The 461,373-nt window shown below is 55.5% G+C and carries 433 protein-coding genes, 11 tRNA genes, 1 other RNA gene, 6 pseudogenes, 1 riboswitch and 1 other annotated feature; of the genes and pseudogenes, 195 read left to right on the forward strand and 256 right to left on the reverse strand.

Annotation, left to right across the window (positions count from 1 at the left end):
* Window positions 1-118: 118 nt before the first annotated feature.
* Both ACVLVH_RS09275 and ACVLVH_RS09280 read right to left on the reverse strand, forming a co-directional pair.
* Window positions 119-943: an N-acetylmuramoyl-L-alanine amidase gene (locus ACVLVH_RS09275; protein ID WP_192413888.1), complete on the reverse strand. Its 825-nt coding sequence runs from the start codon at window positions 941-943 to the stop codon at window positions 119-121.
* Window positions 943-1,263: a heavy metal-binding domain-containing protein gene (locus ACVLVH_RS09280; RefSeq protein WP_007887640.1), complete on the reverse strand. Its 321-nt coding sequence runs from the start codon at window positions 1,261-1,263 to the stop codon at window positions 943-945. Before ACVLVH_RS09280 ends, ACVLVH_RS09275 begins: the two co-directional genes overlap by 1 nt.
* 98 nt (window positions 1,264-1,361) lie before the next feature.
* On the opposite strand from ACVLVH_RS09280, the gene ACVLVH_RS09285 reads away from it, so the two are divergent.
* The 6 genes from ACVLVH_RS09285 to artJ (ACVLVH_RS09310) all read left to right on the forward strand — a co-directional run bounded on the left by ACVLVH_RS09285 (window position 1,362) and on the right by artJ (ACVLVH_RS09310) (window position 5,873).
* Complete coding sequence (locus ACVLVH_RS09285; RefSeq protein WP_101760977.1) at window positions 1,362-1,901, forward strand: lipoprotein; 540 nt, start codon at window positions 1,362-1,364, stop codon at window positions 1,899-1,901.
* Window positions 1,902-2,140: 239 nt separating this feature from the next.
* A complete protein-coding gene (gene artP, locus ACVLVH_RS09290) occupies window positions 2,141-2,869 on the forward strand; it encodes an arginine ABC transporter ATP-binding protein ArtP (protein WP_192413890.1) in 729 nt (242 codons plus the stop codon).
* 15 nt (window positions 2,870-2,884) lie between these two features.
* The gene (artJ, locus tag ACVLVH_RS09295) at window positions 2,885-3,616 is read left to right on the forward strand and encodes an arginine ABC transporter substrate-binding protein (protein ID WP_008102446.1); all 732 of its coding nucleotides are present in this window, start codon (window positions 2,885-2,887) and stop codon (window positions 3,614-3,616) included.
* Window positions 3,617-3,622: 6 nt separating this feature from the next.
* Window positions 3,623-4,336, forward strand: a complete 714-nt coding sequence (artQ, locus tag ACVLVH_RS09300) for an arginine ABC transporter permease ArtQ (RefSeq protein WP_110865829.1) — start codon at window positions 3,623-3,625, stop codon at window positions 4,334-4,336.
* Between the two features lie 2 nt (window positions 4,337-4,338).
* Window positions 4,339-5,007: an arginine ABC transporter permease ArtM gene (artM, locus tag ACVLVH_RS09305; protein WP_008102451.1), complete on the forward strand. Its 669-nt coding sequence runs from the start codon at window positions 4,339-4,341 to the stop codon at window positions 5,005-5,007.
* A 134-nt stretch (window positions 5,008-5,141) separates the two neighbouring features.
* A complete protein-coding gene (artJ, locus tag ACVLVH_RS09310; protein ID WP_097094391.1) occupies window positions 5,142-5,873 on the forward strand; it encodes an arginine ABC transporter substrate-binding protein in 732 nt (243 codons plus the stop codon).
* Window positions 5,874-5,936: 63 nt separating this feature from the next.
* Here artJ (ACVLVH_RS09310) and rlmC read toward each other — a convergent pair whose 3' ends face one another.
* From rlmC to ACVLVH_RS09360, 10 genes are all read right to left on the reverse strand, one after another.
* A complete protein-coding gene (gene rlmC, locus ACVLVH_RS09315; protein WP_192413892.1) occupies window positions 5,937-7,073 on the reverse strand; it encodes a 23S rRNA (uracil(747)-C(5))-methyltransferase RlmC in 1,137 nt (378 codons plus the stop codon).
* 48 nt (window positions 7,074-7,121) lie between these two features.
* Complete coding sequence (locus ACVLVH_RS09320) at window positions 7,122-7,589, reverse strand: YbjO family protein (protein WP_192413894.1); 468 nt, start codon at window positions 7,587-7,589, stop codon at window positions 7,122-7,124.
* Window positions 7,590-7,663: 74 nt separating this feature from the next.
* Window positions 7,664-8,509, reverse strand: coding sequence for a putrescine ABC transporter permease PotI (gene potI / locus ACVLVH_RS09325; RefSeq protein WP_101760983.1), 846 nt, complete (start codon window positions 8,507-8,509; stop codon window positions 7,664-7,666).
* Window positions 8,506-9,462, reverse strand: coding sequence for a putrescine ABC transporter permease PotH (gene potH, locus ACVLVH_RS09330; protein WP_192413896.1), 957 nt, complete (start codon window positions 9,460-9,462; stop codon window positions 8,506-8,508). The genes potI and potH overlap by 4 nt, the downstream gene beginning before the upstream one ends.
* A gap of 9 nt (window positions 9,463-9,471) precedes the next feature.
* Window positions 9,472-10,605: a putrescine ABC transporter ATP-binding subunit PotG gene (gene potG, locus ACVLVH_RS09335; RefSeq protein WP_158238594.1), complete on the reverse strand. Its 1,134-nt coding sequence runs from the start codon at window positions 10,603-10,605 to the stop codon at window positions 9,472-9,474.
* 114 nt (window positions 10,606-10,719) lie between these two features.
* Complete coding sequence (gene potF, locus ACVLVH_RS09340; RefSeq protein WP_192413898.1) at window positions 10,720-11,829, reverse strand: spermidine/putrescine ABC transporter substrate-binding protein PotF; 1,110 nt, start codon at window positions 11,827-11,829, stop codon at window positions 10,720-10,722.
* Between the two features lie 372 nt (window positions 11,830-12,201).
* Window positions 12,202-12,681, reverse strand: coding sequence for a type III secretion system chaperone family protein (locus ACVLVH_RS09345; RefSeq protein ID WP_008102469.1), 480 nt, complete (start codon window positions 12,679-12,681; stop codon window positions 12,202-12,204).
* Window positions 12,682-12,768: 87 nt separating this feature from the next.
* Window positions 12,769-13,671, reverse strand: coding sequence for a 30S ribosomal protein S6--L-glutamate ligase (rimK, locus tag ACVLVH_RS09350; protein ID WP_192413900.1), 903 nt, complete (start codon window positions 13,669-13,671; stop codon window positions 12,769-12,771).
* A 17-nt stretch (window positions 13,672-13,688) separates the two neighbouring features.
* The gene (nfsA, locus tag ACVLVH_RS09355) at window positions 13,689-14,411 is read right to left on the reverse strand and encodes an oxygen-insensitive NADPH nitroreductase (protein WP_101760988.1); all 723 of its coding nucleotides are present in this window, start codon (window positions 14,409-14,411) and stop codon (window positions 13,689-13,691) included.
* Window positions 14,412-14,427: 16 nt separating this feature from the next.
* Entirely contained in the window at window positions 14,428-14,679 is a 252-nt protein-coding gene (locus tag ACVLVH_RS09360; RefSeq protein ID WP_101760989.1) for a DUF1418 family protein, read from the reverse strand.
* Between the two features lie 181 nt (window positions 14,680-14,860).
* On the opposite strand from ACVLVH_RS09360, the gene ACVLVH_RS09365 reads away from it, so the two are divergent.
* Window positions 14,861-15,124: a GrxA family glutaredoxin gene (locus ACVLVH_RS09365; protein WP_007887673.1), complete on the forward strand. Its 264-nt coding sequence runs from the start codon at window positions 14,861-14,863 to the stop codon at window positions 15,122-15,124.
* A 33-nt stretch (window positions 15,125-15,157) separates the two neighbouring features.
* Here ACVLVH_RS09365 and ybjM read toward each other — a convergent pair whose 3' ends face one another.
* The gene (gene ybjM, locus ACVLVH_RS09370; protein WP_192413902.1) at window positions 15,158-15,529 is read right to left on the reverse strand and encodes an inner membrane protein YbjM; all 372 of its coding nucleotides are present in this window, start codon (window positions 15,527-15,529) and stop codon (window positions 15,158-15,160) included.
* Window positions 15,530-15,783: 254 nt separating this feature from the next.
* Here ybjM and ACVLVH_RS09375 point away from each other — a divergent pair, with 254 nt between their 5' ends.
* Together ACVLVH_RS09375 and ybjG are read left to right on the forward strand one after the other, a co-directional pair.
* Window positions 15,784-17,472, forward strand: a complete 1,689-nt coding sequence (locus ACVLVH_RS09375) for an aspartate:alanine antiporter (RefSeq protein WP_462062632.1) — start codon at window positions 15,784-15,786, stop codon at window positions 17,470-17,472.
* A gap of 361 nt (window positions 17,473-17,833) precedes the next feature.
* A complete protein-coding gene (gene ybjG / locus ACVLVH_RS09380) occupies window positions 17,834-18,439 on the forward strand; it encodes an undecaprenyl-diphosphate phosphatase (protein WP_101760992.1) in 606 nt (201 codons plus the stop codon).
* A 66-nt stretch (window positions 18,440-18,505) separates the two neighbouring features.
* Here ybjG and ACVLVH_RS09385 read toward each other — a convergent pair whose 3' ends face one another.
* On the reverse strand, window positions 18,506-19,711 hold the full coding sequence (locus ACVLVH_RS09385) for a serine hydrolase (RefSeq protein ID WP_192413906.1): 1,206 nt from the start codon (window positions 19,709-19,711) through the stop codon (window positions 18,506-18,508).
* A 275-nt stretch (window positions 19,712-19,986) separates the two neighbouring features.
* Here ACVLVH_RS09385 and ACVLVH_RS09390 point away from each other — a divergent pair, with 275 nt between their 5' ends.
* Window positions 19,987-20,643 (forward strand): HAD family hydrolase, encoded by a 657-nt coding sequence (locus ACVLVH_RS09390; RefSeq protein WP_192413908.1) that lies wholly within the window; start codon window positions 19,987-19,989, stop codon window positions 20,641-20,643.
* Window position 20,644: 1 nt separating this feature from the next.
* On the opposite strand, the gene ACVLVH_RS09395 is transcribed toward ACVLVH_RS09390, so the two are convergent.
* On the reverse strand, window positions 20,645-21,778 hold the full coding sequence (locus ACVLVH_RS09395) for a PQQ-dependent sugar dehydrogenase (protein ID WP_192413910.1): 1,134 nt from the start codon (window positions 21,776-21,778) through the stop codon (window positions 20,645-20,647).
* 227 nt (window positions 21,779-22,005) lie between these two features.
* The gene (locus ACVLVH_RS09400; RefSeq protein WP_101760997.1) at window positions 22,006-22,641 is read right to left on the reverse strand and encodes a carbonic anhydrase; all 636 of its coding nucleotides are present in this window, start codon (window positions 22,639-22,641) and stop codon (window positions 22,006-22,008) included.
* Between the two features lie 315 nt (window positions 22,642-22,956).
* Between ACVLVH_RS09400 and rimO the strand changes: the two genes are divergently transcribed.
* Window positions 22,957-24,282: a 30S ribosomal protein S12 methylthiotransferase RimO gene (gene rimO, locus ACVLVH_RS09405; RefSeq protein WP_498949287.1), complete on the forward strand. Its 1,326-nt coding sequence runs from the start codon at window positions 22,957-22,959 to the stop codon at window positions 24,280-24,282.
* Here rimO and ACVLVH_RS09410 read toward each other — a convergent pair.
* Window positions 24,279-24,728, reverse strand: coding sequence for a DUF4385 domain-containing protein (locus tag ACVLVH_RS09410; RefSeq protein ID WP_101760999.1), 450 nt, complete (start codon window positions 24,726-24,728; stop codon window positions 24,279-24,281). The genes rimO and ACVLVH_RS09410 overlap by 4 nt on opposite strands.
* Before the next feature lie 114 nt (window positions 24,729-24,842).
* Between ACVLVH_RS09410 and ACVLVH_RS09415 the strand changes: the two genes are divergently transcribed.
* On the forward strand, window positions 24,843-26,504 hold the full coding sequence (locus ACVLVH_RS09415; protein WP_192413915.1) for a methyl-accepting chemotaxis protein: 1,662 nt from the start codon (window positions 24,843-24,845) through the stop codon (window positions 26,502-26,504).
* Between the two features lie 56 nt (window positions 26,505-26,560).
* On the opposite strand, the gene gsiD is transcribed toward ACVLVH_RS09415, so the two are convergent.
* The 5 genes from gsiD to ACVLVH_RS09440 all read right to left on the reverse strand — a co-directional run bounded on the left by gsiD (window position 26,561) and on the right by ACVLVH_RS09440 (window position 32,877).
* Window positions 26,561-27,466 carry a glutathione ABC transporter permease GsiD gene (gene gsiD / locus ACVLVH_RS09420; protein ID WP_192236551.1) on the reverse strand — a complete coding sequence of 302 codons (906 nt, stop codon included), beginning with the start codon at window positions 27,464-27,466 and terminating at the stop codon, window positions 26,561-26,563.
* A gap of 10 nt (window positions 27,467-27,476) precedes the next feature.
* The gene (gene gsiC, locus ACVLVH_RS09425; RefSeq protein ID WP_061717203.1) at window positions 27,477-28,397 is read right to left on the reverse strand and encodes a glutathione ABC transporter permease GsiC; all 921 of its coding nucleotides are present in this window, start codon (window positions 28,395-28,397) and stop codon (window positions 27,477-27,479) included.
* A gap of 49 nt (window positions 28,398-28,446) precedes the next feature.
* A complete protein-coding gene (gsiB, locus tag ACVLVH_RS09430) occupies window positions 28,447-29,982 on the reverse strand; it encodes a glutathione ABC transporter substrate-binding protein GsiB (protein ID WP_192413917.1) in 1,536 nt (511 codons plus the stop codon).
* Between the two features lie 63 nt (window positions 29,983-30,045).
* Window positions 30,046-31,902, reverse strand: a complete 1,857-nt coding sequence (gsiA, locus tag ACVLVH_RS09435) for a glutathione ABC transporter ATP-binding protein GsiA (protein WP_192413919.1) — start codon at window positions 31,900-31,902, stop codon at window positions 30,046-30,048.
* A 9-nt stretch (window positions 31,903-31,911) separates the two neighbouring features.
* Window positions 31,912-32,877, reverse strand: coding sequence for an isoaspartyl peptidase/L-asparaginase family protein (locus ACVLVH_RS09440; protein ID WP_192413921.1), 966 nt, complete (start codon window positions 32,875-32,877; stop codon window positions 31,912-31,914).
* A gap of 358 nt (window positions 32,878-33,235) precedes the next feature.
* Here ACVLVH_RS09440 and moeA point away from each other — a divergent pair, with 358 nt between their 5' ends.
* On the forward strand, window positions 33,236-34,471 hold the full coding sequence (gene moeA / locus ACVLVH_RS09445; RefSeq protein WP_304622232.1) for a molybdopterin molybdotransferase MoeA: 1,236 nt from the start codon (window positions 33,236-33,238) through the stop codon (window positions 34,469-34,471).
* Window positions 34,471-35,238 carry a molybdopterin-synthase adenylyltransferase MoeB gene (moeB, locus tag ACVLVH_RS09450; protein WP_192413925.1) on the forward strand — a complete coding sequence of 256 codons (768 nt, stop codon included), beginning with the start codon at window positions 34,471-34,473 and terminating at the stop codon, window positions 35,236-35,238. Before moeA ends, moeB begins: the two co-directional genes overlap by 1 nt.
* 176 nt (window positions 35,239-35,414) lie before the next feature.
* On the opposite strand, the gene ACVLVH_RS09455 is transcribed toward moeB, so the two are convergent.
* From ACVLVH_RS09455 to mntR, 7 genes are all read right to left on the reverse strand, one after another.
* The gene (locus ACVLVH_RS09455) at window positions 35,415-37,007 is read right to left on the reverse strand and encodes an ABC-F family ATPase (protein WP_064741202.1); all 1,593 of its coding nucleotides are present in this window, start codon (window positions 37,005-37,007) and stop codon (window positions 35,415-35,417) included.
* A 192-nt stretch (window positions 37,008-37,199) separates the two neighbouring features.
* A complete protein-coding gene (locus tag ACVLVH_RS09460; protein ID WP_101761007.1) occupies window positions 37,200-37,601 on the reverse strand; it encodes an H-NS family histone-like protein in 402 nt (133 codons plus the stop codon).
* 417 nt (window positions 37,602-38,018) lie between these two features.
* Window positions 38,019-39,548, reverse strand: coding sequence for an efflux transporter outer membrane subunit (locus tag ACVLVH_RS09465; RefSeq protein ID WP_101761008.1), 1,530 nt, complete (start codon window positions 39,546-39,548; stop codon window positions 38,019-38,021).
* A gap of 1 nt (window position 39,549) precedes the next feature.
* A complete protein-coding gene (locus ACVLVH_RS09470) occupies window positions 39,550-41,118 on the reverse strand; it encodes a DHA2 family efflux MFS transporter permease subunit (RefSeq protein ID WP_110865813.1) in 1,569 nt (522 codons plus the stop codon).
* A complete protein-coding gene (locus ACVLVH_RS09475; protein ID WP_176970930.1) occupies window positions 41,115-42,242 on the reverse strand; it encodes an HlyD family secretion protein in 1,128 nt (375 codons plus the stop codon). Before ACVLVH_RS09475 ends, ACVLVH_RS09470 begins: the two co-directional genes overlap by 4 nt.
* A gap of 115 nt (window positions 42,243-42,357) precedes the next feature.
* Window positions 42,358-43,467 (reverse strand): SLC13 family permease, encoded by a 1,110-nt coding sequence (locus ACVLVH_RS09480; RefSeq protein WP_192413927.1) that lies wholly within the window; start codon window positions 43,465-43,467, stop codon window positions 42,358-42,360.
* A 20-nt stretch (window positions 43,468-43,487) separates the two neighbouring features.
* Window positions 43,488-43,946, reverse strand: coding sequence for a manganese-binding transcriptional regulator MntR (gene mntR, locus ACVLVH_RS09485; protein ID WP_101761012.1), 459 nt, complete (start codon window positions 43,944-43,946; stop codon window positions 43,488-43,490).
* A gap of 201 nt (window positions 43,947-44,147) precedes the next feature.
* On the opposite strand from mntR, the gene ACVLVH_RS09490 reads away from it, so the two are divergent.
* Window positions 44,148-44,342, forward strand: coding sequence for a hypothetical protein (locus ACVLVH_RS09490; RefSeq protein WP_312463826.1), 195 nt, complete (start codon window positions 44,148-44,150; stop codon window positions 44,340-44,342).
* 141 nt (window positions 44,343-44,483) lie between these two features.
* Here ACVLVH_RS09490 and ompX read toward each other — a convergent pair whose 3' ends face one another.
* The gene (ompX, locus tag ACVLVH_RS09495) at window positions 44,484-44,996 is read right to left on the reverse strand and encodes an outer membrane protein OmpX (protein ID WP_101761014.1); all 513 of its coding nucleotides are present in this window, start codon (window positions 44,994-44,996) and stop codon (window positions 44,484-44,486) included.
* A 379-nt stretch (window positions 44,997-45,375) separates the two neighbouring features.
* Between ompX and rhtA the strand changes: the two genes are divergently transcribed.
* The 6 genes from rhtA (at window position 45,376) to ybiO (ending at window position 52,080) form a co-directional block, all read left to right on the forward strand.
* Window positions 45,376-46,284, forward strand: coding sequence for a threonine/homoserine exporter RhtA (gene rhtA / locus ACVLVH_RS09500; protein ID WP_280172625.1), 909 nt, complete (start codon window positions 45,376-45,378; stop codon window positions 46,282-46,284).
* A gap of 297 nt (window positions 46,285-46,581) precedes the next feature.
* On the forward strand, window positions 46,582-47,085 hold the full coding sequence (gene dps, locus ACVLVH_RS09505; RefSeq protein WP_036620516.1) for a DNA starvation/stationary phase protection protein Dps: 504 nt from the start codon (window positions 46,582-46,584) through the stop codon (window positions 47,083-47,085).
* A gap of 322 nt (window positions 47,086-47,407) precedes the next feature.
* The gene (gene glnH, locus ACVLVH_RS09510; RefSeq protein ID WP_036647919.1) at window positions 47,408-48,154 is read left to right on the forward strand and encodes a glutamine ABC transporter substrate-binding protein GlnH; all 747 of its coding nucleotides are present in this window, start codon (window positions 47,408-47,410) and stop codon (window positions 48,152-48,154) included.
* Window positions 48,155-48,239: 85 nt separating this feature from the next.
* On the forward strand, window positions 48,240-48,899 hold the full coding sequence (glnP, locus tag ACVLVH_RS09515) for a glutamine ABC transporter permease GlnP (protein ID WP_007887744.1): 660 nt from the start codon (window positions 48,240-48,242) through the stop codon (window positions 48,897-48,899).
* Window positions 48,896-49,618: a glutamine ABC transporter ATP-binding protein GlnQ gene (gene glnQ / locus ACVLVH_RS09520; protein ID WP_498949288.1), complete on the forward strand. Its 723-nt coding sequence runs from the start codon at window positions 48,896-48,898 to the stop codon at window positions 49,616-49,618. The genes glnP and glnQ overlap by 4 nt, the downstream gene beginning before the upstream one ends.
* 185 nt (window positions 49,619-49,803) lie before the next feature.
* Entirely contained in the window at window positions 49,804-52,080 is a 2,277-nt protein-coding gene (gene ybiO, locus ACVLVH_RS09525; protein WP_280172624.1) for a mechanosensitive channel protein, read from the forward strand.
* A 2-nt stretch (window positions 52,081-52,082) separates the two neighbouring features.
* On the opposite strand, the gene rlmF is transcribed toward ybiO, so the two are convergent.
* Window positions 52,083-53,009, reverse strand: coding sequence for a 23S rRNA (adenine(1618)-N(6))-methyltransferase RlmF (gene rlmF / locus ACVLVH_RS09530; RefSeq protein ID WP_309835374.1), 927 nt, complete (start codon window positions 53,007-53,009; stop codon window positions 52,083-52,085).
* Between the two features lie 127 nt (window positions 53,010-53,136).
* Between rlmF and ACVLVH_RS09535 the strand changes: the two genes are divergently transcribed.
* Window positions 53,137-53,766, forward strand: coding sequence for a flavin reductase family protein (locus ACVLVH_RS09535; RefSeq protein ID WP_192236561.1), 630 nt, complete (start codon window positions 53,137-53,139; stop codon window positions 53,764-53,766).
* 33 nt (window positions 53,767-53,799) lie between these two features.
* Here the strand turns inward: ACVLVH_RS09535 and ACVLVH_RS09540 are convergent, their stop codons facing one another.
* The 7 genes from ACVLVH_RS09540 to hutI form a co-directional block, all read right to left on the reverse strand.
* Entirely contained in the window at window positions 53,800-55,281 is a 1,482-nt protein-coding gene (locus tag ACVLVH_RS09540) for an HAL/PAL/TAL family ammonia-lyase (RefSeq protein WP_110865806.1), read from the reverse strand.
* Window positions 55,278-56,072, reverse strand: a complete 795-nt coding sequence (locus ACVLVH_RS09545) for an ABC transporter ATP-binding protein (RefSeq protein WP_192236563.1) — start codon at window positions 56,070-56,072, stop codon at window positions 55,278-55,280. Before ACVLVH_RS09545 ends, ACVLVH_RS09540 begins: the two co-directional genes overlap by 4 nt.
* Window position 56,073: 1 nt before the next feature.
* Window positions 56,074-56,802, reverse strand: a complete 729-nt coding sequence (locus ACVLVH_RS09550) for an ABC transporter permease (protein ID WP_280172622.1) — start codon at window positions 56,800-56,802, stop codon at window positions 56,074-56,076.
* Between the two features lie 11 nt (window positions 56,803-56,813).
* Window positions 56,814-57,533 carry an ABC transporter permease gene (locus tag ACVLVH_RS09555; protein WP_101761023.1) on the reverse strand — a complete coding sequence of 240 codons (720 nt, stop codon included), beginning with the start codon at window positions 57,531-57,533 and terminating at the stop codon, window positions 56,814-56,816.
* A 12-nt stretch (window positions 57,534-57,545) separates the two neighbouring features.
* On the reverse strand, window positions 57,546-58,397 hold the full coding sequence (locus ACVLVH_RS09560) for a transporter substrate-binding domain-containing protein (protein ID WP_192236565.1): 852 nt from the start codon (window positions 58,395-58,397) through the stop codon (window positions 57,546-57,548).
* A gap of 392 nt (window positions 58,398-58,789) precedes the next feature.
* Complete coding sequence (hutG, locus tag ACVLVH_RS09565) at window positions 58,790-59,581, reverse strand: N-formylglutamate deformylase (RefSeq protein ID WP_312463828.1); 792 nt, start codon at window positions 59,579-59,581, stop codon at window positions 58,790-58,792.
* Window positions 59,578-60,795 (reverse strand): imidazolonepropionase, encoded by a 1,218-nt coding sequence (gene hutI / locus ACVLVH_RS09570; RefSeq protein ID WP_192413938.1) that lies wholly within the window; start codon window positions 60,793-60,795, stop codon window positions 59,578-59,580. The genes hutG and hutI overlap by 4 nt, the downstream gene beginning before the upstream one ends.
* A gap of 85 nt (window positions 60,796-60,880) precedes the next feature.
* On the opposite strand from hutI, the gene ACVLVH_RS09575 reads away from it, so the two are divergent.
* Both ACVLVH_RS09575 and ACVLVH_RS09580 read left to right on the forward strand, forming a co-directional pair.
* Entirely contained in the window at window positions 60,881-62,236 is a 1,356-nt protein-coding gene (locus ACVLVH_RS09575; protein WP_312463829.1) for a formimidoylglutamate deiminase, read from the forward strand.
* Complete coding sequence (locus ACVLVH_RS09580) at window positions 62,233-62,772, forward strand: HutD/Ves family protein (protein ID WP_312463830.1); 540 nt, start codon at window positions 62,233-62,235, stop codon at window positions 62,770-62,772. The genes ACVLVH_RS09575 and ACVLVH_RS09580 overlap by 4 nt, the downstream gene beginning before the upstream one ends.
* On the opposite strand, the gene hutC is transcribed toward ACVLVH_RS09580, so the two are convergent.
* Window positions 62,756-63,511: a histidine utilization transcriptional repressor HutC gene (hutC, locus tag ACVLVH_RS09585; RefSeq protein WP_312463831.1), complete on the reverse strand. Its 756-nt coding sequence runs from the start codon at window positions 63,509-63,511 to the stop codon at window positions 62,756-62,758. The genes ACVLVH_RS09580 and hutC overlap by 17 nt on opposite strands.
* Window positions 63,512-63,830: 319 nt before the next feature.
* Between hutC and hutH the strand changes: the two genes are divergently transcribed.
* From hutH to ACVLVH_RS09600, 3 genes are all read left to right on the forward strand, one after another.
* Complete coding sequence (gene hutH / locus ACVLVH_RS09590; RefSeq protein WP_309835390.1) at window positions 63,831-65,384, forward strand: histidine ammonia-lyase; 1,554 nt, start codon at window positions 63,831-63,833, stop codon at window positions 65,382-65,384.
* A 10-nt stretch (window positions 65,385-65,394) separates the two neighbouring features.
* On the forward strand, window positions 65,395-67,080 hold the full coding sequence (gene hutU / locus ACVLVH_RS09595; protein ID WP_192413984.1) for a urocanate hydratase: 1,686 nt from the start codon (window positions 65,395-65,397) through the stop codon (window positions 67,078-67,080).
* 277 nt (window positions 67,081-67,357) lie between these two features.
* Complete coding sequence (locus tag ACVLVH_RS09600; protein ID WP_309835394.1) at window positions 67,358-68,515, forward strand: M20 aminoacylase family protein; 1,158 nt, start codon at window positions 67,358-67,360, stop codon at window positions 68,513-68,515.
* Between the two features lie 163 nt (window positions 68,516-68,678).
* Here the strand turns inward: ACVLVH_RS09600 and ybiB are convergent, their stop codons facing one another.
* The 3 genes from ybiB to ACVLVH_RS09615 are packed head-to-tail and all read right to left on the reverse strand — an operon-like array spanning window position 68,679 to window position 72,795.
* Window positions 68,679-69,647 (reverse strand): DNA-binding protein YbiB, encoded by a 969-nt coding sequence (gene ybiB, locus ACVLVH_RS09605; protein ID WP_309835397.1) that lies wholly within the window; start codon window positions 69,645-69,647, stop codon window positions 68,679-68,681.
* Window positions 69,648-69,699: 52 nt separating this feature from the next.
* On the reverse strand, window positions 69,700-71,844 hold the full coding sequence (gene dinG / locus ACVLVH_RS09610; protein WP_101763133.1) for an ATP-dependent DNA helicase DinG: 2,145 nt from the start codon (window positions 71,842-71,844) through the stop codon (window positions 69,700-69,702).
* A gap of 54 nt (window positions 71,845-71,898) precedes the next feature.
* Window positions 71,899-72,795, reverse strand: coding sequence for a LysR family transcriptional regulator (locus tag ACVLVH_RS09615; RefSeq protein ID WP_192236574.1), 897 nt, complete (start codon window positions 72,793-72,795; stop codon window positions 71,899-71,901).
* A gap of 124 nt (window positions 72,796-72,919) precedes the next feature.
* On the opposite strand from ACVLVH_RS09615, the gene speB reads away from it, so the two are divergent.
* The gene (speB, locus tag ACVLVH_RS09620) at window positions 72,920-73,876 is read left to right on the forward strand and encodes an agmatinase (RefSeq protein ID WP_225614530.1); all 957 of its coding nucleotides are present in this window, start codon (window positions 72,920-72,922) and stop codon (window positions 73,874-73,876) included.
* Window positions 73,876-74,961 carry an iron-containing alcohol dehydrogenase family protein gene (locus ACVLVH_RS09625; RefSeq protein ID WP_192413944.1) on the forward strand — a complete coding sequence of 362 codons (1,086 nt, stop codon included), beginning with the start codon at window positions 73,876-73,878 and terminating at the stop codon, window positions 74,959-74,961. Before speB ends, ACVLVH_RS09625 begins: the two co-directional genes overlap by 1 nt.
* A 259-nt stretch (window positions 74,962-75,220) precedes the next feature.
* Here ACVLVH_RS09625 and ACVLVH_RS09630 read toward each other — a convergent pair whose 3' ends face one another.
* The 7 genes from ACVLVH_RS09630 to argH are packed head-to-tail and all read right to left on the reverse strand — an operon-like array spanning window position 75,221 to window position 82,235.
* Window positions 75,221-76,582, reverse strand: a complete 1,362-nt coding sequence (locus ACVLVH_RS09630) for an MmgE/PrpD family protein (RefSeq protein WP_192413946.1) — start codon at window positions 76,580-76,582, stop codon at window positions 75,221-75,223.
* Window positions 76,566-77,453: a polysaccharide deacetylase family protein gene (locus ACVLVH_RS09635; protein WP_277974676.1), complete on the reverse strand. Its 888-nt coding sequence runs from the start codon at window positions 77,451-77,453 to the stop codon at window positions 76,566-76,568. Before ACVLVH_RS09635 ends, ACVLVH_RS09630 begins: the two co-directional genes overlap by 17 nt.
* Window positions 77,446-78,291 (reverse strand): polysaccharide deacetylase family protein, encoded by an 846-nt coding sequence (locus ACVLVH_RS09640; RefSeq protein WP_498949296.1) that lies wholly within the window; start codon window positions 78,289-78,291, stop codon window positions 77,446-77,448. Before ACVLVH_RS09640 ends, ACVLVH_RS09635 begins: the two co-directional genes overlap by 8 nt.
* An 11-nt stretch (window positions 78,292-78,302) precedes the next feature.
* Window positions 78,303-79,124, reverse strand: coding sequence for an ABC transporter substrate-binding protein (locus ACVLVH_RS09645; RefSeq protein WP_137385435.1), 822 nt, complete (start codon window positions 79,122-79,124; stop codon window positions 78,303-78,305).
* 17 nt (window positions 79,125-79,141) lie between these two features.
* A complete protein-coding gene (locus tag ACVLVH_RS09650) occupies window positions 79,142-79,906 on the reverse strand; it encodes an amino acid ABC transporter ATP-binding protein (protein ID WP_498949298.1) in 765 nt (254 codons plus the stop codon).
* Window positions 79,907-79,919: 13 nt separating this feature from the next.
* Entirely contained in the window at window positions 79,920-80,798 is an 879-nt protein-coding gene (locus ACVLVH_RS09655) for an amino acid ABC transporter permease (protein ID WP_101763141.1), read from the reverse strand.
* 9 nt (window positions 80,799-80,807) lie between these two features.
* Entirely contained in the window at window positions 80,808-82,235 is a 1,428-nt protein-coding gene (gene argH, locus ACVLVH_RS09660) for an argininosuccinate lyase (protein ID WP_192413951.1), read from the reverse strand.
* Window positions 82,236-82,392: 157 nt separating this feature from the next.
* Here argH and ACVLVH_RS09665 point away from each other — a divergent pair, with 157 nt between their 5' ends.
* Window positions 82,393-83,364: a LysR family transcriptional regulator gene (locus ACVLVH_RS09665; RefSeq protein WP_498949299.1), complete on the forward strand. Its 972-nt coding sequence runs from the start codon at window positions 82,393-82,395 to the stop codon at window positions 83,362-83,364.
* A 259-nt stretch (window positions 83,365-83,623) separates the two neighbouring features.
* On the opposite strand, the gene ACVLVH_RS09670 is transcribed toward ACVLVH_RS09665, so the two are convergent.
* Window positions 83,624-84,142: a GNAT family N-acetyltransferase gene (locus ACVLVH_RS09670; protein WP_192236583.1), complete on the reverse strand. Its 519-nt coding sequence runs from the start codon at window positions 84,140-84,142 to the stop codon at window positions 83,624-83,626.
* Window positions 84,139-84,702 (reverse strand): helix-turn-helix domain-containing protein, encoded by a 564-nt coding sequence (locus tag ACVLVH_RS09675; RefSeq protein WP_101763144.1) that lies wholly within the window; start codon window positions 84,700-84,702, stop codon window positions 84,139-84,141. The genes ACVLVH_RS09670 and ACVLVH_RS09675 overlap by 4 nt, the downstream gene beginning before the upstream one ends.
* 151 nt (window positions 84,703-84,853) lie before the next feature.
* Here ACVLVH_RS09675 and ACVLVH_RS09680 point away from each other — a divergent pair, with 151 nt between their 5' ends.
* Together ACVLVH_RS09680 and ACVLVH_RS09685 are read left to right on the forward strand one after the other, a co-directional pair.
* Complete coding sequence (locus ACVLVH_RS09680) at window positions 84,854-85,588, forward strand: MerR family transcriptional regulator (RefSeq protein WP_101763312.1); 735 nt, start codon at window positions 84,854-84,856, stop codon at window positions 85,586-85,588.
* A gap of 82 nt (window positions 85,589-85,670) precedes the next feature.
* Window positions 85,671-85,778 carry a YohO family small membrane protein gene (locus tag ACVLVH_RS09685; RefSeq protein WP_494338314.1) on the forward strand — a complete coding sequence of 36 codons (108 nt, stop codon included), beginning with the start codon at window positions 85,671-85,673 and terminating at the stop codon, window positions 85,776-85,778.
* Here the strand turns inward: ACVLVH_RS09685 and ACVLVH_RS09690 are convergent.
* From ACVLVH_RS09690 to osmF, 4 genes are read right to left on the reverse strand one after another with little or no spacing between them, the layout of a single operon-like run.
* The gene (locus ACVLVH_RS09690; protein WP_309835413.1) at window positions 85,759-86,490 is read right to left on the reverse strand and encodes an ABC transporter permease; all 732 of its coding nucleotides are present in this window, start codon (window positions 86,488-86,490) and stop codon (window positions 85,759-85,761) included. The two genes, ACVLVH_RS09685 and ACVLVH_RS09690, sit on opposite strands and share 20 nt — an antisense overlap.
* On the reverse strand, window positions 86,490-87,425 hold the full coding sequence (locus tag ACVLVH_RS09695) for an ABC transporter ATP-binding protein (RefSeq protein WP_309835415.1): 936 nt from the start codon (window positions 87,423-87,425) through the stop codon (window positions 86,490-86,492). Before ACVLVH_RS09695 ends, ACVLVH_RS09690 begins: the two co-directional genes overlap by 1 nt.
* Complete coding sequence (locus ACVLVH_RS09700) at window positions 87,418-88,584, reverse strand: ABC transporter permease (RefSeq protein WP_192413955.1); 1,167 nt, start codon at window positions 88,582-88,584, stop codon at window positions 87,418-87,420. The genes ACVLVH_RS09695 and ACVLVH_RS09700 overlap by 8 nt, the downstream gene beginning before the upstream one ends.
* A 3-nt stretch (window positions 88,585-88,587) precedes the next feature.
* The gene (gene osmF / locus ACVLVH_RS09705; protein WP_101763148.1) at window positions 88,588-89,496 is read right to left on the reverse strand and encodes a glycine betaine ABC transporter substrate-binding protein OsmF; all 909 of its coding nucleotides are present in this window, start codon (window positions 89,494-89,496) and stop codon (window positions 88,588-88,590) included.
* 215 nt (window positions 89,497-89,711) lie between these two features.
* On the opposite strand from osmF, the pseudogene ACVLVH_RS09710 reads away from it, so the two are divergent.
* Window positions 89,712-91,177: pseudogene (locus ACVLVH_RS09710) on the forward strand (MFS transporter).
* Between the two features lie 39 nt (window positions 91,178-91,216).
* On the opposite strand, the gene idi reads toward ACVLVH_RS09710, so the two are convergent.
* The 3 genes from idi to ACVLVH_RS09725 all read right to left on the reverse strand — a co-directional run bounded on the left by idi (window position 91,217) and on the right by ACVLVH_RS09725 (window position 95,122).
* Complete coding sequence (gene idi / locus ACVLVH_RS09715; RefSeq protein ID WP_101763150.1) at window positions 91,217-91,750, reverse strand: isopentenyl-diphosphate Delta-isomerase; 534 nt, start codon at window positions 91,748-91,750, stop codon at window positions 91,217-91,219.
* Window positions 91,751-91,961: 211 nt separating this feature from the next.
* Window positions 91,962-93,857 carry a methyl-accepting chemotaxis protein gene (locus tag ACVLVH_RS09720; protein ID WP_498949301.1) on the reverse strand — a complete coding sequence of 632 codons (1,896 nt, stop codon included), beginning with the start codon at window positions 93,855-93,857 and terminating at the stop codon, window positions 91,962-91,964.
* 152 nt (window positions 93,858-94,009) lie between these two features.
* Entirely contained in the window at window positions 94,010-95,122 is a 1,113-nt protein-coding gene (locus ACVLVH_RS09725) for a suppressor of fused domain protein (RefSeq protein ID WP_498949302.1), read from the reverse strand.
* 225 nt (window positions 95,123-95,347) lie between these two features.
* On the opposite strand from ACVLVH_RS09725, the gene ACVLVH_RS09730 reads away from it, so the two are divergent.
* Complete coding sequence (locus ACVLVH_RS09730; protein ID WP_110865780.1) at window positions 95,348-95,641, forward strand: hypothetical protein; 294 nt, start codon at window positions 95,348-95,350, stop codon at window positions 95,639-95,641.
* Between the two features lie 3 nt (window positions 95,642-95,644).
* On the opposite strand, the gene ACVLVH_RS09735 is transcribed toward ACVLVH_RS09730, so the two are convergent.
* The gene (locus ACVLVH_RS09735) at window positions 95,645-96,508 is read right to left on the reverse strand and encodes an oxygenase MpaB family protein (protein WP_192414235.1); all 864 of its coding nucleotides are present in this window, start codon (window positions 96,506-96,508) and stop codon (window positions 95,645-95,647) included.
* A gap of 145 nt (window positions 96,509-96,653) precedes the next feature.
* Complete coding sequence (gene bglX / locus ACVLVH_RS09740; protein ID WP_498949304.1) at window positions 96,654-98,951, reverse strand: beta-glucosidase BglX; 2,298 nt, start codon at window positions 98,949-98,951, stop codon at window positions 96,654-96,656.
* Between the two features lie 154 nt (window positions 98,952-99,105).
* On the opposite strand from bglX, the gene dld reads away from it, so the two are divergent.
* Window positions 99,106-100,815: a D-lactate dehydrogenase gene (gene dld / locus ACVLVH_RS09745; protein ID WP_312465215.1), complete on the forward strand. Its 1,710-nt coding sequence runs from the start codon at window positions 99,106-99,108 to the stop codon at window positions 100,813-100,815.
* Window positions 100,816-101,128: 313 nt separating this feature from the next.
* On the opposite strand, the gene ACVLVH_RS09750 is transcribed toward dld, so the two are convergent.
* The 3 genes from ACVLVH_RS09750 to ACVLVH_RS09760 all read right to left on the reverse strand — a co-directional run bounded on the left by ACVLVH_RS09750 (window position 101,129) and on the right by ACVLVH_RS09760 (window position 105,564).
* Window positions 101,129-103,570, reverse strand: a complete 2,442-nt coding sequence (locus ACVLVH_RS09750) for a DUF3772 domain-containing protein (RefSeq protein ID WP_101763157.1) — start codon at window positions 103,568-103,570, stop codon at window positions 101,129-101,131.
* A gap of 254 nt (window positions 103,571-103,824) precedes the next feature.
* On the reverse strand, window positions 103,825-104,754 hold the full coding sequence (gene pbpG / locus ACVLVH_RS09755; protein ID WP_137385419.1) for a D-alanyl-D-alanine endopeptidase: 930 nt from the start codon (window positions 104,752-104,754) through the stop codon (window positions 103,825-103,827).
* Between the two features lie 222 nt (window positions 104,755-104,976).
* Window positions 104,977-105,564 (reverse strand): Yip1 family protein, encoded by a 588-nt coding sequence (locus ACVLVH_RS09760; protein WP_101763159.1) that lies wholly within the window; start codon window positions 105,562-105,564, stop codon window positions 104,977-104,979.
* A 166-nt stretch (window positions 105,565-105,730) separates the two neighbouring features.
* Here ACVLVH_RS09760 and ACVLVH_RS09765 point away from each other — a divergent pair, with 166 nt between their 5' ends.
* On the forward strand, window positions 105,731-106,306 hold the full coding sequence (locus tag ACVLVH_RS09765; protein WP_110865775.1) for a DedA family protein: 576 nt from the start codon (window positions 105,731-105,733) through the stop codon (window positions 106,304-106,306).
* Here ACVLVH_RS09765 and ACVLVH_RS09770 read toward each other — a convergent pair whose 3' ends face one another.
* Window positions 106,307-107,083, reverse strand: a complete 777-nt coding sequence (locus ACVLVH_RS09770) for an SDR family oxidoreductase (protein ID WP_110865774.1) — start codon at window positions 107,081-107,083, stop codon at window positions 106,307-106,309.
* A 117-nt stretch (window positions 107,084-107,200) separates the two neighbouring features.
* Between ACVLVH_RS09770 and ACVLVH_RS09775 the strand changes: the two genes are divergently transcribed.
* Window positions 107,201-109,015: a glycoside hydrolase family 15 protein gene (locus ACVLVH_RS09775; RefSeq protein ID WP_498949306.1), complete on the forward strand. Its 1,815-nt coding sequence runs from the start codon at window positions 107,201-107,203 to the stop codon at window positions 109,013-109,015.
* A gap of 196 nt (window positions 109,016-109,211) precedes the next feature.
* The gene (locus ACVLVH_RS09780; protein WP_101763163.1) at window positions 109,212-110,264 is read left to right on the forward strand and encodes a L,D-transpeptidase family protein; all 1,053 of its coding nucleotides are present in this window, start codon (window positions 109,212-109,214) and stop codon (window positions 110,262-110,264) included.
* Between the two features lie 83 nt (window positions 110,265-110,347).
* On the opposite strand, the gene ACVLVH_RS09785 is transcribed toward ACVLVH_RS09780, so the two are convergent.
* Window positions 110,348-111,373 carry a transporter gene (locus ACVLVH_RS09785; RefSeq protein ID WP_101763164.1) on the reverse strand — a complete coding sequence of 342 codons (1,026 nt, stop codon included), beginning with the start codon at window positions 111,371-111,373 and terminating at the stop codon, window positions 110,348-110,350.
* A gap of 162 nt (window positions 111,374-111,535) precedes the next feature.
* Between ACVLVH_RS09785 and ACVLVH_RS09790 the strand changes: the two genes are divergently transcribed.
* On the forward strand, window positions 111,536-113,146 hold the full coding sequence (locus ACVLVH_RS09790; protein WP_462062595.1) for an inorganic phosphate transporter: 1,611 nt from the start codon (window positions 111,536-111,538) through the stop codon (window positions 113,144-113,146).
* Window positions 113,147-113,190: 44 nt separating this feature from the next.
* Here the strand turns inward: ACVLVH_RS09790 and ACVLVH_RS09795 are convergent, their stop codons facing one another.
* The 4 genes from ACVLVH_RS09795 to ACVLVH_RS09810 all read right to left on the reverse strand — a co-directional run bounded on the left by ACVLVH_RS09795 (window position 113,191) and on the right by ACVLVH_RS09810 (window position 117,528).
* On the reverse strand, window positions 113,191-114,399 hold the full coding sequence (locus ACVLVH_RS09795) for an MFS transporter (RefSeq protein WP_101763166.1): 1,209 nt from the start codon (window positions 114,397-114,399) through the stop codon (window positions 113,191-113,193).
* Between the two features lie 177 nt (window positions 114,400-114,576).
* Entirely contained in the window at window positions 114,577-115,527 is a 951-nt protein-coding gene (gene dusC / locus ACVLVH_RS09800) for a tRNA dihydrouridine(16) synthase DusC (protein WP_137385415.1), read from the reverse strand.
* Between the two features lie 4 nt (window positions 115,528-115,531).
* Window positions 115,532-116,920 (reverse strand): ATP-dependent RNA helicase RhlE, encoded by a 1,389-nt coding sequence (rhlE, locus tag ACVLVH_RS09805; RefSeq protein ID WP_192236598.1) that lies wholly within the window; start codon window positions 116,918-116,920, stop codon window positions 115,532-115,534.
* A gap of 215 nt (window positions 116,921-117,135) precedes the next feature.
* Window positions 117,136-117,528 carry a YbhQ family protein gene (locus ACVLVH_RS09810; protein WP_101763168.1) on the reverse strand — a complete coding sequence of 131 codons (393 nt, stop codon included), beginning with the start codon at window positions 117,526-117,528 and terminating at the stop codon, window positions 117,136-117,138.
* 177 nt (window positions 117,529-117,705) lie between these two features.
* Between ACVLVH_RS09810 and ACVLVH_RS09815 the strand changes: the two genes are divergently transcribed.
* The 3 genes from ACVLVH_RS09815 to ACVLVH_RS09825 are packed head-to-tail and all read left to right on the forward strand — an operon-like array spanning window position 117,706 to window position 120,682.
* Window positions 117,706-118,467, forward strand: coding sequence for an endonuclease/exonuclease/phosphatase family protein (locus tag ACVLVH_RS09815; protein WP_101763169.1), 762 nt, complete (start codon window positions 117,706-117,708; stop codon window positions 118,465-118,467).
* The gene (gene clsB / locus ACVLVH_RS09820; protein WP_137385413.1) at window positions 118,464-119,708 is read left to right on the forward strand and encodes a cardiolipin synthase ClsB; all 1,245 of its coding nucleotides are present in this window, start codon (window positions 118,464-118,466) and stop codon (window positions 119,706-119,708) included. The genes ACVLVH_RS09815 and clsB overlap by 4 nt, the downstream gene beginning before the upstream one ends.
* Complete coding sequence (locus tag ACVLVH_RS09825) at window positions 119,708-120,682, forward strand: lysylphosphatidylglycerol synthase domain-containing protein (RefSeq protein ID WP_101763171.1); 975 nt, start codon at window positions 119,708-119,710, stop codon at window positions 120,680-120,682. The genes clsB and ACVLVH_RS09825 overlap by 1 nt, the downstream gene beginning before the upstream one ends.
* A 57-nt stretch (window positions 120,683-120,739) precedes the next feature.
* On the opposite strand, the gene ACVLVH_RS09830 is transcribed toward ACVLVH_RS09825, so the two are convergent.
* The 7 genes from ACVLVH_RS09830 to moaA form a co-directional block, all read right to left on the reverse strand.
* Entirely contained in the window at window positions 120,740-121,447 is a 708-nt protein-coding gene (locus ACVLVH_RS09830; RefSeq protein ID WP_101763172.1) for a Bax inhibitor-1/YccA family protein, read from the reverse strand.
* Window positions 121,448-121,510: 63 nt separating this feature from the next.
* Complete coding sequence (locus ACVLVH_RS09835) at window positions 121,511-122,605, reverse strand: DUF1615 domain-containing protein (RefSeq protein ID WP_101763173.1); 1,095 nt, start codon at window positions 122,603-122,605, stop codon at window positions 121,511-121,513.
* 81 nt (window positions 122,606-122,686) lie between these two features.
* Window positions 122,687-123,142, reverse strand: a complete 456-nt coding sequence (moaE, locus tag ACVLVH_RS09840) for a molybdopterin synthase catalytic subunit MoaE (protein ID WP_222210715.1) — start codon at window positions 123,140-123,142, stop codon at window positions 122,687-122,689.
* On the reverse strand, window positions 123,142-123,387 hold the full coding sequence (gene moaD, locus ACVLVH_RS09845; protein WP_498949308.1) for a molybdopterin synthase sulfur carrier subunit: 246 nt from the start codon (window positions 123,385-123,387) through the stop codon (window positions 123,142-123,144). Before moaD ends, moaE begins: the two co-directional genes overlap by 1 nt.
* Window positions 123,380-123,865, reverse strand: a complete 486-nt coding sequence (gene moaC, locus ACVLVH_RS09850; protein WP_101763176.1) for a cyclic pyranopterin monophosphate synthase MoaC — start codon at window positions 123,863-123,865, stop codon at window positions 123,380-123,382. Before moaC ends, moaD begins: the two co-directional genes overlap by 8 nt.
* A gap of 2 nt (window positions 123,866-123,867) precedes the next feature.
* Complete coding sequence (gene moaB / locus ACVLVH_RS09855; protein WP_101763177.1) at window positions 123,868-124,383, reverse strand: molybdenum cofactor biosynthesis protein B; 516 nt, start codon at window positions 124,381-124,383, stop codon at window positions 123,868-123,870.
* Window positions 124,384-124,400: 17 nt separating this feature from the next.
* Window positions 124,401-125,387, reverse strand: coding sequence for a GTP 3',8-cyclase MoaA (gene moaA, locus ACVLVH_RS09860; protein ID WP_312464524.1), 987 nt, complete (start codon window positions 125,385-125,387; stop codon window positions 124,401-124,403).
* Window positions 125,376-125,512: riboswitch (molybdenum cofactor riboswitch) on the reverse strand. Its footprint overlaps the gene before it by 12 nt.
* Window positions 125,513-125,707: 195 nt before the next feature.
* Between moaA and ACVLVH_RS09865 the strand changes: the two genes are divergently transcribed.
* Complete coding sequence (locus tag ACVLVH_RS09865) at window positions 125,708-126,610, forward strand: gluconeogenesis factor YvcK family protein (protein ID WP_110865766.1); 903 nt, start codon at window positions 125,708-125,710, stop codon at window positions 126,608-126,610.
* 86 nt (window positions 126,611-126,696) lie between these two features.
* Here ACVLVH_RS09865 and uvrB read toward each other — a convergent pair whose 3' ends face one another.
* Window positions 126,697-128,718: an excinuclease ABC subunit UvrB gene (gene uvrB / locus ACVLVH_RS09870; RefSeq protein ID WP_192236602.1), complete on the reverse strand. Its 2,022-nt coding sequence runs from the start codon at window positions 128,716-128,718 to the stop codon at window positions 126,697-126,699.
* Window positions 128,719-129,619: 901 nt separating this feature from the next.
* On the opposite strand from uvrB, the gene ACVLVH_RS09875 reads away from it, so the two are divergent.
* Window positions 129,620-130,336 (forward strand): ABC transporter ATP-binding protein, encoded by a 717-nt coding sequence (locus ACVLVH_RS09875; RefSeq protein WP_110865765.1) that lies wholly within the window; start codon window positions 129,620-129,622, stop codon window positions 130,334-130,336.
* A gap of 39 nt (window positions 130,337-130,375) precedes the next feature.
* Here the strand turns inward: ACVLVH_RS09875 and bioD are convergent, their stop codons facing one another.
* Genes bioD through bioB form a run of 4 tightly spaced genes read right to left on the reverse strand, consistent with a single transcriptional unit; the run spans window position 130,376 to window position 133,966 of the window.
* Window positions 130,376-131,047 carry a dethiobiotin synthase gene (bioD, locus tag ACVLVH_RS09880; RefSeq protein WP_312464525.1) on the reverse strand — a complete coding sequence of 224 codons (672 nt, stop codon included), beginning with the start codon at window positions 131,045-131,047 and terminating at the stop codon, window positions 130,376-130,378.
* Complete coding sequence (gene bioC / locus ACVLVH_RS09885; protein ID WP_312464526.1) at window positions 131,044-131,799, reverse strand: malonyl-ACP O-methyltransferase BioC; 756 nt, start codon at window positions 131,797-131,799, stop codon at window positions 131,044-131,046. The genes bioD and bioC overlap by 4 nt, the downstream gene beginning before the upstream one ends.
* Window positions 131,783-132,934 (reverse strand): 8-amino-7-oxononanoate synthase, encoded by a 1,152-nt coding sequence (gene bioF, locus ACVLVH_RS09890; protein ID WP_498949310.1) that lies wholly within the window; start codon window positions 132,932-132,934, stop codon window positions 131,783-131,785. Before bioF ends, bioC begins: the two co-directional genes overlap by 17 nt.
* A complete protein-coding gene (gene bioB / locus ACVLVH_RS09895) occupies window positions 132,935-133,966 on the reverse strand; it encodes a biotin synthase BioB (protein ID WP_192414215.1) in 1,032 nt (343 codons plus the stop codon).
* Window positions 133,967-134,053: 87 nt separating this feature from the next.
* On the opposite strand from bioB, the gene bioA reads away from it, so the two are divergent.
* On the forward strand, window positions 134,054-135,349 hold the full coding sequence (gene bioA, locus ACVLVH_RS09900; protein WP_192414213.1) for an adenosylmethionine--8-amino-7-oxononanoate transaminase: 1,296 nt from the start codon (window positions 134,054-134,056) through the stop codon (window positions 135,347-135,349).
* A 30-nt stretch (window positions 135,350-135,379) separates the two neighbouring features.
* Window positions 135,380-135,856: a kinase inhibitor gene (locus ACVLVH_RS09905; protein WP_101763187.1), complete on the forward strand. Its 477-nt coding sequence runs from the start codon at window positions 135,380-135,382 to the stop codon at window positions 135,854-135,856.
* Between the two features lie 60 nt (window positions 135,857-135,916).
* Here ACVLVH_RS09905 and pgl read toward each other — a convergent pair whose 3' ends face one another.
* Window positions 135,917-136,912: a 6-phosphogluconolactonase gene (pgl, locus tag ACVLVH_RS09910; protein ID WP_192414211.1), complete on the reverse strand. Its 996-nt coding sequence runs from the start codon at window positions 136,910-136,912 to the stop codon at window positions 135,917-135,919.
* 148 nt (window positions 136,913-137,060) lie between these two features.
* Between pgl and ACVLVH_RS09915 the strand changes: the two genes are divergently transcribed.
* Window positions 137,061-137,879 (forward strand): pyridoxal phosphatase, encoded by an 819-nt coding sequence (locus ACVLVH_RS09915; RefSeq protein ID WP_192414208.1) that lies wholly within the window; start codon window positions 137,061-137,063, stop codon window positions 137,877-137,879.
* Between the two features lie 61 nt (window positions 137,880-137,940).
* Here the strand turns inward: ACVLVH_RS09915 and modC are convergent, their stop codons facing one another.
* The 4 genes from modC to ACVLVH_RS09935 all read right to left on the reverse strand — a co-directional run bounded on the left by modC (window position 137,941) and on the right by ACVLVH_RS09935 (window position 140,748).
* Complete coding sequence (modC, locus tag ACVLVH_RS09920) at window positions 137,941-138,999, reverse strand: molybdenum ABC transporter ATP-binding protein ModC (protein ID WP_192236611.1); 1,059 nt, start codon at window positions 138,997-138,999, stop codon at window positions 137,941-137,943.
* Window positions 138,999-139,691, reverse strand: a complete 693-nt coding sequence (gene modB, locus ACVLVH_RS09925; protein ID WP_192414206.1) for a molybdate ABC transporter permease subunit — start codon at window positions 139,689-139,691, stop codon at window positions 138,999-139,001. Before modB ends, modC begins: the two co-directional genes overlap by 1 nt.
* Window positions 139,688-140,461 carry a molybdate ABC transporter substrate-binding protein gene (modA, locus tag ACVLVH_RS09930; RefSeq protein WP_192414203.1) on the reverse strand — a complete coding sequence of 258 codons (774 nt, stop codon included), beginning with the start codon at window positions 140,459-140,461 and terminating at the stop codon, window positions 139,688-139,690. The genes modB and modA overlap by 4 nt, the downstream gene beginning before the upstream one ends.
* A 128-nt stretch (window positions 140,462-140,589) precedes the next feature.
* Window positions 140,590-140,748 carry an AcrZ family multidrug efflux pump-associated protein gene (locus ACVLVH_RS09935; protein ID WP_007890616.1) on the reverse strand — a complete coding sequence of 53 codons (159 nt, stop codon included), beginning with the start codon at window positions 140,746-140,748 and terminating at the stop codon, window positions 140,590-140,592.
* Window positions 140,749-140,866: 118 nt separating this feature from the next.
* On the opposite strand from ACVLVH_RS09935, the gene modE reads away from it, so the two are divergent.
* Both modE and modF read left to right on the forward strand, forming a co-directional pair.
* Window positions 140,867-141,649 carry a molybdenum-dependent transcriptional regulator gene (gene modE / locus ACVLVH_RS09940; protein WP_101763193.1) on the forward strand — a complete coding sequence of 261 codons (783 nt, stop codon included), beginning with the start codon at window positions 140,867-140,869 and terminating at the stop codon, window positions 141,647-141,649.
* 76 nt (window positions 141,650-141,725) lie between these two features.
* Entirely contained in the window at window positions 141,726-143,198 is a 1,473-nt protein-coding gene (gene modF, locus ACVLVH_RS09945) for a molybdate ABC transporter ATP-binding protein ModF (protein ID WP_192414199.1), read from the forward strand.
* On the opposite strand, the gene ACVLVH_RS09950 is transcribed toward modF, so the two are convergent.
* Window positions 143,199-143,399 (reverse strand): hypothetical protein, encoded by a 201-nt coding sequence (locus ACVLVH_RS09950; RefSeq protein WP_309835468.1) that lies wholly within the window; start codon window positions 143,397-143,399, stop codon window positions 143,199-143,201.
* 90 nt (window positions 143,400-143,489) lie between these two features.
* On the opposite strand from ACVLVH_RS09950, the gene galT reads away from it, so the two are divergent.
* The 4 genes from galT (at window position 143,490) to gpmA (ending at window position 147,613) form a co-directional block, all read left to right on the forward strand.
* Entirely contained in the window at window positions 143,490-144,533 is a 1,044-nt protein-coding gene (gene galT, locus ACVLVH_RS09955; protein WP_192414197.1) for a galactose-1-phosphate uridylyltransferase, read from the forward strand.
* Window positions 144,534-145,682 (forward strand): galactokinase, encoded by a 1,149-nt coding sequence (gene galK, locus ACVLVH_RS09960; RefSeq protein ID WP_110865752.1) that lies wholly within the window; start codon window positions 144,534-144,536, stop codon window positions 145,680-145,682. It begins immediately after the preceding gene.
* The gene (gene galM / locus ACVLVH_RS09965) at window positions 145,676-146,710 is read left to right on the forward strand and encodes a galactose-1-epimerase (protein WP_217547232.1); all 1,035 of its coding nucleotides are present in this window, start codon (window positions 145,676-145,678) and stop codon (window positions 146,708-146,710) included. Before galK ends, galM begins: the two co-directional genes overlap by 7 nt.
* A gap of 150 nt (window positions 146,711-146,860) precedes the next feature.
* Window positions 146,861-147,613 (forward strand): 2,3-diphosphoglycerate-dependent phosphoglycerate mutase, encoded by a 753-nt coding sequence (gene gpmA, locus ACVLVH_RS09970; RefSeq protein ID WP_008109047.1) that lies wholly within the window; start codon window positions 146,861-146,863, stop codon window positions 147,611-147,613.
* Between the two features lie 61 nt (window positions 147,614-147,674).
* On the opposite strand, the gene aroG is transcribed toward gpmA, so the two are convergent.
* On the reverse strand, window positions 147,675-148,727 hold the full coding sequence (gene aroG / locus ACVLVH_RS09975; RefSeq protein WP_110865751.1) for a 3-deoxy-7-phosphoheptulonate synthase AroG: 1,053 nt from the start codon (window positions 148,725-148,727) through the stop codon (window positions 147,675-147,677).
* A 299-nt stretch (window positions 148,728-149,026) separates the two neighbouring features.
* On the opposite strand from aroG, the gene ACVLVH_RS09980 reads away from it, so the two are divergent.
* The 4 genes from ACVLVH_RS09980 (at window position 149,027) to zitB (ending at window position 154,073) form a co-directional block, all read left to right on the forward strand.
* The gene (locus ACVLVH_RS09980) at window positions 149,027-149,383 is read left to right on the forward strand and encodes a YbgS-like family protein (protein WP_192414256.1); all 357 of its coding nucleotides are present in this window, start codon (window positions 149,027-149,029) and stop codon (window positions 149,381-149,383) included.
* A gap of 103 nt (window positions 149,384-149,486) precedes the next feature.
* On the forward strand, window positions 149,487-150,071 hold the full coding sequence (locus tag ACVLVH_RS09985) for a response regulator transcription factor (protein WP_110865750.1): 585 nt from the start codon (window positions 149,487-149,489) through the stop codon (window positions 150,069-150,071).
* Between the two features lie 38 nt (window positions 150,072-150,109).
* Window positions 150,110-153,139, forward strand: coding sequence for an ATP-binding protein (locus ACVLVH_RS09990; protein ID WP_498949432.1), 3,030 nt, complete (start codon window positions 150,110-150,112; stop codon window positions 153,137-153,139).
* A complete protein-coding gene (gene zitB / locus ACVLVH_RS09995) occupies window positions 153,108-154,073 on the forward strand; it encodes a CDF family zinc transporter ZitB (RefSeq protein ID WP_101763201.1) in 966 nt (321 codons plus the stop codon). Before ACVLVH_RS09990 ends, zitB begins: the two co-directional genes overlap by 32 nt.
* Here zitB and pnuC read toward each other — a convergent pair.
* The 3 genes from pnuC to ACVLVH_RS10010 form a co-directional block, all read right to left on the reverse strand.
* Complete coding sequence (gene pnuC / locus ACVLVH_RS10000) at window positions 154,067-154,789, reverse strand: nicotinamide riboside transporter PnuC (RefSeq protein ID WP_110865748.1); 723 nt, start codon at window positions 154,787-154,789, stop codon at window positions 154,067-154,069. The two genes, zitB and pnuC, sit on opposite strands and share 7 nt — an antisense overlap.
* A 27-nt stretch (window positions 154,790-154,816) precedes the next feature.
* Complete coding sequence (gene nadA, locus ACVLVH_RS10005; RefSeq protein WP_101763203.1) at window positions 154,817-155,878, reverse strand: quinolinate synthase NadA; 1,062 nt, start codon at window positions 155,876-155,878, stop codon at window positions 154,817-154,819.
* A gap of 135 nt (window positions 155,879-156,013) precedes the next feature.
* A complete protein-coding gene (locus ACVLVH_RS10010; RefSeq protein WP_110865747.1) occupies window positions 156,014-156,520 on the reverse strand; it encodes a methylated-DNA--[protein]-cysteine S-methyltransferase in 507 nt (168 codons plus the stop codon).
* Between the two features lie 158 nt (window positions 156,521-156,678).
* Here ACVLVH_RS10010 and ACVLVH_RS10015 point away from each other — a divergent pair, with 158 nt between their 5' ends.
* Entirely contained in the window at window positions 156,679-158,145 is a 1,467-nt protein-coding gene (locus ACVLVH_RS10015; protein ID WP_312464859.1) for an AlkA N-terminal domain-containing protein, read from the forward strand.
* Window positions 158,146-158,585: 440 nt separating this feature from the next.
* Here ACVLVH_RS10015 and ACVLVH_RS10020 read toward each other — a convergent pair.
* From ACVLVH_RS10020 to sdhC, 22 genes are all read right to left on the reverse strand, one after another.
* Window positions 158,586-158,661: transfer RNA gene (locus ACVLVH_RS10020), tRNA-Lys, on the reverse strand.
* Between the two features lie 27 nt (window positions 158,662-158,688).
* Window positions 158,689-158,764, reverse strand: a tRNA-Lys gene (locus tag ACVLVH_RS10025).
* A 53-nt stretch (window positions 158,765-158,817) separates the two neighbouring features.
* Window positions 158,818-158,893 (reverse strand) — tRNA-Lys (locus ACVLVH_RS10030).
* A gap of 166 nt (window positions 158,894-159,059) precedes the next feature.
* A complete protein-coding gene (gene cpoB / locus ACVLVH_RS10035; protein ID WP_101763206.1) occupies window positions 159,060-159,854 on the reverse strand; it encodes a cell division protein CpoB in 795 nt (264 codons plus the stop codon).
* A 9-nt stretch (window positions 159,855-159,863) separates the two neighbouring features.
* The gene (pal, locus tag ACVLVH_RS10040) at window positions 159,864-160,382 is read right to left on the reverse strand and encodes a peptidoglycan-associated lipoprotein Pal (protein WP_101763207.1); all 519 of its coding nucleotides are present in this window, start codon (window positions 160,380-160,382) and stop codon (window positions 159,864-159,866) included.
* Window positions 160,383-160,446: 64 nt separating this feature from the next.
* A complete protein-coding gene (gene tolB, locus ACVLVH_RS10045) occupies window positions 160,447-161,742 on the reverse strand; it encodes a Tol-Pal system beta propeller repeat protein TolB (protein WP_101763208.1) in 1,296 nt (431 codons plus the stop codon).
* A 116-nt stretch (window positions 161,743-161,858) separates the two neighbouring features.
* Window positions 161,859-163,136: a cell envelope integrity protein TolA gene (tolA, locus tag ACVLVH_RS10050; protein ID WP_192414187.1), complete on the reverse strand. Its 1,278-nt coding sequence runs from the start codon at window positions 163,134-163,136 to the stop codon at window positions 161,859-161,861.
* A gap of 26 nt (window positions 163,137-163,162) precedes the next feature.
* On the reverse strand, window positions 163,163-163,591 hold the full coding sequence (gene tolR / locus ACVLVH_RS10055; protein WP_008107389.1) for a colicin uptake protein TolR: 429 nt from the start codon (window positions 163,589-163,591) through the stop codon (window positions 163,163-163,165).
* Window positions 163,592-163,604: 13 nt separating this feature from the next.
* The gene (gene tolQ / locus ACVLVH_RS10060) at window positions 163,605-164,291 is read right to left on the reverse strand and encodes a Tol-Pal system protein TolQ (protein WP_101763210.1); all 687 of its coding nucleotides are present in this window, start codon (window positions 164,289-164,291) and stop codon (window positions 163,605-163,607) included.
* The gene (gene ybgC, locus ACVLVH_RS10065; protein ID WP_008107385.1) at window positions 164,288-164,692 is read right to left on the reverse strand and encodes a tol-pal system-associated acyl-CoA thioesterase; all 405 of its coding nucleotides are present in this window, start codon (window positions 164,690-164,692) and stop codon (window positions 164,288-164,290) included. Before ybgC ends, tolQ begins: the two co-directional genes overlap by 4 nt.
* Before the next feature lie 198 nt (window positions 164,693-164,890).
* Complete coding sequence (gene ybgE, locus ACVLVH_RS10070) at window positions 164,891-165,184, reverse strand: cyd operon protein YbgE (RefSeq protein ID WP_192414186.1); 294 nt, start codon at window positions 165,182-165,184, stop codon at window positions 164,891-164,893.
* Complete coding sequence (gene cydX / locus ACVLVH_RS10075) at window positions 165,184-165,297, reverse strand: cytochrome bd-I oxidase subunit CydX (RefSeq protein ID WP_007890642.1); 114 nt, start codon at window positions 165,295-165,297, stop codon at window positions 165,184-165,186. Before cydX ends, ybgE begins: the two co-directional genes overlap by 1 nt.
* A gap of 15 nt (window positions 165,298-165,312) precedes the next feature.
* A complete protein-coding gene (gene cydB, locus ACVLVH_RS10080; RefSeq protein ID WP_192236625.1) occupies window positions 165,313-166,452 on the reverse strand; it encodes a cytochrome d ubiquinol oxidase subunit II in 1,140 nt (379 codons plus the stop codon).
* A gap of 11 nt (window positions 166,453-166,463) precedes the next feature.
* Window positions 166,464-168,035 (reverse strand): cytochrome ubiquinol oxidase subunit I, encoded by a 1,572-nt coding sequence (cydA, locus tag ACVLVH_RS10085; protein WP_101763213.1) that lies wholly within the window; start codon window positions 168,033-168,035, stop codon window positions 166,464-166,466.
* A 665-nt stretch (window positions 168,036-168,700) separates the two neighbouring features.
* A complete protein-coding gene (gene sucD, locus ACVLVH_RS10090) occupies window positions 168,701-169,576 on the reverse strand; it encodes a succinate--CoA ligase subunit alpha (protein ID WP_110865742.1) in 876 nt (291 codons plus the stop codon).
* Window positions 169,576-170,742 (reverse strand): ADP-forming succinate--CoA ligase subunit beta, encoded by a 1,167-nt coding sequence (gene sucC, locus ACVLVH_RS10095; RefSeq protein WP_007890646.1) that lies wholly within the window; start codon window positions 170,740-170,742, stop codon window positions 169,576-169,578. The genes sucD and sucC overlap by 1 nt, the downstream gene beginning before the upstream one ends.
* A gap of 60 nt (window positions 170,743-170,802) precedes the next feature.
* Window positions 170,803-172,029 (reverse strand): 2-oxoglutarate dehydrogenase complex dihydrolipoyllysine-residue succinyltransferase, encoded by a 1,227-nt coding sequence (gene odhB / locus ACVLVH_RS10100; protein ID WP_312462583.1) that lies wholly within the window; start codon window positions 172,027-172,029, stop codon window positions 170,803-170,805.
* Between the two features lie 15 nt (window positions 172,030-172,044).
* The gene (gene sucA, locus ACVLVH_RS10105) at window positions 172,045-174,852 is read right to left on the reverse strand and encodes a 2-oxoglutarate dehydrogenase E1 component (protein ID WP_110865741.1); all 2,808 of its coding nucleotides are present in this window, start codon (window positions 174,850-174,852) and stop codon (window positions 172,045-172,047) included.
* Window positions 174,853-175,059: 207 nt separating this feature from the next.
* A complete protein-coding gene (locus ACVLVH_RS10110) occupies window positions 175,060-175,776 on the reverse strand; it encodes a succinate dehydrogenase iron-sulfur subunit (RefSeq protein WP_007890649.1) in 717 nt (238 codons plus the stop codon).
* Between the two features lie 14 nt (window positions 175,777-175,790).
* On the reverse strand, window positions 175,791-177,557 hold the full coding sequence (sdhA, locus tag ACVLVH_RS10115; RefSeq protein WP_101763217.1) for a succinate dehydrogenase flavoprotein subunit: 1,767 nt from the start codon (window positions 177,555-177,557) through the stop codon (window positions 175,791-175,793).
* A complete protein-coding gene (sdhD, locus tag ACVLVH_RS10120; RefSeq protein WP_049850912.1) occupies window positions 177,558-177,905 on the reverse strand; it encodes a succinate dehydrogenase membrane anchor subunit in 348 nt (115 codons plus the stop codon).
* Window positions 177,899-178,288: a succinate dehydrogenase cytochrome b556 subunit gene (sdhC, locus tag ACVLVH_RS10125; protein ID WP_101763218.1), complete on the reverse strand. Its 390-nt coding sequence runs from the start codon at window positions 178,286-178,288 to the stop codon at window positions 177,899-177,901. Before sdhC ends, sdhD begins: the two co-directional genes overlap by 7 nt.
* Window positions 178,289-178,924: 636 nt before the next feature.
* On the opposite strand from sdhC, the gene ACVLVH_RS10130 reads away from it, so the two are divergent.
* Window positions 178,925-180,208, forward strand: a complete 1,284-nt coding sequence (locus ACVLVH_RS10130; RefSeq protein ID WP_008107361.1) for a citrate synthase — start codon at window positions 178,925-178,927, stop codon at window positions 180,206-180,208.
* A gap of 36 nt (window positions 180,209-180,244) precedes the next feature.
* Here the strand turns inward: ACVLVH_RS10130 and nei are convergent, their stop codons facing one another.
* From nei to ACVLVH_RS10185, 11 genes are all read right to left on the reverse strand, one after another.
* The gene (nei, locus tag ACVLVH_RS10135; protein WP_101763219.1) at window positions 180,245-181,033 is read right to left on the reverse strand and encodes an endonuclease VIII; all 789 of its coding nucleotides are present in this window, start codon (window positions 181,031-181,033) and stop codon (window positions 180,245-180,247) included.
* Window positions 181,034-181,044: 11 nt separating this feature from the next.
* Window positions 181,045-181,692, reverse strand: a complete 648-nt coding sequence (pcp, locus tag ACVLVH_RS10140; protein WP_101763220.1) for a pyroglutamyl-peptidase I — start codon at window positions 181,690-181,692, stop codon at window positions 181,045-181,047.
* A 7-nt stretch (window positions 181,693-181,699) separates the two neighbouring features.
* Entirely contained in the window at window positions 181,700-182,716 is a 1,017-nt protein-coding gene (locus ACVLVH_RS10145) for a DUF979 domain-containing protein (protein ID WP_110865739.1), read from the reverse strand.
* A complete protein-coding gene (locus ACVLVH_RS10150) occupies window positions 182,716-183,444 on the reverse strand; it encodes a DUF969 domain-containing protein (protein WP_101763222.1) in 729 nt (242 codons plus the stop codon). Before ACVLVH_RS10150 ends, ACVLVH_RS10145 begins: the two co-directional genes overlap by 1 nt.
* A gap of 59 nt (window positions 183,445-183,503) precedes the next feature.
* Window positions 183,504-184,241: a 5-oxoprolinase subunit PxpA gene (pxpA, locus tag ACVLVH_RS10155; protein ID WP_101763223.1), complete on the reverse strand. Its 738-nt coding sequence runs from the start codon at window positions 184,239-184,241 to the stop codon at window positions 183,504-183,506.
* Window positions 184,231-185,163, reverse strand: a complete 933-nt coding sequence (gene pxpC, locus ACVLVH_RS10160) for a 5-oxoprolinase subunit PxpC (protein WP_312462569.1) — start codon at window positions 185,161-185,163, stop codon at window positions 184,231-184,233. Before pxpC ends, pxpA begins: the two co-directional genes overlap by 11 nt.
* Entirely contained in the window at window positions 185,157-185,813 is a 657-nt protein-coding gene (gene pxpB, locus ACVLVH_RS10165; RefSeq protein WP_192414182.1) for a 5-oxoprolinase subunit PxpB, read from the reverse strand. The genes pxpC and pxpB overlap by 7 nt, the downstream gene beginning before the upstream one ends.
* A 174-nt stretch (window positions 185,814-185,987) precedes the next feature.
* Window positions 185,988-186,731, reverse strand: a complete 744-nt coding sequence (locus ACVLVH_RS10170) for a type 2 GTP cyclohydrolase I (protein ID WP_192414181.1) — start codon at window positions 186,729-186,731, stop codon at window positions 185,988-185,990.
* Window positions 186,732-186,749: 18 nt separating this feature from the next.
* Window positions 186,750-188,177, reverse strand: a complete 1,428-nt coding sequence (gene phrB / locus ACVLVH_RS10175) for a deoxyribodipyrimidine photo-lyase (protein WP_312462564.1) — start codon at window positions 188,175-188,177, stop codon at window positions 186,750-186,752.
* A 12-nt stretch (window positions 188,178-188,189) separates the two neighbouring features.
* On the reverse strand, window positions 188,190-189,146 hold the full coding sequence (locus ACVLVH_RS10180; RefSeq protein WP_101763228.1) for a YbgA family protein: 957 nt from the start codon (window positions 189,144-189,146) through the stop codon (window positions 188,190-188,192).
* Window positions 189,147-189,298: 152 nt separating this feature from the next.
* Window positions 189,299-189,499: a YbfA family protein gene (locus tag ACVLVH_RS10185; RefSeq protein ID WP_008107019.1), complete on the reverse strand. Its 201-nt coding sequence runs from the start codon at window positions 189,497-189,499 to the stop codon at window positions 189,299-189,301.
* A gap of 246 nt (window positions 189,500-189,745) precedes the next feature.
* Here ACVLVH_RS10185 and kdpE point away from each other — a divergent pair, with 246 nt between their 5' ends.
* Window positions 189,746-190,420 (forward strand): two-component system response regulator KdpE, encoded by a 675-nt coding sequence (gene kdpE / locus ACVLVH_RS10190; protein ID WP_312462560.1) that lies wholly within the window; start codon window positions 189,746-189,748, stop codon window positions 190,418-190,420.
* A 39-nt stretch (window positions 190,421-190,459) separates the two neighbouring features.
* Here the strand turns inward: kdpE and pgm are convergent, their stop codons facing one another.
* A complete protein-coding gene (gene pgm, locus ACVLVH_RS10195) occupies window positions 190,460-192,100 on the reverse strand; it encodes a phosphoglucomutase (alpha-D-glucose-1,6-bisphosphate-dependent) (RefSeq protein ID WP_101763230.1) in 1,641 nt (546 codons plus the stop codon).
* A gap of 24 nt (window positions 192,101-192,124) precedes the next feature.
* Entirely contained in the window at window positions 192,125-192,664 is a 540-nt protein-coding gene (seqA, locus tag ACVLVH_RS10200; protein WP_101763231.1) for a replication initiation negative regulator SeqA, read from the reverse strand.
* Between the two features lie 248 nt (window positions 192,665-192,912).
* Between seqA and ybfF the strand changes: the two genes are divergently transcribed.
* The 4 genes from ybfF (at window position 192,913) to fur (ending at window position 195,592) form a co-directional block, all read left to right on the forward strand.
* Window positions 192,913-193,677: an esterase gene (ybfF, locus tag ACVLVH_RS10205; RefSeq protein WP_192414178.1), complete on the forward strand. Its 765-nt coding sequence runs from the start codon at window positions 192,913-192,915 to the stop codon at window positions 193,675-193,677.
* 167 nt (window positions 193,678-193,844) lie between these two features.
* Window positions 193,845-194,120, forward strand: a complete 276-nt coding sequence (ybfE, locus tag ACVLVH_RS10210; RefSeq protein WP_007890670.1) for a LexA regulated protein — start codon at window positions 193,845-193,847, stop codon at window positions 194,118-194,120.
* Window positions 194,121-194,257: 137 nt separating this feature from the next.
* Complete coding sequence (gene fldA / locus ACVLVH_RS10215; RefSeq protein ID WP_110865727.1) at window positions 194,258-194,788, forward strand: flavodoxin FldA; 531 nt, start codon at window positions 194,258-194,260, stop codon at window positions 194,786-194,788.
* 354 nt (window positions 194,789-195,142) lie between these two features.
* Window positions 195,143-195,592: a ferric iron uptake transcriptional regulator gene (gene fur / locus ACVLVH_RS10220; RefSeq protein WP_007890672.1), complete on the forward strand. Its 450-nt coding sequence runs from the start codon at window positions 195,143-195,145 to the stop codon at window positions 195,590-195,592.
* Between the two features lie 61 nt (window positions 195,593-195,653).
* Here the strand turns inward: fur and ACVLVH_RS10225 are convergent, their stop codons facing one another.
* The 3 genes from ACVLVH_RS10225 to nagE all read right to left on the reverse strand — a co-directional run bounded on the left by ACVLVH_RS10225 (window position 195,654) and on the right by nagE (window position 200,132).
* Window positions 195,654-196,049, reverse strand: a complete 396-nt coding sequence (locus ACVLVH_RS10225) for a hypothetical protein (protein WP_101763235.1) — start codon at window positions 196,047-196,049, stop codon at window positions 195,654-195,656.
* A 235-nt stretch (window positions 196,050-196,284) separates the two neighbouring features.
* A complete protein-coding gene (glnS, locus tag ACVLVH_RS10230) occupies window positions 196,285-197,952 on the reverse strand; it encodes a glutamine--tRNA ligase (RefSeq protein WP_192414176.1) in 1,668 nt (555 codons plus the stop codon).
* A gap of 152 nt (window positions 197,953-198,104) precedes the next feature.
* Window positions 198,105-200,132, reverse strand: coding sequence for an N-acetylglucosamine-specific PTS transporter subunit IIBC (gene nagE, locus ACVLVH_RS10235; RefSeq protein WP_192414251.1), 2,028 nt, complete (start codon window positions 200,130-200,132; stop codon window positions 198,105-198,107).
* Window positions 200,133-200,473: 341 nt separating this feature from the next.
* On the opposite strand from nagE, the gene nagB reads away from it, so the two are divergent.
* The 12 genes from nagB to ACVLVH_RS10295 all read left to right on the forward strand — a co-directional run bounded on the left by nagB (window position 200,474) and on the right by ACVLVH_RS10295 (window position 207,367).
* Window positions 200,474-201,274 carry a glucosamine-6-phosphate deaminase gene (gene nagB / locus ACVLVH_RS10240; protein WP_110865725.1) on the forward strand — a complete coding sequence of 267 codons (801 nt, stop codon included), beginning with the start codon at window positions 200,474-200,476 and terminating at the stop codon, window positions 201,272-201,274.
* 61 nt (window positions 201,275-201,335) lie between these two features.
* Window positions 201,336-202,484: an N-acetylglucosamine-6-phosphate deacetylase gene (gene nagA / locus ACVLVH_RS10245; RefSeq protein ID WP_222233135.1), complete on the forward strand. Its 1,149-nt coding sequence runs from the start codon at window positions 201,336-201,338 to the stop codon at window positions 202,482-202,484.
* 7 nt (window positions 202,485-202,491) lie between these two features.
* Entirely contained in the window at window positions 202,492-203,712 is a 1,221-nt protein-coding gene (gene nagC / locus ACVLVH_RS10250; RefSeq protein ID WP_137385370.1) for a DNA-binding transcriptional regulator NagC, read from the forward strand.
* Between the two features lie 41 nt (window positions 203,713-203,753).
* Window positions 203,754-204,506 carry an HAD-IIA family hydrolase gene (locus ACVLVH_RS10255; protein ID WP_036649098.1) on the forward strand — a complete coding sequence of 251 codons (753 nt, stop codon included), beginning with the start codon at window positions 203,754-203,756 and terminating at the stop codon, window positions 204,504-204,506.
* Window positions 204,507-204,823: 317 nt separating this feature from the next.
* Window positions 204,824-206,491: an asparagine synthase B gene (asnB, locus tag ACVLVH_RS10260; protein ID WP_008107047.1), complete on the forward strand. Its 1,668-nt coding sequence runs from the start codon at window positions 204,824-204,826 to the stop codon at window positions 206,489-206,491.
* Window positions 206,492-206,706: 215 nt separating this feature from the next.
* A tRNA-Met gene (locus tag ACVLVH_RS10265) sits at window positions 206,707-206,783 on the forward strand.
* A 7-nt stretch (window positions 206,784-206,790) separates the two neighbouring features.
* Window positions 206,791-206,875, forward strand: a tRNA-Leu gene (locus tag ACVLVH_RS10270).
* Between the two features lie 21 nt (window positions 206,876-206,896).
* A tRNA-Gln gene (locus tag ACVLVH_RS10275) sits at window positions 206,897-206,971 on the forward strand.
* A 34-nt stretch (window positions 206,972-207,005) separates the two neighbouring features.
* Window positions 207,006-207,080: transfer RNA gene (locus ACVLVH_RS10280), tRNA-Gln, on the forward strand.
* Between the two features lie 26 nt (window positions 207,081-207,106).
* Window positions 207,107-207,183 (forward strand) — tRNA-Met (locus tag ACVLVH_RS10285).
* A gap of 6 nt (window positions 207,184-207,189) precedes the next feature.
* A tRNA-Gln gene (locus ACVLVH_RS10290) sits at window positions 207,190-207,264 on the forward strand.
* 28 nt (window positions 207,265-207,292) lie between these two features.
* Window positions 207,293-207,367, forward strand: a tRNA-Gln gene (locus tag ACVLVH_RS10295).
* Window positions 207,368-207,470: 103 nt separating this feature from the next.
* On the opposite strand, the gene ubiF is transcribed toward ACVLVH_RS10295, so the two are convergent.
* On the reverse strand, window positions 207,471-208,643 hold the full coding sequence (ubiF, locus tag ACVLVH_RS10300) for a 3-demethoxyubiquinol 3-hydroxylase (protein ID WP_192414172.1): 1,173 nt from the start codon (window positions 208,641-208,643) through the stop codon (window positions 207,471-207,473).
* A 169-nt stretch (window positions 208,644-208,812) separates the two neighbouring features.
* Here ubiF and miaB point away from each other — a divergent pair, with 169 nt between their 5' ends.
* The 9 genes from miaB to ACVLVH_RS10345 all read left to right on the forward strand — a co-directional run bounded on the left by miaB (window position 208,813) and on the right by ACVLVH_RS10345 (window position 218,119).
* Window positions 208,813-210,237, forward strand: coding sequence for a tRNA (N6-isopentenyl adenosine(37)-C2)-methylthiotransferase MiaB (gene miaB / locus ACVLVH_RS10305; protein ID WP_101763242.1), 1,425 nt, complete (start codon window positions 208,813-208,815; stop codon window positions 210,235-210,237).
* Window positions 210,238-210,444: 207 nt separating this feature from the next.
* The gene (locus ACVLVH_RS10310; RefSeq protein WP_192414170.1) at window positions 210,445-211,518 is read left to right on the forward strand and encodes a PhoH family protein; all 1,074 of its coding nucleotides are present in this window, start codon (window positions 210,445-210,447) and stop codon (window positions 211,516-211,518) included.
* Window positions 211,515-211,988: an rRNA maturation RNase YbeY gene (ybeY, locus tag ACVLVH_RS10315; protein WP_008103651.1), complete on the forward strand. Its 474-nt coding sequence runs from the start codon at window positions 211,515-211,517 to the stop codon at window positions 211,986-211,988. The genes ACVLVH_RS10310 and ybeY overlap by 4 nt, the downstream gene beginning before the upstream one ends.
* A gap of 82 nt (window positions 211,989-212,070) precedes the next feature.
* Window positions 212,071-212,952, forward strand: a complete 882-nt coding sequence (gene corC, locus ACVLVH_RS10320; protein WP_176971375.1) for a CNNM family magnesium/cobalt transport protein CorC — start codon at window positions 212,071-212,073, stop codon at window positions 212,950-212,952.
* Window positions 212,953-212,956: 4 nt separating this feature from the next.
* Window positions 212,957-214,483, forward strand: coding sequence for an apolipoprotein N-acyltransferase (gene lnt, locus ACVLVH_RS10325; protein ID WP_192414167.1), 1,527 nt, complete (start codon window positions 212,957-212,959; stop codon window positions 214,481-214,483).
* 437 nt (window positions 214,484-214,920) lie between these two features.
* Window positions 214,921-215,814 carry a glutamate/aspartate ABC transporter substrate-binding protein gene (locus ACVLVH_RS10330; RefSeq protein ID WP_101763246.1) on the forward strand — a complete coding sequence of 298 codons (894 nt, stop codon included), beginning with the start codon at window positions 214,921-214,923 and terminating at the stop codon, window positions 215,812-215,814.
* Window positions 215,815-215,975: 161 nt separating this feature from the next.
* On the forward strand, window positions 215,976-216,716 hold the full coding sequence (locus ACVLVH_RS10335) for an amino acid ABC transporter permease (protein WP_061717388.1): 741 nt from the start codon (window positions 215,976-215,978) through the stop codon (window positions 216,714-216,716).
* A complete protein-coding gene (gene gltK, locus ACVLVH_RS10340; RefSeq protein WP_101763247.1) occupies window positions 216,716-217,393 on the forward strand; it encodes a glutamate/aspartate ABC transporter permease GltK in 678 nt (225 codons plus the stop codon). The genes ACVLVH_RS10335 and gltK overlap by 1 nt, the downstream gene beginning before the upstream one ends.
* Window positions 217,394-218,119, forward strand: coding sequence for an amino acid ABC transporter ATP-binding protein (locus tag ACVLVH_RS10345; RefSeq protein ID WP_008103661.1), 726 nt, complete (start codon window positions 217,394-217,396; stop codon window positions 218,117-218,119).
* A gap of 84 nt (window positions 218,120-218,203) precedes the next feature.
* Here the strand turns inward: ACVLVH_RS10345 and ACVLVH_RS10350 are convergent, their stop codons facing one another.
* Window positions 218,204-218,686: a zinc ribbon-containing protein gene (locus ACVLVH_RS10350; protein ID WP_007890691.1), complete on the reverse strand. Its 483-nt coding sequence runs from the start codon at window positions 218,684-218,686 to the stop codon at window positions 218,204-218,206.
* 222 nt (window positions 218,687-218,908) lie between these two features.
* Between ACVLVH_RS10350 and leuS the strand changes: the two genes are divergently transcribed.
* The 14 genes from leuS (at window position 218,909) to ACVLVH_RS10420 (ending at window position 233,543) form a co-directional block, all read left to right on the forward strand.
* Window positions 218,909-221,491 carry a leucine--tRNA ligase gene (leuS, locus tag ACVLVH_RS10355; protein WP_137385363.1) on the forward strand — a complete coding sequence of 861 codons (2,583 nt, stop codon included), beginning with the start codon at window positions 218,909-218,911 and terminating at the stop codon, window positions 221,489-221,491.
* 14 nt (window positions 221,492-221,505) lie between these two features.
* A complete protein-coding gene (gene lptE, locus ACVLVH_RS10360) occupies window positions 221,506-222,105 on the forward strand; it encodes an LPS assembly lipoprotein LptE (RefSeq protein ID WP_110865718.1) in 600 nt (199 codons plus the stop codon).
* On the forward strand, window positions 222,102-223,133 hold the full coding sequence (holA, locus tag ACVLVH_RS10365) for a DNA polymerase III subunit delta (RefSeq protein ID WP_110865717.1): 1,032 nt from the start codon (window positions 222,102-222,104) through the stop codon (window positions 223,131-223,133). Before lptE ends, holA begins: the two co-directional genes overlap by 4 nt.
* Complete coding sequence (nadD, locus tag ACVLVH_RS10370; RefSeq protein WP_192414165.1) at window positions 223,126-223,770, forward strand: nicotinate-nucleotide adenylyltransferase; 645 nt, start codon at window positions 223,126-223,128, stop codon at window positions 223,768-223,770. Before holA ends, nadD begins: the two co-directional genes overlap by 8 nt.
* 91 nt (window positions 223,771-223,861) lie before the next feature.
* Window positions 223,862-224,179 (forward strand): ribosome silencing factor, encoded by a 318-nt coding sequence (gene rsfS / locus ACVLVH_RS10375; protein ID WP_008103673.1) that lies wholly within the window; start codon window positions 223,862-223,864, stop codon window positions 224,177-224,179.
* A 3-nt stretch (window positions 224,180-224,182) separates the two neighbouring features.
* A complete protein-coding gene (gene rlmH, locus ACVLVH_RS10380) occupies window positions 224,183-224,653 on the forward strand; it encodes a 23S rRNA (pseudouridine(1915)-N(3))-methyltransferase RlmH (RefSeq protein WP_008103678.1) in 471 nt (156 codons plus the stop codon).
* Window positions 224,654-224,686: 33 nt separating this feature from the next.
* A complete protein-coding gene (mrdA, locus tag ACVLVH_RS10385) occupies window positions 224,687-226,591 on the forward strand; it encodes a peptidoglycan DD-transpeptidase MrdA (RefSeq protein ID WP_192414163.1) in 1,905 nt (634 codons plus the stop codon).
* Window positions 226,592-226,599: 8 nt separating this feature from the next.
* Entirely contained in the window at window positions 226,600-227,712 is a 1,113-nt protein-coding gene (gene mrdB / locus ACVLVH_RS10390) for a peptidoglycan glycosyltransferase MrdB (RefSeq protein ID WP_101763316.1), read from the forward strand.
* 10 nt (window positions 227,713-227,722) lie between these two features.
* A complete protein-coding gene (gene rlpA / locus ACVLVH_RS10395; protein WP_192414161.1) occupies window positions 227,723-228,817 on the forward strand; it encodes an endolytic peptidoglycan transglycosylase RlpA in 1,095 nt (364 codons plus the stop codon).
* Between the two features lie 117 nt (window positions 228,818-228,934).
* Window positions 228,935-230,146, forward strand: a complete 1,212-nt coding sequence (gene dacA / locus ACVLVH_RS10400) for a D-alanyl-D-alanine carboxypeptidase DacA (protein WP_101763253.1) — start codon at window positions 228,935-228,937, stop codon at window positions 230,144-230,146.
* Between the two features lie 96 nt (window positions 230,147-230,242).
* Window positions 230,243-230,506: a DUF493 family protein YbeD gene (gene ybeD, locus ACVLVH_RS10405; protein WP_008103691.1), complete on the forward strand. Its 264-nt coding sequence runs from the start codon at window positions 230,243-230,245 to the stop codon at window positions 230,504-230,506.
* A gap of 69 nt (window positions 230,507-230,575) precedes the next feature.
* A complete protein-coding gene (gene lipB / locus ACVLVH_RS10410; RefSeq protein ID WP_192414159.1) occupies window positions 230,576-231,226 on the forward strand; it encodes a lipoyl(octanoyl) transferase LipB in 651 nt (216 codons plus the stop codon).
* Window positions 231,227-231,402: 176 nt separating this feature from the next.
* The gene (lipA, locus tag ACVLVH_RS10415; protein WP_101763255.1) at window positions 231,403-232,368 is read left to right on the forward strand and encodes a lipoyl synthase; all 966 of its coding nucleotides are present in this window, start codon (window positions 231,403-231,405) and stop codon (window positions 232,366-232,368) included.
* A gap of 146 nt (window positions 232,369-232,514) precedes the next feature.
* On the forward strand, window positions 232,515-233,543 hold the full coding sequence (locus tag ACVLVH_RS10420; RefSeq protein ID WP_192414157.1) for a hypothetical protein: 1,029 nt from the start codon (window positions 232,515-232,517) through the stop codon (window positions 233,541-233,543).
* 88 nt (window positions 233,544-233,631) lie between these two features.
* Here the strand turns inward: ACVLVH_RS10420 and tatE are convergent, their stop codons facing one another.
* The 6 genes from tatE to ACVLVH_RS10450 form a co-directional block, all read right to left on the reverse strand.
* Window positions 233,632-233,835 (reverse strand): twin-arginine translocase subunit TatE, encoded by a 204-nt coding sequence (tatE, locus tag ACVLVH_RS10425; protein ID WP_064740541.1) that lies wholly within the window; start codon window positions 233,833-233,835, stop codon window positions 233,632-233,634.
* 98 nt (window positions 233,836-233,933) lie between these two features.
* Window positions 233,934-234,704, reverse strand: a complete 771-nt coding sequence (locus ACVLVH_RS10430) for an amino acid ABC transporter ATP-binding protein (protein WP_498949329.1) — start codon at window positions 234,702-234,704, stop codon at window positions 233,934-233,936.
* Window positions 234,701-235,660, reverse strand: a complete 960-nt coding sequence (locus ACVLVH_RS10435; RefSeq protein WP_271460062.1) for an amino acid ABC transporter permease — start codon at window positions 235,658-235,660, stop codon at window positions 234,701-234,703. Before ACVLVH_RS10435 ends, ACVLVH_RS10430 begins: the two co-directional genes overlap by 4 nt.
* Window positions 235,657-236,544, reverse strand: a complete 888-nt coding sequence (locus tag ACVLVH_RS10440) for an ABC transporter substrate-binding protein (RefSeq protein WP_110865710.1) — start codon at window positions 236,542-236,544, stop codon at window positions 235,657-235,659. The genes ACVLVH_RS10435 and ACVLVH_RS10440 overlap by 4 nt, the downstream gene beginning before the upstream one ends.
* 19 nt (window positions 236,545-236,563) lie before the next feature.
* Window positions 236,564-237,358 (reverse strand): deaminated glutathione amidase, encoded by a 795-nt coding sequence (locus ACVLVH_RS10445; protein WP_101763260.1) that lies wholly within the window; start codon window positions 237,356-237,358, stop codon window positions 236,564-236,566.
* Window positions 237,359-237,360: 2 nt separating this feature from the next.
* The gene (locus ACVLVH_RS10450) at window positions 237,361-238,320 is read right to left on the reverse strand and encodes an ABC transporter substrate-binding protein (RefSeq protein WP_336767312.1); all 960 of its coding nucleotides are present in this window, start codon (window positions 238,318-238,320) and stop codon (window positions 237,361-237,363) included.
* Between the two features lie 137 nt (window positions 238,321-238,457).
* Here ACVLVH_RS10450 and ACVLVH_RS10455 point away from each other — a divergent pair, with 137 nt between their 5' ends.
* Window positions 238,458-239,813: an aminotransferase-like domain-containing protein gene (locus ACVLVH_RS10455; RefSeq protein WP_498949333.1), complete on the forward strand. Its 1,356-nt coding sequence runs from the start codon at window positions 238,458-238,460 to the stop codon at window positions 239,811-239,813.
* Here the strand turns inward: ACVLVH_RS10455 and ACVLVH_RS10460 are convergent.
* The 4 genes from ACVLVH_RS10460 to ACVLVH_RS10475 form a co-directional block, all read right to left on the reverse strand.
* Window positions 239,797-240,222: a GNAT family N-acetyltransferase gene (locus ACVLVH_RS10460; protein ID WP_101763263.1), complete on the reverse strand. Its 426-nt coding sequence runs from the start codon at window positions 240,220-240,222 to the stop codon at window positions 239,797-239,799. The two genes, ACVLVH_RS10455 and ACVLVH_RS10460, sit on opposite strands and share 17 nt — an antisense overlap.
* Window positions 240,223-240,578: 356 nt before the next feature.
* Window positions 240,579-240,788 carry a transcription antiterminator/RNA stability regulator CspE gene (cspE, locus tag ACVLVH_RS10465; RefSeq protein WP_007890714.1) on the reverse strand — a complete coding sequence of 70 codons (210 nt, stop codon included), beginning with the start codon at window positions 240,786-240,788 and terminating at the stop codon, window positions 240,579-240,581.
* Between the two features lie 150 nt (window positions 240,789-240,938).
* Window positions 240,939-241,511 carry a lipid IV(A) palmitoyltransferase PagP gene (pagP, locus tag ACVLVH_RS10470; RefSeq protein WP_370581463.1) on the reverse strand — a complete coding sequence of 191 codons (573 nt, stop codon included), beginning with the start codon at window positions 241,509-241,511 and terminating at the stop codon, window positions 240,939-240,941.
* 604 nt (window positions 241,512-242,115) lie between these two features.
* A complete protein-coding gene (locus ACVLVH_RS10475) occupies window positions 242,116-242,199 on the reverse strand; it encodes a small membrane protein YohP (protein WP_085982494.1) in 84 nt (27 codons plus the stop codon).
* Window positions 242,200-242,458: 259 nt separating this feature from the next.
* Here ACVLVH_RS10475 and ACVLVH_RS10480 point away from each other — a divergent pair, with 259 nt between their 5' ends.
* Entirely contained in the window at window positions 242,459-242,704 is a 246-nt protein-coding gene (locus ACVLVH_RS10480; RefSeq protein WP_101763266.1) for a hypothetical protein, read from the forward strand.
* Window positions 242,705-242,810: 106 nt separating this feature from the next.
* Window positions 242,811-243,893, forward strand: a complete 1,083-nt coding sequence (locus tag ACVLVH_RS10485; RefSeq protein ID WP_192414143.1) for a malate/lactate/ureidoglycolate dehydrogenase — start codon at window positions 242,811-242,813, stop codon at window positions 243,891-243,893.
* Window positions 243,894-243,932: 39 nt separating this feature from the next.
* Here the strand turns inward: ACVLVH_RS10485 and gntT are convergent, their stop codons facing one another.
* The gene (gene gntT, locus ACVLVH_RS10490; protein ID WP_101763267.1) at window positions 243,933-245,249 is read right to left on the reverse strand and encodes a gluconate transporter; all 1,317 of its coding nucleotides are present in this window, start codon (window positions 245,247-245,249) and stop codon (window positions 243,933-243,935) included.
* Window positions 245,250-245,532: 283 nt separating this feature from the next.
* Here gntT and ACVLVH_RS10495 point away from each other — a divergent pair, with 283 nt between their 5' ends.
* Entirely contained in the window at window positions 245,533-246,684 is a 1,152-nt protein-coding gene (locus ACVLVH_RS10495) for an iron-containing alcohol dehydrogenase (RefSeq protein ID WP_370581462.1), read from the forward strand.
* A gap of 31 nt (window positions 246,685-246,715) precedes the next feature.
* Here ACVLVH_RS10495 and ACVLVH_RS10500 read toward each other — a convergent pair whose 3' ends face one another.
* The 4 genes from ACVLVH_RS10500 to ACVLVH_RS10515 form a co-directional block, all read right to left on the reverse strand.
* Window positions 246,716-248,644 (reverse strand): methyl-accepting chemotaxis protein, encoded by a 1,929-nt coding sequence (locus tag ACVLVH_RS10500; protein WP_192414139.1) that lies wholly within the window; start codon window positions 248,642-248,644, stop codon window positions 246,716-246,718.
* A 125-nt stretch (window positions 248,645-248,769) separates the two neighbouring features.
* A complete protein-coding gene (locus tag ACVLVH_RS10505; protein ID WP_192414245.1) occupies window positions 248,770-249,597 on the reverse strand; it encodes a Cof-type HAD-IIB family hydrolase in 828 nt (275 codons plus the stop codon).
* Window positions 249,598-249,705: 108 nt separating this feature from the next.
* A complete protein-coding gene (locus ACVLVH_RS10510) occupies window positions 249,706-250,191 on the reverse strand; it encodes an RcnB family protein (RefSeq protein WP_192414138.1) in 486 nt (161 codons plus the stop codon).
* A gap of 798 nt (window positions 250,192-250,989) precedes the next feature.
* The gene (locus tag ACVLVH_RS10515) at window positions 250,990-251,220 is read right to left on the reverse strand and encodes a DUF1272 domain-containing protein (protein WP_192414137.1); all 231 of its coding nucleotides are present in this window, start codon (window positions 251,218-251,220) and stop codon (window positions 250,990-250,992) included.
* Between the two features lie 204 nt (window positions 251,221-251,424).
* On the opposite strand from ACVLVH_RS10515, the gene ACVLVH_RS10520 reads away from it, so the two are divergent.
* Entirely contained in the window at window positions 251,425-252,549 is a 1,125-nt protein-coding gene (locus tag ACVLVH_RS10520) for an AI-2E family transporter (protein ID WP_101763272.1), read from the forward strand.
* Between the two features lie 111 nt (window positions 252,550-252,660).
* Complete coding sequence (locus ACVLVH_RS10525) at window positions 252,661-253,341, forward strand: HAD family hydrolase (protein ID WP_101763273.1); 681 nt, start codon at window positions 252,661-252,663, stop codon at window positions 253,339-253,341.
* A gap of 125 nt (window positions 253,342-253,466) precedes the next feature.
* Here ACVLVH_RS10525 and ACVLVH_RS10530 read toward each other — a convergent pair whose 3' ends face one another.
* From ACVLVH_RS10530 to ACVLVH_RS10555, 6 genes are read right to left on the reverse strand one after another with little or no spacing between them, the layout of a single operon-like run.
* Window positions 253,467-254,042, reverse strand: a complete 576-nt coding sequence (locus ACVLVH_RS10530; protein WP_101763275.1) for a TerD family protein — start codon at window positions 254,040-254,042, stop codon at window positions 253,467-253,469.
* A 57-nt stretch (window positions 254,043-254,099) separates the two neighbouring features.
* Window positions 254,100-254,678 (reverse strand): TerD family protein, encoded by a 579-nt coding sequence (locus ACVLVH_RS10535; protein WP_008103744.1) that lies wholly within the window; start codon window positions 254,676-254,678, stop codon window positions 254,100-254,102.
* A 50-nt stretch (window positions 254,679-254,728) separates the two neighbouring features.
* Window positions 254,729-255,766 carry a TerC/Alx family metal homeostasis membrane protein gene (locus tag ACVLVH_RS10540; RefSeq protein ID WP_008103746.1) on the reverse strand — a complete coding sequence of 346 codons (1,038 nt, stop codon included), beginning with the start codon at window positions 255,764-255,766 and terminating at the stop codon, window positions 254,729-254,731.
* Between the two features lie 24 nt (window positions 255,767-255,790).
* A complete protein-coding gene (locus tag ACVLVH_RS10545; protein WP_101763276.1) occupies window positions 255,791-256,246 on the reverse strand; it encodes a tellurite resistance TerB family protein in 456 nt (151 codons plus the stop codon).
* Window positions 256,247-256,266: 20 nt separating this feature from the next.
* Window positions 256,267-257,448: a TerD family protein gene (locus ACVLVH_RS10550; protein WP_498949343.1), complete on the reverse strand. Its 1,182-nt coding sequence runs from the start codon at window positions 257,446-257,448 to the stop codon at window positions 256,267-256,269.
* Window positions 257,448-258,032 carry a TerD family protein gene (locus tag ACVLVH_RS10555; RefSeq protein WP_192414135.1) on the reverse strand — a complete coding sequence of 195 codons (585 nt, stop codon included), beginning with the start codon at window positions 258,030-258,032 and terminating at the stop codon, window positions 257,448-257,450. Before ACVLVH_RS10555 ends, ACVLVH_RS10550 begins: the two co-directional genes overlap by 1 nt.
* A 320-nt stretch (window positions 258,033-258,352) precedes the next feature.
* On the opposite strand from ACVLVH_RS10555, the gene ACVLVH_RS10560 reads away from it, so the two are divergent.
* From ACVLVH_RS10560 to tssG, 12 genes and pseudogenes are all read left to right on the forward strand, one after another.
* A complete protein-coding gene (locus ACVLVH_RS10560; protein WP_192414134.1) occupies window positions 258,353-259,411 on the forward strand; it encodes an ATP-grasp domain-containing protein in 1,059 nt (352 codons plus the stop codon).
* A gap of 10 nt (window positions 259,412-259,421) precedes the next feature.
* Window positions 259,422-260,549: a phosphoribosyltransferase domain-containing protein gene (locus tag ACVLVH_RS10565; RefSeq protein ID WP_192414133.1), complete on the forward strand. Its 1,128-nt coding sequence runs from the start codon at window positions 259,422-259,424 to the stop codon at window positions 260,547-260,549.
* The gene (locus ACVLVH_RS10570) at window positions 260,542-261,315 is read left to right on the forward strand and encodes an HAD family hydrolase (RefSeq protein ID WP_192414131.1); all 774 of its coding nucleotides are present in this window, start codon (window positions 260,542-260,544) and stop codon (window positions 261,313-261,315) included. The genes ACVLVH_RS10565 and ACVLVH_RS10570 overlap by 8 nt, the downstream gene beginning before the upstream one ends.
* Before the next feature lies 1 nt (window position 261,316).
* Window positions 261,317-262,103, forward strand: a pseudogene (locus ACVLVH_RS10575) (cysteine protease StiP domain-containing protein); the annotation flags it as partial.
* Between the two features lie 41 nt (window positions 262,104-262,144).
* Window positions 262,145-262,396 (forward strand): annotated as a pseudogene (locus ACVLVH_RS10580) (RNA-binding protein); the annotation flags it as partial.
* Window positions 262,396-263,340, forward strand: coding sequence for an HpcH/HpaI aldolase/citrate lyase family protein (locus ACVLVH_RS10585; protein WP_192414127.1), 945 nt, complete (start codon window positions 262,396-262,398; stop codon window positions 263,338-263,340). The pseudogene ACVLVH_RS10580 and the gene ACVLVH_RS10585, both read left to right, overlap by 1 nt.
* 174 nt (window positions 263,341-263,514) lie before the next feature.
* Entirely contained in the window at window positions 263,515-263,997 is a 483-nt protein-coding gene (locus ACVLVH_RS10590; protein WP_101763283.1) for a tellurium resistance protein TerW, read from the forward strand.
* 557 nt (window positions 263,998-264,554) lie between these two features.
* Complete coding sequence (gene tssL / locus ACVLVH_RS10595; RefSeq protein WP_192414125.1) at window positions 264,555-265,211, forward strand: type VI secretion system protein TssL, short form; 657 nt, start codon at window positions 264,555-264,557, stop codon at window positions 265,209-265,211.
* A gap of 36 nt (window positions 265,212-265,247) precedes the next feature.
* Window positions 265,248-266,369 carry a type VI secretion system Vgr family protein gene (locus tag ACVLVH_RS10600; protein ID WP_498949348.1) on the forward strand — a complete coding sequence of 374 codons (1,122 nt, stop codon included), beginning with the start codon at window positions 265,248-265,250 and terminating at the stop codon, window positions 266,367-266,369.
* Window positions 266,354-266,755 (forward strand): hypothetical protein, encoded by a 402-nt coding sequence (locus tag ACVLVH_RS10605; RefSeq protein ID WP_192414097.1) that lies wholly within the window; start codon window positions 266,354-266,356, stop codon window positions 266,753-266,755. Before ACVLVH_RS10600 ends, ACVLVH_RS10605 begins: the two co-directional genes overlap by 16 nt.
* A 7-nt stretch (window positions 266,756-266,762) precedes the next feature.
* Window positions 266,763-268,547 carry a type VI secretion system baseplate subunit TssF gene (gene tssF / locus ACVLVH_RS10610; RefSeq protein WP_192414095.1) on the forward strand — a complete coding sequence of 595 codons (1,785 nt, stop codon included), beginning with the start codon at window positions 266,763-266,765 and terminating at the stop codon, window positions 268,545-268,547.
* On the forward strand, window positions 268,544-269,572 hold the full coding sequence (tssG, locus tag ACVLVH_RS10615; protein ID WP_192414093.1) for a type VI secretion system baseplate subunit TssG: 1,029 nt from the start codon (window positions 268,544-268,546) through the stop codon (window positions 269,570-269,572). Before tssF ends, tssG begins: the two co-directional genes overlap by 4 nt.
* A 744-nt stretch (window positions 269,573-270,316) precedes the next feature.
* Here tssG and ACVLVH_RS10620 read toward each other — a convergent pair.
* From ACVLVH_RS10620 to hxsD, 5 genes are read right to left on the reverse strand one after another with little or no spacing between them, the layout of a single operon-like run.
* The gene (locus tag ACVLVH_RS10620) at window positions 270,317-271,927 is read right to left on the reverse strand and encodes a TIGR04141 family sporadically distributed protein (RefSeq protein WP_192414085.1); all 1,611 of its coding nucleotides are present in this window, start codon (window positions 271,925-271,927) and stop codon (window positions 270,317-270,319) included.
* Window positions 271,928-271,946: 19 nt separating this feature from the next.
* On the reverse strand, window positions 271,947-272,582 hold the full coding sequence (hxsA, locus tag ACVLVH_RS10625; protein WP_192414084.1) for a His-Xaa-Ser repeat protein HxsA: 636 nt from the start codon (window positions 272,580-272,582) through the stop codon (window positions 271,947-271,949).
* Window positions 272,579-273,691 (reverse strand): His-Xaa-Ser system radical SAM maturase HxsC, encoded by a 1,113-nt coding sequence (hxsC, locus tag ACVLVH_RS10630; protein WP_192414083.1) that lies wholly within the window; start codon window positions 273,689-273,691, stop codon window positions 272,579-272,581. Before hxsC ends, hxsA begins: the two co-directional genes overlap by 4 nt.
* Complete coding sequence (gene hxsB, locus ACVLVH_RS10635; RefSeq protein ID WP_192414082.1) at window positions 273,684-275,078, reverse strand: His-Xaa-Ser system radical SAM maturase HxsB; 1,395 nt, start codon at window positions 275,076-275,078, stop codon at window positions 273,684-273,686. The genes hxsC and hxsB overlap by 8 nt, the downstream gene beginning before the upstream one ends.
* A complete protein-coding gene (hxsD, locus tag ACVLVH_RS10640) occupies window positions 275,075-275,350 on the reverse strand; it encodes a His-Xaa-Ser system protein HxsD (RefSeq protein ID WP_280172545.1) in 276 nt (91 codons plus the stop codon). The genes hxsB and hxsD overlap by 4 nt, the downstream gene beginning before the upstream one ends.
* Window positions 275,351-276,687: 1,337 nt before the next feature.
* Here hxsD and ACVLVH_RS10645 point away from each other — a divergent pair.
* The gene (locus ACVLVH_RS10645; protein WP_192414080.1) at window positions 276,688-276,924 is read left to right on the forward strand and encodes a hypothetical protein; all 237 of its coding nucleotides are present in this window, start codon (window positions 276,688-276,690) and stop codon (window positions 276,922-276,924) included.
* Between the two features lie 430 nt (window positions 276,925-277,354).
* Here the strand turns inward: ACVLVH_RS10645 and ACVLVH_RS10650 are convergent.
* Window positions 277,355-277,431, reverse strand: a tRNA-Arg gene (locus tag ACVLVH_RS10650).
* 95 nt (window positions 277,432-277,526) lie between these two features.
* Complete coding sequence (locus tag ACVLVH_RS10655; protein ID WP_008103811.1) at window positions 277,527-278,030, reverse strand: DUF1198 family protein; 504 nt, start codon at window positions 278,028-278,030, stop codon at window positions 277,527-277,529.
* A 174-nt stretch (window positions 278,031-278,204) separates the two neighbouring features.
* Between ACVLVH_RS10655 and folD the strand changes: the two genes are divergently transcribed.
* Both folD and ybcJ read left to right on the forward strand, forming a co-directional pair.
* Window positions 278,205-279,071: a bifunctional methylenetetrahydrofolate dehydrogenase/methenyltetrahydrofolate cyclohydrolase FolD gene (folD, locus tag ACVLVH_RS10660; protein ID WP_036648219.1), complete on the forward strand. Its 867-nt coding sequence runs from the start codon at window positions 278,205-278,207 to the stop codon at window positions 279,069-279,071.
* Complete coding sequence (gene ybcJ / locus ACVLVH_RS10665; protein WP_007890771.1) at window positions 279,071-279,283, forward strand: ribosome-associated protein YbcJ; 213 nt, start codon at window positions 279,071-279,073, stop codon at window positions 279,281-279,283. The genes folD and ybcJ overlap by 1 nt, the downstream gene beginning before the upstream one ends.
* A gap of 25 nt (window positions 279,284-279,308) precedes the next feature.
* On the opposite strand, the gene ACVLVH_RS10670 is transcribed toward ybcJ, so the two are convergent.
* Together ACVLVH_RS10670 and cysS are read right to left on the reverse strand one after the other, a co-directional pair.
* Window positions 279,309-280,415, reverse strand: coding sequence for an AAA family ATPase (locus tag ACVLVH_RS10670; protein WP_277974907.1), 1,107 nt, complete (start codon window positions 280,413-280,415; stop codon window positions 279,309-279,311).
* Between the two features lie 33 nt (window positions 280,416-280,448).
* On the reverse strand, window positions 280,449-281,834 hold the full coding sequence (cysS, locus tag ACVLVH_RS10675; protein ID WP_498949355.1) for a cysteine--tRNA ligase: 1,386 nt from the start codon (window positions 281,832-281,834) through the stop codon (window positions 280,449-280,451).
* A gap of 218 nt (window positions 281,835-282,052) precedes the next feature.
* On the opposite strand from cysS, the gene ppiB reads away from it, so the two are divergent.
* From ppiB to purK, 4 genes are all read left to right on the forward strand, one after another.
* Complete coding sequence (gene ppiB / locus ACVLVH_RS10680; protein WP_008103818.1) at window positions 282,053-282,547, forward strand: peptidylprolyl isomerase B; 495 nt, start codon at window positions 282,053-282,055, stop codon at window positions 282,545-282,547.
* A complete protein-coding gene (locus tag ACVLVH_RS10685) occupies window positions 282,547-283,263 on the forward strand; it encodes a UDP-2,3-diacylglucosamine diphosphatase (protein ID WP_498949357.1) in 717 nt (238 codons plus the stop codon). The genes ppiB and ACVLVH_RS10685 overlap by 1 nt, the downstream gene beginning before the upstream one ends.
* Window positions 283,264-283,394: 131 nt before the next feature.
* The gene (purE, locus tag ACVLVH_RS10690; protein WP_192236684.1) at window positions 283,395-283,904 is read left to right on the forward strand and encodes a 5-(carboxyamino)imidazole ribonucleotide mutase; all 510 of its coding nucleotides are present in this window, start codon (window positions 283,395-283,397) and stop codon (window positions 283,902-283,904) included.
* Window positions 283,901-284,965: a 5-(carboxyamino)imidazole ribonucleotide synthase gene (gene purK / locus ACVLVH_RS10695; protein ID WP_280172542.1), complete on the forward strand. Its 1,065-nt coding sequence runs from the start codon at window positions 283,901-283,903 to the stop codon at window positions 284,963-284,965. The genes purE and purK overlap by 4 nt, the downstream gene beginning before the upstream one ends.
* Window positions 284,966-285,082: 117 nt before the next feature.
* Here the strand turns inward: purK and ACVLVH_RS10700 are convergent.
* The 3 genes and pseudogenes from ACVLVH_RS10700 to ybbA form a co-directional block, all read right to left on the reverse strand.
* Window positions 285,083-285,277 (reverse strand): annotated as a pseudogene (locus ACVLVH_RS10700) (methyltransferase domain-containing protein); the annotation flags it as partial.
* Window positions 285,278-285,386: 109 nt separating this feature from the next.
* Entirely contained in the window at window positions 285,387-287,804 is a 2,418-nt protein-coding gene (gene ybbP, locus ACVLVH_RS10705) for a putative ABC transporter permease subunit YbbP (RefSeq protein WP_498949360.1), read from the reverse strand.
* Entirely contained in the window at window positions 287,801-288,487 is a 687-nt protein-coding gene (ybbA, locus tag ACVLVH_RS10710; RefSeq protein WP_101762379.1) for a putative ABC transporter ATP-binding protein YbbA, read from the reverse strand. The genes ybbP and ybbA overlap by 4 nt, the downstream gene beginning before the upstream one ends.
* Between ybbA and tesA the strand changes: the two genes are divergently transcribed.
* The 5 genes from tesA (at window position 288,455) to ACVLVH_RS10735 (ending at window position 292,256) form a co-directional block, all read left to right on the forward strand.
* On the forward strand, window positions 288,455-289,081 hold the full coding sequence (gene tesA, locus ACVLVH_RS10715) for a multifunctional acyl-CoA thioesterase I/protease I/lysophospholipase L1 (RefSeq protein ID WP_176971305.1): 627 nt from the start codon (window positions 288,455-288,457) through the stop codon (window positions 289,079-289,081). The genes ybbA and tesA overlap by 33 nt on opposite strands.
* Before the next feature lie 31 nt (window positions 289,082-289,112).
* Window positions 289,113-289,886, forward strand: a complete 774-nt coding sequence (locus ACVLVH_RS10720) for an SDR family oxidoreductase (RefSeq protein ID WP_137385302.1) — start codon at window positions 289,113-289,115, stop codon at window positions 289,884-289,886.
* 79 nt (window positions 289,887-289,965) lie between these two features.
* Complete coding sequence (locus ACVLVH_RS10725) at window positions 289,966-290,820, forward strand: co-chaperone YbbN (RefSeq protein ID WP_101762382.1); 855 nt, start codon at window positions 289,966-289,968, stop codon at window positions 290,818-290,820.
* A gap of 63 nt (window positions 290,821-290,883) precedes the next feature.
* Window positions 290,884-291,798: an SPFH domain-containing protein gene (locus ACVLVH_RS10730; protein WP_101762383.1), complete on the forward strand. Its 915-nt coding sequence runs from the start codon at window positions 290,884-290,886 to the stop codon at window positions 291,796-291,798.
* Entirely contained in the window at window positions 291,795-292,256 is a 462-nt protein-coding gene (locus ACVLVH_RS10735; RefSeq protein ID WP_225614547.1) for an NfeD family protein, read from the forward strand. The genes ACVLVH_RS10730 and ACVLVH_RS10735 overlap by 4 nt, the downstream gene beginning before the upstream one ends.
* Here the strand turns inward: ACVLVH_RS10735 and cueR are convergent.
* Window positions 292,232-292,648 (reverse strand): Cu(I)-responsive transcriptional regulator, encoded by a 417-nt coding sequence (cueR, locus tag ACVLVH_RS10740; protein WP_101762384.1) that lies wholly within the window; start codon window positions 292,646-292,648, stop codon window positions 292,232-292,234. The genes ACVLVH_RS10735 and cueR overlap by 25 nt on opposite strands.
* Window positions 292,649-292,744: 96 nt before the next feature.
* On the opposite strand from cueR, the gene copA reads away from it, so the two are divergent.
* The 3 genes from copA (at window position 292,745) to ybaK (ending at window position 296,874) form a co-directional block, all read left to right on the forward strand.
* Window positions 292,745-295,264, forward strand: coding sequence for a copper-exporting P-type ATPase CopA (copA, locus tag ACVLVH_RS10745; RefSeq protein ID WP_498949365.1), 2,520 nt, complete (start codon window positions 292,745-292,747; stop codon window positions 295,262-295,264).
* 68 nt (window positions 295,265-295,332) lie between these two features.
* Window positions 295,333-296,133, forward strand: coding sequence for a TraB/GumN family protein (locus tag ACVLVH_RS10750; RefSeq protein WP_192414064.1), 801 nt, complete (start codon window positions 295,333-295,335; stop codon window positions 296,131-296,133).
* Window positions 296,134-296,394: 261 nt separating this feature from the next.
* On the forward strand, window positions 296,395-296,874 hold the full coding sequence (gene ybaK, locus ACVLVH_RS10755) for a Cys-tRNA(Pro)/Cys-tRNA(Cys) deacylase YbaK (RefSeq protein WP_137385298.1): 480 nt from the start codon (window positions 296,395-296,397) through the stop codon (window positions 296,872-296,874).
* Here ybaK and ACVLVH_RS10760 read toward each other — a convergent pair.
* Entirely contained in the window at window positions 296,871-297,740 is an 870-nt protein-coding gene (locus ACVLVH_RS10760; RefSeq protein WP_101762388.1) for a LysR family transcriptional regulator, read from the reverse strand. The two genes, ybaK and ACVLVH_RS10760, sit on opposite strands and share 4 nt — an antisense overlap.
* Before the next feature lie 90 nt (window positions 297,741-297,830).
* Between ACVLVH_RS10760 and ACVLVH_RS10765 the strand changes: the two genes are divergently transcribed.
* Window positions 297,831-298,262: a multidrug/biocide efflux PACE transporter gene (locus ACVLVH_RS10765; RefSeq protein WP_110865657.1), complete on the forward strand. Its 432-nt coding sequence runs from the start codon at window positions 297,831-297,833 to the stop codon at window positions 298,260-298,262.
* A 50-nt stretch (window positions 298,263-298,312) separates the two neighbouring features.
* Here ACVLVH_RS10765 and ushA read toward each other — a convergent pair whose 3' ends face one another.
* A complete protein-coding gene (ushA, locus tag ACVLVH_RS10770) occupies window positions 298,313-300,064 on the reverse strand; it encodes a bifunctional UDP-sugar hydrolase/5'-nucleotidase UshA (protein WP_192414062.1) in 1,752 nt (583 codons plus the stop codon).
* A gap of 459 nt (window positions 300,065-300,523) precedes the next feature.
* On the opposite strand from ushA, the gene ybaL reads away from it, so the two are divergent.
* Window positions 300,524-302,212, forward strand: a complete 1,689-nt coding sequence (gene ybaL, locus ACVLVH_RS10775; RefSeq protein ID WP_101762391.1) for a YbaL family putative K(+) efflux transporter — start codon at window positions 300,524-300,526, stop codon at window positions 302,210-302,212.
* A gap of 47 nt (window positions 302,213-302,259) precedes the next feature.
* Here the strand turns inward: ybaL and ACVLVH_RS10780 are convergent, their stop codons facing one another.
* From ACVLVH_RS10780 to ACVLVH_RS10795, 4 genes are all read right to left on the reverse strand, one after another.
* Entirely contained in the window at window positions 302,260-303,561 is a 1,302-nt protein-coding gene (locus ACVLVH_RS10780) for an inosine/guanosine kinase (protein WP_101762392.1), read from the reverse strand.
* 58 nt (window positions 303,562-303,619) lie between these two features.
* Window positions 303,620-304,579 (reverse strand): ferrochelatase, encoded by a 960-nt coding sequence (hemH, locus tag ACVLVH_RS10785; RefSeq protein ID WP_192414060.1) that lies wholly within the window; start codon window positions 304,577-304,579, stop codon window positions 303,620-303,622.
* 121 nt (window positions 304,580-304,700) lie between these two features.
* Window positions 304,701-305,345: an adenylate kinase gene (gene adk, locus ACVLVH_RS10790; protein ID WP_008103865.1), complete on the reverse strand. Its 645-nt coding sequence runs from the start codon at window positions 305,343-305,345 to the stop codon at window positions 304,701-304,703.
* A 151-nt stretch (window positions 305,346-305,496) separates the two neighbouring features.
* Window positions 305,497-306,327, reverse strand: coding sequence for a DUF6024 family protein (locus ACVLVH_RS10795; protein WP_192414058.1), 831 nt, complete (start codon window positions 306,325-306,327; stop codon window positions 305,497-305,499).
* A 188-nt stretch (window positions 306,328-306,515) separates the two neighbouring features.
* Here ACVLVH_RS10795 and ACVLVH_RS10800 point away from each other — a divergent pair, with 188 nt between their 5' ends.
* Window positions 306,516-307,385: a LysR substrate-binding domain-containing protein gene (locus ACVLVH_RS10800; protein WP_192414056.1), complete on the forward strand. Its 870-nt coding sequence runs from the start codon at window positions 306,516-306,518 to the stop codon at window positions 307,383-307,385.
* A gap of 53 nt (window positions 307,386-307,438) precedes the next feature.
* On the opposite strand, the gene htpG is transcribed toward ACVLVH_RS10800, so the two are convergent.
* The 6 genes from htpG to ACVLVH_RS10830 all read right to left on the reverse strand — a co-directional run bounded on the left by htpG (window position 307,439) and on the right by ACVLVH_RS10830 (window position 313,613).
* Window positions 307,439-309,313 carry a molecular chaperone HtpG gene (gene htpG, locus ACVLVH_RS10805; RefSeq protein WP_101762396.1) on the reverse strand — a complete coding sequence of 625 codons (1,875 nt, stop codon included), beginning with the start codon at window positions 309,311-309,313 and terminating at the stop codon, window positions 307,439-307,441.
* 99 nt (window positions 309,314-309,412) lie between these two features.
* Window positions 309,413-310,018 (reverse strand): recombination mediator RecR, encoded by a 606-nt coding sequence (gene recR, locus ACVLVH_RS10810; protein WP_008103873.1) that lies wholly within the window; start codon window positions 310,016-310,018, stop codon window positions 309,413-309,415.
* Complete coding sequence (locus tag ACVLVH_RS10815) at window positions 310,018-310,347, reverse strand: YbaB/EbfC family nucleoid-associated protein (protein ID WP_008103874.1); 330 nt, start codon at window positions 310,345-310,347, stop codon at window positions 310,018-310,020. The genes recR and ACVLVH_RS10815 overlap by 1 nt, the downstream gene beginning before the upstream one ends.
* A gap of 50 nt (window positions 310,348-310,397) precedes the next feature.
* Window positions 310,398-312,377, reverse strand: a complete 1,980-nt coding sequence (gene dnaX, locus ACVLVH_RS10820) for a DNA polymerase III subunit gamma/tau (RefSeq protein ID WP_192414054.1) — start codon at window positions 312,375-312,377, stop codon at window positions 310,398-310,400.
* Window positions 310,995-311,056, reverse strand: a sequence feature (DnaX frameshifting element). (Overlaps the previous gene by 62 nt.)
* A 151-nt stretch (window positions 312,378-312,528) precedes the next feature.
* Window positions 312,529-313,080 (reverse strand): adenine phosphoribosyltransferase, encoded by a 552-nt coding sequence (gene apt, locus ACVLVH_RS10825; RefSeq protein ID WP_101762398.1) that lies wholly within the window; start codon window positions 313,078-313,080, stop codon window positions 312,529-312,531.
* A 149-nt stretch (window positions 313,081-313,229) separates the two neighbouring features.
* Window positions 313,230-313,613, reverse strand: coding sequence for a DUF454 family protein (locus ACVLVH_RS10830; RefSeq protein ID WP_101762399.1), 384 nt, complete (start codon window positions 313,611-313,613; stop codon window positions 313,230-313,232).
* A gap of 58 nt (window positions 313,614-313,671) precedes the next feature.
* Here ACVLVH_RS10830 and priC point away from each other — a divergent pair, with 58 nt between their 5' ends.
* From priC to rsmS, 3 genes are read left to right on the forward strand one after another with little or no spacing between them, the layout of a single operon-like run.
* Complete coding sequence (gene priC, locus ACVLVH_RS10835; protein WP_101762400.1) at window positions 313,672-314,184, forward strand: primosomal replication protein PriC; 513 nt, start codon at window positions 313,672-313,674, stop codon at window positions 314,182-314,184.
* 52 nt (window positions 314,185-314,236) lie between these two features.
* Window positions 314,237-314,482: a GlsB/YeaQ/YmgE family stress response membrane protein gene (locus ACVLVH_RS10840; RefSeq protein ID WP_137385287.1), complete on the forward strand. Its 246-nt coding sequence runs from the start codon at window positions 314,237-314,239 to the stop codon at window positions 314,480-314,482.
* 8 nt (window positions 314,483-314,490) lie between these two features.
* On the forward strand, window positions 314,491-314,649 hold the full coding sequence (gene rsmS / locus ACVLVH_RS10845; protein ID WP_192414050.1) for a pleiotropic regulatory protein RsmS: 159 nt from the start codon (window positions 314,491-314,493) through the stop codon (window positions 314,647-314,649).
* Here rsmS and acrR read toward each other — a convergent pair.
* Window positions 314,636-315,274, reverse strand: a complete 639-nt coding sequence (gene acrR, locus ACVLVH_RS10850) for a multidrug efflux transporter transcriptional repressor AcrR (RefSeq protein ID WP_101762403.1) — start codon at window positions 315,272-315,274, stop codon at window positions 314,636-314,638. The two genes, rsmS and acrR, sit on opposite strands and share 14 nt — an antisense overlap.
* Before the next feature lie 142 nt (window positions 315,275-315,416).
* Here acrR and ACVLVH_RS10855 point away from each other — a divergent pair, with 142 nt between their 5' ends.
* From ACVLVH_RS10855 to ykgO, 4 genes are all read left to right on the forward strand, one after another.
* Entirely contained in the window at window positions 315,417-316,607 is a 1,191-nt protein-coding gene (locus tag ACVLVH_RS10855; protein ID WP_192414046.1) for an efflux RND transporter periplasmic adaptor subunit, read from the forward strand.
* A gap of 16 nt (window positions 316,608-316,623) precedes the next feature.
* The gene (locus ACVLVH_RS10860) at window positions 316,624-319,773 is read left to right on the forward strand and encodes a multidrug efflux RND transporter permease subunit AcrB (protein WP_101762405.1); all 3,150 of its coding nucleotides are present in this window, start codon (window positions 316,624-316,626) and stop codon (window positions 319,771-319,773) included.
* 149 nt (window positions 319,774-319,922) lie between these two features.
* Complete coding sequence (locus tag ACVLVH_RS10865) at window positions 319,923-320,180, forward strand: type B 50S ribosomal protein L31 (RefSeq protein WP_101762406.1); 258 nt, start codon at window positions 319,923-319,925, stop codon at window positions 320,178-320,180.
* Between the two features lie 15 nt (window positions 320,181-320,195).
* A complete protein-coding gene (gene ykgO, locus ACVLVH_RS10870) occupies window positions 320,196-320,336 on the forward strand; it encodes a type B 50S ribosomal protein L36 (RefSeq protein WP_192414044.1) in 141 nt (46 codons plus the stop codon).
* A 44-nt stretch (window positions 320,337-320,380) separates the two neighbouring features.
* Here ykgO and ACVLVH_RS10875 read toward each other — a convergent pair whose 3' ends face one another.
* From ACVLVH_RS10875 to ACVLVH_RS10885, 3 genes are read right to left on the reverse strand one after another with little or no spacing between them, the layout of a single operon-like run.
* A complete protein-coding gene (locus tag ACVLVH_RS10875) occupies window positions 320,381-321,259 on the reverse strand; it encodes a metal ABC transporter substrate-binding protein (RefSeq protein WP_110867733.1) in 879 nt (292 codons plus the stop codon).
* Between the two features lie 22 nt (window positions 321,260-321,281).
* On the reverse strand, window positions 321,282-322,121 hold the full coding sequence (locus tag ACVLVH_RS10880) for a metal ABC transporter permease (protein WP_498949379.1): 840 nt from the start codon (window positions 322,119-322,121) through the stop codon (window positions 321,282-321,284).
* Entirely contained in the window at window positions 322,118-322,774 is a 657-nt protein-coding gene (locus tag ACVLVH_RS10885) for a metal ABC transporter ATP-binding protein (protein ID WP_192414043.1), read from the reverse strand. Before ACVLVH_RS10885 ends, ACVLVH_RS10880 begins: the two co-directional genes overlap by 4 nt.
* A gap of 340 nt (window positions 322,775-323,114) precedes the next feature.
* Between ACVLVH_RS10885 and ACVLVH_RS10890 the strand changes: the two genes are divergently transcribed.
* The 3 genes from ACVLVH_RS10890 to hha all read left to right on the forward strand — a co-directional run bounded on the left by ACVLVH_RS10890 (window position 323,115) and on the right by hha (window position 324,236).
* On the forward strand, window positions 323,115-323,468 hold the full coding sequence (locus ACVLVH_RS10890) for a hypothetical protein (RefSeq protein ID WP_101762410.1): 354 nt from the start codon (window positions 323,115-323,117) through the stop codon (window positions 323,466-323,468).
* Window positions 323,469-323,615: 147 nt separating this feature from the next.
* Window positions 323,616-323,993, forward strand: coding sequence for an Hha toxicity modulator TomB (gene tomB / locus ACVLVH_RS10895; RefSeq protein ID WP_007886936.1), 378 nt, complete (start codon window positions 323,616-323,618; stop codon window positions 323,991-323,993).
* A 24-nt stretch (window positions 323,994-324,017) separates the two neighbouring features.
* Window positions 324,018-324,236 (forward strand): hemolysin expression-modulating protein Hha, encoded by a 219-nt coding sequence (gene hha / locus ACVLVH_RS10900; RefSeq protein WP_007886938.1) that lies wholly within the window; start codon window positions 324,018-324,020, stop codon window positions 324,234-324,236.
* A 129-nt stretch (window positions 324,237-324,365) separates the two neighbouring features.
* On the opposite strand, the gene ffs is transcribed toward hha, so the two are convergent.
* An RNA gene (gene ffs / locus ACVLVH_RS10905) (signal recognition particle sRNA small type) lies at window positions 324,366-324,462 on the reverse strand.
* Window positions 324,463-324,639: 177 nt separating this feature from the next.
* Here ffs and ACVLVH_RS10910 point away from each other — a divergent pair.
* Entirely contained in the window at window positions 324,640-324,951 is a 312-nt protein-coding gene (locus ACVLVH_RS10910; RefSeq protein WP_008103902.1) for an MGMT family protein, read from the forward strand.
* Window positions 324,952-325,124: 173 nt separating this feature from the next.
* On the opposite strand, the gene ACVLVH_RS10915 is transcribed toward ACVLVH_RS10910, so the two are convergent.
* Window positions 325,125-325,682 (reverse strand): YbaY family lipoprotein, encoded by a 558-nt coding sequence (locus tag ACVLVH_RS10915; RefSeq protein WP_110867736.1) that lies wholly within the window; start codon window positions 325,680-325,682, stop codon window positions 325,125-325,127.
* Between the two features lie 205 nt (window positions 325,683-325,887).
* On the opposite strand from ACVLVH_RS10915, the gene tesB reads away from it, so the two are divergent.
* The gene (gene tesB / locus ACVLVH_RS10920; RefSeq protein ID WP_498949384.1) at window positions 325,888-326,751 is read left to right on the forward strand and encodes an acyl-CoA thioesterase II; all 864 of its coding nucleotides are present in this window, start codon (window positions 325,888-325,890) and stop codon (window positions 326,749-326,751) included.
* A gap of 70 nt (window positions 326,752-326,821) precedes the next feature.
* Here the strand turns inward: tesB and amtB are convergent, their stop codons facing one another.
* From amtB to ACVLVH_RS10945, 5 genes are all read right to left on the reverse strand, one after another.
* Complete coding sequence (gene amtB / locus ACVLVH_RS10925; protein WP_101762414.1) at window positions 326,822-328,111, reverse strand: ammonium transporter AmtB; 1,290 nt, start codon at window positions 328,109-328,111, stop codon at window positions 326,822-326,824.
* Window positions 328,112-328,144: 33 nt separating this feature from the next.
* Entirely contained in the window at window positions 328,145-328,483 is a 339-nt protein-coding gene (gene glnK, locus ACVLVH_RS10930; protein WP_007886947.1) for a P-II family nitrogen regulator, read from the reverse strand.
* Between the two features lie 259 nt (window positions 328,484-328,742).
* Window positions 328,743-330,518, reverse strand: coding sequence for a SmdB family multidrug efflux ABC transporter permease/ATP-binding protein (locus tag ACVLVH_RS10935; RefSeq protein WP_192414041.1), 1,776 nt, complete (start codon window positions 330,516-330,518; stop codon window positions 328,743-328,745).
* Window positions 330,511-332,280 (reverse strand): SmdA family multidrug ABC transporter permease/ATP-binding protein, encoded by a 1,770-nt coding sequence (locus ACVLVH_RS10940; protein ID WP_192414039.1) that lies wholly within the window; start codon window positions 332,278-332,280, stop codon window positions 330,511-330,513. The genes ACVLVH_RS10935 and ACVLVH_RS10940 overlap by 8 nt, the downstream gene beginning before the upstream one ends.
* Before the next feature lie 23 nt (window positions 332,281-332,303).
* Window positions 332,304-332,765: an Lrp/AsnC family transcriptional regulator gene (locus ACVLVH_RS10945; protein WP_110867833.1), complete on the reverse strand. Its 462-nt coding sequence runs from the start codon at window positions 332,763-332,765 to the stop codon at window positions 332,304-332,306.
* A gap of 115 nt (window positions 332,766-332,880) precedes the next feature.
* Between ACVLVH_RS10945 and ACVLVH_RS10950 the strand changes: the two genes are divergently transcribed.
* A complete protein-coding gene (locus ACVLVH_RS10950; protein WP_192414037.1) occupies window positions 332,881-333,915 on the forward strand; it encodes a PLP-dependent cysteine synthase family protein in 1,035 nt (344 codons plus the stop codon).
* A gap of 34 nt (window positions 333,916-333,949) precedes the next feature.
* On the opposite strand, the gene cof is transcribed toward ACVLVH_RS10950, so the two are convergent.
* A complete protein-coding gene (gene cof / locus ACVLVH_RS10955; protein ID WP_192414035.1) occupies window positions 333,950-334,771 on the reverse strand; it encodes an HMP-PP phosphatase in 822 nt (273 codons plus the stop codon).
* A gap of 93 nt (window positions 334,772-334,864) precedes the next feature.
* Here cof and ACVLVH_RS10960 point away from each other — a divergent pair, with 93 nt between their 5' ends.
* A complete protein-coding gene (locus ACVLVH_RS10960) occupies window positions 334,865-336,580 on the forward strand; it encodes an SgrR family transcriptional regulator (protein ID WP_192414033.1) in 1,716 nt (571 codons plus the stop codon).
* 26 nt (window positions 336,581-336,606) lie between these two features.
* Window positions 336,607-337,302, forward strand: a complete 696-nt coding sequence (gene queC / locus ACVLVH_RS10965) for a 7-cyano-7-deazaguanine synthase QueC (protein ID WP_101762419.1) — start codon at window positions 336,607-336,609, stop codon at window positions 337,300-337,302.
* A 37-nt stretch (window positions 337,303-337,339) separates the two neighbouring features.
* Here the strand turns inward: queC and ACVLVH_RS10970 are convergent, their stop codons facing one another.
* From ACVLVH_RS10970 to bolA, 9 genes are all read right to left on the reverse strand, one after another.
* A complete protein-coding gene (locus ACVLVH_RS10970) occupies window positions 337,340-337,747 on the reverse strand; it encodes an acyl-CoA thioesterase (protein ID WP_192414031.1) in 408 nt (135 codons plus the stop codon).
* A gap of 102 nt (window positions 337,748-337,849) precedes the next feature.
* Window positions 337,850-338,173 carry a ComEA family DNA-binding protein gene (locus tag ACVLVH_RS10975; protein ID WP_101762421.1) on the reverse strand — a complete coding sequence of 108 codons (324 nt, stop codon included), beginning with the start codon at window positions 338,171-338,173 and terminating at the stop codon, window positions 337,850-337,852.
* A gap of 140 nt (window positions 338,174-338,313) precedes the next feature.
* Window positions 338,314-340,182, reverse strand: coding sequence for a peptidylprolyl isomerase (ppiD, locus tag ACVLVH_RS10980; protein ID WP_110867834.1), 1,869 nt, complete (start codon window positions 340,180-340,182; stop codon window positions 338,314-338,316).
* 237 nt (window positions 340,183-340,419) lie between these two features.
* Window positions 340,420-340,692, reverse strand: a complete 273-nt coding sequence (gene hupB / locus ACVLVH_RS10985) for a nucleoid-associated protein HU-beta (protein WP_036648244.1) — start codon at window positions 340,690-340,692, stop codon at window positions 340,420-340,422.
* A 213-nt stretch (window positions 340,693-340,905) separates the two neighbouring features.
* Window positions 340,906-343,260, reverse strand: coding sequence for an endopeptidase La (gene lon / locus ACVLVH_RS10990; RefSeq protein WP_101762422.1), 2,355 nt, complete (start codon window positions 343,258-343,260; stop codon window positions 340,906-340,908).
* Between the two features lie 188 nt (window positions 343,261-343,448).
* Window positions 343,449-344,720, reverse strand: coding sequence for an ATP-dependent protease ATP-binding subunit ClpX (gene clpX / locus ACVLVH_RS10995; RefSeq protein WP_008103932.1), 1,272 nt, complete (start codon window positions 344,718-344,720; stop codon window positions 343,449-343,451).
* Between the two features lie 129 nt (window positions 344,721-344,849).
* The gene (gene clpP / locus ACVLVH_RS11000; protein WP_007886971.1) at window positions 344,850-345,473 is read right to left on the reverse strand and encodes an ATP-dependent Clp endopeptidase proteolytic subunit ClpP; all 624 of its coding nucleotides are present in this window, start codon (window positions 345,471-345,473) and stop codon (window positions 344,850-344,852) included.
* Window positions 345,474-345,808: 335 nt separating this feature from the next.
* Entirely contained in the window at window positions 345,809-347,113 is a 1,305-nt protein-coding gene (tig, locus tag ACVLVH_RS11005; RefSeq protein WP_008103935.1) for a trigger factor, read from the reverse strand.
* Between the two features lie 302 nt (window positions 347,114-347,415).
* Complete coding sequence (bolA, locus tag ACVLVH_RS11010) at window positions 347,416-347,730, reverse strand: transcriptional regulator BolA (RefSeq protein WP_008103937.1); 315 nt, start codon at window positions 347,728-347,730, stop codon at window positions 347,416-347,418.
* A gap of 267 nt (window positions 347,731-347,997) precedes the next feature.
* Between bolA and ACVLVH_RS11015 the strand changes: the two genes are divergently transcribed.
* The 8 genes from ACVLVH_RS11015 to ACVLVH_RS11050 all read left to right on the forward strand — a co-directional run bounded on the left by ACVLVH_RS11015 (window position 347,998) and on the right by ACVLVH_RS11050 (window position 356,803).
* Window positions 347,998-348,576, forward strand: a complete 579-nt coding sequence (locus ACVLVH_RS11015) for a lipoprotein (protein WP_007886975.1) — start codon at window positions 347,998-348,000, stop codon at window positions 348,574-348,576.
* A 54-nt stretch (window positions 348,577-348,630) separates the two neighbouring features.
* Window positions 348,631-350,118: a muropeptide MFS transporter AmpG gene (ampG, locus tag ACVLVH_RS11020; protein WP_498949394.1), complete on the forward strand. Its 1,488-nt coding sequence runs from the start codon at window positions 348,631-348,633 to the stop codon at window positions 350,116-350,118.
* A 434-nt stretch (window positions 350,119-350,552) separates the two neighbouring features.
* A complete protein-coding gene (gene cyoA, locus ACVLVH_RS11025; RefSeq protein WP_101762426.1) occupies window positions 350,553-351,479 on the forward strand; it encodes a cytochrome o ubiquinol oxidase subunit II in 927 nt (308 codons plus the stop codon).
* Window positions 351,480-351,483: 4 nt separating this feature from the next.
* A complete protein-coding gene (gene cyoB, locus ACVLVH_RS11030) occupies window positions 351,484-353,466 on the forward strand; it encodes a cytochrome o ubiquinol oxidase subunit I (protein WP_101762427.1) in 1,983 nt (660 codons plus the stop codon).
* On the forward strand, window positions 353,466-354,080 hold the full coding sequence (locus ACVLVH_RS11035) for a cytochrome o ubiquinol oxidase subunit III (RefSeq protein ID WP_192414027.1): 615 nt from the start codon (window positions 353,466-353,468) through the stop codon (window positions 354,078-354,080). The genes cyoB and ACVLVH_RS11035 overlap by 1 nt, the downstream gene beginning before the upstream one ends.
* The gene (locus ACVLVH_RS11040; RefSeq protein ID WP_007886986.1) at window positions 354,080-354,409 is read left to right on the forward strand and encodes a cytochrome o ubiquinol oxidase subunit IV; all 330 of its coding nucleotides are present in this window, start codon (window positions 354,080-354,082) and stop codon (window positions 354,407-354,409) included. Before ACVLVH_RS11035 ends, ACVLVH_RS11040 begins: the two co-directional genes overlap by 1 nt.
* Window positions 354,410-354,420: 11 nt before the next feature.
* Window positions 354,421-355,308, forward strand: a complete 888-nt coding sequence (cyoE, locus tag ACVLVH_RS11045) for a heme o synthase (RefSeq protein ID WP_008103945.1) — start codon at window positions 354,421-354,423, stop codon at window positions 355,306-355,308.
* A gap of 130 nt (window positions 355,309-355,438) precedes the next feature.
* Window positions 355,439-356,803, forward strand: coding sequence for an MFS transporter (locus tag ACVLVH_RS11050; protein ID WP_498949395.1), 1,365 nt, complete (start codon window positions 355,439-355,441; stop codon window positions 356,801-356,803).
* Window positions 356,804-356,836: 33 nt separating this feature from the next.
* On the opposite strand, the gene adhP is transcribed toward ACVLVH_RS11050, so the two are convergent.
* Both adhP and exaC read right to left on the reverse strand, forming a co-directional pair.
* A complete protein-coding gene (gene adhP, locus ACVLVH_RS11055) occupies window positions 356,837-357,871 on the reverse strand; it encodes an alcohol dehydrogenase AdhP (RefSeq protein WP_192236781.1) in 1,035 nt (344 codons plus the stop codon).
* Window positions 357,872-357,907: 36 nt separating this feature from the next.
* Window positions 357,908-359,428, reverse strand: a complete 1,521-nt coding sequence (gene exaC, locus ACVLVH_RS11060) for an acetaldehyde dehydrogenase ExaC (protein WP_110867746.1) — start codon at window positions 359,426-359,428, stop codon at window positions 357,908-357,910.
* A gap of 274 nt (window positions 359,429-359,702) precedes the next feature.
* Between exaC and ACVLVH_RS11065 the strand changes: the two genes are divergently transcribed.
* Complete coding sequence (locus ACVLVH_RS11065) at window positions 359,703-361,475, forward strand: sigma-54-dependent Fis family transcriptional regulator (RefSeq protein ID WP_462062496.1); 1,773 nt, start codon at window positions 359,703-359,705, stop codon at window positions 361,473-361,475.
* Here ACVLVH_RS11065 and ACVLVH_RS11070 read toward each other — a convergent pair.
* Window positions 361,472-361,963: a YajQ family cyclic di-GMP-binding protein gene (locus ACVLVH_RS11070; protein ID WP_101762432.1), complete on the reverse strand. Its 492-nt coding sequence runs from the start codon at window positions 361,961-361,963 to the stop codon at window positions 361,472-361,474. The two genes, ACVLVH_RS11065 and ACVLVH_RS11070, sit on opposite strands and share 4 nt — an antisense overlap.
* Window positions 361,964-362,088: 125 nt before the next feature.
* Here ACVLVH_RS11070 and panE point away from each other — a divergent pair, with 125 nt between their 5' ends.
* Together panE and yajL are read left to right on the forward strand one after the other, a co-directional pair.
* Window positions 362,089-363,009, forward strand: a complete 921-nt coding sequence (gene panE / locus ACVLVH_RS11075) for a 2-dehydropantoate 2-reductase (protein WP_192236712.1) — start codon at window positions 362,089-362,091, stop codon at window positions 363,007-363,009.
* On the forward strand, window positions 362,963-363,571 hold the full coding sequence (gene yajL, locus ACVLVH_RS11080; RefSeq protein WP_137385266.1) for a protein deglycase YajL: 609 nt from the start codon (window positions 362,963-362,965) through the stop codon (window positions 363,569-363,571). Before panE ends, yajL begins: the two co-directional genes overlap by 47 nt.
* A 114-nt stretch (window positions 363,572-363,685) precedes the next feature.
* On the opposite strand, the gene thiI is transcribed toward yajL, so the two are convergent.
* Complete coding sequence (thiI, locus tag ACVLVH_RS11085; RefSeq protein WP_101762435.1) at window positions 363,686-365,134, reverse strand: tRNA uracil 4-sulfurtransferase ThiI; 1,449 nt, start codon at window positions 365,132-365,134, stop codon at window positions 363,686-363,688.
* Between the two features lie 237 nt (window positions 365,135-365,371).
* On the opposite strand from thiI, the gene xseB reads away from it, so the two are divergent.
* The 4 genes from xseB (at window position 365,372) to ACVLVH_RS11105 (ending at window position 369,464) form a co-directional block, all read left to right on the forward strand.
* The gene (xseB, locus tag ACVLVH_RS11090) at window positions 365,372-365,614 is read left to right on the forward strand and encodes an exodeoxyribonuclease VII small subunit (RefSeq protein WP_101762436.1); all 243 of its coding nucleotides are present in this window, start codon (window positions 365,372-365,374) and stop codon (window positions 365,612-365,614) included.
* The gene (gene ispA / locus ACVLVH_RS11095; RefSeq protein WP_498949399.1) at window positions 365,614-366,513 is read left to right on the forward strand and encodes a (2E,6E)-farnesyl diphosphate synthase; all 900 of its coding nucleotides are present in this window, start codon (window positions 365,614-365,616) and stop codon (window positions 366,511-366,513) included. Before xseB ends, ispA begins: the two co-directional genes overlap by 1 nt.
* Before the next feature lie 19 nt (window positions 366,514-366,532).
* Window positions 366,533-368,398 (forward strand): 1-deoxy-D-xylulose-5-phosphate synthase, encoded by a 1,866-nt coding sequence (gene dxs / locus ACVLVH_RS11100; RefSeq protein WP_101762438.1) that lies wholly within the window; start codon window positions 366,533-366,535, stop codon window positions 368,396-368,398.
* A 91-nt stretch (window positions 368,399-368,489) separates the two neighbouring features.
* Window positions 368,490-369,464, forward strand: coding sequence for an aldo/keto reductase (locus tag ACVLVH_RS11105; protein ID WP_192414018.1), 975 nt, complete (start codon window positions 368,490-368,492; stop codon window positions 369,462-369,464).
* Between the two features lie 166 nt (window positions 369,465-369,630).
* On the opposite strand, the gene thiL is transcribed toward ACVLVH_RS11105, so the two are convergent.
* The 5 genes from thiL to nrdR all read right to left on the reverse strand — a co-directional run bounded on the left by thiL (window position 369,631) and on the right by nrdR (window position 373,211).
* Window positions 369,631-370,608: a thiamine-phosphate kinase gene (thiL, locus tag ACVLVH_RS11110; RefSeq protein ID WP_101762440.1), complete on the reverse strand. Its 978-nt coding sequence runs from the start codon at window positions 370,606-370,608 to the stop codon at window positions 369,631-369,633.
* 46 nt (window positions 370,609-370,654) lie between these two features.
* Entirely contained in the window at window positions 370,655-371,074 is a 420-nt protein-coding gene (gene nusB / locus ACVLVH_RS11115; RefSeq protein WP_007887007.1) for a transcription antitermination factor NusB, read from the reverse strand.
* A 19-nt stretch (window positions 371,075-371,093) separates the two neighbouring features.
* Window positions 371,094-371,564, reverse strand: coding sequence for a 6,7-dimethyl-8-ribityllumazine synthase (gene ribH, locus ACVLVH_RS11120; RefSeq protein ID WP_007887008.1), 471 nt, complete (start codon window positions 371,562-371,564; stop codon window positions 371,094-371,096).
* Between the two features lie 90 nt (window positions 371,565-371,654).
* Window positions 371,655-372,758, reverse strand: coding sequence for a bifunctional diaminohydroxyphosphoribosylaminopyrimidine deaminase/5-amino-6-(5-phosphoribosylamino)uracil reductase RibD (ribD, locus tag ACVLVH_RS11125; RefSeq protein ID WP_192414017.1), 1,104 nt, complete (start codon window positions 372,756-372,758; stop codon window positions 371,655-371,657).
* Window positions 372,759-372,761: 3 nt separating this feature from the next.
* A complete protein-coding gene (nrdR, locus tag ACVLVH_RS11130) occupies window positions 372,762-373,211 on the reverse strand; it encodes a transcriptional regulator NrdR (RefSeq protein ID WP_008103978.1) in 450 nt (149 codons plus the stop codon).
* A 205-nt stretch (window positions 373,212-373,416) separates the two neighbouring features.
* Here nrdR and lysM point away from each other — a divergent pair, with 205 nt between their 5' ends.
* Window positions 373,417-373,857, forward strand: coding sequence for a peptidoglycan-binding protein LysM (lysM, locus tag ACVLVH_RS11135; RefSeq protein ID WP_101762442.1), 441 nt, complete (start codon window positions 373,417-373,419; stop codon window positions 373,855-373,857).
* 14 nt (window positions 373,858-373,871) lie between these two features.
* A complete protein-coding gene (locus ACVLVH_RS11140; RefSeq protein ID WP_192414014.1) occupies window positions 373,872-374,432 on the forward strand; it encodes a SadB/YajI family lipoprotein in 561 nt (186 codons plus the stop codon).
* Window positions 374,433-374,490: 58 nt separating this feature from the next.
* On the opposite strand, the gene secF is transcribed toward ACVLVH_RS11140, so the two are convergent.
* Genes secF through queA form a run of 5 tightly spaced genes read right to left on the reverse strand, consistent with a single transcriptional unit; the run spans window position 374,491 to window position 379,929 of the window.
* Window positions 374,491-375,459 carry a protein translocase subunit SecF gene (gene secF, locus ACVLVH_RS11145; protein ID WP_101762444.1) on the reverse strand — a complete coding sequence of 323 codons (969 nt, stop codon included), beginning with the start codon at window positions 375,457-375,459 and terminating at the stop codon, window positions 374,491-374,493.
* A 10-nt stretch (window positions 375,460-375,469) separates the two neighbouring features.
* Entirely contained in the window at window positions 375,470-377,317 is a 1,848-nt protein-coding gene (gene secD / locus ACVLVH_RS11150) for a protein translocase subunit SecD (protein WP_101762445.1), read from the reverse strand.
* A 25-nt stretch (window positions 377,318-377,342) separates the two neighbouring features.
* Entirely contained in the window at window positions 377,343-377,675 is a 333-nt protein-coding gene (gene yajC, locus ACVLVH_RS11155; RefSeq protein WP_498949401.1) for a preprotein translocase subunit YajC, read from the reverse strand.
* A gap of 24 nt (window positions 377,676-377,699) precedes the next feature.
* Window positions 377,700-378,824, reverse strand: a complete 1,125-nt coding sequence (tgt, locus tag ACVLVH_RS11160) for a tRNA guanosine(34) transglycosylase Tgt (protein WP_061717469.1) — start codon at window positions 378,822-378,824, stop codon at window positions 377,700-377,702.
* A gap of 34 nt (window positions 378,825-378,858) precedes the next feature.
* Entirely contained in the window at window positions 378,859-379,929 is a 1,071-nt protein-coding gene (gene queA / locus ACVLVH_RS11165) for a tRNA preQ1(34) S-adenosylmethionine ribosyltransferase-isomerase QueA (protein WP_210081249.1), read from the reverse strand.
* A gap of 183 nt (window positions 379,930-380,112) precedes the next feature.
* Here queA and ACVLVH_RS11170 point away from each other — a divergent pair, with 183 nt between their 5' ends.
* The 3 genes from ACVLVH_RS11170 (at window position 380,113) to ACVLVH_RS11180 (ending at window position 383,037) form a co-directional block, all read left to right on the forward strand.
* The gene (locus tag ACVLVH_RS11170) at window positions 380,113-380,694 is read left to right on the forward strand and encodes an ACP phosphodiesterase (RefSeq protein WP_101762447.1); all 582 of its coding nucleotides are present in this window, start codon (window positions 380,113-380,115) and stop codon (window positions 380,692-380,694) included.
* A gap of 92 nt (window positions 380,695-380,786) precedes the next feature.
* On the forward strand, window positions 380,787-382,037 hold the full coding sequence (locus ACVLVH_RS11175) for a mechanosensitive ion channel family protein (RefSeq protein WP_192236718.1): 1,251 nt from the start codon (window positions 380,787-380,789) through the stop codon (window positions 382,035-382,037).
* A gap of 190 nt (window positions 382,038-382,227) precedes the next feature.
* A complete protein-coding gene (locus tag ACVLVH_RS11180) occupies window positions 382,228-383,037 on the forward strand; it encodes an inositol monophosphatase family protein (RefSeq protein WP_101762449.1) in 810 nt (269 codons plus the stop codon).
* A 334-nt stretch (window positions 383,038-383,371) separates the two neighbouring features.
* Here the strand turns inward: ACVLVH_RS11180 and proY are convergent, their stop codons facing one another.
* The 6 genes from proY to phoB all read right to left on the reverse strand — a co-directional run bounded on the left by proY (window position 383,372) and on the right by phoB (window position 391,391).
* Window positions 383,372-384,727, reverse strand: coding sequence for a proline-specific permease ProY (gene proY / locus ACVLVH_RS11185; RefSeq protein ID WP_101762450.1), 1,356 nt, complete (start codon window positions 384,725-384,727; stop codon window positions 383,372-383,374).
* 67 nt (window positions 384,728-384,794) lie between these two features.
* Entirely contained in the window at window positions 384,795-386,114 is a 1,320-nt protein-coding gene (gene brnQ, locus ACVLVH_RS11190) for a branched-chain amino acid transport system II carrier protein (protein ID WP_498949403.1), read from the reverse strand.
* Between the two features lie 402 nt (window positions 386,115-386,516).
* On the reverse strand, window positions 386,517-387,620 hold the full coding sequence (locus tag ACVLVH_RS11195; protein ID WP_498949405.1) for a cobalamin-independent methionine synthase II family protein: 1,104 nt from the start codon (window positions 387,618-387,620) through the stop codon (window positions 386,517-386,519).
* Between the two features lie 166 nt (window positions 387,621-387,786).
* Complete coding sequence (locus tag ACVLVH_RS11200; protein WP_498949406.1) at window positions 387,787-388,713, reverse strand: PstS family phosphate ABC transporter substrate-binding protein; 927 nt, start codon at window positions 388,711-388,713, stop codon at window positions 387,787-387,789.
* A gap of 657 nt (window positions 388,714-389,370) precedes the next feature.
* A complete protein-coding gene (gene phoR / locus ACVLVH_RS11205) occupies window positions 389,371-390,681 on the reverse strand; it encodes a phosphate regulon sensor histidine kinase PhoR (protein WP_498949407.1) in 1,311 nt (436 codons plus the stop codon).
* A 20-nt stretch (window positions 390,682-390,701) separates the two neighbouring features.
* A complete protein-coding gene (gene phoB, locus ACVLVH_RS11210; protein WP_007887040.1) occupies window positions 390,702-391,391 on the reverse strand; it encodes a phosphate response regulator transcription factor PhoB in 690 nt (229 codons plus the stop codon).
* A 197-nt stretch (window positions 391,392-391,588) separates the two neighbouring features.
* Between phoB and sbcD the strand changes: the two genes are divergently transcribed.
* Window positions 391,589-392,806 carry an exonuclease subunit SbcD gene (gene sbcD / locus ACVLVH_RS11215; protein ID WP_110867760.1) on the forward strand — a complete coding sequence of 406 codons (1,218 nt, stop codon included), beginning with the start codon at window positions 391,589-391,591 and terminating at the stop codon, window positions 392,804-392,806.
* Window positions 392,803-396,486, forward strand: coding sequence for an AAA family ATPase (locus ACVLVH_RS11220; protein WP_498949409.1), 3,684 nt, complete (start codon window positions 392,803-392,805; stop codon window positions 396,484-396,486). The genes sbcD and ACVLVH_RS11220 overlap by 4 nt, the downstream gene beginning before the upstream one ends.
* 57 nt (window positions 396,487-396,543) lie before the next feature.
* Here the strand turns inward: ACVLVH_RS11220 and ACVLVH_RS11225 are convergent, their stop codons facing one another.
* From ACVLVH_RS11225 to ACVLVH_RS11235, 3 genes are read right to left on the reverse strand one after another with little or no spacing between them, the layout of a single operon-like run.
* Complete coding sequence (locus ACVLVH_RS11225; RefSeq protein WP_101762457.1) at window positions 396,544-397,197, reverse strand: DUF799 domain-containing protein; 654 nt, start codon at window positions 397,195-397,197, stop codon at window positions 396,544-396,546.
* Window positions 397,194-397,553 carry a DUF4810 domain-containing protein gene (locus tag ACVLVH_RS11230; protein ID WP_101762458.1) on the reverse strand — a complete coding sequence of 120 codons (360 nt, stop codon included), beginning with the start codon at window positions 397,551-397,553 and terminating at the stop codon, window positions 397,194-397,196. Before ACVLVH_RS11230 ends, ACVLVH_RS11225 begins: the two co-directional genes overlap by 4 nt.
* An 11-nt stretch (window positions 397,554-397,564) precedes the next feature.
* Entirely contained in the window at window positions 397,565-398,242 is a 678-nt protein-coding gene (locus ACVLVH_RS11235) for a CsgG/HfaB family protein (RefSeq protein ID WP_101762459.1), read from the reverse strand.
* Between the two features lie 154 nt (window positions 398,243-398,396).
* Between ACVLVH_RS11235 and ACVLVH_RS11240 the strand changes: the two genes are divergently transcribed.
* The gene (locus ACVLVH_RS11240) at window positions 398,397-398,816 is read left to right on the forward strand and encodes a cell envelope integrity TolA family protein (RefSeq protein WP_498949411.1); all 420 of its coding nucleotides are present in this window, start codon (window positions 398,397-398,399) and stop codon (window positions 398,814-398,816) included.
* Here ACVLVH_RS11240 and qhpR read toward each other — a convergent pair.
* Together qhpR and ACVLVH_RS11250 are read right to left on the reverse strand one after the other, a co-directional pair.
* Entirely contained in the window at window positions 398,746-399,837 is a 1,092-nt protein-coding gene (gene qhpR / locus ACVLVH_RS11245; protein WP_309835733.1) for an AraC-like transcriptional regulator QhpR, read from the reverse strand. The genes ACVLVH_RS11240 and qhpR overlap by 71 nt on opposite strands.
* Window positions 399,838-399,988: 151 nt before the next feature.
* On the reverse strand, window positions 399,989-400,993 hold the full coding sequence (locus ACVLVH_RS11250; RefSeq protein ID WP_271460121.1) for a phosphotransferase enzyme family protein: 1,005 nt from the start codon (window positions 400,991-400,993) through the stop codon (window positions 399,989-399,991).
* A gap of 259 nt (window positions 400,994-401,252) precedes the next feature.
* Here ACVLVH_RS11250 and eat point away from each other — a divergent pair, with 259 nt between their 5' ends.
* Window positions 401,253-402,617 carry an ethanolamine permease gene (gene eat, locus ACVLVH_RS11255; protein WP_061717487.1) on the forward strand — a complete coding sequence of 455 codons (1,365 nt, stop codon included), beginning with the start codon at window positions 401,253-401,255 and terminating at the stop codon, window positions 402,615-402,617.
* Between the two features lie 308 nt (window positions 402,618-402,925).
* Here the strand turns inward: eat and mak are convergent, their stop codons facing one another.
* Window positions 402,926-403,837 carry a fructokinase gene (gene mak, locus ACVLVH_RS11260; protein ID WP_110867766.1) on the reverse strand — a complete coding sequence of 304 codons (912 nt, stop codon included), beginning with the start codon at window positions 403,835-403,837 and terminating at the stop codon, window positions 402,926-402,928.
* Between the two features lie 145 nt (window positions 403,838-403,982).
* Between mak and rdgC the strand changes: the two genes are divergently transcribed.
* Window positions 403,983-404,894: a recombination-associated protein RdgC gene (rdgC, locus tag ACVLVH_RS11265; protein ID WP_008106069.1), complete on the forward strand. Its 912-nt coding sequence runs from the start codon at window positions 403,983-403,985 to the stop codon at window positions 404,892-404,894.
* A gap of 127 nt (window positions 404,895-405,021) precedes the next feature.
* On the opposite strand, the gene ppnP is transcribed toward rdgC, so the two are convergent.
* The 7 genes from ppnP to aroL form a co-directional block, all read right to left on the reverse strand.
* Window positions 405,022-405,306 carry a pyrimidine/purine nucleoside phosphorylase gene (gene ppnP / locus ACVLVH_RS11270; RefSeq protein ID WP_101762466.1) on the reverse strand — a complete coding sequence of 95 codons (285 nt, stop codon included), beginning with the start codon at window positions 405,304-405,306 and terminating at the stop codon, window positions 405,022-405,024.
* A 104-nt stretch (window positions 405,307-405,410) separates the two neighbouring features.
* Window positions 405,411-406,088, reverse strand: a complete 678-nt coding sequence (locus ACVLVH_RS11275; protein ID WP_101762467.1) for an AroM family protein — start codon at window positions 406,086-406,088, stop codon at window positions 405,411-405,413.
* A 2-nt stretch (window positions 406,089-406,090) separates the two neighbouring features.
* Window positions 406,091-407,023 (reverse strand): DUF1177 domain-containing protein, encoded by a 933-nt coding sequence (locus ACVLVH_RS11280; RefSeq protein ID WP_110867768.1) that lies wholly within the window; start codon window positions 407,021-407,023, stop codon window positions 406,091-406,093.
* Between the two features lie 15 nt (window positions 407,024-407,038).
* The gene (locus ACVLVH_RS11285; RefSeq protein WP_110867769.1) at window positions 407,039-408,598 is read right to left on the reverse strand and encodes an OPT/YSL family transporter; all 1,560 of its coding nucleotides are present in this window, start codon (window positions 408,596-408,598) and stop codon (window positions 407,039-407,041) included.
* Between the two features lie 189 nt (window positions 408,599-408,787).
* Window positions 408,788-409,540 (reverse strand): IclR family transcriptional regulator, encoded by a 753-nt coding sequence (locus tag ACVLVH_RS11290; protein WP_192413994.1) that lies wholly within the window; start codon window positions 409,538-409,540, stop codon window positions 408,788-408,790.
* Window positions 409,541-409,897: 357 nt separating this feature from the next.
* Window positions 409,898-410,089, reverse strand: coding sequence for a YaiA family protein (locus ACVLVH_RS11295; protein ID WP_101762471.1), 192 nt, complete (start codon window positions 410,087-410,089; stop codon window positions 409,898-409,900).
* A gap of 108 nt (window positions 410,090-410,197) precedes the next feature.
* Window positions 410,198-410,722, reverse strand: coding sequence for a shikimate kinase AroL (gene aroL / locus ACVLVH_RS11300; protein WP_192413992.1), 525 nt, complete (start codon window positions 410,720-410,722; stop codon window positions 410,198-410,200).
* A 283-nt stretch (window positions 410,723-411,005) separates the two neighbouring features.
* On the opposite strand from aroL, the gene ACVLVH_RS11305 reads away from it, so the two are divergent.
* Window positions 411,006-411,698, forward strand: a complete 693-nt coding sequence (locus ACVLVH_RS11305) for a DUF2076 domain-containing protein (RefSeq protein ID WP_101762473.1) — start codon at window positions 411,006-411,008, stop codon at window positions 411,696-411,698.
* On the opposite strand, the gene ACVLVH_RS11310 is transcribed toward ACVLVH_RS11305, so the two are convergent.
* Entirely contained in the window at window positions 411,699-412,142 is a 444-nt protein-coding gene (locus tag ACVLVH_RS11310) for a YaiI/YqxD family protein (RefSeq protein WP_008106050.1), read from the reverse strand. It lies immediately after the preceding gene.
* A gap of 147 nt (window positions 412,143-412,289) precedes the next feature.
* Between ACVLVH_RS11310 and proC the strand changes: the two genes are divergently transcribed.
* Window positions 412,290-413,102 carry a pyrroline-5-carboxylate reductase gene (proC, locus tag ACVLVH_RS11315; RefSeq protein WP_110867772.1) on the forward strand — a complete coding sequence of 271 codons (813 nt, stop codon included), beginning with the start codon at window positions 412,290-412,292 and terminating at the stop codon, window positions 413,100-413,102.
* A 141-nt stretch (window positions 413,103-413,243) separates the two neighbouring features.
* On the opposite strand, the gene ACVLVH_RS11320 is transcribed toward proC, so the two are convergent.
* The 7 genes from ACVLVH_RS11320 to ACVLVH_RS11350 form a co-directional block, all read right to left on the reverse strand.
* Window positions 413,244-414,773 (reverse strand): FAD-dependent oxidoreductase, encoded by a 1,530-nt coding sequence (locus ACVLVH_RS11320; RefSeq protein WP_192415348.1) that lies wholly within the window; start codon window positions 414,771-414,773, stop codon window positions 413,244-413,246.
* Window positions 414,774-414,898: 125 nt separating this feature from the next.
* Window positions 414,899-416,068, reverse strand: a complete 1,170-nt coding sequence (locus ACVLVH_RS11325) for an N-acetylglucosamine-6-phosphate deacetylase (protein ID WP_192415350.1) — start codon at window positions 416,066-416,068, stop codon at window positions 414,899-414,901.
* Window positions 416,061-416,834 carry a glucosamine-6-phosphate deaminase gene (locus tag ACVLVH_RS11330; RefSeq protein WP_192415352.1) on the reverse strand — a complete coding sequence of 258 codons (774 nt, stop codon included), beginning with the start codon at window positions 416,832-416,834 and terminating at the stop codon, window positions 416,061-416,063. Before ACVLVH_RS11330 ends, ACVLVH_RS11325 begins: the two co-directional genes overlap by 8 nt.
* A gap of 1 nt (window position 416,835) precedes the next feature.
* Window positions 416,836-418,359: a sodium:solute symporter family protein gene (locus ACVLVH_RS11335; protein WP_101762478.1), complete on the reverse strand. Its 1,524-nt coding sequence runs from the start codon at window positions 418,357-418,359 to the stop codon at window positions 416,836-416,838.
* Between the two features lie 288 nt (window positions 418,360-418,647).
* Entirely contained in the window at window positions 418,648-418,950 is a 303-nt protein-coding gene (locus ACVLVH_RS11340) for a PsiF family protein (protein ID WP_101762479.1), read from the reverse strand.
* Window positions 418,951-419,052: 102 nt separating this feature from the next.
* Window positions 419,053-419,307: an anti-adapter protein IraP gene (iraP, locus tag ACVLVH_RS11345; RefSeq protein ID WP_101762480.1), complete on the reverse strand. Its 255-nt coding sequence runs from the start codon at window positions 419,305-419,307 to the stop codon at window positions 419,053-419,055.
* A 312-nt stretch (window positions 419,308-419,619) separates the two neighbouring features.
* The gene (locus ACVLVH_RS11350) at window positions 419,620-419,763 is read right to left on the reverse strand and encodes a hypothetical protein (RefSeq protein WP_192236733.1); all 144 of its coding nucleotides are present in this window, start codon (window positions 419,761-419,763) and stop codon (window positions 419,620-419,622) included.
* 253 nt (window positions 419,764-420,016) lie between these two features.
* Between ACVLVH_RS11350 and ACVLVH_RS11355 the strand changes: the two genes are divergently transcribed.
* A complete protein-coding gene (locus ACVLVH_RS11355) occupies window positions 420,017-423,097 on the forward strand; it encodes a beta-galactosidase (protein WP_192415355.1) in 3,081 nt (1,026 codons plus the stop codon).
* Here the strand turns inward: ACVLVH_RS11355 and ACVLVH_RS11360 are convergent.
* Window positions 423,036-424,340 (reverse strand): multidrug efflux MFS transporter, encoded by a 1,305-nt coding sequence (locus tag ACVLVH_RS11360; protein WP_192415356.1) that lies wholly within the window; start codon window positions 424,338-424,340, stop codon window positions 423,036-423,038. The genes ACVLVH_RS11355 and ACVLVH_RS11360 overlap by 62 nt on opposite strands.
* Before the next feature lie 392 nt (window positions 424,341-424,732).
* Here ACVLVH_RS11360 and ACVLVH_RS11365 point away from each other — a divergent pair, with 392 nt between their 5' ends.
* Window positions 424,733-424,984 carry a biofilm development regulator YmgB/AriR family protein gene (locus tag ACVLVH_RS11365; protein WP_192415359.1) on the forward strand — a complete coding sequence of 84 codons (252 nt, stop codon included), beginning with the start codon at window positions 424,733-424,735 and terminating at the stop codon, window positions 424,982-424,984.
* A 12-nt stretch (window positions 424,985-424,996) separates the two neighbouring features.
* On the opposite strand, the gene ACVLVH_RS11370 is transcribed toward ACVLVH_RS11365, so the two are convergent.
* The 3 genes from ACVLVH_RS11370 to ACVLVH_RS11380 all read right to left on the reverse strand — a co-directional run bounded on the left by ACVLVH_RS11370 (window position 424,997) and on the right by ACVLVH_RS11380 (window position 428,721).
* Entirely contained in the window at window positions 424,997-425,314 is a 318-nt protein-coding gene (locus ACVLVH_RS11370; RefSeq protein ID WP_101762484.1) for a hypothetical protein, read from the reverse strand.
* A gap of 171 nt (window positions 425,315-425,485) precedes the next feature.
* The gene (locus ACVLVH_RS11375) at window positions 425,486-425,785 is read right to left on the reverse strand and encodes an I78 family peptidase inhibitor (protein ID WP_101762485.1); all 300 of its coding nucleotides are present in this window, start codon (window positions 425,783-425,785) and stop codon (window positions 425,486-425,488) included.
* A gap of 347 nt (window positions 425,786-426,132) precedes the next feature.
* The gene (locus ACVLVH_RS11380) at window positions 426,133-428,721 is read right to left on the reverse strand and encodes a bifunctional diguanylate cyclase/phosphodiesterase (RefSeq protein ID WP_192415361.1); all 2,589 of its coding nucleotides are present in this window, start codon (window positions 428,719-428,721) and stop codon (window positions 426,133-426,135) included.
* A 217-nt stretch (window positions 428,722-428,938) separates the two neighbouring features.
* Here ACVLVH_RS11380 and ACVLVH_RS11385 point away from each other — a divergent pair, with 217 nt between their 5' ends.
* Window positions 428,939-429,586 (forward strand): CPBP family intramembrane glutamic endopeptidase, encoded by a 648-nt coding sequence (locus ACVLVH_RS11385; protein ID WP_110867779.1) that lies wholly within the window; start codon window positions 428,939-428,941, stop codon window positions 429,584-429,586.
* A gap of 41 nt (window positions 429,587-429,627) precedes the next feature.
* Here ACVLVH_RS11385 and ACVLVH_RS11390 read toward each other — a convergent pair whose 3' ends face one another.
* A complete protein-coding gene (locus tag ACVLVH_RS11390; protein ID WP_137385239.1) occupies window positions 429,628-430,359 on the reverse strand; it encodes an SDR family NAD(P)-dependent oxidoreductase in 732 nt (243 codons plus the stop codon).
* A 99-nt stretch (window positions 430,360-430,458) separates the two neighbouring features.
* On the opposite strand from ACVLVH_RS11390, the gene ACVLVH_RS11395 reads away from it, so the two are divergent.
* Window positions 430,459-430,839: a winged helix-turn-helix transcriptional regulator gene (locus ACVLVH_RS11395; RefSeq protein ID WP_192415363.1), complete on the forward strand. Its 381-nt coding sequence runs from the start codon at window positions 430,459-430,461 to the stop codon at window positions 430,837-430,839.
* Between the two features lie 37 nt (window positions 430,840-430,876).
* Here the strand turns inward: ACVLVH_RS11395 and ACVLVH_RS11400 are convergent, their stop codons facing one another.
* The gene (locus ACVLVH_RS11400; RefSeq protein WP_168197444.1) at window positions 430,877-431,044 is read right to left on the reverse strand and encodes a hypothetical protein; all 168 of its coding nucleotides are present in this window, start codon (window positions 431,042-431,044) and stop codon (window positions 430,877-430,879) included.
* 212 nt (window positions 431,045-431,256) lie between these two features.
* Between ACVLVH_RS11400 and ACVLVH_RS11405 the strand changes: the two genes are divergently transcribed.
* Window positions 431,257-431,427 (forward strand): hypothetical protein, encoded by a 171-nt coding sequence (locus ACVLVH_RS11405; protein WP_007887091.1) that lies wholly within the window; start codon window positions 431,257-431,259, stop codon window positions 431,425-431,427.
* Window positions 431,428-431,538: 111 nt separating this feature from the next.
* Window positions 431,539-431,772: a hypothetical protein gene (locus ACVLVH_RS11410; RefSeq protein ID WP_110867781.1), complete on the forward strand. Its 234-nt coding sequence runs from the start codon at window positions 431,539-431,541 to the stop codon at window positions 431,770-431,772.
* Window positions 431,773-431,886: 114 nt separating this feature from the next.
* On the opposite strand, the gene yniD is transcribed toward ACVLVH_RS11410, so the two are convergent.
* The 5 genes from yniD to ACVLVH_RS11435 form a co-directional block, all read right to left on the reverse strand.
* Complete coding sequence (gene yniD / locus ACVLVH_RS11415; RefSeq protein ID WP_021507251.1) at window positions 431,887-431,994, reverse strand: small membrane protein YniD; 108 nt, start codon at window positions 431,992-431,994, stop codon at window positions 431,887-431,889.
* A gap of 79 nt (window positions 431,995-432,073) precedes the next feature.
* Entirely contained in the window at window positions 432,074-432,502 is a 429-nt protein-coding gene (locus ACVLVH_RS11420; protein WP_101762490.1) for an OsmC family protein, read from the reverse strand.
* 62 nt (window positions 432,503-432,564) lie between these two features.
* On the reverse strand, window positions 432,565-433,755 hold the full coding sequence (gene lldD, locus ACVLVH_RS11425; protein ID WP_192415365.1) for an FMN-dependent L-lactate dehydrogenase LldD: 1,191 nt from the start codon (window positions 433,753-433,755) through the stop codon (window positions 432,565-432,567).
* Window positions 433,752-434,519 (reverse strand): transcriptional regulator LldR, encoded by a 768-nt coding sequence (gene lldR / locus ACVLVH_RS11430; protein ID WP_101762492.1) that lies wholly within the window; start codon window positions 434,517-434,519, stop codon window positions 433,752-433,754. Before lldR ends, lldD begins: the two co-directional genes overlap by 4 nt.
* Before the next feature lie 176 nt (window positions 434,520-434,695).
* Window positions 434,696-435,868 carry a cyanate transporter gene (locus tag ACVLVH_RS11435; RefSeq protein WP_192415367.1) on the reverse strand — a complete coding sequence of 391 codons (1,173 nt, stop codon included), beginning with the start codon at window positions 435,866-435,868 and terminating at the stop codon, window positions 434,696-434,698.
* A gap of 87 nt (window positions 435,869-435,955) precedes the next feature.
* Here ACVLVH_RS11435 and ACVLVH_RS11440 point away from each other — a divergent pair, with 87 nt between their 5' ends.
* On the forward strand, window positions 435,956-436,816 hold the full coding sequence (locus ACVLVH_RS11440; RefSeq protein WP_110867784.1) for a LysR family transcriptional regulator: 861 nt from the start codon (window positions 435,956-435,958) through the stop codon (window positions 436,814-436,816).
* 88 nt (window positions 436,817-436,904) lie between these two features.
* Complete coding sequence (locus ACVLVH_RS11445) at window positions 436,905-438,266, forward strand: amidohydrolase family protein (protein WP_312464638.1); 1,362 nt, start codon at window positions 436,905-436,907, stop codon at window positions 438,264-438,266.
* 207 nt (window positions 438,267-438,473) lie between these two features.
* Here ACVLVH_RS11445 and ACVLVH_RS11450 read toward each other — a convergent pair whose 3' ends face one another.
* On the reverse strand, window positions 438,474-438,671 hold the full coding sequence (locus ACVLVH_RS11450; protein WP_039333073.1) for a hypothetical protein: 198 nt from the start codon (window positions 438,669-438,671) through the stop codon (window positions 438,474-438,476).
* 402 nt (window positions 438,672-439,073) lie between these two features.
* Between ACVLVH_RS11450 and dbpA the strand changes: the two genes are divergently transcribed.
* From dbpA to ACVLVH_RS11465, 3 genes are all read left to right on the forward strand, one after another.
* On the forward strand, window positions 439,074-440,453 hold the full coding sequence (dbpA, locus tag ACVLVH_RS11455; RefSeq protein ID WP_101762496.1) for an ATP-dependent RNA helicase DbpA: 1,380 nt from the start codon (window positions 439,074-439,076) through the stop codon (window positions 440,451-440,453).
* A gap of 141 nt (window positions 440,454-440,594) precedes the next feature.
* Window positions 440,595-441,557 carry a chemotaxis protein gene (locus ACVLVH_RS11460; protein ID WP_008105989.1) on the forward strand — a complete coding sequence of 321 codons (963 nt, stop codon included), beginning with the start codon at window positions 440,595-440,597 and terminating at the stop codon, window positions 441,555-441,557.
* A gap of 442 nt (window positions 441,558-441,999) precedes the next feature.
* On the forward strand, window positions 442,000-443,556 hold the full coding sequence (locus ACVLVH_RS11465; protein ID WP_110867787.1) for a methyl-accepting chemotaxis protein: 1,557 nt from the start codon (window positions 442,000-442,002) through the stop codon (window positions 443,554-443,556).
* A 45-nt stretch (window positions 443,557-443,601) separates the two neighbouring features.
* Here the strand turns inward: ACVLVH_RS11465 and ACVLVH_RS11470 are convergent, their stop codons facing one another.
* From ACVLVH_RS11470 to ACVLVH_RS11485, 4 genes are all read right to left on the reverse strand, one after another.
* Window positions 443,602-444,891, reverse strand: a complete 1,290-nt coding sequence (locus tag ACVLVH_RS11470) for an HAAAP family serine/threonine permease (protein WP_110867788.1) — start codon at window positions 444,889-444,891, stop codon at window positions 443,602-443,604.
* A gap of 379 nt (window positions 444,892-445,270) precedes the next feature.
* Window positions 445,271-446,266, reverse strand: a complete 996-nt coding sequence (locus tag ACVLVH_RS11475; RefSeq protein ID WP_101762499.1) for a glycosyltransferase family 2 protein — start codon at window positions 446,264-446,266, stop codon at window positions 445,271-445,273.
* Window positions 446,263-447,570, reverse strand: a complete 1,308-nt coding sequence (locus tag ACVLVH_RS11480) for an oligosaccharide flippase family protein (RefSeq protein ID WP_192415371.1) — start codon at window positions 447,568-447,570, stop codon at window positions 446,263-446,265. The genes ACVLVH_RS11475 and ACVLVH_RS11480 overlap by 4 nt, the downstream gene beginning before the upstream one ends.
* 16 nt (window positions 447,571-447,586) lie before the next feature.
* The gene (locus ACVLVH_RS11485) at window positions 447,587-448,564 is read right to left on the reverse strand and encodes a glycosyltransferase family 2 protein (RefSeq protein WP_192415373.1); all 978 of its coding nucleotides are present in this window, start codon (window positions 448,562-448,564) and stop codon (window positions 447,587-447,589) included.
* 1,022 nt (window positions 448,565-449,586) lie between these two features.
* Between ACVLVH_RS11485 and ACVLVH_RS11490 the strand changes: the two genes are divergently transcribed.
* From ACVLVH_RS11490 to ACVLVH_RS11515, 6 genes are all read left to right on the forward strand, one after another.
* Complete coding sequence (locus ACVLVH_RS11490) at window positions 449,587-451,227, forward strand: ATP-binding protein (RefSeq protein WP_498949417.1); 1,641 nt, start codon at window positions 449,587-449,589, stop codon at window positions 451,225-451,227.
* Complete coding sequence (locus tag ACVLVH_RS11495; RefSeq protein WP_110867792.1) at window positions 451,220-451,912, forward strand: response regulator; 693 nt, start codon at window positions 451,220-451,222, stop codon at window positions 451,910-451,912. Before ACVLVH_RS11490 ends, ACVLVH_RS11495 begins: the two co-directional genes overlap by 8 nt.
* 170 nt (window positions 451,913-452,082) lie before the next feature.
* Window positions 452,083-453,171, forward strand: coding sequence for an ABC transporter substrate-binding protein (locus ACVLVH_RS11500; protein WP_137385230.1), 1,089 nt, complete (start codon window positions 452,083-452,085; stop codon window positions 453,169-453,171).
* 73 nt (window positions 453,172-453,244) lie between these two features.
* Window positions 453,245-455,014: an ABC transporter permease gene (locus tag ACVLVH_RS11505; RefSeq protein ID WP_101762505.1), complete on the forward strand. Its 1,770-nt coding sequence runs from the start codon at window positions 453,245-453,247 to the stop codon at window positions 455,012-455,014.
* Complete coding sequence (locus ACVLVH_RS11510; RefSeq protein WP_217547452.1) at window positions 455,007-456,077, forward strand: ABC transporter ATP-binding protein; 1,071 nt, start codon at window positions 455,007-455,009, stop codon at window positions 456,075-456,077. The genes ACVLVH_RS11505 and ACVLVH_RS11510 overlap by 8 nt, the downstream gene beginning before the upstream one ends.
* Before the next feature lie 288 nt (window positions 456,078-456,365).
* The gene (locus tag ACVLVH_RS11515) at window positions 456,366-459,767 is read left to right on the forward strand and encodes an autotransporter outer membrane beta-barrel domain-containing protein (protein WP_498949418.1); all 3,402 of its coding nucleotides are present in this window, start codon (window positions 456,366-456,368) and stop codon (window positions 459,765-459,767) included.
* Between the two features lie 23 nt (window positions 459,768-459,790).
* Here ACVLVH_RS11515 and ACVLVH_RS11520 read toward each other — a convergent pair.
* A pseudogene (locus ACVLVH_RS11520) lies at window positions 459,791-459,997 on the reverse strand (amylovoran biosynthesis protein AmsF); the annotation flags it as partial.
* Window positions 459,998-460,331: 334 nt separating this feature from the next.
* Here ACVLVH_RS11520 and ACVLVH_RS11525 point away from each other — a divergent pair.
* Window positions 460,332-460,454 (forward strand): annotated as a pseudogene (locus ACVLVH_RS11525) (ESPR domain-containing protein); the annotation flags it as partial.
* Between the last annotated feature and the right edge of the window lie 919 nt (window positions 460,455-461,373).

Here is a 461,373-nt window from a genome sequence, read left to right on the forward strand (position 1 = left end):
AAAAATGGGGTTGGGTGGGCTGAGTCCGGTAGCGTACAGGACTCAGCATTACGCAGCGCTTTAACTAAACGGTCCAGGTTATGGGGTTCAGTTCATTTATGGCAACCAATGCCGCGTATCACTGCGCCGCGCCGTACTTCGCTAATAACGCGCGGGCGATCGCCAGGGTTTCTGCATCGGCGATGCCGCGATAATCACGCGGGCGGAAATGCATTTGAAACGCCGCAATCAGCTTGCGCTGCATCTGCGGCGTGGTCGCCGCCGCCACGTCGTAGCCATAGCGCTGCAGCGCATCCAGCAGTTCTGCCTGATCCACGCCTTCATCCGCCGCGCGTCCGTTAAGATAGCGCTGCACCGTTGCCTGCTCGGGCCAAGCGCCTAAACCGTGCTCTGCCAGCTGCTGCCAGGGAAACAGCGGACCGGGATCCTGCTTACGCTGCGGCGCGATATCGCTGTGCCCGACCACATTTTCCGGCGCGATGCCGTAGCGCTGAGTGATATCTTTGACCAGCGCCATCAGCGCGCTGATCTGCTGCGGCGTAAAGGGCTGCCACTGCAAACCCGTTAAGGTTCGACGATAACCACTGTTGACGATTTCAATGCCAATCGAAGTGTCATTAATGCGCGTTGCGCCGCGCCAGAAACTCGGGCCTGCGTGCCACGCGAGTTGGCTTTCCGGCACCAATTGCCACACCACGCCCTTGCCGTTTTTATGCGGCGGATTCTGCGGAATCAGGTAGTGCGCGCTAACTTCCCGATCGGTCAGCGTCGCCAGCGAATTGGAGAAATCCTCAGCGGTGTAATGAATCACCACCACCTTAATACGCGGCCGCGCGCCCTGCGCCGGATGCGCGGTATCAACCCAGTAACCGTGGCGCGCTTTAATCGATGACTGACAAGCGCTAAGTAACAGCGCCACCGCCAGCAGGACAACCACGCGCATTAGCGAATAATCACGGCGGTGCCGGTGACGCTCACCATCAACATGCTGCCCTCTTTGCCGACAGTTTCGTAGTCGATATCGATGCCCACCACCGCGTTGGCGCCGAGCGCTTTCGCCTGCTCTTCCAGCTCTTTAAAGGCGATCTGGCGCGCTTTGCGTAACTCTTTTTCGTAGGCGCCAGAGCGGCCACCGACGATATCGCGGATACCGGCGAAGAAATCGCGGAAAATATTGGCGCCGAGAATCGCTTCACCGGCGACCACGCCGCAATATTCACTGATGCTGTGTCCTTCCAGCGTGGGCGTTGTAGAAAATTTCATGGTGTTCTCCTTTTCTGAATCAGCTCGTAGCGCTTAAAAGCAAGGCTATACTCTATGCTAAAAATGGCGCTTTGCCAGTGAACAATAAGGAAATCGAGATGAGAAACAATGCCTTTGCGCTGCTTATTCCCGCAGCGTTGCTGCTAAGTGCTTGTACCACCGTTGAGCCAGTGATTAAGGATAATGGCCCGCGCACCGCTGCCTGCGTTGACGGGGGTCCGGACAGCGTGGCGCAACAGTTCTACGATTTACGCGTCAGCCAGCCGACGCAAGGTTTGCCAGACAGCAACACACTGGCGAAATATCGCCCTTACCTGAGCGATCGCCTGTATCAAAAGCTGCTGAGTGCCAGCAGCCAGAATCCGAAACCAGCGGCGTGGACCCGCGGCGATCTCTTTTCCAGCCTGGCGCAAGGCCCAACTTCAGCGGATGTGGCCAGCGCATCCACCATTCCTAACCGCGACGCGCGCAATATTCCGCTGCGGGTTGAGCTGAGCCGCGACAGCAAAACCTGGCAAGATGAAGTGCTGATGATCCACGAAGGCACCTGCTGGGTAGTTGATGATGTGCGTTATGTCGGCCAGGTGCCCCACGCTGGCGGCGGTTCGCTGACGCAGCTGCTGGAAGCGAAAAAGTAACCGTTCACTTTTTCCGCCGTTAATACCATTGATTAGCGCGCCGCATCCTTGCGGCGCTTTTTGTTGATATTTTGTGAACTAAATAGGGCTCGCCAGCCCTTATCCACCTTGAGTTGCGCGATTTTGTGCTACGCTTTGGAGGTTTCACTGCTCTTTAATAAATATTAACCCACCACAATTGCATAACTATTCTGGTGACGTTAAAATCCGCGACACTAATTACTATTCATTTTTTGCGCATGAGTATTCAACTAAACGCCATAAACTGTTTTTACGGTACCCATCAGGCCCTGTTCGATATCAACCTGGCTTGTCCGCAGGGTGAAACGCTGGTGTTGCTCGGCCCGAGTGGCGCGGGTAAAAGTTCGCTCCTGCGCGTCCTCAACTTGCTGGAGCAACCGCGCTCCGGCAGCCTGCAGATTGCCGGCAACCAGTTTGATTTCACCAAAGCCCCTTCCGACAGCGCGATTCGCGAGCTGCGGCAGAACGTGGGCATGGTATTCCAGCAATACAATCTGTGGCCGCACCTTAGCGTGCTGCAAAACCTGATTGAAGCGCCGTGCCGCGTGCTCGGCCTCAGCAAGGACGCCGCGCGCGTGCGTGCTGAAAAGCTGCTGGACCGTCTGCGCCTGACGCCTTACGCCGATCGCTTCCCGCTGCATCTTTCCGGCGGCCAGCAGCAGCGCGTCGCGATTGCCCGTGCGCTGATGATGGAGCCGCAGGTGCTGCTGTTTGATGAACCGACTGCCGCGCTCGATCCCGAAATCACCGCCCAGATCGTCAGCATTATTCGTGAGCTGGCACAAACCAACATCACACAAGTGATCGTGACGCACGAAGTGGAAGTGGCGCGTAAAACCGCCAGCCGCGTGGTGTATATGGAAAACGGTCACATTGTTGAGCAAGGCGATGCCAGTCACTTTACACAGCCGCAAACCGACGCGTTTGCTAATTATCTTTCGCATTAAGTCAGGATGCTTCTAATGAAAAAAGTTGTAATTGCTGCCCTCCTTGCTGGCCTGAGCCTGAGCGCTTCAGCGGCACAGACATTGCGTTTTGCTACCGAGGCTTCTTATCCTCCGTTTGAATTCGTCGACTCTGATAACAAAATTCAGGGCTTTGATGTCGATCTGGCTAACGCGCTGTGTAAAGAGATGGATGCGACCTGCACCTTCACTAATCAGGCGTTCGATAGCCTGATCCCCAGCCTGAAGTTCCGTCGTTTTGACGCGGTGATGGCAGGCATGGACATCACGCCAGATCGTGAGAAGCAAGTGCTGTTCTCCAAGCCGTACTACGACAACTCTGCCATCTTCATCGCGCAGAAAGGCAAAATGGCTGACGTGGCCGCGCTGAAAGGCAAACGTGTAGGCGTGCAGAACGGCACCACGCACCAGAAATACCTCTCTGACAAACACAGCGACATCACCGTTGTGCCTTACGACAGCTACCAGAACGCTGTGCTGGATCTGAAAAACGGTCGTATCGATGCGGTATTCGGTGACACCGCCGTGGTCAACGAGTGGCTGAAGCAGAACGCCAACCTCGCGCCGCTGGGTGAGAAAGTGACGGACAAAGATTACTTCGGTACCGGTTTAGGTATTGCTGTGCGTCAGGGCAACAGCGAGCTGCAGGGCAAGTTCAATGCGGCGCTGGAGAAGATCAAAGCTGACGGCACCTACAAAACCATCTACAGCAAATGGTTCCAGCAGTAATTTCTGATGAATGAAATGATTCCACTCGCAAGCGCCGCCGGTATGACCGTCGGCCTTGCCGTTTGTGCACTGATCGCCGGCCTTGTGCTGGCGATGATTTTTGCTGGCTGGGAATCGCTACGCTGGAAACCGCTGGCGTGGCTCGGTACCGCGCTGGTTACGCTGATTCGCGGCCTGCCGGAAATTCTGGTGGTGCTGTTTATCTATTTCGGCGCCTCACAGCTGCTGCTGACGCTCTCCGATGGCTTCCACATCAATCTCGGCCTGTTCGCTATTCCGGTGCAGGTGCAAATTGAAAACTTCGACGTCAGTCCCTTCCTGTGTGGTGTGATTGCGCTGGCGATGCTCTATTCCGCCTATGCATCACAAACCCTGCGCGGCGCGCTGAAAGCAGTGCCGGTCGGTCAATGGGAATCGGGCCAGGCGCTAGGGATGAAGAAGTCGGCGATTTTCCTGCGCCTGATCATGCCGCAGATGTGGCGTCACGCGCTGCCCGGTTTGGGTAACCAATGGCTGGTGCTGCTGAAGGATACTGCGCTGGTATCGTTGATCAGCGTGAATGACCTGATGCTGCAAACCAAAAGTATCGCTACGCGCACGCAAGAGCCGTTTACCTGGTATCTGGTGGCGGCGGCGATCTATCTGATTATCACGCTGTTCAGTCAGTTCGTGCTGCGCCGCATTGAATTGCGCACCACGCGTTTCGAGCGAGGGGCTTAAGCATGCTGGATTACTTACCCGAGCTGCTGAAAGGGCTACACACCAGCCTGACGCTGACCGTGGCATCGCTGATTGCGGCATTGGTGCTCTCTGTACTTTGCACCATCGTGCTGGCGCTCAAAGTACCGGTGCTCAATTGGCTGGTGAAAGGCTATATCACGCTGTTTACCGGCACGCCGCTGCTGGTGCAGATCTTCCTGATCTATTACGGTCCCGGCCAGTTCCCCAGCATCCAGAACATTCCCTGGTTGTGGCATCTGCTGTCGCAGCCGTGGCTGTGTGCGCTGCTGGCGCTGTCGCTCAATAGTGCGGCTTATACCACGCAGCTGTTTTACGGTGCGGTGCGCGCCATTCCGTCCGGTCAATGGCAATCCTGCGCGGCGCTCGGCATGAACCGCAAAGATACGCTGCGCATTCTGCTGCCGTACGCCTTCAAGCGCGCCTTGTCGTCCTACTCCAACGAAGTGGTGCTGGTATTTAAAAGTACCTCGCTGGCCTACACCATTACGTTGATGGAAGTAATGGGCCACGGACAACTGCTGTATGGCCGCACTTACGATATCTCGGTATACGCTGCCGCTGGCCTGATCTATCTGGTGGTTAACGGCTTGCTGACGCTGATGATGCGTCTGGTCGAGAAGCGTGCGCTGGCATTTGAGCGTCGTAACTGATTTATTCCCTGCGGGCGCACTAAAAAAGCGCCCGCTGTTCGTTTAAATTAATAAGCAAAAATATTGCATATAAATTCATTAACTGGCATCGTGTAACCCGTTCCGTCTCTGGCATGGTTTACAGGAGTTACATAATGAAAAAATGGATCGTTGCTGCTGCGCTGGCAACTCTGGCAATGAATGCTTATGCGGCGGAAAAAATCCGCTTCGCCTCTTCCGCCACTTATCCCCCGTTCGAATCCCTTGATCACGACAACCAAATCGTGGGCTTCGATATCGATCTGGCAAAAGCACTGTGTCAGCAGATGAAAGCGGATTGCACCTTCACCAACAACGCCTTCGATAGCCTGATTCCGTCGCTGAAATTCCGTCGCTATGACGCAGTGATTTCCGGCATGGATATCACCGCCGATCGCAGCAAGCAGGTCGATTTCACCCAACCTTACTACGCTAACTCGGCGATTGTGATTGCGCATAAAGGCCAGTTCACCGACTTCAGCCAGCTGAAAGGCAAACGTGTTGGCGTTGAGAACGGCACCACACATCAGAAATACCTGCTGGAGAAACATCCGGAGGTGATTGCGGTGGCGTATGACAGCTATCAGAACGCGATTCTCGACCTGAAAAACGGTCGCCTGAACGGCGTGTTTGGTGATACGGCGGTGGTGAATCAGTGGCTCAAGGCCAATGACGATCTTAGCGCGGTAGGCGAGCACATCACCGATACCGACTTCTTTGGCACCGGTTTAGGTATAGCGGTACGCAAAGGCAATGAGCCGCTGCTGAACGAGCTGAACAGCGCGTTAGTGGCATTGAAGGCCAACGGCACCTGGCAGCAAATCAATCAGAAGTGGTTCCCGGAATAAGCATTATGGGATGGCGGAGCGTGCTGCCTGCCAGGTTCTGCACGTCCTCCGTGCAGGTGAACGTTACGCCGTCCCACCCTTCTTGCTCAGCAAGCACAGCACTTCAAAATGCGCGGTATGCGGGAACATGTCGAACAGCTGTACGCGGCTCACGTCATAATTGGCCAGACGCGCGATATCCTGCGCCATGCTGCTGGGATTGCAGCTGGAATAGAGAAGGTAATCCGGCGCCATCTCACTGAGATAAGCACACAACTCTGCGCCAATACCGCGACGTGGCGGATTCACTAATACCAGCTGCGGCACCGCTTCCCGTGAAGTGGCGAACTGCGTGGAATCCAGCGCGGCAAAACTCACTTTTTCTAATCCCAGCTGCTGCGCCGACTGCTGCGCACAGGTGATGGCTTCAGCATTGATTTCGATGCCGGTCAGCTGCATTTCGGGCGTTGCGCAGTGCAGGCCAAATCCCCCGACGCCACAAAACAGATCCCACATGCTGCTCACCGGTAACTGCGCGACCCAATCGCGCGCGGTGGCATAGAGATCAGCTGCAACCAGTGGGTTGGTCTGGAAGAAGCTTTGCGGGCGAATATAGAGCGGAACCTGATTAAAGCGCTCCGCTAGCGCCTGATCCGGCGTCAGCGCAATCTCTTCATCACCTTCAAGAATCGCCATATGCACCGGCTGAATATTGGCGGAAATCACCTTCAGCTGCGGCAGCTGCTGTTGCAGCCACGGCAAGGCGTCGCGCAGCTGCTGCAGCTTGCTGGTGGAACGCAGCACAAAACGCAGCATCATGCCGCCCTGCGTACTCTCCGTCAGCAGCAGAAATTTCAGCTCACCGCGTTTACGCGCCACGTTGTAGGGCGTTAAACCGGCGCGGGCGATAAAAGGTTTGAGCTGCGCGAACACCGCACTGAAGCTGTCGGGATAGAGCGGGCAAGCGCAGAGATCGACCGGTTCACCGTCGCGCGCCACCATGCCTAAAATCGGCCGCTCTACGCTCCCGCTGACTACCATTTTGGCCTTATTGCGAAACCCTTGCTGCGCGGATTGCACCGGCGGCAGCCATTCGCCCACCGGCTTTTCAGCCAGCAGTTGTTCAAGCAGCGACTGCTTATCGTTGAGCTGTTGCGGATAGGGTTTTTCCAGCCACTGACACGAACGACAGCGACCGGCATCATAAAGCGCGCAATGCATGCAAATGCCTGTAGTCAGAATCGGGAGAAAAAATGGGGGGCGATTGTATCACCGGCGCCGGAAAAAAGCGCGACTGCTGGCGGGCACATACAGCAGCCCTAATACCAACACATCCGGGAGCTTTTGCAGCAGCGTGTGATGAATGATTTGCGCATTACTCTCACCGGGAATGCTAAAAATTTCCGGGTAGATCCAGCCCACCGATGCCATCAACATGTAGATCAGCACAATGATTTGCGTAGCGACATAGCCCCAGCGCCCACGATTGTTGCCGCGCATCAAAATAAAGGCGCAGCGCAGTTCAAACAGGAAGATCAGCTGGCTAGCGATAAAGATCAGGGTGGAATCCCAGGCTTGCGCGCTGCGATGCACGAAGTTGGCGAGTTCGTCGTAACCCAGTTCGTTGGCCAGCATCAACACGCTGAGGCAACGCGTAATGATGATAGCGCTGCCCGCCACCATCACGGGCACCGGTGTAGCGTTAATCATTAAACCGTGTTTCAGGGTTTCCGACATGGTGTCGCTCCGTAACCATAATAAAACGGGCCGATAAAATCAGCCCGTTCTTATAGTGACAAATGTTACGGCTTTCAGCCACGTTTTGCTTTCTGAATATCGCGTAAACGCTGCTTTTCTTCGTGCGCCATAAAGCGCCAGGCGATAAAACCAACTAAACCGACGACAAACAGAATCAGCGAGGCTAAAGCGTTGATCTCCGGATTGACGCCACGACGCACGGTAGCGAAAATCGCCATCGGCAAGGTGGTCGCGCCTGGGCCGGTCACGAAGCTGGCAATCACCAAATCGTCCAGCGACAAGGTAAACGCCAGCAGCCAGCCGGTAACGATCGCCGGCGCGATCATCGGTACGGTGATCACAAAGAACACTTTCACAGGCGTTGCGCCGAGATCCATCGCCGCCTCTTCAATTGAGCGATCCAGTTCACGCAGACGCGAATTGATCACCACCGCCACGTAAGCAGTACAGAAGGTCACGTGCGCCAGCCAGATGGTCAGCATGCCGCGATCGCTCGGCCAGCCAAGGGTGTTGCCCATCGCCACAAACAGCAGCAGCAAGGACAAACCGGTGATCACATCAGGCATCACCAGCGGCGCCGTCAGCATAAAGGCGAAGCCGTTGTGTCCACGGAAGCGGCCAAAGCGCACAATCACCACCGCCGCCATAGTGCCGAGCACCACCGCCATGGTGGCTGAGAGCGCGGCGATGGTCAGGCTGAGTCCCACCGCATCCAGCATCGCCTGATCCTGGAACAATACGTTGTACCAGTGGAACGAGAAGCTCTCCCATACCGTGACCAGCGGCGAACTGTTGAAGGAATAAACCACCAGCAGCAGCATCGGCGCGTAGAGGAACATAAAGCACAGCAGCAGAATCACAGTGCGCCACGGAGAGCGAATAGTTGGTAACTGGCTCATTCTTTCTCTCCCACTTCACGGTTCTGATGTTTGTGGAACCAGATAATCGGCAATATCAGAATCAACAGGATGATCACCGCCAGCGCGGACGCTACCGGCCAGTCACGGTTGTTAAAGAACTCCTGCCACAAAATACGCCCAATCATGATGCTGTCCGGACCGCCGAGCAGTTCCGGAATCACGTACTCGCCGACCGCCGGAATAAACACCAGCATCGAACCGGCAATAATCCCGCCTTTGGTCAGCGGCACAATCACGCTGAAAAAGGTCTTCAGCGGACGTGCACCGAGATCCAGCGAGGCTTCCACCAGCGAATAATCAATACGCGTCAGCGCGGTATAAATTGGCAGCACCATAAACGGCAGATAGCAGTAAACGATCCCGATATACACCGCCGTGTTGGTGTAGAGGATCACCAGCGGATGATCGATAAAGCCGAGCCACATCAGGAAGCGGTTGAGAATGCCGTTGTTGTTGAGCAGGCCCATCCACGCGTAAACGCGCACCAGGAACGAGGTCCACGATGGCAGGATCACCAGCAGCAGCAAAATAGTGCGCATTGACGGTTTGCTGTGCGCCACCGCCCACGCCAGCGGATATCCGATCATCAGGCAGATAATGGTGGAGATGCCCGCCACTTTCAGCGATGTCAGGTACGCATCGGCATACAGCGGATCGTCAGTCAGCGTGAAGTAATTACCGAGATTGAGTACCAGATTGAGCTGACCATCGGCCCAGGTGACCAAATCGGTGTACGGCGGAATAGCGCGCGCAATATCGGCAAAGCTGATCTTCAGCACGATCAGGAACGGCAGCAGGAACAGCAGGATCAGCCACAGATACGGCATGGCAATCACCAGCTTGCGGCCGTGCTGCATCTTGATGCGCGTCGCCCAGCGCTGCAGCGGCGTGCCCACCACTTCGGGCTCGCTGCGTTGAGAAATCTGGCTCATATCGCCCCCTTAAACCGTCAGAACCACACAGCTGTCGGCGTCCCAGCAGAGACGCACTTCATCGCCCCACGTTGGCGCGCCTTTGCGGTAGCGATGGGCGTTTTGCAACTGTGCGCTGATCATCTGGCCGCTGCGCAGGCGCACGTGATAAATCGACAGGTCGCCGAGATAGGCGATATGCACCACTTCACCTACGGCAAAGTTACAGCCATCGGCAGGCACCTCTTCGCACAGCATCACTTTTTCCGGACGCAGCGCCACATGGACCGGCACGTTATCGACGACAGAAACATCGGTCTGCACTTTCAGCGGATGCACTAAGCCCGGCGCATCAATGATCAGCGCGTCTTCACCGCGTTCGCGCAGCAAGCCTTCGAACACGTTCACCGAACCGATGAACTCGGCGCTGTAGCGGCTGGTGGGATGCTCGTAGATCTCTTCCGGCTCACCAATCTGCACGAATTTACCGCGGTTCATGATGGCGATGCGGCCCGCCATGGTCATCGCTTCTTCCTGATCGTGCGTCACCATCACGCAGGTGGCACCGACACGCTCGAGAATATCGACCACTTCGTGCTGCATGCGGTCACGCAGCTTTTTATCCAGTGCGCCCATCGGCTCGTCGAGCAGCAGCAGTTTGGGCCGCTTCGCCAGGCTACGCGCCAGCGCCACCCGCTGACGCTGACCACCAGAGAGCTGATGCGGCTTACGCTTCGCGAACTCCTGCATATGCACCAGCGACAGCATCTCTTCAACGCGGCTGCTGATTTCGCCTTTCGGCAGTTTGTCCTGCTTCAGACCAAAGGCGATGTTCTGCTCCACCGTCATGTGCGGGAACAGTGCGTAGGACTGGAACATCATGTTGATCGGGCGCTGATACGGCGGAACATGGGAGAGATCCTGCCCATCCAGCACAATCTGGCCGCTGGTGGGCGGTTCGAATCCCGCCAGCATGCGCAGCAAGGTTGATTTACCACAGCCGGATGCGCCCAGCAGCGCAAAAATCTCACCTTTGTAAATGGTCAGACTGACATCATCCACGGCGTGCTGGCCGTCAAACGATTTAGTCAGGTTGCGAATTTCCAGCAGCGGCGTCATCGCCTTAGCCGTTTTATTTGGGGGGCGGGGAATCGCGTCGTTCACTAACATTTCTCCGGCGCTAAAATCGCGCGGCACAGCCAGCCGCTAAAAATGGCACAACAGAGGCCATTACTGCGCCTCTGCTGTCGTCTTCAGGCAATAATCGTTCAGAACGAATTACTTACCACTTTTTACTTTAGTCCATGCACGGGTGCGCACACGATCCAGTTTCGGATCCTGGACCTTGAGCACAAACAGTTTGGCCATGGCATCCGGCGTTGGGAAAATGCCCGGATTGTTGCGCACGTCCGCATTGATTAGCGGCAGCGAGGCTTTGTTACCGTTGGCATAGTTCATGTTGTTGGAAACATCAGCGATGACTTTGGGATCCATCATGTAATTAAGGAATTGGTAGGCGCCTTCCACATTTTTCGCGTCTTTGGGAATCGCGAACATGTCAAAGAATGCCAGAGCGCCCTGCTTCGGCACGATATAGCCGACATGCACGCCGTTGTTGGCTTTATCCGCACGATCTTTCGCCTGCAGGATATCGCCTGACCAGCCAATCGCCACGCAGATGTTGCCGTTCGCCAGGTCGTTGATGTACTGCGACGAGTGGAAGTAACGGATGTTCGGACGCAGTTTCAGCAGCAAATCAGTGGCTGCGCCAGAGTAATCTTTCGCGTCAGAGCTGTTGGGATCTTTGCCAAGGTAGTTCAGCACAGTAGCGAAAATCTCTTCCGGCGCATCAAGGAAGGAAACCCCGCAGCCTTTCAGTTTTTCCAGGTTTTCCGGTTTCAGCACCAGATCCCAGCTATCCAGCGGCACATCTTTGCCCAGTGCGGCTTTCACTTTATCGACGTTATAGCCGATGCCGGTGGTGCCCCACAGATAAGGAATCGCAAATTTGTTACCCGGATCGTGCTGCTCCAGTTTCTTCATCAGTTCGGGATCAAGGTTTTTGTAGTTTGGCAGCTTGCTCTTATCCAGCTCCTGGAATACGCCGGATTGCAGCTGACGCGCGAGGAAGCTGGACGACGGCACCACCACGTCGTAGCCGGTACTGCCCGCCATTAATTTGCCTTCCAACACTTCGTTAGAATCAAAGACGTCATACACCACTTTATCGCCGGTCTGCTTTTCGAAGTTCGGCACGGTATCCGCCGCGATATAATCGGACCAGTTATACACATGTACCGTACTGCCTTCGGCCTGCACACCGCCGGCCGCAGCCATCAATGCACCAGCAACCACACCTGACAACCATTTTTGACGTTGGTTGAACATGTTTTACTTCCTCCTGAGCGGGTCATCACAACGCTGCATACACGGCGATCCGGACGTTGCGTTTTCTGTTAAATCACAGGCACACAATGAATCAATATTCAGCGGGAGTTTAATAGCAAAAACCTATACCTGCGCTGAGGTTGCACGTCTCAAGCAGCCCCGCAAGAATAGCCCCCCCGCACCACCTTCACCAGATCCCAGCTTAAAAAACGCCTTTTTGCGATGAGTTATGCATGTTTCTGCTATGGGGTTTGGCACTAGTGGCATAAAGCACGACTAATATCTGGCAATAAAGGGCAAAGTGCAGAATAAAAAGTGGTGGGGCAAAAATGAAAACTGCCGCAAAAAGCGGCAGTTAGCGAGGCGGGGAACTCAGTGCAGCATCGCGTGGCTGCTGGAGCTCGGCTGTCGCTCCTCTTCTTCTTCAACCACCAGCAGGTGGTTAGCAAAGGCTTCCATGATTACCATAGAAACGCCCTCTTCACTCTGCTTCATAAAGTGGGAGAACTGCCCGAAGGTTAATCCGGCGCTGGTACTGATAGACTGGCAGACAATCAGCTTCGGCAGATTGTCGTCCTGAATATCAACAAAGGCTTTAATCGTTAGCGAACTGGCATTGATCTGCGAGAGATCGCCCACCAGCGGAATCAGCGCCGTAGGTTTTACTTCTGCCAGCGCGGAGAAGAGGATAACGTTATCCACCAGGTCAATTTTTGCATCAAACACCCCGTCAAAATTCTGCATGTGCGGCAGGTGCAGTGCCTGACAGGCATCGCATTCGAACCAGGTGATATTTTGTTGATCCAGCCAGCGACGCAGTACGTCAATGTCCGGAACGACCAGTGAATCCATCGTAATATCCTGTGGGGTGAAGAAATAAGCGCCTTAGCTTACGGAAAAACCGATCTGGATGCCACGAAAACCGCTGAAAAGCGCCGGTTAGCCGCCGGTTTTAGGACGATAGCCGGGGCAAGCGTGCTGCTCAATCCACGTGATCATCATGGTGGCGATATCTAAACCGGTAATGCCCTCAATCCCTTCCAGTCCCGGTGAGGCGTTTACCTCCATAACCAGCGGACCACGCAGGGCGCGCAGGATATCCACACCAGCCACTTCCAGCCCCAGCGTGCTGGCGGCTTTCACCGCGATTTTGCGCTCCTGTTCAGTGATCTCCACCGCACGCGCTTTGCCGCCGCGATGCAGATTGGAACGAAAATCGCCCTCTTTCGCCTCGCGCTCAATCGCCGCCACCACTTCATTGCCAATCACCAGGCAGCGAATATCGCGCCCTTGCGCTTCCTTGATGAACTCCTGCACCAGAATATGGGCATTGAGGCCACGAAAGGCGTCAATCACGCTCTCCGCTGCCTGCCGCGTTTCCGCCAGCACCACACCGATGCCCTGTGTGCCCTCCACCAGTTTCACCACCAGCGGCGCACCGCCCACCATCGCGATCAAATCATCAGTATCATCCGGCGAAGAAGCAAAACCGGTGATCGGCATATCAATGCCCTCACGCGCCAGCAGCTGCAGCGAACGCAGTTTGTCGCGCGCGCGGGTAATCGCCACCGATTCATTGAGTGGATAGCTGCCGCGCACCTCAAACTGGCGCAGCACCGCGGTGCCGTAAAAGGTGGTGGCGGTGCCGATGCGCGGGATCACCGCATCAAAATGCCCCAGCGCCTCGCCGCGATAGTGCACCGCAGGCGAATCGGAATTGATGTTCATGTAGCAGGAGAGCGGATCGATCATCTGCACTTGATGGCCACGCTCCTCCGCGGCGTCGCGCAGACGCTTACACGAATAGATCGAGCCATCGCGAGTGAGAATGGCCATTTTCATTGCAGAGTTCCTTGTGCTTAGCGCGTCGCCCAGCCCTGCTGATGCAGGTAATCCAGTATGAAGGGACGCGTTTCTTTGATAATCAGACGCTGAATCAGCTGACTCCAGGTTTCGGAACGCTGGTTGCTATCACGCTGCTGATAATAGGCGGTAATTTGCTCATCGTATTGCGCCAACAGATTTTTATCGACTGCATGATAGCGGTTTTCATGTACCAGCATCGCGTGCGGCATGCGGGGTTTAACATCGGGTGTATCAGCCGGATGACCGATGCAGAAGCCGAACAGCGGCAGCACAAACTTCGGCAGTTCAAGCAGCTCGGTCACTTCAGCGATGCTGTTGCGAATCCCGCCAATAAATACGCCGCCAAGGCCCAGCGATTCCGCCGCCACCATGGCATTTTGCGCCATCAGCGCGGTATCAACGCAACCGAGCAGCAGCTGTTCAGCACGCCCCAGTTGCGCATCCGGGCAGATCTGTTGATGACGATTGAAATCCGCGCAGAACACCCAAAACTCCGCCGCTGCGCTGACCCAAGGCTGGCCGCCGGTCAGCTGGACCAGCTGCTCGCGCTTAGCGGGATCGGTGATACGAATAATTGAGGAGCACTGTAAAAAGCTGGAGGTCGAAGCCGCTTGTGCCGCTGCAATGATGGCGCTGCGTTGCGCCTCGTCAATGCCCTGTTCGGTAAAAGCGCGAATGGAACGGTGGCTGCACAGTAAATCGATAGTCGGCGTCATAAATTCTCTCCGGTGGTTACTTCTTTTTGTTGGAATGATTGAACAATTGCGGGGCCATCGCCTTCGCCGTGCGCCACATCATCATCCATGCGGCAGGCAGCATCAGCGCGATACCAAGAAAAAACAGCAGCGTCGCCAGCGGCTTTTTGGCGATGAAATCAGGTGCGCTCACCCAATCGTTGGTAAGCAACAAGGCGCCAATCACGGCAAGCACGCCGAGCACTTCGAGTAGCAACACGGGTTTGGGTAATGTGGCGAGATTACGCATGCGATGGTTCCTTGATTGTTCTTTCAGCGTTAGCCGCATTTTACCCAATGTATAGGCGGTAAGTATTAGAGTAACAGGTATATTCTTCTTCCTTTAAGCAGGATGGGCGGGCATGATGTGACGCATTATTCACGCTGTGATGTGATTCTAGTCACAAAACAGCAGCGGAAGGAGAGAAGCAATGATTGCAGTGATTTTTGGCCGTTCTAGCTGCCCTTACTGCGTACGTGCGAAAGAGTTGGCGGCTAAGCTGACCAGCGAGCGCGACGACTTTAACTATCAATACGTGGATATTCAGGCCACCGGCATTACTAAAGCCGATCTGGAAGCCCGTGCCGGCAAGCCGGTTACGACCGTGCCGCAGATTTTCCTCGACGATCAGCACATTGGTGGCTACACCGAATTCGCTGCCTGGACCAAAGAAAACCTGGGTATCGAAGCCTAAGAGAACGGGCCTGCGGGCCCGTTTTTGCAGGTACTATTCGGCTCGCATCGCCAGCATAATCCGCAGCAAGCGCACCAGCAGCGCACCACAGCCCGCCCAAAACAGCGCACTCAAACTCCAGGCCACAATCAACAAGCCGCTGTGCGTCATTGGCACCGCCAGCATTAACCACATCATACCCAGCAGCGTACCGCCTAGCGCGACCCACAAGGTGCTGATAAGCGGACTTTGCGGCTGCAGTAGCGCCATCACACATCCCGGCAGTAAAAACAGCAGTAATTCTGGCTGTCCGCGTACGGCTTGTTCACTGGCGGCGGCCCAGAAATGATGTGCATAAATAAACACCAGCGTATAAAGCATCACGCCCAGAATGGATGCTGGCCAGCGATTATTGCGCTGCAACATAATTATCCTCAACTTTGACGTTAACAATTATGAAACTTTTACTGCCCTGATGCGCACGACTGGAAATAAAAAGAAACAGCTGGAGGCGAAAGGAATGAAAACTGCCGATAGCTGAGGGTGTTAATTATGATTAGAATGACGCCGCTTTAGATTTCGGCTTGAACGCTTTTGTTGCAAGAACCTTAACGTTCGGCACAAGATAGCGAAAAAAGCCCCTCTCATCAACTGGTTACAGGTTAATAAGAAGTTAAACCGTGAACATTAACGTCGCAGAATTGTTAAGCAGAAATGACGTTCTGTTATTATTTGTCGTTTTAGCCCTCGGACTCTGCTTAGGTAAATTACGCCTCGGTTCGGTCCAACTCGGTAATTCCATTGGAGTCCTGGTTGTTTCGTTGATTTTAGGTCAACAGCATTTCGCCATTAATACTGACGCATTAAGTCTTGGCTTTATGTTGTTTATTTTTTGTGTTGGCGTGGAAGCCGGGCCTAACTTTTTCTCGATATTTTTCCGCGACGGTAAAAACTACTTCTTTCTGGCGATTGTCATGGTGGTCAGCGCGCTGTTAATCGCCCTGACGCTCGGCAAAGTATTCGGCTGGGATATTGGTTTAACCGCGGGCATGTTGGCCGGTTCAATGACCTCAACGCCGGTGCTGGTGGGTGCTGGCGATACGTTGCGGCAAAGCATCAGCGACAGCCATCAGCTCACCTTGATGCAGGACAACCTCAGCCTCGGATATGCCCTCACCTATCTGGTAGGTTTAGTCAGCCTGATTTTTGGCGCGCGCTATCTGCCGCGCCTGCAGCATCAGGATCTGCCGACTTGCGCGCAGCAAATCGCGCGCGAGCGCGGCCTCGACGCTGATAGCCAGCGCAAAGTGTTTCTACCGGTGATCCGCGCGTATCGCGTGGGTCCGGAACTGGTGGAGTGGAGCGGCGGTAAAAACCTGCGCGAGCTGGGCATTCATCGCCAGACCGGCTGCTACATCGAGCGTTTGCGCCGTAACGGTATTCTCGCCAGCCCGGACGGTGACGCGATGCTGCAGCTGGGCGACGATATCTCGCTGGTGGGCTATCCCGATGCGCACGCGCGTCTTGATCCCAGTTTCCGTAACGGCAAAGAGGTGTTCGACCGTGACCTGCTGGATATGCGCATCGTCACCGAAGAGATTGTGGTGAAAAATCACAACGCGGTGAACAAGCGCCTGAGTCATCTCAAACTGACCGATCACGGCTGCTTCCTCAACCGGGTGATTCGCAGCCAAATCGAAATGCCGATCGATGACAGCATTATGCTAAACAAAGGCGATGTGCTGCAGGTAAGCGGCGAAGCGCGTCGCGTGAAAAGCCTGGCCGATCGCATTGGCTTTATCGCCATTCACAGCCAAATCACCGATCTGCTGGCCTTCTGCGCCTTCTTTATCGTCGGCTTGATGGTCGGGATGATCACCTTCCAGTTCAGCAATTTCAGCTTCGGCATCGGTAACGCCGCTGGACTGTTGTTCGCAGGCATCATGCTGGGCTTTATGCGCGCAAACCATCCTACGTTTGGCTATATCCCGCAAGGTGCGCTGACGATGGTGAAAGAGTTTGGCCTGATGGTGTTTATGGCGGGCGTAGGTCTGAGCGCGGGCAGCGGCTTGCAGCACGGTTTCGGCAGCGCCGGCGCGTTGATGCTGCTGAGTGGCTTGCTGGTGAGTTTGCTGCCGGTGGTGATTTGCTATCTGTTCGGCGCTTACGTGCTGCGTATGAATCGCGCGCTGCTGTTTGGTGCCATCATGGGCGCGCGTACCTGTGCGCCAGCGATGGAGATCATTAGCGATACCGCGCGCAGCAGCATTCCGGCTCTTGGCTACGCAGGAACGTATGCGATCGCGAATGTTTTGCTAACGCTGGCCGGTACCCTGATCGTGATAATCTGGCCGCTTTTGCCTTTATAAAAATATTTTTGCGCTGTCCAGAACTTTCTTCTGGGGTCGCAGTCTGAATAAGTGCCACTGCTTTTCTTTGAAATCCCCAAATTGTGGAGCCCGCCGGTCACTGACTTGCGGGTTTTTTTATGGCTGCCATTCTGCCGCTCAAGGTTCTCCTCAAATAAAGATTCCATCCTGCCACTCTGATGTCGATTTTTTAAATCTTCATGCAACTTTCATCAAAGTTAAACACTCCAACAACCCGCGATAAGATTAAGAGCGCGACTATTTATTCCTGGTTCGGACGCTTCTAGGCTATCAGCTTTATTTTGCAGACAATTTTGCTCTGCTGTTTTTCGGGTAAACAAGACGAGGACAAGGAATCGTGATGGAAGCATTGAACCACACGCTCTTTTTATGGATTAACGCCACAGAGGATTCACCGCAGTGGCTGATCACTCTGGCGACCTTTATCGCCAAAGATGTGATAGCCATCGTGCCGTTGCTGATTGTGGCGCTGTGGCTGTGGGGACCGCGCGATCAGGTGCAGTCTCAACGCGAGCTGGTGCTAAAAACCGGCATGGCGCTGCTGTACGCGCTGAGCATTTCATGGTGCGTCGGCCAGCTGCTGCCGCATCCGCGTCCGTTCGCTATTGGTTTTGGCCATCAGTTACTGTCACACCGACCTGATGATTCCTATCCGAGCGATCACGGCACCACCATTTTCACCTTTGCGCTGGCATTTATCTTCTGGCATCGCCTTTGGTCAGGTGTGGTGTTGCTGGTGATAGGCAGCGCCATCGCCTGGTCACGCGTCTATCTTGGCGTGCACTGGCCGCTGGATATGCTGGGCGGATTCCTGGTTGGCTTGCTGGGTTGTCTGGCGTCGCACATGGCGTGGCAGCTGTATGGCGAACGCATGCTGGCGTTTACGCATCAGGTGTACCGCGCGCTGTTCGCCATGCCAATTAAGAAAGGGTGGATTCGTGAGTAAGCGATGGGGTCGCCATTAATGGCGAGCCTGTAAAAAACGGTGCGCATCAAGCGCACCGTTTTTGTCTCAACTAAACCACTTCCCGAACCAGCCGTGGAATTTCATCATGATGAAATCCCAAATGCGGCCAACAAAGCCACCTTCCGGCACCGCTTCCATCGTCACCAGCGGACGTTGCTCAATGGTTTTGCCATCCAGCTGGAAATCGATAGTGCCCACCACCTGATTCTTCTCCAGCGGCGCTTCCAGCTGCGGTGAATTCAGGGTAAAGCTGGCCTTGAGGTTTTTCATCTGCCCTTTTGGTACGGTGATCGCGGCGTCTTTAGCGACGCCAAGATTGACCTGGCTGCGATCGCCAAACCAAACGCGCTGCTGCGCAAACGGTTTATCGGCCTTAATCGGCGTCACGGTTTCATAGAAGCGGAAGCCCCACGTCAGCAACTTCTCACTTTCGCGGAAACGCGTGGCATCGGTCGCCGCACCGAGCACCACGGAAATCAGCCGCATATCGCCTTCGGTTGCCGACGCCACCAGATTGTTACCCGCCCCGGAGGTGTGACCGGTTTTAATGCCATCCACCTTGAGATTGGTGCTCCACAGCAGACGGTTGCGGTTCATCTGCTTAATCTTATTAAAGGTGAACTCTTTTTCGCTGTTGATCGCATACTCTTCTGGCACATCGCTAATCAGACGCTGGCCGATAATCGCCATGTCAAGCGCCGTGCTGTACTGCCCTTCGGCGTCCAGGCCGTGTACCGTCATAAAGTGGGTGTTTTGCAGGCCAAAGGCTTTGACGTAGTTGTTCATCAACCCGATAAACGAATCCTGGCTGCCCGCGACATAATCAGCCAGCGCGATACAGGCATCGTTGCCGGATTGAATCACCACACCTTTATTCAGCTCAGAGACCGGAATGCGATCGCCGGGCTTAAGGAACATCAGCGATGAGCCGCGCAGCTTGGGATTGCCGGTTGCCCACGCATCCTGGCCGATGGTAACCATGTCATCGTTGTGAATCTTGCCCGATTTCAGCGCCTGGCCGACCACATAGCTGGTCATCATTTTGGTCAAACTGGCGGGATCGAGGCGTTGATCGGCATTGGATTCCGCCAACACTTTGCCGCTGTTGTAGTCCATTAAAATCCAGGCTTTGGCGTCAATTTGCGGTGCCGCAGGTGCCTGTTCAGCCAGGGTGGCTGCGGGGATAAAGAGTAAAAGAAGTGAAGACGCAGCCAACGGCCGCCAGACAGAAGCGAAGGTGTTTTTTCTCATGAGCGTGACCAGATTGTCCTTGTTAAATCTCGGTTTTCTTGCAGGCAAGACATGTCTTGCCCCACGCTAACGGTTCAGGCCAGCGAAAAAAACCGCTCAATCGTAAAGTTTTATAGAGTTTATTAGAGTAACCCTGGCACCAACCGCGCAGCGCCGCCACTTTTGCCCATCTGACTTCCGAAAAAATTTGCGTGTAATTCCGATTTTTCGCAGAACGGTTAAGCCAGTCACAAATTTCCGCTAACCTGAACTCAGTCAGCCTGAGGAGAGCCGCGATGGACTTAGCCATTTTCGATTTGGACGAAACCCTGATTTGTGAAGACAGCACCAGCCTCTGGCTGCGCTGGTTGGTTTCACAGGGCTTTGCCCCCGAAGAGATCATCCAGCAGGAGAAAATCCTGATGGAGCAATATCACACCGGTACGTTATCCATTGAAGAGTATATGAACACCACGCTGGCGCCACTCGCCGGTATGGCTACGATGACCGTTGAAGGCTGGGTACGCCGCTTTATCCATCGCGACATCATGCCGCGCGTGTTCCCTGCCGCCCGCGAGCGTATTGCGTGGCACCAGCAGCGCGGCGACACGGTAATGATCATCACCGCCAGCGGCGATTATCTTGCGGTGCCCATCGCCGAGCGCCTTGGTGTGCACGGCGCGCTGGCGATTGGCGTGGAAGTAGTGGATGAACGCTACAGCGGACAAACCTACGGCACCATGACCTATCGTGAAGGTAAAGTGACACGCCTCAGTGACTGGAAAGCGTTACAGCAAGATCAACGCTTTGAACGCACCTGGGCTTACAGCGATTCGATGAATGATTTACCGCTGCTGGCACATGCCGATCATGCGTGGGTGGTCAATCCCAATCCGCTGCTGCTGCAGGAAGCACAACAGCGCGGATGGGAAGTGTGTAACTGGGCACGCTAATTTAACCGCGTGGGGCGCTGGCTGTGTCTGGCAGCCCCACTTTCAGCAGCTTGCCGTTGGATTCATCGGTTAGCACGTACAGATAACCATCCGGGCCTTGACGCACATCTCGAATACGCTCGCCACGATTTTCCAGCAATCTCTGCTCCTCCACCACTTTCTCGCCGTTGACCTGCAAGCGAATCAAACTCTTCTCTTTCAGCGCACCAATAAACAGGGAATTTTTCCACTGCGGGAAACGCGCGCTGTTGTAGAACGCCATGCCGCTGATGGCCGGCGAGACTTTCCAGAAATGCAGCGGTTGCTCAGTGCCTTCCACTTCACTGCCCTTTGCTTCCGGCACTTTCTGCCCGCTGTAATCAATGCCGTGCGTCGCCAGCGGCCAGCCGTAATTCTTGCCTTTCTCGGGGATGTTGACCTCATCACCACCGCGCGGGCCGTGTTCGCTTTCCCACATTTGCTGCGTCCACGGATTTAGCGCCAGCCCTTGCGGATTGCGCATGCCGTAGGACCAGATTTCCGCGCGCGCGCCTTGACGATCAACAAACGGATTGTCCGGCGGGATTTCACCGTCTTTGGTCAGACGCACGATTTTACCGGAGAGCTTATCCAGCTGTTGCGCGCTGCTGCTGGCGAAGTTGTCACCAAAGGCGATATAGAGAAAGCCCTGGCGATCAAACGCCAGTCGCGTGCCGATATTGGCGCCGCCCGACAGCTTCGGCGTTTGCTCCAGCACCACTTTAAAGTCACTCAGCTGACGGTTGTCATCGCTCAGGCGACCATAACCCACCACGCCACCAGCCCGACCGCTGGCATCGGCGGTGGTGTAGCTGAGCCACACGCGGCGGCTTTCGGCGAAGTCCGGTGCCAGCACCACATCCAGCAAGCCACCCTGACGATTCGCCCACACCTTCGGCACCCCGTCGATCGGTGGCGACAAGCCTTTACCCGGCTGCCAGCTGCGCAGCTGGCCGGATCGTTCAGTGATTAACAGCGTTTGATTATCGGGTAGAAAAGCCACGGACCACGGATGGTCGAGCTTGTCCTGAAGCACCTGAACCTGCACATCGGCAGCGAATAACGGTAAGGACGTGCTTAAAGCGCCAAACAGCAGCGCGGCGGGCAGTAAACGCATGGCATTCTCCTTTATCGCAGTCTGCCGTAAAGCGTAGTCAGCGCGTGACAAAGGATGTGCAGGATTTACAAAACATTAAGCCCGGCACGCCGCCGGGCGAGAATTTACTGTGCGGGGAAGGTCAGCGCATCGCGTACCATCTCGTCGATGCCCGGACGCAGATCGTTGAGTGTGATTGGCGCACTGTTGCGAGGATAACCACCTGCAATGCAGGTGGTTAGGCGGAATTACTCGAAGCAGGTTTCCGGGTTTTCCGACAGCGAAATAAAGGATTCACCGCCTTTGGTCAGGGCAATGATTCCGCCACTCTCAATATCATAAACCCATCCATGCAGGCGAATTTTGCCTTTACGCAGCGCTACCGCTACGGAAGGGTGTGTTTTGATATTGTTCAGCTGCGCAATCACGTTCTCTTTCACCATTTCGTTGAGACGCTTCTCAACGGAATCGTAGTTACGCTCTTCCACCACCGCTTTCGCCGCGTTGGCGTAGTGCAACCAGTGATCGACCGCGGGCATGGTTTCGAGATCGGCATTGGAAGCAATGGCGTTCATGGCGCCGCAGTTAGAGTGACCACAAATAATAATTTCGGTCACGCCCAAAGCGACAACCGCGTACTCAATGGTTGCGGACACGCCGCCCGGCTCTGGACCAAACGGTGGCACGATATTACCGGCGTTTCGGATCACGAACAGCTGACCCGGCTCCGACTGCGTCACCAGCTCTGGCACCAGACGGCTGTCTGAGCAGGAGATAAACAGGGCTTTGGGATTTTGGTTGGATGCCAAACTTTTGAAAAGATCCTTCCTTTCAGGGAACACATTCTGTTGAAAATTCAGAAAACCTTTGACGATCTCTTGCATATGTCTGCTCTCACATTATCCACTTCTGCCCTGGCAGTGAGGATTCACTATCAGTGCGATTTGAAATTTTCAGCGAAGATAACAACTTACCTTCACCGACCCAACATTTAAGCAAAAGGCGCCAGCTTACACAACTCGGATCGCCACAGAGGGCCATTGCGCCAGCGAGTGAGCCGCACCGCCAACAGAGTTAAGCACAATCATCATGCATTAGTTACCCCATAAGGAGATTCTTACACAGCCTATACATTTTCCCCGGCAACCTCTGTACAATCGCCCCCCTATCCACACTAATTATGATGAATTTTTATCCTTATGAGCCATGTCAAAAATCCACCGCGCGTGGGGTTCGTCTCCCTCGGCTGTCCGAAAAACCTCGTCGACTCTGAACGCATCCTGACGGAGCTGCGTACTGAAGGCTATGACGTGGTGCCACGCTACGATGATGCGGAGATCGTCATCGTTAACACCTGTGGATTTATTGACAGCGCCGTACAGGAATCTCTGGAAGCGATTGGTGAAGCGCTGAATGAAAACGGCAAAGTGATCGTCACCGGTTGCCTCGGTGCCAAAGTGGATCAGATCCGCGAAGTGCATCCGAAAGTGCTGGAGATCACTGGCCCGCACAGCTACGAGCAGGTGCTGTCGCATGTGCACACTTATGTGCCGAAACCAGAACACAATCCGTTCCTGAGTTTAGTGCCAGAGCAAGGTGTCAAACTGACGCCGCGTCATTACGCCTACCTGAAAATTTCCGAAGGCTGCAACCATCGCTGCACCTTCTGCATCATTCCATCAATGCGTGGCGATCTTGATAGCCGCCCAATCGGTTCGGTGCTCGACGAAGCTAAACGTCTGGTCGAAGCGGGCGTGAAAGAGCTGCTGGTAATCTCACAAGACACCTCCGCTTACGGCGTGGATGTTAAACATCGCACCGGTTTCTGGAACGGATCGCCGGTGAAAACCAGCATGGTGAGCCTGTGCGAGCAGTTAGCCAAACTCGGCGTGTGGGTGCGTCTGCACTACGTTTATCCTTATCCGCATGTGGATGATGTGATCCCGCTGATGGCCGAAGGCAAGATTCTGCCGTACCTCGATATTCCGCTGCAGCACGCCAGCCCGCGCATCCTCAAGCTGATGAAGCGTCCCGGCGCGGTAGAGCGTACGCTGGAGCGCATTAAGCGCTGGCGTGAAATCTGTCCGGAGCTGACGCTGCGTTCAACCTTTATCGTCGGTTTCCCCGGTGAAACCGAAGAAGATTTCCAGATGATGCTCGACTTCCTGCAGGAAGCGCGCCTCGATCGCGTTGGCTGCTTCCAGTACAGCCCGGTAGATGGCGCAACTGCTAACCAGCTGCCGGATCAGGTACCGGACGACGTGAAGCAGGATCGTTTTGATCGCTTCATGCAGCTGCAGCAGAAGATCTCCAGCGAACGGCTGCAGGAGAAAATCGGCCGCGAAGTGCTGGTGCTGATTGATGAAGTGGACGAAGAAGGCGCGGTGGGACGCAGCATGGCTGACGCCCCGGAAATCGATGGCGCGGTTTATCTGAACGGCGATCGTCAGGTGAAAGTCGGCGACGTGGTCCGCGTTAAAGTGGAACACGCCGATGAATACGATCTGTGGGGCACGCGCGTTTAACCATACTTCTGCTGGTGCGCACGCTTGCGCGCCAGATAGTCTGTATCCGCGCGCAGTTTATCCCAGCACGCTTTGAAAACGGCCGCCGCAGCGGCCTTCTCTTTTTCTGTGGTACGCGGCAGTTCGTTGCCCGCCTCGTCATATTTACGCCCGCCCTGATGATTACTGTAGCGGCGTGCACGCGTATAACCCATCTGAATATATTTGCGCGCCATGTCCATACCGACAAAATCGTCCTGCGCGCGATATGCCTCAAATAGCTGCATAATCTGCTGTGAAGATTCTTTTGCCAGCTCGACGGTGCGAAAACGCCAGTGCGGCAGAATCTCACTTTTATAGGGTTCGACCATCAGCACGCCCTGCTCGCCGCGCCCCACCTGATACAGCTCAGGCTGCTGGCGAAAATTGATGTGCTTGAAATCCTGCTCGTAGTTAAACGCTTTCATCTGTTTTTCCCGCCTCTCATCGTCCCGTGACGTAATTATTTCCTGCTGGCACTTAAGCGATTTGCTTTTATACCGATAACCTGGGTATTAGCCTACTTCCTCAGAGACGCACCTATGTTTAAACGAATGAAAATTGTGACAGCCATCATGATGATATTGGTGGTTTTCACCGCGATGCAGGCGATTTCCGGCTCGCTGTTTTTATCATCACTGATTACCGGAAAGCATAATTTCAGCACCAGTAATCAGCTGTCACATCAGCAGCGTGAGCTGGCCGACGGTTGGCAAACGCTGGTGAAAACGCGCGTAATCATTAACCGCGTCGCCATTCGTATCCTGAAAAAACAAACGGATGAAGCGTCCGTCGCCGCCATCAACAAACTGCTGATCAGCGCGGGTGCGTCACTGGATGAAGCAAAGCAACATTATGACCTATACCAGAGCATGCCGCGCATTGCCGGACAAAGCGCTGATTCAGCCAGTGTAGTCGACGCTAAATTTGCTGCCTTCGCAGAATTACTGAAACAGTCGGCAGCGTTCCTGAAAGCCAATGATTACGCCGCCTATGGCAACCTTGACGCCCAGCAGGCTCAGGACGATCTGGAAGTCGCGTACAAGCAATGGCGCGAGCACAACGTGCAGCTGCTGGCCGAGCGCAATGCGGAATATGATAATAACTATCAGCACATGCTGGTGTTGGTCGCCGTGATGGCGATAGTTGTGGTGCTGTTGCTGGTTGCGGTGTGGATTCTGGTGCGTCGCATCCTGCTGGCACCGATGAAGCAGGTGCAGCAGCAGATGGAGCGCTTCGCCGACGGCGATCTCTCCGCCCGTTTGCAGGTGGAAGGCCGCAGTGAAATGGCATCGATTGCCGCCAGCCTCAACCATATGCAGCAGTCGCTGCTCAGCACCATTAACAATGTGCGTGATAGCGCGGATGCGATTTTTGGCAGCGCCAGCGAGATTGCCAGCGGCAATAACGATCTCTCTTCACGCACCGAGCAGCAAGCGGCATCGCTGGAAGAGACCGCCGCCAGCATGGAACAGCTGACCGCCACGGTGAAACAGAACGCCGATAACGCGCGTCAGGCCACGCAGCTGGCGAAAACCGCCTCGGAAACCGCCGATAAAGGCGGCAACGTGGTGGATGGTGTGGTGAAAACCATGCGCGATATCGCCGACAGCTCGAAGAAAATCGCCGATATCACCAGCGTGATTGATGGCATCGCCTTCCAGACCAACATCCTCGCGCTCAACGCGGCAGTTGAAGCGGCGCGCGCCGGTGAACAAGGACGCGGTTTTGCCGTGGTAGCGGGTGAAGTGCGCAATCTGGCACAGCGCAGCGCTCAGGCGGCGAAAGAGATCAAACTGCTGATTGAGAATTCCGTGCAGCGTGTCAACACCGGTTCGCAGCAGGTGAGCAGCGCCGGTGAAACCATGCAGGAAATCGTCAGCGCTGTTACCCGCGTCACCGATATCATGGGCGAGATTGCTTCAGCGTCCGATGAGCAGAGCCGCGGCATCGACCAGATTGGTCAGGCGGTGAACGAGATGGATCGCGTCACGCAGCAGAACGCCACGCTGGTGCAGGAATCGGCTAACGCCTCAGCGTCGCTGGAGCAGCAGGCCAGCAGCCTCTCTTCTGCGGTGGCCCGCTTCAAAACCGGCACGCGCCAGGCGACTGCAACGGTGGCGAAAGTGGTGAAACCGGTGATAACACCAACCCGCGCGCAGCCTGCCGCCGCGCACAGTAATGACAATTGGGAAACGTTTTAAGACCGGAGTGGTGCGGTTATTGAAGAGGTCGCCATAAATGGCGACCGGACTCACCATCAGGTCTTCAATTTCGGATCCAGCGCATCACGCAAACCATCACCCAGCAGGTTAAACGCCAGCACGGTGAGGAAAATCGCCAGGCTCGGGAAGATGGCGACATGCGGCGCAATTACCATATCGGCGCGCGCTTCATTGAGCATCGCGCCCCACTCCGGCGTGGGCGGCTGCGCGCCGAGGCCGAGAAAGGACAAACTCGCCGCCGTGATAATCGAGGTACCGATACGCATGGTGAAATAGACCACAATCGACGACACCGTGCCGGGCAGGATGTGACGCATAATTATGGTCCAGTCCGACGCGCCAATACTGCGTGCCGACTCAATATAGGTTTGATGTTTCAGCACCAGCGTATTGCCGCGCACCAAACGGGCAAACGCCGGAATGCTGAAGATCGCCACCGCGACAATCACGTTGCTCATGCCGCTGCCCATAATCGCCACCACCGCAATCGCCAGCAGAATGCCGGGGAAAGCGAACAGCACATCGCAGATACGCATGGTGATGCGATCCCACCAGCCTTCGTAATAGCCCGCCAGCAGGCCTAAAACGGTGCCGATCAGCGCGCCAATCGCCACCGAGAAGAAACCGGCTATCAGCGAAATACGTGTGCCCACCAGCACACGGCTGAAGATATCGCGCCCCAACGAGTCAACGCCAAACCAGTGCATCAGCGACGGCCCTTCGTTTAGCCGGTCATAATCGAAATAGTTTTCCGCATCAAACGGCGCAATCAGCGGCGCGATAAACGCCACCACGATCAGCAGCAGCACAAACACTCCGGCCAGCAGCGCCACATGCTGACGGCGAAAGCGTCGCCAGAATTCGCGCCACGGCGTGCGTACCCGGTTTTCCGTGATAGTCGGCAGGGTTTTCAATGCCGCGGCTCGTCGCCAGTTCTTCAATTGCAACTCCTTACTTGTAGCGAATTGCCGGGTTGATTGCCGCGTACAGCACATCGACAATCAGGTTAATCAGGATGAACTCCAGCGAGAACAGCAGCACTTCGGCCTGAATCACCGGGTAATCGCGCATCTCGACCGAATCCACCAGCAAGCGGCCCAGGCCGGGCCAGTTGAACACCACCTCCACCACAATCGAGCCGCCGAGCAGGAAGCCAAACTGCAGGCCCATCATGGTGACCACCGGGATCATCGCGTTGCGCAGGCCGTGTTTCACCACCACCAGCGATTCGCGCACCCCTTTGGCGCGCGCGGTGCGCATGTAATCTTCCTGCATCACCTCCACGAACGACGCGCGGGTGAAGCGCGCCATCACCGCCGCCACCGCTGCACCCAAGGTGATCGATGGCAAAATGTAGTGTTTCCAGCTATCCGCGCCAACGGTCGGCAACCAGCCGAGCTCGACGGAAAACACCTGCATCAGCAGCATGCCGAGCGCAAACGCCGGGAACGAGATGCCCGACACCGCCAGCGTCATGCCGATGCGATCCGGCCAGCGATTGCGCCACACCGCCGAGGTGATGCCAATCGCCATACCGAATATCACCGCCCACACCATGCTGCTGAGTGTCAGCCACAGCGTCGGGAAAAAGCGCGCGGCAATTTCGTCAATCACCGGACGTTTCGAGACCAGCGAATGGCCGAAATCGCCCTGCACCGCATTGATCATAAAGTGCCAGAACTGCTTGATCAGCGGCTGATCGAGGCCGAGATCCTGACGCACCAGCGCCACCACCGAGGCATCCGCTTCCGGGCCGGCAATCAGGCGCGCCGGATCGCCCGGCAGCAAATGGACGAACAGGAACACCAGCACTGCCACAATCAGCAGCGTGGGAATCAGTCCCAGTAATCGTTTGAGAAAATAGTTGAGCATGCGAAGTCCTGCGCAGCATCGGCCAGCCCGCTAAGGCTGGCCGCGTCTGTTACTTCAGATCGGCCTCATCAAAATTGAATGAGGTATCGGGCATGACATAAAAACCGCTGAGGTTTTTATTGTTGGCTGACAGCAGTTGTTCCACCACCAGCGGGATCCACGGATGATCGTTCCAGATGCGATCCTGCGCGTCTTTGTACAGCTTAGCTTTCTGGTCGCGATCGGTGGTTTTCAGCGCATCGGCGAGATCTTTATCCACCTGCGGATTGCTGTAGAAGGCGGTGTTGAAGATTGCTGGCGGCCATGAAGTGGTGGCGAACAGCGGCGTCAGCGCCCAATCAGCTTCACCGGTCGAGGCGGACCAGCCGGTGTAGAACATGCGTACACCGCTCTCTTTCTGCCCTTTGCTCTCCACTTCCGCGGCACGCTGACCGGCATCCATCGCCGTCACTTTCACCTTCACGCCCACCTGCGCCAGCTGCTGCTGGGTGAATTGCAGCACTTTCTGCGCGGTGCTGTGGTTATGCGATGACCACAACGTGGTTTCGAAACCGTTCGGGAAGCCCGCTTCTTTCAGCAGTTCGCGCGCTTTGGCCGGATCATATTTGATTGCCGGATAGCTCTGCGCAAAGTCGATGCTCGGCGGCACGATGCCGGTGGCTGGCGTGGCGTAACCGGCAAAGGCGACTTTTGCCAGTGCCTGACGGTTGATGGCGTACTCCAGCGCTTCACGCACTTTCGGGTTATCAAACGGCTTTTGCGTCACGTTGAGGCTGATGTAGCGCTGCATGATTGACGGCGTGGTGACCACATCGAGCTTGCTGTTGCCTTCCAGCAGTTTGGCCTGCTCGAACGGCACTGGGAAAGCAAAGCTCGCTTCGCCAGTTTGCAGCATCGCCGCGCGGGTGTTGTTATCCACCACCGGACGCCAGGTAATGCTATCCAGCTTCGGATAGCCTTTTTTCCAGTAGCCGTCCCACTTCTTCACTTTCACGAAGTCGGTCTGGTTCCAGGTATCAAAGGCAAACGGGCCGGTTCCTACCGGATGGAAGCCGATCTCTTTGCCATATTTCTTCAGCGCGGTCGGGGAAATCATCACCGCCGCCGGATGCGCGAGATTATTAATGAAGGCCGAGAACGGCTGCTTCAGGGTGATTTTCACTGTGCTCGGATCGACCACTTCGGTGGTGGCGATATATTTGAACAGGTTATAGCGTTTGAGATGGTTATCCGGATTGCTGGCGCGATCGAGGTTCACCTTCACCGCTTCGGCATTAAAGTCAGTGCCATCCTGGAATTTCACGCCGGCGCGCAGCTTAATGGTGTAGGTCAGGCCGTCGCTGCTCGCCTGATAACTTTCCGCCAGCACGTTGGTCAGCTTCATGTCTTTATCGAAGCCGAACAAGCCCTGATAGAAGGACTTCGCCACCGCCTGCGACAGCGTATCGTTAGCGTCATACGGATCGAGCGTGGTAAAAGTCGAGGCCACCGCAATCACCGCATCTTTCGCCGCCCACGCGGGCAGCGCCAGCGCCGAACTCAACAAACCGGCAGTGATAACCCCTTTTCGCATAATATGGTGCATCGTTATCGTTCTCCTGTAATCCCTGTCATGCGCGACATCCAAAGATGTGCGGTTGTTTGCTGCTCAGGCGCCGCTAATTGCGTGCCGGGCGACAAAATGGCCCGGTGCCACTTCCAGTAAAGGCGCCACTTCTGGCTCATCGCCCAGCGGGCGAATCGGGCTGGGGATCTCATCCACCATCAGCGCCCGCTCACGATGCCGATGGGCCGGATCGGCCACCGGCACCGCGGCCATCAGTTTTTTTGTGTAGGGATGGCGCGGCTGCTCAAATACCGCCTGACGCGGCCCCATTTCCACAATTTGTCCGAGATACATCACCGCCACGCGATGGCTGATGCGTTCCACCACCGCCATATCGTGCGAGATAAATAAGAAAGCGATACCAAATTCACGCTGTAAATCGAGCATCAGGTTGATGATTTGCGCCTGAATCGACACATCCAGCGCCGACACCGATTCATCGGCGATCACCACTTTGGGATTGAGCGCCAGCGCGCGCGCAATGCAGATGCGCTGGCGCTGGCCGCCGGAAAATTCGTGCGGATAACGCTGCGCATGTTCCGGCAGCAGGCCGACACGCTCCAGCAGCCAGGCAACGCGCTTCTCTGCCTGACGACGATCCAGCGTTTTGTGCACCAGCAGCGGTTCCATGATCGTAAAACCCACGGTCAAACGCGGATCGAGCGAGGCGTAAGGATCCTGGAAGATAAACTGGATATCGCGACGCAGCGACGCCAGCGCATTGCCCTGCAGCGCATCGATGCGTTGGCCGTCAAAAGTAATGGTACCGCCCTGGCTGGCTACCAGCCGCAGCAGCGAACGCCCGGTAGTGGATTTTCCGCAGCCGGATTCCCCCACCAGCGCCAGCGTTTCACCGGCATGGAGATCGAAACTGACTTTCTCGACCGCGTGCACGCGGCGTTTAACGCGATTGAGTAAACCGCCGCGAATATCAAAGCGCGTGACTAAATCGCGCACCTGCAAAATCGGCGGTCGATCGTGACGCACCGTGTCCTGCGGTGCGGCCAGTTCTTCACGTCCGTTGCTATGCAATAAGGGAAATTTAGCCGGTAGCGGCTGGCCGTGCATCGCCCCCAGTTTGGGCACCGCCGCCAGCAACGCGCGGGTATAGGGCTGCTGCGGGTCGGCAAACAGCTGCTGCACCGACGCGCGCTCTACCACATCGCCGCGATACATCACCTGCACGCGATCGGCCATCTCCGCCACTACGCCCATATCATGGGTGATGAAAATCACCCCCATCTGCATCTCTTTTTGCAGCACGCGGATCAACTGCAGAATTTGCGCCTGAATAGTGACGTCGAGTGCGGTGGTAGGTTCGTCGGCAATCAGCAGCGCCGGTTTGCACGACAGCGCCATGGCAATCATTACGCGCTGTCGCATGCCGCCCGAGAGTTGATGCGGATAGCGTGATAACACATTTTGCGCTTCGGGAATGCGCACCAGATCGAGCATGCGCCGCGCTTCCGCCAGCGCCTGCTGGTGACTTTTTCCCTGATGCAGACGGATGGATTCCGCAATCTGCTCGCCAACGGTAAACACCGGGTTGAGCGAGGTCATCGGCTCCTGAAAGATCATCGCCATATCGGCGCCGCGCACTTTGCGCATCTGACCGTTCGACGCGCGCATCACATCCAGCACCTCGCCATTGCGACGCCGCAGCTGGATATCTCCGCTCACTTCGCCGCCGGCCTGCTGAATCAAGCGCATCAGCGCCAGCGAGGTGACGGATTTGCCCGAGCCCGATTCGCCCACCAGCGCCAGAGTTTCACCGCGATGCAGGTCGAGCGACAGGTTGCGTACCGCTTCGGTAATGCGCCCTTCATGCTCAAAGCGCACGTTAAGATCGCGCACCGCCAGAACCTGCTCCGGCGCAAACTGCAGCTGTTGGTCCGTCATGCCTGCTCCTTAGCTGTCGCGGTAAATCGCTACCTCAACATCGCCATTCACATAGGCGAATCCGCGATACATGCCTTCGCTGTTAAACGGCAGCGCCACATTGCCTGCGGCGTCAATGGCAATCAGCCCGCCGCTGCCTTCCAGCTCCTGCACTTTGTCATGAATGACGTTGGCGGTGGCCTGTTGCAGCGAGCGTCCGGCGTAATGCATCTGCGCCGCCACGTCGTAAGCGGCGAGCGTGCGGATAAACACTTCGCCGGTACCGGTACAGGAGACCGCTACGGTGTCGTTGCTGGCGTAGCAGCCTGCGCCGACTAAAGGCGAATCGCCCACGCGACCGGCCTGTTTGTTGGTCATGCCGCCGGTTGAGGTGGCGGCCGCCAGATTACCCTGAAGATCGAGCGCGACCGCACCGACGGTGCCGAATTTGCGATCCGGGTCCAGCGGATCGTCGCTGTGACTGTTTGCTTCGCCATCGTGATCCAGCACCATCTGCTGGCTGTGCAGCGCGCGCTGCAGCTGCTCCCAGCGCTCCGGCGTGGAGAAGAAATCGGCGTCGACCGGCGCTAAACCTTGCTCAGCGGCGAAAGCTTCTGCGCCCGCACCGATAAACAGTACGTGCGGGCTATTCTCCAGCACCTTACGCGCCGCCAGAATCGGATTGCGGATGTGGCTGACGCCCGCGACCGCGCCGACCTCCAGCGTGCGACCATCCATAATGCTGGCATCGAGTTCATGCGTGCCCTGATGGGTGAACACCGCGCCCTTGCCCGCGTTAAACAGCGGACACTCTTCCAGCAGGCGTACGGCTTCGGTAACGGCATCTAACGCGCTGCCGCCCGCCGCAAGAATTTGCTGGCCTGCGGTAACGATTGCGGTGAGTTGCTGACGATAGTGCTGCTCTTTTTCGGCGCTCATTGCCGCACGCGTAATCGCGCCTGCACCGCCGTGAATTGCGATAACTGCTTTAGCCATAACCGGTACCCTGTTAAGGAATCAGAACCAAAAACACTGATTTAGAATGGTTTTCATCTTTTTTTGACAATTTTCGACTATAGAAAGGCACCCTCATCTTGTAAAGCAGAAACTGCCTGCGCGGTCATAACCTTTTATTGTGGATTATGCTTTTTTGGTTGTGATGTGCTTAGCGGATGCGCACCTGTAAAACAGGAAAACCCCTTTACCATTCGCACATTCCGTAGCGGCGCGATTTATCGCGCAATAAATTGCGCCGCTACGGAATGTGCATTGATTGAGTAAAGTGCACTCTCGCTTAACGGCCACGCATTACCCATAATAGACCGCATCTGAAATTAACCAGACAGAGATGGACATGGAACCTTTTACCGCAGGATTAATCTCCCTCGAAGACGCGCAGCAAAAGATGCTGCAACAGTTGACGCCGATTAGCGATTCGATCAACGTCTCGCTGTTTGAGGCCGCCGGACGTATCACCGCCAGGCCGATCAACTCGCCGCTCGATGTGCCCTCGTTTGATAACTCGGCGATGGATGGTTACGCGCTGCGTCTGGCCGACATCGCACCCGATCGCGTGTTCCCGGTGGCCGGTAAAGCCTTCGCCGGTGCGCCGTTTAACGGTGCGTGGCCCGCGGGCAGCGTAATCCGCATCATGACCGGCGCGCCGATTCCCGCCGGTTGTGATGCCGTGGTGATGCAGGAGCAAACGGAGCAACGCGACGGCGGCATTGTCATTACCGCGCCGGTGCAGACTGCGCAAAATATTCGTCGCATCGGTGAAGACATTCAGGCGGGCAAACAGGTGCTGGACGCCGGTGTGCGCCTCGGTGCGGCCGAACTGCCGCTGCTGGCGTCGCTGGGGATTGCTGAAGTCAGCGTGCTGCGCAAACTGCGCGTGGCAATCTTCTCCACCGGCGATGAACTGCAGGCGGTCGGCCAGCCGCTGGCGGAAGGTCAGATTTACGATACCAACCGCTTTACCGTGGCGTTAATGCTTAACAAGCTGGGCTGCGAAGTGATCGATCTCGGCGTGATTGCCGACGATCAGGCGGCGCTGCGTACCGCCTTTACCGAAGCCGATCGCCAGGCCGATGTGGTGATCAGCACCGGCGGCGTGTCGGTTGGCGAAGCCGATTTCACCCGTGCGATACTGGAAGAGCTCGGCGCTATCACCTTCTGGAAACTGGCGATCAAACCGGGCAAACCCTTTGCTTTTGGTCGCCTGGCCAATAGCTGGTTCTGCGGTTTACCGGGCAATCCGGTTTCTGCGGCGGTAACCTTCTATCAATTGGTCCAGCCGCTGCTGGCCACCTTAACCGGCCAAACCACGCGCATCATGCCGCTACGCCAACGTGCGCGTGCTACGCAACGTTTGAAGAAATCGCCGGGTCGTCTCGACTTCCAGCGTGCGATTCTCAGCCGCGGTGACGATGGCGTGCTGGAAGTGCGCAGCACCGGTGCGCAAGGTTCGCATGTGTTCAGCTCGTTCGCGCTGGCTAACTGCTTTGTGGTGCTGGAGCGCGAGCGCGGCGATGTGGAACCGGGCGAATGGGTGGAGATCGAAGCCTTTAATAGCTTGCTGGAGGGCTAATGAGCGTTGAGTTGAGCGATGAAGAGATGCTGCGCTATAACCGTCAGATTGTCCTGCGCGGTTTTGATTTTGATGGCCAGGAGAAGCTAAAGGCGGCACAGGTGTTGGTGATCGGCCTCGGCGGACTCGGCTGTGCGGCGGCGCCCTATCTGGCATCGGCGGGTGTGGGACATCTCACGTTGCTCGATTTCGACAGCGTTAGCCTCAGTAATCTCCAGCGCCAGATCCTGCACAGTGATGCGAAAATTGGCGTAGCGAAAGTCGCCTCGGCGCAGCAGCAGTTGGCGGCAATTAATCCGCATTGCCAGCTGGAGCCGATTGATGCGCAGCTGGATGACGCGCAGCTCAGCACGTTAATTGCGCGCCATGATGCGGTGGTGGATTGCACCGATAACGTCGATACCCGCGAGCAGATCAACCGCCTCTGTTTTCAGCACAAGGTGCCGCTGATTTCCGGCGCAGCGATTCGCATGGAAGGCCAGCTCAGCGTGTTTACCTGGCAGCCCGGCGAGCCGTGTTATCGCTGCATCAGCCGTTTGTTTGGCGATCAGGTGTTAAGTTGCGTGGAAGCTGGCGTGATGGCGCCGTTGGTGGGTGTGGTCGGTGCTATGCAGGCGATGGAAACCTTAAAAGTGCTGACGGCTTTCGGTCAACCCGCTAGCGCACGCTTATTGATGTACGACGCGATGAGCGCGGAGTTCCGCAGCATGAAGGTGGCGCAGGATGCGCATTGTGAAGTGTGCGGTGAATCAGGTCGCCATGAATGACGACCTTGCGCGAGGTATAACGCTGGCAGCTGACGTGCATAAAGGCGTGTATGCCGGGTCCGGAGTAAAGCCTCCGCCGCAGGGATGCGGCGGCCGAGGTTACAGGGAAATATTTACACCGTCGTTACGCAGCGACCCGGCATTTTCGCCTGATCGGCGCCGAAACCTCACAAGCCTTAAACAATGCCCTGACTGCGCAGGTAATCTTCGTAATTACCCGTGAAGTCGATAATACGATCGGCTTTCATCTCCATCACGCGGGTAGCCAGCGAGCTCACAAACTCACGGTCGTGCGAGACGAAAATCAGGGTGCCTTCGTACATCTCCAGCGCCATGTTGAGCGATTCGATCGATTCCATATCCAGGTGGTTAGTCGGTTCATCCATGATCAGGATGTTTGGCTTTTGCATCATCAGCTTGCCAAATAGCATGCGACCCTTTTCACCACCGGACAGCACCTTAGCGGGCTTGTTGATCTCGTCGTGACCAAACAGCAGACGACCAAGAATACTGCGCACCGCCTGTTCGTCATCGCCTTCCTGCTTCCACTGGCTCATCCAGTCGAATACCGTCAGATCGTCAGCGAAGTCTTCCGCGTGATCCTGGCCGTAATAACCAATGCGCGCATTCTCAGACCATTTCACTGTGCCGCTATCCGGCGTATGTTCACCGACCAGCGTTTTCAGCAACGTAGTTTTACCGATACCGTTGGCACCGAGAATCGCCAATTTCTCGCCGACTTCTAACATCAGGTTGAGTTTATTAAACAGCGGACCGTTATCAAAACCTTTGGTCAGCGCTTCAACTTCCAGCGCATTACGGAACAGCTTCTTATCCTGATCAAAACGGATAAACGGGTTTTGACGGCTGGAGGCTTTAACTTCTTCCAGCTTAATTTTATCAATCTGTTTAGCACGCGAAGTCGCCTGACGCGATTTAGAGGCGTTGGCGCTAAAACGGCTAACAAACGATTGCAGATCGGCAATTTGCGCTTTCTTCTTGGCGTTATCCGATAATAAACGTTCGCGTGACTGGGTAGCCGCGGTCATATATTCGTCATAATTACCCGGATAAACGCGCAGTTCACCGTAATCCAGATCCGCCATGTGCGTGCACACCATATTCAGGAAGTGACGGTCATGCGAAATGATGATCATGGTGCTGTTACGTTCGTTGAGCACTTGCTCCAACCAACGAATGGTATCGATATCCAGGTTGTTGGTCGGTTCATCGAGCAACAAAATATCAGGATTGGCAAATAATGCCTGCGCTAAAAGGACACGCAATTTCCAACCCGGCGCAATTTCGCTCATCGGGCCGTAATGCTGCTCCACAGGAATGCCAACGCCCAGTAATAATTCACCGGCACGTGATTCTGAACTGTAACCGTCCATCTCGCCGTATTCGACTTCAAGGTCGGCCACTTTATAGCCTTCCTCTTCGCTCATTTCTGGCAATGCATATATACGGTCACGCTCTTGCTTCACTGCCCACAATTCATTGTGGCCCATGATCACGGTGTCCAGCACACTATATTGCTCGAAGGCAAATTGGTCCTGACGTAACTTACCGATACGCTCATTTGGGTCGAGGGAAACATTTCCACCCGTTGGCGCCAAATCGCCGCCCAGTATTTTCATAAAGGTAGATTTACCGCTGCCGTTCGCACCGATTAAACCGTAACGATTACCGCCGCCAAATTTAACGGAGATATTTTCGAACAGCGGCTTACTGCCGAACTGCATGGTGATATTGCTGGAAACTAACACGGCATTGACCTTTGTTACGCAGTGGAGGAAAAAACAGCGGGCATTATGCCAGAAGCGGGCACCCGGACGCCACCTCTGCGCCAGAGGCAGAGGTTACGTTGGGCTAAAGGTGTTGTTGCTCATAAAGAAATAAAAACAACAAAAAAGCCGGGGGCATTTGCCCCCGGCTCCCACTTACAAGGATTGTGCGGATTATTTGATCAGGAAAGTGTCGAGGCTTTTACCTGAATCCAGCGCTTTTTTAATCGCTGCTGGTGTACGGCCCTGACCGGTCCATGATTTTACTTCACCGTTTTCGTCGGTGTAGGAATATTTTGCCGGGCGTGGTGCACGCTTAGCGCGTTTTTTACCAACTTCCAGAGCGCCCAGTAATTCGTTCGGGTCAATACCATCAGCCAGCAGCATTTCGCGATATTTAGACAGCTTCTCTTCTTTTTCGCGGTTCTGCGCTTCTTCAGCGTTTACTTCGTCACGACGTTCAGTCACGACAACCGTTAATTTTTCCAGAATTTCTTCCAGATCGCTCAATGGCAGTTCACGAGCCTGCGCACGTAATGTGCGAATGTTGTTCAGAACTTTAAATGCGTCACTCATCACAATGTCCTTGCTTAAGGGGGTTAAATAAACTGTAGTGGCAAGATTACCTAATTCAAATAAAAAAATAAATTAATTTTATTGCCCGGATTAATCTGAAGTTGCTTACATATTTCTTACGTTAGGGTTTAAAACGCGGATAACCGCTTTAATTAACCCTGAATTAACAAGCGTAATGTGTTCCATATGTAGCAACTGGAATCGATTTCAAAGCAATATTCCCAGGTAATAAACAATCATTTAGCGGCTATTACGCGCTGCAGCATTAGTGAGCATAATGGTAAGCAAGGATTAATGGTGTAACGTAAAACCTGATGTCATCACGGATTATTATATTGCCCGGGATGAGAGAAGAATCTCATTTTTTCATATCGTGCCGATAAAAAAAGCCGGTGTTTAACCGGCTGCTAAGGGAAATTAATGCACTTCCGTTGCGGGACCAAACACAGAATAGTCTGGCAAATTGACGTTTTGATAAGGTTCCCAGCCACCGCCCAGCGCTTTATATAACGCCACTAAATCAAGTGCACTTTGCATCCGCGCCTGCGTCGATTGCGCTTTAGCTTGCGCCAGTTGTCGCTGCGCATCTAATACATCGAGGAAGGTGGAAATACCCTGACGATAACTGTCGCTGGCCAAATCAAATGCACGTTGCAGTGCGCCGGTGGTTTCATCCAGCGCTATAACCTGCTGCTGATCGGCGCGATAACTGACCAACGCGTTCTCCACATCCTGCAGCGCAGTTAATACCGTTTGCCGATAATCAAGCGCCGCGCTGGCTTGCTGCGCGCGCGCCAATTTTACGCTGGACACTAAACGGCCGCCCTGAAAAATTGGAATCGACAGCGACGGACCAACGCTGAAGAAGTGGCTGCTCCAGTCATCCAGATAGCTGGCATCGGTATTTCGCACGCCCAGTTGCCCGGTGAGCGACAAGCTGGGGAACAGCTCGGCAACGGATACGCCAATATTCGCGGTCTGCGCATGCAGTGTGGCTTCAGCCTGGCGAATATCCGGACGTCGCCGCGCCAGCGTCGACGGAATGCCCACCGGCACCAATTTCGGCAAATCAGGCAGCGGTTTTTTGTTCATCAGTTCGTTATCCAGTGCGCCCGGTGTTTTACCCAGTAGCACCGCCAAACCGTTCATTGCCTGCAACTGCTGCGCCTGATATTGCGGCAGCTGCGCATTCAGCGAGGCTAATTGCGCGCGGGCATTTTCCACATCCGTGGTCGGCGCTAAGCCGTTTTGCTGCTGGCTTTTTGTCAGTTCCCAGGTTTGCTGCGCGACCTCAATTTGCTGCTGCAAGGTCGCCAACACCGCCTGCGAACCGCGCAATTGCAGATAGGCGCGCGCCACTTCGGCTTCCAGCGAGACCAGCGCATCGTTGCGTTGTTCTATGGCCGCCTGCTGCTGCGCATCCGCAGCTTCCATCTGGCGGCGTACTTTGCCCCACAGATCCAGCTCCCAGCTGGCGTCAAAGCTGCCCTGATAAAGGGTGACAGAATGGTCTAAACCGTTCAGCTGGCTGGCGACATCGCTATCAACCTGGTCATAAACGCCGTTGGATTTCAGCAAGCCTTTTAAACCGAGCTGCTGACGGGTCACTTTTGCCGAGCCGTTAAGCGAAGGGAATAACCCACCGCGCGCCTGCGCCAGCTGCTCACGCGCCCCGGCAATACGCAGCACCGATTGTTGCAGCGTTAAGTTGCCGGCAATAGCGCGCTCAATCAGGCTATCAAGCTGCGGATCGTTAAAGCTTTTCCACCACAGCGGATTGGTTGCTGCCGCCAGCGGCTTAGACGCTTGCTGTGAAGGCAAATCATGGTAACCGCCCGGCGTGTGCGCCTGCGGCGGCTGATAATCAGGTCCTACGGCACATCCGGCCAGCAACAGTGACAGCGCCAGCAACGTCAGTGACGGCGTAGAGCGCGAAAACTTACTCATTTTAATGTGCTCCTGCACTGCCTTCGCTCTTGATCGGCGAAAGCAACCAACAAAATGGAATCAATAGCAACGCCACGATACTCAGGCCCGTAAATACGTCGATGTACGCCAGAATACGGGCCTGCGCGATCATCTCCTGGTAGAGCTGCCCGCTCGCCAGCACCAGCGGATCGCCCACTGCGGTGGTGAAATTACGGATCGAATCAGCCCAATGCTGCAGCGTGAGATTGTAAGGCTCATTGAGCGGCGACATGTTGTGCACCATGGTGGCCGATCGCGTCTGCATGCGTTCGGTAATGCCCGCCGTCGACAGCGAAATTCCGATCGAACCCGCGACGTTACGGAACATGGTGAACAGCGCCGACGCATCGGCGTTTAATCGCTGCGGCACGGTGATGAACGCAATGGTGGTCAGCGGCACAAACAGGAAGCCAAGGCCAATCGACTGCGCGCTGCGCATTAACACCAGCGTGGTGAAATCAACGTTGGGCGTAAGCCGGGTGGAATAGAAGAAGGCGCTGGCAAGGCAGGTGAAGCCGAACGCGATGATGTAGCGCGTTTGCACAATCGGCATCAGCTTCAGCACGATGGGTATCGTCAGCACAATCAATATTGCGCCGGGCGACAGCACCAGCCCCGACCAGGTTGCGGTGTAACCGAGATCCTGCTGCGCCAGTTGGGGAAGTACCACCGAACTGCCGTACAAAATCATCGCCATGCCCGCCATCAGCAAGCCCGCCACCCAGAAGTTACGATCCTTCATTACGCTAAGATCGACCACCGGTTTGCGGGCATACAGCAGCCAATAAATGGCGCCGATAATGCCTATCACCGCCAGCATGGCGAACAGGCGAATGAAGTGCGAGGCAAACCAATCTTCATCTTCGCCACGATCGAGGAACACCTGCAGACAGCCAAGCCCCAGCGTGATCAGGCTGATGCCAATGTAGTCGATCTTCAGGCGGCCTTTATCCCACTTGCGCTCCCACGGCGGATCTTCCAGCAGCTGGTAAATTGCCATTACCGTCAAAATACCGACTGGAATATTAATGAAGAACACCCAGCGCCAGCTGTAGTTGTCGGTGATCCAGCCGCCGAGCGTCGGACCAATCACCGGCGCGACGATAATCGCAATCGACGATAGACCAAAGGCTTTGCCGCGATCTTCCGCTTTGAAGTAATCGAGCAGCACCGATTGCTGTACCGGCTGCAATCCGCCGCCAAAAAAGCCCTGCAGGATGCGGAACAGAATGATCTGCCACAGCTCCGTCGCGATGCCGCACAGGAAGGAGCAGATGGTGAACATCACGATGCAAATCAGGAAGAACTGCTTGCGGCCAAACAGGCGGCTGAAGAACGCCGAAATGGGCAACACGATGCCGTTCGCCACCAGATAAGAGGTTAAAACCCAGGTCGATTCGTCGTAGCTGGAGGAGAGCGAACCGGCAATGTGTGGCAGCGCGACGTTAACGATGGTGGTGTCGAGGATCTCCATAAACACCGCCAGCGTCACCGTAATGGCGACCAGCCACGGATTGCTGGCCGGACGCCAGCTTTCGCTCGCACTCATTCCACTGTGACCTTCGGCTCAACCGACAAGCCCAGCGGCAGCGGATGATTGGGATCCAATCCTTTATCGATAACGATTTTCACCGGCACGCGCTGCACGATTTTCACGTAGTTGCCGGTGGCGTTTTCCGCCGGGAAGGTGGAGAAGCGGGAACCGGATCCCATCTGCACGCTATCCACATGTCCTTCCAGCTTCATATCCGGCCAGGCATCGACACTGATTTCCACTTTATTACCCGGCTTCATGCGCGCCAGCTGTGACTCTTTGAAATTGGCGTTAATCCAGATTTCAGGCGAAACCAGCGAGAACAGCGCGCTGCCAGCCTGCACCAGCGTGCCGAGTTGCACGTTACGCTTGGTGACAAAGCCGTCGTAAGGTGCGCGAACCTGGGTATAAGAGAGATTCAATTCGGCGGTGTTGAGCTGCGCCTGCGCCTGCTCAACCTGCTGCTCACGCGCTTCCACATTGGTTTCCTGCTGGCGGATTTGCAGCTTCACCTGAGAAGCCACTTCAACCTGCGCCTTAGCGCTTTGCAGTTGCGCTTCAGCCGAACGCAATTGCGCAGCGGCAGTATCAATATTGCGCTGTGAAGTGGCACGGGGATCAACACCGCGCTGGCGACGATAATCGGCCTGGGCGTTGAGCAAATTGGCCTGCGCTTTGGCCTGATCGGCGAGAGCTTGATCGCGCTGTGCCGGATACTGCACGCGGGACAAGGCTAACTGCGCCTGCGCCTGATGCAGCTGCGCCTGGGCCAGACCAAGCTGGGCTTTGGCCTGATCGCGCTGCGCTTCACTGTCGCGCGCATCGATCTCCACCAGCAAATCGCCCTGCTTCACGCGCTGGTTATCGCGCACCAGCAGCTTGACCACATATCCGGCCGCTTTCGGCGCGATGGTCACCGCATTGCCTTCGGTAAAGGCATCATCCGTGCTTTCGATATTGCGCGTGGTGAGCCAAAACCATAATCCCACCACGATCATAATCACCACCACAATGGCGAGAAAAATCAGAGGTTTCTTTCCGGGACGTTTACGTTCTGGTTCGTTGTTATCTTGATGGGTATTGGCGGTTTTTTGCGGATCCTGCTGATCGCGTTCAGACGGTTGATTCTGGTTTTCCATAATTTTTCATCGTAGGCAGTTGTCCCGATTCCCGGGCAAAAACGGTCAACATAACCTTAGATGGGAAATTGACAAATGCCAATGCAACTTTACATAAGCCGACATTGGCACGGTGCTAACGCATGAGGTGTAACAGCAGCCATCCGCCTAACATCGACCAGGCCAGCATCGGGATAGAAAACAAGTGGAAACGCCACCAAACGCGCGCGTCCTGCGCCATCCGCAAGGCAATCAGGTTGGCGAGCGAACCCGGCAATAAGCCAAATCCGCCGATATTCACTGCCCACGCCAGCACCTCCGACGGTGGCACTTTCTGCAAAAGCAGAATGGTGGCGGGAACGTTACTAATGAATTGCGACAAGCCAATCGCCAGCAAATAGATTCCGCCCTCGCCTAGCTGACCGATAGCGGCAAAGTGCGGCAGCAGCCAGGACAAATGCATCAACAGGAAGACATCGATAAACATCGCTACGAACACCAGCAGCAAACTCCAGTCGATGCTGATCAACACGCTGCGCGCCATGACCAGGAAACAGGCCGCCACCAGCAGCAGCGCCCAGCCGGTCATTTTCAGCTCGAGCGCGACGATAAATACGATATACAGCAGCACGCTAATCGTGAACAACGGTTTGCGCCACGCCTGAGTTTCACTCTGCTCATGCTTTTGGATCGCACGCGCCGGGAAACTCCACCAGGTTAACGCCATCAGCGAAAGCAGTAAAAATGCCGCCAGCGGCGCCATCTGCGCAATGAAACCGGGCACGCTAAGCGTGCCGTGACTCCACAGCAGAATGTTTTGCGGGTTACCAACCGGCGTCAGTAAGGAACCCGCGTTCACTGCCAACGCTTCGAAAATGATCAGGCGCGAAATGGGCAGCCGCGAGAATTTACGCAGCGTCAGCGTGAGCGGCACCAGAATAAACAGCGCAACATCGTTGGTGAGAAAAGTTGAGAGTAACGCGGCGGCGCACACCATGAATAACGCCAATGCGCGTTCATGCTGGAAACGCTGAATCAGACGTGCGCCGAGCACATCAAAATAGCCGCTGTTTTCCAGCCCTTTGGTCAGCATCAGTAAGCCGGTGAGCGTCATGATGGTATGCCAGTCCACAGCGGAAGGCAGTTGCGACCAGCGGAAATTCGCCAGCGGCAACATGATCACACCCAACAGCAACAACAAATGCAAAATACGATCGCGCATAAAAGAACGAAGCAGATTGGGCATGATGGCGGAAGGCCTTGTAGTTAGCGATTCTCGTAGAATTTCTGGAACACGGCCAAAGTTTCATCACTAACGTGATGCTCCAGGCCTTCTGAATCACGGCGCGCGGTTTCCGGGCTAACGCCCAGCGCCAACAGGAAAGTTTCAACAATATGATGGCGGACGCGGCTCGCTTCAGCCAGCTTCTCGCCTTCGGCGGTGAGGAATACACCGCGATACGGCACTTGCTCAACCAAACCGGTGGTGCCAAGACGCTTTAACATTTTCGCCACTGTCGGCTGGGAAACCCCCAAACGTGCAGCCATATCCACCTGACGCGCTTCGCCAAATTCACGAATCAAATCAGAGATTAATTCAACGTAGTCATCGATCAGCTCACGACGATGCGCCTCGCGCACCTGACGAAATCCTTCGACATGCTCCTCTATCTCTTTTAGCGGGCCCTGGGGCATGTTGGTGGCGATTTTTGCACGACGACTCATCTAACTTCCTCTTTATTATCTGCCGCACTTTACCTGCGGTGCGGGCTGGCTGCGCCCATTGTAAACCAGGCACAAATAAGCACAAATTTTTCCTAAATAGTGTTGGCTAAAGAGTATAGCCAGTGCTATCTTTGTTGATAATGTAAGCGAATAGCTTATAAAGGCTACAAAGAAATGTCGTCATTCACTCGGGAGGTGAACATGACTACCATGAAAAACTGCCTCGACTGTGGCAAATGTTTCCAGGCTGAACAAAGCAAATCGGCTTTTGAGCTGAAATCGCTGCTGTGCCTGTTGACCCGCTCGCCGTTTGCGCTGCGCTTGATGCTGATTGAAAAGCTCACCGGCAAACAGCTGGTTGAACGTCCGTGCCCAAAACTGATCTGGCGCGGCTAATGTTCCCGACGCATACAAATTCCAATAAAGCCCGCTCATGTAGCGGGCTTTGTGTTTCTGGCGGCAGGTAAATCGTTAATCGCGCCCATAAAAAAACGGTCCCGAAGGACCGTTTATTGTGCAACTGGTCTAAGCAAGAACTTAGAAGCTGTAACCTACGCCAGCAATCCAGGTGCCAACGTCAACGTTGCGGATACGGCTCTGCTCGTAACCCACGTCAACAGCGATGTTTTCGATTGGGTTGAACTGCATGCCCGCACCGTAAGAGAAACCGTAGTCGCTTGAATCAGACTTAGAACGTACTGAATTGTCGTTCTGCTGGTATTTACCGTAACCCACACCAACAACACCGTAGATGCTCGCCCAGTCGTTCAGACGGTAAGCAGGACCACCGGTGATGCCGTAGTACTGAGCTTTGTTATAAGCGCCAGCATCAGTACGATCTTTTTCGGTATAGGTGAAAGAACCGATCCAACCCAGTGGGTTAGTACCGTCTTCGTAACGATATTTCAGGTTGAAGCCGTTTGCTTTGTTAGCAACGCCTTGATAATCGCTCTGAGCGTAACCACCGGTAACGGTGCTTTGTGCCATGGCAGAACCTGCAGAAACTGCAAGTACACAAGCCAATGCTGAAAGACATGCAATTTTTTTCATAACCACCTCAAATGTGAATATACTTCTCTCCTGACAACGCTTTAAATATAACAAAAAACAGCAAGAAACTCTGCCCGCATTTTGTTGTCTAACAGATTGTTTGGTGTAACAGAAAGTTAATGAAGTTTCCTATGTCATTCATTTTACTTATAAAAAGCATCATATTCCTGCAGCATAAATTTCGATCACAAAAAATGCCTTTAAGTAAATTCCTAAACTAACCTGACGTTTCTTTACGGAAATGGCACTAAAAATGGCCAAATTCTGACCTGTCAGCGCGTTTTATTTCCCCGATTCGCGTCTCCTTATTTGCCTGAGATTCCATTACACTGAGCGCTTGTTACTCTGCTGTTAATAAATAAAAGGAATGGATTACAGGATGTCTGCCCCTCTGACGACCAAAAATATGGCCCCGGTGTTGTTCCCTATTGCTGTGCTGCTGATTGCCATGCTCTCGCTACAGGGCGGCGCTTCACTGGCAAAATCGATGTTTTCCACCGTTGGCGCCACCGGCATTACCGCGCTGCGTCTTGGTCTTGGCACCCTGATTCTCTGCATTATCTTTAAACCCTGGCGTTTGCGCTTCACGCGCGAGCAGCGCAAACCGCTGCTGATGTACGGCTTAGCGCTGGGCTGCATGAACTATCTCTTCTATTTAGCGATTCGCACCGTGCCGCTGGGCGTTGCCGTCGGATTGGAGTTTTTGGGTCCGCTGACTTTGGCGTTGATCGGCGCGCGTCGTCCGCTTGATTTTCTTTGGGTGTTGCTGGCGGTGGCGGGTTTGTGGTTCCTGTTGCCCATCGGTGAAGGGATGAGTCATATCGATCCGCTCGGTGCGTTGCTGGCGGTAGGCGCGGGTGCCTGCTGGGCGGTGTACATCCTTGCAGGACAGCGTGCCGGCGCGGAGCATGGTCCGGCGACGGTGGCGATGGGTTCGCTAATTGCCTCGGTGATTTTTGTGCCGCTCGGCCTGACCTTTGCCGCGCCGGGCATCTGGCATTGGGAAGTATTGCCGCTGGCACTGCTGATCGCCCTGCTCTCCAGCGCCATTCCCTATTCTTTAGAGATGATGGCGCTGACACGACTGCCGGCACGCATTTTTGGTACCTTAATGAGTCTGGAACCGGCGATGGCGGCGTTATCAGGCATATTATTCCTGGGCGAGCTATTGACGCTGAAGCAGTGGATTGCGCTGCTAGCGATCATCATCGCCTCGGCTGGTTCAACGCTCACCATGAAACAAAAAAGCGCAAAAATAAGCGAAGTCGACATTACGCATCCGCAATAAATATTCAATAATTCAGCCTGCTGCGCGGCAGGCTAAATATAGAAGCATTCTCATTATCATTTTTAACGCGGTATTAAGATTTTTCCGTTATTATTTTGCAACACGTTTAATAAATAATTAACATGCCTCACAAGCATCTGTTTTAACTGAAATAATCATCAAGATGCACAATCCCTGAGCAATATTAAGGTTTATCTATTCCTGTCATTGATTTAATCAACCCTGCAAGTTAAAAAACTGCTGCTATACTTATTTCCGTGCTTGATTAGGACAACCATCAATAAGAGGACATTAATGATGAGTACCGCAAAACTGGTTAAAACTAAATCGTCTGATCTGATTTACACCCGTAATGACGTCGCTGACAGCGATAAAAAAGCGACCATCGAGGTGCTCAACCGTCTGGTAGTGGAGTTTATTGACCTGTCGCTGATCACCAAGCAGGCGCACTGGAACATGCGTGGCGCCAACTTTATTGGCGTACATGAGATGCTGGATGGTTTCCGTACCGCCATTACCGATCACCAGGACACTATCGCTGAACGTGTAGTTCAGTTAGGCGGCGTGGCGCTGGGTACCACTCAGATCGTTAACGATAAAACACCACTGAAAAGCTATCCGTTGAACATTCATAGCGTGCAGGATCACCTGAAAGCGCTGGCCGATCGCTATGCGATTGTGGCGAACGATACGCGTAAAGCTATCACTGAAGTCAGCGATGAAGATACCGCTGATATCTTCACTGCGGCATCGCGCGATCTGGATAAATTCCTGTGGTTTATCGAATCGAATATTGAATAAATTTCAGTGTTATAACGAAGGCGGGTTATCCCGCCTTTTTTTACGTCTGTAACATTGTGGTGCTTTTTTTGACGTTGTTAACATTTCCTTAATCCCTTCTTTCGCTCTCCCCGCCCTTGGTGCACACTGTGCCTGCACCACAACAGCACCACGCACCAAAATGAAGCACCAATAAGGTGCAAAACTTTTCCTCTGCGCAAAATCGTGTCAGCAAGTGCTTAAAACTACTGATTTCGAGCAAAATGAAAAGTTGGCATAATTTTTTCATATGATAGGCCGTACATCGGGCCACCAGGCCTGAGGGGTAATAAGGAAAAAAATGATGAAGTCATTGATTAAAGTCTCCGTGGCCGCGCTGGCGCTGGCCTTCTCGCTTTCCTCCACCGCAGCAGACAAAAAACTGATCGTCGCAACCGACACCGCATTTGTTCCCTTTGAGTTCAAACAAGGCGATAAATACGTCGGTTTTGACATCGATCTGTGGGATGCCATCGCGAAAGAACTGAAACTCGATTACGCCTTCAAGCCAATGGATTTCAGCGGCATCATTCCTGCGCTGCAAACCAAAAACATTGACCTGGCGCTGGCGGGTATCACCATCACCGAAGAACGTAAAAAAGCCATCGAGTTCTCTGACGGCTACTACAAAAGCGGCCTGCTGGTGATGGTGCGCGAGAATGAAAAAGACGTTAAGAGCATTGACGATCTGAACGGCAAAGTGGTGGCGGTGAAGAGCGGCACCGGTTCGGTGGATTACGCCAAAGCGCACATCAAATCGAAAGATCTGCGCCAGTTCCCTAACATCGACAACGCGTACATGGAGTTAGGCACTAACCGTGCTGACGCCGTGCTGCACGATACGCCGAACATCCTGTACTTCATCAACACCGCCGGTAAAGGCCGCTTCAAAGCGGTAGGCGAGTCAATTGAAGCGCAGCAGTATGGCATCGCGTTCCCGAAAGGCAGCGACGACCTGCGTGAAAAAGTGAACGGCGCCCTGAAAACTCTGCGCGACAACGGCACTTACAACACCATCTATAAAAAATGGTTCGGTACTGAACCAAAATAATTGCGGCCTGAGCCGATTTTTCCAGCAGGGAGCCTGACACTCCCTGCTTTTTACATTTCCACGCAACAGATTTTGGAGTCACACCATGGAGTTTGACTGGAGCGTCATTTGGCCTGCCCTGCCGATTTTAATCGAAGGCGCCAAAATGACCCTGCTGATCTCGGTCCTCGGCCTGGTCGGCGGTTTAATTATCGGTTTAGTTGCCGGTTTTGCCCGCGCCTACGGCGGCTGGATCACCAACAACATCGCCTTAGTCTTCATCGAACTGATTCGCGGCACGCCAATCGTGGTTCAGGTGATGTTTATCTACTTCGCCCTGCCGATGGCTTTCCCGGATCTGCGTATCGATCCGTTCAGCGCGGCGGTGGTCACCATCATGATCAACTCCGGCGCTTATATCGCGGAAATCACGCGCGGTGCGGTACTGTCGATTAATAAAGGCTTCCGTGAAGCGGGTCTGGCGCTGGGTCTGTCGCGCCGCGAGACCCTGCGTTATGTGATCATGCCGCTGGCCCTGCGCCGTATGCTGCCACCGCTGGGTAATCAGTGGATTGTCAGCATCAAAGATACGTCGCTGTTTATCGTGATTGGCGTGGCCGAACTGACGCGTCAGGGTCAGGAGATCATTGCCGGTAACTTCCGCGCGCTGGAGATCTGGAGCGCCGTTGCCATTATCTATTTGGTTATTACGTTGGTGTTGAGCTTTGTGCTGCGCCGTATTGAGAAAAGGATGAAAATTCTGTGATTGAATTTAAAAACGTCTCGAAGAATTTCGGCCAGACTCAGGTTCTGCACAACATCAACCTGAAGATTAATCAAGGCGAAGTGGTGGTGATTATCGGACCTTCCGGTTCCGGTAAATCCACGCTGCTGCGCTGCATCAACAAGCTGGAAGAGATCACCACCGGCGAGTTGGTTGTCGATGGCATGAAGGTCAATGATCCGAAAGTGGATGAGCGACTGATTCGTCAGGAAGCGGGCATGGTGTTCCAGCAGTTTCATCTGTTCCCACAGATGAGCGCGCTGGATAACGTCGCCTTTGGTCCGATTCGCGTGCGTGGTACGAAGAAAGAGGAAGCGCATAAGCTGGCGCGTGAGCTGTTGGGTAAAGTGGGCCTCGCCGAGCGTGCACACCACTTCCCGTCTGAGCTTTCCGGTGGTCAGCAACAGCGCGTGGCGATTGCGCGTGCGCTGGCGGTGAAGCCGAAGATTATGCTGTTTGATGAGCCAACCTCAGCGCTGGATCCCGAGCTGCGTCACGAAGTACTGAAAGTGATGCAGGATCTGGCGGAAGAAGGCATGACGATGGTCATCGTGACGCACGAAGTCGGTTTCGCCCAAAAAGTGGCTTCGCGTCTGATCTTTATCGATAAAGGCACCATCGCAGAAGATGGTAACCCGGACGATCTGATCACCAACCCGCCGAGCGACCGTCTGCGCGAGTTCCTGCAGCACGTATCCTAAGCTCTGCCATTAAACCGTCGCCCATTTTCGGCGGCGGTTTTTTACATGCAGCATTTGTAGCGGCGCGATTTATCGCGCCACTACGGCAGGTACCACGATTCAATTTTCCTTTTCAAAATCTTCACCTTCCATCACTGACTATACTTCTCTCTTGTGCCGCTGCGCGAAGCTAAAGGAGAAAAGCGATGTCGTCTGCCAGCCCACCATGGCGTTCAGCCGTGTGGTTACTCTTCAGTTTTTTCACTCTGTTTCTCATTCCCCCGGCGCAAGCCGTTAATCTGCCGCAGGCGGCCGTCGCAGCACAGCAGTCGCAAACCCCGGCAGCGGATAATAAAGCCGAAGACGAACCCAGCTTAGACGAGAAAAAAGCAGCCTATGCCGCGCTGGCGAATATTCTGGATAACAACGCCTCGCGCCAGGAACTGATCGATCAGTTACGTCAGGCTGCCAACAGCCAATCCACCAGCGACCAACCGGTGCTGGCGCCGCCGCAGGCCAATCAGGACGATCTCACGGTACTGGAGAGCGTCACCAGCGTAACGCGTGAATATGGCGGCGCGGTGGCCGCGCAGTTTGTGCAACTGCATGACAACATCACCAATGCGCCACACAAATCCTTTAACCAGCAAACCTTCTTCAACGCGCTGAAATACTTCGCTGCGCTCTCCGCCGCGGTGTTTGCATTTTACTGGCTGACACGCCGCCTGATGTGGCCGGTGTGGCGCCGCATGGGCCGCTGGGGACGCGATCAAAACCTTGAGCGCACCAAGTGGCTGCACTTGCCCGCCACTATCTTGATGGCCTTTGTGCTCGATATTGTGCTGCTAGCGCTGACGCTGTTTGTCGGTCAGATCATCAGCGACAACTATCACAACAACAACCGCACCATCGCCTATCAGCAAGGCCTTTTCCTTAACGCCTTCGCGCTGATTGAGTTCTTTAAAGCGGTGCTGCGGCTGATATTCTGCCCGCGTTTCCCTACGCTGCGCTTCTTCCACTTAACCGATGCGCGCGCCAGCTACTGGAACACGCGTCTGAGCTGGCTAAGCGGCATCATCGGTTACGGTTTACTGGTGGTGGTGCCGATTGTCTCCAATCAGGTGAATATTCAGGTGGCGGCGCTGGTCAACATGCTGATTATGGGGATCATGACCGGCTGGGCGCTGTGGCTGATTTTCCGCAACAAAAGCAACATCCATCATGAACTGTCGCGTCTTGCCGATCGCAGCTTGAGCTTCTTTGCGCTGTTCATCCGCGCCTTTGGCATGGTGTGGCACTGGCTGGCCAGCGCCTACTTTATCGCGCTGTTCCTGTTCTCGATCTTCAATCCCGGCGACAGCCTGAAGTTTATGATGTCCGCCACGGTGCGCAGCCTGGCGATCGTGGTTATCGCTGCGCTGATTTCCGGCATGCTGACGCGCTGGATTGGCAAAACCGTCACGCTGTCGCCCGACATGCGCCGCAACTATCCCGAGCTGCAAAAGCGCGTTAACGATTGGGTGAAAGCGCTGCTGAAACTGGCGCGCGTGGTCACGGTGTTTGCCACGCTGTTGCTGCTGCTCAACGCATGGAATCTGTTTGATCTCTGGCACTGGCTCACTATTGGCGCCGGCCAAAAAATGGTGGATGTGCTGATTCGTATCGTGATCATTGTGCTGCTGTCGGCAGTCGGCTGGACGCTGCTGGCAAGCCTGATCGAAAGTCGCCTCGCCTCGGATTCGCATGGCCGCCCCATGCCGAGCGCACGCACCCGCACGCTGCTGACGCTGTTTCGTAACGCGCTGGCGGTCGTAATAAGCACCATCACCATTATGATTTTACTGTCGGAAGTGGGCGTCAATATTGCGCCGCTGCTGGCCGGTGCCGGTGCGCTCGGTCTGGCGGTGTCGTTCGGTTCGCAAACGCTGGTGAAGGACATCATCACCGGCATCTTTATCCAGTTTGAGAACGGCATGAACACCGGTGATCTAGTCACGATTGGCCCGATCACCGGCACCGTAGAGCGCATGTCAATTCGCTCAGTGGGCGTGCGCCAGGATACCGGCGCGTATCACATTATTCCGTGGTCATCGATCACCACCTTCGCCAACTTTGTGCGTGGCATCGGCTCGTTCGTGGCGAACTATGATGTGGATCGCAGTGAAGATACCGAACGCGTTAACCAAACGCTGCAGGGCGCGGTGAAAGAGCTGCTGGAGAACCCGGAGATTCGCGGCATGGTGATTGGCGAGCCGAGTTTTGCCGGATTAGTGGGATTAACCAACCAATCCTTTACCGTGCGCGTGTCATTCACCACCCAGCCGCTGAAGCAGTGGACGGTACGTTTTGCGCTGGATGATAAGGTGAAGAAGCATTTTGATGCGGCCGGCATTAAAGCGCCGCATCAAACGGTAGCAGTGATGCAAACCGGCAGCGATATTCCCTCCGCTGCCAGCTTACCGGCGTTGCCGCCGGCGCAATGAGGTTAGCGTTTCAGCCGTTTGGCGCGCGTCACCGGCGGCTGGAACGTCCAGGCAATAAAGCGGCTCTGCTTCTGCCCTTGCGCCATTTCGATGATGCGCACTTCATAAGCATCGAGATCGCGCAGTTGGTCGCGCAGCGCCGGTAAATTCTCTTTGCGCGAGACCAGCGAGGTGAACCAAATAATGGCGTCTGAGTGCGTCACGCTTTCAGCGATCATTTGACCAACAAACTTGCGCTCGCCGCCGTCACACCACAATTCGTTGTGATGGCCACCAAAATTAAGCGGCGCATTTTTGCCTAAGCCAAGGTTGCGCGTTTTGCGCTGTCCCACGCTGGCCGCCTCTTCCGCAGATGAATGGAAAGGCGGATTGCACAGCACCGCATGATAGCGTTCATTCTTATGCACCACGCCGGCGAAAATCGCCGAGGCCTCTTTTTGCCGACGCAGACGCACGCCGCGCTGCAAGCCCGGATTACTCGCCACAATCTGCCCGGCCACGGTAATCGCTTCGGCGGTGATATCGGTGCCGGTGAAGCGCCAGCCGTATTCGGCGTTGCCAATCAGCGGATAGATGCAGTTCGCGCCGCAGCCGATGTCCATTACATCCAGATCGCGTGGAACCACGCCACCGTTGTCGCTCGCCAGCAGATCGGCCAGCGCATGCACGTAATCGGCACGGCCCGGCACCGGCGGCGTCAGATAACCTGCAGGTAGCTGCCAGTTGAGGTTATAGAACAGCTTCAGCAGCGCCTGATTCAGCAGCATCACCGCTTCAGGATCGGCGAAATCCACCGACAACTCGCCGTAGCCGTTGGGACGCACTTTCACCGCCAGCGGCGGATGGGCTGCGGTCAGAGCAGCAAAATCATAACGGCCCTGGTGGCGGTTACGCGGATGGAAAGGTGACGTGGCGGCTGGCTTGTTCATAGTTTCTCCGGAAAATAGCGCGGGCGTAAGATACTCTGGCTAGCGGCATCGCACAATGCGCTTAATCGAATTCACCGTATTAGATGAGATTAGTGCACCACACTCAGGTTCTCTTATAAGGATGGTTATGACTCGTCAGCGTTACTCTTATCAGCCCCGCGCGGGACACGGTTTGCCGCACGATCCGTTGAACGCCATCGTCGGCCCTCGACCAATCGGCTGGGTCAGCTCGCAAAGCGCCCGCGGCGTACGCAATTTAGCGCCCTATAGCTTCTTTAACTGCTTTAACTATCATCCGCCGATTATTGGTTTTGCCAGCAGCGGCTGGAAAGACAGCGTACAAAATATTTTAGAGACCAAAGAGTTTGTCTGGAATCTGGCCACGCGTCCGCTGGCCGAGGCGATGAATGAGAGCTCCGCATCGGTGCCGTCAGAACAGGATGAGTTTGCGCTGGCGGGATTAACGCCGCTTGCAGCGTCACACGTCAATGTCAGCATGGTGGCGGAAAGCCCGGTGAATTTTGAGTGTAAGTTGACGCAGTTGATTCAGTTGCAGGATGCCCAGGGCCAGCCGATTGATAGCTGGCTGGTGCTGGGCGAAGCGGTCGCCATTCATATTGATGAAGCCCTGCTGGAAGAGGGTATTTATCAAACGGCCAAAGCACAGCCGATCCTGCGTGCCGGAGGCCCGTCGGCCTATTACGGCATCAGCGAAGAACTGCGTTTCGATTTGGTGCGCCCGGACGCTCGCCGCTGATCCTTGGTCAGGTCGCCGTAAATGGCGACCATGTTACAAACCGCTCTTCAACACCTCTACCGCCCGCGCGATCTCCGGTGCCAGCCAGCGGTCTTCCTGCCAGTTGGCAACCACCGCGCGCAGGCGTCGCAATGCCTGCGCCGTTCCCTGCGCCAGCTGCTCTTCGCCGTGGAAATCCAGCGCCTGCGCCGCCAGCAGATACTCGATCGCCAGAATCTGCCACACGTTGCCCACCAGCTTCAGCAGCTTCAGCGCCGCGCCGGTGCCGAGGCTGAGATGATCCTCCTGCAAACCCGAGGTCACATAGTTATCCAGCACCGCCGGCTGCGCCAGCTGGCGATTCTCCGCACAGAGTGACGCCGCCACATACTGCGCAATCATCATGCCGGAGTTAACGCCCGGCTGCGCCACCAGAAACGCCGGCAAGCCGCTCACCAGCGGATTAACCAAACGATCAAGCCGCCGCTCGGCGATGCTGCCGATTTCCGCCATGGCAATCGCCAGCAGATCCGCCGCCATCGCCACCGATTCGCCGTGCGGGTTAGCCTGCGACACTACGCGCCAGTTATCCGCCGTGCCGAGCACCAGCGGATTATCGGTGCAGGCATTGAGTTCGGTTTCAATCTGGCGCGCCGCGTGATCGAACTGATCGCGGCTGGCGCCATGTACCTGCGGCATGGATCGCAAGCTGAGCGCATCCTGAGTGCGAATGCCAACGCTGGTCGCCAGCAGCGGGCTATCACTCAGCAATGCGCGTAAGCGCTGACCGCTCAGCTGCATGCCCGGACTGGCTTTCAGCGCGATCACTTCGGCATCAAAGGCCACCCGCTGTCCACGCAGCGCCTCAAAACTCATCGCACCGGTGACATCGGCCCAATCCAGCAAACGCGCCGCATCATCCAGCGCCAGGCAGGACAAGCCGGTCATGCACGGCGTGCCGTTGACCAGGCTCAAACCCTCTTTGGCCCCCGGACGATAAGGCTGTAATCCCGCCAGCGTTAACGCCTGCGCCGCGGGCATGATCTGGTTTTGATACTCCACGTCGCCGACACCAATCAGCGCCAGACCGATATGCGCCATATGGCTGAGGTAGCCGACTGAACCCTGCGACGGCACCTGCGGCGTTATCTGCTGATTGAGCAGCGCCAGCAGATGCTGCACCAGCGCCACCGACACGCCCGATTTGCCGTGGCTGTAATTGGCAATCGCCGCGCACAGAATGGCGCGCGCCTGCTCACGCGTCAGCAGCGGACCCACGCCACAGGCGTGACTCAGCAGCGTATTGCGCGACAGCTGGCTGAGCTGATCTTCCGGCAGCGTGATGTTGCACAGCGCGCCGAGGCCGGTATTGATGCCGTAAGCTATCTGGCCGCTGGCGACAATCTCATCGACAATCGCGCGCCCCTGCGCAATGCGCTGCCAGGCGCTGACGCTCAAACTGAGTTCCGCGTTGTGCCGCGCCACCTGCACCAGCTCTTGCCAGGTTAATGAGCTGTCGCCCCATACGATGGTCATGCTGGCTGCTCCGCGCCGTGATGGCTGGAGATAAACTGCTTAAAGCGCTGCGATCCCTGCTCGCCAAACATCTCTTCCGGCGCGCCCTGACAATCAATGGTGCCCTGATGCATAAACACCACGCGGTTGGAGACGTTGCGCGCAAAGCCCATTTCGTGCGTCACCACCAGCATGGTGCGCCCCTCTTCCGCCAGGCTGCGCATCACTTTCAGCACTTCGCCCACCAGTTCTGGATCGAGCGCCGAAGTCGGTTCATCAAACAGCATCACTTCCGGATCCATCGCCAGCGCGCGGGCAATCGCCACGCGCTGCTGCTGGCCGCCCGAGAGCTGCGCCGGGTAGAAATCTTTGCGATTGAGTAAGCCAACGCGATCCAGCAATTGCTCTGCCTGGGCGATGCAGCTTTTCTTGTCGCGCTTCAGCACATAGTGCGGCCCTTCAATGACGTTTTGCAGCACCGTCATGTGCGACCAAAGATTAAAGCTCTGGAACACCATGCCAAGGCGTGAACGCAAACGCTCAATCTGTTTCGGATTGGCCGCCAGCTGATGGCCGCGCGCATGGCGTTTCATCTCAATGGTTTCGCCGCCGACACTCACCACGCCAGCATCCGGCGTTTCCAGCAGGTTGATGCAGCGCAGCAAGGTACTTTTGCCCGAGCCGCTGGCACCAAGAATCGAGATGACATCGCCTTGATGCGCCTGTAGCGAAATGCCTTTCAGAACTTCCATCGCGCCAAAGGATTTATGGATATCAGTGGCGGATAAGGTAACGGGTGATGTGGAATGCATATTACTCTCCGGCAAGCGGTTTAACGGCGGGCATCGGCTTTTTTGCGACACGATGCGCCGGGGTCAGACGGCGCTCTAACAGCGCGTATAGCTGGACGATAATAAAGTTGAGGATCAGGTAGATCGCCGCCGCACAGACAAACACCTCCATGGTGCGATAGGTACGCTGAATGATCTGCTGCGCCACGCCAGTCACGTCCCACACGGTGACGAGGCTGGCGAGTGCGGTGGACTTCACCAGCAAAATCGCTTCGGTGGAATACGCCGGCAGCGCATAGCGCAGCATGATCGGCGCGATAATGCGGCGCAGCAGCAGCCAGCGTGACATGCCGCAGGCGAGACCGGCTTCCACTTGTCCAGCCGGCACGGCGAGCAGCGCTCCACGCAAAATCTCAGCGGTGTAAGCTGCCGTACAGAGTGACAGCGCCAGTACCGCGCAGATAAATGGCTCGCGCAGGAACGGCCAGACGAAGCTGTGGCGGATGACGCCAAACTGGCCAAGACCGTAATAGATGAGAAACAGCTGAATCATCAGCGGCGAGCCGCGAAACACCAGAATGTAGCCGCGTGCGAAGCCGCTCAGCACCCGCCAGCGGCTCATGCGCAATGACAAAATGCCAATCGCCAATATGCCGCCGCAGAGAAAGGCGCTGATAAACAGGCCAAGCGTCACCGGCAGCGCGGCGCTCAGTTTGAGGAAGGTATACGAGAGAAAAGCGAAGTCGATCATGCTGCTGCTCCTTAATGCTGCGCCGCAGTGCGACTTTGCCACGCGCGACCAAGGCGCGACTCTGCCCGACGAAACGCATGATTAGACACCAGCGTCAGCACCAGATAACAGGCAGCGCCAACCAGATAAAACGTGAAGTAATCGCGCGTGGATCCCGCCGCAACCTGGCTGGCGCGCATCAGCTCGACGATGCCGGTGACCGACACCAGCGCCGAGTCTTTCAGGCTCATCTGCCACACGTTCGACATGCCCGGCAGCGCGTAACGCACCACCTGCGGCAGCAGAATGCGTTGCGCGATGCGCCAGCGCGGCATGCCAATCGCCACCGCCGCTTCCACTTCGCCTTTGGCCAGCGCCAGACGCGCCGCGCGATACACTTCACCCTGATACGAACCCGAGATGAGCCCGATGGCCAGCGCCCCAATCAGGAACGGCGGCGCTTCGATAAAGCCATCTGCGCCGAACATCTGCCCAACCAGCGTAATCAGGCCGGATCCACCAAAATAGAACAGGTAGATCACCAGCAGTTCCGGGATGCCGCGAAACACCACCGAATAGCCTTCACCCAACCAGCGCAGCCAGCGCTGAGGCGATAATTTGGCGGCCGCCACACCGGAACCGACCACCGCACCAATCATCAGCGCCACCAGCGACAGCAGCAGCGTGGTACAGGCGGCGCTCAGGATCAGGCGGCCCCAACCATCAGCACCAAAACTCAGCAGGCTCATCATCTTTCACCTCACTTACGGAGTTACGTCAGTTTTAAACCACTTCTCACTGAGCTTTTTCACCGTGCCGTCAGCCAGCGCGGCATGGATCGCCTCATCCAGCCTGGCTTTCAGATCGTTATCCGCCATGCGCACGCCCATTGCTTCGCCCTCGCCCCAAATTGGACCGCCGAGCTGTGGGCCGCTGAAGACCAGATTGTTGTTCTCTTTGCGCGCCAGCATCGATTGCGCAAAGGTCACGTCATCGAACACCGCATCGATACGACCGGATTGCAGATCGAGCATCGCATCCGCCGAAGAGGTGTATTCGCGTACCTCGGTATCGCCTTTGAAGTACTTGTCGATAAAGGGCGTGTAAACCGTGCCGGAGGCGATACCAATGGTTTTGCCCTTCAGCGCCGCTTTCAGTGGGGCAATTGCCGCGTTGATCGCTTTCTCGTCGTCATGCAGCTTGATGATGTTGTGATCGGCCGGCAGCAGCGGATTGTCTTTAGTGGTAATAAAGGTGGCGGGCGTTGAAGCGTATGGCGTGGTGAAGTTAACCACTTTTTTGCGCTCTGGCGTGATGACAATCGCATCCATGATCACGTCATATTTTCCGGCGTTGAGGCCGGCGATCATGCCGTCCCAGTTCTGCACCACCAGCTTGCACTGAATGCCCATGCGCTTGCACAGGTCTTCCATCAGTTCCGGTTCAAAGCCGCCCAACTTGCCGCCCGGCAGCGTCAGGTTCCAGGGTTCATAGCTGCCTTCGGTAGCGATGGTGATCGATTTCCACTCTTTCGCCTGGACGGCAATGCCGCTGATCATCAGGCTGGCAAACAGGGTCGTGAGGCAAAAACGGCGAATCGGGGCGCGGTGCGTCATGCGGCTTCTCCTGGCTATTAATCGAATTTGGCAGTCTCTGCTTGTGCAATATTTGCAGATGACCTTTCATGTATATACAAGTTAGCGTGCGGCAGATCATTGTCGGCATAAGCTTTTTGTGAGCCAGCCAGTATAAAAATTCATAATCGCTGCGCGGTCTTTACTTGTACATACAACCTAGCAAGCACTATGCCAAATCGGCAAAGCCGCAAATTCAGGGAGATGGTCACGCGATGGACGTAATATTGCACCGCGAGGAGGCAAGGTGTGCATTGTGGTGGTGCAGGAACATGAATCGTAGCGGCGCGATTAATCGCGCGTATGAATGGCGACCACATTGCCAATCTGAATAACGTGCAATAAATTGCGCCGCTACGAATAGGTGCGGGGATTTACTTAGGTTTACCGGCGTCTAAAAACGCCTGCATCAGCGGTATCAGCACCTTCTGCAGCTGCGCTGCGCGATCCTGCTGCCAGGCAAACGGCGGAGTTTCATCCATATAATTGAGCTGCGCCAGCTCCAGCTGCACCGCCTGCACGCCTTGATCCGGCTGGCCGTAGGCGCGGGTAATATAGCCGCCTTTAAAGCGTCCGTTCGCGATCCAGCTGTAATCGTTTTGCGCATTACACACCTGTTTGATCGCGTTGATCACCGCCGTTGAACAGCTGGCGCCATCATTGGTACCGATGTTGAGATCCGGTAAACGCCCCTCAAACAGCCGCGGGATCACCGAGGCGATCGAGTGCGCATCAAACAGCAGCGCGTAACCATGTTCAGCTTTCAGGCGTGCCAGCTCCTGCTGCAGCTGTTGATGATAAGGCTGCCAAATCGTGTCCAGATAACCCTGGCGTACCTCGGCGCTCGGCGTTTTACCCGGTGCAAAGGTGGGGCTGCCGTCGAACAAAGTTTCCGGATACAAGCCGGTGGTCGCCGTGGTGTAGAGCGGCTGATTATCCGCCGGGCGATTAAGGTCAATGACAAAACGTGAATAGTGACCAATTAACACGCTGGCGCCGAGATCGCGCACAAAATCGTACAGCAGCGGCAAGTGCCAATCGGTATCCGGCAGGCCGCGCGCTGCGTCGCTCAGGCCGGCGTCCACTTCCGGCGTTAACTGCGTGCCGGCGTGAGGAATGCTGACCAGCAGCGGAATCTTACCGGCGGTGAAATGAAAAGGTGTCATTGCGCTTCTCCACGATAAATAACCTGGCACGGCAATTCGCCGCCCAGCCAGTAAACCAGCTCAGCCGGACGCGCCAGCGGCCAGTGAACAAAATTCGCCACCTTGCCCGCTTCCAGCGAACCGTGCGAGTGCTGTAATCCCAGCGCTTTGGCGCCCCACAAGGTCACGCCCGCTAACGCCTCTTCCGGCGTCAAACCAAACAGCGTGCAGCCCATGTTCAACATCAGTCGCAGCGAAAGCGCCGGTGAGGTGCCCGGATTGGCATCGCTGGCCAGCGCCATCGGTACGCCGTGTTCACGGAACAGTGCAACCGGCGGACGCTGGGTTTCACGCAACAGATAAAACGCGCCCGGCAGCAACACCGCCACGGTGCCGTGCTGCGCCATCGCTTGCGCATCCGCTGCGGTGGCGTACTCCAGATGATCGGCGGAGAGCGCACCGTAACTGGCCGCCAGCGCCGCGCCGCCCAGCGCCGAAAGCTGCTCGGCGTGGAGTTTCACCGGCATGCCCAATGCTTTGGCGGCATCAAAGACCGTGCGAACTTGCTCAGGAGAAAAGGCCAAATGCTCGCAAAACGCATCCACCGCATCCGCCAACCCTTCTGCTTTCACCTGCGGTAACAGGCGCTGGCAGATGATATCGATCCAGCCTTGCGGATTGTCTTTAAACTCCGGCGGGAAACCGTGCGCGGCTAAGCAAGTGGCCTGCACATCGGCAGGCACCGTTTCCGCCAACTCACGAATGGCGCGCAGCATGGTCAGTTCGCTGGCTTCATCGAGACCGTAACCGGATTTGATCTCTACCGTGGTGACGCCTTCCGCCAGCAGACGATCCAGCCGCCAGCGCGCACTTGCCACCAGCTCTTGCTGCGAGGCCGCGCGGGTGGCGCGCACCGTGGAGAGAATGCCGCCGCCCTGTGCAGCGATTTCTGCATAGCTCACACCATTAAGGCGCTGCTCAAACTCCTGGCTGCGATCGCCGCCAAACACCAGATGCGTATGGCAATCCACCAAACCGGGCGTGATGATGCCGCCGGAAAATTGGTGCTGTTCACGCGCGGCAAAAGCCGGGCATTCACTGCGTGGCCCCACCCAAATCAGTTTTCCCTGATCGACCGCCAGCGCACCGTCGGCAATCAGATTGTAGTGCCCGTCACGCATCGTAACGATGTCGGCCCCCAGCCACAGGCTGTCGATCTGCTCTGTTTCTGCCATCCCACTCCCCTTCGCGTTCGGCGATTTACACTGCGCTTCAAAGTATGTATATGTATATACAACTTTCCGCCATGCAGGATCAACCATGACAACCTATTTTGCCCCACGCGCACTGCTGGCCGACGGCTGGCATGAGCGCGTGCTGATTACCACCAACGCAGCCGGACAGATCACCCAACTCGCGCCCAACAGCGAGCCCGGCGATGCCACGCGTCTTGCCGGACCGGTGATTCCGGGGATAGCGAATCTGCATTCACACGCCTTCCAGCGCGCGATGGCGGGATTGGCTGAAGTGGCGGGCGATCCGCAGGACAGCTTCTGGACATGGCGCGATTTGATGTATCGCATGGTGCAGCGCCTGTCGCCCGAGCAGGTTGGCGCTATCGCCACGCATCTCTACATCGACATGCTGAAAGGCGGCTACAGCCAGGTGGCGGAATTCCACTATTTGCACCACGATGCGCACGGCAAACCCTACGCCGATGATGCCATGCAGCTGGCACTGATGGCGGCAGCGGAGACCGCCGGCATCGGCCAAACCTTGCTGCCGGTGCTCTACAGCTACAGCGGTTTTGGTTCGCAGCCGGCCAGCGATGGCCAGCGCCGTTTCATTCAGCAAACCGACGCCTATCTGCAACAGCAGCAGCGCGTGGCGAGCTGGAGCGCGGATAAGCCGCTGCTTAATCATGGCATCTGCTTCCATTCGCTGCGCGCGGTAAATGAAGCGCAGATGCACGAAGTATTAGCCGCCTGCCCGCAGGATGTGCCGGTGCACATTCACGTCGCCGAGCAGGAGAAAGAGGTTAACGACAGCCTGGCGTGGAGCGGTGAGCGTCCGGTGGCGTGGCTGCTCAATCGCTTCGCGGTCGATCAGCGCTGGTGCTTGATTCACGCCACTCATCTTGATGACGACGAAATTCAGCGCATGGCGGCAAGCGGCGCGGTGGCGGGATTGTGTCCGACCACGGAAGCCAACCTCGGCGACGGCATTTTCCCAGCGGTGGAGTACATCGCGCGCGGCGGCCGCTGGGGCATTGGCTCCGACAGCCACGTGTCGCTTAGCGCATTGGAAGAGCTGCGCTGGCTGGAGTACGGCCAGCGACTGCGCGATCGTCGTCGCAACCGCATCACCTTGCCCAATCAACCTTCCGTAGGCGATCTGCTGTGGCAACAAGCCGCACAGGGCGGCGCGCAGGCGTGTGGTTTGCCGGCAGGTGAACTGGCGATAGGCAAACGTGCTGACTGGCTGGTGCTGGCTGAAGACGCGTTCCTCAGCAGCGTTAGCAGCACAGCGCTGTTGAACCGCTGGCTGTTTGGCGGCCAGCGCGAACAGATCCGCGACGTGTTCGTGGCGGGCAAGCAGGTGATCAGCGAAGGCCATCATGCGGCAGAAGAGCGTGCAGCAGCGAACTTTGCCGGGGCGATGAGGGCATTACAATGAGCACCCGTTTTGCCTACGACCAGCTTCCGGTAAGCCGCTGGCGCAACGGCGGCGGTGAAACACGAGAAATCGTCAGCTATCCGCCGGGCGACGCGCAGTTTGCCTGGCGCGCCAGCATCGCCACCATCTCCGCCGACGGGCCGTTTTCGCCCTTCCCAGGCATCGACCGCGTGATTACCTTACTTCACGGCGACAGCGTTTTACTTGAGAGTGAACAGGCTCAGCAGCGCTTAACCCCGCTGCAGCCGTGGGCGTTTCCCGGTGAATGGGCGATTGAAGCTAAAATTTCTGGCAGCTGTCAGGATTTCAATATCATGACGCGGCGCGACAGCTGGCGTTCTGCGATAAGCATCGCCCAGGAAACGGTCAGCAGTGAAAACGGCGTGGCGTGGGTATTGGCGGGCACATGGCAAACTGATGCTGAAGAAACGCTGGCGGTGGATCAGGGGATATGGTGGATGGATGAAAAGCTACAGCTGGCACCACAAACGTCGGATGCCAGACTATTATTTGTCACGCTTAACCATGTCCTCTAAAGCGCCCCAGCAACTTATAGCGCGATCCCGGATACAACAGGCGCGCGTAGGTCACAATCTTGTTGTCGCTCCACGTCTGACGACGAATCAGCAGGCACGGCTCATGTTCATCCAGCGCCAGATGCTTACGCTGACGCAGATCCGGCAGCACCGCTTCCACAATATGCTCACCGGCGGTCAGCGGCGCAACGCGCATCAAATAGGTGTACGGCGTCAGCTGATGATAATCCTGGCTGAGATAATCCGGCGCCACCAGCGGATTGACCAAGCGATCCTCCAGCTGTACCGGCAGATCGTTTTCGTAATGCACAATCAGCGAATGGAACAGCGTTTGCCCGGTGGATAACCCCAGCACCGCCGCCTGTTCCGGATCGGCCTTCATCTGCCCAATCGACAAAATCTTGCAGCTGTGACGATGGCCACGCTGCGCGATCTCATCTGCGATGTTGTGCACTTCCAGCATCGCGGTGTAGCCCTTCATCTCCGCGACAAAGGTGCCCACGCCCTGCATGCGCACCAGAAAACCCTCGCTGGTGAGTTCACGCAGCGCGCGGTTAATGGTCATACGACTGACGCCCAGCTCGTTCACCAGTTCACTTTCAGACGGCACGCGCTGGTTGGCTTTCCAGTGACCTTCGCGGATTTGGCTGACGATCGCCTGCTTCACCCGCTGGTAAATCGGCGCAGGCTCATCGCCCATCGCCGCAGCCAGCTGTGCTACTACTGTTTGCTCCGCCATTTCCTGTTCCTATAAAGAATAATGCCCAAAGTTTACTGTCTCAGCCCGTAAATGTATATACATCTAATTGTGCAAGGCGCCCAGTATTGGTGCAGCTTTCGCCCTGCTCCGGTGCAATCCCGCTGCGTTTACACTGCATAACGCGCATTGCGTCGTATTTCACAGAACAAGAACAATCTGGCATAGCGCTTGCTACTTGTATAGACAAGATTAGACACTTATGCTTCACTCATCGCAATCCACGGCAAATCGGACAGCCACATCGCAAAATATCGGCGTCCCATTCATGCCAGATCACTTGTATAGACAGGAGTAGACTATGTCAGGTTCGGTTCAGGAAATTCGCCTCGTTCCCGGTGAAGTGGACCTCGCTACCTTGCGCACCATCTATCAAAGCAAGGTAACGCTCACGTTGGCCGATGAAGCGCGAGCAGCGATTGCGCGTGCCCATGAAACCGTCGATGCCATCGTCGCATCCGGCAAAGTGGTGTATGGCATCAACACCGGTTTCGGCAAGCTGGCGCAGACGCAGATCCCTTCAGCGCGGCTGGCCGAGCTGCAGCGCAATCTGGTGCTGTCGCACAGCGTTGGCCTCGGCGATTTGCTGCCGGACAACGTGGCGCGTCTGGTGGTCGCCACCAAAATTATCAGCCTGGCGCGCGGTCACTCTGGCGTGCGTATCGAACTGATTGAAGCGCTGCTGGCGCTGTTCAACGCCGGTGTAATGCCGTGCATCCCGGAGAAAGGTTCGGTGGGCGCGTCAGGCGATCTGGCCCCGCTGGCACATCTTTCCCTGATGCTGCTGGGCGAAGGTCAGGTACGCGTCGATGGCGAGTTAATCCCCGCGACCGAAGGCTTAGCGCGCGTTGGCCTGCAGCCGATTGTGCTGGGCCCCAAAGAAGGTCTGGCGCTGCTCAACGGCACGCAGGTTTCGAATGCGCTGGCGCTGCGCGGGTTGTTCGAAGCGGAAAACCTGTTCGCGGCGGGCCTGATGGCCGGCGCACTGTCGCTGGAAGCGATTAAAGGCTCGGTGAAACCTTACGATGCGCGGATCCACGAAGCGCGCGGCCAGGTGGGACAGATCAACGTTGCCGCTGCCGTCTCCTCTTTATTAGCTGGCAGTGAAATCCTCGGCTCACACACCCACTGCGGCCGCGTGCAGGATCCCTACTCGATTCGCTGCGTGCCACAGGTGATGGGCGCCTGCCTCGATAACCTGTCGCACGCCGCGCGCGTGTTGCAGATTGAAGCCAACGCCGCCTCCGATAATCCACTGGTGTTCAGCGACAGTGGCGATGTGATTTCCGGCGGTAACTTCCACGCCGAGCCGGTGGCCTTCGCCGCTGATATTCTGGCGCTGGCGATTGCCGAAATCGGCGCGATCTCCGAGCGTCGTCTGGCGCTGCTGCTGGATACCGGCCTTTCCGGTTTACCGCCGTTCCTCGTCAATGATGGCGGCGTTAACTCCGGCTTTATGATTGCGCAGGTCACTGCTGCAGCGCTGGCGTCTGAGAACAAATCGCTGGCGCATCCGGGCAGCGTTGACAGCCTGCCAACCTCCGCTAACCAGGAAGATCACGTCTCGATGGCGACCTACGCGGCCCGCCGCCTCGGCAGCATGTGCTTCAACACCGCCGCTGTGGTCGGCATTGAGGCGATGGCTGCGGCACAAGGCATTGATTTCCATCGTCCGCTGCAGAGTTCGCCGACGCTGGAGCAAGAGATGAGCCGCATTCGCGAGAAGGTGGCCTTCCTCGATCACGACCGTTTACTGGCGCCGGATATCGAATCCATGCGTCTGTGGGCCAGCGCTCCTGCATGGCCTGAATCTCTTACCGCGCTGCTTCCAAGCCAGCGTAAGACTGTTAATTAAGGAATCGATGATGAGCGAAACTTTGACTCAGGCTGTAGCCCGTGAAATCCGTGCGCCGCGCGGTAATGAATTGCACTGCGCCAACTGGTTGATTGAAGCGGCTTACCGCATGATCCAGAACAACCTCGATCCTGACGTGGCAGAACGCCCGGAAGATCTGGTGGTGTACGGCGGCATCGGTAAAGCCGCGCGTAACTGGGAGTGCTTTGAGCAGATCCTGCGTTCGCTGCGCGCCCTGCAGCCGGAAGAGACGCTGCTCATCCAGTCCGGTAAACCGGTGGGCGTGTTCCGTACGCATGCCGATGCGCCGCGCGTGCTGCTGGCTAACTCGAATCTGGTGCCGCATTGGGCCAATTGGGATCACTTCCACGAACTGGATCAAAAAGGCCTGATGATGTACGGCCAGATGACCGCCGGTTCGTGGATCTACATCGGTGCGCAGGGCATCGTGCAAGGTACCTTCGAAACCTTCGCTGAAGCGGGTCGTCAGCATTACGACAGCAATCTCAGCGGCCGCTGGATCCTCACCGCCGGTTTGGGCGGCATGGGCGGCGCACAACCGCTGGCGGGTGTGTTGGCCGGTGCCAGCGTGCTGGCGATTGAGTGCCAGGAATCACGTATCGATTTCCGTATCCGCACCCGCTACGTCGACCACAAAGCCTATACGCTGGACGAAGCACTGGCGCTGATTGATCAGGCCAACAAAGAGAAACGTGCCATTTCTGTTGGTCTGCTGGGCAACGCCGCTGAAATCGTGCCGGAGCTGGTGAAACGTGCCAAAGCGGGCGGCATGAAGCCGGACATCGTCACCGATCAGACCTCAGCACACGATCCGATTAACGGTTATCTGCCGGTCGGCTGGGATCTGGCGCGCTGGGAAGCCGAGCGTGTCAGCAACCCGAAAGCGGTGGAGAAAGCCGCGCGCGCCTCAATGGCGGTACATGTGCAGGCGATGCTGGATTTCCATCACATGGGCGTCCCGACCGTGGATTACGGCAATAACATCCGTCAGGTGGCGCTGGATGAGGGCGTGAAAAACGCCTTCGATTTCCCGGGTTTTGTGCCGGCCTATATTCGCCCGCTGTTCTGCGAAGGCAAAGGCCCTTTCCGTTGGGTGGCGCTGTCAGGTGATGCGGAAGATATCTACAAAACCGATGCCAAGCTGAAAGAGCTGTTCCCGGATCACCAGAATCTGCACCGCTGGCTCGACATGGCGCAGGAGCGTATCGCCTTCCAGGGCTTACCGGCGCGTATCTGCTGGCTGGGTCTCGGCGAGCGCCACAAAGCGGCGCTGGCGTTCAACGAAATGGTGCGTAACGGCGAGCTGAAAGCGCCGATCGTCATCGGTCGCGACCATCTGGATTGCGGTTCCGTGGCGTCACCGAACCGTGAAACCGAAGCGATGAAAGACGGCTCGGATGCGGTATCCGATTGGCCGCTGCTCAATGCCCTGCTGAACACTGCAGGCGGCGCGACCTGGGTGAGTCTGCATCATGGCGGCGGCGTCGGCATGGGCTTTTCACAGCACTCCGGCGTGGTGATTGTGTGTGACGGCAGCAAAGAAGCCGATGCGCGTCTGGGCCGCGTGCTGTGGAACGATCCGGCCACCGGCGTGATGCGTCACGCGGATGCAGGTTACGAATTAGCGCAAAGCTGCGCGCAGGAGCACGGTCTCAACCTGCCGATGCAGAAATAACGTTTCAATTAGCGTTCTCCAATCAGTCCCCTCTCCCGCCTGCGGGAGAGGGTTAGGGTGAGGGACAGCGCGCACCTTTCAACATTGTGCAGCATTCCCCTGATCCCAGCCTTCTCCCGCAAGCGGGGGAAGGAACTTACAAGCCCGTTTGCTATATTCCATTCCGCTATACCCTATAGCCAAATTATTCCGTTCCGCGATAGACGCCGCCATACGCTTGCCACTACAGTAAATACATTATTTTGCAGCTCACGCTGCTAATGGAGAGCCTTACCTTATGAGCCTGCCTGCTGCACTGCTGGAAAACGCCCTCAACTGGCGTCGTCAGTTACACCAACATCCTGAGCTGGGTTACCAGGAGCAGCAGACCAGCGAGCTCGTCGCACAGGTCCTCACCGAGGCCGGATTACAGGTGTTTCGTGGCTTAGCGGGCACCGGCGTAATCGGCACATTAGAGAACGGTCCCGGACCGGTTATTGGTTTGCGCGCCGATATGGATGCGCTGCCGATCACCGAAAAAGGCGCGCCGCAGTGGAAGTCGCAAACAGCCGGCGTCATGCACGCCTGCGGCCATGATGGTCACACTTCTATTCTGCTGGCGGCGGCTTGTCAGCTGGCGGCTACGCGTAACTTCAGCGGCACCATTCACTTCATCTTCCAGCCCGCCGAAGAGAATCTGGGTGGCGCGCGCAAAATGGTGGAAGAAGGCCTGTTCCAGCGCTTCCCGATGGATGCGGTTTACGCCATGCACAACTGGCCGGGCATGCCGGTGGGCACGCTGGCGGTGAATCCGGATGCGATGATGGCGTCACTCGACTCGTTCGAAATTACGCTGCACGGTAAAAGCTGCCATGCGGCGATGCCGGAAAGCGGAGCCGATCCAATGGTGGTCGCCGCCGAACTGATTCTGGCGCTGCAAACCATTCCGTCGCGTCGTCTGTCGCCACTGGCTTCGGCGGTGGTGAGCGTGACGCAGATTCACGGCGGCGAAGCGATTAACGTCATTCCTGAACAGATTGTGTTGCGCGGCACGGTGCGATGTTTGCAGACCGACGTGCGCAATCGCGTGCGCGGTCTGATTGAGGATTTTGTCACGACGTTGCCGCGCCCGTTTGGCGTCAGCGGCGAGATTCACTGGTATCCCGGTTATCCGGTCACCGCCAACCATGCAAATCAAGCCGAACAGGTGCGTGCGGTGGCGGTTGATGTGCTTGGCGAGGCGCAGGTTCACTGGCAGGTGAACCCTTCAATGGCTTCGGAAGATTTTGCCTGCATGCTGCAAGCCTGCCCCGGTGCCTATTTCTGGCTGGGTGCCGATGGCGCAACGCCGTCCGCACCGCTGCATAACGCCAATTACGACTTTAATGATGAGCTGCTGCCGATTGGTATTACCTTCTGGCAGCAGTTGGTAGAGCGCGTGCTGGCGAAAGCGTAAGGGCGGTCGCCAGCAATGGCGGATGCTTGCTCGTGCCGTCGCGGCGCAATTTATTGCGCAATCGCGGGATGGCGACATTGCCGCCATTGAACAGCGCGATTAATCGCGCCGCTACAGCTTGTGTGCGCTGTAAATGAGGCGCTTAATTCAATGGCTTTATTCTTCACATCCCCGCCAGCTGTAACTTCACTTCTGCATCCGCCAGGCTAGCCGATTCACCGGTCGCCATCAAACAACACGCCAGCTGCAAACGCAGCGCCTGCGGCACCGCGCGTTCCCCGGCTAATACCTGATTGATCCACGCGGCGGTGTCCTGTGCGCTTTTGCTTTCCGGCAGTTCCACACTGACTTCCGGCTGGCGCTCAACCCACACTTCCGCTTCTGCACCCGCGCCACGAATGTAGTTAATCGCCGGGCAGCGCTGCGGATTGGCATACACCTCGCCTTCGGTACCGTTGAGCAGAATCGCCGGTGCATCAATATCCTGGAAGAATTTCCCCACGCGCGGCACATATTCCGGATGCGAGACGCTGGCCAGGCGCAGCGCAGCACGTTCGGCAAACGGCGTCGCCAGTTTCGCCAGCGTATGCGCACTGTTACGCACGCCCATGCGCCAGCGCAGCGACAGCTGTTGCGCCATTGGCGCACACAGATGGTCGATGGTGATAAACGCCAGTTCGCCGTTATCCAGCTTCGCCTGCGCCTGTGCGGCGGAGGTGACAGGCGCGATGTCCAGCGCTGCCAGCACCGCTTCGGTGGTGATGCGCGTAGGATCGTCGCTGACGCCGTGCAGCAGCACCGGAAAGCCCAGCTTCACCAGCAGCAGCGCCAGCAGCGGCGTCAGATTGCCCTGACGGCGCGCGCCGTTGTAACTGGGAATGACAATCGGCATCGGACGGTTAGCGGGTGCCTGCAACGGCATCATCTGCTGCTGCATCGCGTGATAAAAACCGCGCATCTCCTCTTCGCCTTCGCCCTTGATGCGCAGCGCAATCAGCACGCCACCCAGCTCCAGCTCCGGCACGTCACCGGCCAGCATCGCGCTGTAGAGCGCCTGCGCGGTGGCGAAATCGATATCGCGCGCGTGATTTTTACCGCGCCCAATCTCTTTAATAATTTTATTCAGTTCCATCAGGCATTCCCGCTTCCAGGGCGCGCCGCCGTGCGGCTGCCAAAATTGATCGTTAGATTTTCTTACTGCGACGTTTTTTCGTCTTGTCACTGCTGGCTTCCGGCATCGGCGGTTGCTCAATCGGGAACACCGGTAGCGCGGCCAGCAGTCGGCTGCCATAGGCTTTGTTGAGCAGGCGGCGATCGTAAATCACGATTTCGCCAAAGCAGCTGTGGCTGCGAATCAAACGTCCTACCTGCTGAATCAAGGTAAAGGAGGCGCTCGGCAAGCTCTGCACTTCGAACGGATAGCGTTTCAGGCTCTTCAGCCATTCGCCCTCGGTCAAAATTACCGGACTGTCCACCGGTGGAAAAGCGATTTTATGGATATGCACCTGCGACAGCAGATCGCCTTTCAAATCCAGCCCTTCGGCGAACGATTGCAGCCCGACCAGAATACTGATTTTACCGGCTTCGACGCGTTCCCGATGCAACGCCACCAGGCGCGAACGCGGCTGATCGCCCTGCACCAGCATCGACAGGCGCAGATCAGGAATATGTGCGACAAACTGCTGCATCGCGCGGCCGCTGGCGAACAGCACCAGCACCCCTTTGTGCTTCTCTTCGGCGATCTGCTGGCGGAAAAAGCGCGCCATCTCGGCAATGTGCTCCGCTTCCTGCGCCATCTGCGGCTCAAACTGCATCTGCGGAATCACCAGCTTGCCCTGGTCGATATGGTTAAACGGTGAATCCAACGCCACAAAGCGGTCGCCGGCTTTCTCGCTCAGGCCGGACATCTCCTGCAAACGGTTGAAGCTGTTGAGCGATCGCAAGGTGGCTGACGTCACCACCACATGCGGGATTTTGCGCCACAGGATTTTTTCCAGCTGATCGCTCACGCGAATGCCCGCGCAGTGGAACAGCAGATGCGCCTGGCCTTCACGAATCTCACGCGTAATCCACTTCGACACCGGCGCATTGGAAGCTTTCTCCATCGCCGCCAGCCGCCACAATTTGCTAATCGACTCGAACCAGCCGAAGTGGCGATTGAGCTGAATGATAGCTTTATGCAGCCGCATGATATCGGCTTTCCCGGTTTGCTCGCCCAACTCGTTGAGCAGGCCTTCGCTTAAGCCGCGCAGCGCGTCACTCAGCTTGAACAGCCGCGCGCACAGGCTCAACAGCTCTTCCGGCAATTCACCCAGTACAAAGCGGAACTCGCCCGGCTGATTATGGCCCGGCAGCAGCGGATTGAGCGCATCGCACAGGATCTGCAGCAGCTCGCGCATTTCATCGCAGTGACCTTTCAGGCGCTCCGGGTTGGTGAGCGGCGGCGGCGATTTTGGGCGGAACTGCGCCATGATGGTTTCCACCAGCCGCACAAACAGATCGAGCTGCAAACTGCTCCAGCCGGGCGTGATCTCCGCGCTCATCTCCAGCGCATCGCGCGCCACTTCCGGCAGATGATGGCCTTCGTCCAGCACCAGCATCAGGTTTTTCGCCGGTGGCAGCACCGATTCATTCTCCATCGCCGCCATCACCAACGCATGGTTGGCGACCACCACATCCGCCTGCTCAATTTCGCGACGCGCGACAAAGAACGGGCATTCACGATACCAGCGGCAGTGATGGCCAAGGCAGTTGGCTTTGTCGGTGGAGAGGCGTTGCCACAAGCTGTCCTCGATGTTGACATCGGTGTGATCGCGCAAGCCATCCCAGCGGTAGCTACTGAGCTGCTTCTCTAGCTTGGCGCAGAATTTCTGCTCCTCTTTCGAGCCGGTGACCGCCTCTTCATCCAGATAGAGCAGCAAATCGCCCTGCTGATCTTCGGTCGCCGCAAGCGCCGCAAGGTTGCGCGGACAAACATAGCGTCCACGGCCAAAGGCGGCGGTAAAGGTGAGATCGGGGATGATTTTCTTCAGCAGCGGCAGATCCTTGCTGAAGATCTGGTCCTGCAACGCCACGTTGGCGGTGCTGATCACCAGCCGCTTCTCCTCGGCGCGGCTCACCGCAATGCCGGGAATCAAATAAGAGAGAGTTTTGCCGACGCCGGTGGGCGCTTCAATCGCCAGATGACGACCTTCGTCACCGGCCAGACTTTTCGCCACTTCGGCAATCATCTGGCGCTGCGGCGCGCGCGGGATAAAGTCAGGAACCTGCTGCTGCAGCGCCTTATACCATTGCGCAATCTGGCTTTTTATCGCTGCTGTCAGGGCCATTTTCGTTACTGTTTGCTGAATTGGCCTGTATTTTTACACAGTATTGGCGCAGCGTCAGCTTTCGCTGCTATTTTTTCGCGCTGGATTCAGAATTTCACGCATCGCGCGGATTAAGGTTTCACGCGCGCGCCCACGGCGGAACGCAAAAGAGAAAGGCGCGCGGAAGTGGAAATGGTGCGGCAGCAGGCGGCGCAGCGTGCCCTGCAGTTCCCCGCTGCGCGCGTAGTGTTCGGGCAAATAGCCAATGAAGCGGCCAGAGAGAATCAGCGTCAGCTGCGCTTCGATGCTCTCCACTGAAGCGTTGCTCTGGCGGAAGCCGCGCTTGTTCAGCTCCTGCTGATTCCAGTAACGCCGCGTCACCATGCCGGTTTGCTGCACGGTGCGCACATCCGGATGGCCCTCAGCCAGCGGATGTTGCGGGCTGCAATAGAGCCAATGCTGTTCTTCGTAAAGCGGAATAGTCACCAGATTGCTGGCGCGCAGCGGAAAGTGCCCAATCGCCAAATCGAGCCGATCCTCCAGCAACTGCTGCTGCAACTCATTGGGATCGCGCACGCTCAGATTAAAGAACACCGCCGGAAAGCGCTGGTTAAAGCGGGCGATAGCGGCAGGCAGATCCAGCGTGCTATCGGTGACGGTGGCGTCCACCACGCCAAGCGAGAAAGTGCCGCCTTGCGCGCTTTTCAGCGTCTCAACCTGCTCCTGCCAACCCGCCAGCGTCGCCAGCATCTCCTGACAGTAGCGATAAAACTGCTCGCCTTTGCTGGTCAGGGTAAAGCCGCCGCGCCCGCGCTGACAGAGGATAAAACCGAGCTGGCTCTCGAGCTCGCTCATGTAGGCGCTGATGGCCGGCGTGGTCATGTTCAGCGCCTGCTGCGCGCGCGAATAGCCCTGATTTTCCACCACGCTGGCGAACACCTGCAGCAGTTTAAGATTGGGAAGCGTCTGCACCGATTTTCCTTCAGAGATTGCTGACTAAAGTTAAGTAATCTCTGAAGTGATTATCGGCTGTCAAGGATTTTTCCGGCGCGCGGGCTGGGTAATGATGGGTTTTACCTGACTGAAGGAGTGCGTGATGACCGATTTCCCCCAGCCGCAAGGCGGCAACGAAATGCCCCGTTTCGCCGGACGCGGCACCATGATGCGTTTACCCGCCGCTGAATCACCGGCCGATTTGGATGTGGCGTTCGTCGGCATTCCGCTGGATATCGGCACCTCGCAGCGCAGCGGTACGCGCTATGGCCCACGCGCCATCCGCGCCGATTCAGTCATGCTCCGACCCTACAACATGGCCACCGGCGCCGCGCCCTTTGATTCGCTGCGCGTCGGCGATCTCGGTGATGTGCCGATCAACACTTACAGCCTGCTGAAATCAGTCGATATCATTGAAAACTATTATACCGAGCTGAATAACTGGCCGATTATCCCGTTAACGCTGGGCGGCGATCACACGCTGACGTTGCCGATTTTGCGCGCGCTGGCGAAGAAGCATGGGCCGATGGGGCTGATTCACATTGATGCCCACACCGACACCAACGACGAGATGTTTGGCGAGAAGATCGCGCATGGCACCACGTTCCGCCGCGCGGTGGAAGAGGGCCTGCTCGACTGCCAGCGCGTGGTGCAGATCGGGCAACGTGCGCAAGGCTATGCCGCCGATGATTTTCAGTGGGGCGTCGATCAGGGCTTCCATCTGGTGCCCGCCGAGCAGTGCTGGTATCGCTCCATGACGCCGCTGATGGCCGAGGTGCGCGCGCGTATCGGCGACGGCCCGGTGTATCTCTCTTACGACATCGACAGTTTCGATCCCGCGTGGGCACCCGGCACCGGCACGCCGGAAGTGGGCGGTTTAACCTCGATGCAAGGGCTGGAGATCGTGCGCGGCTGTCGTGGACTCAATCTGGTGGGCGGCGATCTGGTGGAAGTCTCGCCGCCGTACGACATCAGCGGTATGACCTCGCAGCTGGCGGCCAATATCCTTTATGAGATGCTGTGCGTGTTGCCCGGCGTCCGTTACACAGAGAACAAGTGATGACACAACAGAATCTGGTTTTCCCGGCGCGCGTGCTGCGCGGTGCGGGCGTGATCAACCAATTAGGCGCGATCTGCGCCGGACTGGGACAGCGTGCGCTGCTGATTGGCGGCCATCAGGCGTTGCAGGCAGTAGAAGCGCAGGTTCGCGCGCAGCTGCTGGCGGCCAATGTCACGCTGTTAGCTCAAGAGTGGTTTGGCGGTGAAACCTCGATCAATCAGATCAACCGTCTGGCGGCGATGGCCAGCGAGCTGCACGCCGAGGTGCTGATTGGCGTGGGCGGCGGTAAATCGCTGGATACGGTGAAAGCGGTAGGCGCCCAGCTCGGCGTGCCGGTGATCACGCTGCCAACCATCGCCGCCACCTGTTCCGCGGTGACGCCGCTGAGTATTCGCTATGACGATAACGGCAATTTCTTCGACATCTTCCCGCTGCCGCAGGCACCGGCGGCGGTGATCATTGACAGCGAGCTGCTGGCTAAAGCGCCCGCCCGCTGGCTGGCCGCCGGGCTGGGCGATACGCTGGCGAAGTGGTACGAGTTCCGCGCGGTCAGCGCACGTCATCCGGCACGCGAGGGCAATGCGCTCTCGTCACTGGCGCACAGCCAGATCTGTTATGACGTGATTGGTGAACATGGACCGGCAGCCTATGCCGCAGTGCTGCGTGGTGAGAGCAGCGCGTCGCTCGATCAGGTGCTGGATGCGATCTTCACCTGGGCAGGATTAACCTCGCTAATGAGCAATGGCGCACACGCGGCGGCTTCGCATGCGATTTATGAAGGCTTTACCTTCTGCGATAAAACCCGCGAGTTTGGGCACGGCTTGCTGGTCGGCTTTGGCAACCTCTGTTTGCTGGCGCTGGAGAACCGCACCGATGAGGAAGTGCTGGATGAGATGCGCCTGGCGCGCGATTGCGGCGTGCCGCTGACGCTGAGCGAGATTGCCGCGCTGGATGAAAGTGAGCTGGCACTGATTGTGCGCGAATCGGTGCATGCGCCGGATATGGAGAACATGGCCGAAGCAGTGACCGAAGCGCGCTTGCTGGCAGCGATAGCGCGGATTGAGGGGTTAGCGGGCAGGGTTTAGTTTGTGCTCGCTGTGGCTTGAATGTGCTCGCTGTGGTTTGAATGTGCACGCTGTGGTTTGAATGTGCACGCTGTGGTTTGAATGTGCTCGCTGTGGTTTGAATGTGCTCGCTGTCCCCCTCCTCGGTCCTCCCCCATAAATGGGGGAGGAAGATGCTGCCACATATTCGTTCTGAAGCTGCATGTGGCAGCGTCTCCTTCCCCCATTAATGGGGGAAGGCCGGGATGGGGGACAGCGAGCACACGCCAAAAGGGGAAAATCACCCAATCCCCAACAACCCCACCACTTCCCGCACATCCGCCACTTCATCCAGCTCCAGACACACCGCCTCGAGCCGTTCGACCTGCTCCAGCGGCAATACGCGCGCGGCCAAACTGCGGTATTTCGCCAGCAAGGCATCCAGCGTGAGCGGATTGGTTGGCGCGCCTGACGGCACCGGCACATGCTGCTGCCACTGCGCGCCCTGCCCGGTTTCCAGCCGCACCCACGGCTCGTCGTCGCGGCTCTGCTGCTCATCGATCACCAGCTCAATACGTGCCAGCAACGCTTCCACATCGGGATGCAGGCGTTTGGCGTCGTCATAACTGGCCAGCTCCGCCGAGCCGTACAGCGCGCGCGCCGCCAGCGCATACGGCAGGCTCATCTGCGCCGCCGCCAGGCTGTGTAACTCGCGTCCGCCGCACATCTCCAGCAGGAACGGATTAACGCCCACCACGATGCGCGCAATCTGCTCTACCCGCACATCATGCTGTTGCAGCAGGATTCCCAGCGCATCAATAGCCGCGTGGGTGCCACGGCACGAAGCGTAGGGTTTGATTGAGCAGCGCGCCAGTTTCCATACCTCACCGAGATCGGCCGTCAAGGCCTGCGGCTGCTGGGTTTCAGCCGCTAAGGTTTGCAGGAAGCCGCCCCAGCGCGGTTCAAACACCGCTGAAGGGCCGTTGATACCGCTTTGTGCCAGCAGCGCGGCCTGCACGCCGCCTTCTGCTGCGCGCGCGGCATGCAGTTTTTTGGTGTGCGATCCGTCGTGAATAAAGCCCCACAAACCGCCGCTGAAGCTGGCGGCAATGCCCAGCGCAGACGCACACTGCGCGCGGTCGAGCTGCAGCAGCGAACACACCGCCGCCACCGCACCAAACACCCCGCAGCTGGCGGTAGAGTGCCAGCCTGCGCCGTTGTGCGCCGAGTAACCGCCGCAGGCTTCTAACACGCGGCGGCCGACGTCATAGCCGATCACCATCGCCACCAGCAGCGCTTGCCCGTCCACCGGCTGCGTCGCCAGCGGCAAAGCCGCCAGCAGCGCCGGGATCACCACCGCACCGGAGTGATCGCAGCCGCCGGTATCGTCGAGTTCATACATGTGCGCCGCCACACCGTTCAGCCACGCCGCCTGACGCGGACTGGCCTGCTGCGCGCTACCCCAAATCTGCGCCTGTTCGCGGCCACCTTCGGCCTGCACCAGCGCCAGACACTCGCGCCAGATCGGGCTGTCGCAGCCCGCCAGCGAAGCACCGAGCGTATCGAGCAGATGGCGTTTCGCCTGCTCCACCAGCGGTTCAGGCAGTTGTGCAAAACGCGTCCCGGCGATAAAGGCCGCCAGTTGATCAAGCGAGTTCGCCATGCGCACCTCCAGTGATGCGGGTAAACACCTCCGCCGGATGGCAGACATCGTTATCCGGCTGCGTCTGCCAGTGCGCCGCCGCCTGCTCAGCGGTGGCAATCCACACATTGTGCTGTTGCAGCATGTCGAGCAGCGCCCGCAGCAGGCCAATACGTCCGGCGGTGCCGATGATTTCCGGATGCAGGCGCAGCAAGTAGCACAGGCCAAAGCGGTGGAAGCCGTGGAAATCCTGCGTCATATTCGCCAGGGTTTCGCCATACGGCGCGATGCGCGATTGTCCCGGCGGAATAGCCGGGCTGAGGTTAAAGGCGAAGTACGGCTCATCTTCCAGCGTGTAGTGCATCGGCAATTCCACCAAACGCGTACCGGGATGGAAATACGGCATATCGTCGCCGCGCCAGCTCGATGACCATTGAATGCCGCGTGCGATCAACGCCTGCGCCAGTCCCGGTTTCCACTGCCCGGCGGGCGTGCGGAACCCCGTGATTTTGCGTCCGGTTATCTGCGCCAGCTTGTCGCAGCCGCGCGTCACGCTGGCGATCTGCTGCTCCAGCGTCAACAGCGAGAAATCTTCGTGGCTATCGCCGCTGCAGGCGATTTCATGGCCGCCGGTCACGATGCGCTGCACCAGTTCCGGCTGCTGTTCGGCGACAATCGCGGGCATACACCAGCTGGCTTTGAGCTGCTTTTCTGCCAGCAGCGCCAGCAGGCGATCGACGCCGCGCAGTGTGCCGTAGCGCCACACCGACAGCGTTTTATCGCGCCCCGCCACTGCCGGAGCCTGAGTGAGAATGCCGTGAATATCGTTGAAATCGATGGTGAGGATCGCCGCCGACTGGAAACCCAGCGGCCAGCGTGAAGGTTCAGTCATGCTGTTGCTCCTGCAAATACCACTGCGCCACCGCGTCGCAGCGCGCAAACCAAACGTCATCGCGCGCCGTCATATGTGCAAACAGCTGTTCCAGCAGCAGCAAGCGTCCCGGCTGGCCGGAGATTTTCGGGTGGAACAGCGTGGTGAGGCACAAGCCTTCATCCATCGCGCCATCGAACTCGCGCTGCCAGTTATCACGCGTGTGCGCATAGCTGGCGATGCGGTCGCCGCCTTTGGGGAAGTCGGGCTGGCGCGTGTAGGCCAGCGAGGCGTAATTATCCATCTCCCACTTACCGGGGATCTCCACCAGCGGCGTATGGCCCGCCACCGGAATGCTGTAGGGGCGATCGTCGCCGCGCATGCTGCTGGAGTAGATCACGCCCGCGTCACGCAGGATTTGTGGCGTTTCCGCATGCCAGTCGCCCGACGGCGTACGAAAACCGCAGGCGGTGATGCCCAGATGCTGGTGAAAGACTTCAGCGGATTTCGCCATGACTGCGCGCTGTTCATCCGGTGAAATCGCCCAAAAGGATTCGTGGCGATAGCCGTGATAGGCCACTTCGTGGCCCTGTTCGATAATCGCCTGACACTGCTGCGGCCACTGCTCCACCACCCACGCCGGCACAAAGAAGGTGGCGGGAAGGTGGAAGGCGCGCAGCAGGTCAAGCAGACGCCCGAGCGCGCGGTACGGCCCGTAAGCCCCAAAGGTAAAATATTCTGGCGTTGACCACAGGCTGCCATTCAGCATGGCATCGCCGGTGGGACCGTCGAGGTCAAACGCCAGCGCCATACAGCCGCGTTTACCCTGCGGCCAGCGCACTGCGCCCGGTTGTTGCATCTGCGCGCTCCTTAGCCCTGGTTGACGGTCGCCTTCGCCACGCCGTTGTCTGCCAGACCCCATTTGCCGAGGATTTTCTGGTAAGAGCCATCAGCAATCATCGCGTCGATCGCCGCCTGAATCGCGGTGGTCAGCTCGCCCGCATCTTTACCAATCGCCATGCCGGTGTACTGGAAGGAGAAGGCTTTATCCAGCGCCTTATATTTGCCCTTTTCCAGATCCATGATGTACGGCAGCGTTTCACTGCCCTGCACCACGCCATCCAGACGGTTCTGACGCAGCTGGGTGCGCGCATCGGCGGTGCCTTCAGCACCTACCACAATGATCGCCGGCTTACCGGCCGCTTCACAGTGCGCTTTTGACCAGTTGGCAATCTCCTGCGGGAAGGTGGTGCGACGGCTGGTACCGACTTTCTTACCGCACAGATCCATCGCGCTGTTGATGTCGCTGCGCGCGGATTGGGTGTAGAACTGCGGGCCGGTTTTGAAGTAATCGATAAAGTTCACCACCTGCTGACGCTCTTTGGTGTCCGTCATGCCAGACATCACCAGATCGACGCGCCTGGTCACCACCGCGTTCACCATCTGTTCGAAGGCGATCTCCTGCCAGTTGATCTTCACGCCGAGTTTTTCACCAATCGCCTGGCCGAGGTCGTAATCCACGCCGGTCAGCTGGTTGGTCGCCGGATCTTTAAAATCCATTGGCGGATAGTTCGGCATGATCGCTACCGTCAGCCCTTTCTCTTTGATCGCCGCGGGTACGGCGATGTCTGCCCAGGCAGAGGATTGCAGCAATACGGCGGCACTGATGGCACTCAATAACAGCTTTTTCATATTCACCCCGGTAATGTTTAAAGAAGAATCGCGTTAATAAAGTTTTTCATCCGTGGATTTTGCGGGTTCAGCAGAATGTCTTCCGGTGCGCCCTGCTCGATAATCCGTCCCTCGTCCATAAACACCACCTGATTGGCCACCTCACGGGCAAAGCCCATTTCGTGGGTGACCACCAGCATGGTGGTGCCCTCTTTTGCCAGCTGACGCATCACCGCCAGCACTTCGCCCACCATCTCCGGATCCAGCGCCGAGGTGGGTTCGTCAAACAGCATCTGTTTGGGTTTCATCGCCAGCGCACGAGCAATCGCCACGCGCTGCTGCTGGCCGCCGGAGAGCGACTGCGGATAGTCGTGCGCTTTGTGCGCCAGACCAACGCGATCGAGCAGCGCCATCGCCTCTTCGCTGGCTTCGCGCCTTGGGCGCAGCAGCACGCGACACGGCCCTTCGATGATGTTCTCCAGCGCGGTTTTGTGTGGGAACAGGTTAAAACGCTGGAATACCATGCCGGTTTGCAGGCGCTGGCGCGCAATCTGCTTGTCGCTTAGCGCATGCAGCTTGTTACCGGCGATGCGATAGCCCGCCAGCTCGTTGTCGACCCAAATTCCGCCTTTATCGACCTTCTCCAGCTGGTTAATGCAGCGCAAAAAGGTGCTTTTGCCGGAACCGGATGGGCCGAGGATGCACATCACCTCGCCGTAGTTCACTTCGAGGCTGACATCCTTCAGGGCGTGGAACTGGTCGAAATATTTGTTCACCTTAACGGCGCGCACGATGTTTCTCATGTTGGGCTCCTGATTACTGACGCTGACGATGGCCGCGTGAGAAATAACGTTCCAGTCGGCTCTGTCCAAACGACAACACCGTGACCACAATCAGGTACCAAATGCCTGCCACGAACAGTAGTTCCATGACGCGCGCGTTGGCGAAGTAGATGGTTTGCGTGTTGTAGAGCAGTTCGGAGTACTGAATCATGCTGGCGAGGCTGGTGGTTTTGATCATGCTAATAAATTCGTTGCCGACCGGCGGCAGAATCACGCGCATCGCCTGCGGCAGAATGATGCGCTGCAGCGCCTGCAGACGCGGCATGCCGATGGCTTTCGCCGCTTCGTATTGCCCGGTATCCACCGACAGCAGGCCCGCGCGCACCACTTCCGAGGTGTACGCGCCCTGATTGATGCTCAAACCGAGCAGCGCGGCGAGAAACGGCGTCATGATGGTGACGGTTTGCACGCTGAACACGCCGGGAATGCTGATGGTGGGAAACACCAGCGCGAGGTTAAACCACAGCAGCAGCTGCAGAATCAGCGGCGTGCCGCGAAAAATCCACGCGTAGCCCACGGCGATGTAGTGCAGCACCGGATTCGGCGACATGTACATGATGGCGGTGATGACGCCAAACAGTACGCCGAGCCCCATCGCCAGCACCGACATGATCAGCGTGTTGACCACGCCGTTAAGAATCGCCTGGGCGGTAAAGAACTGGCCGACAAACGACCATTCGATATTGCCGTGCGCAAAGGCGTTTACCAGCAGCGCCAGCAGCAGCAGAATCACCGCCGACGCGGTGATACGGCCGTAGTAACGGCGCGGCACCACTTGGTAACGATCGAGATCGTAATGCGTCTGCTCGCGGCTGTTGTTCAAACCCGGCTCAATCGGCGTTGATTGCGACATAAGTTCTCCTCAGGCGCGTGGGCCAGCGTAATCGTCGGTCCAGCGCTGCTGGTCCTGCATCAGGGTTTGCAGACGTGCCAGCTGCTCACGTACGCGTGCCGGTGCGGTACCGCCGTAGCCGCTACGAGCCGCCAGCGCGGCTTCCAGCGTCAGCGCACTGCGCACCTCCGGCGTTAAGCGGACATCCACCGCCTGCAGTTGCGCATCGCTGAGATCCGACAGACCGCAGTTTTCGCGCTCGCACAGCTGCACCAGCTGGCCGGTGATCTCATGCGCCTCGCGGAACGGCACACCGCGCATCGCCAGCCAGTCGGCCACTTCGGTCGCCAGCGTGAAGCCGTCCGGTGCCTGCTGGCGCATCACGTCGGTGTTGAATTTCAGCGTCGCCATCATGCCTGCCATCGCCGGTAGCACCAGCAGCAGCGTATCCACCGCATCAATCACGTTGCGTTTGTCGTCGCTGAGATCGCGGTTGTAGGAGAGCGGCATCGCTTTCATGGTGGTGAGCAGCGCCATCAGATTGCCGACCAGGCGGCCAGCGCGGCCGCGCGTCAGTTCGGCGATGTCCGGGTTTTTCTTCTGCGGCATGATGGAGCTGCCGGTGGCGTAGCTGTCATGCAGCTCGACCCAGCGGAACTGGCGCGATGCCCACATGCACACTTCTTCGCACAGGCGTGACAGGTTGATGCCGATCATGCTGGTTACAAACAGGAATTCAGCGGCATAGTCGCGGCTGGCAACGGCATCAATGGAGTTTTCGCACGGCGCGAGATAGGAAAGATCGGCGGCGGCCTGCTCCGGCTGGCGCGCAATGGCGGAACCGGCCATCGCAGCGGCACCGAGCGGACAGCGTGCGCTGCGGCGATCCCAATCCTGCATACGTTCAATATCGCGGGCAAAGGATTGCGCGTGAGCCAAAAGTTGATGACCAAAAACAATCGGCTGCGCCTGCTGCAGATGCGTGAAACCAGGCGCGACGCTTTCGGTGTGCTGTGCCGCCTGCTCGACCAGCGCCTGCTGCAAGGCCAGCAACGCGCTCACCACCTTGCGACCGTTGTCGCGCAGGTAAAGACGCAGGTCGTTAACGGTTTGATCGTTACGCGAACGCCCGGCGCGCAGCTTGCCGCCCAGCGGACCTAAACGCTCGGTCAGCGCGCGTTCGATAAAGGTGTGCACATCTTCGTCGGCGGCAATCGGATGCAGCTGATCGGCGCGATAATCGGCGTCTAACGCGTCAATGGCCGCCAGCATGGTGCTGAGCTCTTCGGCGCTCAGCAGCTCGCCGCGCGCCAGTTCACGGGCATGCGCCCGGCAGCCCGCCAGATCGTAAGGTGCCAATGCAAAGTAATAATCCGGGCTACGAGACAGCGCGGTTAAACTCGCCGCCGGTGCCGCTTTAAAACGCGCGCCCCATAACAGTTCGGCATTATCAGACATGCTATTTCCCCTTACAGATAATCATCAGCGATATGAAAAAGATATGGATGAGCCAGTTGAAATAATAAAAACTTATTTTATGGCTACACTGGTAAATAGGGCCTATTTCAGGTTCACTGTACTTTCATCGCAATTATTCCGGAGTTGAATAGCAAAAATGGAAAGTAAAGTTTCCCAGTCCGGAAACAATGCAAATAATCGCAGCGATAATGCGGTTCTGGCACTGAGTAATATCGATTTAAAATTACTGCGGGTATTTAAATGCGTGGTAGAAGCGGGCGGATTAACTGCTGCCAGCCACGAATTGAATATTGGTCTGGCGGCGATCAGTAAACAGGTTTCCGATCTGGAAATTCGTCTCGGCATGACGTTATGCAGCCGCGGACGCGAAGGTTTTGAGCTGACGCAGTACGGCATCAACGTCTACCAGGCCACGCTGGAGCTGTTCGTCTCGCTGAATCTGTTTCGCGAGCGGCTGCACAACAGCCGCAACGAACTGCTGGGCGACATTGCCATTTGCGTGGTGGATAACACCATCTCCGACCCGCAATCTCCGGTCACCGCAGCGGTGCAACAGCTGCACCAGAAAGCGCCAAAGGTACAAATTCGACTGCAAACCGCGCAATTAGATGATATTGAGCGCGGCATCAGTGAAGGCCGTTTTCATTGTGGTATTGCACCGGTTTATGAAATGAAAAGTGATTTTGATTACTTCCCGCTTTATAAGGAATATTCAAAATTATATTGCTCTATGTCACATCCTTTATATTCTGGATCGTGCGATAAAAATATATCGCTGGACATATTACGTGAGCAGAAAATTATTAATCATTTATATGTGACGCCGCGCGACGATCGTCGCATCATTCCCTTACAGGACAGCGGCGTGCAGGCGGTTCAGGTTGAATCTGTCGCCATGCTGATTTTAACCGGCCATTTTATTGGTTATTTACCGGAACATTATGCCGCCGCGTTTATTGCGCGTGGGCAGCTGTGTGAGTTGGGTGATGATTCGACTCGCCGTGAAAACCCGTTTTGTTTGATGATGAAGAAGGGCCGCAAAATAAAACCGATTATCCGGCTGTTTATGCAGGCGCTGGGGATTGGCGAGGCGGAAGGACCGCACTGAGTTGGTGCATTTTGGAATTGTGCTTGCTGTGCCTGGTCTGTGCTCGCTGTCCGTCCAGGTTTGTGCTCGCTTTCCCCGGTCTGTGCTCGCTGTCCCCCTCCTCGGTCCTCCCCCATAAATGGGGGAGGAAGATGCTGCCATATGTCAGTGATGAAGCTGCATGTGGCAGCGTCTCCTTCCCCCACTTGTGGGGGAAGGCCGGGATGGGGGACAGCAGGCACAATCACAATCACAATCACAATCACAAGCACAATCACAATCACCCCAACACCTTATACATCACCGTAGTCGCATCCAGCACACCTTCGGTTGACTCCGCATACAGCGGAATCGACCCAGCAATCTGCCAATCCATCGACAAATAGAGATCCGTCGCCACGTCGCCGCTGCGCGTATCCAGCACCAGCAGGGTTTTCCCCTGCTGTGCCGCCAGCTGTTCCGCCTGCTGCATCAGGCGGCGCGCGATGCCCTGACGTCTGGCGCGGGGATGCACCAGCAGCTTACTGATCTCCGCCCGATGGCGACCGTTCGGCATTGCGCTGAATCCCACCATCACCGTCGCCACAATCACGCCCTGCTGATACGCCACCAGCAGCTGATTGTCGCCGCTCGCCAGGCTGTAAATTTTGTCCTGCCAGAAGCGCTCAATGGCCGCGCGATCGTCTGCATCAATAAAGCCCACGCTGGCGCCATCGGCGACGCAGCCCTGCAGCACATCACATAATGCCGCCAGCAGCGGCTGCGCCTGGGTGGCGCTGAGAGGTTCGATGTCAATCATGGTTTGCATACCACCAAAATGTAGCGCGCGCCGCCTTCGGCATGGGCGGCAAACGCGGATTTGCCGGTGAGATGAAAGCGCAGACAGTCGCCTGCCTGCAGCGTCCAGTGCTGATCGTCCATGCTGATGGTCAGCTCGCCTGATTGCAGCCAGATGTGCTGCTCCAGTCCCTGAATCGGCGGCGCATCGTAATCAATGCGCGCGCCAGGACGCAGCACACCTTCCACCACTTCCGCTTTAAAGTGGCTGGCGGGCGGTGATACGTTGCGGCGCTGGAAGCCGCTGGCGTCATCGCGCCATACCGGCTGTTGCGCCGCTTTCAGCAGCAGCGCGGCCTCCTCTTCCACCTCGCTCAGCAGGCGCGACATGGTCAAGCCGTAGGCCACGCAAAGGCGGTTAAGCAAAGCGGCTGTGGGGCTCGTTTCGGCGCGTTCAATGCGCGACAACGACGCCCGACTGATGCCGGTCGCCATCGCCAATTCATCTAATGACCAACCGCGTTGTACGCGTAATTCAGCCAGTCGCGCCGCCAGTCGATCGTCGGTATCCGAAGCAGACATCTTCACCTCTCATATACGGGAAATAAATCTCACATATGAGATATGACCTTAAATAAATAAAGCGGTCAAGTTGTACAATTAAAAAATCATTGTACAACCCAGTCGTGGGGGTTAAGGTGTTGTTATGCAGGTCAGAATTTTTGAGGACTTTATGGCCTTATACAGTATCGGGGATGTGGCCGAACGCTGTGGAATCAACCCGGTAACGCTTCGCGCCTGGCAGCGACGTTACGGTCTGTTAAAACCCCAGCGTACCGAAGGTGGTCATCGGCAGTTTGATGATGAAGATGTTCAGCGTATCGAAGAGATAAAACGCTGGATAGAGAGTGGTGTGCCCGTTGGCAAAGTGAAAGCGTTGCTGGAAGGCGCCACGGTCAATGTGGATGACGGTTGGTCGGCGCTGCAGGAAGAGTTGATGAGCGTACTGCGCCACGTTCGCCCGGCGAAATTGCGCGTTAAAATTGCCAATATTGGCCGGGAACATCCGGTGGATGCGTTAATCGATCACGTGTTCGTGCCGGTTCGCCAGCGTCTTGGTTTAGATCAGAACACCGCGCGCACCATGTGCAGTCTGCTTGATGGCGCGCTGATTGATTATGTGGCGTTTTGTCTGGCCTGTGGACGTAAAAAAGCCGGTAAAGATGCCTTGATGCTGGGTTGGGCGGTGGAAGATCGTACCCGCATCTGGCTGGAAGCCTGGCGTTTGTCGCAGCAAGGCTGGCGCATGGATGTGTTGGCGGAGCCGCTGGATATGCCGCGCCCTGAGTTATTCCCCGGACAAAACCTGTTTATCTGGACCGGCAAAAAGCCGACGCGTCGTCAGGTCGAGCAGTTTGAACACTGGCAGGCGCAGGGTTTTGCCATTCACCTGCACGATCCCGCATAAAGTAAAATCGCACACACGGCCTTTGCCTGGCGTGGTGTGCGCGTTATCATGCCGCCCTAAATTTCTTTTCTCAGGTCTCCTCATGAACTGGAATAAACTCCTTATCGGTTCCCTGTTTGCCATCATGGCGCTTGGCGGCATGGGCGGCATGATGCTGGTCGGCTACAGCCTCATTGTGCATACCCACTAAGTTTGCGCTGCACGCGCTCTAACAGGCGATCGCAAATCAACGCCAGCAGCGCCACCAGCAGCGCGCCCTGTATCACATAGGCGGTGTTAAAGCCGCTAAGACCGATTATCACTGGCGATCCCAGACTCTCCGCGCCCACCGTAGAGGCGATAGTTGCCGTGCCGATGTTGATCATCACCGAGGTTCGCACGCCCGCCATGATCACCGGTGCCGCCAGCGCCAGCTCAATCTGCCACAAGCGTCGCCACGGCCCCATGCCGAGGCCGACCGCGATTTCACGATTGCTGGCCGGTACGCTATCTAAACCTGCCAGCGTGCCCTGCAAAATCGGTAGCAAGCCGTAGATAAACAGCGCCATCACCGCGGGCGTGGCACCAAACCCCATCACTGGCACCGCAATCGCTAACACCGCAACCGGCGGAAAGGTTTGCCCGGCCGCCGCCACGGTTTCCAGCAGCGGACGAAAGGCGCGCCCGGCGTGACGCGTAGCAAACACCGCACAGCCAACGCCGACCAGCAACGCCAGCAGGCTGCCGCTGACCACTAACGCCAGATGCGCCAGCGCCAGCCGCCAGAAACTCTCCTGCTGATAGAGCGGACGCTCCAGCTGCGGAAACCAGTGGGCAAACAGCAGGCCGCTGTGCGGCAAGCCCCACAACAGCAGCAGAAAGGCCGCCAGCAGCCAGTAGAGCGGATCGCGTAACAGCCGCATCAGCTCGCCTCCCGCTGGCGCAGCAGATCGCTGAAGTGCAGCACGCCCAGCGGCTGTTGCTGCTGATCGATCACCGGCAATTTGTCGGTGCGGCGCGCAATAAATTGCGACAGCGCTTCACGCAGCGTCAGCGATTCGGCAATCGGTTCGGCGTCCAGCCATTCACCGCGTCGCGCCGCGCTCCCCGCACGTCCCAGCGCCAGCAAACGCACGCCGAGCTCGCTGCGACCAAAGAACTCGCGGGCAAAGTCGTTCACCGGCTGCGTCAGCAGATCGATTGGCCTGCCCTGCTGCACGATTTCGCCGCCGTCCATCAGCACCAGCTGATCGGCCAGCGTTAGCGCTTCGTCGATGTCGTGCGTCACCAGCACCACGGTGCGACCGGACATTTTCTGAATGCGCAGCATCTCGTGTTGCAGCGCCAGACGGTTAACCGGATCGAGCGCGCCGAAAGGTTCATCCATCAGCAGCAACTCGGGATCGGCCGCCAGCGCACGCGCCACGCCGACGCGCTGCTGCTGTCCGCCCGACAGCTGATGCGGCATGCGCGTCGCCAGATGGCTGTCGAGATTGAGCAGCGCCAGCAGCTCATCGACGCGGTGAGTGATCTTCGCCTGCGGCCAGCCGAGCAGCGAGGGCACGGTGCCGATGTTCTTCGCCACGTTCCAGTGCGGAAACAGGCCAATCGACTGAATGGCATAACCGATGCGGCGGCGCAACGCGCGCGCATCCATGGTTTCGATGGCTTCGCCGGCAAAACGGATTTCGCCGCTGTCGTGCTCCACCAGCCGGTTGATCATCTTCAGCGTGGTCGATTTGCCCGAACCTGAGGTGCCAATCAGCACGGTAAAACTGCCCTTCTCAATCTTCAGCGACAGGTTACGTATCGCCTCTTTGCCAGCGAACACTTTGCTCACCTGGTGAAATTCAATCATGACGTCTCTCCAGCAGTGCCGACAGTAAACGCAGCAGCGCATCAAAAATCACCGCCAGCACCACCACCGGAATCACGCCCAGCAGCACCAGATCCAGCGCGCTGCTCAGCAATCCCTGAAAAACAATGGCGCCGAATCCGCCCGCCCCAATCAGCGCCGCAACCACCGCCAGGCCCACGGTTTGCACCACCACCACGCGCAGCCCGGAGAGCCACACCGGCAGCGCCAGCGGCAGTTCGGCGTGCCAGAACTGTTGCCACGCGCTCATGCCCATGCCGCGCGCGGTTTCACGCACTTCCTGCGGCACCTGCTGCAAACCAGCCACCACGCTGCGCACCAGCGGCAGCAGCGCGTAGAGCACCAGCGCAATCAAGGCCGGTGCAATACCGATGCCGCTGATGCCCCAACGGGCCAGCAGCGGAAAATGCGCCACCAATCCCGCCAGCGGCGCAATCAGTAAACCGAACAGCGCCACCGACGGCACCGTTTGAATCAGGTTAAGCACGCTAAATGCGGCATTCTGCCAGCGCGGACGCCGCGCAATCGCCAGCCCGAGCGGCAATCCGATGATTACCGTCGGCAGCAGCGTGCCGCCCAGCAGCCACAAATGCTGCGTGAAGGCCGCATCAAACACCGCCGTGCGGTTGGCGTACTCTTTCAAAAGCGAGAGACGATCAAGATGACCGCTGAGTAACAGCGCCAGCGGCAGCAGCCAGATTTGCAGGTTGAGCACAATGCGCCACGGGGTACTGCGGGTGATTTGCCGGACCGCTTCCGCCGCCAGCAGCAGCGCCAGCGCCGCCGCACACCACAAGCCGCTGCCAAACGCGGTGCGCGCCAGCGGGCTCCCGCTGTTCGCCAGTTGCGTGGCCTGTTGTCCGGCCAGCCAGATGAGTAAGGCCAGCAGCACTTCCGCCGCCAGCAGCACCGATATCGCGTGAATGCGGCGCGGCGGCCACCACAAGCTCAGCCACAGCCACAGCAACGGGATGAACAGCAGTATGCTGTTGGTCACCTGCCAGAACGTCAGCGGCTGGCCAGAGACCAGCCGATTGGCGGCAAAGCTCAATAGCGGCAAGGCAAACAGCGCCAGCGTGATAAGCGCGATTAACACCAGCAGCACCGGCTGCTGGCGCGGTCGGAATAACAATGACGACACTGCTTACAGCAACTTATTGGTCTGTAGCCACTGTTTCGCGACCTGGCTGGCATCCTGACCATCCACCGCGATCTGCGCATTCAGCTGCTGCAGGGTTTTCTCATCCAGCTTGCTGAAGACCGGCTGCAGCCAGTTGCCGATGTCCGGATATTGTTTGAGCACGCTTTCGCGGATCACCGGCGCAGGGGCATAAATCGGCTGCACGCCTTTCGGATCGCTCAGCGTTTGCAGGCCCAGCGCCGCTACCGGACCGTCGGTGCCGTACGCCATCGCCGCGTTCACGCCAGAGGTTTGCTGCGCCGCCGCTTTGATGGTCACGGCGGTGTCGCCACCGGCCAGCGACAGCAGCTGCGCCTGCTCCAGTTTGAAGTTGTAGGCTTTTTCAAACGCCGGTAACGCATCGCTGCGTTCGATAAATTCCGCCGAGGCAGCCAGTTTGAAAGTGCCGCCTTTTTTCAGGTAAGCGCTGAGATCGTCCAGCGTGTTGAGGTTGTTCTTCTGCGCCACGTCGCCGCGCACCGCAATCGTCCAGGTATTGTTAGCTGGCGCGGGCGTCAGCCACACCAGATGATTTTTCTCGGCGTCGAGTTTTTTCACCTTCTCGTAGCCCTGCTGAGCGTTCTTCCACGCCGTGTCTTTTTCATCGTTGAAGAAGAATGCGCCATTGCCGGTGTATTCCGGGTAGATATCCAGCTCACCAGCGGTGATCGCGCCGCGCACCACTTGCGTGGTACCGAGCTGGATTTTATTGACGGTTTTTACCCCATGTTTGTCCAGCACCTGCAGAATAATGTTGCCGAGTAGCGAGCCTTCGGTATCAATTTTGGAACCAACTTTCACCGGATCCGCCGCCTGCGCTGCACCCATGCTCATTGCCAATGCCATCATTCCCAATAAACCCTGCTTTATCATCCCGCTTCCCTCATTTGTTTTCATTGTGTGACTATCAAGCGTAGCCTGGCGAAAGGGGATAGGCGCGGTCAAGCGGCTTACTTCGTGCTTTTTTTGCTATCAATTGCCTATCGGTTATAACCAAAACGCAGCACATATAACCGATTGGAATTTTCGATGTTAAGACGGCGGCTTATGCTCACAGTCCCGCTCATTACAATAAATTACAAAACATCATGACCGACTTAGCTTCTCCGGCGCACGTCGCGCAGGCAGGGAATGTCCCCACCGGTGAGACCAAATGGATCCGCAGCGCGGCCGATGTCTCCGGGCTGGTGAACAACAGCAACGAATCACGCAGCAACGCGCGCATCGTCATCGCGATTGCGCTGGGCGGCGTGTTCCTTGACGCCTATGATCTCGGTGCATTGGCGTTTGGCATCAAAGACGTGACGCGCGAGTTCCAGCTGACGCCCGCAGGTACCGGCATGGTGGCATCGGCGATTACCTTCGGTGCTATTGTTGGGGCGCTGATTGGCGGCTACCTCACCGACAAAATCGGCCGCTATCGCGTGTTTATGGCCGACATGTTCTTCTTCGTGGTGGCAGCGTTAGCCTGTGCGTTTGCGCCAAACGAATATGTGCTGGCCGGTGCGCGCTTTGTGATGGGCCTCGGCGTCGGGATCGACTTACCGGTGGCGATGGCGTTTCTCGCCGAGTTTTCGAAGCGCGCGGGCAAGGCAATAAGGCCGCCAGCGTGGCGATGTGGTGTCCGACATGGTACGCGGCGATCAGTATTTCCTACCTGCTGGTCCTGCTGCTGTATGCGGTGTTGCCCGAAAGCCACACCGATTGGCTGTGGCGTTTGATTCTGGGTTTTGGTGCGGTGCCTGCGCTGCTGATCATCGCTATTCGCAGCCGTTACATGAGTGAGTCGCCGATTTGGGCAGCCAATCAGGGCAACCTCACAGGCGCGGCGGAGATTCTGCGCAACTCTTACAACATCAACGCGCAGGTGGCGGATGACGCCGATCTGACGCCGCAGAAAGCGGTACGTAAAGCCAGCTGGCGCAACTACGGCGCGCTGCTGCAGGGCGTCTATCGTCGCCGTACCATTCTGGCAACCGTCACCTCCATCGCCTCGTCGTTTGCCTATAACGCGGTGGCGTTTGGCCTGCCGGTGATTATCTCCAGCTTCTTTGCGCAATCGATGCTGACCACCATTCTGGTGTCGCTGGCGCTGAATCTGCTATTTGCCTTTGTCGGCGGCTTGCTGGCGGTGCGGCTGGTGCCGCGTCTCGGCGCGTGGAAGATGTCGGTGGCCGGTTACGCTTGTCAGTGCGTGGCGCTGCTGGGATTAGCATTGATTGGTCGTCCGGAAGGCGGCGAACAGGCGGCGGTGGCGATTGCCATGCTGGCGCTGTTCCTGTTTGGTCAGGGCTTTGGTCCCGGCTCGCACACCATGACGTTTGCTTCGCTGAGCTATCCGGCTTCGCTGCGCGGCGTGGGCGTCGGCTTCAACCAGACGCTGATGCGCGGCAGTTCCACCGTGTCGCTGTTCACCTTCCCGCTGCTGGTGGCGGCGTTTGGTACCGGCGTGTTCTGGGTGATTTTCCTTGCCCCGCTGATTGGCTTACTGGCGCTACTGGCGATTCGCTGGGAGCCGTCGGGTTACGACGTGGATGCGGAAGATTTTCAGTGATGGATTAACAGAGGTCGCCATAAATGGCGACCTTCGTCTTTAAGCCGTCAGGCGAAACTCGCCAAGCGTATTGGGAATGCGCGGGAAGGTATGCAAAAACCACGGCGTGAACTGCGCCGGATTCTCCTGCATCTCCTGCTGAATCTGCGCAATCGAGCGATAGCACCATGCATCCGCCTCTTCCGGGTTGAGGACCGGCTGCTCATCGCTGATGGCGAAGAACACGTGCCCATATTCATGCTCGGTCAGGCCATTACTCAGCGGCAGGTTGTAGCTCAGCTCAAACACCGGCGTTAACGCAACATTCATGCCCATCTCTTCACGCAAACGGCGCTCGGCGGCATCGCGCGTGGATTCCTGCGGATAGGGATGACTGCAGCAGGTGTTACTCCACAATCCACCACAGTGATATTTAGTGCTGGCACGGCGTTGCAGCAGCACTTCATGGCGCGAATTGAACACGTAAACCGTCACCGCGCGATGCAGCAATCCTTTTTCATGCACTTCCAGCTTTTCCATTTTGCCGATAGGGCGATCGAGGTGGTCAACGAGAATAACTTCAATGGCGGGCATGACAACTCCTTCGGAAAATTCGCAGCTATTGTACACAACCTCCAAAGGGTTGATGGAGGAAATAGCGCACATTCCGTGCGTTAACGTGGGCACATTAAAGCGTAGCAGCCTGCGGAGAATTCAGCATAAAAAAGCGGGGAATGGCGTTAATAGAGAAGATGTGTGCGGTGTGTGAGAAGGCCGCCATGCATGGCGACCAACTCCACAAAACTTACAGCTTAAAGCTTTGTACCACCTGCTCCAGCTGCACGCTTTGCTGCTGCATCGACTGCGCGGCGGCTGAAACCTGCTCGACGAGCGCGGCGTTCTGCTGAGTGCTGCCGTCCAGCTGGGTAATCGCCACGTTAACCTGATCGATGCCCATGCTCTGCTCGCGGCTCGCTGACATGATTTCGCTCATCAGCGTAGTCACGCTGCTGACGCCCTGCATCAGCTCATCCATGGTTTGCCCGGCCTGCTCCACCAGTTGGCTGCCGGTATCAATATTCGCCACCGACTCCTCAATCAGCTTCTTAATTTCACGCGCCGAGTTAGCCGAGCGCTGTGCCAGGTTGCGCACTTCCGAGGCCACCACGGCAAAACCGCGCCCCTGTTCACCGGCGCGCGCCGCCTCTACCGCGGCGTTCAGCGCCAGGATGTTGGTCTGGAAGGCGATGCTGTCGATGACGCTGATGATATCAACCACTTTGCGCGAAGAGTGATTAATCGCGCCCATGGTGGTGACCACCTGACGCACCACTTCGGTGCCGCGTGCCGCAACCTGCGACGCGCCATCCGCCAGCTGATTCGCATGCGTGGCGTTATCGGCGTTCTGACGCACCGTGCCGGTCAGCTCTTCCATTGATGCTGCCGTTTCAACAATCGAACTGGCCTGCGATTCGGTACGCGCCGAGAGATCGGCGTTGCCGCTGGCAATTTCACGCGAAGCCGCCGTAATCGCCAGCGCGCTATCGCCCACCTGACGCATCAGGCCTTGCAGATAGGCGATGAACTGGTTGAAGCTCTGCGCCACGGCGTTGAATTCCGGGCTATTACTGGCGGGCAGACGCTGCGTCAAATCGGCGCCGCCGGTTGATAAGGCTTCAATGTTGCTGTTCAGCACCGCGAGGCGTTTCATCATGGCGCGCACAAAGCCCAGCAGCACCAGCAGCAGGATCACCGCCAGCGGAATCTGCACCAGACCCAGACGCGTCAACATGCTGTGAGTTTGCGCATCCAGCAAGCTCGACGGCACATCGCTGGCGAGATACCACGGGCTACCGGCAATCGCCTGCACAAACAGCGTGTGTTCGCCATCTTCACCTGCAAAGGTGGTTTGCGCGGGCTGGCTGCCCGCCTGCGCCAGCAGACCTTTTAACGCGGACGCCATCGGCAGCTGGGTATCGGCGAGGTTTTCCAGCTTCGGCGCACCATCCACCAGCGCGGCGTTACCCACCACTTTACCGTCAGCTTCAACGATCAGTACGCGGCCCTGAATCGCCTCACCCATCTGTTTTGCCAGCTGGTTGAAGAAGCCGAGCGTCACGTCAATGGTCGCCACGCCCCATACGGTGCCATCGCGATAGATCGCCATCGCGCAGTTGGTACGTGGCTGCGGGCTGGCAGCATCCTGATAGGCTTTTGCCCATGCGCACTGGCCCTTCGGCGCGCTCAAACCATCTTTGTACCAGGATTGCTCCCAGTATTTGTCGGCGGCGTCCGAGTTCCAGTAGGTGTTGACCTGCAGCTGGTTACTGGCGTTGCGCGCAAAGAACGAACTGTCTTTCTCTTTGGCCGGATCGCGACGGTTCGGTAACGGCCAGATGCCACCGCCGAACACGTTGCTGTCCTGATATTGGTTAACTAAGGCGGGCAGCAAGGTATCGATGGCAGCGCTGTCCATCACGCCTGCGGCTTCGGTAATGGCGCGCTGCTGTGCCTGTACGCGGTTCATCTGCTCGACGATGCGTCCGGCCAGACCGTCTACTTCGTAACGCACCAGACGACTTTCATTTTCGGAGAGTTGCGGAGCGATAAACTGATTAATTACCAGCACGGTAATCAGCATCAGACCGGCAAAAAAGGCGACCAGCGTCGCGGTGAAACGGGATTGTGTTGTTTTGAACATTATGTGTGCCCTTACCCTGGTTGGCGAGTTGCCTGATCGAGGTTAACGGCGTGTTAATGGGGAACTTGAGGTGAGCACGATCACAAAGCAGTGAAATAGTTGATTTGGGTGATAATTTAAAATCGTAGGGTCGGCATCGATGCCGACCTGATTTACGGAGCGGGAGTTTCAACCACTTCCTGGCGCGGCCGGAACACATGATTATTGCCGTCCGCCAGCAAACGTTGCAGCAGCTGCTGCCCATCGCGATCGTCAGCCTGCGCAAACTGGCGTTCGGCTTCGGTAATTGGCGTGGACCACAGCAGATTCACGCGGTCGCCATCGCGTTTCGGCAGGCGGAATTGCGCCGCTTCGGGAGCGAGATCGTTGGCCAGCAGGAAGCTTTCAAAGCCAACCGGCGCCACTTCCGACGCCAGCGTATGCCCTTCGCCAATCCAGGTCAGGCGCGCCCACGGCAGATGGGCAAACTCAGCCAGCGCGCTCGCCATCTGCACTGCATTGGCTTCGGTCATCACTTCACCGTCTACCGCCATCGCCAGCTCGACGCGGCGATACTGCGGCGCCAGCTCGTCAAACAGGTGATCCACCTGCGGCATCGGACGGATCCCCATGCCCAGCGTCAGGAAATACCAAACGCCATTGTGCAAGTGCTGCGAAATCGCCATTGGCGGCCAGTTGCCTTGATCGATGGAGTAATATTTTACCGATTCGCCAAATTGCGCCTGATAACACTGCATCAGCTCGCGCTGCACCACATCCCACAAGTGTCCGTCGTGCCAGTCACGCCAGAAGTGACGCTGCTGTTCAGCGCGCGCGTAGTAATCGTTGGTGGAGGCCGATCCCAGCGGTGCGGTCAGGCGATTCTCTTTGATGCAGGCAGCAGAAAAACTCACCTGCTTATCCTGATACAGACTCCAGCCAGGGATCACCGCCAGCAGCTGGCCGTAATACCACAGCGCGGCGCCGTCGTCGCTGGGCTCCCACAGCACCTGCAAGCCGGCGGGATCGAGCATCGGCTCGGCTTCCAGCGTGCGGCAATACTCGGCACTGAGCAGCGGTGCAATGCCCTGCTCCATCGCTTCACGATCTTCCTGCGCGGGCGCAGGCAGCAGGTTACGCAGCCAGCAGCCGCGCACCGCGTATTGGCTGCGAAACAGGTCATTCGGCCAGATATAAAAATAGGCCGTACGCGCATCCTGCTCGACGATCGCGGTTAGTGTGTGTTGCTGATTCGGCACCTCAGCAATCAGAGGTTGGTGGGTCATAACGCCTCGATATTACCTGGAGGAATCCATTTTCCCCGAGAATAGAGCAGGATCGGCACTCGTGCCATGTGACACAAGGGTAAAACTCTCAAAGTGCCAGAAGGGAAAGATGAGTGCGGCTTATCAATTGCCGCTTAACACGCTGACAAGCTTCAGATTAATTTGCGATTCTTTTACAATTTCGCGTGATATGGTTTGCGCATTCACCTCTTTGGAGCTGCCATCATGGTGCTGCAAAACCTCGATCTGAACCTGCGTGACGTGGTTATTTTCGCGATGTTGGTGTGGCTGTTTATCCGTTATACATGGGTGATGACGTCGCTGACGCTATTGCTGGGCGGCGTGGCGTTGCTGGTGTTATTACCGCTTGATATCTATTACAGCCTGCTGCCGCTGGCGCTGATTGGCCTCGGACTTGGCATGATGCTGCACCATTATCAGCAACGTCAGCAGGCACTAAAACGTGAAGCGCGCACACCGCGCACCTACACGCAGAAAGAGGATGAGCTGCATTTGTAACGCTTAGCGGCCCATGCGCTGCATGGCGCGGGTATAAGCGCCGCGCTGAATCGACCAGCGCAGCAGCCCCGCAATCACCGCCATTTCCCGATCCACACGCCACTGCGTTAGCGGCCCAACTGGCTGCTGAATCTGCTGTTGTGCCCAGTCAGGCAACAATCCCATTCCCGCTTTCAGCATCACGCGCATTGCCGGTTTCGCCTGCCAGCTAGGTGCAGGCGCGTTAATCAGCAATTGCATCACCTCCAGCGTGCGCGCATCACAGAGCAACTCGGGCCGCATCATCTGTAGATACGCCTCAACCGCCTGCACGCTTTTCGGCACCCGCTGTGCGCCAAGCGCCTCGGCAACTAATGCCGCTTCCTGATAGTAACGATCCTGATCGGCCAGGCTGAGCTGCGGATTTTTGTAGCGCAGATGCGCCGCCAGAAAACGGCTGGTTTCCGCGACGTGTACCCAAGTGAGCAGATGCGGATCGCTGGCGGCATACGGCTTGCCCGCGTTATCGACACCGGTGACGCGCAGGTGAATCCGTTTGACGCGGTCGATGAGGATGTTGGCATCGGCGGTGTTACCGAAGGTGGTGACGGCGATAAACTGGCTGGTGCGCCGCAGGCGGCCCATCATGTCCTGCCGGAAATTGGAGTGATCCCACACGCCCGCCAGCGCCGCCGGATGCAGCATCTGCAGCATTAAGGCGCTGATACCGCCGCACAGCATCGAGGGGAAGTCGCCATGGACGCGCCAGATTACGTGGTCCGGGCCAAATAAGCCGGGATCGCCAGGCGGTTGCGAAATGTCGAATTCGTTGAGTGACAGGCCGTTGAGGCGGAAGACTTGCTGTTGGATGCGTTCGCGGATGTTCATGGGTTTGTGCTTGTGCGGTTGTTGCCCTCACCCCGGCCCTCTCCCGCACGCGGGAGAGGGAGAGGATCGAGCCGGGATTGAATACCGCACCCATCGGTTCCCTCTCCCGCGTGCGGGAGAGGGTTAGGGTGAGGGGCATCAGCGATTACAGATAATCAAACTGCGCATCCTGAGTGCGCACTGAATCCAGTCCAATCATCACGTTGAATTTGCCTGGCTCGGCAACCTGCTGCATCTTCTGGTTCCAGAATTTCAGCGCATCAACGTCGATCTTAAACTTCACGGTCTGCGATTCACCGGCTTTCAGCATGATGCGCTGGAAGCCGCGCAGCTCCTGCACCGGACGGCTAATGCTGGCGACCGGATCGTTGAGATAGAGCTGCACCACGGTTGCACCATCGCGTTTACCGCTATTGGTCACGGTCACTGACGCTTCCACCGAGCCGTTACGCGGCATAGTGCGTGACGACATCTTCACCGGCGACACCGTGAAGCTGGTGTAGCTCAGGCCGTAACCAAACGGATAAAGCGGACCGTTCACCGCATCGTAGTAGTGCGAGGTGTACTTGTTCGGCTTGACGAAGTTGTAGGGACGACCGGTTGGCAAGTGGTTGTAGTAAATCGGAATCTGGCCCACCGAACGTGGGAAGGAGACCGGCAGCTTGCCCGACGGGTTGTAATCGCCGAACAGCACATCGGCGATCGCGTTACCGCCTTCGGTGCCGCTAAACCAGGTTTCCAGCATCGCATCGGCTTGCTGATCTTCCTTCACCACCGTCAGCGGACGGCCGTTCATCAGCACGATCACCAGCGGTTTGCCGGTGGCTTTCAGTGCGGCCAGCAGCTTCTGCTGACTTTCCGGGATCACCAAATCGCTGCGGCTGGAGGCTTCATGCGCCATGCCTTGCGCTTCACCCACGGCAGCCACCACCACATCAGCTTTTTTCGCCTGCGCTACCGCTTCGTCAATCAGCTCCTGCGGTGAACGCTTGTCCACGCTGACCGCCTGCTCATACAGATTGAGGAAGTCCTGAATGCCTTTGTTGTCGGTGATGTTAGCGCCTTTGGCGTACAGCACCGTGCCTTTGCCCGCCATCGCATTGCGCACGCCTTGCAGCAGCGGAATCGACTGTTTCGCCACGCCGGCGGCCGACCAGCTGCCCATGATGTCGCGCTGGCTATCCGCTAGCGGACCCACTAACGCAATGGTGGCGTCTTTCTTCAGCGGCAGCGTTTCGCGCCAGTTTTTCAGCAGCACAATGCTTTTACGCGCCACGTCACGCGCTTCGGCGCGATGCAAACGGCTTTCCGCATTGGTGTCCTGCGGATCACTCTCTTTCGGCCCTAAATGACTGTAAGGATCGTTAAACAAGCCCATGTCATATTTGACGTTCAGCACATGGCGCGCGGCATCGTCCACTTCCGCCATGCTCACCGCGCCGCTCTTCACCAGGCCCGGCAGATATTTGCTGTAGTACTCGTCGCTCATGCTCATGTCGATGCCTGATTTCATCGCAATGCGCACCGCATCCTGTGGATCGCTGGCCACGCCGTGTTTAATCAGTTCTTTAATCGCACCGTGATCGCTAATGGTGATGCCTTTGAACTTCCAGTCGCCGCGCAGGATGTCTTTCAGCAGCCAACTGTCTGCCGTGGCCGGTGTGCCATTCAATGAGTTAAGCGCCACCATTACGCCACCGCTGCCCGCATCCAATGAGGCTTTATACGGCGGCAGATAATCCTGGAACAGACGCTGCGGGCTCATGTCGACGGTGTTGTAATCTCGTCCACCTTCCACTGCGCCGTAGGCCGCGAAGTGCTTCACGCTGGTCATGATCGAGTAGCGATCCGCCGCGCTTTTGCCCTGCATGGCTTTCACCATGCTGCTGCCCATTTGCGCGCTGAGGAAGGTGTCTTCACCAAAGCCTTCCGAGCTGCGTCCCCAACGAGGTTCGCGGGACACATCAACCATCGGCGCCCACGTCATGTTGAGGCCGTCATCCGCGGCTTCATAAGCAGAGACGCGTCCCACCTCGGCGATGGCATCCAGATCCCAGCTTGCCGCCAGGCCAAGTGGAATCGGGAAAATGGTGCGCTGACCGTGCACCACGTCATAGGCGAAGAACAGCGGAATTTTCAGGCGGCTGAGCTGCATCACCTGATCCTGCATGGCGCGAATATCCTGACGCGTCACGGTGTTAAAAATTGCCCCGACCTGACCGTGCTGAATCATGTCGCGAATCGCCGATTTTGGCGTATCCGGTCCTACGCTGATCAAACGCATCTGCCCGATTTTTTCATCAAGGGTCATTTTGCTGAGCAGCTGATTCACAAAGGCGTCGCGCGCCTGTTCAGTCATCGGATGTGGGCCAAACAGATCGTCCGCGAAAGCGGGTTGCATGGCTAAGGAGACAGCGAGGCTAACAGAGTAAATCCATTTCATCAGGTCGGGTTCTCTTAAGTGACTGCGCAATATCGAAATAACCGGGGCAGTTTGCCACAAGATGAGGATAGCAGGTAGCCGCCATGTCACACCGCGCTCCTGTCGCTGGCGCATGCTACAGTAAAAGCGCCATGTTAAAGACAAGGATAGGCCAATGAATAACAACACTTCGCACCCTACTCTGCTCGCCGAACTGCGTCGTCTGGTCGGATCGTCGAACCTGTTAACCGACGCGGAACAGACCGCGCGCTACCGTAAAGGTTTTCGCTCGGGCGAAGGCGAAGCGCTGGCGGTGATTTTTCCCGGTTCGCTGCTTGAGCTGTGGCGTGCGTTGCAGGCGCTGGTGAGCGCCGATGCGATCATTTTGATGCAGGCCGCCAACACCGGCCTGACCGAAGGTTCCACGCCAAACGGCAACGATTACGATCGTCCAGTGGTGATCATCAGCACCTTGCGTCTGGATAAGTTGCAGCTGATCGACAACGGCAAACAGATCCTCGCCTTCCCCGGCAGTACGCTGTATCAGCTGGAAAAAGCGCTGAAGCCGCTTGGCCGCGAGCCGCATTCGGTGATCGGTTCCTCCTGCATTGGCGCCTCGGTGATGGGCGGGATTTGCAATAACTCGGGCGGTTCGCTGATCAAACGCGGTCCGGCCTACAGCGAAATGGCGCTGTTTGCGCAGATTGATGCCAGCGGCAAACTCAAGCTGGTGAACCATCTCGGCATCGATCTCGGCCATTCGCCGGAAGAGATGTTGGGTCGGCTGGATGACGATCGCTGGCAGCAGAGCGATGTGCGCTGGGATGAACGCCACGCCTCGGATCATGAATACGCCGAACGCGTGCGCGATATCCATGCAGAGACGCCAGCGCGCTTCAACGCCGATGAGCGTCGCCTGTTTGAAGCCTCCGGCTGCGCCGGTAAGTTGGCGGTGTTTGCCGTGCGTCTGGATACCTTCCCCACCGAACCGCAGCAACAGGTGTTCTACATCGGCACCAATAATCCGGCGGAACTGGGCGATATTCGCCGCCATATACTGGCGGAATTTACCCATCTGCCGGTGGCGGGCGAATATATGCACCGCGACATTTTCGACATCGCCGAGGTGTACGGCAAAGATACCTTCGTGATGATTGATAAACTCGGCACCGACAAAATGCCGCTGTTTTTCACCCTGAAAGGCCGCGTGGATGCCTGGCTGGGCAAGCTGAGCTGGGTGAAACCGCATCTCACCGATCATTTATTGCAGCGCATCAGCAGCTGGTTACCGGCGCATCTGCCTAAACGCCTGAAGCAGTATCGCGACAAATATGAGCATCACCTGATGCTGAAGATGTCCGGCGACGGCGTCGCCGAAGCGCAGGCCTATCTGACCGAATATTTCCGCGAAGGCGGCGGCGCGTTCTTCGCCTGTGACGCCAAAGAGGGCGCGCACGCGTTCCTGCATCGCTTTGCCGCCGCCGGTGCTGCGGTGCGCTATCACGCGGTGCATGCCGATGAAGTGGAAGACATTCTGGCGCTGGATATCGCGCTGCGTCGTAATGATGAAGCGTGGTTTGAACGCCTGCCGCCCGAGTTCGATAACGATCTGATCCACCGTCTCTACTACGGCCACTTCTTCTGCCACGTCTTCCATCAGGATTACATCGTGAAAAAAGGCGTGGATGCACATGCGTTAAAAGAGAAGATGCTGGCGATTTTAGCCGCGCGCGGCGCCGAGTATCCGGCCGAGCATAACGTGGGCCATCTGTATCAGGCGAAACCGCAGCTGCAGGCGTTTTATCAGCAGCTCGATCCCACCAACAGTTTTAATCCAGGAATTGGGAAAACCAGTAAGCAGAAGGGTTGGGCGGTGAAAGTTTGAGACCGGGCGGTGGCGGTAAAGGTGCCCTTTTTAGCAGCACTCACTGAAGCTTCGGAGCAGGCCGGGGACGCTTTTGGGCCGGCAATCCGCAGCGCTGAACGAAGCGAGGAAGCCAGGAGAGCCCGCAGGACGCGGGCGAAAGGCGGAGCCGGGACAGGGACGTCCCGTCTCCGCCGGTCCGTCAGGCAAACGAGCGAAGTGAAGGTACCGCGCAAGCGGCGCGAGGACCGCCGGACCAAAAATGGCCCCGGCCTGCGCACTCGTCGTCGGCTTAACTGACGAGCATTAGGCCATAAATGGCCACCCTACGCATTTATGGCAACGGATCGCTTTGCTGATCTTGTGCTGCGGCCACGGCGCGGCGCTCGATGATCATGGTCTGCGGCGTCGAAAGCATAATGCCCTCTTTACGCAGACGCGTCAGAATATCGAACAGCAGATCGCTCTTGGCACCGGAAATCTGGCGTTGACCGGCAACGTTGCCGGTGACGCTCAACACGATACCCGCCGGCGTCAAATCTTTGAACGACACGGACGGCTCCGGCGTCTCCAGAATACGTTCGTTCTCCTGATACACTTCCAGCAGAATTTCACGCACCCGCACCGGATCGATATCCAGCGGGAACGTCAGCAAGATGGTGACCACGCCCTGCGCGTTACCCATGGTGGCGTTACGCACGTTCTGCGAAATAAACTGCGAGTTCGGCACAATCACCGTCGATTTGTCGCCGAGCTGAATTTCGGTGGCGCGCACGTTAATACGACGGATATCCCCTTCAATGCCGCTGATGCTCACCAGATCGCCCACTTTCACCGGACGCTCGGTCAACAGAATCAGGCCGGAAATAAAGTTCTTCACGATCTCCTGTAAGCCGAAACCGATACCGACCGACAAGGCGCTCACAATCCACGCCAGTTTGTTCCACTGCAGGCCCATAATCGAGAGCGTCAGCAGGATAATCAGCACGTAACCGATATTGCTGAACAGCGTCACCAGCGACACGCGCATGCCGACGTCCATGGTGGTTTTGGGCAGGAAATCTTTATCCAGCCAGCGACGCACCGAACGCAGCACGTAAATGCCCACCACCAGACAGAGAATCGCGTTGACCATGTGCGCCGGCACAATGTTCAGTGACTCCAGCCCTTTGCCGCCCCAGAACTCAATCACCTTCTGGATCAGCTCAATTGGCGTTGATGAGGCAAAGGTGCCGTTCAGCAGTGCCAGCGCCAGAATGGCAATCAGCACGGTTTTACCCAGCGCGCTGAGCAGCGTCGCCGCCTGTTGCAGGTAACGCTCATCAATATTCAGCGTGGTTTGCAGGCGCTTGCCGGTGGCATTGCTGGTGGAGAACAGGCTTTCGCAGCCGTCATTCACCAGATGGCTGAGGAAGTAGAACGAACCAAACAAAATGCCGCACCAAATCACTTCATAGCTAAGGAAGCGCGCCAGCGTGACGTAACCGATGATCAGTGAAATCAGGATGCCGAGCGCCGTCAGCATCAGCGCCAGCTGCACCAATCCCACCAGCGTTGAACGCGCTTCAGGCTGCTGACCTTCCTGCACCATGCGACGGCGTACGCGGTTGATGCGCATGCCGATCGCCAGTCCAGTGCTGCCAATCAGCAGCGCGGTCAAGCCGTTAGCAAAAATGGTGGTATTCAGGCTGGTGCCGACACTGTAGTTGAAGGCTTCCACCGTCTGGAAAATAAACACCAGCGCCGCAGTGAACGGCGGGAACGGCTTCAGAGCTTGCGCGACTTCGTTGGAGATGGCCGGCAAACGCCAGCTTGGGCGACGTGTGGAGAGGAACGCGCGGCCTAAGCCGGCAATCAAGCCGCAATAGACGCTGAGCTGCACCAGGCGATCAACAAAATCCTGCACATCACCCGAGACTTCATCACGGCGCGTAAAGGCCAGCGCGATGAAGTTAAAGGTGATCACCACCGCGGCCAGCGTGGTGAGCGCGGTGGTGGCGGCGAGGAAGCTGCGACGTAAGCGCCCTTCCGGCATCTTATGAATGCTGACCCAGGCAAAGAACTCTTCGCTGTAGCGACGGCCCAGCGTCATCACCAGCATCGCGGCAAACAGCCAGGCCACGGTGCCGAAACGCCAGCCAGATTCCCACGACAGCGCGGCGGTGTCCTGCAATTCAGTAATGAACTCGCTGATCTTCTCGCCATCAAGATCCTGACTGCTAACCAGCGGCGCCCAGAAGCGCGGGCCAAGGATACTGCCAGAGTTCAGCGCCAGCTGGCTTTTCAGCTGGTCACGACGCAGGTTGACGATCTGCGATGACAGCACCAGCGCACCGTTTTTGATGCCATCGGCTTGTTTGATCTGATCGTCCAGCTTGGCTTTCTGGCTCTCCAGCGCCGCACGTTTGCGCGTCACTTCAGGCGTCTCTTTCACGCCGCTATCGGCTTTCGGTGCCGGGCCAAGAACCGCCAATTGTGCATCCAATTGCTGGCCCTGCGGGATCAACGCCTGGCCGAGGGTTTCGGCATTACCGGAAAGCTCCAGCGCCATCTCATTAAGCTGGTTGAGCTGGCTTTCATTGGTATCGCCCGAGACCTGGCCTTTAATTTTGTCGAGAATTTTCTGCATCTTAGGCAGCTCGACCGAGGCATTCACCTTGGGTGCGGCGTCCTCCGCCTGATCGTTGGGCGGCGTATCTGCGGCCACGCTCAGCGTGGGAGCTAACAGCACAAGCAGCAGTAAAAACGGGGTAAACAGATGACGAAACTTGAACATATGAATGAGATTCCAGCGTAATAACAGCCGATAAACGCAAGTGCGATCGTGAATGGCGGCTAGTTTAAGACGTTGCCGACACTGAAACTATAGGAATGAAGGTGTAAAACTTTGGCGCTAACGATAAGCGTTTTTGCAGATGAGCTTAACAACACAACGCACAATCTGTAGCGGCGTAATCTATTGCGCATCCTGCAGAATCTGCAATGGGCAATAGATTGCGCCGCTACGGTATGTGCGTGCTTTAAATCCAGTTATTCATTATTCGCGGTCAAACCTGATTTCTGCTTCTTATACGCCAGCGCAGCGGCCGGAACCGGTGCGGCTTTGCCGGTTTCCAGCCAGTCGCGCAGGCGGTTGGCATCGGCGAAATGGGTATATTTACCAAAGGCATCCAGCACCACCAGCGCCACCGGACGGTTGTTGATCACCGTGCGCATCACCAGACAGTGCCCGGCTTCATCGGTATAACCGGTTTTGGTCAGCTGGATGCGCCAGTCGTTTTTGTACACCAGATGATTGGTGTTACGGAACGGCAGCGCGTAGCTCGGATGTTTGAATACGGCGGTGTCTTCTTTGGTGGTGCTCAGTTCGCCAATCAGCGGGTACTGTCGCGTGGCTTTCAACAGCTTGACCAGATCTTCCGCGCTGGAAACGTTCTGAATCGACAGGCCCGTTGGCTCGACATAGCGCGTGTGCGTCATGCCAAGTGAGCGTGCTTTGGCGTTCATGGCGCGAATAAACGCATCGTAACCGCCCGGATAGTGATGCGCCAGGCTGGCGGCAGCGCGGTTTTCCGAGGACATCAGCGCCAGTAGCAGCATGTTGCGGCGGCTAATTTCGCTGTTCAGTTTGACGCGGGAGAACACGCCGCGCATCTCAGCGGTATGGCTGATATCCACCGACAGCATTTCATCCATCGGCAGTTTGGCATCCAACACCACCATCGCCGTCATCACTTTGGTGAGTGAGGCGATCGGACGTACGCGGTTAGGATGGCTGGAAAACAGCACTTTGTTGTTTTCCAGATCGACAATCATGGCACTGCCGGAGGCGATTTGCGGTTGGGCAATCGGCGCCAGGTTTGCGAGTGCCGCCGGCGCAGCGAGCGCGGGCGTTATAGCGGCTGGCGCGGCGACAAACAGCGCCAGCGACAGCAAGGAAATACGCATTTTTGCAGACATCGTGTCAAAAAAATCCGGTCAGGAGTTTTGCGCTGTGTTGAGACACAGGCCGCCCGCAACAATCCAGACGGGATGCGGGCTGGCAGCAGTATCATACGCACTTACCTGAGAAATTTCTTATTGAGATTGTTTCCGGGCGTTAAAAAGGTCGCCATGAATGACGACCTTATGAGATAGGTGCGTGTTGCGGGAAGGTCGCCATTGATGCCGACCAGGCTTTCCTCAGAACAATCGTGGCCCGTAACCCCACAGAACCACTGTCAGCGCCAGCAGCACTTCAAACACCAGCACACCAATCGCCAATGTCGATCCGGAGAAGCGCAAGCTCTCATCACGGTCGATGCTCAGGAACACCGGGATGCCGACGTAAAGCAGATAACCGGTGTAAACCAGCGCCATCGCGCCCACCAGCACGCACAGCCACACCAGCGGATAGAGCGCCACCAGCCCGCTGAGGAACAGCGGCGTGGCCACATAGCCGGCAAACACCGTACAGCGCTGCAAGCTGGGACGCTGCGGATAGTTACGCGCCATCCAGTGGATCACGCGGCCCATTACCGCCACGCCGCCGAGGATAATCAGATAGAACAGAATGCCGAGACCGATACCGGTCAGTAGATTGAGTTGTACGAACTGCCCTTCGCCCAAATTCCAGCCCAGCTGCGTGGTACCGATAAAGGCGCAGATCACCGGGATCGCCGCCATTAGCAGAACATGATGGGTGTAATGGTGCGAAACGCTCTCATTTTCCTGTTTAATATCGCGCATTTCCTGACCTGGATGCGCCAGTAAACCCCAGACATGATTCATACATTTACTCCTTTGCTGCGATGGGCTGCCCTTACAGCCAACGGCCTGATCAACGGAGGCAGCGTTAGCTCAAGTATAATCGTCGTCACCGTTTTTGCGGGCCACCACACAAATTAAGCCGCTGGTATACACTAATAGCGATTTCACACTTTGCAGGGAGGATAATTTGCATCTCGATATCAATGGATTAATTACCCAATACGGTTATCTGGCGCTGCTGATTGGTTGTATTGCCGAAGGGGAAACGTTCACGTTGTTAGGCGGTGTGGCGGCGCATGAAGGCTTATTGCACTTCAGCGGCGTGGTGCTGGCGGCGATGATCGGCGGCATTATTGGCGATCAGCTGCTGTTCTGGCTGGGACGCCGTTATGGCACGCGCATTTTGCGCCGTTTCAGTAAACATCAGGAAACAATTGGTAAGGCTAAGCGGCTCATTCAAAAACACCCGAGCCTGTTCGTGATTGGCGTGCGTTTTATGTACGGCTTTCGCATTGTCGGGCCGATCATTATTGGCACCAGCCGCCTCAAGCCGCTGCGTTTCTTCATTCTGAACGTGATTGGTGCGGCGCTGTGGGCGCTGATCTTTGTCTCGCTTGGCTACTTTGCCGGACAAATTGTCGCGCCGTGGCTGCACAAGATCGATCAGCACCTCAAGCCGCTGTTATGGCTGGCGGCGGCGGTGATTTTTGGCATCGTCTTGCGTTACATCATTCGCCACTGGAATCACCGCCGCGCCGGTTGATTACGAGTGGTACCCCTTAAACTGCGGATTGGCCAACATGAAACCACCGTCGACAATAAACGATTGTCCGGTGGTATAAGTTGCCCACTCCGAACAGAGCCACGCCACTAAACTCGCCACTTCACGCGTATCGCCGGGACGCCCAATCGGGATTTCCGGCATACGTCGTCCTTGCTGGTCATCTTTCATATCGTTCATCGCCGTGGCAATTGCGCCCGGTGCGACCGCGTTCACCAGAATGTGGTGCGGTAAGAGACTCAGCGCCATCGATTTGGTCAAGCCGCCGAGCGCATGTTTGGCAGCGGTATAGGCGGTGGCATCCGGCAGCGGCGTGTGTTCATGCACCGACGTAATGTTGATGATGCGTCCGCCGTCGCCCTGATCAACCATATGGCGCGCGGCAATCTGCCCGCAAAGAAACGCGCCATCGACATCCACGTTGAACACTTTGCGCCAATCCTCAAAGGTGACATCGAGAAAGTCGGCTTTGGTCATCACGCCGGCATTACACACCAATACGTCAATGCGCCCCAGCGAGTTGATCAGCTGCGTCAGTTGCTGTGCGCCGGCTTGCGGATCGGAGAGATCAACCTGCCGCACCTGCGCCTGCTGTCCACGGCTTTCCACCATGCGCGCGGTTTCCTGGGCGCCCTCTTCATCCGAACTCCAGGTGATGCCCAGCGTATAACCCGCTTCGGCCAGCATCACCGCACAGCTGCGACCAATGCCTGAACTGGATCCGGTAACCACAGCGACTTTCTGTTTTCCTAAGCTCATAACATTCTCCTGATTGAGGGTGTCTTTACAGTATAGAAGTTATCCTTCTGTGCCTCGGGGCCGCCGAATCTGCCGTTTCGTCTATAGTTAACAATTACCTACGGCAAAGGGGGCACGATGAGCGAGATTAAACGCAGAATAGACGACCATGGCGTGATTGGTGATTTACGCACCTGCGCACTGATTGCTAACGATGGCACCATCGATTATCTCTGCTGGCCGGCGCTTGATAGCCCGTCAATTTTCGCCGCGCTACTGGACAGCGATGTGGCCGGCCTGTTCTCCCTCGCGCCGGACTGGAAAAATGCCCGCCAGCAACAGCTCTATTTACCGGATACCAATATTCTGCAAACCCGCTGGCTGGATGACGCGGGCGTGGCAGAGATCACCGATTACATGCCGATCTGCGATGAGCAGAGCAAAGTGCCGCGTATCGTGCGCCGCGTAAAGATGGTACGCGGCACCGCCACCTTTCATCTGCTGTGTGCGCCACGCCACGACTACGCGCGTGCCGAAACCACCACCGAACTGCGGCCCGGCGGTATCGCTTTCCTTGCGTCGGGACAACCGGCGTTGCGCCTCAGCGCTTCAGTGGTGATGACGCGCGAGAACCACAGCGCGGTGGCGGAATTTACCCTGAAAGCTGGGGAAACCGCTGAGTTTGTCTTTGGTAACGATGACGATCCTAACGTGGCCACCATCGCCACCGAGCACTGTTTCCACGACACGCTGGAGTACTGGCGACGCTGGAGCAGCCACAGTTCCTATCGCGGCCGCTGGCAGGAGATGGTGACGCGTTCGGCGCTGGCGCTGAAGTTACTCACTTCGCATCAGCACGGTTCCATCGCCGCCGCCGCCACCTTCGGCTTACCCGAAGAGTTGGGCGGCGAGCGCAACTGGGATTATCGCGCCTCGTGGATCCGCGATGCCTCATTCAGCATGTACGCGCTGATGCGCCTCGGCTACACCGAAGAAGCGCGCGACTTTACCAAATGGGTCGGCCGCTGCGTCGAGCACAGCCACGACGACACGCCGCACCTGCAAGTGATGTATCGCCTCGACAGCGGCACCGAGCTACACGAAACCGAGCTGCTCAATCTTTCCGGCTACGCCAATTCACGTCCGGTGCGCATCGGCAATGATGCCTGGCGCCAGACGCAGCTCGATATTTACGGCGAGCTGATGGATGCCATCTACCTCGCCAATAAATATGGCGAGGCAATTTCGCATCGCGGCTGGAAGTATGTCTCCGATATGATCGATTACGTCTGCGTGAACTGGAATCAGCCCGATGCCGGGATCTGGGAGATGCGCGGCGAGCCGGAACATTTCCTGCATTCACGCCTGATGTGTTGGGTCGCGCTCGATCGCGCACTGCGCCTTGGCCTGAAACGTTCGCTGCCGATGCCGTACGACCGCTGGGATAAGGTGCGCAGCGAGATCCGCGACGATATCTGGCAGAACTTCTGGAACCCGGAGCTGGGCCATTTCACCGCGACGCGCGGCGGTAATTTCCTGGATGCTTCGATGCTGCTGATGCCGCTGGTGCGCTTTGTCAGCTCCACCGATCCCGACTGGATTTCGACGCTGGACGCGATTAAAACGCATCTGGTGAGCGACGGTTTAGTCCGACGCTATAACATTCACGAGACGCCTGCCGATGCTTTAACCGGCGGAGAAGGATCTTTCGGTGCCTGCTCATTCTGGTATGTGGAGTGTCTGGCGCGAGCCGGTCGCGTACATGAGGCGCATTTTGAGTTTGAAAAGCTGCTGAGTTACGCCAATCCGCTTGGTTTGTACGCCGAAGAGTTCACCTCACACGGCGAAGCGTTGGGTAACATGCCGCAGGCGTTGACGCATCTGGCGTTAATCAGTGCCGCTTTTTTCCTCAATCGTAAACTGAGTAATGAAGTGACGCTGTGGCAGCCGTAAAAATTCACATTTTGGGCTGCGGATCGAAGGGAATTATCGGGTAAAGACAAGGAATTGCGTAAAGTATTTGCAGCCAGTAAAAATCCTGATTTCCATCAATGCGCCAATGCACATATAATGCGCAGCGGGTCATACTGACCACGATGGATTCGACACACTGACAAGCCTGAAACATGGCCATAACGACTTGAAAAACATGAAAATGAGCATTCGCGCGTTCGCTTCACTCGCCCTCGCACTGGCGGCGTTCAGCCAGTCGGCATTTGCAGTAGTCTATCCGCTGCCGCCGGCTAACAGCCGTCTGATCGGCGAAAACATTGAAATCACTGTCCCTGATGACAGCAAACTTCCGCTGGAAGCCTTTGCTGCACAGTATCAGATGGGCCTCAGCAATATGCTGGAAGCCAATCCGGGCGTTGACGTTTATCTGCCAAAAGCTGGCACTAAAATGATCATCCCACAGCAGCTGATTCTGCCTGACGCGCCGCGTGAAGGCATCGTGATCAACAGCGCTGAGATGCGTCTTTACTACTACCCGAAAGGCACCAAGACCGTGGTCGTGCTGCCAATCGGTATCGGCGAGCTGGGTAAAGATACGCCGGTCAACTGGACGACCAAGGTTGAGCGTAAGAAAGATGGCCCAACCTGGACACCAACCAAAGCGATGCACGCAGAATATGCGGCACGCGGCGAGAGCATTCCTGCGGTGTTCCCAGCGGGTCCGGATAACCCGATGGGCCTGCACGCGCTCTATATCGGCCGCCTGTATGCGATTCACGGCACCAACGCCAACTTCGGTATCGGCCTGCGCGTAAGCCACGGCTGTGTGCGTCTGCGTGCTGACGACATCAAATGGCTGTTCGACAACGTGCCGGTTGGTACGCGCGTACAGTTCATCGATCAGCCGGTGAAAGCCACCGTTGAGCCAGATGGTTCGCGCTACGTGGAAGTACACAATCCGCTGTCGACCACCGAAGAGCAGTTCAATTCACGCGAAGTGGTGCCGATCAATCTGACTTCCGCTGTGACCAAAGTGATTGCCGATGCCAGCACCAACCAGGATGCGGTCAACAACGCTATCCAGGCGCGTAACGGTATGCCGATCAAAATCAACGGTCCAGCTGGCGAAGTGCAGCCAGCACCGGTGCCGGTTCAGGAGTCTTCTGACGCATTGCCGAAAGAAGAGCCAATGACACCGCAAGGTATCAATGGCGCAGCGCCAGCAGCGCAGCCGGCCACCAGCCTGTAATCGCGCGTTAAGACGCGCAATAAATTGCGCCGCTACAGATATATGCACCTACCGTAGCGGCGCGATTCATCGCGCAACGTCAATCAATCACGCGGTCGTCGAAACGCCAGCCAACCCGCCACCAGGGTAAACGCCAGTACTACTAACACCAGCAGCAAAAAGCCGTGCGGATTATTCGCCAGCGGAATCCCGCCCACGTTCATGCCAAAAAATCCCGCCACGATATTGATCGGCAGCGCCAGCACGGTGATCACTGTCAGCAAAAACAGCGTGCGGTTGCTCTGCTCCATCAATCGTGCGGCAATCTCTTCCTGTAGCAAACGAATCCGCTCCATCAAACTCGCCAAATCATTCAGCGCCACGCTGAACTCTTCGGTGAAAATTCGCAGCTCGCCCAGGGGTTCACGCTTTAGCCATTTGGGCGGACGATTCAGCAAGCGGAACAGCGCCGCCGGTTCCGGTGCCAGCAAACGCTGCACGCGCAGCAGCATACGACGCAGTTGTCCCAGCTCGCGGCGATTGGTTTTGATCGCCGCACTCAGCAAGCGCTCTTCAATCGCATCCACCGCCTGACTGGAACGCCGCACCACTTGCTCCAGCTGCGCTTCCTGCTCGCCAAGCAGCCATAGCAGCATCGCATCCGGCTCGGCGAACTTCAGTTCATTCATCTGCTGATGCATGCGTTCGATCATGCCAACCGGGCGAAAACGCGCGGTGACCACCACACGCGGGCAGCACCACATCCACAACGTGGCGTTCTGCGTGCTGCGCTCCTCTTTACTGAAGGTGACGTCATTGAGTACCGCCAGCAGCGCATCGTTTTGCTGGGCTAAACGGGTGCGCGGCGAAGCAGAATGTATCTCGTCGAAAAAATCGTGGTCTACGCCAAAGTGGTCCTGAACCCAGCGTTCAGCACGCGCGTGATTAAGGTTGATGTGCAGCCAGATAAAGGTCGACTCCGGCAGCTGCTGCTGCGATAGCTGGGCCGCTTCGCGTGCATTGAGCCGCTGTGGCAGCGACGCGGGCGTAAACAGATAACCATGAATCAGTCCGGCGACGTCGTTATTGAAGTCCGGCAGCGAGGCGAGCGGTAGTACGGGCTGGAGCATTAGCAGGTCATTCCCGAGCGGTCAGATCCACAGCGTGCTACAGGGATGTTGCAGCAAGATGACACCGGGCGTGCGCCATCATCATTCTGTCATACAAACCACGTATCACACTGCCATTAACGGGTGCCGTTCGAGCATCGTGATTTAACACTGAGGTGTTTTATGGCTGAAAACAGTTTACCTGCATCGACCTCCTCGTCCCACACCGGACGCCCGAACCTTAACCGCGGCAACGGCCCTGCCTCACGCCTGATCTTTGTACTGTTGCTGATCGCTGGCCTGCTGTATGCCGGCATCAACCTGTTTAATGACGTTGAAGAGACCGGTGCGCCGGTCACCAGCTACATACCGTTCCTGCTGCTCGGCGTGGCGCTGATCATTGCGCTCGGTTTTGAATTTGTGAACGGTTTCCACGATACCGCCAACGCCGTCGCCACGGTGATCTACACCCATTCGCTGTCGCCGGGCGTGGCGGTGATGTGGTCCGGTTTCTGTAACTTTTTGGGCGTGCTGCTCTCCAGCGGCGTGGTGGCGTTCGGCATCATCTCGCTGCTGCCGGTGGAGTTAATTCTGCAAGCGGGCAGCGGCCACGGCTTTGCCATGGTCTATGCGCTGCTGTTCTCGGCGATTATCTGGAACCTCGGCACCTGGTATTTTGGTTTACCGGCCTCCTCTTCGCATACGCTGATCGGTTCGATTATCGGCGTTGGCGTGGCGAACGCCTTGCTGCATGGCCGCAGCGGCACCAGCGGCGTGGATTGGGATCAGGCAATTAAAGTCGGGTATGCGCTGCTGCTGTCGCCGATTGTCGGCTTCGTCTGCGCCGCACTGCTGCTGCTGGCGATGAAAGCCTTTATCCGCAATCGCCAGCTGTATGAAGCGCCGAAGGGCAACCAGCCGCCGCCGGTGTGGATTCGCGGCTTGCTGATCCTCACCTGCACCGGCGTCTCTTTCGCGCACGGCTCGAATGACGGGCAGAAAGGCATGGGCCTAATCATGCTGATTCTGGTCGGCACCATGCCGATTGCCTACGCGTTGAACCGCTCGCTGCCGCCGGAGCAGATTCCGCGCGTCGCCGCCTTAACTCAGGTGACGGAACAGCAGCTGCTGACGCTGCAACAGGCGCCCGCCGCCATGCCCGCGCCGCGCGAGGTGCTGACCGAATTCGTGCGCACCAGCCAGACTCGTCCACAGGTGTTGCCGGCGCTCGGCATGATGCTGGGCGATATCGGCGATCAGATTCGTCGCTACGGCGCAGTGGAGAATATCCCGGCGCAGGCGGTGACCAACACGCGAAACGACATGTATCTGGCCTCCGAAACCATTAAGCATCTGCAAAGCGCCAAAGTAGCGCTGCCGGAAGAGACCGCGCGCAACCTGGCGGCGGTGAAGAAAGAGCTGGATGCCGCCACGCGCTTTATCCCGATGTGGGTGAAAGTGGTGGTGGCGATAGCGCTGGGTCTCGGCACCCTGGTTGGCTGGCGTCGCATTGTGGTGACGGTGGGCGAACGCATAGGCAAAACCCATCTGACCTACGCGCAAGGTGCCAGCGCTGAGCTGGTAGCGATGGCGACCATCGGCGCGGCCGACGCGTTTGGCCTGCCGGTTTCTACTACCCATGTGCTCTCTTCCGGCGTCGCCGGTACGATGGCCGCCAACCGTTCAGGTCTGCAACTCGCCACCATCCGCAATCTGGCGATGGCGTGGGTGCTGACGCTGCCGGTATCCGTGTTACTTTCGGGGCTGCTTTACGCCCTGTTTATCCACTTTTAACTGCGGTAAACAACGGCGGCGCACGGGGGTTTGCCGATGAAGCGTTATTCGCTCAGCGCTTGCGCGGCCGTCTGCCGGCCGTGTTGTTGGTGCAGACGCAGCGTGATGGCAAACGCGCCCAGCACCATCAGCGCCGCCGCCAGATAGACCGATTGCATGCCCCAATGCCCAATCAGCAAGCCCGCCACCGGACCGGTTAATCCCAGTCCTAAATCGAGAAACGCCGAATAAGTGCCGAGCGCCGAACCCTGATCCTGCTGCTGTACGCGCTTCACCGCTTCCACGCCCAGCGCCGGGAACACCAGCGAGAAACCGCCGCCGGTGAGGAACGCGCCCAAATCCACCAGCCAGATGCTGTCGGCCTGCCAAATCAGCAGCAATCCGGCACACTCCAGCACAAATGACACCAGCGACACTTTCAGGCCACCGAAACGCGTGATGTAGCGACCAAAACCGAGACGCACAATCACAAAGCCGAGGCTGAACAGCGTCAGCGCGAACGCCGCACCGCTCCAGTCGCGGCTGGCGAAATAGAGCGTGATAAAGGTGGAAATTACGCCGAAACCAATGGTGCCAAAGCCAAGCGCCAGACCAAACATCCACACGCGGCTGACCACGCGATGAAACGGAATGCGCACGCCGGCGGAGACGCTGACGCCCGCTTTGCGACTCGCCATCCAGAATCCGGCAACGCCCATGATCGCCACCAAACCAGCAAAGCCGCTGATGCCAAACCACTGATTCAGCAGCACGCCGAGCGGTGCACCAATCGCCATGGCGAAATAGGTGGCTACGCCGTTCCACGAGATCACCCGCGCGGTTTGCAGCGGACCGACAATGTTCATGCCCCACAGCGTCGATCCGGTACTGCTGAAGCTTTCGCCCACGCCGAGGAACAAGCGCCCCGCCGCCAGCAGCGCCAGGCTCAGCAGCGGCATGTCACTGCACAGCGCGGCGATAATCGACAACACGCCGCTCATGCCGCAGAACACCAATCCCATCATCACCACGCGCTTCGGACCAAAGCGATCCGCCAGACGACCGGAGTGCGGGCGGCTTAATAGCGTAGCGAAATATTGCAGGCTGATGATTAATCCGGCGATGAACGAGCTGAATCCAAGCTGGTTATGCACAAATCCCGGCAGCACCGCGAGCGGCAAACCCACCGAGAGATAGCAAAAGAAGGTGAAAACAATGACGGAGAGAATACGTTTATTTAACTGAGCGTTACTCAGTACAGCGGCGTCAGACATGGAAAGTGGCGTCGGGAACGGTGATGAAAATGGACAATAACTATAACCTTAGCCTGCTAAGAGATCGCGACTTTTTTAGTTATAAAGTACTAACAGATTGGAGGAAATAATGAGCACACATCCGGTCTTTCATATGGCGCAATAAATCGCGCTGCTACGAAATGTGCGTATTGGTGATTATGCGATGATACGTGTTGCATGTCGGTCAATTGCATCAGCAATATCGGCGGAAACGCGCAAGGTGCGCACTTCGCTGAACAAGCCGTCGGCTTGGTGATACGCCTTGCGCAGGTAGCCAAGCCACTGCTTGATGCGCGCCACGTGATACATGCCGGTATCGCCCTGCTTTTCCAGCTGAGTGTACTTCAGCAACAAGGCAACCACGTCGGGCCACGCCATCGGCGCTTCGTTGTACTTCACCACGCGCGCCAGATTCGGCACGTTGAGCGCGCCGCGCCCTATCATCACCGCATCGCAGCCGGTAATGCGCATGCAATCCTGCGCGTCCTGCCAGTTCCAGATCTCACCGTTGGCGATCACCGGAATGCGCAGACGCTGGCGGATTTCGCCAATCGCCTGCCAGTTAATGCTTTCGGCGCGATAACCGTCTTCTTTAGTACGACCGTGCACCACCAGCTCGCTGGCACCGGCTTGCTGCACCGCATCGGCAATCTCAAAACGACGATCGCCGGAATCCCAGCCTAACCGAACTTTTACCGTCACCGGCAGATGATCCGGCACCGCTTCACGCATCGCTTTCGCGCCGCGATAAATCAGTTCGGGATCTTTCAGCAAGGTGGCACCGCCGCCGCTGCCGTTGACCAGCTTCGACGGACAGCCGCAGTTGAGATCAACGCCCCAGGAACCGAGTTCCACCGCGCGCGCGGCGTTCTCGGCCAGCCACTCGGGGTATTGCCCGAGCAGCTGCATGCGAACGCGCGTGCCTGACGGCGTGCGGCTGTGATTATGCAGCTCAGGACACAAACGATAGAAGGATTTTACCGGCAGCAGCTGATCGACCACGCGCAAAAACTCGGTCACGCACAAGTCATAATCATTCACCCCGGAGAGCAGCTCACGCACCAGCGAATCAAGCACGCCCTCCATCGGCGCCAGCAACACCCTCATGACGTTAGGCGTTCCCGGTTTTCTTTGGCGCCGGACGACGACGACCGCTGTTGGCGGCTGGCGCAGCCTGACTTGCGCCCTGCGCTGGACGACGCGCGGAACGCGCTTCACCCTGCGGACGTGGCGCATTGCCGCTATGCGGGCGAGAAACGTTGCCGGCCTGGCCGCGACCCTGGCCTTGACCACGTCCACCTTGACCGCGACCGCCGCCCTGCTGCTGACGACCGTTCTGGATTGGCTCAGCTTTGATGCTGGGATCGACTTCGAAACCAGGCAGCTCGATGCGCGGGATTTCACGCTTCAGCAGACGCTCAATGTCACGCAGCAGTTTGTGTTCATCAACACACACCAGCGACAGTGCCGCGCCGGTAGCAGCCGCACGGCCGGTACGACCGATACGGTGCACGTAATCTTCCGCCACGTTTGGCAGCTCGTAGTTCACCACGTGTGGCAGCTCTTCGATATCCAGACCACGCGCCGCGATGTCGGTCGCGACCAGTACGCGAATGCCGCCGGATTTGAAGTCAGCCAATGCACGGGTACGCGCGCCCTGGCTCTTGTTGCCGTGGATCGCGGCGGCGGTGATGCCGTCTTTGTTCAGCTGCTCAGCCAGATGATTGGCGCCGTGTTTAGTACGGGTAAACACCAGCACTTGCTGCCAGTTATCACGACCAATCATCAGCGACAGCAGTTCCCGCTTGCGCTTCTTATCCACGAAATGCACTTGCTGTGAAACTTGCTCAGAGGCGGTGTTACGACGCGCAACTTCAACCTGTTCTGGGTTGGTAAGCAGTTTTTCCGCCAGCGTTTTGATCTCGTCAGAGAAGGTGGCAGAGAACAGCAGGTTCTGACGCTTAGCAGGCAGACGCGCCAGCACGCGACGGATGTCGTGGATGAAGCCCATATCGAGCATACGATCCGCTTCATCCAGCACGAGGATTTCAACCTGTGACAGATCAACCGCGTTCTGGTGCGCCAGATCGAGCAGACGGCCCGGTGTCGCCACCAGCACGTCAACGCCGCCGCGCAGTTTCATCATCTGCGGGTTGATGCTCACGCCGCCAAATACCACCAGCGAACGGATATCGAGATATTGGCTGTACTCACGCACGTTCTCGCCAACCTGAGCCGCCAGTTCGCGGGTCGGGGTCAGGATTAACGCACGCACCGGACGGCGGCCACGCGCCGTGGACGGTTTTGCAGTCAGACGCTGCAGCAACGGCAGCGTAAAGCCGGCGGTTTTACCGGTGCCGGTTTGGGCGCTCGCCAGCAGGTCACGACCAGCCAGCACCACAGGAATGGCCTGACGCTGAATCGGCGTCGGCTCTTGGTAGCCTTGTTCTGCTACCGCACGCAAAATATCGGCACTTAAGCCGAGAGAGTCAAATGACATGCAGGTGTATTACTCCGAACCGTCCTGACCGCCGTAGGCGATGTAGTTTTCAGGAGGGATATGACGCAAGCCCGGGGCTCACGTGTGAAAAGGGCACAAACTACCATGCGTAAGGGCGCGAGTTTAGCAGCTTTCCGCGCAGACAGCATCCATAAAAAAAGGAGCCGCATTGGGCTCCTTTTTGTCAGGTCCGCAGGGTTGCGGTCCCTAATCGATCAACTGCGCTTCTTCTCGATGCGCTGAACCGGCTCTTTCGCCAGCAGTGAAACCAGCGCCGGTCCCACCAACATCACCACGCCGAGGAGACCAATCAGCAGGTTGTTGTGGATAAAGCGGGAGATCAGGAACAGCGTTAACATCGCTGCGCCAAAGTAGTAAGTGGTGGTCACCTCTTCGAGGGAATCACCCATTCTACGTAAACGGGCACTACGCTGCATGACCAGCATGGTAATGAATACCACCGCATAAGCTGCCACCAGGGTACTGCTCACTTCAACCAGCGCCCTATGTTTCCAGCCCCAAACCAGTGCGGCAATCACCAGCAGGTGCATTGCAATGTGCAAACAAGTTTGTCCGGTAACAATCTGAACACGATTAGACCATTTCATTCTCTTCTCCTGGCAGACCCAACAGGTCGCCCAAGTGTATCTGGCTGGAGGCCAGACGAACGTCCTCAATGTAAAGCAAATTTCGGATTACGCCCTAATTTTCTGCCCTTAACACCATCCATTTGTGACAAAGACTACACTTTGTGCTGTTGATGATGAAAAGGAGCGCGTCGAAGTATGCCACAAAATACGCAAGGATTTTCATTTAAAGTCCTGACGATCAATACCCACAAGGGTTTCACCAGCTTTAATCGCCGCTTTATCCTGCCGGAATTGCGTGATGCTGTTCGCGCCACATCGGCGGATATCGTCTTCCTGCAAGAGGTAATGGGTACCCACGCCATCCATTCGCTGCACATTGAAAACTGGCCGGAAACCTCCCATTACGAATTTCTGGCCGATACCATGTGGAACGATTTCGCCTATGGCCGCAACGCGGTTTATCCCGAGGGACATCACGGGAACGCGATATTGTCACGCTTTCCCATCGTTGAATATGAAAACCGCGATATTTCCGTCGCCGGAAGTGAAAAACGCGGCATGTTGCACTGCCAAATCCGCCTGCCGGATCGGGCGGAACCGCTGCATGTGTTCTGCGTACATCTCGGTCTGAAAGAGAAACATCGCCAGGCGCAGATGAAGATGATGTGCGACTTTATCGATACGCTGCCGCCCGATGCGCCTTTGGTGGTAGCCGGTGATTTCAATGACTGGCAGGTCAGCGCCAATCGCTTTCTCAAACGCGCGGTGGGCTTAGAGGAAGTGTTCAGTATCAAAACCGGCCGCCCTGCTCGCACCTTCCCGGCGCGTTTTCCGCTGTTACGGCTAGATCGTATCTACATCCGCAACGCTACGGTGAGTAAGCCGTGGGCGCTGCCGGTTAAACCCTGGTCTCACCTGTCCGATCATGCGCCGTTAGCGGTGGAGATTTTCCTATGAGTTTCAATTGGCGCGACGGTAATCAGCTCCGTCTGTTAGAAAATGGTGACCAGTTTTTCCCGCGCGTATCAGGCGCTATCCAACGCGCCGAGCGTACGCTGCTGCTGGAAACCTTCATCCTGTTTGAGGATGAAGTCGGCAACGATCTGCACGAACAGCTGCTCAAGGCGGCGCAGCGCGGGGTTAAAGTCGAGGTGATGGTCGATGGCTACGGCTCGCCAGATCTCTCCGACCGCTTTGTGGATAGCCTGACGGCCGCGGGCGTGCGCTTTATCTATTACGATCCGCGTCCGCTGGTGCTCGGCATGCGCACCAATGTGTTTCGTCGCCTGCACCGCAAGATCGTGGTGATCGATGAACAGATCGCCTTTGTCGGCGGCATCAACTTCTCCGCTGAACATAACATCGATTTCGGTGCAGAGGCCAAACAGGATTATGCCGTGGAGGTGAAAGGCCCGGTGGTGCTGGATATTGCCCAATACGTGCAGCAACAAATGGGCAGCGAACAGCACACGCGGCGCTGGTGGGGTGCGCGTTCCCATCGCCCGGCGGTCAACGCCATGCCCGGTGAAGCGCAGGTGCTGTTTGTCTATCGCGATAACGACGAACACCGCGACGACATCGAACAGCACTATCTCGCCATGCTGCGCAAGGCACAGAAGGATGTGATCATCGCCAACGCCTACTTCTTCCCCGGCTATCGTCTGCTGCGCGAAATGCGCAGCGCGGCTCAGCGCGGCGTGCGCGTCAGGCTGATTGTGCAGGGCGAGCCCGATATGCCGATCGTCAAAGTCGGTGCCGAGCTGCTGTACAACTACCTGGTCGATGGCGGTGTGGAAGTGTATGAATATTGCCGCCGCCCGCTGCACGGCAAAATAGCGGTGCAAGATCAGCAGTGGTCCACCGTCGGCTCCAGCAACCTCGATCCGCTGAGTTTATCTCTCAATCTGGAAGCTAATTTGATGGTGCACGATCGCGCTTTCAACCAGACGCTGCGCGACAATCTGGAACTGCTGATTCAGCAGGACTGCGTGCGCGTGGAGGATGACAAGCTGCCGCCGCGCAACTGGTGGCAGCTCACCAAGGGCGTGATTGTGTTCCACTTTTTACGTCATTTCCCGGCTATTGCCGGATGGTTGCCTGCGCACACGCCACACTTGTCGCAAGTTGCTCCCCCCGTACAACCCGAAATGGAAACTCAGGATCGGGTTGAAGCTGATAATTCAGGAGCAAAATCCTAATGTCGAAAAAGAATCCGCGCTGGCAACTGGCGAAGAAAATCCTCACCTGGCTGTTTTTTATTGCGGTGATTGTGCTGCTGGTGGTGTATGCGCGCAAGGTGAACTGGGAAGACGTCTATACGGTGATCGTCGGCTATAACCGCTATGTGGTGCTAAGCGCTGCTGCACTGGTGGTGGTGAGTTATCTGACCTATGGCTTGTACGACCTGATTGGACGTGCCTACTGTGGTCATAAGCTGGCGAAGCGTCAGGTGATGCTGGTGTCGTTTATCTGTTATGCCTTCAACCTGACGCTCAGCACCTGGGTTGGCGGCGTGGCGATGCGCTATCGGCTCTACTCAAGACTCGGTTTGCCGGGCAACACTATTACGCGCATTTTCTCGCTGAGCATCGCCACCAACTGGCTCGGCTATATTCTGCTGGCCGGCGTGGTGTTTGCGGCGGGCATGGTGCCGATTCCCTCCGGTTGGTTCATTGGTGAAACCACGCTGCGCATCATTGGCGCGGTGCTGCTGGTGATGGTGGCGGTCTATTTGTGGGCTTGCGCCTTCGCGAAGAAGCGCCGCTGGACGGTTAAAGGCCAGCATCTGCAGCTGCCTTCTCTGCGCATGGCGCTGTTCCAGTTTGCGGTCTCCTGCGCCAACTGGATGGTGATGGGCATGATTATCTGGCTGCTGCTGGCGCGTCAGGTGGATTATCCGATTGTGTTAGGCGTGTTGCTGATCAGCAGTATCGCCGGTGTGATCATTCACATCCCGGCCGGGATTGGCGTGCTGGAAGCGGTATTTTTGGCGCTGCTCAGTGGGCAACACGCCTCGCACGGCACCATTATTGCAGCGCTGCTGGCTTATCGCGTGCTCTATTTTATTCTGCCGCTGTTGGTGGCGCTGGTGCTCTATTTGTGGCTGGAGAGCCGCGCGAAGCATTTACGGCAGAAGAATGAGCAGAAGATGGAGAAATCGGTATCGCGGTGAGTTTGTGCGGAGTTCCCCTCTCCCGCGGGCGGGAAAGGGGACAGTTTAGTGCGTGGTTTAGCGGCGGTTGCCGAAGATGCGCAGCAGCATCAGGAACAGGTTGATGAAGTCGAGATACAGCGTTAACGCACCCATGATTGAGGCGCGACGCAGGTTCTCTTTGTCATTGACGTTGATATTCTCGCCAATCGCCTTCAGCCTCTGCGTGTCATAGGCGGTTAAGCCAACAAACACCACCACGCCGATATAGGTAATCGCCCACATCAGCGCCGGGCTTTTCAGCCAGAAGTTCACCAGTGACGCCAGCAAAATACCGATCAGCGCCATAAACAGCAGGCTGCCAAAACGGCTCAGGTCGCGCTTAGTGGTGTAACCGTAGAAGCTCATGGCACCGAACATCCCGGCCGTCACGAAGAAGGTGCTGGCGATGGATGAGTAAGTGTAAACGAGGAAAATACTCGCCATGGTTAATCCGGTTAGCGCCGAATAGAGCATAAACAATGCGGTGGCGACCGCGCCGCTCAGGCGATGCACCATGCCAGACAACACAAACACCAGCGCTAACTGCGCGATGATCAAGCCGAAGAAAGTGATGCGGTTAGCAAACACCAGTTCCATTACTGCAGGTGTGCGGGCAGCAAACCACGAAACAAACGCGGTGAGCAGCAAGCCGCAGGTCATCCAGCCATACACCTGCGCCATGTAGGTCTGCAGCGAGGTGGATGCCTGCTGCACGATTGAATCATTACGTGGATATCGATCCATGAAGCGCCTCATTAGCGGTTACGTTAACAAACTCTGTAAGTGTGGAGTGTACACCCGTTTGCGTCAACGGCGCGTCAAGCACTGTTGATAGCGGCCATTTACGCGCTGAGCGAACCACGCGGTAGTGAGATTGCGGGTGATTTTCGGGCTCTCCAGCTTGATGCCCGGCAGCATTTCGCGCGGCAGACGTTTTCCGGCCATCTTATCGGCGAGGATAAAGGTCTGCTTCCACAGCGTGCTGTTAGCAAAATCTTCGCTGTCGCCCTTCTCCAGATCGCGGCGGATTTCGCGATTGCTCATATCCAGCTGCTTGCTCAGGCTGCGCACCGCCAATTCGGTGGAACCGGCCTGATCGCTGCCATAGACGATCAGGTCGCCATCCAGTGCCAGCTTGATGCCGCTGGCGCGCGCGATGGCCGCCTGAAATGCGGCGTTGCGGCTGGCGTACCAACCGGCGTTGAAGTCGGCGAAGCGATACAGCGGCTGGCTGTAATCGGCCGGGTAGCCAAGCAGATGCAGCGTGCCGAAGTAGATACCACCGCGACGAGTGAAGACTTCACGACGAATCGAGCCGTCAACCGCATACGGATAGCCTTTGGCGTGCGCTTCCGCAAACGCAATGCTGACCTGCATCGGCCCGCCGGTATGAATTGGGTTGAGGTTGCCAAACAGCTTTTGCCCCATCGGCACCATATCGATGAAATCATCAAAAATGGCGCTCAGCTCTTTCTCGCTGCGCACCTTATCCAGACGCGCGGCATAGCTTTCGCCATTCGGTGATTTGATCAGCAGTGCGGTGCGCACCAGAAATGCCGGCACATGCACTTTGGCAGCGCGGCGATCAATCTCGCCCCAGGCGATTTTCGGTAAACCCGGCACCACCGCATCGGCGCTGAAGTTAGACTCCTGATCGGTGACGGCAATCACCGCGCAGAGGTTGCTGACGCTGGCATCAATTTGCTGCACGCGGAACGCGGTATAGATGTCGTCGGCCCAGGCGGATTTCTGCTTCACGTCGCTGGGCAACAACTGCTGGATTTGGCTTTTCACATCGGCGGGCTGACGCGCGGGCGCCTGCGGCTCTTTTTTCGTGCTACAACCGGCCAGCACCAGCGCAGCCAGCAAAGCTGCGCCTTTCATCATCTTGCTCGTGTTCATCCTGCTCCCTGACGCCAATAAAAAACCGTACCTTAACGTTTTCAGTGGCCTGCCGCTATCGGAGCGGGAGGATTTTGCGCGCTAGCTCCAGCGTTCAGCGGCCTGATGATCGCTATCACGGGCATCAACCCAGCGGTCGCCTGCGGCGGTGGCTTCACGCTTCCAGAACGGCGCGCGGGTTTTCAGGTAATCCATGATGAATTCGGTGGCGGCGAATGCGCTGCCGCGATGCGCGCTGCTGACGCCAACAAACACGATCTCATCGCCGGGAAACAGTTCGCCAACGCGATGGATCACCGTGACCTGCTGCAGCGCCCAGCGCTGACGCGCGTCTTCCACGATCTCCGCCAGCGCTTTTTCCGTCATGCCGGGATAGTGCTCCAGCGTCAAGGCCGCCACGCTGGCACCGAGATTGTGATTGCGCACTTTGCCGGTGAAGGTGACGACCGCGCCGTCGCTGTCATGGGCGGCGAGTTTTTCGTACTCTTCGCCGACGTTGAACGGCTCTGAACCCACACGAATCCGCGTTTCCATCATCAGCCTCCGGTGACCGGCGGGAAAAAGGCCACTTCATCACCCGCACGCAGCGGATGACTCATCGGCACCAGCGTTTGGTTTACCGCCGCCAGCAGCTTGCCGGATTCCAGCGCCAGCGCCCAGCGATCGCCCTTCTCTGCTAACGCCGCGCGCAGCGTGGCAACATCGGCGTAGTCAGGCTGCAAATCCAGTGAAGCGGAGCCGGTTAATTCCCGCACCTGAGCAAAAAACAGCACCTTAATCATGGCTCACCGCCCTGAAGTCGCCGGATTTGCCGCCGCTTTTGGTCAGCAAACGCAGCTGGTCGATGACGATGTCTTTTTGCACCGCTTTGCACATGTCATAGATGGTGAGCGCTGCAACGGACGCCGCCGTCAACGCTTCCATCTCAACGCCGGTTTTACCGGTGAGACGACAGAGCGAGGTGACACGCACGCGATTGTGCTGCGGTTCCGCCAGCAAGGTAACTTCCACCTTGCTCAGCATTAGCGGATGACAGAGCGGAATCAGTTCCCAGGTGCGTTTTGCCGCCTGAATACCGGCGATGCGCGCGGTGGCGAACACGTCGCCTTTGTGATGGCTGCCGTCAATAATCATCTGCAGCGTTTCGGCGCTCATCAGCACCAGTGCTTCGGCCTGCGCTTCGCGCACCGTTTCGGTTTTGCCAGAGACATCCACCATGTGGGCTTCGCCAGCGGCATTGATATGTGTTAACGATGACATGCTTACAACTTCTTCAAATGTGAGACGAAATTACACGGACGCGTACGCGCATCCAGCTGATCTTCAATAATGCGTTCCCAGGCGCTGCGGCAGGCGTTGGTCGATCCCGGCACGGCAAAAATCAGCGTCTGATTGGCTAATCCAGCCACCGCGCGCGACTGCAGCGTCGAGCTGCCGATCTCTTCATAGGAGATCATGCGGAACAGCTCGCCAAAGCCTTCGATTTCGCGGTCCAGCAGCGGCAGCAACGCTTCTGGCGTGCTGTTTTTGCTATTGAAACCGGTGCCGCCGTTAACGATCACCACTTGCACATCGTCGCTGGCAATCCAGCGCGATACCGTGGCGCGAATGCGATAGCGGTTATCTGGCACAATCGCGCGATCAACCACCTGATGCCCGGCTTCCGCCAGCGCTTCACGCAGATAATCGCCCGATGTGTCATTGCTGGCATCGCGGCTATCCGAGACGGTCATCACCGCCACATTTAAGGCGACAAATTCGCCGGAAGGTTTACCCATGGCCGTAACTCCTGTGTTTAGCCACCAATAAAGGAGAGATTTTGCGTGATGCCGGTGTTGCCCTGATGCAGGAAATGCGTCTGCTTTTTCTGTCCAAGGCTGTGCGCAATGCGCGCCTGCAACTCGTCTTGCTGATCGTCAGAGGCCAGCAGATCGCGCAGCGACACGCCGCCGTCACCAAACAGGCACAGATGCAGATTGCCCAGCGCCGAGACGCGCAGGCGGTTGCAGCTGGCACAGAAATCTTTCTCGTACGGCATGATCAGGCCGACTTCGCCCTGATAATCGGGATGACGGAACACCTGCGCCGGACCGTCGCTGCGGCCGCGCGCCTGGCGTTGCCAGCCTTGCAGGATCAGCTGGTCGCGGATCACTTCACCGGAGATGTGATGACGGCGGAACAGATCGCTGCCTTCGCCGGTTTCCATTAGTTCGATAAAGCGCAGTTGAATCGGTCGCAGGCGCAGCCACTCGAGGAAGGTGCTGAGGCTGTGGCTGTTCACATCGCGCATCAGCACGCTGTTGACTTTCACTTTCTCGAAACCGGCATCAAAGGCGGCGTCGATTCCCGCCATCACCTCGGCAAATTTGTCCTGGCCGGTAATGGCGTGAAACCGGCGTGCGTCGAGGCTATCGACGCTGACGTTGATATGGGTGAGACCGGCAGCGCGCCAGGCATGTACGTCACGCGCCATGCGATAACCGTTGGTGGTCATCGCGATCTGGCGAATGGCGGCGTTTTCACGCACTGCAGCGATGATGTCGGTGAAATCACGCCGCATGGAGGGTTCGCCGCCCGTCAGGCGCACTTTTTCCGTGCCCGCCGCCGCAAAGGCACGCGTCACGCGACGAATCTCATCCAGCGAGAGAAAACTTTTATTGTGCGTACCGTTCGGCTTATAGCCGTTCGGCAAACAGTAGGTACAACGGAAGTTACACACATCCGTGACCGACAGGCGCAGATAGTAAAAGCTGCGCGCATAGGCATCTGTAAATTGTGGCACCTGAACACCTTTCCAAAGTCGGGAGATGCAGTCATTTCTTTCTGCACCCTGGCAGCTCAAGGCTGCGGCCTGGCTTCCATATCGATAACGACTTAGGAAACCAGGCTTGGGAGTTTGTTGTCATTATGGACAACACGGTTAAAACGAATGGTAGCGCGATTAACGGTTAGCATCCATGAGTGATTTTCGCTATATATCTTGATGCATAACGTTTTTTCACCGCATTTTCGCGACAGGATACGGTAAAATGCACCACAGATATTGATGCACATCAGTTCAACTACGCCTCAACGCGAGGACGTCAGTGACAAAGGAGAAACATGAATCGAACCCTGGCAGATTTGGATCGCGTAGTGGCATTAGGTGGCGGACACGGTTTGGGTCGCGTGATGTCGGCGCTGGCACCGTTAGGTTCGCGCCTGACCGGCATCGTCACCACCACCGATAACGGCGGATCCACCGGCCGCATTCGCCGCTCGGAAGGCGGCATTGCGTGGGGCGATATGCGTAACTGCATCAATCAGTTGATCACCGAACCGAGCGTCGCCACCGCGATGTTTGAGTATCGCTTCACCGGTAATGGCGAGCTGGCCGGGCATAATCTGGGCAACCTGATGCTGAAGGCGCTTGATCATCTCAGCGTGCGCCCGCTCGAAGCCATCAACATCATCCGCAATCTGCTCAAGGTCGATGCGTTTCTGATCCCGATGTCGGAACAGCCGGTCGATCTGGTGGCGCAGGATGGCGAAGGCAATATGGTGTACGGCGAAACGGCAATTGATGAGATGAAGCAGCCGCCCCAAGAGTTGATGTTACATCCGAATGTGTTGCCAACCCGTGAAGCCATCGAGGCGATTGGCGAAGCGGATTTGATTCTGATTGGCCCCGGCAGCTTCTACACCAGCCTGATGCCGATTCTGCTGATGGAAGAGATGGCGCGCGCGCTGCGCCGTACGCCTGCCACCATGGTGTTTATCGGCAATCTGGGCCGCGAACTGAGCCCAGCGGCAGCTAGCCTGAATGTGGCCGACAAGTTGGCGATCATGGAGAAAGCGATTGGCAAGCGGGTGATTGATGCGGTGGTGGTGAGTCCGGCCGCCGATATTCGCGGCGTGGAAGAGCGTTTAATCATTCGCGAACCGCTGGAGGCCGCCGACATCAAATATCGCCATGACCGCCAGCTGCTGCGCATCGCGCTGGAACACGCGATTCAGGCCGTTTAATTTCCAGGTGCGCATGAATGCGCACCCTACGAAAACCACGCTGGATTCCTGTAGGGTCGTCATTCATGGCGACCTGGATACCACAATCAGGAAGCCGCAATAAACAGCTCGCGCAGTTGATGTAACTGATCGCGCACGCTGGCAGCCTCTTCAAACTCCAGATTCTGCGCGTGCTGCTGCATCTGCCCTTCCAGCTCGTGAATCTTCTTCTGCATCGCTTGCGGCGTAAGCGCCATATAGTTGGCTTCCGCTTCTGCTGCGGTGCGTGAGGCGGTTTTGCCTTTACCACGCGTTTTCACTACGTTTTTGCCGAGCTCAAGAATATCAGTGATCTTCTTGTTGAGCCCTTGCGGCGTAATGCCATTCTCTTCGTTGTATTTCTGCTGCTTCTCACGACGACGCTCGGTTTCGCCCATCGCGCGCTCCATCGACGGCGTGATTTTATCGGCGTAGAGAATCGCCCGGCCATTGATGTTACGCGCGGCGCGACCAATGGTCTGTATCAGCGAACGCTCCGAACGCAGGAAGCCCTCTTTATCGGCATCGAGAATCGCCACCAGCGACACTTCCGGCATATCCAGACCTTCTCGCAGCAAGTTGATGCCAACCAGCACATCAAATTCGCCAAGACGTAAATCGCGGATGATCTCCATACGTTCCACAGTATCGATATCCGAGTGCAGATAGCGCACCTTCTCGCCGTGCTCCACCAGGTATTCGGTAAGATCTTCCGCCATACGCTTGGTCAGCACAGTCACCAGCACGCGCTCGTTAATCTCAACACGCTTGCGGATTTCCGACAGCAAATCGTCGACCTGCGTCGCCACCGGCCGTACTTCCAGAATCGGATCCAGCAGGCCGGTTGGACGCACCAGCTGATCGATCACTTCGCCACCCGATTTTTCCAGCTCGTAATTGCCCGGTGTGGCCGACACGTAAATGGTTTGCGGAGCGGCTGCTTCAAACTCTTCAAACTTCATCGGACGGTTATCCAGCGCCGACGGCAGGCGGAAACCGTACTCCACCAGCGTCTCTTTACGCGCGCGGTCACCACGATACATGCCGCCAATCTGCGGAATGGTTACGTGCGATTCGTCGACCACCAGCAAGCCATCCGCCGGTAAATAGTCGAACAAGGTCGGCGGCGGCTCGCCCGGTCCGCGCCCGGAGAGATAGCGCGAGTAGTTTTCGATGCCGGAGCAGTAACCCAACTCGTTCATCATCTCGAGATCGAACTGCGTACGCTGGGAAATACGCTGCTCTTCCAGCAGCTTATTGTTCTCCAGCAGCACTTTGCGGCGCACCACCAGCTCATCTTTGATCTCTTCCATCGCCTTAAGAATGCGCTCACGCGGCGTCACATAGTGCGTTTTCGGATAGACGGTAAAGCGCGGGATCACCGAATCAATCTGGCCGGTGAGCGGATCAAACAGCGACAGCCGCTCAACTTCTTCATCAAACAGCTCAATACGCAGCGCAATATCGTCCGATTCCGCCGGGAACACATCGATCACTTCGCCGCGCACGCGGAAGGTGCCGCGCTGGAAGGCCTGATCGTTGCGAGTGTATTGCAGCTCCGCCAGACGACGCAGAATGCTGCGCTGATCGATAATCATGCCGCGCGTCAGATGCAGCATCATTTTCAGGTAGAGATCGGGATCGCCCAAACCGTAGATCGCCGAAACCGAGGCCACGACGATGACATCACGGCGCTCCAGCAGCGCTTTGGTCGCCGACAGACGCATCTGCTCAATGTGCTCATTCACCGAGGCATCTTTCTCGATAAAGGTGTCAGAACTCGGCACATAGGCTTCAGGCTGATAGTAATCGTAATATGAGACGAAAAACTCCACCGCGTTATCCGGGAAGAACTCCTTCATCTCCCCGTAGAGCTGCGCCGCCAGGGTTTTATTTGGCGCCAGCACCATCGTCGGGCGGTTGAGGTCGGCAATCACATTCGCCACGGTAAAGGTTTTACCTGAGCCGGTCACGCCCAACAGCGTTTGATGCGCGAGTCCATCTTCCAGTCCCTCTTCGAGACGGCGAATCGCCTCAGGTTGATCCCCTGAAGGCTTGAAAGCGGAGTTGAGTTTAAAGACTTTGCTCATGTTTTAGCGGTTCCAGCAGATGAAGTCGGCGGGCAGGCTGCTAATTCTACTCTGCTATGGCGAATTTGCCAGAAAATAATACTGGACATAATCACAGTAACCTTGCACGATAATGGCACCTGACGGCGATTCTCTTCAGTGCAATTTAAGCGGCGGGCGGCAAGTTGTTGTTGCGCAATGTTATCCCCAGGCGGAGGATGCTTTTAACATTTGTCAATAGAGTGTCATTAAATTGCAGTCCGATGACAAGGCAGATAATTCGCATGCTTGATTTTAACTAACCTGCTGTTTTAATTCACTTTGACTCAAAAGCCCAGTTTCTCATCATAATGTAGGAAGGCCGCGAATTTACTCGCTTCCACACGGTTTTCAGTCGCTAATGCACAAGGTTATCCACAGTAATGGTGGATAAGTGAATCCAGCCCCGAGCCCATCGGCTGTGTATAATTTTCTCCCGCCCATTCTTAAGCGTGAAAAAAAATTTTTTCGCATTTATTTTTCCCGCCGTGCGTGTCGCATTCCCCCCCTTTTTCCGGCTTTACCTTCCCGTGCCCAGCGAAAAGTCAGGCGTTAAGGCCATTTATTTCTCCGGTTATTGCCTTACGAACGATCAAATGCACCAGAAACGTTAAGCAGTCAGCACCGTCAAAGTGCAGTCGGTTTATCACCGCTGGCAATTGTTAAGCTTCTCTCAACTTTTAGCCGCTGATTTGTCAGGTTTCCGCCGCAGTTGCGCCTGAATTCCCAACCTGGCCTAGGAATTGCAGTATTAGCACTATGGAGTGACGAGTCCATATCGGCGCTTGCCGACGACAGCGGTGTCCATCAATCGTGCACGACTGTATGCCAGACGACACAGAGCGGGAGCATTCAGGCTAATAATCTGGAAGGAGTATGTCAGATGCTGAGTTTACGTTCGGTGAATCAGTTTTACGGTCAAAATCACATTCTGTGGGATGTCGATCTCGATCTGCCGCCGGGCACCTGTACCGGCGTGCTGGGCAGTCCCGGCATGGGCAAAACCACGTTGGTGAACTGCATTATGGGCCGCCTGCCAATTAACAGCGGCTCGATGACCTGGCAGGAAGATGGCGCGCCGCCGGAAGATTTACTGTTGCAACCGGCCGAACTGCGCGCGCGCACCGGCATTGGTTATGTGCCGCAAGGACGGCATATTTTCTCGCAAATGAGCGTGGAGGATAACCTGCTGATCGCCCTGATGGCGGCACAGGACGATCGTAGCCGTGCCATTCCGGAAATGGTGTTCGACCTGTTCCCGGCACTCTATTCATTGCGCCATCAGCGCAGCGGCGAGTTGCCAATGGAACAGCAACAACATTTGGCCCTGGCGCGTGCGCTGGTGCTGCAACCCAAGCTGGTGATTCTGGATGAGCCGACAGAGGGGATGTCGCCGTGGCTGGAAGAGGAGATGGGCAATCTGATTCGTCGGTTAAACCGTGAGTATGGTTTAACCATTCTGCTGCTTGAGCAGCACGTCTCGTTTGTCCGCCGCGTCGCCGATTATTTCCTGCTGCTGCATCGCGGACGCAATGTGGCGCACGGCAAAGTGGCGCAGCTGGATGATTTGACGGTGAATAAGTGGCTGACCGCAAGGTGAAGAGGTAGCCAGGTCGCCGTGAATGGCGACCTGGGTTATTTATTGCGGCAACGTCAAATAACGCCCGCACTCGGCCTGCTGCGCCTGGTCGCGTAGGTGCGGAATCTCACCGAGGAACGGCGCATCAATGCGCTGACGCAGCGTATCCATATACTCCTGATGACGTTTGCCGGGCGGCTGAATATCATTGGCAATCCAGCCCGCAAGGCGTAATCCGCGCGCTTTAATCGCTTCGGCGGTCAGCATGGCATGATTGATGCAGCCTAACTTCACACCCACCACCAGAATCACCGGCAGCTGCTCGGCTTCCACCCAATCGGCGTAAGTTTGCGTCTCCGACAGCGGCGTAAACCACCCGCCTGCGCCTTCGACTAACACCCATTCTGCCTGCTGCTCCAGCGCGCGCAAGCCCGCTGACAGCGTGGTAAAGCTAATCGGCCTGCCCTCTTCCGCGCTAATGATATGCGGCGAGGTCGGCTCGACAAACGCCAGCGGGTTCACCTGCTCGTAGCTTAACGGCAAGGTGCTGTAGCGCTGCAACGCCAGCGCGTCGCTGTTGCGGATGCCCTGCGGCGTGATTTCGCAGCCGGATGCCACCGGCTTATAGCCTGCGGTGCGTAAACCGGCGGCGCTTGCCGCCTGCAGCAGCGCGCCGCTGGCCACGGTTTTGCCAACTTCGGTATCGGTTCCGGTAATAAACCAGCGTGTCATTTGCTTAAAACTCCATACATCAGGTGATAACTCAGGCGATAACCGGACTCGTCCTGCGGCCAGCGCTGCTCAAGTTGTGCCAGTTGGGAACGCGTTAGCACGCTGGCACCGCGACCATCGTGCAGGTGCGTGGCCCCAATGCCTTTCAGCGATCGCATAGCGCTGAGCGCACTGGGAAAATGCAGGGTGATAACCTGCTGCTGCGCAGCGATCGGCAGCGTCGCGGTGGCCGCATGAAACTGGGCAGCGCTGAGGAAACGGTTGGCGTGCCGGCGACCATCCAGCTGTGCCCACGCGTAATGCACTTCGTGCAGCGAACCGTCGAGCAACGTGGAAAACAGCACCGTGCCGCCCGGCCGCGTGACGCGCATAAACTGCTGCAGCGCGGTGTGCAAGTCGCTGCTCCACTGCACCGCCAGATTGCTCCACACGCCGTCAACGCTGGCGTCCGGCAGCGCCAACGCATCAATATCGCCCAACAGATAGTGCTGCGCCGATTGCTGATCGCGCGCGGTTTGCAGCATGTTGGGCGACAGATCGAGCGCCGTCAGCGTGCGCCCGCGATCGCGCCAGTAGCGGCTATACCAGCCGGTACCGCACCCGGCATCCAGCAGGTGCGGACCAAAACCAGCGGGCGCCAGCGCCAGCAGCGCATCGCCGCTCAGCCGCTGTAACTGCGCGTGCTGCTCGTAATGCGCAGCCGCACGACCAAAAGCCTGCGCCACGGCCTGTTTGTTAACCTGCAGCGTCATACAGAGCCTCCAGCAAACGATCAATGTCATCGGTGTGATGTGCAGCGGTAAGCGTGATGCGTAGCCGCGCGGTGCCCGGCGGCACGGTTGGTGGCCGAATCGCACTGACCCAACAGCCGGCCTGCGCCAGCCGCTGCGACAACGCCATTGCCGCGCTGTTTTCGCCAACGATCAGCGGCTGGATGGCGCTCGCAGAATCGACCAGCTGCCACGGCAAATCCGCCGCAGCGGCGCGGAAACGCGCAATGTGGCTGCGCAGTTTTTCGCGCAGCGCATCACCTTGTTGAATCTGCCGCAGTGCCGCCAGCAGTGCGTAGCACTGCGCCGGTGGCATCGCGGTGGAGTAGATCAGATGGCGGGAAAACTGCTCGACGTAATCAGCGGTGGCGTCATCGCACAGCAGCGCCGCGCCGCTGACGCCAAACCCTTTGCCGAAGGTAACGATCAGCAGTTCCGGTTTGACCTGCTGCTGCCAGCAGCTGCCGCGCCCTTGCGCGCCGGTCACGCCGATACCGTGCGCATCATCCACCAGCAGCCAGCCGTTGCCGCGCCGCGTCTCCGCAGCGATCTGTGTTAGCGGAGCGCTGTCGCCGTCCATGCTGAATACGCCTTCGGTCACCACTAGCGTGCCGCCGTCCGACGGCGTTGCCAGCAGCTTCGCCAAACTTTCCGGCTGATTGTGGGCAAAACGGCGCAGGCTCGCCGGGCTGTGGCTGGCGGCATCCAGCAGTGAAGCGTGCGCCAGCTTATCGGCGAAGATGCGATCCTGCTTTTCCGCCAGCAGATGGATCACCGCCTGATTGGCGGCAAACCCCGAAATGAACAGCAGCGCGCGCGAATAGCCCAGCCAGTCAGCCAGTTCCTCCTCGAGCTGCGCATGGTGGCGGCTGTAGCCGGTCACATGCCCGGATGCACCCGCGCCAGCACCCGTCTCGGCCGCGCCCTGCTGCCACGCGGCAATCACCGCCGGATGCTGGCTCAAGCCAAGATAGTCGTTGCTGGAGAAGTGACGATAACGCTGACCCTCCAGCGTAATTTCCCGCACGCTGTTGTGCTCAACGCGACGCCGTAAACGCCAGCCATCCGCGGCACGCCGCGCCGTCAGCGCCTCGTCGATACGTTGTGACCAGCCCATTTACACCGCCGCGTTGTAGAACTGCTCGGTATCCGCGTGCAGCAGTTGCTCGCTGAGCTGATGCTGCTGCTCATTGTCACCCGCCGTTGTCGCGGTGTGCTCCGGATTCAGGCCCAGTTTGCGGAACAGAATCAGATCCTTATCCTCTTCCGGATTTGGCGTGGTAAGCAGCTTGCAGCCGTAGAAGATCGAGTTAGCGCCGGCCATAAAGCACATTGCCTGCGTTTGCTCGCTCATCTGCTCGCGTCCGGCAGAAAGACGCACATGCGACGAGGGCATCATGATGCGCGCCACCGCGATGGTGCGAATAAAATCGAAGGGTTCAACATCGTCGTTATCGGCCAGCGGCGTGCCTTTGACCTTTACCAGCATGTTGATCGGTACGCTTTCGGGCGGCGTCGGCAGATTCGCCAGCTGCACCAGCAAGCCCGCACGATCTTTCACCGTTTCACCCAGACCCACGATGCCGCCGGAACACACTTTGATGCCCGCGCCGCGCACTTTATCCAGCGTATCCAGACGTTCCTGATAGCTGCGCGTGGTGATGATGTTGCCGTAAAACTCTGGCGAGGTGTCGAGGTTGTGGTTGTAGAAATCCAGTCCCGCTTCGGCGAGGCGCTGCGCCTGGTCGCCATCCAGCGTGCCAAGCGTCATGCAGGTTTCCATGCCCATCGCTTTCACGCCCTGCACCATCTGCTGAAGGTAAGGCATGTCGCGCTCGTGCGGGTTTTTCCACGCGGCGCCCATGCAGAAACGGCTCGATCCCGCCGCTTTGGCTTTGCGCGCCGATTCCAGCACCGCATCCACTTCCATCAGACGTTCCGATTCCAGCCCGGTTTTGTAACGCGCGCTCTGCGGACAGTATTTACAGTCTTCCGGACAGGCGCCGGTTTTGATTGATAGCAGCGTGCTGACCTGCACCTGGCGTGGATCGAAGTGTTGACGATGCACTTGCTGCGCTTCAAACATCAACTCAAGGAAAGGTTTATCGAAAAGTGCCTGAGCTTGTGCCAGTGTCCAGCGGTTTGCCATTGCTTACTCCAGAAAAAGGGGTTCATCCCGACGATTAACGTGGTTATACTTGTAAACTAAATCTTTTTAAAATGGTTTACAACTCGCATGTTCACTCAGGACGACCTCAACTTTGACCGCCAGCATATCTGGCATCCCTACACGTCGATGCGCGATCCCCTGCCCTGTTATCCGGTTGTGGCGGCGCACGGCTGCCAGCTGCAGTTGGCCGATGGACGTGAACTGGTGGACGGCATGTCGTCGTGGTGGGCGGCGATACACGGCTACAACCATCCGCGTCTCAATCAGGCGCTGCAGCAGCAAATGACGCAGATGTCGCATGTGATGTTTGGCGGCATCACCCATCCGGCGGCGGTGGAACTGAGCCGCCAGCTGGTTGCCATGACGCCTGACGCGCTGGAGTGCGTGTTCCTCGCCGATTCGGGTTCGATCGCCGTCGAAGTGTCGATGAAAATGGCGCTGCAATATTGGCTGGGTCGCAACCAAACGCGACAGAAATTCCTTACGCTGAAGCGCGGCTATCACGGCGATACTTTTGCCGCGATGTCGGTGTGCGATCCGGAAAATTCGATGCACAGCCTGTGGCGCGGCTATCTGCCGGAACATCTGTTCGCCAACGCGCCGCAGTGCGCTTTCGATGACGCGTGGAACGAGGCCGATTTTGCCAATTTTGCGCAGCTGGCGGAAATCCACCATCGGGAGATTGCGGCGGTGATTCTGGAGCCGATTGTGCAAGGCGCTGGCGGAATGCGCTTCTACCATCCGCGCTATCTGCAGCAGGTGCGCGAGCTGTGCGATCGCTACGGTTTGCTGCTGATTGCCGATGAGATCGCCACCGGATTTGGTCGCAGCGGCAAGCTGTTTGCCTGCGACCATGCGGGTATCACGCCGGACATTCTCTGCCTGGGCAAAGCGCTGACCGGCGGCACCATGACGCTCTCCGCCACGCTGACCACGCGTGAAGTCGCCGACACCATTAGCCGCAGCGCAGCGGGATGCTTTATGCACGGCCCTACTTTTATGGGCAATCCGCTGGCCTGCGCGGTGGCGGTGGAAAGTCTGAAGATGATCAATGAAGGCGGCTGGATAACGCAGGTGGCGCACATCGAACAGCAGCTGCGCACCGAGCTGCTGCCGCTGCGCCGTCATCACGCGGTGGTCGATGCGCGCGTGCTGGGTGCGATTGGCGTGATCGAAACCCATCAGGCCGTGAACATGGCGGCGCTGCAGCACTTCTTCGTTGAACGCGGCGTGTGGATTCGTCCGTTTGGGCGCTTGATCTACCTGATGCCACCTTATCTGATTTCTGCCGCCGAACTGACGAAACTAACGCAAGCGGTAGGTGCGGCACTGGATGTTGCGGCGCATTTCCACCATGATTGAGGGTTCTGCACAACCATAAAAGGAGCGATCATGCGCGTAGTTAGCCAGGATTTTAACGACGGCGATAAGATGCCAGAGCGACACGTTTTCAATGGCATGGGTTACCAGGGCGACAATCTGTCACCGCATCTGGCGTGGGATGATGTACCGGCAGGCACCAAAAGCTTTGTTGTCACCTGCTACGATCCTGACGCGCCTACCGGTTCCGGCTGGTGGCATTGGGTGGTAGCGAACATTCCGGCTGACGTTACCGTGTTGCCGCAGGGTGCCGGTTCCGGCGTGGCGGACTTGCCGGAGAGCGCCATTCAGACGCGTACCGATTTTGGCCAAACCGGCTACGGCGGCGCAGCGCCACCGCAGGGCGAATCCCATCGCTACATCTTTACGGTGCATGCGCTGGATACGGATAAAATTGACGTGGATGAAGGCGCGAGCGGCGCGATGGTTGGCTTTAATGTGCATTTCCATGCGCTGGCCAGTGCGTCGATTACGGTGAAGTACGCGTAACAGCTCAGAATCGCGCTGTTAGGGAATATGCCTGCCTGTTTGATCAGGCAGGCATTTCACTTATCCCAACGGGTGGATAACCACCCACATTGGGCCTTGTCCTACCGCGTAACGCGCCAGCGGATTAAGCAGGCCGCGTTCCTGAATCTTATACACTTCGATGTGGTGCGATTTCTGTCCCGCCGCTACCAGATATTGACCGCTGTGATCAATATTGAAGCCGCGCGGCTGGGTTTCAGTTGGCTGGTAGCCTTCAATCGCCAGCACCGAGCCATCTTCACTGATGCTGAACACCGTAATGGTGCTGCTGGTACGGTCGCAGGCATAGAGGAAACGGCCATCCGGCGTGATGTGGATGTCCGCCGCCCAGCGCGTGTCGCTGAAATCTTTCGGCATCATATCAAGGCTCTGCACGCGCTCAACCTGGCCGTGCACATTGTTCAGCGCCCAGACATCCACCGTGCTATCCAGCTCGTTCACCACGTAGCCATATGCGCCGTTCGGATGGAAGGCCATGTGACGCGGACCGGCACCTTCAACGGTGGTGACCTGCGCTTGTTCGCGCGGAGCCAGAGTGCCGTCTGCGTTCAACTGATACAGGCAGATGCGGTCCTGCTTCAGTGCCGGTACAAACAGCGTTTGGTTATTCAGATCGATATTGGCGGAGTGGCAGCCGTCCAAGCCGCTGATCACCTGACTCGGCGCTTGCGGCAAGCCATCGCTGCCAATCGGGCTGATGCTGACGCAGGCATCGTTATACGAGCCGCAGAACAGATAATTGCCCTGACGATCGGTGGAGATGTGGGTTGGGCTACCCGGCAGCGGTGCTTCACCGGCGAGGCTCAGCGTACCGTCGGCCGCAATGCGAAACGCCAGCACGCGAAAATTCGGACGCACACCGACATAGAGAAAATCTTTCTTCGGGCTCACCACCATCGGCTGCACCTGGCCGGCAACATCTGTTACCTGCAATAACGTCAGTGCGCCATCTTCCTGCAACTGCCAGGCATGAATCTGCTGGCTCTCGGGACTGGCGGTATACACGACTTGTTTCATGCGTTTTCCTTATTCGCTGCCTGATGAAAGGGATAACTGTAGCGCGTTTCATTTTGTCGCGCTGGATTCATTTGTGCCCTGTTTTTTGTCTCAGGGCCGCTGCCGGGTGTAGACTCAATGCTTTGCCAACTCCCGGACGGAAAGTGTAATGAGCTACCGCGTAATCGCCCTTGACCTCGACGGCACCCTGCTGACCCCGAACAAAACCATCTTGCCTGAATCCATCGAAGCGCTGGCCCGCGCGCAACAGGCGGGCGTGAAAGTGTTGATCGTCACCGGTCGCCACCACTGCGCTATCCACCCTTTTTATCAGGCACTTAAACTGGATACACCCGCAATTTGCTGTAATGGCACCTATTTGTATGATTATCCCGCGAAACAGGTGCTGGCCGCCGATCCGCTGGATAAAAGCAAAGCTGCTCGGGTGATTGAGATGCTGGATGAAGAGAACATTCACGGTCTGCTGTATGTCGATGATGCGATGCTGTACCAAACGCCAACCGGCCATGTGACGCGTACGCTTAACTGGGCGCAATCGTTGCCGGAAGCGCAGCGTCCGCTGTTCCTGCAGGTGCCAAGCCTGGCGCAGGCGGCGATTGAGGCTGATTCGATCTGGAAATTCGCGCTGTCGCATCCCGACACGCGCGCGCTGCAGCAGTTTGCCGAACGCACCGAAGCCGAACTTGATCTGGCGTGTGAATGGTCGTGGCACGATCAGGTGGATATCGCCAAAGGCGGCAACAGCAAAGGCAAGCGTCTGGCGCAGTGGGTGGAGAGTCAGGGCTTTAGCATGCAAGACGTGCTGGCGTTTGGCGACAACTACAACGATCTCAGCATGCTGGAACAGGTAGGATTAGGCGTGGCGATGGGCAATGCCGATGACGCCATCAAAGCGCGCGCCAAAAAGGTGATTGGCACCAATCTGGAGCCGGGCATCGCCGAAGTGATCTATCAAGAGGTTCTGTAACCGTAGGATGTAGTGCGCAATTCATGGCGCGGATTTTTCTCACACCGCGCAATGAATCCATTTACGCTGCTATCGACACGCTCTTGATCTGCGCATACAGCCACTGATCCGGTCGAATGCCCAGCTCATCGCGCGCCCACGGCGAAATGCGCGCCCACAGTTCGCTGATGCCAATGCGCAGCTTCACTTCCACCTGATCGTCAATCTCCAGCAGCTCAACCACCTGTGCCGGCAATATATTGCGGATCGAGGTGTTATGCGGCGGCTGCAATGCCAGCGACACATCGGCTGAGGCGATGCGAATACGCAGCGGCGTTTTCAGCGGCTGATTCACCCGGCTCACCCAAATATGCTGATCGCCAAGCGACAGCGCGGTCATTGGGTAATCAGGATGCTGCTCCAGCACCTGCACGCGCAGCACGCTGGTGCGCTCGGCGAGCGGCAGCCACGGACGCATCGCCGAACTGCTCCACACTTTTTCCAGCGGACCAAAGGCTTTCACCTGGCCGGCATCCAGCACCAGCACGTTATCCGCCAGCTGCAGGATTTCATCGAGGCTGTGCGATACGTAAAGAATGGGAATATCGACCTGCTTCGCCAGCTTTTGCAGATAGGGCATCAGCTCACGTTTGCGCGGCAGATCAAGCGACGCCAGCGGCTCATCCATCAGCAGAATATCGGGCGCCGTCAGCAACGCGCGGCCTATCGCCACGCGCTGTTTTTCACCGCCCGAAAGCGACGCAGGAAAACGCGTCAGCAGCGATTCTAAACCCAGCAGCGCCACCAGCGCGTTGAACTGCGGCTTCATTGAGGCCGCCATGCCGTATTGCAGATTGCCGCGCACGCGATAATGTGGAAACAGCCGCGCGTCCTGAAACACATAGCCGATACGGCGCTTTTCCGGCGGCAAATTCACGCGCGTGGCCGAATCGAACAGCAGGCGATCGTTTAACTCAATACGCCCGCTCTGCGGCTGGGTTAATCCGCCAATCGCGTTAATCAACGAGGTTTTGCCCGCACCCGACACGCCGAAAATGGCGGTAATGCCGCTGGCGGGAATATTAATGTTAACGTCGAGCAGGTGCTCGCCCAACTGCTGAGAAAGTTGCAGATTGAGCATTATGCCGCTCCCAGCCGTTTACGGCCCCAGCGCACCAGCATTTCCGATGCCACTAACGACATCAGCGCCAGCGCAATCGCCACCGCACAGAGGCGCGCGGCGGTGCCTTCCGCGCCCGGCGTTTCAATCAGGGTAAACATCGCCGACGGAATGGTGCGCGTCTCGCCGGGAATGTTGGAGACAAATGTGATGGTGGCACCAAATTCACCCAGCGAACGGGCAAAGGCCAGCACCGTGCCAACAATAATGCCCGGCAAGGTGAGCGGAAGCGTGATGGTGAAAAATACGCGCCAGCGCCCGGCACCCAGCGTGCGTGCGGCCAGCTCCAGTTTGGTATCCACCGCTTCCAGCGCAAGACGAATTGCACGCACCATCAGCGGAAACGCCATCACCGCCGAAGCGATCACCGCGCCGCGCCAGCTAAAGGCAAAGGTGAAACCGAACCAGTCATACAGCCATTCGCCAATGAAACCGCGCCGGCCTAAGGCGATCAGCAGCAGATAGCCGACCACCACCGGCGGCAGCACCAGCGGCAAGTGAACAATACTATCCAGCAGGGTTTTGCCCGGAAAGCGGCAGCGCGCCAGAATCCAGGCCATCAGGATGCCAAACGGCAAGCTGCATATCACAGCTACACAGGACACTTTCAGGCTGAGAAAAACGGCCTGCCATTCGGGATCGCTCAATATCATTTCTTCGGCGTGAATCCATACTGTTTAAACACGGCAGCGGCATCCGGCCCCTGCAAATAGTTGTAGAAGGCTTCCACCGTTGCGTTCTGATGTTCTTTGACAATCGCCATCGGATATTCCACTGGTTTGTGGCTATCTTCCGGGAATCGTCCTACGACCTGCACTTTTTGGCTGGCCACCGCGTCCGAACCATACACGATGCCGTACGGCGTTTCGTTACGCTCAACCAATGCCAGCGCGGCGCGCACGTTGTTGGCTGGCGCCAGCTGCGGGGATAAAGCGTCCCACGCGCCGAGTTTTTGTAATGCTTCTTTGGCATAAATGCCGGCCGGCACGTGATCCGGATCGCCCACCGCCAGACGCTCGCCTTTCAGCAGGCTTTTCCAGTCGGTTTTGCTATCAATAGTGACCGCTTTAGCCGCGTCGCTTTTCGGTGCAATCAGCACTAAATCGTTGCCAAGCAGCGTATAGCGCGTGCTGCTCACCACGCTGTTTTTTGCCACCACATCGTCCATCCACTGCTGATCGGCAGAGATGAACAGATCGGCCGGTGCGCCCTGATCGATCTGGCGCGCCAGCACCGAAGAAGAGGCAAAAGAGGATACCACTTCTACACCGCTTTTCTTCTGGTACTGCGTCGCAATGTCCTGCAGCGCATTGGTCAGCGATGCCGCTGCAAACACGGTGATTTTCTCTGCGGCCGCGGCATGACCGGCCAATGAAACGCTTAAAACGGTTGCAGCAGCCCAACGGTACTTGATGGTTCGCATTTGTTGCTCCTTGTTACGTTATATATTTGATAATACAACGTACGCGCAAATGCGTCATGAGCTTTATATCGGCAGGATTTTACGGAAGTTCAGAAACAAAACGCCCGCAGGAAGCGGGCGTTGAGAAATTAGTGTTGTGAGCTGTTGGCAGGACGATCGTCGCGGCGGCCAAATTTTGAGATGACGTTGAAAACTTCACCCAGGCCGTAAATCAAACCGAGCATAATCGCCATCACAATCGGCACCATGATGATAGCCACAGCCAGGCTTTTTAACAGTTCCAGCATGGAAACCTCACGCAGAAAATAAAAAAGTGATTGTAACGGTTAGCGAAAAAAACGCACTGCCCTTTTCGTGCTTTTACTTTTAAGCAGTAAACTGAGCGGATTAACCTAAGGAGCTGACATGCAGGCAGAACTTTCTCTCCATATTCGTCTTCAGCAAAAGCTGTTTGCCGATCCGCGTCGCATCGAATTACTGAAACGCGTGCAGCAAACCGGCTCCATCAGCCAGGGCGCGAAACTGGCGGGCATCAGTTATAAAAGTGCCTGGGATGCGATCAATGAGATGAATCAGCTGGCCGACAAAACGCTGGTGGATCGCGCCACCGGCGGTAAAGGCGGCGGCGGCGCGCAGCTGACGCGTTATGGCGAGCGGCTGATTCAGCTGTTCCAGTTGATGGAGCAGATCCAACAAAAGGCTTTCGATGTGCTGCAAAACGACAGCTTGCCGCTCGACAGTTTGCTGGCGGCGATTGCGCGTTTCTCGCTGCAAACCAGCGCGCGCAATCAGCTGTTTGGTACGGTGCTGGCCAGCGATCATCAGCAGGTGCAGCAGCACCTTGAGGTGCTGCTCGCCGATGGCGTAACGCGCCTGCAGGTGGCGATCACCGCACGCAGTGCCGAACGCTTGCAGCTCGACAGCGGCAAAGAGGTGCTGGTGCTGATTAAAGCACCGTGGATTCACGTCAGTCACGCTGCCGCCAGCAGCGACAATCAACTGGCTGCGCAGATCAGCGCAATTGAGCCCGGCGATCAGCTTAGCGAAGTATTGATGGCGTTGCCGAGTGGCGAAACGCTGTGCGCGACCGTCACCAATGAGGCGGTGAAACAGCAGAATCTGCAGGTTGGTGCCAGCGTCACCGCCAGTTTTAATGCCGAACACGCCATCATCGCCACACTGCTCTGAAATCCACGCCATGATTTGACTTCCCCTGCGTGGCTGGCTAAAACTGGACGACACGATGCATAAAACGGAATAGATCATGGCTTCATTGCAAATTTCGCAAGGTACGTTTCACCTTAGCGCTACTCGAGCACTGTCCCTTAACGATTTAACCCTCAACAGCGGCGAAAGCTGGGCGTTTGTCGGCGCCAACGGCAGCGGCAAGTCATCGCTGGCGCGCGCCCTATCCGGCGAGTTGCAGCCCGGTAAAGGCAGCGTGCAGCAGGATTTTCAGCGTCGTACGCGCCTATCGCTGGAGCAGCTACAGAAACTGGTCAGCGATGAGTGGGAACGTAATAACACCGATCTACTGAGTGAAGGCGAAGACGATACCGGTCGCACCGCCGCACAGATCATTCAGGATGAAGTGCAAGATGAGGCGCGCTGTCAGGCGCTGGCGCAGCAGTTTGGCATCACTTATCTGCTTGATCGCCGGTTCAAATATCTCTCCACCGGCGAGACGCGCAAAACGCTGTTGTGTCAGGCGCTAATGGCGCAGCCGGATCTGCTGATCCTCGATGAACCTTTCGATGGGCTGGATGTGGCGTCGCGCGCCAGCCTGGCGCAAACCCTCAACGATCTGCATCGAAGCGGTTTTAGCGTAGTGCTGGTGCTCAATCGCTTTGATGATATTCCCGATTTTGTCGAGAAGGTCGGCGTGTTGGCCGAATGCACGTTAACCCACGTAGGCGAACGGGGCGCGATTCTGGCCGAAGCGCTGGTGGCGCAGCTGGCGCACAGCGAGAAGCTTGCTGGCATGGCGCTGCCGCAGGCGGATCAACCCGATCAACTGCCGCAGCTGGCCGAAGATGCGCCGCGCGTGATGCTGCGCAACGGCGTGGTGTCGTACAACGACAAAGCGGTGATTGATGGCCTGAACTGGCAGGTTAATCCCGGTGAACACTGGCAGATTGTGGGGCCGAACGGCGCGGGTAAATCCACCCTGCTCAGTTTGGTAACCGGCGATCATCCGCAGGGTTACAGCAACGATTTGACGCTGTTTGGCATCCGACGCGGCAGCGGTGAAACCATCTGGGACATCAAGCAGCACATCGGTTACGTCAGCAGCAGCCTGCACCTCGATTATCGCGTCAGCTGTAATGTGCGCACCGTGGTGCTCTCCGGCTTCTTCGATTCGATTGGTCTGTATCAGGCGGTGTCCGATCGGCAAAAAGCGCTGGCGCGTCAGTGGCTGGCGCTGCTCGGTATGGATAATCAGCTGGCGGATGCGCCGTTCCACAGTTTGTCGTGGGGCCAGCAGCGGCTGGTGCTAATTGCGCGCGCGCTGGTGAAACATCCCACGCTACTCATTCTCGATGAGCCGTTGCAGGGGCTTGATCCGATTAACCGCCAGTTGGTGCGCCGCTTTGTTGATGTGCTGATTGGCGAAGGCCGTACGCAACTGCTGTTTGTCTCCCACCACGCCGAAGATGCGCCGCAGTGCATCACCCATCGCCTGAGTTTTGTCGCCCAGGAACAGGGTTACGGTTTCCTGCAAGAGTCGCTGCGTTAATTAGCGGTTGCCATAAGTGGCAATCCTACAAACATCTAACGTGCATAGCGCCATTGCCAAAATAATTCGAGCTGCGGCAAGCAGCAGCAGTTCGGAGTATGAAGGCAATGTAAGCGTTACCATTTCATCGCCTGGTAATTCAACAAACACACGCAACAACCCCACAAAATGAGAATCGTCACCTTGTGTAAACGATACCATTTATCCAGACTGGATCACGCTTTCACGCTGGTCTTTGTGCTACTTTGATCAAAATCATTTTTATCTGTTTGCTGTTTACCAGGACTCATCATGGAAAAATTTAACCCGGTCGATCACCCGCATCGCCGTTATAACCCATTGATCGATCAATGGGTGCTGGTCTCACCGCATCGCGCTAAGCGCCCGTGGCAAGGTGCGCAGGAAACCCCGGCACTGGAGCAACTGCCAGCGCACGATCCTGACTGCTTCCTTTGTGCTGGAAACACCCGCATTACCGGTGACAAAAACCCCAACTATAAAAGCACTTACGTGTTCACCAATGACTTTGCCGCGCTGATGACTAACACGCCAGACGCACCTCAAAGCGACGATCTGTTGATGCGCTGCGAAAGCGCGCGCGGTACCAGCCGGGTGATCTGCTTCTCGCCGGATCACAGCAAAACGCTGCCGGAACTGCCGCTGAGCGGGCTGGAAGATATCGTGCGGACCTGGCAGGAACAGACTGCCGATCTCGGCCAGCACTATCCTTGGGTGCAGGTGTTTGAAAACAAAGGCGCGGCGATGGGCTGCTCCAACCCGCATCCGCATGGCCAGATTTGGGCCAACAGCTTCCTGCCGAACGAAGCGCAGAAAGAAGATGACAACCAACGTCACTATTTTGCCGAGAAAGGCACGGCGCTGCTGGTCGATTACGCTGCGCGCGAGTTGAGCGATGGCAGCCGTACGGTGGTGGAAACCGAACACTGGCTGGCCGTGGTGCCGTGGTGGGCGGCGTGGCCGTTTGAAACCTTGCTGCTGCCGAAAGCCCATGTGAAACGCATCACCGATCTCTCCGAGCCGCAGCGCACCGATTTGGCACTGGCTCTAAAGCAGCTCACCAGCCGCTACGACAACCTGTTCCAGTGCTCTTTCCCCTATTCGATGGGCTGGCACGGCGCGCCGTTCAACGGCGAAGCCAACGATCACTGGCAGCTGCACGCACACTTCTATCCGCCGCTGCTGCGTTCAGCCACGGTACGCAAATTTATGGTTGGCTATGAAATGCTGGCCGAAACCCAACGTGATTTAACGGCGGAACAGGCAGCTGAACGTCTGCGTTCTGTCAGCGATGTCCATTTCCGCGAGGCGCAATAAATGTCATTAAAATCCATTACTCAACAGGTTTTCGCTGACACTTTCGGCTATCAGGCGACACACAGCATTCAGGCGCCGGGCCGCGTCAATCTGATTGGCGAACACACCGACTACAACGATGGCTTTGTGCTGCCGTGCGCCATCGATTATCAAACCGTGATTGCCTGCGCCAAACGCGATGATCGCCAGGTGCGCGTGATTGCCGTCGATTACGACAATCAGCAGGACAGCTTCTCGCTGGATGCGCCGATTGAGCCGCTGAAAGAGCCAATGTGGGCCAACTACGTGCGCGGCGTGGTGAAACATCTGCAGAAACGCGATGCCAGCTTTGGCGGCGTCGATATGGTGATCAGCGGCAACGTGCCACAAGGCGCGGGCCTGAGTTCTTCGGCGTCGCTGGAAGTGGCGGTAGGTACCGTATTCCAGCAGCTGTATGCATTAAACCTCGATGGCGCAGCGATTGCGGTGAACGGTCAGGAAGCGGAAAACCAGTTTGTCGGCTGCAACTGCGGCATCATGGATCAGCTGATCTCGGCGCTCGGTCAGCCGGATCACGCCATGCTGCTGGATTGTCGTACGCTCGGCACGCGCGCGGTATCAATGCCGGAAGATGTCGCGGTGGTGATCATCAACTCCAACTTCCGTCGTAGCCTGGTGGGCAGCGAATACAATACGCGTCGTGAACAGTGTGAAACTGGCGCACGCTTCTTCAATAAACCGGCGCTGCGCGATGTGACGCTGGAAGAGTTTGAAGCCTCTGCTGGTGAGCTGGATGCGTTGGTGGCAAAACGCGTGCGTCACGTGATTAGCGAAAATGCGCGCACGCTGGAAGCCGCCGATGCGTTAAGCGCGGGCGATCTGAAACGCATGGGCGAACTGATGGCCGAATCGCACGCCTCAATGCGTGACGATTTCGAAATCACCGTGCCGCAAATCGATCAGCTGGTTGAGATTGTGAAAGCAGAAATCGGCCCGCGCGGCGGCGTGCGTATGACCGGCGGCGGTTTCGGTGGCTGCATCGTGGCGCTGATGCCAACCGATCTGGTCGATGCGGTGAAAGCGGTGGTCGCTGAGAAGTATGAAGCGCAAACCGGCATCAAAGAGACCTTCTACGTGTGCAAAGCGTCCGCAGGAGCAGGCCAATGGTAAGTGATGTGAATTCACACGCGCCAGACGGGCAACCGTGGCGCATCACTGTGCTGCGCAATCGCAACGGCATGGTGGCTACTTTTATGGATTGGGGCGCGACCTGGCTGTCAGCGCGCGTGCCAATGTTGGACCACAGCGTGCGTGAAGCGCTGCTCGGCTGTGCCACGCCGTCCGATTATCTGCATCAGGATGCTTATCTTGGCGCGACGATTGGCCGCTACGCGAACCGCATCGCCTCGGCCGAACTGAAGCCGCTTAACCTGCTGCTGGCAGCGAATCAGGGCGCACATCAGCTGCACGGCGGGCCGGAAGGTTTCGATAAACGTCGCTGGCAGATTCTCAGTCAGAGCGAAAGCGAGGTGCACTATCGCCTCGATTCGCCCGATGGCGATCAGGGTTATCCCGGCAATGTGATCGCCAATGTCATCTATCAACTTGATGACGATAATTGCTTGTCGATTCGCTATGAAGCGCAAACCGACAAGCCTTGCCCGGTCAATCTCACCAACCATGCTTACTTTAATCTTGATGCGCATCATGGTGATGCGCGCCAGCATCGCTTACAACTGCACGCCGATCGTTACCTGCCGGTGGACAGCGAAGGCATTCCTAACGCGCCGCTGAAAGAGGTGGCGGGAAACAGTTTTGATTTCCGCCAGCCGAAGCGCGTCGCCGATGAGTTCCTCGCCGATGACGATCAAAAAGCGGTGAAAGGCTATGACCACGCCTTTTTGCTCAACACCGCTGGCGACAGCAGCCAGCCCGCCGCCCATTTATGGTCTGCCGATGGCAAGCTGGAGCTGAGCGTGTTTACTGCCGCTCCGGCGCTGCAGTTCTACACCGGCAACTATCTGGCGGGAACACGCGCCCGTGAGCAGGACAGCTATACTGCTTTCCAGGGCATCGCTCTGGAGAGCGAATTTTTACCGGATTCGCCTAACCATGCAGAGTGGCCGCAGCCCGATTGCTGGCTACAACCCGGCGACAGCTGGCAGTCCGTGACGCGTTATCGCTTCACGCCGCACTGAGCCACCGGATGAAAAACGCGCACTGCGCTGCCGACAGGCTTACGCCGTGCGTTGTTTTCCGCTATGGTATGGCGCTATTAGTGAGCCGCTTCTCAGTGGCCGCAGCCGGTTTCAATACTAATCGTAAATCGAGCATTAAGGAGTAAAGCTATGGCCGTAACTAAGCTGGTACTGGTGCGACACGGCGAAAGCCAGTGGAACCAGGAAAACCGCTTCACCGGATGGTACGACGTTGACCTGTCTGACAAAGGTCGCACTGAAGCCAAAGCAGCCGGTCAGCTGCTGAAGAAAGAAGGTTTCGTGTTTGATTTCGCTTACACCTCAGTGCTGAAGCGCGCTATCCATACCCTGTGGAACGTGCTGGATGAGCTGGATCAGGCTTGGCTGCCGGTTGAAAAAACCTGGCGTCTGAACGAGCGTCACTACGGTGCGCTGCAAGGTCTGGATAAAGCAGAAACCGCCGCTAAATACGGTGACGAGCAGGTGAAACAGTGGCGTCGTGGCTTTGCTATCACGCCACCCGAACTCGATCGCGCTGATGAGCGTTTCCCTGGCCACGATCCGCGTTACGCTTCACTGACTGACGCGCAGCTGCCAACCACCGAAAGCCTGGCGCTGACCATCGAACGCGTGATTCCTTACTGGAACGAAAGCATTCTGCCGCGCATTAAGAGCGGTGAGAAAGTGATCGTTGCTGCACACGGCAACTCACTGCGTGCGCTGGTTAAATACCTCGACAACCTGAGCGAAGACGAGATCCTCGAACTGAACATCCCAACTGGCGTGCCGTTGGTGTATGAGTTCGATGAGAACTTCAAGCCGCTCAAACGTTACTATCTGGGTGATGCTGATGAGATTGCTGCGAAAGCCGCAGCCGTAGCCAACCAGGGTAAAGCGAAGTAAGCGAACGCTGAAACGCAAAAAGGCCAGACGCAAGTCTGGCCTTTTTTATTGCCGCATTGGCTTAGCTGCGGCGCTGTTTGACCGCCTGAGCCAGCTGACGCAACGCCTTCTCAGTGTCTTCCCAGCCGATACAGGCATCGGTCACGCTCTGGCCGTACACCAGCGGTTTGCCGCTTTCGAGGCTCTGATTACCTTCCACCAGATGACTCTCAATCATCACGCCAGTAATCGCCTGCTCACCACCGGCAATTTGCTGTGCCACGTCGTCGGCAACCACCATCTGACGCTGGAACTGCTTGCTGCTATTAGCATGGCTGAAGTCGATCATCACTTGCGGACGCAAGCCTGCTTTCTCCAGACCGGTTTTCACGGCCGCCACGTGTTCGGCGCTGTAGTTCGGCTCTTTGCCGCCGCGCAGGATGATGTGGCAGTCTTCGTTACCGCTGGTTTCGACAATCGCCGAGTGACCATATTTGGTGACTGACAGGAAGCAGTGTGGCGCGCTGGCCGCACCGATGGCGTCAATCGCCACTTTGATGGTGCCGTCGGTACCGTTTTTGAAGCCCACCGGGCAAGAGAGGCCGGAAGAGAGTTCGCGATGCACCTGCGATTCGGTGGTACGTGCGCCAATCGCGCCCCAGCTCATCAGGTCGGCCATATATTGTGGCGTGATCATATCGAGGAACTCACCGGCGGCTGGCAACCCGATATCGTTGATATCCACCAGCAGCTTGCGCGCCAGGCGCAGGCCGTCATTGATCTGGAAGCTGCCATCCATAAACGGGTCGTTGATCAGCCCTTTCCAGCCCACCGTGGTGCGCGGTTTTTCAAAGTAAACGCGCATCACCACTTCGAGATCGTCTTTCAGCTCATCACGCAGTGCCAGCAGGCGCGTCGCATACTCTTGCGCAGCCTGGGTATCGTGAATTGAGCACGGACCGATCACCACCAGCAGACGATCGTCTTCGCCATGAAGAATGCGGTGAATCGCCTGACGTGACTGCGCTACGGTTGCAGCCGCTTTATCGGTGGCGGGGAATTTTTCAAGCAAAGCAACAGGAGGCAGTAACTCTTTGATCTCTCTGATGCGTAAATCATCGTTCTGGTAATCCATACACAATTCCATTCAAATTTCTGGCCCAACGTCCGTCGGGCGCAACCCGCCCACTTTAGCCCTTCACGCGGTGGGTGTAAATTACGCACCGCGCTTAAAATGTACATCTCAAATTTGCATTTATATATCCATGCACTAAGCTTTTTAAATGTAAGCACTAAGGAATGATGTGTTTGCAAAATTAAATTTTTAAGTGAAGCGTATAAGGTGGATTTTATTCCATCGCGGCACGCTATTTTCGTCACTCAACACCAGCGGGTGTTAGACGGCAACTATCCATTAATTACTGGAGCATAATGATGAATAAGTTTGCAATGATCTTTCTGACAGCAGCGATGACCATGGGTAGCGGTGCTGTAATGGCTGCGGATAACAACAATGGTGCGGCCAACGCTTCAGCTGAAGCCGGTGCAGCAGCTGGCGGTGCAAAACAGAATCTGCCACCTAACAATGTTGATAACAGCAAAATTAACAGCGGTAGCACCAATACCAACAGCGCAGCAACGTCAGGCACTGACTCAAGCAATATGTCAGCCAGCCAGGTGCACAAAAACAGCATGTGCAAAGACGGCAAATGCCCGGACATGAATAAAAAAGTCGACACCAAAGAGGGTGGCGGCCACGTGAAACATAAAACAGATGGTACTTCGCAATAAGGTTCCTTCTGTTTGATCAAGGGAGAGCTTCGGCTCTCCCTTTTATTTTGCCTCCCGCCCTTTTCCGCTATGCTGAAGCAATGAAATTCACAGGAACTGTTTCATGGCTTCATTGCTGCTTATTGATGATCACCCGTTAGTTGCCGTCGCACTGGAAGCGGCTTGCGTTAACGCTCCTATCACGTTGAACATTCACGCCGCTGGCGACGAAGCGCAGGCGCGCCAACTGCTTCAACAACATCCCATCGATTTAATTGTGCTGGATATCGGTTTACCCGATTGCGACGGACTCGAACTGCTGCGCCGGTTGCGCATGCGTAATCAGCACTGCCCGGTGTTGATCTATTCCGCGCAGCAGAGCCGCCACACGCTGCTCAGCGCCGTGTCGCTTGGCGCTGCTGGTTACGTGGTGAAAAGCCAAAGCATGGCGCAACTGCTGAGCGCGATTCTGGCGGTGCTAGGCGGCCAGCAGGCTTTTCCGCCGCTGCCGGAACGTATCGAACTGCCGTTAACCGAGAAAGAGCAGCAGATTGTAGCGTTGCTGGTGCGCGGCCTCTCGAATCTGCAGATTGGCGAACAGCTGCATATCAGCAATAAAACCGTTAGCACCCACAAGAAGAACATCCTGGAGAAAACCGGCGTACAGTCGGTGGTTGAGCTGGCTGAGCTGTGGAAAGCGCAGCAGTGAGGATCTGTTTGCTGCTGTGTACGCTGCTGCTTAGTGTGATGGCGAAAGCCGATCTGCAACCCGCCAGCAGCGTGATGCTACCCGCGATGATGCCGGCCCCGCACGCCGAGCCGTGGCCTGGCGCAACGTTGCGCGTCTCGGTGCCGGCACAAAACAGCGCACCCTGGGCGATGCGTATTGGCGATCACCTCTGGGGCATCGACGCCGACTATCTCAGCGCCCTAAGCCAGTTGACCGGTACGCATTTCACGCTGCAAAGCTATGCCGATCGCGCGCAGCAACTGGCAGCCTTGCAGCGCGGCGAGGTGGATTTGGTGTTAAGTAATCAACATGCCCAGCTCCCATCCGATGTGCTGCTCAGCGACAGCTGGTACAGCAGCCCGATTCGCATCTATCGCAACCGGGATAATCAGCGCGCGGTGATGTTCAATAGCGAAACCGCGCAGCTCACCATTGCCGAAGCGACGCTGGCGCAGTTGCCCACTGAATTTGTGCAGCAGCATCGCTGGCACACCTTGCCGGGCGATCTGCAGGCGCTGTATGCGCTGCTCAATCAGCAAAGCGATTATCTGGTCGCCGATGAAGCCAGCGCCGGTTTCTTGCTGGGCCAGCTGCAGCAAGGACAAATTTACCAAATCACTGCCGATCCTGGCGCGGGCGAATTAACGCTACGCGCAATGACGCGCAATGCCGCGCTGATCCACTGGCTTAACAGCCAGCTGCGTCTGCTGCCCGCCGAGTTCAGCAGTCGGGTCCAGCAGCGCTGGAGCCCGCCGCTGCTGCGTTATCAGGACACTCAAACTCTGATGCTGTCGGCCAGCGAAACGCAGTGGCTGGCGCAACATACTGAGATTCCGTATGCGGTTGAGGCGGATAACGCGCCCTGGAGTTATCGCGACAGCAGCGGCAACGCGCGCGGCTTCGGCATCGACATGCTGAACGCGCTGAGCCAAAGTACCGGCCTGCGTTTTACCCCGCGCTGGGTCAACAATCCGCAGCAGGCCGCCAAGCTACTGCAGCAACAGCAGGTGATGCTCAACCTGTTGCAGCCGCTGTATGGCGACGATCCCGGCAGCAATACTTTGCCGGTATGGCGCGCCATTTGGGGCATTTACACGCTTGCCACGCATCAGCCAATGAACTGGCAATCGTTACAAGGCCAGCGCGTGGGCGTATTACGCGACGATCTCGCCATACGTTTGCTGCCGTCAGGTATTACGCCGCAGCCGTTCGACGATCGGACGCAGCTGTGGCAAGCGCTGAATAACGGTCAGATCGATGCGCTGGTAGATAACGTGCTCTCTGCCCGCTGGCGTATGGCGAGTCACGAAGATAATCGTGTGCATCTGGCGTTTGCTGCCAGCGATATCGCCTGGCCGCTGGCGCCGCAGGTCAGTGCTGAACAGCCTGAGCTGCGCGCCCTGCTCGACCATGCATTGCAGCAAATCCCGCCTGATACGCTCAACCAGATGCGAGTCAGCTGGTCACAGCCGCCGCAGCCCGGCACGACGATGGCGATGCGCAATATTCCGCTGATGATTTTGCTTGCGGCAGGCGTAATTATTCTGTTGCTGTTGGGCTTGCTGGCGCGTCGTTACTGGCAGCAGCGTCGTGACCGATTGCAGCGTGAGCAGGCCGAACGCGCCAATGCCGCCAAAAGCCAGTTTCTTGCCACTGCCAGCCACGAACTGCGCACGCCGATGCAGGCGATACTCGGTTTGCTGGAGCTGGAACAGCAGCAGCATCCGAATGAACGGCTGGCGCTGATGCACAGCAGCGCGCGGTCGCTGATGGCGCTATTGAACGACTTGCAGGATCACGCGCGTATTGAGAGCCAGAGCTTCCGTCTGGCGCCGCGCCCGCTCAATCTGACGCTATGGCTGCAGCAACAGCAGCAGTTTTATCATCCCTTAATGCGCGATGCCGGGCCGAACCTGGTTGCCGAAGCGCTAACGCCGCTGCCTGCCAGCGTGTTGCTGGATGGCGATCGCCTGCAGCAGGTGGTGAATAATCTGGTGGCCAACGCCCTGAAGTTTACCCGCGAAGGCGAAGTGCGCCTGTCGCTGGCGGTCAGTGAGCACATCCAGCTTACGGTCACCGACACCGGCAGCGGCATCCCGCTTAACGAGCAGGCAAAACTGTTTGAGCCGTGGTATCAGGCGCCGTCCGGCAAAAGCCATGCGGTGCAAGGCAGCGGCTTAGGTTTGTTTATCTGTCGCGAGATTGTGCAACGAATGGGCGGTACGCTAACGCTCACTTCAGCATCGGGCAGCGGCACCACGGTCAGCGTGCAGTTGCCATTAGTCGTGAGCCAAGAGCCGTTAACCGAGCGCACAGCCAGCTGGCCTGTTTACCCGCAGCTGCGCGTGGCGATTGTGGACGATCACCCGACCAATCTTTTGGTGATGCAGCAGCAGCTGGCGATGTTTGGCGTTGAGGCGCAGGTATTTGAAGAGGGCCGAGCGCTGCTGCGCGCCGATGCTCAGCGCGCCTTCGATATTCTGTTTATCGACCAGATGATGCCGCGCCCGGATGGTTTAACGCTGCTGCGTATTCTGCGCCGTCGTCAGCGCCAGCGCGGCAGCACCTCGCTGCGCGTGCTCTGCTCTGCAGATGTTCAGTTGCTGAAAATCGCCTTGCTGGATGACGAAGCTCTGCTGCTCAAACCCATTGAGCTCGATCATCTGGCACGGCTGCTGGCGCGCGCAGTAAAAGATCCATTGGATGTCTTGCCAAACAGCTTACTGATTCTGGCGCAGGATAATCAGGCATTTATTCCGCGCATCTGTCAAACCTTGCAGCGCACGCTGCAACAGGATCGGGATTTGCTGTTGAACGCGCGCGATACACAAAATTGGACGGCGCTGGAACAGGCTGCACACCGCATGAAGGGCAGCTGGTTGATGCTGGGCATTGATGAGGTAGCCGAGCGCTGTCAGCAGTTGATTGAGCAGGTTAAACAGCAGCAGTTGCCGCTTGATGATCTCAATTTACTGATATCATTAACAAACAGGTTACTTAAACAACTGGATAATTATGGCACACACGCATTCTCACGGGACCGCTAACGGCAACCGCAAACGACTGGCCGCGGCGTTTGGCGTAACGGCGCTGTTTATGGTGGCCGAAGTGATCGGCGGGCTGGTTTCTGGCTCGCTGGCGCTGCTGGCCGATGCCGGACATATGTTGACCGATGCCGCCGCGCTGCTGATGGCGTTACTCGCGGTGCAGTTTGCTCAGCGCAAGCCTAACGCGCGCCATACCTTCGGCTTGCTGCGTCTCACCACCTTAGCGGCGTTCGTCAACGCCATTGCGCTATTGGTGATTACGGTGCTGATTGTCTGGGAAGCGCTGCGTCGCTTCTATGAACCCCAGCCGATTGCCGGCGGATTGATGCTCGGCATCGCCATTGCCGGTTTGCTGGCCAATCTGCTGTCGTTCTGGCTGCTGCATCGCGGCAGCGAAGAGAAGAATCTCAACGTACGTGCGGCGGCATTGCATGTGCTGGGCGATTTGCTGGGTTCGGTCGGTGCGATTGTCGCGGCGGTGATCATCATGCTGACCGGCTGGACGCCAATCGACCCGATTTTGTCGCTGCTGGTGTCATTGCTGGTGGTACGTAGCGCCTGGTCGCTGCTGCGCGAGAGCCTGCATGAGTTGCTGGAAGGTGCGCCGGGCCATATCAACGCGGATAAACTGTCACGCGAGCTGACGCGCAATATCGATGAAGTACGTAACGTGCATCACGTTCATTTGTGGCAAGTGGGTGAAAAACCGGTGCTGACGCTGCATGTGCAGGTGATTCCGCCATACGATCATGACGGCCTGCTTAAGCGCATTCACCACTATTTGCATGAGCACTATCAGATTGCCCACGCCACGGTGCAGATGGAATATCAGCCGTGCAGCGGGCCGGACTGCGAGTTGTGTTTAGATAATAGCGCCGCGCAGCACGATCACCACGATCATGCTGCGCTGGAAGGTCACGCTCATCATCACTGATGGGACAGCGCGCGCGAGCCATGTTCGCGTGCGCTTTGCATCCACAGGCGCGAACCGTTAAGCGCAATCAGCGTCAGAATCGCGTACTCCAGTGACATGGCATATACGCCCTGACGCGCAAAGATCATCACGCTGATAACGTTGATCACCACCCAAAGCAGCCAGTTCTCAACGTACTTACGCGTCATCAAAATCATCGCCACAATCGACAGCACCATCATGCACGAATCCCAGAACGGGAACGCGTCAGGCTGCAGTTGCGGCATCGCCACGTTAAGCCCCAGACTCTGCATAATGCCGACCGCTGTTTTGGTCAGGAAAGCAAAGACCGGATCGATGTACACCGTCATCAGCGCAATCGCCACCACGCACGCCGCGCCCCAGCCCAATGCTTTCGGCAGCGGCAGCCAGCGAATTCTCAGCTCCGTTTCGTTGTTAGAGGTTTGCCGACTCCACGCGTACCAGCCGTAAACGTTGGCGACGAAGAAGAACAGTTGCAGCAACAAGCTGGCGTAGAGCTGAATCTGGAAGAAGATCACCGCGAACAGCGTGACGTTTATCAGCCCGAAAAAGTAGTTGATGATTTTCTCAAGGCTGGCGAGCCAGATGCACAGCAGGCCCGCAAGGGTGCCAACGGCTTCGATCCATGAGAGATCGTAGCCGCCAACGCCGAGCGGAATGTGAACCAGAATATTTTGCGTGCTAAAGAAGTCCATATAAGGTGCCTGTGTAACGGGAGCCCGTCATGCATTCCCTTTGATTTTAAGTTTGAGATCTGCAGCAAAGGATAGCATGCGGTTGAGCGGTAGCAACGCGGCCTCACGCAACGCGCTATCCACATGGATCTCATGCGCGCTGCCGCCACGCTCCAGTCCTTCGGCAATCGCTTTCAGGCCGTTCATCGCCATCCAAGGACAGTGCGCACAGCTGCGGCAGGTGGCGCCCTCGCCTGCGGTGGGCGCTTCCAGCAACTCTTTGTTCGGCACCGCCTGCTGCATTTTGTAGAAGATGCCGCGATCGGTGGCGACGATCATCTGCGGATGCGGCAAACTTTGCGCCGCCTGAATCAGCTGACTGGTGGATCCCACCGCATCAGCCAGATCGACAATCGCCTGCGGTGATTCAGGATGCACCAGCACCGCCGCATGCGGATAGAGCGCCTTCATGCGTTGCAAAGCCTGTGTTTTGAATTCGTCATGCACAATACAGGCGCCCTGCCAGCACAGCACATCCGCGCCGGATTTTTGCGTGACGTAGCGGCCGAGATGGCGATCCGGTGCCCAGATGATTTTTTCGCCGAGGCTGTCGAGATGCTCAATCAGCTCAACCGCGATGCTCGAGGTGACGACCCAATCCGCACGCGCTTTAACCGCCGCCGAGGTGTTGGCATACACCACCACAGTGCGATCGGGATGCTGATCGCAGAAGCGGTTAAATTCTTCAATTGGGCAACCGAGATCGAGCGAGCATTCCGCCTGCAAGGTGGGCATCAGCACGGTTTTTTCCGGGCTAAGGATTTTTGCGGTTTCACCCATAAAACGCACGCCCGCCACCAGCAAGGTTTTAGCGGGATGAGTACTGCCGAAACGGGCCATTTCCAGTGAGTCCGATACGCAGCCGCCGGTCTCTTCCGCCAGCGCCTGAATTTCGGGATCGGTGTAGTAATGCGCCACCATCACCGCATCGCGTTCTTTCAGCAAGCGTTTTATTTTGTTTTTGTAGTGGGCTTTTTCATCGTCGCTGAGACGTGCCGGTTTCGGCGGGAAAGGATAGATCGCGCTTTCAGGATCGAACATCAGGCTCATGACACGGCTCTCGTTTTCTCAATTTAACAAAATTGCCTGTTACGGCAATGATGCGGCATCAAAACCGCTATCGTGTTTTATATGCTAAACACGATAGCGGAATTGCGCGAGAGTGTCGTCTCTTTTTTGCGCGCTCTACAGCAACAAAGCGCTGCTCAACGTTTTCTGCGGACTTTCCAGCTCCAGCAGGAAGGCTTTAACGGTGAGCCCGCCTGCAAAACCGGTGAGTTTGCCGTTGCTGCCAATCACGCGATGGCAGGGCGCCATAATCGACAGCGGATTTTTACCGTTCGCTGCGCCCACGGCGCGCACCGCTTTCGGATTGCCGATCTGCTCGGCGATTTGCTGGTAGCTGCGCGTTTCACCAAACGGGATGGTGAGCAGCGCCTGCCACACTTTTTTCTGAAACTCGGTGCCGACAGTGTCGTACGGCATATCAAACTGCTGACGCTCACCGGCGAAATATTCGCGCAGCTGGCGTTCGGCCTCACACAAAATTGGATGCTGATCGTTACGGCTGATCGGCTTCAGCGGCACGCGCTGCGCCCCTTCGTTTTCCCACAGAATCGCCGACAATCCTTTATCGGTGGCAACAAGCGTGAGCTCACCAACGGGCGTCGCGATGATTTTGGCATGATACATGGTGCACCTCCGGCATATTCTCTGCTGGCGATTATCGCATTTCCGCCGCAGGAAACTGGCTGTTTTCGGTCATCAGCATAAACTGGTTAGCTGTCCGAAAGCAGCGAGTTTTCCTGTTCAGCTTGCGCGACTATGCCGTTTATTTGCCGGAGACGATGATGTTTGATGCTGAAATTGCGTACCAGGCGCTGACGTCGCGCGATAGCCGCTTCGACGGGCTGTTTTTTGTTGGCGTGACATCCACCGGCATCTATTGCCGCCCCATTTGTCCAGTGAAAGCGCCGATGCAGAAGAACTGCCTGTTTTTTAGCAGCGCAGAGGCCGCCGAGAAAGCGCACTTCCGCCCGTGTTTACGCTGCCGTCCGGAACTGGCACCCGGCTCTGCGCCGGTGGATAGCCATCACCGCATTGCCGATCGTTTGATTCGCCGCATCGAAGAGGGCTTACTGGAAGAGCAGGAGACGCTGGCAGACATCGCTGGCGAGTTTGACCTCAGTGAACGTCAATTACGTCGCGTGGTGCAGCAGGAGCTCGGCGTATCGCCTTTAGAGCTGCGTCAGACACGTCGTATGCTGCTAGCCAAGCAACTTCTGACAGAAACCTCTTTGCCGGTCACGGAAATTGCTTACGCCAGCGGCTTCCGCAGTTTGAGGCGCTTTAACGATGTGTTCCAGGCGCGCTATCGCATGACGCCCTCCCGCCTGCGCAAGCAGAATCAACCCGACGCCGTGAAAACCACGCAGGAGAGCGCCGAACTGCGCCTGAGTTATCGGCCGCCTTACGATTGGGATGCGATGCTCGATTTCCTGCAACAGCGCGTGATGAAGGAGGTGGAATGGGTGAACGAGGGCATGTATCACCGCACCGTGGCGCTGGGCAACTGTCGCGGCTGGGTGCGTGTGAGCCATGTTGCGGGTAAACAGTCGCTGAAGGTGCAATTCACAACATCGCTGACGCCAGTGCTGCCCGCTTTGCTGCGTCGGCTACGCGATCTATTTGATTTGGATGCGCAGCCACAGCGCATAGCAGAACATTTAAGCCACGATCCGTTATTAGCCGAGAGCTTATCGCGCTTTCCCGGCTTACGCGTTCCTGGTGCGTTTGACGGCTTTGAGTTGGGTGTGCGCGCGATACTCGGGCAGCAGGTTACCGTCAAAGCCGCAACCACGCTAAGCAGCCGAATGGCACAGCGCTTTGGTGAGCCGCTGGTGACGCCGTGGTCAGAACTTTCGCGTTTGCCGCCAAATGCGGAGTCGCTAGCGGCGGCGAGCATCGATGATATTGCCAGCCTGGGAATCGTCAGTGCGCGTTCACATGCCATTCAGGCGTTGGCGCAGGCCTGTGCTTCCGGCGCATTACGCTTTAACGGTGCGGTGAATCCGGACGTGGTTCAGCAGCAGTTACTGGCGCTGAAAGGCATTGGGCCGTGGACGGCAAGTTATATCGCGATGCGCGCACTGCGCTGGCCTGATGCGTTTCCCAAAGAGGATATTGCGATTCGTAATAATCTCGGCGGCGTGAGTGCCAAAGTGGCGGAGCAGCTATCGCAGGTTTGGCGGCCGTGGCGCAGCTATGCGGTGCTGCATATCTGGAAAAGTCTGACGCCGGTTAAGTTTAAAAAATAGATTTAGCTTAAAAGCTTGCCAACCAGCCGGAAGGACCGGGCGGTTCCGTAAAGTCGCCGTGGATACATCCCTGTAGGCTCTGCCGGCGCATCCATGCGCCGGAAGCTTTACTCCACCGCCCGGTCCTTTCGTCTTCGTTCAGTATGCGTGTGATTATTTCAAGCAACGACAAAGCATAAGGGCCAGAAAAGGCGGGAGCAGGAGGAGCGAAGCGTCCGAGCCATGGACAAAAACGCCGGGAGCGTTTTTGCACAACGCGAAGCGTTGCCCGCTTGCGGGCGAGCCTCATGGATGAGGCGAGGACTTGCGAGGCCGATCCACAGGGATGTGAGGTTTCTTCGCGATCCGCCCCGCCTTATCTGGCCGGTGCACCATCTCAAAGCAAATCCACCTAGCGTAGAAAAGCAAAAAGGCGCCTTTAGGGCGCCTTTCTACATAACTGGTGGGTCGTGCAGGATTCGAACCTGCGACCAATTGATTAAAAGTCAACTGCTCTACCAACTGAGCTAACGACCCGCTGTGGGGCTTACAACCTTTACTTGATGGTGGGTCGTGCAGGATTCGAACCTGCGACCAATTGATTAAAAGTCAACTGCTCTACCAACTGAGCTAACGACCCATCAAGGTTGTGAAGCTTACTGAAGAAATCATCTCACTTACAACGGGTTGAGATGGTGGGTCGTGCAGGATTCGAACCTGCGACCAATTGATTAAAAGTCAACTGCTCTACCAACTGAGCTAACGACCCATCTTCAGTGCTGCCGATACTTGTTAAGATATGTCCCGGCAACGGCGGCATATATTACTGATTTAGCGGGAGGGCGCAACCCTTATTTTCCACTAAATGTCTCAATTGCTTACCTTTCATGCTGTAAGACCAGAAATCACACGAAATCCGGTCTTTTAGGCACAAATTACAACCCAGCAAGACGTTTTTGCGCCTGCTTAGCAGAATCACTATTTGGGAATTGTTTGATCACTTGCTGGAAGACAGCCTTGGCTTTCGCCGTGTCGTTCTTCTCTTGCATGATCACACCAACCTTAAACAGCGCTTCCGGGGCTTTTGGCGATTTCGCGTAATTTTTTACCACAGTGGCAAAATAATAAGCCGAATCGTCTTTTTTACCCTTGTTGTAATACAGCTGACCCAGCCAGTAATTGGCATTCGGCTGATAGGTAGAATCAGGATATTTCTTCACCCAAGCCTGCAGGGCAGTAATCGCCTGATCGTACTGCTTCTTCTCCAGAATCAGCGCAACCGCAGCATTATAGTCCGTGTTGGCATCGCCGGTTTGCGCTGGCGCGGCCGAACTGGCGCTGCTACCGCTATCCGCAGAAGCCGCAGCGCCCGCTGCAGCGGCATCAGCACCACCGCTCGCCTGCGCACCATTACTGCCGGAGCTAAGGCTGTCGATTTGCTGATAGAGCTGCTTCTGGCGCTCAATCACCTGATTAAGCTGATAGCTGTTTTGCTGGATTTGCCCGCGCAGCGAATCGATATCGCTTTGGTTGTCGCTCATCTGCTGCTGCAATTGCTGCAAAAGCTGAGCCTGGGCATTAGAGATACGTTCAAGAGTGGTGACACGGTCTTCGACCGAGCCTGAGCCAACGCTACTGATTGACGCCTGGGCATTAGCGGCCCCCAAAGGAGCCGCTAAACCAACCAGTAACGACAGACTCAACAGATGAAGTCTGAAGTTACTCATCATGATATTTTCTTAGTAAACCAGTACGGCACGACGGTTTTTAGCGTAAGCCGCTTCGTCATGACCCAGTACAGCTGGTTTTTCTTTACCGTAAGAAACGATAGACATCTGGTCAGCAGAAACGCCTTTGCCTTGCAGATACATCTTAACGGCGCTTGCACGACGTTCGCCCAGAGCGATGTTGTATTCTGGGGTACCGCGCTCATCCGCGTGACCTTCGATGGTCACTTTGTATGACGGGTTGCCACGCAGGAATGCAGCGTGCTGATCCAGCATCTGAGCGTAGTCAGAAGCCACGTCATATTTGTCCAGACCGAAGTAAACGATGTTGTTCTGCTGCAGCTGCTGCATCTGCAGGCGCGCTTGCTCATCAGAAGACATGTTACCGCCGTTCTGACCAGCACCGTAAGCACCGTCGTTAGCGCCCATGCCAGTCTGATCGTTGTTGTTGTTTTTGTGTGAGCTACATGCAGCTACTGCGATAACCGGCAGAGCCAGCATCAAACCCTTCAGCACTTTGTTCAGTTGCATTTCTTTATCCTATTATTTTGTTTGCCATACATTTTAATCCCCCGCCGTGCAGGGGACCTATGCATCACAGATACGGCGACCAGGCAGGGAATTTGACCTGTCCATCAGTTGCCGGAAGACGCGCTTTGAAACGCCCGTCGGTTGAAACCAATTGCAACACGGAACCCATCCCCTGAGTAGAGCTATAGATTACCATTGTGCCGTTTGGCGCCAGACTCGGCGTTTCATCCAGGAACGTGTCCGTTATTGTTTGAACGGCTCCCGTTACCAGATCCTGTTTGGCGACGTGCTGAGCGCCACCGGCGCTGCTGATCATCACCATAGTTTTGCCGTCGGTTGACACATCCGCATCCTGGTTTTGCGCACCTTCCCAGGTAATACGTTGTGGCGCACCGCCGTTGATACCAACTTTATAAATCTGGGGCGCACCGGCCTGATCCGAGGTGTAAGCCAGTGTCTGGCTGTCCGGGAACCACGTTGGTTCAGTGCTGTTGTAGCGACCATCGGTCACCTGACGCGTCTGACCAGAAGCCAGATCCATCACATACAGGTTCAGGCTACCGGTTTTCGACAGCGCGAAGGCGAGTTTAGAACCATCTGGTGAGAAGGCTGGCGCACCGTTGTGACGCGGATAAGAAGCCACCTGACGGATTGCACCGTTAGACAGCGTCTGAACCACCAGCGCAGATTTGCCGCTTTCGAAGGTCACGTAAGCCACTTTGCTGCCATCTGGCGACCAGGCCGGAGACATCAATGGCTGCGGTGAACGGTGAACCACAAACTGGTTGTAGCCATCGTAATCCGACACGCGCAACTCATACGGGAACTGACCGCCATTGGTCTGCACCACATAGGCAATGCGGGTACGGAATGCGCCTTTGATGCCGGTCAGCTTTTCGAACACTTCGTCACTGGCGGTGTGCGCTGCGTAACGCAGCCACTGCTTAGTCACTTTATAAGAGTTCTGCGCCAGCACGGTGCCTGGCGCGCCACCGGTGTCCACCAGCTGATAGGCAACTTGATAGCTGCCGTCAGCGTTAGGCGTTACCTGACCAACCACAACCGCATCAATACCCAATGCGCTCCATGCGGCAGGTTGAACTTCCTGCGCGCTGGCTGGCTGTTGTGGCAGACGAGAACGATCGAGCGGATTGAATTTACCGCTGTTACGTAAGTCAGCAGAAACGATCCCGCCGATGTCTTCTGGTGCCGCGCCTGGGCCAGCCCATTGGAACGGAACCACACCAATAGGACGTGCGGTGTTAACGCCCTGCGTAATTTCAATACGGACTTCTGCATGAAGCATTGCTGCCCACAGCAGTACAAAAAAACCTAAGGTTACACGAAGTGCCTGCTTCATTTTTTCTCCCTTACCTGAACCAGAGGTTCATGATAATTCGCACAGTTCCTGAAAAACACGAGTACTCATAGAGTATGGCAAGCTAACCTTAGTTCAACCTGCCGTACGTTACTGCATTATTCTGGTTTGAAACGCATCGGTGCGTTTTTAAACACTTCATACACCGCCTGCGAAGGCGGCTTCGGAATCCGCGCCTGCTTCGCAGCAGCAATTGCCGCCTGACACAAGGCGGGGTCGCCACCTTCCGATTTAACGTCAATCAGCAAACCATCCGGTGCCAGTTTAATACGCAGGTTACACTCTTTACCTTTGTACAAATCTGCATCGTAGAAACGGCTCTGAATCGCCCCGACAACTTGTCCCAGATAATTATTGATATCTGCGCCTGACGCGCCCGCTTTTTTCTGATTGCCCTGCCCTGCAGCGCCACCCGATGCGGTGCCGCTTTTCGGTGCATTCTTACCAGAAGACAAACCACCTAACAGGTCATCAACCGCATTTTCGTTCTTCGCAGCTTCAGCGGCGGCTTTTTTAGCATCCGCAGCCGCTTTCGCTTTTGCATCCGCTTTGGCCTTAGCAGCCGCATCGGCCTTGGCTTTCGCCTCGGCGGCAGCCTTCTCTTTCGCTTCTGTTGCAGCTTTTTCTTTTGCCTCAGCAGCCGCTTGCTCTTTAGCCTCTTTGGCTTCCTGAGCCGCTTTCGCCTTGGCATCGGCAGCAGCCTGCGCTTTGGCTTCAGCATCCGCTTTGGCTTTCGATTCTGCGGCCGCTTTTGCCTGCTGCGCCGCTTTCTCTTTCGCTGCTTCAGCGGCAGCGGCTTTCGCCTGCTCTTCTGCTTTCTTCTTCGCGTCAGCCGCGGCTTGCTTAGCTTCTTCTACCGCTTTGGCTTTGGCGTCAGCCGCTGCTTTTGCCTGCGCATCAGCTTCCGCTTTGGCATCAGCCTTGGCTTTTGCAGCTGCGGCTTCGGCAGTTTTCTGCTGTTCCTGGGCTTGCTTAGCGGCGGCTTCAGCGGCTTTCTGCTGCTCGGCCTGCTGCTTCGCCTGCTCTTTGGCTTCCTGCTGGGCCTGCAAGCGCTCTTTTTCCATCTCTTTCAGGCGCTGCTGCTCAGCAGCTTGTTTCTGCTGTAACTCTTCGGCCTGCTGCTGCGACTGCTTCTGACGCTGCTGCTCGGCGCGCTGACTGTCTCGTTGCTGATTCTGCTGGCGGTTATACTGCTCAACCACGGCGCCGGAATCGACCATCACTGCGTCAATATCACTGCCACCGCCACCGCCGCTGGATTCGATTTTTTCGTTAAACGAGCTCCAAATCAGTAAGGCGATCAGCACGATGTGCAGAATCACCGAAACGATTATCGCGCGCTTTAACTTGTCGTTCTGCTCGGTTGCCTTCGACACACTCGGTTCCCAAAAAACGGTTCGCTTTAAATCGGCTGCGTCATCAAACCGACAGATTTCACGCCTGCCTGATGTAACAGGTTCAGCGCCTTGATGATTTCGTCATAAGGGACGTCTTTCGCACCGCCGATCAGGAAGACCGTTTTCGGATTGGCTTCAATCCGGCGCTGCGCTTCGCTCACCACCTGCTCCGGCGGTAACTGCGTCATACGATCGTGATCCACCACCAGGCTGTACTGGCCAACACCAGACACTTCAACAATCACCGGTGGATTATCATCAGTTGAGACGGTTTTTGAATCTGTCGCATCCGGCAGATCCACTTCCACGCTCTGGGTAATAATCGGCGCGGTTGCCATAAAGATGAGCAGCAACACCAACAGCACGTCCAGCAGTGGAACAATGTTGATTTCCGACTTAAGGTCGCGTTTACCGCGACCACGGGTTCTGGCCATCGTAAACCTCGACTTACTTCGTGTTGTCGGTGGAGAAAGCCTGACGATGCAGGATAGCCGTGAACTCTTCCATGAAGTTGTCGTAGCCCTGTTCCAGCTTGTTAACGCGCTGGTTCAGACGGTTGTACGCCATAACGGCAGGAATGGCCGCAAACAGACCGATTGCGGTCGCGATCAACGCTTCGGCAATACCCGGTGCAACCATCTGCAGCGTGGCCTGTTTTACCGCACCGAGGGCGATAAAGGCGTGCATAATCCCCCACACCGTACCAAACAGACCGATATACGGACTGATGGAGCCAACGGTGCCAAGGAAAGGAATGTGAGTTTCCAGCGTTTCCAGTTCACGATTGAAGGAGATGCGCATCGCACGGCTCGCGCCCTCAACAACCGCTTCTGGCGCATGGTTGTTAGCACGATGCAAACGCGCAAACTCTTTGAAACCCGAATAGAAAATTTGCTCAGATCCGCTCAGTTCATCGCGGCGTCCCTGGCTTTCCTGATACAGGCGTGACAGCTCGATACCCGACCAGAACTTATCTTCAAACGCTTCGGCTTCGCGCCCCGCCGCATTCAAAATGCGCGTCCGCTGAATAATGATCGCCCATGAGGCAATAGAAAAGCCGATCAAAATCAACATGATAAGTTTGACCAGAAGGCTCGCCTTCAGGAACAAATCAAGAACATTCATGTCAGTCACTGCTTGAACTCCGCGACAATAGACTTGGGAAGCGCAATTGGCTTCATTAGATGTGGGTTGATGCAGGCAATCAGGACTTCTGCTTCATTTAGCACTTTGCCTTCTGCATTCACGATACGCTGCGAGAACGTCATCGTTGCACGCGTCATTGAGGTCACTTCTGTTTGAATTTCCAAAAGATCGTCCAGACGTGCAGCCGCAACAAAATCGATCGTCATGCGTCGTACCACAAAAGCCACCTGCTCTTCCAACAGGACCTGCTGATTGAAATGGTGCTGGCGCAACATTTCGGTACGTGCTCGTTCATAGAAAGCAAGATAACTGGCGTGGTAAACCACACCACCGGCATCGGTGTCTTCGTAATAGACACGAACCGGCCAGCGAAACAGCGTTGTACTCACTCTACATCCCGGTCTCATTTTAAACGTTGCTACTATACGCAAGAGAGATCGGCTTGGGAATGGTCCGCTGACGCCGCGAGAAAATAATTATCACAGGTTAACAACTGGAAGGATTTATAGGATGTTTCTTGACCGGACGCTGACAAAACCTCACGTCAGCGTCTGAAATTGCGGCGTTTTTAAGTCCTGAGCCTGGACTTAATAGTAGAACCAGAAAATTCCTGCTACTAAAACTATCATCGCGGGCAACGGCGAGAAGAGCGCTTGCCAGCGCAGGCGCTGAGGGCGAAATCCAGTGCCGTGAATCACGCCGGTACAAACGGCCCAAATCAGCAGCATTCCATGCCATATCGCTAAATCACTGGTACGCGCGGCAAAGCGTGAAGGCTGCCAAATGACACAGCCCGCCAGCCACAGCGCGAGGATTAGCGAAAGGGCCCGAAGCGGGCCCTTGTCCATCAGACGATAAAGCGTCTGAATCAGTGCGCGCATCAGACTTGCTCGTCCTTCGCGCTGCTCTCTTCAACGTGCTCCAGCGCCAGCGCCGTAATCACACCGAACGCACAGGCCAGCAAGGTGCCAAGAATCCAGGCAAAATACCACATGCTCAATCTCCTTAATCAGTACAGGGAGTGCGTATTGCTCTCAATGTGTTCTTTGGTGATACGGCCAAACATCTTGTAATAACACCACGCGGTGTACGCCAGGATAATCGGTACAAAGATGATGGCGGCAATGGTCATCACTTTCAGCGTCAGCAGGCTAGACGTGGCATCCCACATGGTCAGGCTGATGCCCGGCACGGTGCTGGATGGCATGATGAAGGGGAACATCGCAATCCCGGCCGTCATGATCACGCAAGCTAAGGTCAATGAAGACGAGATAAACGCCAGAGCGCCCTTCTCGATACGCGAGCAGAGAACGGTCAGCAGCGGCAACACCACGCCCAACAGCGGGAACAGCCACAGCACTGGCATCTGCTCGAAGTTCACCATCCACGCACCGGCTTCACGCACCACATCTTTACCCAACGGGTTGGATGCCGCGTGATGATCGATAACGCTTTTCAGCACATAACCGTCAATGCCGTATTTCACCCACACGCCCGCGAGAATGAAGCACACCATCATTACCAGCGCCGAGATTTGCGCGGTGCTGCGGCTGCGGACGTGCAGTTCACCAGCAGTCCGCATCTGCAGATAGGTTGCGCCCTGCGTCAGGATCATCGCCACACTCACCACACCCGCCAGCAAGCCAAAAGGATTCAGCAGTTGGAAGAAATTGCCGGTATAGAAGAGACGCAGATATTCGTCAGCGTGGAACGGCACCCCTTGCAGCAGGTTGCCGAACGCCACACCAATCACCAGCGGCGGAACAAAGCTGCCGATGAAAATGCCCCAATCCCACATGCCGCGCCAGCGCATATCTTCAATCTTTGAACGGTAATCAAATCCAACCGGACGGAAGAACAGTGAAGCCAGCACCAGAATCATCGCCACGTAGAATCCTGAGAACGCCGCGGCATATACCATTGGCCAGGCGGCAAACAGCGCGCCACCGGCGGTGATCAGCCAAACCTGGTTTCCGTCCCAGTGCGGCGCAATGGTATTAATCATGATGCGACGTTCGGTATCAGTACGACCCAGAATGCGCGTCAGCATACCAACGCCCATATCAAAGCCATCGGTGACCGCGAAACCGATCAGCAACACGCCAATCAGCAGCCACCAGACAAAGCGCAATACTTCGTAATCAAACATGGTCGCTCTCCTTATCCACGCGCTGGCTGAGATGATGTCTTCAGCGTTTCATGATGATAGCGGCCGGTTTTCAGGCTGCTTGGACCGAGGCGCGCGAACTTGAACATCAGGTACATTTCCGCCACAAGGAACAAGGTGTAGAGACCGCAAATCAGCGTCATTGAGAACAGCAGATCGCCAACGGTCAATGAGGAGTTAGCGACCGCGGTTGGCAGCACCTCACCAATTGCCCACGGCTGGCGACCATACTCAGCAACGAACCAACCCGCTTCAATCGCGATCCACGGTAACGGAATGCCGTACAACGCGGCTTTCAGTAACCAGCGAGACTTACCGATACGGTTACGAATCACGCTCCAGAAGGAGAGCGCAATAATGCCCAGCATCAGCACACCGCCCAGCACCATGATGCGGAAGGCGAAGTACAGTGGCGCAACGCGTGGGATCGAATCCTGTGTCGCTTTCTGAATCTGCTCTTCGCTGGCGTTAGCCACATCCGGCGTATAGCGCTTCAGCAGCAGGCCATAACCGAGATCCTGTTTGCTGGCTTCAAACTGGCTGCGCACCTCAGGATCTTTACTGCCACCACGCAGTTCGTTCAGCAGCGCGTAGGCTTTCATGCCGTTACGAATACGCACTTCATGTTGTGCCAGCAGTTCTTTCAAACCGGTGACCGGCGTATCCACTGAACGCGTGGCGATCAGGCCGAGCAGATACGGAATCTGAATCGCATATTTGTTCTCCTGCGTCTCCTGATCCGGAATACCAAACAGCGTAAATGCAGCCGGAGCCGGTTGGGTTTCCCATTCCGCTTCAATTGCCGCCAGTTTGGTTTTCTGCACGTCACCGATTTCATAACCGGATTCGTCACCCAGTACGATCACTGACAGAATCGCCGCCATACCGAAACTGGCTGCGATGGCGAAAGAGCGTTTAGCGAAAGCAATGTCGCGCCCTTTCAGCAGATACCATGCGCTGATACCAAGGATGAACATCGCGCCCGTGGTGTAACCGGCGGCCACGGTATGGACAAACTTCACCTGCGCAACCGGGTTCAGCACCAGCTCGGAGAAACTCAACATCTCCATACGCATGGTTTCGAAATTGAATTCCGATGCAATGGGGTTTTGCATCCAGCCGTTCGCCACCAGAATCCACAGCGCGGACATGTTCGAACCGAGCGCCACCAGCCAGGTCACCGCAAGGTGTTGCACCTTACCGAGGCGATCCCAGCCGAAGAAGAACAGGCCAACAAAGGTGGATTCGAGGAAGAACGCCATTAAACCTTCGATGGCGAGCGGCGCACCGAAGATATCGCCGACATAGTGTGAATAATATGACCAGTTGGTACCGAACTGGAATTCCATGGTCAGGCCGGTAGCCACGCCGAGTGCAAAGTTAATACCAAACAACTTGCCCCAGAACTTGGTCATATCTTTATAAATTTGTTTCCCCGTCAGGACATATACGGTTTCCATGATCGCCAATAAAAACGCCATACCCAGCGTTAATGGCACGAACAGGAAATGGTACATCGCCGTCAGGGCAAACTGTAAACGCGACAGCTCGACAATATCTAACATGATGACTCCTTGCTCCTCGCATGAACTTCCCCTGCGGATGACAACGGCAAACAACAGACATTGACGCGCAGAACAAGATTCAGGAACGACTGATTATTGATTCCAGTTTTGTTACTGATAGAACAGAGAAAGCTGTTGCCCGAAGAGAGCGAGTAACAGTGATAAAATTCCCTTAAAAACCGATCTTTTCAGTCAATTTAAAGCAGGAGTAACACGAGGAGGCGGCAGAATTGATATAACAACGCCTGGCACAAACTCCTGATAAATTATGACGAAGACTGAATTGATGCAGCGCAATTTATACCGGTTAGTCGGCCTTTTGCTAGCGGTAAAGTTTCCTATAAGTCGCCAATTATTGATCTAGATTAAGACAATAAATTTCCAGATATGTAGTGTTACAGTGGTTGTTAATTAGATGTCACAACATCATCATATTATTAAGAATATAATTACCTTTTCCGCAATTATTTAACCTCATTTTGGAAAGCCGCACGCCAATTGCTTGACAAAAATCCAGCGCCTTTTCCCTTCTTTACCTTGATGACAGAGTAAGCATAGCCGCAATTTTTTGAAGCCGTTGCGCTTTTTTCCCCTCTCTTTCAGGCGGGTTATTACCAAAAAAAAAGCCACCCGAAGGTGGCTTTTCATTGTCAGTCTGTATTGGCTTATTTGAGTGGTAAAACCGCTTTAACCGCGTCACCAATGTCTGCCAGGCTGCGTACGGTTTTCACACCGGCCGCTTCCAGCGCAGCAAATTTCTCATCAGCGGTACCTTTACCACCGGCAATGATGGCGCCTGCGTGGCCCATACGTTTGCCTTTCGGTGCAGTCACACCGGCGATATAGCCGACAACCGGCTTGGTCACGTGGGCTTTGATGTAAGCTGCTGCTTCTTCTTCCGCGCTACCACCGATCTCACCGATCATCACGATCGCTTCGGTCTGTGGATCTTCCTGGAATAATTTCAGGATATCGATGAAGTTAGAGCCAGGGATCGGGTCACCACCGATACCTACGCAGGTTGACTGGCCGTAGCCGATGTCAGTGGTCTGCTTAACGGCTTCATAAGTCAGCGTACCTGAACGCGATACGATACCTACGCGGCCTGGCTGGTGAATGTGGCCTGGCATGATACCGATCTTACATTCGCCTGGCGTGATCACGCCTGGGCAGTTCGGGCCGATCATGCGCACGCCAGCTTCATCCAGCTTCACTTTCACGGTCAGCATATCCAGCGTTGGGATACCTTCGGTGATGGTGATGATCAGTTTAATGCCCGCATCGATCGCTTCCAGAATACCGTCTTTGCAGAACGGCGCTGGAACGTAGATCACGGTGGCGGTTGCGCCGGTGGCTTCTACTGCTTCACGTACGGTGTTGAACACCGGCAGGCCGAGATGCGTGGTGCCGCCTTTGCCTGGCGTTACACCGCCAACCAGCTGCGTACCGTAAGCCAGCGCCTGCTCAGAGTGGAACGTCCCTTGACCACCGGTGAAACCCTGGCAAATGACTTTGGTGTTTTTGTCGATCAAAATGGACATTATTTACCCTCCGCTGCAGCTACAACACGCTGTGCAGCGTCTGTCAGGCTGGTTGCTGCAATGATGTTCAGACCGCTGTCCGCCAATTTCTTAGCGCCCAGCTCGGCGTTGTTACCTTCCAGACGTACCACAACCGGCACGTTGACACCCACTTCTGCCACGGCACCGATGATGCCGTCTGCGATCAGGTCGCAACGCACAATACCGCCGAAGATGTTAACGAACACGGCTTTCACCGCATCGTCAGACAGAATGATTTTGAAGGCTTCGGTGACGCGCTCTTTGGTTGCGCCGCCGCCAACGTCCAGGAAGTTTGCTGGCTCACCACCGTGGTGTTTCACGATGTCCATGGTGCCCATCGCCAGACCGGCGCCGTTCACCATACAGCCGATGTTGCCATCCAGCGCAACGTAGTTAAGTTCCCACTGCGTTGCGTGGGCTTCACGTGGATCTTCCTGGCTCGGATCGCGCATTTCACGCAGTTCCGGCTGACGGAACAGTGCGTTACCGTCCGCGCCCAGTTTGCCGTCGAGGCAGATCAGATCGCCCTGCTTGGTGATCACCAGCGGGTTGATCTCAACCATCGCCAGATCGCGCTCAAGGAACATGGTCGCCAGGCCCATGAAGATTTTGGTGAACTGGCTAACTTGCTTGCCGGTCAGGCCGAGTTTGAACGCCAACTCGCGGCCCTGATACGGCTGTGGACCCGCTAATGGATCGAGCGCCATCTTGTGGATCAAGTGTGGCGTTTCTTCTGCCACTTTCTCAATCTCAACACCGCCTTCTGTCGAAGCCATGAAGATGACACGACGGGTAGCACGGTCAACAACCGCACCCAGATACAGCTCCTGATCGATATCCGTCGCGGCTTCAACCAGAATCTGGTTTACCGGCTGACCGTGCGCATCAGTTTGATAGGTCACCAGACGTTTGCCCAGCCAGTGTTCAGCAAAAGCACGAATGTCTTCTTTGCTGTTCACCACTTTCACGCCGCCCGCTTTACCGCGGCCACCGGCATGAACCTGACATTTCACTACCCACGGACCTGCGCCAATTTTAGACGCGGCTTCTTCAGCTTCACGTGGCGTGGTGCAGGCGTAGCCTGTCGGTGCTGGCATGCCATAGCGTGCAAACAGCTGCTTCGCCTGGTATTCATGTAAATTCATGATGTTCTATCCATTCAGGTATGAGTTTGGGCGCGCCTTCACACCGCGCGCCCGGCGAAATTAGACGTCCAGCAGCAGGCGAGCTGGATCTTCCAGCATCTCTTTCACCGCCACCAGATAGCCAACGGATTCACGACCATCAATCAAACGGTGATCGTAAGAGAGCGCCAGATACATCATTGGCAGAATCACAACCTGACCATTAACCGCCATTGGGCGATCTTTGATGGCGTGCATGCCGAGAATCGCGCTCTGCGGCGGGTTGATGATTGGCGTAGACATCAGCGAACCAAACACACCTCCGTTGGTGATGGTGAAGTTACCGCCGGTCAACTCTTCAACCGTCAACTTGCCGTCACGGCCTTTCACCGCCAGCTCTTTAATTTTCTTCTCAATGTCAGCCATGCTCAGTGCATCAACATCTTTCAGCACCGGCGTAACCAGACCACGCGGGGTAGAAACCGCAATGCTCACATCGAAATAGTTGTGGTAAACCACATCTTCGCCATCAATAGACGCGTTCACTTCCGGGAAGCGTTTCAGCGCTTCCACTACCGCTTTGATGTAGAAGGACATGAAGCCCAGACGCACGCCGTGACGTTTCTCGAACGCGTCGCCGTACTGCTTGCGCAGATCCATGATTGGCTTCATGTTGATTTCGTTGAACGTGGTCAACATCGCGGTGCTGTTTTTCGCTTCCAGCAGACGCTCGGCAACACGCTTACGCAGACGCGTCATCGGTACGCGTTTTTCGCTGCGGTTAGCCACAGCGGCCTGCGGTGCAGCAGCGGCTGGCGCTGCAGCCGCTGCAGCTTTGCCACCGTCAGCTTTCTTCGCCAGATGTTTTTCCACATCTTCACGCGTCAGACGGCCACCAACGCCGGTGCCTTTGATCTGGCTGGCATCGAGGTTGTTTTCAGCAATCAGGCGGCGTACCGCTGGGCTGAGCGCATCGTTGCTCTCTTCTTCCAGCGAAGCGGTCTGGCGCTGTGCTGGTGTAGATTCGTTGCTTTCCGCTTTGGCCGCAGTCTCTTTCCCGCCGCTGTTGCCCTCTTTCAGACGGCCCAGAATCTGACGAGAAGTGACGGTAGCGCCTTCCTCTTCCAGCACGGCTTCCAGGATGCCATCCGCTGAAGCAGGCACTTCCAGAACCACTTTGTCAGTTTCAATCTCTACCAGTACTTCATCGCGGCTCACAGAGTCGCCAGGTTTTTTGTGCCAGGTTGCAACCGTTGCGTCCGCTACGGATTCAGGCAAATCGGGAACGAGAATTTCTACGCTACTCATTTTCTTTCCTTTTTATTAACCAAGGTTCAGCGCGTCATTAACCAGGTCTTGCTGCTGTTTTTGATGTACGGACATGTAGCCCACGGCCGGTGAAGCAGAAGCCGGACGGCCTGCATAACGCAGTGACGCACCAAATGGAACCACTTCGCGGAAATGATGCTGACTGCAATACCATGCGCCCTGATTCAGCGGCTCTTCCTGACACCACACGAAATCCTGCACATGAGCATAGTTTTTCAATACGTCCTGCACGACTTTGTGCGGGAACGGATAGAGTTGTTCGATACGCACGATGGCCACGTCGGTCTGCTCGTTTTTACGACGCTGCTCCAGCAGATCGTAATAAACCTTGCCCGAACACAGCACCACGCGTTTTACCTGTTGTGGATCGAGATCGTCGATCTCACCAATCGCTGGCTGGAAGCTGCCTGTGGCCAACTCTTCCAGGCTGGAAATCGCCAGCGGATGACGCAGCAGTGATTTCGGTGACATGACGATCAGCGGACGGCGCATACCCCGCAGCGCCTGACGACGCAGCATGTGGTAAACCTGCGCTGGCGTAGAAGGCACGCACACCTGCATGTTCTGTTCAGCACAGAGTTGCAGATAACGCTCCAGACGCGCTGAGGAGTGCTCAGGACCCTGGCCTTCATAACCGTGCGGTAGCAACATGACCAGGCCACACATACGGCCCCATTTCTGTTCGCCGGAGCTGATGAACTGGTCGATCACGACCTGCGCGCCATTGGCGAAATCGCCGAACTGCGCTTCCCAGATGGTCAGCACGCGCGGTTCTGCGGTGGCATAACCGTATTCGAAAGCCAGTACCGCTTCTTCAGACAGCACGGAATCCCACACTTTGAACTGACCCTGGCCGTTATGGACATGGTGCAGCGGCGTGTAGGTTGAGCCGTTGGTCTGGTTGTGGATTACCGCATGACGGTGGAAGAAGGTCCCGCGACCGGTATCTTCACCGGAAAGACGCACCGGAATCCCCTCGTCAACCAGCGTGGCATAGGCGAGGTTTTCTGCACCGCCCCAGTCGAACGCTTTGTTGCCTTCGGCCATCTCTTTGCGATCGTTGTAGATCTTGGCAACGCGAGACTGCACTTCTACCGATTCCGGTACGCTGCTGATGCGGCGCGCCAGTTCCTGCAGGCGTTTCAGTTCCACGGTCGCCGGGTAGCTTTCGTCCCACTCGTGGTTCAGATACGGCGACCAGGTGAATGAGTGCAGGCTCATCGGACGCCACTCTGGCACCACGCATTCGCCTTCATCCAGCGCGTCGCGATAGAGATTGACCATCTCGGTGGCATCTTCGCTGGTCGCTACACCTTCGCTTTCCAGCTGATCGGCATAGAGTTTACGCGGCGTCGGATGCTTTTTGATTTTCTGGTACATCAACGGCTGCGTTGCACTTGGCTCGTCGGCTTCGTTGTGGCCGTGACGGCGATAGCACACCAGGTCGATGAAGACATCACGTTTAAAGGTGTTGCGATAATCCAGCGCCAGGCGAGTCACAAAGGCTACGGCTTCCGGATCGTCCGCGTTAACGTGGAAAATTGGTGCCAGCACCATCTTGCCGATATCCGTACAGTACGGCGTAGAGCGCGCATCTTTCGGGTTGGAGGTGGTGAAACCAACCTGGTTGTTGATCACGATGCGAACGGTACCGCCCACTTCGTAGCCACGCGCCTGCGACATGTTCAGGGTTTCCTGCACCACGCCCTGACCAATAACAGCGGCATCACCGTGAATGGTGATAGGCAGAACTTTGTTGCTGCTTGGCTCAGCCAAACGATCTAAACGCGCACGCACCGAACCCATCACTACCGGGCTTACGATTTCCAGATGCGACGGGTTGAACGCCAGCGCCAGGTGCACTAAGCCGCCTTCGGTTTCCACGTCAGACGAGAAGCCCATGTGGTACTTCACGTCGCCGGTGCCGAGGTGTTCTTTGTGCTTGCCGGAGAATTCGTCGAACAGATCCTGCGGCTTCTTACCTAATACGTTGATCAGTACGTTGAGACGACCGCGGTGCGCCATACCCAGCACCACTTCGCGCGTACCGCTCTTGCCCGCGTGACGAATCATCTCGCGCAGCATCGGCACCAGTGCATCGCCGCCTTCCAGCGAGAAGCGCTTCGCACCCGGGAATTTTGCACCCAGATATTTTTCCAGGCCTTCTGCCGCGGTCAGCTCTTTCAGGAAACCTTTTTTCTCGTCACTGCTGAAAGACGCGTGGCCCACCACCGATTCCAGACGCTGCTGAATCCAGCGCTTCTCGTCGGTGTTGTTGATGTGCATGTACTCAGCACCAATCGAGCCACAGTAAGTCTGCTGCAGCGCCGCAAACAGATCCGCCAGCTTCATGGTCTCTTTGCCGATAGCAAAAGAGCCTACGTTAAAGCTTTCCTGAAAATCGGCGTCGGTCAGATCGTGATAAGCCGGATCGAGGTCGGCTACCGTGTCCTGTTTCCACAGGCCAAGCGGATCGAGGTTTGCATGCTGATGGCCGCGGAAGCGGAACGCATTAATCAGCTGCAGCACTTTTACCTGTTTGGAGTTGGTTGCCGGATCGGTCACGGTTGATGTGTAACGCGTAGCGTCTTTAGCCAGGCGGCGGAAGTAGTCACGCGTGGTGGAGTGAAATTGCTCAGGTTTCACGCCAGTGCCCGGCAGCTGTTGGAACAGCTCGCGCCACATGTCATCAACTGAGTCAGGATCGGTCAGGAAATCCTCATAGAGCTGCTCTATGTAAGATTGGTTCGCGCCGGCCAGCCAGGAGGAGTCCAGCCAGGGTTTCATCGCGCTGTTCTGCATTGTGATCCCTTAAGCATTAATCTGCTTTTTATGAGGTTTCATTTTTTACCGCTTACGCGGCTTGCCGTAGTGAGTTCAGCGATACGAACCTGTGCGCTACCGGCGCCTGGCTCGTAAGGGAACCTTTATAAGCGTGGTCAGCACCGCGCTTATAGAGGCTTCCGTAAACATCCGGGAACTCAGGTTCCCGGAGAGTGACTTTTTCTGTTACGCCCCGCGTTGCAGCAGCATCGACTTAATATGGCCGATGGCGCGCGTTGGGTTTAGGCCTTTCGGGCACACGCTCACACAGTTCATGATGCTGTGACAGCGGAAAACACTGAAAGCATCGTTTAGATTGTCGAGACGCGCATTGGTTTCAGTGTCGCGGCTGTCGATCAGGAAACGGTAAGCGGCCAGCAGGCCAGCCGGACCAACAAACTTGTCCGGATTCCACCAGAACGACGGGCACGACGTTGAACAGCAAGCGCAGAGAATGCACTCATACAAACCGTCCAGATGCTCACGCTCGGCTGGGCTCTGCAAATGCTCGCGCGCCGGTGGATTTTCCCCATTATTCAACAGGAAAGGCTTAATCTTCTCATACTGTGCATAGAATTGTCCCATGTCTACCACGAGGTCGCGGATCACCGGCAAACCTGGCAGTGGACGGATAACAATTTTCTTCGAACCGTTGCCCAGCGCAGAGATCGGCGTGATACACGCCAGACCATTTTTACCGTTCATGTTCAGACCATCTGAACCGCACACGCCTTCACGGCAAGAGCGACGAAAAGCCAGCGTAGGGTCTTTCTCTTTCAAACGGATCAGCGCATCCAACAGCATCATGTCGCGACCATCTTCCGACTCCAGGGTGTACTCCTGCATGCGCGGCTTGGCATCGACTTCCGGGTTGTAACGATAGATTGAAAATTCGAGTCTCATGATGATCTCCGCAATTAGTAGGTACGCGCTTTCGGCGGGAAGGCCGCACGCAGTTTCGGTTGCATGTTCACCTCACGGCGCGTCATGCTTTCCGTCTGCGGAACATAGAGACTGTGGCACAGCCAGTTTTCATCATCGCGGTCCGGGAAGTCGAAGCGGCTATGTGCGCCACGGCTTTCGGTACGGAAGTTGGCGGCAACAGCGGTGGCGTAAGCGGTTTCCATCAGGTTATCCAGCTCAAGGCACTCGATACGCTGGGTGTTGAAGTCTGGCGAACGGTCATCAAGACGCGCTGATTTCAGACGCTCACGAATCACTTTCAGCTCTTCCAGACCTTCACGCATCGCATCGCCATCGCGGAACACCGAGAAGTTGTTCTGCATGCAGCGCTGCAGCGCTTTACGGATTTCGACAGGATCTTCACCGGTGGTGTTATTTTCCCAGCGGTTGAAGCGCGCCATCGCTGCATCGATATTTTCCGGCGTGGCTTCACGCAGTTCGCCCTGCTCTTCAATACACTCCAGCAGATGCACACCGGCTGCGCGACCGAACACCACCAAATCGAGCAGCGAGTTGCCGCCGAGGCGGTTAGCGCCATGAACCGATACGCAGGCGATTTCGCCGACGGCGAACAGACCCGGAATCACCTCATCCTGGCCTTGCTCATTCACGCGCAGCGCCTGGCCGGTCACTTTGGTCGGCACGCCGCCCATCATGTAGTGGCAGGTTGGGATCACTGGAATCGGTTCTTTAATTGGGTCAACGTGGGCAAAGGTACGCGACAGCTCAAGGATGCCCGGCAGACGCGACTCCAGCACTTCGGCACCGAGATGGTCGAGTTTCAATTTAATGTGCGGACCCCAGGGGCCATCGCAACCGCGACCTTCACGGATTTCCACCATCATCGAACGCGCAACCACATCACGACCCGCCAGATCTTTGGCGTTCGGCGCATAACGTTCCATAAAGCGTTCACCGTGCTTATTCAGCAGGTAACCACCTTCACCACGGCAACCTTCAGTAACCAGCACGCCCGCACCGGCAATACCGGTTGGGTGGAACTGCCACATTTCCATATCCTGCACCGGCACGCCGGCGCGCAGCGCCATGCCAACGCCATCACCGGTGTTGATGTGAGCATTAGTGGTGGACTGGTAAATACGGCCCGCGCCGCCGGTCGCCAGAATAGTTGCCTTGGCTTTGAAATAGACGGTTTCGCCGGTTTCCATGCAGATAGCCGTACAGCCGACAATCGCGCCGTCTTCGTTTTTCACCAGATCCAGCGCATACCATTCGGAGAAGATGGTGGTTTTGTTTTTCAGGTTCTGCTGATACAGCGTATGCAGCAAGGCGTGGCCGGTACGGTCGGCCGCAGCTGCGGTACGCGCCGCCTGCTCACCGCCGAAATTCTTCGACTGACCACCAAACGGACGCTGATAGACGCGGCCATCATCCAGACGGGAGAACGGCAATCCCATGTGTTCCAGTTCCAGAATCGCTTCCGGACCGACATGACACATATATTCGATCGCGTCCTGGTCGCCGATAAAGTCGGAACCTTTGACGGTGTCGTACATGTGCCATTCCCAGTTATCGTCATGGGTGTTACCCAGCGCAACGGTAATACCGCCCTGCGCCGATACGGTATGGGAACGGGTTGGGAATACTTTGGATAACAGGGCACAAGTCTGGCCCGATTGGGAGATTTGCAGAGCGGCGCGCATTCCTGCGCCACCCGCGCCGATCACCACGGCATCAAATTCTCTGACTGGCAAACTCATTTACACACCCCACACAACAACGGTTCCATAAATCGCATATGACAACAGCGCAACCACAATCACAAACTGCAGCAACAAACGGGTTGCAACAGGTTTCACGTAGTCAGTCAGCACCTGCCACATTCCAATCCAGCCGTGGATCAGAATCGAGAACAGCGTCAACATGGTGAACACTTTCGTGAAGGCGGACGAGAAGAAGCCATGCCAGACGTCATACGTCAGCGTGCCTGTCATCACGACAAAACCGAGGATGTAGAGAATATAGAGCGTAATTAAGATTGCAGCAGCACGCAGTAACAGCCAGTCATGGATACCGTTGCGTCCTAATGCAGAAGCATTGCTTACCATACGAGGACTCCAGCCAAAATTGAGAGCACGACAGTGATAACAAAAGCCGCTTGCGCGGAACGGGTTCCCACCTGCAGGGTTTCTGCTGTTACGCCAAAATCAGCCAACATATGGCGAATACCGCTCACAGCGTGATACGCCAGCGCAGTTAAAATGCCCCACATGATGAATTTGGCGAAGAAGCTATCCATGATGGATGCCGCTTGCTGGAAACCTTCTGGAGAGGAGAGAGATAGACCCAGTAACCAGAGCAGAATTCCGAGAGCGACAAAGGTGATCACGCCGGAGACGCGGTGGAGAATGGACGATATTGCAGTAACGGGAAACCGGATCGTCGAGAGATCCAAGTTAACAGGTCTTTGTTTTTTCACGGTTTTGCCCACACAGCTCTTTTTTATTTTGCTTCCTCCGGTCCTGAGTTGCATCAGAGACACAGCGTGTGTTCAGACTGCAACCGCCACCAAAATAGCAACATCCAGTGTTAAATAAAGCGGGTAAAACGCTGGGTGGCTCCTGGTGTCAGGGTGTTCCGGAGACCTGGCCGCAGTATAGGAGGATCACATTCTGATTACAATTCCCCTACAATCTCTTTGGTCACATTTAGGCTGAACAGTGATCACCTTCACGATTTTCACAATTTATACATTTTTAATTATCTGATTTGACAAAGAATCAACATTTCAGTTACAAACAATCGCATTAAAGCCCTATGATGCACAAAAGTTATGGGGATACACTTTCCCCTAAGCTCAAGTTATGTAACATTGCCAATACAAGTTATATAAAGCATCAGGTTATTGGTTACCAAGAAGTTATGTCGTGACAGGAACTTTAACATCCTCGATGTGCAGCATGTCATGCCCCGATGCCACCGAATGGCCCAGCTCAGCATTCACTCTGTAACCCTGCACGACCAACGTTACCGCAGAGTGATGCTGTGAAGATTGTGGTTTTACGTAACAACATGGCTATTCTGGTGTCTAAGATCCTTACCTTAAAGGCGCTATGGAGACGAAATAATGACAGATAAAAAAGTGACGCTAACCCTACAAGATAATACTTCTGTTGAACTGGACGTGATGCAAGGCACGCTGGGACAAGATGTAGTTGATGTCCGCGCCCTTGGCTCACAAGGCCTGTTCACCTTCGATCCCGGCTTCACCTCTACGGCGTCCTGCGAATCTAAAATCACCTTTATTGATGGTGACGAAGGTATTTTGTTACACCGCGGTTTCCCGATTGATCAGCTGGCAACCCACTCTAACTATCTTGAAGTGTGTTACATCTTGCTGAATGGCGAAGCCCCGACCCAAGCCCAGTTTGAAGAGTTCCGCACCACCGTTACCCGCCACACCATGATTCACGAGCAAATCACCCGACTGTTCCACGGCTTCCGCCGCGATTCGCATCCAATGGCTGTAATGTGTGGTGTGACCGGTGCGCTGGCAGCGTTTTATCACGACTCTTTAGACGTCAACATTGAGCGTCACCGTGAAATCGCTGCGTTCCGCCTGCTGTCGAAAATGCCGACCATGGCAGCGATGTGCTACAAGTACTCGATTGGCCAGCCGTTTGTGTATCCGCGCAACGACCTCTCTTATGCCGGTAACTTCCTGCACATGATGTTCGCCACGCCGTGCGAAGAGTACAAAGTGAATCCAGTGCTGGAACGCGCGATGGACCGTATTCTGATTCTGCACGCCGACCATGAGCAGAACGCTTCTACCTCTACCGTCCGTACCGCAGGCTCTTCAGGCGCGAACCCGTTTGCCTGTATCGCCGCCGGTATCGCTTCTCTGTGGGGACCAGCACACGGCGGTGCCAACGAAGCGACACTGCGCATGCTGGAAGAGATCAGCACCGTTGATCACATCCCTGAGTTTGTTAAACGTGCGAAAGATAAGAACGATTCGTTCCGTCTGATGGGCTTCGGCCACCGCGTGTACAAAAACTACGATCCACGTGCCACCGTGATGCGCGATACCTGTCACGAAGTGCTGAACGAATTGGGCATGAAAGATGATCTGCTGGAAGTGGCGATGGAGCTGGAACACATCGCGCTGAACGACCCGTACTTCATCGAGCGTAAACTCTATCCAAACGTCGATTTCTATTCAGGCATCATCCTGAAAGCAATGGGCATTCCGTCTTCCATGTTTACCGTTATCTTCGCCATGGCGCGCACCGTGGGCTGGATTGCACACTGGAAAGAGATGCACGACGAAGGCATGAAAATCGCCCGTCCGCGTCAGCTGTATACCGGTTACACCGAGCGTCCATTCACCTCGGCGCTGGATAAATAAGAGAAAGGCGGCCATCTGGCCGCCTTTTTTATAGCGCTACAACTGGCATCCCGGGCACCAGTAAAACGGCCGCGATGACAGCACGCCCTTCTCAATCACCGCGCCGCACCGCCGACACTTTTTACCCTGCCGATGAAACACCTCGAAGCGAAACGCTGCTTCTTCATGATACTTCTTCATGCTGCCACGCATCTCGTATGACAAACGCGGCACCGCCAGCATCGCCTCACTTAACGCCGTCAGCTGCTGTTCGCTGAGGTCCTGCGCCCGATGCGACGCCAGCAATCCGGCATGCCACAATATCTCCACGCGCAGATAATTGCCGAGGCCGGCTAAAAAGGCCTGATCAAGCAGCAAGCCGCTGAACTGGCGACGACGAAAACGCGGCGACAGCAAACGCTCGCGCACCTCTTCCACCGTTAAGCTGGCATCCAGCACATCCGGGCCCACGCGCTGCAAAAACGGATGCGCAGCTAAAGTATCGGCGTTGAGCAGCTCAATATCCGAGGCGCTATACAGCAAAATGGTTTTATCCGCCGTCGCGAGTCGTACGCGCAGCTGGCGCGTGGTATTCGGTTGCGTACCGGTTGGCACCACGCGCCACACGCCGTACAGCTGATTGTGGCTGTAGAGCGTCAAACCGTTGGAGAAGTGGGTGAGCAGCGCTTTACCGCGCGTTTCGAAGGCGTTGATGGTGGCATCCATCAGCGCCGGTTCGTAGGTTTTCAGCTGTGGAAAGGCAAACCACACATCGGTAAGGGGTTTGCCGACCATTGCCTCTGCCAGTTGATCCGCCGCGCGGCGGATCTCCGGTCCCTCAGGCATAACAACTCCTTTTAATGCGTAGCGCCACCGACGACGCGGATATCATTTTCGGTACTTAGGATCACCTGCAGCGAGGTTTCCAGCGCCTGAATCACGCTTGCAGTCGCCATGCTGGCCACGCCGGGATGGTGCACCGCTTGTTCCGGCATATACGGGATATGAACAAAACCGCCGCGCGCCTTGCTGTTGGTGGTGTGGATCCAGTGCAGCAGGCTGTACATCACGTGGTTACAGGTGAAGGTGCCGGCGGTTTGCGATACCGAGGCCGGCACACCCACTTCACGCAGCGCGGCAACCATCGCTTTGATCGGCAGCGTGGAGAAATAAGCCGCCGGGCCATCCGCCTCGATGGGCTGATCGATCGGTTGCTGCTGGTTGTTATCCGGTATGCGCGCGTCATCCACGTTAATCGCAACGCGTTCAACGGTAATATCGGCGCGGCCGCCGGCTTGCCCGACGCACAACACGCGGTCGGGTTGAATCTCCTCCAGCGCGCGCGTCAGCACTTCACCGCAAGTGGCAAATACCACCGGCAGCTGGCGTACCACAATGCGTGCACCGGCGATCTCTTTGCCGTCGAAGGTGCGCACCGCTTCCCACGAAGGGTTGATGTTTTCGCCACCAAAAGGCTCAAACGCCGTCATTAACACCGTTTTCATCGCAACCTCACAAGAACATCAGGAAGTAGAGCAGGAAAATATTCACTACCAACAGTAGCACACCGGTTGGCACCTGAGCCTTGATCACCGCGTTGCGGTCCGGCAGCTCCAGCAGGCGCGCCGGCACGATGTTGAAGTTGGCCGCCATCGGCGTCATCAACGTGCCGCAATAGCCGGAGAACATCCCAATCGCCGCCATTACCGCTGGATTGCCGCCGTGCTGCAGCACCAGAATCGGAATACCAATGCCGGCGGTCACAATCGGGAAGGCAGCAAACGCATTGCCCATCACCATGGTCAGCAATGCCATGCCACCCGCATATACCGCGACGGCAATCAGGCGATTATCTACCGCCAGATATTGTTCGGTGAGATGCGAAATTGCCGTGCCGACACCGGCGCTGGTGAACAGCAGGCCAAGCGTGGCCAGAATCTGCGGCAGAATAAACGCCCAACCGACCGCATCCAGCAGGCGACGGGTTTCCTGCATCGACTGCAGCGGCTTTTCATGGGTGATTTTCAACGCAATCAGCCAGCCCAGCAGGCAGCCAATCATCATGGAGAACAGCGTCACCAGCGTGGCGTGATTGCCGGGACCAAACACCGTGTCCTGCAAACCGGGAATATGGTTAAACGCCAGCACGCCAATCACCGTCACCAGTGGAATCGCCAGCGCTGGCAGGAACAGTTTGTTGTGCAGACGTTTAGCACTTTCCTGTTTCTGCTCATCGCTGCGCTGATGATAACGCCCCAGACGCACGCCGCCGAAACCGGCAATCAGTGCCATCAACACCACGGCCACACCCACGCCGATATGCAACCAGCGGCGGCCCAGTTCCGCATCGCCCGCCCATTGTCCCATCAGCTGATAAGCACCGTCGCCAATCAGAAAAATCAGGCCATACAGTGCCCAGAACAGACCGGTGGTAAAACGGCGCGGGTTAGCGCTGTCACGCCATGAAAGCACGGCAACCACCAGCAGGATCACCCCTGCCAGCCACATTAAATATTGTTGCTGGAACATTACTTCGCTCCTTTGGCGTTCAGCGCCTGCTGGTTTAACGCGCCCAATTCACGCGACAGCTGGCGATCGAGACGCACCAGACGAGCTGAATGAATGAGGAAAGCACAGAGCGCGGTAGGAATGCCCCACAGCGCGATATGCAGCGGTTCGGTGCTGATACCGGCAGATTCCTGCATAAAGTTATGCATGAAGATAATCGCGCCAAAAGCAACGAAGATATCCTCGCCAAAGAACAGACCGACGTTATCGGTCGCTGCAGACATGGCGCGCAGACGATGGCGCACGTCTGGCGGGACATCACCGTAGCGGTTTTCTGTGGCACCTTCGGCCATCGGCGCCAGCAGCGGACGCACCATCTGCGGATGCCCGCCCAGGCTGGTTAAGCCCAGCGCGGCGGTGGCTTCACGCACAAACAGGTAGACGATCAGCAAGCGGCCGGCGGTGGCGGTTTTGATCTGCGCAATCCAGCTTTGCGCCCGCTCTTTCAGGCCATGACGCTCCAGCAAACCGATAACAGCCAGCGGCAGCAGCAGAATCAGCGGCAGATTACGCGTATTGAGGAAGCCAGAGCCGAGTTTTTCCAGAATGTCTGCCAGCGGCAGATGCGCTGCCAACCCGGTGACGAAGCCCGCCACAATCACCACCAGCACCGGGTTAAAGCGCAGCACAAAACCCAGAATGATGGCGGCAATGCCCAGCAGCGGCCAGAGGTTTACTACGTTATCCATGTTGTTCCCTTATGTGAAAAGACAAAGCCCGGCGTGATGCCGGGCAATGAGTAAAAACGTTATGCGCTGGTGACCGCAATCTGACTGGTCGCAAATGCCGCGCGCAGCGTGCGGGCGAACTGCAGCGCATGTGCGCCATCACCGTGTAAACAGACGGTTTCGGCGTTAACCTTGACCCATTCTCCGCTGATGCTCTGCACCTGACGCTGCTGCACCATCGCCAGCGTTTGCGCCAGCGCCTGTTCGGCATCTTCAATCATCGCTTGCGGCTGGCTGCGTGGCACTAACGCCCCGCTCGCCAGATAGCCGCGATCGGCAAACACCTCTTCGCGGGTGCGCAGACCATGATGCGCCGCCGCCGCAATCGACGCGCTGCCCGCCAATCCGACCAGAATCAATCCGCTATCCACGGCTTTTACCGCGCGCGCGATGGCATCCGCCAGTTGCGGATCGCCCGCCGCCTGGTTGTACAGCATGCCGTGCGGCTTGACGTGTACCAGCCGTTCGCCTTCGCTCTCGGCAATGCTTTTCAGCGCACCAATCTGGTAGATCATCTGCGCATACACCGTTTCCGGCGGCAGCTGCATGGCGGTACGGCCAAAGTTTTCCCGATCGGGGAAACTCGGATGCGCGCCAATCGCCACGCCAGACGCTTTCGCCCAGCGCACCGATTGCAGCATGGTTTGCGCATCACCAGCGTGGAAGCCGCAGGCGATATTGGCTGAACTCACCAGCGTCAGCAGCTCCCGATCGCTGGCGCTGCCTTCGCCGAGATCGGCGTTAAGATCAATCTTCATGGGCCAATCCCCAGGCTATTTGGTCGAAGGAACGCTGTTGATGCTGTTTGGCGTGCATCGCGTCTTCCAGCGTGCAGTGGATAAAGTGAATCGGTTCGCCGAGACGAATTTGCGCCAGATGATAGAGATCGGCTTCGATGATGCAGGCAATGCGCGGATAGCCGCCGGTAGTTTGTGCATCCGCCATCAACACAATCGGTTGACCATTGGGCGGCACCTGTACCACGCCGGGCACTAAACCGTGCGACAGCAAATCGCGCGTCGCATCGCGATGTAGTTGACGTCCCTGCAGGCGATAACCCATGCGGTTACTTTGCGGACTGAGCTTCCACGGGCTGCGCCAGAAACCCTGCTGCGCCTCACGCGAGAACTCGTTATATTCCGGGCCCGCTAAGGCGCGGATGCGGTTGCCCCACAGCAGTTGACGCACGCCGGCTTTATCTTTGAAGTCGCGCGTCGGTTTACCCAACGGCAGCTCATCGCCATCCTGCAGTTTACGTCCCTGCCAGCCGCCAAACGCTGCCTTGAGATCGGTACTGACCGAACCGAGCATGTCCGGCACGGCAAAACCACCGTTGACCGCCAGATAACTGCGCATGCCGCGCGTTGGCGTTGCCAGCGTCAGCACCTGCCCTTTTTTCACCGGCAGACGCCAGCCGGTCCAGACCGGTTTGCCGTCCAGATCGGCATTGCAGCCTGCGCCCGTCAATGCAAACCAGCCATCGCGCGTAAACTGCGTTTTAAATTGTCCCAGCACGATTTCCAGCACCGCGCTCTGCTCGGGGTTACCCACCAGCATATTGGCGGTGCGCATTGCCGGTTGATCGAGCGCGCCGCCCACGCTGATGCCATATTGGCGGAAGCCGGCGCGGCCGTGGTCTTGCAGCGAGGTCATCATGCCCGCGCGGAGAATTTTCAACATACGCCCTCCTGCTGCGGCACAAAGCGCACGCTATCACCGGGACGTAACAGTGTCGGTGGATGCTGAAGCGGGTCGAACAGGCTGAGCGGCGTATGACCAATCAGTTGCCAGCCGCCGGGCGCGGCTAAGGGATAGATGCCGGTTTGGCTGCCGCCGATGCCCACCGAGCCGCTCGGCACCAGCACGCGCGGTTCAGCGCGGCGTGGCGTGTGTAAACGCTCATCCAGGCCACCGAGATAAGGGAAACCAGGCTGGAAGCCGATGAAATAGACCACGTAATCGATGCTGCTGTGCAGTTCTACCGCTTGCCTGGGCGTCATGTTGGCGCGATCCGCCACCTCCTGCAGATCCGGCCCGCCTGCGCCGCCGTACACAACTGGAATCTCGACGCGGCGCGATTCCGGCAACTGCGCTTCGCTCTCTTCCCACCAACGCTGCAAACGCTCAATCGCGTCCAATGCATTGCGTTGCGGATCGCGCAGCAGCAACGTCAGGTTGTTCATGCCAGGAATCACTTCCTCAACCTGCTCGTTTTGCTGCAGTCGCTGACACAATCCCCAGATGCGCTGCTGGCTGGTCAACGAAACCGGTGGCTCCAGTTCCAGCACCACCGCGCGCTCACCTAGCAGATAACAACGTGCTCGTTGCAAAAACAACCTCCTGGTAAAAGTCTTACATGTCGCAGAACGAATGTTGCAGGATCGCCATTCATAGCGACCGAACTTCTCGTTTATGCTTAAAGGCCATAAGTTATGCGAAAGTGACAGAGATGTGTCAACAGATTTGCGCCCTTAACGCAGGTTAAGGGCGTGAGAGGAGAGAAATCAGGCCGGATTGTCGATGTCGATAAAGGTCACATCAAGGCCATGATGGGCAGCTAACCATTCGCCCAGCGCCTTGATGCCGCCGCGTTCGGTCGCGTGGTGTCCGGCGGCATAGAAGTGCAAACCCTGTTCGCGTGCGCTGTGGATGGTTTGCTCGGAGACTTCACCGGTGATAAAGGCATCGACGCCAAAGGCTGCCGCGCTATCGATAAAGCCCTGACCGCCGCCGCTGCACCAGGCAACGCGCTTGATCAATGCCGGCGCGTTATCGCCACAGTGCAGCGGTGTACGACCTAAACGTTGGGCAATTTTTTCCGCCAGCGCCGCGCCACTCAGTGGTTGTGCCAGCTCGCCCCACGGCACCAGCGGCTGAATCTCGCCTTTCACTGCAATATCAAACAGACGCGCCAGCTGCGCGTTATTACCCAACTCGGGATGCGCATCCAGCGGCAGGTGCCAGCCATACAAATTGATATCATTGGCCAGCAGCGTGCGCAGACGCTGGCGCTTCATGCCTTTAATCACCGGCGCTTCGCTTTTCCAGAAGTAACCGTGATGCACCAGCACCGCGTCGACGTTGCGCTTCACCGCCTCATTCAGCAGCGCCTGACAAGCGGTTACGCCAGTGATGATGGTTTTCACCTCGGCGCGCCCTTCCACCTGCAAACCGTTCGGCGCGTAGTCGCTGAAGGCGCTGTTATTCAGCTGCTGGTTAACAATCTGTTCTAACTCGACATTATTCATTACGGCTCCCTGACCGCCTTAAGCCGCGCTGCGAGCGCGCTCAAAGGCGTCTAGTGTCTTTTTACGTGCGTCCTTATGTTCCACGATTGGCGCGGGATAATCGAGTTTCTTGTTATTTTTCTGCGCCCACACTTGCGGCTGATGGATATCGCTGTCGGGCACGTCGCTGAGTTCCGGCAGCCACTGACGAATAAACTCGCCCTGTTTATCGAAGCGCTCGCCCTGCGTGGTGGGATTGAAGATACGAAAATAGGGCGCGGCATCGGTGCCAGTTGACGCGGCCCACTGCCAGCCGCCATTGTTGGCGGCCAGATCGCCATCGATCAGCTGCTGCATGAAATAACGCTCGCCTTCACGCCAGTCGATCAGCAGATCCTTCACCAGGAAACTGGCGGTAATCATGCGCAAGCGATTATGCATCCAGCCGAGCGTGTTGAGCTGGCGCATCGCCGCATCAACAATCGGATAGCCGGTTTTGCCCTGTTGCCAGGCTGTGAGATGTGCGTCGTTTTGCTGCCAATCCACGTTGCGCGTCCAGTCGACAAACGGCTGATGCTTACACAGCGCCGGAAACGCCACCATTAGATGACGATAGAATTCACGCCAGATCAGTTCGTTCAGCCAGGTAAAGGCCTTGCCCTCGTTGAGCGCATCGGGATGCTCTTTGAGCACGCGATGAAGACATTGGCGCGGCGACAGTACGCCAGTGGTCAAATAAACCGATAAGCGGCTGGTGCCGTCAATGGCCGGTAAATCACGCTGATCCGGATAATGCTGCACCGCCTGTTTAGCGAAGTGGCGCAGCTGTTTTAACGCCGCCTCTTCTCCCGCCGGGAACAGGCTTTCATCAAAGGCTTCACAAGGATAATTAAAAGCGGGAATCTTCTTTTTAATACTGATGGGCGCACCATCACGCGCTTTCGGTGCCTGATGGCACTCCGGTAAGCCCTGATGTAAACGACGAACAAAGGCTTTGCTGAACGGCGTGAACACTTTGAACATGGTGTTGCTGCCGGTTTGCACGCTGCCCGGCGGCAACAGCAAGCTGTCATCGAATCCCTGACATACTACGCCCTGCGTATCCAGACGTTTCTCCGCCTGCGCATCGCGTTCACGCTCGTTGATTTCGTACTGGTAGTTGTAGAACAGCGCATCAACCCGTTGCTGCTGGCAAAATTTCGCCAGATATTCAATCGAAGCGGCAAAGTCATCGCACTGATGGAAATGCAGAGGAATGCCGCGTTCAGCCAGTGACTTCTGCAACAAGCTGAGATTTTGCTGGATGAACGCCGCCTGCTTTGGCGCCATATGGTGTTGCTGCCACTGCTGTGGTGTAGCGATAAACAGCGCAATCACTTTGGCCTGGCTATCGCGGCAGGCAGCGGCCAGCGCCATGTTGTCATTGATGCGCAGATCGTTGCGCAGCCAAACTAAATGGGTGGTCATAAAGCCCCGAAATTATTGGCCGTAGCGCAAACGCAGCGCTTCCGGATAAGGATCAAAATAGCGCTGCTGTGCCAGCCACGGATGCGGGTATTCCGCCATGTAATGTTTCAGCATGGTGATCGGAGCTAACAGCGGCTGTACGCCCTGACGATAACGATCAATCAGTTGCGCCAGCTCCTGACGCTGCGGCGAACTCAACTGCGGACGGAAGTAGCCTTGTACATGCATCAGCACGTTAGTGTGATTGCGTCGTGATGCCTGATGTGACATCAGGTGCATCAGACGACTGCGGTACTCAAAGGCGTAATCCTCCAGCGAATCCCACTGGTCCATCGCCGCGACAAAGCGGCCCATCTCGCGGTATTCGTCCTGCGCATGAGATAGCAGCAGCAATTTGTAGCGACTATGGAAGGCCATCAGCTTGTGGCGCGATAATCCGCTGCGCCACATTTCGTTGAATTCGTGCAGCGCATAGACGCGGCCGATAAAGTTTTCGCGGATAGCGTCATCATGCAGACGACCATCCTCTTCCAGCGGCAGCCACGGCATCTCTTTCTGTAAAAATGCGGTAAACATGCCGGTGCCCGCTTTACGATTGTTGTTGGTTTCAGGCTCGTAAACGCGGACACGTTCCAGCCCACAGCTAGGGGATTTGGCACAGAGGATGTAGCCGCACAGATGATGTAGCGACTTCACGCGCTCGGCGGACCAGCGCTGCATCTTTTCCGTCACCTCTTCGCCGCCATCTTTGCTGAAACAGAGATGGATGTTTTCATCGCTCTCTTTTACCAGGCGCAAAGCCGGACGCGGCGTCGGTAGGCCAATCGCCATTTCGGGACATACAGGTTCAAAGCGCACAAATGGCACGAGTTCGTCCGTGGCGAAAGCAAAACGTTTATGGCCACCATCAAATCGGACGTTATCCCCGAGCAGGCAGGCGCTGATACCAACAGGAATTTTCTCGCTCATACTTGTACAACCTCATAAATCTTGTAGAGGTTTTAAGTGTAGCTGAAATGCGCGGAGATAACAGCGGGAACGCGCGGTGGGCGTGAAAATTATCGATAAAAAAACCCGGCGCTTCACGTGAAGTCGCCGGGTTAATACTGCGCTAGAATCGCTTACCAGTGAATGCCGGCAGCCGCTTCAGACTGCGCCAGCCAGACGGGTTTCGTGCTGGTTTTGCACCACATACGATGCAGGTAACTGTACAAACGTGCGCGATCTGAGCGGAATAACATCACTGGCAGCGCCAGCAAACCGATTGCTACCACCAGCACGCGGCGCAGTACGATTTTATACAGTGGATATGCGCGATCCATCTTTGGCCCCCTTGTGGTAAACATTACGTTGAAATGTGATCTGGTTCAGATATTACCCTTTGCTGTGTAATTTTACTACTCATCCGACCACTATATTTGCGCTTTTTTTCAGCAATTTGTGTGGTGATGAAAGTTAGTTACAAGATTGTGAATTAAACGATGCTTTTAAGTTAAAAACTTCGTGACGGACGCCGGGCCGCTTTATTGCTAAAGTGATGCGTTAACTTTTTTGCCGCTGGAGGCAGCGTGACGACCATCTTGATAGTGGAAGATGAAAAAGAGATTCGCCGTTTCGTGCGCCTTGCGCTGGAGAGCGAAGGCCTGAAGATTGTGGAAGCGGAGCAACTGCAGCGCGGCCTGATTGAAGCGGCGACGCGTAAGCCGGATCTGGTGATCCTCGATCTCGGCTTGCCGGATGGTGATGGCAATGACTTTATCCGTGAAGTACGCCAGTGGAGCAGCATGCCGGTGATTGTGCTGTCGGCACGGAGCGATGAGCAGGATAAGATTGATGCGCTGGACGCGGGTGCGGATGATTATCTCACTAAGCCGTTTGGCATAGGTGAGCTGCTGGCGCGTGTGCGCGTGGCGCTGCGTCGCCATCAAAGCAACCAGCCAGAACCGATTGTGAAATTTGGCGAAGTCAGCGTCGATTTGGCGGCGCGCCATGTACTGCGCAACCAACAGGAAGTGCATCTGACACCGACTGAATTCCGTCTGCTGAGTTTGCTGGTGAACAACGCCGGAAAAGTGTTGACCCAGCGTCAATTACTGAATCAGGTTTGGGGGCCCAATGCAGTGGAGCACAGCCATTATTTGCGCATCTATATGGGGCACTTGCGACAGAAGCTGGAAGCGAATCCCACGCAGCCCAGCCATTTGCTGACCGAAACCGGTATCGGCTATCGATTTATGCCATAAAAAAAGGCCGCTAAGCGGCCTTTTTTCTTCACTGCCCAATCAGGCGTTTTTCAGTACTTCGCTAACAATCTCAACCGCTTCTTTCTCGATTTGCTGACGATGTTCAGCACCCAGGAAGCTTTCGCAGTAGATTTTGTACGCGTCTTCTGTACCTGATGGACGCGCGGCGAACCAGCCGTTTTCCGTCATTACTTTCAGACCGCCGATTGACGCACCGTTACCCGGCGCGGCAGTCAGGCGTGCGGTGATCGGATCACCCGCCAGCGTATCTGCGCTCACCATTTCAGGTGACAGCTTAGACAGCGCGGCTTTCTGTGCAGAAGTCGCCGGAGCCTGCAGACGGTTATAGCTTGGCGCACCAAAACGTTCGGCCAGCTCGTCATAGTGCTGCTGCGGGTTCTTGCCAGTTACCGCCGTGATTTCAGCAGCCAGCAGGCACAGAATGATGCCGTCTTTATCGGTTGACCAGGCTGAGCCATCGAAACGCAGGAAGGATGCGCCCGCGCTCTCTTCACCGCCGAAACCGAAGCTTCCATCGAACAGACCATCAACGAACCATTTGAAACCAACCGGCACTTCCACCAGCTTACGTCCAATGTCGTTGACCACGCGGTCGATCATCGCGCTGGAAACCAGGGTTTTCCCTACAGCAACGTCTTTGCCCCACTGCGGGCGATGCTGGAACAGGTAGTTGATCGCCACCGCCAGATAGTGGTTCGGATTCATCAGACCCGCAGGCGTGACGATACCGTGACGGTCATAATCAGGATCGTTACCAAAGGCCAGGTCGAATTTGTCTTTGTACGCCAGCAACCCGGCCATCGCGCACTCGGATGAGCAGTCCATACGCACCACGCCATCTTTATCCAGATGCATGAAGCGGAAAGTCTGATCGATCGCATCGTTCACGATGGTCAGATCCAGTTTGTAGTGCTCAGCAATGCGCTGCCAGTAAGCAATACCGGAACCGCCTAACGGATCGACGCCAATTTTCAGGCCGGCGTTCTGGATGGCGGCGAAGTCAATCACCTGCGCCAGACCTTCAACGTATGGCTGGATCAGATCCTGCTCAACGATGTGGCCGCTCGCCCATGCCTGATCCAGCGGCAGACGTTTCACGTCTTTCAGCTCGCCTTTGATCAGCTGGTTAGCGCGATCTTCCACCACTTTGGTAACGTTGGTATCAGCCGGGCCACCGTTTGGCGGATTGTATTTGATACCGCCATCTTCCGGTGGGTTATGCGAAGGCGTGATAACGATGCCGTCCGCCTGCGCGCCGCCGCGTTTGTTGTGCTCAAGAATCGCGTTAGAGATTGCAGGCGTTGGCGTGTAGCCATTGTCCTGCTGAACAATCACGTCCACGCCGTTAGCGGCCAGCACTTCCAGCACCGATAGAATCGCCGGCTCAGACAGCGCATGCGTGTCTTTACCGACGTAGCACGGACCGGTGATGCCATTCTTTTTGCGCTCTTCAGCAATCGCCTGCGCGATCGCCAAAATGTGCTGTTCGTTGAAGCTTTGGCGTCCCGCGCTGCCGCGGTGGCCTGAAGTGCCAAATTTCACCGCATGATCCGGATTCGCCACATCGGGCTTCAGGACGTAATACTGCGAGGTTAATTGTGCAACGTTAATCAAATCGCTCTGCTGGGCAGGCTGCCCGGCACGGGGGTGATTGGCCATTGGCGCTTCTCCCTGACGCTTCAGTTAAATGGTGCCGCGAACTTTCTCTGTCAGTTCCTGTGGGAACTGCATAGCCAGCATGATGTGTTCCACCATGCTGCATTTGCGACCTGTATTGGTGTTCGTGATCACCCAGTACGGTGTGCCGGGAACGTGCTTCGGCTTGGTATGGGTGCCATTTTGCAGCAGCGTGTGCTCGTCGCCCGCAAAGTAGACGCGGGTACGGCCCTGCAGCGAGGCAGTAGCTTCAGCAAACGCAGCCGGATCAAGACGATAGAGCGTTGACAGTACCAACATGAAGCGGTTAACCGCCTTATTCTGCTCGGCATATTCATCGGAAAGTAGCAGCTCACGTACCGCCCGGACGCGATCCTGAGGACGCGCTTCACGGCTGGCAGGTTGCGCTTCTTTGATTGATGCACCAGCGGCGGGCGCAGCGGGTGCGCTCTGTCCAGCGGTGAACTTCAACATGCGGCGCAAAATATCTGAGGCGCTTTCACCAATGTGCTGCGTGTGGCTGGCAATATAACGGTAGAGTTCTTCGTCAACTTCAATCGTTTTCATCTTTTTCCGTACGATTCTGGCAAATGACAGAACCACGCATTCTTGCAACGTCCTTAGCAAAATCCAGTCGTGCAAAACGTGAGCGGGTTCTAACATAAGGATTATAAAGTTAAATCCGTGGCAGCCGATAGCGTTGGCAACGTTTACGGGCAAAAGTCGGAATATGCCCTAATGCCCACCGGCCTGACTGCTGGACAGGTGAATCCATGATAACCTAAGCCAAGGTCACAACCGTAAGAACTTTAGCCATGATTTTGAACGCCCGTCTGCAAACTGAACAATCTGCCCCCAATGCCACGCCGATTCTGTTGATCCATGGTCTTTTTGGCAGCCTTGATAACCTTGGCGTGCTGGCGCGTGGGGTGCGTGATGCACGTCCGACGCTGCAAGTTGACGTGCGCAATCACGGCTTGTCGGCGCGTAGTGATGAGATGAATTATCACGTGATGGCGCAGGACATTGTCGAAACGCTGGATGCGCACCATATCGATCGCGCGGGTGTGATTGGCCACTCAATGGGCGGCAAAATCGCCATGGCACTGAGTGCCATCGCGCCGGAACGTATCGATAAAATGGTGATGATCGATATCGCGCCCGTTGATTACCAAACGCGCCGCCATGACGAAATTTTTGCCGCTATTCGGGCCGTGAGCGCCGCGGGCGTCACGCGCCGCAGCGAAGCCGCTGAAGTAATGCGTCAGCATATTGATGAAGAAGGCGTGATCCAGTTCATCCTCAAATCTTTCGCAGAGGGCGAATGGCGCTTTAATGTGCAGGTGCTGTGGGATAATTACAGCATTATTTCCGGCTGGGAAGAGATTCCTGCGTGGCCGCATCCGGCGCTGTTTATCCGCGGCGGCGACTCGCCTTATCTGGATAATCAGCATCGCGATGCGCTGCTGCGTCAGTTCCCGCAGGCACATGCACATGTGATCAGCGGTGCTGGACACTGGGTGCACGCCGAGAAACCCGATGCGGTGTTACGCGCCGTTCGGCGTTTTTTTAACCTGTAAAAGCAAAAGCTTGCCGCTTGCGCTTTAGGGTTGGCGTCAGGGAAGGCGCTGGAGTATGATGTCGCGCTAAAAATTTGCCACGGATATTTTTTCGCCGTGGTCGGGCCGATAATGTTTTAATCGCGCAGCGCCTTTCCGCCGTTCGCGCCCACTCAGTTTTACAAACCATGGCAAAAGAACAGACAGACCGCACTACGCTTGATCTCTTCGCAGACGAGCGGCGTCCTGGTCGCCCGAAAACCAGCCCGCTGACGCGTGATGAACAGTTACGCATCAACAAACGCAATCAGCTCAAGCGCGATAAAGTGCGTGGGCTGCGTCGTGTTGAGCTGAAGATGTCGAGCGAGGCGGTTGACGCCCTCAGCACGCTAGCCGATCAGCAAAACATCAGTCGCAGCGAATTGATTGAACAAATGCTGCTGGCACAGCTCAAACTGTCGTAACGCGCGAAGACCGCACGCTGGAACACAAAGTCACGGTTTTATACGTTCCGCACTTTTTACCGGTCTGCTATTATTCGCATAACTGTGCAGTCAACTGACTTACTTTCACAATCAGGATTTAAGAGGTTACCTAACCCATGGCAATCGTAGGCATTTTCTTCGGCAGCGATACCGGCAACACTGAAAACATTGCAAAGATGATCCAGAAACAACTGGGTAAAGATGTCGCCGAAGTGCATGACATTGCTAAGAGCACCAAAGAAGATCTCGAAGCGTTCGACATCCTGCTGCTGGGTATCCCAACCTGGTATTACGGCGAAGCGCAGTGTGACTGGGACGATTTCTTCCCGACGCTGGAAGAGATTGATTTCAATGGTAAGCTGGTAGCGCTGTTTGGTTGTGGCGATCAGGAAGATTACGCCGAGTACTTCTGTGATGCGATGGGCACTATCCGTGACATCATTGAGCCGAATGGTGCGGTGATCGTCGGTCACTGGCCAACCGAAGGCTATCACTTCGAAGCCTCTAAAGGCCTGGCCGATGACAAAAACTTCCTTGGTTTGGCCATTGACGAAGACCGTCAGCCGGAATTGACCAACGAACGCGTTGAGAAGTGGGTGAAGCAGATCTTTGATGAGCTGCAGCTGAAAGAGATTATTGAAGCTTAATTCCCTGCTCTGCCCGATGTGCGCACTGCCTCACATCGGGTAACGGAATTTCCTATAAAAATAATAGCTACGGTTTTTTAACTTTTCCCCGCAAATCTGTAGAATACCCGCAATGGTCATCCGCTTATTCCTCTGGCAGTAGAATGAGGCTGAGTGAAATGGAATCCAAAACCCAAGCGTCTTGAAGACGTTAGTGACGATATCCTTACAAACTTTGGTGATTAAGGACGTTGCCTTGGTTTTCATTTCACTGCTTGAGTTCTATAATGAGACGCAAATGAGAATGCGCGTTGACCTAAACATTCAAGGCCCCTGCGCCGCAAGTGACTAGCAAAGTAACAGGACAATATCCGCATGACTGACAACAACTCCGCATTGAAGAAGGCTGGCCTGAAAGTCACGCTACCCAGACTGAAAATTCTGGAAGTGCTTCAGGGACCCGGCCCAGAGTCCCATCACGTCAGTGCGGAAGATTTGTATAAGCGCCTGATTGATATGGGCGAAGAGATTGGTCTGGCAACGGTGTATCGCGTTCTTAACCAGTTTGACGACGCGGGCATCGTAACCCGTCACAACTTTGAAGGCGGCAAATCTGTCTTCGAACTGACTCAGCAGCATCACCACGATCACTTGATCTGCCTGGATTGTGGCAAAGTTATAGAATTCAGCGATGAATCAATCGAAACGCGTCAGCGTGAAATTGCCACTCGCCACGGCATTAAGCTCAGCAACCACAGCCTGTACCTGTACGGTCATTGTGCTTTGGGAGACTGCCGCGAAGACGATACGCTCCACGATAAGTAATTGAGTGTGCTATGCAGTATAAAAAAAACCGGCGCTTGAGCCGGTTTTTTTATGCCTGTAATCAGGCGACAAGCGTTTCCTGCAGGTAGCGCCAGCGCGGAATGGCGGTGCTGCAATCCAATACCGCCAGTGAAATGCGGCTCTGATTGATGCCGTTCATCATCTGTAATTCACGATACTGAATCGTCACTTCCTCGCTTTGCTGCGAGATGATGGCGTGCTCACTGGTGGCAATGCGCATGCCTTCACGCTGCCCCTGTAACTGGCGAAACAGCACTTCCATTTCATTGAGGTCCAATCGTTTGCCTTGCGGCGTGACCATTTTGAACTCGGGATGAAAGTGCGATAAAAACAGATCAATGCTGTCGTCACTGCCTTCCGCCTGATTGAAAATACGTTCAATAAGCTGATGTAAAACCACCACGCTATGCCTGGCTTCCTGGGCGAGAGTTGTCATTTTTTTTCCTTAGATAAGCCGCAGAGCACCGTCTGAGAGCGCATAGCCTACCTGAAAAAAAGTTTTTCACACTGCCAAATGGGTTAATTTTTCTAAAGTCAGAATAGTCGCAAATAGGGAATTAAAGGCGAATTGAGGCGTGCAGCATAAAAGGTCGTATCTGGCCAAATTGAGATAATAAAAAAGGGCGATTGCTCGCCCTTTCATGATCTTATCGTGCTCGCGACTAAAACTATTAATCGCCGATTTTTGCCCAGGTATCACGCAAACCTACGGTGCGGTTAAACACCAGCCTGGAGGGCTGTGAATAGACGCTATCAGCACAGAAATAGCCTTCACGTTCGAACTGGTACGGTGCCATCGAATCGGCAGCACGTAAACCAGGCTCAACGAAGCCCTGTTTGATTTCCAGTGAGTTTGGGTTGATGGTGGTGAGGAAATCCTCAGCCGCGCCCGGATTTGGCACACTGAACAGACGATCGTACAGGCGGAATTCCGCTGGCAGCGCGTGGATTGCAGAAACCCAATGGATAACACCTTTCACTTTACGGCCATCGGCCGGATCTTTGCTCAGCGTATCAACGTCGCAAGTACAATAGATGCAGGTAATATTGCCTTCAGCATCCTTCGCCACACGTTCGGCACGGATCACGTAAGCATTACGCAGACGCACTTCTTTACCCAGCACCAAACGCTTATACTGCTTGTTGGCTTCTTCACGGAAGTCAGCGCGATCGATCCACACTTCACGGCTGAATGGCACTTCACGCGTGCCCATCTCCGGTTTGTTCGGATGATTCGGCATAGTGATGATCTCATCGTGACCTGCAGGCAGGTTCTCGATCACCACTTTCAACGGATCCATTACCGCCATCGCACGCGGTGCGTTTTCATTGAGATCGTCACGAATGCACGATTCCAGTGAAGCCATCTCCACGATATTGTCCTGTTTGGTCACACCAATACGGCGGCAGAACTCACGGATAGAAGCGGCGCTATAACCACGACGACGTAGACCCGAAACGGTTAGCATGCGCGGATCGTCCCAGCCTTCTACCACCTTCTCGCTCACCAGCTGAGTCAGTTTACGCTTCGACATCACCGCATATTCCAGATTTAGGCGTGAGAACTCGTACTGACGCGGATGAACCGGAATGGTGATGTTATCCAGCACCCAATCGTACAGACGACGGTTATCCTGGAACTCCAACGTGCAGAGAGAGTGCGTAATGCCTTCGATCGCATCCGAAATGCAATGAGTGAAGTCGTACATCGGGTAGATGCACCACTTGCTGCCGGTCTGATGGTGATCGGCAAACTTAATGCGGTACAGCACCGGATCGCGCATCACGATAAAGCTGGACGCCATGTCGATTTTGGCACGCAAACAGGCTTTGCCCTCTTCGAAACCGCCATCGCGCATCTTCTCGAACAGCGCCAGGTTTTCTTCCACGCTGCGATCGCGATATGGGCTGTTTTTACCCGGCGCCGTCAGTGAACCGCGATACTCACGGATCTCATCCGCCGACAGTTCATCAACGTAAGCCAGACCTTTGTTGATCAGCTCAACCGCATAGTTGAACAGTTGGTCGAAGTAGTCTGAGGAGTAACGAATGTTGCCGCTCCACTCAAAGCCCAGCCATTGCACGTCACGCTTAATGGATTCGACAAACTCCAGATCTTCTTTAACTGGGTTAGTGTCGTCGAAACGCAGATTGCACTGACCTTGATAGTCTCGCGCGATACCAAAGTTCAGGCAGATAGATTTCGCATGGCCAATATGCAGATAACCATTGGGCTCAGGCGGGAAACGGGTATGCACACTGTTGTGCTTACCGCTCGCCAAATCTTCGTCGATGATCTGACGAATAAAGTTCGTTGGGCGGGCTTCAGCCTCACTCATCTCAAAATCCTCAAAAACTATAACGGGTGATTTGTACCACGAAGTAACGGAGTATGATCCACAAAGCGCAGGAGGGAAACAACCGTTTGTTGGTCGTTTTAAAACAAAAAAGGCAGGAATCGCTTCCTGCCTTCTGGCTCAATCACAAGGACTTAGCCTTTAACCTCGTACAGCGGGGTTTGGCCTGCAACCACTGAACCGGTTGCCAGTAAATTCAGACCAGCGAAATCATCGCTATTGCTGACCACAACCGGACTGATCATCGAGCGGGCGTTGGCATTGAGGAAGTCCAGATCCATTTCCAGGATTGGCTGACCTGCAGTGACCGTTGCGCCCTCTTCAACCAGACGCGTGAAGCCTTTACCTTCCAGCGCTACTGTATCCAGCCCCATATGTACCACGATCTCGACGCCGTTTTCCGCCTCAAGGCAGAACGCATGGTTGGTATTGAAGATCTTCACCACGGTTCCGGCGGTTGGCGCAACCACGGTTTTGCCGGTTGGCTTGATGGCCAGACCATCACCGACTGCCTTGCTGGCGAATGCTTCGTCAGGCACATTTTCCAGCGCAACGATGTCACCGGTTACTGGCGCCAGCAGCGTAGCAATCACGGCTTTTTCGCTGTTCAGCACCGCCTGCGGTTTTACAGCAGCAGCAGGAGCAGCCGTTGACGCCGCGGCAGATGCCGCAACTGGACCTTTGCTCAGTACGGTTTTCATTGCTGTTGCAATGCTTTCCGCCTGCGTACCGACAATAACCTGTACGCTCTGCTTGTTCAGACGAATCACACCTGAAGCACCGAGACGTTTAGCGACACCTTCATTAACCTGCGCGGAATCTTTAACGTTCAGACGTAGACGTGTGATACAGGCATCGATGTTGGTCAGGTTTTCTGAGCCACCTACCGCCGCAATATAACGACGCGCCAGAGATTCAGTTTGGCTTTCACCGTTGCCGCTGTTATCGACATTGACGTCATAACCATCGGTTTCATCGCCCGCAGAGAGTTCGCGGCCCGGCGTCATCAGGTTGAATTTCTGGATGGTGAAGCGGAATACCACGTAGTAGATAACGAAGAACACCAGACCTTGTGGGATCAGCATCCACCAGTGCACCGCCAGCGGGTTGCGCGTTGACAGCACCATATCCACCAGACCCGCACTGAAGCCGAAACCGGCAATCCACTGCATGCTCGCGGCGATGAAAACTGAAAGACCGGTCAGTGCCGCGTGAATCACATACAGCACCGGCGCCACGAACATGAAGGAGAATTCCAGCGGTTCAGTGATACCCGTAAAGAAGGCGGCAAAGGCCGCCGCCAGCATAATGCCGCCGACTTTAGCGCGGTTTTCCGGGCGTGCGCAGTGGTAAATTGCCAGCGCTGCACCTGGAAGACCAAACATCATGATTGGGAAGAAGCCCGCCTGATAACGACCGGTGATGCCAGGGATACCTGTACCTTCAGCGATAGACTGCGCGCCGCCAAGGAATTTAGGAATATCGTTGATACCGGCAACATCGAACCAGAATACCGAGTTCAATGCGTGGTGTAAGCCAACAGGAATCAGCAGACGGTTAAAGAAAGCGTAGATGCCCGCACCGACGGAACCCAGCTTCTGAATATGCTCACCAAAACTTACCAGTCCACCGAAAATGATCGGCCAGATATACATCAGAATGAACGCAACCAGGATCATCAGGAACGATACAAGGATCGGCACCAGACGGCGACCGCTAAAGAAGGACAACGCTTTTGGCAGTTCAACATGACTAAAGCGGTTATAGACTTCAGCAGAAAGAATCCCGACAAGAATGCCAACAAACTGGTTATTAATTTTACCGAAGGCAGCGGGAACTTGCTCCACCGGCATCTTCTGAATCATTGCCACCGCTGCCGGAGAACAGAGTGTGGTCACAACAAGAAAGCCGACAAAACCGGTTAACGCTGCAGCGCCGTCTTTATCTTTTGACATACCGTATGCCACACCAATGGCAAACAGCACTGGCATATTGTCGATGATTGCCGAACCCGATTTGATCAACAGTGCTGCCAGCGCATTGCCTGCGCCCCAGCTATCTGGATCGATCCAGTATCCAACGCCCATCAAGATTGCCGCTGCCGGCAAAGTCGCTACCGGCACCATAAGCGCGCGGCCGACCTTTTGCAGATATCCTAGAATACTCACCTTATTCTCCCCCTATGAGACTGGCGTTATGCCGTGGCGCAGGTTGATTTTATTATCCCGTCGCCCGGTACCTTGATGACACTTTTCACCACGAGGCGCAGTGTAAAGATAAATTAATTCGCCTCGCAAATTAAAACCACTACAACTGTGACTTTAATCACCAAAATGGTGGTTTGATAATGCGAAATGCTAGCCAGCACCACAAACTTATTTTATGATAAAAAATATCGAGTCGCACTTATCCCTGGTGGCTACGCTTAAACGCATTACGCTTAAGGGCAAAACTGTCAGAGAAACGGCAACTCCACATTTCCAATCTTAATTGAGGTGAAGACATGAGACTGATCCCTTTGGCCACACCGACCCAAGTGGGTAAATGGGCTGCACGCCACATTGTTAACCGCATTAATGCGTTTAAGCCTAGCGCAGAACGTCCCTTCGTGCTGGGTCTGCCAACCGGTGGAACACCGCTGGAAGCTTACAAGCACCTGATCGATATGCACAAAGCGGGCCAGGTTAGTTTCAAGCACGTTGTCACCTTCAACATGGATGAGTACGTTGGCCTGCCAAAAGAGCATCCGGAAAGTTACCACAGTTTCATGTACCGTAACTTTTTCGATCATGTTGATATTCAACAGCAAAATATCAATCTTCTGAATGGTAATGCCGAAGATATTGACGCAGAATGTCGCCAATACGAAGAGAAGATCCGCGCTTACGGCAAAATTAACCTGTTTATGGGCGGCGTGGGCAACGATGGTCACATCGCCTTTAACGAACCGGCTTCTTCCCTCTCCTCACGTACCCGCATCAAAACCCTGACGCACGATACGCGTATTGCAAACTCACGCTTCTTTAATGGTGATGTGGATCAGGTGCCGAAATACGCCCTGACGGTTGGTGTCGGTACGCTGCTGGATGCTGAAGAAGTGATGATTCTGGTTACCGGCCACCTGAAAGCGCAAGCGCTGCAGGCTGCGGTTGAAGGTAACGTCAACCACATGTGGACCATCAGCTGCCTGCAGCTGCATGCCAAATCTGTCGTGGTATGTGACGAGCCAGCCACCATGGAACTGAAAGTGAAAACCGTGAAATATTTCCGCGAAATGGAAGCGGAAAATATGAAAGGTGTGTGAAAACACGTTGTAACAAAACCTGCTGCTTTCAGGCAGCAGGCTTAGCCGGGAGAGAGAAACGATGTACGCATTAGTGAACGGCCGGATTTTTACTGGTCATGAAATTCTGGACAATCATGCAGTTGTGATTGCAGATGGCCTGATTGAGCGCGTGTGTCCGCGTGATGCCCTGGACGCGGCAATTGCACAGCAGGATGTGGCTGGTGCGTTTATCGCTCCTGGTTTTATTGATTTGCAGCTTAACGGCTGTGGCGGCGTGCAGTTCAATGATGACATCAATGCGTTAAGCGTTGAAACGCTTGAGATCATGCAGCGCGCCAACGAGAAATCAGGCTGCACCAGCTATTTGCCAACACTGATTACCAGCACCGATGCGCTGATGAGACGCGCAGTCGAAACCATGCGCGCTTACCTGGCCAAGCATCAGAATCAGGCAATCGGCCTGCATCTGGAAGGTCCGTGGCTGAATAAAGCTAAAAAAGGTACACACAATCCTGAATTGATTCGCCTGCCGGATGCCGAGCTGGTGGATTTCCTCTGCGCCAATGCCGACGTCATCACTAAAGTCACGCTGGCACCTGAAAATACGGGCAGCGAGGTGATTCGTCAGCTGCGTGATGCCGGCATCATCGTGTCAGCGGGTCACTCCAACGCGACCTATGAAGAAGCAAAAATTGGCTTCAGCGCGGGCGTCAGCTTTGCTACGCATCTCTACAATGCCATGCCAACCTTCGCTGGACGTGAGCCAGGTCTGATCGGTGCGCTGTTTGATTCGCCTGATGTATACTGCGGCATCATTGCGGATGGTTTACATGTCCATTACGCTAATGTGCGCAATGCAAAACGCATTAAAGGCGACAAGCTGGTGTTAGTGACGGATGCCACAGCACCGGCGGGCGCATCGATTGATCAATTTATTTTTGCAGGCAAAACAATATACTATCGCGATGGCCTGTGCGTTGACGAGAACGGTACGCTCAGCGGTTCTGCCTTGACCATGATTGAAGCGGTGCAGAACAGCGTTGAACATTGCGGTATCGCTCTTGATGAAGCGCTGCGTATGGCGACGCTCTATCCAGCGCAGGCGATGGGTGTGGAGAAGCAGTTAGGCACGGTCGAAGCAGGAAAAGTCGCCAACCTGACTGTCTTTACCCGCGATTATCAAATCACTAAGACGTTCGTCAACGGAGACAACGTCCTCAGCGAGTAAGCATTGAATGACCACTGGCGGCCAGTCTCAAATAGGAAATGTTGATCTTGTTAAACAACTCAATAGTGCAGCCGTTTATCGGCTAATCGATCAGCAGGGGCCAATTTCGCGCATTCAGATTGCCGAACACAGTCAGCTTGCGCCCGCCAGTGTCACCAAAATTACCCGCCAGCTCATTGAGCGCGGCCTCATCAAAGAGGTGGAGCAACAAGCCTCCACCGGTGGGCGTCGCGCGATCTCCATCATTACTGAAACCCGTCATTTTCATACTATCGGCGTGCGCTTAGGGCGTAATGACGCGACGTTGACGCTGTTTGATCTGAGCGGGAAATCGCTGGCGCAGGAAGATTATCCGCTGCCCGAGCGCACGCAGGAAACGCTGGAGAACGCGCTGTTCAATGCCATCAGCGCCTTTATGGCCGCACATCAGCGTAAGATTCATGAACTGATTGCTATCTCGGTGATTCTGCCCGGATTGGTCGATCCCATTAACGGCATCATTCGCTACATGCCGCACATCGCGGTAAGTCATTGGCCGCTGGTTTCCAGCCTGAAAAAACGCTTCAACGTCACCAGCTTTGTTGGTCATGACATCCGTAGCCTGGCGCTGGCCGAGCACTACTTCGGTGCAAGTCGCGATTGCGCAGACTCCATTCTGGTGCGTTTGCATCGCGGCACCGGTGCCGGAATCATCGCCAACGGCCACATTTTCCTCGGCAGTAACGGCAACGTGGGCGAGATTGGCCATATTCAGGTTGATCCGCTGGGTGAACGCTGCCACTGCGGTAACTTTGGCTGTCTGGAAACCATTGCGGCTAATGGCGCGATTGAAAACCGCGTACGTCATCTACTGAATCAAGGGTATCCCAGTTCACTAACGTTAAATGATTGCCTGATGCCGCAGATTTGTCGCGCCGCTAATCATGGCGACGCGCTGGCGTGCGAAGTGATTGAATATGTCGGCCGCTATTTAGGCAAGGCGATTGCTATCGCCATCAACCTGTTCAATCCGCAAAAAGTGGTGTTGGCCGGTGAAATCACTGAAGCCGATAAAGTGCTGTTTCCTGCCATTGAAGGGTGTATCAATACGCAGACGCTGCCTGCCTTCCGTAAAAATCTGCCGGTGGTGCGTTCCGAGCTCGATCATCGCTCGGCGATTGGCGCCTTTGCGTTGGCAAAACGCGCAATGCTGAATGGCATTTTGCTGCAACATCTGCTGGAAGAGTAATCACCAGCCTGCTGTCAAGCAGGCCCGACCGGATGCAATCTATGACGATTAAAAGCGTAATCTGTGACATCGACGGCGTGTTGATGCATGACAATACCGCCGTTCCCGGCGCGAACGAATTTCTGCAGCGCATTCTGGCGAAGGATATGCCGTTGGTGGTGTTGACCAACTATCCTTCGCAAACCGCGCTGGATTTGGCGAACCGCTTTGCCAACGCCGGCATTGACGTACCGGATTCGGTGTTTTACACCTCGGCGATGGCCACCGCCGATTTCCTGCGCCGTCAGGAAGGGAAAAAAGCCTACGTAATTGGCGAAGGTGCGCTGATTCATGAGCTGTATAAAGCTGGCTTCACCATCACCGACGTTAATCCAGATTTCGTTATCGTCGGCGAAACCCGCTCCTTCAACTGGGAAATGATGCATAAAGCCGCTTTCTTCGTGGCAAATGGCGCCCGCTTTATCGCCACTAATCCCGATACACATGCACGCGGCTTTGTTCCTGCCTGCGGAGCACTCTGCGCCGGTATCGAAACCATCTCCGGTCGTAAACCGTTTTACGTCGGCAAACCGAGTCCGTACATCATGCGCGCGGCGTTAAACAAAATGCATGCGCATTCGGAAGAGACGGTCATTGTCGGCGATAACCTGCGGACAGACATTCTGGCAGGCTTCCAGGCGGGTCTGGAAACCATTCTGGTGCTGTCTGGCGTTTCCACACTGAGTGATATTGATGCGATGCCTTTCCGCCCGGATTGGATTTATCCATCGGTCGCCGATATCGACCTGTTCTGATCCCAACCATTACCTCTCCTTATGGCCCTGCTTATGCAGGGCTTTTGTTTTTTCTGTGGTTATGCCTTTCTTTACCGCTCGCCACATGCCTACAAAACGAACGATAATGCAGTTTCATTAGATGACATCTAAAATAAACACGTAATAATTGAATAATATTCAATATTAATTGCCCATGAACATTCTTTTTATCAAAGAATCGCAATTTTACTTGCACTAACACCGCCATTTAGCGCATTTTCTTATACATCACGCAGCCAAGGCTGCCGGACAAACGTAGAAATAACTTCGCCACAAGGTGAGATCAGGAGTCAGTTATGTGTTCAATTTTTGGTGTGCTGGATCTGAAAAGCGATCCTATTGAGCTGCGCAAGAAAGCGCTGGAATCTTCTCGTCTGATGCGTCACCGCGGCCCGGATTGGTCAGGTGTTTATGCGGATGATAAAGCCATTCTGGTGCATGAGCGTCTGTCGATTGTTGACGTTAACAACGGCGCACAGCCGCTGTATAACGCTGACCACACCCACGTACTGGCTGTTAACGGCGAAATTTACAACCATCAGGCGCTGCGTGCTGAGTTGAGCGATCGTTACGCTTTCCAGACCGGTTCTGACTGTGAAGTGATCCTCGCGCTGTATCAGGAAAAAGGCGTCGATTTCCTCGACGAGCTGCAAGGCATGTTCGCCTTCATTCTGTGGGACAGCGTGAAGCAACAATATCTGATTGGTCGCGACCATATCGGCATTATCCCGCTGTATATGGGCAACGACGAGCACGGCAACCTATATGTCGCTTCCGAGATGAAAGCGCTGGTGCCAGTGTGCCGCAGCATCAAAGAGTTCCCGCCGGGAAGCTACATGTCGAGCGCCGATGGTGAAATCCGTCGTTACTGGCAGCGTGACTGGATGGAATATTCCGCCGTTGAGCACAACACCACGGATGCCGCCGAGCTGAAACATGCGCTGGAAGAGTCAGTAAAAAGTCACCTGATGTCTGACGTGCCTTACGGCGTTCTGCTGTCTGGCGGCCTGGACTCATCCATCATCTCTGCCGTGACCAAACGCTTTGCTGCGAAACGTGTTGAAGATGCGGATAAGAGCGATGCATGGTGGCCGCAGCTGCACTCCTTCGCGGTTGGCCTGGAAGGTTCTCCAGACCTGAAAGCAGCGAAATCAGTCGCAGAACACCTCGGTACCGTACACCACGAAATCCATTTCACCGTGCAGGAAGGCCTGGATGCGATCCGTGACGTGATTTACCACATCGAAACCTATGATGTGACCACCATTCGCGCCTCTACGCCGATGTATTTAATGTCGCGTAAGATCAAAGCGATGGGCATCAAAATGGTGTTGTCCGGTGAAGGTGCGGATGAAGTCTTTGGCGGCTACCTCTATTTCCATAAGGCGCCAAACGCCAAAGAATTCCACGAAGAGAACGTACGTAAACTGCTGGCTCTGCACATGTTTGACTGTGCTCGCGCCAACAAAGCGATGTCCGCCTGGGGCGTGGAAGCGCGTGTGCCGTTCCTCGACAAGAAATTCCTCGACGTGGCGATGCGCATCAACCCGGCAGACAAACTCTGTGGCAGCAACGGCAAGATGGAAAAACACATCCTGCGCGAATGCTTCTCTTCTTACCTGCCGGAGAGCGTGGCGTGGCGTCAGAAAGAGCAGTTCTCTGATGGTGTGGGCTACAGCTGGATCGATACGCTGAAAGAAGTGGCGGCGAAGCAAATCACCGATCAACAGCTGTCGACTGCGCACTTCCGCTTCCCGTACAACACGCCGAACTCGAAAGAAGCGTATCTGTATCGCGAGATCTTCGAGGAATTGTTCCCGATCGCCAGCGCCGCAGAGTGTGTGCCAGGCGGTCCATCAGTGGCCTGTTCTTCGGCTAAAGCGATCGAGTGGGATGAAGCCTTTAAATCCATGGATGACCCTTCTGGTCGTGCCGTTGGTGTGCATCAGTCCGCGTATAAATAAGGTTTTTACTCAACAAGATATGGGGCTCATTCGAGCCCCTTTTTTATGCAATCTATCGTATAGCCTGTGAAATTAGCCGAATAAATCACCAGCCTGGTTACAAGCCAGACAAACAGGCGTTTTAAGGCGAAAAACGGCAAAAAAATTGTTGACGCTACAAGACTCAATACGCATAATGCGCCCCGCAACGCCGATGAAGGTTACGCGAAAAAGATGGCTACGTAGCTCAGCTGGTTAGAGCACATCACTCATAATGATGGGGTCACAGGTTCAAATCCCGTCGTAGCCACCATCTTTTTGCGGGAGTGGCGAAATTGGTAGACGCACTAGATTTAGGTTCTAGCGCCGCAAGGTGTGCGAGTTCAAGTCTCGCCTCCCGCACCATTTCAGTCTTCGGCAGCCGGATGGGGTATCGCCAAGCGGTAAGGCACTGGTTTTTGATACCAGCATTCCCAGGTTCGAATCCTGGTACCCCAGCCAATCCGGATTATGTTGTGGATACAAAGTCGACGAATGGGATATCGCCAAGCGGTAAGGCACCGGTTTTTGATACCGGCATTCCCTGGTTCGAATCCAGGTATCCCAGCCATCGTCGGACGCAGTAAGCAGTACAAAGGCTACGTAGCTCAGCTGGTTAGAGCACATCACTCATAATGATGGGGTCACAGGTTCAAATCCCGTCGTAGCCACCAAATTATTGGGGTGTCGCCAAGCGGTAAGGCTCTGGTTTCTGATACCAGCATTCCGGGGTTCGAATCCCTGCACCCCAGCCATAAAAAGACAATTTGATCAAACACCTATTGGGGTGTCGCCAAGCGGTAAGGCACTGGTTTCTGATACCAGCATTCCGGGGTTCGAATCCCTGCACCCCAGCCAAATTGCACAATAAAGCCCGCTTATGCGGGCTTTATTGTTTTCTGAGTTTGGCAAAGTGGCGAGCAAAGTTTTAACCAGGAGCGCATCAATACGCTCCCTACAATCACAAACCTAATGCGTAACGCAGCACCTTGCGTTTCAACGCGCCGGCATTCTCCGCCGCAATCAGCGCCAGGTTTCGCGCAAAACGCAGCGGCGGCAGTTTATTGCTAAACGCGAAGTAGAACAGATCCATTCCGCCCTGCATCAGTAAATTATCTTTGTAACGCTGACGATGATAACGCTGCAGCACAGCATCCGATGACCAGAGCTCCGCCTGGTTGCGCGCCTCGACCAGCGTCGTGATCAACGCATCCACATCCCTATAGCCCAAATTAACGCCCTGCCCGGCCAGCGGATTGATGGTGTGCGCCGCATCCCCCACCAGCGCCAATCCCGGCATCACATAACGCGTAGCATGACGTCGCACCAGCGGGAAAGAGGCCGCAGTCTTGACCTGAATACGGCCAACGCGTGCCGGGAAGTGAGCATAAATCTCTTTCTCCAGTTGCGGGAGCGGCAAACTTTGCAGCTGACGAATTCGTGCTGGCGCGTCGTACCACACCAGCGAAGCACGACGATCAAACAGCGGCAGGAAAGCGCGCGGCCCTTGCGGCGTAAACTGCTGCCAGGTGGCATCGCCCGCCTCCTGCTCGCACTCCACGCTTATCAGCATGCAGGATTGCGCATAGTTCCAGCCGCGCACGCCAATGCCCGCTAACTGACGCACACGCGAGTTGGCACCATCTGCGCCGACCACTAAACGCGCATCCAGCGTTTGGCCATTATCGAGTTGCACCTGCCAGCCGGCGCTGTGCGGCTGCAAACCCTGCAAGCTCGCCGGGCAGATCAGTGTGATGCCTTCTTGCTGCATTTTTTCCCACAACGCACGCTGCAGCACGCTGTTTTCCACCATAAAGCCCAGCTCGGGCAACCCAAGCGAGGCCGCATCAAACTTCACATGCGCGTTTTGCCACTCCCAGGTTTCCAGCTGGCGATAGGGCGCACAGCGCATCGCCTGCACACGCTGCCAGACATCCAGTTGCTGCAGCAGCGCAACCGACGACGCACCGATGGCGGAGATACGCACATCTGGCTCGCTGCCGGCATCAAAGCTTGCCGGTTCCGCCCGTTCAATGACCGCTACGCGAAACTGCTGCTGCGCCAGGCCACACGCCAGCGCCGCACCAACCATGCCACCGCCCACGATCACCACATCAAAATGTGAATCCTGCATCGACTCTAATCCTTCTTTTTGCCGTGAAACCTTCAAGCATCACGTTGATAGCTAAAGTGTACCGGAAATTAGCAGCGCGATGCGATGCAGATGCGTGAAGCCTGGTAACAACAGCGTCGAAGCATTACAATACGCGCCCTGCACTTCGCTTGAATCAATGGCTAGTTCGATGACCAAAAAACTGCACATCAAAACCTGGGGCTGTCAGATGAATGAATACGATTCATCGAAGATGGCCGATCTGCTGAACAGCACGCACGGCTACACCCTTACCGAGGAAGCTGAAGAGGCGGACGTTCTGCTGCTCAACACCTGCTCCATCCGTGAAAAGGCGCAGGAGAAGGTTTTTGCTCTGTTAGGCCGTTGGAAAAAGCTGAAAGCGAGCAATCCCGATCTGATCATCGGCGTGGGTGGCTGCGTGGCCTCACAAGAAGGTGAACGTCTGCGCCAACGCGCCAGTTACGTCGATATCGTCTTTGGCCCGCAGACCTTACATCGTCTGCCGGAGATGATTAACACCGTGCGCGGCAGTAAAAGCCCGGTTGTTGACATCAGCTTCCCTGAAATTGAGAAGTTTGATCGCCTGCCAGAACCGCGCGCCGATGGCCCAACCGCCTTTGTGTCGATCATGGAAGGCTGCAACAAATATTGTACTTTCTGCGTGGTGCCTTACACGCGCGGCGAGGAAGTCAGCCGTCCGAGCGACGATATTCTGCTGGAAATCGCCCAGCTTGCCGCTCAGGGCGTACGTGAAGTCAACCTGCTGGGCCAGAACGTCAACGCCTATCGCGGCGCCACCTTTGATGGCGATATCTGCACCTTTGCTGAGTTGCTGCGCTTAGTGGCGGCGATCGACGGCATTGACCGTATTCGCTTCACCACCAGCCATCCTATTGAATTTACCGATGACATCATCGAGGTTTACCGCGATACACCCGAGCTGGCGAGCTTCCTGCATCTGCCGGTTCAGAGCGGATCAGATCGCATCCTGACGCTGATGAAGCGCGCGCACACCGCACTCGAGTACAAAGCGATTATCCGCAAGCTGAAAGCCGCACGTCCGGATATCCAGCTGAGCTCTGATTTCATCATCGGTTTCCCCGGCGAAACGCAGCAGGATTTTGAGCAGACCATGAAGCTGGTCGGTGAAGTGAATTTCGATGTCAGCTTCAGCTTTATTTACTCGATGCGCCCAGGCACGCCGGCGGCCGATCTGCCCGACGATGTGACGGAAGAGGAGAAAAAGCAGCGTCTTTTCATCCTGCAGGACCGCATCAATCAGCAGGTGATGGCGTGGAGCCGCCGCATGCTGGGCACCACGCAGCGCGTGCTGGTGGAAGGCATTTCGCGTAAGAATGTGATGGAACTGACCGGCCGCACCGATAATAACCGCGTGGTGAACTTCGAAGCACCGGTTGAAATGATCGGTAAGTTTGTTGATGTCGAAATTGTTGATGTCTATGCCAGCTCCCTGCGCGGCGTGCTGGTGCGCACCGAAGATCAAATGGCGCTCCGTGTGGCCGAAAGCCCGGCATCGGTGATTGCGCGTACCCGCAAAGAGAACGACATCGGCGTCGGACTGTTCCAGCCTTGAAACCTCGAACGTTGAGCGACAGCGCACAAAGCGCTGTCGCCTGTTTCATCCCCAGGCCCTTGCTTTCCACAAGTGCTGCCCAAATATCGACTCTGAAGCTTGCGCCAGTGCGCAGCGCCATAAATAATTTCATAAAGATGTGGAGAGATTGCTCTTCGACATCCGGCACACCTTTTCAACTGGCCCTGAGTGACCTTAAGGATTCATTTGAATATCGAAACGCGTGAAATCGCCCTTGAACCGGCAGATAACCAACGACTGATGAGCTTGTGCGGTCCGATGGATGACAATGTGAAACAGCTGGAGCGCCGTTTGGGCCTTGAAATCAAACGCCGTGACAACCAATTCGCGCTTACCGGCCGCTCGCTGTGTGTGGACGCTGCCGTCAATATCCTGCGCACGCTGTATGTTGATACCGCCCCAATGCGCGGTCAGATCAAAGATATCGAACCGGACCAGATTCACCTGGCAATCAAAGAGAGCGGCGTTCTGGAACAGAGCGCTGAGAGCGTGCCGGAATTCGGCAAAGCGGTGAACATCAAAACCAAGCGTGGCGTAATCAAACCGCGTACGCCTAACCAGGCCCAATACATCGCCAATATCTTCTCGCATGACATTACCTTTGGTATCGGCCCGGCAGGTACCGGTAAAACCTATCTGGCGGTCGCTGCCGCAGTGGATGCGCTGGAGCGTCAGGAGATTCGCCGTATTCTGCTGACGCGTCCGGCGGTTGAAGCGGGTGAGAAACTCGGCTTCCTGCCCGGCGATCTCAGCCAGAAGGTCGATCCCTATCTGCGCCCGCTGTACGACGCGCTGTTCGAAATGCTCGGCTTTGAGCGCGTAGAGAAACTGATTGAGCGCAACGTGATTGAAGTAGCTCCGCTGGCCTACATGCGCGGACGCACGCTGAACGACGCCTTTGTGATTCTCGATGAGAGCCAGAACACCACTATCGAACAGATGAAGATGTTCCTGACGCGTATCGGCTTTAATTCGAAAGCGGTCATTACCGGCGATATCACGCAGATTGACTTGCCGCGCAGCACCAAATCCGGCCTGCGCCACGCCATTGAAGTGCTGGCAGAAGTCGATGAGATTAGCTTTAACTTTTTCCACAGCGAAGACGTGGTGCGTCATCCGGTTGTCGCACGCATCGTGAATGCTTATGAAGCCTGGGAAACCGCCGACCAGAAACGCCGTGATCAACAGGCAGAAGAGCGCAAACGCGAAGCTATCGCGGCTCAGCTTGCCAGCCACACCAGCCCGCAGGAGCGTTCATGAGCGCGGTGATTCTTGATTTACAACTGGCCTGCGCCGATGAAAACCATCTGCCAGCGGAGAGTGATTTTCAACGCTGGCTGGAAGCGGCGGTAACGCCGTTTCAACCGGAAAGCGAAGTCACGATTCGTCTGGTGGATGAAGCCGAGAGTAATGAGCTTAATCTGACTTATCGCGGCAAAGATAAGCCGACCAACGTGCTGTCATTCCCGTTTGAAGCACCGCCGGGAATTGAACTGCCACTGCTCGGCGATCTGATTATTTGCCGTCAGGTTGTCGAGCAAGAGGCTGCTGAACAAGGCAAAACCGTCGAAGCCCACTGGGCGCATATGGTGGTGCACGGTACGCTGCATCTGCTGGGTTACGACCATATCGAAGATGAAGAAGCCGAAGAGATGGAGGCGCTGGAGACCGAGATAATGCTTGCTCTTGGTTATCCTGATCCGTACATTTCGGAGAAAGAAGACGCCTGAGCCGCTGGTTCAGGTTATTGCGCTGCTGGCGCGGATGCCAGCAGCCCCAATCCCTCATTAGAGAGAACGAAATAAAAACGCCATGAGCGACGACCATTCTCAAAACAGCGACGCACCCAGTAGTAAAAAGGGATTTTTCTCCCTGTTAATCAACCAACTGTTTCACGGTGAACCTAAAAACCGTGATGAACTGCTGGGGTTAATCCGCGATTCTGAGCAAAAAGAGCTGATTGATCAGGACACCCGCGACATGCTCGAAGGGGTGCTGGACATTGCCGAACAGCGCGTGCGCGACATCATGATCCCTCGCTCGCAAATGATCACCCTGAAACGCAACCAAACGCTGGAAGAGTGCCTTGCGGTGATTATTGAATCCGCCCACTCACGTTTCCCGGTGATCAGCGAAGATAAAGACCACGTCGAAGGCATTTTGATGGCCAAAGACCTGCTGCCGTTTATGGCCAGCGCGTCTGAGCCGTTCAGCATGGAAAAAGTGCTGCGCACCGCCGTGGTGGTTCCTGAAAGCAAGCGCGTCGATCGCATGCTGAAGGAGTTCCGCTCGCAGCGTTATCACATGGCGATTGTCATTGATGAATTTGGTGGCGTCTCTGGTCTGGTGACCATTGAAGATATTCTTGAGCTGATTGTTGGCGAAATTGAAGATGAGTATGACGATGAAGAAGATCGTGATATCCGCCAGCTCAATCGTTACACCTATACCATGCGCGCCTTAACGCAAATTGAAGATTTTAATGAGGTCTTTGGCACCGATTTCAGCGATGACGAAGTCGATACCATTGGCGGATTGGTCATGCAGGGATTCGGCCACCTTCCCGCTCGCGGCGAAAGTATTGTCATTGATGGCTATCAGTTCAAAGTCGCCATGGCTGACAGCCGCCGTATCATCCAGGTGCATGTAAAAATTCCGGAAGACTCACCACAACCGCAACTGGAAGACGAATAACTTTATGGCTTTAGCCTCTCTTTACTCGCAGCAGCGGGTTCGCCTGCTGCTGGCGTTAGTTACGGGTGCCATTGGCACCCTTTCCTTTTCCCCCTACGATTTCTGGCCTGCGGCGATAATTTCGCTGTTTGGTCTGCAACTGTTGCTGCTGGAACGTCGCACTGCGCAGGCTGCGGCAATCGGCTTCGCTTGGGGCTTTGGACTGTTTGGCAGCGGCATCAATTGGGTTTACGTCAGCATCGCCACCTTTGGCGGCATGCCCGGCCCGGTAAACATCTTACTGGTGATTCTGCTGGCGGCTTATCTGTCGCTTTATCCGATGCTGTTTGCCATCCTGCTCAACCGTTTCTGGCCGCGCGCCACAATCTGGCGTTTGGCTTTAGCGGCACCCGCGCTGTGGCAGATTAGCGAGTTCCTGCGCGGTTGGGTGCTCACCGGCTTTCCGTGGCTGCAGTTTGGCTACAGCCAGATTGACGGTCCGCTAAAAGGCCTCGCGCCGCTGGCCGGTGTGGAAACCATTACCTTCCTGTTGATGGTGATCGCCGGCTTGCTGGTGCACGCGCTGCATCATCGTACCGTGAAAAGCTTGATAGCCGCCGCGCTCCTGCTGTTACTGCCGTGGCCGCTGCGCATGATGCAGTGGTATCAGCCGCTGCCGAAACGCAGCGTTGATGTTGCGATGGTGCAAGGCAATATTCCGCAGTCGATGAAGTGGGATCCGCAGCAACTGCTGAACACGCTGCGTGTTTACACCTCCTATAGCCAGCCGTTTATTGGTAAAGCGCCGATCATTATCTGGCCCGAATCAGCGATTACCGATCTGGAAAGCAACCAGCAGCCGTTCCTGCGGGCGCTGGATGCTGACCTGCGCGCGCGCGGCAGCTCACTGATTACCGGTATCGTGGATTCTCGCGTGGAAGGCGATAATCGCTATCACGACTACAATTCGGTGATTGTGCTGGGTGGCGAGCAGCCTTACAGCTATCAAAGCCAGAACCGCTATCAGAAGAATCATCTGGTGCCATTTGGTGAGTTTGTGCCGCTGGAAGCGTTGCTGCGTCCGCTGGCGCCGTTCTTCGATTTGCCGATGTCCTCCTTCAGCCGTGGCGCCTATGTCCAGCCGCAGCTGAACGTAGCGGGTTATCACCTGACCAGCGCTATCTGCTATGAGATCGTGCTGGGCGAACAAGTGCGCGCCAACTTCCGCCCCGATACCAACTTCCTGCTGACCGTCTCCAACGATGCCTGGTTCGGTCACTCCATCGGGCCGTGGCAGCATTTCCAGATGGCGCGCATGCGTGCGCTGGAGCTGGGACGTCCGTTACTGCGCTCCACCAATAACGGTGTCACAGCGGTAGTGAATGCCAACGGTGAAGTAGAGAAAGAGCTGCCGCAGTTCACGCGGGATGTATTGGAAGCCAAAGTCACGCCAACCATCGGTGAAACGCCGTATGCGAAAGCGGGCATCTGGCCAGTGTGGCTAGTGACGTTGATTAGCATTGTGGTGGCCATTCTGCGCCGTCGCCACTAGTTCAGGCAGCTATGCAAACAGGCGAAGTGAATACTTCGCCTTTTTTATGCGCTGTTTTCTCTTCCTTCCGTGGTGCTTTCCCCGATTCTCTGCTGGCTTTTTACACTTCTTCATCGTGCTGGCACGATCATTGCTATTTATTTCAGTGATTTTCGCAAACATCGGCTTTTGTCAGCGTAGTGCAACCTTTACGCACTAATTTATGGCAATGATGCGCACTCTATTGGCGCATCGGGGAATTTTTGCCTTTTATTGGTGCGGAGCGGCTCGCAAAAAAGAAACTTTTTTGTTTCATTGCGTTAACAATTCGCTATGTTAATCACTATCCTGCGTGCGGTTGCGCTATGGGATAACAAAAAAAGCAGCACGAAATACACACAACATCACAATCTGCGCAGTTTATGTTCTGCGCGACATCCATACGAAGGAGTTGGAACATGCAGATACGCAAAGTGGCATTATCTCTTTTGCTGTTGGGAGCAGCAGCGGGAGCGGCCCAGGCGGAAGATCTCACCGGTACCCTGAAAAAAATCAATGATAGCGGCGTGATCGTCGTTGGGCATCGTGAATCATCAGTTCCCTTTTCTTACTATGACAACCAGCAAAAAGTGGTTGGCTATTCACAGGATTATTCAAACGCCATCATCGCGGCTATTAAAGCCAAACTGAATAAGCCTGATTTGCAGATCAAAATGCTGCCGATTACTTCGCAGAACCGTATTCCTCTGTTGCAGAACGGAACTTACGATTTTGAGTGCGGTTCTACCACCAACAACCTGGAGCGTCAGAAGCAAGCGGCATTCTCTGACACCGTGTTCATCATCGGTACGCGTCTGCTGGTGAAAAAAGGCGGCGACATCAAAGATTTCCCTGATCTGAAGGGTAAAACCGTTGTCGTGACCTCCGGTACCACTTCAGAAGTTCTGCTGCACAAACTGAACGACGAGCAAAAAATGGATATGCGCATCATCAGCGCGAAAGACCATGGCGATTCTTTCCGTACGCTGGAAACCGGTCGTGCTGTGGCCTTCATGATGGATGACGCGCTGCTGGCAGGTGAACGTGCCAAAGCCAAGAAGCCAGACAACTGGGACATCGTGGGTACACCGCAGTCGAAAGAAGCTTACGGCTGCATGCTGCGTAATCAGGATCCACAGTTCAAACAGCTGATGGATGAAACCATTGCTAAAGCGCAAACCTCTGGCGAAGCCTCAAAATGGTTTGAAACCTGGTTCAAAAAACCGATTCCACCGAAGAATCTGAACCTAAACTTCGAACTCTCAAGCGATATGCAGGCCCTGTTCAAAGCACCGAACGACAAAGCACTCTGAATTAACAACGACAACAAGGGCAGCCCCGCTGCCCTCTCGATTGCTGAACATGCGGTGCGGACAGACAGACTGTAACAGGCCGTTCCCCTGAAGCAGGATGCAAGACACCGCTCAACAATCTTATGGGTAGCCTCGCTACCCTTTTTTTACCGGAGCTCGTTATGGGTATCGATTGGAACTGGGGCATTTTTCTTGAACAGGCCCCGTTCGGCAATACGACTTACCTCGGCTGGCTGTGGTCCGGTTTTCAGGTCACCATTGCGGTGTCCTGCTGCGCCTGGATTATCGCCTTCCTGGTAGGTTCCTTATTTGGCATTCTGCGTACCGTGCCCAACCGCCTGTTGGCGGCAATTGGCACCTGCTACGTGGAGCTATTCCGTAATATCCCACTTATTGTGCAGTTCTTCTTCTGGTATCTGGTTGCGCCAGAACTGGTGGGCGAAAAGCTGGGCATGTGGTTTAAGTCAGAATTGGATCCCAACATTCAGTTCTTCGTCTCCTCGACGATTTGCCTTGGTTTGTTCACCGCAGCGCGCGTCTGTGAACAGGTACGCGCGGCGATTCAGTCGCTGCCACGCGGTCAGAAAAATGCCGGCCTGGCGATGGGCCTGACGCTGCCGCAAACCTATCGCTATGTGCTGCTGCCGAATGCCTATCGCGTGATTGTGCCGCCGATGACGTCGGAAATGCTTAATCTGGTGAAGAACTCGGCGATCGCCTCAACCATCGGACTGGTGGATATGGCGGCGCAGGCCGGCAAGCTGCTGGATTACTCCGCGCATGCCTATGAATCCTTTACCGCCATCACTCTGGCGTACGTCGGCATTAACCTGGTCATCATGCTGATTATGAGTGTGGTAGAACGCAAAATTCGCCTGCCTGGCAATATGGGAGGCAAATAATGTACGAGTTTGACTGGAGTTCGATTGTTCCCAGCCTGCCTTACTTGTGGAATGGGTTGATCATTACCTTCAAGATCACCGCGATTGCCGTGGTGTTTGGCATTATCTGGGGCACGATTTTGGCGGTGATGCGCTTGTCGCCAATTGCGCCGATACGCTGGTTTGCCAAGCTGTACGTTAACCTGTTCCGCTCCGTACCCTTGGTGATGGTGCTGCTGTGGTTCTATTTGGTGGTGCCCGCCTTCCTGCAACAGGTGCTGGGCTTATCGCCTAAATCCGATATCCGCCTGATTTCTGCCATGGTGGCATTTGCGCTATTTGAGGCCGCGTACTATTCGGAAATCATCCGCGCCGGTATTCAGAGCATCTCACGCGGGCAGTCCAATGCCGCGCTGGCGCTCGGCATGACGCACTGGCAATCGATGAAACTGATCGTATTGCCGCAGGCGTTCCGCGCCATGGTGCCGCTGCTGCTGACGCAAGGTATCGTGCTGTTCCAGGATACCTCGCTGGTGTATGTACTGAGCCTGGCCGATTTCTTCCGCACCGCTTCAACCATAGGTGAGCGTGACGGAACCCAGGTTGAAATGATTTTGTTTGCTGGTCTGGTCTACTTTGTGATCAGCCTGAGCGCTTCGCTGTTGGTTACCTATCTGAAAAGAAAGAGGACGGTTTAAATGATTAGCCTGAAAAATGTTTCAAAGTGGTATGGGCACTTTCAGGTGCTGACCGACTGCTCCACCGAAGTGAAAAAAGGTGAAGTGGTGGTGGTCTGCGGTCCGTCTGGCTCAGGTAAATCAACGCTGATTAAAACCGTGAACGGTCTGGAGCCGATTCAAAAGGGCAGCATTCAGGTGACTGGCACCGAAGTGAACAACAAAAAAACCAACCTCGCTCAATTGCGTAGCAAAGTGGGCATGGTGTTCCAGCATTTCGAGCTGTTCCCTCATCTCAGCATCATCGAGAACCTGACGCTGGCGCAGGTCAAAGTGCTGAAGCGTGATAAAGCGGCCTCACGTGAGAAAGCGCAGGGCTTGCTAAAACGCGTTGGGCTCTCTGCGCACGCGGATAAGTTTCCCGGCCAGCTTTCCGGCGGCCAGCAGCAGCGCGTGGCAATCGCGCGTGCGTTGTGCATGGATCCGGTGGCGATGCTGTTTGATGAGCCGACGTCAGCGCTTGATCCTGAAATGATCAACGAAGTGTTGGACGTGATGGTTGAGCTGGCGAATGAAGGCATGACCATGATGGTGGTGACGCATGAAATGGGCTTTGCGCGCAAAGTCGCTAACCGCGTGATCTTTATGGATGAAGGGAAAATTATCGAAGACACCAATAAGGATGACTTCTTTAACAATCCGCAATCCGATCGTGCGAAAGACTTCCTGGCGAAGATCCTGCACTGATTAGCGCAATAAATCGCGCCGCTACGATAAGTGCTCGTACCCGTAGCGGCGCGATTCATCGCGCGGGGTTATTCATTCATAAAATCAGGGTTCAAACGGCTGGCGCTGGAACTGATCGTGCCCGCACTCCGGGCAGCGCGTTAAGCTCTCTGGCGTATAAATCGCCCGCGTGAAGCCGCACTTCTCACAAACTAAATTCCCCAGCCCCACCACTTCACCGCTCTGGTAGACGCCGTGATGGCGCAAATCCTGAAACACTTCACGCCACTCGAGCTGACTTTTATCGGTGATATCCGCCAGCTCTTTCCACAGGCTTTCACGAATCACGCGCAAAAACACTGAATCGCCGACCACATCAGAAGACTCCTGATAGCTCAGCGCAAACTCGTGTAAATCGCGCCGCACGGCGCGCATCACTTCATTGACCTCGGCGGGTGACAGCGTTTTTTTCGCCAGCAAACTTTGCCGCGCCTCGGCCACCAGCGCATCAACATCGCGCTCGCCATGATCCAATCGTTGGGATAATGCTTCAATCGTTGCACGGTATTCCTGCGCCACGTTATTCATTTTATTCTCCTTTCCGCTGCGGATACTGCTGTTAAGTTTAGCGGTTTTGTCACAATTGCATCGGCAGCAACCTAAGAAATCACAAAAGGGTGAAAGCGGCGGCGCATTCGGTAGAAATCCGGCCGGCGAGGGCGTGAAAAGTTGTTGATGCGCAGCCTTATGGGTATGCTATGCGGATCTAAAAGTATGCTTAGCGATTTTCACAAAGGACCACAGGCAGCCATGCAAGAGCAATACCGCCCGGAAGAGATAGAATCCCGCGTCCAACAACACTGGGACGAAAACGAAACCTTTAAAGTGACCGAGCAGGAAGGCAAAGAGAAATATTATTGCCTTTCGATGCTGCCCTATCCTTCTGGCCGCCTGCACATGGGGCACGTGCGTAATTACACCATTGGCGATGTGATTGCACGTTACCAGCGTATGCTCGGCAAAAACGTTCTGCAGCCAATTGGCTGGGATGCGTTTGGTCTGCCAGCCGAAGGCGCTGCGGTGAAAAACAACACCGCGCCGGCGCCGTGGACGTACGACAATATCGCTTACATGAAGAACCAGCTGAAATTACTGGGTTTTGGCTATGACTGGAGCCGCGAACTGGCGACCTGCCAGCCAGAATACTATCGCTGGGAACAGTGGTTCTTCACTAAGCTGTATGAAAAAGACATGGTCTATAAAAAGACCTCGGCGGTGAACTGGTGCCCGAACGATCAGACCGTGCTGGCCAACGAACAGGTTATCGACGGCTGCTGCTGGCGCTGTGATACCAAAGTTGAGCGCAAAGAGATCCCACAGTGGTTCGTCAAAATCACCGCCTATGCGGAAGAGCTGCTCAACGATCTCGATAAGCTGGAAGATTGGCCGGAGCAGGTCAAAACCATGCAGCGCAACTGGATTGGCCGCTCTGAAGGCGTGGAAATCACCTTTGACGTTGCCAACAGCGCCGAGAAGCTGACCGTTTACACCACCCGTCCAGATACCTTTATGGGTGCAACCTATGTGGCGGTTGCCGCAGGTCACCCACTGGCGCAGCAAGCAGCTGCCACTAATCCTGCGCTGGCTGAATTTATCGACGAATGCCGTACCACCAAAGTCGCCGAAGCCGACATGGCAACGATGGAGAAGAAAGGCGTGGCCACCGGCCTGTTCGCTATCCATCCGCTGACCGGTGAAGAAATTCCGGTGTGGGTCGCTAACTTCGTGCTGATGGAATACGGCACCGGCGCGGTAATGGCTGTTCCAGGCCACGATCAGCGTGACTGGGAGTTCGCTACCAAGTACAACCTGAACATTAAGCCGGTGATCCTGAATCTCGACGGTTCTGAACCGGACCTGAGTGCTGCCGCGATGACCGAAAAAGGTGCGCTGTTCAACTCGGGTGAATACAACGGTCTGGATCATCAGGCGGGCTTTAACGCCATCGCCGATGCGCTGGCTGCCAAAGGCGTGGGCGTGCGTAAAGTCAATTACCGTCTGCGCGACTGGGGCGTTTCCCGTCAACGTTACTGGGGCGCGCCAATTCCAATGGTGACGCTGGAAGATGGCACCGTCATGCCAACGCCAGAAGATCAGTTGCCGGTCATCCTGCCAGAAGACGTGGTGATGGATGGTATCACCAGCCCAATCAAAGCCGATCCTGAGTGGGCCAAAACCACCGTTAATGGCCAGCCTGCGCTGCGTGAAACCGACACCTTTGACACCTTTATGGAGTCATCCTGGTATTACGCGCGTTATACCTGCGCCAACTATCATGAAGGCATGCTGGATCCGGCGGCGGCGAACTACTGGCTACCGGTCGATCAGTATGTTGGCGGTATCGAACACGCCATCATGCACCTGATGTATTTCCGCTTCTATCACAAGCTGCTGCGTGATGCTGGCCTGGTGAACTCTGATGAGCCGGCCAAACGCCTGCTGTGTCAGGGCATGGTGCTGGCTGATGCGTTCTACTACCTCGGCGTGAACGGCGAGCGTAACTGGGTTTCTCCGGTTGACGTGACCGTAGAACGCGACGAGAAAGGCCGCATTATCAAAGCCACCGACAACGAAGGTCGTGAAGTGATTTACGCCGGCATGAGCAAAATGTCGAAGTCGAAAAACAACGGCATCGATCCCCAGCTGATGGTTGAGCGTTACGGTGCAGATACCGTTCGTCTGTTCATGATGTTTGCTTCGCCAGCAGAGATGACGCTGGAGTGGCAGGAATCGGGCGTTGAAGGTGCTAACCGCTTCCTGAAGCGCGTATGGAAACTGGCTTACGAGCACATTGCGAAAGGCGCGACCGTGGCGCTGGACGTCAATAACCTGAATGACGACCAGAAAGCGTTGCGTCGCGATCTGCACAAAACCATCGCCAAAGTGGCCGATGATGTGGGTCGTCGTCAGACGTTCAACACCGCCATCGCTGCCATTATGGAGCTGATGAACAAACTGATCCGTGCCCCGCAGGAGAGCGAGCAAGATCGCGCGCTGCTGCAGGAAGCGCTGGTCGCAGTGACGCGTCTGCTCTATCCATTCACTCCGCACGCCAGCTATGTATTGTGGCAAGCGCTGGGCGGCGAAGGCAGCATCGACGAAGCCAGCTGGCCGGTAGCCGATGAAGCGGCCATGGTGGAAGATTCGCTGCTGGTGGTAGTGCAGGTGAATGGCAAAGTGCGCGGCAAGATTACCGTTGCGCCGGATGCCACGCAGGAGCAGGTGCAGGCGCGTGCTGCGCAGGAGCATTTGGTGGCGAAATATCTGGATGGCGTCACCATTCGTAAAGTGATTTATGTCCCTGGCAAACTGCTTAACCTGGTCGTAGGTTAAGTTCAGGAGGAACTGTGCGACAACTGATTATCAGGCTGTTTGTCCTGCTTGCGGTAGTGATTACCGCAGGCTGTGGTTTCCACCCGCGCGGCACCACCTCGGTGCCGAGTGAGATGAAAACCCTTATCGTCCAGAGCGGCGATCCCTATGGCCCACTGGCGCGTGCCGTGCGCCAGCAGCTGCGCATCAACAATGTCACCATCATTGAAGACAGCAAAGCGGCCAGCGCCAAATACCCAACGCTGCGTCTGGGTGCTGAAGGCCAGGGACGCGATACCGCATCGGTGTTTATCAGCGGTACCACCGCGGAATACTCGCTGGTGATGACGGTCACCGCACAGGTTCTGCTGCCGGGTAAAGGTATCTACCCGATCAGCACCACCGTGTATCGTTCTTTCTTCGACAACCCGAACGCCGCACTGGCGAAGGATGCCGAGCAAGATATGATCGTGCAGGAGATGCGTCAGCGCGCGTCCGAGCAGTTAGTACGTAAACTGCTGACCGTGCATGCCGCGCAGGAAAGCAACAAAGATACTTTGCCGCAGCCTGAGACGATTGCACCGGGACAGAACTCACCGGAAGTGTCCTCTTCGTCAGCTACCAGTCTGCAATGATCAGGATTTATCCTGAACAACTGAGCGCGCAGCTTCGAGAGGGGCTGCGCGCCTGTTATTTTCTCACCGGTAATGAACCTCTGCTGATTCAGGAAAGCGCGGATGCAATCCGTGCTACCGCCAGCGCACAGGGATTTGAAGAGCACTTCAGCGTCACCATTGATGCGCAAACCGACTGGGATGCGATCTTCGTTAGCTGCCAATCGCTCAGCTTGTTTACCCAACGCCAAACCCTGACGCTGCAACTGCCCGAAAACGGCCCCAATGCCGCTATCGCCGAGCAGTTAGTGAAACTCTCCACGCTGCTGCACAGCGATATTTTGCTGGTGCTGCGCCTGGCGAAACTGACCAAAGCGCAGGAGAACAGCGCCTGGTTCAAAGCGCTGAGTACGCAGGCGGTAATGGTCCCATGCCAGACGCCTGAACAGGCACAGCTGCCGCGCTGGGTGGCGAGTCGCGCCAAAGCGATGAAACTCAGCGTAGATGATGCGGCGATCCAGCTGCTTTGCTACTGCTACGAAGGGAATCTGCTGGCGCTGTCGCAGGCGCTGGAACGCTTATCGCTGCTGTGGCCGGATGGCAAATTAACGCTGCCGCGTGTGGAAGCCGCCGTCAACGATGCCGCGCACTTTACCCCGTTCCATTGGGTGGATGCATTGCTGGCAGGGAAAAGTAAACGCGCCCTGCACATCCTGCATCAGCTGGAGAAAGAGGACAGCGAAGCGGTGATTCTACTGCGCACGCTGCAACGCGATTTACTCACGCTGCTGCACCTGCAGCGGAATCAGGCGAAACAAGCGCTGCGCACGCTGATGGATCAGCAACGTATCTGGCAAAACCGTCGCGCGCTGTTTACTGAAGCCTTGCAGCGCCTTGATGCACAGCGTTTACAGCGCGCGGTGCATTTGCTGGCAGAGCTGGAACTCAGCATGAAGCAGGATTACGGACAAAACCTGTGGCCGCAGCTGGAAACACTGTCGCTGCTGCTGTGTCACCGCGATTTCCCATTGAGCTTTACTGATGTCTAAACTCTACGCTCTGTTTGGCGGCACCTTCGATCCGATTCACTACGGCCATTTGCGCCCGGTAGAAGCGCTGGCACAGCAAGTGGGATTAAAAAAGGTCACGCTGCTGCCGAACAACGTGCCGCCGCATCGCCCGCAGCCGGAAGCCAGTGCACAACAGCGCGTTGAGATGCTGCGCTGTGCTATTGCCGATCGCCCGCTATTTGATATCGATACGCGTGAACTGGCGCGTGCAACGCCGTCCTGGACAGTTGCCACGCTGGAAGCACTGCGTGCGGAACGCGGCCCAGAACAGCCCCTCGGGTTTATCATTGGTCAGGATTCTCTGCTAACGTTAGCCAAATGGCATCGCTGGCAGGATCTATTGTCGCTGTGCCATTTGCTGGTGTGTAAGCGTCCAGGTTACGCCACGCAGATGGAGACGCCCGAGATGCAGCAGTGGCTTGATGAGCATCTGGCCGATGATGTGCAGCAGCTTCATCACTCGCCAGCAGGACACATCTGGCTGGCGGATACGCCGCTGTTCGACATTTCCGCCACCGAAATCCGTCAGCGCCGCCATGCAGGCATCTCCTGCGCGGATTTACTGCCAGATGCAGTGATCGGCTACATCGATAGCGTTGGCTTATATCGCAGCTAAAGGCAGCATGCTATACTGCGCCGCTTCATTTTCGGCTACCTTTCTCGCATCGTTAGCCCGTCCGTAATCACCTGTTTTTAAGGGGAACCTTTTGCAAGGTAAAGCACTCCAAGAGTTCGTTATTGATAAGATTGATGATCTCAAAGGCCAGGACATCATTGCTATTGATGTTCAGGGCAAATCCAGCATCACCGATTGCATGATCATTTGCACCGGCACTTCAACACGTCACGTCGCTTCTATCGCCGATCATGTGGTGCAGGAATCGCGCACTGCGGGCCTTAAGCCGCTGGGTGTAGACAGTAAAACCGCCTCCGATTGGGTGGTCGTTGACCTGGGTGACGTGATTGTGCACGTGATGGAAGCAGAGAGCCGCCAGCTGTACGAGCTGGAAAAACTCTGGAGCTAAGACGTGAAACTGCAGCTTGTGGCCGTCGGCACCAAAATGCCCGACTGGGTTCAGACCGGTTTCATGGAGTATCTGCGCCGCTTCCCGAAAGATATGCCGTTTGAACTGATCGAAGTAACTGCCGGCAAACGCGGCAAGAACGCTGACATCAAACGCATTCTGGAAAAAGAAGGTGAAGCGATGCTGGCCGCCGTGGGTAAAGGCAATCGTATTGTCACGCTGGATATTCCCGGACAGCCGTGGGAAACCCCACAGCTGGCGCAGCAGCTTGAACGCTGGAAACTGGATGGCCGCGATGTCAGCCTGTTAATCGGCGGTCCGGAAGGACTGGCGCCCGCGTGCAAAGCCGCTGCTGAACAAAGCTGGTCACTGTCAGCGCTCACGTTGCCACATCCGCTGGTGCGTGTGCTGGTAGCGGAAAGCCTGTATCGTGCGTGGAGCATCACCACGAATCATCCTTATCATCGTGAATAAACGCCTGACAACCCCAGACAATAAATGTAGCGGATGAAATTACAGAGCAACGCCTTTCGCGATTACACTGCCGAACAGAAACTTTTTGTCCGCCGAGCATTGGTGGCTTTTGTTGGCATTCTGCTGCTCTCCAGCATTCTGGTGGTCAACATGTACCACCTGCAAATTCTGCGCTTTGACGACTACAGCACCCGTTCAAATGAAAACCGCATTAAGCTGGTGCCGGTGGCACCGAGCCGCGGCATTATTTTCGATCGCACCGGCGTCCCGCTGGCAGTAAACCGCACGATTTATCAGGCCGAACTGATGCCGGAAAAGGTCGACAATCTGAAGCAGACCTTACAGGATCTGCGTCCGGTACTGGATCTGACCGACGACGATCTCGATGCGTTTGACAAAGAGCGCAAACGCTCGCGCCGCTTTACCTCGATTCCGGTCAAAATCGGTTTAAACGAAGTGCAGGTGGCGCGTTTCGCCGTCAATCAATACCGTTTTCCTGGCGTGGAAGTAAAAGGCTATCAGCGCCGCTACTATCCGTATGGCCAGACGCTGACGCACGTAGTGGGCTACGTCTCCAAAATCAACGACCGCGACGTTACGCGCCTCGATCAGGAAGGCAAATGGCCGAACTATGCGGCTACACATGATATCGGCAAGCTCGGCATCGAAAACTATTACGAAGATGTGCTGCACGGTAAAACCGGTTATGAAGAGGTTGAAGTTAACAACCGTGGCCGCGTCATTCGACAGCTGCACGAGCAATCTCCGCAGGCCGGACGCGATATCTACCTGACGGTTGACCTCAAACTGCAGCAATACATCGAAACCTTGTTGACCGGCAGCCGCGCGGCAGTGGTGGTGAGCGATCCACGCACCGGCGAAATTCTTGCACTGGTTTCTACCCCCAGCTACGACCCGAACCTGTTTGTCGACGGTATCTCGAGCAAAGATTATAAAGCGCTGTTAAGCGACGAAAACCGTCCGCTGTATAACCGTGCGCTGCAGGCCTCCTATCCCCCAGCGTCAACGGTGAAACCTTACGTTGCCGTGTCGGCGCTGAGCGCAGGCGTGATCAACCGCAATACCAGCCTGTTCGATCCCGGCTGGTGGCAACTGCCCGGCTCGGAAAAGCGCTATCGTGACTGGAAAAAATGGGGCCACGGTCGCCTGAACGTCACTAAATCGCTGGAAGAATCGGCGGATACCTTCTTCTATCAGGTTGCCTACGATATGGGCATCGATCGCCTGTCAGAGTGGATGACCAAGTTTGGTTACGGCCATCGCACCGGCATTGATCTGCCGCAGGAGAGCGCGGGCAACATGCCCACGCGCGAATGGAAGCTGAAGCGCTTTAAGAAGCCGTGGTATCAAGGTGACACCATTCCGGTGGGTATCGGCCAAGGTTACTGGACCGCGACGCCCATTCAGATGAACAAAGCGATGATGATCCTGATTAATGACGGTGTGATCAAAGTGCCGCACTTACTGCGCGCCACGCGTGAAGGCCAGGTCATGATGCCCTATCGCCAGGTTCCGGATGCACCGATTGGCGATATTCATTCAGGTTACTGGGAAATTGCCAAAGACGGCATGTATGGCGTAGCCAACCGTGCTAACGGTACCGCGCACAAGAGCTTTGCCGATGCGCCCTACAAAATCGCTGCCAAATCCGGTACCGCGCAGGTTTACGGACTGAAAGAAAATGAAGTCTATAACGCGCACAAGATTGCCGAACGTCTGCGTGACCATAAATTAATGACTGCCTATGCGCCTTACGATAAACCGCGCGTGGCCGTCACCATGATTCTGGAAAACGGCGGCGCAGGCCCGGCTGTCGGCACCGTTATGCGCCAGATTCTCGACCACATTATGTTAGGCGACAACAATACCGTGCTGCCAGAAGCCGCACCGACACCGCCCGGCTACGAAGGTGAATGACAATGTCCATGAACGATAGTCCGCAGAAAAGATCGATCTGGACGCGCATCCATATCGACCCCCTGTTTATGCTGATCATTCTCAGCTTGCTGACCTACAGCGCCATCGTCATCTGGAGCGCCAGCGGACAGGATCCAGGCATGACCGAGCGTAAGTTCGGGCAGATTGCCATGGGCATCATCGTTATGCTGGTGCTGGCGCAGGTGCCGCCGCGCGTCTATGAAAGCTGGGCGCCCTATCTCTATATTGTCTGCGTGATATTGCTGATAGCGGTGGACGCGTTTGGTCACATCAGTAAAGGCGCACAGCGCTGGCTCGATCTTGGTTTTGTGCGTTTTCAACCCTCGGAGATTGCCAAGATTGCCGTGCCGCTGATGGTGGCGCGCTTTATTAACCGCGATGTCTGCCCGCCGACGCTGAAAAACACCGGCATCGCGTTGATTCTGATTTTCATGCCGACGCTGCTGGTGGCGGCACAACCCGATCTCGGCACCTCGATTCTGATCGCCGCTTCCGGCCTGTTTGTACTGTTCTTATCCGGCATGAGCTGGAAGCTGATTGGTATCGCGGTATTGCTGGTCGCCGCCTTTATCCCGATTTTGTGGTTCTTCCTGATGCACGATTACCAGCGCGCCCGCGTGATGATGCTGCTGGACCCGGAAAGCGATCCGCTCGGCGCCGGTTATCACATCATTCAGTCGAAGATTGCTATCGGTTCCGGTGGCCTGCGCGGCAAAGGCTGGCTGCACGGCACCCAATCGCAGCTGGAATTCCTGCCTGAACGCCATACCGACTTTATTTTTGCCGTTTTAGCGGAAGAACTTGGTCTGGTTGGCGTGTTGTTACTGCTGGTACTCTATTTGCTGCTGATCATGCGCGGACTGATTATCGCGGCGCGTGCGCAAACCACCTTTGGTCGCGTGATGGCGGGCGGTTTGATGCTGATTTTATTCGTTTATGTTTTCGTTAACATTGGCATGGTAAGTGGTATCTTACCGGTGGTTGGCGTACCGCTGCCGCTGGTGAGCTACGGCGGATCGGCATTGATTGTGTTAATGGCTGGATTTGGCATCGTGATGTCGATCCATACTCATCGAAAAATGTTATCTAAAAGCGTTTAAGAGGCTGCACATGCGTAAGGACTGGCTTGGGGTTGCACTGGCATCATTGGTACTGGCTGCCTGTTCCACACCGGAACCGCAGAATAATACTGCGCCACCGCAACCGGCCTATAACGGCCCGGTAGTGGAAATTCCTGGCGTGGAACCACGTTATGAACCGATCAATCCTTCCACCAGCCAGGATTACAGCGTCAACGGTAAAAACTACCGCGTGATCAAAGATCCCTCGAACTACAGCGAAGTGGGTTTAGCCACCTGGTACGGTGACGAAGCGCAGGGGAATCGCACCGCTATCGGTGAATCTTACGATCCGGAAGGCATGACCGCCGCGCATCCAACGCTGCCGCTGCCGAGCTATGTGCGTGTCACTAACCTCGCTAACGGCCGCCAAATTGTGGTACGCGTCAACGATCGTGGCCCTTACACGCCAGGCCGCATTATCGACTTGTCGCGTGCGGCGGGCGATCGCCTGAATATCTCTAACAACACCCGCGTGCGCGTTGATTACATTAAAGTGGCGCCGGATGGTTCCGTTTCCGGTCCCGGCACCATCGGTACCACCGTCGCCAAACAGAGTTACGCCCTGCCCGCGCGTCCCGATCTCGGCGGCGGCATGGTGATGATGGGTGGCAGCGCCAATGCGGCGCCAGCGCCTGCACCGCAGGATGTGCGCGCTGTCGATAACAGCACCTTGCAAAGCAATGACAGCATGGGTGCGCCCGTCCAGAGCAGCGGTTTTCTCGGCGCGCCACAGCCGTTAGCCACGGGCGTGCTGGAGGGGAACGAGCCGGTTGCCGCGCCAGCCCCAGCAACGTCTTCCGCGCCAGCCGCTGCTGCCGCACCCGCTACCAGCCAGAATGCCCATGCCGGCAGCGGTTATGTGGTTCAGGTCGGCGCGATTAACGATCCGGCGCGTGCACGTCAGCTGGCCGAAAGTCTGGGTAAACGCTTTGGCGTGCCGGGCGCGGTTGAAGCCAATGGCAACGTCTATCGCATTCAGTTAGGTGGCTATAAAAGCCGTGCCGAAGCCGCTGCCTTGCAGCAACGTCTTAACACTGAAGCGCAAATGAGCTCATTTATTACCACTGCCCGTCCATCGATGTAACGGACAGTGACATTTCCTGCTGAAACTGATTTGCAAAGCAAGATGTCGCCCGATCGGACGTTTGCTATAGTTAGGCACTTTTTTCACTCTAAACCCACGGATGTTGTAGTCCTGAACATGAATACGCTGAAACCTTCTCGTTTTCTGAAACGCCTGACAGTGGGATCACTGGTCGCCCTTTCTCTCAGCCATGCCGCATTTGCGGACGATGTTAATCTTAAGACTATGATTCCGGGTGTACCGGACATTGATGCTGAAGCTTATGTGCTGATCGACTATAACTCCGGCAAAGTGCTGGCCGAAAAGAACGCGGATGCACGCCGCGATCCGGCAAGCCTGACCAAGATGATGACCAGCTACGTGATTGGTCAGGCGGTCAAAGCGGGAAAAATCCATAACGATGACATCGTGACCGTGGGTAAAGATGCCTGGGCAACCGGTAATCCGGTATTCAAAGGTTCATCACTGATGTTCCTCAAGCCTGGCGATCGTGTGCCGGTTTCTCAGCTGACGCGCGGTATCGTGCTGCAATCAGGTAACGACGCTTGTGTAGCGATGGCGGATTACGTTGCTGGCAGCCAGGACGCATTCGTCAACCTGATGAACAACTACGTTGGCGCGCTGGGTCTGAAAAACACCCACTTCCAGACCGTGCACGGTTTGGATGCCGAAGGCCAATACAGCTCGCCGCGCGATATGGCGTTGATCGGCCAGGCGCTGATCCGTGACGTACCCGATGAGTACGCGGTTTACCGTGAAAAAGATTTCACCTTTAATAACATCAAGCAGACCAACCGTAACGGTTTGCTGTGGGATACCAGCCTGAACGTCGATGGCATCAAAACCGGCCACACAGACGCAGCGGGTTACAACCTGGTCGCCTCGGCAACGGAAGGCCAGATGCGTTTGATCTCTGCGGTGATGGGCGGTCGTACCTTTAAAGGCCGAGAAACCGAGAGCAAGAAATTGCTGACGTGGGGCTTCCGCTTCTTTGAAACCGTCGCACCGCTGAAAGCGGGCAAAGAGTTTGCCTCTGAGCCGGTGTGGTTCGGTGACAGCGATCGTGTGCAGCTGGGCGTGGAGAAAGATGCCTATCTGACCATTCCGCGTGGCCGCATGAAAGATCTCAAAGCCAGCTATGTGCTGAACAACACTGAACTGCATGCGCCGCTGCAGAAAAATCAGGTAGTGGGCAGCATCAACTTCCAGCTCGACGGCAAAACGGTGGAACAGCGTCCGCTGGTGGTGCTGAATGAAGTGAAAGAAGGTGGTTTCTTCGGCCGCATCATCGATTACATCAAACTGATGTTCCACCACTGGTTCGGCTAAGGCGCGCTTGAAAAAACGCCAATTTGCCCCCAATTAAGTTACTATCTTTGCTCCCGCCTTGGCGGGAGCCTGTTTTTTAAGCACCGGAGTCAATGTATGAAAACCAAATTGAATGAACTGCTCGAATTCCCTACGCCTTTCACTTACAAAGTGATGGGTTTGGCGCAACCGGAGCTGGTTGATCAAGTGGTTGAAGTGGTGCAGCGCCACGCGCCAGGCGATTACAAACCGGACGTTAAGCCAAGCAGCAAAGGCAACTATCACTCTGTTTCCATTACCATCATCGCCACCCACATTGAGCAGGTTGAAACCCTGTATGAAGAGCTGGGCAACATCGAAATCGTGCGCATGGTGCTGTAATTCTGGCGCTGGCAAAGTCCGCTTTGCCAGCGTTATACTCTGCCTTCCACTCTTTACCGGATCTCTGCTTTGTCAGCTAATACGCTTCTTGTTCGTCAACTCGGCCAGCGCGATTGGCAACCCATCTCCGATGCCATGCATCACTTTACCGATCAACGCGACAGCAGCACTGCCGATGAAATCTGGCTGGTGGAACATCATCCGGTGTTTACCCAAGGCCAGGCAGGGAAAGCTGAACATCTGCTGATGCCGGGCGATATCCCGGTGGTACAAAGCGATCGCGGCGGCCAGGTAACCTATCACGGCCCCGGCCAACAGGTGATGTATGTGCTGATTGACGTGAAACGTCGCAAGATGGGCGTGCGCGAGTTAGTGACGGCGTTAGAAGAAACGGTGATCGCCACGCTGGCCGACTATGACATCAGCGCGCGGGCGCGACCGGATGCGCCGGGCGTGTACGTTGGCGATGACAAGATTTGTTCGCTGGGACTGCGCATTCGTAAAGGCTGCTCGTTTCACGGCCTGGCGCTGAATGTGGCGATGGATTTAGCGCCGTTCCTGCGCATCAATCCGTGCGGATATGCCGGGATGCAAATGACGCAGCTTAGCCAGCTGCAGCCGGGCGTCACGCCCGCCGATGTGCGACCACGTCTGGTGCAGCATTTCGCCCATTCAACCGGATTTACCCAACTGGAATGGCATAGTGATGCCGCGGTCTGACCTTGACTGTACGTGCCTATTTACAAAATTGTAACTTTTGCACCGGCGAATCGGCTGCTTATGAGCAGACGAGATGATATAATTTTTGCCATATTTTCAAAAAAAGTTGAAAGCCTGGTTCTCAGTTTGAGTGAGGAAGCTTTCAAATCGCAATCCCGACCGGAACCTGCAGATTTATGAGTAAACCAATTCAGATGGAACGTGGCGTCAAGTATCGCGATGCCGACAAAATGGCGCTAATCCCGGTGAAAACCGTGATGGTTGAGCGTGAAGAAATTCTGCGTAAGCCGGAATGGATGAAGATCAAACTGCCTGCGGACTCCAGCCGCATTCAGGGCATCAAGGCCGCGATGCGTAAAAACGGTCTGCACTCAGTGTGTGAAGAAGCCTCCTGCCCTAACCTCGCAGAGTGTTTCAACCACGGTACCGCGACCTTTATGATCCTCGGCGCGATCTGCACCCGTCGCTGCCCATTCTGCGACGTGGCGCACGGCCGTCCGAATATGCCTGACGCTAACGAACCGCTGAAACTGGCACAAACCATCGCCGATATGGCGCTGCGTTATGTGGTCATCACTTCAGTGGACCGTGATGACCTGCGCGATGGCGGTGCCCAGCACTTTGCTGACTGCATCAGCGCGATTCGCGAAAAAAGCCCAACCATCAAAATTGAAACATTGGTGCCGGACTTCCGTGGTCGTATGGATCGCGCGCTGGAAATCCTCACCGCGACGCCACCGGATGTGTTTAACCACAATCTGGAAAACGTGCCGCGCGTGTACCGTCAGGTCCGTCCTGGCGCCAACTACGATTGGTCACTGAAATTGCTGGAGCGTTTCAAAGAAGCGCATCCGGATATCCCGACTAAATCGGGTTTGATGGTCGGCCTTGGCGAAACCAATGCTGAAATCATTGAAGTGATGCGCGATCTGCGTCGCCACGGCGTCACCATGCTGACGCTGGGACAGTATTTGCAGCCGAGCCGTCACCACTTGCCGGTGCAGCGCTACGTTAGCCCGGCCGAGTTTGACGAAATGAAAGAAGAAGCAATGGCAATGGGCTTCACCCATGCCGCCTGCGGCCCGTTTGTGCGCTCCTCTTATCATGCTGATATGCAGGCCAAAGGTCTGGAAGTTAAGTAATATGCTTCGCGATTGCGCTCTTACCAGGGCGCAATCGCAAATATCCCCTTAAAAGTCTTAATCCCTGTCTCAAATCTGTCGCTTTAATCGCTGAGGCCATAAGAGCCTATTTCTCTTTTCTCAGTGTTTATTTTGAAGGTCAGATAATGCAAACATCCTCTCACTTAAAGGGGCTCGATTTTCTCCGGGAACCCGATTTGTCAGGTCAAATACCCGATGTGCGGCTCAACAGTGCATCCGGAGAGAGTTTGGATGCGCTTAAAGCGCGCACCACGCCCATAGATAACACCAATCCCTATACTTCATCTCACGCCTCATGTGCCAATGCATTTATCGCTACCGCTATCAGTATTGAGCATCGATACGATGAAATTCATTTAGAGTTGCCACTAAAGGGTCATGAAACTGTCGCTGTGATGCCCGAAGTGGTGCGACACATCATGCCTTATGCTGAAGACATCGCTTTTCAAACTTCTCAGGAGAATGTACTCCCTGTGATTAATGAAGAGCCTGAACCTGAATGGAATTTTGATTTGCTGGAAGCGAAATTCAATGCTCCTCAGCCACTACTATGGCAACCGACTATCGGCATGCACCACGAGAGTGTGGAAATTGCCACGCTACCTGAACGCGAGAGTGCCAAACCTCAACTTTCAGTACAGGTACAGTCAAAGGTTATCACTGAAAATGAGGTCATTATTGATGATCTGAATGAGGATGAAGGGTCTTTCAGCGGTAATGCGCCAGTTGGTACGACGTTATACTTTTATCTTGATGATGTGTGGGTCGGCAGCTCTGAAATTGATAGCCAAGGCCGTTGGCAGTTTGAACTGCCCACCGAGATTTCTGTCGCTCAGCATGTTTTTAGTGCAGTCCCCATTAATCCGCAAGGCGTAATGGGTGGCAAAATTGATTATCCGTTTTTGACTAAGCCTAAAATAGGCGAAATCATTATGCCAATTGATGAGAGTGAATCAGACAAAATTGAAATAGCACTCATTGATGTTATTACAGCCGAGGAAGAAGAAACAATATCGTTGATACCATTAATTTTAACTGATGATATGTTGCAGGGCTGGCATACCCAGGATGGGTTGAGCGACTTTGATGGCTTATATGGCTCAACAATATTTGATGTGGATGAGCAGGAAATCATTTACGCCAATTGGCACTAAGACGCAAAAAACAAAAACCAGGCTGGCGACAGTCTGGTTTTTTATCAACGTAATAAATATTTACACTTATTGACGTTCGGCGCAGAGATTACTCTTTGTGGCTGACACGTTCAGCAGGCACTTCTTCAGCGCTGCTTTTGGATGCGCCGGATTCATCATCTTTCATGGCTTTTTTGAAGCCTTTGATTGCGGAACCCAGATCGCCACCCAGTGAACGTAACTTATTGGTGCCAAAAAGCAGTACGATGAGCGCACCGATGATCAGCAGTTTGGCAATACTGATACCTTCCATAATTTACCTTTCAACCAATGTGAAAAACGGACCTGACTATTAACGCGCAGTTTATAAACGGCCTCAACTGCAATCTGTAACAGAGTGAGACCGCCTGCTCAGATAAAGCGGCTGAGAAATGCCTGCGTGCGCGGATGTTGCGGGTTACCAATCACCTGCTCCGGACTGCCCTGCTCCACTACCACGCCGCCATCCATAAACACCACGCGATCGGCCGCCTCACGCGCGAAACCAATTTCATGGGTCACGACAATCATGGTCAGCCCTTGATCGGCTAAGGTGCGCATGGTGGCCAGCACTTCACCGACTAACTCCGGATCGAGTGCCGAAGTGGGTTCATCGAACAGCATCAGCGCCGGTTTAATCGCCAGCGCACGCGCAATCGCCACGCGCTGCTGCTGACCACCGGACAAATGACGCGGCCAGGCGTCGGCTTTGTCACTCAATCCCACGGTCGCCAGCAGTTCACGCGCATGCTTGATTGCATCCTGCCGTGTAAACTTGTGCACACCTATCGGCGCTTCAATGATGTTTTGCAGCACCGTCATGTGCGGATAGAGGTTGAACTGCTGAAACACCATGCCGATTTTCTGGCGCTGATGAGCAATTTTACGCGCCGACAGACGATGCAAAATACCGCGCTTCAGTTCATAACCGATCTGATCGTCACCGACCACAATCGAACCGGCATTCATGTCTTCCAGATGGTTAATACAGCGTAAAAAGGTGGATTTACCCGAACCCGATGGCCCGAGAATCACTACCACTTCACCGGGAAACACATCGAGATCGATGCCTTTCAGCACTTCATTATCGCCATAACTCTTTTGCACATTACGCGCACGCACCAGTGGCTGAACTTCACTCATACATCCTCCTTCAGACGGTGCGCGACGGCAGGCGCGGCTTCGTTAGCAGCAACGCGACGTTTATTCACCACCGTGCGGGTGGTGCCACGGGCGTAGTAACGCTCGATGGCGGACTGGCCAACGTTAAGAATCGAGGTGATAAGCAGATACCAGATCACCGCAACCATCAGCATCGGGATAATTTCAAAGGTGCGGTTATAAACGGCTTGCACCGAGTACAACAGATCGCCCATAGCGATCACACTTACCAGCGAGGTCGCTTTGATCATGCTAATCAACTGGTTGCCGGTAGGCGGAATAATTGAACGCATCGCCTGTGGAATGATCACGCGGCGCAGCGCACGACTGCGACTCATGCCAAACGCCTGGGTGGTTTCGACCTGACCGTTATCCACTGACAGCAGGCCGGCGCGAATGATCTCGGCCATATAAGCCGCTTCATTGAGCGCCAGTCCGGCAATGGCTGCGGTCAGTGGCGTGATCAGATCGTTGGTGTTCCAGCTGGCAAAAGTGATATCCGTCCACGGAAGAGTGATTGCGATGGTGGGAAACAGCGTCGACAGGTTGTACCAAAAGATCAGCTGTACCAGCAGCGGCGTACCCCGGAAAAACCAGATGTAGAGCGACGATAAGCCGCTCAGCAATTTGTTTTCCGAGAGACGCCACACGCCCAACAGCAGCCCGAGCAGCGTGCCGAGAATCATCGACACCACCGTCAAGCCGAGCGTGACCTGCAGGCCTTTCATCACCGAACCTTCGGTGAACCACTGCAGCACCACGTTCCACTCGAAATTGGGGTTGGTCGCCACCAGCCAGAGGAAGTTCGCGGCAATAACCAGCACCAAAATCCATGAGATCCAGCGCCCATAAGTGGGCGCACTGCGGGCAAAAGCCACATCGCGCTGCTGCACGTCGGCCTTATCCCTGGCTCGCGAATTGTTGGTGACCGGACTCATTTTGCAGCCCCTTGCGCCAGGTTACGTCCCGGTTGCTGCAACACGTTGCCGTCTAATTTCCACTTCTTCATGATGGCCGCGTAAGTGCCGTTATTAAACAGCTCTTTGTACGCATCCAGCACCACGTTGCCGAGTTCAGAACCCTTGGGTACCACGGTGCCCTGGAAAATGTCACCAAAGCCGTTTTTCTTGCCTTTGCCCGAAAGCTCCAGCTGGCCATTGGCCTGTTCGATGAAGTATGTCAGCGGCGCCTGCGAGGAGAAGAAAGCATCGGAACGTTTTGAACGCACGGCTAAAATCGACGATGGCTGGTCGGTGAAGGATTGCACCACCACCGCCGGTTTACCCGCCGCGACACAGGCATCGGACTGCTTGCGAATCACCTGCTCTGCTGAACCGGCCGCCATTACCGCAATGCGTTTACCGCAGGTATCTTCCAGACCGTTAATCTTCGAGGGATTGCCTTTCTGCACGCCAAACACCACGAACTCCTGCACGAAGTCGATAAAATCAACCTTCTGCTGACGATCCGGATAATCGCCAATCGGGCCAATCGCCATCTGGTAGCGGCCGGAATTAATGCCGGTGAGCACGCCCGATAAACCGCTGACGGTGGCATGTTCAATCTTCACGCCCAGCAATTGTGCCAGCGCTTCGGTGAGATCGGCGGAAGCGCCGTCCATTGAGTGCGGACCGTTAACGATCTCATACGGAGGAAAAGATCCGTTGTTCACCGAGATCATTTTACCGCTGCTTTTGATCTCTGCTGGCAGACGATCGTGCAGCGCCTGATCCACTTTTTGCGCAGGAATCACGTCGGCGGCCTGAGCGAAACAGGCCGTGAGGCCCAATGACAGCGCGATGGCGGTAGCAAGAATTTTCATCAGTCAGATTCCCCAGCGATCAAAGTGGTTTAAGTTCGGGACGCGCAAAACAGCGATTTTCCAGCACCGGCAGTACGCTGCGAGCGTAGGCGATGCGCTGTGGATCGAGATCGGCAAACACCAGCGCGGCCGATTCCGGCGCTTTGGCAATCGCCACGCCCAACGGATCGATTACCAGACTGTTGCCGATATTGCGTGGCCCACATTCGCCCACCGCCACCATGTAGCAGGTGTTTTCCAGCGCACGCGCGGTGGTCAGCAACTCCCAGTGCATCTCTTTCAGCGGGCCTTTCACCCACGCTGCCGGCAGCACCAGCACATCCGCGCCGTCAAGCACTAAGCGACGCGCCAGCTCCGGAAAGCGCACGTCGTAGCAGGTCATCAACCCGACTTTCATGCCCGCCACGTCAACCAGCGGCGGAATCTCACGCCCCGGATTCACGCGCTGCGACTCCTGCATGGCGAAGGCATCGTAAAGGTGCAGTTTCACGTACTCGGCGATGATTTCGCCGTTGCGAATGGCGATCAGCACATTGAGCGCCTTCTGCCCTTCTGTCGGCACGTGCACGCTCATCATGGTGGTCAGATTGTTGCCTTGGCTAACCGCCAGCAGCTGCGTGACGAAAGGACCATCAAGTGGCTGCGCCGCTTTCAATACCAGATCAGGATCGGCGATATCACGCGCCAGCACGCCTTCCGGCAGCACCAGCAGATCAGCACCGCCTGCCAATGCCTGGTTCATCAATCCGATGCAGATATCGGTGTTTTCCTGCCATTCGCGGCTGACGGCAAATTGTCCCATTGCTACTTTCATGGTTATTCTCCTTGCGCCGCAGCCGGGAAAATCGCTTCCGGCGTCAGCAATGTTTGGGTTAGGCCTTGCTGGAACAGCTCATTCGCAAAGTCGGCAATCATCTTTTTGTTAACGGAAAATCCGTTCTGATTCCAGTTGGCCGGTAATTCCTGCGCGGTGCGCCGCAAATCGTCCAGCAGCCACGGCGTGGTGTCGGCGTATTTCTCGCGCTTCTTCATCCACATCTGGTACGAACGATCGATGATGTCGCTCAGCGCCTGAGGCAGCCACGGATGCGCCTCCGCTAAGGCGGGCTTCAGTGCCAGTAAGTGAATGCCCGGCACATAACCGACGCGATTAAAGTAGTCGCGCTCGGCAGCGGCAAAATCCACCTGCAGCTGACGCAAACCCGAATCGGCGAGGAAAAAACCTTCCGGCATAAAAGGGGTAAAGACAGCATCCAGCTCGCCCGCTTTCAGCAACGCGATCAGTGGACGCTCACCTGGCGCCGGTTCAATACGCCCCGGACGACCAAAACCGGCCAGACGATCAACAATCGGGTGATCCTCAGTCAAACGCCCGGCAAACCAGTACGCATCATCAATCTCCACGCCCGCTTCACGCAGCACGGTGCGCGTCCAGGTGTTGCCGGAATCCTGCCAGCCGGTGACGCCGATCTTTTTACCTTTCAGCTGCGCTGGCGAAGTCATCGGGCTGTCGCTGCGCGTAATGATGCAGCGCTGACGGAAACCGCGCATGAGAAAGTGTGGCAGGCCCAACAGTGAAGTGTCACCTTTAGCCCGAGCCTGAGCAAAGCGGCTAAACGACACCTCACCGGCATCGTATTTATCGCTGGTGGCGAGGTTATCCACCAGCGTACCAACGCGATCGATCTCCAGCGTGAAACCTTCCGGCTTGATATCGCCAAGTGCCAGCGGTGTGAAGTAATCCCAGTCACGTACCGCCAGTCTGATGGTTACCATAGTTTTGCCTTCCCCGTCTGTTCTGCCAGCCCTGCGGCTGTGATTATTTATGCAGCAAATAGTGCTTGAATTTGAGTCTAAATCGCGAATACTAATCTGAACAATCTATTATTTGTTACTGAACAAAGGATTTTCTTATGACGCAAAGTGTGGATTTGGAGTGGCTCAGCCAGCAGATCACGGATGCTTCGGTGAAAGGCATCACGCATGCGGCATCCACGCTAATTCGCGATGGGCAGATTGCGGTGGGCATGCAGATGCCGGCGGTACGCGAGTTGGCTGAGCGATTGGGCGTGAGCCCGGCAACCGTTTCCGCTGCCTGGGCGCAACTGAAGAAGCAGAAAGTGCTGGCGGGTAAAGGTCGCAGCGGCGTGTGGGTGAGCGGTAACAGCGTGATGCCGCGTCCGATTCGCTTCGAGAAGATCGGCAATTACGGCGAGAATGTTCAGGCGTCACTGGCGATGGCCTCACCGGATCCAACGTTATTACCGGATCTGCGCCGGGCGATGCTGGCGGGCATTGCGTCGCCGCAACTGAATAGTTATCAGCGTGAGGCGATTTCACCGCAATTGCAGGATGCCGTAACGCCACGTTGGCCCTATCCCGCCGAAGCCTGGTTGGCAACCGATGGAGGCTTCGATGCCATGAACCTGATCGTGCAGACGTTGCTGTCACCGGGCGATCGTGTGGTAATCGAAGATCCTACTGCCACGCGATTACTGGATATTTTAGACAACATCGGTGCAGAAATTCTGCCGCTGCCCTGTGATGAGCAAGGTCCCATTCCCTCGGCGCTGACCACGCTGATGCAGAAATCTCCGGCGATGTTTATCTATCAACCGCGCACCCATTCCGCCACCGGAAACAGCGTGAGCCAGCGTCGCAGTGCAGAGCTGGCGCGCGTGCTGGCAAACAGCAGCACCATCATTGTCGAAGATGACGGCATTGGCGATCTGTCGCGCTGCCCGGTGTTTAGCCTCGGCTTCCACTATCCCGAACGCGTGCTGCACGTGCACTCGTTTTCCAAAGCTTATGGGCCGGATTTGCGGCTGGCGGTGTTATCAGGCACCGCCGAAATGGTGAAGCGCCTGCAAGCGTGGCGCAACTTTGGCGTGAGCTGGACCAGCCGTATTTTGCAGGATGCCGTGGCGTGGATGCTCAATGATGAAGAGACTCAGCAGCGTATTCAGCAGGCTAAAGCCACCTATGCGCAGCGTCGCCAGCAGTTACTGACCGCGCTGGCGAAACGCGGTCTGGTGCTGGAAGAGCGCGATGGATTGAGCGTGTGGATTCCGGTGGAATCGGAGCAGTACGCGATGATCACGCTAGCCGCGCGCGGTATCGCCGTGCTGCCCGGGGAACGCTGTAGCATTAGCAGCCGGCAGTTCATTCGCGTCAGCGCCGCGCTGCTGCCTGTTGCACAACTCGACAGCATCGCCGATGCCATCGTGATAGCCAGCGGACGCGAGCTCAATCTTAACCCAGAGCTTTAATGTGATAGCGCGGTGATTCCACATAGCCTTCACGCGCATAGAACTGGTTGGCTTTGAGGCGCGATGAATGGCAGTGCACTTCCATACGGTCGCAACCGCGTGACCGCGCCAGCTGTTCGGCGTGGTTCAATAACTGCTGCCCGCTGCCTTTGCTGCGCTCGCCTTCGGCAATACAGAAGTAGCTGATGCGGGCAAAATCGCCGGCCAATGCCAGCTGTGGAATAAAGTGCAACGAGAGAAAGCCCAGCACCTGATTGCCGTGTTCCGCGACCAACAACATTTCATCGGGATGATGAATAAGCTGCGCCAAACGCGTATCGATAAATCCTTCCGTCGCGCTATAACCTAATTCGGTTAGCAACGCGCTCAATGCAAAACTGTCTTTTGCCTGTGCCTGACGTATGTTCATCTTGCCTCCTCATTTTCCCTGAGCAGTTATATAGCGTTGCCGGACAAAAATCTGCAAGTAAGCATTGTTGTGGCTATGTTACGGAAGTTATCTGTGAGATGTGCCGCAGAATCTGCCTTGTCACGAGAATGTCATAACGGCTTAAGGCTGGCTTAATCTGGCATTGGCATGCTGAGGGAAATCTCTTTCTGAGGCAGGCGAAATGAAAAACCTTATTCCACGCACTTTCGATGAGTTAATGGCACTGAGCATCAGCATGCTTGCCTTAGCGAGCTGGATGATTATTTGGTGGCGAGCCTAAAAATGAATAAAAAAAACCCGCCAGAAGGCGGGTTTTCAGAATTCGAACTGTTAAATTACAGTGCGATAACGTTAGCAGCTGATGGGCCTTTAGCGCCGTCAGTGATTTCGAACTCAACGCGTTGACCTTCAGCCAGAGTTTTGAAACCGTTGCTGTTGATTGCAGAGAAGTGTACGAATACATCTTTGCTGCCATCTTCTGGAGTAATGAAACCGAAGCCTTTCGACTCATTAAACCACTTTACGTTACCTTTGATCTTAGACATCTATATTACCTTTACATGAAAAAAGGACACTAAACTGTGTCGACGTCTAGTACAGCAATTGCGGTGACATTTGTCCAGTGCGATTTGATGAAAAAGTGATAAATATTGATTTTTTGCATGCCGATCACACTTTATGCGTGCCGCCAGCGCTTAAAACTCAAATCTCAACCACGCAAAGTAAACGTTGCCGTTATTGTAAGTGCCGGGAATATAAGTCATTTGGAAAGTGGCTGGACCATATCCAATTGATGCCAAAGGCAATATCAGCGGAACCGGGATGTAGCGCCAGTTATCCCGCGCCGTTACGCCCGCCGTGTATCCGGCGCCCAAATGAAAGTTCTGATCGCTAAGCGGTCGCCAGGTCGCTTCCCAACCGTAACCGCCAATTGGCTCCCATTTGTTGAAGGAGTCCTTGAACGCCATCAGGTACAAACCGTGCCAGTTACCTTTCTCATCCCAGCGCGAAATGCCCGCACCTGCGCCCCACGGGCGCTCGTTGTATTTATCGATGTGTTCATCGTCGTAAGTCCAACGGTTGTGCCAGATAATCGCCGGCAGATAAAAATCATAATTCTGCGGTTGCGACCAGGTTTGCGACACGTTATCGCTAAAGGTGTTCCAGCCTGATTTGATGGCTTGTGAAGTTGTTACCGCTGATGCCGAAAATGAGACCGATGAGGTCAAAATGCAGCCTAACAAAACTGCAGAAAAGTGCCGATTCACAACGTAATTTCCTGTTAATTCGTGCTGAAAAAATGCACTACCCTGAGGTAAATTTTTCAGATTCTTGTACGACGCATTCCTAAGTAATCGCCAAAAGGATATTAAAAAACCTGCTTAATATCTCCAGGCTAATTCTCGGTTGACGGCGAATTTTACCTCATGCGGAATGTGAAATTGAAACGCCGGATAAACGGAAAGGCATTACTGAGGGATGTACACAAAGTGCAATCATGTTGTGAGGATGACGGCAAGCAATAAGATAGCTTTCAGTGACTTAGTGTCAACTATTCACGCATGGAATAAATTAACAAAATTTATCAATTGAACTCACCCGACGAATAAGATAAATCTCGATACTCCAGGACGGAGATGGGGAAAAAACTGACATGACTATTCGTTGTAGCCGCTGCGGTTGCACTAAATTTTTTTACACCTTAACGGACTGCAAACAGGTTGATGCAATAAATCATCATGGCGCCTGCTGCGCACAATGTCAGAAACCGTTGACGCTGGGCGATCTTATCCTGCCGATTGCGTCTTTTAATGACAGCGAAAAATCCTATGCTGAATAAAAAATTCAGGCACCCGCAGGTGCCTGTTGTTGTCAGAAAATCAGTTTAAAGACGCCTGTTAGTGTCAGTAACCCAACGATGAAGATGATGGCGATGACCCACAGAATTATTTTCATTGTTCGCTCCTTCAAGTATGAAAAATAACGTGTCTGCTAACCAGTATAGATGATCATTCTGCTTTCGCTGGGCGCTGCGAGAGTGGTCACAACCCTTAGCTATCGTTTCGCTTAATGCCGATTTAATTCTGCGAGACGGGTCGCAGCCTGTGATTTTCCCTCTCCTTGGTTCCGCACTCAGCGCCTGTCCGCAGTCTAAACTTATAGCGCCTGAAGAGGCCTCGATTGTTATCAATGCCGACGTAACAAGGAGATTCTTATGAGCACGATTAATACCAGCATGGGGCGTTATAGCCTTAAGGCAAAGGATTACGGCAACCACATCAGCGGCAGTATTGCGATTAATGATGAAGGTGGCACGCAACTCACCCTGCAGGAATTTGAAGAGCACTATCTTGACGATGTCGTCAACAATGTCATTTATCCGATCACTGGCGGAAACCGTGAAATTACCCGCGCGCTGCGCGATCAGATGGTCAAAGCGGGCTTTGAACAGCCGCACTGAGTTTTTGGGCCACACGTTGTGGCCCTTTACTTCTTATCATTGACTTGCGGTTATTACTGGTTTCGGCACAGGATGCATGATTGTTCATGATAAGGAGATTGACCGTATGAGTACTCTGCATCTTATTCCCCCTTCTCGCCTTCATCAATTTGTTCAAGCCATTTGGTTACATGCTGGCAGCAGCGCCGAAGAAGCGCGCCTGGTCGCCGACCATTTGGTGGCCGCGAATCTGGCGGGTCACGATTCACACGGCGTTGGCATGATTCCGAGCTACATGAAATCGCTGGCACAGGGCTTTTTGCAACTCAACCAACATGCCAGCATTGCAAAAGACGCCGGCGCGGTGCTGACGCTACACGGGCACAACGGTTTTGGTCAGGTGGCGGCCTTTGAGGCGATGCAACTCGGTATTGAGCGCGCAGCCAGGTTAGGTATTGCGGCGGTTGGTTTACACCATTCGCACCACATTGGTCGCATCGGCCATTGGGCAGAACAGTGTGCGGCCGCCGGTTTTGTCTCGTTCCACTTTGTTAACGTGATGGGCGATCCGATGGTCGCGCCGTTTAACGGTAGCGATCGTCGTTTTGGCACCAATCCTTTCTGCGCCATTTTCCCGCGCCGCAATGCCAAACCACTGCTGCTCGATTTCGCCACCAGCGGCATCGCCTTTGGTAAAACGCGAGTAGCGTGGAATAAAGAGCAGCAGGTCGCGCCAGGTTATCTGATTGATCATCAAGGCCAGCCGACCACCGAGCCAGGCGTGATGCACCAGGCGCCGTATGGTTCACTGATGCCGTTTGGTCTGCACAAAGGCTATGCGCTGGCAACCATGTGTGAAATTCTCGGCGGCGCGCTGTCCGGCGGACGCACCACACATCATGAGACGCTGGTCACCAGCCACGATGCCATTTTCAACTGCATGACCACCATCATCGTGAATCCGGATGCGTTTGATGCGCCTGCGATGCAGGAAGAGGCGGAATCATTCCTGGATTGGGTGAAACAGTCGCCGCAAAGTGGCGATGCACCAATTCAGGTGCCCGGCGAGTGGGAAGAGCAGAACCGCGTGGCACGTGAACGCGATGGCATTCCTCTCGACAGCAACAGCTGGGAGCAAATCTGTGACGCGGCGTTACAAGCGGGAATGCCGCAAGAGGAACTCGCGGCGTTCCGCGCCTTAACGCAGTAAACCGCAAGCGGCTGAGGCGCAGTGCCTCAGCCTTGATACTTAGATGACGTTGGCGAGCAGTAAGCAACCCAGCAAACCGCACACCGAAATAATGGTTTCCAGCGCCGACCATGAGCGGAAAGTTTCGCCGATGGTCAGGTTGAAATACTCCTTAAACAGCCAGAAGCCCGGATCGTTGACGTGAGAGAAAATCACGCTGCCGGAGCCGACCGCAATCACCATCAGTTCCGGACTGGCGCCGCTGGTGATGATCAACGGTGCGACAATCCCGCCTGCCGTAATCGCCGCCACGGTAGCGGAACCCAGCGCAATACGCAGCACCGCAGCAATCGACCACGCCATGAAGATCGGCGACAGATTGGTTTCATGCATCATGCTGGCGATATATTTATCGACGCCGCTGTCCACCAGCACCTGTTTGAACGCCCCGCCACCACCAATCACTAACAGCATCATGGCGATGATCTTGATCGAATCGGTGATGGTGCCCATCACGTCATCCATGCTGCGGCCACGGTTGAGACCAAAGGTGAAGATGGCGATCAGCACGGCAATCAAGGTTGCCATAATGGGGTCACCAAAGAACTCGGCATACGGCAACAACACGTGACCTTTCGGCAGCAGCATCTCCGCTACTGCGCGCAACGCCATCAGCACCACCGGCACCAACGCCGTCCAGACGCTGACGCCAAAGCCAGGCATCTCCGCTTCGGTAAAGGTTTTCGGGTTCCACAAGCCTTCCGGGATCGGCTTATCAATGCCTTTCAGGAAGCGCGCATAAACCGGACCGGCGAGAATAACGGTTGGAATCCCCAGCAGCGTTCCGTACAGCAGCGTTTTCCCCATATCGGCGTTGAACAGCGTGGCGATCGCAGTTGGGCCCGGATGCGGTGGCAGGAAACCGTGTGTGACCGAGAGCGCGGCCGCCATCGGCACCCCCACGTAGAGCAGCGGCACGCGCGCGGAGGCGGCGATGCTGAACACCAACGGCAGCATCAGCACAAAGCCCACTTCGTAGAACAGCGCAAAGCCGACGGTAAAGCCGGTCAGCACCAGCGCCCACTGAATATGCTTCTCGCCAAATTTAGCGATCAACGTGGTGGCGATTCGCTGCGCCCCGCCGCAATCCGCCAGCAGTTTACCCAGCATCGCGCCGAAACCCATGATCAGCGCGAGGCTGCCCAACGTGCCGCCGACGCCGGTTTTAATCGAAACGATAACTTTGTTGACCGGCATGCCCTGCATCATGCCAACGGCCAGCGCCACCAGAATCAGCGCAATAAATCCGTTCAATTTGAAACGAATCATCAGCAACAGCAGTAACGCTACGCCAATCGCCACATAGAGTAATGGCATAATTTTTCTCCACTTTTGCGCACGGTAAGTTACCGGCAGCGGTTTATTTTGGTTATCCCAGAGGACATGAGAATCAACAACGTGCACCACAGTAAACATCCTGCTGAGCAATGTTACGGGTATCATGTTAAGGGTAACATTGCGTACAAAGCACCTGGCGTCGCAGCGGAATTTCTGTTTTGCGAAGGTGATCAACTTTTTGCCAGCGGGTTATCAGAATGTTTGCAGCGGGAGTGTCACGGCTTTTGGTTACACTTAGGTCTTTGAGCCAAACAAGAAGGACGTGCAGGTGAGTGAGAATCTGATCGAGTTGTACAGTAATCAACAAACCCTGTTTGGGCGCGGCAGCATTGACCAACTGATTCCGCTGCTGGCGGCCAATACCCAGCCGACGCTGCTGTTTTGCGGCCGCTCATTCCTGAATGGTCCGGCCTGGACGCGCTTAGGTGCCGCGCTCAACGATCACATCATCGGTTACGAGATTGTCAGCCATGAAGCCTCGCCAGATGAGATTGATGGCTGGGTGCGACGCTGGCGCGGCCATGTTGATCGCGTGGTGGCGATTGGCGGCGGCAGCGTGCTGGATGCGGCTAAAGCCTTTAGCGCGATGATGCAGCACCCTCTGAATACCGCGCGCTATCTGGAGAAAGTCGGTGATACGCCAGTGCAAGCGGTGACCTTGCCGCTGATCGCCATTCCCACCACGGCCGGCACCGGCAGCGAAGCCACGCAGAACGCAGTGGTGACCGATCAGCAGCATATTCAGGTCAAAGCGTCGCTACGCCATCCGGTGTTTGTGCCGCAGGTCGCAATTCTCGATCCTGATCTGCTAAAAGGCGCGCCCGACAGCGTGCTGGCAACCTGCGCCATCGATGCCTTCACCCATCTTTTCGAAGCCTATCTGTCGCGCAAAGGCAATTTGTTCACCCAGCAAACTGCGCTTAATGGGCTGCGACTGTTCTTCCAGGCCTGGCCAGATTTAAACCGTGACGACGAGCGCGGAGGTGCCGCGCGCGAAGCGATGATGATGGCGTCATGGTTGGGTGGCGTGTGTCTGAGCAGCGCCGGATTGGGCGTGATCCATGGCATTGCCGGTGAGTTGGGGGCAATCAAGCCGTTCCATCACGGCGAAGTGTGCGGACGTTTACTGTTCCCGTTCCTCGAGGTGCTGGCAGAAACCGAGCATGCTGAACAGCAACGTTTGATGGCGCAGTTCGGCCAACAGCTGCTGCCGGACGATCCCGCGCCGCCCGCGCTGGCGTTGAAAGCCTGGATCCAGCAGCAGGCGATCGTGCCGTTCTGGTTAGAAGGCCCAACGCTGTCAGCCACCGACGTTGACTGGATTGTGTCGCGCGCCAACAGCAAAAACGGCTGGGTCAGCTACGATGCACCGACGTTAACCGAGATGATTGCCGCCGCCTGGCGCATCGTCTAAATGATAACGGGCAGCCGACGCTGCCCGATTTTTACTGCTCAGCCACTTTAAACATCGCCATCTCTTGCGCCAGCTGCGCCGCTTCATCACGCAGCGCCTGGGTATTTTCGGCGGTTTGCGTCACCAGCATCAGGTTTTGCTGAATACCGCGCTCCATTTGCGATACGGCCAGCGTCACTTCCGCGATACCTTTGCTCTGCTCATCACCGGCCACGCGCATCTCGCTGACTACCTGCTTCACTTTATGCACGTCGGAAACCAGCTGCGAAAGCTGCTGCCCCGCGCCTTCCACCAGTTTACTGCCGGCCAGCACGTTGCTGTCGGAATCGGCAATCAGCGCTTTGATCTCCTGCGCCGCCGTGGCGCTGCGCTGGGCTAAGGCGCGCACTTCCGATGCCACCACCGCAAAACCACGCCCTTGCTCACCGGCGCGTGCCGCTTCCACCGCCGCATTCAGGGCAAGGATGTTGGTTTGAAACGCGATGCTGTCAATCACCGTCAGAATCTCCGCCACGCGGCGCGACGAGGATTGAATAGCGCCCATGGTGCTCACCACTTCGCCCATCACTTCGCTGCTGCTGCGGGCAATCTGCGCGGTCTGTTCGGCGGCAGCATCGGCCAGTCGGGTATTTTCAGCGTTTTGCTGCACGGTGGCGTTAAGCTGCTCCATCGCCGCCGCACTCTGCTCAAGCGCCGCAGCCTGCTCAGCGATTTTCTCCGACAGCGCGGTGTTGCTGTGCGCTAATCCCGATGCGTTGGCCGCCACCGTTTCGCCGCTGCCCTGCACGCGGGTAATCACGCCAGCGATCTTATCGACAAAGCTGTTGAACGCACCGGCAATATCCGCCAGCTCATCGCGCCCACTTTTGGTCAGACGGCGGGTTAAATCGCCATCGCCATTGGCAATCTCATCCAGCGCCGCGTGCGTCGCCTTCAGACGTTGGCCAATGCGTTGGGTAAACGCCCAGGTTAACAGCAGCAGCACGATCATCGCCGGAATCAGGAAAGTGAAGATGTCGCGCATCATGGTACGCGCCAGGCCGCTGACGGCACTTTCCGGCGTTACCAGGCCAATCACCCAACCGGTGCCGGGCATGCGGAACAGCGTCACCTGCGCGCTGTTGTGCAAGTAGCCGTCTGCAAAATCCGACAGTTGTAATACATCGCCATCGCCCTTCAACTGGGTGATACGGGCGGCCAGCGGCGCCAGCCAGCTGGATTTTTCCGCCAGGCTGCTCAAGGTGGTGAGCGATTTCATATCCTGGCCTGGGTAATAGAGCAGATTGCCCGCGCTATCGAGCGCAAAGGCATAACCGCCCGTCACCTGCCCTTTCTGCTGCATAAAGCCCGCAAGATTATCCAGCTGCACATCCAGCGTTGCGACACCGGCAAACCGATCGCCCGCCGCATACGGCACGCTGCAGGTCACCATTTTCACACCGGATACCGGATCCTGATAAACCTCCGACCAACCGCAACGATCGCGCGGTCCGTTACGCACCGCGCTGTACCAGCTTTCCTGTTGATAGCCGTTGCCCGCAGGCAGGTTGTAGTCATCGGAATAGGCCAGCTCGCCATCACCCTGTCGCGCCCAGAAGAAGCTACGACGTTGCACACCGGCGCTAAACGCATCGGGTTCCGGCCACACGCCGCCGCCGGCAATGGTTTTATTGCCGCTGCTGTTGATGATTTGTGGGAAGCTTTGCTGCCACAGCGTGGCATCGTGCGGCAACACTTCAGCAAGGCGCGCCATGCTGACGGCCTCGCCTTCAATGCGCACCAGCTGCTGATTTAATTGGCTGACCAGATTGCTACCGGCCTGCTCAATCAGCGTATGGCTGGCTTCGATGACGCGCGGCTGACCGCGCAACAACAGAACGGAAAATACGACTGCGGTGGTGACGCACAGTAATAGCAGGCCACCCAGCGTCATGCGGGCAGCCAAACGGGTTGGCAACATAATTTATCCTTTCTAACCGACTGCATTAACGATTGAGATAAGAAGTGCCGCTCAGCGGCGAATTGTGCGTTCCGTCACAATCGAATATCGGCAAAGCAAAGAATAAATTCAGCTATAAATGACGATCAGATGACAAACGGCGGTTTGCCGGCCAGCATCTGCTCAATCACCTGTAAAACGCCCTCGTCGTTATTACCCGGCGCTTCAAAGCGGGCCGCATCTTTGACCTTCTGCGGTGCGTTCGCCATGGCAAAGCTGAAGCCCGACTGCTGCAGCATTTCGAGATCGTTACCGCCGTCGCCAAACACCAGAATTTCACTGCGTTCGATGCCCCAGCGTTTGCCCAACAGATCGAGGCCGTGACCTTTATGGTTGCCCGGCACGATCAAATCCACCGATCCATGACCGCTGGACGTGGCGGCAGCCGCCCCCTGATGCAGACGCTCAATGTCCGCCATCAGCGGTTCCACGTAATCATCAGACAGATTCAGCGCAAACTTGAACAGCTTATCGCCCGCCACGTCATCGAGGCTGCGAATCGCCTTCAGGCGGTGGCAATAGTGACGCATTTTCACCAGCCACTTTTCATCAAGGCCTTCGAAGTAGTACGCGCTGTCGCGTCCGCACAGGATGTAACGCAGTTCGGGATAGTTACCGTTGTGCAACGTATCCAGCACCGCATCAATATCCGGACGAGAAAACTCGCCGCAGAATAACTCTTCATCACAATCGATAATCCACGCGCCGTTCTCCGCCACAAAGGCAATTTCGTGGGCGATCTCAGGGAAGAAGGATTTGAGTTGGTAATACTGGTTGCCGCTGGCTACCACAAACTTGATGCCGCGCTGCTTCATTTCCTGATAGCAGGCGTTAAAACGCGCGCGATTGTACTGTTTATTGTCGTCGAGAAAGGTGCCGTCTTTATCCACCGCCACCATTTTTGCCACGGTCATCATCACTCCTTAACGTATCGAAAGGAAAAACGGGTCGTAGAGAGAATAACCTGGTGAGCGGATAAAGCGCAGAGAAACACGGATGGCCGTAGCCATCCGCCGGGGAGATTAGTTGAACGCGCCGTTGAGCAGAATCGCGGTAATGATGCCGGTTGCTGCGGCCACCAGCACGTAATTACCGTCGATGTAAGCCCAATGCTCACCGCGCGGTGGTTCATACAGACCACGGTCACGCCAGTCATCTACGCGATAATGCGGACCACGAAACTCCGGCGGTGCCGGATAGCCGCGACGGAAGTCATGTCCGCCCCAGGCGAAGCGGTCGCCGTCACGATGCCCTTCCGGCATACGATGGTCAGCATAACGGTCATGACGATCCGGGCCGGGGCCGCGATCGTGACCACGGTCATGATGATTGCCGCGATCCGGTCCGCGGTCGCCGCCACGATCCGGGCCACGTCCGTGGTCTTGATGCTGGTCGCCGCCGTGCGGCTGCCAGCGCTGGTCACCTGGGCCGTCTGCCCACGAGACGCTAGAAAACAGTGTGCTGCATGCAATAAATGACGCAATAAGAGTTAATGTTGTTTTTTTCATGGTGTTGCCTCCAATGATAACGGCGGTTGCTGTGCCGTTAAGCATTACTATTGATTAACTGGAGACAGAAAAGCATTTCCAAAACTCTTAAAAACCGCATACTTACAGGAAATTACGTCAACTTATCACTTTCTTAACGATTGTGTATTTTCTGACATTAACGGGATCGAAGAGACGCATCAGCGTTTATTGCGGCGAGAGCGGGAAATATAAAGAAAAACCCGATCGCAAGGATCGGGAGGATAATTCAATTTCCATAAATTGCATAAAGGGGTAAACCCTGCAAAAGTGAGGGTAAAACTGAAGCACACAACGCCACATCACTAGCATTGCCAGCAAACAATACCATTTAAAATTGAAAAATTCTTTTGAAAAGGGCTATTTTTCAGAAAAATACGCAAAAACTAAATGATAGAAAGAAATATTATTTTAGGAACGCTGTTTCAGGATAAATAAGGTCTGTGCTCTGACCAGATTCAGCAAAGACACAACAATAAGGCATTCAAGCAGCTAATCCATGCTATCAAGAATGGTTAATATCCCTTTAAAAACAACACTATTTGCTTTTTAAACCTTTATAATCTCAGCACGCCGCACGCGCAACCTGATGAGTATTTAACAATTACTGCTACTTATTAGGCGCGGATTGTTTATCACCAACATTAATACACGGCGGTGATTACTATCGTGCTCAAAATTACCCTGCTTGCGTAACGTTTAAATATCACGAGGCAGCCTGATAAACTATTTAGGGTAAACGTTTACATGAGCAGAATATTGGTTTGCACGCTCACTATCTCATGAAGAAGATAAATGGCGCGTTGAGGACGCCGGATGACGTGCTAACGCTGCAGCAGGACGAATCGGTCGACGCACCAGTTCACCGCTGCAATTCGGGCAACGCTGCGCCAGGATACCTTCCGCGCACGCCACACAGAACGTGCATTCAAATGAACAGATGCGCGCCTCAAGCGACGCCGGCGGCAGATCTCTATCGCAGCATTCGCAGTTAGGACGTAGTTCCAGCATGATTTCCTCCGGTGAGTTTCAGCCACCATCATCACCGTAATAGTGCTGCCGCGCCAGCCAGTGAACAGACATCAGGCGGACAAATCGGGACATCCTATGTCTGCTCTCTTCACGAGCTTGAGCGAACCATCGATCCTAAAAACATTACTTTCCCCGTTAAGCGTTCTATAGTTCATTCGCCCTATCTACTGACGAGACTATGTAATGCGTATTAAAGGACTTAATTTAGGCTTCTTTATCGTTATTTTGGCGATCGTCACCTTCGCCTTTTTTGATGTGCTGACACCCTATTTTTCTGCCATTTTCTGGGCCGCGATTCTGGCGGTGATCTTCCATCCACTGAAGTCGCTGCTGCGCCGTAAAATGGGCGATCGCAACGGCCTGGCTTCGTTCGCTACGTTGCTGATTATCTGCCTGATGGTGTTCACGCCGTTGGCGCTGATCACCTCTTCAATGGTGGTTGAAGTTAACACCGTCTACACCAAGCTGCAGAACAACTCCGCGCAGTTCCCTGCGGTGTTTGCCGATCTGCTGCAGCATCTGCCTTCCTGGGCACGCAACTATCTCGCCGATAACAACCTGAACAACGCGCAGGAGATTCAGCAGAAGCTCTCTGGCTTTGCGCTGAAAGGCGGCCAATACATGGCGGGCAGCGTGTTCCTGATCGGTAAAGGGACGTTCACCTTTACCGTTGGCTTTGGCGTGATGCTCTATCTGCTGTTCTTCCTGTTGAAAGATGGCGCCTGGCTGGTGAATTTGATTCTGGAAGCGCTGCCGCTTTCAACCTACGTGAAACATCACCTGCTGATGAAGTTCGCAGCGGTATCGCGTGCCACGGTCAAAGGCACGGTGGTGGTTGCGGTGGTACAAGGTGTGCTGGGCGGCATCGCCTTCTGGATCACCGGCATTGATGGCAGCTTGCTGTGGGGCACCTTGATGGCGTTCCTGTCACTGATTCCGGCGGTCGGTTCCGCCATTGTTTGGGTACCGGCAACCATCTTCTTCTTCGCCACCAGCGCCATCTGGAAAGCGCTGTTCCTGATTGGCTTCTTCGTGGTGGTGGTTGGCCTGGTGGATAATATTCTGCGTCCGCTGCTGGTCGGTAAAGACACCAAAATGCCGGACTATCTGATCCTGATCTCCACGCTGGGCGGCATGGAAGTGTACGGCATCAACGGCTTTGTCATTGGTCCGCTGATCGCCGCGCTGTTTATTGCCTGCTGGAATCTGCTTTCTGGTCGCGATAACCGTGAGAACTCTGAAGAGATTGACGAAGAGTTTATCGAAGAGGGTAAAACCCGCGAGGAAGAGGGCAAAATCCGCGAGTAAGCGTTTCAAACGGCTACCGTTTATCGGTAGCCGCATTCACGCATGAGAATATCGGCCAGCCATTTGCTATCATCGTGGCATTGATTACGGCTTGCGACAAAAGAGAACAACATGTCCATGGAATCCTCCTTAGCGCGTGAAAATCAGGTTCTGTCAGTCTTCGATTTTGACGGCACGCTGACCATTCACGACAGCTTCATCCCCTTTCTGCGCTTCAGCTTTGGCAAACGCGCGTTCGCACGCAAAATTGCCAAACTGGCATTCCCAACGCTGCGCTGCATGCGGAAAAAGCTAACGCGTGATGAGTTAAAAGAAGTGTTGATTCACACCTTTTTAACCGGCGTTGAGGAGCAATGGATTCGCCAGCAGGCGCAACTTTTCTGCGCGGCAAACTGGAATAAGCTAATGCGCCCAGCCGGGCTGTTAGCGGTTGCCGCCGAAGTGAACTCCAGCGCCGAAGTGACCATCTGTTCCGCCTCGCCGGCGATGGTGTTAGAACCGTTCGCCGAGCGACTGGGCATCAATCTAATCGGTACCCAATTAGAAGTCGTTGACGGCATTCTTACTGGTAAAATTACCGGCCATAACTGCCGCTGCGGGCAAAAGGTCAAGCGACTGGAAAGCGTTTACGGCCCGCTGCATAACTATCACCTGCGCGCCTGGGGCGATACGCGCGGTGATTTTGAGTTACTGGCCGCCGCGCAGGATCCACACTGGCGTCATTTCCATCCAACGTGGAAAAAACGCCGCGTGCCAATGGAAAAACTGCGCATGCTGCGTCTGGATCCTTAGGCGCACCATTCATGGCGACCGATTGACACTTCGTCGCTACGCAATAAGCACTTAGTCGTTTTGATCCATTATTGAGACAGTAAAAAGCCCCGGACCAGCCGGGGCTTTGTTAGCAATGCTTTGAATCAGACGCTCACGCCGTGCTGCGAAGCCAGCGCTGACAGGCCGCCTGCGAAGCCCTGACCAACGGCTTTGAATTTCCACTCGGCACCATTGCGATACAGCTCACCGAACACCATCGCGGTTTCGGTAGAGGCATCTTCAGACAGGTCGAAACGGGCGATTTCAGCACCGCTGTCATTATTGAAGATACGCATGAAGCTGTTGCTCACCATGCCGAAGTTCTGCTTACGCGCTTCGGCATCATAAATGGTCACCGCGAAGACCAGCTTCTTCACCTCAGCCGGTACTTTAGACAGGGTAATTTTAACCTGCTCGTCATCGCCATCGCCGGCACCGGTGCGGTTATCGCCCTGATGCTCAACGGAACCACAAGCGCTCTGCTTGTTGTTGAAGAAGATGAAGCTGGCATCGCTCAGCACTTTACCGTCGTCACCGACCATAAATACTGACGCGTCGAGGTCGAAATCCTGACCATCTGTTACACGTGCATCCCAACCCAGACCCGCCATGGCAACATTCATGGTGGGTGCTTCTTTAGTCAGGGAAACGTTACCGCCTTTTACCAGAGAAACTGCCATTTTAAAGCTCCTGCTTTTAATTGGATGATGCGGGCAGCGCGAAGCTGCCCGTGATAATTAAGACGCGTTGATACCGTACTGAGCACATACCGAAGCGAGGCCGCCGGCATAACCCTGGCCTACCGCGCGGAATTTCCACTCGGCGCCGTTACGGTACAGCTCACCAAACAGCATCGCGGTTTCAGTGGAGGCATCTTCGGTCAAATCGTAACGCGCCACTTCACTGCGATCGTCATCGTTGACCAGGCGGATAAACGCGCCGGAAACCTGGCCAAAGCTCTGACGACGGGTCTGCGCATCGTGGATGGTGACCACAAACACAATCTTGTCGACGTCAGCCGGAATCAAATCCAGTTTAATTTTCAGCGATTCATCATCGCCATCGCCTGCACCAGTACGGTTGTCACCGGTGTGGGAAACGGAACCGTCGGAAGAGACCAGATTGTTGTAGAAAATAAAGTCAGCATCGCCGCGGACTTTACCGCTGGCGGACAGCAAGAACGCTGACGCATCAAGGTCAAAGTCCTGACCATCGGTGGAACGTGCATCCCAGCCAAGGCCAACGAGGACGTTTTTCATGGTTGGTGCCGCTTTGCTCAGCGAAACGTTACCGCCTTTAGAAAGAGAAACGCTCATTGTAATTACCTCTTGGTTAATGATTTTTCAGACTCATTGCTGGCAGAAGATCAGCTCTCTTCTTTTTCCTCGGGTTTACCGGGAAACATCACGCTGAGCACGATACCGACAGCTAACACGCCGAGTACCACAAACAGACTGGCGCTAGCAGAGATGCTGTAGCCGTGATGCCAAATATGATCGGTAGCATTCAGACCCAGTTTCACCGCGATGAAAAACAGCAGCACGATGACGGCTTTCTCGAGGTGAACCAGATACTGCTTCAATGCTTCAAGTACGAAGTAAAGTGTACGCAAGCCGAGGATGGCGAACATCATGGCGCTATACACGATCAGCGGTTCACGGCTTACTGCGATAATCGCCGGCACGGAGTCAAAGGCGAACATCACGTCAGAGAGTTCAACCACCGCCACACACAGCATCAACGGCGTGGCATACAGCGCCGCTTTCTTGCCGCGACCAATCGCTACGTCTTTGTTTTCTGGCTTCTGCAGCTCTTCATCAACTTCCTTCTGATTCAGCAGGAAGGCGTTACCGCGCATTTTTGGCCAGATTGGGAAGAAGCGCTTCACCATGCGATAAGCAAGGTGCTGCGAGTAATCTTCGATCTCGTCGCTGTCATCGCCGCTTTTCAGCATCATTACCGCCGTCCACGCGACGATCAGCGCAAACACGATTTCGACATACGGACCAAGGCTCAGCAAGCCGGTACCGATCGCCACGAAGATGCCACGGAAAACGATGGCACCGATGATGCCCCAGTAAAGCACGCGGTGACGATAGCGGTCCGGAACGGCAAACCACGAGAAGATCGCCATCATCACGAACAGGTTATCGACGGAGAGTACTTTCTCCAGCGCATAACCGGTCACGAACAGGCTGGCAACTTCAGCGCCGTGATGGATATAGAGGAAGCCGGCGAAACCCATCGCCACCGCCACCCAGAACACTGACCACAGCGCCGCGCTTTTCAGCGAAATCGGCTTGTCGCCGCGGTGCATGAACAGGTCGATAAAAATAGCGCCCACCGACAGCGCGATGAAAACCGCGACTGTTTCAGTTGGGAAGCCAATGTGCGTAGACACCATGATGACCCCTTAAAAGATAAAAAATTACAGACCAAATATTGCTGGATCAAAGCCCAAAGCGACGGCGATTTCGCGCACCGCTTTCTGCTCGTCAGCATCAAAATCACCATCACTCTTACCGACAGCAATACCTACGCGGATCGCCAACTGTGCGGCTTCCGGCTGATCTTTCAACGCCATGATGTACTTCATGGTTTCGCCCTTGCCGATTTCCAGATCGAAATCAAAGCTGCTCACCAGTTTGTTGAAGAACTCAATCACTTCATTGGTATCAAAGACTTTCAACTCTTCGGAGGCGCGCAGAAAACCGATCATCTTCTGCTTCTCTTCCGCGCTCACGCCGCCGTCTGCCACCGCAATGCGTGCGCAAACCGCGACGGTGCCTTGCATAAATTTCTTGTTCTTAAAGCGGCTAACCTGTTTGGTTAATTCATCGCGGCCGGAATTAAATGCCCCTTTGACCTTGTTGAAAAAGCTCATAGTGAATCCTCTGTCTGTTATTATTTGGAGCCGGCTCGCCAGTTGAATCCCCAACCGAAAGCTTTGTCCATATCGGAATGCCCGTTAAAGAACTGATTGATACGCTCGACGCGGATACTGCCGTTCTCATTGACCAGGCGAGCAATCGCACACATGTTGCGGCGGTTCTCCCCTTCAGTCATACGCGTTTCAATCGGAGGCTGGTCTCGAATGTGCAGCGTGACTACGCCATCCGTTTTGTCCCAGCTCGCCGCACCTTGATAGATGAAGGCGAAAATTAATACCTCGCGAATCTGACTCCATTCGCGACCGTTGATGTGCAGCCATTCGCCGTCGGTCACTTCGCCGGTGCGATCGTCGCCCTGCAAGTGTACGAAAGGTTTGGCATGCATGGCGCCAAAATTGCCGCCCAGCGCCTGGATCACACCGCGCGAGCCGTCTTGCAGCTCAACGAAGGCGCCGAGATCGAGATCCACGCCTTTGTTGCCGCCGAACAATCCGCGCAACCCGCCGCCACCGCTGCTGGTTTCACGGTGCCAGTTCAGATTGATGCGGATCTCACCGAAGTTATCGCGCTTGGTCAGGCTGATGGCTGTCTTCTCTTTGGTAAGAGACACTTTGCTCAGATTGATTTTTGCCGGCGCGGGTGTCGGTGCTGGAGCCGGTGCCGCCTGCGGTGCAGGCGCAGGCGTTGGGGCAGGCGCGGGTTCAGCCACATCCACACCGAAATGTTCCGCCAGCGGCTTTAAGCCGCCGTTGAAACCCTGCGCAATAAAGCGGAATTTCCACTCATTATTACGGCGGTAAAGTTCGCCGAGGATCAACGCTGCTTCCTGACGTCCTACCAGCTCCACGCTGCCATTCAGCAACACTTCACCGCTCTGCTCCACCTGAATCGCCAGACGTTGCAAACCCGACACGTTGCGGCCGCCGTCACAGGTAACGGTAAAGGCCACTTTCTGCACGTCAGGACGCAGGCGGGTGAGATCGACCGAAAAGGCGGAGTTGTGCCCTTCGCTTTTCAGGCTGATGGTGCGGTCATCGTTATCCGGCTGACCGTAGAACACCATATCGGCATCGCCATTGACTTTGCCGCTGGCGAACAGACGAAAGGCCGAAGCATCAACGGCGGCGCCAGCGAGTACGCGCACCGTCAGCAGATTAGCGGGAACGGGAGCATTGCTCCCCGGCGTCATATTCATTAGCGCACCACTGCGGCAACGATGTCGTTTTGCATCGCGTCAATGGTACGGCCGGCACTCGCGCGGCCATGCGCCGTGAAGTCCCACAGTCCGCCGTTGCGGTGCAGCGAAGCAATCACGATGCCGGTATGGCTGCCTTGCTCAGTCAGCTCATAGCGCGCCAGCTCTTTGCCGTTTTGATCCACCACGCGGCAGAAGGCATTTTCCACTTCGTTGAAGGTTTGACCCTGGAAGCTGTTCACGGTGAACGCCAGATACTCAACGTTGGCAGGCAAACGTGACAACTCAACGTTGATCACTTCATCATCGCCATCGCCTTCGCCAGTACGGTTATCGCCGCTGTGTTTCACCGCACCACATTTAGAGGTTAATGCGCGGAACCAGATGGTATCAATGGCATGACCAGATTGATCCAATAATACGCAGCTGGCATCCAGATCGATGGAATCGCTGCCACCACCAAAAAGCTTGCCCATGAAGCCTTTCTTTTTAATGGGATCCCAGCCTAAGCCGAAATGTAATTTATTCAGCGAAGCGGTTTGTTTGCTGAGTGAAACCGTCTGATTCTTGCTTAATGAAACCATGTCATAATTCCTTCAAACAGGTTTGAAAAGGGTTTTATATTTGCAACAAATTCCATGAGGGCAAAATCATAACATGAGGATATTCATGTTCAGCATTAATTTTCACAGCAATTTTATGAAATACAATAAATCCTTGCAGAAGAACAACTTAAAAGAATCCAGCCCGAACCAGCAACGCACTAAACATGACAATTCTTTACATTAAAATTCATAAGGTTACGTTAGGGTAAAAAATCATATTATGATTGACTCATTTCGAAGTGAGAAATAAACTCGCAAACCATAATCCAGCCACCAGCCTCTTGCGGAAATAATTAGAAATGTCTCACAAAATTTGGCTAATGGAAGGTTTATCCTCCCAGCGCGATATAATTAATGGCATAACATCTGCAGTTAAAAAACATAACTACAACGTGTCGATTTATGCATCACATCGCCAATCGCGTAATGAAATACTTTCTCTGGCGGATCATGCATTAATTGAACCCGGTGATGTTAATCAGCGCCTCGAATTTATTCTTTCCACCGTAGAAAAATATGCCATTCAGGCGATCCATACCGGTCGACATGCTCATTGGTTTGAAGCCCATCGCGCCGCTATCGAAGCCAGCGGTGCGCGCTTAACCACCGGCGCACGCGATGTTGCGATGCTGGATCTGGCCGATGACAAAGTCGCGTTTGCCCACCATATGAAAAGCCTGAATTTGCCGGTGGTGCCTTCACTGCGCGTGGATTCACCCGTACAGTTGCGTGAGCTGATCGCCGGTAAACCCTTTGGCGATCTGCCGCTGTGCGTAAAGCCGGTTACCGGTATTTATGGCATGGGATTCTGGCAGTTTGATGAAAGTGTCTCGCCGATGGCGCCGTTTACCCATCCCGACGCACGCCGGGTGAAAGCCGAATATTACTTACAGGCGCTGGAGGCCGCCGACAGCATGGAGCCGCTGGTCCTGATGCCGTATCTGCCGGGCCCGGAATATTCGGTTGATATGCTGGCGGAAAACGGCAAGGTGCTGGCCGCCGTGGCGCGCCGCAAAGAAGGGGCGCTGCAGTATCTGGAAAACCGCGGCGAAGCCTTTGAGCTGGCGCTAGCCTGTGCCGCTGCGATGGGCGCGGATGGATTGATCAACGTGCAGACGCGCAATGACGCCAGCGGCAAACCGCTATTACTGGAGATCAATATGCGCCCCTCCGGCGGCATTGGTTATACCCGCTTCAGCGGCGTCAATCTTCCCGGCTTGTTTGCCCTGCGCCAGCTAGGCTTGATCAGTCAGCAGCAGGTGATTGACGACGCCCGCCGCGACTTCACGCCAGCCACCGTCCGCGCGCTGAGCGACGTGGTGGCGTACAACCCCGTCCTGTCCAACCAGGTTCAATAAGGAACAATCCATGACCACACTTTGGAGCAGGACGCTGTCATGCGGCACGCTGAGCGTCACGCCAACCGGCGGCATCAGCGCCATCGACGATCTGTTCGAGATCGCCGAGCGCCGCAATCCCAAGCGCGCTTTTTTGTTCGTCAGTAAAGTGCTTGGCCGCCACATCCCGGTGGCGCCGGAGAAAATGCGCGCCGTGTATCGCCAGCTGGCGGAGCAGTTCCCGCCGTTTTCTGACGGTCCGGTGCTGTTTATCGGCATGGCGGAAACCGCCGTTGGCCTCGGCGCAGGCGTGTTTGATGAAGTGCGCCAGCGCGTCAGGGAGCCGGTGTATCTCACCTCAACGCGTCATCCGCAGCAGGCGGATTTGCTGTGCGAGTTTAAAGAAAATCACAGCCACGCCACCGATCATCTGATCTACCTGCCCGATGATGCGCAGCTGCGCCAGCGCGTGCTCAACGCGCGCACGCTGGTGATGATTGATGACGAAGCCACCACCGGCAACACCTTTATTAACCTGCTCGAAGCGCTGCGCAACGACGGCGGCTTAACGCAGATCGAGCAGGTTATCGCCGTCACGCTCACCGACTGGAGCGGCGATGCGTTATCCGCGCGCTGTCCGGTGCCGGTGCGCAGCGTGTCGCTGGTGCAAGGCGACTGGCACTGGCAGCAGGATCCCGACGCCGCACTGCCGCCGATGCCAGCGATGGTGCTTAACGATGCCGCCACCGTGCCCATCACCGGCAAACAGCGCTGGGGCCGACTTGGTATGGCAGCGCCAGCGGGCGATTTAGGCCGCGCGATTCAGGCGCAGCCGGGAGAGAAAATTCTCGTGCTCGGCAGCAGCGAATTTGTCTGGGAACCCTTCTTGCTGGCTGAACGTCTGGCGGCACAAGGCGCAGAGGTGAAATACAGCTCCACCACGCGCTCGCCAATCGCTACCGGATTTGCCATCGAATCAGCTATCGCCTTCGGTGATAACTACGGTCTCGGCATCGCCAACTTCGTTTATAACGTGGCGCATCAGCAATTTGACCGCATTTTGCTGTGCATCGAAACGCCGGTCGACAGCGTGGATCCGCTGTTAACCACGGCACTGGCCAAGGTTGCGCCACAGGTGGAGGTGATCAGCTATGAATAAACCGGTGATTTTTTCCGACCTTGACGACACGCTATTTCAAACGCGCCGCAAAATGGTGGACGAGCTGGATCTTGAGCCGTTCCGTACTGGCGCGCTCGATCTCAGCCTGCAGCCGCGCAGCTTTATGACCGAAGAGCAGTCGATGCTGGTTGACTGGATGATCGAGCAAGCCGATCTGATCCCGGTCACCGCGCGCGGCACCGAAGAGATCGCTCGCGTGCAGATCCCTTTCCGTTCGTGGGCGGTTACCACCCATGGCGCGGTGATCCTTAATCCGCAAGGCGAGGAAGATGCCGCATGGCGCGCGCAGATGCTGGAAAAACTGACGCCGTACGGCCCAGCGCTGCTCTCGATGCAGCAGGCGATCACCGACCTGATGGCAGAGCGCGACATCAACGGCTGGGCGCGCATCAACTATGAATATGGCGTCACGCCGATCTATCTGGTGATGAAGCACCGCGACAGCACGCGCCTCGAAGAGCTTTACGCCATCGCCGATGAAATCGAGCAACGCTTCCCTACCGCCGGCTATTACATCCATCGCAACAGCAACAACGTCGCCTGGCTGCCGAACGTGGTGGAAAAAGGCTTAGCCGTCAGCTACCTGCTGGATAAACTGCGTCACGAGCGCGGCGTTTTCCCGGTGATTGGCCTCGGCGACAGCCTGAGCGATCACCGTTTTATGAAGCTGTGCAGCTGGTACGGCATTCCGCGTCAGAGCCAGTTTGCCGAACGCATCAACCAGGCAATATTCGGAGAACAATAAGATGGTGAATAATTTGCCTTTCTCTGGATCCTACCAAGCCGGCGACGTCGAATTTCTGCTGAAGCCAGTTGAGATCGACATGACGCCGGTGGATCAAAAAGAGCAGCTGATCCAATCCGGCGCGCGTCACTATTCCGAGATGTTGAGCCAGGAACCGGAACCGACGCGCTGGCACCTTGAGCTGTTTTCCCGCGCGCTTGATGAAGGTGCCGGACGCCTGGCGAAAGAAGTCACCATGCTGGCGCGGACGCTGGCACAACAGTTTGGCGACACGCCGATTGTGCTCGCAAGCTTAGTGCGCGCGGGCGTGCCGCTCGGCGTGATGCTGCAACAGGCGCTGCGCGCGATGGGGCGCGAATCGTACCATTACGGCATCAGCATCATCCGCGATCGTGGCATTGATCAGGCCGCGCTGGAGATCATCGAAGCGCGCCACGGCACCGCAGGCATTGTCTTCGTTGATGGCTGGACCGGCAAAGGCGCCATCACCGGCGAGCTGATCCGCAGCCTCGAACATCGTCCCGGCTATCCAGCGCAACCGCGCTTGGTGGTGCTGGCCGATCCGTGCGGTCGGGCGTGGCTTTCGGCCAGCGATGATGACTGGCTGATCCCGTTTGGCATTATGGGCGCGCCGGTTTCAGGTTTGATCTCGCGCTCATTGTGGTCTGAATCGGGCTTGCACGGCTGCGTGCAGTGCGACCATCTGGCGCAATACGATTGCAGCCAGCAGCTGGTGAACACCGTAGCTGAATACGCGCGATCGCTGGATATCAGCGCCCTGCCCGCTTGCCAGCAGGATCCGCAGCATCAACAACAACGTGTGGCGCAAAGTGAAGCGGTGATCGCCATGCTGGCGGCACGTTATCAGGTGAACAGCATCAACCGCATCAAGCCGGGCATCGCCGAAGCCACGCGCGCCGTGCTGCGTCGCGTGCCGGATCAGGTGCTGGTCCGTTCGGTGGACGATCCCGACGTGGCGCTGCTGGTCTATCTTGCCCAACAAAAAGGGCTGACCATCACAGAAGCGGGAGCCGATCTTGGGCAATACCGCGCCGTGACGATAATCAAAAAGGTGCTGTGATGAACAGCCGTCTCTCTCCGTGGCGTTTGGGCGCAACGCTGTATATGCCGGCGGTGCGCAGCGATATCGTCGATGCCATTCTGCACAATAAAATCAGCGGGTTGCGCTCGCTGGTGATCTGCCTGGAAGATGCGGTCAGTGATGCGGATTTGCCGCAGGCGCTGCACAATCTCCAGCAAATCCTAAATGTGTTGAATGCCGAACAGCGCGCCAATGGCAACGCGCAGTGGCCGCTGGTATTTATCCGTCCGCGTAACAGCGAGATGGGCGCGTGGCTGGTGGAAAACCTCAACCTCAGCGCGATAGATGGTTTTGTGCTGCCGAAATTCACCGCCGGCTCCTTGCCGACGTGGTGGCAGATTCTCGAACCGAGCCATCTGTGCATGATGCCAACGCTGGAAACCGAAGAGGTGTTCGACGTGGTGGCGATGCGCGAGCTGGCCCTCACGCTGCAAAACCATGCCTGCCGCGAGCGCGTGATCGCCCTGCGCATCGGCGGTAACGATTTGATGAATGTGCTGTCGCTGCGCCGTTCACGCCACTTCACGCTGTATGACAGCCCGATGGGTTACACCATTAAAATGCTGGTGGCGGTATTCGCATCGCGGGATTTTGCGCTGACCGCGCCGGTGTGCGAGCACATCGACGATCAGCAGATTATGGATCAGGAACTGGCGCTGGATATCGCGCACGGTTTGGTGGGCAAAACCGCCATTCATCCGAGCCAGATCGGCAAGATTCAGGAGATGTTGATGGTTTCCGCCAGCGATCAGGCGGATGCCTTCCGCATCCTCAACTCAAGCCAGGCGGTATTCAAATCGCAGGGCGCGATGTGTGAACCGGCGACGCATCGCCGCTGGGCCGCCGCCATCCTGGCCCGCGCGCAGGAATATGGCATCGCACCCGATACCCGCTCAGACGGCGCCTTGATGCTGGTAACCTGACAACCCCCGCAGGGTGGGCATTCATGCCCACCGCGTTACCACCCAATCGCAAACCGGACGTAGGAATTTTCGCACCCTATTTACCTGATATTTAAATACCCTCTGATACTGTCGAAAACCATTTGCCAGGAGGGCGATACCAACCATTGACCACTAACGCAGGCCTCATCGACCATGCAACTCAGTACCCGACAGACACGCGTATTCATGCTCGCCTCGCTGCTCAGCAGCGGCAAACCGGTCGCATCCAGCCGCATTCTCGCTTCGCTCGACTGCTCCGAACCCACGCTGACGCGCGCGCTAAAAGAGCTGCGTGAATCCTGGTCTGCGGAGATCAAATACAGCCGCCTCACCCATTGCTACCAACTCACTGAACCCGGCAAACTCGATAAGAAAAGCCTGCGCCATATTAATGAAGCGCTTAAGCTCAATGCCGAACTACAACAGAGCGAAACCGTCAGCCGGGTATTTCTGGATAAAGAGAAAAAGAAAGCGGTGTCACTGTCGTTGCGTATGTCGGTTTTAAGGAAAATCGACCAGGTTGTGCGATTGAGTGAAACGACAAGGAGTGATGCGGTGGAGATGCTGGTTGAGAGCGGGTTGGATGAGTTGATTGAAAAGTTAATGCTTAAAAAGAACGAGTTAAAACGGCAGTAATATTTCAGCAGTAGTTTAACGACGTTGAGTGGTGGGGTGTATTGCCAACGCACTTTAGCGATACCAATTCTACATCAGCCCCTTAAATTTTTGATGGACCTTATCGACATTGCCAATGTCCCCTAACCTGCCAAAACTGTTAACGTAATCACGTTTTATCGATCGTTATTTTCATCATTAACATTCACATCTTCACACCGCATGATTACTCACGCAGAACAGACTTCCCCTTTATTGAATTATCAAAAATCTTTCAAAATCAGAATGTAAAATAAAAAACCGCAGTAACTGAATCGCGTTAGGATTACTAGTAATGTCGAGGGTAAATCCTTGCTGAAAATTGGAATCCTGTTTCACAAACTCAAATTGTTAGTTTGATCAACTATCACTCCTTGTAATATCCTCAGGGCCGTTGGTAGGTGGAGATCGCTCTTTGAGGGCAGCGAGTCCACCTTTGCTCGGGTAAGTAAGCAGCGTGAGCAACAGCCATTTCTCGATTGAAATCGGTAATTGGATTAATGGATTAACAATGCTCAGGCGTTACCAGGAAGGTGCCCATGACGTTTTCACAACACAACATCACAGCGAATACTCTCGATGAGCTGATGCAGGATACCTGGCTATTGGCGCTCGCGATCCGTAATGGGCAATCCATCACGGTTGATGATGCACTCTACCAGCGCTGCTTCAATACGATTCAACAGGTTCAGCATCACCTCACGACAGCGGGAGCATCCGCTTCTCTCTGCGAAGAAATCAAATTTGCGCACTGCGTGTTTCTCGACGAACTGATCATGACCATTCCGGAAGCTGATATCTCTGCCTGGTGGAAACGCACACCTTTGCAGGGGCACTTTCTCGGGCACCTCATTGGTGGTGAGCAATTCTTTGACCGCGTCAAAAATCTGCTTCGTGAACCTGCAACAGCTCAAGCCGCCATTAGCTGCTACTACAGAATGTTGCATTTGGGTTATGCCGGAAAATACCGAACGGAAGACGATGAGGAGCGCCAGTTGCTGATGCAGCAGCTAAAAGCGCTATTGCCAAAGCAGATTGGATCTGCCGACTCAGCAATAATTATCCAGCGCTCGAAACATAAAACATCTTTCTGGCAACGTTCTCCGTGGCTTATTCGCAGCAGTGTGCTGGTTGCCATTACTGTCGCCACTTTCATCATGAACGGTCATCTGCAATATCTGTTAGTCAAAGGGTAGGCTTCAGGCAAACAAATTTCAGGAAGGAATCTGTAAATGGGCAAGAAGGATTTTGTGATTACGGCTGGCAAGACGCCAATATACAGCCACTATCAACTGAGCATCCAGACGCTGAAAAATCAGCGTCCTGATATTCTTTTGTCGGTGCTGCGTTTTAGCGGTGAAGAGGCATTAAATTCGCCGTGGAAGTACAGTATTGAATTCACTAGCGCTACACGCGATATTCCCGCCGATATTCTGATTAACAGCACGGCCCAGTTATTGTTTTACCCTGACGGCCAACCCTGGCAGTCAGTGGAACCCCGCATTTTGCGCGGTGTAGTTACCGCTTTCCAGCAGTGCGAATCCTCTGCTGACCAAACACGTTATGTGGTAACGCTAGAATCGCGCCTTGCGCTGCTAAAAAACAGCCTGACCTATGCCGTTTACCAGCATAAAAGTGTACCGGGTGCGGTAGAGGATATCCTTAAACGCTGGGAATACTCCTCGCTGGATTATCACTTTCGCCTGAATACTCAATATCCGATTCGCGATTTCTATATCTCATATGCGGAGAGCGATCTCGCCTTTATAGAGCGTCATCTGTCGCGCATTGGTGTCTTTTATTACTTCACCTGGGATGAAGAAAACCACCGTGATGTGCTGGTTCTCGGTGACAGCGCGCAGGCCTATGGTGCTGAGCAAAGCATCGTCTTTCGCCATCCGTCAGGGTTATTTGATGGCGGCCTGGAATCTCTCTGGGATATTTCCGTTAATCGCCAATCCGTTGCCGCCAGCACACGACTCAATGATGAGTATTACCGCAACGCGCAAAATGACATGCAGGCGCAAGCGGAAACCGATCCTGATAAGCCTGCGCTTACGGGAGAGCTGTATCGCTATGGTGAAAACTATCAGTTGCTGGGCAAGGAGTACCAGACTCTACCGGAACAGGGACAGTGGTTTGTCAGATGTCGCCAGGAACGCCTGATCACCGAGCAGGTCACTTTCGACGGTATGAGCAACGGCATGGATATCCGTCCGGGCATGGTGATCTCGCCACAAGGTAAAGAGTGGCCAGACGCGCCGGATGGCCTGCTGGTAGTGTCTACCTCATCAACCCGTATTTCGCGTGATACCGCCTATGTTAGCAAGGAACAGCTATGTCAGACATCATGATGACCAAACGAATTGTGCAAATTCATCTGGCAAGCTGGCGCTACTTTGCCGCGCTGACACTGCCGCCACTGGCGCTGATACTCAGCCTTTTCTACTCCGCGCTGAGCCTGCCGTTAATGGTGTTGTTCTTCATCACACACTACTACTGCTGGCGTTTATGGCTCGATGAACGGCTCTTCGCATTGCTCAACAACGAAGACGACCTTGCTGAGTTTGACCGAGGCATGGCGCAGCTATGGCCGAAAAAATTTGCCCGCCCGCGTTCTATGGCTGATCGCCTGCACGGAACAAGAGTCATGTTTTACCGGGCAATGATCTCACTGCTGGTGCTGTGGTTGGCTTCACTCTGCTCAGTGAGTTATCTGGCACTCACGCTGGGTGAGTAGGTGAACCATGAACGACCATGATTTTCTGAAATATTTCGACAGCGAAATGCGTTATCTGAAAGCCGCTGCGCAGGAGTTTGCGGAGCAGTATCCGGAGGCGGGACGGCGACTGGGCGTAGACGGCAAATCTCTGAAGATGGACGACTCGGTCGAGCAGCTGTTTCAGGGTTTTTCGCTGATGATGGCGCAGATGCGTCGCAAGATTGATGACGATATTCCGGAGCTGACGGAGCCGCTGCTTGGGCATCTGCTGCCCGTGGTGAACCGCACGCTGCCATCAATGTCTGTGGTGGAACTTACGCCCGATAGCGTCGCTCAGGTACGTGATGCGGTGCTGCCGGAAGGTACAACGCTGCTGACCCGACCGATGGATATCACTGGCCTGCGCTGCCCTTATCGCACGACCGATGCGTTGAAATTGCATCCGCTGACGCTGGGCGAGATAACGACGCCCTTCCATCCCGATGGACACCAGATGATCTCCCTGCGGTTTACACTCAGCCCTCAGGCCGATACGAGCCAGGTCGATCTCAGTGATATTCCGCTTTATATCAACGGAGATCGCCCAGTGCAGTCGCTGCTATACCATGCGCTGACCTGTCATCTGCGCAACATCACTTTTCGCCTGCCGCAGAGTGATAACCCCGATCCGCAGCCATTTAGTGGCGACATCCGTGCCCGCTGGCAACAGCACTGGCGTCCGGTCTGGCCGGAAAGCGACAGTCCTGCACTCTGTGGTGAAGTGCGCCCGCTACTGGAATATTTCAGTTTTCCGGCTCGCTACGCCTTCTTTACTCTTTCGGGGCTAAACACACTTCTCTTCAACGAACGCTGCCGCGAGGTGCTTCTCGATATTCACCTTAGTCAGCCGCTTCCGCATGATATTTCCCTGCCGGCAGACGCGCTGCGCATTCATTGCGTGCCGGTGATTAACTTGTTTACGCTGAACGCCGAGCCGCTGAAGGTGAAGCCTGCGGTGCTCGATTATCGTCTGCGTCCTCACCGCCTGCGCGATCAGCACACTGAGATTTACAGTGTTGATGAAGTTGCCGCCAGCGAAACACTGGATAAGCGGCGTTATGTGCCGTATCGGCACTTCCGGCAAAAAGGGGGCATGTTGCAACGCAAAGAGTCGTGGCCGGAGCGATATTTCCATACGCGCATCTGGCGTGGTGTCAGCGGTCTTTATGAAACCTTGCTGATGTTGGGTGGCGATGCAAGCGAGACCGATCGGGGCGAGGATGATGCCACGCTGTTTATGAACATCACCTGCACCAATGGTAACTATCCGCGTATGGCGCTGGAGAAAGCCGTATTTGATGGAAGCGCGGTCACCGGCAACCTAACGTTGCAGTGCACAACGCGTCATCCCCCTTCTATGCCTTACTACCCGCCAACCACGCAGCTGTATCAGTGGCATGTGATATCGCTGCTGCATCCGCGCGCGCTGAGCCAGATGATTAACGACGCTGCAAGCCTTCGAGCCGTGCTGGCTCTGTTTGACTGGAGCAATGACGATAACAACCGCCGTCGCATCAGCGGTATTCGTCACGTCAGCTGGCGTCAGGACTATAACGCCTTGTATCACTGGCACGGGGTGCGTATTCGCGTGGCGCTTGATGAAACCCAGTTCAGCGGCACCGGCGATGCCCGCCTGTTCTGCGAGCTGCTGGAACAGTTCCTGACGCAGTACGCCAGCGTGATGCGCTTTACCCAGCTGACGGTGCTGCTGACCGCGTCGGGCACCGAGTGGGCCTGGCCGGAGCGGCGCATTGACAGGGTGCTGATGTGAGCGAAGAAAACAAAAAGCCGTTCTGGCTAGACGATAACGGCAATGACCAGACCGCGCAGTACAACTTCTACCGCTTCTGCCAGTTGCTTGAGCAAACGACCGGCAGCCGCCTCGGCACGGGCCGCACGCCAGAAAGTGACCCAGTGCGTTTTCGTCCCAATCCGCATCTGGGCTTTCCCGCCGGGGAGCTAAAACGCACGGAAATTGACGCCGATAACCCTGATGCGATACCAACGGTCCGAACCAACTTCTTCGGCCTGTACGGCGTGGATTCGCCGCTGCCCACCAGCATCATTAATGACATCAACCAGGGACGTGACGGCGCTGATGCGATGGCCGCGTTTCTGGATATCTTCAATCATCGGCTGATGACGCAGTTTTACCGCATCTGGCGCAAGTACAGCTATCCGGCAACCTTTGAGCCAGGCGGTACCGATACGGTTTCGCAAAGCCTGATGGCGCTAACCGGCATTACCCACGGCGGCGATCAGCCGTCATCACGCCTGCTGGCGATACTTAAACCGCTGCTGCATACCACGCACACTGCTGAAGGTATTGCAGCGGTGATCAACAGCCAGGCACCGAACACCAAAGTTGAGGTTTTCGCACAACATCCGGTGACGATGCCGGTGGCGAAACGCGCCCGACTTTCAATGCTCAGCGGCATGACGCTCGATCAGAATCCGATTTTGGGTGATGAAACTTGCGTAGTCGGTTACTGCTCACGGGTCGAGCTTTCAACAGACGATCCTGATGAGGCAAAGGGCTGGATGCCTGACGGACAGCTCAGACAGGATGTGATGGCGCTACTGCGTACGTATCTGGGCTGTGACTACGATTTGCGGTTTTGGCTGACGATTCCCACCCGATTGCTGCCAATGCCGCGGCTGGGCGATGCCGGGTTGTTCAATGGATGCAATATGATGCTGGGGCTGAGGGAGGAGAATCAGAGTGCGATGCCGGAAACGGTGCGCATCCGAATAGGACGTTTGCGTGAGGGAGATCGAGAGATTACGCGAGCTTGACTTCTGCTTATCTTTTAGGTTGCTAATGCTACGATTTTCGGGCTGGATGACCCCATCCGAATTTGCCGAAACGTCTGCCGGTTGCCAGAATAAGCAACCAACCTGAAGCCGGTTATTCCTGATTATGCCTGTATCATATTCGGGGTCAGGGTCAGATGAAGAGATGACTAACATCGGGGTTTATTAATCAACCGAGAGCAGGTCAAAAAGAAGCTGTAAGAGTAGGAGTTCCTGTTGAAATGCTTTGTACAGCATTGAATATAATTGTTGAGCCTCTGAAATCGAGCCTGTCAGTTTTAAAAGACATATCCCCGAAAGTGATAGAGTTGATTAATGATAAAGATCTCCCGACCTATACTTTTAGACCCTTGAAGAAAATGGTTCCTTTGAGACAAATAGAGTGTGCCAACTTAATTATTAAGCTTGAAAAAAATCCAGCGCTATTTTGGCATATCTATATCACAATTTATCTTCAGAGTATCTTATAAAGCAACATGGAAAGAAAGCAGATTATAAATCTGATAATAAAAAAGACAGAGAGACTCGAAAAATAAATAGCCCATATTCATTTTAATACTCAAAATATTAAATAAATTTACAGCTCGAACATTTTTTAAATCTCACGATTATTACTTCTCACATTAAGAAAATGCTTGAGAATCCGAAAGTGTTTCATTGACTCCTCAGGGATTAAAGCGATTACCTCAATTAACTGACAGAAAACTCTGATATCAAATAATCAACTTAAAGCTTGTTCTTTTGAGGCCTACATAATTTCTTTTTGTAAATTTTAGGATCTACATCTATTTTGCAAATCCTGACTTCGTAACCAAAATTGCTGATACTCTTGTAAAAGTTCTTTAAATTTATTTTTGAAAACAAAGGTAGATCTTCAGGGAGTTGTTTATTCGTAGCTATGGCGAAAACTAATTTATAATTTTTGGCATCAGGTCGTGCTATATGATCAGCTAATTTTATATGGTCAGGAAGCTTCTCATTAAGCTTCGCGCGAAACTCTGAATCGCTTATAAAAAGCTCAGAACCGACAAATCCTTGTGAGAAAAGATGGCTCATACTTTGTGAACCACTATAATATTTCAAATGAATAAAATCTGAAGCGTCTTTTATAAGATCGCAAAATTCAATTTTACTTTTACCCCCACCGTAATGAATAAACTTTTGATCCATATGTATAAATGATTTATCATATAGGCACACGTTTTTATTGTAATCTTCTTCTCTTTTATAGGAGTATACCGGGAACTTATCTGACTCCTCATATTTTAATATTTTTTTTACTTCATCATCAATGTTCGTTACGAACTTTCTATCTACAACATACCATATGGAATCTCGCAGAATATAGTTCTGATCTCCTTCCTTTATTTCAGCATAAATACATCTATACAAAGACCATTTTTTTATGGCTTCGTAATCGGCATTCAACACATGCAAACAACTTCTTTTAAGTTCATCAACAGTTATATCAGCATTTTTCCCATCAAAATACTCACATATATGATTTACTGATAAGCTTTCATAAATAACACTTCTTTGTTTCCTCTCGAAACAATAGCCTATTTGGTTTTCCCAATCCACAATTTCTGGCTCACCTAACCAAATATCACTGAAGTCCCTTTCTTTCATTAAATCGATCAAAATTGAATCCAATATCTCAATTTCAGCTTCATCAGCTTCTTTGATATTATTAACCCATTCGAATTCTTCGGGAAGAGGTAACAGATAAATTGAGTCTATTTTAGTTAATAATCCAGGGATTGATTTTATGTCTACATCAGGCACAATTATAAACGCATCTTTTCCTGTTATTTTATTTCCTAATACATCTTCAGTGGAAGTGCCTGTGAGTGTCGTGAGAATATCCATCTCAGAATCTATTTTAAGATTGTATATATCAACTTCTTTACTGCTCTGACTACGAGTTAGCAAATTTGTTTCGTTATGACTGCCTTTATCCAAGCTACGAATTTTTTTATGCTCAATACAGTTCAAGGTTGTTTTAAGTCCAAAACCTTTGACGATACGATCATCATTAATTAAGTGATGGCCAGTTCCGAACGGAATAAGATACCTTGTATTATCAACCTCAACAACTAATACTGCACCAGTGCTACTATTCATACCGAAGAAATCGGGTTCTAAGTCCGTACTTTGGCTTGTGAATAAAGTTGTCCATTCAGGTTGTGTTGGATCCACCACTTGCTTTGCATAAAGGTACACTCGGGCATTCTCCACCTCGAATTCGACAGGCCTTTTGACTCTTTCTAGATTCAAAACTTGATCAATGTCATCTGTAAATCTTTTTGTTTTATAAATTGACAGTTTTATCTTCATTCTTTTTATCCCCAATATTTTATCGGGCCAATATATTTAAAGAGTTCAATAATTGAGTATCTAATGTTTCTCTTGCTTGAGTAGGCAATCCATTTGCAACTCTATAATTCTTTATTGCTGTCCTTGTTGCAGGACCCATGCTCCCGTCAATATTACCGCTATAGAAACCTTTATCGAGTAAAGCGAACTGCACTCTCATAATTAATCGCTTACGTTTTTCTGTATCCGAAGTCAGCCCACTACTTGCACGATTGGCACCTGTTGTTCCTGCTGAATTTGTTGTGGTTGAGGTATCAGAGTCATTTGAACGAAGTGAACGGACAGAAGATGAAGATGATGACGAACGAGTTCCTAAATTGGATGAGTCGGAAGTACTAGGTGAGCTGTATGTTTTGGGATAGTAAGGAGTGCTTCCACCATAGTAACCACCGCCTGATGAGGAACGGTGTGAGCTGTGGCTACGATGAGAACTGTGACTTCTGTGTCCGGCGATGTAGAACGGCACTTCGGTGTTGAGCGGAGCTATCACTAAATCATGTTCATTCAGGGTCATACCAGGTAAGTCACTGGCACCAGTAGACGAATCACTCGCCCAGACAGAATTGTTAAGAGCCAAAAATCCCGGAAGCAGAGCAGCGAAATTAAACTTTTTCATATTATTGGTCTCGGAGGTTGATGAAAACGGCCTTTTGATGAACTGAAATAACCAGCACAAGAAGACTTCTGAGTGCATTCATCACATTCTTTGGGATAGTAATTTTTCCAGTCAGAGATCGACTGAGTTGCAAAATTCCATGCCCTTTCAGGAAGGTGGCACAACGGGTAATTGAAGATGGTAAAAGGGATACCTGATCTGTGTGCAGTGTCTACAGCAGAAAGGATTCGTTCACTATAGTTGTCGTGCTCTATGAAGATTGATGACCAGTTATTACGGGCCCATCCAATTGACTCTAACCCCATCAGAGATATCTGGTTAATGTTGGAGAAGACACGACCAGCTAACTCTACGATGTCATCAAGCTCTGTATAGTTTGCCTGAGTAGGGATGACCCTCAATTCGATGTTGATTCCTGAGTTACCTGCATTGATCAGTCCCCTGACTGTTTCATTAAATGCTCCCTCGCTTCCGACCAAGTAGTCATGCACTGTTGCTCTTGAAGAATAAAGTGGAATGCCAAAAGTGATTTTGATTTTTTCACTTCGTTCTTTCATTTGCTGGGTAAAGCTGACATCCGCAAACTTCCGTCCATTGGTTAGTACATGCAGTGCTGTGTCAGGGGCATTTTCGATGATGAAATCGAGGAAGTGCAGAAAGTCTTCTCCATAGAGTAGAGGCTCTCCCCCACTTACCCCTACTACTCCATTCAGGGAAAAAGAAGCGATAGCGAGAGCTGACTGGTTGAGAAGCCAGTCATCGTTACCTGTCTTAGGAGGCTGAGAACAAAACAGGCAACTGTTGTTGCACCTTTCCGTGATAAGGACAGTGTTATGGTTTGCTCTTCGGGACAGAACCACCCGGAGCATATTTCCGTTGTTGACGATCCCAATATCGCCATCTTCTATCGAATCGAAAAGGTATTTGCTTGCTACGGAATCAGCAAAATATGCAGGCAGTCTTGAATGAAACTTAGTTTTAGTAATCAGCAAATTTGGCAGATAAAACTGAGGATTTTCGGGCTTTGATTTACACAGGCGATAAAAGCCCTGTTGAACTGGTAAGTCTGATGAAAACCTGAAAATATCGTTTCTCAGCACCTCAGACATAAGCCCACCTTTTGAGCATCTCAGCCATTGGCCCATCCTGAGAAATTTCGTTCAGAAGGAAGCGGAACATCCCTTTATGATACTGACAGAAAGTGGAACGACTCTTGTCTCCAACAGGTTCACCATGAACACTTATGTTCTGACAAGGATCTGCACCACAGAAAGGCTGATAGGCACATGTATCACAGCCGGGCATGGCAAAGTTAAATGAAGAGGAAAGGACGGAACGGTAGTATTCGTTGCTACTGAATGAGAGTGAAGCAAATTCTCCAGCACTGAAATCTGCTTCGGGGTTTACTTTCTGAAGCATACGGCTTTCGTCGCTACCGTAGACTTTACCGTCATAGTTAAAGAGGATGCAGTTCAGCACTACTCCGCTTGGTGATTTCAGATCTGCATAACCACTGAAGCCTGGATTGAAAATTCTCTTGAGGTGGATTGAGGCTGAGTGCTCAACGACGGGTATGCCCTTCTGGTTCTGAAGCAATACTTCCTGCATTAACTTCTTATAAAACTCAAAATATTCAAGCATTGAAAAAGTGAAGCTCTGCTTCTGAGCAAAACCATAGGGACTTACTGGACGGATAAACATGTCAGTGAGGCCAAGGCACAGATGAGCATCCACTATGGAAGCTGGCTCTTTTGTTAACTCTTTTGTAACTGTAGTTACAGTAGCTATCCGGTTTGCTCCCAGTTCTTCAGTGATTTTTCTAATGCCCGTAACAGCTTTAGTGTGAGCCCGAGAGTTGGTGAGGATACGGTTTTTATTGTGGACGGCTTCATTACCATCAAGAGAGACAGAAAAGGTGATATTCCGTTCTTTAACCCAAGATAGGATGCTTTCATCGAGTATTGAAAGACTCGTGGCAATAACCATTTCGAAAGCATCACTACCTAACGAACTCACACACTCTTCATAAATTGCCTGGACGAGATCGAACCTGAGAAGCGGTTCTCCGCCCTGCACTTCTATCTTGTAAGGTGAAGTGCCCAGCTTCTTAATGGTGCTGACGATTTGCGGTATCAGTTCTGGGTTTAGGTCATAACCATCAGCGGTGACCGATGCTCTGCTGACCTGGCAATACCTGCATGTATGATCGCACCTGAGAGTAGGCACAATCATGAAGATTGGTCTGACGGCCAGCTCGTTCATCAGTCGTTTGGCAAAAGCAGAACTCAGGGAGGCTATTGAAACTGCTTGAGTAGCATCGTCTGCAATGAACAATCTGCTTTCAAGCAGTCGGGAAGTGGTTTGCTCTGGAGAAAAGTTGTTTTCAGCAAGAAGGTTCAGTTCTTCGTTATCGACGAAGCTGTGAAAGCCAGCAAGGTTACTGATGAAGACTTTGCCGTTGCTAAGGCGGTCAAAGTTGAATGGCATCGTATTCATTCGGCAAGTCTCGAATCGATGCTTCGTAGAACACTGTCGATGATCGAAGTTCTGGCATGACCGGTTTGTACCTGAAGCTTCTCTCGAAGTTTGTAGTCGTTCAGCAACCGTTGAAATTCGAATTTAACTTCATCGTTGAAAGACTCAAACGATACGATCCAGTTCAGCTCGTCTTCATCCAGCTTCCAGCGAGTTACAGCACTCATCCAGTAGAGGCTATTTCTAAGCACCCACTCAGAATTTGTTGTTTTTGCGAAATTTTTCTCGATCACATTACCATCCAGAATGTCATTAAAAGAAAAATTAAAAATTTTATTTACAAGTACAAAACCGTATTGACTCATAACTAATTTGACTTAAAAAATTAAGCTATTGTTTTTTAACGATTTTATTAAAAAAATAACAGAAAATTCTTATTTCATAATGCTAACCATTACGATTGAGAATGTAAATTTGTTTTGAAAAATTTTTGTCCCGTGCCAGTATCATTACACACGCTAATGATTTAGGGTGCATTTTAAGCACCTAGCATTCACCTAGCCTGATTTAGAATATAATGAAGAGGTTGATTTTATGTCTGAAATGCAGCATGAAGATGTATGTGTTACATGTCAAAACTCACTTCATGATTCTATGGTCATTGAAAAAAATGGCGAGATGTTTAAAAGCTGCCCGTCATGCTCCAGCAAAGCTAGATTACATATTTTCTACAAGTATAATGATTTTGGTATGAGAAATATGGGTGATGGTCGATTTATCGTACAGTCTTGGTGCCGTGGATGCCGATTACAGGATGGTGCACATCCACACAAAGAATTTACATGTTAATCTTTATCTATTTTAACCATCACGCTTAATAGTTCCGTAATGCTTAGAGATCTTTCGGCATACTGATATTTCCGTAAAGGAGATCACCCCACCTCAGGATCATCGACCAAGGAGCGTACAGTCCAGTCTGTGAAAACCGTGGCGATTCAGTTCTGATTTTAGTGCCTTTATAACACGGATTCGCTCCGTATATAAAAGGCTGCTTTTTTGCTCCTGAATACAAAGCAAGATAATAACCCAGAAAGTTGTATTCTTAAATAGCTGAAATAATACTAATATTGATTATAAGCAATAAGATACTGGCATATCAGTAAGTAGAACACGGACTGTGCTTGCCAGTATTTTACATATGAAAAGGAGTTTATATGAATAATGCGAATAACGTTTTAGATGATGATTTCCCTTCCAGTTTAACAGAGCGATCTCTATCAAAGATAATACGCCCTTACAAAATCTCATAGTACATTGTTCCAGCGTGCGCCTAATGCTCTTGAGTTACTGCAACTGAATAATTATCGTGGTGATCATACTAAAGGTTAATGGCTTAGAAAATCAGCACTGCAACAGCTTCCCGAAGTAATACCTAAAGTGAATAAAGATGCGTGGAACAAACTTGCTATCACTGTTATTGGAATCAGTAATCTCACTGTATATATTCAGCAAAAGAAAAATAATACTGAGCTACTTGAATATGAGCTGAATGCTATTTAAGCAAAAATAAACAGACTGAGAAATGCCTTAACAGGATTAGACCAAAATTAAGCCTGATTTCATGAAAGACATGGATCGTATTCGCAAGGGCAAAAGCTTCTCTGGTGTGCAGTCGTATGCATTAAAGCCAGCGCCTCACCACCTTCAGGTTCCGGTCGTTATCGGTGGTAATGCATCCGGTGTCACCTTTGACGAACTGGTGGTCGAATTCAGGAGAACAAGCCAGCTCCGTCAGGAAGTGGCAAAACCCGTCTGGCACAATTATCTTCGTCTGCCACACGGAGAAACCTTATCCCACAAGAAGTGAGCAGAGATCGATTACGATTACATGAAAAAAAATGGGTTCAGCTCAACCCACATGCGAACCTGCAAACTCCATGAGGATGCGGCCGATCAGCACATTCAAATATCGCTAGCAGGATCGCTATCGTTGGTGGAAAACTCTACCTGGGCTGAAACGTAAATTTGATCAGCACCCGTATTATCGGGGAGCTGGAGCGAGAAAACCAACTCATCCGAACCAAAAGTCCGGCCCCCATTAACAAGTTGGTACCAGCCAGACGCGAGAAAATTTCCCGTAATGAACAGCAAATGGAGGAACGACAGGATAAACCATCCCCCTGGTCAGTCCTTCAGTCAGAATTGGAAAGGAACCTCACCAACAGACCTTGCGTCAGGTAAAAATACTGATTTTAAAGGGATTTATAGAATTTAACAGATGAGAATAGCCGAAAAAATGGTACGCCCTACAGGATTCGAACCTGTGACCTACGGCTTAGAAGGCCGGTGCTCTATCCAACTGAGCTAAGGGCGCATAGTGATTGGGTCGGATTATACGTCCAGCGGCTCGCGCGTCAACGTTTTTGCCCTTGAACATAAGCGGAGTGCTGTCAGATTAACCAAAACCCCTTAATGCCGCTTACGCCATTCGCTTAGCGACACCAGATTCCCGCCCTGCTCCGTTTCGCCTTCCAGCTCAATCCCTTGCTGCGTGAAGTGCGCATTGTACTGGTCGCGCAGCGCATGCAGTTCCTGGCTGTCTGGCTCCAGCTGGCGCAAGAACCCCAACGCCAGCAACAGCTGTTGCCTCGATATCAACGCTGAAAACCCCGCCCGGCTCAAAATCCCATGCCAGCGCTGCCTATTTTCGTCGCTGCCATCGACAATCAGCACCTGCCAAATCAGCAGCACCGCCGCGCCATTGTGCAGATGCGTGTCGTTATCGCCCGCGATGTAGTCGGTAAACTCTTTTGCCGCCTCTTTGCCCATCAGCGACAGCATCGATTCGATATGCACCGGCGGCAGTTGCAACCGTTTATTGAGCGCCTGCACCGCATGGCGCGAGCTGGCCGTCAGCAGCTGAAAACCTACCACGAACACCACCGCCAGCGTGGCGAGAATTAACCAAATCATCACGTCATCCATCTCATTCACTGCCGGGCATCATAAGCGCTAACGCGGGCGGGCGCCACGGCGAAAATCGGGAAAGCGGCGTTGATGGCGAATCTCTACCTGACAGCCGCACGCGCTTCTGACAGAATAGGCGCCATCCCCGATTTAACCCTCTACAGATGGATTTCCTCTCTGATGGCAGCAAAAATTATTGACGGTAAAACGATTGCGCAGCAGGTGCGCCTTGAGGTTGCCGAAAAAGTACAGCAGCGTTTGGCGGCCGGTAAACGTGCGCCCGGTTTGGCAGTTGTGCTGGTGGGTGAAAACCCAGCTTCGCAGATCTATGTAGCCAGCAAACGTCGTGCTTGTGATGAAGTGGGCTTCATCTCCCGCTCCTACGATCTGCCCGCCACCACCAGCGAAGCCGAGCTGCTGGAGCTGATTGATACGCTCAACAACGACAACGACATCGACGGCATTCTGGTGCAGCTGCCGCTGCCAGCCGGCATCGATAACGTCAAAGTGCTGGAGCGCATCGTGCCGGACAAAGATGTGGATGGCTTCCATCCGTACAACGTCGGTCGTCTGTGCCAGCGCGCGCCGAAGCTGCGCCCGTGTACGCCGCGCGGCATCGTCACCTTGCTGGAGCGCTACAATATCGATACTTACGGCCTGAACGCCGTAGTGGTTGGCGCATCGAATATCGTTGGCCGTCCGATGAGCATGGAGCTGCTGCTCGCCGGTTGTACCACCACCGTCACGCACCGTTTCACCAAAGATCTGCGTCATCACGTTGAGCACGCCGATCTGCTGGTGGTGGCGGTCGGCAAGCCGGGCTTTATTCCGGGCGACTGGATCAAGCCGGGCGCGGTGGTGATTGATGTGGGTATCAACCGTCTCGACAGCGGTAAAGTGGTGGGTGATGTGGAGTTCGAAGCGGCTGCTGAGCGCGCCTCGTACATCACGCCCGTTCCAGGCGGCGTCGGTCCAATGACGGTCGCGACACTGATCCAAAACACGCTAACGGCGTGTGAAGAATTTCACGACATTGAGGAGGCATAATGGCCAGTTTTTCTCTCGGTAAACATGCCCACGTTGATTTGTGCGACCTGCTGAAACTCGAAGGTTGGGTGCAAAGCGGTGCGCAGGCGAAAGCGGTGATTGCGGAAGGCGAAGTGCGCGTTGATGGCGCAGTCGAAACGCGTAAGCGCTGCAAGATTGTTGAAGGCCAAAAGGTCGAGTTTGCGGGCTTTAAGATTACGGTTGTTGCCTGACCTTTAGGCGTCCCAATCGGGACGCCTAAATCCGCTCTTCCCCCACCACCCGAGTTTCCCCTTCAATTTGCTCCAGCGCGATATGATTCACCGCCGTATGCTGCGCAATCAGCGTCGCCAGTTTCGGTGAATGGCTGGTGATCCACAGTTGGCTAAACTGGCTGGCTTCGGCGATCAGTCGCGCTAATGCAGGCAACAAATCTTCATGCAAACTGTTTTCCGGTTCATTCAGCGCCATAAACGCCGGCGGACGCGGGCTGAGCAGCGCCACCACTAAGCAGAGAAAGCGCAGCGTGCCATCCGAGAACTCGGCGCTCTCCAGCGGACGCAAAATCCCCCGGCGTGACATCAGCATCTGAAAACGCCCGTTCTGCACATCAACGTGAAATTCCGTGTCCGGGAAGGCTTCGGCCATCACCTCAAGCAGTAATTCGGAATGACCGCGTTCAACAATCGTGGCCCAGGCTGCGGCCAAATTGCTGCCATCGTGGCTCAGTACCGGCGCGCGCACGCCAATCTGCGGCGCACGAATTGGCGAACCGGGCCACACCGCAAACTCATGATAGAAACGCCACTGGCGTAACCTTTCACGTACCTGCGAAAGCTCGGGATAAAGATGCGGCTCGCCAAGCTGCCCAAACAGCGACTCTTCCGGATGCAGCACCGCAGGATATGCAACGCGTTCGCCATCAACGTTGTGCAGGAAAGCGGTTTGATTTTGCCGCTGCAGGATGCAGGAGGAAGGACGCCGACGCTGGCCGCTCATCCATATACGCTCCTCTTTCACCAGCGGATCGAGGTTAAACATGCTGGTGGCTAACGGCTCAGGAAAACCGATATCAAGCTGATAATCCATATCATCCATCACCACCGCGAGCGCCAGACGTTTAGGATCGTGGCGACGATCGCCGCGCCGCAATCCGCCCGCCCACATCGCTTTCTGGATGCCGCCCTCTTCCGCCAGCGCCAGCGCTAAACGTCCGCTCGCCGCTTCGTGCAGCAATCGCACCGCTTTATACAGGTTGGATTTACCGCAGCCGTTCGGGCCGCTCACCACGTTGAGCTGTTGTAGCGGTAGCGTCAGGTCGCGCACAGAGCGGAAGCCGTGAATATGAATCTGTTCAATCGCCATCAATAAAAAAGGGCGATTTCTCGCCCTCTCCGGTTATTTGCGTCGCCAGCTGGAACCTTGCGGCCCATCCTCAACGATCACGCCCAACTCATTGAGCTTATCGCGCGCCACATCCGCCTGCGCCCAATCTTTGGCTGCACGCGCGTCGGAACGGGCTTTCACCCAATGCTCGATTTCCGCCACTTCATCGTCATTCACCTGCGCACCGCTTTGCAGGAACTGCTCGGGATCCTGCTGCAGAATGCCGAGCACGTTAGCGATCTGGCGCAGTTTCGCTGCCAGCGCATCAGCGGAGGCTTTGTCTTCAGTCTTCAAACGATTCACTTCACGCGCCATATCGAACAGCACCGAATAGGCTTCCGGCGTGTTGAAGTCGTCATCCATCGCGGTACGGAAACGCGCTTCGAACTCTTCGCCACCCGCCGCCGTGGCGCTGGCATCGGTATGACGCAGCGCGGTGTACAAGCGCTCGAGCGCCGCACGCGCCTGATTGAGGTTATCTTCGCCGTAGTTGAGCTGGCTGCGATAGTGGCCCGACATCAGGAAGTAACGCACGGTTTCGGCATCGTAGTGCTGCAACACATCGCGCACGGTGAAGAAGTTATCCAGCGATTTCGACATCTTCTCGCGATCAACCATCACCATGCCGGAGTGCATCCAGTAATTTACATACGGGCCATCGTGCGCACAGGTGGATTGCGCCACTTCGTTTTCATGGTGCGGGAACATCAGGTCCGAACCGCCGCCGTGAATGTCGAAATGGGTGCCGAGCTGTTTGCAGTTCATCGCCGAGCACTCGATGTGCCAGCCTGGACGGCCGTTGCCCCACGGCGAGTTCCACGCCGGTTCGTCGGCTTTGGACATCTTCCACAGCACGAAGTCCATCGGATTGCGCTTCACATCCGCCACTTCGACGCGCGCGCCGGCCTGCAGCTGCTCCAGATCCTGACGCGACAGCACGCCGTAATCCTTGTCGCTCATCACGTCGAACATCACGTCGCCGTTGTCCGCCACGTACGCATGCTTACGTTCAATCAGCCTGCCGACCAGCTCGATAATCTCGTCGATATGGCGGGTGGCGCGCGGTTCCAGATCCGGCGGCAGAATGCCGAGCGCGGCGAAATCGTTGTGCATCTCGGCGATCATGCGATTAGTCAGCGTTTCAATGCTTTCCCCGTTTTGATTGGCACGCTTGATGATTTTGTCATCGATATCGGTGATGTTACGCACATACTTCAGCTGATAGCCCACGTAACGCAGATAACGCGCCACCACGTCGAATGCCACAAATGTACGCCCATGGCCGATATGACAGAGGTCGTAAACCGTGATACCACACACGTACATACCGATTTCACCGGCGTGGATAGGTTTAAATTCCTCTTTCTGTCGACTCAGGGTGTTATAGATCTTCAACATTGAATGGTTCCGTTAGTGACGTTTGCGGGATACGCCCTTGCAGCGTAGCCGGTTATTGTGCCGTATTTTTCTGACTTGTGCATCGCTCGGTTGCCAACTGCCGTCCGGTTACTGACGCGTTATTGGAAATTGTGATATAAGAAGCGTCTACAAAAATGCCCCGCCGGCTTACAGGCGTGGCAGTTGATACTGACGACAACCTTGACAGGAAGAAAATAATGGTCACTTTCCAGACGAACCATGGCGATATCGTAATCAAAACTTTCGATGACAAAGCGCCGGCTACCGTGAAGAACTTCCTGGAATACTGCGCGGAAGGTTTTTACGATAACACTATCTTCCATCGCGTAATCAACGGTTTCATGATTCAGGGCGGCGGTTTTGAGCCTGGCATGAAGCAGAAAGATACCAAAGCAGACATCCGCAACGAAGCGAACAACGGCCTGAAAAACACCAAAGGCACCCTGGCGATGGCGCGTACTCAGGCGCCACACTCTGCAACAGCCCAGTTCTTTATCAACGTGGCAGACAACGACTTCCTGAACTTCCGTGACGAAAGCCTGCAAGGCTGGGGTTACTGCGTGTTCGCTGAAGTGGTTGAAGGCATGGACGTGGTTGAGAAAATCAAAGCGGTGAAAACTGGCCGCAGCGGCATGCATCAGGACGTTCCGGTTGAAGATGTTGTCATCCAGAAAGTGACTGTTAGCGAGTAATGTCGCGCACGCTGTTTATCGCAGATCTGCATCTGTGTCATGAAGAACCGGCAATTACTGCCGGTTTTCTGCATTTTTTGCAGGGTGAAGCGCGCACGTGCGATGCGCTTTATATCCTCGGCGATCTGTTTGAAGCCTGGATCGGCGACGACGATCCTAATCCGCTGCATCAGCAAATCGCTGCGGTGCTCAAGGCGCTGCCGGTGCCGAAGTTCTTTATTCACGGCAATCGCGACTTCCTGCTCGGCCAGCGTTTTGCGCGTGCCAGCGGCATGACGCTGCTGCCGGAAGAGAAGGTGCTCGATCGCTACGGACATCGTGTGTTGATCATGCACGGCGATACCTTGTGCACCGACGATGAAGGCTATCAGCGCTTCCGCGCCAAAGTGCATCAGCGCTGGTTGCAGCGTCTGTTCCTCACGTTGCCACTGCGTCTGCGCATGCGTATTGCTGCGCGCATGCGCAATGGCAGCAAGCAGGCGAATCAGCATAAATCGGTCAGCATCATGGACGTCAATCAGTCCGCGGTGGAAGCCGCGATGACGCGTCAACAGGTGGCGATTCTGATTCACGGCCACACGCATCGTCCCGCCATTCACGCCTTCCCGCTGCACGGCAAAAACGCCGAGCGCGCGGTGCTGGGTGCCTGGCATGAGAACGGATCGATGATTCAGCTTGATGCCAGCGGCGTCAGCCTGATCGAATTCCCCTTCTGAAATCCGGGCATCAATGCCCGTTTTCCGCCTACGCAACCGTTTTCCTTGCTGCCATCTCATGCTATTCTCTGTGCCCTTCTTCGCCTGCCCGCCCGGCCAGGTTCGTTTGCATATTCACAGGAGTTGACCGCATGTCATCCAACGCCGCCCCGGCCCGTATCGCCATTGTCATGGGTTCCAAAAGTGACTGGGCTACCATGCAGTTCGCCGAGGAAATTCTTAACAGCCTGGATGTTCCCTTCCACGTTGAAGTGGTCTCAGCTCACCGTACGCCCGACAAACTGTTCAGCTTCGCGGAAACCGCCGCCGACAACGGTTTTCAGGTGATCATCGCCGGTGCCGGCGGTGCTGCCCATTTGCCGGGCATGCTGGCCGCGAAAACGCTGGTGCCGGTGCTGGGCGTGCCCGTGCAAAGCGCGGCGCTGAGCGGCGTCGATAGCCTCTACTCCATCGTGCAGATGCCGCGCGGCATTCCGGTGGGTACGCTGGCAATTGGTAAAGCCGGTGCTGCCAACGCCGCCCTGCTGGCGGCACAGATTCTGGCGATCCACGACAGCGCGCTGTCAACGCGCATCGCCCACTGGCGTCAAACGCAAACTGATGAAGTGCTGAACAACCCGGATCCGCGGGAGGACGCATGAAGCCGGTTTGCGTATTAGGAAATGGTCAGTTAGGCCGCATGCTGCGCCAGGCCGGAGAACCGCTGGGCATCGCGGTCTATCCGGTGGGCTTAGATGCAGAACCTTCTGCGCTGCCGATCGCCGAAAGCGTGATCACCGCTGAGATCGAGCGCTGGCCGGAAACCGCGTTAACGCGCGAACTGGCGAGCCATCCGGCCTTTGTGAATCGCGATATTTTCCCGCGTCTGGCCGATCGCCTGACGCAAAAACAGCTGCTGGATCAGCTGAACCTCGCTACCGCGCCGTGGCAGCTGCTGGCCGATAAAGCCGAGTGGCCAAATGTGTTCAACTCGCTTGGCGAACTGGCGATTGTAAAGCGTCGTACCGGCGGCTATGACGGCCGTGGCCAATGGCGTTTGCGCGCCAATGAAACCGATGCGCTGCCGGATGAGTGCTACGGCGAATGCATCGTTGAGCAGGGCATTAATTTCAGCGGCGAAGTGTCGCTGGTCGGCGCGCGTGGACACGATGGCAGCACGGTATTTTATCCGCTGACGCACAACCTGCATCAGGACGGCATTCTGCGTACCAGCGTGGCGTTCCCGCAGGCCGATGCCGCACAGCAACAGCAGGCGGAAGCGATGCTCAGCGCCATCATGCATGAGCTGAACTACGTCGGCGTGATGGCGATGGAGTGTTTCATTACGCCAGAAGGTTTGCTGATCAACGAGTTAGCACCGCGCGTGCACAATAGCGGCCACTGGACGCAGAATGGCGCGTCAATCAGCCAGTTCGAACTGCATCTGCGCGCGGTTTTGGGCCTGGCGCTGCCAAAGCCGGTGGTGTTTGCGCCGTCGGTGATGGTGAATCTGATTGGTACTGAGATGAATCTGGCGTGGCTGCAGCAGCCGCTGGTGCATCTGCATTGGTATGACAAAGAGGTGCGTGAAGGCCGCAAGGTTGGGCATCTTAATCTCACCGATAGCGATCACGCGCGTCTGGCGTCAGCCTTGAATGCGCTGGTGCCGCTGCTGCCGGAAGCGTATGCAAGCGGGATTGCGTGGGCGGTTGAGAAGCTGTAGTTCAGCTGTTTTTCCCCTCACCCTAGCCCTCTCCCACTGGGAGAGGGAACCGATCGAGCTAACATCTCCCTCTGGGAGAGGGCCGGGCTGAGGGCATCAGCCCGCCCAGAACTCCCTTTATCCCACCATCTTCATCGCCACATGGCTCCAGCGATTCAGATGCGTAATCTGGAACCCATGCGCACTGAACAATGCATTCAGCGACGCTTCCGAATGAATCGTGATATGCCCATTACGCGGCGCGATATACCAGTCGTTCATTCCCAAATGGCTCACTTCATCCGTGGTGCCGGTACTAAAGAAAAACACCCCGCCATCTTTTTGCCGTGATAGCGTTTATTTAGCCTTAAATAAGTCTGGTCTGCTTTCAGGAGTCGACTCACACAGACCAGAACTTAAATTTAAGACAAAACCGTTTTGCTTATCCGGCACTGAAGCTTCTGAACAGCGCCTTCTGTTTTAACAGCCGAATCCCCAACCAGGCACCGCACAGCGAGAGCAGCAGCGCGCCGCCGATCGGCAAGGCGATCCACAACGTCCAGTCTGGCTGCCACGGGAAATCGAAGATCTTGCGCTGCAAGCCCCACAGCGCCGCTTCCGCGCCCAGCGCCGCCGCAATCCCCGACACCACGCCAAGTAGCGCAAACTCACACCATAAGGTGCCGCGCAGCAGGCGCTTGCTGGCACCCAACGTGCGATAGACCACCAACTCCTGCCGACGCTGACGCATGCCAACCTGGATCTGCGCCAGTAACAGCAGCACGCCGCACACCGTTACCAGCACCACCATCACTTCCAGCGCCTGGCTCACCTGCGTCAGCACCTGACCAATCTGGCGCATCATGCTGCCGATATCCAGCAGGCTCAGCGTCGGGAATGCGCGATTTAGCTGCGCCAGCAGCGCCGGATTGCTCTCCATGCGGAAGCTGGTCAGCCAGGTTTGTGGCTGTTGATCGAGTGCGCCCGGCGGGAAGATAAAGAAGAAGTTCGGCCGCAGACTCTCCCAATCCACCTTGCGCAAGCTGGTGATTTTGGCGCTGAACTGCTGCGTATCGCCGCTGAAGGTCAAGCTATCTCCGAGCTTCACGCCCAGACGATCCGCCAGCTCCACCTCCATCGACACTTCACCGGGCTGCGGCGGCCAGTTACCGGAAATCAGCGGATTGTGATCCGGACGCTCCGCTTGCCACGTCAGATTGAGTTCGCGATTCAGCGCGTTATCCAGCTTGGGATCAGCCTCTTTGCCGTTCAGCTCGGTGAGACGTGCACGCACAATCGGGTAGAAGGTTTCCGGCTTAAGCTGATGCTCGCTCAGAAAGTCGCGTACCTGCGGCACCTGCTCTTTGGTGATGTTCAGCAGGAAATAGTTCGGACTGTCCGGCGGCAGTTGCTGTTGCCAGCGATCCAGCAGATCGCCGCGCATCACCAGCAGCAGCGCCAGCAGCATAAATGACAGCGAAAACGCCGCCAGTTGGCTGAGCGTCATCGCTGGTTGACGCAGCAGACGGTTGATCGCCAGGCGCAGCGCCAGATTACGCACCACCAGCCGACGCAGCAGCAGCAAGGTGCCCCAGCCGAGTAACGCCAGCAGCAGCGCCAGCATCACCACGCCCGCCAGCAGCGCCCACAGCATTTTGCTGCCGCCCATTAGCAGCGCCAGCAAGCCAATCACCACCAGCGCCATTGCCGGCAGATAGAATCGCAGCGGCCAAACGTTCGCCACCGCATCCCGCCGCAGTACGCGCAGCGGTTGCGTCGCCATCAGCAAACGATACGGACGCAAACCCACCAGCAGCGAAATCACAAACATCGCGCCGATCGCCCACAGCCACGGCCAGAAACTCGCCGCAGGCAGCGCGCCCGGCAGCACCGGTTTCAGCATCAGCAGCAGAATCACTTCAATGCCCTGCCCCAGGGCGCTCCCGACAATCGCCGCCAGCAGCAGCACCGCCAGCCATTGACCGATAATCAGCCGCTGCAGCGCCTTGCGCGTTGCGCCCAGCGTTTTCAGCACCGCCACCAAATCGTAGCGGCTGCGGCAGTAATGACTCATCGCCACCGCCACCGCAGCAATCGCCAGCATCAGCGTCAGCAAGGCGGAAAGCAGTAAAAACTGCTGCGCACGCTGCATTGAGCGGCCCAGCGCATCTTCCGAATTCTCCACGCTGATCCAGCGCTGATCGGCTTTTAGCTGCGGCGCGATCCAGCTGTCATAGCGCGCCAGGGGTGCCGGATCGCCGGAGAATTTATAGCGCCAGCTCAGACGACTGCCCGGCTGCACCGCACCGGTTTTCTCCACGTCGGCCAGATTCATTAGCAGACGTGGCGCGGTCTGGAACGGATTGAAGCCGCCATCCGGCTCCTGAATCACTTCCCCGGCAATGCGCAGCGTGGTGTCGCCGACATCCACGCTATCGCCCACTTTCAGATTCAACAGCGCCAGCAAACGCGGTGCGACCAACACCGTGCCCGCTTGTGGACGCAGGCCCGGCGGATCGGTTTGCAGCGTGCCGAACATCGGATAGGCATTGTCCACCGCCTTTACGTCCGCCAGCTGCGGCGTCTCTTGCGCGAAGGTCATGGTCATAAAGTGCAGCTGGCTGCTGACCGACAGCCCTTCATCACGCGCTTTGTTAAGCCACGCTTCCGGCGCGGGCGCGGTGGTGCGCAGCGTGCGATCGCCCGCCATAAAGTCGCGGCTCTGCTGGCTTAAGCCTTTCTCCATGCGATCGCTGATCGAACCCAGCGCCAGCACGCAGGCCACCGCAAGCGTGAGCGCCAGCCAGACAATCAGCAGCGAGGGCGAACGCCACTCGCGCCAGAACCAGCGCCAAATCATGACTCCTCCCACAACTTGCCGTCGCGCAGCCGTAAGCGACGGTCGCAGCGCGCCGCCAGTTGTTCATCGTGCGTCACCAGAATCAGCGTGGTGGCAAAATCGCGGTTGAGGGAGAACAGCAGATCGGCGATACGATCGCCGGTTTTACGGTCAAGGTTGCCAGTGGGTTCATCGGCAAACAGCAAACCGGGACGGCCGCTAAAGGCACGCGCCAGCGCCACACGCTGCTGCTCGCCGCCCGAAAGTTGCGCCGGCAAATGGTGCAGACGATCTTTCAGACCCAGCACCGTCAGCAGTTCCACCGCCTGGCGGCGACTTTCGCGATCGCTGTCGCCACGCAGCAGCGCCGGCAGCTGCACGTTTTCCAGCGCATTCAGCGTCGGCACCAGCATAAAGGATTGAAACACAAAGCCCACTTCGCGCGCGCGCAGCGCCGCTCGCTGCTCTTCATTCATGCTGTGCAGCGGCTGGCCAAGCAGATGCACTTCGCCGCTGCTGCCGTCATCCAGTCCGGCCAGAATGCCCAGCAGCGTGGATTTGCCCGAGCCGGACTCGCCAATCAGGGCGATGGTCTCAGCTGGTTTGACAACCAGCTCAACTCCGGTAAGGATGGTCAGCTGATGCTCTCCCTGACCGACGGACTTAGTAAGATGATGAACTGCAACAATGTTTTCCGCTGGCATTATCCCTTCCTGTTGTTATTGCTTCTGCTGGTGTCCCGACTCGCCGCCGCCGATACCTTGCTGGTGTTGGGCGACAGCCTGAGCGCCGGGTATCGCATGTCGGCCACGGCGGCCTGGCCCAGCCTGCTGAATAAAGAGTGGCAACAGCAGCCCAAAGTGGTCAACGCCAGCATCAGCGGAGATACCGCAGGACAAGGGCTGGCGCGTTTACCGGGCCTATTAAAACAGCATCAACCCCGCTGGGTGTTAATCGAATTGGGCGGTAACGATGGCCTGCGTGGTTTCCCGCCGCAGAATATCGCCGCGGATCTGACCAAAGTGATTGACGAAGTGAAAGCCGCGAAAGCGCAGCCGCTGCTGATGCAGATTCGTCTGCCGGCTAATTATGGACGTCGTTATACGGAAGCGTTTAGCGCGATCTATCCGCGCCTGGCACAGCAGTACGACATTCCTCTGGTGCCCTTCTTTATGGAGCAGGTCTACCTGAAGCCGGAGTGGATGCAGCAGGATGGAATTCACCCCAATCCGGATGCTCAGCCGTTTATCGCCAACCTGATGGCGACCGAACTGGCTCCGCTAGTAAAGCATGATTAATGCAGGCGTGTGATTTTTAACGGGTAAAGAAATGCAAAAAACAATTCTCATCACCGGCTGCTCGAGCGGCATTGGTTTGGTCGCCGCAAATGACCTTTTATCGCGCGGCTATCGCGTGCTGGCCGCCTGTCGCCGCGCCGACGATGTGGCGCGCATGGAAGCATTGGGATTTATTGGCGTGCAGCTCGATCTCGATGATGCCGCCAGCGTCGATGCCGCCGCCGATCGCGTGCTGGAACTCACCGATCATCGCCTGCACGCGCTGTTTAACAACGGCGGTTTTGGTCAATATGGGCCGCTCAGCAGCGTTTCGCGTCAGCAATTAGAGAAGCAATTTTCCACCAATCTGTTTGGCACTCATCAACTGACCATGCGCCTGCTGCCCGCGCTGCAAGCCAGCGGCAACGGACGCATCGTCAATACCAGTTCGGTACTGGGACTGATCTCGACGCCGGGGCGCGGCGCCTATGCCGCCAGCAAATGGGCGCTGGAAGCCTGGAGCGATGCGCTGCGTCTTGAAGTGCGCGACTCTGGCGTGCGCGTTAGCCTGATTGAACCCGGCCCGATAAGCACGCGTTTCACCGATAACGTGCATCAGGGCCAGCAGGATAAACCGGTACAAAATCCGGGCATCGCCGCGCGTTTCACGCTGCCGCCGGAAGCGATTTTGCCGAAGCTGCGCCACGCGTTAGAGAGCAAACATCCGCGCCTGCGCTATCCGGTAACGCTGGTGGCCTGGGCGATGAGCCTGCTGAAACGCCTGCTGCCAGGTTGGATACTGGATCGCATTTTGCGCAGCAACTAAGCTGCAACGCAGAATCAAACTTGAACCGGGGCAGCTTGCCCCCATATCCTCAACACACTTTCTGACAAGAGACGTATTCATGTCACACGCTTTGATTATCGACATCAACGAATCCAACCTGCAGCAGACCTTAGAACAGTCGATGCAGCTGCCGGTGCTGTTCTATTTCTGGTCCGAACGCAGTCAGCACTGTCTGGAACTGACGCCGGTGCTGGATCGCCTGGCGCAGGAGTATGCGGGTCAGTTTATTTTGGCGAAGCTGGATTGCGATAAAGAGCAAATGGTGGCATCGCAGTTTGGCCTGCGCTCGATCCCAACCGTTTATCTGTTCCAGAACGGTCAACCGGTTGACGGCTTCCAGGGACCGCAGCCGGAAGAGGCAATTCGCGCTCTGCTGCAAAAAGTGTTGCCGCGTGAAGAAGAAGTTAAAGCGCAGCAGGCGATGCAATTGATGCACGAAGGCAAACCGCTGGAAGCGCTGCCGCTGCTGAAAGACGCCTGGCAGCTGAGCAACAAAAACAGCGAAATTGGCTTCCTGCTGGCAGAAGTGTTGATCACCCTGAACCGCAGCGACGAAGCAGAAACCGTGCTGGATGCGGTGCCGCTGCAGGATCAGGACACGCGCTATCAGAGCCTGATTTCGCAAATCGATCTGTTAAAGCAGGCCGCCGATACGCCAGAAATTCAGCTGTTGCAGGAGCAGTTAGCCAGCGATCCGACCAATGCCGAGCTGGCTGCTAAACTGTCGTTACAGCTGCATCAGGTTGGCCGCAACGAGGAAGCGCTGGAGTTGTTGTTCAGCTTCCTGAAAAGCGATCTCAGCGTCGGTGACGGCCAGGTGCGTAAAATGTTCCAGGAAATTTTGGCCGCACTCGGCACCGGCGACACGCTCGCCACGCGCTATCGCCGCCAGCTTTACTCGCTGCTGTACTGATCGGTACCGCGCGTTAAACGGGCCGAACGACTCGGCCCGACAATCTGACAGCCAGGAGGTTATATGTTAACGGTCATTCCCGTCATCATTGTGCTCGCACTCGTTACCGTGTGGGCCGGTGTAAAAATTGTTCCACAAGGTTACCAGTGGACGGTAGAGCGCTTTGGCCGCTACACCAAAACCCTGGCGCCAGGCCTCAATTTGCTTGTGCCGTTCATGGATCGTATTGGTCGCAAAATCAATATGATGGAACAGGTGCTCGATATCCCTTCGCAGGAAATCATCTCTAAAGACAACGCCAACGTCACCATTGATGCAGTCTGCTTTATTCAGGTTGTCGATCCGGCGCGCGCCGCCTACGAAGTCAGCAATCTTGAACTCTCGATCCTGAATCTGACCATGACCAATATCCGCACCGTGCTTGGCAGCATGGAGCTGGATGAGATGCTGTCGCAGCGCGACAACATCAACACGCGTCTGCTGCATATCGTTGATGAAGCCACCAATCCGTGGGGCGTGAAAATTACCCGTATCGAAATTCGTGACGTGCGCCCGCCGCAGGAGTTGATCGCCGCGATGAACGCGCAGATGAAGGCGGAACGCACCAAACGCGCCGATATCCTTGCCGCCGAAGGCGTACGTCAGGCGGCGATTTTGCGCGCCGAAGGGGACAAGCAGTCGCAGATCCTCAAAGCAGAAGGCGAACGCACCTCGGCCTTCCTGCAAGCTGAAGCGCGCGAGCGTCAGGCAGAAGCGGAAGCCACGGCGACGCGCATGGTCTCCGAGGCGATAGCCGCCGGTGATATTCAGGCGGTGAACTACTTTGTGGCGCAGAAATACACCGACGCGCTGCAAAAAATCGGCGAAGCCAACAACAGCAAAGTGGTGATGATGCCACTGGACGCCAGCAGCCTGCTCGGTTCAATTGCCGGTATCAGTGAATTGCTGAAGGAGAACCGGACGGAGCGCAGACCATGATCCTGATGGAGCTGATTGCGCATCCACACTGGTTCTGGCTGACGCTGGGCGGCCTGCTGTTGGCCGCCGAAATGCTCGGCACCAGCGGTTATCTGCTGTGGAGTGGCTTAGCCGCCGTCGCGGTGGCGCTGATTGAGTGGCTGTTTCCCATCTCATGGACCAACCAGGGCATTGTGTTTGCGGTGATGACGCTGCTGAGCGCGTTCTTCTGGCATCGCTGGATGCGCTATCGCGAATCGTCGCAGGTCGCTAACACGCTTAACCAGCGCGGCAACCAGTTAATGGGCATGCAGTTGACGCTGGATAATGCGCTGAAAAACGGCCTTGGACACGTACGCATTGGCGACAGCAGCTGGCGCGTGCAGGCAGATAGCGACCTGCCGGCGGGCACGCCGGTGATTGTCACTGGCGTGGTCGGCATTACGCTGATGATTCAGCCGCGCTTTCCATCGGCGTGATGGCAGCAACCGGCCAGGTGATTGATGATCGGGCACTCTGCGCTGTCATCGCCGGGGCAAGCCTCCGCCAGTTCCAGCAAGCGCGCACGCATTGCATGTAACTCTTCGATGTGCGCAGCAATCTCGTCGGCTTTCTGCAAAGTGCGCGCTTTAACATCGGCGCTGTGGCGCGCGGGATCGTTGAACAGCGTCACCAGTTCACGGCACTCTTCCAGCGTAAATCCCACCTGACGCGCCTGGCGCAGCAGATTCAGCTCATCAATATGATGCGCCGCGTAATGGCGATAGCCATTGTCACCGCGCGACGGCGGCGTCACCACGCCCTTCTCTTCGTAGAAGCGAATCGCTTTGCTGGTGAGTCCGGTTTTTTTTGCAACATCGCTGATGTTCATCTTTCCCCCTTGACCTTCCATTCAGGGGAAGGTTTAGGCTGTAGTTCTAATGCAAATTTTGCATGCAGTCAAAATCATTAGCCTGAGGAGTACACCATGTCACATACCCAACTGCTGGCGCTGGACGGCTTGTCCTGTGGCCACTGTGTTAAACGCGTCAAAGAAGCGCTTGAGCAGCGCAGCGATGTTGAACAGGCGGACGTCACGCAGCAAGAAGCGCGCGTGACCGGTGCGGCGAGCGCCAGCGATCTGATCGCTACGGTTGAACAAGCCGGTTATCACGCGGTGCTGAAAGAAGGCGCAGCCAGCCCAAAGCCTGATCCGTTGACAGCTACAGAGCCGCCGCCGGAGGCGCTGACAACGGAGTCGCAACCGGCACAATCCACTGAAGCTGAGCTTGCTGTGCATCATTTACTGATTGGCGGCATGAGCTGCGCCAGCTGCGTAAGCCGCGTGGAACAGGCGCTGCAAAAAGTGCCGGGCGTCAGCCAGGCACGCGTCAATCTCGGTGAGCGCAGCGCGCTGATCATGGGTGATGCAAGCGCCAAAGCGCTGGTGAGCGCGGTCGATCAGGCTGGGTATTCCGCCGAAGTGATCGAGGATGAACAAACCCGCCGCGAACGCCAGCAGGTTAGCGCGCAGCACGCTATGCGCCGTTTTAGCTGGCAATCAGCGCTGGCGTTGCTGCTCGGCGTGCCGATGATGATTTGGGGCATGCTCGGCGACAACATGATGCTGAGCGCAGATAACCAAACGCTGTGGCGCACGCTCGGCGTGATTACCTTGCTGGTGATGGTGATGGCCGGCGGCCACTTCTATCGCAGCGCGTGGCGCAGTTTGCGTCACGGCACAGCCACCATGGACACGCTGGTGGCGCTGGGAACCGGCGCGGCGTGGCTCTATTCGATGAGCGTCGCCCTTTGGCCCGAATTCTTCCCGCATCAGGCGCGTCATCTCTATTTTGAAGCCAGCGTGATGATCGTTGGCCTGATCAATCTCGGCCACGCGCTGGAGCAGCGCGCACGCCAGCGCGCCTCGCAGGCGCTGGAACGATTACTGGATTTAACTCCGGCGCAGGCGCGGGTCATCAGCGATCAGGGTGAAACGCTGCTGCCGCTCAGCGAGGTTCAGTCCGGCATGACGCTGAAGCTGGTCACCGGCGATCGCGTACCGGTGGACGGTGACGTCGCCAGCGGTGAAGCCTGGCTGGATGAAGCGATGCTGACCGGTGAAGCAGTGCCGCAGGCCAAACAGCCGGGAGATAAAATCTTTGCCGGTACGCTGGTACAAGACGGCACGCTGCACTTTGTGGCGCGCGCCATCGGCAGCCATACCACGTTGGCGCGCATTATCAATCTGGTGCGTCAGGCGCAAAGCAGCAAACCGGATATTGGCCGACTGGCGGATCGCATCTCCGCCGTATTTGTGCCGGTGGTGGTGGCGATTGCGCTGCTGAGCGGGGTGATTTGGTATCTGGCGGGTCCGCAGCCGCAGTTGGCTTACACGCTGGTAATTGTCACCACGGTGCTGATCATCGCCTGCCCTTGCGCTTTGGGTTTAGCCACGCCGATGTCGGTGATTGCGGGCGTCGGGCGCGCCGCAGAGCTGGGCGTGCTGGTGCGTGACGCCGATGCGCTGCAGCGGGCCAGCGAAGTCGATACTATCGTGTTCGATAAAACCGGCACCCTGACGCGCGGCACGCCGCAGGTCAGCGATGTGGTGCTGTATGGCGACTGGAATCGCGAGCAGGTGCTCAGCGCGGCGGCGCAGATGGAGCAAGGCTCCAGCCATCCGCTCGCCAAAGCGATTCTTGAGGCTGCGCCTGCGGTGAACGCCGAAGCGGTTAAGCAATTTCGTACAATACGCGGCAAAGGCATCAGCGCTACAGTGGCAAACAGAACGCTGCTGCTGGGGAATCAGGCGCTGCTGGATGAGCAGCAGGTTGATTACCGCGCCGCGCAGGACGATATCGCGCGCTTCGCCGCACAAGGCGCAACGCCGGTGCTGCTGGCCGACAATCAGCAGCTGCTGGGATTGATCGCGCTGCGTGACAGCTTGCGTCCCGAGAGTAAAGCGGCGCTGCAGCGTCTGCATCAGCAAGGTTATTGCCTGATTATGCTGACCGGCGATCATCAAAAAACCGCGCAGGCCATTGCCGCCGAAGCGGGTATTGATGAAGTGATTGCCGGCGTGTTGCCGGATGGCAAAGCGCAGGCGATTACTCAGTTACAGCAGCAAGGCCGCAAAGTGGTGATGGTCGGCGACGGCATTAATGATGCGCCCGCGCTGGCGCTGGCCGATGTCGGCATTGCAATGGGCGGCGGCAGCGATGTGGCGGTAGAAACCGCCGCCATGACGCTGATGCGCAACGATCTGCACTGCGTCGCCGATGCGCTGTCGATCTCCAGCGCTACGCTGCGCAATATGCGGCAAAATCTGTTGGGTGCCTTTATCTACAACAGCCTTGGGATTCCCATTGCGGCCGGCGTGCTCTATCCGTTTACCGGCATGCTGCTGAGCCCGATTGTCGCGGGCGCGGCGATGGCGCTGTCATCCATTACCGTGGTGAGCAACGCTAACCGTTTGTTGCGCTTCAAGCCCGCGCAACGGCAATAGCCATTCCAGCCCTGTTTTTCATGAGATGAAATCGCTAGCATGGTTTTTTGCCTTAAAAAGGACAGGGAATGAGACACGGTCTGTGGCACAGCATCCAACAACGGATCGCGACCCTTTTTCCGGCCAGTTACAGCTGGCCGGCCATGGATATTCAGCTGGGCGATCGTCGTTTGCATTTAGCGGGCAGCATTCACATGGGCACGCGCGATATGCAGCCGCTGCCTGCCGGGCTATTGCGCCAGCTGCATAAAGCCGACGCGCTGATTGTCGAAGCCGATATCACTCAAGGCGAATCGCCGTTCAGCAATGATGATGAACATCCGCCGCTGGCAATGCGACTCGACGACGACGTGCTGCAGCGCTTGCAGGCCTTGTGCGATGAGCTTTCGCTGTCACTGAGCCTGTTCGATACGCTGCCGTTCTGGCAGATCGCGCTGATGTTGCAGGCGCAACAGGCGCAGCGGCTGGGATTGCGTCCGCAGTTTGGTATCGATTATCAGCTGTTGCAGGCGGCCAAAGCGGCCAACAAACGCATTATCGAGCTGGAAGGTCCGGAAACGCAGATCGCCCTGCTGAAATCGCTGCCGCAGGATGGTTTGCCGCTGTTGCTGGATACGCTGGAACACTGGCACACCAATGCGCGCCTGCTGCAAACCATGATCAGCTGGTGGCTGGATGCGCCGCCCACCCAACAACCGGTGGCGTTGCCGACCACCTTTAGCAGCGAGCTGAACGACACGTTGATGCGCAACCGCAACCAGCACTGGCGCGAGCTGCTGCTGGCGTTACCGAAAGGGCGTTATGTGGTGGCGGTAGGCGCACTGCATCTGTATGGCGATGATAATTTGCCGGGACTGCTGAAGAGCTGATTCGTGCACATTTCGTAGCGGCGCAAGTTATTGCGCGATAAATCGCGCCGCTACGGGCTTGTGCGGTTGATTACTTTTGCGTTCGGCGGAAAAAAAGAAGGCCAATAATAATATTGGCCCGTCAAAGAGGAATTTGTTTATGATTTTGGTTATCACCAACAATCTCTTGCTGGCGCGGGCCAATTCTCGCGCAAAGTTCAGAATTTCGCCACTGTTTTTCCATCAAAACTGAAATAAGAATTTTCCTAACAAGGACCGATCATGACGCCCGCGGTAAAACTTCTGGAAAAACAAAAAGTCACCTTTACCCTGCATCCCTACGACCACGATAGCCACGAAACCAATTTTGGCGACGAAGCGGTGCGTAAGCTTAATCTGGATGCGCGCCAGGTGTTCAAAACCTTGCTGGTATCGCTCAACGGCGATGCTAAAGCGCTGGCGGTTGCGGTGACGCCGGTCTCAACCCAATTGGATCTAAAAAAGGTCGCCAAAGCGCTGGGCGCCAAGAAAGCGGATATGGCCGATCCGCAGCTGGCACAGCGCGTGACCGGTTATCTGGTAGGCGGCATTAGCCCGCTGGGACAGAAAAAACGTCTGCCAACGGTGATCGATCGGCAGGCAGCGGAGTTTGCCACCATCTTTATCTCCGGCGGCAAACGCGGGCTGGATATCGAGCTGGCCGCGCAAGATTTGTCTCGCCTGCTGGATGCGCCGCTGGCCGACGTCGCACGGCGCGATTAGTCGGGCTGCTGGGCGCAGAGTTGATCGATCATCCAGCGCCCGGCCGGTCCCGGCGGATTACGCCGCGACCACACCACATCAACCGCGATATGCTGCGGCCAGCCCGGCACCGGCAACTCCTTCAGCACCTGATGACCAAACTGCTCCACCAGCCAGCGCGGTAATATACTCCAGCCAAACCCCTGCTCCGCCATCTCTAACAGCAATAAATAAGATGGCGCCGACCACACGCGTCCGGCGGGCAAGGGATCGCGATTTTGTACCCAGGTATTGAGTCGCAGATGCCGCAACTCACCTAACTGCCCTTCACTCACCTGCTGAGCCTGCGACAGCGCATGATCCTGATGAAGGTAAATCGCCATCTGCGCCCCCACTTGCAAGCGTGCCACCGCCAAATCCGGTGGCAATTGTGGCTGCGCCCGCACCACGCCAAGGTGCACGCGCCCGGCTTGTATCAAATCTAATGCATCAGCATCCTCGGCGATCATGCACTCAAAATCGATATCTGGATAACGCACCTCAAACCGGTTAAGCAGATTTTCATGGTGATCCGCTTGCCAAAAATCGGAGATCGCCAGGCTAAGGCGCGGTTCTACGCCCTGCGATAAGCGCACTGCCAGCTCATCCAGCCGCTGGCTGGCGGCCAGAATCTGCTGCACCTGCGCAAACGCGCGCTGGCCATGCTCGGTCAATACCGGGTTACGTCCGCTGCGATCAAACAGCGTGAAACCCAGATCGTCTTCCAGATTAGCGATCGCGTTACTGATGGTGGACTGGCTTTTAGACAACGCGCGCGCCGCCGCCGAAAAGGATCCGCTGGCCACGGTTTGCACAAACGCCTCAAGGGATTCCGGGGAATATTTCATGTTGAACCATCGCTTTTATCGATAGGTGATCATTTTATCTTAGCATCACCCAGTGCGAAAATAGGGGTTATCACCAATAAGGAGGTTTATATGCGTACCCGTTCGCTGAAAGAACGTTTTTGTCATGCCGCAGGCTTTGAAGGGTTAGCACTTATCACTGTTGCGCCGCTGGCTGCCTGGATCATGGAGAAACCGCTGTTTCAGATGGGCGCGCTGGCGATTATGCTGTCAACCGTCGCCATGCTGTGGAACATGATCTATAACACCGGCTTTGACCGCATCTGGCCGCCGCAGGTGAAACGCGGATTCGGTTTACGCGCCATGCATGCGCTGGGCTTTGAAGGCGGTTTTATCCTGATTGGCTTGCCGATTGCCGCCTGGATGCTGAATATTTCACTGCTGGAAGCCTTTGTGCTGGAAGTGGCGTTCTTCCTGTTCTTCCTGCCCTATACCATGGTTTACAACTGGATGTGGGATAAGTTGCGCCACCGTTGGGTGACGCAGAAATCGTGTCAGGCGTGATGTGCATTTGAAAAGAGGTCGCCATGAATGGCGACCTACGAGCGCAGAGTTCAATGTTGTGCGGCGCGCGGCCAGATCCACGCCAGAATCATTTGCGGGTAGCTTGGTTTGCGTTGCTTCTCCAGCGCTTTGTTGCGCTCTTCAATTTGCGCTGCCGTCAGATGCACGATGCCGGTCGGTTGATAATCCGCTACCTTCAGCGGTGAATGCTGGCTGACATACTCACGCAGCACATCCGCATCGCGCTGCCCGCTGTTGCTGAAGCCAGCATGGGTTTCAATGTTCGGATAACCGTCGCCGCCGCTGGCGTTAAAGCTGTTAGTCGCCATGCGGTAGGTTTTATCCTTTTGCAGCGGTTCGCCATTAATCTTCACGTCGCTGACGCCTTTACCATCCGCCACCAGGCTGATGTTGCTGAACTGCGCGAAGCCGCCGGAGTCCACTTTAATATTGGCAACCGTCGCCAGATAATTCAGCACTTCATTACCCTTCAGCGTCACCGACACCACCTGATTGCCAAACGGCTGCACCTGCAACAAATCGCGCCAGCTGAGATTACCCTGCGCCAGCGAAGTGCGAATGCCACCGCCGCTCATCACCGCAAAGTCCGCTTTGGTCGCCGCCATTTGGGCGCGCAAAATTAGCTGCCCAAGATTGGTCTGCTCAAAGCGTACCTTGTCGCGCTCACCGACAAACACGCCGTCGCTGCTGCCGACGTTAACATCCAGTTTCTTGCCAGCACGCAGTTGATACGGCGTTAACAGCTTCATCATCGCGCTGTTTTTCGGGATCTCTTCCTGCCAGGTAAGCCAGGATTCGCTGCCATCAAGATTCTTTACTTTATGCTTGAGGTTGACCGGGATCAGCTGGTAATTCTCCAGCGTCAGCTCACCATTGCGGAAGGTGAAGTCGCCGCGCCCAACAAATTTGCCCCACTCTTTTGCCTGCATGATCCACACGCCGTTTTGCCGATCCGGCTGGCAGGGCTGGCCTGGCTGATAATCTTTTACGCTGACGTTCTCTTTCTCCATGCACACCGCATCCTGCGAATGGCCGCCAATGATCACGTTGATGGTGCCCGGCGGCAGGCTGCGCGCCAGCTCCACGTCGCCCGGCGCATTGCTGCCGTGCTGACCGTCGTCGTAGTGGCCCATGTGTGTCAGCGCGATGATGACATCAGGCTTTTCGCTGGCGCGTAGTTCCGCCACCGCTTTTTCGGTCTCTTTCACCGGATCGCGAATATCAATCGTCGCAATGTTTTCCGGATTGGCGATGCGCAGCGTGTCGGTGGTGGTCAGGCCGATCACCGCAATCTTCAGCCCCATGCGGTTAAAGGTTGCCCACGGCTTAAATAAGCGCGTGTCGGTGCCTTTTTGATAGATGTTGGCCGAAAGGAACGGAAATTTGGCCCACTTCTGCTGCTGTTGCAGCACGCTAAGCGGTTTGTCGAATTCGTGGTTGCCCAACGCCATGGCGTCATAGCCCACCAGGTTCATGCCGCGAATGTCGGGTTCAGCATCCAGCATGTCTGACTCTGGCACGCCGGTGTTCACATCGCCCGCTGACAGGATCAGCGCGCCACCACCTTTGGCCTGCACATCGTAGCGCTGTTGATCCATCAGCGTTTTCTGTGCCGCAAGGCCATATTCGCCTTGTGCGTTCGGCCAGTAACGACCGTGATGATCGTTGGTGTGCAGAATGCTGAAACGATAACTGCGATCCGTTTGCCACGCCTGCGCCAGCATCGGCAGCAGTAACACTGTCAGCGCCAGCCAGCGCCCTTTTCGCGGTGATAAAAACAAAGTCGATCTCCTTATTCTGCGTTTTTCCACTTAGCGGTGGACTTAATGTGCGTTATCGCCCTTCTGTGTCGCACAGATGGCTGGCTAACTCAAGATGAAACACGCATTGCATCATGGCACAGCGTGACGACCAGCATTTTTAAATTCGCTTCTCGCTGGGAATGACAACCCAATTCTACACTTGGCGGTGACTTTATCGACTTAGGACCGCTTTAACCGTAACAACCCCTGCTGCGAAGCCAATTTCCCACTGCAACTATTTTTTCCGCGTCACCCGTCATTCTGCGTATTTCCAGTCGATATCGTGAGATAACTGACGAAAATGGAGCTTCAGCTGCGTTTTAGTCTCATTTTTTCAATTTAGTGGGCTTTAACCGCTCAAATGTTTAAACGCGGTGAGTGATTGTGCATTACACTAGGTTGTTACAAGCGGATACATTTGCACACAAGGAGACAGGCATGCATCACACCACACCGTTGATCACTACCATTGTCGGGGGACTGGTCCTCGCATTTCTCCTTGGTATGCTGGCAAACCGCCTGCGCATCTCACCGCTGGTCGGTTATCTTCTGGCTGGCGTCCTGGCCGGCCCTTTCACGCCAGGCTTTGTCGCGGATACCAACCTTGCCCCTGAACTGGCTGAACTCGGCGTTATTCTGCTGATGTTCGGCGTCGGTTTGCACTTCTCGCTGAAGGATTTGATGTCGGTAAAGTCCATCGCCATTCCTGGCGCCATCGCGCAAATCGCCGTGGCGACGCTGCTGGGAATGGGACTTTCATGGACAATGGGCTGGTCGTGGATGACCGGTTTGGTATTTGGTTTGTGTCTTTCCACCGCCAGTACCGTGGTGCTGCTGCGTGCGCTGGAAGAGCGTCAGCTGATTGATAGCCAGCGCGGGCAAATCGCCATTGGCTGGTTGATCGTGGAAGATTTGGTGATGGTGCTGACGCTGGTGCTGCTGCCAGCCATCGCCGGCATGCTGGAACAGGGCAACGCCAGCCCAACGCTGCTGTTGTGGGATCTGCTGCTGACCATCGGTAAAGTCGTCGCCTTTATGGTGCTGATGATGGTGGTAGGCCGTCGCGTAGTGCCGTGGATTCTGGCAAAAAGTGCCGCGACCGGCTCGCGTGAGCTATTTACCCTTGCGGTGTTAGCGCTGGCGCTCGGTATCGCCTTTGGCGCCGTCGAATTCTTTGATGTCTCCTTCGCCCTCGGCGCCTTCTTTGCCGGCATGGTGCTGAACGAATCTGAACTTAGCCACCGCGCGGCGCACGATACCTTGCCGCTGCGTGATGCGTTCGCCGTCCTGTTCTTTGTGTCCGTCGGCATGCTGTTTGACCCGATGATCCTGATTGAGCAGCCGCTGGCGGTGCTTGGCGCGCTGGCGATTATCGTGCTGGGCAAATCCATTGCCGCCTGGCTGCTGGTAACGCTGCTGGGTCATTCACGTCGCACCGCGATGACCATTTCGGTGAGCCTGGCGCAGATTGGTGAATTCGCCTTTATTCTCGCCGGCCTCGGCATCTCGCTCGGCATGCTGAGCGAGGAAGGCCGCAATCTGGTGCTGGCGGCGGCGATTCTCTCCATCATGCTTAACCCGATTCTGTTTAGCGTGCTGGAACGCTACCTCGACAAAACCGAGACCATCGAAGAGCAGACGCTGGAAGAAGCGATCGAAGAAGAGAAGCAGATTCCGGTGGATATCTGCAATCACGCGGTTTTAGTAGGTTATGGCCGCGTCGGCAGCCTGCTGGGGCAAAAGCTGATGGAAGCGGATGTGCCGCTGGTGGTGGTGGAGAACTCCCGTCCGCGCGTTGAAGCGCTGCGCGAGCAAGGGATCAAAGCGGTGCTGGGCAATGCGGCACGCGTGGATACCATGGAACTGGCGCGCCTCGACTGCGCCCGCTGGCTGCTGCTGACCATTCCGAATGGCTACGAAGCCGGTGAAGTCGTGACGGCAGCGCGCGAAAAGCGTCCGGACATTGAGATTATTGCCCGTGCGCATTATGACGATGAAGTGACCTACATAATGGAGCGTGGCGCGAATCGCGTGGTGATGGGAGAGCGTGAGATCGCCAACAGCATGCTGCATGTGCTGGAAGAAGAGATTGCGCAGAACCCGATTGTACGTGAGTGCCCGATTTAAGTGAGTGCGGTCTTTAGCAAGGTCGCCATGAACGGCGACCTTGCGTTTTATCTGTCCCAATACGACTCTTCTAAGCTGTCTTCCCGCTCCGGCAGGCCGCGCGTCAGGCGCGGTGAATGCTGGTTCAGCACCTGATAACTTACCCGGTTCGCGTATTTACACACCTGTGCCAGCGACGAATAGGTCAGGTAGGCGCGGCCGTGTTTGCTGGAGTTAGGCACTTTTTGGCGGTGGAAGTTGTTGGCGGTGATGTCGTGCAGCAGCGCCGCCAGCGCACCATCGCCCGCGCCGTTGGTGTTCATGATCTTCTCTGGGCCGCCCATATATGGCGCGATATGCGAGAAGATGCGCAGCGGCTGATCGCAATCCTTGTGGCGCATCGCGCGGCTGAATTCATATTGGTTGAACTCAGCCAGCGCGCCCGGCAGCAGCGGATGGTTGGTTTTGCGCTTGTACTCTTCTTCAGTGAAACCGGCCATGTACAAACCGGTTGGCCCGGCGGTACACAGCACCAAATCCACCCAATCCAGCGCCATATTCGACGCCAGCAGCGGATCCTGCTCGCCGGTCAGCGCAAAGGCCTCTTCTTCGTTCATCGCCACAATTGAGACGTGATCGCGCAGGAAATCGCGCCAGAACTGCGGATTATCCTGAATCACGTATTTGGTGCCGAGCGTCAATACCACCGGCACGTTGTGTTTTTTGGCGTAGTCGATGGCGCGTAAAGTGGCTTCCGGCATCGGTTCGCCCGGCTGGCAGCGCACCAGATAGGAAGTCAGCACCAGCGCCGACGCGCCCGCAATGACCTCTTCTGGAATGCTGTTGGCCTGCAGCTGGTTCATCAAGCCGGGACTGATGGCAAAGGTACGCTCGCCCTGCTCGCCAATCAGCGTAAAGCAGCGGCCAATCGCGCCATCAACGCCCTGCAGGAAGTTCAGATCCATGCGGCTGGAGGTGTTGCACAGGTAGCGATAGGCGTAGCCGCCGATCTGGATGTTATTGCACATCACGCCGAGCAGCACCGAGCGGTCATCTGCCAGCACCGAATAGTTATGCAGGGTATTTCCGATGGTGCCACCGGCAAATTGATGGCTGATGAGCGCTTCGCGCATCAGTTCGTTGTAGAGCGCCTCGGCGGTAGCATCGTCGATCACCAGCGAGTGACCGGCGCTTAAACCGTAACGCTGCAGAAAGTCGTCGTCGACTTTGGCTTCAATATCCACCAGCGTCTGGTCGATACCCACCACCCAACTGCCCTCTTCCTGCTCTTGCTGCGTGGCTTGCAGCAGCGGATCGCGCGCGTTGACGGGGAAATAGTGTTTGGATTTGCGTTTGCCGGGAAATTTCATCGAGAGTGCCGTCAGGGAAAATCAGGCAGAGAATGATATCACACTCTCTGCCACACCCTTAACGACGCGCGTTGACCAGCTGCACCATCATTTCAATGTGCTCCGCATCGGCGTTGAGCGCAGGAATGTACTCGAACTTTTCGCCGCCGGCATGCAGGAAGATCTCGCAGTTCTCACCGCTGATCTCCTCCAGCGTTTCAAGGCAATCCGCCGCAAAGCCCGGACTCATCACCTGCACATGCTTGATGCCTTTGGCCGGCAAACCTTTCATGGTTTCATCGGTGTACGGCGTCAGCCACGGCTCGCGACCAAAGCGCGACTGGAAGGTCATCATGATTTTGTGTGGCGCAATGCCCAACGCCGCGGCCAGCGCATCGGTGGTGTCTTTGCAACGCAGCGGATAATCATCGCCTTCATTGGCGAAACGCTGCGGAATGCCGTGATAGGACAGCACCAGCAGATCCGGTTCGCCATGCAGCGCAAACGAGCGCTCAACCGAGGCTTTCAGCGCGGCGATGTAAGCCGGATGCTCCGCGTAATCACGGATAAACGCCACTTCTGGCAGCGAGCGCAGTGGTTTAAAGCTGGTGGCTAAGCCATCCCATACTGCGGCAACCGTCGAGCAGGAGAACTGCGGATAGAGCGGCAGCACGATGAGTTTGGTCACGCCCTGATCCAGCAAGCGCTTCAGCGCGCTGTCGAGGCTTGGCTGGCCGTAGCTCATACCGAGTTCAACCGGCATATCAAGGCGCTGCGCCAATGCTTCACGCTGACGCTTGCTGAACACCATCAGCGGTGATCCTTCATCCATCCATACGGAAGCATACAGTTTCGATACGCGTGGCGAACGGAAAGGCACGATGATGAAATTGAGAATCGGCCACCACAGTAAGCGCGGTGTATCAACCACTCGTGGATCGCCGAGGAATTGTTTCAGATAGCGTTTAACCGCAGGTGTTGTGGGTGCGTCTGGTGTGCCTAAGTTAACCAGCAAAACCCCGGGCTTTTCTTGCCTCATGGTATTTCCTTGATGTCGAAACGAATGGGTCGAATGCAAAATCAGGGGGAAATTGTAGCGGAAATTGAAGGAGGGGAAAGCAATTGCTGCAAAAGGGCCGGACAACCGGCCCCTCAACGCATTAACCGAGAATCGTGGCCAATTGCGTGCTCACTTCGGCGACAGGACGCGTGCCGTCGATTTTGTGATATTCGGTGTTGCCGTCTTGCGCTTCTTTGCCGTAGTAGGCAATCAGCGGCGCAGTCAGTTGATGGTATTCCACCAGACGCTTACGCACGGTCTCTTCCTGGTCATCTTTACGCGTGGTCAGCTCTTCGCCGGTCAGGTCATCTTTACCTTCCACTTTCGGTGGATTGTAAGTGACGTGATAAACGCGGCCCGATGGCGTATGTACGCGGCGGCCAACAATACGATCCACAATCAGCTCGTCCGGTACAGCGAACTCCAGCACGTAGTCAACCTTGATGCCCGCTTCTTTCATCGCGTCAGCCTGCGGGATAGTGCGTGGGAAGCCATCGAGCAGGAAACCGTTTTTGCAGTCTTCCTGCGCGATACGCTCTTTAACCAGCGCAATCACCAGCTCGTCAGTCACCAGTTTACCGGCATCCATGATCGCTTTTGCCTGTTGGCCCAGTTCCGTACCTGCTTTGACTGCCGCACGTAACATGTCACCGGTGGAGATTTGCGGAATACCGTATTTCTCCATGATGAATTGAGCCTGAGTGCCTTTACCTGCGCCCGGAGCTCCGAGCAGAATAATACGCATTGCGTAATTCCCCTTGCGAATCGCATTGTTCAATCTGAGAAGGCGAAGAACATACCATTATGGCCCGCGCACCACAAGGAAACGGGCGCGCTCGCCACGAAAGGTCTACTTTGACCTGCTTTGTCAGCAAATACCAGCAGAGTGCCCGTTTTTAGGAATCGCGGCTAAGCATGAGCACGTCTTTGAGGCGTTTTTTCAGTGCGGGTGTGACGTTCAGCTGTTTGTTGACCCCGCCGCGCACGTCGGCGCACAAGCGTAATTGCGCCTGTTCGGGCAGCACCTGAATATCCTGCGGCAATTCACTGGCATTGAGGCCGTTCGGCAGCGGAAAAAGCGCAAAGGGTAATCCCGGTTGCTGAATGGAGTGCAGGATGAATGGCGAGTCGAACGCGATTTTTTCCACCATCGCAATATTGTACGGACGCCATTCGCTCTCCTTCATCATTGCCAGCGCCTGTTCTGGCGCGCCACCGAGCGCTAATCCTTGCTCAAACAGCCGCAGCTCGCTGCGCACCAATGTGCTGAAATCGGCGGTGCGCAATGCGATTAACACCAGATCGCCGCATAACGCCGAATGGCGATCAAGGCGGGCGACAAACAGTCGCGCATCGCTTACCAGCCGTTTGTGTAGCTGCGTGGCAAACGACTCCGATGCATCGGTGACGCCGTGGCTTTGACATTCGCTCAACGCACGCACGCGACCTTGCTGCATATCAACATGATCCACCAGCGCAATGTTGCCCGCAGTCATCGGCAAAGTGGGCAGCACGCTCAGTTCGCTAACCGGATAGTGCGAGGCATAGCGCGTGTGATTACGTGATTGCTCCTGACGGAGAAACAGCTGGGAAAGCAGCACTCGCGAGATATGCAAAGAGGGAGCGAAGAAGAGATCGAAATTTTCAAGCCGGTAATAACGGGAAAGCGAGCCGCGAAGCTTATCGCGCGCCGCCGCCGCCCTGGCAGAAGCAAGTTGTGGAGCCATCGCGTGGTATGTCTCTGGTTATTATGCTGTGTGTGGGAGGTGAAACCTGCGGTGATAGTCGGCGTAAAACACAGAGAGCCGTAGCCGTCAACCTGCCAGAATCTGGTGGAAAGGTTAGGCCAATGCGGCTGGACATTAAAATGATATAAACTGACAATCCCTGTTAGGTTTTTACACAGGGGACGAGTATGACCGTGCTTCCATCGTTACGTGCACTGCACTATTTCCACCAGGCGGCACTGTTCAGCAGTTTTAGCGTAGCGGCCGAACGTCTGCATGTCACCCATAGCGCCATTAGCCATCAGGTTCGACAGCTGGAGAGCTGGATGGGGAAGCCGCTGTTTGTGCGTACCAATGGACGCGTCAAATTAACCTCACACGGTGAACGTTTGCTGGTGAGTTGTCAGAAAGCCTTTAGCGAGCTCTCCACCACCTGCGAAAGCATTCGTACCGGCATGCGCCATCATATCAGCGTCTCCTGCGCGCCCAGCTTTCTCTCGCAATGGCTGATTCCGCGCATCGCCAGCTTCTATCAGCGCTATCCCGATATTGAAGTGCAGTTTCAGCCGCTGGTGGAGATTGACCAGTTGCGCAGCGAGCACACCGATGTGCTGATTCTCAGCGCCGAGCAGTCGCCGGATGACGATATTGATGCCACCTTGATCAGCGATGATTACATCGGTCCGCTGTGCGCCCCGCAGTTTGCCGCCCGCTTTCAAAGCGAGCAGGATCTCGCCTCACTGCCATTGCTGCACGCCGATACGCGGCTGCATGCGTGGGCCGAATGGGCGAAAACCAGCGGCGTACGCGGCAATTACTGGATCGGCAAGCATTTCGATAATTTGACGTTAGCCATGCAGGCGGCGAGAAACGGATTGGGCGTGATTATGGCGCCACGCTTGCTGGTGCGTCAGGAGTTGAGTGATGGCACCTTGATCGCGCCGCTGGGCTTTGTGCGCGTCGATCGCGCCACGTTGATGATGACCAAGACTTCGCGTCAGCACGATGCGGAGATTACATTATTTCGCGATTGGTTGCGGGATCAGGCGCAGATTTAACAGCAGATATAAAAAAGGTCGCCATGAATGGCGACCTTTCGGGTTTGGTGCGATTACGCCGTCAGCAACTGGTTCATGCGACGGATAAACTGGTTTGGATCGTCAAGCGTACCGCGCTCGGCGAGCAGCGCCTGATCCAGCAGCAGCTCAACCCACTCGGCAAAGCGCGTCTCGTCCTGGGTATCAGCCACGCGTTTCACCAGCGTATGATCCGGATTGATCTCGAAAATGTACTTCACGTCCGGCACGTCCTGACCGGCCGCGGCAAACAGCTTCGCCATCTGCGTGGTCATTTCGTTAGCATCGGTGGTGACGATCGCTGGCGTGTCGGTGAGACGATGCGTCAGACGCACCTCTTTCACACGCTCGCCCAGCAGCGTTTTCACGCGCTCAACAAACGGCTCCAGCGCCTTCTCCGCTTCTTTCTGCTCTTCGGTCTCTTCATCGGCCAGTTTGCTCAGCGAATCATCCGCTTTGCTGACTGACTGGAAGGTTTTGCCGTCGAACTCGGTGAGGTAGCTCATCATCCATTCGTCGATACGATCGGAGAGCAGCAGCACCTCGATGCCTTTCTTGCGGAACAGTTCCAGATGCGGGCTGCTCTTCGCTGCGGCATAGCTGTCGGCGGTGATGTAGTAAATCTTGTCCTGACCTTCCACCATGCGCGTCACGTAATCGTCGAGCGAAACGGTCTGCTCAGCGCTTTCGCTCTGGCTGGTGGCAAAGCGCAGCAGTTTGGCAATCTGTTGCTGGTTAGCGTTGTCTTCGGCTGGACCTTCTTTCAGTACCAGACCGAACTCTTTCCAGAACTGCTGATATTTTTCCGCGTCGTCTTTCGCCAGCTTCTCTAACATCTGCAGGCTACGCTTGGTCAGCGCGCCACGCAGGCTCTGGGTCACACGGCTGTCCTGCAGGATTTCACGCGATACGTTCAGCGGCAGATCGTTGGAATCTATCAAACCACGCACGAAGCGCAGGTAGTTCGGCATGAACTGCTCGGCATCGTCCATGATGAACACGCGCTGTACGTAGAGTTTCAGGCCGTGCTTGCTGTCGCGGTTCCACATGTCGAACGGCGCACGCGCCGGGATATACAGCAGGCTGGTGTATTCCTGCTTACCTTCCACGCGGTTATGGCTCCAGATCGCCGGATCGCTGAAATCGTGGGCGATGTGTTTGTAGAACTCGTTGTACTCGTCGTCGCTGATCTCAGACTTGTTGCGCGTCCACAGCGCCTGGGCTTTGTTGATCTTTTCCCAGGTGGTGGTGTCGCTCTCTTCGTCTTTGCTTTCAATCTCAACCGGCAGCGCGATGTGATCGGAGTATTTGCTGATCACGTTACGCACGCGCCACGCATCGAGGAAATCATCTTCGCCTTCACGGAAGTGCAGCGTGATTTCGGTACCGCGATCGGCTTTCTCAATCTCTGCCAGCGTATATTCGCCTTCGCCAGCAGATTCCCAGAACACCGCTTCATCGGCTTTCGCACCGGCGGCGCGGGTGCGCACGGTGACTTTATCCGCCACAATGAACGCAGAGTAGAAGCCCACGCCGAACTGGCCGATCAGCTGACTGTCTTTCGCCTGGTCGGAGCCCATGGATTCGAGGAAGGATTTGGTGCCGGATTTAGCGATGGTGCCGAGGTTCTCAATCACCTCATCACGGCGCATACCGATGCCGTTATCGCTGAGCGTCAGCGTGCGATTTTCCGGATTGACCGAGATACGTACGCGCAGGTCGCCGTCGCCTTCATACAGATCGGGCGTCGACAGCGCGCGGAAGCGCAGTTTGTCGGCGGCATCTGAAGCGTTGGAAATCAGCTCGCGCAGGAAAATCTCTTTATTTGAATAGAGTGAATGGATCATCAGGTGCAGAAGTTGTTTTACCTCTGACTGGAAGCCACGCGTCTCTTGTCCTTTCATGGTCATTGCTACCTCAACTGAATCGGGGTTGATGATACGTTGAGAGAGAAATGGGGATGAAGGAGAGGATTTCAAGCCGATGTCTGTGAAGACATCGGCAAGTGATTAGAAATTAATCTTGTGGCGTCCGGCGAGCGAGTGCGACAGCGTGGTGCCATCGACCATTTCCAGCTCACCACCGACCGGCACACCGTGTGCAATGCGGCTGGCATCAACGCCATATTGTCCGCACAACTCGGCGATGTAGTTGGCCGTGGCTTCCCCTTCCACCGTGGGATTGGTGGCGAGGATCACTTCGGTTAAGGTTTCGCGCTCGAGACGCTGCTCCAGCCGATCCAGGCCGATATCCTGTGGACCAATGCCATCCAGCGGTGACAAGTGCCCCATCAGCACAAAGTAGCGGCCGCCAAACTGGCCGGTCTGCTCAATGGCGTGGATATCTGCCGGGCTCTCCACCACACAAATCTGGCCGTTTTGCTGACGACGCGGATTGGCGCAGATGGTGCAGATTTCCTGTTCGGTGAAGGTACGGCAATCGGCGCAGTGACCGATTTCCGACATGGCGCGGGTCAATGCCTGCGCCAGACGCATGCCACCGCTACGATCGCGCTGCAACAGCTGAAAAGCCATACGCTGCGCCGACTTCGGGCCAACGCCCGGCAGGCAGCGCAACGACTCCATCAAAGATTCAAGCAGTGGACTGGTTTGCATCAGAACGGCATCTTGAAGCCAGGCGGCAGCTGCATACCTGAAGAGACCGCAGCCATCTTCTCTTTCTGCGTTTCGTCAATACGGCGTGCCGCATCGTTGAAGGCCGCGGCGATCAGATCTTCCAGCATGTCTTTGTCATCTTCCAGCAAGCTAGGATCGACTTCAACACGACGGCAGTTGTGCGCACCGTTGATGGTTACTTTAACCAAGCCAGCGCCTGATTCACCGGTCACTTCGATCGCGGCGATCTCTTCCTGCACTTTGGCCATTTTGTCTTGCATCTGCTGGGCCTGTTTCATCAGGTTGCCCAATCCGCCTTTACCAAACATAGTTTTCTCTCTCTGCTGGGGCTGCGCGCAGTTGACGCGCGGCAGCATGTTCACACCGGTCGAATACTCTCTTCATCCAAATCGGCATCGAAGAATCGACGCAATGTCTGAATATGGGTATCGCTTTCGATCGACTGTCGCGCCTGCGACAGCTTCTCTTCATAAATGGCCTGGCGCCACTCCAGTGGCGTCAATACCGTAGGATTATCGTCTTCAATAATCGTCAATTCAACCGGCTGACCGGCAGACTGACTTAGCGCTTCCGCCAGCGCCTGCCTGGCAGAAGCTGAATTCAGATGGCGCTGACTGCTGCGCAGATGCAGCGTAACGCCTGCTTCGCCCACCTCTTTCCACGCATTGAGCGCCACTTGCTGCACCAGTTTTGGTAGCGTCAGCGCGGCGATTTCAGCAGCCCACGCATCGCGCTGCTGGGCTTCTTCCGCCAGACGCAGCGCCAGCTCAGGGGTTTTCTCATGCTCCAGTGCCGAACGCAAGGCTTTTGGCGTCGCCACCGGCTCCGCTTTAACCTCTACCGGCAGCTGCGTTTTCCAGCGATAAGCTTCCGGTTTGGCCGGGGCTTTTACCGTGGGTTCGGACGCACGTTGTTGCACACGTTCAGTGACGCTAGCGAGACGTTCCAGCGCCGGATTCGCCGGCCGCGCGGAACGCGCTGCCGGCTCACTCTTTTTTGCTTTGCCGGCTCCCTGACGCAGCAACTGCGTTCGCGCCTGTAACAACTGGCTGGTGGAGTCAGGTAACGGATCGGGCGCGGGCTGCATGTCTGGATAATCATCCGACACCGGCGGCGCGTCAGGGTTTGGCGGTGCCATCTGCGGCTGCGCAGCCGGTGCGGGCGCGGCTTTCGCTGCGGCTTGTGGCGCAGCAACCTGCGGCGCAGCTTGTGGCGTCAAGGTGGGACGCGCCACCGGCTCCGCAATCGTTGCCTGCGGATGGAACGCCAGCGCCCGCAGCAGCGTCATCTCTACGCCTAAGCGCCGATCCGGTGCCAGCGGCAGATCTTTACGTCCCATCAACAACGTTTGGTAATAGAGCTGCACGTCAGCCGGTGGCAGCACGCGCGCTAACTCGCGCAGGCGATCGGCCTGGCTGAGATCGTCCTCGCTGAGCGAGCTTGGCAGCAGCTGCACCATCGCAATGCGGTGCAGTAAACGCAGCATCTCGACCAGCAGCGCTTCCCACTCAACCCCACGCGACGCGGCCTGATTCAGCAGCGCCATCACCTGTTCGCCCTGGCCATCCACCAGCGCTTCAATCAGCGCCAGCGGCTGTTCATCGTCAAGCGTGCCGAGCATTTGTGCCACGGTGTCACGCGTTACGCTGCCCTGCCCCATGGCAATCGCCTGGTCGGCCAGGCTCAGCGCATCGCGCATGCTGCCGTCAGCGGCGCGTGCCAGCAGATGCAGCGCACGCGGTTCGGCAGCAATCTGCTCCTGCTGCAACACATGCGCCAGCTGCTGCTGGATTTGCTCAACGTCGAGCGCTTTGAGATGGAATTGCAGGCAGCGGGACAGAATCGTCACCGGCAGCTTCTGCGGATCGGTGGTCGCCAGCAGGAATTTCACGTGCGATGGCGGCTCTTCCAGCGTTTTCAGCAGCGCGTTGAAGCTGTGACGCGACAGCATGTGCACTTCATCGATCAGATAGACCTTGAAGCGACCGCGCGCCGGCGCGTACTGCACGTTATCGAGCAGATCGCGCGTATCTTCAACTTTGGTGCGTGATGCGGCATCGATCTCAATCAGATCGACAAAACGGCCCTGCTCGATTTCGCGGCAGTTATCGCATTGCCCGCACGGCGTTGACGTGATGCCGGTTTCACAGTTAAGCCCCTTCGCCAGCAGACGGGCGATCGAGGTTTTCCCGACGCCGCGTGTGCCAGAAAAGAGATAAGCATGATGGATTCGTCCCAGTGACAACCCGTTGGCCAGCGCAGTCAGCACATGTTCCTGACCGACTACGTCAGCGAAGGCCTGGGGACGCCATTTTCGCGCAAGTACCTGATAGCTCATGTGGATTCAATCACTGGAATTTAGGGAGAAGGGAGAAAATGCAGCTTCGCAAACCCTGTTTATTTTGGCAGTAGTTTAACAGCCACCAGCGGATCAGCAACCACTAACTTTGCAGAGGTGGCGCCCCGCCGTGCAGCGGAGCGCGCAGGCCTTAGTGGCCGGGGAAATTCACCAGGCTGAAGCACTCGACGCCCATGGCAGTCAGGCGGGCTTCACCGGTCAGGTCAAACAGATTAATCACGAATGCGGCGTCTTTCACTTCTCCACCGGCGCGGCGGATCAGCTTCACCGTTGCTTCCAGCGTGCCGCCAGTCGCCAGCAGATCGTCCACCACCAGCACCACATCGCCTGGTTTAATGGCATCTTTGTGCAGTTCCAGCGCATCGGTGCCGTACTCCAGCTCGTAGCTTTCGCTGAAGGTGTCACGCGGCAGTTTGCCCGGCTTACGCACCGGCACAAAACCCACGCCCAAACCCAGCGCCACCGGTGCGCCAAACAGGAAGCCACGCGCTTCCGTTCCCACCACCTTGGTGATGCCTTTGTTACGATAACGCTCCACCAGAATGGCGATCGACGCGGCATACGCCTGCGGATCTTCCATCAGACTGGTCACGTCACGGAACAGAATGCCCGGCTTCGGATAGTCAGGAATGCTTTTAATGCTGTTTTTGATGAGTTCAAGCTGCTGCGCAGTTGCGGTCATAAATGTTACGCCTGGAGAAAATATCTAATACGCGCAGCTTCTCTAGCGCCAAACCCCGGAAACCGGGTTAAGCGAAGTCGTTTATAAGGGAAGCCACGCACGAAGATGCCCAAATCTATGCAAATACCCGGCTAAATGCAACCCTCACGCTACTGTTGTGGCGGGTTGGCATCCTCGGTTACAACCGGAATGCGCCACATAAAAAGCAGCAGCAGGCACAGCATCGCGCCTAACAGGATGCGCACCCACAGCAGGTTTACTAAATAAAGGGACACCGAAAAGGTAATCACAATCAGCAACATGGCGCGCCCTTTGGCGCCGGGCGGCATGGCACGATGCTGCTGCCAGTGGCGAATAAAGCGACCAAACGGCGACTTCCATAGCAACCAATGATGGAAACGCGGCGACGAGCGGGCAAAACACCAGGCCGCCAGCAACACAAATGGCGTCGTCGGTAATAAAGGTAATACAATGCCCAGCGTACCTAGCACAATCGCCAGCCAGCCAAGGCTCAGTAGTAAAATGCGCTGCATGCCTGATGCCTGAATAAGTCAAAAACAGCGTTACGTTAACACAGTCGGAAACAGAGTGATGCCCCAACCGCCCGCCCAGCAACGTCTCCATGCCATGTTAGAGTTACTGCGCCAGCAGATTGCGCAGCAGCCGGATGGTGCCTGTCGTCAGCCCCGTTTTGATTCTCACCTGTTTCGCACCAGCGGCACGCGTCTGGCGGATTATCTGCGCGAGCTGGAAGGCAATGTGACGCAGTTAACCGCTGCTGACACTGATGTGGCGCGCCGTCAATGGCTGGCAGAGAAAGTGCTGGATCAAATTGCCGCATTACAGCGCGAATGCCAGAGTCAGCAGTTGCGCGTCAAGCGCGAGCGGCCACGTGTCGATGCACGCCAGGCCAAGCGTGAAGAGTATCAAGGCTACGAAAAACGCTTACTGGCGATGATTGCTCAGCGCGAGCAGCATCTGGCGCGCGCTGAAACGCTGAGCGTTCAGCAGCAGTTAATTCGTGAAGTCGATCAGCTGCAAGAACGTTTGGCACGCTGCCGCGCCGCTATCTACAAACTGGAGTTGCCGCCTATGCCGCGCTGAACGCGGCGCTTTTTCCTCTATACTCATTGCGGTGAGAAAAAGGAGTAAAATCATGACGCTGGTATTATGGATTGTGATCGGTTTAGCGGCAGGCTGGCTCAAACGGGTGATTTTTCCCGGTCGTCCGGGAGGATTTGTGCCGACGTTGGTACTGGCGGTGATTGGCGCGCTGATTGGCGGCTATATCGCCACCTACTTCACCACCGGCGATCTGGCCGTCCTGCATCCAGCCGGTTTCGCCAGCGCACTGCTGGGCGCACTGTTAATGCTGCTGGTCGCGGCGAAATTACGTATTTAGGAGAAAAAATGTCACTGGACAGCGCACCCGACGAAATCAAACTTGCCGTCGATCTGATTCAACTGCTTGAAGAGAATAATGTCCCTACCGCCACCGTGCTGGCCGCGTTGGCGATTGTTCAGCGGGATTATGAGCAGAAACAAGCGGCGGAAATCAAGGCCGACTAAGCAGCGTTGGACTCAGGCGCAACATATCAAGAAACGCATCCACCAGCTGAGGCGCATCGGCTGCCAAATCAAAACTTTGCGGGTTGAACAGCCAGCTTTCCATCATGCCATTAATATAGCCGCGCATCAGTAGCGCCGCCTGACGCGTATTCAGGTTCTCAGGCAATTGGCTGGCATCAATACAAAGACGTAGTACAGTTTCAATTCGATCGTAACACGCTTGCAGTAAGCTCTGCTGCATATCCTGTAACGTCGACATTTCGCCAACAAACTCACATTTGTGAAAGATAATCTCCATTAATGCGCGTCTTTGCGGATCCTTTGCTGTGGCGTCAAGGATATAGATCAACATAGAACGAACAACAGAAAGTGGATCGCCCGGGTATTTTGTCTGATACTCAAGTTCCACATCGTCCAGCCCAGCGTCACAACGCAGCCAGATTTCCTGTAAGAGATCGGCTTTATTTTTGAAATGCCAGTAGATAGCCCCGCGCGTGACGCCGGCCGCTGTTGCGATATCCGCCAGAGACGTGGCGGCCACACCATGTTCGGAAAAGTGTGCTAATGCGGCGTCAAGAATTTGATGCCGTGTTTCAAGAGCTTGCGCTTTGGTTTTTCGTGCCATGCTGGGCTTTTTTTACAAACTTGTAAGTTTACATACATTTGTGAATGTATGTACCATAGCATGACCCGTGTTTTAACGCAGCAATGGGTTTATCGGTTTGTGATCCATTGATCATTTGATATCGGACACTAGAGGTTTATTTATGAATAAAAACAGAGGATTAGCGCCTCTGGCGGCCGTCCTGATGCTATCAGGCAGCTTTGTGTTAACAGGATGTGATGATAATAAATCCCAGCAAGCCGCCCAGCAGCAGCCCCCAGAAGTGGGTGTTGTAACGTTAAAAAACGAACCCTTGAAAATTACCACCGAGCTGCCGGGCCGTACCTCGGCTTTCCGCGTTGCGGAAGTTCGCCCTCAGGTGTCAGGAATTATCCTCAAGCGTAATTTTGTTGAAGGTAGTGATGTAAAAGCCGGTCAGTCGCTGTATCAGATTGATCCAGCCACCTATCAGGCGGCCTACGACAGCGCTAAAGCGGATCTCGCCCAGGCTGAAGCCAATGCGCGTGTTGCGCGGTTAACCATTACTCGCTATAAGCCGCTGCTGGGTACTAAGTACATCAGTCAGCAGGACTATGACACCGCCGCAGGCACCGCAGCTCAGACTGCTGCAGCCGCCCAGGCTGCGCGTGCCAACGTCGAAACTGCGCGCATCAATCTGGCGTATACCAAAGTGACGTCACCCATCAGCGGTCGTATTGGTAAATCGTCGGTAACCGAAGGTGCGCTGGTTTCCAACGGGCAAACCACTGCCCTGGCGACCGTGCAACAGCTCGATCCTATGTATGTCGATGTGACCCAATCCAGTGATGATTTCCTGCGTCTGCGCGCAGAGCTGGAATCCGGTCAGTTGAAACAGAACGACGGTAAGGCCAACGTCACCCTGCTGATGCAAAACGGTAACGCATACCCGCAGACAGGCACATTGGAATTCTCTGATGTGAGCGTGGATGAAACCACCGGCTCGATCACGCTGCGCGCCATCTTCCCGAACCCGGACAATCGCCTGCTGCCAGGCATGTTTGTTCGTGCGCGTCTGGATGAGGGCACCAATCCCACCGCACTGCTGGTGCCGCAACAGGGCGTAACACGCACCCCAACCGGTCAGGCAACCGCAATGGTGGTTGGCGCAGATAATAAAGTGGAATCGCGTAACATCACCGCTAATCAGGCATTTGGCGACAAATGGCTGGTGACGGAAGGTCTAAAAGAAGGCGATCGGGTGATCACCACCGGTATCCAGCGTGCCAAACCGGGTGCGCAGGTGACGCCAAAAGAAGTCTCCGATGATGCCAAAGCTGCACCAGAATCACCGTCTGCTAAATCATCGTCATAACAGGAGCCACTGATACATGGCTAAGTTCTTTATTGATCGCCCCATTTTTGCGTGGGTGCTCGCCATCATCATCATGTTGGCCGGTGTGCTATCGATTATCAGCCTGCCGATTGAGCAATATCCCAATGTTGCACCGCCGGCGGTTGAAATCCAGGCCACCTATCCGGGTGCTGATGCGAAAACGCTGCAAGATTCGGTGACGCAGGTCATCGAGCAAAACATGAACGGTATCGATGGACTGATGTATATGTCCTCGAGCAGTGACTCGTCGGGTACATTGACGCTGACGCTGACCTTCCAATCCGGTACTGATGCCGATATCGCGCAGGTTCAGGTGCAGAACAAACTGCAGCTGGCCACGCCGTTACTGCCACAGGAAGTACAGCAACAGGGTATTCAGGTTAAGAAATCCTCTAGCAGCTTCCTGATGGTGGCGGGTTTTGTCAGTGATGACGGCACCATGACGCAGAATGATATTTCTGACTATGTTGCTTCAAACATCAAAGATCCGGTCAGCCGTATGCCGGGTGTCGGTGATACTCAGGTGTTTGGTGCGCAGTATGCGATGCGCATCTGGCTGGACCCACACAAGCTGAACAACTATTCACTGACACCAGTGGATGTGATCAACGCGCTGAAAGTCCAGAACACCCAGATCGCCGCGGGTCAGTTGGGCGGTACGCCACCTGTACCGGGCCAACAGCTGAATGCCTCGATCATTGCGCAAACCCGTCTGACATCGACAGATGAGTTCGGCAATATTCTGCTGAAGGTGAATCAGGATGGTTCGCAGGTACGTCTGCGTGACGTGGCGAAGATTGAACTTGGTGGTGAAAACTACGAGATCATCGCGCGTTATAACGGCAAACCGGCTTCCGGTATCGGTATCAAACTGGCCACCGGCGCTAATGCACTGGACACCGCCGATGCGGTGAAAGCAGAACTGGCGAAACTGGAGCCGTTCTTCCCGGCAGGCATGAAAACGGTTTATCCGTACGACACCACACCGTTCGTGAAAATTTCGATTTTCGAAGTGGTGAAAACGCTGTTCGAAGCAATCGTGCTGGTGTTCCTGGTGATGTATCTGTTCCTGCAAAACTTCCGTGCGACGCTGATTCCAACCATCGCCGTTCCTGTTGTGTTGCTCGGAACCTTTGCGATCATCAGTGCCTTTGGCTACTCGATAAACACCCTGACGATGTTCGGGATGGTGCTCGCCATCGGCCTGCTGGTGGACGACGCCATCGTGGTGGTAGAGAACGTCGAACGTGTAATGGCGGAAGAAGGCTTACCGCCGAAAGAAGCGACCAAACGTTCGATGGAGCAGATTCAGGGCGCATTGGTCGGTATTGCCTTGGTGCTGTCAGCGGTATTTATTCCAATGGCGTTCTTCGGTGGTTCAACCGGCGTCATTTATCGCCAGTTCTCCATCACCATTGTTTCGGCGATGGCGCTGTCGGTGCTGGTGGCGTTGATCCTGACGCCTGCGCTTTGTGCCACCATGCTGAAGCCGGTGGAGAAAGGCGCTCACGGCAAAACCACCGGTTTCTTCGGCTGGTTTAACCGCCTGTTTGATAAGAGCACCAACCACTACGTTGACAGTGTTGGTCATATCATTCGCAGCACCGGCCGTTACCTGCTTATTTATCTGGTGATCGTGGTCGGCATGGCGTACCTGTTCCTGAAACTGCCTACCTCATTCCTGCCGGAAGAGGATCAGGGTTTGTTACTGGCGCAGGCGCAATTGCCAGCCGGTGCTACCCAGGAACGTACCCAGAAAGTATTGGATCAGGTGACGGATTACTTCCTGACCAAAGAGAAAGACAGCGTTAACTCCGTGTTTACCGTTAACGGCTTCGGCTTCGCCGGTCGTGGACAGAACACCGGTATTGCGTTCGTCAGCCTCAAGCCGTGGGATGAGCGTGGCGATGCCAACCTGAAAGTGCCTGCGATTGCCGGTCGTGCCATGCAGGCGCTCGGTCAAATCAAAGATGCGATGGTGTTCCCGTTCAACCTGCCAGCGATTATCGAACTGGGTAACGCCACCGGCTTCGACTTCATGCTGACCGATCAGGGCAACCTGGGTCACGAGAAGCTGACCGCCGCGCGTAACCAGCTGTTTGGCATGATCGCCCAGCATTCGGATACGCTGGTGGGTGTGCGTCCAAACGGCATGGAAGATACGCCGCAGTACAAACTGATCATCGATCAGGAGAAAGCGCAGGCGCTGGGTGTGTCGCTGTCCGACATCAATACCACGCTGGCTTCAGCATGGGGCGGTTCTTACGTCAACGACTTCATCGACCGCGGTCGCGTGAAGAAGGTGTACGTTATGGGCAAGGCCGATTCACGTATGTTGCCGGACGATATCAGTAAATGGTACGTGCGCAACAGCGGCGGCACCATGGTACCGTTCTCCGCCTTCTCTTCGGCGAAGTGGCAGTACGGTTCACCGCGTCTGGAACGTTACAACGGCTTGCCATCGATGGAGATTCTGGGCCAGGCTGCGCCAGGCAAGAGCTCCGGTGATGCCATGAACCTGATGGAAGAGTTGGCAGGAAAACTGCCGGCGGGTATTGGTTACGACTGGACCGGCATGTCCTATCAGGAACGCTTGTCAGGTAACCAGGCTCCGGCGCTGTATGCTATCTCACTGATTGTGGTGTTCCTGTGTCTGGCCGCGCTGTATGAGAGCTGGTCGATTCCGTTCTCGGTCATGTTGGTGGTACCGCTGGGTGTTGTCGGCGCACTGATCTTCACCACGCTGCGCGGCTTAAGTAACGACGTCTACTTTGTGGTGGGCTTGTTGACTACCATAGGATTGTCGGCGAAGAACGCCATCCTGATTGTCGAATTCGCCAAGGATTTGATGGAGAAGGAAGGTAAAGGGTTGGTGGAATCCACGCTGGAAGCATCCCGTATGCGTCTGCGTCCGATTCTGATGACCTCACTCGCCTTTATCCTCGGCGTAATGCCGCTGGCGATCAGCACCGGTGCGGGTTCTGGCGCACAAAATGCGGTAGGTACCGGCGTAATGGGCGGGATGGTAACAGCGACCGCGCTGGCTATCTTCTTCGTTCCGGTGTTCTTCGTGGTGGTACGTCGCCGCTTCAGTAAGAACAAAGGTGACCTGGAACACGGTCATCCGGTTGAGCACAAACACTAAGTTTTACTCTTCCCTAAAAGGCCGCTGATGCGGCCTTTTTTATTGCTGTTCCCCTGCCCCGCCAAAATCCCTGCGTTTTTCACGGTTGCAATCAGCCATGTTCGGGCTCATACTATTGTTATAGTATAACATTACATAGCGAGGTTACTATGAAACCGAATATCCATCCTCTTTATCGCCCAGTGGTGTTCCACGACACCTCGGCCAACGAATACTTTAAAGTCGGCTCCACCATCAAAACCGAGCGCACCATTGAGTATGAAGGTGAAGTGCTGCCGTATGTCACGCTGGATGTCTCGTCAAAATCTCACGTGTTCTACACCGGTAAGCAGAAAGACTTTGCTAAAGAAGGCAGCACCGCGCGCTTCAACCAGCGTTTCGGCAGCTTCCTGTCGCGCAACAAGTAACGCTGGAGAGAACAGATGCAGGTATTGAGTTCATTGCGCGCTGCAAAGACGCGCCATAAGGATTGCAAAGTCGTGCGTCGTAAAGGTCGCATCTATGTGATTTGCAAAACTAACCCGCGCTTTAAGGCGGTTCAGGGAAGAAAGAAAAAAAGGTAGGAAAGTGTCGTGATAGTTGGCCGGGATGCTCCCCGGCCTTTTTTTTACTTCATGCTATGCAAAATGGCGTCAACATTGTGTTTGAACGCGGCGACATAGGTCGCTGCTGGGCCATTCGCTTCCGACAGCGCCTCAGGATAAAGTTCCCCGCCCGGCTGCGCGCCGGTTTCGCTGGCAATCTGTTTTACCAGTCGAGGATCGGTTTGATTCTCCATAAAGTAGGTTTTGATGTGCTCGGCCTTCAGTTGTTGGATGATCGAGGCCACGTCGCTGGCGCTGGCTTCCGCTTCGGTAGAGAAGCCCACCGGCGCCAGGAAACTGACGCCATAACGTTGGCCAAAGTAGCCAAAGGCATCATGGCTGGTCAGCACTTTACGCTTGCTCTTCGGCACTTCTGCAAAGGCATTTTTCGCCCAGCTATCCAGCTTCTGCAGCTGCTGAATGTAACTTTCACCGCTTTTACGAATATCCGCCGCATCTTCTGGATCGGCTTTGATCAGCGCATTCATCACATTAGTGGCGTAGATCACACCGTTTTGCATGCTGTTCCACGCGTGCGGATCGGTGACGCTTTTACCGTCCTCTTCCATCTTGCGCGTGTTGACACCGTTCGATGCCACTACGATGGTGCCTTTATAGCCTGACGCGCTGATCAGGCGATCCATCCAGCCTTCCATGCCCAAACCGCTCACGAATACCACATCCGCCTTCGACAGCGCCTGGCTATCCTGCGGCGTCGGTTCGAAGGTGTGCGGATCGCCATTCGGCCCGACCAGCGATTTCACGTTAACGTGATCGCCACCAACCTGTTTAACGATATCCGCCAGCACGGTAAAGCTCGCCACAACATCAACGCTTTTCGCCAGCGACAGCGGGCTTGCCAGCATGGCGCCAATCGCCAGACTCAGCGGTAACTTTTTCATTCCTATCCCCTTATTGGTTTGGTTATCGACGGCGCAACAGGCCGCCACATGGTCCTGTCAAAACAGAAAGCAGAAACAGCACCGCAGCACTGAGCACCACCGCCGGTCCAGCCGGCAGCGAGAAATGCCACGAAAGAATCAGGCCGAGAAATGCTGAGACGATCGCCAGCAGCATGGCGATGCCGAGCATGTAAGCCAGATGGCGGCTCCAGAAGCGTGCGCTGGTGGCCGGCAACATCATCAATCCCACCGACATCAGCGTGCCCAGCACCTGAAAGCCCGCCACCAGATTGAGCACCACCAGCATCAGAAACAGACCGTGCACCAGCGGTGCGCTCCATTTGCCCTGAGCGCGCAGGAAATCGGGATCGAAGGCATCGATCACCAGCGGACGGAAGATCACCGCCAGCAGCAGCAAGGTCGTAGCCGCAATGCCGCCAACCAGCAGAATCGCCGCGTTATCCACCGCCAGCAGCGATCCAAATAACACGTGCAGCAGATCGACGCTGGAGCCGCGCAGCGACACCAGTGTGACGCCGAGTGCGAGAGAGCCGAGGTAAAAGCCGGAAAAACTGGCATCCTCTTTGAGATGCGTATAACGGCTGACCGCTCCCGAGAGCAGCGCCACCGCCAACCCGGCAATCAGGCCGCCGATACCCATCGCCACCAGCGATAATCCCGATACCAGATAACCAATCGCCGCGCCGGGTAACACAGCATGTGATAAGGCATCGCCGACCAGACTCATGCGGCGCAGGGAAAGGAAAACGCCCAGCGGCGTGGCGCTGATCGCTAATGCAACGCAGGCCACCAGCGCACGGCGCATAAAACCAAATTCGATAAAGGGTTGGAGTAATGTCACGACGCCACCCTATGCAACGTTGGCGTTTGTGCGGCATCAGCGTCATCGAGCGATAGCACATCCTGAAAATAGCGCGCCACCAGCGGACGATCGTGTAGCACGACTAATAACGTGGTGCCCGCCTGCTGCTGCTGTTCGAGGATCGACATTAGCAAGGTGACGGTTTGGCTATCAATGCCGTTGAAGGGTTCATCCAGCAGCCACAGCTGGCTGCGCTGCAGCATTAAGCGCGCGAACAGCACGCGCTGCAGTTGCCCGCCAGATAACGTCGATGGTTGCGCATCGGCGAACTCACGCATTTGTACCGCATCCAGCGCGGCATCGATTTCCAGGCGCAAGGCGCGATTGATACCACCAAACCAGCCGCAGCGTGGCCAGCAGCCCATCGCCACCAGTTCATAGGCAGTAAGAGGAAAGCGGGTTTCAAGTTCACTGCGTTGCGGTAACCAGCCCAGGGCTTTGCGTGGGATGTGCAATTCGCAGTTGCCGGAAATTGGCGGTAGTAAGCCGGCAATGGTTTTTAGTAATGTCGATTTGCCGGTGCCGTTAGCGCCAATCAGCGCCGTCATGCTGCCCGTTGCCAGCTCACCGTTAACGACCGGCGTCACCGCACGGCCTTGATAACCGGCTTGTAAGCGTTTGAAATGTATCATTTCTGCATGCCCCAATCTAAGGCCAGCGCTAGCAAGGCAATCAGCATCAGCGCAACCAGCAAACGGCCGCCAAGGGAAAGAAGTAAACCGCTGTGATTCATACTCAACAACCAATAATGTTATAACATAACAATTATCATACCCGACTCATCCTCAATTGCGCCCAGGCAAAAGTGTTTCAAAAGTTGATCGATCATAAAGATAGCCGCGCTAATTCGCCGTTTCGCCATGATTGTGTTATGAAACCCATCACAACGATTACTCTTTCTGTTTATTAGCGACTTGCAATGTCACTCAATAAGCTCAATGATAGAAACATCATTCTTTTACTGGATACAAAATGCCGTCTATTATTCATTGTGATATTGCTGTGGATGAGGACGATTGCGAAAAGTTGGTTAGAATTATCCAGGGGAATATTCTCAAAATAGCCGAGGCATTAGCCGGTGATTTACAGTGGTATTCTCAAAACGCGCAATTAGTTCCCGATAGCTTCCAGATTATTTCTATTCAACCAACCGACAATAATCGATTTAAAATGCTTTACGATTTCAGCTGGAATTTATTTAATCCTTGCCTGGATTTAAATGAAACGTTTACGCGTCGTGAAGAAGTGTTGTTTCAGGTAAAGCCCGGCGCGCTGGTGTTTGACGTGATTGACAATGAGCGCCCCTCTCCCGCCGATGAATTGTAATATTTGGTAATTGAGGTGAGCAAAGCTAATGATTGTGGATTACATTTAAGGAGTCGCTGAATTCAATTTTATTCGATATCGCTTCCTGGTAGCTTTTCTTAATCTCGCCGCGCTGCGGTAACTGTGCTAGCTATGGAGGGGAAAAAGATGGACGAATACTCACCGAAACGGCATGATATTGCCCAGCTTAAATACCTGTGTGAGAACCTGTTCGACGAAAGTATGGCGACATTGACCGACAGCCATCATGGTTGGGTTAATGATCCTACTTCGGAAAGCAATTTACAGCTCAACGATTTGATTGAGCATATCGCTTCTTTCACGATGAATTACAAAATTAAGCACGTTGAAGATGAAGCCCTGATTACGCAAATCGATGAATATCTTGACGATACCTTTATGCTGTTCAGCAGCTATGGAATCAATACTCAGGATCTACAACGGTGGCAGCGTTCAGCAAAACGCTTATTTAATCTGTTTGCCGAAGAGTGCGCTTATCTCCAACAACCTAGCCATTCCTTTTAGCACCAGACTGAGACCGGTTTATTTATGAGCAACCAAGCCTTAACTAAAACAGATTATTTGATGCGACTGCGCCGCTGTCGCTCAATCGATACCCTTGAACGGGTTATCGAAAAAAACAAGTATGAATTACCTGATAATGAACTCGCGGTATTCTATTCGGCAGCCGATCATCGTCTGGCTGAACTGACCATGAATAAGCTTTACGATAAAGTACCGGTTTCTGTCTGGAAGTTCGTCCGCTAAGTTTTTCCCCTAACAGCCGATCTGCACCATCATCGTTTTGATCAAGGATTGAATCACCGGCAAAGGATTGCCAGATTTCTCTGTGCGTAAAATTCTGTGGAGTATGAGGCGGGAACAAATTGGTGGGGGCCCTGCCAGCTACATCCCGGCACACGCGTCGCCTGCTGCGGCTGCTTCCTTCCGGATCTGACCGAGTTCACAAGTTAGCATTGCGGGAGAACCAACAGGGCCCCCATTGACAAGCCCTCATTTCGAGAGCGCAGGCATTATCAAGTATGCCCCCGGCAATTGCAAGCGCAGGCCCGACAACCGTTGGTTTCTTGCACAAGTACACAGCAATGCGCTGATGTCTACCCTTCTGCATGCTAAAGTTTGCCCTTTCCTGATAAAAATAGGTGCGCATATGAGCGACCAAAACAATTTCTCTGAGCGCGTCTGGCAGATCATCGCGGCCATTCCGCCAGGAAAGGTCACTACTTACGGGGATGTTGCGCAATTAGCGGGTTCGCCGCGCGCGGCACGCCAGGTGGGTGGCGTATTACGCCGTTTGCCGGAAGGCAGTAAATTACCCTGGTTTCGCGTTATCAATCGCCATGGCCGCATTTCACTGCAGGGCGACGACTTGTTTCGTCAGCGCGATGCGCTGGAAGCGGAAGGGATTGAAGTGAGCGACGCTGGGGAGATCGAGTTAGAGAAATATCGGTGGGAAATTTAGCGGTGCGATATGTCGCGCACAAGCCCGCAGCCAACCCGTCGTACGCTGGAAGGCATCGTCGTGGAGTAAAGCGTCACACGGCATTGATGGCGTGTGCCGAGCGTTCAGGGACGAGACAGCGACTTTACGGAACAACGATGCTTTCCGGCGCTCTCCCGTCCCATCAATCGAAATTACAGACTTGTCGGTGCCGGCACCGAAGCAGATGGCGTCACCTGCGTAGGTGAAGTCGAAGGCACTGTTGTTGCTGCTCCCGGCTGGGTTTGCATCGCGACGTTGGTCACTGGCACCAACAGCAGTTCGGCTTTTGTGCCGCCCTGATTAATCACCGGTTTCACCGTATCGGTGATAAACGCCAGCTTGCCATCAATCGAAATCGCCGCACTCAACAGAATGCGCGCGTTCGGCTGGATGTCAGCCGGGTTAAACGGCAAGACAAACTGGAACGGCGACTGTTTCCCTTCAGTACGCACCACGCGCTGCGACAGCACTTTTGAAGGCGCGTCGGCCAGCGATGCATCTGATAGCGTAACGGTCAGCACAGAATCCGGCGGCAGCGCAATGCGCTGGCGGATATACACCGAACCACTGACATTAGGCTGCGCAATCGCGGCCTGCTGCCCCGCTACCGCTGAGCCGAGTGTAGGTGTGGCAACCGGCTTGCTGTGGTCCGCACAACCGGTAATCGCCGCAGCCAGGGTCATACCGCTAATAACTTGCCAGAGTTTCATCGATGTCGTCTCCTTATGAACACTATGATTGTCGGCGGTAAATTTATTGCTTAGCTTTTCAGCCGCCGAATGACCTTAATTCTGGCACAAATATCGGCATTGCGCCTAAACCCTCCGCCAGCCCGCTGAAATCGCGGCAAAATCATTGACGGAAACTGGTCGGATCTTTCACACTGACGCGATAAGTCACGCTGAGGAATCCGCTATGAGCCAGGCACTGCACAACCTGCTTAATTTATTAAATCTAGAAAAACTGGAAGAAGGCCTGTTTCGTGGTCAGAGCGAAGATCTGGGCTTGCGCCAGGTGTTTGGTGGCCAGGTAGTCGGCCAGGCGCTGTATGCCGCGAAACAAACGGTGCCGGAAGAGCGCATCATTCACTCCTTCCACAGCTACTTTCTACGTCCGGGCGATAGCCAAAAAGCCATCATTTATGATGTCGAAACGCTGCGTGACGGCAAAAGCTTCAGCGCACGCCGCGTTAGCGCGGTACAGAATGGTCAGCCGATCTTCTACATGACGGCTTCGTTCCAGACACCTGAAAGCGGCTTCGAGCATCAGAATGAAATGCCGCAGGTGCCGGGCCCGGATAATCTGCCATCGGAACAGGATTTGGCGAAGAAGCTGGCCGCGCATCTGCCACTCAAGCTGAAAGAAAAATTCCTCGCCGAGCGTCCGCTGGATATTCGTCCGGTGCAAATTCATAACCCGCTGAAAGGCCACGTCGATGAGCCGCTGCGTCAGGTGTGGATTCGTGCCAACGGCGAGTTACCGGCCGATCGTCGTATCCATCAATACCTGCTGGGCTATGCCTCGGATCTCAACTTCCTGCCGGTGGCGCTGCAGCCGCACGGTAAAGGCTTCCTCGAAGCCGATATGCAGGTTGCAACCATCGATCACTCAATGTGGTTCCATCGTCCGTTCGACTTGTCTGAATGGCTGCTGTACAGCGTGGTGAGCACTTCCGCCTCGGGCGCGCGCGGTTTTGTGCGGGGTGAGTTTTATACCCAGGATGGCCGACTGGTGGCGACCACGGTGCAGGAAGGCGTGATGCGCCAACGCGACGCATAAAAAAAGGGCGATAAAATCGCCCCTCTGTTTTTTTATAATTTTAGCGCACTGCTCTTCTTTAGCCCGGCGGTTACTGGTTGTAAGCGTTCTCGCCGTGGCTGTTTACATCCAGACCTTCACGTTCCTGATCTTCCGGAACACGCAGTCCAACAATCATATCCGCCAGTTTGAAGCCGATGAAGGCTACAACTGCAGTCCAGACGATGGTCACACCCACGCTGAATAGCTGAATCCAAACCTGATGGCCCATGGTCACGCCTTCTGCGTAGCCTACGCCGCCCAGTGAAGAGGACGCGAACACGCCGGTCAGGATACAACCAAGGATGCCACACACGCCGTGCACACCGAACACATCACATGGGTCATCAACGCGCAGCCATTTCTTCAGGGTTGTTACGCCCCACAGACCGGCTAAACCACCTGCCAGGCCGATAATCAGCGCGCCGCCGACACCCACATAACCACAAGCTGGGGTAATCGCCACCAGACCGGCGATGAAGCCAGAGCAGGCGCCAAGCAGAGAAGGTTTACCGCGTACCGCCCACTCGCCAAACACCCACGACAGCACCGCACCCGCTGTAGCCACCACGGTATTCAGGAACGCCAGCGCAGCGATTTCGTTAGCTGAGGAAGCAGAACCGGCGTTGAAGCCGAACCAGCCCACATACAGAATCGCGGTACCGAGGAACACCATCGGCAGGTTGTGTGGTTTGAAGGCTTCTTTGCCGAAACCTGCACGTTTGCCCACCAGGTAAGCACCCACCAGGCCAGCAACCGCGGCGTTGATGTGAACCACGGTGCCGCCCGCGAAGTCGAGCGCGCCATCTTGCGCCAGCAAGCCACCAGCCCATACCATGTGTGCGATTGGCAGATAAGCCAGCGTCAGCCATACCACCACGAAGATCAATACCGCAGAGAAGCGAATACGTTCAGCCAGCGCACCAACAATCAGGCCGACGGTGATACAGGCGAAGGAAGCCTGGAACGCGATGTGAATGTACTGATAGAAGCTGCCCATCAGCGCTTTCAGCTCAATATTTTTCAGCATCGCCCACTGGAAGCTACCGAAGAAGGCGTTGCCTTCACTGAACGCCAGTGAGTAGCCGTAAATCACCCACAGCACGCAAACCAGTGAGAAGGTCACCGCAACCTGCGTCAGCATCGACAGCACGTTCTTGCCGCGAATCAAACCGCCGTAGAACAGCGCAATGCCGGGAATCGACATAAACAGTACCAAGGCGGTACAGATCATCATAAAGGCGTTATCGGCTTTATCCGCTACTGCAGGGGCGGCCGCCATCGCCAGAGAAGGTAACAGCGCAAGGCTGGTGAGGCCCAACTTCGTTATCAGTTTATTCATTTCTTTCCATCCCATCACAATTCAGAGCCCCAGTTACAGTGCTGCTTCGTCGGTCTCGCCGGTACGAATACGAATGACGCGCTGCAGTTCTGCGACGAAAATCTTGCCGTCGCCAATTTTGCCGGTATAAGCGGCTTTGCTGATGACATCGACCACTTCATCAAGTTGGTCGTCCGCAATAGCGATATCAATTTTTACTTTTGGCAGGAAGTTAACGCTGTACTCGGCACCGCGATAAAGCTCTGCGTGACCTTTCTGGCGACCAAAACCTTTAACCTCGGTAACGGTCAGTCCCTGAATGCCAATAGAGGATAAGGCTTCACGCACGTCCTCCAGCTTAAATGGTTTGATTACCACGGTAACCAGCTTCATACGTTCCCCTCCGGATAAGAAATTGAGTGAGTCTTCGCGGACACGTAGGGATATAAGCAAAGGCTGTGCCATAAATAACAAAAGGGGAATGTCAGTAGCATAGGCGCGCTGCATCACGCTTCGTTATGTGAAGCACAGCGCAGATTGCGGAGGAGGAAGAGGAAAGGTGTTGCAATATTGCACTTCTTTGGTGCTTCAAGCCTCAAAGAAGTGCATCAATACAGAACATTCCGATAAAACTGTGCAAAAAAGGTGCAATTCACCCTTCGGCTTGTACGGGGATGCCCGCCGCGAGTTCATCGCCGGCCTGCTGCAGCTGATACATCTGCCAGTAACGGCCCTGCTCGGCCAGCAGCTCAGCATGCGTACCGCGTTCAACCACCTGACCGCGATGCAGCACTAAAATCTGATCGGCTTCGGTAATGGTGGAAAGGCGATGCGCAATCACCACCAACGTGCTGTGCTGGCGTAGTGCACGTAACGCCTGCTGAATCGCCTGTTCCGTGCCGGAATCGATATTGGCCGTGGCTTCGTCGAGGATCAGGATTTGCGGTAATGACACCAGCACGCGCGCCAGCGCCAGCAGCTGTTTCTGCCCAACCGACAGATTATTGCCCTGCTCGCCTAAACGCGTATGGATGCCGTCCGCCATGCTGCGCGCCAGCGGTGCCAGCTGCACCGTCTCCAGCGCCTGCCACACCTGATCTTCCGGGATATCGCGCCCCAAACGCACGTTGGCCAGCAGCGAATCCGCCAGCACCACCGGATCCTGTTGCACCATCGCAACGCTTTGACGTAAAGCGGCGTGCGACAGCTGCGGCAGCGGGCGACCATCCAGTTCGATACTGCCGCGCGTTACCGGGTAATAGCCCATCAGCAGATTCGCCAGCGTGCTTTTCCCGCTGCCGGTGTGCCCCACCAGCGCAACAAAATGACGCGCCGGCACTTCGAGATTGATGTGGCTGAGCACATCGCGATTATCGCGATAGGCAAAGCTCACATCCCGCAGCGAGATGCTGCCGGAGGCCAGCGGCAGACTATCGCTGCCGTAACCTTGCTGCTCCGCATCCATCAGTTCGAAGATACGCTCGCCGGACACCACCGCCTGTTGCAGCATCGACTGCTGCGTGGTGAGTTCAATCAGCGGTTCATTGAGGCGGCCAAGATAGGTAATAAAGGCATACAGCACACCGACTTCAAACACGCCCGGCGTGGCGAAGCTGAACAGCATCAGCAAACCGCACAGAATCATGGCCGAAAACAGACTCAACAACGGGCGCAACAAAAAGCCATCCAGCCGCAGCGTTTCCATACGCGCCAGATAGTGTGAACGGCTGGCTTCGCCCATGCGTTCACCAAAGCGCGCCTGCTGGCGGAACTGCTGGATCACGCTCATGCCGTTGATCACTTCATTGAAGCCGTTGTTGATGTCCGCCAGATAGCTGCGCACGCGACGCGCAATCGGCGTGCTAAAGCGCTGATAAATCATCATCACCGTCAGCACCAGCGGGAAAATCACGATCGCTACCAACGCCATGCGCCAGTCGAGGGAGAACATCGCCACCAGCATCGCGCCAATCAACGCGGCAGCCCGCAACACTGTGGCCACCACGGTGACGTAGAGATCTTTGATCACTTCGGTGTCGTTGGTGACGCGCGAGATGATTTGGCCGACCGGCTGCGTATCGAAGGCGCTGAGCGGCTGGCGCAACGCCGCGTTCATCACGTCCACGCGCAATTGCTGCACCACGCCAATCGCCGCGCGGTTAAACAGCAACGCCTGAAAATAGTGCAAACCGGCGGCCAGCAATTGCAGCAGGACAAAGCCCACCAGCAGGCCCGCGACGATGCCCCACGGCATCTGATGTTTCGCCACCAGATTATCGATGAAGTAGCTTACCAGCACCGGTCCGGTCACTTCGGCTGCCGCCGCAATCCACAGCATGCCGACCGCCAGCCACAGCGATTTACGCCACGGTTTGCCATACGCCAGCAGTCGTTTCAGCGTCGGCCATAAACGTTGTGATTTAGCCACGGCTAGCTCCTTCTGCCACTTCATCGTCATCCAGTGCGGCTTCCAGCTGCTGATAACGGTACATATCGCGATACCACCCCTCTTTGCCCGCCAGAGTTTCATGATCGCCACGCTGCGCCACGGCACCCTGCTGCAGCACCAGAATTTCACTCGCTTCGGTGAGCGCCGACAGACGATGCGCGCTGATAATCAAGGTGCGCCCTTTGCCCCACTGACGCAGGTTATGCAGGATGTCATGTTCAGTGCGGCCATCAACCGCCGACAGCGCATCATCCAGAATCAGGATTTCGGCATTCAGCAGCAGCGCGCGTGCAATCGCGATGCGCTGCTTCTGTCCGCCCGATAACATCACGCCGCGTTCGCCCACTTCGGTCTCATAACCTTGTGGCAGGCGCAGAATATCATCGTGCACGCAGGCCATGGTTGCCACACGCTCCAGCTCTTGCTGCGTCGCATTCGGGCGACCCAGCGCCAGATTGGCGGCAATGGTGTCAGAGAACAGGAAAGGCGTCTGGCTGACGACCGCCAGCCGGCTGCGCCAGCTATCGAGCCGCAACTGCGGCAGCGGCGTATTGTGGTAACGAATATCGCCCTGATCGATGTCGAAGTGGCGCTGAATCAAGCTTAGGAGCGTGCTCTTGCCGCAGCCGGTTGGCCCACATAATCCCAGCATTTGGCCCGGTTTTAACTGGAAATTAAGATGGCTCAGCACCGGGCCAGAGCTGGCCGGATAGCGGAACTCTCGAATGGCAACCTGCAGGATGCCAGGTTCGCGCGGTAACACTTTCTGGCCATCTTCAACCGCTGGCGCTTCCGCCAGCAATGAACGGATACGGCTCCACGCCGCACTGCCGCGCTCAACGATGTTGATCATCCACGCCAGCGCCAGCATGGGCCAAATCATCAGGCCGAGGTACATTACAAAGCTGGTGAGCTGCCCAAGCGTCAAACTGCCGTTCCACACCATCCAGCCGCCACCGGCAATCGCCAGCAGGTTAGAGAAGCCGACGGCGATATAAATGATCGGATCGAATCGCGCATCCACGCGCGCCACATGCAGGTTTTTCTTGCCGGTATCAGCAGCGATGCCGGCAAACTGCTGCGACTGGTGATCTTCGAGGCCAAATGCTTTGATCATACGGATGCTGGTCAGGCTTTCCTGGGTTTGATCGTTCAGGCTTGAAAACGCCGCCTGCGCCACTTTGAAACGTTGATGCAAGCGGGCACCGTCTTTCTGGATGGCGAAAGCCATAATTGGCATCGGGATCAGCGCCAGTAACGTCAGTTGCCAGCTAATTTGGGTACTCATCACAATCAGCACCACCAATCCCATCACCAGCGAATCCACCAGCGTCAGCACGCCTTCACCGGCGGCAAACACCACGCGATCCACATCATTGGTGGCGCGGGCGATCAGATCGCCAGTGCGATGGCGCAGATAAAATGCCGGATGCTGGCGGCTGAGCTGGCGATAAAAATCTTCACGTAGCTCAACGGCTAATTGATAGGATGCGCCAAACAGCAGCACGCGCCAGACGTAGCGCAGCAGATAGACGATCACCGCCGTCACCAGCATCACGCCGATCCACATAAAGATCTGCCCGGCGCTTAAATTATGCTGGGTGACGCCGTCGACAATCACGCCAACCACGTGCGGTGGCAGCAATTGCAGTAAGGCAATAACGATCAGCAAGCTGACGGCGCCCAGATATCGCCGCCACTCGCGCAGGAAATACCAACTTAACTGGCTGAATAATTGCACAAGCGTGTCTCTTTCTGTGCCCGTTAGGGCGCTACCGGCAAGGCGGTGGTGTATTTAATCTCTTCCATGGCAAAACTGGAGGTCACATCTATCAGTCCCGGTACGCCGTTCACCAGGCGCTTATAAAAGCTGTCGTAACTCTTCATGTCCGCGACCTGAATGCGCAGCAAATAATCGTACTCGCCCGCCATGCGGTAAAACGCCATCACTTCCGGCATTTGCTGCACCACGGCGACAAATTGCTTAAACCACTCGCTGCTGTGCTGCTGAGTTTTGACAAACATAAAAGCGGTAAGTGACAGACCGATTTTTTCGCCGTCCACCAGCGCCACGCGCGCACGAATAATGCCATCATCTTCCAGTTTTTTCAGGCGTTTCCAGCATGGCGTGGTGGTGAGATTCACCGCATCGGCCAACGTCTGCAGCGACAACGTGCAATCCTGCTGCAGCATTGCCAGCAAAGTGCGGTCAGTTTTATCTAACATTTGCCACTCCCGGAGAAAAATTTTCTCTAAGCGCACCATTATACCGTGATTAAAGCAACCTCTTTTTCCTGCCAGTGCCTTACACTGTGCGCAATAATGATTACGGAAATGCCACATGCAAACGCCCTGGGTTCGCCACGCCATCAATGAAATTAACGCCGATTTTCAGCGCTCCGCGGATACGCATCTGATCCGCTTTAAGTTGGATGATTTTCCCGGCATTCACTTCTATCTTAAGGATGAAAGCACCCATCCCAGCGGCAGCTTAAAACATCGACTGGCGCGTTCCCTGTTTCTCTATGGCCTGGCGAATGGCTGGATCCACGAAAATACACCGATTATTGAAGCCTCATCCGGCAGTACTGCGGTATCGGAAGCTTACTTCGCGCGTTTGCTCGGTTTGCCCTTTATCGCTGTGATGCCCGCCAGCACCGCGAAACGCAAAATCGAGATGATTGGTTTTTACGGTGGCGAGTGCCATTTCGTCGCCGATCCCTGCCAGCTGTACAGCGAATCCGAGCGTTTAGCACGTGAACTCAACGGCCACTTTATGGACCAGTTCACCTACGCAGAACGTGCCACCGACTGGCGCGGCAACAACAACATCGCCGAAAGCATTTTCCGCCAGATGTCACACGAACCCTTCCCGGTGCCGCATACGGTGATCATGAGCGCCGGTACCGGCGGCACCTCGGCAACGCTGGGCCGCTATATCCGCTATCAGGGCCATGACACGCGCCTGCTGGTGGTCGATCCGCAGCATTCAGTTTTCTTTGATTACTGGCAGAGCCGCGACAAAACGCTGCGCAGCGAACGCGGCAGCCTGATTGAAGGCATTGGTCGTCCGCGCGTGGAACCGTCGTTTTTACCCGACGTGATTGACGAGATGACGAAAGTGCCGGATGGCGCGACTATCGCCGCAATGCTGCAGCTGGAAAAGGTGCTGGGACGTCGCCCTGGCGCTTCAACCGGCACCAACTTCTGGGGCATGATGCAGGTGGCAAAACGCATGCGGGAAAACGGCGAGCAGGGTTCTTTGGTGACGTTGCTGTGTGACAGCGGTGAGCGCTATCCCGACACCTATTACAATGCGCAGTGGGTAGAGCAGAATATCGGCGACATTGCGCCATGGGTGCGTAAGCTGCAATAAAAAACCGGACGTCCTGTCCGGTTCACTGTAAGCCTCAGCATTCGGGGGAATAATCGAGGTGTGGTGTGGTCATCCAGTGATTAAGGTAGTGAGACACCGCCTGTGTCTCGCAATGTCCGATAATCGGTAAATGGGGCAACGACGCTTTCAGTTGATGCATGGCGTTGCCCATGATGAAACCGCTGCCAACACGTTCCAGCATTTCGCGATCGTTCATGGCATCGCCAAACGCCATACAATCCGCCAGCGACAGCGAAAGATGCTGGCACAAACGTCCCAATGCCGCGCCTTTATGGCAATCGACCGGCAACACCTCCAGACAATCCCACGCAGAGAAGCAAATGTTGGCCCGCTCGCCCAACGCGGCCTGCAATTCGCTTTTTAACGCCTGCAACATTTCATGTGGCGCAATAAAACAGATTTTCGTGACTTCATGCGCCGACATCTGACGCAAATCGCGCAGCTGATAATGGAAGCCACTCATCGCATGCGCTTCCAGCGCGCCGAGCAGCGACTTATCGGTAAACCAGCCCTCATCGTTGAAAACATGAATCGAGGCCGGCGTTTGCCAATGCGTATGAATCACCTCTTCCGCCACCGATGGCGATAAATCGCAGCCGTAAAGTTGGTTGCCTTCAAGATCGTGAATGCGCGTGCCGTTACCGGTAATCAGCCACGCAGGCAAGGTGATTTGTTCGCGTACTCGCTGCATATCCATGAGATGGCGCCCGGTGGCAAACGCCAACGTGACGCCGCGTTGATGCAACGCATGCAGGCTTGCCAGCGTTTCATTACCTAACCGGTGCGAAGGCAGCAACAGCGTGCCGTCCATATCAAATGCCGCGAGGCGAGCCATGCGAATTCTCCTGTCTGTGTGAGGCAGCTACTATCGCCTGGTAATTACGGAACTAATAGTGAATACTTTTTAAAAACTGTTCCGGGTTTAGCTATGCGTGAACTTCATCGGGTCAATCAATTTCAGCGCCTGTGGCAACTCAGCCACGGCGAAACGCAACGCCTTAGCGTCGCTGCGATGGCGCAACACTGCTTTTGCAGCGAGCGCCATCTGCGCACGCTGCTGCGTCAGTGGCAGGATGCCGGCTGGCTGCAGTGGCGCGGTGAATCCGGGCGTGGCAAACAGGGTGAGCTAACTTTCCTGGTGTCGCCGGAACAGCTGCGCCAGCAGTTGTTAACGCAGCAACTCGACGCCGGCGAGGCGGTACAGGCGCTGCAGGTGCTCGATCTGCATCCCGAGCGATTAGTAAAATTGCTGCGACCACTGATGGGCGGTCAGTGGCAGAAGCAATCGCCGGTGCTGCGCATTCCTTACTACCGCGCGATGGAGCCGTTGCGTCCGCTGCAGCTGACCGGACGCGCCGAGCAACATCTGGCGCGCCAGGTTTTCTCCGGGTTAACGCGTTTTCGCGATAACGATGTTGAAGGCGATCTCGCTCACCATTGGCAGCATGATGCCAGCGGCCGTGACTGGTATTTCTGGCTGCGCCCACAGCTCAGCTGGCACAACGATGAACCGGTGCAGGCGGCACAGTTGGTTGAGCAGCTGCAACAGATCAGGCATTCGCCACGCGGTTCGCGGCTGCTGGCGGCGATTGAACAGATTGAAGCGCCGCATCCGCTAGCGATACATATTCAACTGCGCGAAAGCGATTACTGGCTGCCGCAGCGGCTGGCGCATCAGTTCTGTCTGTTACCGCATCCTGAATTCACCGATATCGGTAGCGGGCCGTGGAAACTCACGCATTTCACCGCTGAGATGGTGCGGCTGGAGAGCCATGCGCGCTGGCATTTGCAGCGCCCGCTGATCCAGCGGATGGAATACTGGATCACACCGCAGCTGTTTGATCGTGATCTCGGCACCAGCTGCAGCCATCCGGTGCAAATCGCCATTGGCGATCCTGACGAACTCGGCTCGCTACGTCCGGTTGATCGCAGTATCAGCCTGGGATTTTGCTATCTGGCGCCACGCATCTCGGCGAACTTCAGTGCCGAACAGGCCCAATCGCTGATTGCCCTGATTCAGCGCAGTGGTGTGATTCAGCAACTGCCGCTGGATGAGGGTTTAATCACACCGAGCCATGAGCTGCTGCCTGGCTGGCCGGTACCGCGCGCCGAAAGAGAGACGATTGCACTGCCGCCCACATTAACGCTGCATTACCACTTGCCGGTCGAACTGCATGTGATGGCACAGGCGTTGATTCCACTGCTGGCGCAACACGGCTGCGCCCTCACCTGCATCTTCCATGACGTAAAAAGCTGGCGTGACGATAGCGATCTCAGTGAGGCCGATGTGGTGATGGGCGATCGACTGATTGGCGATGCACCACTGTTTACGCTGGTGAACTGGCTGGAGAACGATCCGGTCTGGCAGCCGCTGCGCGAACAGGTTCTGCAAACGCCACTGAGCGCGATTGCCCAACAACCTGATGCACTGCAGCGCGGTGAATTGACTCAGCAACTGTTTCAGCAGCTGATGTGCGATGGCCACTTACTGCCGCTGTTTAACTATCGCTATCAGGTTTTTGCGCCGCCCGGCGTGGAGGGCATCCAGCTTAATAGTTTGGGATGGTTTGATTTCACCCGCGCCTGGATTCCGCCGCCAACCACAGCTAGCGCTGTTCAGCCTGCGTCCGAGCCAGTACCATAAGCGCACTGATTTTTGGGGAAGAAAAAATGAAACGAGCCGTTGTGGTATTCAGTGGCGGACAAGACTCCACCACCTGTTTAATTCAGGCGCTGCAACATTATGATGAAGTGCATTGCGTTACTTTTGATTACGGCCAACGCCATCGTGAAGAGATCGAGGTTGCGGCTGAGCTGTCGCACAAGCTGGGCGCGCGCGCACACAAAGTGCTGGACGTTACGCTGCTCAACGAGTTAGCCGTCAGCAGCCTGACGCGCGACAACATTCCGGTGCCGACCTATGATCCCAATGCCAGCGGTTTGCCGAGTACCTTTGTACCGGGCCGCAATATCCTGTTCCTGACGCTGGCATCGATTTATGCCTATCAGGTCGAAGCCGAAGCGGTGATCACCGGCGTGTGCGAAACCGATTTCTCCGGCTACCCGGATTGCCGTGATGAGTTTGTTAAAGCACTGAATAACGCCGTCAGCCTCGGCATGGCGCGCAATATTCGCTTTGAGACGCCGCTGATGTGGCTAAATAAAGCGGAAACCTGGGCGCTGGCCGATTACTGGCAGCAACTGCCGCTGGTGCGCGCTGAAACGCTTACCTGCTACAACGGCGTAAAAGGTGATGGCTGTGGCGAATGCGCGGCCTGTCATTTACGCGCCCGTGGCCTGGCAGATTATCAGGCGAACGCGCCGGCGGTGATGGCAGCGATGAAACAAAAAAGCGGCCTCAACTGATTTAGGCCGCAGGGTAAACTGGCGTCATCGGCGCCAGTTATTCATTTTCGACCATCAATGACGCCAGACGCTCGCGCAACTCCCCTTCCATCGGCACCGCTTTTTGCGTACGCAAATCGATACAGACAAAGGTCAGCGCGGCATCGGCCACCACCGAACTATCACTCGCCAGCAAGACACGCTGCGCAATGATGCCACTTTTACCGCTGAGCTGTGACACTTCACTTTCAATATTCAGTACGTCGCCCAATACCGCCGGACGACGATAGTTGATGTTGATATTCACCACCACAAACGCCAGTTGCTGCTCCATCAGCCAATGAAACGCATCGACATCCTCCAGCCACTGCCAGCGCGCCTCTTCCAGAAATTCCAGATAGCGCGCGTTATTCACGTGCTGATAAACATCCAGATGATAACCGCGCACTTTAATTGTGGTTTGCATTGTTGCTCCTTGTTCAGGCTGAGAATGACAACTGGTAAGACCTGTTGAGCATAGCACAGCCTGAATCCGGGCTTTTTCAATCCTTCAAAGTCGCGAGACGCTTCACAGTTTAAGCCGGGCGCTGTTGCGCTCAATCAGGGCGCTACCAATGCCCGGCACCTCCTTGAGCTGTTCAATGGCGGTAAAGGGCCCGTATTGTTCGCGATAACTGACAATCGCCTGCGCCTTCTTCAGCCCGATACCGTTCATACCAGCCGCCAGTTGTTCGGCGGTGGCTGAATTGATGCTAACCTGGCCTTCCTGTGGCGTGGAGACTTGCGTCGCCTGCGTTTCACTGGGACTTTCGGCAGCCGCCAGTCCGGTGGTATAAACTGCGCCGCCCAGCGCCAGCGTAATGCATAGGGCTTGAAACGTTGATTTAACCATGCTGTGTTTCTCCTTGTGTTTGACAGCAACAGCAGGGTGTCACAGCTCAATTCAACGCTCAAAAGGGCAATTACAGAAATGGAAAAGGCCGCATAAGCGGCCTTTCGGGTATTGCAGTGATTTAACTTTTTTTGTGAGGCTTACTGGTTTTGTGCTGCGGCGCCGTACTTAATCTTCGCCTCTTTACGCAGGTTTTCCAGCAGCGCTTCAAAGGCGATTTGCGCGTTATTCTGCGTTACGCCTTTTACCATCTCATCGATCTGCGCCTGCGGCATGTTGCCCGCGCTGACTTTATCCAGCGCGATCAGCACCACATTGCCCTGCATATCTTCGCTCACGCCCCACGACGGTTTATTGTCGGCAGGTTGTGGCAGATTGAAGGCCGACTGAGCAACAGGATCCTGCGCGTTGCGATCGAACGATTTGCTGGCGCTGAGCGTCAGGCCTGCAGCCTTCAGTGCATCCGCTTTACCGGCTTTCAAATCGGCCAGCAGCTTATCTGCTTGTGCTTTCGCCTGCTGCGTCGCTTTATCATGCTTCAGCGAGTCTACGATCTGTGCTTTTACCTGATCCAGCGGCTTCACCGCTTCCGGTTTGTGCTCGCTGATACGCAGTACAAAGGCACGATCGCCATCCACAGAGATGATGTCGGAGTTGTTACCCGGCGCACCATTCTGGCCTACCAGACCACCGTTGAAGATCGCTTGTTTAACCTGATCGAAATTCAACTCGTCTGGCAGGTTATCGCGGGTGATCCAGTTGGTTTCTACCACTTTCAAGCCGGAAGCCTGCGCGGCGCCCGCCAACGATTCGTTGTCGTTGCTGGCTGCTTCGCTGACTTTCTGCTGAATTTTGTAGAAGGCATCAACCGCTTTCTCTTGTTTTACTTTATCGGCAACGATGTCATGAACATCGGCCAGCGGCTTAACCTGCTCCGGCTGGATATCATCCAGACGCACCACCAGGAAGCCAACCGACGATTTGATAGCGCCGGAAAGCTGGCCTTTCTGCGTCAGATTGGCGTTTTTCAGCTCGTCTGGCGTAGTGCTCGGCTCCAGCCAACCCATGTCACCGCCTTTGCGGGCTGAGATTGGGTCGATGGATTTGCTTTTTGCCAGCGCAGCGAAATCTTCGCCTTTCTTCAGCGCGTCAACCACGGCATTAGCGTCAGCTTCCGTCCTGGTCTGGATTACGCTGTAGCGATTACGCTGTGGCTGTGAATAATCCGCTTTATGTTGATCGTACCAGCTTTGAATGTCCGCTTCGCTGGCCGTTTCCTGCATGCTAGCGGCATCCATTTTGATGTAGCTCACGCGGAACTGTTCAGGCGCCATGAAGCTATTCTGATGCTGCTGGTAATATTGGCTGACTTCGTCGTCGCTGACCGTCTGCTTAGCCGCCAGCGCGTTGACATCAATCACCGCCTGACGCACTTCACGCTGCTGAGACACCAGATCCACCAGCTTGCTGGTTTCGCCTTTTAGCATGAAATCGGTGTTAGCAATTGCGTTAATCAGCTGCTGCGTCGCCAGCTGCTTGCGTAGCGCTTCGGCATACTGATCGGCAGTGAAGCCCATGCTGGTGATCAGGCCGCTGTATTTGGCGTTGTCGAATTTACCGTTGGTCTGGAAAGCTTTCTGATTGAAGATCGCCTGTTTCACCTGATCATCGCTGATGCCGATGTGCAAATCTTTGATGTACTGATCAAGTAACGCCTGATCGATCAACTGCGACAGCGCCTGCTGGCGCATCTGCTGCATGTAGCCTTCGTTGCTGGCTAACTGCGAGAACTGATCGCCCAGCATCTGCTGCTGACGATTGCGCTCGTTGTTATAACCCTGCTCCAGCTCTGCACGGCTGATCTCGTGGCCGTTAACTTTGGCAGCATAATCACCGCCGCCACCGATCAGGTAGTTGCCCACCCCGGTGAGTACGAAAGACAGGATGATCAATCCCAGAATAATCTTGAGCACGACATGATTCGACGCCGCGCGTAAATTGTCCATCATGGTATGACAACACTCCGCTGTAGTGTGAATGTAAAGCTCTAACACGATGTCATCATCGTGCAACTGCTGTTCAGGCTGGCAGTTGGCAACCATGCGGAGACAACAACCAAAGGCTATCGCCGCGCATCAAGAATAAAAAAAGCACATCAAAAATGATGTGCCCGTATGTTACATGAGAACGGCTTTTGCGTCCTCAATCCACGGAAGAAAATGCTTCAATGGATGTATCAGCGGTCATTAATTGACGGAATCTTTCAGTGCTTTACCAGCACGGAAGCCCGGAACTTTACCAGCCGGAATGGTCAGCTCTTTACCCGTTTGTGGGTTACGGCCTGTACGAGCTGCACGCTCACGTACAGAGAAAGTACCGAAACCAACCAGTGCTACTTCATCACCGCCCTTCAGAGCTTCGGTAACGGAGTCCATGAATGCATCTAAAACACGTCCCGCTGCCGCTTTAGAAATGTCAGCATCTGCAGCAATTTTGTCGATCAACTGTGACTTATTCACTCTCTTCATCCCCTCTTTTATTATTCACATCGCACCCGTGCTTCCCGCCCGGTGCGAACGCGCAGCCAGTTATATCAAGCCTGTGGAGCTGAAACAACGGTATTCATCTTAATCGTTGATCCAGCAGCCCACTAAGTTAGCGGCACAAAAAAAAGCTGGCAAGCACCATTTTGCCTGCCAGCTTCGCTTTTTAGCGGTTTATGCCGCTAATCACTATTTTGCGGTCGCAACCTGCATGCCGTAAGGCGCATTTTCCAGTGCCAGGTTCAGCACTTCTTCAATACGCTTCACCGGATGAATCTCGAGATCAGCAATCACGTTCTGGGGAATATCCTCCAGATCGCGCTTGTTTTCGTCCGGGATCAGCACGGTTTTGATGCCGCCACGGTGTGCCGCCAGCAACTTCTCTTTCAGGCCACCAATCGGCAGAACCAGACCACGCAGGGTGATTTCACCGGTCATTGCGACATCAGAACGCACCGGGTTACCGGTTAAGCATGACACCAGCGCGGTGCACATAGCGATACCGGCGCTCGGGCCATCTTTCGGCGTCGCACCTTCTGGTACGTGCACGTGGATGTCGCGTTTCTCGTAGAAATCACCGTTGATGCCCAGTTTCTCTGCACGCGCGCGCACCACTGTCAGCGCGGCCTGAATCGATTCCTGCATCACTTCGCCCAGCGAACCGGTGTACGTCAGCTTGCCTTTACCTGGTACGCAGGCGGTTTCAATGGTCAGCAGATCGCCGCCCACTTCCGTCCACGCCAGACCGGTCACCTGACCCACACGGCTTTCGCTCTCTGCGCGACCATAATCAAAGCGCTGCACGCCAAGGAAATCCTTGAGATTATCGCCATTGATCACGATGTGCTTTTTCGACTTATCCATCAGCAGCGCCTTCACTGCTTTACGGCACAGCTTGGAGAGTTCGCGCTCCAGACTACGCACGCCCGCTTCACGCGTGTAGTAGCGGATGATGCCAACAATCGCGCTGTCGTCGACGGTGATCTCTTTCTCTTTCAGCGCATTACGTTCAATCTGCTTCGGCAGCAAATGTTGCTTCGCGATGTTCAGCTTTTCATCTTCGGTGTAACCGGAGAGACGAATCACTTCCATACGGTCAAGCAACGGTGCTGGGATGTTCATGGAGTTTGAGGTCGCCACGAACATAACGTCAGAGAGATCGTAATCCACTTCCAGATAGTGATCGTTAAACGCGATGTTCTGCTCAGGATCCAGCACCTCAAGCAGCGCTGAAGCCGGATCGCCACGCATGTCAGAAGACATTTTGTCGATTTCATCCAGCAGGAACAGCGGGTTTTTGACGCCCACTTTCGCCATTTTCTGGATCAGCTTGCCAGGCATAGAACCGATGTAGGTACGACGATGTCCGCGGATTTCCGCTTCATCACGCACGCCACCCAGCGCCATACGCACGTATTTACGTCCGGTGGCCTTAGCAATCGACTGTCCCAGCGAGGTTTTACCCACGCCCGGCGGTCCAACGAGGCACAGAATTGGGCCTTTGATTTTGCTAACGCGACTCTGCACCGCAAGATACTCAAGGATGCGATCTTTGACGCGCTCCAGACCGTAATGGTCGATATCCAGCGTTTCCTGCGCTTTACGCAGGTCTTTTTTCACCTTGCTGCGCGCCACCCACGGAACCTGAACCATCCAGTCGATGTAGCCACGCACCACGGTCGCTTCTGCAGACATCGGCGACATCATCTTCAGCTTCTGCAGCTCAGCTTCGGCTTTTTCACGCGCTTCGGTCGGCATTTTGGCCGCTTCAATCTTACGTTTCAGCGCCTCGTACTCATCCGGCGCATCATCCATTTCGCCCAGCTCTTTCTGAATGGCTTTCATTTGCTCATTCAGATAATACTCACGCTGGCTTTTTTCCATCTGCTTTTTAACGCGGTTGCGAATGCGCTTCTCAACCTGCAGCAGATCGATTTCTGATTCCATCATCGCCATCAGATATTCCAGACGTTCATTGACGTCGGACATCTCCAGTACGGACTGTTTATCAGCCAGTTTCAGCGGCATATGCGCTGCGACGGTATCGGCCAGACGAGCCGCATCATCGATGCTGTTGAGGGAGGTTAAGACCTCAGGTGGGATTTTTTTATTGAGCTTGATGTAGCCTTCGAACTGGTTGATGGCCGTGCGCACCAGCACTTCCTGCTCGCGCTCTTCAATTTCTGGCGAGACAAGGTATTCGGCCTGGGCAACAAAATGGTCGCCATTATCAGCCAGCGTGGTGATGTGCGCGCGTTGTAAACCTTCGACCAGCACTTTTACCGTGCCATCTGGAAGTTTCAGCATCTGCAATACAGAAGCGACGGTCCCTACTGAGAAGAGATCGTTAATGCCAGGTTCATCCGTTGAAGCCTCTTTCTGTGCAACCAGCATGATCTTTTTATCATGATCCATCGCGGCTTCGAGGCACCGAATCGATTTTTCCCGGCCAACAAACAACGGAATTACCATGTGCGGATAAACCACCACGTCGCGCAACGGCAACACGGGGATTTCAATGCGTTCAGAACGCTCAGGATTCATAGAGCTCTCTCTTAGTTTAATGTCCGCCAGGTGATGGGTACCGCGCAATAGAGGTTTTGCAGTTAAACCCACAGGATATTGAGTATATGGGGATGCTTGTACGACATTCAATGTCACTGGCGAGAGAAAAACAAAAGGGGAAAGATTTTTCCCCTTTTTTAAGATAACAACGTGGTGCAATTGTTTATTTATTCACCAGAAGCCTGGGCTTCATGCTTTCCATAAATCAACATCGGCTCGGATTGACCTTCAATGACTGATTCATCAATCACCACTTTTTCAACGTCATCCATCGAAGGCAGGTCGTACATGGTTTCAAGTAACGCACCTTCAACGATAGAACGCAGACCACGCGCACCGGTTTTACGTGACATCGCTTTTTTAGCGATTGCCGTTAAGGCTTCGTCGCGGAATTCCAGTTCTACGCCTTCCAGATTGAACAGCGCCTGATACTGTTTGGTCAGCGCATTCTTCGGCTCACGCAGGATCTGAATCAGCGCTTCTTCACTCAGTTCGCTCAGCGTTGCCACAACCGGCAAACGACCGATGAACTCAGGAATCAGGCCAAACTTGATCAAATCTTCTGGCTCAACCTGCGACAGCAATTCGCCTTCACTCGCCTTCTGGGATTTGCCCTTCACGGTTGCGCCGAAGCCGATGCCGGACCCGGTTTCAACACGCTGGGAAATCACCTTATCGAGACCGGCGAATGCGCCACCACAGATAAACAGAATCTTGGAGGTATCAACCTGCAAGAACTCCTGCTGCGGATGTTTACGTCCGCCCTGCGGCGGTACGGCAGCCACGGTGCCTTCAATCAGTTTCAACAGCGCTTGCTGTACGCCTTCGCCCGAGACGTCACGGGTGATCGACGGGTTGTCAGACTTACGAGAAATCTTATCGATTTCATCAATATAGACAATGCCGCGCTGCGCTTTCTGCACGTCGTAATCACACTTCTGCAGCAGCTTCTGGATGATGTTTTCAACGTCTTCACCCACATAACCCGCTTCGGTCAGCGTGGTGGCATCCGCCATCGTGAAGGGCACATCCAGCAAGCGCGCCAGCGTTTCGGCCAACAGTGTTTTACCGCTACCGGTTGGACCGATCAGCAAAATGTTACTTTTGCCCAGTTCAATGCCGTTGCTGGTATCGCCATTGCGCAAGCGTTTGTAGTGGTTATATACCGCTACAGCCAACACTTTTTTTGCCCTTTCCTGACCGATAACATAGTCATCAAGGTGATGGCGGATTTCATGCGGCGTCGGCAGTGAGCTACGCTCGCGATGCGGCGCAACTTCCTTAATCTCTTCGCGAATAATGTCGTTGCAAAGATCAACGCATTCATCGCAAATGTACACTGACGGCCCGGCAATTAGCTTACGGACTTCATGCTGGCTTTTGCCGCAGAAAGAGCAGTACAGCAACTTACCTGAACCGTCTTTGCGCTTATCTGTCATCAGCTAACCTCTTTTCTTTCTCAGACCAAATTTGTTGTACGGCGCTGGCCGTACATCAACGGCCGATATGCATTCAACCCATCTGCCTGCTACCCGTTAACTATAGCGTAAGGGGCAGACAGATGTGTCTTATTGGCGATGCGTCAGGATTGAGTCAACCAAACCGTACTCAACCGCTTCGCCCGCAGAGAGGAAACGATCGCGCTCAGTGTCGCGTTCAATCTCTTCCAGCGATTTGCCAGTGTGCTCAGCCATCAGCTCATTCATGCGCTGCTTCACTTTCAGGATTTCGCGCGCATGGATTTCAATATCCGTCGCCTGGCCCTGATAGCCGCCCAACGGCTGATGAATCATCACACGTGAATTAGGCAGGCAGAAACGTTTGCCTTTGGTGCCTGCTGTCAGCAGGAACGCACCCATTGAACAAGCCTGACCCATACAGATGGTGCTGACATCCGGCTTGATAAACTTCATTGTGTCATAAATCGACATCCCAGCAGTAATCACGCCGCCTGGCGAATTAATGTAGAGGTAAATGTCTTTTTCAGGATTCTCAGCTTCCAGAAACAGCATCTGCGCCACGATCAGGTTAGCCATATGATCTTCAACCTGACCAGTCAGGAAGATCACACGCTCTTTGAGCAGGCGAGAGTAGATGTCGTAAGAACGCTCGCCGCGCGAGGTTTGTTCGACCACCATTGGCACCAGCGCCATGTGCGGTGCAGTAAATTCACGATCGCCACTGTATGACATTACCGTCTCCTGATAAATTTCATTGGCAACATTCTGTACCGATTTTACGTGAGGCGCGCCGGGAAAACTATGCGCTGCAGTCTCACTCCGCAGTAACAAGACGGTTAATCAGTCATTCTCACTGTTTTCATGCATTCTCCCTATATCTGGGGATGCTGCCCAGTTGTTTCAAGCATAACAACCTTTTGCCCATTCGCTAACACGGAAAAAGAGCTTAGCGAATAATTTGCCGATTAATTAAGCAAATAGAGAGCAAATCGGTGTATTTGGCGCCAGAAACGAAAAAGCCCGCGACTTTTCAGTCACGGGCTTAGCACTAACGGTTAACGAATGAATCAGGCCGCAGAGGTCTGGTTCATCAGTTCCTGGAAGTTAGTGGCTTTATCGGTCACTTTCGCTTTCGCCAGTACCGCTTCAACCGCTTGCTCTTCCAGAGCCACGTTGCGCATGTTGTTCATCAGCTCGCTATTCTTGCTGTAGAACTCGATCACTTCCTGCGGATCTTCGTACGCAGAAGCCATCTCTTCGATCAGCGTTTTAACGCGATCTTCGTCAGCCTGCAGTTCGTTGATACGAATCACTTCGCCCAACAGCAGACCCACAACGACGCGACGTTTAGCCTGCTCTTCGAACAGTTCGCGTGGCAGTTCCAGCGCTTGCTTCTCGTTGCCACCAAAACGCTGTGCAGCCTGACGACGCAGAACGTCAATTTCGCTGTCGATCAGCGCAACCGGGACGTCGATGTCGTTGGCGTTAACCAGACCGTCGATTGCCTGCGTCTTGACGCGGTTACGGATAGCACCTTTCAGCTCGCGATCCATGTTCTTACGCACTTCAGCACGCAGACCGGCAACTGAACCATCTTCCACGCCAAAGCGCTTGATGAACTCTTCAGTCAGCTCTGGCAGTTCGCGAGTTTCAACTTTCTTCAGCACGATTTCGAACTTCGCATCTTTCCCTTTCAGGTTTTCTGCATGGTAATCGTCTGGGAATTTCACGTCGATAGTGAAGGTTTCGCCGGCTTTGTGGCCAACAACGCCCTCTTCGAAGCCTGGGATCATACGGCCCTGGCCCATTGCCAGCACGAAGTCAGAGGCTTTGCCGCCTTCAAACTCTTCGCCGTCAACAGAACCGCTGAAGTCGATGGTCGCGCGATCTTCAGCTGTCGCTGCGGCATCGCTCTCTTTCCAGGTCGCCTGCTGCTTCTGCAGGGTTTCCAGCATGGTATCAACGTCAGCGTCAGTCACTTCTACCACTGGCTTCTCAACTTCGATTGCATCCAGGCCTTTCAGCTCAACTTCTGGATACACTTCGAACTCAACCGCGTAGGTGAAGTCTTCGCCTTCTTTATATTCGCCCGGCACATAGTTTGGTGCGCCAGCCGGATTGATTTTCTCTTTGATGATGGCGTCAACGAAGTTGCGCGTCATCAGCTCGCCCAGCACGTCCTGGCGAACAGAAGCACCGTAGCGCTGAGAAATGATGTGTGCCGGCACTTTGCCTTTACGGAAACCGTCGATACGGACTTTCTTAGCCACTTCCACCAGTTCTTTCTTCACTGCGCTTTCGATGCTGTCAGCTGCAACAGTAATCGAAATGCGACGGCCCAGACCCTGAGTGGTTTCTACTGAAACTGTCATCTTGTTACCTCAAAAAATCACGTGCTCGGTCAACTTCAGACACCACACATAAAATGCGCCGTATCCAACAACCGGGACGGCCTCTGCAGGCAGAACCAAATCCCTGTCACCAGAAGCGTCCCGAAGACATTCCGGAAAAATAGACGCAGCATTATAGCGGCATCGCTGGAATGAGTCGAGGCTGCAAACTCACCACTTTTTAGCGGTTTTGCTGCTTTTTTGCGCCGTAGATCGCGTTTGAGTGTAATAAATGAAAAGAAAACGGCCCGCAGGCCGTTTTTAAGGATGAGTAAAAAGGGAATTCAGGCGAGCGTTCCCGCGCCGCGACAATTCGGCGAGGCCAAAACCGTATCCTGCAATCCATCCCACTCTTTTTGCGTGTAAGTATGCAGTGCCAGCGCGTGTACGCTGCCCGCTAATTCGGTCGCCAGTTCGCCATAAATAGCGCGATGACGTTGCAGAAAGCGCTGACCGGTAAATCGATCGCTGACAATCACCACTTTAAAGTGACTTTCAGAACCGGCGGGCACGTTATGACGGTAGCTTTCATCATGCACTTCAAGATGTGCAGGCTCGAAAGCGTTACGCAACTTTTCTTCTATTTGTTCGCGAATCATGATTAACACTCCTTTCCGGCGAGCGCTGTGCCCATCTGTTTAAATATTAGTAGGTTTTTCACCGCTTCCGCAGGTTGACCGTAAATAAATCCGCCAGCGCTGCGCATAGTAACTCGCTTATCTCTCAGGTCAACTGGCTGGCGTTTCATCCTGTCCGAAAAAAGCCTTTACAATCAATTTCCATTGGCCCGGGGCTTTTTTCACCGCTGCGCAATGCTATGATGGCCGCAGTTTTGCAAACCAACCCATATGCTAACGAGAATGAGTATGTTGAAAAAACTGTTATTCCCTCTGCTGGCTGCTTTTATTTTGGCCGGCTGTGCCAGCAACAACACCACATTGGATATTCAACCGAAGATTCAATTACCGCAGCAAGATCCAAGCCTGATGGGCGTCACCATCAGCGTTAACGGTGCCGATCAACGTTCCGATCAGGCGCTGGCCAAAGTAAACCGCGACGGTCAGTTGATCACGCTGACACCATCACGCGATCTGCGCTTCCTGCTGCAGGAAGTATTAGAGAAGCAGATGACGTCACGCGGCTATATGATCGGCCCGAGCGGTGCCGTTGATCTGCAGATCGTGGTGAATGGTCTGTATGCGGATGTGACCCAAGGCAACGTGCGCTACAGCATTACCACCAAGGCGGATATCTCCATCATCGCCACCGCGAAAAACGGTAACAAGCAGGTGAAAAACTATCGCCAGACTTACAGCGTAGAAGGCGCGTTTACCGCCACCAACGCGAAGATCACCAACGCGGTTAACTCAACCCTGAGTGACGTGATTGCTGATATGGCGCAGGACACCAGCGTTCACAACTTCATTAAGCAGAACGCCCGCTAATTTCCGCAGTATTTTGCCCGGCGACTCTCAGCCGGGCTTCATTTCAGGTTGGCTATGACATCTCATTATCTGCGTATTTTTACCCAACGTAATGCGGCGGTATTGCTGCTGCTGGGTTTTGCCTCAGGCTTACCGCTGGCGTTAACCGCCGGGACGTTACAAGCGTGGATGACGGTAGAGAATGTTGACCTGAAAACCATCGGTTTCTTCTCCCTTGTCGGTCAGGCTTACGTGTTTAAGTTCCTGTGGTCGCCGATGATGGATCGCTATACGCCACCGATTCTTGGTCGCCGTCGCGGCTGGCTGCTGGTCACGCAGCTGGCGCTGATAGGCGGCATTATCGCCATGGGCTTTATGCAGCCTTCGCGTGACTTAACGCTGCTGGCCGCGCTGGCGGTGCTGGTTGCCTTCTGTTCGGCTTCGCAGGATATCGTGTTCGATGCCTGGAAAACCGATGTGCTGCCGCCGGAGGAGCGCGGAAGCGGCGCGGCAATCACCGTGCTGGGCTATCGTCTGGCGATGTTGATTTCAGGCGGACTGGCGCTGTGGATTGCGGATCGCTATCTCGGCTGGCAAGCCACTTACTGGCTGATGGCGTTGCTGATGGTGCCGGGTCTGATCGCCACGTTGCTGGCGAAAGAACCGGTGGCGCCGGCGAGCGAACCACACTCGCTACGCCAGGCCGTGACATTCCCGCTGAAAGACTTCTTCCAGCGTAACAATGCCTGGCTGCTGATCACACTGATTATCCTTTACAAGCTTGGCGATGCATTTGCCGCCTCGCTCACCACCACCTTCCTGATTCGCGGCGTCGGCTTTAGCGCGGGCGATGTCGGTCTGGTGAACAAAACGCTGGGTTTGTTGGCCACCATTATTGGTGCGCTGTATGGCGGCGTGCTGATGCAGCGCCTGAGTTTGTTCCGCGCCCTGATGATTTTTGGCGTGCTGCAAGCGGTGTCGAATTTTGCTTACTGGTTGCTGGCGGTAACGCCACCGCACTTGTGGAGCATGGCCAGCGCGGTCTTCATTGAAAACCTGTGCGGCGGCATGGGCACCGCGGCCTTTGTCGCGTTGCTGATGACATTGTGCAACAAATCCTTCTCGGCGACGCAGTTCGCACTGCTCTCTGCCCTCTCCGCCGTGGGCCGCGTTTACGTCGGTCCCGCCGCCGGTTGGCTGGTTGAAATGTGGGGCTGGCCGACCTTCTATGCTTTCACCGTGTTTGCTGGCGTACCGGGATTACTGCTGTTATGGCTGTGTCGCGGCACTTTACATAGCATGCAGCAAAGCGGGGAGTTTGTGATGCGCAGCTTGTGGCCGCAAGGTTACCGCTGGACGGTGCGTCTGTTTAGCATCGGCTGCGGCTTACTGGCCTTGTGGTTGCTGGCCTTAGCCCTTCACGCCAGTGGCGTTGTGCAGATTAATGCGCTACTTACGCCAATGTTTGAAACCGGCATGGCATTTGCGCTGTTGGCGGTCGCACTCGGGGTTATTTTGGATAGTTTGGCATTAAAAAAAGCGGCGCGGGAAAATCTGGGTTGAGTAAGCCAATTTTCATAACGAAATAATGGGGTAAAAATATCAGTTGCTCATTTTCCCAATAGCATTTTTTTTAAAGCGAATTAGAAACATTAAATTAACAACTGCGAGCGAATATTTAAATCCGGTGCGCAATTACTTTGTATAAAAGTCATCGCCGAAATGATGCAGAAATGTTAAATAAATGAGTATTAAGAGTACGGTTTATACTTTCCCTGATTTTTCTGCGGTTTCTACCATTGGTTTTTGTTATATTGATGCCAACTGCTTGTCGCAGTTAATAATTTGTCACCCTGCGTAACATCTGTGACACCCTTAGCAAAAGGTGTCAACAGCCTTCTGACACATCCTTAAGCTGGTTTACACTGCATAAACCTTCCCGTAAAATGCGCGCACACTTAAACGACAATAGAGCCCTTTGTCATTGAGGTCGTTAAATGAGACTCAGTAAATACAATAAAAGTTTGGGGATTTTGTCATTAATTGCAGGCGCTGTATTACTCAGTGGCTGCGATAGTGCGTTGTTAAATCCCAAAGGACAGATTGCACTGGAGCAACGTTCGTTGATTCTGACAGCTTTCGGCTTGATGATGATCGTAGTTATCCCGGCAGTCTTCATGGCAGTATTCTTTGCCTGGAAATATCGGGCAACCAATACTAACGCAACATATAGCCCTAACTGGTCACACTCAAACAAAGTGGAAGCCGTGGTCTGGACCATTCCGATCCTGATCATTATCTTCCTCGGCGTTTTGACCTGGAAATCAACCCACGCGCTGGAGCCGAGCAAACCGCTGGTTTCTGACGTTAAACCGGTTGAGATCGACGTAGTGGCACTGGACTGGAAATGGCTGTTCATTTACCCGGAACAGGGTATTGCAACCGTCAACCAGATTGCCTTCCCGGCAAACACTCCGGTGAACTTCAAGATCACCTCCAACTCCGTGATGAACTCCTTCTTTATTCCTACTCTCGGCAGCCAGATCTATGCGATGGCCGGTATGCAGACCAAATTGCATCTGATCGCCAACGAGCCAGGAACATTTGACGGTATCTCTGCGAACTTCAGTGGTCGTGGTTTCTCTGGCATGAAGTTCAAAGCCATTGCAACTAAAGACGATGCGGAATTCCAGCAGTGGGTTGCCAAAGTTAAAGCGGCACCTAACGCGCTGAACACCATGGATGATTTCGAGAAACTGGCTACGCCAAGCGAAAATCACCCGGTGGAATATTTCTCAACGGCAAATCCAGAACTGTTCAAGCAAGTAATTGATAAGTTCATGATGAGCCACGGGAAGATGGACATGCCAGAACATAAAGGCATGGACATGAGTCACGCCGCTTCCGCGGGAGCCGAGGAATAATACGATGTTCGGAAAATTAACACTGGATGCAGTGCCATACCACGAACCCATTATCGTGGTTACGGTCGCCGCTATCATCTTAGGTGGTCTGGCGCTGGTTGCTGCGATTACCTACTTTGGTAAGTGGCAGTACCTGTGGTCAGAATGGTTCACCTCCATTGACCACAAAAAACTGGGTATCATGTATATCATCATGGCTTTCGTCATGTTGCTGCGCGGCTTTGCCGATGCGGTAATGATGCGTACCCAACAAGTGATGGCTTCCGCTGGGGAAGCCGGCATACTACCGCCGCACCACTACGACCAGATCTTCACCGCTCACGGCGTGATCATGATCTTCTTCGTGGCGATGCCGTTCGTGGTAGGTCTGATGAACATCGCGGTACCGCTGCAAATTGGTGCTCGTGACGTTGCCTTCCCGTTCCTGAACAACCTGAGCTTCTGGTTTACCGCGATCGGTGTGATCCTGGTGAACATCTCTCTGGGTGTGGGCGAGTTCGCACAGACCGGCTGGTTGGCTTATCCGCCGCTTTCGGGTGCGGAGTACAGTCCTGGCGTCGGGGTCGATTACTGGATCTGGAGTCTCCAGCTGTCCGGTATCGGTACGACACTGACCGGTATCAACTTCTTCGTGACCATTCTGAAGATGCGTGCGCCGGGCATGGACCTGTTCAAAATGCCGGTATTCACCTGGGCATCACTGTGTACTAACGTCCTGATCATCGCTGCGTTCCCGGTACTGACCGTTACGCTGGCACTGTTGACGCTTGACCGTTACCTTGGCTTCCATTTCTTCACCAATGAAATGGGCGGTAACATGATGATGTACGTCAACCTGATTTGGGTCTGGGGTCACCCGGAAGTGTACATCCTGGTTCTGCCGGTGTTTGGTGTCTTCGCTGAAGTCACGGCGACCTTCTCTAAAAAGCGTCTGTTCGGTTACACCTCTCTGGTGTGGGCGACCATCGCGATTACCGTTCTGTCGTTCATTGTTTGGCTGCACCACTTCTTCACCATGGGTGCGGGCGCGAACGTAAACGCCTTCTTCGGTATCATGACGATGATCATCGCTATCCCGACCGGCGTGAAAATCTTCAACTGGCTGTTCACCATGTATCAGGGTCGCGTTGAGTTCCACTCAGCGATGCTGTGGACCATCGGCTTCCTGGTTACCTTCTCTATTGGTGGTATGACAGGTGTTCTGCTGGCGGTTCCAGGTGCGGACTTCATTCTGCACAACAGCCTTTTCCTGATCGCGCACTTCCATAACGTGATTATCGGTGGTGTGGTGTTCGGTTGTATGGCTGGCGTGACCTACTGGTTCCCGAAAGCGTTCGGCTTCACGCTGAATGAAAAATGGGGTATCCGCGCGTTCTGGTTCTGGATCATCGGCTTCTTCGTGGCATTCATGCCGCTGTATGCGCTGGGCTTCATGGGCATGACGCGTCGTATCAGCCAGGATATCGATCCTCAGTTCCACTCACTGCTGGTGGTTGCAGCAGGCGGTGCGGCGCTGATCGCTTGCGGTATCCTGTGCCAGGTTACCCAGTTCTACGTTTCTGTGCGTGACCGCGACCAGAACCGTGATCTGACCGGTGACCCGTGGGGTGGACGTACGCTGGAGTGGGCAACCTCTTCACCGCCGCCGTTCTACAACTTTGCTGTTATCCCGCATATCCATGAGCGCGATGCGTTCTGGGAAATGAAAGAGAAAGGCGAAGCGTACAAGCAGCCAGAAAAATATGAAGAAATTCATATGCCGAAAAACAGTGGCGCAGCTGTTGTTATCGCGGCTCTGATGACTGTATTCGGTTTCGCCATGATCTGGCATATCTGGTGGCTGGCTGGCCTCACCTTCGTGGGCACCATCATCACCTGGATTGTGAAGAGCTTCGATGAAGACGTGGATTACTACGTACCGGTTGCTGAAGTCGAGCAGATCGAGAAGAAGCACTTTGACGAAATCAGCAAAGCAGGTCTGAAATAATGTCAATTGAAACTGCAAAACACCACCACGACGCCCATGCGGAGCATGGGCATCACGATGCAGGAGCCAATAAAGTCTTTGGCTTCTGGATCTACCTGATGAGTGACTGCATTATCTTCGCAACCCTGTTTGCGACCTATGCAGTTATGGTCAATAACACTGCCGGTGGCCCGGCAGGTAAAGACATCTTCGAACTGCCGTTCGTTCTGGTCGAAACCGCGCTGCTGCTGCTCAGCTCCATTACCTATGGTATGGCAGTGATTGCGATGAACAACCAGAACAAGGGCTCGGTCATCAGCTGGTTAGCGTTGACCTTCCTGTTCGGTGCTGGCTTTATCGGCATGGAAATCTATGAATTCCATCACCTGATCAAAGAAGGCTTCGGTCCTGATCGCAGCGGCTTCCTGTCAGCGTTCTTTACGCTGGTCGGCACGCACGGTCTGCACGTGACCTCTGGCCTGATCTGGATGGCAGTGATGATGTTCCAGATTTCTAAACGTGGTCTGACTGCAACCAACCGCACCCGTATCATGTGCCTGAGCTTGTTCTGGCACTTCCTGGATGTGGTTTGGATCTGCGTATTCACCGTTGTCTACCTGATGGGAGCCATGTAATGAGTCATTCTGTTAACGAACATGGCGCTTCTCACGGTAGCGTGAAGTCTTACATGATCGGCTTCGTCCTCTCTATCATCCTGACCGGTATTCCGTTCTGGATGGTCATGGATGGCGGCGCTTCACACGGCACTATTCTGGGTGTGGTTCTGGTGTGTGCGGTAGTTCAGGTGCTGGTTCACCTGGTCTACTTCCTGCACTTAGACAGCAAATCAGAAGGTGGCTGGAACATGGTGGCCATTGTCTTCTCAGCACTCATCATCTTGATTGTTGTCGTAGGCTCACTGTGGATTATGTGGAACCTCAACTACAACATGATGGCCCACTAAAGAGTCGCGTAATGATTAAGCAATACCTGCAAGTAACAAAACCAGGAATTATTTTCGGCAATTTAATTTCTGTGATCGGTGGATTCCTGCTGGCTTCGAAAGGCAGCATTGATTACACCCTGTTTCTCGCCTCGCTGGTTGGCGTATCGCTGGTTGTCGCATCAGGTTGTGTTTTCAACAACGTGATTGACCGCGATATCGACATCAAAATGGAGAGAACGCGGAACCGTGTTCTGGTCAAAGGCCTGATCTCGGCGAAAGTAAGCCTGGTTTATGCAACCGCATTGGGTATTGCTGGCTTTGCGTTGCTGTATTTCGGCGCTAACCCGCTGGCCATGTGGCTGGCGGTGATGGGCTTCGTGGTTTACGTAGGCGTTTATAGCCTCTATATGAAGCGTAACTCTGTCTACGGCACGCTGATTGGTAGTCTCTCTGGCGCTGCGCCGCCGGTGATTGGCTACTGCGCAGTGACCAACCAGTTTGATGCTGGCGCGTTGATTTTACTGGCTATCTTTAGCCTGTGGCAGATGCCGCACTCCTATGCGATTGCCATCTTCCGCTTTAAAGATTACCAGGCTGCCAACATCCCGGTTCTGCCAGTGGTGAAAGGCATCTCGGTGGCAAAAAATCATATTACGCTGTATATCCTGGCGTTCATGATTGCCACGCTGATGCTGACCCTTGGCGGTTACGCGGGCTACAAATATCTGGTGGTGGCTGCGGCCGTTAGCGTGTGGTGGCTCGGGATGGCGCTTTCAGGTTACAAAACCTCAAACGATAAAGTTTGGGCGCGTAAACTGTTTGTGTTCTCGATTGTCGCTATCACCGCTCTGAGCGTGATGATGTCCGTTGATTTCATGACGCCAGCGTCGAAAGATTTACTGACTTACGTCTGGTAATTCAGCTCCGCAAAACCAGAAAGGGCGCGAATTTCGCGCCCTTTCTTTTTGTTACCACTGCTTAAGAACAAATGTTTTACCCGCCCTGCCCTGCTGCCTAAAATGGGCGCAGTATAATTTTGAGGTAAACATGAACGACAATAAAATGACGCCAGTAGAGCTTCGTGCTACATGGGGTTTAGGTACCGTTTTTTCCCTGCGCATGTTGGGAATGTTTATGGTCTTGCCGGTACTCACCACGTACGGCATGGCGTTACAGGGCGCCAGTGAAACACTGATTGGTCTCGCAATCGGTATCTATGGTTTGGCACAAGCCATCTTCCAGATTCCTTTTGGTCTGCTCTCCGATCGCGTCGGCCGAAAGCCGCTGATCGTTGGCGGGCTGCTGCTGTTCGTTTTCGGCAGCGTGATCGCCGCCATCTCCGACACCATTTGGGGCGTGATTTTAGGCCGCGCGTTACAAGGCTCCGGCGCGATTGCCGCTGCGGTAATGGCGTTGCTGTCAGATTTAACCCGTGAACAAAACCGCACCAAGGCGATGGCGTTTATCGGCATCAGCTTTGGCGTCACTTTTGCTATTGCGATGGTAGTTGGCCCGATTGTCACCCACGCACTCGGCTTGCACGCGCTGTTCTGGATGATCGCCATCCTCGCGACGCTGGGCATCGTCATCACCTTATTAGTTGTGCCGAACGCACCAAACCACGTATTGAACCGCGAATCCGGCATGGTGAAAGGCAGTATCCGCGCGGTGTTGACCAATCCAAAACTGTTAAAACTGAATATCGGCATTCTCTGCCTGCACATTCTGCTGATGTCGAGCTTCGTGGCGCTACCGGGACAGTTTGAACAAGCCGGTTTACCGGCGGCCGAGCACTGGAAAGTCTATCTGGTGACGATGCTGGTGGCCTTTGTTGCCGTGGTGCCTTTCATTATCTATGCCGAAGTGAAGCGCCGCATGAAGCGCGTGTTTGTCGGCTGCGTGGCGATCATCATCATTGCAGAAATCGTATTGTGGGGCGCGGCAGGCCACTTCTGGACGCTGGTGATTGGTGTGCAGCTGTTCTTCCTCGCCTTCAACCTGATGGAAGCGATTCTGCCATCACTGATCAGCAAAGAGTCGCCGCCGGGCTACAAAGGCACCGCGATGGGCATCTACTCCACCAGCCAGTTCATTGGTGTGGCGATTGGCGGCAGCATGGGCGGATGGATCTATGGTCATGTTGATGCCCAAACCGTGTTCCTGGTCGGTGCGATTGTCGCAGCTGCCTGGCTGTTTGTGGCGATGTCGATGCAGGAACCGCCTTACGTCAGCAGCCTGCGCATTATGCTCAGCGATGCGGTGCTGGCGGTGCCGAATCTGGAGAAGCGTTTGAAAGCGCAGCCCGGCGTGGCGTCGGTGTTTATCGTGCCAGAAGAGAAAAGTGCTTACATCAAAATCGACAGTAAAGTGACGAGCCGCGTCGAACTCGAAGCGCTGCTCGCCAGCTGCTAAATGACCAGCCCGACCATCGCGTCGGGCTTTTTGTTACAGCGACATATCCACCACGATGCGCCCTTCAATCTTGCCAGCGTGCATCCGCGCGAAGATATCGTTGATGTTAGTCAGCGGTTCTACCGCTACGGTGGCTTTCACCTTGTGACGACCGGCGAAATCCAGCGCTTCCTGCAGATCTTTGCGCGTCCCGACGATGGAACCGCGCACCGTAATGCCGTCCAACACCATATCGAAAATCGACAGATCGAATTTGCCCGGCGGCAAACCGTTCAGCACCATGGTGCCGCCACGACGCAGCGTACCAATCGCCTGTTCGAACGCTTTCGGTGAAACTGCCGTGACCAGCACGCCATGCGCACCGCCAAAACTCTCCTGGAACACCTTGGCCGGATCGACATTTTTCGCATTCGCCACCACGCTGGCACCGAGACGTTTAGCGAACGCCAGTTTCTCATCATCAATATCCACCGCCGCCACGTTCAGACCCATGGCAACCGCGTACTGCACCGCCATATGCCCTAAACCGCCAATACCGGAAATCACCACCCAATCGCCGGGTTTGGTGTCGGTCATTTTCAGCCCTTTATACACGGTGACGCCGGCACAGAGGATTGGCGCGATTTCGTTGTAATCGACGTTATCCGGAATGATGCCGACATAGTTGGCATCGGCGAGGCAGTATTCCGCGAAGCTGCCATTCACTGAGTAACCGGCATTTTGCTGCGACAGACACAGCGTTTCCCAGCTATCGAGACAGTGTTCGCAGTGACCGCACGCCGAATAGAGCCACGGCACACCGACGCGATCGCCCATTTTCAGGTGCTTAACGCCCTCGCCGAGCGCCACAACCTGGCCCACACCTTCGTGGCCCGGAATAAACGGCGGATTGGGTTTAATCGGCCAGTCGCCTTCGGCCGCGTGAAGATCGGTATGGCACACGCCGGTAGCCGCAATTTTCACTAAAATCTGCCCCGGCCCGACCTGCGGCACCGGCACCTGCTCAATCACTAACGGTTCACCAAAAGCCTTCACAACCGCGGCTTTCATGGTGGTTTTGATTTGCATATTCATCTTTCACTCTCCATTTGATCGGATGCGGACTTAGAACAGGCCCAAAGGCGCGGTGCCATAGCTAACCAGCAGATTTTTGGTTTGTTGATAGGCGCTGAGCGCCATTTTGTGCGTCTCACGGCCTACACCCGACTGCTTGTAACCGCCGAATGCCGCGTGAGCGGGATAGATGTGATAACAGTTGGTCCAGACGCGCCCGGCTTTGATGCCGCGTCCCATGCGATAAGCCAGATTGGTATCGCGCGTCCACACGCCCGCACCAAGACCGAACTGGGTTTCGTTGGCGATGGCGAGCGCTTCTGCCTCATCCTTAAAGGTGGTAACACCAATCACCGGCCCAAAAATCTCCTCCTGGAAACAGCGCATCTGGTTGGTTCCTTTGATTAAGGTCGGCTGAATGTAGAATCCATCATTCAGCTCGGTGGCCATGCTGGCGCGATCGCCACCGGTGAGAATCTGCCCGCCTTCGTCGCGTGCGATGTTGATATACGACAGGATTTTATCGAATTGCTGGCGTGAAGCCTGTGCACCAATCATGGTGTCGCTATCGAGCGGATCGCCGCGACGGATGTTCGCCACCTTGGCCATCACGCGATCCATAAAGGGTTGATAGATCGATTCATGAATCAAGGCGCGCGATGGACAGGTACAGACTTCACCCTGATTGAAGAAACCGAGTACTAAACCTTCCACCGCCTTCTCAATAAACTCGTCCTCACCATCCATCACATCAGCGAAGTAGATATTCGGCGACTTGCCGCCCAGCTCGACGGTGCAGGGAATGATGTTTTCAGCAGCGCAGGCCATAATGTGGCGCCCCACCGGCGTTGAACCGGTAAAGGCGATTTTGGCGATGCGTTTGCTGGTCGCCAGCGCTTCACCCGCTTCACGACCAAAACCCTGCACCACATTCAACACGCCAGCCGGGAACAGATCGCCAATCACCTCCATCAGCAGCGTAATACCGAGCGGCGTCTGTTCCGCCGGTTTCAGCACCACACAGTTGCCCGCCGCCAGCGCTGGCGCCAGTTTCCACGCCGCCATTAACAGCGGGAAGTTCCACGGAATGATTTGCCCAACCACGCCGAGCGGTTCATGAAAGTGATATGCCACGGTGGTTTCATCGATCTCCGCGGTGCTGCCCTCTTGCGCACGCAGGCAACCGGCGAAGTAACGGAAGTGATCCACCGCCAGCGGAAGATCGGCGTTCAGGGTTTCGCGAATCGGTTTACCATTATCCCAGCTCTCCGCTACCGCCAGTTTTTCGAGATTGGCCTCAATGCGATCCGCCACCTGCAACAGGATGTTGGCGCGATGCTGCACGCTGGTTTTTCCCCAGGCATCGGCCGCCTGATGCGCCGCATCCAACGCTAAATCGATATCGCGCGCATCCGAACGCGGGAACTGCGCGATATCGCTGCCATTCACTGGCGAGGTGTTAGTGAAGTATTGGCCGCTGAGCGGCTCGACGAATTTGCCCGCAATGTAGTTGCCGTAAATCGCCTGGAATGAAACCAAAGCGCCGGGCGTACCGGGATGTGCATAACGCATCGCAAACTCCTTTATGTAGGGTCAGATATTCTGAAGGCTCAGTCGCCTTCCAGAAAACGTGCTGTCAGAGGAGCTATTGCAGCGGGCGTGCCAGCTTTTTCATCAGACGATATTTCATTAAAAAACCAATATCATCATTAAGTTAAGAGCCGCCGCACAACATAACCTGGCTATGTTGTGCAGAAAAGTTCACCATCTGTGTTGCGTATCGCAACAGTACAGAAACCGACCCGCTACAATGTCGCAACACTTTCGCTTGGGCATGAGGTCATCAATGCAGGGAAATCCATCCGCGTCTGCCGTTAACGCCAATCCGCTGTTAAGCGACTCCTGGTTCCGTAGCCAGCTGTATGGCCTCGATCGCACCGCCGATGATTTTCCGCGTGTTCGCCAGGGTGAACTGGCCGATGTGCTTGCCAGCAATGCCGGGCTGCAGCAGTTCGCGCAGCCGGTGATCAAACAGCTGGCGCAGAAACTGGCCGAGAAGCAATCGGTGGTGATTCTGTCGGATGCCACCGGTTTGGTACTCAATACCTTTGGCGATATGCCTTCGATGGAAAAAGCCCAACGTTATGCGCTGGCGCCAGGCAATTTGTGGAGTGAATGCGGGCGCGGCACCAATGCGATTGGCACCGCGCTGGCGATTGATGATGGCTGCGAGATTCAAGGTCATCAGCACTTCCTGACGCTCAATCAAGGTTTGTACTGTGCGGCGATGCCGCTGCAAATGCCCAACGGTCAGATTGCTGGCGTGCTGGATATTTCCGGCCCGGCGCACTTCCCGCATCCGCAGACCTTTAGCTGGGTGAAAGCGGCGGCGAAACAGATCGAATATCTGTGGGTGAAGCAGAGCCTGCATCCGCAGCAATGGTTGATGAGCCTGCATCTGCAGCCGCAGGGCATCGATACCAGCGATGAACTGCTGCTGGTGTTCTCGGATAACGTCCTGACCGCCGCCAATCGTCTGGCGATGCGCGAGCTGGCGCTGAGCGTCGGGCAACTCGGCAGCGTGACCTTTCAACAACTGTTCCCGCAACAGCAGCAGCACGCCAACAGCATTCCCGCTCCGCTCGATTACGCTACGCAGCGCTACTATTTTCGCCTGCGAGCACCGCAGCGCAGCCATTTTGCCACGCCGAGCGAACCCGCCAGCGAGCTGCCTTTCTCGCTGGGGCGCGATGGCGAGAAGATGGTGCGACTGCTCAATGCCGGCGTTTCACTGTGCATTCACGGCGAAACCGGCAGCGGCAAAGAGTATGTCAGCCGCGCACTGCATCAGCAAAGCCGCTGGCGCGAAGGCAAATTCGTTGCCATTAACTGCGCGGCCATCCCCGAAGCGCTGATTGAATCTGAGCTGTTTGGCTATCAACCCGGCGCGTTCACCGGCGCGAGCAAGAATGGTTACATCGGCAAAATTCGTGAAGCGGATGGCGGCGTGCTGTTCCTTGATGAAATTGGCGATATGCCGCTGTCACTGCAAACCCGCTTGCTACGCGTGTTGCAGGAGAAAGAGGTGGCGCCGCTCGGATCCAGCCGCAGCTGGCCGGTGAATTTCGCGGTGATCAGCGCCACACACCGCGATTTGGCACAGCGCGTGGCCGAAGGTGAATTCCGCGAAGATTTACTCTATCGCCTGCAGGAATTCTCGATGACCATTCCGCCGCTGCGCGCCTGGCCGGATGTGGAAGGTTTTATCCGTCGATTATGGCTGGAGCTGGGCGGCGCGGATCGCGATATTCAGCTCTCACCTGCGCTGTTGACGGCTCTGGCGCAGCTGCCGTGGCCGGGCAACGTGCGGCAATTGCGCAGCTTGTTACGCGTGCTGTTGGCACTGGCGGATGAAGGTGAAGAAGTGACAGAGGTCCATTTACCGGCTGAGTATCGGCGTGCGGCGGTGCAGCCACAGTCCAATCGGCAGAGTCATGATAGGCGGTTGATCAGCGAAACGCTGCAGCGCTTCAATGGTAATATCAGTAAAACGGCGGAAGCCTTAGGCGTCGCGCGCAGCACGCTTTATCGTCGTGCGGCGCGCGACAAACGCGATTAGTCGCGGAAGTTTTTGAACTGGAAAGGCTGTCCGAGGTTGCCACCGCGCACCAGCGCCATCGCACCTTGCAGGTCGTCGCGTGACTTACCGGTTACGCGCAGTTCTTCACCCTGAATCTGCGTCTGCACTTTCAGCTTGCTGTCTTTAATCAGCTTCACCAGCTTTTTCGCGATATCGCTTTCGATACCTTTCTTCAGCTTGGCTTCCACCGACCAGCTTTTACCGCTGTGCACGATCTCTTCTGGCACTTCAATCGCCGCGCCTTCAATGCCACGCTTCAGCAGCTTTTCGCGCAGAATATCCACCAGCTGTTTGACCTGGAAATCAGATTCGCTGCTGAGTTTGATGGTCTCGTTCTTTTCGTTGAGCTCAATGGTTGCACTCACGTTACGGAAATCGAAACGGGTTGAGATCTCGCGGTTCGCATTCTCCACGGCATTTCGCACTTCCGACAATTCGACTTCGGAAACGATATCGAAAGATGGCATCTTTTCTTCTCCTGATACTAAAGTGACATGCATAATACGCGTCTTGTGGCGCTAATAAAACACGATACGCGGAAAGCTATACTTACCCGTAACGTGAAAACAGGAACCCGCCCACGGGGGGCAAAATGAAAATTACCGTGTTGGGGTGTGGCGCCTTAGGTCAAATTTGGCTCGCCGCTCTCGCCCGTCAGGGACATGAGGTGCAGGGCTGGTTACGTGTACCGCAGCCCTATTGCTCAGCCAACGTAGTCGATCCGCAAGGCGAGGTGAGCAATCACACCTTTATTGCCAATGATCCGCTGTTCCTCGCCGAAAGCCAGCTGTTACTGGTGACGCTCAAAGCGCCCCAGGTTTCACCTGCGGTGAAAAATCTGCAAAGCGTGCTGCCGACGCACGCGCCAATTCTGCTGCTGCATAACGGCATGGGAACGCTGGAAGAGCTGAAAGATTTGCGTCAGCCGCTGTTGCGCGGCATCACCACGCACGCGGCAATGCGCGACGGCACGGTGATTAAGCATATTGCGCACGGCATCACCCATATCGGCCCTGCTAATCGTGAGAGCGCCGCACTCAGCGATATCGCTGATATTCTGCATCAGGCGCTGCCGGATGTGGCCTGGCATGACAACATCGCCGCCGCCAGCTGGCGCAAGCTGGCAATTAACTGCGTGATCAATCCGATGACCGTCGAGCACGATTGCCAAAACGGGGCGCTGCGCGCCTGGCCGGAACAAGTCGCGCTGCTGTGCGAAGAGATCGCCTGGGTGATGGAGCGCGAAGGCCAGCACATGGCGGTGGATAATCTGCGCGACATCATTTACGACGTGATCGATAGCACCGCCGCAAATACCTCATCAATGTTGCAGGATGTGCGCGCGCAGCGTCTGACCGAAATTGATTACATCACCGGCTACCTGTTGCGTCGCGCCCGCGCGCAGGGCATTTCACTGCCGGAAAACACCCGTTTGTACGATCTGATTAAACGTAAGGAGTCCCACTATGAGCGCGAACGCATCGGTTCTGGTTTGCCTGGCACATGGAAGTGAAGAGACCGAAGCGGTCACCACTATCGATTTGCTGGTACGCGGCGGATTAAGCGTCACCACCGCCAGCGTGGAGAGCGATGGCACGCGTGAGATCGTTTGTTCGCGCGGCGTGCGGCTGCTGGCGGATGCGCCTTTGGTTGAGGTGGCAGATAACGACTACGATGCGATTGTGCTGCCCGGCGGTTTAAAAGGCGCGCAGACCTTCCGCGACAGCCCGCTGCTGGTGGAAACCGTGCGCCAGTTCCATCTCTCCAGCAAGATTGTGGCGGCGATTTGTGCCGCGCCGGGCACGGTTTTGGTCGCGCACGATCTGTTTCCCGTCGGCAATATGACCGGTTTTCCCGGCCTGCGTGACACCATCCCCGACAGCAAATGGATGGAGCGCCGCGTGGTGTGGGATCCGCGCGTTAATCTGCTGACCAGCCAGGGACCGGGCACCGCAATGGATTTTGCGTTGAAGCTGATTGATTTGCTGGTGGATAAAGAGACCGCGCGTGAAGTGGCTTCACAGCTGGTGTTGGCAGCAGGGATTTATAATTATCAGGAGTTTGAAGAGCGGTAACGTTGTTACAGCACACTGCACATGATTGTAGCGGCGTGATTAATTGCGCATTTCACTGCAACACTGATGCCGCATGAAATACGCGTGATTCATCGCGCCGCTACGGTTTATCGCTTATGGACGATAAACCTTCACGTTTTTGAAGCCCTGCTCATGCAGATAGAGCGCCTGCAGACGACTCATCACACCGCGATCGCAATACAGCAGCCAGGTTTTACTCTGGTCAAGGTCGCCAAACTGGGTGCTGAGTTTGTAGAACGCCAGAGTTTTCACTTCAACGCCTTCGACGATCAGCGGATTCGCCTCCTGCTCATCGGCCGAACGGATATCCAGCACCACGTCGTTGCTGATGAAGGAGTCAACGGTTTCAACTTCCACCACTTCTTCTTCCGTCTGCTCGGCGATTTCACGGATATCGACGTTGCTGGCTTCCTGCACCACGCGATGAAGGATCTCGAAATCGAAGTTTTGCTCTTCCGCTTCGATCTTGCCCTTCACCGCTTTAACGGTTGGGCTTTTCGAAATCACGCCGCAATATTCTGGCATGGTGCGGGCAAAATCTTCGGTGCCGATCTTACGTGCCACATCAATGATGTGCTCTTTGTCATGGGAGATCAGCGGACGCAGAATCAGCGTATCGGAGGCGTTATCGATCAAACGCAGGTTGGTCAGCGTCTGGCTGGAAACCTGGCCCAGCGCTTCGCCGGTCACCAGCGCCTGCACGCCGTAACGTTCCGCCACCATTGACGCCGCACGCACCATCATACGCTTCAGCACCACGCCCATTTGGCCGTCGTCCACTTTCTCCAGAATCTCACCGACTACCGGCTCGAAGTTGATCGCTACGAAACGTACGCGGTGTGAGCGACCAAAGCGCTGCCACAGGTAGTGCGCAACCTGGCGCACGCCAATCTCGTGTGCCGCACCGCCAAGGTTGAAGAAGCAGTAATGCACGCGGCAGCCGCGACGCATCAGCATGTAGCTCGAGACACCAGAATCAAAACCGCCGGAAATCAGTGACAGAACATCTTCCTGGGTACCAATCGGGAATCCGCCTAAGCCTTCATAGCGTGCGGTGATCAGCAACAGGCGATCGTCGTCGATCTCCAGATTCACCGTTTCATCCGGACGATTGAGCTGCACGCGCGCGCTGGCGATGTGTTGATTAAGGCCGCCGCCAACGTAGCGTTCTACGTCCTGCGAGCTGAAGCTGTGCTTGCCGCGACGCTTGACGCGCACGCAGAAGCTTTTGCCTTCAAGACGCTCGCGGTTCAGCACCAGCGTCTGCTCGAAGATGTCGTGCATATCGGTGTAGGCGCGATCTTCCACCGCCAGCACATGGTGAATGCCCGGAATGCGCGTCAGTTCGGTGACAAGGGTCTCGCGCAGCGACTCATTCTTAGAACGCACTTCAATGTGGTCCCAATGGCGCACGACTTTAATCTCTTCATCCACGGTGCGCAGAATATTACGAATGCTACTGGAGAGAATTTTGATAAAGCGCAGACGCACCGACTGACTTTTGATGGTGATTTCTGGAAACAGCTTGACGATAAACTTCATGGCGACAGGGGTTCGTTTGGACAAATAAGTGCTAAAAGCATCGGCACTTAACTGTTAAAATCATATAATTGCGGGTTAATTCAGGAGCCCCCGCATCCGAGGCGCAAAAGTATATCACCTTTGCCGGGTGACTGCTTTAAGCAACCTTCATCACATTCATTATTTTGCTAATTAATCCTCGTCAGCTACCATGACCGATTGCAAGATGATCTCCTAACCTGTGAGTCGACACTGATTATGCCGAAAAAAGCCGAAGCGCCTGCCAGTTTTGAAAGCGCATTAGAGCAGCTGGAACAGATTGTCAGCCGCCTGGAAAGTGGCGAGCTGCCGTTAGAGCAGGCGCTGAACGAATTTGAACGCGGCGTACAATTGGCACGTACCGGTCAGCAAACCCTGCAGCAGGCAGAGCAGCGTGTGCAAATTCTGCTTAGCGATGAGAAAGATGCCGCCCTAGCCCCTTTTACCCCGGAAAATGAGTAATGGATTTCGCTAAACTGCTGAGCGCTTACCATCAACGCGTTAATCAGGCATTGACGCGCTTAATAGATCCACTTCCTTTTCAGAGTTCTCCTCTGGTGAATGCCATGGAGTATGGGGCATTATTAGGCGGTAAGCGTCTGCGTCCCTTTCTGGTGTACGCAACAGGCGAAATGCTAAAGGCCGATGCCGCCAGCCTCGATGTGCCGGCTGCGGCCGTGGAATGCATCCATGCTTATTCCCTGATTCATGACGATCTGCCGGCGATGGACGACGATGCGTTACGCCGCGGGCAGCCAACCTGCCATATTAAATATGGTGAAGACACGGCGATTCTTGCCGGCGATGCTCTGCAAACTTTGGCCTTTTCGATTCTGGCCGATCAGCCGATGCCCGGCGTCAGCGCCGACGCGCGTATTGCGATGATTTCCGAACTGGCGCAGGCCAGCGGCGTGGCAGGCATGTGCGGCGGTCAGGCACTGGATTTGGCGGCGGAAGGCAAAAGCATCAATCTGGCGCAGCTGGAACAGATTCACCGCCATAAAACCGGCGCGTTAATTCGCGCTGCGGTACGTCTTGGCGCATTAGCCGCCGGCGATCGTGGCCGCGCCGCGATGCCGCTACTGGATACCTACGCCAATGCCATCGGACTGGCGTTTCAGGTACAAGACGACATCCTCGATGTGGTCGGCGATACCGCCGTGTTAGGAAAAACACAGGGCGCGGATCAGGCATTGGGTAAAAGCACCTATCCTTCATTGATGGGGCTGGAAAATGCCCGCAGTAAAGCCTGGGATCTTTATCAAGAGGCGCTCGGCGCGCTCGATATTCTGGCGGCACAGTCTTACAACACACTCGCCTTACAAGCGCTGGCAAGCTTCATAATTGAACGCGATAAATAACTTTCATAATGAGTCTCTGATGAGTTTTGATATTGCAAAATACCCGACACTGGCGTTAGCCAACACGGTTCAGGAATTACGTTTATTACCGAAAGAAAAACTTCCGGAGCTGTGTGACGAACTGCGTCAGTATCTGCTGGATAGCGTGAGCCGATCTTCCGGCCACTTTGCATCGGGTCTGGGCGTCGTCGAGCTAACAGTGGCGCTGCATTATGTTTATAACACCCCCTTTGATCATCTGGTGTGGGACGTGGGACATCAGGCCTATCCGCACAAAATTCTGACCGGACGCCGCGATCGTATCGGCACCATCCGCCAGAAAAATGGCCTGCATCCGTTCCCGTGGCGCGGTGAGAGTGAGTACGACGTGCTGAGCGTAGGTCACTCCTCCACCTCGATCAGCGCCGGGCTTGGCATGGCGGTTGCCGCCGAACGTGAAGGCAAAGGCCGCCGCACCGCCTGTATTATTGGCGATGGCGCGATCACCGCCGGCATGGCGTTTGAAGCCATGAACCACGCCGGTGACATCAAGCCGGATATGCTGGTGATCCTCAACGACAACGAGATGTCGATCTCCGAAAACGTGGGCGCACTCAACAATCGTCTGGCACAGATTCTCTCCGGGAAAACCTATTCACGCCTGCGCGAAGGCGGCAAGCGTGTATTGGGCGGTTTGCCGCCGATCAAAGAGCTGGTGAAGCGCACAGAAGAGCACCTGAAAGGCATGGTGGTGCCGGGTACGCTGTTTGAAGAGCTGGGCTTTAACTACATCGGCCCGGTAGATGGTCACGACGTGCTGACGCTGGTGAGCACGCTGAAGAACATGCGCGATCTGAAAGGTCCGCAGTTCCTGCACATCATGACCAAAAAGGGCAAAGGTTATGCCCCGGCGGAAGAAGATCCGATTACCTGGCATGCGGTACCGAAGTTCGATCCCGCCAGCCTGGCGCTGCCGAAAAGCGTGCCGGGCTTACCAAGCTACTCGAAGATTTTCGGCAACTGGCTGAGCGAAATGGCGGCTGACGATCCGCGCCTGATGGCGGTCACGCCAGCGATGCGCGAAGGCTCGGGCATGGTGAGCTACTCACGCGACTATCCGCAGCAATATTTTGATGTGGCGATTGCCGAGCAGCACGCGGTAACGTTCGCGGCGGGTATGGCGATTGGTGGTTACAAACCGGTTGTGGCGATCTACTCGACCTTCCTGCAGCGCGCCTACGATCAGCTGATCCACGATGTCGCCATCCAGAAATTGCCGGTGCTGTTTGCTATCGATCGCGGCGGCATTGTCGGCGCGGACGGTCAAACTCATCAGGGCGCATTTGATATCGCGTTCTTACGCTGCGTGCCAGAGATGGTGATCATGACGCCAAGCGATGAAAACGAATGTCGTCTGATGCTTTATACCGGATATCACTATCAGGATGGCCCGAGTGCGGTGCGTTACCCGCGCGGTACCGGTACCGGCGCAACGCTGGAACCGCTGGCGAGCTTGCCGCTGGGCAAAGGTATCGTGAAGCGTCGCGGCGAAAAGCTGGCGATCCTTAATTTCGGTACTTTGCTGCCAGAAGCCGCTGCCGCTGCGGAAGCGCTGAATGCCACGCTGGTGGATATGCGTTTTGTGAAGCCACTCGATGAAGCACTGATTGCCGAGCTGGCGGCCAGCCACGATTCGCTGGTTACGCTGGAAGAAGGCGCCATCAAAGGCGGCGCCGGCAGCGGTGTCAACGAGTACGTGATGGCAAAACGCCTGCGCGTACCAGTGCTCAACCTCGGCCTGCCGGATGAGTTCATCCCACAAGGCACGCAGGAAGAAGTACGTCAGGATTATCAGCTGGATGCCGCCGGTATTCAGCAGCAAATCACTGACTGGCTCGCCCAGTAATCTGCCCGACTCGCTCACCGCCCGGTGAGCGAGCCTGCTGCTATGCTTAGGGAACGATTTCCCTCAAGCATAAGAGCAGGAGCCCAAATAGATGAAAACCATTCCCCTAGGCCAAACCGACTTACAGGTTTCACGTCTCTGTTTAGGCTGCATGACTTACGGCGATCCCACGCGCGGCAATCACGCGTGGACGCTGCCTGAAGAGAGCAGCCGACCGTTGATCAAGCAGGCGCTGGAAGCCGGCATCAACTTCTTCGATACCGCTAACAGCTATTCCGATGGCAGCAGCGAAGAGATTGTGGGCCGGGCGCTGAAAGATTTTGCCCGCCGCGATCAGGTTGTGGTCGCCACCAAGGTCTATTTTCCGCTGAGTAATCTGTCACAAGGCTTGTCGCGCCAGAATATCTTGCAATCGATTGATGACAGCCTGACGCGCCTTGGTATGGAGTATGTCGATCTGCTGCAGATTCACCGCTGGGATTACGCCACGCCGATTGAAGAGACGCTGGAAGCGCTGCATGAAGTGGTGAAATCCGGCAAGGCGCGTTACATCGGCGCATCATCAATGCACGCATCGCAGTTTGCTCAGGCGCTGGAGCTGCAAAAGCAAAATAACTGGGCACGCTTTGTCAGCATGCAGGATCAGTACAACCTGATTCAGCGTGAGGAAGAGAATGACATGCATCCGCTGTGTCAGCGCGAAGGCATCGCGGTGTTGCCGTGGAGCCCGCTGGCGCGCGGTAAACTCACGCGTCCATGGGGCGAAACCACCGCACGTTCGGTATCAGATAATGTGATGGAGAAGCTGTATACCGGCACCGAAGAGAACGATGCGGCAATTGCTGAGCGTCTGGCTAACGTAGCCGCCGACAAAGGCGTGACGCGCGCGCAGGTGGCGCTGGCGTGGCTATTACATAAACCGGCGGTCACCGCGCCGATCATTGGCGCTTCGCGCGAGCAACAGTTCGCCGAGTTGGTGAAAGCAGTGGATGTTGAATTGAGTGAGAATGAGATTGCCGAGCTGGAAACGGTATATCAACCGCATCCGATGGTGGGGTTTGAGTAAGGTAGACCATTCCCCTCACCCCAGCCCTCTCCCGCAAGCGGGCGAGGGAGCAGTATCTGCAGTACCCACCTAATCGTTCCTTCTCCCACTTGTTGGAGCAGAACGAGCAGTCCCTACCTAATTGTCCCCTCTCCCACTTGTGGGAGAGGGTTAGGGTGAGGGCAATTTACTTCGCGCCGAAGTGATCAAACCCTTTCACATCTACACTGCGCGGCTTGCCGTTCTCCAGCAAACTCAGCCCTTCCGATTCGGGTGCAATCTGCCCAATACAGGTATAAGGCACACCAAAATGGCCGAGCGCCACGTCAATCGCGCCACGGTTCACTTCTGGCACGGTAAAGCACAGCTCGTAATCTTCGCCGCCGCTCAACGCCCATTTCAGCACCAGTTCAGGCTCGAAGTGATCGCGCAGGGCCGCTGAAAGCGGTAACGCGTCGAGATTGATGCGAGCGCCAACGCGGCTGGCGGTCAGCACATGGCCGAGATCGGAAATCAGGCCATCAGAGATATCGATCGCCGAGGTTGCCAGACCGCGCAGCGCCTGGCCTTGCAGCACGCGCGGCATTGGACGCAGATGGCGTTTGATCAACGCTTCGTGCACCGCCGGATCGTTCAGGCGATGGCGATGCTGCAGCAGCGATAAACCGGCCGCGCTGTCACCCAGGGTGCCGGTGACGAAAATCCAGTCGCCTGGCTTCGCGCCCGAACGTTTCAGCGCCCTTCCCACTGGCACTAAACCGTGAATGCCGAGCGTCATGCTCAGCGGTCCGCGCGTGGTATCGCCACCAATCAGCTGCATATCGTAATAATCCAGCAGCTCAAACAGGCTGTCGCTAAAGGCCGCCACCCACGGTTCATCAATTTCAGGCAGCGTTAATGCCAGCGTCAGCCAGGCCGGATCGGCGCCCATGGCGGCTAAATCGCTGAGATTAACGGCGACGGCTTTGTAGCCGAGATCGGCGGGATGGATATCACGTAAGAAGTGGACGCCTGCAACCAGCGTGTCGGTGCTGATGGCAAGTGTCTGTTTTTCTGGCACGTTAAGTAACGCGCAGTCGTCACCAATTCCTTTCTCCACATCGCGGCGGGAGCTGGTGACGCGGTTAAAGTAACGTGCAATCAGTTCGAATTCACCACAAGACATAAGTCAGGTCTCAATGAGAAAAAGGCCGGATAACCGGCCTTTAACGCTATTTTTTGTTTGGTCGAATTTGCGGGGCAGCTTTGTCGAGCACACCGTTGACGAATTTGTGGCTGTCTTCAGCACCAAACACTTTTGCCAACTCGATGCCTTCGTTGATGGCCACTTTATAAGGCACATCAGAACGCTTGCTCAGCTCATACAGCGAAATACGCAGGATGGCTTTTTCTACCTGGCCCAGCTCTTCCAGCTGACGCGACAGGTAAGGCTTCATCAGACCGTCCAGGTACGCGCTGTTAGTCGCCACACCGGCCAGCAATTCGCGGAAATAGCTAATATCGACGTCTTTGACGTCTTGTTCCGCCAGAAACTGGTATTCCACATCGGCAATGTCGTTCTTAGACAGCTGCCAGGAGTAAAGCGCCTGGACAGCGCACTCACGGGCGCGACGACGAGCAGCAGGTTTCACAAAATTCCCCTTACAAAAATCAGGCTTTGATGGCTTTCAATACGTTGATCATTTCGAGTGCAGTCAGGGCCGCTTCGGCACCTTTATTACCTGCTTTCGTGCCGGCGCGTTCAATCGCCTGCTCGATATTTTCAGTGGTCAACACGCCGAAGGTCACCGGGATTTCGCTGGTCATCGCGACGTGCGCAATGCCCGAGCTGGCTTCACCGGCCACATATTCGAAATGTGCGGTGCCGCCACGGATGACAGTGCCCAACGCAACAATGGCGTCGTGCTTACCGGCTTTCGCCAGTGCGCGTGCTGCCAGCGGCAGTTCGTATGCACCTGGAACCCAGACAACGGTGATGTTATCTGCTTTCACCTGGCCGATGCGCTTAAGTGCGTCAATCGCGCCGTCCAGCAGGCTGTCATTAATGAAGTTGTTAAAACGCGCAATTACGATGGCAATGTTTGCATCAGGCGTGGCAACAGGAGCTTCGATAACTTTCATACATATCCTTTGGGTTGTTTTATGGCCCCGCAGAAGGGGGCGGATTCTATCATACTCTTTGGCGACGCGCTCAGGCTTTTCCGCGCGCTTTCAGCGCGGCGTCAGCGTCAGGCGCAGGTCCTCGCCAACCAGGCGCACATCGCTAAAATTCAGGGCCGGCGCATCGGCCAGCTGTTCCAGTCCGGGCAGCGTGCACAGGCCGCGTGCGGCATTCCCTAACAGCTTTGGCGCCATGTAAACAATCAGCTCATCCACCAGGCCCGCTTGCAGCAAAGCACCCGCTAATCCGGCACCCGCTTCCACCCACACGCTGTTGATCTGGCGCTGGCCGAGCAACATCATCATCGCGACCAAATCAAGCTGTTCACCACGCTGGGGCACCGCAATCTGGGTCACGCTGGCAGGCCACGCGTGTTGATCGGGCTCGCTGCGCATCAGCCAGGTTTCGCCTGGCTGGTCAATCAGTCGGTGCTGCGGCGTGACGCGCTGTTGGCTATCAATCACCACGCGCACCGGCTGGCGCAGCTGGCTTTCTTCGAGCTGCGCACGCACCTCTTCATTCAATTCACTCCAGCGTACCGTGAGCGACGGATTGTCCGCCAACACCGTGGCGCTGGTGCTAAGAATAGCTGAACTCTGGGCGCGTAAACGTTGCACATCGCGCCTTGCGGCCGCGGAGGTGATCCACTGACTTTCGCCACTCGCCATGGCGGTGCGGCCATCAAGGGATGCGCCGAGCTTCAGCTGGATCCACGGGAATCCGGTCCGCATACGTTTGAGAAAACCCCGGTTCAGCGCTTCCGCTTCGTTCATCATCAGGCCATGACTGACGTCGATGCCCGCCTGCTGTAAACGGTAGAGTCCACGTCCTGCCACCTGCGGATTGGGATCCTGCATCGCGGCGACCACGCGCGTCACGCCTGCGGCAATCAGCGCATCGCAGCACGGCGGCGTGCGTCCATGGTGGCTACAAGGTTCCAGCGTGACATACGCGGTTGCGCCAGCAGCTCGTTCGCCCGCCATACGCAGCGCATGCACTTCGGCATGCGGTTCGCCGGCGCGCTGATGCCAGCCTTCGCCGACAATCTCGCCCTCGCGCACAATCACGCAGCCGACGTTGGGGTTAGGTGTGGTGGTAAAGCGTCCGCGCCGCGCCAGTTCCAGCGCGCGCGCCATATAGCGTTCGTCAGTCATGGATTAGTCCTGTAGACGGGCGATCTCTTCACCAAAATCGCGAATATCTTCGAAGCTGCGATAGACCGAGGCAAAGCGAATGTAGGCCACTTTATCGAGCTTTTTCAGCTCATCCATCACCAGATTGCCGATCAGTGCGCTTGGCACTTCGCGTTCACCGGTGGCACGCAGCTGAGTTTTAATATGATTGACCGCGCTTTCAACCGCATCGGCGCTGACGGGGCGTTTTTCCAGCGCCTTAATCATGCCGCTGCTGAGCTTGTCTTCATTGAAGGGTTCACGCACATCGTTGCTTTTTACCACGCGCGGCATCACCAACTCTGCCACTTCAAAGGTGGTAAAACGCTCATGACACACCAGACACTGACGACGGCGACGCACCGACGATCCTTCACTAACCAGACGAGAATCAATCACTTTGGTGTCCACAGCGGAGCAGAATGGGCAATGCATGAGGCTTCCTGATGCGAGATAAATAGGCCACACAGTGTAGCGCGATCGCGCCACAAAATGTATGTGTGTGGCACATAATGTGTGAATCCCCGTTTGTGACGTTAAGCCAAATGCAAGACATCACCTACATGACCTCAGGCAAAAAACCACTACGCTTAAAGAGCCGCCAGCAAGGCGGCCAACATCATAAAAATCTGGAGGATGTATGGGTCTGTTTGATTTCGTGAAAGATGCTGGAGAAAAACTGTGGGATGCCGTCAGTGGCGGCGGCGACGATGCCAGCAAGAAATTGCAGGATCACATCAACAAACTCGGTTTGCCCGACAGCGATAAGGTCAAGGTGGATGTCAAAGGCGATACCGTTACTGTGACTGGTGATGGCATCTCTCAGGAGTTAAAAGAGAAGATTCTGGTGGCCGCCGGTAACGTCGCGGGCATCACCAAGGTGGATGACAAGGTCACCGCCAGCGATGCCGCTACGCCCGCGAAATTCTATACCGTGAAAAAAGGCGATACCTTGAGTGCGGTATCGAAAGAGGTCTACGGAAATCCTAATGAATACAACAAGATTTTCGAAGCGAACAAGCCAATGCTGACGCATCCTGATAAGATCTACCCTGGCCAGGTTTTACGAATTCCCGAATAAAGAAAGGACATTGCATGACGATCAGGACGTTTTGGGCTCCGGCAGCACTCTCTTTGCTGGTTCTCAGTGGTTGCAGTTCAACGCCGGTTTCACCGCAGGTCAAAGATTTGCATCAGGAGGTGAGTCAGCTTAATCAGCAGATGCGCAAGCTGACCAATCAGGCAGCGGCGCTGGAGATTCAGGGACAGCTGAACAGCCAATCCACCCAGGGCGCGTGGCTGTTGCCGCAAGCCAATACGCCGGTGGAGTTACAGACGCAGCTAGGTAAATTGCGTTTGTCACTCTCGCAGGTGGCGGGTGAAGCCAGCGGCAGTCGCGCCAATCTGAATATCCGCTCGACCGATGACCAGCCGGTTCCGGCACTGCGCGCGACCGTGGTATGGGGCGAAATGGATCCGGCCAGCGGCAAACCGCTTAACGCGGGCAGCCTGAGCCAGACCATCGAGGTTCCTGCACAGTTAATGCCGCGCAGTTCCGTTAGCGTACCGCTGCGACTCAGCGGGTTAACCCCGGAGCAACTCGGCTACGTGCGCGTGCACGAGGTTGAGCCTCCAGCGGCGAAAACCACGCCCTGATCGACAGGCATAAAAAAACGGGCTGCCAATGGCAGCCCGTTTACTTTCTGACTCCGCGTTACGGCAGAATCGAAGGCTGATCTGCGCCCTCTTTTTCCACTTTCTGTACCAGCATATGTTCACGCTTCATGCCGAGTTTCAGCGCCAGCGCTGAAGAGACATAAATCGATGAAATGGTACCAATGGTGACACCGATCAGCATGGTCAGTGAGAAACCTTTCAGCAACGCACCACCAAACACGAACAGGATCATGATCATCGCCAGCGTGGTGATGGAGGTGATCAAGGTACGGCTCAGCGTCTGGGTCAGCGACACGTTAGTGATGTCGTAAGAAGAACCGCGGCGGATCTTGCGGAAGTTCTCACGAATACGGTCGGATACCACGATCTTATCGTTAAGCGAGTAACCAATGACCGACATCAATGAAGCGACAATCGTCAGGTCGATTTCGACGTGCGCCAGCGACAAAATGCCACAGGTGATGATCACATCGTGCGCCAGCGCCAGTACGGTGCCGAGCGCTAAACGCCACTCAAAGCGGAAGCCGATGTAGATCAAAATCGCAATCAGCGCTGACAGCAGCGCCATCGCACCGGCCTGCGCCAGATCGCTACCCACGCTTGGGCCAACGAACTCGATACGTTTCACGGTAGCGTTCTGCTGCGTGGTCTGGCTAATGGAAGCCAGCACTTTATTGCCCAGTTCGGTGCCGGCATTGCCGGTGGCCGGAGGCATACGCACCATCACATCACGGCTGCTACCAAAGTTCTGCACCAGCGGCTCTTCAAAGCCCGCTTTCACCAAACCTTCACGCAGCGCGTCGAGATCCGCTGGTTTTTCCAGGTTAATCTCAATCACCGTTCCGCCGGTAAAGTCGAGGCCCCAGTTGAAGCCTCGCACACCGACAATGACGATAGATGCCACAATCAGCAGACCGGAGATGATGAAAGCCAGCTTATCCCAGCGCATAAAGTCGACGACTTTACGCCCGTGGTTTAGCTGCTCAATACTATATTCCTGTGCCACAACGCACTCCTCAGATAGACAGCTTGTTGATGCGTTTGCCGCCGTACACCAGGTTAACGATGGCACGGGTGCCGACGATAGCGGTAAACATTGAGGTTGCGATACCGATAGCCGTAGTAATCGCAAAGCCTTTGATTGAACCGGTACCGACCGCATAAAGAATGATCACTTTGATAAGCGTAGTGACGTTGGCATCGACGATACTGGAGAAGGCGCCTTTATAGCCTTCATGAATCGCCTGCTGTACCGAGCGTCCGTTACGCAACTCTTCTTTAATACGTTCGTTAATCAACACGTTAGCATCGACCGCAACCGCCAGCGTCAGCACGATACCGGCAATACCCGGCATGGTGAGCGTCGCGCCTGGCAGCAGTGACATGATGCCGACAATCAGCACCAGGTTACACAGCAGCGCGCTGGTAGCGATGAGACCAAACTTCTTGTAGAACACCACCATGAACAGGATCGACGCAATCAAACCCCACAGGCAGGCTTCGAGGCCTTGTGTGATGTTCTGCTGACCCATGGTTGGGCCGATAGTACGCTCTTCTACAATCTGGATTGGGGCAATCAACGCACCTGCACGCAGCAGCAGCGACAGCTGACGTGCTTCGTTTGCATTATTGATACCGGTGATACGGAAGCTGTTACCGAGGCGCGACTGGATGTTCGCCACGTTAATCACCTCTTCCTGTTTCACCAGAATCGACCGGCCGTTGGCATCTTTCTTACCGCTGTCTTTGTACTCCACAAACAGGGTCGCCATCGGCTTACCGATGTTGTCCTTGGTGAAGTTGGACATCATGTTGCCGCCCGCGCCATCCAGTGAAATGTTCACCTGCGGCTGGTTGTACTCATCCATGCTCGACGTGGAATCAGTGATGTGATCACCGGTCAGAATCACACGCTTGTACAGCACCACTGGCTGCCCGTCGCGGGTTTTCTTCACTTCCGAATCGCCGGGCACACGGCCGCTGGCCGCTGCGGTTGGATCGACACTGGTGTTCACCAGACGGAATTCCAGCGTGGCGGTAGCGCCCAGAATCTCTTTGGCGCGCGCGGTGTCCTGGATACCCGGCAGTTCCACCACGATGCGGTCAGAACCCTGACGCTGCACCAGCGGTTCGGCAACGCCGAGCTGGTTCACACGGTTACGCAGAATGGTGATGTTTTGCTGCACCGCATATTCACGCGCTTCGCTCAGGCGCGCATCGCTCATCACCGCACGCAGCGCATCGCTGCCCTGGCTTGAGATCACCAGATCGCGATGGCGAGTAGACAAGTAGCTGATTGCCGCATCACGGCTGGCGCCGTCACGGAAACGCACTTCTACGCCATAGTTCGCGATTTTATTAACGGTGGTATACGGAATGCTTTTGTCGCGCAGATCGCTGCGCAGGCTGTCGGCGTTCTGCTCTTGCAGTTTGCCCAGAGCCGTATCCATATCCACTTCCATCAGGAAGTGAACGCCGCCGCGCAGATCAAGACCGAGTTTCATCGGTTCCGCGGACAGCATGCTCAGCCAGCGAGGCGTTGCCGGCGCAAGGTTGAGGGCCACAATGTAGTCTTCGCCCAGCGCGCTGGTGAGTGCATCACGCGCGCGCAGCTGTCCATCCTGCGTTGCAAAGCGGGCCAGAATGGCACCATTTTCCAGAGCGAGGGATTTGCTCTCGATATTGTCTTGTTTTAATACGGTCTGGATCTGATCCAACGTTTGCTCACTGGCGGCGCCACCGCGCGCACCAGTGATCTGAACGGCCGGATCCTCACCATAAAGGTTAGGAAGCGCATAGAGCAGGCCGACGAGAATCACGACGACCAGCATGATGTACTTCCACAAAGGATAACGGTTTAACACGGCAGTTCCCTTCGGGAAGAAAAAATTACAGCGCCTTCAAAGTACCTTTCGGCAGAACGGCGGCCACGAAATCACGTTTAACAACTACTTCAGTGGTGTCGTTCAGGGCAATAGAAACATAGCCAGTTTCTGCCACTTTGGTCACACGGCCAACTAAACCACCGCTGGTCAGCACTTCATCACCTTTAGAGATGGAATCCATCAGTTTCTTGTGATCTTTAGTACGCTTCTGCTGTGGACGCAGAATCATGAAGTAGAAGATCAGACCAAAGACCACCAGCATGATCACCAGAGAATACGGACTTCCCTGAGACGGTGAGCCTGCTGCGGCTACGGCGTCAGAAATGAAAAAGCTCATTAAATTTCCCTCATTGATGAATTATCAGACGTTCAGCGGAGGAACCGCCTTCCCCGTCCGTTGGTAGAACTCGCTAACAAAGTGCTCTAATTTACCCTCTTCGATAGCCTTACGTAAACCGGCCATCAAACGCTGGTAATAGCGCAGATTGTGAATGGTATTCAGGCGTGCGCCCAGTATTTCGTTACAGCGATCAAGATGATGCAAGTAGGCGCGGCTATAATTGCGACAGGTGTAACAATCACACTCTGCATCCAGCGTTGCGGTGTCATCTTTATACCGGGCATTACGAATTTTCACCACGCCATCGGTAACAAACAGATGACCATTGCGCGCATTGCGCGTTGGCATAACGCAGTCAAACATATCGATACCGCGGCGAACGCCTTCCACCAGATCTTCTGGCTTGCCGACGCCCATCAAATAACGCGGTTTGTCTTGCGGAATTTGCGGACAGACGTGCTCCAGGATTCGGTGCATGTCCTCTTTAGGTTCACCCACCGCCAGGCCGCCCACAGCGTACCCATCAAAGCCAATCTCTACCAGACCTTTAACCGAGACATCTCGTAAATCTTCGTAAACACCGCCCTGAATAATGCCGAATAATGCATTTTTATTGCCGAGTGAATCGAAGCGATCGCGGCTGCGTTGTGCCCAGCGCAACGACATCTCCATCGAACGTTTGGCGTAATCCCAATCCGCCGGATACGGCGTACATTCGTCGAAGATCATCACCACGTCAGAACCGAGATCGAACTGAATCTCCATCGACTTTTCCGGATCGAGGAAAATCGGATCGCCGTTGATCGGGTTACGGAAGTGCACGCCCGCTTCGGTGATCTTACGGATATCGCCAAGGCTGAACACCTGGAAGCCGCCGGAATCGGTAAGGATCGGTCCTTGCCAGTTCATGAAATCGTGCAGGTCGCCGTGCAGTTTCATGATCTCCTGACCTGGGCGCAGCCACAGGTGGAAGGTGTTGCCGAGCAGGATTTGCGCGCCGGTCTCTTTCACTTCCTCCGGCGTCATGCCTTTCACCGTGCCGTAAGTGCCCACGGGCATAAATGCTGGGGTTTCAACAACGCCACGATCAAAGACCAGACGGCCACGGCGCGCGCGCCCGTCGGTAGTATCTAATTCAAATTTCACATTAACCTCTGATCAGAGAAACAGTCTGATTCAATTATGCGCCGACGCTTTCGTCAGGCGCTTGTGGATTACGGGTGATGTACATCGCATCCCCGTAGCTAAAGAAACGGTACTGCTCTGCCACCGCGCTGTGATAAGCCGCCATGGTGTGCTGATAACCAGCAAAGGCCGAAACCAGCATAATCAGGGTCGATTCCGGCAGATGGAAGTTGGTGATCAGCGCATCGATCACCTGATAGTGATAGCCGGGATAGATGAAAATCTGTGTGTCATCGAAGAAGGGTGCAATCAGCGCATCCTGGCTGGCCTTCGCGGCGCTCTCCAGCGAACGTACTGAGGTGGTGCCCACGGCGACCACTTTGTTGCCGCGTGCTTTACACGCCAGCACCGCATCCACCACATCCTGCGGCACTTCCGCGTATTCGGCATGCATGATGTGATCCTCGATGGTTTCAACGCGCACCGGCTGGAAAGTCCCGGCACCGACGTGCAGCGTGACAAACGCCATCTCGACGCCTTTAGCTTTCAGCGCTTCCAGCAGCGGCTCGTCAAAGTGCAAACCGGCGGTCGGTGCGGCGACGGCGCCGGGACGCACGCCGTACACGGTCTGGTACAGCTCACGGTCAGCATCTTCATCCGGACGATCAATATACGGCGGCAGCGGCATATGGCCGACGCTGTTGAGAATATCCAGCACCGCGCGATCGTCTTCGAAGGCGATCTCAAACAGTGTGTCATGGCGCGCCACCATCGTGGCTTTGACACTTTCGTCATCGCCCAGCAGCAGCGCTGCGCCCGGCTTGGGCGCTTTGGAGGCGCGCACGTGCGCCAGCACGCGCTTATCGTCCAGCATGCGCTCAACCAGCATCTCGATTTTGCCGCCGCTGGCTTTACGCCCAAAGACGCGCGCCGGAATCACGCGGGTGTTGTTGAACACCAGCAGATCGCCCGGATTGAGCTTATCCATCACGTCTGTAAATACGCCGTGGCTTAACGCGCCGCTTGGACCATCCAGCGACAGCAAGCGGCAACCGCTTCGCTGCGCCTGCGGATAGTGGGCGATTAAGGATTCTGGCAACTCAAAGGTAAAATCGGCTACGCGCATGCTTCACTTCTTCAGGACTTAAAATCAGGCGGCATAGTCTAGCGGAAAAGCGGCAAATTCTGAACAACTGGCTGCGCTTCTGTGATTCTGCGAATACACAAAATAATTCGAGGTGCAGGCAGGCGGCAAACGAGAGTAGCTCACGCACCTGTAACTTGAAGTATGACGTGTATATAATGCGCCATGAACTTTCTCGCTCACCTTCACCTGGCGCAGCTGGCTAACAGCTCTCTGCTGGGCAATCTCATGGCCGATTTCGTGCGCGGCAACGTGCAATCACAATGGCCTGCGCCGGTGGTGGATGGCATTGCCATGCATCGTCGCCTCGACGTCCTGACCGATAACCTGCCCGAAGTGCGGATTGCGCGTGCGCTATTTCGTCCGGAAACGCGCCGCGTGGCCCCCATCACGCTGGACGTGATTTGGGACCACTTCCTCGCGCTGCACTGGGATAAATTCCACCCAACGCAGTCGCTGGTGGCATTTACCGCGGCGGCTGAACAAAACATCGTGCCGCAACTGGCGGGCACGCCGGAAGGTTTCATTGAGCTGAACGCAGTGATGTGGCGCGAACGCTGGTTTGAGCACTATGCCGAACCAACGCGGCTGGCACGCGTGCTCAACGGCATGGCGCATCGCCGTCCGCGCTTAGCCGCGCTGCGCGACTCCTATCAGGATTTTGTTGATCACTACGAGCAACTTGAGCCGCTGTTCTTCCAGTTTTATCCGCGCTTAATGGCCGCCGCGCGCGCGCAGGAATTGTAATATTAGGTAATTCAAGACCCGTCTGTTGGACGGGAAATTTCCCATCACCTACCCTGCGTGACCTTAATCTTCGTCACACTCAGGGAAATCTCATGCAGCATCTTATTGCCAACCGGCTCGCAGAAGCCGGTCTTAGCTACACGCACATCCTGGCATTGGGGATAGTGATTGCCATTATCTTTGCCATCTCACTGCTTACTCACGCCATTCTGCACCGCGCTATCTTGCCGCTGCTGCGTCGATACACCGAGAAAAGTAGCCGTCAGTGGCCAAAAGCGCTGATTAACAGTCGCCTGTTTAGCCGCAGCGTCTGGCTGATGCAAGGTGTGCTATTCAAATTACAGACTGAACTCTTCCTGCACGACAGTGCTCAGATCTATGCAGCGCTGCTGATTTTCGCCCAGCTGTGGATGATGATCTTCGCCCTGCTGATGTTGTTCTCCTTGCTGGATTTACTGCAGCAGCTCAGCGCGAACAGCATGCTGGCACAGCAATTACCGCTGCGCGGTATTATCCAGAGCGTGAAATTGATCGCCGCCATTTTAATGGTAATCATGATTATTTCGCTGCTGTTGGGTAAATCGCCCGGCGTATTGATCACCGGTCTCGGTGCCATGACCGCGGTGCTGATGCTGGTATTTAAAGATCCAATTCTGGGTCTGGTGGCCGGTATTCAGTTGGCGGCCAATAATATGCTGAAAATGAATGACTGGCTGGAAATGCCGAAATATGGCGCGGACGGTGCGGTCATCGATATTTCTTTAACCACGGTAAAAGTGCGCAACTGGGATAACACCATTGTTACCATTCCCGCTTACGCCTTAATTTCCGACTCCTTTAAAAACTGGCGCGGTATGTCGGAATCCGGTGGGCGTCGCATTAAGCGCAGCATTCATATTGATACCACCAGTATTGGCTTCCTTGATGATGCCATGATGCAGCAGCTGAAAAGTGCGCATCTGCTGGCACCGTATCTGGATAGCAAAAGCGAAGAAGTGGCCGCATGGAATGCGCAACTGGGCTGTGATTTAGATTCGCCACTCAACGGTCGCCGCCTGACGAATATCGGTACCTTCCGCGTCTGGCTGCAGAGCTGGCTGGAGCAGCATCCGCGTATTCATCAGGAGATGACGTTAATGGTGCGGCAGTTAGCGCCAGGTGAAAACGGTTTGCCGCTGGAAGTGTATGTGTTCACCAACACCACGGTGTGGAAAGAGTACGAGAATATTCAAGCGGATATCTTTGACCATATTTACGCGGTGCTACCTACTTTTGGTCTGCGCGTCCATCAATCGCCAACCGGTAATGACATGCGTCAAATTGGCGTAAGAACCCGCCATTAAGGCTTCATCCCGTATTACCCGCCAGTAAGAAGAAAAATTTCACTGGCGGGCTTTTCCCCCTCTTGTCACGCGCAGCCATCTGCGGCTTAATGAAGCCTTTCTTAACTTTTGTTAACTTCGTCACACAGCCAATACGCCATTTTTGGCGTCTGTTGTTGCTTCGCCAGCCTGAAAATCATAAGAGGGAAAGATGTCATCAGCTTCGCTTACCGAACTCGACGCACGTTATCATTTCGCCTGTGATGTTGCCAAAACCGCCGCCAGCCGGGCTCTATCCTGGTATCAGCAACGTCATCAATTAGTGGTTGAGCATAAGAAAGATCTGCAGGATGTGGTCAGCGAAGCCGATCGCAACGTTGAGGCCTTGGTCAAGCATCTGATCCACGAACGCTTTCCTGACGATGCGGTGTTGGGTGAAGAGAGCGGCGGCAATACTGCTGGCGCACGCTTTATCTGGGTGCTCGATCCGATTGATGGCACCAGCAGCTTTCTTAACGGCTTGCACAACTGGTGCGTATCGCTGGCGATCGTTTGTGAAAACGAAGCGGTGATTGGTGTGGTGTGCGATCCCAATCATCATGAAACCTTTCACGCCTGCCGCGGCAAAGGTGCATGGGTTAATGATAAGCGCATCCAGGCGCACAGCGCGCAGCAGCTTGATCAGGGATTGCTTGGTCTGAGCAGCTCCAACAGCCAACCGATTGAACCGCTGACCACTTTTATCAGCGCATTACTGGCGCAGGGCGGCATGTTTATCCGCAATGGCTCGGGGGCGTTGATGAGCGCATGGGCGGCGGCCGGTCGCTTAATTGGTTACTACGAAGCGCATATGAATCCGTGGGATGGCTTGCCGGGCATTGTGCTGATGCGCGAAGCGGGCGGCATTACCAACGATTATCTGGCTAATCACGGCTTGCAGAACGGCAATCCGGTGCTGCTGGCTAATGCGGTGATTTATCCGCAGCTGAAAGCGCTGCTGCCTGGGCATTTATCGTTATAATTTCCGTAATCGGTTAAGTTCGTTAATTTATGCGAACTTAACCTTCATGCAAAATTACTTAAGCGCGCTGTAAGTAATATTCTATTCCGAAGTGAGAATTTTCTCTTTTTTTCTTAAACATCCCGGCATCAATAAAAATACGATATGCTGCGCAAGTCAAACATCCCTTAGTAATACTTATTTTCTCCTTTTTTGTTGTTCTTTTTCGGCGCCAGGATGCGCCGAGATATTTTTCGGCATTTTATTATTTCGGGATGGCGTGATTATTTTTTAATATTATTTTTAATCGTCATCGATAAAAAAGGTCGCCATCAATGGCGACCTTACAATATCATCAGCTTTTACGCTTTTTCACTAGCGGCCACGCCAGTAATAGCAGCGCAATCCACGCAAAACCAACGTACAGCGACACGCGCGTATCCGGGAAGTAACCAATCAGCCCAATAATGAAGGCCAGGAACAGCACGCCGAACCATGCGGTAGCGCTACCGCCCGGCATGGCAAAATCAAGCTTACCGGCTTGCTCTTTGCCAATCTTGCGGCGGAAGGCGATCTGCGACAGCAGAATCATGATCCACACCCAAACGGTAGCAAAGGTCGCCAGCGAGGCGATCACCAGGAAGACTTTCTCTGGCATCAGGTAGTTGAGATACACCGCAATCAGCATCGCCAGCATCATCACCAAAACGGTCACCCACGGAATTCCGCGATTCGAAACCTTCTGGAATACCTTCGGTGCGTGGCCCTGTTGCGCCATGCCGTGCAGCATACGCCCCACGCCAAACACATCGCTGTTAATCGCCGACAGCGACGCCGTCAGCACCACGAAGTTAAGAATTGATGCCGCCGCCGCAATACCCAAATGCTGGAAGGTCAGCACGAACGGACTGCCAGAAGTGCCCACCTGATTCCATGGATAAATCGACATGATGACGAACAGCGTACCAACGTAGAATACCAGAATACGCATCGGTACGGAGTTGATGGCGCGTGGAATCGAGGTCTTCGGATCTTCCGCTTCACCGGCAGTAATCCCGATAATCTCAATGCCGCCGTAGGCAAACATCACCATCTGCAGTGACAGCAGCATGCCGACAATGCCGTGCGCGAAGAAGCCGCCGTTGGTCCACAGATTGTGAATGCCGGTCGGCTGGCCGCCGTTGCCGATGCCCCAGAAAATCATGCCGAAGCCGGCGAGAATCATGATGATGATGGTGGCGACTTTGAAAAAGGAGAACCAGAACTCCACTTCGCCAAAGACTTTCACGCTCATCAGGTTGATGGCGCCGATAATCAGCACCACGCTCAGCACCCAAATCCAGTGCGGCACATCGGGGAACCACACGCCCATGTAGATACCAAAAGCCGTTACGTCGGCAATCGCCACAATCAGGATTTCAAAACAGTAGGTCCAGCCGGTGATGTATCCGGCCAGCGGGCCAAGATAATCCTGCGCATAGCGCGAGAATGAGCTGGCCTGCGGGTTGTTGACCGACATTTCCCCCAACGCACGCATGATGATGTACGCCACCGCACCGCCGATGATGTACGCCAGCAGCACGCTTGGACCCGCCATTTTGATGGCATCTGCCGAGCCGTAAAACAGCCCGGTGCCAATCGCCGATCCCAGCGCCATAAAGCGAATGTGGCGCGTGCTCAGTCCGCGTTTGAGCTTATTGGTTTCTTGCATAACACTCAGTACCTTGAAAATGAAAAACCACGGGCAAGCCCGTGGTTGGAATTAACAGCAATGTCGCTTACTGATGAACCGCGACCTGCTCACGTCCTTTTGCCCGATCAACTACCGCGGCAATCACCAGCATCGCCAGCGATGGCGGCAACCAGGAAAGTCCCTGATCGGCCAGCGGCAAATGCTGACTGAACAGCGGCAACACATATTTAAAGCTGGTGGTTTTGATGGCATCAACGATACCGAACAGCAGGCTTACCAGCATGGTCGGCGCGATAATACGCGAACTTTTGTTCCAGAACTTCAGCGTGAAGCTCAGCACCACCAGCACGATGCATGGCGGATAAATCGCCGTCAGCACCGGAATCGAAATCTGAATCAGATGGCTCAGACCGAGATTCGACACCACCATCGAGAACAGACCCAGAATAAATACCAGCGTTTTATACGACAGCGGAACATATTGCGCAAAGAATTCTGCACAGGCGCAGGTCAGGCCCACCGCCGTCACCATGCAGGCGACGAAGATCAGTGCCGCAAGGAAGAAGCTGCCCATGCCGCCGAAGGTCTGCTGCACGTAAGCATGCAGAATCTCAGCACCGTTCGCGCTTTGCGCCACCAATGCGCCGCTATCGTTACCGAGTTTGAACAGCGTCAGGTAAATCAGCGTCAAACCGATACCGGCGATGATGCCCGCCAGCATGGTGTAGCGCGTCAGCAGTTTGGCATCTTCAACACCGCGTGAGCGCGCCGCATTGACGATGACGATACCGAACACCAGCGCTCCCAGCGTATCCATGGTCAGATAACCATTAACGAAACCGCTGGAGAAGGCGGCACGCTGATACTCTTCGGTGCCCGGCGAAACGCCACCGGCCGGCCAGATCAGCACGGCAACGCCGAGCACAATCAGCGCCAGAATTTTCAGCGGAGCGAGGAAGTGGCCGACGGTATCCAGCAGTTTGCCCGGATACAGTGAGATGCCAATCACCAGCGCGAAGTAAATCAGGCTGTAAATGAACAGCGGCAGCGTGCCGTCGCCGGTCAGCGGTGCAATACCTACGGCAAAGGAAACGGTGGCGGTACGCGGCGTGGCAAACAGCGGGCCAACAGCCAGGTAACACACGGTCGCCAGCAGCAAGCCTGCGGCTTTACCAATCGGCGAGCTCAGCGCATCAATGCCACCGCCCACACGCGCCAGCGCGATGACGGTGATCACCGGTAAGCCAACAGCCGTAATCAGGAAGCCGAAAGCCGCAATCCAAACGTGTTCGCCAGACTGAATCCCCACCATCGGTGGGAAGATGATATTTCCTGCGCCAACGAACAGGGCAAACGTCATGAAGCCCAGCGCCAGGATATCCTTGGAGGTTAAACGATGTGTCATAAACTTCTGTACTGCCTGTAGCTGATGTTGCGGTGGAAGTTGAGTTCGTGTTGTCCTCTGGATGCGCTAAAACAAGGGCTTATCAGGCAAGACCAGCGTGTTATGCGGGACTAATCGTTAAAGCGCAGGTGATTTAATCTACTTTTCTTCTGTTCGCAGAGGGATAAATCGACAACGGCGCAAATTAGAACGTTTATAGCGAAGAAAGGCAATACAGGATCGAAAAACCAGAAGGATATAACAAGATAGTGGAAGAAAGCAGTGAATCACGGTGGAATAGCGGCAAAACACCTCAGATGATTTGCTAAATGTTTCCTCGATGCGAGAGATCTCTTTGCATAAATCAGCCTACAGATGCACAAAAGGCGCGATTTACGCGCCTGTTTGGCTAACTTTACAGCATTACCAGACTGTTCTTGCTATATCGACCACCAGACGAATCTTCTGCCACTGCTGCTCTTCGCTCAGGCTGTTGCCCTCTTCGGTTGAGGCAAAGCCACACTGCGGGCTGAGGCAGATTTGATCAAGACTCACGAACTGTGCTGCTTCCTGCAAACGCGCTTTCACCTGCTGCGCATCCTCCAGCTCGCCGGTTTTGGTGGTGATCAAACCCAGCACCACTTGCTGATGACCCGGCTTGAGGAAGCGCAGCGGCTCGAAACCACCTGAACGTTCGTTGTCATACTCAAGGTAGAAAGCATCGATATTTACGCCGCCAAACAGCACTTCGGCGACCGGCTCATAGCCACCTTCGGAAATCCAGGTTGAGCGGAAGTTGCCGCGACACACATGCAGCCCAACGGTCAGATCCTCTGGCTTACCTTCCAGTGCAGTATTCAGCACTTCAGCATAAATGCGCGCCAGTTCCTGTGGATCTTCACCACGCTCGCGGATCTGCTGCTGCTGTTCGGTTGAGCACAGATAAGCCCACACCGTGTCATCCAGCTGCAGATAACGGCAGCCAGCCGCATAAAACGCTTTGATGGCGTCTTTGTAGGTCTGCGCCAGATCGGCGAAGTACTCTTTCAGATCGGGATACACCGTGGCATCGATCACCTTACGGCCACCGCGGAAGTGCAGCACGCTTGGGCTGGGAATGGTCATCTTGGCAACCGCATCGCCCGCCACGCTTTGCAGGAAGCGGAAGTGATCCAGCATCGGGTGTTGAGGATTAAAAGCCACTTTACCAGTGACTTTCACGCCGTGCGCTTTGGTCTGCACGCCGTTGAACTGAATGCCTTGCTCCGCTTCGAACAGCTCGACGCCGTGCAAATCGCCAAAGAAATCGAAGTGCCACCAAGCGCGACGGAATTCACCATCGGTAACGATCTGCAGGCCATTGGCACGCTGCTGCTCCACAACATGGCGGATTTCGCGATCTTCAATCTGACGCAGCTGCTCAGCGTTGATTTCGCCATTGGCAAACTGCACACGCGCCTGCTTGATGGCTGCGGGACGCAGAAAACTGCCGACGGTATCGGCGCGGAACGGGTTATGACGTGGCATTTTATCTCCTGGCTGAGCGCATAGTTGCGTCAGGGTATAATTTCGCTGGGTTATCTCAGCCATCTGGACGGCTATATGTCCACAAAGAATGCCACGCTGTTACCCTTTCGGCAACGGAAGAAAATTCAGCTTACATGAAACTATTTCATGTTCAGATGCACGTTCTTCAATTTCCCTCAATTGCCGCTCGCGCTTGCGCCATCTGGCTATCTGACAACGGCAGATAACCCGCTTCGCTCACCCGACGCTGACCTTGTGGCGATAACACCTGATGCAGAAAGGCATTCACCAGCGGCGGCAGCGGTTTGCCGGGGGCTTTGTTGACGTAGATATAAAGCGGGCGCGACCACGGATAGCGGCCGCTGCGAATCGATTCGGCATCCGGCATCACGCTGTCGCCGTTCGCCGTGACCACCGGTAGCATTTTCACGCCGCTGAGATGAAAGCCAAAACTGGCATAACCGATGCTGTTGGGCGTGGCGGCAACGGCTTGCACCACCGCCGCAGAGCCGGGGAATTCAGCGACATCAGCACGGAAATCACCTTTGCACAGCGCCTGCTGCTTAAAGAAGCCCCATGTTCCCGACGCCGAGTTGCGGCCATAGCGCTGGATGCTGCGCGTGGCCCACTGGCCTTCGCTCAGGCCGAGATCGCCCCAGCGCTGCGGCACTTGCTGCCCGCCGCACAGACGCGTGATGGAGAACAGCGCATCGAGTTGTTGCGGCGCGATGCGCGACAGCGGATTGTCCTGATTAACCACTACCACCAGCGCATCCATCGCCACCGGCACCGCCAGCGGCGGATAGCCGTAGCGCGCGCTAAAAAGTTGACGTTCGTCGATCTGCATCGGCCGGCTCATCGCGCCCAGCTGGGCAGCACCTGCCGCCAGCGCGGTCGGCGCAGTAGAAGATCCCGCCGCCTGCACCTGAACGTTGACGCCCGGCGACTGGCGGCTGAAATCCTCGCCCCATAATGTCATCAGATAACCCAGCGTATCCGATCCAACGCTGCTCAGATTGCCGGTTAGCATGGTTTGTTGGCCGTGTACCAAAGCAGAGCAAAGCAGCAAGAGGGAGATCAACAGCGATTTCATTGGCGATTCCGCGATTCAGTAAGACGCCTATTCTGGAGCGACGCGATTTATCACGCAATACATTGCGTATGGGTTGTTAATGAGGCGGGAATTGGTCTCCATGAATGGCGTAATGCTTGTCAGTTAAACCAACGACGAGTGCGCAGGCCGGTGTCACTTTTGGTCCGGCGGTCCTCGCGCCGCTTACGCGGTACCTTCACTTCGCTCGTCTGCCTGACGGACCGGCGGAGACGAGACTTCCTTGTCCCGGCTCCGCCTTTCGCCCGCGTCCTGCGGGCTCTCCTGGCTTCCTCGCTTCGTTCAGCGCTGCGGATTGCCGGGCCAAAAGTGCCCCCGGCCTGCTCATAAGCTTCAGTGCGTGTTGTTGAAAAGGACTCATTCGCTTCAGGCGCTGGCGCGTCTGCTGCGGCAAAAGGGCCATTCGCAGCGCTGAGGCTTTTACGTTGGGCCAGGAGCCTCGCGCATGGATGCGCGAGGCAGTTCGGGGTCGGCCAGGGAAGGCCGATCCGCGAACGGTCCGTCGGCACAACGTGGAAGCCGAAGGTACCGCGCTAGCGGCGCGAGGACGGCCCGTGACGCAGCAGATGTGTCAGCGCCCGCACCAAAAAGGCTTTATTAACTGATAAGTATGGCGCCATGAATAGCGATCCTACGACCTTAATTAACCCGCTCTTGCATCACGTTAGCCACAATCAAGCGTGGCGGCAGCAGGAAGCTGAAACAGGTTTCCTGATGCGGCACGCTGGCGATCTCCAGCCGCGCGTTGTGATGTCCCAACGCATGCTTCACGATCGCCAGCCCCAATCCGCTGCCGCCGGTGGCGCGCGAACGCGCTTTATCCACGCGATAGAAACGCTCGGTGAGGCGCGGCAGATGCTGCTCGCTAATGCCCGGCCCGTCATCACACACCTTAAACTGCGCGCCTTGTTTAGTGCGCAGCCAACTGATGTCGATGCGCGTGCCATCGGGCGTGTGATTCACCGCGTTGTAGACCAGATTGGAAATGGCGCTACGTAGCTGCTCATCATTGCCGAACACTTTCAGATGCGGATCGGTATGGAAATGGATGGTGTGACGTCCCTGACTCAGCGTTTCCGCTTCACGCTGCAACAGCATCAGCATGCCCGGCACATCCACCGTCTCTTTGAGATCGATGGCTGGCGCCGCTTCGATACGCGACAAGGTCAACAACTGCTTCACCAGGCTGTCCATGCGGCGCGTCTGCTCTTGCATGGTATGCAACGCCTTGCTGCGCGTGCGCTCGTTCATCACCGAGTCGTCCATCATTTCCAGATAACCCTGCAATACCGTTAACGGCGTGCGCAGTTCATGACTGACGTTAGCAAAGAAGTTGCGTCGCGCGCCTTCCAGCTGGTGCATCTGGGTGACATCACGCGCCACCATCAGCCACTGACCTTCGCTGTAAGGCATCACGCGGAATTCCATATGACGCTGATTATTGATGATCTGCGTCAGCGGCATGTCGAACTTGCGCTGACGGATATAGCGGGAAAATTCAGGATAACGCAGCAAATTGAGGATGTTCTGACCGTTATCTTCCGGCCAGCGCAAGCCAAGGTGCTGCTGCGCCAGGCCGTTGCACCAGAAAATAGTGCCCTCTTCGGTGGTCAGCACCACCGCATCCGGCAGCGATTCTGCCCCGCTGCGGAAACGTTTGATCAGATTGCCCAGCTCGCGGCGACGCCGCCGGTTGCGCAATTGCATCTGGTACAGGCCATAAAACAGCGGTTCCCAGCTGCCGCGTCCGGTGGGCGGCGTCATTGAACGATCGACCCACAGCCAGTGCGACAGACGCATCAGATTTCTGAAGTGCCAGAACATCACGCCGGTCACCGCAATCAGCAGCAGCCACGGCAGATATCCGAACAACAGACCCAACACCAGCGCAGGTAAACAGACCAGCGCCAGCTCGGTCAACAATCTCTTCCAGGAGAGTCGTTCCAGCACGGTAAACACTCCGTTTACGTTTAGTAGCGGGCAGAGAAACGATACCCTGTTCCGCGCACGGTTTGAACCATGCGATCGTGGCCGGTTAATTCCAGTGCTTTACGTAAACGGCGAATATGTACATCGACGGTGCGATCTTCGACATACACATTGGTGCCCCAAACATGGTTCAGCAGCTGTTCGCGGCTGTAAACGCGTTCCGGGTGCGTCATAAAGAAGTGCAGCAATTTATACTCGGTCGGCCCCATCTCCAGCGGCGTGGTTTCCGACATCACGCGATGTGAGGAAGGATCCAGGCTCAGGCCCTGCATCTCAATCACCTCTTCCACCGCCATCGGCGAAATACGGCGCATCACCGCTTTGATACGCGCCATCAGCTCTTTCGGTGAGAATGGCTTAGTGATGTAATCATCCGCGCCCACTTCCAGACCGCGCACGCGATCTTCCTCTTCACCACGCGCCGTCAGCATCATCACCGGAATGTCGCGCGTCATGGCTTCACGCTTCAAATGCTTAATAAACTGAATCCCGCTGCCGCCGGGCAACATCCAGTCCAGCAGAATCAAATCAGGCCAGGGTTCGATCAGCTTACCAATCGCGCTGTCATAATCTTCCGCCTCAATAGGCTGGTAATCATTCTGTTCCAGCACGAAACATAACATTTCACGGATGGGAGCTTCGTCTTCCACAACCAAAATGCGCTTAGCCATTGTAACTCCTGCTAGTGTGACACCGTGTCACTGGGATTTGCGGCGCCATTATGCGTCAGTTTTGTGACACTTTTATGAAAACACCGCCCTAAGATAGATAGATAAAAAACAGAAATGTCACAATAAAATTCTGCTTTTTTTCTTTGTGATCTTAAGTGGTTATAATTCGCCTTCGCTAAACAGAGCACGGAGCAAACATGCGCATCATTCACACCGCTGACTGGCATCTCGGTCAGTTCTTTTACAGCAAAAGTCGCGCGCGGGAACATCAGGCGTTTCTCGACTGGCTGCTGGATCAGATTGTGCAGCATCAGGTGGATGCGCTGATTATCGCCGGCGATCTGTTTGATACCGGTTCGCCGCCGAGCTACGCGCGTGAAATGTTTAACCGTTTTGTGGTGGCGCTGCAGCCAAGCGGCTGCCAATTGGTGGTGCTGGCGGGCAATCACGACTCGGTGGCGACGCTGAATGAATCGCGCGAGCTGCTGGCCTGCCTGAATACGCAGGTGATCACCAGCGCCACGCCGCAGGGCGAACAGCAGGTGTTAACCCTGAAGCAGCGTGATGGCGCGCCGGGCGCGCTGCTGTGCGCCATTCCTTATCTGCGTCCGCGCGACATTCTGCGTAGCCAGGCTGGCCAATCCGGCCGCGAAAAGCAGATCTCGCTGCTGGAGGCGATCGAGCAGCATTATCAGCACTGCTTTGCTGCCGCGCAGGCACAGCGCGATGCGCAGGACGTTACGCTGCCGATCATCGCCACCGGTCATCTCACCACTGTTGGCGTGACTAAAAGCGATTCGGTGCGCGACATCTATATCGGCACGCTGGATGCCTTCCCGGCGCAGGCGTTTCCGCCCGCCGATTACATCGCGCTCGGTCACATCCATCGCGCCCAGCGCATCGCCAACAGCGAGCACATTCGTTACAGCGGCTCGCCGATTCCGCTCAGTTTTGATGAGCTTGGCCGCGAGAAAAGCGTCTTCCTGCTGGAATTCAGCACCACGCTCGATACCGTTACGCCGCTAACCATCCCGCACTTCCAGCCGATGCAGATGCTGAAAGGCTCGATGGCGGAGATTGAACATCAGCTGGCGCAGTTCAGCGCGAGCGCCAGCGAACAGCCAGTCTGGCTGGATATTGAGATCACCACGCAGGAATATCTCAGCGATCTGCAACGTCGCATTGAAGCGCTCACCGAAAATCTGCCGGTCGAAGTGCTGCTGGTGCGCCGCAGCCGCGAACAGCGGCAGCGCAGCCTCGAACGGCTGGAGAACGAAACCCTGAGCGAACTAAAAGTGGAAGACGTGTTTGCTCGCCGACTGGCGCAGGAAGATCAGCTGGATGCCGGGCAGGCCGAGCAGTTAACGCAGCTGTTCCGCACCCAGCTTGCCGCGCTGGAGAATCCATCCGCATGAAAATTTTGACGCTACGTTTTAAGAACCTCAATGCGCTGCGCGGCGAATGGTTTATCGATTTCCGTCGTGAGCCCTTTGCCAGCAACGGCTTGTTTGCCATTACCGGCGCCACTGGCGCGGGCAAAACCACCTTACTCGATGCGATTTGCCTGGCGCTCTATCATCAGACGCCGCGCCTCGGCACGCTGTCGCAAACCCAGAACGAGCTGATCACCCGCGACACCGCCGAGTGTCTGGCGGAAGTGGAGTTTGAGATCAAAGGCGAAGCCTGGCGCGCCTTCTGGAGCCAGAACCGCGCGCGCGGCCAAGCCGACGGTAAGCTGCAGGCACCGCGCGTCGAGCTGGCGCGCGTCGCTGATAATCAGATCATCGCCGATAAAGTTGGCGACAAGCTAAAAGCGATTGAGACCCTGTCGGGGCTCGATTTCGCCCGCTTTACCCGCTCAATGATGCTGTCGCAAGGCCAGTTTGCCGCCTTCCTGAATGCCAAACCCGGCGAACGCGCCGAGCTGCTGGAAGAGCTGACCGGCACCGAAATCTACGGACAAATCTCGGTGCAGATCTACGAGCGCTGGCGCACCGCGCGCAGCGAGCTGGATACGCTGCGCGCCCGCGCCGGCGGCATGTCGCTGCTCGATGAAGCGCGCCGGGCAGAATTGACGCAGCAGCTGGCAGAACTTGGTGCGCAGGAGAAAATTCTCAGCGAACAGCTAACGCTGGCGCAGCATCAGCAGCAATGGCTGGTGCAGCAGCAACAGCTAACGCAAGAGCAGCAGCAGGCCGAACAGACGCTGCTTGCCGCGCAACAGGCCTGGCAGCAGGCGGATGGCGATCGTCAGCGGCTGGCGCGCGCCGAACCGGCAGAAAAACTGCGCGAGAAGTTGCAGCAGCGCGAACAGTTGCAGGGCGATCTGCGCGTGCTGGAACAGCAATCGCAGCAGCTGCAGGCGCAACGGCAGCAAGCCAAAACCGCGCTGCAACAGGGCGAAAATCATTATCAGGCCGCGCAGCAGGCGCGCGAACAGGCGTTACAGCAACAGCAGCAGCTTGAAACGCTGCTGACCGAGCAGGTTATCCCGCTCGATCAACGCATCACCACCCTCTCGCAGCAGCTGGATGAACAGCAGCGATTGCATCTGCAGCAGCAACAGGCGCTGCAATCCAGCCAAACCGCACTCAGCCAGCAACAGCAGGTAAGTGAACGTTTACAACAACAGCTGGCGCAGCAGCAGGAATTCCGTGCCCGCGAAGCCGCTGTCGCCGATTGGGGCGCGGAATTAACGCGCTGGCAGGCGGAGATTGCCCGACTGGATGAGCGCGAGCAGACGCTGACGCAGCTGATCGCACAGCACCAACAGCAGCGCAGCCAGCTGGAGCAGCATCAACAGGCGCAGGCTCAACGTGAACAGGCGGCGCAACCGTTGCAGCAAGCCGAAACGCAGGCCGCGCAGCAGCGTCTGCAAGCGGAGCAAGCACTGACTTCACTTGAGGCGGAGATCGGCAGCGCACAACTGCGCGACGCCCTGACGCAGCATCAAACCCAACGCCCTGCGCGCCAGCAGCTTAACCTGCTCGCCGCGCAGTGGCGCGCGCTGCAACCGCAGCGGTTGCAGCGTCAGCAGAAACTGGCGCAGCTCCAGCAGCAGCATCAGGACGCGGAACGGACGTTGCAGGCGCTGCGCGAGGAGTACAAACGGGAACATCACGCGCTGCTCGATGTGCGCAAAATCTGCGAGCTGGAGCGCACCATCGCCCAGCTGGCCGACGAGCGCGCCAAACTGCAGCCGGATCAGCCCTGCCCGCTGTGCGGCTCTTGCCAGCATCCGGCGATTGCGCAATATCAGCAGCTTGAGCCCGGTGCCAATCAGCAGCGTTTAAGCGCGCTGGAAACGCGCGTGGCGCAGCTAAAAGAGTCCGGCACCGCCAAAGGCGAACAGCAGAAACTGTCGCTGCAACAGCAGCAGGCGTTGCAGCAGGAGATAAGCGATTACGATCAGCAGCTGGCGACGGTGAACACCCAATGGCAAGCGCTGAGCGGTGAGCTGGCACTTACCTGCACGCTGGAGCAGCAGGACGATTTTGCGCAGTGGCAACAGCAGCAGGATGCGCAGGAACAGTTGCAGCAACAGCAGCTGCAGACGCGGGAAAACGCCGCGCGTGCGCTGCAGCAGGCAAAGGACGCGCATCTGCAACAGCAGCAGCTGTGGCAGCAGCATCAGAATCAGCAGCAGCTGGCGCAGCAGCAGATCGCCAGCACGCAGCAGACGCTGGATGAAATCAGCCAGCGCGAGGCCAGCGAACGCAGCGCCATGCAGCAACTGGCGCAGCAGCTGGAACAGCAGCTGACGCAGCATCAACTCGTCCTGCCAGATGTCGCTGAGCGGGAAAGCTGGCTGCGCACCTTACAACAACGCTGGATCGCATGGCAGGAAAATGAACGGTTACACGGCGAGTTGCAGCCACAGCTGGCGAAAGCCGAAAGCGAGCGCAGCAGCCTGCAGCAGAATCTGGCGCGTGAACAGCAGCGGCTGGATGAGCTGCAGCAGACGCTCAGCGCTTTGCAGCAGCAGCGCCAGCAGCAGCAACAACAGCGTCAACAGCTGTTTGGCGATCGTCAGGTGGCAGAAGCCCGGCAGCAGCAGCATGTTGCGCTGCAACAGTGTGAACAGGCGCTGGCGCAGCAGCTTCAGCAGTGGCAACAGGCGCAAAGCTTGCTGCACGGCCTGAATGGCCAGTGCGAGCAGATCGCGGCGCAGCAAAACACCTTACGTGAGCGCGCTGCCGCCGCAGAAAGCGCCTTCCTCGCCGCGCTGCAGCAGAGTGATTTTGACGATGAGCGCGCGCTGCGTGCCGCCCTGCTGGAGGAGCGCGAGGTGCAGCAGCTGCGCCAGCAGTTGCAGACGCTCGATCAACAGCGCCAGCAGCAGCTCACCCTCAGCGAACAGCTTATGCAGCGCTGGACGGCGCATCAGCAGCAGCGGCCTTTGGAACTTAGCGACGAGATCGCCGCCACGATTCAGCAGCAGCTGGAACAGCTGCGCGTGACGTTACGTGACAATGCCCGTCAACAGGGCGAAGCGCAGCAGCAGTTACACAGCGATGCACAACAGCGTTTGCAGCAGCAATCGTTGCTGACGCAAATCGCCACCGATGAAGTGGAACTGGCGCAGCTGGGCCGTCTGAACGATCTGGTGGGTTCGGCCAAAGGCGATAAATTCCGCCGCTTCGCACAAGGTCTGACGCTCGATCATCTGGTGTGGCTGGCGAACCGTCAGCTCGATCGCCTGCACGGCCGCTATCTGCTGCAGCGCCGCATCAGTGAAGAGCTGGAGCTGGAAGTGGTTGATACCTGGCAAGCCGACGCCACGCGCGATACGCGCACGCTATCGGGCGGCGAGAGTTTTCTCGTCAGCCTGGCGCTGGCGTTAGCGCTGTCAGATTTGGTGAGTCATAAAACGCGCATCGAATCGCTGTTCCTCGACGAAGGCTTCGGCACGCTGGATGCCGAGACGCTGGATACCGCGCTGGATGCGCTCGATGCCCTCAACGCCAGCGGCAAAACCATCGGCGTGATCAGCCATGTCGAAGCGATGAAGGAGCGTATTCCGGTGCAGATCCGTGTCCGCAAGATGAATGGCCTGGGTTACAGCAAGCTGGAGTTGCCGGGCGATCTCGCTTAAAAACGCACAATTGGTAGCGGCGCGATAATTCGCGCCGCTACGATTCACTGCGTTCTTTTATCGCGTACTCACCAACTTATAACGAGGGCCGGCCAGCAAACCGCCCTGCTCGTTCTGCGCCAGCAGACGGGCGCTGGTCACACCGGCGATGGTATGTGCCTTATCCGACACATTGCTGGCAATCTGCTTAATCGCAGCAGAGACCAACATGCCAATAATACCGCCATTATTGTTGTTGCCATCTTCCGCGTCGCTGGCGGTGGCAATGCCTTGCCACAGCTCTTTACCGCTGCGCAAATCCACCAGACGCGCCGTCGCCGACACCCTGGTCACGCTCTGGATCACCTGATAGCTGCTGCCGTAATCGGTCACTGAAATGTACAGCGCGCTGTCGGCGTGGAAGATGTCATGCAGACGCTGCGGGCTGACAGCCTGAATTTCATGGCCGTTGGTCAATCCGTTCTGCTGGAAGGTTTCATCCACCACCGCCACCGGGAACACGTAATAGCCCGCTTCCGCCAGCGGACGCGTCACCAGCGAGGTGAAGCTGTTCGCCGCGTTCACATCCGGCGCGCGGTTATCCGCAGGCAACACCAGAATTGAGGCCGGCTTGCTGGCGCGGAAGGCGCTGTAATCGTACGGTTTTTTATGCGCGCAGCCGGTCAATAGCAGCGTGGCCAGCACGCCCAAAGACACAATCAGCTTGTTCACTGGGCAACTCCTTGTTTTTTCTTCATCAGAAAGTCCATATAGGGCGCCGATTCCGGGAACAGCTGCTTCTCGGTGGCAAACTGGCCGAAGGCTTTATCGGTAGCACCGGTTTTGGCGTACAGCAGGCCGAGCTGCGCGTGCAGGCCCGGCGCGACCGGTTTGTTGACCGATTTGGCTTTTTCAATATCCAGATTCAACGCTTCGATCTGCTTCTGCGGATCGCTATCTTTTTTGTAATAGCTATAGATCTGCTGCTGGTAATCGCCCCAGTAATAGATCGGTTCCGGCCCTTTTGGCGCACAGCCAGCCAGCACGCCTGCAGCGATCAACGCCGCACTCAGTTGTAACCCTTTCATGCTCAATATCCTTATTTCGCCGGACGCCATGCGCCGCTGTTAATGCCATCCACTAAATGATCTACCGCTTCACGAATCGCCAGATCCATCACTTTGCCGTTGAGAGTGGAGTCATAGCTGGCGGTGCCGCCGAAACCGACGATCTCACGCGCTGACAGCTTGAATTCACCCGCGCCCTGCGCGCTGTACACCACTTCTGAGGTGGTGACATCCACCACATTCAGGTTGACTTTGGCATAGGCGATCTGGTTCTTACCGCGCCCCAAAATGCCCCACAGCTGCTGATCGCCCACTTCTTTGCGACCAAATTCGGTGATATCGCCGGTGATGATGTAAGTCGCACCTTTGATGTTCTGCTCGCTCTTCTTAAAGCCGGCTTCCTGCTGCAACTCTTTCAGGTTGCTGCGATCCAGCACGTTGAAGCGATTGGTCTGCTGCAGGTGCGTGACCAAAATGGTTTTCGACTGATTGCCAAGACGATCCACGCCATCGGAGAAGATGCCGTTCATGTACGAGGAGCGATTATCAAACTGGCCAACCGCAATCGGGCTGCGCACGCCCTGATACGCGGGCTGGCTGGCCGCACGTACCTGTGGCGCTTCAATGGCGCGTGACGATTCGGTCGCGCAGCCGCTGAGCAGCGTGGCGCTTAACAAGGAGAGTGCCGCAAGGGCATATTTTTTCTGCATTTCTAATCCATGAATCAAAAGGAGATAAAGCCGCGAGGCTGCGGCAAATTCTGGTTCTGCCGATAGTCAGAGTAATGCCATAGCATTGGTTGAGTCGGTCTGTAGACTGTCGGCAGTGAGAGAGAGGAACTTTAGTGAAAATACAGGCATATTAATGAATTTAATTAATCAAATGGCGGGATTATTGGGCGGATTAATGATTGTTATGGGCCTCAGCGCTTGTCAGCATTCTCAGCCAAAGCAACAGGATAGCATCGCCAACCTGTGTCAGCCGCAAAGCGCGCCGGGCAGCGCATCCTGCAAGTGGGCTGATGAGATGCAGCATCAGCTCAACCAGCATTTCCGCGATGCGCGCCGTTATGCCGGTCAGCAATGTCTGGTGCGGCTTGAGTGGCAAAACAGCGGGCGCTACGCGGTGACGCAGACGCAAGGCGACGAAACGCTGTGCCTGCGCGCCTGGCAGTTGATTGGTCAAAGCAACCATTTACCGCCGCCGCCGGACGCTAACCAGCCAGCGTGGTTCGGTTTTGCCCCGGCAACGCCGAGCCATCCTGGCGCCACTGGCGCGGGCTGATGCCAAACCAGCGGCGGAAGGCGCGGGAGAAGGCGCTGACTTCGGAATAGCCGAGCAGCAGCGCCATCTCTGAGATTGGCAGCTGCTTCTGTTGCAGATAGTGCGTCGCCATCTCGCAGCGTACCTTGTCCACCAGCGCCGTGAAACTGATGCCCTCTTCACGCAGCCGCCGTTGCAGCGACCAACTCGACAAGCCCATTTTTTCGGCAATCTCTTCCAGCACTGGTTCGCCCTGCATCAGTGACAGATTGACCTGCGATCGCGCCTGCTCCACCACGCTTTGCAGGCTGGCACAACTGTTCAGGCGGCGGATAGCATCCTGCATCACCATCAGCAACATCGGATCTTGTTCCGGCATGCTGCGCAGCAGATCGCGTTTCGGGATCAGTAATGAGTTGAACGGTTGATCAAACCACACCGGCGCATCAAACACTTTGCAGTGCTCGTGCCACTGCTCCGGGCGCGGATGTTCGAAGTGCACTTCACGCGGTGCCCAGTTTTTGCCGGCAACGTGGCGGATCAAGTTGAGGAACATGCCGAGCGTCAGCTCCGCATCCTGACGTCTGGAGAGGATCGCACCGTGGCGCACCTGATAATCGAGCCGCCAGCACTCGCCTTTATCCACCAGCCGCGTCAGCGTGTCGTGCTGATGCCACGGAAAGGCATTCACCACGTTGTGCAGCGCCTGCTCAAGCGTGGGCGAACAGAGGCCGATATACCCAATCAAGCCTAATGACTGCGGTTTGAACTGCTTGCCGTAATGCAAACCGAAGTTATCAAAACCGGAATGACGCGCTGCCTCTTCCATCACGCGGCAGTAGTTCACCAAACCCAGGCTTAGCGTGGGGCTCGCCAGCAGTTCGGAGTTGATGCCGCTGATGCCAAAAATACGATCGACATCGCCGCCTTTGTCAGTGATAAACCCGCTCAGTCCGGTGGCCGCCGCCGCCAAAACGCCGCGGTTGCTGGCGCTGACGGACAAGGCGCTAAAGGCTTCAGTGGGTGTTATGAGTGATTGCATCGGAACCTCTGCGTGTGGCGCGAGTGAAACAGGTTGAGGATTCCAGCAATATTCGTACCAGGCGGATGATATGCGGATTTTGTCGCAGGGTCGCCATGAATGGCGACCTTTGCTGCGCCGCGACAGCGCAAAGCTGCTCACTGCTGGTGCATCAGACGCCAACCGGCAGCTGATTGGTTTCCAGATAACGTCGGCAGAGGCGCACCGAGTGATCGGCCCAGCGCGGCCCAAGGCTCAGTGCCATTTCCGTTTCCGCGTGCGATCCCATCCACGCCGTCATCTGAATGCGGCGCTGGATCAGCAGCGTCGGCACCAGCGCCATCTCGTCATCACTGATGTGCGCCACTTTTTCGTAACCGAGGATCCAGTTATCCACCCATTCGGCGGCGCGCGGATGGTGCTCAACAAAACTGATCGCCGCCGCCAGATCGTGCAGATACCAGCCGAGTCCGCAGTCATCAAAGTCGATCACCCGCGTTTCGCCTTTATGCAGCAGCAGGTTGGTCAGACGCAGATCGGCGTGGATCAAACCATAACGATCCGCCCCTTTGCCAAAGCCCTGCAGCTCCTGCCCGACGCGCGCTACCGCTTCGGCGACGATGCCGTGATCGGCCGGATTGAGGTTCGGCGCATCCTGCCAGCGTCCCCAATGGCTATGATCGCTGACCATAGTGTGATGATCCCAGATGATGCGCTGGAAACCGGCCGGTTTCTGCCAGCTGCGGCTGTGCTGGTGCAAGCGCGCGGTGATGTGACCAAGCTGCTGAAACGCTTTGGGATCGACATCGGTGGTGGGCATGTCACCCTCAATCCAGTGGAACAACACGGCATAGCGCTCGGCGCCGTTTGCCATCGGCAGCGTCAGCACGGTCTCACCCTCGCTGGCCGGGATCGCCTGCGGCACCATGATGCCAATGTCACGCAGCGCATCCAGCCACAGCAGCTCGCTCTGAATGTCCGCTTTGCTGTGATAGTTAGGACGATGCAGACGCAGCGCGTAGCGTTTGCCCGCCGCCTGCAACAGGAAGGTGGCATTTTCCGACCGGCACAGCAGCTTGAGTTCGCCGCGCAGTGCCGCGGGATAACGGGCCAGCGCCTGATGCGCCAGCAGGGTGATTTCAGTATCAGTTAAGGTATCGGACTGTTCGGCACTCATTCATCAATCTCCAGCATCAAGCAAGTGGTATCAGCATGGGATGACGTCGTCCTGACTGCTTGACCGCAGACAACCCAAAGTTGACCGCAGCGTGCATCTGGCACTTTTCTTGCCTTAGAGTTGACCGTGGAGGACAAAACTCACTGCGCCCGCGTCAAGTTTTCCCGCGTCCGGCAGCGGCATTATCACTTCACTGTAGCGCAAAGATAAAAAAGCGCGGTGAAGCTGCCGCACCAACAATGACGACGGGGAGAAGATGATGACGAATAAGCTCAAACCCACGCTGGGCACCCTGCATTTGTGGGGCATTGCGGTTGGACTGGTGATTTCCGGGGAATATTTTGGCTGGAGTTACGGCTGGGGCGTGGCGGGCACGCTAGGGTTTCTGATCACCACCGCGATGATCGCCACCATGTATACCTGCTTCATTTTCAGCTTTACCGAACTGACCACCGCGATTCCGCATGCGGGCGGTCCGTTTGCCTATAGCCGCCGCGCGTTCGGTGAAACCGGCGGCTTGATCGCGGGCCTCGCCACGCTAATTGAGTTCGTGTTCGCACCGCCGGCGATCGCCATGGCGATTGGCGCTTACCTCAACGTGCAATATCCCGATCTCAATCCGAAAACCGCCGCGGTCGGCGCCTATATCGTCTTCATGACGCTGAACATTCTCGGCGTTAAGCTGGCGGCGATGTTCGAATTGGTGGTCACCGTGCTGGCGGTTCTGGAGCTGCTGGTGTTTATGGGCGTGGTGTCGCCGGGCTTCAGCATCGCCAACTTTGCCGCTAACGGCTGGGCGGGCAGCGATCATTTCGGCATGCCGGCGATGTCTGGCATCTTTGCCGCGATTCCGTTCGCCATCTGGTTCTTCCTGGCGATTGAAGGCGCGGCGATGGCGGCCGAAGAGGCCAAAGATCCCAAACGCACTATTCCCAAAGCCTATATCACCGGCATTTTGACGCTGGTGGTGTTGGCGATTGGCGTGATGCTGCTGGCCGGTGGCGCTGGCGACTGGCGCAAGCTGTCGGACATCAACGATCCGCTGCCGCAGGCAATGAAGATGATTGTCGGTGAAAATTCCAACTGGATGCACATGCTGGTGTGGATCGGTCTGTTTGGTCTGATTGCCAGCTTCCACGGCATTATTCTCGGCTATTCGCGCCAGTTCTTCGCCCTCGCCCGCGCCGGTTATCTGCCGCAAAGTCTGGCGAAGCTGTCGCGCTTTCAGACGCCGCACCGCGCGATTATCGCCGGCGGTTTGATTGGCATCGCCGCGATTTACAGCGATGGTTTCATTAATCTGCAAGGCATGACGCTGACCGCTGCGATGATCACCATGGCGGTGTTCGGCGCGATTGTGATGTATCTGATGAGTATGCTGAGCCTGTTCAAACTGCGTCGCACTGCGCCAGAGATGGAACGCAGCTTCCGTGCGCCTGGCTATCCGATTGTGCCGGGCATTGCGCTGGTGCTGTCGCTGGTGTGTCTGGTGGCGATGCTGTGGTTCAACCCGGTGATTGGCGGCTTGTTTGTGGCGATTATGGCGGTGGGATATGTCTACTTCCTGGCGACGAAAGCCCAGCGCGATAACGCGCCGCAGGATTCGATGTTAGTGGGTGAGTGAGTGGGTTAGTGCTGGCTGTCCCCCATCCCGGCCTTCCCCCGCAAGCGGGGGAAGGAGACGCTGCCACATGCAGCTTCCTCACTGACATGTGGCAGCATCTTCCTCCCCCATTTATGGAAGTGTGCACGCTGTCCCCCATCCCGGCCTTCCCCCGCAAGCGGGGGAAGGAGACGCTGCCACATGCTGCATCCAAACTCACATATAGCAGCATCTTCCTCCCCCATTTATGGGGGAGGACCGAGGAGGGGGAAAGCGAGCACAAACCGAGGAGGGGGAAAGCGAGCACATACAGAGGTGCGTAACAGAAACTACCCTTTCAACGGCCACAACCATGCCGCCCCGCGCACGCCGCTTGAATCGCCATGTACCGCCTTCAGTACTGGCGTTTCACACTCGCGGCCAAACACCCACTGCTTCATCAGCGCCGGCACGGTTTGGTACAGGCGATCGTTGTTACTCATGCCGCCGCCCAACACAATCACATCGGGATCCAGCAGATTCACGACCTGCGCCAGTGATTTCGCCAGACGCATTTCGTAGCGATTCATCGCCAGTTCCGCCACCGGATCCTGCTGCTCAATCAGCTTGATGATCTCCGCGCCTTTCAGCGCTTTACCGCTCAGACGCTGATAATCGATAGCGAAGCCGGTACCCGATACAAAGGTCTCAATGCAGCCCTGCAATCCACAATAACAGGGCACTTCCGCACGATGGCGCAATTCATCCTCATCCATCCACGGCAGCGGATTGTGGCCCCACTCACCGGCATTGCCGTTACCGCCAATGCGCGACTCACCGCCAATCGCTACGCCCGCGCCCGATCCGGTGCCAATAATCACCGCAAACACCAGCGGCTGACCCGCGCCCGCGCCATCTACCGCTTCGGAAACCGCCAGACAATTCGCGTCGTTGGCAATACGCACGTCACGATTCAGCGCCTGCGCTAAATCCTTATCCAGCGGCTGACCGTTCAGCCAGGTGGAGTTGGCATTCTTCACCCGTTGCGTGTAGGGCGAAATCGTGCCGGGAATGCCGATGCCGACCGTGCCCTGCTGGCCGGTTTTCTCCTCCGCCAGCAGCACTAAATCGACAATCGCCTGAACCGTGGCAGCGTAGTCGTCACGCGGCGTGTTAACGCGATGACGGAACAGTTCCTGACCCTGATCAGACAGTGCAATCACTTCAATTTTGGTCCCGCCTAAATCAATCCCGATGCGCACGATTTATTCCTCATTATTCGTTCTGGTGACCAATACAGTAGAAGGCTGAATCGGGAAAGGCAATGAAACCAATCCGATGTTTCGCTATCATGCGCGCTGACTTTGAGACTTGTGCGCCCGATCGCACCCACGGTAAGGAATCCCGATGTTGTGGTTTAAAAATATGATGGTTTATCGTCTGAATCGTGACATTCCGCTGTCCGCAGACGATCTGGAAAAACAGCTCGACGCCTTTACCTTTTCGCCATGCGGCAGCCAGGATATGGCGAAAACCGGCTGGGTTTCACCGATGGGCAACCGCAGCGAAGCGCTGACGCACGAAATCAACGGTCAGATGGTGATTTGTGCACGCACCGAGCAGAAGATTCTGCCGTCGCCGGTGGTGAAGCAGGCGCTGGAAGCCAAAATCGACAAGCTGGAAGCAGAACAGAGCCGCAAGCTGAAGAAGACCGAGAAAGATTCGCTGAAAGATGAAGTACTGCACAGCTTGCTGCCACGCGCGTTTAGCCGTTTCAGCCAGACGTATATGTGGATCGACACCGTTAACAATCTGATCATCGTCGACTGTGCCAGCGCCAAAAAAGCCGAAGACACGCTGGCGCTGCTGCGTAAAAGCCTCGGTTCGCTGCCGGTGGTACCGCTGACGCTGGAGAATCCGATCGAGCTGACGCTGACCGAATGGGTGCGCTCAGGTGAGCTGCCAGCCGGTTTTGCCCTGATGGATGAAGCCGAGCTGAAAGCCATGCTGGAAGATGGCGGCGTGATCCGCTGTAAGAAGCAGGATCTGATTTCCGACGAAATCGCTACACACATTGAAGCCGGCAAAGTGGTCACTAAGCTAGCGCTTGACTGGCAGGAACGCATTCAGTTCGTTATCGCCGATGATGCTTCAGTGAAGCGTTTGAAGTTCAGCGACACGCTGCGTGAGCAGAATGATGACATCGACCGCGATGATTTCGCCCAGCGTTTCGATGCCGATTTCATTCTGATGACCAGCGAACTGGCCGCACTGATCAGCAATCTGGTCGAAGCGTTAGGCGGCGAAGCGAAGCGTTAATCCTCTCGATCCTGGTCGCCATTAAGGGTGACCCTACGACAAACCAGCAGGATTTTCGTGGGGTGAGCAATAAAAAAACCTGCGCTTCAACAGAAGTCGCAGGTTTAAGATGTTCTAAAGCTTGAGTTTAGAGGTAGCGGCACAGATAAGAAGAAGGCTCTGCCACCTGCAGATGGAATTCGCTTTGGCCTGGCACGTTGAAGCTGGTGCCGGCTTCGTACCATTTCCACTCGGTTTCGCCCGGCAGCAGCACTTTCAGCGCGCCGCTCACCACCGTCATCTCTTCCGGTTGATTGGTGCCGAAGGTGTATTCACCTTCCGCCATCACGCCAACGCTGGCACGGCCAATGGTCACGCTGTCGAAACCAATGGATTTCACTTTTCCGTCGAAATACTCACTTGTATTGAGCATATTACTTCCTCACAGCACATTATCGTGACTGGCAGATTACTAAGGAACTCGCTGATCTGTCACGCGAATTAGCGCCACAGATCGCAACTTGTGATCTCCCTGCGTTAGACGATCAATTCTGCCGCCAGCTTGGCCACCAGCACGTTCGACAGCAGTACCGGAATGCCCAGCATTTTCTGCAGGAAATCGCGGTGCTGCTGGTGATAGCCGATGCAATCCAGCACCACCACATCCGCGCCCTGCTCCTGCAGCGACAATCCCGCTTCCACCAAATCGGCCTGCTCCGCCAGATACGGGCTGGCAACGGCAAAACATGGTGGAGTGATCAAGTTGCGCCACTTGTTGGCCTGCTCGGCAATCTGCTCTTCCACCGGCACCACAATCCCGACTTTATGATCTTGCACAATCGCGCGTACCAGCGGTGGGATGATGCGATCGGGCTCCAGCAGCAAAGCGGATTGGGTTTTCAGCGCGCCAAACTCGCCGGTGCACAGCAGCAAAATGGTGTCATAGCCCTGCTGCTCCAGCGCGTTAATCTTACGTTGCAGTCCCAGCTCCACTTTTGCTACGGACAGGCGCACCTGCTCGCCGCTGGTCATACGCGATACCAGCACCTTGTCACCCGGCGCGGGCGCATACTGCAGCTCAACTTCGGCTAGCGTCAGGCCGTCGAGTAAACCGGCATGCGCCACCTGATCGGCGGGCAGATGTTCCAGCAGCAGCGGCAGAATGTCGCTACGCGGTGATTGACCAATCGTCAGTGTGACCAGGGAGATGTTCATCATCAGGCTTTCCGGGTGCGCAGATGGCTGAGACTACCATACAAAGAGAGCAGCAGCGCGTACTCTTGTGGGTCGTAGAAGTGACAGGTTTCACGCCCGAACTCTTTCGCCACTTCGACCGCAAACTTCACGGCTAAAGCGATATCCACTTCGTGGCTGGCGCCGGTGCCGCAGCCCGGCACCACCGATTCGGCACAGATCGCCACGCCGACCACCGGCACATCCGTCGCGGTGGAAGGTTGCAAAATACTGTTGAGGTGATAAACCCCGTTGCCGTATGGCGTGATGTCCTGCGTGGTGATCGGGAAGGTAACCGCCGGTTTGCCGCTGGTCATCTCCATGATGCGTAACAGATCTTCTGACACGCGCAGGATGTAGCCCTCTTTCACCGTCGGCGACAGCGCGTAGCCTTTGTGATTGAGAATGCGGTTACCTTTGGTGGTATCGATCGACAGAATCGCATCAACGCCAGCGATCACTTCATTGTCATTCATGGTGATGTCGTCGCACGGCGAATCCATGAAATCGACTGGCTCGTGCGGACGGGTTGGCGCATCCGGGCAGATGTGGGTGGTGATAATCACATCACCGGCCAGCACGTCGCCTTTGGTCTGCATCTGCGCCAGCTTCAACGCACTGCTCACCGCCGCGACGGCGCCATCGGCATCCGATACCATACCAATGCGCGTTGGACGCGCACCAATACCGCCGAGACGGCCAATGATGCCGAGTGTTGGCGCACTGCCGCCGTTGCTTTTGCCCTGCGCACCGGGGATATCGATGCGGACGAAATCGGTCCGCCCTTTTGGGCCGCTAACGCGTTTCGTGCTGGCGGTGACGCCCGGATAGGCCGCGAACAGATCGACCACCTGTTGACCATCAATGTAAGCGCTATCGAGTAACTCAAAGACCTGCAGTGTCTGCTGTAAACTCATCATGAATTTCCTGGATTATTTTTTGCTGCCGCTGGCAAAAAGTGAATGGAAGAAGCTGTAGAGCGCATCGCCCGCGATAAATCCGGCGGCCATCACCTCCATCGGTGAACGTCCACGCTCGCCCCACACGCGCAGGATGATAATGCGCAGCGCGATGCCCACCATCACCGCCCAACCTGCCGCGGCGTTGTTGATTAACAAGCCGGTCGCCAGCAGGACGCCAAGCTGACGCTTCGGTCCGCCGATCAACTGAATAATCGCGCCCGGAATCGCCCACATCAGCAGGTTGCCGGCAATCCCCGGCTCCGCACCGGCCTGAATAGTTTTGGCATAGACGCGCGCCACCGGCGGCAGCAGATTCTCGGCAAAGAAAATGGTGTGCGCGTACCACACCACGGGAATACAGATCACAAAGGCAATCATCGCGGCGATCAGCTGGATACGGCGACCCCACAGCTCTTGCTGCACATCGGCACCGTTACCGCGCAGGATAAAGCCGGCTTTCAGGTCATAACCCATATCGGCAAACGCCGGACCGGTAGCGGCGGTAAAACCACACAGCAGGCACAACGCCAACGGCGGGAAGCCGAGCAGAATACCGAGAATCAGGGTAATCAGCGCCACCGCAAAGGCCGGGAACCAGCCAGAGTGCATGGCGGCGATACCAACAATCAATTCATGCACGAAGGCAGCAAAGGCGGCGTAAAGGATAAACAGCACCAGCATCGGCAGGCCCATCTGGCTCCACAGACCGCCCGCCAGCGCCAGCAGCGTGGAGATGACGATGTAACCGACGGTGCCGAAACCCAGCGAACGTTTGACTTCGCTGTCGCTACGGCTGACGTTGACCTGATCATTGCGGCGGCTGCGAATCACCTGCACCACCTGAATTAACGCCACCAAACCGGCACCGACCATCACGCCGTGCGGAATATAGAGTGCGTTGATATCAATGCCAGCAACCGGTTGCGCGTAGGCGCGTAGCAGGAAACCCATACCTAGCATGCTGAGCGCCCAGATATTACCGATAAACGCGGTACCAAATGCCGACATCGGGATCTTCAGCATCGAACCCACGATGCCGCCAACAATCCCCACCACCAGCAGCCAAGCCTGACGACCGCCTTTGTCACCGGCTTTGATCGCTTCGGCTGCCGCCACGCCCGGCGGCCACGCATTGCTGGCCGGGAAGACGCGGGTATCAAATAGACGATAGAGTAAATAAGCATCGAGCAGCATCGCCGCGCTGACGCCAACAAACAGCGGCAGCACCAGCTGCGGCTCACCCAGCGCCCACGGCACCGCAATCGGCATTAACAGGCTGTTGGCCGCACCGAAGGTGGCCGAGGAGATGGCGGTTTGCGCGAGGTTTTGTACTTCAATGGAGCGATAGCGACGAAACCATTGCAGCGGAATACGCGCCAGCAGCATGGCAAAAAGTGCGCCGATAATAGAGGTATTGGGTGTTACCCCAATGGTGGTAATAAGCTGAACCCCAATGATGGCGCCGGCAACGGACAGCAGAACCAGCATTAAGGCAACGCCAACGCTTTTTATTGGATTATTTTGACGCATGAGATCCCCGTATTTTCACCCTGTAGAAAACGCTTTAATTCGAAGTGCCCGACACGCGGGACATCAACGTTTTTATATTAATCGTTCCCTGATTATTGAAATAAGCAGGTCCGAAGACCTGCTATTTCCCTGGTGTGGCGCGAATAAACGCCTTCAAAACTAAAATAGGGTTTCCTGTTTTGGACAGGATTATGCGCCGTATTTTTCGGCCATCAGTGCAGCCGTTGCGCGTAGTTCGCTGAGCAGCCTCTCCGGATATCCGGGCGCCGCTTCTTGCGATAAAAACGAGAGACAGAGCGCGGCACTTTCACCGCGATGTTTATTGGTTACCGCGACCGCCAGCGAACTGATGCCCGGCAGCGTCTCATTGCGCGCCAGTGCCCAGCCTTGCTGGCGAATTACCGCTAACTCTTTGCATAACGCATCGACGCTCAGCGGCGAGTTCATCGAAGCCGCCTGCCAGTTGCTGGCAAAACGTTCGCGAACCTCGTCATCACTGAGCTGCGCCAGCAGCACGCGTCCGGTCGAAGTGCCGGTCAATGAAACGCGCGTGCCCGGCGGCGTCACCAGCTGGGTGAAGAAGCGGCCGTGATACATGCGCATTACCAGCACATCGTCGCCATCCAGCACCGAGATATAACCCATGCAACCGCTGCTGGCCGCCAGGCGCGCCATCGGCGCCGACGCGCTATCCACCAGCGGCGTCGACAGATAGTGACCCGCCACCGACAGCAGCACGCGACCAATCTGGAAGCAGCGACTTTCAGTGTCACGCTCAAGTAAGCCTTCACTCTCCATGGTCGCTAACAGGCGCGAGACCGTGCTTTTCGGCATGCCTAACGCATCCACCACCTCGGTAAAGGTCAAGCCGGGATGGCCCTGCGTCACGCCAAAGCGCTGAAACAGCTTCAGTACAGCGGAGGCATTTTCAAGTGTGGTCATGGCGTTGGTTTCACTATATGGAACACAGTTCCTCTTTCGATAACCAGAAAGTAAAGCGCGACGCTTTGACGGTCAAGCGCAAATTTTAAGCCGGACGTTTCTGAGGGAATTTAAGGCAGAATAAAATACGGCGTGAAGTGGGAAATAAATGACGTAATTAGGTGAGTTAAATATTCCGCAGGAAAGTGTGTAACTTTTTTGGAATATTGCAGTTTTTCGGCTGAATTCTTTACCCTATAGAGTTCAAGTTGCAGGGAGGCGGCAAATGGGTGAATCCCCCAGGAGCTTACTTAGGTAAGTGACTGGGGTGAACACATGCAGCCAACGCACCTGCAGCTTGAAATATGACGGGTGAACTTAATCTTTTTCAGCGTCTTCGTAGCGCTCTTTGGCATCTTGCGCTTCGGTTTCGCTTTTGTGTTCGCTTATTAATGTATCGGGTTTGGGATGGTCGGCACGTAATTCATACCAGGTGACGGTTTGATCCGCCGAACCTTTTTCAACGGCGACAATACGCGCGACGCGCGGATAGGGTGGTTTCGTTGGCATTGTTTTCCCTCTTCTATCAGTTGTCCACAGACAGCGGTGATCCTCTGCCTAACGCTAAGTATAGACAACTGAGGATCGCTGCAAAGAAACAGAGAGAAATCTGAGGGTTTAGCTGGCGCGCGCTAAAGAGAGTGATTTCAGAATTTGCTCTACTACGCGATCGGGCGATTGCATCGCGTTGACTTCATGATGCGCGGTTTGGCGATACAAATGAGCACGCTCACGCAAAATATCGCCCATCTCTTCGGCAATCGGGCGGCCGGTTAAGGTGGGACGCTGCGCGGCTTCCGGCTGATGTTCCAGACGATCGGCCAGCACGTCTGAAGGCGCGTTCAGCCAAATCACCTGGCCGTGTTCGCGCATAAAGCGACAATTCACTTCCGCCAGCACCATGCCGCCGCCGGTGGCGATGACCGTATTCGGAGCGGTGACCGCGCGCAGCGATTCCGTTTCGCGGGCGCGGAAGCTATCCCACCCTTCAGATGCCACAATCTCCGCCACGCTGCGTTGCGTAGTGAGTTGCAAATAGTGATCGGTATCGTTAAAGGCATAGCCCAGCGCTTGCGACAGCGCCTGGCCAACCGTGGTTTTACCGCAACCGCGTGCGCCGATCAGATAGATGGGTAATGACATCCGGGCTCATCCTCCGCCGTAATGTGCCGCACGGGCAACGTCATCAGGTCAATAATGCGTCGCATAATACCTGGATTTTATTTTATCAGCCACCCGCGAGGCACGATTTACGCGTATTTCAGTCACATCCTAAGCTAGTCCTTTGATTAAGCTGCAAAAAACAATGCATGAATCGTGCATCGGGCCAAATGTAACAGCGGCCAACATTTCCTTACCAGGCCGCTGATTTACTTTCTTTGGTCGCGCCCTCATATATGAGGCATACCTTAACGGAGGGTTCCCCATGCAAAGCGAAGAACAACAACTTATTGAAAACCTGTTCAGCCGACTGAAACAGGCTGAGACGCAAAGCGGCCCGCGTGATGCTGGCGCAGAGCAGTTAATCAAACAGCATCTACAGAATCAGCCCGGCGCGCCTTACTACATGTCACAGGCGATCCTGATTCAGGAAGCGGCGCTGAAAAAGCTTAATGCGCAGGTTACGGATCTGGAAAATCGTCTGGCGCAGGCGCAGCAGCAACAGGCACCGCAGCAGAGCAGCGGCGGTTTTCTTTCCAGCCTGTTTGGTGGCGGATCGCGCCCGGCGGCGCAACAACAGCCAGCGTGGGGGAATCCACCGCCGCAGCCACAACAGCAATATGCGCCACCACAGCAGCAATCTGCTGCGCCGGCGGCACGCGGCACCGGCTTCCTCGGCGGCGCATTGCAGACGGCCGTTGGCGTGGCGGGCGGCGTGGTGATGGCGGATATGCTGACCAGCATGTTCCACCATTCGCAGCCGGAAGAGATCGTTAACATCATCAACGAACCGGCGCTGCCGCAGGTCGATAACAGCCTCGACACCTTTAACGGCAACGACAGCAACAATGCGTTCCTGAATGATAACTCGGGCTGGGATAACAACCTGGCGGACAACAATGATTTCGGTGACTTTGGCAGCGGCGGCGACTTTGACGACGATGATAGCTTCGTCTGATCAGCGCTGACGTAACCACTTATCTAGTTCATTGGCGAACAGTTGGCGGTCGCGTTGGCTTAAGGTCGACGGGCCGCCACTCTGAATCCCGCTGGCGCGCATCGTTTCCATAAAGTCACGCATGGTTAAGCGCTGACGAATGGTGTCTGTCGAATAACGCTCTCCGCGCGGATTCAGCGCCGCAGCGCCCTTCTCCAGTACTTCTGCCGCCAGCGGAATATCGCCGGTGATCACCAGCTCGCCGGGTTGCACCCGTTTCACAATCTCGTTATCCGCCACGTCAAACCCGGCAGCAACCTGCAGCGTTTTCAGCCACGGCGACGGCGGCACGCGCAGCGGTTGGTTGGCGACAAAGGTCACGGTAACTTTGGTGCGCTCAGCCGCGCGGTACAGCACTTCTTTGATGACATTGGGACAGGCATCGGCATCAACCCAAATCGACATGATGACTCCTTTTTCACAGACAATGAGGCTGATCTTGCCGTGCTACGGCAGAATGGCAACTGTTTTTGCTGGCCGCCCGCCTTGTTATTAATCCTCGCTGACGTAAGCTTACCCCCACAGAAAATGAACCACTTAGAGGATAAAGCGATGCTGGATAAAAAAATCGGGTTTGTCGGCTGCGGCAATATGGCGAAAGCCATCATTAGCGGACTGGTCAACAGCGGGCAGATCGCCCCCGCCAATATCTGGGTATTCGACCGTAAGCCCGCCACCAATCAGGCGATGGCGCAGCAATATGGCGTCACCGCCGCAGACAGCGTGGAAAGTCTGGCGCGCGAAGTGGATATCCTGTTTGGCGCGGTGAAACCCAATGTGATTCTCAAAGTACTGAAAGATCTTGCCGGCCAGCTGAAGAAAGATGTGCTGGTGGTCTCGATTGCCGCAGGCGTGACGCTGGATTCTCTGGCATCGGTGCTCGGCCACGATCGCAAAATCATCCGCGTGATGCCCAATACGCCATCACTGGTGAACGAAGGTATGACCTCGGTGACGCCAAACGTGCTAGTGGAAGCGCATGAAGTGGATGAAGTGGTGGGGATTTTCGAAAGCTTCGGCAAAGCGGCGGTGGTAAATGAATACCTGATTCACGCGGTGGTTGGCGTGAGCGGCTCAGCGCCAGCCTATGTGTTTATGTTTATTGAAGCGATGGCCGATGCGGCGGTGCTCGGCGGCATGCCGCGTGCGCAGGCATATCAGTTTGCGGCACAGGCGGTCAAAGGTTCGGCGCAGATGGTGCTGGAAACCGGCAAGCATCCCGGCGAGCTGAAAGATATGGTGTGCTCGCCAGGCGGCACCACCATCGAAGCGGTGAAAGTGCTGGAAGAGAAAGGCTTCCGCGCTGCGGTGATTAATGCGATGCAGCAGTGTATGGCGAAGTCAGAGGCGTTGAGTAAGCAGTGATCGGTGCGCTTTGCCCCTCACCCTAACCCTCTCCCGCAAGCGGGAGAGGGAACTGATCGAGCATGTGGCAAACTCGCGCATGCGGGAGAGGGGTCCGATCGGGCATGTGGCTGCGTCTCCCTCTCCCTGTGGGAGAGGGCATCAGGCCGCTGCGTACGCCTCATACAGCGCAATACCCTGCGCCAGCGTCATGGGCTGCTGCATCTCCTGCACCAGCGCTGCTGTCAGCGTATATAACCCGGCAGAACACACCGCCGTAATCATCCCCTCCTGACAATAGAAAGCGATAAACTGCTTATTCTGCAGCGATCCCAGCAGCCGGTAATCGTCCCACTCTTCCGCATGCCCCAGATACTCATAGCGGGTACCGTAATGCGCGGTCCAGAAGAACGGCACGCGGTCATACAAGACCTGTTTCCCTAACATATTCAGCGCCGCGATGCGCCCTTGCTGGTGCGCCACGCGATAGTGCTCAATGCGTTGTGGGCCCTGCACCGACGGATAACTGGCGATATCACCGGCCACCCAGATGTTATCGGCCACGCGCAGCTGGCTGTCGGTGAGCAAGCTGCCATCTTCTTCCAGCGGCAGGTCGTGGATGAATGAGGTCGCCGGCACCACGCCCGTGCCAAACAGCACCAGGCTGGCATCAACTTTTTTGCCACTCTTCAGGCGCACGGCAGTGACTTTGCCCTCGCCTTCCAGCGCCACGGGATCACCTTCGACAAACTTCACGCCGTTGCTGCGATGCAGATCGTAAAAGTGGCGGCCAATCTCTTCGCCAAACTGTTTAGCGAACGGCAGCGGCTGGCGCGCAATCACCGTGACATCAACATCACGATTACGCAGCGAACCTGCCATCTCCATGCCGATAAAGCTGTTGCCGATAATCACCAGCTGTTCGGTTTTATCCACCTCTTTGAGTAACTCATCGGCCTGATTAAGCGATCGCAGCAGATGCACGCCGTCGAGATCTTTACCCGGTATATCGAGCGGTTGCGGCACGCCACCGCTGGCAATGAGCAGTTGGTCAAACTTCACTTGCTGACCGCCTTTAAGGATCAGCGTTTGCTCAAGCGCTTTGAGCTGCTCGACATCGCCCTGAATCCGCTCCACCGTACCCAGCACATCCTGCTGCAGCAGCTTAGGTACATCCTCAATCGCCATTTTGCCGGACGGCACGAATTTGCTCAGTGCGGTGCGATCGTAAGGTGCGGCCGATTCCCGCTCGATCAACACAATATGCCCTTTAAAACCTTCATCGCGCAGCGTCCAGATCGCCGCACTCCCCGCCGCGCCCGAACCGAGAATCACGCATACCGGTGACTCACCTTGTGCGGAGGGCGCACTGGCGGGCGACATCGCCTGCGGGCTGACCAGCACTTTGCCTTGTTCGATGCGCACCGGATAACGCTTGAGATTCGCCAGCGCCAGCGGCTCGCACATCTGCCCATCCTGCAGCTGAAACACCGCTTTGTGCCACGGACAGATCAGCTTGTCGCCACACACCGCGCCCTGCTCTAACGGCGCACCGGCGTGCGGGCATTTGGCCTGAAACGCCTGCACCCGCTCATCGTCACGTATCAGTACCACATCGGTGTCGCCGACGGTAAATTTGGTAGGTTTGCGCTGTGCCAGCGACTTGAGTTCCACGACAGTTTGATAGCTCACGTTAGGCCTCCTTTCTTGTGGTTTTTGAGGTATTCAGCAAATCCCTACAAAGAGTAAGCCTGGCAAAGCATGGTGATTTGTCCGCATCAACAACGCGCTGAGGTAGGTAAGTTATTGTTTATTCGCTAAAGATAATCTTCACCATCCCGCCACACGACAGCGCCTTGCTTCACACAGCCGCGTAAAGCCACGCCGCCGTCCGCCTGAGCAGCCAGCAGCAGCACATCGGCGGGTGCGCCGCACGCCAAACCTTGCTGCTGTGGCAGATTGAGCTGCCGCGCCGGACGAACAGACGCCATCTCAATCGCCTGCGCCAGCGTCGCCAGCTGATGGCGCAGCAGGAAGTTCACGCCCTCCAGCAAACCACGCGCCGATCCCGCCAGCAGCTGCGGCGCATCGGCGATGCTCAGGCGTCCGCTGGCACTAAGCTGCACGCGGCCGCCAATCGCGGTGTCGTAGATGCCAGGCGGCTGCCCGGCGAACGAGGTGACGTCACTGACCAGCAGCGCTTGCTCGCCTTTGGCACGCAGGAACACTTTCAGCACGTCCGCCGGCAGGTGATCGCCATCGGCAATCAACGTGGCCGTCAGCGCATCTTCCGCCAGCTGCTGCCAGATGTAATTGGGATGACGCGGCAGTTGCAGATGCGCGCCGTTGCCGAGATGGGTGGAGAGCGTGGCGCCCGCGTCAACCGCCGCGTGAATTTGCGCTGGCGTGGCGGACGTATGCCCAATGGCGACGCGCACCTGCTGCGCCACACAATGTTTGATCAGCGCATCGCTGTGCGGCCATTCCGGCGACAGCGTGAGCAGGCGAATATGCTGCTGCGCGGCTTGCTGCCAGCTGTCGAACAGCGCAATATCCGGTGCGCGAATCGCCTCGCGCGGATGCGCACCGCGCGGCCCATCTTCAGGCGACAAAAAAGGTCCTTCCAGATGAAACCCCGAAACGGCGCGTGCCACGTCAGGATGCTGCTGGCGGGCGCTGGCGAGTCGCTGCATCGCCTGCGCAATTTCCTCCGACATGGCGGTGATCACCGTTGGCAGAAAGCTGGTGACGCCCTGCTGCCACAGCGCGCGCGTGGCGTGCAGCACATCCTCTTCGCTAAAAGGAAAATGGTTAAAATCGACGCCCTGAAAACCGTTGACCTGCAGATCGACCAAGCCCGGCGCGAGGATAATCTCCTCTTCCAGTTTATTCAGCGCGCGCACATCACTGATGGTGCCGTGCTCAATCTCCAGCTCAATCGGTTGCAGCGTGCGGTAATCGCGACCGCGCAAAATGAGGTTAGTCAAAGGTCACCTCCGGGCAGGCATCGCTGTCGGTATAGAGCGTGCAATCGGCATGCTGGCGCAGACACGTCGCCGGACACGCGGTGGAGATCGCATCCTCAAGCGTTGCGCGCACCGCCGCGCGTTTGCTGGCACCCGGCACCATGCAGAACAGCCGCGCACCACTCATCAAGGCTGGAATCGTGAGCGTCACGGCATGCGTCGGTACCGCCTTGAAACTGGCGAAACAGCCATCGTTGACCTGCTGCTGGCGGCAGGCATTATCCAGCTGCACCACCTTAACGGAGAAAGGATCGTTGAAGTCGGCCACCGGCGGATCGTTGAAGGCTAAATGGCCGTTCTCGCCAATGCCCAGACACACTGCATCAATCGGTGCAGCGGTAAGTTTTGCCGCGTAATCCGCACAGATCGCGGTAGGATCGCCGCAAGAGGGAAGCAGATGGACTTCACCAGGCTGCACCCTATCAAACAGCTTCTGGCGTAAAAAGTGGCTGAAACGCTGCGGCGCATCCGTCTCCAGCCCGATGTACTCGTCCATATGGAAAGCGTGAATACGCGACCAGTCGATATCCCCAGCCGCAATCAGCGCGGCGAGAAACTCGTTTTGCGAGGGCGCGGCGGCAAACACCATGCGCACCACATGCTGTTCACTCAGCCGTTGACGCAGAAACGCGGCCACATCCTGCGCCGCAGCCGCACCTAATGCCGCGCGGCTGGCGAAGCGTTTGATCCGTAAGCGATCTCGGGTTCCCTGTTGTAAGAGCGTCATATTATCCCTCCTGAGAGACGTTGCTTTTATGCGCCCAGCGCTGTGCGGCAGGCGCATCCTGATCCTGATTGAGTGCGTTCAGCAGCTGATCTACTTCCGGGCGCACCGGCGCGCGGCGTAACCAGCCCATCACCACAAACAGCACCAGCGAGGACATCACCGGCGCAGCCACCACGGTGGCGGTGCTGACATCGGTAAAGACAAATTTCACGCAGAAGAAAGTGCCGACGCCGATCGCCCAACTCACCAGCGCGGCGGCGCTGCCGCTGCGACGAAATGCCGGCAGCAAACCCAGCAGCATGGGAATGGAGATCGGGCCGACTAAGCCGCCAAACCAGATGATCAGCAGCGACAGCACGCCGCCGAAGTGGCTGGCGTTCATGGCAATAACCAGCGTGGTGATAATGAAGATAAAAGCGGTGAGCCGCGCCACCAGCAGCGAGCTTTTACCGCGCTGAAAGTGTTTCGGCAGCATGCCGGGCAGGATATCGCGCGTCACCACCGCCGTAATGGCGTTGGCATCCGACGAGGTCATCGACAGCGTGTGAGTAAACATCGCCACCAGCACCAAACCCACTAGACCATTCGGCAGCAGCTCCATCGCCATCATCGAATAAGAGCGCGACGGATCGCTGAGATTGGGAAACAACAGCGGCGCTGCCCACATCGGCCAGAACAGAATCAGCGGCCAGATGAGATAGAGCGCGGCGGAGAGGCGCGCCGCTTTGCGTGCATCGCGGCCGGCGGGCGCGGCTATAAAGCGCTGCGCCAGATTCCAGGTGCCGCCGTTGTAGCTCAGCGTGTAGATGACGAAATAGGCGAGAATAAAGCCGATGCTGTACGGCTCCTGAATGATCTGGGTGTGGGTTGGCGGCAAACGCTGCCAGATGGTGAACAGCTCAGCAAAGCCGCCGAGATGCACCGCCACCGCGACCACCATCACAATCGCGGCGACAAACTGCACCACGAACTGGCCGAAGTCGTTGCAGGCATCCGCCCACAATCCGCCCATCACGGTGTAAAACAAACTCAGCGCGCCGGAAACGCAGATGCCAATCAGCGGATCGAGTCCGGTGAAGACGTTGATGATCACCGCAATCGCCGCCCACTTCGCGCCGACGTCAAAGGTTTTCAGCAGCACCCCGCTCCACGCCAGCACCATTTGCGTTGGCAGGTTGTAGCGCGTGGCGAGATATTCCATCGGCGATTCGATGTTCATATAGATACGCAAGCGCGCCCAGCGCGGCGCAAACAGGCGTGAACCTATCAACACCGCGATCGCGATGGGAAACGCCCACCAGAAATAGATGGTGATGCCCATGTTGTAAGCCACCGCCGCATAGGCGACAAACACCGCCGCGCTGTAGCCTGACATATGATGCGACACGCCCGACAGCCACCACGGCATTTTGCCGCCAGCCGCAAAGAAATCACGCGTGCTGCCTACCTTGCGCATCGCCCACAAGGTTATAGCCACAATCATCAGCGCATAAAGCGCCATCACAGCATAATCAAGCACATTCATAGCAGACTCCACAGGTAAAGGCTGCCCAACGAACGCTCTGGCTTCGCGGGGATTGAGCGGATGGAATAATTAGTCATCATTTAGGACTAAAGCATCCTGACAGCGTTATCGGTGCGGTTTTGTGATGAGGATCCTGATATGAGTTTTTCCTCTGACGTGATAAGTAAAATTGAATATGTCTGCGCCGCAGCTTACAGCAATAAAAAAAGGGTTCACGCTAAACATGAACCCTTATTCCTTTTCACGCATGAGTGATTTAAAAACGGCGACGATTTATCGCTAATTAAATCAGCTTTTCTTCAGGCACGAACTCATAAACGTTTTACGTGCATCGCCGGTGAGCTTTTTATCGCTCGCATCAGCATTACAGGTTTTCATCTTCATTTGTTGCGGCGTCATACTGCCTATTTTGCTGTCTTTTTTCAGACAGTCACTCATAAAGCTTTTACGCGCATCGCCTTTCAGATTTTGTGTACCGGCGCTCTGGTTACACTGGGTCATTTTTTCCTGCTGTGCGGTTTTCTCTGCCGCACTCGCTCCGCCTGCAATCAGCAAGCCTGCTGTCATTATTGCCAAAAGACACGATTTCATTACCGGATTCTCCGTAGCATTATTGCTCTCTAAGCATGGCACGGAATAAGCAAATACGAGAAATCGATAATGACAATTGCCTGCAAAAACAGGCGATAGCCGTTATACGCGCGGATGATGCAGCAACTTCTCTACGTAATTACGCAGCATGGTGGTATCGGGCGTTTCAGCCGCGGGGGCGACGGGCGGCATGGCTAATTTAATAGCGGCCTCAATGTCGTGGAATTGATCAGGATTCAGTTTGCGCAACATCGCGGTTAACACGATTTCTAATGCCTCAACCTGAGCCACTAATTCTTTAGACTCTTCTTCTTTTTCAGCCAGCTTTAGAAGGAGTTCCGCAATCAGGTTTTTCATGCGACAAGCTCAATGAGAGAAGAAAAACAGACGTTAGCATTGCGCTGAATAAAACAACAAGGATTTTTAAGCCGTTTTAGAGAAAAAACAGCCAAACGGCAGAATAAAAAAACCGGCTAGATTTCAATAGGTAATAGCGAAACGTTTCACTGAACGCCTAAGGGTTAATTGAAACGTTTCGCTCACCTATATCCTAAATAATTCGACTGCAGGAAGGCGGCAAGTGCAATCATCCTCAGGAGCTTACTTCAGTAAGTGACTGAAGGTGAATGCACGCAGCCAACCCACCTGCAGCCTGAAGTATGACGGGTATTAATGCGGTCCCATAAATCCGCGTCCCGGACCGCCGCCACCATGACCGCCACCCCAACCGCCGCCACCCGGAGGTGGGAAAATACAACCGCTCAACGCGGTGACCAATGCCACAACTGCGGCGATTTTAATCATACGGACCATAATTACCTCGGAATGGTGAAATCGGGCTGAGTGTATGAGGCCGCATCGAGCACGACAATACAGAATTCTCCGCAACCCGGCGCTATTCATCTCTGCTCACCACGCTTAACAATTTACTGGCACTAAAGCGGCAAAAACATTGCACGGGTGGCATAGATTGCTGCCAACGCGCTGCGCAAAATCGTTGTTGAACGCTTTACAGCCGGTGCGATTTCACGCAATGTGAGCGCATTACAATAAATGAGATCTCATCATGAGCTTATCTGCTGTCTCCCTGAGTGAAATTCTGGCGCGCCGTGACTGGGAAAATCCGGTGATCACCAGCCTTAATCGACTGGATGCGCATCCGCCGTTTGCCAGCTGGCGCGACGAAATCAGCGCGCGCGACGATCGCCCTTCGCCTTCGCGCCAGCTATTGAACGGCCAATGGAGCTTCAGCTACTTCACGCAGCCGGAAGCGGTACCGCAAAGCTGGCTGCTACAGGATTTGCCTGGCGCCGATGCGCTGCCGGTGCCCGCAAACTGGCAGCTGCACGGCTTTGACGCGCCAATTTATACCAACGTGCAGTATCCGATTCCGGTCACGCCACCTTTGGTGCCGCAACAGAATCCTACTGGATGCTACTCGCTCACATTCAAAGTGGATGCTAGCTGGCTACAACAGGGCCAGACGCGCATTATCTTCGACGGCGTAAATTCGGCCTTTTTCCTGTGGTGTAACGGCCAGTGGATCGGCTATTCGCAGGATAGCCGCCTGCCCGCCGAGTTTGATCTTACTCACGCCTTGCAGCCCGGCCAGAACCGCTTAGCCGTGATGGTTCTGCGCTGGTGCGATGGCAGCTATCTGGAAGATCAGGATATGTGGCGCATGAGCGGCATCTTCCGTGATGTCAGCTTGCTGCATAAGCCGGAGACGCAGTTGGCCGATGTGCAGATTGAAACCGCGCTGAGCCCGGAATACCTGCGCGGCGATCTGCGTGTCAGCGTCAAGATCCACGCCGGCGATCGTCAGCCCGCGCAGTGCCGATTGCGCGTCAGTTTGTGGCGCGGCGACAGCTGCATTGGTGAGCAGGAACAGGCACCCGGCAGTGCGATTATCGACGAGCGCGGTCATTATCCCGAACGCGCCCTGCTGATTTTGCCGGTCAACCAGCCGCAACTGTGGAGCGCCGAAACGCCGCATCTCTATCGCGCGGTGGTGACGCTGCTGGATGAAAACGGTGCCGTGCTCGAAGCCGAAGCTTACGACGTCGGTTTCCGCCGCGTCAGCATTGAACAGGGCCAATTGTGCCTCAACGGCAAGCCGCTGCTGATTCGTGGTGTGAACCGCCATGAACATCACCCGGAACACGGTCAGGTGGCGGATGAAGCCAGCATGCGCCGCGATATCGAGCTGATGAAGCGCCACAACTTCAACGCGGTACGCTGCGCGCACTATCCCAATCATCCGCTGTGGTATCGCCTGTGCGATCAATATGGTTTGTATGTGGTGGATGAGGCGAATATCGAAACGCACGGTATGCAGCCCATGAATCGCCTCTCCAGCGATCCGCGCTGGTTCGCCGCCTACAGCGAGCGCGTCACGCGCATGGTGCAGCGCGACCGCAATCATGCCTGCATTATTATCTGGTCGCTGGGCAACGAATCAGGTCACGGCAGCACGCACGATGCGCTCTATCACTGGGTGAAAAGCAGCGATCCGACGCGTCCGGTGCAGTACGAAGGCGGCGGCGCCAACACCGCCGCCACCGATATCGTCTGCCCGATGTACGCGCGCGTCGATCAGGATCAGCCTTTTCCGGCGGTGCCAAAGTGGTCGCTGAAAAAGTGGATTGGTTTGCCGGGCGAGACGCGGCCATTGATTCTGTGTGAATACGCCCACGCGATGGGCAACAGCTTTGGCGGTTTCGCGAAATACTGGCAAGCCTTCCGCCAGTTCCCGCGCTTGCAGGGCGGCTTCGTCTGGGATTGGGTCGATCAAAGCCTGACGCGCTACGACGACAACGGTGAAGCCTGGCAAGCCTACGGCGGGGATTTTGGCGATACGCCAAACGATCGCCAGTTCTGCATGAACGGGCTGGTTTTTGCCGACCGCTCACCGCATCCGGCGCTGTTTGAAGCCCAGCGCGCGCAGCAGTTCTTTCAGTTTCAGCGGGATGCTAACGAGCCGTATCGCTTTACCGTCAGCAGCGAATATCTGTTCCGCCGCAGCGATAACGAAGTGCTGCGCTGGTCAATCGAGCAGGATGGCGTTGCCATCGCCAGCGGTGAATTGCCGCTCGATCTCGCCGCTCAAGGCAGCCAGACCTTTACGCTGCCCGCCAGTGAAGATTTGCAGGGCAACGCGTGGCTGAATCTGGCGGTGCATCAAATCAACGCCACGCCGTGGTCCGAAGCGGATGCGCGCGTCGCCTGGGATCAGTGGCCGCTGCCCGCTGCGCTGCCGGTGCGCGTTGTGGAGATCGGTGCCACCGCGCCGGAACTGATCGCCAATCACGATTTGGTGGCGGTGGTTGTGCCGCAGCAGCGCTGGCACTTCTCGCGCCGCAGTGGCGAGCTGGTGCAATGGTTTGTTGATGATGAAGAAACGCTGCTCACGCCGCTGCAGGAGTGCTTTATTCGTGCGCCGATTGATAACGATATCGGCACCAGCGAAGCTGCCAATGTTGATCCCAATGCGTGGGTCGAGCGCTGGAAACGTGCGGGCTACGATGAGTTACAAGCGGTGCTGGTGGATATGCAGGTCGATAGCCTGAAACACAGCGTGCTGATTGAAACCTGGCATCAGTGGCTGGCCAACGGTCAGCTGGCTTTCACCAGCCACAAACGCTATCAAATTAATGCTAACGGTGAGTTGTCCATTAGCGTCAATGTGGAACAGGCGCCCGGTCTGCCGGCGCCGGCACGCATCGGGCTGCGCTGCCAACTGGCGAAGTCGCCGCAGCAGGTGAGCTGGCTCGGTTTGGGCCCGCACGAGAACTATCCGGATCGCCAACTGGCGGCGCAGTTCTCGCGCTGGCAGCTGCCGCTGGCAGCGCTCAGCACCGCGTATGTGTTCCCCGGTGAAAATGGTTTGCGCTGCGGCGCGCGTCAGTTACAGAGCAATGGCTTGCAGGTGAGCGGCGACTTCGCCTTTTCGCTCAGTCGCTTCAGCCTTGAACAGCTGCGTGCCACCTCGCATCGCCACTTATTGCAGCAAGAGGAGGGCTGCTGGCTGCACCTCGACGGCTTCCACATGGGCGTCGGCGGTGATGATTCATGGAGCCCAAGCGTTAGCCCGGAGTTTTTGCTTTCTCAGCAGCGCTGGCACTACGCGCTGACGTTGCGTCAGTAAGTTTTTCTGCGGTTTCACGCTGGCTCAAAGGTGGAGTCAGCGTGGTTTTCGGCCGACGATAGAAGCGGCGCAGGAAGATCACGTTAACCATCACCACCATCGCCGTGGCGAAGAACACCCAGCGATAGCCGGTTGCCGCCGATACCGCCGCGCCCAGCAGCGGACCCGCCACGTTACCCAAGTACATAAACGATTGGTTGTAGCCGAAAATGCGCCCGGTGACGTTATCGCGTGAATGCCGCACCAGCAGCGTTTGCACCGCCGGCATCATGGCACCATCGGCAAACCCCAACAGGAAACGCAACACGCCCAACTGCGTCGCGCTGGTGACGAACGACATCGCCACCAGCAGCAATAATGAAACCATCATAGTGGCGAGCAGAATGCGTTGCGTGCCAATACGATCGCCGAGTTTACCCAGCCGTGGCGCGGAGATCAGCGCCGATACGCCCGGCAGCGCGGCGATCACCCCGCTGAGAAACGCGATGTTCTGCGCATTCGGTGCCAGCTCGCGCACGAACAGCGTCAGGATGGGGTTCACCGAGCCGTTGCACATCTGAATCACCATGGTGGTGAAGAACAGGCAGATCATTAAGCGCGGATTATCGAGGGTGAGAAACACGTCGCGCCCGCTCAGCTTGTCCTGCTTGCTAACCGGCGTATAACCGGTCTCTTTTATCAGAAATAAGGTGACGAGAAAGCTCACCATCAGCAGCACGGCGGTGACGATAAACACCATGCGTAAACCGAGCCAGTCCGCCAGCAAACCGCCAATCATCGGCCCGAGAATGACGCCGCTGATCTGCCCGGTGGAAACACAGCTGAGCGCCCAGCCGCTGCGCTCGCGCGGCACCTGCGCCGCCACCAGCGCCATCGCATTGGGAATGTAGCCGGACGTAAGGCCCATCAGCGCGCGCAGCAGCAACAGCTGCCACGCCTGAGTGACAAACGCCTGCAGCAGAATCACCGCGCCCATGCCGAAAGAGGCGCGCAGCAGCATTAGCTTGCGCCCTTTACGGTCAGCAAGGCTGCCCCATAACGGCGCGACGGCGGCAGAAACAATGAAGGTGACGCTGAAAGTGAGTCCAGACCAGACGCTGAGCGCGTTACCGCCACGAATCCCGAGTTCTTCCACATACAGCGGCAGGAAGGGAATGATCTGACTGATAGCAAGGCCGGTAAAAAAGCAGCCAAACCAAACAGATATCAGATTAACTTTCCAGGACTCGATGGAGCGTAACATGGGCGTGGGCATCAGCAGAATGAAACGAGAGTTCAGTCTAACAATCTCATAACATTACCGGACGGCAAAACATGGCATGGGCGAAAAAACGCAGTTTTACACTGTCGAGCGTGATTTTGCTCACAGCAAATCATGTCTGAAAGCCGTTTTTTAGTGTCTTTATGTGCTGAAACCCAGCCTGCCGCAAGATAAGCGCATCGCAATGGCAGGCAAACGTGAAAAAATATGTCTACACGTTACTGACAATATTCCACACCGCATCTATGTTTAAAAAACCACCAGTTATCACTGGCGACGCGCTGTCTGTTCTGGACAGTCCGCATGATTAAACCCAATTTCCCCATGCTGCCATTATCCGGCGGTGGGCATCGTTGTCTCTGCGGAGGTCAGCTATGAGAACCCAGCCAAACAGCGCCAGTCGGGCGATTACCGACTACTTCAATAGCCCAGCCTGGCATGCACCGCATGAGAGCGACCTGTTAGCGGCGATCATGCGCGAACTGATGGATGACGGACAGCCTGCCACCAGCAAAGCGATTATTGCGCGCGTGATTGATAAGCTGGAATTTGAAGGGGATGAACAGCAGCTGCAGAGCTACCGCAACTTACTGGCAAAACTGCTGGAATCGGGGCCGCAGAAATAGCGGCCCACGCCACTATTTTACCGCACGCAGATGGTCGGCTTCGCTGACAAATGCCTTGCCGCTTTGACGCTGGTACAGGCAGAGTTCGCGTCCGACCTGATTTTTCATGTGCTTTTGCGGATAGCGACCTTCCAGCAGCAGCGCATCAAAGCCCACGCTGTCATCATACTGAATCGGCTTACCCACCACTTTCGCTGTCTTCAGGCCGCTGGCCTTGAGACAGCTTTGCTGCATATTTTTGTCGTTCTGCTGCCATGCGGCTTCGCTCGACGCCTGCGCCAGCGGACTCAACAACAGCGTTAACAGCAGCAATTTTCCACGCGTTCTCATCATCACTCCTCCATCAGCCTTGCAGGCCGAAAGATAAAAAAATTCCCGCCGCAGCGGGAAGAAATAAGACGAACATTGCATATTCGAGAGTGACGAGGAAATCTCCGTAGTGCGCAGTTATCCTCGCCCGGCGCTGTGACAGCCCGATGACAATGCAATGTCGTTTTTTTGTTATCCGCAGTACACCCGGGAAATTTTACCGCTTTGATCCGCCGCGAAATTTATCCGACGCAGATTGAAATCCATCGTTACCGCTGAATTCCACGGAATAGCACGCACGGGCACCGCGAAGCGTTTGTTGTCGAGCGTCGATAATGGCTGACCAACGTAGTTTTGGTATTGCGATGCGCCGCACTGATCGGTTTCCGGATCGTGGCTGGCAGCCGCGCTGGCGTCAGGTTTGCTGGCTGACTGGCACGCGGTCAGGGCAAAAAAGGCCGTTACCAGTAGCGCTTTTCCATAATGGGTCACAAGTTTCTCCTCCTGGATAAATAGACAACCGGTTTTTGAGAGTAGCAAAGCGTGACCGTGAAACGGAAATTTTTACAGCAGATTGGTCGCACTAATAAGCTCAAAAGGGCGATCTTCCTCTCAAAAGTTAGGATTAATCGCACGCACTGTCTAAAAATCAATCCGCCAGCCACTACAATTAACTAAGAATTTTCTTAGCGAGGAGGCAATGATGGAACTGGTGATTTTTGTTGGCTTCGCCGCTCTGATGACGTTTGTTGCGATCAGAGTGCGTTAAAAAGCCGCGCACATTTCGTAGCCGCGCGATTTATCACGCAATGAATTGCGCCGCTACAATGTGTGCAAAATCAATTGACGGTTTCCTCTTCCTGTAACCGCGTATTAAAGGCGGCCAGCGACATGGGTCGGCCAAGGACATATCCCTGCCCTTCTTCACACGACAGCGCTTTCAGCGCCTTTAGCTGTGCTTCGGTTTCAATCCCTTCAGCGGTAATGGTCAGCGCAAACGCGCGCGCCAGGCCGACAATCCCCGCCACCACCGATTGCGCCTGCTGCGATTCCGGGAACTCCTTCATCCATGAACGATCGATCTTCAAGCCGTTGAACGGGAAAGTTTTCAGATAGCCCAACGCCGCATAGCCAGTACCAAAATCATCCACCGTCAGCCGCACGCCGAGCGCGCGCAGGCCTTGCATGATCTCCAATGCGCGATCCGGATTCTCAAAAGTGACGTTTTCGGTGATCTCCAGCTCCAGACGTGTGGCCGGTAATCCACTCACCTTCAGCGCATGCGCCACGCGCTGCACCAGATCGTTATTACGAAACTCCACCGGCGAAATATTCACAGAAACATAGCGCTGTTCGCCCCAGTCGCGGGCGTCCACGCATGCGCGCATCAGCACCCAATCGCTGATCGCAGCGATCAGGCCGTTCTCTTCCGCTAACGGAATAAAGCGATCGGGCGTGATCCATTGGTCGTCGGCTATCTGCCAGCGAATCAGCGCTTCAGCGCCAGCCAGCTGCCCGCTTTGCAGCTGATAGCGCGGCTGGTAATGCAGCGTGAAGGCGTGATTGTGCAGCGCGCCTTCAATCGCCTGCACCATGTCGCGTTTTGACTGCAGATGGTTCGCCATATCGGTGGAGTACCAAACCCACCGATCGCGTCCGGCACTGCGCGCCTGAGCCAGCGCAATATCGGCCAGGCGTAACAGCGCTTCCGGCTGAGCCGCATCCTGCGGTGCTGATACAATGCCCATGCTGGCGGTGAGGCTGATTTGATGCGAGCCGCTGATGATCGGTTGATGCACCATGCGCTGCAGCGCACGACAGCGATATTCCACACCCGCCCGCGTGCTTTCGCGCAGCAGCAAAATAAAGGCATCGCCGCCGAGCCGGGCCGCCAGTTCATTCGGCGCCAGCAAGCTTTTCAGCCGTGTCGAGATCTCATTCAGAACGTCATCACCGACCGCGTGGCCCCACGTATCGTTGATCGGTTTGAACTGATCGAGATCGAAACTGATGACAAACAGCGGATCATCCGCGCTGACGCACTCCAGATACGCGGTTAAATACTCCTGCAGCTGCATGCGGTTCGCGAGGCCGGTCAGCATGTCATGACGTGACAGAAACTGAATGCGCGCTTCGGCGTCCACTTCATGAGTGATATCCGACACCGTGCCGCGAAAACCCGAGCGCAGGCCGTTACGCCGAATGGCTTTCGCCATTAACTGCCCAATGCGGCGCTCGCCGTTGGCCGACATAAACTGGCAGCGCAGCGGCACAGGTTTCACCTCTTCGCCTTGACGCATCAGCCAGGAGACCAGCGAATGGCTGGGATGGCTCAGCAGTTGATCGAGCGGACGTCCAATCCAGCTTTTCACTTCATGGCCGGTCACCGCAGCAAAGCGCGACGAGAGATAACAGAGGCGGCCCTGTGCGTCGACTTCCCAAATCCAGTCCGACGCGGCTTCCGCCAGATCGCGAAAACGCTCTTCGCTGTTGGCCAACTCACGCTGACTGATCGCCAGCATTTCAAAGCGACGATCGGAGATCACCGCGTTGTGCAGTGCATGCCGCAGCACGCGACGCGTCACCAGCGCCACCGCCAGCGCGGTGAACAGCAGCAGCGGCATCATCAGCCACATCACGCCGAAGCCGGGATTTTTCGGCTGCCAGCGCAGCACCAGGGGTTCGCCCTGCAGCACCGGCTCCACCAGCCGTGGCTCAAACAGCGCATCGTTTAGATCGCTGGCGATGCGCGGCTCAATCACATTCAGGGATGTGCCCAGCGTTTGCAGTTTTTGTGGCGTGAAAATGTTAACGAACACCATGACCGAAGCGGGGCCGGGCATCGTCGGCAAATCCTGTCCTTTGCCCGGCGTAATCGGTGCGGCCACGACGATCGCCGGGTTACTCTCCACCAGCGCATTGCCTGCAACGGCGTCATGCCGTGAGCGCGCCTCGCTTAGCAGTACGTTGCTTTGTGCGCCTAACAAGCTCTCAATCGAAGCATCTGATAATTCACCGTTAATCACCGCATAGCGGGTTTTCCCATTGCCATCTACCACGAACACGCCGTCGTAGTGATACTCCTTGTAAAGCCCCGGACCAAAGTTCTCTTCGTCCCACGCCCAAACCTTATTGACCGTCAGATGCAGGTTCTTCCAGCCTTCGCCCCAGTTAGCATAATCGCGCGCATCGACGAGCATCTGTTGCTGCTGTTGCTGCCACGCCTGACGCATCAGATTGGCATCCTGCTGGATTGAGTCGATGTTTTGTCGATGGGCGATAACTAACACCATCACCACAGAAAGAAGTAGCACGCCAAACAGCAGCGAGGATAAGGTGCGCAGAATGCGCCGCGTCAGCCTTACCGTATGTGCTTCCATATTGGTCCTGGCGGCCAGTGCCGTGTGCCGGTGAAACTCAGAATTCATGCGCATTGCTCGTAGAATACAGGCAGCAAAAAAGGCGGATGACAACGCAGACTGCGCACATCTCCACCCTGTAGGGTTTGATCGGTTATCGGCCCCGAGCGCCGCAGATTTAGTCTTGTTGGTGGAATATTTGAGCAGCGCAAATGTGCAGCACGCCACCTCGACAGGGATGATCGGCGTTGCTACTATGCGCTCTCCTCTGCTCGCTGAGTCGCCTATGGACACCCAATCCGACAAAGTTACGTTAACGCTGTTCTACGTGGGTAGCTTTGTGGTCTATTACCTTGTGACCATGCTGGTTACGCTGTTTCCCAATTACGGGATGCTGCGTACCAACGGCTTGCTGATGCCGGTGCTATGCCTGGTGGAGTTTGCGGTGATCTATCCGCTGTACCGTTTTTACTGTCAGCGTCGCAGCGACATTCCGCTGGGCTTTGTGCGGCCGATGCAGGCGCTGCTGTTTATCGGTTTACTGTTTGCTTTGATGGTGGCGCAGACGCAATTTCTGCAACCCGAAGGCTGGCTGATTGCGCAATCGCAGCAGGGACGCAGCTCGATGTTGATTCTGCTGCTCACCGCCGTGCTGCTGGCGCCGGTGTTTGAAGAAGTGCTGTTCCGGGGATTTTTACTGCAAGGTTTTCTGTTGTGGGCGCCGAGAAGCCGTTTGGCCTGCATGCTGCTCACCTCCCTGCTGTTCGCCGCGATGCATACCCAATATGTGCACTGGGAAACGCTGGTTGCCTTAACGCTGTTTTCCATGCTGCTGTGCTACGCGCGCCTGCGCAGCAACAGCCTGGCGCTACCGATTTTCCTGCACACGCTGAACAATTTAATCGCTATCCTGCCCGCCTGGTATTTCGCCTGACCAAAGCAAAACAGCCATCCTGAGATGGCTATGTATGATGCTTACACCTGTGTCAAACCGCCATCCACACAGATTTCTGCGCCCGCGATGTAACTGCTCTCGTCACTGGCGAGGAACAGCGCGACGTTGGCCACCTCTTCGGGCTTGCCCATTCTGCTGAGCGGAATAGTGCTGGTGATGCCGTTGCGCACCTCTTCAGAAGCCGCCCGCATCATATCGGTATCGATCGGGCCAGGCGCCACCACGTTAATGCGGATGCCGCGCGCAGAGAGCTCACGCGTCCAGGTACGGGCAAAGGATCGCAGCGCGGCTTTACTGGCGCTGTAAACGCCGTATCCTTCGGTGCCAATCACATCGGCAATCGAACCAATCAATACCACGCTGGCGCCGGGCTTCAGCAGCGGCAACGCGGCCTGCAGGGCAAACACCGGCGAGCGCACATTGAGGCCGAAGATGTGATCAAAATGCTCAGCGCTAATCTCATCAATGGTGGCGTACTCCGCCATCCCCGCGTTGATCACCAACACATCCAGCTGGCCGGATTCACGCGTGATCGTTTCAATAATGCGCGTCAATTCACTCTGCTGGCTCACATCGGCACGCAGCGGATGCGCGTTGCCGCTGATGCTGCTGCTAGCGGTCTGTAACTCCTCGTCACGGCGCGAGGTAAACCAAGTGGTAGCGCCCTCACTGGCAAAACGCTGGCTGATTGCCAGACCAATTCCTTTTGCGCCGCCCAGTACCACTGCCACTTTGTTATCCAGTCTGCTCATCTGCTCTCTCCTGTTTGGGTAGAAAGCTGATGGTATATATTTTATACTTAATAACAATTACGCACTTTGTTTATACCAGATATCGCGGAGTATATCGCCATGGCAGAGATCGACGGTAACAGCTTGAGAGATGTAGGAAAAACCCGGCCGGTGCTGGAGCACATCACCAATAAATGGTCGATTTTAATTCTCACCGTGCTTTGTACTAAGCCGTCGCGTTTTAACGAGATTCGTCGTCGGCTGGATGGCATCACTCACAAAGCGTTGGCGGATGCGTTAAAGCGGCTGGAGCGTAATGGGCTTGTGAATCGCGAAGTGCTGAACACCGCGCCGATCGGTGTGGAATACAGCCTGACGCCGCTGGCACAGACGCTGCAACAACCGTTTGTCGCGTTGTATGACTGGGCGCTGGAGCACGGTCCATCACTGGAACGCGCGCAGGAAGAGTACGACCGCACCCACACGGATGAGATCGCATAGGGCCGCCATTCATTCATGGCGACCGCTGGCAAAAAAATTACTCTTTTTCCGCTTCGAAATGGGTTTTGAACTGTTCGTAGATAGAAATCATGTTGGAAGCATCACCGTGCAGCGGGCTCAGTTTTCCCGCGCGCACCAGTTCAATCACCAGTTGCAAGGCAGCTTGTTTTGGGCTGCTGGCTGGTTGGGCAATTTCGTTCGACATGTTAACTCACTCATCGTTTTTATCAGGGCCGCATAGTTTAGCCCAGATTGAGCTACGGTTGCGCACTGCGATGCGTATAATCTTGCGAGCCGGACAAGAAAGCCGCTCAGGGTGATAATTGACTCTCAACGCGTTTAGCTATACTGGATCAAAAAAGGGAACGACCAGCCACACATTCCGTACCAGCGAGAAGGTGTTAAAGGAGTCTGATTATGCTGATTGGTTTTGTTTTATTAGTGAGCGCATGTGGGCATGATGCCTGTGATGCCTTACCGGTTTCGGAGCGTATCTATCCGACCAAAGTGGCCTGTGAGCAGATGGCCGATCGCATCCATAAAGTGCGGCCAAATGTGGTCTTACTTTGTGGCGAAGTGCACCGTTAATTCGGTGCCAGCTTGATTAAAGTTGCGCAAATAGTAGCCAAACGGCATTGCAAGAATGGGTTGTAGCGTTCAAAATATAAGCTGCTTTTCACTATCATCGTTGTGAATCCAATGAAAACATCTCGCCCCCGTCGTCCAAACGGACGCTGGGTTTATTACATTTTGTATGATGGCATTCTCTGGCCCTGCCCCGTACGTTGGGAATGGGAAAGCGGCTTCGGCGGCTGGCTGCCATTCTATTTCTCGCCCACGTTTGAGTTCGTGGCGGGCGATCCACGCAAGGCGTATCGCATTGCGCGCAGCAGTGCGCGTAACGTACGCCAGACAGACGGTGAGTACGCCTGAATGATTAGCCAATCTGCCATGGGAACCATGACGCCGTGAGCAGGTAGTGCAGTAACTCCAGCACCAAAATCACCATCACCAACACGCCAAGCTTGTGGCTGCTGATCCACTCTTTCATCCCCATATCATCGCTGCCCAGCGAATCAGCATCAGCGCCCCGCAGATGCACAACAGCACCACGATCATTTTCCAGTGTTTGGTTGCAGCCAGTTTTTTTGCCACGCATCCTCCAGACGACAGAAAGCAACGGTGCGCCCTAAGGCGCACCGTTGATTCTAACGCTGGTCACCCATTTGGGCGATTATTTATTCAGCGTGTAGTCGAGCGTGATTTCAGCATTCAGTACCTGAGAAACCGGGCAGCCCGCTTTGGCTTTCTGGATGATCTCATCAAACTTCGCGTCATCAATGCCCGGTAAGACGATGGCGCTGGTCAGCGCGATTTTGGTGATGGCAAAACCGTCGCCCTTTTTATCCAGCGACACATCCGCGGTGGTATCAATGCTTGTTGGCGGATGCCCTTCATTGCCCAACATCAATGACAACGCCATTGAGAAACAAGCGGCGTGCGCAGCACCAATCAGCTCTTCCGGGTTAGTGCCCTTCTGGCCTTCAAAACGGGTATTGAAACCGTACGGTTGATTGCTCAACACGCCGCTTTCGGTACTTACCGTACCTTTGCCTTTAATGTCGCCTTCCCAATGGGCCGATCCTTTCTTATGAATGGTCATGTCATTCCTCCTGTTGTGTTCGACAGCTATTGAGTATAGACAACATGACTCATTCTGCTGGATTAGCTCACGGCGCGTGGACGCGCGGGACTCAAGCCCGCCTCGCTCAACAGCGCGTTAGCCTGCACCAGCGAAGCCTGCGTAATCTCTTTGATCGATTTCGCGCCGGTCAGCGTCATCGCCACTTTCATCTCTTTCTCAATCAGGTTGAGCAGATTTTCAACGCCGCGCTGACCGTGCGTTGCCAGCGCATAGACAAATGCGCGTCCCAGCAGCACGCTGTCGGCACCGAGGGCGATCATCCGCACCACATCCAACCCGCTGCGAATCCCGCTGTCGGCGAGAAGGGTAATATCACCTTTCACCGCATCGGCAATGGCCGGCAACGCGCGCGCCGACGACAGCACGCCGTCCAGCTGACGCCCGCCGTGATTCGACACCACAATGCCATCGGCACCAAATCGCACCGCATCGCGCGCATCTTCCGCGTCGAGAATGCCTTTAATCACCATCGGGCCATCCCAGAATTCACGAATCCACTCCAGATCTTTCCAGGAAATCGACGGATCGAAATTGTTCGCCAGCCAGCCGATGTAATCTTCCAGCCCGGTCGGTTTGCCGAGATAGGTAGAGATATTGCCGAGATCGTGCGGACGGCCATGTAAACCAACGTCCCACGCCCATTGCGGATGGGTTGCCGCCTGCCAGTATCGACGCAGCGGCGCATTGGGGCCGCTCATGCCGGAGTGCACATCACGATAGCGTGCGCCCGGCGTCGGCATATCGACAGTGAACACCAGCGTGGTACAGCCGGCGGCTTTGGCGCGCTCCAGCGCGTTGCGCATAAAGCCGCGATCGCGCAGCACATAGAGCTGGAACCACATCGGACGATTAATGGCCGGCGCCACTTCTTCGATGGGGCAAACCGACACGGTTGAGAGCGTAAACGGAATCCCTTTCAGCGCCGCCGCGCGCGCCGCCTGCACTTCACCGCGGCGCGCATACATGCCACACAAGCCGACCGGCGCCAGCGCCACCGGCATCGACAGGGTTTCGTTGAACAGCTTGGTTTCGAGGCTCAACTCCGACATGTTTTTCAGCACGCGCTGGCGCAGCGCCACGTCGGAGAGATCGGCGACATTGCGCTTCAGCGTGTGCTCGGCGTAAGCGCCGCCATCCAGATAGTGAAACAAGAACGGTGGCAAGATGCGTTGCGCCGCGGCGCGATAGTCACTGGCAGCAGAAATGATCATCCGTTATTTTCCTTGTGCTGAGGTTGGTGGCCCGGCAGACGCGTAATACGCGCCTGGCGCGCCTCATCTTCATGCAGGGTTTTCATAGTGGTGTGAACAAAGCCGAGATGATCCATCGCCGCCTGGCGCGCCGTTTCCGCATCACCGGCCATCACCGCATCAAACATCGCCTGATGCTGTTCGTTAAGACGATTAAAAATCACCGGATGGGTATACATGCGCTGACGGCTGTGCAGCACCGAGGATTGCAACAGATCGAAAAAGCCGCGCATGGTCTGCAGCAGCACCACATTGTGCGAGGCTTCGGCGATGGCGAGATGAAAACGCAGATCGGCCTGCGCCGCGAGATCGGCATCGTCGCTCTGCTTAATCTTCAGCAGCGCATCAAAGGCGTAAGCCAGCCGCTCTTTATCGGCTTCGGTGGCGCGCAACGCCGCATGCCACGCCGTGCTGGCCTCTATTGCGTGACGCGCTTCAAGGATGTCGTAGCGATAATCGGGATCTTCAGCCAGCAGTTGGCGAATCGGCTCTACGATGCGCTGTTCCGACCACGGTTGCTGCGGCTGACGTAGCCAGGTGCCGCCACCGCGTTTACTGATCAACACGCCGCTGCTGATCAGTTGCTGGATCGCCTCGCGCAGTGACGATCGCGATGAACCGAACTCGGCCGCCAGCGCGCGTTCGGACGGCAGCCGCATGCCCGGCTCCAGCTGATGCTCGGTAATCCAGGCGCAGAGCCGCGCCCGCAGCGTATTTTCGGTCATCGCATTATCCTGAGAAAGGCTCCCCCACCATGCTGCATTGGTAGGACCAAAATGCAGCGTGGCGGGCTTAATGGAGGAGAATGGTTAATGCTTTGTTACTTCGATGCAACGAAACAGGCGGGATTTTTCAGGTTATGTGACGACGCGGCCACATTTGAATCTTTTGGTAGGACCAATTACGCCGCAGTCCGGCCAAAGGCCCGACCATAACTGCGCGGATGAAAGCGCAGGTTCAGCAAAATCAGCCCGACCGTCACCGCCGCCTGCATCAGCCAGACGCTGGAAAAACTGTGGGTTAATGCCTGCAGCTGACCGCCGATAAACGGCATGCAGCCGGCGATGATAAAGCCCGCGCCCTGCATAAACGCCACCAGCCGTGCACCGGCCTGCGGATGCGGCAGGTGATCAAGCGCCAGCACCATCGCCAGCGGGAATGCCGCGCCCAGTCCAAATCCGGCAATCGCCGCCCACAGCCACGGCGCGAACAGTGGAGCAAACAGAAAGCCGCTCATGCCGATCAGCTGACAAACCAGGCTGATAATCAGCTGCGGACGGCGATCCGCCTTACGCGCCAGCAGCGGCATCAACAGCGCACCCGCAACCTGACACAGAATCATTGCGCCGAGCAGCGATCCGCCGGCCTGCGCCGACCAGCCAAGATGATGATAGGCATCCGGTAGCCACGCAACACAGGTAGCGTAACCACCGTTCACCAGTCCAAAACTGATTGCCAGCGTCCAGGCGCGCGGCGTGCGCCACAGCGACGGCAGCGCAACGTTTTCCGTACTGGCGACGGTTGGCACCCGCACATATAACCACAATCCAATCGCCAGCAGCACCGGCAGCGCCCAGCCGCTCAGCGCCAGCGGCTCGCCCAAATGATCGCTGAGCCACGGCGATAACGCCGCTCCTAAACCGCCGCCGCCCATCAGCGCACCGGCCCACAATCCGGTGACCGGCGCGCTGCGCTGTGCAAAGCGCTGACGAATCAGGCCCGGCATCGCCATCTGTACCACGCCCACGCCAAGGCCGCCAAACAGCGCGCTGATTACCAGCCAACTGCCGTCGTGGATCACGCCACGCGCCGCCAGCGCCAGCAGCAGCAGCGTCAATCCGGCCAGCAGCAAGCGTTGCAGCGGCACGCGCTGCATCAGCGAAGCGCTCAGTAGCGCGACCGCGCCCATCATCACCATCGGTACCGCAGGCAGCAGCGAAGCCGCCAGTGAAGAGAGGCCCATCATCTGCCGAAGCTGGCCGAGTAATGGACTAAGAGAAGTGAGTAACGGTCGCATATTCAGCCCAGCCAATACCAAAGCGGCGAGCGTTAATCCGTTGAAATGTCGATTCATACACAATCCAGCTGCAAAGAGGTTGTCAGCATCGCAGCAGTTGTTACTATTTGGAAATGAAATAACACCATAGTGATCAGTGGAAAAATGAATCGTCAACCGATGTTCACCCCGCAGCAACTGCTGAGTTTTGTCGCGGTGTGCGAAACCGCCAGCTTCACCCGCGCCGCCGATCGCGTGCATCTGTCGCAATCCACCGTGAGCCAGCAGGTGCGTCGGCTGGAAGAGATGATCGGTAAACCGCTGTTGCAGCGCACGTCGCATCAGGTGGCGCTCACCGAAGAGGGCGAAAAGCTGCTGGGCTATGCGCGCCGCATCATCGCGCTAAACGGCGAAGCGCACGACGTGCTGAGCGATAAATGGCGCGACGGCGTGCTGCGCCTTGGCGTGCCGGAAGATTTCGCCGCGCCGACCGCCGGTTTGCTGGCGGAGTTCAGCCGCGATCATCCGCAACTGCGCCTTGATGTGATGAGCGGCATGTATGTCGATTTGCATCGCGCCTGGCAGCGTGAGGAGCTGGATATCATGCTGATCAAACAGCCGGGCGGTGAACGTCCGCTGGCTGCGCGCCCCGAGCCGCTGCTATGGCTGGACAGCGCCGCACATCCCTGTTTTGAGCAAACGCCGGTGCCGCTGGTGGTGTTCCCGCAGCTCGGTTTATATCGCGAGGAGATGGCGCAGACGCTGGATAGCCTCGGACGCAGCTGGCGCATCAGCTACAGCAGTGCCAGTTTGGTGGCGCTCGCCAGCGCCAGCGCCGCCGGATTAGGCTTAACGCTGCTGCCCGCCAGCTGCCGCTTGCCTGAGCATCGCGTATTAGGGGAAGCCGATGGTTTACCCACCATCAACCATTTTGAACTGGCGCTATTTTGCCGTGCGCCGCAGGACGAACTGCAGCAGGCGCTGGCCGCCGCGCTGGTGACCTTTTGTCAGCTACAGTGGCAGTGATTTTTCCACTGCTAACCAGTGGCAAATATCGCAGCGCGCTGCGTTGAGTTTTGCCAGATTAAGCGTTTCTCATTTGATGGAACCTCTGATGCAACTGACCTCTCCCAGCCGTCGTGAATTTCTTAGTCTGACCGCCGCCGGAAGCCTGCTGGCCGCCGGCATCAGCTACGCTGCGCCCGCTTCACCGCTGCTCGCCAACAGCACACAGCCGCACACGCCGCCAGCGCGCGTTGCGCACTACCAGCTGCTCAATGTCCGCCTCGAAGAGGGCTTTGAGCGCGACGGTAAAGAGGTGATCGCCACGCGCACCGCGCTGTACGACATCACTATCAAAGACGGCACTTTCGCGGCGATTGATGCCGCAGGCAAAGCGCGCAACGCCGCCCTGCCTCAGTGGGATGCCAACGGCGCCCTGCTGCTGCCGCGCACCCGTGATATGCATATCCATCTCGACAAAACCTTTTACGGTGGTCCGTGGGAAGCGCCACGTCCGCGTCAGGGCAAAACCATCATGGATATGATTGCGCGCGAACAGGTGCTGATCCCGCAACTGCTGCCGACGTCGCAGGCGCGTGCCGAAGCGATCATTGGTTTGCTGCACAGCAAAGGCACCACCGAAGCGCGCAGCCACTGCAATATCGATCCGGTTAGCGGCCTGAAAAGCCTTGAGCATCTCAAGCTGGCGCTAGCGAATCATGCGGAATTCCCGTGTGAAATCGTTGCCTTCCCGCAGCACGGTTTGCTGCACTCGAATGTTGATGGCTTGATGCGCGAAGCGATGCAGATGGGCGTGCAGTTTGTCGGCGGGCTCGATCCCACCAACGTGGATGGCGCGATGCAAGCGTCGCTGGATGCGATGTTCCAGATCGCCCTCGATTTCGAGCGCGGCGTGGATATCCATCTGCACGAAACCTCGCCATCCGGCGTGGCGGCCATTCAGTACATGATCGATACCATCGCGAAAAACCCGCAGCTGAAGGGTAAAGTGACGCTGAGCCACGGTTTTGCGCTCGGCACGCTGGAAGGCAAAGCGCTGGATCAGATGATTGCGGGCATGGCCGAGCAGCAGATGAGCGTGGCGTCGACCATTCCGATTGGCAAGCTGACCATGCCGCTGCCGCAGTTGCAGGCGGCGGGCATCACGGTGATGACCGGCACGGACAGCGTGATCGATCACTGGTCACCGTTTGGCACCGGCAGCATGCTGGAGAAAGCCAATTTGTACGCGCAGCTGTATCGCGGTTCCGATGAGTTCGGTTTGAGCCGCGCGCTGCATATCGCCACCGGCGGGATTTTGCCGCTGTCGAATCAGGGCGAACGTCAGTGGCCGAATGTCGACGATGAAGCCAGCATGATGCTGGTCGAGGCCAGCTGTTCCGCCGAAGCCGTTGCCCGCATCTCCCCGGTCCGCGCCACCTTCCACCACGGATTGCCAGTGTTCAGTGCGTAAGCCCAAAAATCGCACATTCCCGTAGCGGCGCGATTTATCGCGCGTATTAATGGCGGCACCGCGCCCTTCACGACATAGCGCAATAAATTGCGCCGCTACAATGGTATGCAGCTTGTGGCTGAAGGCACCCAACAAAAAAGCCTCCGCAAGGAGGCTTTACGTACGACATAAACAGGCAGCATGCGCACACCCGATGAGTGCTGGATTTTACGAAAGCATCTGAATCGCCAGCGCATACAGCCGCTGGTTTTCATCGTCGCTGACAGGCTCTTCTTCCGCGTAACAGGCAATCATAGAGCTGACTTTATCCGAAGATAAGGTTTCCCCATGCAGATGCAGCGTTAACACGGCGCGGCCGACGATTTTCAGAATGTCTTCGTTTTGTCCCTGGACATAATGACTCAATGAAATGACCTCTGAAATATTATGGGTATTTACTGATTAGCCAAACGGCGGGGTAAATATAAAGCAAATCGGCTATTCGTTTTAATCAGAATTTTACCTAAGCGAAGCCATTCATTAGCACAATACTTATAAGTAAGCATTAACAAACCCTGATAATGGTTGTTTAATAACGCTAATTCTCCTTTTTCGTTGAATATGTCGAGGTTTAGCGCCTTCATTGCAGAATAAAATCAACCATAAAAGCATTAGAACTTCGCAACAGTATGCGTATAAAAACGAGACAAGCCTGCTATAACGCTAACGGTTTTCAGGCAGGCAGTAGAAGCGCTTTTGCCATTGCCGATCACGCCCCTTTCTGCCAGACTGACCGCCGCCATCCTACCCGCAATTAGAGACTTTCCCGTGACTGCTTTTTCTACCCTGACGCAACTGCCCGCCAGCCAACTCGATAACCTGCGCGAGATGGGTTTCGACGCCATGACGCCGATTCAGGCCGCTTCCCTGCCCGCGATTCTGGAAGGGCGCGACGTGCGTGCGCAGGCGAAAACCGGCAGTGGCAAAACCGCCGCCTTTGGCGTGGGTTTGCTGAACCGCATCGATAACAGCCAGTTCCACACTCAGGCGCTGATTCTGTGCCCGACGCGTGAGCTGGCCGATCAGGTCAGCAACGTGCTGCGTCAGCTGGCGCGTTTTACCCGCAACATCAAAATTCTGACGCTGTGCGGCGGCCAGCCGATGAGCGCGCAACGTGATTCTTTAGTGCATGCGCCACATATCGTGGTGGGCACGCCGGGCCGTTTGCTCGATCACCTGAAGCGCGACAACCTTGATCTCAGCCAGCTGCAAACGCTGGTGCTGGATGAAGCCGATCGCATGCTGGAGATGGGCTTCCGCGACGACATGGAAGCGATCATCGGCTTTACGCCAGAAACGCGCCAGACGCTGCTGTTTTCTGCCACCTGGCCGGATACCATCGCCAGTCTCAGCCAGCGTTTTCAGCGCGATGCGCTGGCAGTCGCCACCGAAGATAAAACCGAGTTACCGACCATCGAGCAGCAGTTTATTGAAGCCAGCGCCAAAGAGCGCCACAGCCTGCTCGGCGCGCTGCTCAGCCAGCAACAACCGGCCTCCTGCGTGGTGTTCTGTAACACCAAGCGCGAATGTGACGACGTTGCTGCCGCGCTGAACGAGCGTGATATCAGTGCGTTAGCGCTGCATGGCGATCTGGAGCAGCGCGATCGTGAGCGCGTGCTGATTCGCTTCGCCAACGGCAGCATCCGCGTATTGATCGCCACCGACGTCGCTGCACGCGGTCTGGATATTAAATCGCTGGCGCTGGTGGTGAATTTCCAGCTGGCGTGGGATCCGGAAGTGCACATTCATCGCATCGGCCGTACCGGTCGCGCCGGTGAGAAAGGGTTAGCGGTAAGCTTTGTTGCCCCCGACGAAATGGTGCGCGCCAATGCGCTGGAAGAGTATCTGCAGCAGAAGCTCAATTGGGTTTCCTCCAGCTCGCTGAAAGGCACCAGCGCCAAATCGCTGCCGGCGACCAAAATGACGCTGTGCATTGATGGCGGCCGCAAAGCCAAAATCCGTCCGGGCGATATTCTCGGCGCGCTGACCGGTGAAGCCGGATTCAGCGGCGACCAGATCGGCAAGATCGATATGACCGCCACCCACGCCTATGTTGCCATCGACGCCGCTCAGGCGAAGAAAGCGCTGATCAAGCTGAAAGAGGGCAAGATCAAAGGCAAAAGCGTACGCGCCATTCTGCTGAAGTAAAGGGTACCCGCGTGAGGGCGATCGCTCTCACGCTAAAATTTCCGTTATCTCCCCCTTCATTTTTTTTCTCTTCTGCCGATAAGTTAATCATGGCGATATTGCCCTGCCCTTTACTCAGCCCAGATCTGCTCCGAGGCCATGATGGATAATTTTCAGAAAGAGATCGATGAACGCGCCAACCTTGCGCTTTCCAATAAATTCGAACTGCTGTTGTTCCGACTGGGTTCCGATCAGCTGAAAGGCAAATCTGAGCTGTACGGCATCAACGTATTTAAACTGCGTGAAATCGTGCCGATGCCTACCATCACCCGCGCCGCTGGCATGCAATCGCCGCTGCTTGGCATGGCGAGTATTCGCGGCCAGTTTATTCCGGTTATCGATCTGCCCGCCGTCACCGGCTGCAAACCAGAAACCGGCCTTAACCTGCTGCTGGTGACCGAATATGCGCGCAGCACTCAGGCGTTTGCGGTGGAATCGGTGGAGAACATTGTGCGTCTCGACTGGAGCCAGGTGCACACGGCGGAAGCGGGCATCGGTAGCCGCAACATCACCAGCATCGCCTGTCTGGATACCGACGGCCAAAGTAATAATCTGGCGATGGTGCTGGACGTTGAGCAGATTCTGTATGACATCATTCCTTCAGTGCGCGGCGTTGAGCCAAGCGCGGAGACCGCCAAAGACTTCAATCTGAAGCCTGGCCAGGTGGCGATTGTGGCGGAAGATTCCAAAGTGGCGCGTCAGCTGCTGGAGCAAGGCCTGAAAAGCATGGGCATCCCGGCGATTATGCACAACACCGGTCTGGAAGCCTGGATCAAAATTAACGAGATGCAGAAAGAAGCGGCTGCAAACGGTGAGTCGATCCACGATAAGATCGCGCTGGTGCTGACCGATCTCGAAATGCCGGAAATGGATGGCTTTACCTTAACGCGCAACATCAAACGCGATAACAACCTGCGCCAGATTCCGGTGGTGATCCACTCTTCACTCTCCGGCAGCGCCAACGAAGATCACGTGCGTAAAGTCGGTGCCGATGGTTACGTGGCGAAGTTCGAAATCAACGAGCTGTCGAATGTGATCCACGGCGTGCTGAAAAAGCCGCGTTAATTATCGTAACGCCACCGTTCATAGCGTAATGCTTGTCAGTTAAGACCTGAAAACCCTTAATTACCGAGAGCACACAGTGTAGCGGCGCAATTCATTGCGCGATAAATCGCGCCGCTACGGAATGTGCGGTGATTTGATAAGGTGCTTAACTGATCGGCATTACGCCATTCCTGGCGACCCTTCAACCAGGATCCTCCCGCCTCACTTTCCCATCCAGTCAAAAATCAAGGTTAACGTCATTAACCAAACCGTGACGCATCTCTAAAAAATTAAAGTTAAAACATTAACAACCGATAACTGATAGCGCTTGCGCTGGTGCTGCCATACCAGATCTGTCACGCTGCGTAACCATTTTTACCTTAGAAAACATCAACCTGATGCGGGCACCTTGCCTGCTTTTCCGTCTTGAAAACATCAATTTTTGGCATTACGGGGAGAACCAATGTTGAGCTTAAAGAATATGAAGGTCGGCGTCCGTTTGGGCATCGCCTTTGGTTTAGTGGTGGCACTGTTAGTCATTGTCGGCATCACGTCGATTACCAAAATTAACAACATCAAAACCGGTATTACGTCGATTGTGGAAGACCGTTACGTAAAAGTGCGTCTCGGTTTTGACGTCCGTGACGGTGTTAACGATCAAATTAAATATCTGCGTGGCATCGTGATTGATACCACGCGTCCGGAAAATAACGTTAAACGTTATCAGCAACTCGCCGAAGCCACTGAGCATACCAACAACGCGATGAATAAAATCAAAGCGATACAGGTTACCGAAGTGGGTAAAAAGAAAATCGCCGGGCTGCTGGCGGCCAGTGACAAATTCGAGGCCGAGAAACATCAGCTGATTGAGCTGGTACGCGCTGGCGATGCAGACGCCGCCAGCACCTATGTACTGAAATCCATTACCGATACGCAAAACGCTTTCCTGGCAAGCGCGGTGGCGTTTGCCGATTCGCAATCGCAGCAGTTACAGCAAGAAGGCGCGAAGATTATTGATAACGGCTCATCCGCTATTGAGATGACGCTAATCTTCTCCGCTCTCGCCATTGCAGCCTCCATCGTCTTAGGCTTTATGCTAACGCGTTCAATTGTGCGTCCGCTGAATGAAGCGGTGGAAATCGCCGGGAAAGTCGCGGCAGGCGATCTCAGTTCGCACATTGAAATCAGCGGTAAAGATGAAACCGCCGTGCTGATGCAGGCGCTGCAGGCGATGAACGACAATCTGCTCACTATCGTTTCCGATGTGCGCGCCGGTTCCGATACCATCGCTGTCGCCTCGAATCAAATCTCCAGCGGTAACATCGATCTCTCATCACGCACTGAACAGCAGGCCAGCTCGCTGGAAGAGACCGCATCGGCGATGGAACAGATGACCGCCACCGTCAAGCACAACGCCGAAAACGCGCGGGAAGCCAATCAGCTGGTGGCCAACACCTCCAACGTGGCGAAGCAAGGCGGCGTGGTGATGGAACAGGTGATCGAGAAGATGGAAGCCATTACGCTCTCTTCGAAGAAGATCGTCGATATTATCAGCGTGATCGACTCCATCGCCTTCCAGACCAACATACTTTCCCTTAACGCCGCGGTCGAAGCCGCACGCGCCGGTGAGCAAGGCCGTGGTTTCGCCGTGGTAGCCACCGAAGTACGTAATCTGGCGGCACGTTCGGCATCTGCCGCGAAAGAGATCAAGGTGTTGATTGAGGATTCGGTCGCGCAGGTGGATGAAGGTAGCCGTCTGGTGACGCACGCCGGTTCAACGATTGGTGAAGTGGTCAACAGCGTGAAGAGCGTGGCGGATATTATGAGCGAAATCACCATTGCCAGCAGCGAGCAAAGTAGCGGGATTAGCGAGATCAACTCAGCGATTACGCAGATGGAGGCGGTGACGCAGCAGAATGCCGCGTTGGTGCAGGAAGCCTCAGCGGCGTCGCAGGCGTTGCAGGAACAGGCAGATCGCCTGGCGCAGTCGATGAGTGTGTTTAAAACGGCTGCGGTGTAATGATGACAAGGTCGCCATGCCTGGCGACCTTTCTGATATATATGCTTAGCTGACCAGCGAATAAGCAATCGACGAAATCGCCAGCACGCCAACGATCACCACAAACACGTTACTGATTTTCCCGCTGTACTGACGCATCGCCGGCACTTTCTGAATGGCATACATCGGCATCAGGAACAGAATCATCGCAATAATCGGCCCACCCAGCGTTTCAATCATGCCCAGAATACTGGGGTTCAGCGTTGCCACCAGCCAGGTGGTCAGCAGCATAAACGTGGTGGTCAGGCGATTCAGACGCTGCGGCGTGACGGTTTTACCGCGGCTGCGCAGCGACTTCACAACCATGCCGTTAAACCCTTCACGCGCCCCCAGATAATGCCCGAGAAATGACTTCGTGATCGCCACCATCGCCACAATCGGCCCCATCCACGCAATCATCGGTACATTAAAGTGGTTGGCTAAATAGGACAGAATAGTGATGTTCTGATCTTTCGCCGCCTGCAGATCGGCGGGCGACAGGCTCAGCACGCAGCTGAACACAAAGAACATCACCGTCACGACCATAAGCAGATGGGCGTTCGCCAGGATGCGCGAACACTTCTTCTCCGCGCCTGCGCCGTACTCATCGCGCTTGGCAACAGCAAAAGAGGAGATAATCGGCGAATGATTAAAGGAGAACACCATCACCGGAATCGCCAGCCACAGCGTCATCAGAATGCCGTGGCCGCTTACATTCGCATCTAACGACAACGTTTCCAGCGCTGCACCATGCCAGTGCGGTACCAGATAAGCCGCCAGCAGCATCAGCACCGCCACAAACGGGAACACCAGTATGCTCATCGCTTTCACAATCATCTGCTCGCCAAAGCGCACCACCGTCATCATGCCGATGATCAGAATCAGCGACAGCAGCGCACGCGGCGGCGAAACCAGGCCTAGCTGATGCACGATAAAGCTATCCACGGTGTTGGTGATCGCCACGCTGTACATCAGCAGGATCGGATAGATAGCAAAGAAGTAGAGCAAGGTGATGATCTTGCCAGCGCCCACGCCAAAGTGCTCTTCCACCACTTCGGTAATGTCTTCGCCGGGATTTTTACCGGAGAGCACAAAGCGCGTTAACGCGCGGTGCGCGTAATAGGTCATCGGGAAGGCAAGAATCGCCATGATAATCAGCGGAATCAGCCCGCCGGCACCGGCGTTAATCGGCAGGAAAAGCACGCCCGCACCAATCGCCGTACCGTACAGACCCAGCATCCACACGGTATCACTCTTACGCCAGCCCTTAGCCGCCGTTTCTACGGTGCCAAGCGTACCGGTTTGTGAGTTGTCCATCTGTCTCTCCAGAATTTCAAGCTTTATCAACATGCAGCCACAAAGATGGCTACCAATCATGGCGTGGGCTGCTCCGCCCGGCCGGAACGCAAAGGATGACGCTTCATGAGATGAAATTCACGCATCCTGATGTTTTGCGCCGCAGTAAATGCACGAAACATGCGCGCAATCGATTGCATGGGGCGCTATTTGACATGAGACGCGGAATGAGTGCAAGAAGGAGTAACAGGGAGCCAGCAGAAAGGCGTGAGGAAAGTGGAAAGGTGTGGCAACGCTGGGCTGTTACCACGGGTAGTGCAAATGACACAAGAGCAACTCCCCCGGCCACTAGCCTCTGATACAGCAAATGCGTCCAGAGGCTAACGCCGGGAGAATTTAATTAGAATGCGCGCATTCTGTAGAGTGCATAAAGAAAATAGTACGCTGTGAGTGTATTCAAATTCATAATCATGTACTTCAATTTTTCATTTTTATTCAGCAGGATGAAAATACCTTTTGAGTATTTACCCCGCTTTATTTGATCAATTTCCTGGGCAATATCCGCAGGTGAAAACGATGAGTGATACATTGCGGTCACGATTTGCATATCCAGCGCCAGCACACGTTTGGAGATGCCTTTAAGGAAATAGTCGAGATCGCTGGCCTGATATTTACTGATGATCGAATCATACAGTGCGGTGAGAAACTGTTTACGTACTTTCAGTTCACTGTATTGCACTTTACGCTTCGATAATGAACCCGCCACGTCTTCATAATGATAAGCCGCACCCGGCGTGACCAGAAAATTGCTAATGCAGCTGAAGAATTTAAGGTTAAATAGCAAATCTTCGCTCATGGAGATACCTTCCAAAAAGCGCAGGTTCAACTCCTCAATAATCTGACGGCGATAACATTTGTTATGCAGATAACCGATGTTATCACTCATCTCCAACTCACCGAGCACATAAGGAATGTCCTCCTGACTGAAGAAGCCCGCCTGCGACACTTTGCCCACGCGGTTGTCGTTGAGGTTGCCCACCATCAAATCGACAGATTCCGCTGGCCAGGCATCGAGATTCTGTTTGAAGATCATCAGGAAGTTATCATCCACCCAATCATCCGCATCGAGGAATAACACATATTCACCGCTGGCTTGCTGCATTCCGCTATTTCGAGCGGCGCTGACACCGGCATTAATTTGGTGAATTACCGTGACCTGCGAATAAGCACTAAACTCCTGCAGAATATTCGCGGTTGAATCGCTGCTGCCATCATTAACCACAATCACTTCGTAACTGCTGAACGTCTGTTTAAGCACGCTCAGTAAGGTACGTTTAATGGTTTTTTGTGAGTTATAGACGGGAATGATAAGACTAAACAGGGGTTTTTCATTCATGATAAACTCTCTTTACTGTCTGAGGTTTTGATATTGTTAAATAACAGCCATAGTTTCCTGGGATTGATAAAAATTTGATGAATACGCATTACGGGTTGAGCAGGGAAAAAGTAATTAAGCAGGGAGAAAGATAAAAACTCGGTTAATACCACGCTCATGGCCGCGCCATTTAAACCGAAATAAGGAACCAACAATAAAGAGGAGGCCACGCAAATTAATAACACCACGAAGGTTTTCTTCACTAAATAGCGATATCCGTTGTACTTAATAATGAAACGATCCATCACGCTGCTTAGCACCGCGCACATCGCACCCACGCTGAGTAACAGCGTTGGCGCTACCGCATCGAGATACTCCGCACCGTAAAAGTCACGGATAAACCATCCGGACAATAACCAAATCGCCAGAATCACCAGCGACGAGACACCTATCACCAGCAGATGTAATTTCTGCGCTTTGATAATCGATTGCCGATCGTCACGTTCGGCAAAGAACGCCGGGAAAAAGGAAGCCAGCAAGGCATTGGGTAAAAATACCCACGCGGTGGCGAGCGTCAGCGCGACAGAGAAAATCCCCGCCTCTTTCACGCCAAGGAAATACGACACGCTGATTTGATTAACGCGGGTATAAATCGCCACCGCAATCACGGAAAACACCAGAGAAATACCGGACGCCACCATATAGCGTGAATATTTCTTCATCTGGCGCAGTGCCGGAATCGGTACCTGACGATGGTATTTCAGGAATATCGTCAGCTTGATGGCAAACGGAATAAAAGTCGCCAGCACGATGGGAATCGACAACAGTTGCGGATCCAAACCGTAATACGAAATAAAGAAGCGCACGGTTAAACTGATCGCCAGCCCCGCCAGATTGGCGATGACATTCAGGCGCGCATTAAGCATCGCCTCGTTGTAGATATTGACCAGATCGAGCGAAGAAAACAGACAGGCAATCGCCGCTGCGCAGACAAATACCCGCGCTTCAGCACTCCACTCTTCGCCCATAATCAGCATGCCGCTGGCTGCCAGAATGCCGTAAATCACTAACACCAGCAGAAAGGTCGCCATCATTAAGCGCATGCCGGAGTGATGATTTTGCGATAAGCGTTTCAGCAGAATCACATCGCTGCCCATCAGCGCGATGCTTTGGATGAACTGAAATACCAGCATCGAAATCGAGATAATGCCGAAGGTGGTGGGCCCCACATATTTCGCCACATAAGAGGTGACAAATATCAGGCCGAACACCGCAATCAGCTTTTCAGCGATCATCCACATAGAATTTTTTAATTTATCTTTCACAACTCAACCTCAGCGTTTATTTCTGTGCCAGGCGGCGCAGACGCGATACCAGTCGTGGACTGACAAAAAACAGCGCAAAGTACAGGCTCCACGGATTGAGCATCAATCCTGATGTGAAATAGGACTTGAAGCTGCGACGGTAGAGCGAAATATATTCATCAATAAAGGCGCGGCTGAATCCGTCGCTGTGCAGCGCTTTATAGATATAAGACGAGGTCACTTTTAAATAGAGATGGTAATAACAGCGGCTATGCTGCGCGGATAAAAACGCCTGCATGCCATTAAACGAACGCGCAAAGGAGAAATGCTTTTCGCGTAACGCCGATCGCGTGGCGGAGTTGGTGGATTCCACATAGTGATAAACCACCTGCTGGGTGAAGATCACCTGACGATCCTGTTGCAGGTGCAGGTAATTGACCACAAACAGCAGATCTTCGAAGTTATAAATCTCTTCGTTAAAGGTGAGCTGATGCTGACGAATCACATCACCACGAAACACCTTGTCGCAGATGCCGTGACGCGGATTGAAATAGAGCAGATCGTTAATCGCCGCCGAAGCGGTCAGCTGGCGCGCGTCACTGCTGTTGGCCGGGAAATCGAGCGGATCGCCTTGCGGCGTGATGTGCTGCGATTCCCCACCCACCATGGCGATGTTGTTTTGCATCAGCCGCACATAGGTGGCAAACGCGCTGGCCGGCAGAAAATCATCGGCGTCTAAAAAGCACAGCAGTTTGCCGCGCGAGGCGCGAATGCCCTGATTGCGCGCCGACGAAACGCCGCCGTTGGTTTTGTCGATAATGTGAAAATGTGGGTAGTGGGCGTAATTCTGTAATATCGCGAGCGAGTTATCGCTGGAGCCGTCATTAATAAATATCGCTTCAAAACGGCTTTCTTCCTGCTGTAGCAGGCTGTCAATGCATCGCTCCAGATACGCCGCGGCGTTATACACCGGCACGATGACGCTGATCAAAACGTCGTTAACGGGATTTTGCATATAACCTCTGGACTCTGTCGGAGTAAAAGTTGCGGACGGAAAAAGTATTCGCTGAACATTGCAGTGATTAACAGTGCACGTTGCTTGCGCCCGGCTTAACATTTATTGCCTGTCTATTTCAGAGTTTCCTCAGGTCAAATAAAACTGGCCTTTAATTCTCTGTAAAAAGATCGCTAAATAAGATAATCGCCAAATAAACCGTGCAGATTTATTCTGCTTTCGTCAGGTAAAACAGGCAGGCTACCGCCCCAGGCTTGCAGCTACCTGTTTACTGACTACGCATAAACCCACTTTTCAGGCATAAAAAGGCTGCGCTGCGCTCGCGAGAGTTCAGTTAATTTTCAGCCAGTTACGTTTTATCTTGCGGTGATTTGGCTTAATGGCGTCACCACGTCATTCACGGCGTACTTAAATTAAATTTTTATCTGTCTGGTAATGAGCGAAAAAAACGCTGACGTTTTTATCGCGCTCATCACCAAAAAAAGAAATGCCGACCGGGGCTGAGTAGGTGCATCAACAGACGGGCCTTCTCAACGAACGTCACGACATTAACGATATTTGCTGTGTGCCCTGCACTTTTATTACTTCGGCGCGTCTTTTGCGTTCCGATGAGTGCAAGTGGCGTTAATTCAGTGCGGCGTTTGCGGTCGCACTGCAACGGGCTTAATGCCCAAAATTTGCGATCTAATTCAAAACTTTTCCCGGCATTCTCACCACTCAGGGTTATAAGGTCAATGGTTGCCAGGCCAAACCGGAATTTACTCAGAGAAAGGCTGGATTAAATAATGGCGCATAGATTAGCCGTGGTGAATTGATTTTTTGCTGATTGATTAGCGCCACAGCAGGCGAATACCAGGAATAAGATGGGAATATCGCTGACATGGTGCCAACAGTAACCAGCGCCTAAGCCGCGCCGGGATTGAAGCCAGCTCACAACTCTGAAGATAGCGTGTCACGGCACGCATTTTCGCGTGCTAGTCTCCAGCCATGCCTCTCTCCAGTTTCTCTTTACTGCAGGTTGTATGAAACGCAGATTATCTTTCCAGGTAAAACTCTTCCTGTCGCTGGTGCTGTTTTCCTGCCTGCTACTCGCCCTGCTGGGCACCATTCTGTTTCATTTTATCGATCGCCAACTGCATCACGATTTGGGACAGCGCGCACGGGTGCAAGCCAGTGAAATTGCGCTGATGCCCGGCCTGGCAGAGAAAGTAGCGCGCCGCGATTTCGCTGGCATCGCCGCGCTGATTCAGCCGCTGCGCAACCAAAGCGATGCCAGCTATATCGTGATTGGCGACACGCAAGAACACCATCTCTACCACTCGGAATCACCGGAGCGCCTCAATTTACCGATGATTGGCGGTGACAATGCCGAGGTGCTGCAGGGCAAAACCATTATTTCGGTGCGCAAAGGCGGCATCGGCGTGTCACTGCGCAGCAAGGCGCCAATCTTAAATGCCCAGCACCAGGTGATTGGCATTGTCTCGGTGGGTTATCTCACTTCCTATATTGCCAATATCAACGTTAGCCTGCTGTGGCAGGCCAGTTTGTATGGCGTGGCGCTGCTGTTGCTGCTGTTTATTTTTTCCTGGATGTTTAGTCGCAACCTGAAAAAACAGATGTTCTGGCTGGAGCCAAAGGATATCGCCCTGCTGGTGCTGCAACAAAAGGCGCTGCTGGAAGCGATGTATGAAGGCGTGTTTGCGGTCAACGCGGAGCGGCAGCTGATTCTCATCAACCGCGCCGCACGCGAGTTGCTGGATATTCAGCAGAGTGAGAGTGAACTGCTGGGAAAACCGCTGGATGCAGTGTTGCAGATTCCTGCGGCTTTTTTGCGCCAGCATGAGGTGAAAACTCACGATCACGTTACCGTGCTCAATCAGCGTCAGGTGATCGTTAACCGGGTGGCGATCGAGCTGGAACCCGGCGAGCCTGGCGGCTGGGTATGCAGCTTCCGCGATAAAAACGACATCAATACGCTGAGCAGCCAGCTGAGCCAGGTGAAACGCTATGCGGATAATTTACGCATCATGCGTCATGAACAGCTGAACTGGACCGCCACGCTGGTCGGCCTGTTACAGATGCAGCGTTACGACGACGCGATGCGCTACATCCACGCGCAATCAGCTGGCGCGCAGCAGGTGCTGGATTTTGTCTCGGCACGCTTCACCTCACCCGCGCTCTGTGGGCTGCTGCTGGGGAAATATGTCAGTGCGCGGGAAAAAGGCGTGGAGCTGAAATTTGATCCGGCCTGCCAGCTGAGCCGCATTCCTGCCGCGCTGAGTGAAACGGCGTTGATGTCGGTGATTGGTAATCTGCTGGATAACGCCGTCGACGCCACGCTCAATGCCACAACGCCCGCCGCCCCGATAGAATTGTATATTTCTGGCCGTAATCAGGAGCTGTTAATCGAAGTGGCCGATCAGGGTTGCGGCATCGATGACAGCATTAAACCGCATCTGTTTGAGCAAGGCGTCACCAGCAAGCCGTCCAGCAACGACGATATGTTCGGTGCTGAGCACGGCATCGGCCTCTATCTGGCGGCAGGTTATGTACAGCAGGCGGGCGGCAGCATTGAGATCAGCGACAACTCACCGCAGGGCACCATCTTCTCGGTGTTTATTCCGTTCCAGCCCGCCGCATTAACAGGACTTTCCCATGAATAATGCTAAGCCGCTTGATGTGGTGATTGTGGAAGATGAGCCGCATCTGGCCGATCTGCATCGTGAATATATTGAGCAGAACTTTCATCTGCGCGTGGTCGGCATTGCCGCGACGCTGGCGCAGGCGCGCGCGCTGATTGCTGCGCATCAGCCACGGCTGCTGCTGCTCGACAACTATTTGCCGGATGGTCAGGGCGTAACCTTGATTGACGATCCGCTGCTGAAGCGTTTTGAGTGCTCGGTGATTTTCATCACCGCCGCCAGCGACATGCAAACCTGTAGCCACGCGATGCGCAGCGGCGCCTTTGACTACCTGCTGAAACCGGTTTTTTTCCATCGCCTGCGCGCGTCGCTGGAGCGCTTCATGCTGCTGGTGCAGACCCTGCGTCAGATGAAGAATGTCGATCAACAGGCGCTGGATAAGCTGTTCAACCTGCCAGCCAGTGACGCGCCTGCCGCGCCATCCACCAAAGGCATTGAGTCGATTACGCTGGAACGGGTGAAAGGCTTTTTTAACGCAGCACCGCACAGCAGCTGGTCGGTTGAACAGGTGGTAGAAAACATCGGCATCAGCAAAACCACCGGCCGCCGCTACCTCGAATATTGCGTAGAGATCGGATTTATTGGCGTCGAGATGCAGTACGGCAATATCGGCCACCCGCGACGGCTGTACCGCAAAATCCTGTGATCACGCGCAAATTCCGCGCGCGGCCACTTGCGGTTTTTATGGTGTTAATTGCCTAAACGACGCCAACAATCACACTTCGTGAAGATAACAATCCGTCACCTCTTGTGTGGAAAAGGCGATCGGCTATGTTGACCTTTAGTTCCTCAAATGTAACTAAAAGGTTAATTATAATGTCGAACACTTTTCCTCTGTCTCTGATTGCCGCCACTGTGTTTGTTTCCATGTCAGCCGTAGCGGCTCCGCCGCAAGGTTACCCTTCGGACTACCAAAGCGTGATTGATGCCGCCACCAAAGAGGGCAAAGTGGTGGTCTACTCCACCACCGACATCAAAGCCGCCGGACCGCTGGTCAAAGGCTTTGAGGCCACTTATCCCGGCATCAAAGTTGAATATAACGATATGAACAGCACCGAGCTGTACAACCGTTTTATCAGTGAACAAGCTTCGGGTGGCACCAGCGGCGATGTGGTGTGGAGCTCCTCAATGGATACCGGCCTGAAGCTGGCGACCGACTACGCGCAGGAGTACAAATCTCCTGAACTGGCGCAGCTGCCGAAGTGGGCGGTGTGGAATAACAAGGCGTACGGCACCACCTACGAACCGGTGGTCTTCATCTACAACAAGCGCATGATCCCGGCCGGTGACGTGCCCGATTCGCACGCTGCGTTAGCCAAGCTGATCGCCAGCCAGACCGACAAATTCAAGAGCAAAGTCACCACCTACGATATTGAGAAATCGGGCCTCGGCTTCATGCTCTCAGTACAGGATGCCAAAGCCGACCCCAACTACTTCAAAACCCTGGCCGACGTGGCGAAAGGCGGTTTAGCCGTGCAGTCTTCCACCGGCACCATGATGGAAAGGGTTTCATCCGGCGAAAACCTGATTGGCTTTAACATTTTGGGTTCTTACGCCGAAGCGCGCGCCAAAACCGATCCGTCGCTGGGCATCGCTTATCCGAAGGATTACACGCTGGTGCTGTCACGCGTTTCGTTCATCAGCCAGCAAGCGCAACACAGCCATGCGGCTAAGCTGTGGCTCGATTACGTGCTGTCTGAAAAAGGGCAAAGCATTCTGGCCAATCAGGCCGACATCCCTTCCCTGCGCAACGATATTGAAGGCAAAAATGACATTGATGGCCTGACCAAAATGTTAGGTAACGCGCTGAAACCGATCCCGGTTGATGAAAGCCTGCTGGAATATCTGCAACCGAAAAAACGTCTGGATTACATCAAACAGTGGCGCACAGCCGCCGGTAAATAACGGCAGTACCGAAGCGCGGCCGCTGCGTCGCGCTTCTCTTTCTGTTATCTGATTCGCCATTCAGGGTCTCAATATGCGTGCATTGCAGAGAAAGTGGCAAAGCCTGCCGCGCGGCGTTGTGGTGCTGATAACCGCGCTGGTTATCTACGTTCCGCTGTCGTTTATCGTGATACAAAGTTTCTTGTCCGCCCCGTTCTTTTCGCCGTCGAAAGCGTGGAGCCTCGAGTCGTTTGAATTTATTTTCACCGATCCCGACTTCTATAAAGCGCTGCGCAGCGGATTTATTCTCGCCTTCGGGCTGGTGATCATCGCCATTCCGCTGGGCGGTATTCTGGCGTTTCTGATGGTGCGCACCGATCTGCCCGGCCGACGCATCATTGAGCCGCTGATCCTCGTGCCAATTTTTGTCTCGCCGATGGTACTCGGCTTTGGTTACGTGGTGGCGGCGGGCCCGGTGGGATTCTTCTCGCTGTGGGCACAATCGCTGTTCGGTTTTGTGCCGTGGAATATCTACGACATGTCGAGCATTGTGGTGATCGCCGGGCTAACGCACGTCCCGCACGCCTATCTGTATATCTCTTCTGCACTACGCAGTGTGGGATCGGATGTGGAAGAAGCGGCGCGTATTGCGGGTGCGACACCGCTGCAGGTGATGACGGCGGTGAGCTTGCCGATGGTGCGTCCTTCGATGCTGTATGCCACCGTGCTGCTGTTCTTCCTCGGCCTGGAGGTGTTCGGCCTGATGCTGGTGCTGGGCGATCCCGAAGGCAACATGGTGTTGGCCACCTATCTCTACCAACTGACTAATAAACTCGGCACGCCTTCTTATCATCTGATGGCTGCCGTGGCGGTGGTGCTGATCTGTATCACCATCCCGCTGGTGATGCTGCAACGCCGCCTGATGCGCACCGCCAATCGCTTTGTCACCGTAAAAGGCAAAGCCTCGCAGGCGCGTGCGCTGCCGCTGGGCAAATGGCGTTGGGTGGCGGGCGCGGTTGTCGCCTTCTGGCTGACGGTGACCATTGGCGTGCCGCTGCTGGGCGTGGTGCTGCGTGCGTTTATCTCAAACTGGGGCGTTGGCGTCTCAATCTGGGATGAGCTGTCGATCAAAACTTTCCAGACCATCTGGGCGCAGCCTAACCTGCTGCGCGCCATCGTCAACTCGATGGCGATTGGGGTAATTGGCGGCGCGCTGGCGGTGGTGTGTTACCTGTTTATCGGCATCGCCATGCACCGCAAACCCGATAACACCACGCGCTTTCTCGACTACAGCGTGCTGGTACCGCGTGCGGTGCCGGGCTTGCTGGCAGGCCTGGCGTTTCTCTGGGTGTTCCTGTTCCTGCCGATGTGGCTGGATAACTCGCTCAAATCGGGCTGGCTGTCTGATTTCGTCTGGTCGCAGTGGCTGCGCGATAACCTGATCGTCTGGCTGCGGTCACTGCGCAGCACCATCTTCAGCGTCTGGCTGGCGTATACCGTGGTGTGGATGGCGTATGGCCTGCGTCTGATCTCGTCCACGCTGCTGCAGGTCGGGCCGGAACTGGAAGAGGCGGCGCGCAGCACCGGCGCCACGCGCGGACAGATCACGCGTCACGTCACCATTCCGTTATCCCGTTACGGCCTGATTGGCTCATGGCTGCTGATGTTCCTGATTTTCGAGCGCGAATATTCCACCGGCGTGTACCTGCTTTCGCCCGGCACGGAAACCATCGGCTCCATGCTGGTTTCCCTGTGGGCGGCGGGCGCGATAGATATCGTCGCCGCACTCTCGTTTATTAACATCCTGCTGGTCGTGGTCGGTTTGGGTATTGCCTTGCGATTTGGAGTCAAATTACATGATTGAATTATCGGTCGAAAACCTGCACTTAACTTACGGCGACAATCCGGTGCTGAAAGGCGTGTCGATGAATTTGCAGCGCGGCGAAGTGGTTTCTCTGCTTGGTCCGTCCGGCAGCGGCAAAACCACGCTGCTGCGTGCGGTCGCCGGGCTGGAGAAGCCAACGCAAGGCACGATTGTGATTGGCAACAACACGGTTTACGCCGGCACGCCGCGCAGTGAGATCCCAGCGGAAGAACGTAATCTGGGGTTGGTGTTCCAGTCCTACGCCTTGTGGCCGCACAAAACCGTGTTCGAGAACGTGGCGTATCCGTTAAAGCTGCGCAAAGTGGCGGCAGCGGAGATCACCCAACGCGTGCAGGATGTGTTGGTGCAGTTGGGGTTAGGCCACCTTGGTAAACGCCATCCGCACCAGCTTTCTGGCGGTCAGCAGCAGCGCGTGGCAATTGGTCGTGCGCTGGTCTACAACCCGCCGGTGATCCTGCTGGATGAGCCGTTGTCGAATCTGGATGCCAAGCTGCGCGAAGAGGCGCGCGTGTTCCTGCGTGAGCTGATCATCAAACTGGGCTTGTCGGCGCTGATGGTGACACACGACCAGAATGAGGCGATGGCGATTTCCGACCGTATTTTGCTGCTCAATAACGGCAAAATCGAACAGCAAGGCACGCCGCAGGAGATGTACGGCTCGCCAAAAACCCTGTTCACCGCCGAGTTTATGGGCAGCAACAACCGGCTGCACGGCAAAATCACCGAGCTGCGCGACGGCAAAGCGCGCATCGAGGGCAAAGGCTGGGCGTTGTGGGGATTGGCGGGCGCAGGCGTGCAAAACGGCCAGGAAGCCACGGCGGTGATCCGCGTCGAGCGGGTGAAACTGGTCGAGGGGCCGGGCGAAAATCAGCTGGAACTGCCGCTGCTCACCAGCATGTATCTGGGCGATCGCTGGGAATATTTGTTCCGCACCCAGGGCGATGATTTTGTCATTCGCGCTTATGGCAGTGAGGTGCGCGATCCGCAGCATTGCCATCTGGCTTTGCCGGAAAACCATGTGTGGATCTTCCCGAAATCCTGATGTTTAAGGGGGCGGCCAGCCGCCTCCTTTCTTCACTGATAATCCTCATTAAAAATAATTTTTTTAAAAATAGAATACACAGCGACACATCACCTCCTGCTATTAAATACACCGCTCAATAATTAAATTCTTTCTGTACTTATCTTATTCAAGACATGTCTTAGCCGGTTTTTTATCGCACCTTTCATATTCTCTCTGCCATCAAGTTATATCCATCCCTCAATCATCCCGCGCGCGAATCAACGTTTTATTTCGGCGTGAGATATTTTTTACAGGCAGAGAGTCAAAATGAATAAAAACTATCGGGTTATCTGGAACCACAGCCAGGGTAATTATGTTGTCACCTCCGAACTGGCACGCGGTAAAGTAAAATCATCCCGCTCCAGCACAGCACGTCGCCTCACCGCAGGCTGCGTGGCGACGGCCTTCATGGCGGTTGCCAGCGTCGGAATTATCCAGCCAGCGCTGGCCGACCCCGCCTACGGCGAATATGCTTCTGGCGCGGGCAATATTATTAATATTCAGGATAAGGACGTGGCTACCAGCGATGACAGCGCACACGCCTTATTTGTTGAAAAAGGCGCCACCGCGCACAGCAATAATATGAACTTCACGACCAGCGGTAAAAAAGCGTTCGGGGTTAATGTTGATGGTGCGGGATCGAATATTGATATAACCGGCGGTACGATTACCACTACAGGTGCACAGGGATATGGTTTAGTGGCTGGCAATGGCGGCAAGTTAATGGCTAGCGATATTACCTTGAATACTTCCAGCGTGGGCATTTACGCCGATAAATCCAAAATTCTGGCCAAGAACCTGAGCGTACAGGCCAACGCCTATGGCGTTTACGGTTTGGGTAAAGGTACTGAGCTTGTCATTGCCGACAGCAACGTAAACGTGAACGGTAATAGTGCCTACGTGCTGCTGGCTGAAAATGGCGCTAAAGTCACCAGTACCAACAGCCATTACACCACGTCAGGCAGTAACGTTGATGGCGGATGGGTGAACAATGACTCAGAACTCAATATTTTTGGCGGCAGCATTACAAATACCGGTAAAGGTAGCAAAGGCATTCTTGCTAAAAGCGGCGGCATTGTGAATGTTGATGGGGTGACCGTGGTATCTACTGCCCAGGGAATCAATAGCTATAGCGCAAACACGGTAGCCAATGTGGCTAACAGTCATGTCACCGTTACAGATAATGGTGCATATGGATTACTGGCTGAAAATGGCGGAAAAACCACAAGTCATAACAGCCATTACGTCGCGACGGGTGATAATGCCTTCGGTGCGTGGGTAAATATCGGTTCGGAACTGAATATTTTTGGTGGGAGCATCACTACGACGGGAAAAAACAGCACCGGCATGCTTGCTAAAAAAGGTGGCGTCCTGAATGCTGAAAATATACAGATTGATGCAAGAGGACGTGGCGTCGTGGCACAAAGTGAGGGTACCCGCGCAAATATAAATAATAGCAAAATTTCTTCTGGGGCTTATTTTGGCGGCGCAGTTACTGCCAGTAATAAAGGGTTAGCCACCGTTCGAGATAGTAAATTAATTGCCGTGGATAGAAAGTCTGCTGGTATTTACGCCGATTTTTCAGGACAAGTCGATGCAGAAAATGTAGATATTGAGATCATCGGTGCCGGGTTTGGTGCAGCCTCAAGTTTTAATGGAAGGGCAAACATAATTAACTCAAGAATAAAAAGCCAAAGAGGTGGCACTGCTTTCCATGCTGAAAGTGGCTCCGTATTAACAGCTGACAATGTTTTTGCTGAAATAGATAATATTAGCAATCCTGAAAAGTTCGCTAATGCGATTAATGTTAAAACTGAATCCACACTTTATAATGGCCCGACCGTTAACATTAATAATTCATTTTTACACATTAAAGGAAATAACGCCGCAGGAATTTTGACTGACAGTACTGAAGGCCAGGCCAACCTTAATAACACCGTCTTGACAGTGGATAACGGGCCAGCAATCATCGCTTATAATAATGCCCTTTCAACAGTGAATCTTGATAACAGCCTGTTGTCCGGCACAACACTGCTCGAAACCGGGTTAGACCCGTACGGCGAAGATGCAGGAGCGGATGTGCGCGGTATTACGGTTAACGCCAGCAATCATTCTCAACTGCAGGGTGATGCCAACATTGATCGCAGCAAAACGCAGGCCAGCAGCGTCAGTCTGGATTCCGGTTCGCGCTGGCAGGGTGCCGCGCATGATTTACAGGATTTGAGCTTAGCGGGCAGCAGCGAGTGGAATATGACCGGCAGCTCCACCGTCGACAACCTGACGGCCAAAGACAGCACCATCATCTTCGATCACGGTGCAGGCGATTTCCACACCTTAACCGTTAAGGGCGACTACCACGCTGACAACGCCAAACTGGTGATGAACCTTGCGCTGGCGGGTGACGATACGGCTAGCGATAAACTGCATATCGCCGGCAACGCCAGCGGCACCACCAAAGTTCAGGTGCACAATGCGGGCGGTAAAGGTGCTGCCACGCTAGAGGGCATTGAGTTGATTCGCGTTGAGGGCACGCAAAACGGTGAGTTCCTGCAGGATGGCCGCATTGTCGGCGGCGCGTGGGATTATGCGCTGGTGCAGGATAAAAACGGTAAGTGGCGCCTGGTTAGCGATCCGATTCCCGTTGATCCAACGCCTGTCGATCCCATTAAAGACGAGGGCGGCGATACGGGCACCGTCATTGCACCGGAGGTGCCGCAACCGAAACGTACCCCGCGTGCCCGTCCGGAAGTCGGCAGCTATATTGCTAACCTTGCGGCGGCCAGCAACCTGTTTACCCTGAGCGCAGCCGATCGTCCGGGCGTGACAGAATACCGTGATGCGCTGACCGGCAAAGTGGAAAAAACCACGCTGTGGCTGCGCAACGAAGGCGCGCACGGGCGCTTCAGTGACAGCACCGCGCAGCTGAAAAGCATCACCAACAGCTACATGACGCAGCTGGGTGGCGACATCGCACAATGGAGTTTGAATGGCAGCGACCGTTTCAGCCTCGGCGTGATGGCGGGTTACGGCAACGCCAAAAGCAATACGCTGTCGAAAACCACCGGCTACAGCGCCAAAGGCCAGGTTAACGGCTACAGCGGCGGTATCTATGCCGGCTGGCAGCAGGACAGCCAGACGCGCAGCGGCGCCTTTGTCGACAGCTGGCTGGCCTACAACACCTTCAATAACAGCGTGAAAGGTGAAGGTCTCGGTCAGGAAAGCTACAAGTCGAAGGGGATGACCGCGTCACTGGAAGGCGGCTACAGCTTCGCCTTCGGCGAGCAGCAGCAGTATCGCCTGCAGCCGAAAGCGCAGGCGGTGTGGATGGGCGTAAAAACCGGCGATTATACCGAGCAGAACGGCACCCGCGTCAGCGCCACCGGCAAAAATAACGTGCAAACCCGCACCGGCGTTCGGGCAACCATGCACACCGCCACCGCGCAGCCTTACGCTGAAGTGAACTGGCTGCATAATACGCAGCGCTTCGGCAGTAAACTGGATGGCGTGAAGATTGAGCAGGCGGGTGCGCGCAATATCGGCGAAGTGAAACTGGGTCTGGAAGTGAATCCGAGTCAACACGTCGGCATCTGGGGCGGCATCGCGCAACAGGTTGGCGGTAAAGGCTTCAGCGATTCCAGCGCCGCGCTGGGTATTAAGGTACATTTCTGATCAATGCGCCGGGCGCCATTCAGGCTGAGTTTCGCGCCGGATTGCAGGTTAAGCTGACGGATCACCACGCGCGCATTGTTGAGATTCAACTGAGAACCGCAATCTGCAATGTTCAGCGAATCCACCGTCCAGCCGCCGTCGGAGAGATCGCCCGGATTACGCGTGTGCTCAATGCAGACGTTGCGAATAACCTTGGCGATCGCTGGGAACATTTGTTCCGCAGCATTGCCATCTGGCGCTGCCGGAAAACCATGTGTGGATTTTCCCGAAATCCTGATGTTAAGGGGGGCGGCCAGCCGCCTCCTTTCTTCACTGATAATCCTCATTAAAAATATTTTTTTTAAAACAGAATAAACAGCGACACATCACCTCCTGCTATTAAATACGCCGCTCAATAATTAAATTCTTTCTGCACTTATCTTATTCAAGACATGTCTTAGCCGGTTTTTTACCGCACCTTTCATATTCTCTCTGCCATCAAGTTATATCCATCCCTTAATCATCCCGCGCGCGAATCAACGTTTTATTTCGGCGTGAGATATTTTTTACAGGCAGAGAGTCAAAATGAATAAAAACTATCGGGTTATCTGGAACCACAGCCAGGGTAATTATGTTGTCACCTCCGAACTGGCACGCGGTAAAGTAAAATCATCCCGTTCCAGCACAGCACGTCGCCTCACCGCAGGCTGCGTGGCGACGGCCTTTATGGCGCTTGCCAGCGTCTGGATTATCCAGCCCGCGCTGGCCGCCCCCGCCTACGGTGAATATGCTTCTGGCGCGGGAAATATTATTAATATTCAGGATAAGGACGTGGCTACCAGCGATGACAGCGCACACGCCTTATTTGTTGAAAAAGGCGCCACCGCGCACAGCAATAATGTGAACTTCACGACCGACGGTAAAAAAGCGTACGGCGTTTATGTTAATGGTGCGGGCTCGAATATTGATATAACCGGCGGTAGTGTCAATACAGCGGGAGCATTCAGTCACGGAGTTATTGCTGGTAACGGTGGCCGCATTAAAGCCGCCGATGTGGTCATTAATAGCGCCGGATTTGGCTTATATGCAGATAAGGCCACTATCAACGGTAAAAATTTAACCGTCAACTCTCAGGAATATGGCGCAAATGCTATAGGCTCGGGTGCAGTTATCGACGTTTCAGATAGCCGTTTCACTGTTGCAGGGGCAAATAGTTACGCGGTACTTGCTGAAAATGGCGGTAAAACCACCAGTACTAATAGTCACTATGTCACTACGGGAAAAAATTCCTCCGGCGGCTGGGTTAACGGTAAATCCGTATTAACTATTTTTGGTGGCAGCATTACCAATACAGGCGGCGGCAGCACCGGCATTCTAGCTAAAAGCGGTGGCGTGTTGAATGTCGACGGGACGACCGTAGAATCTACAGCCCAGGGCATTAACGGTTATGGTGTGAATACCGTGGCAAATATCGCCAACAGTCATGTCACCGTATCGGCTAATGGCGCATTTGGATTACTGGCTGAAAATGGTGGAAAAACTACAAGTCATAATAGTCATTATGTCGCGACCGGTGATAATGCCTTCGCGGCATGGGTCAACACCGGTTCGGAACTGAATATTTTTG

This window comes from Kluyvera sp. 1366, assembly GCF_054823405.1.

Coding starts and splice junctions, on each gene's coding strand:
- pcp (WP_101763220.1), bottom strand. CDS start 181,692: ATGAAAACGGTGTTAATGACGGCGTTTGAGCCTTTTGGTGGCGAAAAC.
- ACVLVH_RS10525 (WP_101763273.1), top strand. CDS start 252,661: ATGTCCATGGAATCCTCCTTAGCGCGTGAAAATCAGGTTCTGTCAGTC.
- ACVLVH_RS11250 (WP_271460121.1), bottom strand. CDS start 400,993: ATGAGTGCCGAACAGTCCGATACCTTAACTGATACTGAAATCACCCTG.
- ACVLVH_RS11445 (WP_312464638.1), top strand. CDS start 436,905: ATGCAACTGACCTCTCCCAGCCGTCGTGAATTTCTTAGTCTGACCGCC.
- proY (WP_101762450.1), bottom strand. CDS start 384,727: ATGCAAGAAACCAATAAGCTCAAACGCGGACTGAGCACGCGCCACATT.
- ACVLVH_RS09630 (WP_192413946.1), bottom strand. CDS start 76,582: ATGGCGAACTCGCTTGATCAACTGGCGGCCTTTATCGCCGGGACGCGT.
- holA (WP_110865717.1), top strand. CDS start 222,102: ATGATCAGGATTTATCCTGAACAACTGAGCGCGCAGCTTCGAGAGGGG.
- ACVLVH_RS10500 (WP_192414139.1), bottom strand. CDS start 248,644: ATGTTGCCAACCCGTTTGGCTGCCCGCATGACGCTGGGTGGCCTGCTA.
- ACVLVH_RS10225 (WP_101763235.1), bottom strand. CDS start 196,049: ATGACAACTCTCGCCCAGGAAGCCAGGCATAGCGTGGTGGTTTTACAT.
- ACVLVH_RS09730 (WP_110865780.1), top strand. CDS start 95,348: ATGGTGCTGCAAAACCTCGATCTGAACCTGCGTGACGTGGTTATTTTC.
- ACVLVH_RS11180 (WP_101762449.1), top strand. CDS start 382,228: ATGTCATCAGCTTCGCTTACCGAACTCGACGCACGTTATCATTTCGCC.
- ACVLVH_RS10430 (WP_498949329.1), bottom strand. CDS start 234,704: ATGAGTGAAGTTCAGCCACTGGTGCGTGCGCGTAATGTGCAAAAGAGT.
- sdhD (WP_049850912.1), bottom strand. CDS start 177,905: ATGGTAAGCAATGCTTCTGCATTAGGACGCAACGGTATCCATGACTGG.
- ACVLVH_RS10515 (WP_192414137.1), bottom strand. CDS start 251,220: ATGCTGGAACTACGTCCTAACTGCGAATGCTGCGATAGAGATCTGCCG.
- cydB (WP_192236625.1), bottom strand. CDS start 166,452: ATGTTTGATTACGAAGTATTGCGCTTTGTCTGGTGGCTGCTGATTGGC.
- ACVLVH_RS11410 (WP_110867781.1), top strand. CDS start 431,539: ATGAAAACATCTCGCCCCCGTCGTCCAAACGGACGCTGGGTTTATTAC.
- ACVLVH_RS10945 (WP_110867833.1), bottom strand. CDS start 332,765: ATGTTAGATAAAACTGACCGCACTTTGCTGGCAATGCTGCAGCAGGAT.
- ACVLVH_RS10720 (WP_137385302.1), top strand. CDS start 289,113: ATGCAAAAAACAATTCTCATCACCGGCTGCTCGAGCGGCATTGGTTTG.
- queC (WP_101762419.1), top strand. CDS start 336,607: ATGAAACGAGCCGTTGTGGTATTCAGTGGCGGACAAGACTCCACCACC.
- dacA (WP_101763253.1), top strand. CDS start 228,935: ATGAATACGCTGAAACCTTCTCGTTTTCTGAAACGCCTGACAGTGGGA.
- ACVLVH_RS10910 (WP_008103902.1), top strand. CDS start 324,640: ATGAGCGACCAAAACAATTTCTCTGAGCGCGTCTGGCAGATCATCGCG.
- gsiA (WP_192413919.1), bottom strand. CDS start 31,902: ATGACGGACCAACAGCTGCAGTTTGCGCCGGAGCAGGTTCTGGCGGTG.
- modE (WP_101763193.1), top strand. CDS start 140,867: ATGCAGGCAGAACTTTCTCTCCATATTCGTCTTCAGCAAAAGCTGTTT.
- ACVLVH_RS11435 (WP_192415367.1), bottom strand. CDS start 435,868: ATGAATCGACATTTCAACGGATTAACGCTCGCCGCTTTGGTATTGGCT.
- ACVLVH_RS09640 (WP_498949296.1), bottom strand. CDS start 78,291: ATGCAACAACCGGGCGCAGTGCGCTGGCCGCAGGGTAAACGCGGCTGT.
- ACVLVH_RS09365 (WP_007887673.1), top strand. CDS start 14,861: ATGATTGCAGTGATTTTTGGCCGTTCTAGCTGCCCTTACTGCGTACGT.
- potH (WP_192413896.1), bottom strand. CDS start 9,462: ATGAGCCAGATTTCTCAACGCAGCGAGCCCGAAGTGGTGGGCACGCCG.
- rhlE (WP_192236598.1), bottom strand. CDS start 116,920: ATGTCATTTGACTCTCTCGGCTTAAGTGCCGATATTTTGCGTGCGGTA.
- ybaL (WP_101762391.1), top strand. CDS start 300,524: ATGCATCACACCACACCGTTGATCACTACCATTGTCGGGGGACTGGTC.
- gltK (WP_101763247.1), top strand. CDS start 216,716: ATGTACGAGTTTGACTGGAGTTCGATTGTTCCCAGCCTGCCTTACTTG.
- nadD (WP_192414165.1), top strand. CDS start 223,126: ATGTCTAAACTCTACGCTCTGTTTGGCGGCACCTTCGATCCGATTCAC.
- ACVLVH_RS11220 (WP_498949409.1), top strand. CDS start 392,803: ATGAAAATTTTGACGCTACGTTTTAAGAACCTCAATGCGCTGCGCGGC.
- tssL (WP_192414125.1), top strand. CDS start 264,555: ATGACGTTTTCACAACACAACATCACAGCGAATACTCTCGATGAGCTG.
- ACVLVH_RS11400 (WP_168197444.1), bottom strand. CDS start 431,044: ATGTCGAACGAAATTGCCCAACCAGCCAGCAGCCCAAAACAAGCTGCC.
- tssF (WP_192414095.1), top strand. CDS start 266,763: ATGAACGACCATGATTTTCTGAAATATTTCGACAGCGAAATGCGTTAT.
- ACVLVH_RS09760 (WP_101763159.1), bottom strand. CDS start 105,564: ATGAATCATGTCTGGGGTTTACTGGCGCATCCAGGTCAGGAAATGCGC.
- moaB (WP_101763177.1), bottom strand. CDS start 124,383: ATGGGTAAACCTTCCGGCGAATTTGTCGCCTTAAATGTGGCGGTGATG.
- ACVLVH_RS11380 (WP_192415361.1), bottom strand. CDS start 428,721: ATGAATTCTGAGTTTCACCGGCACACGGCACTGGCCGCCAGGACCAAT.
- idi (WP_101763150.1), bottom strand. CDS start 91,750: ATGCCCGCCATTGAAGTTATTCTCGTTGACCACCTCGATCGCCCTATC.
- glnH (WP_036647919.1), top strand. CDS start 47,408: ATGAAGTCATTGATTAAAGTCTCCGTGGCCGCGCTGGCGCTGGCCTTC.
- ACVLVH_RS09770 (WP_110865774.1), bottom strand. CDS start 107,083: ATGAGCTTAGGAAAACAGAAAGTCGCTGTGGTTACCGGATCCAGTTCA.
- ACVLVH_RS10565 (WP_192414133.1), top strand. CDS start 259,422: ATGACCACACTTTGGAGCAGGACGCTGTCATGCGGCACGCTGAGCGTC.
- adk (WP_008103865.1), bottom strand. CDS start 305,345: ATGCGTATTATTCTGCTCGGAGCTCCGGGCGCAGGTAAAGGCACTCAG.
- uvrB (WP_192236602.1), bottom strand. CDS start 128,718: ATGAGCAAAGTCTTTAAACTCAACTCCGCTTTCAAGCCTTCAGGGGAT.
- glnS (WP_192414176.1), bottom strand. CDS start 197,952: ATGAGTGAGGCTGAAGCCCGCCCAACGAACTTTATTCGTCAGATCATC.
- priC (WP_101762400.1), top strand. CDS start 313,672: ATGCCCCAACCGCCCGCCCAGCAACGTCTCCATGCCATGTTAGAGTTA.
- ACVLVH_RS09935 (WP_007890616.1), bottom strand. CDS start 140,748: ATGCTGGAACTGTTAAAAAGCCTGGCTGTGGCTATCATCATGGTGCCG.
- nagC (WP_137385370.1), top strand. CDS start 202,492: ATGACCACTGGCGGCCAGTCTCAAATAGGAAATGTTGATCTTGTTAAA.
- ACVLVH_RS11340 (WP_101762479.1), bottom strand. CDS start 418,950: ATGAAATCGTGTCTTTTGGCAATAATGACAGCAGGCTTGCTGATTGCA.
- rdgC (WP_008106069.1), top strand. CDS start 403,983: ATGTTGTGGTTTAAAAATATGATGGTTTATCGTCTGAATCGTGACATT.
- ACVLVH_RS11515 (WP_498949418.1), top strand. CDS start 456,366: ATGAATAAAAACTATCGGGTTATCTGGAACCACAGCCAGGGTAATTAT.
- ACVLVH_RS09625 (WP_192413944.1), top strand. CDS start 73,876: ATGACACAACAGAATCTGGTTTTCCCGGCGCGCGTGCTGCGCGGTGCG.
- ACVLVH_RS11465 (WP_110867787.1), top strand. CDS start 442,000: ATGTTGAGCTTAAAGAATATGAAGGTCGGCGTCCGTTTGGGCATCGCC.
- hutG (WP_312463828.1), bottom strand. CDS start 59,581: ATGACACCTTTTCATTTCACCGCCGGTAAGATTCCGCTGCTGGTCAGC.
- ACVLVH_RS09655 (WP_101763141.1), bottom strand. CDS start 80,798: ATGTCGCAATCAACGCCGATTGAGCCGGGTTTGAACAACAGCCGCGAG.
- ACVLVH_RS10795 (WP_192414058.1), bottom strand. CDS start 306,327: ATGGCTCCACAACTTGCTTCTGCCAGGGCGGCGGCGGCGCGCGATAAG.
- ACVLVH_RS11350 (WP_192236733.1), bottom strand. CDS start 419,763: ATGGTCCGTATGATTAAAATCGCCGCAGTTGTGGCATTGGTCACCGCG.
- ACVLVH_RS10460 (WP_101763263.1), bottom strand. CDS start 240,222: ATGAACATACGTCAGGCACAGGCAAAAGACAGTTTTGCATTGAGCGCG.
- ACVLVH_RS09575 (WP_312463829.1), top strand. CDS start 60,881: ATGACAACCTATTTTGCCCCACGCGCACTGCTGGCCGACGGCTGGCAT.
- ACVLVH_RS10520 (WP_101763272.1), top strand. CDS start 251,425: ATGCGTATTAAAGGACTTAATTTAGGCTTCTTTATCGTTATTTTGGCG.
- ACVLVH_RS09915 (WP_192414208.1), top strand. CDS start 137,061: ATGAGCTACCGCGTAATCGCCCTTGACCTCGACGGCACCCTGCTGACC.
- ACVLVH_RS11505 (WP_101762505.1), top strand. CDS start 453,245: ATGCGTGCATTGCAGAGAAAGTGGCAAAGCCTGCCGCGCGGCGTTGTG.
- ACVLVH_RS10010 (WP_110865747.1), bottom strand. CDS start 156,520: ATGTATCATGCCAAAATCATCGCGACGCCCGTTGGTGAGCTCACGCTT.
- ACVLVH_RS09830 (WP_101763172.1), bottom strand. CDS start 121,447: ATGGATCGATATCCACGTAATGATTCAATCGTGCAGCAGGCATCCACC.
- ACVLVH_RS09865 (WP_110865766.1), top strand. CDS start 125,708: ATGAATCGAACCCTGGCAGATTTGGATCGCGTAGTGGCATTAGGTGGC.
- ACVLVH_RS09415 (WP_192413915.1), top strand. CDS start 24,843: ATGTTTAAACGAATGAAAATTGTGACAGCCATCATGATGATATTGGTG.
- ubiF (WP_192414172.1), bottom strand. CDS start 208,643: ATGCAGGATTCACATTTTGATGTGGTGATCGTGGGCGGTGGCATGGTT.
- clpP (WP_007886971.1), bottom strand. CDS start 345,473: ATGTCATACAGTGGCGATCGTGAATTTACTGCACCGCACATGGCGCTG.
- ACVLVH_RS11490 (WP_498949417.1), top strand. CDS start 449,587: ATGAAACGCAGATTATCTTTCCAGGTAAAACTCTTCCTGTCGCTGGTG.
- rlmC (WP_192413892.1), bottom strand. CDS start 7,073: ATGCATTGCGCGCTTTATGATGCCGGTCGCTGTCGTTCGTGTCAGTGG.
- cpoB (WP_101763206.1), bottom strand. CDS start 159,854: ATGATGAGTAACTTCAGACTTCATCTGTTGAGTCTGTCGTTACTGGTT.
- odhB (WP_312462583.1), bottom strand. CDS start 172,029: ATGAGTAGCGTAGAAATTCTCGTTCCCGATTTGCCTGAATCCGTAGCG.
- ybeD (WP_008103691.1), top strand. CDS start 230,243: ATGAAAACCAAATTGAATGAACTGCTCGAATTCCCTACGCCTTTCACT.
- ACVLVH_RS10780 (WP_101762392.1), bottom strand. CDS start 303,561: ATGAAATTTCCCGGCAAACGCAAATCCAAACACTATTTCCCCGTCAAC.
- speB (WP_225614530.1), top strand. CDS start 72,920: ATGACCGATTTCCCCCAGCCGCAAGGCGGCAACGAAATGCCCCGTTTC.
- ACVLVH_RS10685 (WP_498949357.1), top strand. CDS start 282,547: ATGTCGCGCACGCTGTTTATCGCAGATCTGCATCTGTGTCATGAAGAA.
- ACVLVH_RS09685 (WP_494338314.1), top strand. CDS start 85,671: ATGAACTGGAATAAACTCCTTATCGGTTCCCTGTTTGCCATCATGGCG.
- artP (WP_192413890.1), top strand. CDS start 2,141: ATGAGTATTCAACTAAACGCCATAAACTGTTTTTACGGTACCCATCAG.
- ACVLVH_RS10885 (WP_192414043.1), bottom strand. CDS start 322,774: ATGATACATTTCAAACGCTTACAAGCCGGTTATCAAGGCCGTGCGGTG.
- dps (WP_036620516.1), top strand. CDS start 46,582: ATGAGTACCGCAAAACTGGTTAAAACTAAATCGTCTGATCTGATTTAC.
- pxpA (WP_101763223.1), bottom strand. CDS start 184,241: ATGAAGATTGATCTTAACGCCGATCTCGGCGAAGGCAGCGCCAGCGAT.
- purK (WP_280172542.1), top strand. CDS start 283,901: ATGAAGCCGGTTTGCGTATTAGGAAATGGTCAGTTAGGCCGCATGCTG.
- bolA (WP_008103937.1), bottom strand. CDS start 347,730: ATGATTCGCGAACAAATAGAAGAAAAGTTGCGTAACGCTTTCGAGCCT.
- cueR (WP_101762384.1), bottom strand. CDS start 292,648: ATGAACATCAGCGATGTTGCAAAAAAAACCGGACTCACCAGCAAAGCG.
- ACVLVH_RS10730 (WP_101762383.1), top strand. CDS start 290,884: ATGTTAACGGTCATTCCCGTCATCATTGTGCTCGCACTCGTTACCGTG.
- queA (WP_210081249.1), bottom strand. CDS start 379,929: ATGCGCGTAGCCGATTTTACCTTTGAGTTGCCAGAATCCTTAATCGCC.
- ACVLVH_RS09670 (WP_192236583.1), bottom strand. CDS start 84,142: ATGATTGACATCGAACCTCTCAGCGCCACCCAGGCGCAGCCGCTGCTG.
- ybbP (WP_498949360.1), bottom strand. CDS start 287,804: ATGATTTGGCGCTGGTTCTGGCGCGAGTGGCGTTCGCCCTCGCTGCTG.
- nfsA (WP_101760988.1), bottom strand. CDS start 14,411: ATGACGCCGACTATCGATTTACTGTGCAGCCACCGTTCCATTCGCGCT.
- fldA (WP_110865727.1), top strand. CDS start 194,258: ATGGCAATCGTAGGCATTTTCTTCGGCAGCGATACCGGCAACACTGAA.
- ACVLVH_RS11015 (WP_007886975.1), top strand. CDS start 347,998: ATGTTGAAAAAACTGTTATTCCCTCTGCTGGCTGCTTTTATTTTGGCC.
- ppiB (WP_008103818.1), top strand. CDS start 282,053: ATGGTCACTTTCCAGACGAACCATGGCGATATCGTAATCAAAACTTTC.
- apt (WP_101762398.1), bottom strand. CDS start 313,080: ATGACCGCAACTGCGCAGCAGCTTGAACTCATCAAAAACAGCATTAAA.
- ACVLVH_RS11470 (WP_110867788.1), bottom strand. CDS start 444,891: ATGGACAACTCACAAACCGGTACGCTTGGCACCGTAGAAACGGCGGCT.
- ACVLVH_RS10530 (WP_101763275.1), bottom strand. CDS start 254,042: ATGGCAGTTTCTCTGGTAAAAGGCGGTAACGTTTCCCTGACTAAAGAA.
- ACVLVH_RS10960 (WP_192414033.1), top strand. CDS start 334,865: ATGCGTGAACTTCATCGGGTCAATCAATTTCAGCGCCTGTGGCAACTC.
- ACVLVH_RS11440 (WP_110867784.1), top strand. CDS start 435,956: ATGAATCGTCAACCGATGTTCACCCCGCAGCAACTGCTGAGTTTTGTC.
- cof (WP_192414035.1), bottom strand. CDS start 334,771: ATGGCTCGCCTCGCGGCATTTGATATGGACGGCACGCTGTTGCTGCCT.
- ACVLVH_RS10840 (WP_137385287.1), top strand. CDS start 314,237: ATGACGCTGGTATTATGGATTGTGATCGGTTTAGCGGCAGGCTGGCTC.
- ACVLVH_RS10620 (WP_192414085.1), bottom strand. CDS start 271,927: ATGAAGATAAAACTGTCAATTTATAAAACAAAAAGATTTACAGATGAC.
- ACVLVH_RS10450 (WP_336767312.1), bottom strand. CDS start 238,320: ATGGTAACCATCAGACTGGCGGTACGTGACTGGGATTACTTCACACCG.
- nagB (WP_110865725.1), top strand. CDS start 200,474: ATGAGACTGATCCCTTTGGCCACACCGACCCAAGTGGGTAAATGGGCT.
- mrdA (WP_192414163.1), top strand. CDS start 224,687: ATGAAATTACAGAGCAACGCCTTTCGCGATTACACTGCCGAACAGAAA.
- ACVLVH_RS11280 (WP_110867768.1), bottom strand. CDS start 407,023: ATGAGTTTACAGCAGACACTGCAGGTCTTTGAGTTACTCGATAGCGCT.
- acrR (WP_101762403.1), bottom strand. CDS start 315,274: ATGGCACGAAAAACCAAAGCGCAAGCTCTTGAAACACGGCATCAAATT.
- glnP (WP_007887744.1), top strand. CDS start 48,240: ATGGAGTTTGACTGGAGCGTCATTTGGCCTGCCCTGCCGATTTTAATC.
- ybbA (WP_101762379.1), bottom strand. CDS start 288,487: ATGCCAGCGGAAAACATTGTTGCAGTTCATCATCTTACTAAGTCCGTC.
- brnQ (WP_498949403.1), bottom strand. CDS start 386,114: ATGACACATCGTTTAACCTCCAAGGATATCCTGGCGCTGGGCTTCATG.
- xseB (WP_101762436.1), top strand. CDS start 365,372: ATGCCGAAAAAAGCCGAAGCGCCTGCCAGTTTTGAAAGCGCATTAGAG.
- aroL (WP_192413992.1), bottom strand. CDS start 410,722: ATGTCATTACCCATCTATCTGATCGGCGCACGCGGTTGCGGTAAAACC.
- exaC (WP_110867746.1), bottom strand. CDS start 359,428: ATGCGTTATGCACATCCCGGTACGCCCGGCGCTTTGGTTTCATTCCAG.
- ybfE (WP_007890670.1), top strand. CDS start 193,845: ATGGCAAAAGAACAGACAGACCGCACTACGCTTGATCTCTTCGCAGAC.
- hutI (WP_192413938.1), bottom strand. CDS start 60,795: ATGGCAGAAACAGAGCAGATCGACAGCCTGTGGCTGGGGGCCGACATC.
- nrdR (WP_008103978.1), bottom strand. CDS start 373,211: ATGCATTGCCCATTCTGCTCCGCTGTGGACACCAAAGTGATTGATTCT.
- corC (WP_176971375.1), top strand. CDS start 212,071: ATGAGCGACGACCATTCTCAAAACAGCGACGCACCCAGTAGTAAAAAG.
- ACVLVH_RS11295 (WP_101762471.1), bottom strand. CDS start 410,089: ATGCCAACGAAACCACCCTATCCGCGCGTCGCGCGTATTGTCGCCGTT.
- miaB (WP_101763242.1), top strand. CDS start 208,813: ATGACCAAAAAACTGCACATCAAAACCTGGGGCTGTCAGATGAATGAA.
- ACVLVH_RS11050 (WP_498949395.1), top strand. CDS start 355,439: ATGAACGACAATAAAATGACGCCAGTAGAGCTTCGTGCTACATGGGGT.
- ACVLVH_RS09540 (WP_110865806.1), bottom strand. CDS start 55,281: ATGACCATCGTATGGGGCGACAGCTCATTAACCTGGCAAGAGCTGGTG.
- ACVLVH_RS09665 (WP_498949299.1), top strand. CDS start 82,393: ATGGAAAGTAAAGTTTCCCAGTCCGGAAACAATGCAAATAATCGCAGC.
- ACVLVH_RS10180 (WP_101763228.1), bottom strand. CDS start 189,146: ATGAGCGAGAAAATTCCTGTTGGTATCAGCGCCTGCCTGCTCGGGGAT.
- ACVLVH_RS10150 (WP_101763222.1), bottom strand. CDS start 183,444: ATGGATAACGTAGTAAACCTCTGGCCGCTGCTGGGCATTGCCGCCATC.
- tig (WP_008103935.1), bottom strand. CDS start 347,113: ATGACAGTTTCAGTAGAAACCACTCAGGGTCTGGGCCGTCGCATTTCG.
- ACVLVH_RS10915 (WP_110867736.1), bottom strand. CDS start 325,682: ATGAAACTCTGGCAAGTTATTAGCGGTATGACCCTGGCTGCGGCGATT.
- ACVLVH_RS11200 (WP_498949406.1), bottom strand. CDS start 388,713: ATGAAATCGCTGTTGATCTCCCTCTTGCTGCTTTGCTCTGCTTTGGTA.
- argH (WP_192413951.1), bottom strand. CDS start 82,235: ATGTCTGATAATGCCGAACTGTTATGGGGCGCGCGTTTTAAAGCGGCA.
- tesB (WP_498949384.1), top strand. CDS start 325,888: ATGAGCCAGGCACTGCACAACCTGCTTAATTTATTAAATCTAGAAAAA.
- ribD (WP_192414017.1), bottom strand. CDS start 372,758: ATGACTGACGAACGCTATATGGCGCGCGCGCTGGAACTGGCGCGGCGC.
- ACVLVH_RS09790 (WP_462062595.1), top strand. CDS start 111,536: ATGGCTGAAAACAGTTTACCTGCATCGACCTCCTCGTCCCACACCGGA.
- ACVLVH_RS09345 (WP_008102469.1), bottom strand. CDS start 12,681: ATGGATTCACTGGTCGTTCCGGACATTGACGTACTGCGTCGCTGGCTG.
- ACVLVH_RS10185 (WP_008107019.1), bottom strand. CDS start 189,499: ATGGATCGCGCATATCCACTGTATAAAATCGTACTGCGCCGCGTGCTG.
- bioD (WP_312464525.1), bottom strand. CDS start 131,047: ATGACACGCTGGTTTATTACCGGAACCGATACCGAAGTTGGCAAAACC.
- ACVLVH_RS09320 (WP_192413894.1), bottom strand. CDS start 7,589: ATGTCGGAAACCCTGAAACACGGTTTAATGATTAACGCTACACCGGTG.
- ACVLVH_RS10170 (WP_192414181.1), bottom strand. CDS start 186,731: ATGAATAATGTCGAGTTAGAACAGATTGTTAACCAGCAGCTGAATAAC.
- ACVLVH_RS11460 (WP_008105989.1), top strand. CDS start 440,595: ATGGATAATTTTCAGAAAGAGATCGATGAACGCGCCAACCTTGCGCTT.
- clpX (WP_008103932.1), bottom strand. CDS start 344,720: ATGACAGATAAGCGCAAAGACGGTTCAGGTAAGTTGCTGTACTGCTCT.
- ACVLVH_RS11335 (WP_101762478.1), bottom strand. CDS start 418,359: ATGAATGTGCTTGATTATGCTGTGATGGCGCTTTATGCGCTGATGATT.
- ACVLVH_RS09835 (WP_101763173.1), bottom strand. CDS start 122,605: ATGAACACGAGCAAGATGATGAAAGGCGCAGCTTTGCTGGCTGCGCTG.
- recR (WP_008103873.1), bottom strand. CDS start 310,018: ATGCAAACCAGTCCACTGCTTGAATCTTTGATGGAGTCGTTGCGCTGC.
- panE (WP_192236712.1), top strand. CDS start 362,089: ATGAAAATTACCGTGTTGGGGTGTGGCGCCTTAGGTCAAATTTGGCTC.
- folD (WP_036648219.1), top strand. CDS start 278,205: ATGGCAGCAAAAATTATTGACGGTAAAACGATTGCGCAGCAGGTGCGC.
- ACVLVH_RS10735 (WP_225614547.1), top strand. CDS start 291,795: ATGATCCTGATGGAGCTGATTGCGCATCCACACTGGTTCTGGCTGACG.
- lldR (WP_101762492.1), bottom strand. CDS start 434,519: ATGACCGAAAATACGCTGCGGGCGCGGCTCTGCGCCTGGATTACCGAG.
- galK (WP_110865752.1), top strand. CDS start 144,534: ATGTCATTAAAATCCATTACTCAACAGGTTTTCGCTGACACTTTCGGC.
- ACVLVH_RS11310 (WP_008106050.1), bottom strand. CDS start 412,142: ATGTCGATTTGGGTTGATGCCGATGCCTGTCCCAATGTCATCAAAGAA.
- ribH (WP_007887008.1), bottom strand. CDS start 371,564: ATGAAAGTTATCGAAGCTCCTGTTGCCACGCCTGATGCAAACATTGCC.
- ybaK (WP_137385298.1), top strand. CDS start 296,395: ATGACGCCCGCGGTAAAACTTCTGGAAAAACAAAAAGTCACCTTTACC.
- ACVLVH_RS09985 (WP_110865750.1), top strand. CDS start 149,487: ATGGCTTCATTGCTGCTTATTGATGATCACCCGTTAGTTGCCGTCGCA.
- ACVLVH_RS09825 (WP_101763171.1), top strand. CDS start 119,708: ATGTCGAAAAAGAATCCGCGCTGGCAACTGGCGAAGAAAATCCTCACC.
- ACVLVH_RS10560 (WP_192414134.1), top strand. CDS start 258,353: ATGTCTCACAAAATTTGGCTAATGGAAGGTTTATCCTCCCAGCGCGAT.
- ACVLVH_RS09795 (WP_101763166.1), bottom strand. CDS start 114,399: ATGTCTGACGCCGCTGTACTGAGTAACGCTCAGTTAAATAAACGTATT.
- bioF (WP_498949310.1), bottom strand. CDS start 132,934: ATGGGCTGGTCACAACGTATCGACGAGGCGCTGACGGCGCGGCGTGCC.
- ACVLVH_RS10540 (WP_008103746.1), bottom strand. CDS start 255,766: ATGGTGTCTACGCACATTGGCTTCCCAACTGAAACAGTCGCGGTTTTC.
- gsiB (WP_192413917.1), bottom strand. CDS start 29,982: ATGCACCATATTATGCGAAAAGGGGTTATCACTGCCGGTTTGTTGAGT.
- ppnP (WP_101762466.1), bottom strand. CDS start 405,306: ATGCTCAATACAAGTGAGTATTTCGACGGAAAAGTGAAATCCATTGGT.
- moaC (WP_101763176.1), bottom strand. CDS start 123,865: ATGTCATCGTTAACACATATCAATGCCGCTGGCGAAGCCCACATGGTG.
- ACVLVH_RS11290 (WP_192413994.1), bottom strand. CDS start 409,540: ATGACCACACTTGAAAATGCCTCCGCTGTACTGAAGCTGTTTCAGCGC.
- ACVLVH_RS09785 (WP_101763164.1), bottom strand. CDS start 111,373: ATGCTCCAGCCCGTACTACCGCTCGCCTCGCTGCCGGACTTCAATAAC.
- galT (WP_192414197.1), top strand. CDS start 143,490: ATGGAAAAATTTAACCCGGTCGATCACCCGCATCGCCGTTATAACCCA.
- ACVLVH_RS10655 (WP_008103811.1), bottom strand. CDS start 278,030: ATGATTTGGTTAATTCTCGCCACGCTGGCGGTGGTGTTCGTGGTAGGT.
- ACVLVH_RS10890 (WP_101762410.1), top strand. CDS start 323,115: ATGCCGTCTATTATTCATTGTGATATTGCTGTGGATGAGGACGATTGC.
- artQ (WP_110865829.1), top strand. CDS start 3,623: ATGAATGAAATGATTCCACTCGCAAGCGCCGCCGGTATGACCGTCGGC.
- ACVLVH_RS09990 (WP_498949432.1), top strand. CDS start 150,110: ATGGCGAAAGCCGATCTGCAACCCGCCAGCAGCGTGATGCTACCCGCG.
- ybeY (WP_008103651.1), top strand. CDS start 211,515: ATGAGCGCGGTGATTCTTGATTTACAACTGGCCTGCGCCGATGAAAAC.
- ACVLVH_RS10335 (WP_061717388.1), top strand. CDS start 215,976: ATGGGTATCGATTGGAACTGGGGCATTTTTCTTGAACAGGCCCCGTTC.
- ACVLVH_RS10570 (WP_192414131.1), top strand. CDS start 260,542: ATGAATAAACCGGTGATTTTTTCCGACCTTGACGACACGCTATTTCAA.
- yajL (WP_137385266.1), top strand. CDS start 362,963: ATGAGCGCGAACGCATCGGTTCTGGTTTGCCTGGCACATGGAAGTGAA.
- ACVLVH_RS10765 (WP_110865657.1), top strand. CDS start 297,831: ATGCGTACCCGTTCGCTGAAAGAACGTTTTTGTCATGCCGCAGGCTTT.
- ACVLVH_RS09695 (WP_309835415.1), bottom strand. CDS start 87,425: ATGATTGAATTTCACCAGGTGAGCAAAGTGTTCGCTGGCAAAGAGGCG.
- ACVLVH_RS10485 (WP_192414143.1), top strand. CDS start 242,811: ATGAGTACTCTGCATCTTATTCCCCCTTCTCGCCTTCATCAATTTGTT.
- ACVLVH_RS09875 (WP_110865765.1), top strand. CDS start 129,620: ATGCTGAGTTTACGTTCGGTGAATCAGTTTTACGGTCAAAATCACATT.
- ACVLVH_RS11070 (WP_101762432.1), bottom strand. CDS start 361,963: ATGCCATCTTTCGATATCGTTTCCGAAGTCGAATTGTCGGAAGTGCGA.
- ACVLVH_RS09680 (WP_101763312.1), top strand. CDS start 84,854: ATGGCCTTATACAGTATCGGGGATGTGGCCGAACGCTGTGGAATCAAC.
- ACVLVH_RS09600 (WP_309835394.1), top strand. CDS start 67,358: ATGAGCCTGCCTGCTGCACTGCTGGAAAACGCCCTCAACTGGCGTCGT.
- tolR (WP_008107389.1), bottom strand. CDS start 163,591: ATGGCCAGAACCCGTGGTCGCGGTAAACGCGACCTTAAGTCGGAAATC.
- rlmF (WP_309835374.1), bottom strand. CDS start 53,009: ATGAACAAGCCAGCCGCCACGTCACCTTTCCATCCGCGTAACCGCCAC.
- ACVLVH_RS10440 (WP_110865710.1), bottom strand. CDS start 236,544: ATGAAAATTCTTGCTACCGCCATCGCGCTGTCATTGGGCCTCACGGCC.
- ACVLVH_RS10445 (WP_101763260.1), bottom strand. CDS start 237,358: ATGAAAGTAGCAATGGGACAATTTGCCGTCAGCCGCGAATGGCAGGAA.
- ACVLVH_RS11175 (WP_192236718.1), top strand. CDS start 380,787: ATGCAGCATCTTATTGCCAACCGGCTCGCAGAAGCCGGTCTTAGCTAC.
- ACVLVH_RS10145 (WP_110865739.1), bottom strand. CDS start 182,716: ATGTTCCAGCAACAATATTTAATGTGGCTGGCAGGGGTGATCCTGCTG.
- ACVLVH_RS10750 (WP_192414064.1), top strand. CDS start 295,333: ATGAGACACGGTCTGTGGCACAGCATCCAACAACGGATCGCGACCCTT.
- ampG (WP_498949394.1), top strand. CDS start 348,631: ATGACATCTCATTATCTGCGTATTTTTACCCAACGTAATGCGGCGGTA.
- ACVLVH_RS09650 (WP_498949298.1), bottom strand. CDS start 79,906: ATGAGAAACATCGTGCGCGCCGTTAAGGTGAACAAATATTTCGACCAG.
- ACVLVH_RS11385 (WP_110867779.1), top strand. CDS start 428,939: ATGGACACCCAATCCGACAAAGTTACGTTAACGCTGTTCTACGTGGGT.
- ACVLVH_RS11420 (WP_101762490.1), bottom strand. CDS start 432,502: ATGACCATTCATAAGAAAGGATCGGCCCATTGGGAAGGCGACATTAAA.
- ACVLVH_RS10435 (WP_271460062.1), bottom strand. CDS start 235,660: ATGAGTCCGGTCACCAACAATTCGCGAGCCAGGGATAAGGCCGACGTG.
- ACVLVH_RS11065 (WP_462062496.1), top strand. CDS start 359,703: ATGCAGGGAAATCCATCCGCGTCTGCCGTTAACGCCAATCCGCTGTTA.
- ACVLVH_RS10605 (WP_192414097.1), top strand. CDS start 266,354: ATGTCAGACATCATGATGACCAAACGAATTGTGCAAATTCATCTGGCA.
- ACVLVH_RS09275 (WP_192413888.1), bottom strand. CDS start 943: ATGCGCGTGGTTGTCCTGCTGGCGGTGGCGCTGTTACTTAGCGCTTGT.
- ACVLVH_RS10975 (WP_101762421.1), bottom strand. CDS start 338,173: ATGGTTAAATCAACGTTTCAAGCCCTATGCATTACGCTGGCGCTGGGC.
- modA (WP_192414203.1), bottom strand. CDS start 140,461: ATGCGAACCATCAAGTACCGTTGGGCTGCTGCAACCGTTTTAAGCGTT.
- bioB (WP_192414215.1), bottom strand. CDS start 133,966: ATGGCAAACCGCTGGACACTGGCACAAGCTCAGGCACTTTTCGATAAA.
- ACVLVH_RS09905 (WP_101763187.1), top strand. CDS start 135,380: ATGCGCGTAGTTAGCCAGGATTTTAACGACGGCGATAAGATGCCAGAG.
- bioA (WP_192414213.1), top strand. CDS start 134,054: ATGTTCACTCAGGACGACCTCAACTTTGACCGCCAGCATATCTGGCAT.
- ACVLVH_RS09810 (WP_101763168.1), bottom strand. CDS start 117,528: ATGAAATGGTCTAATCGTGTTCAGATTGTTACCGGACAAACTTGTTTG.
- tesA (WP_176971305.1), top strand. CDS start 288,455: ATGATGAACTGCAACAATGTTTTCCGCTGGCATTATCCCTTCCTGTTG.
- ACVLVH_RS10555 (WP_192414135.1), bottom strand. CDS start 258,032: ATGGTTTCATTAAGCAAGAATCAGACGGTTTCACTCAGCAAACAAACC.
- sucD (WP_110865742.1), bottom strand. CDS start 169,576: ATGTCCATTTTGATCGACAAAAACACCAAAGTCATTTGCCAGGGTTTC.
- ACVLVH_RS09475 (WP_176970930.1), bottom strand. CDS start 42,242: ATGGAAAACCAGAATCAACCGTCTGAACGCGATCAGCAGGATCCGCAA.
- ACVLVH_RS11485 (WP_192415373.1), bottom strand. CDS start 448,564: ATGCAAAATCCCGTTAACGACGTTTTGATCAGCGTCATCGTGCCGGTG.
- lipA (WP_101763255.1), top strand. CDS start 231,403: ATGAGTAAACCAATTCAGATGGAACGTGGCGTCAAGTATCGCGATGCC.
- cyoB (WP_101762427.1), top strand. CDS start 351,484: ATGTTCGGAAAATTAACACTGGATGCAGTGCCATACCACGAACCCATT.
- moaE (WP_222210715.1), bottom strand. CDS start 123,142: ATGATGGAAACGCGGATTCGTGTGGGTTCAGAGCCGTTCAACGTCGGC.
- ACVLVH_RS11355 (WP_192415355.1), top strand. CDS start 420,017: ATGAGCTTATCTGCTGTCTCCCTGAGTGAAATTCTGGCGCGCCGTGAC.
- artJ (WP_097094391.1), top strand. CDS start 5,142: ATGAAAAAATGGATCGTTGCTGCTGCGCTGGCAACTCTGGCAATGAAT.
- ACVLVH_RS10815 (WP_008103874.1), bottom strand. CDS start 310,347: ATGTTTGGTAAAGGCGGATTGGGCAACCTGATGAAACAGGCCCAGCAG.
- hutH (WP_309835390.1), top strand. CDS start 63,831: ATGTCAGGTTCGGTTCAGGAAATTCGCCTCGTTCCCGGTGAAGTGGAC.
- ACVLVH_RS11035 (WP_192414027.1), top strand. CDS start 353,466: ATGTCAATTGAAACTGCAAAACACCACCACGACGCCCATGCGGAGCAT.
- cspE (WP_007890714.1), bottom strand. CDS start 240,788: ATGTCTAAGATCAAAGGTAACGTAAAGTGGTTTAATGAGTCGAAAGGC.
- nadA (WP_101763203.1), bottom strand. CDS start 155,878: ATGAGCCTGATGTTCGATCCTGAAAGCGCGATCTATCCTTTCCCGCCG.
- artJ (WP_008102446.1), top strand. CDS start 2,885: ATGAAAAAAGTTGTAATTGCTGCCCTCCTTGCTGGCCTGAGCCTGAGC.
- ACVLVH_RS10350 (WP_007890691.1), bottom strand. CDS start 218,686: ATGAATAACGTGGCGCAGGAATACCGTGCAACGATTGAAGCATTATCC.
- ACVLVH_RS09780 (WP_101763163.1), top strand. CDS start 109,212: ATGAAAATGAGCATTCGCGCGTTCGCTTCACTCGCCCTCGCACTGGCG.
- purE (WP_192236684.1), top strand. CDS start 283,395: ATGTCATCCAACGCCGCCCCGGCCCGTATCGCCATTGTCATGGGTTCC.
- ACVLVH_RS10600 (WP_498949348.1), top strand. CDS start 265,248: ATGGGCAAGAAGGATTTTGTGATTACGGCTGGCAAGACGCCAATATAC.
- nagA (WP_222233135.1), top strand. CDS start 201,336: ATGTACGCATTAGTGAACGGCCGGATTTTTACTGGTCATGAAATTCTG.
- ACVLVH_RS10475 (WP_085982494.1), bottom strand. CDS start 242,199: ATGAAAATAATTCTGTGGGTCATCGCCATCATCTTCATCGTTGGGTTA.
- hxsB (WP_192414082.1), bottom strand. CDS start 275,078: ATGAATACGATGCCATTCAACTTTGACCGCCTTAGCAACGGCAAAGTC.
- ACVLVH_RS10970 (WP_192414031.1), bottom strand. CDS start 337,747: ATGCAAACCACAATTAAAGTGCGCGGTTATCATCTGGATGTTTATCAG.
- ACVLVH_RS10645 (WP_192414080.1), top strand. CDS start 276,688: ATGGATCGTATTCGCAAGGGCAAAAGCTTCTCTGGTGTGCAGTCGTAT.
- ACVLVH_RS09550 (WP_280172622.1), bottom strand. CDS start 56,802: ATGATCGACTTCGCTTTTCTCTCGTATACCTTCCTCAAACTGAGCGCC.
- cydA (WP_101763213.1), bottom strand. CDS start 168,035: ATGTTAGATATTGTCGAGCTGTCGCGTTTACAGTTTGCCCTGACGGCG.
- ACVLVH_RS09390 (WP_192413908.1), top strand. CDS start 19,987: ATGGACTTAGCCATTTTCGATTTGGACGAAACCCTGATTTGTGAAGAC.
- mrdB (WP_101763316.1), top strand. CDS start 226,600: ATGAACGATAGTCCGCAGAAAAGATCGATCTGGACGCGCATCCATATC.
- ACVLVH_RS09560 (WP_192236565.1), bottom strand. CDS start 58,397: ATGACGCACCGCGCCCCGATTCGCCGTTTTTGCCTCACGACCCTGTTT.
- ACVLVH_RS10505 (WP_192414245.1), bottom strand. CDS start 249,597: ATGACCGTGGCAAAAATGGTGGCGGTGGATAAAGACGGCACCTTTCTC.
- ACVLVH_RS10585 (WP_192414127.1), top strand. CDS start 262,396: ATGAACAGCCGTCTCTCTCCGTGGCGTTTGGGCGCAACGCTGTATATG.
- ACVLVH_RS09675 (WP_101763144.1), bottom strand. CDS start 84,702: ATGTCTGCTTCGGATACCGACGATCGACTGGCGGCGCGACTGGCTGAA.
- ACVLVH_RS09735 (WP_192414235.1), bottom strand. CDS start 96,508: ATGAACATCCGCGAACGCATCCAACAGCAAGTCTTCCGCCTCAACGGC.
- bioC (WP_312464526.1), bottom strand. CDS start 131,799: ATGACGCTGCAGGTTAACAAACAGGCCGTGGCGCAGGCTTTTGGTCGT.
- ACVLVH_RS10455 (WP_498949333.1), top strand. CDS start 238,458: ATGACGCAAAGTGTGGATTTGGAGTGGCTCAGCCAGCAGATCACGGAT.
- ACVLVH_RS10015 (WP_312464859.1), top strand. CDS start 156,679: ATGTTTGATGCTGAAATTGCGTACCAGGCGCTGACGTCGCGCGATAGC.
- dnaX (WP_192414054.1), bottom strand. CDS start 312,377: ATGAGCTATCAGGTACTTGCGCGAAAATGGCGTCCCCAGGCCTTCGCT.
- ACVLVH_RS11105 (WP_192414018.1), top strand. CDS start 368,490: ATGAAAACCATTCCCCTAGGCCAAACCGACTTACAGGTTTCACGTCTC.
- ACVLVH_RS11305 (WP_101762473.1), top strand. CDS start 411,006: ATGCAAAGCGAAGAACAACAACTTATTGAAAACCTGTTCAGCCGACTG.
- ACVLVH_RS09720 (WP_498949301.1), bottom strand. CDS start 93,857: ATGTTCAAAACAACACAATCCCGTTTCACCGCGACGCTGGTCGCCTTT.
- ACVLVH_RS09490 (WP_312463826.1), top strand. CDS start 44,148: ATGACTACCATGAAAAACTGCCTCGACTGTGGCAAATGTTTCCAGGCT.
- ACVLVH_RS09645 (WP_137385435.1), bottom strand. CDS start 79,124: ATGAAAAAGCTGTTATTGAGTGCCATCAGTGCCGCCGTATTGCTGCAA.
- ybiO (WP_280172624.1), top strand. CDS start 49,804: ATGTCGTCTGCCAGCCCACCATGGCGTTCAGCCGTGTGGTTACTCTTC.
- copA (WP_498949365.1), top strand. CDS start 292,745: ATGTCACATACCCAACTGCTGGCGCTGGACGGCTTGTCCTGTGGCCAC.
- thiL (WP_101762440.1), bottom strand. CDS start 370,608: ATGTCTTGTGGTGAATTCGAACTGATTGCACGTTACTTTAACCGCGTC.
- iraP (WP_101762480.1), bottom strand. CDS start 419,307: ATGAAAAACCTGATTGCGGAACTCCTTCTAAAGCTGGCTGAAAAAGAA.
- ACVLVH_RS09580 (WP_312463830.1), top strand. CDS start 62,233: ATGAGCACCCGTTTTGCCTACGACCAGCTTCCGGTAAGCCGCTGGCGC.
- dusC (WP_137385415.1), bottom strand. CDS start 115,527: ATGAGGGTGTTGCTGGCGCCGATGGAGGGCGTGCTTGATTCGCTGGTG.
- pgl (WP_192414211.1), bottom strand. CDS start 136,912: ATGAAACAAGTCGTGTATACCGCCAGTCCCGAGAGCCAGCAGATTCAT.
- ACVLVH_RS09750 (WP_101763157.1), bottom strand. CDS start 103,570: ATGTTCAAGTTTCGTCATCTGTTTACCCCGTTTTTACTGCTGCTTGTG.
- ybfF (WP_192414178.1), top strand. CDS start 192,913: ATGATTTTGAACGCCCGTCTGCAAACTGAACAATCTGCCCCCAATGCC.
- leuS (WP_137385363.1), top strand. CDS start 218,909: ATGCAAGAGCAATACCGCCCGGAAGAGATAGAATCCCGCGTCCAACAA.
- ACVLVH_RS09555 (WP_101761023.1), bottom strand. CDS start 57,533: ATGATGAGCCTGCTGAGTTTTGGTGCTGATGGTTGGGGCCGCCTGATC.
- ACVLVH_RS09385 (WP_192413906.1), bottom strand. CDS start 19,711: ATGAGAAAAAACACCTTCGCTTCTGTCTGGCGGCCGTTGGCTGCGTCT.
- clsB (WP_137385413.1), top strand. CDS start 118,464: ATGAGTTTCAATTGGCGCGACGGTAATCAGCTCCGTCTGTTAGAAAAT.
- ACVLVH_RS09815 (WP_101763169.1), top strand. CDS start 117,706: ATGCCACAAAATACGCAAGGATTTTCATTTAAAGTCCTGACGATCAAT.
- ACVLVH_RS10420 (WP_192414157.1), top strand. CDS start 232,515: ATGCAAACATCCTCTCACTTAAAGGGGCTCGATTTTCTCCGGGAACCC.
- asnB (WP_008107047.1), top strand. CDS start 204,824: ATGTGTTCAATTTTTGGTGTGCTGGATCTGAAAAGCGATCCTATTGAG.
- ACVLVH_RS10510 (WP_192414138.1), bottom strand. CDS start 250,191: ATGAAAAAAACAACATTAACTCTTATTGCGTCATTTATTGCATGCAGC.
- hutC (WP_312463831.1), bottom strand. CDS start 63,511: ATGGCGGAGCAAACAGTAGTAGCACAGCTGGCTGCGGCGATGGGCGAT.
- cysS (WP_498949355.1), bottom strand. CDS start 281,834: ATGTTGAAGATCTATAACACCCTGAGTCGACAGAAAGAGGAATTTAAA.
- potI (WP_101760983.1), bottom strand. CDS start 8,509: ATGAGCCAGTTACCAACTATTCGCTCTCCGTGGCGCACTGTGATTCTG.
- cyoA (WP_101762426.1), top strand. CDS start 350,553: ATGAGACTCAGTAAATACAATAAAAGTTTGGGGATTTTGTCATTAATT.
- ACVLVH_RS11510 (WP_217547452.1), top strand. CDS start 455,007: ATGATTGAATTATCGGTCGAAAACCTGCACTTAACTTACGGCGACAAT.
- ACVLVH_RS09285 (WP_101760977.1), top strand. CDS start 1,362: ATGAGAAACAATGCCTTTGCGCTGCTTATTCCCGCAGCGTTGCTGCTA.
- moeB (WP_192413925.1), top strand. CDS start 34,471: ATGAGCGTTGAGTTGAGCGATGAAGAGATGCTGCGCTATAACCGTCAG.
- bglX (WP_498949304.1), bottom strand. CDS start 98,951: ATGAAATGGATTTACTCTGTTAGCCTCGCTGTCTCCTTAGCCATGCAA.
- ACVLVH_RS11360 (WP_192415356.1), bottom strand. CDS start 424,340: ATGTTACGCTCCATCGAGTCCTGGAAAGTTAATCTGATATCTGTTTGG.
- ACVLVH_RS10760 (WP_101762388.1), bottom strand. CDS start 297,740: ATGAAATATTCCCCGGAATCCCTTGAGGCGTTTGTGCAAACCGTGGCC.
- seqA (WP_101763231.1), bottom strand. CDS start 192,664: ATGAAAACGATTGAAGTTGACGAAGAACTCTACCGTTATATTGCCAGC.
- ACVLVH_RS11040 (WP_007886986.1), top strand. CDS start 354,080: ATGAGTCATTCTGTTAACGAACATGGCGCTTCTCACGGTAGCGTGAAG.
- modF (WP_192414199.1), top strand. CDS start 141,726: ATGGCTTCATTGCAAATTTCGCAAGGTACGTTTCACCTTAGCGCTACT.
- ACVLVH_RS11500 (WP_137385230.1), top strand. CDS start 452,083: ATGTCGAACACTTTTCCTCTGTCTCTGATTGCCGCCACTGTGTTTGTT.
- tomB (WP_007886936.1), top strand. CDS start 323,616: ATGGACGAATACTCACCGAAACGGCATGATATTGCCCAGCTTAAATAC.
- cyoE (WP_008103945.1), top strand. CDS start 354,421: ATGATTAAGCAATACCTGCAAGTAACAAAACCAGGAATTATTTTCGGC.
- ACVLVH_RS11365 (WP_192415359.1), top strand. CDS start 424,733: ATGAGAACCCAGCCAAACAGCGCCAGTCGGGCGATTACCGACTACTTC.
- eat (WP_061717487.1), top strand. CDS start 401,253: ATGACGAATAAGCTCAAACCCACGCTGGGCACCCTGCATTTGTGGGGC.
- ACVLVH_RS09635 (WP_277974676.1), bottom strand. CDS start 77,453: ATGACTGAACCTTCACGCTGGCCGCTGGGTTTCCAGTCGGCGGCGATC.
- lysM (WP_101762442.1), top strand. CDS start 373,417: ATGGGTCTGTTTGATTTCGTGAAAGATGCTGGAGAAAAACTGTGGGAT.
- sbcD (WP_110867760.1), top strand. CDS start 391,589: ATGCGCATCATTCACACCGCTGACTGGCATCTCGGTCAGTTCTTTTAC.
- rsmS (WP_192414050.1), top strand. CDS start 314,491: ATGTCACTGGACAGCGCACCCGACGAAATCAAACTTGCCGTCGATCTG.
- ACVLVH_RS10590 (WP_101763283.1), top strand. CDS start 263,515: ATGCAACTCAGTACCCGACAGACACGCGTATTCATGCTCGCCTCGCTG.
- pal (WP_101763207.1), bottom strand. CDS start 160,382: ATGCAACTGAACAAAGTGCTGAAGGGTTTGATGCTGGCTCTGCCGGTT.
- ACVLVH_RS09980 (WP_192414256.1), top strand. CDS start 149,027: ATGAATAAGTTTGCAATGATCTTTCTGACAGCAGCGATGACCATGGGT.
- ACVLVH_RS10345 (WP_008103661.1), top strand. CDS start 217,394: ATGATTAGCCTGAAAAATGTTTCAAAGTGGTATGGGCACTTTCAGGTG.
- ACVLVH_RS10130 (WP_008107361.1), top strand. CDS start 178,925: ATGACAGATAAAAAAGTGACGCTAACCCTACAAGATAATACTTCTGTT.
- htpG (WP_101762396.1), bottom strand. CDS start 309,313: ATGACCATGAAAGGACAAGAGACGCGTGGCTTCCAGTCAGAGGTAAAA.
- ACVLVH_RS10865 (WP_101762406.1), top strand. CDS start 319,923: ATGAAACCGAATATCCATCCTCTTTATCGCCCAGTGGTGTTCCACGAC.
- ACVLVH_RS09360 (WP_101760989.1), bottom strand. CDS start 14,679: ATGCGTAATCTCGCCACATTACCCAAACCCGTGTTGCTACTCGAAGTG.
- moaD (WP_498949308.1), bottom strand. CDS start 123,387: ATGATTAAGGTGCTGTTTTTTGCTCAGGTGCGGGAATTAACCGGCTCC.
- ACVLVH_RS11405 (WP_007887091.1), top strand. CDS start 431,257: ATGCTGATTGGTTTTGTTTTATTAGTGAGCGCATGTGGGCATGATGCC.
- hxsA (WP_192414084.1), bottom strand. CDS start 272,582: ATGAAAAAGTTTAATTTCGCTGCTCTGCTTCCGGGATTTTTGGCTCTT.
- ACVLVH_RS10725 (WP_101762382.1), top strand. CDS start 289,966: ATGTCACACGCTTTGATTATCGACATCAACGAATCCAACCTGCAGCAG.
- gpmA (WP_008109047.1), top strand. CDS start 146,861: ATGGCCGTAACTAAGCTGGTACTGGTGCGACACGGCGAAAGCCAGTGG.
- ACVLVH_RS09775 (WP_498949306.1), top strand. CDS start 107,201: ATGAGCGAGATTAAACGCAGAATAGACGACCATGGCGTGATTGGTGAT.
- ACVLVH_RS11140 (WP_192414014.1), top strand. CDS start 373,872: ATGACGATCAGGACGTTTTGGGCTCCGGCAGCACTCTCTTTGCTGGTT.
- fur (WP_007890672.1), top strand. CDS start 195,143: ATGACTGACAACAACTCCGCATTGAAGAAGGCTGGCCTGAAAGTCACG.
- lldD (WP_192415365.1), bottom strand. CDS start 433,755: ATGATCATTTCTGCTGCCAGTGACTATCGCGCCGCGGCGCAACGCATC.
- hxsC (WP_192414083.1), bottom strand. CDS start 273,691: ATGTCTGAGGTGCTGAGAAACGATATTTTCAGGTTTTCATCAGACTTA.
- zitB (WP_101763201.1), top strand. CDS start 153,108: ATGGCACACACGCATTCTCACGGGACCGCTAACGGCAACCGCAAACGA.
- ACVLVH_RS10670 (WP_277974907.1), bottom strand. CDS start 280,415: ATGGCGATTGAACAGATTCATATTCACGGCTTCCGCTCTGTGCGCGAC.
- phoB (WP_007887040.1), bottom strand. CDS start 391,391: ATGGCTAAGCGCATTTTGGTTGTGGAAGACGAAGCTCCCATCCGTGAA.
- amtB (WP_101762414.1), bottom strand. CDS start 328,111: ATGAATAAACTGATAACGAAGTTGGGCCTCACCAGCCTTGCGCTGTTA.
- ACVLVH_RS11240 (WP_498949411.1), top strand. CDS start 398,397: ATGAATTTAATTAATCAAATGGCGGGATTATTGGGCGGATTAATGATT.
- ACVLVH_RS09470 (WP_110865813.1), bottom strand. CDS start 41,118: ATGAGTGCGAGCGAAAGCTGGCGTCCGGCCAGCAATCCGTGGCTGGTC.
- tolB (WP_101763208.1), bottom strand. CDS start 161,742: ATGAAGCAGGCACTTCGTGTAACCTTAGGTTTTTTTGTACTGCTGTGG.
- rhtA (WP_280172625.1), top strand. CDS start 45,376: ATGTCTGCCCCTCTGACGACCAAAAATATGGCCCCGGTGTTGTTCCCT.
- ACVLVH_RS09440 (WP_192413921.1), bottom strand. CDS start 32,877: ATGGCTAAAGCAGTTATCGCAATTCACGGCGGTGCAGGCGCGATTACG.
- sucA (WP_110865741.1), bottom strand. CDS start 174,852: ATGCAGAACAGCGCGATGAAACCCTGGCTGGACTCCTCCTGGCTGGCC.
- qhpR (WP_309835733.1), bottom strand. CDS start 399,837: ATGCAATCACTCATAACACCCACTGAAGCCTTTAGCGCCTTGTCCGTC.
- ACVLVH_RS09400 (WP_101760997.1), bottom strand. CDS start 22,641: ATGCAAGAGATCGTCAAAGGTTTTCTGAATTTTCAACAGAATGTGTTC.
- aroG (WP_110865751.1), bottom strand. CDS start 148,727: ATGGATTACCAGAACGATGATTTACGCATCAGAGAGATCAAAGAGTTA.
- pgm (WP_101763230.1), bottom strand. CDS start 192,100: ATGGCCAATCACCCCCGTGCCGGGCAGCCTGCCCAGCAGAGCGATTTG.
- ACVLVH_RS11475 (WP_101762499.1), bottom strand. CDS start 446,266: ATGAATGAAAAACCCCTGTTTAGTCTTATCATTCCCGTCTATAACTCA.
- pbpG (WP_137385419.1), bottom strand. CDS start 104,754: ATGTCTGCAAAAATGCGTATTTCCTTGCTGTCGCTGGCGCTGTTTGTC.
- ACVLVH_RS10830 (WP_101762399.1), bottom strand. CDS start 313,613: ATGCAGCGCATTTTACTACTGAGCCTTGGCTGGCTGGCGATTGTGCTA.
- dxs (WP_101762438.1), top strand. CDS start 366,533: ATGAGTTTTGATATTGCAAAATACCCGACACTGGCGTTAGCCAACACG.
- pnuC (WP_110865748.1), bottom strand. CDS start 154,789: ATGGACTTCTTTAGCACGCAAAATATTCTGGTTCACATTCCGCTCGGC.
- ACVLVH_RS10330 (WP_101763246.1), top strand. CDS start 214,921: ATGCAGATACGCAAAGTGGCATTATCTCTTTTGCTGTTGGGAGCAGCA.
- ACVLVH_RS09535 (WP_192236561.1), top strand. CDS start 53,137: ATGACTCGTCAGCGTTACTCTTATCAGCCCCGCGCGGGACACGGTTTG.
- ACVLVH_RS11235 (WP_101762459.1), bottom strand. CDS start 398,242: ATGCAGAAAAAATATGCCCTTGCGGCACTCTCCTTGTTAAGCGCCACG.
- ppiD (WP_110867834.1), bottom strand. CDS start 340,182: ATGATGGACAATTTACGCGCGGCGTCGAATCATGTCGTGCTCAAGATT.
- ACVLVH_RS11195 (WP_498949405.1), bottom strand. CDS start 387,620: ATGCCACGTCATAACCCGTTCCGCGCCGATACCGTCGGCAGTTTTCTG.
- ACVLVH_RS09690 (WP_309835413.1), bottom strand. CDS start 86,490: ATGCGGCTGTTACGCGATCCGCTCTACTGGCTGCTGGCGGCCTTTCTG.
- ybgE (WP_192414186.1), bottom strand. CDS start 165,184: ATGCGCGCACTGATTCAGACGCTTTATCGTCTGATGGACAAGGGCCCG.
- pxpC (WP_312462569.1), bottom strand. CDS start 185,163: ATGTTGAAAATTCTCCGCGCGGGCATGATGACCTCGCTGCAAGACCAC.
- ACVLVH_RS10545 (WP_101763276.1), bottom strand. CDS start 256,246: ATGAGCTTTTTCAACAAGGTCAAAGGGGCATTTAATTCCGGCCGCGAT.
- mntR (WP_101761012.1), bottom strand. CDS start 43,946: ATGAGTCGTCGTGCAAAAATCGCCACCAACATGCCCCAGGGCCCGCTA.
- ACVLVH_RS11370 (WP_101762484.1), bottom strand. CDS start 425,314: ATGAGAACGCGTGGAAAATTGCTGCTGTTAACGCTGTTGTTGAGTCCG.
- ACVLVH_RS10110 (WP_007890649.1), bottom strand. CDS start 175,776: ATGAGACTCGAATTTTCAATCTATCGTTACAACCCGGAAGTCGATGCC.
- modC (WP_192236611.1), bottom strand. CDS start 138,999: ATGCTCAATCTGCAACTTTCTCAGCAGTTGGGCGAGCACCTGCTCGAC.
- galM (WP_217547232.1), top strand. CDS start 145,676: ATGGTAAGTGATGTGAATTCACACGCGCCAGACGGGCAACCGTGGCGC.
- ACVLVH_RS09465 (WP_101761008.1), bottom strand. CDS start 39,548: ATGAGTAAGTTTTCGCGCTCTACGCCGTCACTGACGTTGCTGGCGCTG.
- ispA (WP_498949399.1), top strand. CDS start 365,614: ATGGATTTCGCTAAACTGCTGAGCGCTTACCATCAACGCGTTAATCAG.
- hutU (WP_192413984.1), top strand. CDS start 65,395: ATGAGCGAAACTTTGACTCAGGCTGTAGCCCGTGAAATCCGTGCGCCG.
- nei (WP_101763219.1), bottom strand. CDS start 181,033: ATGCCTGAGGGACCGGAGATCCGCCGCGCGGCGGATCAACTGGCAGAG.
- ACVLVH_RS10800 (WP_192414056.1), top strand. CDS start 306,516: ATGACCGTGCTTCCATCGTTACGTGCACTGCACTATTTCCACCAGGCG.
- ACVLVH_RS09480 (WP_192413927.1), bottom strand. CDS start 43,467: ATGCCCAATCTGCTTCGTTCTTTTATGCGCGATCGTATTTTGCATTTG.
- modB (WP_192414206.1), bottom strand. CDS start 139,691: ATGATATTGAGCGATCCCGAATGGCAGGCCGTTTTTCTCAGCCTGAAA.
- ACVLVH_RS11285 (WP_110867769.1), bottom strand. CDS start 408,598: ATGCGTCAAAATAATCCAATAAAAAGCGTTGGCGTTGCCTTAATGCTG.
- dld (WP_312465215.1), top strand. CDS start 99,106: ATGAATAACAACACTTCGCACCCTACTCTGCTCGCCGAACTGCGTCGT.
- artM (WP_008102451.1), top strand. CDS start 4,339: ATGCTGGATTACTTACCCGAGCTGCTGAAAGGGCTACACACCAGCCTG.
- osmF (WP_101763148.1), bottom strand. CDS start 89,496: ATGATAAAGCAGGGTTTATTGGGAATGATGGCATTGGCAATGAGCATG.
- ybjM (WP_192413902.1), bottom strand. CDS start 15,529: ATGTTGCAGCGCAATAATCGCTGGCCAGCATCCATTCTGGGCGTGATG.
- gntT (WP_101763267.1), bottom strand. CDS start 245,249: ATGCCATTACTCTATGTGGCGATTGGCGTAGCGTTACTGCTGTTGCTG.
- ACVLVH_RS09545 (WP_192236563.1), bottom strand. CDS start 56,072: ATGCATTCCACATCACCCGTTACCTTATCCGCCACTGATATCCATAAA.
- glnK (WP_007886947.1), bottom strand. CDS start 328,483: ATGAAGCTGGTTACCGTGGTAATCAAACCATTTAAGCTGGAGGACGTG.
- moeA (WP_304622232.1), top strand. CDS start 33,236: ATGGAACCTTTTACCGCAGGATTAATCTCCCTCGAAGACGCGCAGCAA.
- adhP (WP_192236781.1), bottom strand. CDS start 357,871: ATGCAAATCAAAACCACCATGAAAGCCGCGGTTGTGAAGGCTTTTGGT.
- lnt (WP_192414167.1), top strand. CDS start 212,957: ATGGCTTTAGCCTCTCTTTACTCGCAGCAGCGGGTTCGCCTGCTGCTG.
- ybiB (WP_309835397.1), bottom strand. CDS start 69,647: ATGGAACTGAATAAAATTATTAAAGAGATTGGGCGCGGTAAAAATCAC.
- ACVLVH_RS09950 (WP_309835468.1), bottom strand. CDS start 143,399: ATGGTATCGTTTACACAAGGTGACGATTCTCATTTTGTGGGGTTGTTG.
- ACVLVH_RS09395 (WP_192413910.1), bottom strand. CDS start 21,778: ATGCGTTTACTGCCCGCCGCGCTGCTGTTTGGCGCTTTAAGCACGTCC.
- yajC (WP_498949401.1), bottom strand. CDS start 377,675: ATGAGCTTTTTCATTTCTGACGCCGTAGCCGCAGCAGGCTCACCGTCT.
- rlpA (WP_192414161.1), top strand. CDS start 227,723: ATGCGTAAGGACTGGCTTGGGGTTGCACTGGCATCATTGGTACTGGCT.
- rimO (WP_498949287.1), top strand. CDS start 22,957: ATGAGCCATGTCAAAAATCCACCGCGCGTGGGGTTCGTCTCCCTCGGC.
- ACVLVH_RS11495 (WP_110867792.1), top strand. CDS start 451,220: ATGAATAATGCTAAGCCGCTTGATGTGGTGATTGTGGAAGATGAGCCG.
- proC (WP_110867772.1), top strand. CDS start 412,290: ATGCTGGATAAAAAAATCGGGTTTGTCGGCTGCGGCAATATGGCGAAA.
- ACVLVH_RS11390 (WP_137385239.1), bottom strand. CDS start 430,359: ATGAGCAGACTGGATAACAAAGTGGCAGTGGTACTGGGCGGCGCAAAA.
- thiI (WP_101762435.1), bottom strand. CDS start 365,134: ATGAAGTTTATCGTCAAGCTGTTTCCAGAAATCACCATCAAAAGTCAG.
- dinG (WP_101763133.1), bottom strand. CDS start 71,844: ATGGCCCTGACAGCAGCGATAAAAAGCCAGATTGCGCAATGGTATAAG.
- gsiC (WP_061717203.1), bottom strand. CDS start 28,397: ATGCTCAACTATTTTCTCAAACGATTACTGGGACTGATTCCCACGCTG.
- ACVLVH_RS10255 (WP_036649098.1), top strand. CDS start 203,754: ATGACGATTAAAAGCGTAATCTGTGACATCGACGGCGTGTTGATGCAT.
- ACVLVH_RS11275 (WP_101762467.1), bottom strand. CDS start 406,088: ATGAACATCTCCCTGGTCACACTGACGATTGGTCAATCACCGCGTAGC.
- ACVLVH_RS09410 (WP_101760999.1), bottom strand. CDS start 24,728: ATGAAAGCGTTTAACTACGAGCAGGATTTCAAGCACATCAATTTTCGC.
- ACVLVH_RS10550 (WP_498949343.1), bottom strand. CDS start 257,448: ATGAATATGACGCCGGGGAGCAATGCTCCCGTTCCCGCTAATCTGCTG.
- sucC (WP_007890646.1), bottom strand. CDS start 170,742: ATGAATTTACATGAATACCAGGCGAAGCAGCTGTTTGCACGCTATGGC.
- ACVLVH_RS10535 (WP_008103744.1), bottom strand. CDS start 254,678: ATGAGCGTTTCTCTTTCTAAAGGCGGTAACGTTTCGCTGAGCAAAGCG.
- ybjG (WP_101760992.1), top strand. CDS start 17,834: ATGGAAGCATTGAACCACACGCTCTTTTTATGGATTAACGCCACAGAG.
- ACVLVH_RS09460 (WP_101761007.1), bottom strand. CDS start 37,601: ATGAGTGACGCATTTAAAGTTCTGAACAACATTCGCACATTACGTGCG.
- hemH (WP_192414060.1), bottom strand. CDS start 304,579: ATGAGGCAAGAAAAGCCCGGGGTTTTGCTGGTTAACTTAGGCACACCA.
- ACVLVH_RS10860 (WP_101762405.1), top strand. CDS start 316,624: ATGGCTAAGTTCTTTATTGATCGCCCCATTTTTGCGTGGGTGCTCGCC.
- potF (WP_192413898.1), bottom strand. CDS start 11,829: ATGTTCAACCAACGTCAAAAATGGTTGTCAGGTGTGGTTGCTGGTGCA.
- cydX (WP_007890642.1), bottom strand. CDS start 165,297: ATGTGGTATTTTGCCTGGATTCTTGGCACCTTGCTGGCCTGTGCGTTC.
- ACVLVH_RS09280 (WP_007887640.1), bottom strand. CDS start 1,263: ATGAAATTTTCTACAACGCCCACGCTGGAAGGACACAGCATCAGTGAA.
- hha (WP_007886938.1), top strand. CDS start 324,018: ATGAGCAACCAAGCCTTAACTAAAACAGATTATTTGATGCGACTGCGC.
- ykgO (WP_192414044.1), top strand. CDS start 320,196: ATGCAGGTATTGAGTTCATTGCGCGCTGCAAAGACGCGCCATAAGGAT.
- ACVLVH_RS11230 (WP_101762458.1), bottom strand. CDS start 397,553: ATGAAAGGGTTACAACTGAGTGCGGCGTTGATCGCTGCAGGCGTGCTG.
- ACVLVH_RS11395 (WP_192415363.1), top strand. CDS start 430,459: ATGGCAGAGATCGACGGTAACAGCTTGAGAGATGTAGGAAAAACCCGG.
- ACVLVH_RS10875 (WP_110867733.1), bottom strand. CDS start 321,259: ATGAAAAAGTTACCGCTGAGTCTGGCGATTGGCGCCATGCTGGCAAGC.
- ompX (WP_101761014.1), bottom strand. CDS start 44,996: ATGAAAAAAATTGCATGTCTTTCAGCATTGGCTTGTGTACTTGCAGTT.
- ACVLVH_RS10855 (WP_192414046.1), top strand. CDS start 315,417: ATGAATAAAAACAGAGGATTAGCGCCTCTGGCGGCCGTCCTGATGCTA.
- ACVLVH_RS11170 (WP_101762447.1), top strand. CDS start 380,113: ATGAACTTTCTCGCTCACCTTCACCTGGCGCAGCTGGCTAACAGCTCT.
- ybcJ (WP_007890771.1), top strand. CDS start 279,071: ATGGCCAGTTTTTCTCTCGGTAAACATGCCCACGTTGATTTGTGCGAC.
- tatE (WP_064740541.1), bottom strand. CDS start 233,835: ATGGAAGGTATCAGTATTGCCAAACTGCTGATCATCGGTGCGCTCATC.
- sdhA (WP_101763217.1), bottom strand. CDS start 177,557: ATGAGTTTGCCAGTCAGAGAATTTGATGCCGTGGTGATCGGCGCGGGT.
- ACVLVH_RS10480 (WP_101763266.1), top strand. CDS start 242,459: ATGAGCACGATTAATACCAGCATGGGGCGTTATAGCCTTAAGGCAAAG.
- phrB (WP_312462564.1), bottom strand. CDS start 188,177: ATGACCACCCATTTAGTTTGGCTGCGCAACGATCTGCGCATCAATGAC.
- lon (WP_101762422.1), bottom strand. CDS start 343,260: ATGAATCCTGAGCGTTCTGAACGCATTGAAATCCCCGTGTTGCCGTTG.
- ACVLVH_RS11330 (WP_192415352.1), bottom strand. CDS start 416,834: ATGACGCTCTTACAACAGGGAACCCGAGATCGCTTACGGATCAAACGC.
- ACVLVH_RS09725 (WP_498949302.1), bottom strand. CDS start 95,122: ATGACCCACCAACCTCTGATTGCTGAGGTGCCGAATCAGCAACACACA.
- ACVLVH_RS10950 (WP_192414037.1), top strand. CDS start 332,881: ATGCAAACGCCCTGGGTTCGCCACGCCATCAATGAAATTAACGCCGAT.
- rimK (WP_192413900.1), bottom strand. CDS start 13,671: ATGAAAATGGCCATTCTCACTCGCGATGGCTCGATCTATTCGTGTAAG.